422 protein-coding genes, 5 tRNA genes, 3 rRNA genes and 10 pseudogenes (1 of these 440 only partly in view) are annotated in these 461,373 nt (G+C 37.3%); 191 read left to right on the top strand and 249 right to left on the bottom strand.

What is annotated here, in order from left to right:
- Positions 1 to 469 precede the first annotated feature (469 nt).
- The 4 genes from JM83_RS10955 to JM83_RS10940 all read right to left on the bottom strand — a co-directional run bounded on the left by JM83_RS10955 (position 470) and on the right by JM83_RS10940 (position 5,194).
- Positions 470 to 1,651: a trans-sulfuration enzyme family protein gene (locus JM83_RS10955; RefSeq protein WP_144962045.1), complete on the bottom strand. Its 1,182-nt coding sequence runs from the start codon at positions 1,649 to 1,651 to the stop codon at positions 470 to 472.
- Positions 1,652 to 1,661: 10 nt separating this feature from the next.
- A complete protein-coding gene (locus JM83_RS10950) occupies positions 1,662 to 2,741 on the bottom strand; it encodes an aspartate kinase (RefSeq protein ID WP_144962043.1) in 1,080 nt (359 codons plus the stop codon).
- Positions 2,704 to 3,711, bottom strand: a complete 1,008-nt coding sequence (locus JM83_RS10945; protein ID WP_144962041.1) for an alpha/beta fold hydrolase — start codon at positions 3,709 to 3,711, stop codon at positions 2,704 to 2,706. Before JM83_RS10945 ends, JM83_RS10950 begins: the two co-directional genes overlap by 38 nt.
- A gap of 190 nt (positions 3,712 to 3,901) precedes the next feature.
- The gene (locus tag JM83_RS10940) at positions 3,902 to 5,194 is read right to left on the bottom strand and encodes an O-acetylhomoserine aminocarboxypropyltransferase/cysteine synthase family protein (RefSeq protein ID WP_144962039.1); all 1,293 of its coding nucleotides are present in this window, start codon (positions 5,192 to 5,194) and stop codon (positions 3,902 to 3,904) included.
- 965 nt (positions 5,195 to 6,159) lie between these two features.
- On the opposite strand from JM83_RS10940, the gene metK reads away from it, so the two are divergent.
- Positions 6,160 to 7,416 carry a methionine adenosyltransferase gene (gene metK, locus JM83_RS10935; RefSeq protein ID WP_144962037.1) on the top strand — a complete coding sequence of 419 codons (1,257 nt, stop codon included), beginning with the start codon at positions 6,160 to 6,162 and terminating at the stop codon, positions 7,414 to 7,416.
- Positions 7,417 to 7,588: 172 nt separating this feature from the next.
- Here the strand turns inward: metK and JM83_RS10930 are convergent, their stop codons facing one another.
- From JM83_RS10930 to JM83_RS10915, 5 genes are all read right to left on the bottom strand, one after another.
- Positions 7,589 to 10,291, bottom strand: coding sequence for a TonB-dependent receptor (locus JM83_RS10930; protein WP_144962035.1), 2,703 nt, complete (start codon positions 10,289 to 10,291; stop codon positions 7,589 to 7,591).
- Positions 10,292 to 10,665: 374 nt separating this feature from the next.
- Entirely contained in the window at positions 10,666 to 11,493 is an 828-nt protein-coding gene (locus JM83_RS10925) for a GLPGLI family protein (RefSeq protein ID WP_144962033.1), read from the bottom strand.
- A gap of 89 nt (positions 11,494 to 11,582) precedes the next feature.
- A complete protein-coding gene (locus JM83_RS19165) occupies positions 11,583 to 11,723 on the bottom strand; it encodes a hypothetical protein (RefSeq protein WP_186434988.1) in 141 nt (46 codons plus the stop codon).
- A gap of 89 nt (positions 11,724 to 11,812) precedes the next feature.
- Positions 11,813 to 12,511, bottom strand: a complete 699-nt coding sequence (locus JM83_RS10920) for a TlpA family protein disulfide reductase (RefSeq protein ID WP_144962031.1) — start codon at positions 12,509 to 12,511, stop codon at positions 11,813 to 11,815.
- A gap of 32 nt (positions 12,512 to 12,543) precedes the next feature.
- Positions 12,544 to 12,792, bottom strand: coding sequence for a hypothetical protein (locus JM83_RS10915; protein WP_144962029.1), 249 nt, complete (start codon positions 12,790 to 12,792; stop codon positions 12,544 to 12,546).
- Positions 12,793 to 12,909: 117 nt separating this feature from the next.
- Between JM83_RS10915 and JM83_RS10910 the strand changes: the two genes are divergently transcribed.
- The 5 genes from JM83_RS10910 to JM83_RS10890 all read left to right on the top strand — a co-directional run bounded on the left by JM83_RS10910 (position 12,910) and on the right by JM83_RS10890 (position 18,039).
- Positions 12,910 to 14,415, top strand: a complete 1,506-nt coding sequence (locus JM83_RS10910; protein WP_261376897.1) for a sensor histidine kinase — start codon at positions 12,910 to 12,912, stop codon at positions 14,413 to 14,415.
- Complete coding sequence (locus JM83_RS10905) at positions 14,408 to 15,091, top strand: response regulator transcription factor (RefSeq protein WP_144962025.1); 684 nt, start codon at positions 14,408 to 14,410, stop codon at positions 15,089 to 15,091. Before JM83_RS10910 ends, JM83_RS10905 begins: the two co-directional genes overlap by 8 nt.
- 102 nt (positions 15,092 to 15,193) lie before the next feature.
- Positions 15,194 to 16,558 carry an acyl-CoA dehydrogenase family protein gene (locus JM83_RS10900; protein WP_144962023.1) on the top strand — a complete coding sequence of 455 codons (1,365 nt, stop codon included), beginning with the start codon at positions 15,194 to 15,196 and terminating at the stop codon, positions 16,556 to 16,558.
- Between the two features lie 11 nt (positions 16,559 to 16,569).
- A complete protein-coding gene (locus JM83_RS10895) occupies positions 16,570 to 17,490 on the top strand; it encodes a 2-hydroxyacid dehydrogenase (RefSeq protein WP_144962021.1) in 921 nt (306 codons plus the stop codon).
- A gap of 99 nt (positions 17,491 to 17,589) precedes the next feature.
- The gene (locus tag JM83_RS10890) at positions 17,590 to 18,039 is read left to right on the top strand and encodes a universal stress protein (protein ID WP_144962019.1); all 450 of its coding nucleotides are present in this window, start codon (positions 17,590 to 17,592) and stop codon (positions 18,037 to 18,039) included.
- A 2-nt stretch (positions 18,040 to 18,041) separates the two neighbouring features.
- Here JM83_RS10890 and JM83_RS10885 read toward each other — a convergent pair whose 3' ends face one another.
- A complete protein-coding gene (locus JM83_RS10885) occupies positions 18,042 to 18,542 on the bottom strand; it encodes a DinB family protein (RefSeq protein ID WP_144962017.1) in 501 nt (166 codons plus the stop codon).
- 180 nt (positions 18,543 to 18,722) lie between these two features.
- Between JM83_RS10885 and JM83_RS10880 the strand changes: the two genes are divergently transcribed.
- Together JM83_RS10880 and JM83_RS10875 are read left to right on the top strand one after the other, a co-directional pair.
- On the top strand, positions 18,723 to 19,064 hold the full coding sequence (locus JM83_RS10880; protein ID WP_144962014.1) for a DUF202 domain-containing protein: 342 nt from the start codon (positions 18,723 to 18,725) through the stop codon (positions 19,062 to 19,064).
- A gap of 3 nt (positions 19,065 to 19,067) precedes the next feature.
- Positions 19,068 to 19,451 carry a DUF6122 family protein gene (locus JM83_RS10875; protein WP_144962012.1) on the top strand — a complete coding sequence of 128 codons (384 nt, stop codon included), beginning with the start codon at positions 19,068 to 19,070 and terminating at the stop codon, positions 19,449 to 19,451.
- A gap of 38 nt (positions 19,452 to 19,489) precedes the next feature.
- On the opposite strand, the gene JM83_RS10870 is transcribed toward JM83_RS10875, so the two are convergent.
- Together JM83_RS10870 and JM83_RS10865 are read right to left on the bottom strand one after the other, a co-directional pair.
- The gene (locus JM83_RS10870) at positions 19,490 to 19,855 is read right to left on the bottom strand and encodes a DUF779 domain-containing protein (RefSeq protein WP_144962010.1); all 366 of its coding nucleotides are present in this window, start codon (positions 19,853 to 19,855) and stop codon (positions 19,490 to 19,492) included.
- 14 nt (positions 19,856 to 19,869) lie between these two features.
- Complete coding sequence (locus tag JM83_RS10865; protein WP_144962008.1) at positions 19,870 to 21,369, bottom strand: aldehyde dehydrogenase family protein; 1,500 nt, start codon at positions 21,367 to 21,369, stop codon at positions 19,870 to 19,872.
- Between the two features lie 124 nt (positions 21,370 to 21,493).
- On the opposite strand from JM83_RS10865, the gene JM83_RS10860 reads away from it, so the two are divergent.
- On the top strand, positions 21,494 to 22,399 hold the full coding sequence (locus JM83_RS10860) for an AraC family transcriptional regulator (RefSeq protein WP_315897848.1): 906 nt from the start codon (positions 21,494 to 21,496) through the stop codon (positions 22,397 to 22,399).
- 19 nt (positions 22,400 to 22,418) lie between these two features.
- Here JM83_RS10860 and JM83_RS10855 read toward each other — a convergent pair whose 3' ends face one another.
- Positions 22,419 to 23,339 carry a DUF302 domain-containing protein gene (locus tag JM83_RS10855; RefSeq protein ID WP_144962004.1) on the bottom strand — a complete coding sequence of 307 codons (921 nt, stop codon included), beginning with the start codon at positions 23,337 to 23,339 and terminating at the stop codon, positions 22,419 to 22,421.
- A gap of 222 nt (positions 23,340 to 23,561) precedes the next feature.
- Here JM83_RS10855 and JM83_RS10850 point away from each other — a divergent pair, with 222 nt between their 5' ends.
- Together JM83_RS10850 and JM83_RS10845 are read left to right on the top strand one after the other, a co-directional pair.
- On the top strand, positions 23,562 to 24,176 hold the full coding sequence (locus JM83_RS10850; protein ID WP_144962002.1) for a deoxynucleoside kinase: 615 nt from the start codon (positions 23,562 to 23,564) through the stop codon (positions 24,174 to 24,176).
- Between the two features lie 11 nt (positions 24,177 to 24,187).
- Entirely contained in the window at positions 24,188 to 24,823 is a 636-nt protein-coding gene (locus tag JM83_RS10845) for a sterol desaturase family protein (protein ID WP_186434987.1), read from the top strand.
- A gap of 66 nt (positions 24,824 to 24,889) precedes the next feature.
- On the opposite strand, the gene JM83_RS10840 is transcribed toward JM83_RS10845, so the two are convergent.
- Complete coding sequence (locus tag JM83_RS10840; protein ID WP_144962000.1) at positions 24,890 to 25,924, bottom strand: App1 family protein; 1,035 nt, start codon at positions 25,922 to 25,924, stop codon at positions 24,890 to 24,892.
- A gap of 306 nt (positions 25,925 to 26,230) precedes the next feature.
- On the opposite strand from JM83_RS10840, the gene JM83_RS10835 reads away from it, so the two are divergent.
- Positions 26,231 to 26,716: a ferritin-like domain-containing protein gene (locus tag JM83_RS10835; RefSeq protein WP_144963757.1), complete on the top strand. Its 486-nt coding sequence runs from the start codon at positions 26,231 to 26,233 to the stop codon at positions 26,714 to 26,716.
- 134 nt (positions 26,717 to 26,850) lie between these two features.
- The gene (locus JM83_RS10830) at positions 26,851 to 27,618 is read left to right on the top strand and encodes an XRE family transcriptional regulator (RefSeq protein WP_144963755.1); all 768 of its coding nucleotides are present in this window, start codon (positions 26,851 to 26,853) and stop codon (positions 27,616 to 27,618) included.
- Positions 27,619 to 27,899: 281 nt separating this feature from the next.
- On the opposite strand, the gene JM83_RS10825 is transcribed toward JM83_RS10830, so the two are convergent.
- The 3 genes from JM83_RS10825 to JM83_RS10815 form a co-directional block, all read right to left on the bottom strand.
- Positions 27,900 to 28,172, bottom strand: a complete 273-nt coding sequence (locus JM83_RS10825; RefSeq protein ID WP_144961998.1) for a hypothetical protein — start codon at positions 28,170 to 28,172, stop codon at positions 27,900 to 27,902.
- Between the two features lie 108 nt (positions 28,173 to 28,280).
- Complete coding sequence (locus JM83_RS10820) at positions 28,281 to 28,517, bottom strand: hypothetical protein (RefSeq protein WP_144961996.1); 237 nt, start codon at positions 28,515 to 28,517, stop codon at positions 28,281 to 28,283.
- Between the two features lie 113 nt (positions 28,518 to 28,630).
- A complete protein-coding gene (locus tag JM83_RS10815) occupies positions 28,631 to 29,806 on the bottom strand; it encodes a 3-deoxy-D-manno-octulosonic acid transferase (protein ID WP_144961994.1) in 1,176 nt (391 codons plus the stop codon).
- A 172-nt stretch (positions 29,807 to 29,978) separates the two neighbouring features.
- Here JM83_RS10815 and JM83_RS10810 point away from each other — a divergent pair, with 172 nt between their 5' ends.
- Together JM83_RS10810 and JM83_RS10805 are read left to right on the top strand one after the other, a co-directional pair.
- The gene (locus tag JM83_RS10810) at positions 29,979 to 31,112 is read left to right on the top strand and encodes a DegT/DnrJ/EryC1/StrS family aminotransferase (RefSeq protein WP_144961992.1); all 1,134 of its coding nucleotides are present in this window, start codon (positions 29,979 to 29,981) and stop codon (positions 31,110 to 31,112) included.
- A 9-nt stretch (positions 31,113 to 31,121) separates the two neighbouring features.
- Entirely contained in the window at positions 31,122 to 32,402 is a 1,281-nt protein-coding gene (locus tag JM83_RS10805; protein ID WP_144961990.1) for a metal-dependent hydrolase family protein, read from the top strand.
- 440 nt (positions 32,403 to 32,842) lie between these two features.
- Here JM83_RS10805 and fabD read toward each other — a convergent pair whose 3' ends face one another.
- The 4 genes from fabD to JM83_RS10785 all read right to left on the bottom strand — a co-directional run bounded on the left by fabD (position 32,843) and on the right by JM83_RS10785 (position 35,639).
- Positions 32,843 to 33,724, bottom strand: coding sequence for an ACP S-malonyltransferase (gene fabD, locus JM83_RS10800; RefSeq protein ID WP_144961988.1), 882 nt, complete (start codon positions 33,722 to 33,724; stop codon positions 32,843 to 32,845).
- Between the two features lie 259 nt (positions 33,725 to 33,983).
- On the bottom strand, positions 33,984 to 34,484 hold the full coding sequence (locus JM83_RS10795; protein ID WP_144961986.1) for a pyridoxamine 5'-phosphate oxidase family protein: 501 nt from the start codon (positions 34,482 to 34,484) through the stop codon (positions 33,984 to 33,986).
- Between the two features lie 182 nt (positions 34,485 to 34,666).
- Positions 34,667 to 35,149: a dihydrofolate reductase gene (locus JM83_RS10790; protein ID WP_144961984.1), complete on the bottom strand. Its 483-nt coding sequence runs from the start codon at positions 35,147 to 35,149 to the stop codon at positions 34,667 to 34,669.
- A 4-nt stretch (positions 35,150 to 35,153) separates the two neighbouring features.
- The gene (locus tag JM83_RS10785; RefSeq protein WP_315897847.1) at positions 35,154 to 35,639 is read right to left on the bottom strand and encodes a 2TM domain-containing protein; all 486 of its coding nucleotides are present in this window, start codon (positions 35,637 to 35,639) and stop codon (positions 35,154 to 35,156) included.
- A 35-nt stretch (positions 35,640 to 35,674) separates the two neighbouring features.
- Between JM83_RS10785 and JM83_RS10780 the strand changes: the two genes are divergently transcribed.
- Positions 35,675 to 36,763 carry an aminotransferase class V-fold PLP-dependent enzyme gene (locus JM83_RS10780; protein ID WP_144961983.1) on the top strand — a complete coding sequence of 363 codons (1,089 nt, stop codon included), beginning with the start codon at positions 35,675 to 35,677 and terminating at the stop codon, positions 36,761 to 36,763.
- Here JM83_RS10780 and JM83_RS10775 read toward each other — a convergent pair whose 3' ends face one another.
- The 12 genes from JM83_RS10775 to JM83_RS10720 form a co-directional block, all read right to left on the bottom strand.
- Complete coding sequence (locus JM83_RS10775; protein ID WP_144961981.1) at positions 36,764 to 37,045, bottom strand: DUF427 domain-containing protein; 282 nt, start codon at positions 37,043 to 37,045, stop codon at positions 36,764 to 36,766.
- A 275-nt stretch (positions 37,046 to 37,320) separates the two neighbouring features.
- Complete coding sequence (gene egtD / locus JM83_RS10770) at positions 37,321 to 38,289, bottom strand: L-histidine N(alpha)-methyltransferase (RefSeq protein WP_144961979.1); 969 nt, start codon at positions 38,287 to 38,289, stop codon at positions 37,321 to 37,323.
- 15 nt (positions 38,290 to 38,304) lie between these two features.
- On the bottom strand, positions 38,305 to 39,471 hold the full coding sequence (gene egtB / locus JM83_RS10765) for an ergothioneine biosynthesis protein EgtB (protein ID WP_144961977.1): 1,167 nt from the start codon (positions 39,469 to 39,471) through the stop codon (positions 38,305 to 38,307).
- A gap of 165 nt (positions 39,472 to 39,636) precedes the next feature.
- On the bottom strand, positions 39,637 to 40,053 hold the full coding sequence (locus tag JM83_RS10760; protein WP_144961975.1) for an energy transducer TonB: 417 nt from the start codon (positions 40,051 to 40,053) through the stop codon (positions 39,637 to 39,639).
- 55 nt (positions 40,054 to 40,108) lie between these two features.
- Complete coding sequence (locus JM83_RS10755) at positions 40,109 to 40,933, bottom strand: thymidylate synthase (protein WP_144961973.1); 825 nt, start codon at positions 40,931 to 40,933, stop codon at positions 40,109 to 40,111.
- Positions 40,934 to 41,219: 286 nt separating this feature from the next.
- A complete protein-coding gene (locus tag JM83_RS10750) occupies positions 41,220 to 41,528 on the bottom strand; it encodes a YhjD/YihY/BrkB family envelope integrity protein (protein WP_261376442.1) in 309 nt (102 codons plus the stop codon).
- Positions 41,529 to 41,560: 32 nt separating this feature from the next.
- On the bottom strand, positions 41,561 to 41,944 hold the full coding sequence (locus tag JM83_RS10745) for a hypothetical protein (protein ID WP_144961971.1): 384 nt from the start codon (positions 41,942 to 41,944) through the stop codon (positions 41,561 to 41,563).
- 20 nt (positions 41,945 to 41,964) lie between these two features.
- The gene (locus tag JM83_RS10740; RefSeq protein ID WP_144961969.1) at positions 41,965 to 42,225 is read right to left on the bottom strand and encodes a hypothetical protein; all 261 of its coding nucleotides are present in this window, start codon (positions 42,223 to 42,225) and stop codon (positions 41,965 to 41,967) included.
- 134 nt (positions 42,226 to 42,359) lie between these two features.
- The gene (locus tag JM83_RS10735) at positions 42,360 to 44,762 is read right to left on the bottom strand and encodes a glycoside hydrolase family 31 protein (RefSeq protein ID WP_144961966.1); all 2,403 of its coding nucleotides are present in this window, start codon (positions 44,760 to 44,762) and stop codon (positions 42,360 to 42,362) included.
- Between the two features lie 137 nt (positions 44,763 to 44,899).
- A complete protein-coding gene (gene glgB, locus JM83_RS10730; protein WP_144961965.1) occupies positions 44,900 to 46,807 on the bottom strand; it encodes a 1,4-alpha-glucan branching protein GlgB in 1,908 nt (635 codons plus the stop codon).
- 173 nt (positions 46,808 to 46,980) lie between these two features.
- On the bottom strand, positions 46,981 to 48,246 hold the full coding sequence (locus JM83_RS10725) for a glucose-1-phosphate adenylyltransferase (RefSeq protein ID WP_144961963.1): 1,266 nt from the start codon (positions 48,244 to 48,246) through the stop codon (positions 46,981 to 46,983).
- On the bottom strand, positions 48,243 to 49,655 hold the full coding sequence (locus JM83_RS10720; protein WP_144961960.1) for a glycogen synthase: 1,413 nt from the start codon (positions 49,653 to 49,655) through the stop codon (positions 48,243 to 48,245). The genes JM83_RS10725 and JM83_RS10720 overlap by 4 nt, the downstream gene beginning before the upstream one ends.
- A 1,085-nt stretch (positions 49,656 to 50,740) precedes the next feature.
- Here JM83_RS10720 and JM83_RS10715 point away from each other — a divergent pair.
- Complete coding sequence (locus JM83_RS10715) at positions 50,741 to 53,290, top strand: adenosylcobalamin-dependent ribonucleoside-diphosphate reductase (protein WP_144961959.1); 2,550 nt, start codon at positions 50,741 to 50,743, stop codon at positions 53,288 to 53,290.
- Between the two features lie 125 nt (positions 53,291 to 53,415).
- Here JM83_RS10715 and JM83_RS10710 read toward each other — a convergent pair whose 3' ends face one another.
- The 3 genes from JM83_RS10710 to JM83_RS10700 form a co-directional block, all read right to left on the bottom strand.
- Positions 53,416 to 54,810, bottom strand: coding sequence for an IS4 family transposase (locus JM83_RS10710; RefSeq protein WP_144959452.1), 1,395 nt, complete (start codon positions 54,808 to 54,810; stop codon positions 53,416 to 53,418).
- 355 nt (positions 54,811 to 55,165) lie between these two features.
- The gene (locus tag JM83_RS10705; RefSeq protein WP_144961957.1) at positions 55,166 to 56,005 is read right to left on the bottom strand and encodes a universal stress protein; all 840 of its coding nucleotides are present in this window, start codon (positions 56,003 to 56,005) and stop codon (positions 55,166 to 55,168) included.
- Between the two features lie 452 nt (positions 56,006 to 56,457).
- On the bottom strand, positions 56,458 to 57,732 hold the full coding sequence (locus JM83_RS10700; protein WP_144961955.1) for an alginate export family protein: 1,275 nt from the start codon (positions 57,730 to 57,732) through the stop codon (positions 56,458 to 56,460).
- A gap of 352 nt (positions 57,733 to 58,084) precedes the next feature.
- Here JM83_RS10700 and JM83_RS10695 point away from each other — a divergent pair, with 352 nt between their 5' ends.
- The 5 genes from JM83_RS10695 (at position 58,085) to JM83_RS10675 (ending at position 62,816) form a co-directional block, all read left to right on the top strand.
- On the top strand, positions 58,085 to 58,762 hold the full coding sequence (locus JM83_RS10695; RefSeq protein WP_261376896.1) for a DUF5996 family protein: 678 nt from the start codon (positions 58,085 to 58,087) through the stop codon (positions 58,760 to 58,762).
- A 56-nt stretch (positions 58,763 to 58,818) separates the two neighbouring features.
- Positions 58,819 to 59,103: a GNAT family N-acetyltransferase gene (locus JM83_RS10690; RefSeq protein ID WP_144961951.1), complete on the top strand. Its 285-nt coding sequence runs from the start codon at positions 58,819 to 58,821 to the stop codon at positions 59,101 to 59,103.
- A 688-nt stretch (positions 59,104 to 59,791) separates the two neighbouring features.
- Positions 59,792 to 60,205, top strand: coding sequence for a hypothetical protein (locus JM83_RS10685; protein WP_144961949.1), 414 nt, complete (start codon positions 59,792 to 59,794; stop codon positions 60,203 to 60,205).
- The gene (locus JM83_RS10680; protein ID WP_144961947.1) at positions 60,202 to 60,393 is read left to right on the top strand and encodes a helix-turn-helix transcriptional regulator; all 192 of its coding nucleotides are present in this window, start codon (positions 60,202 to 60,204) and stop codon (positions 60,391 to 60,393) included. The genes JM83_RS10685 and JM83_RS10680 overlap by 4 nt, the downstream gene beginning before the upstream one ends.
- A gap of 1,154 nt (positions 60,394 to 61,547) precedes the next feature.
- Positions 61,548 to 62,816 (top strand): ROK family protein, encoded by a 1,269-nt coding sequence (locus JM83_RS10675; RefSeq protein ID WP_144961945.1) that lies wholly within the window; start codon positions 61,548 to 61,550, stop codon positions 62,814 to 62,816.
- A gap of 163 nt (positions 62,817 to 62,979) precedes the next feature.
- On the opposite strand, the gene JM83_RS10670 is transcribed toward JM83_RS10675, so the two are convergent.
- From JM83_RS10670 to JM83_RS10605, 14 genes are all read right to left on the bottom strand, one after another.
- The gene (locus tag JM83_RS10670; protein WP_261376441.1) at positions 62,980 to 64,470 is read right to left on the bottom strand and encodes an SLC13 family permease; all 1,491 of its coding nucleotides are present in this window, start codon (positions 64,468 to 64,470) and stop codon (positions 62,980 to 62,982) included.
- Between the two features lie 43 nt (positions 64,471 to 64,513).
- Positions 64,514 to 67,168 carry a hypothetical protein gene (locus JM83_RS10665; RefSeq protein ID WP_144961943.1) on the bottom strand — a complete coding sequence of 885 codons (2,655 nt, stop codon included), beginning with the start codon at positions 67,166 to 67,168 and terminating at the stop codon, positions 64,514 to 64,516.
- 13 nt (positions 67,169 to 67,181) lie between these two features.
- Positions 67,182 to 68,015 carry an ROK family protein gene (locus tag JM83_RS10660; RefSeq protein ID WP_144961942.1) on the bottom strand — a complete coding sequence of 278 codons (834 nt, stop codon included), beginning with the start codon at positions 68,013 to 68,015 and terminating at the stop codon, positions 67,182 to 67,184.
- The gene (locus JM83_RS10655; RefSeq protein ID WP_144961939.1) at positions 68,015 to 69,283 is read right to left on the bottom strand and encodes an MFS transporter; all 1,269 of its coding nucleotides are present in this window, start codon (positions 69,281 to 69,283) and stop codon (positions 68,015 to 68,017) included. The genes JM83_RS10660 and JM83_RS10655 overlap by 1 nt, the downstream gene beginning before the upstream one ends.
- A 22-nt stretch (positions 69,284 to 69,305) precedes the next feature.
- A complete protein-coding gene (locus tag JM83_RS10650) occupies positions 69,306 to 70,193 on the bottom strand; it encodes a PIG-L deacetylase family protein (protein ID WP_144961937.1) in 888 nt (295 codons plus the stop codon).
- Positions 70,194 to 70,199: 6 nt separating this feature from the next.
- Entirely contained in the window at positions 70,200 to 71,090 is an 891-nt protein-coding gene (locus JM83_RS10645; protein WP_144961935.1) for a PIG-L deacetylase family protein, read from the bottom strand.
- 56 nt (positions 71,091 to 71,146) lie between these two features.
- Entirely contained in the window at positions 71,147 to 72,541 is a 1,395-nt protein-coding gene (locus JM83_RS10640) for a RagB/SusD family nutrient uptake outer membrane protein (RefSeq protein ID WP_144961933.1), read from the bottom strand.
- 13 nt (positions 72,542 to 72,554) lie between these two features.
- Positions 72,555 to 75,842, bottom strand: coding sequence for a SusC/RagA family TonB-linked outer membrane protein (locus tag JM83_RS10635; RefSeq protein WP_261376440.1), 3,288 nt, complete (start codon positions 75,840 to 75,842; stop codon positions 72,555 to 72,557).
- Positions 75,843 to 75,864: 22 nt separating this feature from the next.
- Positions 75,865 to 77,784 carry a glucosamine-6-phosphate deaminase gene (gene nagB / locus JM83_RS10630; RefSeq protein ID WP_144961931.1) on the bottom strand — a complete coding sequence of 640 codons (1,920 nt, stop codon included), beginning with the start codon at positions 77,782 to 77,784 and terminating at the stop codon, positions 75,865 to 75,867.
- A 650-nt stretch (positions 77,785 to 78,434) separates the two neighbouring features.
- Positions 78,435 to 78,977 (bottom strand): hypothetical protein, encoded by a 543-nt coding sequence (locus JM83_RS10625; protein ID WP_144961929.1) that lies wholly within the window; start codon positions 78,975 to 78,977, stop codon positions 78,435 to 78,437.
- A 163-nt stretch (positions 78,978 to 79,140) separates the two neighbouring features.
- Positions 79,141 to 80,385: a hypothetical protein gene (locus JM83_RS10620; RefSeq protein ID WP_144961927.1), complete on the bottom strand. Its 1,245-nt coding sequence runs from the start codon at positions 80,383 to 80,385 to the stop codon at positions 79,141 to 79,143.
- Positions 80,386 to 80,393: 8 nt separating this feature from the next.
- The gene (locus JM83_RS10615; RefSeq protein ID WP_144961925.1) at positions 80,394 to 80,876 is read right to left on the bottom strand and encodes a DUF4440 domain-containing protein; all 483 of its coding nucleotides are present in this window, start codon (positions 80,874 to 80,876) and stop codon (positions 80,394 to 80,396) included.
- A 10-nt stretch (positions 80,877 to 80,886) separates the two neighbouring features.
- Positions 80,887 to 81,306 (bottom strand): potassium channel family protein, encoded by a 420-nt coding sequence (locus JM83_RS10610; RefSeq protein WP_261376895.1) that lies wholly within the window; start codon positions 81,304 to 81,306, stop codon positions 80,887 to 80,889.
- A gap of 395 nt (positions 81,307 to 81,701) precedes the next feature.
- Positions 81,702 to 82,301 carry a DUF4136 domain-containing protein gene (locus JM83_RS10605; RefSeq protein ID WP_261376439.1) on the bottom strand — a complete coding sequence of 200 codons (600 nt, stop codon included), beginning with the start codon at positions 82,299 to 82,301 and terminating at the stop codon, positions 81,702 to 81,704.
- 225 nt (positions 82,302 to 82,526) lie between these two features.
- Between JM83_RS10605 and JM83_RS10600 the strand changes: the two genes are divergently transcribed.
- Positions 82,527 to 83,294: an IS5 family transposase gene (locus tag JM83_RS10600; protein ID WP_144959460.1), complete on the top strand. Its 768-nt coding sequence runs from the start codon at positions 82,527 to 82,529 to the stop codon at positions 83,292 to 83,294.
- A 16-nt stretch (positions 83,295 to 83,310) separates the two neighbouring features.
- Here JM83_RS10600 and JM83_RS10595 read toward each other — a convergent pair whose 3' ends face one another.
- From JM83_RS10595 to JM83_RS10575, 6 genes are all read right to left on the bottom strand, one after another.
- Complete coding sequence (locus JM83_RS10595) at positions 83,311 to 84,756, bottom strand: ferric reductase-like transmembrane domain-containing protein (RefSeq protein WP_144961923.1); 1,446 nt, start codon at positions 84,754 to 84,756, stop codon at positions 83,311 to 83,313.
- Between the two features lie 44 nt (positions 84,757 to 84,800).
- Positions 84,801 to 85,349 (bottom strand): YceI family protein, encoded by a 549-nt coding sequence (locus JM83_RS10590; RefSeq protein ID WP_144961921.1) that lies wholly within the window; start codon positions 85,347 to 85,349, stop codon positions 84,801 to 84,803.
- A gap of 188 nt (positions 85,350 to 85,537) precedes the next feature.
- The gene (locus tag JM83_RS19160) at positions 85,538 to 85,675 is read right to left on the bottom strand and encodes a hypothetical protein (protein WP_186434986.1); all 138 of its coding nucleotides are present in this window, start codon (positions 85,673 to 85,675) and stop codon (positions 85,538 to 85,540) included.
- 168 nt (positions 85,676 to 85,843) lie between these two features.
- Positions 85,844 to 86,407 carry a DUF3347 domain-containing protein gene (locus JM83_RS10585; RefSeq protein WP_144961920.1) on the bottom strand — a complete coding sequence of 188 codons (564 nt, stop codon included), beginning with the start codon at positions 86,405 to 86,407 and terminating at the stop codon, positions 85,844 to 85,846.
- Positions 86,408 to 86,430: 23 nt separating this feature from the next.
- Complete coding sequence (locus tag JM83_RS10580; protein WP_144961918.1) at positions 86,431 to 86,883, bottom strand: heme-binding domain-containing protein; 453 nt, start codon at positions 86,881 to 86,883, stop codon at positions 86,431 to 86,433.
- Between the two features lie 80 nt (positions 86,884 to 86,963).
- Complete coding sequence (locus tag JM83_RS10575) at positions 86,964 to 87,380, bottom strand: HYC_CC_PP family protein (protein WP_144961915.1); 417 nt, start codon at positions 87,378 to 87,380, stop codon at positions 86,964 to 86,966.
- 226 nt (positions 87,381 to 87,606) lie between these two features.
- Here JM83_RS10575 and JM83_RS10570 point away from each other — a divergent pair, with 226 nt between their 5' ends.
- Complete coding sequence (locus tag JM83_RS10570) at positions 87,607 to 89,835, top strand: TonB-dependent receptor family protein (protein ID WP_144961913.1); 2,229 nt, start codon at positions 87,607 to 87,609, stop codon at positions 89,833 to 89,835.
- Positions 89,836 to 89,994: 159 nt separating this feature from the next.
- On the opposite strand, the gene JM83_RS10565 is transcribed toward JM83_RS10570, so the two are convergent.
- From JM83_RS10565 to JM83_RS10540, 7 genes are all read right to left on the bottom strand, one after another.
- A complete protein-coding gene (locus JM83_RS10565) occupies positions 89,995 to 90,849 on the bottom strand; it encodes a site-specific integrase (RefSeq protein WP_222430229.1) in 855 nt (284 codons plus the stop codon).
- Positions 90,850 to 91,018: 169 nt separating this feature from the next.
- Positions 91,019 to 91,252 (bottom strand): hypothetical protein, encoded by a 234-nt coding sequence (locus JM83_RS19290; RefSeq protein ID WP_222430228.1) that lies wholly within the window; start codon positions 91,250 to 91,252, stop codon positions 91,019 to 91,021.
- A 178-nt stretch (positions 91,253 to 91,430) separates the two neighbouring features.
- Positions 91,431 to 92,402: a type I phosphomannose isomerase catalytic subunit gene (locus JM83_RS10560; protein ID WP_144961911.1), complete on the bottom strand. Its 972-nt coding sequence runs from the start codon at positions 92,400 to 92,402 to the stop codon at positions 91,431 to 91,433.
- A gap of 28 nt (positions 92,403 to 92,430) precedes the next feature.
- On the bottom strand, positions 92,431 to 93,555 hold the full coding sequence (locus JM83_RS10555) for a glycerate kinase (RefSeq protein ID WP_144961909.1): 1,125 nt from the start codon (positions 93,553 to 93,555) through the stop codon (positions 92,431 to 92,433).
- 19 nt (positions 93,556 to 93,574) lie between these two features.
- Positions 93,575 to 95,221 carry a sodium:solute symporter family transporter gene (locus JM83_RS10550; protein WP_144961907.1) on the bottom strand — a complete coding sequence of 549 codons (1,647 nt, stop codon included), beginning with the start codon at positions 95,219 to 95,221 and terminating at the stop codon, positions 93,575 to 93,577.
- Positions 95,222 to 95,236: 15 nt separating this feature from the next.
- Positions 95,237 to 96,544, bottom strand: a complete 1,308-nt coding sequence (locus JM83_RS10545; protein ID WP_144961905.1) for an MGH1-like glycoside hydrolase domain-containing protein — start codon at positions 96,542 to 96,544, stop codon at positions 95,237 to 95,239.
- An 80-nt stretch (positions 96,545 to 96,624) separates the two neighbouring features.
- Positions 96,625 to 99,219, bottom strand: coding sequence for a TonB-dependent receptor (locus JM83_RS10540; protein ID WP_144961903.1), 2,595 nt, complete (start codon positions 99,217 to 99,219; stop codon positions 96,625 to 96,627).
- A gap of 130 nt (positions 99,220 to 99,349) precedes the next feature.
- Between JM83_RS10540 and JM83_RS10535 the strand changes: the two genes are divergently transcribed.
- Positions 99,350 to 100,372 (top strand): LacI family DNA-binding transcriptional regulator, encoded by a 1,023-nt coding sequence (locus JM83_RS10535; protein ID WP_144961901.1) that lies wholly within the window; start codon positions 99,350 to 99,352, stop codon positions 100,370 to 100,372.
- Positions 100,373 to 100,436: 64 nt separating this feature from the next.
- Here JM83_RS10535 and JM83_RS10530 read toward each other — a convergent pair whose 3' ends face one another.
- The 3 genes from JM83_RS10530 to JM83_RS19155 are packed head-to-tail and all read right to left on the bottom strand — an operon-like array spanning position 100,437 to position 102,276.
- Complete coding sequence (locus JM83_RS10530) at positions 100,437 to 101,288, bottom strand: SDR family oxidoreductase (RefSeq protein WP_144961899.1); 852 nt, start codon at positions 101,286 to 101,288, stop codon at positions 100,437 to 100,439.
- 16 nt (positions 101,289 to 101,304) lie between these two features.
- Positions 101,305 to 102,111 (bottom strand): SDR family NAD(P)-dependent oxidoreductase, encoded by an 807-nt coding sequence (locus tag JM83_RS10525; RefSeq protein ID WP_144961897.1) that lies wholly within the window; start codon positions 102,109 to 102,111, stop codon positions 101,305 to 101,307.
- 9 nt (positions 102,112 to 102,120) lie between these two features.
- Positions 102,121 to 102,276, bottom strand: coding sequence for a hypothetical protein (locus JM83_RS19155; RefSeq protein WP_186434985.1), 156 nt, complete (start codon positions 102,274 to 102,276; stop codon positions 102,121 to 102,123).
- 256 nt (positions 102,277 to 102,532) lie between these two features.
- Here JM83_RS19155 and JM83_RS10520 point away from each other — a divergent pair, with 256 nt between their 5' ends.
- From JM83_RS10520 to JM83_RS10500, 5 genes are all read left to right on the top strand, one after another.
- Entirely contained in the window at positions 102,533 to 103,036 is a 504-nt protein-coding gene (locus JM83_RS10520; protein ID WP_144961896.1) for a GbsR/MarR family transcriptional regulator, read from the top strand.
- Positions 103,037 to 103,047: 11 nt separating this feature from the next.
- A complete protein-coding gene (locus JM83_RS10515) occupies positions 103,048 to 104,178 on the top strand; it encodes an efflux RND transporter periplasmic adaptor subunit (RefSeq protein WP_144961894.1) in 1,131 nt (376 codons plus the stop codon).
- A 22-nt stretch (positions 104,179 to 104,200) separates the two neighbouring features.
- Positions 104,201 to 107,338, top strand: a complete 3,138-nt coding sequence (locus tag JM83_RS10510; protein WP_144961892.1) for an efflux RND transporter permease subunit — start codon at positions 104,201 to 104,203, stop codon at positions 107,336 to 107,338.
- A gap of 5 nt (positions 107,339 to 107,343) precedes the next feature.
- Entirely contained in the window at positions 107,344 to 108,765 is a 1,422-nt protein-coding gene (locus JM83_RS10505; RefSeq protein ID WP_144961890.1) for an efflux transporter outer membrane subunit, read from the top strand.
- A gap of 641 nt (positions 108,766 to 109,406) precedes the next feature.
- A complete protein-coding gene (locus tag JM83_RS10500; protein WP_261376894.1) occupies positions 109,407 to 109,754 on the top strand; it encodes an Arm DNA-binding domain-containing protein in 348 nt (115 codons plus the stop codon).
- On the opposite strand, the gene JM83_RS10495 is transcribed toward JM83_RS10500, so the two are convergent.
- Complete coding sequence (locus JM83_RS10495) at positions 109,638 to 110,129, bottom strand: IS1595 family transposase (protein WP_261376438.1); 492 nt, start codon at positions 110,127 to 110,129, stop codon at positions 109,638 to 109,640. The two genes, JM83_RS10500 and JM83_RS10495, sit on opposite strands and share 117 nt — an antisense overlap.
- Entirely contained in the window at positions 110,126 to 110,527 is a 402-nt protein-coding gene (locus JM83_RS19465; protein WP_261376437.1) for a hypothetical protein, read from the bottom strand. Before JM83_RS19465 ends, JM83_RS10495 begins: the two co-directional genes overlap by 4 nt.
- A gap of 61 nt (positions 110,528 to 110,588) precedes the next feature.
- Between JM83_RS19465 and JM83_RS10490 the strand changes: the two genes are divergently transcribed.
- Positions 110,589 to 112,016: a bifunctional metallophosphatase/5'-nucleotidase gene (locus JM83_RS10490; RefSeq protein WP_144961889.1), complete on the top strand. Its 1,428-nt coding sequence runs from the start codon at positions 110,589 to 110,591 to the stop codon at positions 112,014 to 112,016.
- Positions 112,017 to 112,160: 144 nt separating this feature from the next.
- On the opposite strand, the gene JM83_RS10485 is transcribed toward JM83_RS10490, so the two are convergent.
- Positions 112,161 to 112,688, bottom strand: a complete 528-nt coding sequence (locus tag JM83_RS10485) for a DsrE family protein (protein WP_186434984.1) — start codon at positions 112,686 to 112,688, stop codon at positions 112,161 to 112,163.
- 50 nt (positions 112,689 to 112,738) lie between these two features.
- A complete protein-coding gene (locus JM83_RS10480; RefSeq protein WP_144961886.1) occupies positions 112,739 to 114,349 on the bottom strand; it encodes a bifunctional metallophosphatase/5'-nucleotidase in 1,611 nt (536 codons plus the stop codon).
- A 146-nt stretch (positions 114,350 to 114,495) separates the two neighbouring features.
- Here JM83_RS10480 and JM83_RS10475 point away from each other — a divergent pair, with 146 nt between their 5' ends.
- The 4 genes from JM83_RS10475 to JM83_RS10460 are packed head-to-tail and all read left to right on the top strand — an operon-like array spanning position 114,496 to position 118,027.
- Entirely contained in the window at positions 114,496 to 115,716 is a 1,221-nt protein-coding gene (locus JM83_RS10475) for a sulfite oxidase (RefSeq protein WP_144961884.1), read from the top strand.
- Positions 115,717 to 116,190: a monoheme cytochrome C gene (locus tag JM83_RS10470; protein WP_144961882.1), complete on the top strand. Its 474-nt coding sequence runs from the start codon at positions 115,717 to 115,719 to the stop codon at positions 116,188 to 116,190.
- Entirely contained in the window at positions 116,174 to 117,145 is a 972-nt protein-coding gene (locus JM83_RS10465) for a sulfurtransferase (protein ID WP_144961880.1), read from the top strand. The genes JM83_RS10470 and JM83_RS10465 overlap by 17 nt, the downstream gene beginning before the upstream one ends.
- Before the next feature lie 6 nt (positions 117,146 to 117,151).
- On the top strand, positions 117,152 to 118,027 hold the full coding sequence (locus JM83_RS10460; RefSeq protein WP_144961878.1) for a sterol desaturase family protein: 876 nt from the start codon (positions 117,152 to 117,154) through the stop codon (positions 118,025 to 118,027).
- 340 nt (positions 118,028 to 118,367) lie between these two features.
- Here JM83_RS10460 and JM83_RS10450 read toward each other — a convergent pair whose 3' ends face one another.
- The 7 genes from JM83_RS10450 to moaA are packed head-to-tail and all read right to left on the bottom strand — an operon-like array spanning position 118,368 to position 123,317.
- Positions 118,368 to 119,444: a HesA/MoeB/ThiF family protein gene (locus JM83_RS10450; protein ID WP_144961876.1), complete on the bottom strand. Its 1,077-nt coding sequence runs from the start codon at positions 119,442 to 119,444 to the stop codon at positions 118,368 to 118,370.
- Positions 119,444 to 119,923 carry a cyclic pyranopterin monophosphate synthase MoaC gene (moaC, locus tag JM83_RS10445; protein ID WP_144961874.1) on the bottom strand — a complete coding sequence of 160 codons (480 nt, stop codon included), beginning with the start codon at positions 119,921 to 119,923 and terminating at the stop codon, positions 119,444 to 119,446. Before moaC ends, JM83_RS10450 begins: the two co-directional genes overlap by 1 nt.
- A gap of 43 nt (positions 119,924 to 119,966) precedes the next feature.
- Complete coding sequence (locus tag JM83_RS10440) at positions 119,967 to 120,383, bottom strand: molybdenum cofactor biosynthesis protein MoaE (RefSeq protein WP_144961872.1); 417 nt, start codon at positions 120,381 to 120,383, stop codon at positions 119,967 to 119,969.
- 2 nt (positions 120,384 to 120,385) lie between these two features.
- Positions 120,386 to 120,628 carry a MoaD/ThiS family protein gene (locus JM83_RS10435; protein ID WP_144961870.1) on the bottom strand — a complete coding sequence of 81 codons (243 nt, stop codon included), beginning with the start codon at positions 120,626 to 120,628 and terminating at the stop codon, positions 120,386 to 120,388.
- Positions 120,629 to 120,639: 11 nt separating this feature from the next.
- Positions 120,640 to 121,104 (bottom strand): hypothetical protein, encoded by a 465-nt coding sequence (locus tag JM83_RS10430; RefSeq protein ID WP_144961868.1) that lies wholly within the window; start codon positions 121,102 to 121,104, stop codon positions 120,640 to 120,642.
- A gap of 4 nt (positions 121,105 to 121,108) precedes the next feature.
- Positions 121,109 to 122,323, bottom strand: coding sequence for a molybdopterin molybdotransferase MoeA (locus JM83_RS10425; protein ID WP_144961866.1), 1,215 nt, complete (start codon positions 122,321 to 122,323; stop codon positions 121,109 to 121,111).
- A 4-nt stretch (positions 122,324 to 122,327) separates the two neighbouring features.
- Entirely contained in the window at positions 122,328 to 123,317 is a 990-nt protein-coding gene (moaA, locus tag JM83_RS10420; RefSeq protein ID WP_144961865.1) for a GTP 3',8-cyclase MoaA, read from the bottom strand.
- A 108-nt stretch (positions 123,318 to 123,425) separates the two neighbouring features.
- Here moaA and JM83_RS10415 point away from each other — a divergent pair, with 108 nt between their 5' ends.
- Positions 123,426 to 124,538 carry an XdhC family protein gene (locus JM83_RS10415; RefSeq protein WP_144961862.1) on the top strand — a complete coding sequence of 371 codons (1,113 nt, stop codon included), beginning with the start codon at positions 123,426 to 123,428 and terminating at the stop codon, positions 124,536 to 124,538.
- 36 nt (positions 124,539 to 124,574) lie between these two features.
- Here JM83_RS10415 and JM83_RS10410 read toward each other — a convergent pair whose 3' ends face one another.
- On the bottom strand, positions 124,575 to 125,759 hold the full coding sequence (locus tag JM83_RS10410; protein WP_186434983.1) for a cysteine desulfurase family protein: 1,185 nt from the start codon (positions 125,757 to 125,759) through the stop codon (positions 124,575 to 124,577).
- A gap of 150 nt (positions 125,760 to 125,909) precedes the next feature.
- Between JM83_RS10410 and JM83_RS10405 the strand changes: the two genes are divergently transcribed.
- From JM83_RS10405 to JM83_RS10360, 10 genes are all read left to right on the top strand, one after another.
- The gene (locus JM83_RS10405; protein WP_144961858.1) at positions 125,910 to 127,055 is read left to right on the top strand and encodes an NTP transferase domain-containing protein; all 1,146 of its coding nucleotides are present in this window, start codon (positions 125,910 to 125,912) and stop codon (positions 127,053 to 127,055) included.
- A gap of 5 nt (positions 127,056 to 127,060) precedes the next feature.
- On the top strand, positions 127,061 to 127,663 hold the full coding sequence (locus JM83_RS10400; protein WP_144961856.1) for an NTP transferase domain-containing protein: 603 nt from the start codon (positions 127,061 to 127,063) through the stop codon (positions 127,661 to 127,663).
- Between the two features lie 151 nt (positions 127,664 to 127,814).
- Positions 127,815 to 128,684, top strand: a complete 870-nt coding sequence (locus JM83_RS10395) for an FAD binding domain-containing protein (RefSeq protein ID WP_144961854.1) — start codon at positions 127,815 to 127,817, stop codon at positions 128,682 to 128,684.
- A 13-nt stretch (positions 128,685 to 128,697) separates the two neighbouring features.
- Complete coding sequence (locus JM83_RS10390; protein WP_144961852.1) at positions 128,698 to 129,183, top strand: (2Fe-2S)-binding protein; 486 nt, start codon at positions 128,698 to 128,700, stop codon at positions 129,181 to 129,183.
- Positions 129,184 to 129,202: 19 nt separating this feature from the next.
- Positions 129,203 to 131,566, top strand: coding sequence for an aerobic carbon-monoxide dehydrogenase large subunit (locus JM83_RS10385; RefSeq protein WP_144961850.1), 2,364 nt, complete (start codon positions 129,203 to 129,205; stop codon positions 131,564 to 131,566).
- A 115-nt stretch (positions 131,567 to 131,681) separates the two neighbouring features.
- Positions 131,682 to 132,155, top strand: a complete 474-nt coding sequence (locus JM83_RS10380) for an SRPBCC family protein (RefSeq protein ID WP_144961848.1) — start codon at positions 131,682 to 131,684, stop codon at positions 132,153 to 132,155.
- A 68-nt stretch (positions 132,156 to 132,223) separates the two neighbouring features.
- Complete coding sequence (locus tag JM83_RS10375) at positions 132,224 to 133,096, top strand: AAA family ATPase (RefSeq protein ID WP_144961845.1); 873 nt, start codon at positions 132,224 to 132,226, stop codon at positions 133,094 to 133,096.
- A gap of 4 nt (positions 133,097 to 133,100) precedes the next feature.
- Positions 133,101 to 134,234, top strand: coding sequence for a vWA domain-containing protein (locus JM83_RS10370; protein WP_144961843.1), 1,134 nt, complete (start codon positions 133,101 to 133,103; stop codon positions 134,232 to 134,234).
- Positions 134,227 to 135,240, top strand: a complete 1,014-nt coding sequence (locus JM83_RS10365) for an XdhC family protein (protein ID WP_144961841.1) — start codon at positions 134,227 to 134,229, stop codon at positions 135,238 to 135,240. The genes JM83_RS10370 and JM83_RS10365 overlap by 8 nt, the downstream gene beginning before the upstream one ends.
- 361 nt (positions 135,241 to 135,601) lie before the next feature.
- The gene (locus tag JM83_RS10360; RefSeq protein ID WP_144961839.1) at positions 135,602 to 136,381 is read left to right on the top strand and encodes a sulfite exporter TauE/SafE family protein; all 780 of its coding nucleotides are present in this window, start codon (positions 135,602 to 135,604) and stop codon (positions 136,379 to 136,381) included.
- Positions 136,382 to 136,959: 578 nt separating this feature from the next.
- Here JM83_RS10360 and JM83_RS10355 read toward each other — a convergent pair.
- Positions 136,960 to 137,829 (bottom strand): hypothetical protein, encoded by an 870-nt coding sequence (locus JM83_RS10355; RefSeq protein WP_144961837.1) that lies wholly within the window; start codon positions 137,827 to 137,829, stop codon positions 136,960 to 136,962.
- 356 nt (positions 137,830 to 138,185) lie between these two features.
- Between JM83_RS10355 and JM83_RS10350 the strand changes: the two genes are divergently transcribed.
- The gene (locus JM83_RS10350) at positions 138,186 to 139,217 is read left to right on the top strand and encodes a c-type cytochrome (protein WP_144961835.1); all 1,032 of its coding nucleotides are present in this window, start codon (positions 138,186 to 138,188) and stop codon (positions 139,215 to 139,217) included.
- Positions 139,217 to 140,563 (top strand): OprD family outer membrane porin, encoded by a 1,347-nt coding sequence (locus JM83_RS10345; protein ID WP_144961833.1) that lies wholly within the window; start codon positions 139,217 to 139,219, stop codon positions 140,561 to 140,563. Before JM83_RS10350 ends, JM83_RS10345 begins: the two co-directional genes overlap by 1 nt.
- A 70-nt stretch (positions 140,564 to 140,633) precedes the next feature.
- Here the strand turns inward: JM83_RS10345 and JM83_RS10340 are convergent, their stop codons facing one another.
- The 5 genes from JM83_RS10340 to JM83_RS10320 form a co-directional block, all read right to left on the bottom strand.
- Complete coding sequence (locus JM83_RS10340) at positions 140,634 to 140,828, bottom strand: SHOCT domain-containing protein (RefSeq protein WP_261376433.1); 195 nt, start codon at positions 140,826 to 140,828, stop codon at positions 140,634 to 140,636.
- Between the two features lie 5 nt (positions 140,829 to 140,833).
- The gene (locus JM83_RS10335) at positions 140,834 to 141,400 is read right to left on the bottom strand and encodes a DUF4175 domain-containing protein (RefSeq protein WP_144961831.1); all 567 of its coding nucleotides are present in this window, start codon (positions 141,398 to 141,400) and stop codon (positions 140,834 to 140,836) included.
- Positions 141,401 to 141,496: 96 nt separating this feature from the next.
- Entirely contained in the window at positions 141,497 to 143,143 is a 1,647-nt protein-coding gene (locus JM83_RS10330) for a multicopper oxidase family protein (RefSeq protein ID WP_144961829.1), read from the bottom strand.
- A 13-nt stretch (positions 143,144 to 143,156) separates the two neighbouring features.
- Positions 143,157 to 143,627 carry a DUF302 domain-containing protein gene (locus JM83_RS10325; RefSeq protein WP_144961826.1) on the bottom strand — a complete coding sequence of 157 codons (471 nt, stop codon included), beginning with the start codon at positions 143,625 to 143,627 and terminating at the stop codon, positions 143,157 to 143,159.
- A 17-nt stretch (positions 143,628 to 143,644) separates the two neighbouring features.
- The gene (locus JM83_RS10320) at positions 143,645 to 144,031 is read right to left on the bottom strand and encodes a DUF302 domain-containing protein (RefSeq protein WP_144961824.1); all 387 of its coding nucleotides are present in this window, start codon (positions 144,029 to 144,031) and stop codon (positions 143,645 to 143,647) included.
- A gap of 137 nt (positions 144,032 to 144,168) precedes the next feature.
- On the opposite strand from JM83_RS10320, the gene JM83_RS10315 reads away from it, so the two are divergent.
- From JM83_RS10315 to JM83_RS10260, 12 genes are all read left to right on the top strand, one after another.
- A complete protein-coding gene (locus JM83_RS10315; RefSeq protein WP_144961822.1) occupies positions 144,169 to 144,540 on the top strand; it encodes a hypothetical protein in 372 nt (123 codons plus the stop codon).
- A 69-nt stretch (positions 144,541 to 144,609) separates the two neighbouring features.
- Positions 144,610 to 145,011: a DoxX family protein gene (locus JM83_RS10310; protein WP_144961820.1), complete on the top strand. Its 402-nt coding sequence runs from the start codon at positions 144,610 to 144,612 to the stop codon at positions 145,009 to 145,011.
- Positions 145,012 to 145,102: 91 nt separating this feature from the next.
- On the top strand, positions 145,103 to 145,525 hold the full coding sequence (locus JM83_RS10305) for a DsrE family protein (protein WP_144961818.1): 423 nt from the start codon (positions 145,103 to 145,105) through the stop codon (positions 145,523 to 145,525).
- A 137-nt stretch (positions 145,526 to 145,662) separates the two neighbouring features.
- On the top strand, positions 145,663 to 146,049 hold the full coding sequence (locus tag JM83_RS10300) for a hypothetical protein (protein WP_231556166.1): 387 nt from the start codon (positions 145,663 to 145,665) through the stop codon (positions 146,047 to 146,049).
- Between the two features lie 199 nt (positions 146,050 to 146,248).
- The gene (locus tag JM83_RS10295) at positions 146,249 to 150,649 is read left to right on the top strand and encodes a CusA/CzcA family heavy metal efflux RND transporter (protein WP_144961816.1); all 4,401 of its coding nucleotides are present in this window, start codon (positions 146,249 to 146,251) and stop codon (positions 150,647 to 150,649) included.
- Between the two features lie 33 nt (positions 150,650 to 150,682).
- The gene (locus JM83_RS10290) at positions 150,683 to 151,882 is read left to right on the top strand and encodes an efflux RND transporter periplasmic adaptor subunit (protein ID WP_144961814.1); all 1,200 of its coding nucleotides are present in this window, start codon (positions 150,683 to 150,685) and stop codon (positions 151,880 to 151,882) included.
- A 27-nt stretch (positions 151,883 to 151,909) separates the two neighbouring features.
- Positions 151,910 to 153,187, top strand: coding sequence for an MFS transporter (locus tag JM83_RS10285; RefSeq protein WP_315897861.1), 1,278 nt, complete (start codon positions 151,910 to 151,912; stop codon positions 153,185 to 153,187).
- A gap of 59 nt (positions 153,188 to 153,246) precedes the next feature.
- The gene (locus JM83_RS10280; protein WP_144961810.1) at positions 153,247 to 153,498 is read left to right on the top strand and encodes a (2Fe-2S) ferredoxin domain-containing protein; all 252 of its coding nucleotides are present in this window, start codon (positions 153,247 to 153,249) and stop codon (positions 153,496 to 153,498) included.
- 255 nt (positions 153,499 to 153,753) lie between these two features.
- The gene (locus tag JM83_RS10275) at positions 153,754 to 153,969 is read left to right on the top strand and encodes a hypothetical protein (RefSeq protein WP_144961808.1); all 216 of its coding nucleotides are present in this window, start codon (positions 153,754 to 153,756) and stop codon (positions 153,967 to 153,969) included.
- 53 nt (positions 153,970 to 154,022) lie between these two features.
- Positions 154,023 to 154,712, top strand: coding sequence for a HupE/UreJ family protein (locus JM83_RS10270; RefSeq protein ID WP_144961806.1), 690 nt, complete (start codon positions 154,023 to 154,025; stop codon positions 154,710 to 154,712).
- 11 nt (positions 154,713 to 154,723) lie between these two features.
- Positions 154,724 to 155,356 (top strand): hypothetical protein, encoded by a 633-nt coding sequence (locus JM83_RS10265; protein ID WP_144961804.1) that lies wholly within the window; start codon positions 154,724 to 154,726, stop codon positions 155,354 to 155,356.
- A gap of 384 nt (positions 155,357 to 155,740) precedes the next feature.
- On the top strand, positions 155,741 to 156,316 hold the full coding sequence (locus JM83_RS10260) for a PepSY domain-containing protein (RefSeq protein ID WP_144961802.1): 576 nt from the start codon (positions 155,741 to 155,743) through the stop codon (positions 156,314 to 156,316).
- A 10-nt stretch (positions 156,317 to 156,326) separates the two neighbouring features.
- Here the strand turns inward: JM83_RS10260 and JM83_RS10255 are convergent.
- Positions 156,327 to 157,225, bottom strand: a pseudogene (locus JM83_RS10255) (IS1595 family transposase).
- A 41-nt stretch (positions 157,226 to 157,266) separates the two neighbouring features.
- Positions 157,267 to 157,662, bottom strand: a complete 396-nt coding sequence (locus JM83_RS10250) for a hypothetical protein (protein WP_144961800.1) — start codon at positions 157,660 to 157,662, stop codon at positions 157,267 to 157,269.
- A gap of 163 nt (positions 157,663 to 157,825) precedes the next feature.
- Here JM83_RS10250 and JM83_RS10245 point away from each other — a divergent pair, with 163 nt between their 5' ends.
- Complete coding sequence (locus JM83_RS10245) at positions 157,826 to 158,575, top strand: FGGY family carbohydrate kinase (RefSeq protein WP_186434982.1); 750 nt, start codon at positions 157,826 to 157,828, stop codon at positions 158,573 to 158,575.
- Positions 158,576 to 158,755: 180 nt separating this feature from the next.
- Here JM83_RS10245 and JM83_RS10240 read toward each other — a convergent pair whose 3' ends face one another.
- The 3 genes and pseudogenes from JM83_RS10240 to JM83_RS10230 form a co-directional block, all read right to left on the bottom strand.
- Complete coding sequence (locus JM83_RS10240; RefSeq protein WP_144961796.1) at positions 158,756 to 159,001, bottom strand: hypothetical protein; 246 nt, start codon at positions 158,999 to 159,001, stop codon at positions 158,756 to 158,758.
- 251 nt (positions 159,002 to 159,252) lie between these two features.
- Positions 159,253 to 159,474: a hypothetical protein gene (locus JM83_RS10235; protein ID WP_144961794.1), complete on the bottom strand. Its 222-nt coding sequence runs from the start codon at positions 159,472 to 159,474 to the stop codon at positions 159,253 to 159,255.
- 45 nt (positions 159,475 to 159,519) lie between these two features.
- Positions 159,520 to 159,894 (bottom strand): annotated as a pseudogene (locus JM83_RS10230) (TIGR03915 family putative DNA repair protein); the annotation flags it as partial.
- Between the two features lie 61 nt (positions 159,895 to 159,955).
- Here JM83_RS10230 and JM83_RS19150 point away from each other — a divergent pair.
- Together JM83_RS19150 and JM83_RS10225 are read left to right on the top strand one after the other, a co-directional pair.
- Positions 159,956 to 160,357: an IS1 family transposase gene (locus JM83_RS19150; protein WP_186434981.1), complete on the top strand. Its 402-nt coding sequence runs from the start codon at positions 159,956 to 159,958 to the stop codon at positions 160,355 to 160,357.
- Positions 160,354 to 160,845 (top strand): IS1595 family transposase, encoded by a 492-nt coding sequence (locus JM83_RS10225; protein ID WP_261376432.1) that lies wholly within the window; start codon positions 160,354 to 160,356, stop codon positions 160,843 to 160,845. The genes JM83_RS19150 and JM83_RS10225 overlap by 4 nt, the downstream gene beginning before the upstream one ends.
- A 72-nt stretch (positions 160,846 to 160,917) precedes the next feature.
- Here JM83_RS10225 and JM83_RS10220 read toward each other — a convergent pair whose 3' ends face one another.
- Positions 160,918 to 162,978, bottom strand: coding sequence for a protein-disulfide reductase DsbD family protein (locus tag JM83_RS10220; protein WP_144961789.1), 2,061 nt, complete (start codon positions 162,976 to 162,978; stop codon positions 160,918 to 160,920).
- A 50-nt stretch (positions 162,979 to 163,028) separates the two neighbouring features.
- Complete coding sequence (locus tag JM83_RS10215; RefSeq protein ID WP_144961787.1) at positions 163,029 to 163,622, bottom strand: TlpA family protein disulfide reductase; 594 nt, start codon at positions 163,620 to 163,622, stop codon at positions 163,029 to 163,031.
- 846 nt (positions 163,623 to 164,468) lie between these two features.
- On the opposite strand from JM83_RS10215, the gene JM83_RS10210 reads away from it, so the two are divergent.
- The 14 genes and pseudogenes from JM83_RS10210 to JM83_RS19780 all read left to right on the top strand — a co-directional run bounded on the left by JM83_RS10210 (position 164,469) and on the right by JM83_RS19780 (position 176,090).
- On the top strand, positions 164,469 to 164,786 hold the full coding sequence (locus JM83_RS10210) for an ArsR/SmtB family transcription factor (RefSeq protein WP_261376431.1): 318 nt from the start codon (positions 164,469 to 164,471) through the stop codon (positions 164,784 to 164,786).
- A 2-nt stretch (positions 164,787 to 164,788) separates the two neighbouring features.
- Positions 164,789 to 165,940 (top strand): NAD(P)/FAD-dependent oxidoreductase, encoded by a 1,152-nt coding sequence (locus JM83_RS10205; protein ID WP_144961783.1) that lies wholly within the window; start codon positions 164,789 to 164,791, stop codon positions 165,938 to 165,940.
- A 17-nt stretch (positions 165,941 to 165,957) separates the two neighbouring features.
- On the top strand, positions 165,958 to 167,271 hold the full coding sequence (locus tag JM83_RS10200) for a TolC family protein (RefSeq protein WP_144961781.1): 1,314 nt from the start codon (positions 165,958 to 165,960) through the stop codon (positions 167,269 to 167,271).
- 41 nt (positions 167,272 to 167,312) lie between these two features.
- A complete protein-coding gene (locus JM83_RS10195; RefSeq protein ID WP_144961779.1) occupies positions 167,313 to 168,386 on the top strand; it encodes an efflux RND transporter periplasmic adaptor subunit in 1,074 nt (357 codons plus the stop codon).
- 208 nt (positions 168,387 to 168,594) lie between these two features.
- On the top strand, positions 168,595 to 171,795 hold the full coding sequence (locus JM83_RS10190; protein WP_144961777.1) for an efflux RND transporter permease subunit: 3,201 nt from the start codon (positions 168,595 to 168,597) through the stop codon (positions 171,793 to 171,795).
- Between the two features lie 57 nt (positions 171,796 to 171,852).
- Positions 171,853 to 172,158 (top strand): hypothetical protein, encoded by a 306-nt coding sequence (locus JM83_RS10185; RefSeq protein ID WP_144961775.1) that lies wholly within the window; start codon positions 171,853 to 171,855, stop codon positions 172,156 to 172,158.
- 193 nt (positions 172,159 to 172,351) lie between these two features.
- Positions 172,352 to 172,543, top strand: coding sequence for a DUF2892 domain-containing protein (locus JM83_RS10180; protein ID WP_144961773.1), 192 nt, complete (start codon positions 172,352 to 172,354; stop codon positions 172,541 to 172,543).
- A gap of 86 nt (positions 172,544 to 172,629) precedes the next feature.
- Positions 172,630 to 173,731: pseudogene (locus tag JM83_RS10175) on the top strand (IS630 family transposase).
- 33 nt (positions 173,732 to 173,764) lie between these two features.
- On the top strand, positions 173,765 to 174,142 hold the full coding sequence (locus JM83_RS10170; RefSeq protein ID WP_315897860.1) for a DUF302 domain-containing protein: 378 nt from the start codon (positions 173,765 to 173,767) through the stop codon (positions 174,140 to 174,142).
- Positions 174,143 to 174,247: 105 nt separating this feature from the next.
- On the top strand, positions 174,248 to 174,853 hold the full coding sequence (locus tag JM83_RS10165) for a rhodanese-like domain-containing protein (RefSeq protein WP_222430227.1): 606 nt from the start codon (positions 174,248 to 174,250) through the stop codon (positions 174,851 to 174,853).
- Positions 174,854 to 175,035: 182 nt separating this feature from the next.
- Positions 175,036 to 175,353: a hypothetical protein gene (locus JM83_RS10160; RefSeq protein ID WP_261376430.1), complete on the top strand. Its 318-nt coding sequence runs from the start codon at positions 175,036 to 175,038 to the stop codon at positions 175,351 to 175,353.
- 294 nt (positions 175,354 to 175,647) lie between these two features.
- On the top strand, positions 175,648 to 175,815 hold the full coding sequence (locus tag JM83_RS10150; RefSeq protein WP_144961765.1) for a copper resistance protein CopZ: 168 nt from the start codon (positions 175,648 to 175,650) through the stop codon (positions 175,813 to 175,815).
- A 10-nt stretch (positions 175,816 to 175,825) separates the two neighbouring features.
- On the top strand, positions 175,826 to 176,026 hold the full coding sequence (locus JM83_RS19460; RefSeq protein ID WP_261376429.1) for a hypothetical protein: 201 nt from the start codon (positions 175,826 to 175,828) through the stop codon (positions 176,024 to 176,026).
- A complete protein-coding gene (locus tag JM83_RS19780; RefSeq protein WP_409994704.1) occupies positions 176,013 to 176,090 on the top strand; it encodes an SHOCT domain-containing protein in 78 nt (25 codons plus the stop codon). The genes JM83_RS19460 and JM83_RS19780 overlap by 14 nt, the downstream gene beginning before the upstream one ends.
- A 145-nt stretch (positions 176,091 to 176,235) precedes the next feature.
- Here the strand turns inward: JM83_RS19780 and JM83_RS10140 are convergent, their stop codons facing one another.
- The 9 genes from JM83_RS10140 to JM83_RS10100 form a co-directional block, all read right to left on the bottom strand.
- Positions 176,236 to 177,786 (bottom strand): IS1634 family transposase, encoded by a 1,551-nt coding sequence (locus JM83_RS10140; protein ID WP_222430213.1) that lies wholly within the window; start codon positions 177,784 to 177,786, stop codon positions 176,236 to 176,238.
- Positions 177,787 to 179,363: 1,577 nt separating this feature from the next.
- The gene (locus JM83_RS10130; protein ID WP_144963738.1) at positions 179,364 to 179,777 is read right to left on the bottom strand and encodes a DUF6691 family protein; all 414 of its coding nucleotides are present in this window, start codon (positions 179,775 to 179,777) and stop codon (positions 179,364 to 179,366) included.
- Between the two features lie 3 nt (positions 179,778 to 179,780).
- Positions 179,781 to 180,338 carry a YeeE/YedE family protein gene (locus JM83_RS10125; protein ID WP_144961763.1) on the bottom strand — a complete coding sequence of 186 codons (558 nt, stop codon included), beginning with the start codon at positions 180,336 to 180,338 and terminating at the stop codon, positions 179,781 to 179,783.
- A gap of 297 nt (positions 180,339 to 180,635) precedes the next feature.
- Complete coding sequence (locus JM83_RS19285) at positions 180,636 to 180,908, bottom strand: hypothetical protein (RefSeq protein ID WP_222430226.1); 273 nt, start codon at positions 180,906 to 180,908, stop codon at positions 180,636 to 180,638.
- Between the two features lie 357 nt (positions 180,909 to 181,265).
- Positions 181,266 to 181,646 (bottom strand): MFS transporter, encoded by a 381-nt coding sequence (locus JM83_RS19280; protein ID WP_222430225.1) that lies wholly within the window; start codon positions 181,644 to 181,646, stop codon positions 181,266 to 181,268.
- Between the two features lie 40 nt (positions 181,647 to 181,686).
- On the bottom strand, positions 181,687 to 183,027 hold the full coding sequence (locus tag JM83_RS10115) for a rhodanese-like domain-containing protein (RefSeq protein WP_144961761.1): 1,341 nt from the start codon (positions 183,025 to 183,027) through the stop codon (positions 181,687 to 181,689).
- A 97-nt stretch (positions 183,028 to 183,124) separates the two neighbouring features.
- Positions 183,125 to 183,730: a class I SAM-dependent methyltransferase gene (locus tag JM83_RS10110; RefSeq protein WP_144961759.1), complete on the bottom strand. Its 606-nt coding sequence runs from the start codon at positions 183,728 to 183,730 to the stop codon at positions 183,125 to 183,127.
- Between the two features lie 15 nt (positions 183,731 to 183,745).
- Positions 183,746 to 184,063, bottom strand: a complete 318-nt coding sequence (locus tag JM83_RS10105) for a rhodanese-like domain-containing protein (RefSeq protein ID WP_144961757.1) — start codon at positions 184,061 to 184,063, stop codon at positions 183,746 to 183,748.
- 24 nt (positions 184,064 to 184,087) lie between these two features.
- Positions 184,088 to 184,903: a sulfite exporter TauE/SafE family protein gene (locus JM83_RS10100; protein WP_144961755.1), complete on the bottom strand. Its 816-nt coding sequence runs from the start codon at positions 184,901 to 184,903 to the stop codon at positions 184,088 to 184,090.
- A 708-nt stretch (positions 184,904 to 185,611) separates the two neighbouring features.
- Here JM83_RS10100 and JM83_RS10095 point away from each other — a divergent pair.
- Positions 185,612 to 186,817, top strand: coding sequence for a site-specific integrase (locus JM83_RS10095; RefSeq protein ID WP_144961753.1), 1,206 nt, complete (start codon positions 185,612 to 185,614; stop codon positions 186,815 to 186,817).
- A gap of 270 nt (positions 186,818 to 187,087) precedes the next feature.
- Here JM83_RS10095 and JM83_RS19720 read toward each other — a convergent pair.
- From JM83_RS19720 to JM83_RS10080, 4 genes and pseudogenes are all read right to left on the bottom strand, one after another.
- Positions 187,088 to 187,207: pseudogene (locus tag JM83_RS19720) on the bottom strand (BfmA/BtgA family mobilization protein); the annotation flags it as partial.
- Between the two features lie 430 nt (positions 187,208 to 187,637).
- The gene (locus tag JM83_RS10090; RefSeq protein ID WP_034260969.1) at positions 187,638 to 187,835 is read right to left on the bottom strand and encodes a hypothetical protein; all 198 of its coding nucleotides are present in this window, start codon (positions 187,833 to 187,835) and stop codon (positions 187,638 to 187,640) included.
- A gap of 11 nt (positions 187,836 to 187,846) precedes the next feature.
- Entirely contained in the window at positions 187,847 to 188,227 is a 381-nt protein-coding gene (locus JM83_RS10085; protein ID WP_034260967.1) for a DUF6876 family protein, read from the bottom strand.
- Between the two features lie 78 nt (positions 188,228 to 188,305).
- A complete protein-coding gene (locus JM83_RS10080; RefSeq protein ID WP_026813265.1) occupies positions 188,306 to 188,650 on the bottom strand; it encodes a single-stranded DNA-binding protein in 345 nt (114 codons plus the stop codon).
- A gap of 997 nt (positions 188,651 to 189,647) precedes the next feature.
- On the opposite strand from JM83_RS10080, the gene JM83_RS10075 reads away from it, so the two are divergent.
- The 13 genes from JM83_RS10075 to JM83_RS10015 all read left to right on the top strand — a co-directional run bounded on the left by JM83_RS10075 (position 189,648) and on the right by JM83_RS10015 (position 201,793).
- Positions 189,648 to 190,667 (top strand): hypothetical protein, encoded by a 1,020-nt coding sequence (locus JM83_RS10075; protein WP_201770363.1) that lies wholly within the window; start codon positions 189,648 to 189,650, stop codon positions 190,665 to 190,667.
- Positions 190,668 to 190,687: 20 nt separating this feature from the next.
- A complete protein-coding gene (locus tag JM83_RS10070; protein WP_034260964.1) occupies positions 190,688 to 192,280 on the top strand; it encodes a nickel-dependent hydrogenase large subunit in 1,593 nt (530 codons plus the stop codon).
- 81 nt (positions 192,281 to 192,361) lie between these two features.
- Entirely contained in the window at positions 192,362 to 192,838 is a 477-nt protein-coding gene (locus JM83_RS10065) for a hydrogenase maturation protease (RefSeq protein WP_144961751.1), read from the top strand.
- Positions 192,838 to 193,158: a hypothetical protein gene (locus JM83_RS10060; RefSeq protein ID WP_144961749.1), complete on the top strand. Its 321-nt coding sequence runs from the start codon at positions 192,838 to 192,840 to the stop codon at positions 193,156 to 193,158. Before JM83_RS10065 ends, JM83_RS10060 begins: the two co-directional genes overlap by 1 nt.
- Complete coding sequence (locus tag JM83_RS10055) at positions 193,158 to 193,424, top strand: hypothetical protein (RefSeq protein ID WP_144961747.1); 267 nt, start codon at positions 193,158 to 193,160, stop codon at positions 193,422 to 193,424. Before JM83_RS10060 ends, JM83_RS10055 begins: the two co-directional genes overlap by 1 nt.
- Entirely contained in the window at positions 193,399 to 194,886 is a 1,488-nt protein-coding gene (locus JM83_RS10050; RefSeq protein WP_144961745.1) for a hypothetical protein, read from the top strand. The genes JM83_RS10055 and JM83_RS10050 overlap by 26 nt, the downstream gene beginning before the upstream one ends.
- 2 nt (positions 194,887 to 194,888) lie before the next feature.
- The gene (locus JM83_RS10045; RefSeq protein ID WP_144961743.1) at positions 194,889 to 195,236 is read left to right on the top strand and encodes a hydrogenase maturation nickel metallochaperone HypA; all 348 of its coding nucleotides are present in this window, start codon (positions 194,889 to 194,891) and stop codon (positions 195,234 to 195,236) included.
- A gap of 28 nt (positions 195,237 to 195,264) precedes the next feature.
- Positions 195,265 to 195,966, top strand: coding sequence for a hydrogenase nickel incorporation protein HypB (gene hypB, locus JM83_RS10040; RefSeq protein WP_144961741.1), 702 nt, complete (start codon positions 195,265 to 195,267; stop codon positions 195,964 to 195,966).
- Between the two features lie 3 nt (positions 195,967 to 195,969).
- A complete protein-coding gene (gene hypF / locus JM83_RS10035) occupies positions 195,970 to 198,231 on the top strand; it encodes a carbamoyltransferase HypF (RefSeq protein WP_144961739.1) in 2,262 nt (753 codons plus the stop codon).
- Between the two features lie 11 nt (positions 198,232 to 198,242).
- On the top strand, positions 198,243 to 198,518 hold the full coding sequence (locus JM83_RS10030; RefSeq protein WP_144961738.1) for a HypC/HybG/HupF family hydrogenase formation chaperone: 276 nt from the start codon (positions 198,243 to 198,245) through the stop codon (positions 198,516 to 198,518).
- A 2-nt stretch (positions 198,519 to 198,520) separates the two neighbouring features.
- Positions 198,521 to 199,615, top strand: a complete 1,095-nt coding sequence (gene hypD, locus JM83_RS10025) for a hydrogenase formation protein HypD (protein WP_144961736.1) — start codon at positions 198,521 to 198,523, stop codon at positions 199,613 to 199,615.
- 21 nt (positions 199,616 to 199,636) lie between these two features.
- The gene (hypE, locus tag JM83_RS10020; RefSeq protein WP_261376428.1) at positions 199,637 to 200,695 is read left to right on the top strand and encodes a hydrogenase expression/formation protein HypE; all 1,059 of its coding nucleotides are present in this window, start codon (positions 199,637 to 199,639) and stop codon (positions 200,693 to 200,695) included.
- A gap of 3 nt (positions 200,696 to 200,698) precedes the next feature.
- Entirely contained in the window at positions 200,699 to 201,793 is a 1,095-nt protein-coding gene (locus tag JM83_RS10015; protein WP_144961734.1) for a hypothetical protein, read from the top strand.
- Here JM83_RS10015 and JM83_RS10010 read toward each other — a convergent pair.
- The 3 genes from JM83_RS10010 to JM83_RS10000 all read right to left on the bottom strand — a co-directional run bounded on the left by JM83_RS10010 (position 201,782) and on the right by JM83_RS10000 (position 203,460).
- Positions 201,782 to 202,489: a sulfite exporter TauE/SafE family protein gene (locus JM83_RS10010; protein ID WP_034260944.1), complete on the bottom strand. Its 708-nt coding sequence runs from the start codon at positions 202,487 to 202,489 to the stop codon at positions 201,782 to 201,784. The genes JM83_RS10015 and JM83_RS10010 overlap by 12 nt on opposite strands.
- A 419-nt stretch (positions 202,490 to 202,908) precedes the next feature.
- A tRNA-Met gene (locus tag JM83_RS10005) sits at positions 202,909 to 202,981 on the bottom strand.
- Positions 202,982 to 203,106: 125 nt separating this feature from the next.
- Entirely contained in the window at positions 203,107 to 203,460 is a 354-nt protein-coding gene (locus JM83_RS10000) for an STAS/SEC14 domain-containing protein (RefSeq protein ID WP_144961732.1), read from the bottom strand.
- Between the two features lie 129 nt (positions 203,461 to 203,589).
- Here JM83_RS10000 and JM83_RS09995 point away from each other — a divergent pair, with 129 nt between their 5' ends.
- Positions 203,590 to 204,984, top strand: a complete 1,395-nt coding sequence (locus JM83_RS09995; RefSeq protein ID WP_144959452.1) for an IS4 family transposase — start codon at positions 203,590 to 203,592, stop codon at positions 204,982 to 204,984.
- A gap of 259 nt (positions 204,985 to 205,243) precedes the next feature.
- On the opposite strand, the gene JM83_RS09990 is transcribed toward JM83_RS09995, so the two are convergent.
- From JM83_RS09990 to JM83_RS09965, 6 genes are all read right to left on the bottom strand, one after another.
- The gene (locus JM83_RS09990) at positions 205,244 to 205,597 is read right to left on the bottom strand and encodes an STAS/SEC14 domain-containing protein (RefSeq protein WP_144961730.1); all 354 of its coding nucleotides are present in this window, start codon (positions 205,595 to 205,597) and stop codon (positions 205,244 to 205,246) included.
- Positions 205,598 to 205,677: 80 nt separating this feature from the next.
- Positions 205,678 to 205,860, bottom strand: a complete 183-nt coding sequence (locus tag JM83_RS09985) for a CPXCG motif-containing cysteine-rich protein (protein WP_144961728.1) — start codon at positions 205,858 to 205,860, stop codon at positions 205,678 to 205,680.
- 25 nt (positions 205,861 to 205,885) lie between these two features.
- Complete coding sequence (locus JM83_RS09980) at positions 205,886 to 207,214, bottom strand: TolC family protein (RefSeq protein ID WP_144963734.1); 1,329 nt, start codon at positions 207,212 to 207,214, stop codon at positions 205,886 to 205,888.
- A complete protein-coding gene (locus tag JM83_RS09975; RefSeq protein WP_144961727.1) occupies positions 207,198 to 210,404 on the bottom strand; it encodes an efflux RND transporter permease subunit in 3,207 nt (1,068 codons plus the stop codon). The genes JM83_RS09980 and JM83_RS09975 overlap by 17 nt, the downstream gene beginning before the upstream one ends.
- 2 nt (positions 210,405 to 210,406) lie before the next feature.
- The gene (locus tag JM83_RS09970; RefSeq protein WP_144961726.1) at positions 210,407 to 211,537 is read right to left on the bottom strand and encodes an efflux RND transporter periplasmic adaptor subunit; all 1,131 of its coding nucleotides are present in this window, start codon (positions 211,535 to 211,537) and stop codon (positions 210,407 to 210,409) included.
- A gap of 559 nt (positions 211,538 to 212,096) precedes the next feature.
- Entirely contained in the window at positions 212,097 to 214,010 is a 1,914-nt protein-coding gene (locus JM83_RS09965) for an ABC-F family ATP-binding cassette domain-containing protein (protein ID WP_144961725.1), read from the bottom strand.
- A gap of 58 nt (positions 214,011 to 214,068) precedes the next feature.
- Here JM83_RS09965 and JM83_RS09960 point away from each other — a divergent pair, with 58 nt between their 5' ends.
- Positions 214,069 to 214,446 (top strand): DUF983 domain-containing protein, encoded by a 378-nt coding sequence (locus JM83_RS09960; RefSeq protein ID WP_144961724.1) that lies wholly within the window; start codon positions 214,069 to 214,071, stop codon positions 214,444 to 214,446.
- Here the strand turns inward: JM83_RS09960 and JM83_RS09955 are convergent.
- From JM83_RS09955 to JM83_RS09920, 8 genes are all read right to left on the bottom strand, one after another.
- On the bottom strand, positions 214,428 to 215,489 hold the full coding sequence (locus JM83_RS09955; protein WP_144961723.1) for an NAD(P)/FAD-dependent oxidoreductase: 1,062 nt from the start codon (positions 215,487 to 215,489) through the stop codon (positions 214,428 to 214,430). The two genes, JM83_RS09960 and JM83_RS09955, sit on opposite strands and share 19 nt — an antisense overlap.
- A gap of 157 nt (positions 215,490 to 215,646) precedes the next feature.
- Positions 215,647 to 216,540, bottom strand: a complete 894-nt coding sequence (gldN, locus tag JM83_RS09950) for a gliding motility protein GldN (RefSeq protein ID WP_144961722.1) — start codon at positions 216,538 to 216,540, stop codon at positions 215,647 to 215,649.
- A gap of 13 nt (positions 216,541 to 216,553) precedes the next feature.
- A complete protein-coding gene (gldM, locus tag JM83_RS09945; RefSeq protein ID WP_144961721.1) occupies positions 216,554 to 218,095 on the bottom strand; it encodes a gliding motility protein GldM in 1,542 nt (513 codons plus the stop codon).
- A gap of 48 nt (positions 218,096 to 218,143) precedes the next feature.
- Positions 218,144 to 218,797 (bottom strand): gliding motility protein GldL, encoded by a 654-nt coding sequence (gene gldL, locus JM83_RS09940; protein ID WP_144961720.1) that lies wholly within the window; start codon positions 218,795 to 218,797, stop codon positions 218,144 to 218,146.
- A gap of 57 nt (positions 218,798 to 218,854) precedes the next feature.
- Positions 218,855 to 220,219, bottom strand: coding sequence for a gliding motility lipoprotein GldK (gene gldK / locus JM83_RS09935; protein ID WP_144961719.1), 1,365 nt, complete (start codon positions 220,217 to 220,219; stop codon positions 218,855 to 218,857).
- A 112-nt stretch (positions 220,220 to 220,331) separates the two neighbouring features.
- Positions 220,332 to 221,495 carry a formimidoylglutamase gene (locus tag JM83_RS09930; RefSeq protein WP_144961718.1) on the bottom strand — a complete coding sequence of 388 codons (1,164 nt, stop codon included), beginning with the start codon at positions 221,493 to 221,495 and terminating at the stop codon, positions 220,332 to 220,334.
- Between the two features lie 3 nt (positions 221,496 to 221,498).
- Complete coding sequence (gene topA / locus JM83_RS09925; protein WP_144961717.1) at positions 221,499 to 224,036, bottom strand: type I DNA topoisomerase; 2,538 nt, start codon at positions 224,034 to 224,036, stop codon at positions 221,499 to 221,501.
- 435 nt (positions 224,037 to 224,471) lie between these two features.
- Entirely contained in the window at positions 224,472 to 225,698 is a 1,227-nt protein-coding gene (locus JM83_RS09920) for an LVIVD repeat-containing protein (RefSeq protein WP_144961716.1), read from the bottom strand.
- Positions 225,699 to 225,829: 131 nt separating this feature from the next.
- Between JM83_RS09920 and miaB the strand changes: the two genes are divergently transcribed.
- The 7 genes from miaB (at position 225,830) to groL (ending at position 232,702) form a co-directional block, all read left to right on the top strand.
- A complete protein-coding gene (gene miaB, locus JM83_RS09915) occupies positions 225,830 to 227,275 on the top strand; it encodes a tRNA (N6-isopentenyl adenosine(37)-C2)-methylthiotransferase MiaB (protein ID WP_144961713.1) in 1,446 nt (481 codons plus the stop codon).
- A 73-nt stretch (positions 227,276 to 227,348) separates the two neighbouring features.
- Complete coding sequence (locus JM83_RS09910; RefSeq protein WP_144961711.1) at positions 227,349 to 228,602, top strand: sigma 54-interacting transcriptional regulator; 1,254 nt, start codon at positions 227,349 to 227,351, stop codon at positions 228,600 to 228,602.
- 186 nt (positions 228,603 to 228,788) lie between these two features.
- Entirely contained in the window at positions 228,789 to 229,298 is a 510-nt protein-coding gene (locus JM83_RS09905; RefSeq protein ID WP_144961709.1) for an LptE family protein, read from the top strand.
- Positions 229,298 to 230,173: a hypothetical protein gene (locus JM83_RS09900; RefSeq protein ID WP_144961707.1), complete on the top strand. Its 876-nt coding sequence runs from the start codon at positions 229,298 to 229,300 to the stop codon at positions 230,171 to 230,173. The genes JM83_RS09905 and JM83_RS09900 overlap by 1 nt, the downstream gene beginning before the upstream one ends.
- The gene (gene secG, locus JM83_RS09895; RefSeq protein WP_144961705.1) at positions 230,170 to 230,517 is read left to right on the top strand and encodes a preprotein translocase subunit SecG; all 348 of its coding nucleotides are present in this window, start codon (positions 230,170 to 230,172) and stop codon (positions 230,515 to 230,517) included. The genes JM83_RS09900 and secG overlap by 4 nt, the downstream gene beginning before the upstream one ends.
- Before the next feature lie 143 nt (positions 230,518 to 230,660).
- Entirely contained in the window at positions 230,661 to 230,936 is a 276-nt protein-coding gene (gene groES / locus JM83_RS09890) for a co-chaperone GroES (RefSeq protein WP_010228022.1), read from the top strand.
- A 128-nt stretch (positions 230,937 to 231,064) separates the two neighbouring features.
- The gene (gene groL, locus JM83_RS09885; protein WP_144961703.1) at positions 231,065 to 232,702 is read left to right on the top strand and encodes a chaperonin GroEL; all 1,638 of its coding nucleotides are present in this window, start codon (positions 231,065 to 231,067) and stop codon (positions 232,700 to 232,702) included.
- Between the two features lie 181 nt (positions 232,703 to 232,883).
- Here the strand turns inward: groL and JM83_RS19455 are convergent, their stop codons facing one another.
- The 9 genes from JM83_RS19455 to JM83_RS09845 form a co-directional block, all read right to left on the bottom strand.
- Entirely contained in the window at positions 232,884 to 233,018 is a 135-nt protein-coding gene (locus JM83_RS19455; protein WP_261376426.1) for a hypothetical protein, read from the bottom strand.
- Positions 233,019 to 233,098: 80 nt separating this feature from the next.
- On the bottom strand, positions 233,099 to 234,331 hold the full coding sequence (gene clpX / locus JM83_RS09880; RefSeq protein WP_144961701.1) for an ATP-dependent Clp protease ATP-binding subunit ClpX: 1,233 nt from the start codon (positions 234,329 to 234,331) through the stop codon (positions 233,099 to 233,101).
- Between the two features lie 61 nt (positions 234,332 to 234,392).
- Positions 234,393 to 235,070 carry an ATP-dependent Clp endopeptidase proteolytic subunit ClpP gene (clpP, locus tag JM83_RS09875; protein WP_144961699.1) on the bottom strand — a complete coding sequence of 226 codons (678 nt, stop codon included), beginning with the start codon at positions 235,068 to 235,070 and terminating at the stop codon, positions 234,393 to 234,395.
- 86 nt (positions 235,071 to 235,156) lie between these two features.
- Positions 235,157 to 236,479, bottom strand: coding sequence for a trigger factor (gene tig / locus JM83_RS09870; RefSeq protein ID WP_144961697.1), 1,323 nt, complete (start codon positions 236,477 to 236,479; stop codon positions 235,157 to 235,159).
- 86 nt (positions 236,480 to 236,565) lie between these two features.
- Positions 236,566 to 236,907 carry a phage holin family protein gene (locus tag JM83_RS09865; RefSeq protein WP_144961695.1) on the bottom strand — a complete coding sequence of 114 codons (342 nt, stop codon included), beginning with the start codon at positions 236,905 to 236,907 and terminating at the stop codon, positions 236,566 to 236,568.
- Between the two features lie 133 nt (positions 236,908 to 237,040).
- Positions 237,041 to 238,612: a G-D-S-L family lipolytic protein gene (locus tag JM83_RS09860; protein ID WP_144961693.1), complete on the bottom strand. Its 1,572-nt coding sequence runs from the start codon at positions 238,610 to 238,612 to the stop codon at positions 237,041 to 237,043.
- A gap of 21 nt (positions 238,613 to 238,633) precedes the next feature.
- On the bottom strand, positions 238,634 to 239,884 hold the full coding sequence (locus JM83_RS09855; protein WP_144961692.1) for an OmpP1/FadL family transporter: 1,251 nt from the start codon (positions 239,882 to 239,884) through the stop codon (positions 238,634 to 238,636).
- Positions 239,885 to 240,000: 116 nt separating this feature from the next.
- Positions 240,001 to 240,765: an alpha/beta fold hydrolase gene (locus JM83_RS09850; protein ID WP_144961690.1), complete on the bottom strand. Its 765-nt coding sequence runs from the start codon at positions 240,763 to 240,765 to the stop codon at positions 240,001 to 240,003.
- Positions 240,762 to 241,478, bottom strand: a complete 717-nt coding sequence (locus JM83_RS09845; protein WP_144961688.1) for a pyridoxine 5'-phosphate synthase — start codon at positions 241,476 to 241,478, stop codon at positions 240,762 to 240,764. The genes JM83_RS09850 and JM83_RS09845 overlap by 4 nt, the downstream gene beginning before the upstream one ends.
- A gap of 91 nt (positions 241,479 to 241,569) precedes the next feature.
- Between JM83_RS09845 and JM83_RS09840 the strand changes: the two genes are divergently transcribed.
- The 8 genes from JM83_RS09840 (at position 241,570) to murI (ending at position 249,570) form a co-directional block, all read left to right on the top strand.
- Positions 241,570 to 242,226: a CBS domain-containing protein gene (locus JM83_RS09840; RefSeq protein ID WP_144961686.1), complete on the top strand. Its 657-nt coding sequence runs from the start codon at positions 241,570 to 241,572 to the stop codon at positions 242,224 to 242,226.
- 2 nt (positions 242,227 to 242,228) lie between these two features.
- Positions 242,229 to 243,113 carry an NAD kinase gene (locus JM83_RS09835; RefSeq protein WP_144961684.1) on the top strand — a complete coding sequence of 295 codons (885 nt, stop codon included), beginning with the start codon at positions 242,229 to 242,231 and terminating at the stop codon, positions 243,111 to 243,113.
- A 100-nt stretch (positions 243,114 to 243,213) separates the two neighbouring features.
- Positions 243,214 to 243,921 (top strand): DUF6089 family protein, encoded by a 708-nt coding sequence (locus tag JM83_RS09830; protein WP_144961682.1) that lies wholly within the window; start codon positions 243,214 to 243,216, stop codon positions 243,919 to 243,921.
- Position 243,922: 1 nt separating this feature from the next.
- The gene (locus tag JM83_RS09825) at positions 243,923 to 244,660 is read left to right on the top strand and encodes an isoprenyl transferase (RefSeq protein ID WP_144961680.1); all 738 of its coding nucleotides are present in this window, start codon (positions 243,923 to 243,925) and stop codon (positions 244,658 to 244,660) included.
- Positions 244,593 to 247,304, top strand: a complete 2,712-nt coding sequence (gene bamA, locus JM83_RS09820) for an outer membrane protein assembly factor BamA (protein ID WP_144961678.1) — start codon at positions 244,593 to 244,595, stop codon at positions 247,302 to 247,304. Before JM83_RS09825 ends, bamA begins: the two co-directional genes overlap by 68 nt.
- Before the next feature lie 31 nt (positions 247,305 to 247,335).
- Positions 247,336 to 248,160, top strand: coding sequence for an OmpH family outer membrane protein (locus JM83_RS09815; RefSeq protein WP_144961676.1), 825 nt, complete (start codon positions 247,336 to 247,338; stop codon positions 248,158 to 248,160).
- Between the two features lie 44 nt (positions 248,161 to 248,204).
- A complete protein-coding gene (locus JM83_RS09810) occupies positions 248,205 to 248,714 on the top strand; it encodes an OmpH family outer membrane protein (protein WP_010228043.1) in 510 nt (169 codons plus the stop codon).
- A gap of 64 nt (positions 248,715 to 248,778) precedes the next feature.
- Entirely contained in the window at positions 248,779 to 249,570 is a 792-nt protein-coding gene (gene murI, locus JM83_RS09805; protein WP_144961674.1) for a glutamate racemase, read from the top strand.
- Here murI and JM83_RS09800 read toward each other — a convergent pair.
- Positions 249,567 to 250,565 carry a type IX secretion system membrane protein PorP/SprF gene (locus JM83_RS09800; RefSeq protein ID WP_144961672.1) on the bottom strand — a complete coding sequence of 333 codons (999 nt, stop codon included), beginning with the start codon at positions 250,563 to 250,565 and terminating at the stop codon, positions 249,567 to 249,569. The two genes, murI and JM83_RS09800, sit on opposite strands and share 4 nt — an antisense overlap.
- Positions 250,566 to 250,717: 152 nt before the next feature.
- On the opposite strand from JM83_RS09800, the gene JM83_RS09795 reads away from it, so the two are divergent.
- From JM83_RS09795 to JM83_RS09780, 4 genes are all read left to right on the top strand, one after another.
- Complete coding sequence (locus JM83_RS09795) at positions 250,718 to 251,641, top strand: NifU family protein (protein ID WP_144961670.1); 924 nt, start codon at positions 250,718 to 250,720, stop codon at positions 251,639 to 251,641.
- A 114-nt stretch (positions 251,642 to 251,755) separates the two neighbouring features.
- A complete protein-coding gene (locus JM83_RS09790; protein WP_144961668.1) occupies positions 251,756 to 251,956 on the top strand; it encodes a dodecin family protein in 201 nt (66 codons plus the stop codon).
- A 411-nt stretch (positions 251,957 to 252,367) separates the two neighbouring features.
- The gene (locus tag JM83_RS09785) at positions 252,368 to 254,398 is read left to right on the top strand and encodes a thioredoxin domain-containing protein (RefSeq protein WP_144961666.1); all 2,031 of its coding nucleotides are present in this window, start codon (positions 252,368 to 252,370) and stop codon (positions 254,396 to 254,398) included.
- Positions 254,399 to 254,473: 75 nt separating this feature from the next.
- Positions 254,474 to 255,340 (top strand): mechanosensitive ion channel family protein, encoded by an 867-nt coding sequence (locus JM83_RS09780; protein WP_144961664.1) that lies wholly within the window; start codon positions 254,474 to 254,476, stop codon positions 255,338 to 255,340.
- Between the two features lie 2 nt (positions 255,341 to 255,342).
- Here the strand turns inward: JM83_RS09780 and tsaB are convergent, their stop codons facing one another.
- From tsaB to JM83_RS09655, 25 genes are all read right to left on the bottom strand, one after another.
- Positions 255,343 to 255,999 (bottom strand): tRNA (adenosine(37)-N6)-threonylcarbamoyltransferase complex dimerization subunit type 1 TsaB, encoded by a 657-nt coding sequence (gene tsaB, locus JM83_RS09775; RefSeq protein ID WP_144961662.1) that lies wholly within the window; start codon positions 255,997 to 255,999, stop codon positions 255,343 to 255,345.
- A gap of 12 nt (positions 256,000 to 256,011) precedes the next feature.
- A complete protein-coding gene (locus tag JM83_RS09770) occupies positions 256,012 to 257,295 on the bottom strand; it encodes an efflux RND transporter periplasmic adaptor subunit (protein WP_144961660.1) in 1,284 nt (427 codons plus the stop codon).
- A gap of 3 nt (positions 257,296 to 257,298) precedes the next feature.
- Complete coding sequence (locus JM83_RS09765) at positions 257,299 to 258,630, bottom strand: TolC family protein (protein ID WP_144961658.1); 1,332 nt, start codon at positions 258,628 to 258,630, stop codon at positions 257,299 to 257,301.
- A gap of 59 nt (positions 258,631 to 258,689) precedes the next feature.
- Complete coding sequence (locus JM83_RS09760) at positions 258,690 to 259,808, bottom strand: efflux RND transporter periplasmic adaptor subunit (protein WP_144961656.1); 1,119 nt, start codon at positions 259,806 to 259,808, stop codon at positions 258,690 to 258,692.
- Positions 259,809 to 259,835: 27 nt separating this feature from the next.
- Complete coding sequence (locus JM83_RS09755; RefSeq protein ID WP_144961654.1) at positions 259,836 to 261,098, bottom strand: ABC transporter permease; 1,263 nt, start codon at positions 261,096 to 261,098, stop codon at positions 259,836 to 259,838.
- A 1-nt stretch (position 261,099) separates the two neighbouring features.
- Positions 261,100 to 262,347, bottom strand: coding sequence for an ABC transporter permease (locus JM83_RS09750; RefSeq protein WP_144961652.1), 1,248 nt, complete (start codon positions 262,345 to 262,347; stop codon positions 261,100 to 261,102).
- The gene (locus JM83_RS09745; RefSeq protein WP_144961650.1) at positions 262,340 to 263,041 is read right to left on the bottom strand and encodes an ABC transporter ATP-binding protein; all 702 of its coding nucleotides are present in this window, start codon (positions 263,039 to 263,041) and stop codon (positions 262,340 to 262,342) included. Before JM83_RS09745 ends, JM83_RS09750 begins: the two co-directional genes overlap by 8 nt.
- 133 nt (positions 263,042 to 263,174) lie before the next feature.
- A complete protein-coding gene (locus JM83_RS09740; protein ID WP_144961648.1) occupies positions 263,175 to 263,402 on the bottom strand; it encodes a hypothetical protein in 228 nt (75 codons plus the stop codon).
- Positions 263,403 to 263,454: 52 nt separating this feature from the next.
- Complete coding sequence (locus JM83_RS09735; RefSeq protein ID WP_144961646.1) at positions 263,455 to 263,988, bottom strand: DUF420 domain-containing protein; 534 nt, start codon at positions 263,986 to 263,988, stop codon at positions 263,455 to 263,457.
- Between the two features lies 1 nt (position 263,989).
- The gene (locus JM83_RS09730) at positions 263,990 to 264,715 is read right to left on the bottom strand and encodes an SCO family protein (RefSeq protein ID WP_144961644.1); all 726 of its coding nucleotides are present in this window, start codon (positions 264,713 to 264,715) and stop codon (positions 263,990 to 263,992) included.
- A 69-nt stretch (positions 264,716 to 264,784) separates the two neighbouring features.
- Positions 264,785 to 265,453 carry a hypothetical protein gene (locus JM83_RS09725; RefSeq protein WP_144961642.1) on the bottom strand — a complete coding sequence of 223 codons (669 nt, stop codon included), beginning with the start codon at positions 265,451 to 265,453 and terminating at the stop codon, positions 264,785 to 264,787.
- Between the two features lie 96 nt (positions 265,454 to 265,549).
- Positions 265,550 to 265,912, bottom strand: coding sequence for a cytochrome C oxidase subunit IV family protein (locus JM83_RS09720; protein ID WP_144961640.1), 363 nt, complete (start codon positions 265,910 to 265,912; stop codon positions 265,550 to 265,552).
- A 17-nt stretch (positions 265,913 to 265,929) separates the two neighbouring features.
- Entirely contained in the window at positions 265,930 to 266,910 is a 981-nt protein-coding gene (locus JM83_RS09715; RefSeq protein ID WP_144961638.1) for a cytochrome c oxidase subunit 3, read from the bottom strand.
- A 44-nt stretch (positions 266,911 to 266,954) separates the two neighbouring features.
- Positions 266,955 to 267,536 carry a heme-copper oxidase subunit III gene (locus JM83_RS09710; RefSeq protein ID WP_144961636.1) on the bottom strand — a complete coding sequence of 194 codons (582 nt, stop codon included), beginning with the start codon at positions 267,534 to 267,536 and terminating at the stop codon, positions 266,955 to 266,957.
- A complete protein-coding gene (gene cyoE / locus JM83_RS09705) occupies positions 267,527 to 268,429 on the bottom strand; it encodes a heme o synthase (RefSeq protein WP_144961634.1) in 903 nt (300 codons plus the stop codon). Before cyoE ends, JM83_RS09710 begins: the two co-directional genes overlap by 10 nt.
- A gap of 224 nt (positions 268,430 to 268,653) precedes the next feature.
- A complete protein-coding gene (locus tag JM83_RS09700) occupies positions 268,654 to 270,756 on the bottom strand; it encodes a gliding motility protein RemB (protein ID WP_144961632.1) in 2,103 nt (700 codons plus the stop codon).
- A 137-nt stretch (positions 270,757 to 270,893) separates the two neighbouring features.
- Entirely contained in the window at positions 270,894 to 271,616 is a 723-nt protein-coding gene (locus JM83_RS09695; RefSeq protein ID WP_144961630.1) for an energy transducer TonB, read from the bottom strand.
- Between the two features lie 44 nt (positions 271,617 to 271,660).
- A complete protein-coding gene (locus tag JM83_RS09690) occupies positions 271,661 to 272,065 on the bottom strand; it encodes a VanZ family protein (RefSeq protein WP_261376424.1) in 405 nt (134 codons plus the stop codon).
- On the bottom strand, positions 272,055 to 272,435 hold the full coding sequence (gene gcvH / locus JM83_RS09685; protein ID WP_144961628.1) for a glycine cleavage system protein GcvH: 381 nt from the start codon (positions 272,433 to 272,435) through the stop codon (positions 272,055 to 272,057). The genes JM83_RS09690 and gcvH overlap by 11 nt, the downstream gene beginning before the upstream one ends.
- A 63-nt stretch (positions 272,436 to 272,498) precedes the next feature.
- Positions 272,499 to 279,620, bottom strand: a complete 7,122-nt coding sequence (gene sprA, locus JM83_RS09680; RefSeq protein WP_144961626.1) for a cell surface protein SprA — start codon at positions 279,618 to 279,620, stop codon at positions 272,499 to 272,501.
- 32 nt (positions 279,621 to 279,652) lie between these two features.
- Positions 279,653 to 280,240 (bottom strand): Holliday junction branch migration protein RuvA, encoded by a 588-nt coding sequence (gene ruvA / locus JM83_RS09675; protein ID WP_144961624.1) that lies wholly within the window; start codon positions 280,238 to 280,240, stop codon positions 279,653 to 279,655.
- An 83-nt stretch (positions 280,241 to 280,323) separates the two neighbouring features.
- A complete protein-coding gene (locus JM83_RS09670) occupies positions 280,324 to 282,609 on the bottom strand; it encodes an NADP-dependent malic enzyme (RefSeq protein ID WP_144961622.1) in 2,286 nt (761 codons plus the stop codon).
- Positions 282,610 to 282,768: 159 nt separating this feature from the next.
- Positions 282,769 to 283,251 (bottom strand): carbohydrate kinase family protein, encoded by a 483-nt coding sequence (locus JM83_RS09665; RefSeq protein WP_261376423.1) that lies wholly within the window; start codon positions 283,249 to 283,251, stop codon positions 282,769 to 282,771.
- A gap of 70 nt (positions 283,252 to 283,321) precedes the next feature.
- On the bottom strand, positions 283,322 to 283,801 hold the full coding sequence (locus tag JM83_RS09660) for a YceI family protein (protein WP_186434978.1): 480 nt from the start codon (positions 283,799 to 283,801) through the stop codon (positions 283,322 to 283,324).
- 41 nt (positions 283,802 to 283,842) lie between these two features.
- Positions 283,843 to 284,466, bottom strand: coding sequence for an intradiol ring-cleavage dioxygenase (locus tag JM83_RS09655; protein ID WP_144961616.1), 624 nt, complete (start codon positions 284,464 to 284,466; stop codon positions 283,843 to 283,845).
- 132 nt (positions 284,467 to 284,598) lie between these two features.
- Here JM83_RS09655 and JM83_RS09650 point away from each other — a divergent pair.
- The 4 genes and pseudogenes from JM83_RS09650 to rlmB all read left to right on the top strand — a co-directional run.
- Positions 284,599 to 284,880: pseudogene (locus JM83_RS09650) on the top strand (SusD/RagB family nutrient-binding outer membrane lipoprotein); the annotation flags it as partial.
- Positions 284,881 to 285,251: 371 nt separating this feature from the next.
- On the top strand, positions 285,252 to 288,521 hold the full coding sequence (locus tag JM83_RS09645; RefSeq protein ID WP_144961612.1) for a SusC/RagA family TonB-linked outer membrane protein: 3,270 nt from the start codon (positions 285,252 to 285,254) through the stop codon (positions 288,519 to 288,521).
- A gap of 7 nt (positions 288,522 to 288,528) precedes the next feature.
- Positions 288,529 to 289,986 carry a SusD/RagB family nutrient-binding outer membrane lipoprotein gene (locus JM83_RS09640; protein WP_144961610.1) on the top strand — a complete coding sequence of 486 codons (1,458 nt, stop codon included), beginning with the start codon at positions 288,529 to 288,531 and terminating at the stop codon, positions 289,984 to 289,986.
- Between the two features lie 86 nt (positions 289,987 to 290,072).
- A complete protein-coding gene (gene rlmB, locus JM83_RS09635) occupies positions 290,073 to 290,810 on the top strand; it encodes a 23S rRNA (guanosine(2251)-2'-O)-methyltransferase RlmB (RefSeq protein WP_144961608.1) in 738 nt (245 codons plus the stop codon).
- A 168-nt stretch (positions 290,811 to 290,978) separates the two neighbouring features.
- On the opposite strand, the gene JM83_RS09630 is transcribed toward rlmB, so the two are convergent.
- Both JM83_RS09630 and JM83_RS09625 read right to left on the bottom strand, forming a co-directional pair.
- On the bottom strand, positions 290,979 to 291,533 hold the full coding sequence (locus JM83_RS09630; protein WP_144961606.1) for an REP-associated tyrosine transposase: 555 nt from the start codon (positions 291,531 to 291,533) through the stop codon (positions 290,979 to 290,981).
- Positions 291,534 to 291,706: 173 nt separating this feature from the next.
- Positions 291,707 to 292,438, bottom strand: coding sequence for a rhomboid family intramembrane serine protease (locus JM83_RS09625; RefSeq protein ID WP_144963730.1), 732 nt, complete (start codon positions 292,436 to 292,438; stop codon positions 291,707 to 291,709).
- Positions 292,439 to 293,007: 569 nt separating this feature from the next.
- Here JM83_RS09625 and JM83_RS09620 point away from each other — a divergent pair.
- Complete coding sequence (locus JM83_RS09620) at positions 293,008 to 294,282, top strand: replication-associated recombination protein A (RefSeq protein WP_144961604.1); 1,275 nt, start codon at positions 293,008 to 293,010, stop codon at positions 294,280 to 294,282.
- 268 nt (positions 294,283 to 294,550) lie between these two features.
- Here JM83_RS09620 and JM83_RS09615 read toward each other — a convergent pair whose 3' ends face one another.
- The 8 genes from JM83_RS09615 to JM83_RS09580 form a co-directional block, all read right to left on the bottom strand.
- The gene (locus JM83_RS09615) at positions 294,551 to 295,396 is read right to left on the bottom strand and encodes a hypothetical protein (protein ID WP_144961602.1); all 846 of its coding nucleotides are present in this window, start codon (positions 295,394 to 295,396) and stop codon (positions 294,551 to 294,553) included.
- 169 nt (positions 295,397 to 295,565) lie between these two features.
- On the bottom strand, positions 295,566 to 296,972 hold the full coding sequence (locus JM83_RS09610; protein WP_261376420.1) for a DUF5723 family protein: 1,407 nt from the start codon (positions 296,970 to 296,972) through the stop codon (positions 295,566 to 295,568).
- Between the two features lie 3 nt (positions 296,973 to 296,975).
- On the bottom strand, positions 296,976 to 297,527 hold the full coding sequence (locus JM83_RS09605; protein WP_144961600.1) for a hypothetical protein: 552 nt from the start codon (positions 297,525 to 297,527) through the stop codon (positions 296,976 to 296,978).
- Positions 297,528 to 297,573: 46 nt separating this feature from the next.
- On the bottom strand, positions 297,574 to 298,263 hold the full coding sequence (locus JM83_RS09600; protein WP_144961598.1) for a YjjG family noncanonical pyrimidine nucleotidase: 690 nt from the start codon (positions 298,261 to 298,263) through the stop codon (positions 297,574 to 297,576).
- Positions 298,250 to 299,539, bottom strand: a complete 1,290-nt coding sequence (locus tag JM83_RS09595) for a DUF7033 domain-containing protein (protein ID WP_144961596.1) — start codon at positions 299,537 to 299,539, stop codon at positions 298,250 to 298,252. Before JM83_RS09595 ends, JM83_RS09600 begins: the two co-directional genes overlap by 14 nt.
- A 172-nt stretch (positions 299,540 to 299,711) precedes the next feature.
- Positions 299,712 to 300,410, bottom strand: a complete 699-nt coding sequence (gene radC / locus JM83_RS09590; RefSeq protein ID WP_144961594.1) for a RadC family protein — start codon at positions 300,408 to 300,410, stop codon at positions 299,712 to 299,714.
- A gap of 169 nt (positions 300,411 to 300,579) precedes the next feature.
- A complete protein-coding gene (murC, locus tag JM83_RS09585; RefSeq protein WP_144961592.1) occupies positions 300,580 to 301,935 on the bottom strand; it encodes a UDP-N-acetylmuramate--L-alanine ligase in 1,356 nt (451 codons plus the stop codon).
- 60 nt (positions 301,936 to 301,995) lie between these two features.
- The gene (locus JM83_RS09580) at positions 301,996 to 302,877 is read right to left on the bottom strand and encodes a hypothetical protein (protein ID WP_144961590.1); all 882 of its coding nucleotides are present in this window, start codon (positions 302,875 to 302,877) and stop codon (positions 301,996 to 301,998) included.
- A 210-nt stretch (positions 302,878 to 303,087) separates the two neighbouring features.
- Here JM83_RS09580 and JM83_RS09575 point away from each other — a divergent pair, with 210 nt between their 5' ends.
- From JM83_RS09575 to JM83_RS09565, 3 genes are read left to right on the top strand one after another with little or no spacing between them, the layout of a single operon-like run.
- Entirely contained in the window at positions 303,088 to 307,293 is a 4,206-nt protein-coding gene (locus JM83_RS09575; protein ID WP_144961588.1) for a gliding motility-associated C-terminal domain-containing protein, read from the top strand.
- Positions 307,294 to 307,317: 24 nt separating this feature from the next.
- Complete coding sequence (locus JM83_RS09570; protein ID WP_144961586.1) at positions 307,318 to 308,259, top strand: type IX secretion system membrane protein PorP/SprF; 942 nt, start codon at positions 307,318 to 307,320, stop codon at positions 308,257 to 308,259.
- Between the two features lie 13 nt (positions 308,260 to 308,272).
- Positions 308,273 to 309,892 (top strand): OmpA family protein, encoded by a 1,620-nt coding sequence (locus tag JM83_RS09565; protein ID WP_261376419.1) that lies wholly within the window; start codon positions 308,273 to 308,275, stop codon positions 309,890 to 309,892.
- 280 nt (positions 309,893 to 310,172) lie between these two features.
- On the opposite strand, the gene JM83_RS09560 is transcribed toward JM83_RS09565, so the two are convergent.
- The 3 genes from JM83_RS09560 to JM83_RS09550 all read right to left on the bottom strand — a co-directional run bounded on the left by JM83_RS09560 (position 310,173) and on the right by JM83_RS09550 (position 313,288).
- On the bottom strand, positions 310,173 to 310,697 hold the full coding sequence (locus JM83_RS09560; RefSeq protein ID WP_144961582.1) for a DUF4136 domain-containing protein: 525 nt from the start codon (positions 310,695 to 310,697) through the stop codon (positions 310,173 to 310,175).
- A gap of 248 nt (positions 310,698 to 310,945) precedes the next feature.
- The gene (gene obgE / locus JM83_RS09555) at positions 310,946 to 311,953 is read right to left on the bottom strand and encodes a GTPase ObgE (protein WP_144961579.1); all 1,008 of its coding nucleotides are present in this window, start codon (positions 311,951 to 311,953) and stop codon (positions 310,946 to 310,948) included.
- 228 nt (positions 311,954 to 312,181) lie between these two features.
- The gene (locus tag JM83_RS09550) at positions 312,182 to 313,288 is read right to left on the bottom strand and encodes an adenylate kinase (RefSeq protein WP_144961577.1); all 1,107 of its coding nucleotides are present in this window, start codon (positions 313,286 to 313,288) and stop codon (positions 312,182 to 312,184) included.
- Positions 313,289 to 313,420: 132 nt separating this feature from the next.
- On the opposite strand from JM83_RS09550, the gene JM83_RS09545 reads away from it, so the two are divergent.
- The 5 genes from JM83_RS09545 (at position 313,421) to JM83_RS09525 (ending at position 318,268) form a co-directional block, all read left to right on the top strand.
- Positions 313,421 to 314,581, top strand: a complete 1,161-nt coding sequence (locus JM83_RS09545; RefSeq protein ID WP_144961575.1) for a 5-(carboxyamino)imidazole ribonucleotide synthase — start codon at positions 313,421 to 313,423, stop codon at positions 314,579 to 314,581.
- A gap of 38 nt (positions 314,582 to 314,619) precedes the next feature.
- Complete coding sequence (purE, locus tag JM83_RS09540) at positions 314,620 to 315,102, top strand: 5-(carboxyamino)imidazole ribonucleotide mutase (protein WP_144961573.1); 483 nt, start codon at positions 314,620 to 314,622, stop codon at positions 315,100 to 315,102.
- A gap of 230 nt (positions 315,103 to 315,332) precedes the next feature.
- Positions 315,333 to 317,366, top strand: coding sequence for a M3 family metallopeptidase (locus tag JM83_RS09535; RefSeq protein WP_144961571.1), 2,034 nt, complete (start codon positions 315,333 to 315,335; stop codon positions 317,364 to 317,366).
- 91 nt (positions 317,367 to 317,457) lie between these two features.
- Positions 317,458 to 318,009, top strand: coding sequence for a sigma-70 family RNA polymerase sigma factor (locus JM83_RS09530; RefSeq protein ID WP_144961569.1), 552 nt, complete (start codon positions 317,458 to 317,460; stop codon positions 318,007 to 318,009).
- Position 318,010: 1 nt separating this feature from the next.
- Positions 318,011 to 318,268 carry a hypothetical protein gene (locus JM83_RS09525; RefSeq protein ID WP_144961567.1) on the top strand — a complete coding sequence of 86 codons (258 nt, stop codon included), beginning with the start codon at positions 318,011 to 318,013 and terminating at the stop codon, positions 318,266 to 318,268.
- On the opposite strand, the gene JM83_RS09520 is transcribed toward JM83_RS09525, so the two are convergent.
- Positions 318,255 to 319,073, bottom strand: a complete 819-nt coding sequence (locus JM83_RS09520; RefSeq protein WP_261376418.1) for a hypothetical protein — start codon at positions 319,071 to 319,073, stop codon at positions 318,255 to 318,257. The two genes, JM83_RS09525 and JM83_RS09520, sit on opposite strands and share 14 nt — an antisense overlap.
- A gap of 127 nt (positions 319,074 to 319,200) precedes the next feature.
- Here JM83_RS09520 and gcvP point away from each other — a divergent pair, with 127 nt between their 5' ends.
- From gcvP to JM83_RS09500, 4 genes are all read left to right on the top strand, one after another.
- On the top strand, positions 319,201 to 322,050 hold the full coding sequence (gene gcvP / locus JM83_RS09515; RefSeq protein ID WP_144961563.1) for an aminomethyl-transferring glycine dehydrogenase: 2,850 nt from the start codon (positions 319,201 to 319,203) through the stop codon (positions 322,048 to 322,050).
- 195 nt (positions 322,051 to 322,245) lie between these two features.
- Positions 322,246 to 323,304: a 3-oxoacyl-ACP synthase III family protein gene (locus JM83_RS09510; protein ID WP_144961561.1), complete on the top strand. Its 1,059-nt coding sequence runs from the start codon at positions 322,246 to 322,248 to the stop codon at positions 323,302 to 323,304.
- Position 323,305: 1 nt separating this feature from the next.
- Entirely contained in the window at positions 323,306 to 323,824 is a 519-nt protein-coding gene (locus JM83_RS09505; protein WP_144961559.1) for a class I SAM-dependent methyltransferase, read from the top strand.
- A 60-nt stretch (positions 323,825 to 323,884) separates the two neighbouring features.
- On the top strand, positions 323,885 to 324,733 hold the full coding sequence (locus JM83_RS09500) for a glycosyltransferase (protein ID WP_144961557.1): 849 nt from the start codon (positions 323,885 to 323,887) through the stop codon (positions 324,731 to 324,733).
- Between the two features lie 2 nt (positions 324,734 to 324,735).
- On the opposite strand, the gene pafA is transcribed toward JM83_RS09500, so the two are convergent.
- Positions 324,736 to 326,388 carry an alkaline phosphatase PafA gene (gene pafA / locus JM83_RS09495; protein WP_144961555.1) on the bottom strand — a complete coding sequence of 551 codons (1,653 nt, stop codon included), beginning with the start codon at positions 326,386 to 326,388 and terminating at the stop codon, positions 324,736 to 324,738.
- Between the two features lie 121 nt (positions 326,389 to 326,509).
- Between pafA and JM83_RS09490 the strand changes: the two genes are divergently transcribed.
- Both JM83_RS09490 and JM83_RS09485 read left to right on the top strand, forming a co-directional pair.
- Complete coding sequence (locus JM83_RS09490) at positions 326,510 to 327,247, top strand: MlaE family ABC transporter permease (protein ID WP_144961553.1); 738 nt, start codon at positions 326,510 to 326,512, stop codon at positions 327,245 to 327,247.
- Positions 327,247 to 328,011: an ABC transporter ATP-binding protein gene (locus tag JM83_RS09485; protein ID WP_144961551.1), complete on the top strand. Its 765-nt coding sequence runs from the start codon at positions 327,247 to 327,249 to the stop codon at positions 328,009 to 328,011. Before JM83_RS09490 ends, JM83_RS09485 begins: the two co-directional genes overlap by 1 nt.
- Before the next feature lie 92 nt (positions 328,012 to 328,103).
- Here the strand turns inward: JM83_RS09485 and JM83_RS09480 are convergent, their stop codons facing one another.
- From JM83_RS09480 to porV, 8 genes are all read right to left on the bottom strand, one after another.
- Complete coding sequence (locus JM83_RS09480; protein WP_144961549.1) at positions 328,104 to 329,192, bottom strand: mannose-1-phosphate guanylyltransferase; 1,089 nt, start codon at positions 329,190 to 329,192, stop codon at positions 328,104 to 328,106.
- 19 nt (positions 329,193 to 329,211) lie between these two features.
- A complete protein-coding gene (locus JM83_RS09475; protein WP_144961547.1) occupies positions 329,212 to 329,811 on the bottom strand; it encodes a SprT-like domain-containing protein in 600 nt (199 codons plus the stop codon).
- 10 nt (positions 329,812 to 329,821) lie between these two features.
- Positions 329,822 to 330,502 carry an SDR family NAD(P)-dependent oxidoreductase gene (locus JM83_RS09470; protein WP_144961545.1) on the bottom strand — a complete coding sequence of 227 codons (681 nt, stop codon included), beginning with the start codon at positions 330,500 to 330,502 and terminating at the stop codon, positions 329,822 to 329,824.
- A 2-nt stretch (positions 330,503 to 330,504) separates the two neighbouring features.
- Positions 330,505 to 331,503, bottom strand: coding sequence for a M20/M25/M40 family metallo-hydrolase (locus tag JM83_RS09465; RefSeq protein WP_186434977.1), 999 nt, complete (start codon positions 331,501 to 331,503; stop codon positions 330,505 to 330,507).
- A gap of 71 nt (positions 331,504 to 331,574) precedes the next feature.
- Positions 331,575 to 333,263, bottom strand: coding sequence for a pyruvate dehydrogenase complex dihydrolipoamide acetyltransferase (locus JM83_RS09460; RefSeq protein ID WP_144961541.1), 1,689 nt, complete (start codon positions 333,261 to 333,263; stop codon positions 331,575 to 331,577).
- Between the two features lie 3 nt (positions 333,264 to 333,266).
- The gene (gene pdhA, locus JM83_RS09455) at positions 333,267 to 334,268 is read right to left on the bottom strand and encodes a pyruvate dehydrogenase (acetyl-transferring) E1 component subunit alpha (RefSeq protein WP_144961539.1); all 1,002 of its coding nucleotides are present in this window, start codon (positions 334,266 to 334,268) and stop codon (positions 333,267 to 333,269) included.
- Between the two features lie 106 nt (positions 334,269 to 334,374).
- Complete coding sequence (gene cdd / locus JM83_RS09450) at positions 334,375 to 334,857, bottom strand: cytidine deaminase (protein ID WP_144961536.1); 483 nt, start codon at positions 334,855 to 334,857, stop codon at positions 334,375 to 334,377.
- Between the two features lie 85 nt (positions 334,858 to 334,942).
- Positions 334,943 to 336,103: a type IX secretion system outer membrane channel protein PorV gene (gene porV / locus JM83_RS09445; protein ID WP_144961534.1), complete on the bottom strand. Its 1,161-nt coding sequence runs from the start codon at positions 336,101 to 336,103 to the stop codon at positions 334,943 to 334,945.
- A 352-nt stretch (positions 336,104 to 336,455) separates the two neighbouring features.
- Here porV and gldJ point away from each other — a divergent pair, with 352 nt between their 5' ends.
- Together gldJ and murF are read left to right on the top strand one after the other, a co-directional pair.
- Positions 336,456 to 338,123: a gliding motility lipoprotein GldJ gene (gene gldJ, locus JM83_RS09440; RefSeq protein ID WP_144961532.1), complete on the top strand. Its 1,668-nt coding sequence runs from the start codon at positions 336,456 to 336,458 to the stop codon at positions 338,121 to 338,123.
- 133 nt (positions 338,124 to 338,256) lie between these two features.
- On the top strand, positions 338,257 to 339,558 hold the full coding sequence (murF, locus tag JM83_RS09435; protein WP_144961530.1) for a UDP-N-acetylmuramoyl-tripeptide--D-alanyl-D-alanine ligase: 1,302 nt from the start codon (positions 338,257 to 338,259) through the stop codon (positions 339,556 to 339,558).
- A gap of 272 nt (positions 339,559 to 339,830) precedes the next feature.
- On the opposite strand, the gene JM83_RS09430 is transcribed toward murF, so the two are convergent.
- Positions 339,831 to 340,973: an acyl-CoA dehydrogenase gene (locus JM83_RS09430; RefSeq protein WP_144961528.1), complete on the bottom strand. Its 1,143-nt coding sequence runs from the start codon at positions 340,971 to 340,973 to the stop codon at positions 339,831 to 339,833.
- Positions 340,974 to 341,066: 93 nt separating this feature from the next.
- Here JM83_RS09430 and JM83_RS09425 point away from each other — a divergent pair, with 93 nt between their 5' ends.
- From JM83_RS09425 to JM83_RS09380, 10 genes and pseudogenes are all read left to right on the top strand, one after another.
- Positions 341,067 to 342,131, top strand: a complete 1,065-nt coding sequence (locus JM83_RS09425) for an anhydro-N-acetylmuramic acid kinase (protein WP_144961526.1) — start codon at positions 341,067 to 341,069, stop codon at positions 342,129 to 342,131.
- A gap of 65 nt (positions 342,132 to 342,196) precedes the next feature.
- Positions 342,197 to 343,423, top strand: coding sequence for a Glu/Leu/Phe/Val dehydrogenase dimerization domain-containing protein (locus JM83_RS09420; RefSeq protein ID WP_144961524.1), 1,227 nt, complete (start codon positions 342,197 to 342,199; stop codon positions 343,421 to 343,423).
- Positions 343,424 to 343,480: 57 nt separating this feature from the next.
- Complete coding sequence (locus JM83_RS09415; protein ID WP_144961522.1) at positions 343,481 to 344,182, top strand: MotA/TolQ/ExbB proton channel family protein; 702 nt, start codon at positions 343,481 to 343,483, stop codon at positions 344,180 to 344,182.
- A 1-nt stretch (position 344,183) separates the two neighbouring features.
- Positions 344,184 to 344,588 (top strand): ExbD/TolR family protein, encoded by a 405-nt coding sequence (locus JM83_RS09410; protein ID WP_144961520.1) that lies wholly within the window; start codon positions 344,184 to 344,186, stop codon positions 344,586 to 344,588.
- A 12-nt stretch (positions 344,589 to 344,600) separates the two neighbouring features.
- The gene (locus JM83_RS09405) at positions 344,601 to 345,419 is read left to right on the top strand and encodes an energy transducer TonB (RefSeq protein WP_144961518.1); all 819 of its coding nucleotides are present in this window, start codon (positions 344,601 to 344,603) and stop codon (positions 345,417 to 345,419) included.
- A 29-nt stretch (positions 345,420 to 345,448) separates the two neighbouring features.
- The gene (locus JM83_RS09400) at positions 345,449 to 346,657 is read left to right on the top strand and encodes a bifunctional folylpolyglutamate synthase/dihydrofolate synthase (RefSeq protein ID WP_144963726.1); all 1,209 of its coding nucleotides are present in this window, start codon (positions 345,449 to 345,451) and stop codon (positions 346,655 to 346,657) included.
- A 154-nt stretch (positions 346,658 to 346,811) separates the two neighbouring features.
- Positions 346,812 to 346,886, top strand: a tRNA-Val gene (locus tag JM83_RS09395).
- A gap of 71 nt (positions 346,887 to 346,957) precedes the next feature.
- Positions 346,958 to 347,032: transfer RNA gene (locus tag JM83_RS09390), tRNA-Val, on the top strand.
- 205 nt (positions 347,033 to 347,237) lie between these two features.
- On the top strand, positions 347,238 to 347,507 hold the full coding sequence (locus JM83_RS19275) for an Arm DNA-binding domain-containing protein (protein WP_144961516.1): 270 nt from the start codon (positions 347,238 to 347,240) through the stop codon (positions 347,505 to 347,507).
- A pseudogene (locus tag JM83_RS09380) lies at positions 347,401 to 348,033 on the top strand (DUF5712 family protein); the annotation flags it as partial. The gene JM83_RS19275 and the pseudogene JM83_RS09380, both read left to right, overlap by 107 nt.
- A 58-nt stretch (positions 348,034 to 348,091) precedes the next feature.
- Here JM83_RS09380 and JM83_RS09375 read toward each other — a convergent pair.
- Positions 348,092 to 348,436 (bottom strand): hypothetical protein, encoded by a 345-nt coding sequence (locus JM83_RS09375; RefSeq protein ID WP_144961513.1) that lies wholly within the window; start codon positions 348,434 to 348,436, stop codon positions 348,092 to 348,094.
- 37 nt (positions 348,437 to 348,473) lie between these two features.
- Positions 348,474 to 348,761 (bottom strand): hypothetical protein, encoded by a 288-nt coding sequence (locus JM83_RS09370; RefSeq protein ID WP_144961511.1) that lies wholly within the window; start codon positions 348,759 to 348,761, stop codon positions 348,474 to 348,476.
- A 245-nt stretch (positions 348,762 to 349,006) separates the two neighbouring features.
- Between JM83_RS09370 and JM83_RS09365 the strand changes: the two genes are divergently transcribed.
- The 8 genes and pseudogenes from JM83_RS09365 to JM83_RS09330 all read left to right on the top strand — a co-directional run bounded on the left by JM83_RS09365 (position 349,007) and on the right by JM83_RS09330 (position 353,211).
- Positions 349,007 to 349,513 (top strand): N-acetylmuramoyl-L-alanine amidase, encoded by a 507-nt coding sequence (locus JM83_RS09365; RefSeq protein WP_315897846.1) that lies wholly within the window; start codon positions 349,007 to 349,009, stop codon positions 349,511 to 349,513.
- Between the two features lie 226 nt (positions 349,514 to 349,739).
- Entirely contained in the window at positions 349,740 to 350,072 is a 333-nt protein-coding gene (locus JM83_RS09360) for an ArsR/SmtB family transcription factor (RefSeq protein WP_144961507.1), read from the top strand.
- Positions 350,073 to 350,088: 16 nt separating this feature from the next.
- Positions 350,089 to 350,976, top strand: coding sequence for an arsenite methyltransferase (locus JM83_RS09355; protein WP_144961504.1), 888 nt, complete (start codon positions 350,089 to 350,091; stop codon positions 350,974 to 350,976).
- 25 nt (positions 350,977 to 351,001) lie between these two features.
- Entirely contained in the window at positions 351,002 to 351,619 is a 618-nt protein-coding gene (locus JM83_RS09350; protein ID WP_144961502.1) for a low molecular weight phosphatase family protein, read from the top strand.
- Between the two features lie 2 nt (positions 351,620 to 351,621).
- A pseudogene (locus JM83_RS09345) lies at positions 351,622 to 351,966 on the top strand (arsenic resistance protein); the annotation flags it as partial.
- Positions 351,967 to 351,983: 17 nt separating this feature from the next.
- Positions 351,984 to 352,232 (top strand): annotated as a pseudogene (locus JM83_RS09340) (DoxX family protein); the annotation flags it as partial.
- Positions 352,229 to 352,594: an iron chaperone gene (locus tag JM83_RS09335; RefSeq protein WP_144961498.1), complete on the top strand. Its 366-nt coding sequence runs from the start codon at positions 352,229 to 352,231 to the stop codon at positions 352,592 to 352,594. The pseudogene JM83_RS09340 and the gene JM83_RS09335, both read left to right, overlap by 4 nt.
- A gap of 242 nt (positions 352,595 to 352,836) precedes the next feature.
- The gene (locus tag JM83_RS09330) at positions 352,837 to 353,211 is read left to right on the top strand and encodes a YdeI/OmpD-associated family protein (RefSeq protein WP_315897845.1); all 375 of its coding nucleotides are present in this window, start codon (positions 352,837 to 352,839) and stop codon (positions 353,209 to 353,211) included.
- 4 nt (positions 353,212 to 353,215) lie between these two features.
- Here JM83_RS09330 and JM83_RS09325 read toward each other — a convergent pair whose 3' ends face one another.
- Positions 353,216 to 354,196: a GlxA family transcriptional regulator gene (locus JM83_RS09325; RefSeq protein WP_144961496.1), complete on the bottom strand. Its 981-nt coding sequence runs from the start codon at positions 354,194 to 354,196 to the stop codon at positions 353,216 to 353,218.
- Positions 354,197 to 354,345: 149 nt separating this feature from the next.
- Between JM83_RS09325 and JM83_RS09320 the strand changes: the two genes are divergently transcribed.
- The 8 genes from JM83_RS09320 to JM83_RS09285 all read left to right on the top strand — a co-directional run bounded on the left by JM83_RS09320 (position 354,346) and on the right by JM83_RS09285 (position 358,070).
- On the top strand, positions 354,346 to 354,759 hold the full coding sequence (locus tag JM83_RS09320) for a VOC family protein (protein WP_144961494.1): 414 nt from the start codon (positions 354,346 to 354,348) through the stop codon (positions 354,757 to 354,759).
- Between the two features lie 40 nt (positions 354,760 to 354,799).
- Complete coding sequence (locus JM83_RS09315) at positions 354,800 to 355,357, top strand: dihydrofolate reductase family protein (RefSeq protein WP_144961492.1); 558 nt, start codon at positions 354,800 to 354,802, stop codon at positions 355,355 to 355,357.
- On the top strand, positions 355,354 to 355,791 hold the full coding sequence (locus JM83_RS09310; RefSeq protein ID WP_144961490.1) for an SRPBCC domain-containing protein: 438 nt from the start codon (positions 355,354 to 355,356) through the stop codon (positions 355,789 to 355,791). The genes JM83_RS09315 and JM83_RS09310 overlap by 4 nt, the downstream gene beginning before the upstream one ends.
- A gap of 35 nt (positions 355,792 to 355,826) precedes the next feature.
- The gene (locus JM83_RS09305) at positions 355,827 to 356,210 is read left to right on the top strand and encodes a VOC family protein (RefSeq protein ID WP_144961488.1); all 384 of its coding nucleotides are present in this window, start codon (positions 355,827 to 355,829) and stop codon (positions 356,208 to 356,210) included.
- A 91-nt stretch (positions 356,211 to 356,301) separates the two neighbouring features.
- The gene (locus JM83_RS09300) at positions 356,302 to 356,520 is read left to right on the top strand and encodes a hypothetical protein (RefSeq protein ID WP_144961486.1); all 219 of its coding nucleotides are present in this window, start codon (positions 356,302 to 356,304) and stop codon (positions 356,518 to 356,520) included.
- A gap of 45 nt (positions 356,521 to 356,565) precedes the next feature.
- The gene (locus tag JM83_RS09295) at positions 356,566 to 356,994 is read left to right on the top strand and encodes a VOC family protein (RefSeq protein ID WP_144961484.1); all 429 of its coding nucleotides are present in this window, start codon (positions 356,566 to 356,568) and stop codon (positions 356,992 to 356,994) included.
- Positions 356,991 to 357,422, top strand: coding sequence for an SRPBCC family protein (locus JM83_RS09290; protein ID WP_144961482.1), 432 nt, complete (start codon positions 356,991 to 356,993; stop codon positions 357,420 to 357,422). The genes JM83_RS09295 and JM83_RS09290 overlap by 4 nt, the downstream gene beginning before the upstream one ends.
- Positions 357,423 to 357,575: 153 nt before the next feature.
- The gene (locus JM83_RS09285; RefSeq protein WP_144961480.1) at positions 357,576 to 358,070 is read left to right on the top strand and encodes a DinB family protein; all 495 of its coding nucleotides are present in this window, start codon (positions 357,576 to 357,578) and stop codon (positions 358,068 to 358,070) included.
- Between the two features lie 712 nt (positions 358,071 to 358,782).
- On the opposite strand, the gene JM83_RS09275 is transcribed toward JM83_RS09285, so the two are convergent.
- Positions 358,783 to 359,244, bottom strand: coding sequence for a response regulator (locus JM83_RS09275; RefSeq protein ID WP_144961477.1), 462 nt, complete (start codon positions 359,242 to 359,244; stop codon positions 358,783 to 358,785).
- A gap of 545 nt (positions 359,245 to 359,789) precedes the next feature.
- A complete protein-coding gene (locus JM83_RS09270) occupies positions 359,790 to 360,056 on the bottom strand; it encodes a hypothetical protein (protein WP_144961475.1) in 267 nt (88 codons plus the stop codon).
- 192 nt (positions 360,057 to 360,248) lie between these two features.
- On the opposite strand from JM83_RS09270, the gene JM83_RS09265 reads away from it, so the two are divergent.
- Entirely contained in the window at positions 360,249 to 360,818 is a 570-nt protein-coding gene (locus tag JM83_RS09265; RefSeq protein WP_144961473.1) for an RNA polymerase sigma factor, read from the top strand.
- Between the two features lie 314 nt (positions 360,819 to 361,132).
- Here JM83_RS09265 and JM83_RS09260 read toward each other — a convergent pair.
- Positions 361,133 to 361,676, bottom strand: a pseudogene (locus JM83_RS09260) (ATPase).
- A gap of 425 nt (positions 361,677 to 362,101) precedes the next feature.
- Between JM83_RS09260 and JM83_RS09255 the strand changes: the two are divergent.
- The 8 genes from JM83_RS09255 to JM83_RS09220 all read left to right on the top strand — a co-directional run bounded on the left by JM83_RS09255 (position 362,102) and on the right by JM83_RS09220 (position 368,829).
- Positions 362,102 to 362,833: a LytR/AlgR family response regulator transcription factor gene (locus JM83_RS09255; RefSeq protein WP_144961471.1), complete on the top strand. Its 732-nt coding sequence runs from the start codon at positions 362,102 to 362,104 to the stop codon at positions 362,831 to 362,833.
- Positions 362,834 to 362,858: 25 nt separating this feature from the next.
- A complete protein-coding gene (locus tag JM83_RS09250) occupies positions 362,859 to 363,329 on the top strand; it encodes a hypothetical protein (RefSeq protein WP_144961469.1) in 471 nt (156 codons plus the stop codon).
- 3 nt (positions 363,330 to 363,332) lie between these two features.
- A complete protein-coding gene (locus tag JM83_RS09245) occupies positions 363,333 to 363,752 on the top strand; it encodes a pyridoxamine 5'-phosphate oxidase family protein (RefSeq protein WP_144961467.1) in 420 nt (139 codons plus the stop codon).
- Entirely contained in the window at positions 363,736 to 365,031 is a 1,296-nt protein-coding gene (locus tag JM83_RS09240; protein ID WP_144961465.1) for a GAF domain-containing sensor histidine kinase, read from the top strand. The genes JM83_RS09245 and JM83_RS09240 overlap by 17 nt, the downstream gene beginning before the upstream one ends.
- A 126-nt stretch (positions 365,032 to 365,157) precedes the next feature.
- The gene (locus JM83_RS09235) at positions 365,158 to 366,057 is read left to right on the top strand and encodes an NmrA/HSCARG family protein (protein ID WP_144961463.1); all 900 of its coding nucleotides are present in this window, start codon (positions 365,158 to 365,160) and stop codon (positions 366,055 to 366,057) included.
- 66 nt (positions 366,058 to 366,123) lie between these two features.
- A complete protein-coding gene (locus JM83_RS09230) occupies positions 366,124 to 367,161 on the top strand; it encodes a methyltransferase (protein WP_144961461.1) in 1,038 nt (345 codons plus the stop codon).
- Between the two features lie 18 nt (positions 367,162 to 367,179).
- Positions 367,180 to 367,869, top strand: a complete 690-nt coding sequence (locus tag JM83_RS09225) for a hypothetical protein (protein ID WP_144961459.1) — start codon at positions 367,180 to 367,182, stop codon at positions 367,867 to 367,869.
- A gap of 264 nt (positions 367,870 to 368,133) precedes the next feature.
- On the top strand, positions 368,134 to 368,829 hold the full coding sequence (locus JM83_RS09220; protein ID WP_186434976.1) for a DUF6563 family protein: 696 nt from the start codon (positions 368,134 to 368,136) through the stop codon (positions 368,827 to 368,829).
- On the opposite strand, the gene JM83_RS09215 is transcribed toward JM83_RS09220, so the two are convergent.
- Both JM83_RS09215 and JM83_RS09210 read right to left on the bottom strand, forming a co-directional pair.
- The gene (locus JM83_RS09215) at positions 368,713 to 369,525 is read right to left on the bottom strand and encodes an IS1595 family transposase (RefSeq protein ID WP_144961455.1); all 813 of its coding nucleotides are present in this window, start codon (positions 369,523 to 369,525) and stop codon (positions 368,713 to 368,715) included. The two genes, JM83_RS09220 and JM83_RS09215, sit on opposite strands and share 117 nt — an antisense overlap.
- A 254-nt stretch (positions 369,526 to 369,779) precedes the next feature.
- A complete protein-coding gene (locus JM83_RS09210; protein ID WP_144961453.1) occupies positions 369,780 to 370,397 on the bottom strand; it encodes a TetR/AcrR family transcriptional regulator in 618 nt (205 codons plus the stop codon).
- Between the two features lie 181 nt (positions 370,398 to 370,578).
- Here JM83_RS09210 and JM83_RS09205 point away from each other — a divergent pair, with 181 nt between their 5' ends.
- From JM83_RS09205 to JM83_RS09175, 7 genes are all read left to right on the top strand, one after another.
- Complete coding sequence (locus JM83_RS09205; protein WP_144961451.1) at positions 370,579 to 371,247, top strand: hypothetical protein; 669 nt, start codon at positions 370,579 to 370,581, stop codon at positions 371,245 to 371,247.
- A 309-nt stretch (positions 371,248 to 371,556) separates the two neighbouring features.
- The gene (locus JM83_RS09200) at positions 371,557 to 372,174 is read left to right on the top strand and encodes a hypothetical protein (RefSeq protein ID WP_144961449.1); all 618 of its coding nucleotides are present in this window, start codon (positions 371,557 to 371,559) and stop codon (positions 372,172 to 372,174) included.
- Positions 372,175 to 373,015: 841 nt separating this feature from the next.
- A complete protein-coding gene (locus JM83_RS09195) occupies positions 373,016 to 373,198 on the top strand; it encodes a hypothetical protein (protein WP_144961447.1) in 183 nt (60 codons plus the stop codon).
- A 482-nt stretch (positions 373,199 to 373,680) separates the two neighbouring features.
- Positions 373,681 to 373,953, top strand: a complete 273-nt coding sequence (locus JM83_RS09190) for a thioredoxin family protein (protein WP_144961445.1) — start codon at positions 373,681 to 373,683, stop codon at positions 373,951 to 373,953.
- 78 nt (positions 373,954 to 374,031) lie between these two features.
- Positions 374,032 to 374,613, top strand: a complete 582-nt coding sequence (locus tag JM83_RS09185; RefSeq protein WP_144961443.1) for a metal-sensing transcriptional repressor — start codon at positions 374,032 to 374,034, stop codon at positions 374,611 to 374,613.
- A complete protein-coding gene (locus JM83_RS09180; protein WP_222430224.1) occupies positions 374,610 to 374,942 on the top strand; it encodes a heavy-metal-associated domain-containing protein in 333 nt (110 codons plus the stop codon). The genes JM83_RS09185 and JM83_RS09180 overlap by 4 nt, the downstream gene beginning before the upstream one ends.
- Entirely contained in the window at positions 374,939 to 375,625 is a 687-nt protein-coding gene (locus tag JM83_RS09175; protein ID WP_144961441.1) for a cytochrome c biogenesis CcdA family protein, read from the top strand. The genes JM83_RS09180 and JM83_RS09175 overlap by 4 nt, the downstream gene beginning before the upstream one ends.
- A 228-nt stretch (positions 375,626 to 375,853) precedes the next feature.
- Here JM83_RS09175 and JM83_RS09170 read toward each other — a convergent pair whose 3' ends face one another.
- From JM83_RS09170 to JM83_RS09110, 13 genes are all read right to left on the bottom strand, one after another.
- The gene (locus JM83_RS09170; RefSeq protein ID WP_144961439.1) at positions 375,854 to 376,069 is read right to left on the bottom strand and encodes a hypothetical protein; all 216 of its coding nucleotides are present in this window, start codon (positions 376,067 to 376,069) and stop codon (positions 375,854 to 375,856) included.
- A gap of 140 nt (positions 376,070 to 376,209) precedes the next feature.
- On the bottom strand, positions 376,210 to 377,055 hold the full coding sequence (locus tag JM83_RS09165; RefSeq protein ID WP_144961437.1) for a universal stress protein: 846 nt from the start codon (positions 377,053 to 377,055) through the stop codon (positions 376,210 to 376,212).
- Between the two features lie 12 nt (positions 377,056 to 377,067).
- A complete protein-coding gene (locus tag JM83_RS09160) occupies positions 377,068 to 377,457 on the bottom strand; it encodes a hypothetical protein (RefSeq protein ID WP_144961435.1) in 390 nt (129 codons plus the stop codon).
- Between the two features lie 43 nt (positions 377,458 to 377,500).
- Complete coding sequence (locus tag JM83_RS09155; RefSeq protein WP_144961433.1) at positions 377,501 to 378,268, bottom strand: IS5 family transposase; 768 nt, start codon at positions 378,266 to 378,268, stop codon at positions 377,501 to 377,503.
- Between the two features lie 75 nt (positions 378,269 to 378,343).
- Positions 378,344 to 378,778, bottom strand: a complete 435-nt coding sequence (locus tag JM83_RS09150; RefSeq protein WP_144961431.1) for a hypothetical protein — start codon at positions 378,776 to 378,778, stop codon at positions 378,344 to 378,346.
- A gap of 115 nt (positions 378,779 to 378,893) precedes the next feature.
- Positions 378,894 to 379,169, bottom strand: coding sequence for a GreA/GreB family elongation factor (locus JM83_RS09145; RefSeq protein ID WP_315897844.1), 276 nt, complete (start codon positions 379,167 to 379,169; stop codon positions 378,894 to 378,896).
- A 64-nt stretch (positions 379,170 to 379,233) separates the two neighbouring features.
- Entirely contained in the window at positions 379,234 to 380,538 is a 1,305-nt protein-coding gene (locus tag JM83_RS09140) for a Glu/Leu/Phe/Val family dehydrogenase (RefSeq protein ID WP_144961429.1), read from the bottom strand.
- 206 nt (positions 380,539 to 380,744) lie between these two features.
- On the bottom strand, positions 380,745 to 380,930 hold the full coding sequence (locus JM83_RS09135) for a hypothetical protein (RefSeq protein WP_144961427.1): 186 nt from the start codon (positions 380,928 to 380,930) through the stop codon (positions 380,745 to 380,747).
- Positions 380,931 to 381,331: 401 nt separating this feature from the next.
- Positions 381,332 to 382,660: a sigma-54-dependent transcriptional regulator gene (locus JM83_RS09130; RefSeq protein ID WP_144961425.1), complete on the bottom strand. Its 1,329-nt coding sequence runs from the start codon at positions 382,658 to 382,660 to the stop codon at positions 381,332 to 381,334.
- A gap of 16 nt (positions 382,661 to 382,676) precedes the next feature.
- Positions 382,677 to 383,756 (bottom strand): sensor histidine kinase, encoded by a 1,080-nt coding sequence (locus JM83_RS09125; RefSeq protein ID WP_144961423.1) that lies wholly within the window; start codon positions 383,754 to 383,756, stop codon positions 382,677 to 382,679.
- A gap of 125 nt (positions 383,757 to 383,881) precedes the next feature.
- Positions 383,882 to 384,364, bottom strand: a complete 483-nt coding sequence (locus JM83_RS09120; protein ID WP_261376416.1) for a hypothetical protein — start codon at positions 384,362 to 384,364, stop codon at positions 383,882 to 383,884.
- A gap of 89 nt (positions 384,365 to 384,453) precedes the next feature.
- Positions 384,454 to 385,374 (bottom strand): YeiH family protein, encoded by a 921-nt coding sequence (locus JM83_RS09115; RefSeq protein WP_144961421.1) that lies wholly within the window; start codon positions 385,372 to 385,374, stop codon positions 384,454 to 384,456.
- Between the two features lie 70 nt (positions 385,375 to 385,444).
- Positions 385,445 to 386,329: a LysR substrate-binding domain-containing protein gene (locus tag JM83_RS09110; protein WP_144961419.1), complete on the bottom strand. Its 885-nt coding sequence runs from the start codon at positions 386,327 to 386,329 to the stop codon at positions 385,445 to 385,447.
- 292 nt (positions 386,330 to 386,621) lie between these two features.
- On the opposite strand from JM83_RS09110, the gene JM83_RS09105 reads away from it, so the two are divergent.
- Both JM83_RS09105 and fbp read left to right on the top strand, forming a co-directional pair.
- Entirely contained in the window at positions 386,622 to 387,275 is a 654-nt protein-coding gene (locus JM83_RS09105; protein WP_144961417.1) for a hypothetical protein, read from the top strand.
- Between the two features lie 81 nt (positions 387,276 to 387,356).
- A pseudogene (fbp, locus tag JM83_RS09095) lies at positions 387,357 to 388,327 on the top strand (class 1 fructose-bisphosphatase).
- Positions 388,328 to 388,890: 563 nt separating this feature from the next.
- Here fbp and JM83_RS09090 read toward each other — a convergent pair.
- Positions 388,891 to 389,496, bottom strand: a complete 606-nt coding sequence (locus tag JM83_RS09090) for a hypothetical protein (RefSeq protein WP_144961415.1) — start codon at positions 389,494 to 389,496, stop codon at positions 388,891 to 388,893.
- Positions 389,497 to 389,699: 203 nt separating this feature from the next.
- Between JM83_RS09090 and JM83_RS09085 the strand changes: the two genes are divergently transcribed.
- The gene (locus JM83_RS09085) at positions 389,700 to 390,572 is read left to right on the top strand and encodes an AraC family transcriptional regulator (RefSeq protein ID WP_144961413.1); all 873 of its coding nucleotides are present in this window, start codon (positions 389,700 to 389,702) and stop codon (positions 390,570 to 390,572) included.
- Between the two features lie 144 nt (positions 390,573 to 390,716).
- Here JM83_RS09085 and rrf read toward each other — a convergent pair.
- From rrf to JM83_RS09045, 8 genes are all read right to left on the bottom strand, one after another.
- Positions 390,717 to 390,826 (bottom strand): 5S ribosomal RNA (gene rrf, locus JM83_RS09080).
- 213 nt (positions 390,827 to 391,039) lie between these two features.
- Positions 391,040 to 393,882: ribosomal RNA gene (locus tag JM83_RS09075) — 23S ribosomal RNA — on the bottom strand.
- A 231-nt stretch (positions 393,883 to 394,113) separates the two neighbouring features.
- A tRNA-Ala gene (locus JM83_RS09070) sits at positions 394,114 to 394,187 on the bottom strand.
- A gap of 130 nt (positions 394,188 to 394,317) precedes the next feature.
- Positions 394,318 to 394,391 (bottom strand) — tRNA-Ile (locus JM83_RS09065).
- Between the two features lie 178 nt (positions 394,392 to 394,569).
- Positions 394,570 to 396,095, bottom strand: a 16S ribosomal RNA gene (locus JM83_RS09060).
- The 16S, 23S and 5S rRNA genes sit together here with 2 tRNA genes alongside, the layout of an rRNA operon.
- 885 nt (positions 396,096 to 396,980) lie before the next feature.
- Complete coding sequence (locus JM83_RS09055) at positions 396,981 to 398,882, bottom strand: putative porin (protein ID WP_144961411.1); 1,902 nt, start codon at positions 398,880 to 398,882, stop codon at positions 396,981 to 396,983.
- 145 nt (positions 398,883 to 399,027) lie between these two features.
- Positions 399,028 to 400,464 (bottom strand): SusD/RagB family nutrient-binding outer membrane lipoprotein, encoded by a 1,437-nt coding sequence (locus JM83_RS09050; RefSeq protein WP_144961409.1) that lies wholly within the window; start codon positions 400,462 to 400,464, stop codon positions 399,028 to 399,030.
- A 9-nt stretch (positions 400,465 to 400,473) separates the two neighbouring features.
- Positions 400,474 to 403,623, bottom strand: a complete 3,150-nt coding sequence (locus JM83_RS09045) for a SusC/RagA family TonB-linked outer membrane protein (RefSeq protein WP_144961407.1) — start codon at positions 403,621 to 403,623, stop codon at positions 400,474 to 400,476.
- 169 nt (positions 403,624 to 403,792) lie between these two features.
- On the opposite strand from JM83_RS09045, the gene JM83_RS09040 reads away from it, so the two are divergent.
- Both JM83_RS09040 and JM83_RS09035 read left to right on the top strand, forming a co-directional pair.
- A complete protein-coding gene (locus JM83_RS09040) occupies positions 403,793 to 404,392 on the top strand; it encodes a ribonuclease HII (RefSeq protein ID WP_144961405.1) in 600 nt (199 codons plus the stop codon).
- 29 nt (positions 404,393 to 404,421) lie between these two features.
- Positions 404,422 to 406,830, top strand: a complete 2,409-nt coding sequence (locus JM83_RS09035) for a hypothetical protein (RefSeq protein WP_144961404.1) — start codon at positions 404,422 to 404,424, stop codon at positions 406,828 to 406,830.
- On the opposite strand, the gene lipB is transcribed toward JM83_RS09035, so the two are convergent.
- A complete protein-coding gene (lipB, locus tag JM83_RS09030; RefSeq protein WP_144961403.1) occupies positions 406,827 to 407,534 on the bottom strand; it encodes a lipoyl(octanoyl) transferase LipB in 708 nt (235 codons plus the stop codon). The genes JM83_RS09035 and lipB overlap by 4 nt on opposite strands.
- On the bottom strand, positions 407,534 to 407,689 hold the full coding sequence (locus JM83_RS09025) for a YqaE/Pmp3 family membrane protein (protein WP_121343894.1): 156 nt from the start codon (positions 407,687 to 407,689) through the stop codon (positions 407,534 to 407,536). Before JM83_RS09025 ends, lipB begins: the two co-directional genes overlap by 1 nt.
- A 167-nt stretch (positions 407,690 to 407,856) precedes the next feature.
- On the opposite strand from JM83_RS09025, the gene lysS reads away from it, so the two are divergent.
- Positions 407,857 to 409,560, top strand: a complete 1,704-nt coding sequence (lysS, locus tag JM83_RS09020) for a lysine--tRNA ligase (protein WP_144961401.1) — start codon at positions 407,857 to 407,859, stop codon at positions 409,558 to 409,560.
- A gap of 348 nt (positions 409,561 to 409,908) precedes the next feature.
- Here the strand turns inward: lysS and JM83_RS09015 are convergent, their stop codons facing one another.
- A complete protein-coding gene (locus JM83_RS09015; protein ID WP_144961399.1) occupies positions 409,909 to 410,121 on the bottom strand; it encodes a DUF2267 domain-containing protein in 213 nt (70 codons plus the stop codon).
- A gap of 395 nt (positions 410,122 to 410,516) precedes the next feature.
- On the opposite strand from JM83_RS09015, the gene JM83_RS09010 reads away from it, so the two are divergent.
- The gene (locus JM83_RS09010) at positions 410,517 to 413,018 is read left to right on the top strand and encodes a zinc-dependent metalloprotease (protein ID WP_144961396.1); all 2,502 of its coding nucleotides are present in this window, start codon (positions 410,517 to 410,519) and stop codon (positions 413,016 to 413,018) included.
- A 139-nt stretch (positions 413,019 to 413,157) separates the two neighbouring features.
- A complete protein-coding gene (locus JM83_RS09005) occupies positions 413,158 to 413,994 on the top strand; it encodes a hypothetical protein (RefSeq protein ID WP_144961394.1) in 837 nt (278 codons plus the stop codon).
- A 190-nt stretch (positions 413,995 to 414,184) separates the two neighbouring features.
- Here JM83_RS09005 and JM83_RS09000 read toward each other — a convergent pair whose 3' ends face one another.
- The 10 genes from JM83_RS09000 to JM83_RS08955 form a co-directional block, all read right to left on the bottom strand.
- Positions 414,185 to 416,902: a heavy metal translocating P-type ATPase gene (locus tag JM83_RS09000; protein WP_144961392.1), complete on the bottom strand. Its 2,718-nt coding sequence runs from the start codon at positions 416,900 to 416,902 to the stop codon at positions 414,185 to 414,187.
- A 66-nt stretch (positions 416,903 to 416,968) separates the two neighbouring features.
- Entirely contained in the window at positions 416,969 to 417,295 is a 327-nt protein-coding gene (locus tag JM83_RS08995) for a four-helix bundle copper-binding protein (RefSeq protein WP_144961390.1), read from the bottom strand.
- 180 nt (positions 417,296 to 417,475) lie between these two features.
- Positions 417,476 to 418,474 (bottom strand): ion channel, encoded by a 999-nt coding sequence (locus tag JM83_RS08990; RefSeq protein ID WP_144961388.1) that lies wholly within the window; start codon positions 418,472 to 418,474, stop codon positions 417,476 to 417,478.
- A 216-nt stretch (positions 418,475 to 418,690) separates the two neighbouring features.
- Positions 418,691 to 418,912: a heavy-metal-associated domain-containing protein gene (locus JM83_RS08985; protein ID WP_144961386.1), complete on the bottom strand. Its 222-nt coding sequence runs from the start codon at positions 418,910 to 418,912 to the stop codon at positions 418,691 to 418,693.
- 66 nt (positions 418,913 to 418,978) lie between these two features.
- Complete coding sequence (locus tag JM83_RS08980) at positions 418,979 to 419,305, bottom strand: four-helix bundle copper-binding protein (protein WP_144961384.1); 327 nt, start codon at positions 419,303 to 419,305, stop codon at positions 418,979 to 418,981.
- Positions 419,306 to 419,426: 121 nt separating this feature from the next.
- Positions 419,427 to 420,437 carry an SDR family oxidoreductase gene (locus tag JM83_RS08975; RefSeq protein WP_144961382.1) on the bottom strand — a complete coding sequence of 337 codons (1,011 nt, stop codon included), beginning with the start codon at positions 420,435 to 420,437 and terminating at the stop codon, positions 419,427 to 419,429.
- 22 nt (positions 420,438 to 420,459) lie between these two features.
- A complete protein-coding gene (locus tag JM83_RS08970) occupies positions 420,460 to 421,071 on the bottom strand; it encodes a hypothetical protein (RefSeq protein WP_144961380.1) in 612 nt (203 codons plus the stop codon).
- A gap of 49 nt (positions 421,072 to 421,120) precedes the next feature.
- The gene (locus JM83_RS08965; RefSeq protein ID WP_144961378.1) at positions 421,121 to 422,392 is read right to left on the bottom strand and encodes an amylo-alpha-1,6-glucosidase; all 1,272 of its coding nucleotides are present in this window, start codon (positions 422,390 to 422,392) and stop codon (positions 421,121 to 421,123) included.
- Between the two features lie 52 nt (positions 422,393 to 422,444).
- Positions 422,445 to 424,013, bottom strand: coding sequence for a vitamin K epoxide reductase family protein (locus tag JM83_RS08960; RefSeq protein ID WP_144961376.1), 1,569 nt, complete (start codon positions 424,011 to 424,013; stop codon positions 422,445 to 422,447).
- A 202-nt stretch (positions 424,014 to 424,215) separates the two neighbouring features.
- Positions 424,216 to 425,028 carry a potassium channel family protein gene (locus JM83_RS08955; protein WP_144961374.1) on the bottom strand — a complete coding sequence of 271 codons (813 nt, stop codon included), beginning with the start codon at positions 425,026 to 425,028 and terminating at the stop codon, positions 424,216 to 424,218.
- A 108-nt stretch (positions 425,029 to 425,136) separates the two neighbouring features.
- Between JM83_RS08955 and JM83_RS08950 the strand changes: the two genes are divergently transcribed.
- On the top strand, positions 425,137 to 426,531 hold the full coding sequence (locus JM83_RS08950) for an IS4 family transposase (protein WP_144959452.1): 1,395 nt from the start codon (positions 425,137 to 425,139) through the stop codon (positions 426,529 to 426,531).
- Positions 426,532 to 426,723: 192 nt separating this feature from the next.
- On the opposite strand, the gene JM83_RS08940 is transcribed toward JM83_RS08950, so the two are convergent.
- The 23 genes from JM83_RS08940 to xrtF all read right to left on the bottom strand — a co-directional run bounded on the left by JM83_RS08940 (position 426,724) and on the right by xrtF (position 447,510).
- The gene (locus tag JM83_RS08940; protein ID WP_261376411.1) at positions 426,724 to 427,263 is read right to left on the bottom strand and encodes a helix-turn-helix domain-containing protein; all 540 of its coding nucleotides are present in this window, start codon (positions 427,261 to 427,263) and stop codon (positions 426,724 to 426,726) included.
- A gap of 130 nt (positions 427,264 to 427,393) precedes the next feature.
- Complete coding sequence (locus tag JM83_RS08935) at positions 427,394 to 427,978, bottom strand: DUF3347 domain-containing protein (RefSeq protein ID WP_144961370.1); 585 nt, start codon at positions 427,976 to 427,978, stop codon at positions 427,394 to 427,396.
- Positions 427,962 to 428,696, bottom strand: a complete 735-nt coding sequence (locus JM83_RS08930) for a PepSY domain-containing protein (RefSeq protein WP_144961368.1) — start codon at positions 428,694 to 428,696, stop codon at positions 427,962 to 427,964. Before JM83_RS08930 ends, JM83_RS08935 begins: the two co-directional genes overlap by 17 nt.
- 9 nt (positions 428,697 to 428,705) lie before the next feature.
- A complete protein-coding gene (locus JM83_RS08925; protein WP_261376410.1) occupies positions 428,706 to 429,269 on the bottom strand; it encodes a nuclear transport factor 2 family protein in 564 nt (187 codons plus the stop codon).
- Positions 429,270 to 429,301: 32 nt separating this feature from the next.
- Positions 429,302 to 429,943, bottom strand: a complete 642-nt coding sequence (locus tag JM83_RS08920; RefSeq protein WP_144961366.1) for a DUF2231 domain-containing protein — start codon at positions 429,941 to 429,943, stop codon at positions 429,302 to 429,304.
- A gap of 262 nt (positions 429,944 to 430,205) precedes the next feature.
- On the bottom strand, positions 430,206 to 430,658 hold the full coding sequence (locus JM83_RS08915; RefSeq protein ID WP_144963717.1) for a heme-binding domain-containing protein: 453 nt from the start codon (positions 430,656 to 430,658) through the stop codon (positions 430,206 to 430,208).
- Positions 430,659 to 430,661: 3 nt separating this feature from the next.
- Positions 430,662 to 431,288, bottom strand: coding sequence for a DUF3347 domain-containing protein (locus tag JM83_RS08910; protein ID WP_144961363.1), 627 nt, complete (start codon positions 431,286 to 431,288; stop codon positions 430,662 to 430,664).
- Between the two features lie 28 nt (positions 431,289 to 431,316).
- Entirely contained in the window at positions 431,317 to 431,703 is a 387-nt protein-coding gene (locus JM83_RS08905) for a DUF302 domain-containing protein (RefSeq protein ID WP_144961361.1), read from the bottom strand.
- A gap of 11 nt (positions 431,704 to 431,714) precedes the next feature.
- On the bottom strand, positions 431,715 to 432,281 hold the full coding sequence (locus JM83_RS08900; protein WP_144961359.1) for a hypothetical protein: 567 nt from the start codon (positions 432,279 to 432,281) through the stop codon (positions 431,715 to 431,717).
- Between the two features lie 35 nt (positions 432,282 to 432,316).
- Positions 432,317 to 434,761 carry a multicopper oxidase domain-containing protein gene (locus tag JM83_RS08895; RefSeq protein WP_144961356.1) on the bottom strand — a complete coding sequence of 815 codons (2,445 nt, stop codon included), beginning with the start codon at positions 434,759 to 434,761 and terminating at the stop codon, positions 432,317 to 432,319.
- A 71-nt stretch (positions 434,762 to 434,832) separates the two neighbouring features.
- A complete protein-coding gene (locus tag JM83_RS08890; protein ID WP_144961353.1) occupies positions 434,833 to 435,327 on the bottom strand; it encodes a DUF305 domain-containing protein in 495 nt (164 codons plus the stop codon).
- 34 nt (positions 435,328 to 435,361) lie between these two features.
- Positions 435,362 to 435,910: a DUF3347 domain-containing protein gene (locus JM83_RS08885; RefSeq protein WP_144961350.1), complete on the bottom strand. Its 549-nt coding sequence runs from the start codon at positions 435,908 to 435,910 to the stop codon at positions 435,362 to 435,364.
- Between the two features lie 74 nt (positions 435,911 to 435,984).
- Complete coding sequence (locus tag JM83_RS08880; protein WP_144961347.1) at positions 435,985 to 436,554, bottom strand: helix-turn-helix domain-containing protein; 570 nt, start codon at positions 436,552 to 436,554, stop codon at positions 435,985 to 435,987.
- A gap of 366 nt (positions 436,555 to 436,920) precedes the next feature.
- Complete coding sequence (locus JM83_RS08875; RefSeq protein WP_144961344.1) at positions 436,921 to 437,253, bottom strand: P-II family nitrogen regulator; 333 nt, start codon at positions 437,251 to 437,253, stop codon at positions 436,921 to 436,923.
- Between the two features lie 179 nt (positions 437,254 to 437,432).
- Entirely contained in the window at positions 437,433 to 437,879 is a 447-nt protein-coding gene (locus JM83_RS08870) for a hypothetical protein (protein ID WP_144961341.1), read from the bottom strand.
- Between the two features lie 75 nt (positions 437,880 to 437,954).
- On the bottom strand, positions 437,955 to 438,467 hold the full coding sequence (locus tag JM83_RS08865) for a DUF3347 domain-containing protein (RefSeq protein WP_186434975.1): 513 nt from the start codon (positions 438,465 to 438,467) through the stop codon (positions 437,955 to 437,957).
- A 90-nt stretch (positions 438,468 to 438,557) separates the two neighbouring features.
- Positions 438,558 to 438,821 (bottom strand): hypothetical protein, encoded by a 264-nt coding sequence (locus JM83_RS08860; RefSeq protein ID WP_144961339.1) that lies wholly within the window; start codon positions 438,819 to 438,821, stop codon positions 438,558 to 438,560.
- A 62-nt stretch (positions 438,822 to 438,883) separates the two neighbouring features.
- Positions 438,884 to 440,731: an efflux RND transporter periplasmic adaptor subunit gene (locus JM83_RS08855; RefSeq protein ID WP_144961336.1), complete on the bottom strand. Its 1,848-nt coding sequence runs from the start codon at positions 440,729 to 440,731 to the stop codon at positions 438,884 to 438,886.
- A 13-nt stretch (positions 440,732 to 440,744) separates the two neighbouring features.
- Complete coding sequence (locus JM83_RS08850; protein WP_144961333.1) at positions 440,745 to 442,010, bottom strand: TolC family protein; 1,266 nt, start codon at positions 442,008 to 442,010, stop codon at positions 440,745 to 440,747.
- The gene (locus JM83_RS08845; RefSeq protein WP_144961330.1) at positions 442,003 to 445,842 is read right to left on the bottom strand and encodes an efflux RND transporter permease subunit; all 3,840 of its coding nucleotides are present in this window, start codon (positions 445,840 to 445,842) and stop codon (positions 442,003 to 442,005) included. Before JM83_RS08845 ends, JM83_RS08850 begins: the two co-directional genes overlap by 8 nt.
- A gap of 142 nt (positions 445,843 to 445,984) precedes the next feature.
- Positions 445,985 to 446,401, bottom strand: coding sequence for an HYC_CC_PP family protein (locus JM83_RS08840; RefSeq protein ID WP_144961328.1), 417 nt, complete (start codon positions 446,399 to 446,401; stop codon positions 445,985 to 445,987).
- Positions 446,402 to 446,522: 121 nt separating this feature from the next.
- Entirely contained in the window at positions 446,523 to 446,969 is a 447-nt protein-coding gene (locus JM83_RS08835) for an exosortase F system-associated membrane protein (protein WP_144961325.1), read from the bottom strand.
- Positions 446,953 to 447,510 (bottom strand): exosortase family protein XrtF, encoded by a 558-nt coding sequence (gene xrtF, locus JM83_RS08830; RefSeq protein ID WP_144961322.1) that lies wholly within the window; start codon positions 447,508 to 447,510, stop codon positions 446,953 to 446,955. The genes JM83_RS08835 and xrtF overlap by 17 nt, the downstream gene beginning before the upstream one ends.
- An 87-nt stretch (positions 447,511 to 447,597) precedes the next feature.
- On the opposite strand from xrtF, the gene JM83_RS08825 reads away from it, so the two are divergent.
- Positions 447,598 to 448,065 carry a GAF domain-containing protein gene (locus tag JM83_RS08825; RefSeq protein WP_144961319.1) on the top strand — a complete coding sequence of 156 codons (468 nt, stop codon included), beginning with the start codon at positions 447,598 to 447,600 and terminating at the stop codon, positions 448,063 to 448,065.
- Positions 448,066 to 448,478: 413 nt separating this feature from the next.
- Here JM83_RS08825 and JM83_RS08820 read toward each other — a convergent pair whose 3' ends face one another.
- Positions 448,479 to 449,732: an ABC transporter permease gene (locus JM83_RS08820; protein ID WP_144961316.1), complete on the bottom strand. Its 1,254-nt coding sequence runs from the start codon at positions 449,730 to 449,732 to the stop codon at positions 448,479 to 448,481.
- 143 nt (positions 449,733 to 449,875) lie between these two features.
- Here JM83_RS08820 and purH point away from each other — a divergent pair, with 143 nt between their 5' ends.
- From purH to rodA, 6 genes are read left to right on the top strand one after another with little or no spacing between them, the layout of a single operon-like run.
- Positions 449,876 to 451,402, top strand: coding sequence for a bifunctional phosphoribosylaminoimidazolecarboxamide formyltransferase/IMP cyclohydrolase (purH, locus tag JM83_RS08815; RefSeq protein ID WP_144961314.1), 1,527 nt, complete (start codon positions 449,876 to 449,878; stop codon positions 451,400 to 451,402).
- 34 nt (positions 451,403 to 451,436) lie between these two features.
- Positions 451,437 to 452,465: a rod shape-determining protein gene (locus JM83_RS08810; RefSeq protein ID WP_144961311.1), complete on the top strand. Its 1,029-nt coding sequence runs from the start codon at positions 451,437 to 451,439 to the stop codon at positions 452,463 to 452,465.
- A 10-nt stretch (positions 452,466 to 452,475) separates the two neighbouring features.
- Positions 452,476 to 453,297: a rod shape-determining protein MreC gene (gene mreC / locus JM83_RS08805; protein ID WP_144961308.1), complete on the top strand. Its 822-nt coding sequence runs from the start codon at positions 452,476 to 452,478 to the stop codon at positions 453,295 to 453,297.
- Positions 453,290 to 453,796, top strand: a complete 507-nt coding sequence (locus JM83_RS08800) for a rod shape-determining protein MreD (protein ID WP_144961305.1) — start codon at positions 453,290 to 453,292, stop codon at positions 453,794 to 453,796. The genes mreC and JM83_RS08800 overlap by 8 nt, the downstream gene beginning before the upstream one ends.
- Entirely contained in the window at positions 453,793 to 455,661 is a 1,869-nt protein-coding gene (gene mrdA / locus JM83_RS08795; protein WP_144961302.1) for a penicillin-binding protein 2, read from the top strand. The genes JM83_RS08800 and mrdA overlap by 4 nt, the downstream gene beginning before the upstream one ends.
- On the top strand, positions 455,661 to 456,908 hold the full coding sequence (gene rodA, locus JM83_RS08790; RefSeq protein WP_144961299.1) for a rod shape-determining protein RodA: 1,248 nt from the start codon (positions 455,661 to 455,663) through the stop codon (positions 456,906 to 456,908). The genes mrdA and rodA overlap by 1 nt, the downstream gene beginning before the upstream one ends.
- 122 nt (positions 456,909 to 457,030) lie before the next feature.
- On the opposite strand, the gene JM83_RS08785 is transcribed toward rodA, so the two are convergent.
- Positions 457,031 to 458,776: an IS1634 family transposase gene (locus tag JM83_RS08785; protein ID WP_222430222.1), complete on the bottom strand. Its 1,746-nt coding sequence runs from the start codon at positions 458,774 to 458,776 to the stop codon at positions 457,031 to 457,033.
- Between the two features lie 807 nt (positions 458,777 to 459,583).
- Positions 459,584 to 461,373: the 3' portion of a carboxy terminal-processing peptidase gene (locus tag JM83_RS08780; protein ID WP_144961296.1), read on the bottom strand. Its footprint extends 454 nt past the window's final position; the window shows 1,790 of its 2,244 coding nt (coding positions 455-2,244); its start codon lies beyond the right edge, outside the window; its stop codon occupies positions 459,584 to 459,586.

Below are 461,373 nucleotides of genomic sequence, written 5' to 3'. Positions count from 1 at the left end.
TTTTCAAAAACTCAGCCAATTGGGCTTATAATATCAAAAGGTTTTCTCAATTTTTAGTCTCCTCCTTCTATTCAACTTAAAAAGTCCCCTTGAGCTGTATATTATAATGCAATGCATTCAACTATTGATTTTTACTGCCATTAAATTCATTTGCCTTCTTATGAACTGAACTTAACAGCATTTTACTTTTATTATTGTTAGCATTTCGAAATCTAAATCTTTAATTAGATCTCAGGTTGCTTCCTTTAAATTTTAAATACAAAAAAGCCGCTGTGTTGGCAGCGGCTTTTTGTAATTCTTATATTTTAAGTTTTACGCGAATGCAGCTGCTGTAGGGGCTTCCCACATTAACTTATACATATTACGAATCACTTTATCCATTGTCTTGTTTAAAAAACAAAGTTAAGGATACAACAAGTTATAAACCAAGACAAAGTTGAAAATATTTCATCTATATTTTTGATGGTTTTTAAAAATTTTCTCCTGCTGCCAAAGCTTGTTCAAGATCTTTTATAATATCATCCACATGCTCCAAACCTACCGAAATTCTTATGAGTCCATCGGTAATCCCAGATTCCAGTCGATCTGTTTTAGATAGTTTGCTATGCGTGGTAGATGCGGGGTGGGTTAATATAGTTCTGGTATCTCCCAGATTTGCAGATATTGAGCAAAGTTTAACGGAATCTATAAATTTTCTTCCAGCTTCAAGTCCTTTTTTAATTTCAAAGGCTATGACATTTCCACCCAGTTTCATTTGCTTTTTGGCAAGCTTGTATTGGGGATGGGACTTTAAAAATGGATATTTCACGCTTGTAATTGCAGACTGTTTTTCAAGGAACTTGGCGACTTTAAGCGCGTTTTTACAATGCTGTTCCAGACGCACCGGCAAGGTTTCCAAACTTTTCGATAATATCCATGCATTAAAGGGAGACATCGAGGGGCCGGTATTTCTTGAAAACAAGTATATTTCTTTAATAAGGTCTGCGCTTCCCACTGTAACCCCACCCAAGACCCTGCCCTGACCATCTATTAATTTTGTTGCCGAGTGAATAACCAGATCTGCCCCATACACTATCGGATTTTGAAGGTAGGGTGTTGCGAAGCAATTATCTATAATTAAGATGAGGTCATGTTTCCTGGCAATTTCCCCCAATTTTTCCAGATCCAAAATATCCACTCCGGGATTTGTAGGGGATTCTGCAAACAAAATTTTAGTTTCTGGTTTTATAAGATTTTCAATAGAATCCAGTTCATCAATCTTAAAATAACTATGAGAAATGTTCCATTTGGGAAAATAGTGATTAAACAATCCGTGGGTAGACCCAAATAAAGATTTACAGGCTACAATATGGTCCCCGCTATTTAATAAGGCCGCCAAACTGGAAAACACTGCTGCCATGCCCGAAGCAAAAGCAAATCCGGCTTCAGCTTTTTCCATTAATACCATTTTATCTATAAACTCTGAGGTGTTTGGATTTGAATATCTACTATAAATATTTCGCTCTTTCTCTTCTGCAAAAGATGCGCGCATATCTTCTGAATCTTCAAAAACATAGCTTGAAGTTAAGTACAAAGGAACCGAATGTTCTAAATATTGGGTTCTTTCTACCTGTGTCCTAACAACCGTAGTTTCTATATTTGTATCTTTCATTTTTAGTGTTTTATATGCATTCAAGTTTTTCTGAAATCTTTATTATATCCGACAGTACCCCTCTTGAAGTCACCGTAGCACCCGCGCCCGCGCCTTGTATAACAATTGGTCTATTCCCATAGGATTTTGTGTAAATTTCAAAGGAAGCATCAGCTTCCTGTAAGCTTCCAAAGGGAGAACTTCTTTTTTCTGTTACCAACTTAACTGCTAATTCCCCACTGGCTACATCCAATTCCCCAATATGCCTTAACACCTCATCCGACTCCAATTTCGATTTCCGCTCTTCAAAATTTAAGTTTAAGTCATGTTGATTTTCGATAAAATGGGAAATAGGACTTTTTCCATTTAAATGATTGGGAACCAGGTTTTCTATCTTAACTTCAGAAAGTTCTTTAATGATATTAATCTCTCGGGCAAGGATCAACAATTTTCTGCCCACATCTTTTCCTGAAAGATCTATTCTGGGATCTGGCTCAGTAAGGCCTTTCTTTCTTGCCTCGTCCAAAACTTCAGAAAATGTTCTATTATTACTAGAAAAAGTATTGAAAATATAACTTAAAGACCCCGAGAAGATCCCTCTTATTCTGGTTACTTCCTCCCCAGCCAAATGGAGATCCTGTAAGGTTTTAATTACCGGTAACCCAGCTCCAACATTGGTTTCATATAAGAATTGTTTGTCATATTTTTTCAACTCTCCCCTCAATTCCTTATAAAAAATATCAGAGAGCGTGTTAGCGGTTTTATTGGCGGCCACTATATGAAATCCGTTTCTTATTAATTCCTTATAATTCTTTACAAACTTCTCGCTTGCAGTTGCATCTACGGCAATTAGATTGGTGAGTTTCTCTTTTTTGACATGATTTATAATATGTGACAATTTATAAGGGTATCCATGGGCTTTAAAATCTGCCAGCCATGAATTTTTTAATGTGTCATGGTTATAAAAAGCGATTTTAGAATTTACCAAAACCACAAGGTTGATCTCTAATTGAGAGGAATTTAAAATTTTGGATCGGGCTTTCAATATCTGATTTATTAAGGAACTCCCTACATTACCTACTCCGAATAGAACTATGTTTATTTTTTTCATTTTGTTTGTTACCTGCGTTGAAGATTGGGTTTATAAAGGATGCTACTTGAGAATTCTCAATTAGAAAAGCATCATGCCCATGGATGGATCTAATTTCATGGATGCTTATGTTTTCTTTGATAAGGGACAGATTTACATAAGTATCCCAATTCTCACTGGGTGTAAACAAGCCATCAGAATTTATGGTGATAATATGTATGTCTCCTGTGATTTTTGATGCGGAATTTAAGTGATCTCCACGCCCCAGGCTTATATCTGATGTAGAAAGCAAATGATTCATTAGTTTGTAGGATGCCAATTGAAACCTGTTTTCCAATTTTTTACCATGATGTTCCAACCAGCCTTCAATATTTCCGCTTTTATGGTTTTGACTTGAAGCAAATTTAAAGACGAAAGATTCCGGACTTCTATAAATTGTCATTGCATGCATTCTGGCATCTGCAACAGGACTTACAGAATTATTTAAAATCTGTTCCTGCACCTTACATTGTGCCTTCACCCACGGAGTTGCTTTATAATCTGTTGCAATGGGAATTAAATGTTCAAAAAGATCTGGATCTAAAACTGCCTGCTCCCATAAGAGTGCTCCCCCAACAGACCCTCCAATTCCTGCAAATATTTTAGAGACCCCTAATTGTTTTAATGCTTCAGAATAAAGTTTAGCAATATCCCTTAGGTTGAAATCTTTATAATTTAATAATAAATGAGACTCCTCTCCATCAAAACCATTCCCCGGAATATTAAATGCCAGAACGGTATAGTCTTTAAGATCGATACTTTTATCAATTCCAATTATTTCTTTCCACCAGCCATTTTTCCCTGTTACTGCTGAATTTCCCGTAAGCGCATGATTCACCAGAACTATCGGCGCAGTTCCTAATTCCCTACCAAAAATTTGATAGGTTAATTGGAGCTCCTGAATGGTTCCCGCACTGTTCTTGAAATTTGAGATTTTTATCTTTTGAAGCATTTTCTATCTATTTTTACATTTTTATTATATCAAGAACCTCTAAATAAGCCATGAGGTAAGAATTGGAAAACATTTTTTATATGAGAGGCAAGCCCACGGGTAATTAAACCCTCAATGAGGGATTATAAAGAGCAATCGGAAATCACGCATGAGGATTTGCTCATTCCAATTGCCTTCCTAAATCGACCAATTATTTTAAAACCTTTTTACCAATCTTGGAAAATGCTTGTTTTAGATCGGTCTTCAGGTCCTCCAGATCCTCCAATCCTACAGAAAGCCTGATGAGATCTTTGGTAACTCCGGTAGATTCCTGTTGTTCATCATCCAGTTGTTGATGGGTTGTACTGGCAGGGTGAATTATCAAAGATTTGGTATCCCCAATATTTGCAAGCAAGGAGAAAATAGTAGTCTCATCGGCAATTACTTTCGCAGCATCAAAACCGCCATCCACTCCAAAGGTCACAACCCCGCTTTGCCCTTTAGGTAAATATTGCTGTGCAAGTTCATAATATTCACTACTCTCCAATCCCGGATAATTCACCCATTTCACCTGCTCCTGTTCTTGTAACCATTTGGCCAATGCCAAAGCGTTTTCACTGTGTCTTTTGATCCTAATTTCCAAAGTCTCCAATCCCTGAATGATCTGGAATGCATTGAACGGACTTAATGCCGCGCCATGATCCCGCAATCCTTCTATTCTTACTCTGGCAATGAAGGCTGCTTCCTTTAAAGCATCATGATACACAAGGCCATGATACCCCGCAGAAGGCTCTGTAAATTCAGGAAATTTGCCATTGGCCCAATCAAATTTTCCGGCATCAATGATAACCCCGCCAAGAGAAGTTCCATTCCCGTTGATATATTTGGTAAGGGAATGAATAACAATATCTGCCCCGTGCTGGATCGGGTTTAAAAGTGAAGGGGTTGCTACCGTGTTATCCACGATCAAAGGAACTTTATGTGATTTTGCATGTTTGGAAATAGCCTTGATATCCAATACATCCAATTTTGGGTTCCCAAGAGATTCTATAAAAAAGACCCTGGTGTTTTCTTGGGCTGCTTTTTGAAAGTTTTCCGGATTGGACGGATCTACAAAAGTGGTGGTGATCCCAAATCTTGGCAAGGTTACATTTAAAAGATTATAGGTGCCTCCATAAAGACTACTGGAAGCCACGATATGATCTCCAGATCTTAACAAGGTTAATAAAGTGGTGTTAATGGCTGCAGTTCCTGAAGCAGTTACCACAGCTCCAATCCCACCTTCCAAAGCGGCTAAACGCTGCTCGAGAATATCGTTGGTGGGATTGTTGAGCCTGGTGTAAATAAATCCCGGTTCTGCCAAGGCAAAGAGATTTGCTGCATGGTCTGAATTTTTAAAAACATAAGAAGTAGTTTGATACAAGGGAACAGCTCTGGTTCCTCCGTTGATGGTTACATCGTGACCTGCGTGCAGTGCGTTTGTTGAAAATTGTTGCGTGCTCATGATTTTTATTTTAAAGGTTTATTTTGAAATTGAATGATCTTGATTTTGCTGAAATAAAAAATCCCTCTGGCTAGTTTGCCAGAGGGATTTAGGAATTGAACTATATAAAACTAATTTACATCCTGAATTTTTTGGCGATAGCGGCTTGTTGCGTACATCATACACATTTGCATCATCATTCCCATTATAGTTGCTATTGCTAAATTTTTAATCATGCTTGATTTTTTGAATATTAAATTTTTGATTTGGTTAAAATGTATATCCGTTATTCGTCGTAATTGTTCTTTCGTCACCCTGAATTTATTTCAGGGTCTCAATATCAAATTGATTTACATTATAATGAGATTCTGAAACTCCCGAACGGTCGGGACAGAATGACGTTCTTTTTCAGTATAGGACACTTAGCGGACAAACAATGGTTAAATTATATAAACAAAAAAAGCCGCTGCGGTTGGCAGCGGCTTTTGCAATTCTTATAATTTAAGTTTTATGCAATAGTGAACGCTGCGGGTTGCCCCAACATCATCATACACATATTGCACATTACTTGATTCATCTTATTAAAATCTATGTCACAAATTTAACGACAGAATCCTTTATAAAACAAATTTATTTTCAATTATTTTTAAAAAACTCAACTAACCTACTGAATATCAATAATACGGAAGGAATCATTTTCTTTTGCGCTAAGGATTGAGCGATTGTTTGAGCTCTCCCGAACTTTTTTATCGGGAAGCGAGTCGTGAAAGCCTGACGCGAGCCTTTTGGCAAAGCGGAGCGCCAAACAAATATTAAAAAAGAAGTTAAAGAATGACGACATTCAATCTAATTTTATACATTTGCCCCATACGATTACAGGGATTGATTTGACTGATTGCTACCCTTACAAAAATGCTAAAGCAGTGTAAACTTCGCTAGCAATTCCCGTCAAAGAGTTTCCTTATCTACTAATTAAAAAGACAAGAATGGCGTATTTATTCACTTCAGAGAGTGTTTCTGAGGGACATCCAGATAAAATAGCTGACCAAATCAGTGATACCTTACTAGATAATTTTTTAGCTTTTGATGAAAATTCCAAGGTTGCTTGTGAAACCCTTGTGACTACAGGACAAGTTGTACTTGCTGGAGAAGTGAAAAGCAACACGTATATAGACGTTCAAAATATTGCCCGTGAGGTAATTAACGATATTGGATATACCAAAGGAGCCTACAAATTTAGCGGCGACTCTTGTGGGGTTATTTCTTTGATCCATGAACAATCCCAGGAAATCAACCAAGGGGTGGATCGTGGTGAAAAGGAGGAACAAGGTGCAGGAGATCAAGGGATGATGTTTGGTTACGCAACCAACGAGACCGAAAATTACATGCCTTTGGCCCTGGATATCTCTCACAAGATCTTGATAGAACTTGCAAAATTACGCCGGGAAGAAAAAGAGATCACTTATTTAAGACCCGATTCCAAAAGTCAGGTGACTATTGAATATAGCGATGAGAATGTGCCACAACGCATAGAAGCTATCGTGATCTCTACGCAACATGACGATTTTAACGGTGATGATAAAACCATGCTGGATAAGATCAAAAAGGACATGAAGGAAATATTGATTCCGCGTGTAATAAAACTATTCCCTCAGCATGTACAGGAATTGTTCAATGAGGAGATCACCTATCATATTAACCCCACCGGGAAATTTGTAATTGGTGGGCCTCATGGAGATTCCGGGCTTACAGGAAGAAAGATCATCGTGGATACTTATGGTGGAAAAGGAGCCCACGGTGGGGGTGCATTTTCTGGAAAAGACCCTAGTAAAGTAGATAGGTCTGCAGCCTATGCTGCAAGACATATTGCCAAGAATCTGGTTGCAGCAGGAGTAGCAGACGAGGTTTTGGTTCAGGTTTCTTATGCCATAGGGGTTGTAAAACCAACTTCCATCTCGGTAGATACGTATGGTTCCTCTAAAGTGAAACTTTCCAATGGGGAGATCGCCAAAAAAGTAGCTGAAATCTTTGATATGCGCCCTGCAAGTATAGAAAACAGATTGAAGTTAAGAAACCCTATCTATAGGGAAACTGCGGCTTATGGCCATATGGGGAAAGAACCTCGCACCATAACCAAGATTTTCGAAAGTCCGTATTCAGGTAAGATCTCCAAAAAAGTGGAACTGTTTACTTGGGAAAAATTGGATTATGTAGGTAGGGTAAAGGAAGTTTTTGGGCTCTAGGAAATTGAAAAAAGTGAAGATTTGATGATGTGATGATGTGATGATGTATGAATTTCAGATAAAAAACGAACGCAGAATAAGCAATAGAGGAGAAAGTTCAGAAAATTTTCAACTCTTCAAATAGGTACATTTTCAAATTATTACATTGGTATATTTACACATTTATCCTTTTTTATAAATTATATTTCACCCCCACCATTATTATACGTGGTTGTACAAAAAATTGTGAGGTAACATTAAAATTTTCATTAAAACTATCTCGGTTAATTGTTCGAACATTCAGCAAGTTTGAGGCGTTAAAGCTCAACTCATAGGGGCTTTCCGATTTTTGATAATATAATTTGGCATTGAGAAAAGAATATTCGTTCGCTATGCTACCAGCCAAATCACTGTAATTAAAATAGCTGTAATCTGCCATGAAGCTAAAAGCGTTCAAGAAATTGTACTCTATATTAGCGAACGGGCGGTGGGTAATATATGTACTTTTCACCCCTCCATTATTATAGGAATTACTGGACAAATTATACCCAATCTCGAAATTTGGAAAAGTTTTAAAATTGGTCTCCCCGCTCGCTTTGTAATTTTGGGAGAAATTTCGGGATTCCTTATTTAGATCGTTTACAACTATGTTCAATGTGCTTAGAGCAAGAGTACTTTCTGCATTAACATTGAATTTTCTGAATTTTTTCTGAAAACTTCCAGATACCGATAAATTGTCATCTACAAAATCACTGTTTATTACCGAGCTTATCTGATTGATTTTTTCAATAAATGTGCTGTTCCTAATGGCATTTATCCTTTTGCTATAGCTTATATTCCCATAAATACTGGTAAAATTAAAACTGCTGAAATTGGAATAGTTGAGGTTAAGGTTATGAAAAATGCCATTTTCAATATCCCTGTTCCCTTTAAACAACCTGTTATAGTTACTAAAGATAAAACCTTCAGCAACATTGTTGATATCGGTAAAATCGGCTATCATATTGTAGGCAAAAGTTAAACGTTCACTCTGCCTAAATTGAAGGTTTGTATGAAAGTTCGGCAAAAGTAAGGTCATATTATTTTCCCTTTCCCCTTTTTGATCGTTTAGGTAACTATTGAAATTATGTAAGGTCAATCCCGGGGTGAACGTAAAAATCCCTGTTTTCAATTTATATTTTGCCCCAAAAAAAACATCCGAAAATCTATATTTCACATCGTTTGCTAAAACCTGATCCTCAAAATAATTTATGCTACCGTTATCCAGAATTTCAAAAATGAAAGAATTAAATTCCTGATTGCTTTGAAGGCTTCCAAGGTTTAGATTGATATTGCTCAACTTATTTATGATATGATAATACTCGATTTTAGCATCAAATTTACTGGTTAAAATATTCCTGTTTTGATTGATGTTGAAGGCATCCTGATTTTCATCCAACGGCAGAATAGACATAAAAGGCTGTAAACCCAAAATAGCCTTATAAAATGGATCTTCATTGTGGTACAAGTGCTGAAAATAACCGGCAAAAATATTATTGGCATCTAAGGTATAATAGGCATTGATATTTTGATTTATAGATAAGGGTTTGTTCTGTTTTTGCTCCTGAATAGGGTTTTCCACACTTCCGTTTTCATCGAAAAATTCAGAAATTATCCCTCCTTTTTCTGTCTGATCTATATTTTTTAGAAAAATATCGTAATCCAGCTGAAAGCGGTCATTGGGTTTATAAACGCTGCTGAATTTTAACAACCCCAAACGGTTTTGTTGATCACTATTGTTTGAAGTGAGTTCGGTTGCTCCTGTTAGTATATAGTTTTTAATGGATTGATTTATAAACCGGGTTTGATTGTCACTATAAATAATGAATGCGCTAAAACTCAGTTTTTTTGAAAATTGGTGGGTGGCATTGGCCGCACCAAAATGGCTTTGCAATTCGTTGGCACGATCGTTTTGCGCAAAAAGAAATCCAAGTCCGCTGTCATTGATATTAAAGGAAGTTCCCCCGCCACTGTTAAAGTTTTTAAATCCTCCCGAAAATCTAAAATAATCCCTGAAAGTAAAAGGAACATCGCCGGTGTTGTTGCTTTTTCCAATTAAGTTCACGCTGGTCTCAGGGCTGTAATAAAATAACTTTGAACTGCCTAAATACCTTGTTTCCCCGCCATAACCCAATCCGCCTTCTACATCCCCAAACCAAAAGTTCTTTTTTCCTTCTTTTAATTTAATGTTGATGGCGACATTGTCTTCATCATTTCCCAATCCCCGCATTTGGCTAACCTCATTGTAATTTTTTAAGACCTCTATTTTGCTCAAGGCATCTGCTGGGATATTTTTTGTTGCCAGTTTAGAATCGCCATCAAAAAAATCTTTGCCATCAATCATTACTTTTGAAACCGTTTTACCTTCCACTTTAATTCCGCCATCATCGTCTACCTGTATTCCTGGCAGTTTTTTTAAAACATCCGCAAGCTTTCTCTCGTTGCCATTAGTAAAAGAATCGGTATTATAAACAATGGTGTCCCCTCTTACCACAACCGGCATTTCATAAACAAGCTCCACACCATCCAATAGTTGCTCATCTTCCCTTAAAACAAGTTTCAATGGTTCCACAGCTGCATTGTTTAGGAGGTCGACCTCCACAGCGGTGGCTTTCATTCCCAGATAAGAAGCTGTTAATAAATATGAGTTCCCTTCTGGCAATAAAAGTGAAAATCTGCCTTCAAAATTGGAAATGGCATAACTATCCATACTGCCATCCAGCTTTTTAGTGGCAATAATATTCACCATTTCCAACCCATTTCCCAGACTGTCTTGTACGGTACCTTCTATTTTTACATTTTGGGCGTTCAAAAAGGAACATAGAAATACTGCCGAAATTAAAAGAATGGATTTCATATTTAAGTACTATTAGTAAGAATGGAAAATTAATTATGGATGTTATTCCTAATTTGAATCAGAATCTCAAAAGCTATTTAAACCGGTTCCAATAAGGGTGAGCTTGAGAAAAACACCCTTTATTATTTTATTTTTAACATAATAGAGACCCTGAGCCAAGTTTATGATGATGATACCGAAATTAGAATTACCGTCATGCTGAACTTGTTTCAGCATCTACATGTAACCTAATAAATTTGTCAAATTCTTATGTTAAGTGAATTTTTTTATCATCTGTATAAGGGTTAAGAAAGAATTATTAGAATAAAAAAAACTGACATCATTTAAATAAATTTTCTGTTCAACATTTTAGAGCTCGGTTTTAAAACCTTCAGCTATTTCCCACTTGTTTTAATGGAAATTATTTTATTCCCGCCTTTCGTGCGTCCGCCAGTATTACGTTCTATCCATTCCTCTTTTTTTTCTTGTTGAATGGCATTAAATTCTTCTTGAGATACCACTTTCCCTTTTGAAGGTACTTCTATCCTAAATTTTTCTGAAGGATTTAAAATGATTTCAGTACATAAGAACACCTGTTTATCTTCCTGAACCTCTAGAATCAAGCCTGGTAAGCCCCAATACCCTGCAGGGCCAATGCTTACGGGAATCTCTGGGGTGTACCAAGCTGTGGTGGTTCTCTGCTTTGTAGTTTCTATAATTTCATCGTCTAATGAATTAAACTCTTTAACTTTTACATCCCTTGTAAATGTTGCTTTATACGCAACATAATTTCCAATTTGTTTGGTCTCGCTTTCCAATTTCCAATCCATTGACTTCAATGAATCTTTGATTAAAAAAAACTTTCCCATAAATTCCTTTTGGTTTACGAATGTTTTATCGGATATATTCCTGTACACAATATCATTTCCACCCAATATTTTAATTTGAATCCCTTTATTAGCTTGCGTTGAAGGTGCTTCCAGTTTTTCATTTTCGGTATAAATAGATTCTTTTCCATCAAATTTTAAGGTATAGTCTTTTTGAAATTGACGGTTTAATTGTTCCTGAATGCTTTTATTCATTTCATTATCCACCTTACTGCTATCCATTTTAATTTGCACTTGACGCTTGGTTTTGTATACCGCAATGCCTTGAAAGTTTTGTGAGAAAAATAGCTGGGTACTAAAAATGCTAATAAGTACATAAATAATTAAAGTTTTCATGATCGTATTTTTTGGATTTATAATTTCAAAATTGAGAAAAGTGAAGCTTAAATTGGGTTAACCAAGGTTAACGAGTCTTATTTATCAGCTTATAGAAATCTCATTTGGATTAAAAAATAATGGGGAATATCAAATTCCTCAGCCAACTTTTCCAGTGGCACACCAGCTTGGGCAACTGCACAATAAGAACTGCTTCCACCGTTGTTGTATAAGGTTAGTGCATGTTTCATCAAAAAATTCAGCAAATACAAATCGAATAGAAAATCCGCGAGAATTTTCGTAAGTAAGCTTGCACTAGCAATTAATTTTATACGGTGTGCTACAGTAATTTATCAATTATCATTTTAAAATCTTTTCCATCTTTTTCGGTTAAATTCCCCCTCACAAATCTTACAACTCCATTTTTATCTAAAAACATATTCATTGGGTAGGCTTCATTCCCAATTTTATCTATTTCATTTTTAGAATCAGTAATATGAATAAAATCAAATTTCATTTTCTTTAAGAAAACAGAAACCTTTTCTTTGGTATCAAAAGTTATAGCTAAAAAATTTACAGAATTACCATAATGCTCCTTAATTGCATTTAACTCAGGCATTTCTTTAATACACGGTGGGCAGTTTATAAACCAAAAATTAATCAATGTTGGCTTTCCTTTGAGGTCATCAATGTTCAGTAATTCGCCTTTTATAGTAGTGAGTGAATTGAAAGGAAGTTTTTTTTCTATGAATTTTTCAGCGTTACCAAAAGGGTTAATAGGCTTTCCATCTGAATCTGTTGGCACAACACCTATTAGGTACGATTTAATAATTGAATCTCCTTTTTCAATCATTGAGGTAATAATAACTTTATCTAACTTTCCGTGCTCAGAAAGTTTTACTTTCATTGAATCAAAAGCTTTTGATGTTATAATTTTTCCATTAGGGGTTTTATAATATATGATTTTCTCAGTTTTTTTATTTCCACAACTGAAAATTAAAAATATTGTTATTATTGAAATAATAGTATTTAGTCTCATTTTTATTTTGTTTTATTGTTGCCTTCTTTATATTAGATTGGGGGAATTATACCATAAATGGGAAAACTGTTTTCCGATGGAACAAGCATTTTGTTTTCTTCGCCCAGAAAGTCTTTTAATGCGCCATTAAAACTCAAGGCTTCAAAAATGATGTTCTCAAACATCAAGATTGTTTGTAATTCCCTATTCTCTACGCCGTTTTCCAACTTTAGTTCAATCCCATTCTGCGCCCTGATTTCTGAAAAGAAAAGAATGATAAATAATAGGACTGTGTATTTCATTTTTTTGAGTTTTTAAGATTTTCAAATTTGCTTCTTATAAACAAATAATAAGGTTAACCAAGGTTAACGAGTGTTAAGCGTTTTGGATAACGGCTTTAAAATATCATACTTTTGAATATGCAAAATGGCAATTTTAAAATAATCCTCTATTTTATAGCAGCAGTGATCCTGATCACCCTTGGCATACAATTGTATTGGAACTATAAAAATTTTCAGGCCGGAAAACAGCAATTGATCAATGAGGTACAAACCAGCCTGGACAATGCCATAGATGCTTATTATGTAGACCTTGCTGATAAAAACACCATTGGAGTGACTTTAAAAAATGGCGGGGGGGATATTACGAAAAATGCAGAATTGGAGGGTCTTTTTAAATTTTTGGATAATTCAAAAACAGATCTAATAAGTAGTATTGATAGTTTAGATCCAAAAAAAATAGCAGGTCTTAAAATATTGAAAAGATCAACATTCAGGGATAGTTCTAAGTTAGTTTTAAAAAGACATTCACAAGACAGCAACAAAGAAAATAAAGTTGAAAATTTTTTCGGGAATGTGAAAAACCCAAAATTTCCAGGTGACAGTGTGTTTAAATTGGCATCAAAGATCATAATTTCCATGACAACCGATACTTTACAAACATCCAGTTTAAACACTTTTATTGATGAACAGTTAAATCAAAAAAAAATTGATATTGACTATGGTTATATTTTTGAAAACGGTAATGGAAAAATTCAGAAACATAATCCTCAAATTACAAATAAAGTAAGTCTGAACACCACTTCCAAATCGGCTTACTTGCCTAAGAACAGTTCATTTAAAATATTTTTCACAACAAACACGGCACTTATTTTAAAGCGCAATATGTTGGGTTTGCTGCTTTCAGCTATTTTAATTATTGGGGTGATGGGTTGTTTGTTGTTTTTGCTGAATATTATAAACCGCCAAAAACAATTGGCAGAAATGAAAAACGATTTGATCAGCAATATTACCCACGAATTTAAAACGCCCATTTCGGTAATCCATGTTGCCCTGGAAGGCATGGAAAGTTTCAATAAAGAAAACGATCCCGAAAAAAACAGAAATTATTTGAACACCTCAAAAGAGCAATTAACCCGGCTTAATATCATGGTAGAAAAATTGCTTGAGACAGCTATGTTAGAAGGAAATAAGATTAAATTGGAGAAATCTAATTTTTATATAGATGAGATTATAAATAGATTGATTACAAAATATAAGAATTTGGAAACAGCAAAGACAATTACTTTCACTGGCACTGGTACACCTTTAGAAATTTTTGCAGATGCTTTTCATTTAGAAAATGCTTTAAATAATATTCTTGATAATGCTGTAAAATATGGGGGTGACCAAATTTCAGTTTCAATTGTGGATAAAAAAAATCTGCTACAAATAGAAATTAAAGACGATGGAAATTCCCTCACTCAAGATCAGTCAAATCATATCTTCGAGAAATTTTACAGGGTGCCAAAAGGCAATACCCATGATGTAAAGGGGTATGGCATTGGGTTGTACTACACCAAAAATATTATTGAAAAACATGAGGGAACAATCGAGGTGCTTATAAATCAAGGAACTATTTTTAAAATCTGTTTGCCCCATGGATAAAAAAACGCATATTATTTTCGCAGAAGACGAAATAGCATTGGCATCTATTGTTAAAGAAAGTCTGGAAACAAGAGGTTTTGTTGTGCATCTTGCCCACGATGGTAGAAAAGCGCTTGAGCTCTTCCAAGAGCTTAATCCAGAGTTATTAGTTTTAGATGTTATGATGCCAAAAAAAGATGGCTTTACCCTTGCAAAGGAAATAAGACAGTTAGATGATAAAATTCCAATATTATTTTTAACTGCAAAATCTCAACCGGCCGATGTTGTTGAGGGTTTTACTGTAGGAGGCAACGATTATTTAAAAAAGCCGTTTAGCATGGAGGAGCTTATCGTTAGGATTCACAACCAACTTAAACGAAAAGACAATCAACCGGATTCAGAAATTATTACGATAGGAAATTATTTATTCGATTTTCCCAAGCAGAGTCTTCAGTATAAAGGTGAAAATAAACAATCACTTACCCATCGGGAAGCACATTTGCTTTTTCACTTATGTAAAAACCAAAACCGGGTTCTGGACCGCTCCCTTATCCTCAACAAACTATGGGGCAGTGATGATTTTTTTAACGCAAGGAGTATGGACGTTTTTATTAGCAAATTGAGAAAAAAATTGAACAAGGATCCCAATATCCAAATTCTGAATGTACGCGGGTATGGATACAAACTTATTGCTTGAAATTAACCCAAGAAAATCCTGTTCTCAATAATATCTTCTTAAACCTTTAACAAGGAAGCGCGCATTAAATACCTAATTTTAAGATTCAACAAAACCTTACCTATGTCGCTTTTCGGAAAAGTAAAAAATACGATCAATCTTTTAAAGTCGGTAGATATGAATCAGCTGGCGAAAATAAGTGAAACCATAGATATTCCTGAAGCTATGGATGCTTTGGGCAATCTTGATGAACGCCAGTTAAAAGGCCTCATGAAAATGCTAAAGACCAAAAAGAAAAAGGGGCAACACAACCTCCCTCCCATCGATGGGGATTTTTACAATTTAGATCTCAAACTTTCCCCAGAGCAGAGAGAGCTTCAGCTAAATGTGCGTAACTTTATGGAAGATGAGGTGAAACCATTGGTAAACGATCATTGGAACAGGGCAAAATTTCCGTTTGAAGTTATTGAGAAATTCAAAAAACTCAATCTTGCAGGGATTCCCTACGAAGGCTACGGTTGTCCCAATTTGCCATTTTTGATGGAAGGTATCATCGCACAAGAAATTGCCAGGGTAGATGTATCCATTTCCACATTTTTCGGGGTGCATAGCGGACTGGCAATGGGTTCCATTTATCTATGCGGAAGTGAGGAACAAAAGCAGGAATGGTTGCCACCCATGCAGAAATTGGAGAAGATTGGTGCCTTTGGACTTACAGAACCCGAGGGAGGATCTGGAGTTTCACAGGGCATGGAAACAACCTGTAAATTTGATGGGGAGAATTGGATCTTGAACGGACAGAAAAAGTGGATAGGAAATGCCACTTTTGCCGATGTAATTATTATTTGGGCACGAGATGAAGATTCCAATAAGGTGAAAGGTTTCATAGTTAGGAAAGAGAATCCAGGCTTTGTCGCCGAAAAAATGAAAGATAAAATGGCCCTTAGAATCGTGCAAAATGCACTAATTACTTTAACAGAATGTAAAATTCCGGAAAGCGATAGACTTCAGAAAGCCAATTCATTTAGAGATACTGCAAAAATTTTAAAAATGACACGGGCGGGAGTTGCATGGCAAGCCGTTGGTTGTGCACGTGGAGCTTATGAAAGTGCCTTGAAATACACCAAAAAGAGGGAACAATTTGGACGACCTATCGCGTCATATCAATTAATTCAGAATCATTTGGTAGAAATGCTTTCCAACTTAACGGCCATGCAAACCATGGTTTTTAGACTTTCAGAATTGCAAGATCAAGAACTTCTCACAGATGAACATGCATCTTTAGCTAAAGTATATTGCAGCATGAGAATGCGCGATGTGGTAAGTAGAGCTCGGGAAGTATTAGGCGGAAATGGAATTCTGTTGGAATATGATGTGGCTCGATTTGTAGCAGATGCCGAGGCAATTTATAGCTATGAAGGAACCAAAGAAATAAATACACTCATTGTAGGACGTGCCATTACCGGTTACAGTGCCTTCGTGAATTAAAAAAAACAAAAATGTCGGTCTTATTAATATGTACGGGAAGAGATCCGCAGGTTTGGGTAAATGCCATAAGGGAACAGCAGCCAAATGTTAAGTTGTATGTATATCCAGAAGCGCATGATCCTAAAGAGATCACTTATGCTGTAACTTGGAGACACCCAAAAAGAGTATTCAACAAATACCCTAATTTAAAGGTTATCGCCTCTATTGGTGCAGGAGTGGACCATATTATCTGTGATCCTGAAATCCCTAAAAGTGCGCTGGTTACTCGTGTTATAGATGAGCAGCTCACCAAGGATATGAGCACTTTTGTATTGGCCCTGGTATTAGATAAGATAAGAAACATCTCACTGCATCACAGCGAAAAAAAATGGGGCCCAAAACCCTATCAGACTGTAGAAGAAGAAAATATTGGCATCATGGGCCTCGGGGTGCTTGGAAAATCTGCGGCATTAAACTTGTCTAAAAATGGTTTTAAAGTATCTGGTTGGTCGAAGACAAAAAAACACATTGATGGCGTATCCACTTATCACGGGGAAAGAGATTTAAACGATTTTCTAAAAAATACGAGCATACTTATCTGTTTGTTGCCCTTGACTTTAGAAACAGAATGCATTCTCAATAAGGAATTGTTTGAAAAACTTCCTAAGGGAGCTTATCTTATAAACGTGGCAAGAGGAGAGCATCTGGTGGAACATGACCTTTTGGAAATGCTGGATAAAAACCACCTCTCTGGCGCCAGTTTGGATGTTTTTAGGATTGAACCGTTACCTCAGGAACATCCATTTTGGAAGCATCCAAATATACAAATCACCCCGCATATTGCCAGCATAACTGATCCTAAAAATGCTGTAAACCAGTTACTTGATAACTATAATAGAATGTTGGCCAACAAGCCCCTAAACAATATAGTAGAACTCAAAAAGGGATATTAGGGCACCAACCCGATGCAAATTGAGAAAGCATAGGGTTTTAAAACTAATTTAAAATCGAAATGAAATGAAACGCCCAAGGAGGGCCTAAACCAAGAAATTATGAGTGGATTCAAGAATATTATAGTCGCAGTAGATTTTAACGATGCAGTGGGAAAAATACTTAGTTATGCCGAAGATTTAGCCCTTAAATTTGAATCGAAAGTATGGGTAGTTCATGTGACCGACCCAGATCCGGATTTTGTAGGCTATGAACCGGGACCCCAATATATTAGGGATTTTAAAGCCGATGAATTAAGGGAAGAACACAGGCAGCTACAACATTTTAGCAAGATGTTCTTGGATAAGAAAATCGATTCTACAGCCCTGCTAATTCAGGGATCCACTGTTGAAACTGTTCTAAAAGAAGCCGAAAAATTAAATGCCGACCTATTGATTGTTGGCAATCATAAACACAGTTTTTTGCATAATCTAATTTCTGAAAGCGTTTCCCTGGAATTGCTGAAAAATGGCAATATCCCATTGCTTACAATTCCTATAGATGAGAATTGATTTTAGGACTTTAAAACACTTGCCGTAACCAGAAGTTGGCCAATATGTCGTTGGGTATGCTCTGCTGCGTGAAAAAGCAATCCTATAACGGTACTTGGCATTTGTTTTCTCCCTACTCCCCTAAATTCAGTTAAACTAGAGGGAGGAATTTCTTCCAACAATTTTATTGTTTCCAATACTTTATCTTCAAATTTCTTTATGAGCATTTCTGAAGAAATACTACTGTCAGGTACACCTTCCTTTTTAAAATATAAGAATTGCTCCTCACTTAAATTCTCCTTTTTAGTATAGGAAAGCAACCTATCCAACACTCCAAATAAATGCTGTAAATGAAAGCCTATCGAGGCTCTTTCCGCTGGTTTCTCCCATAACCTATGTTCTGGAAATCCATCCATATAGTTTCTCACTTCTTCCTTGGATTGCATTAAAGAATGTGCCACTGGCTGAAGAAGGTCCGGAATATGCTCTATTTTACCGCGTAACCAATATTCGGGCTGTTGCATTTTAATAGCTTGAGGATTATTAGTTCTGTAAAAATAAAAGAAATAGTATCTTTAGCTATCCTTTAAATTGATAAATATGTTTGAAAAATATTTGTTGCCCTATGCTTTATTAATTATTTCTTCAACGGTATTTTCAAAAAATACCAATCCCATCAAAACCGAAAGATTTTAATTTTATAAATGAGACGAGTTAAATTATACAATCCATTTAAAGTCCGGATGATAGATGAAAATCTAATTCGGGAACATTTGGCACTGGAACGAACCAAATTGGCTAATGAGCGCACCTTGCTTTCCTACATTCGATCTTCCTTGTACCTTTTTATTGGGGGCTTGGCAATTTTACAAATCAAGGAATATGCGCATGTGCAATGGCTAGGATATTTATCCCTGGTGATATGTGTGATTTTTATTAGTATTGGCGTCTATAGATACATTCACTTAAATAGAAAGCTCCATAAATTACTTAGGACAGAAAAGAATGATGCTTCAAGGGACGAAGAATTTGAGCCCGATCTTTAACAAATGCTTCAGTCCATAACCCACTATTCGCTGCATTTTATTGCCATTGGTGCAATTGCCTATTGGTACGATAAGGAAAACTGGAAACGAAATTGGCTCATTCTAATAGCTACCATGTTGGTGGACCTAGATCATGTTTTTGCAACCCCTCTTTTTGATCCCAATAGATGCGGAATTGGTTTTCACCCATTACATTCTGAAATTGCCATATTTGGATATATTTTAGGAGTGTTTTTAATCAAGAACAGAATCATAAAATTGATCTTTATCGGCTTACTTTTCCATATGATTACAGACAGCATAGATTGTATCTGGATGTTTTCAGAATGCCGGGAATGTTATTTAAAATCTGAAATCCATCGTTGGGGTTCATTTTTCAGAAATTAAAGAGACCCTATAACGTTCGCTTTAGGGCCTCTATCTGCTCATTCATTTTTATTGAGGTAGGCTATTTCTTCTTCCTTAAGCAACCGAGATCTAACAATAAATCGCTTGCCTAAAGGGATTTCCAGTGAAAAACTGGCTCCCCTCCCATTGGTTAATGCAACGGTGAGATGCGTATGCTTCCAATATTCGAATTGATCATGGCTCATATAAAACGAAACCCCGGCAACTTCTCCCAACAAAATATCATTATCGTCTATGTAGAAATCTTCTTTTGGCAATAGCATTGGTGAGGATCCATCACAACATCCACCGCTCTGATGAAAGATTACTTCTCCGTGCTGCTGCTTTAGCTTCTCCACCACCAATGCTGCCTCCTCTGTAATTTCAACCCGATTATATTCCATAGTAAGCTCGTTTTCTAAAAGAAGCCTAGTTTCTTCTTGTCATAGGAGATCAACATGTTTTTGGTTTGTCTATAGTGGTTCAGCATCATTAAGTGGTTCTCACGACCAAAGCCAGATTTTTTATAACCTCCAAACGGTGCATGTGCCGGATAATCGTGGTAGCAATTCACCCATACCCTACCGGCCTTAATGGCACGAGGCACTTGATAAAGTTGATGTGCATCTCTTGTCCATACTCCTGCTCCCAATCCATATAAAGTATCATTGGCTATTTCAATAGCTTCTGCTTCATCTTTAAAGGTACAAACTGCCACTACCGGTCCAAAGATCTCTTCCTGAAAAACCCGCATTTTATTATGTCCTTTTAAAATAGTGGGTTGCACATAGAAGCCTTTGGAAAGATCTCCTTCTAGTTTTTTAGCTGCTCCCCCTGTTAAAACTTCTGCACCTTCTTCTTTTCCTATTTCGATATAGGACAGGATCTTTTCATGCTGATCGTTAGAAGCCTGTGCCCCCATCATGGTGTTCATATCGAATGGATCTCCCATTTTTATAGCCTCGGTCCTGGCAATTACCTTTTCTATAAAGGCATCATAAATATCCTCCTGAATTAATAACCTTGAAGGGGCGGTACATACTTCCCCTTGATTAAAGGCAAACAATACAGCACCTTCTATACATTTATCAAGAAAATCATCATCATGGTCCATGATGCTGCTAAAAAAGACATTTGGAGATTTTCCTCCCAGTTCCATTGTAACAGGATTTAAATTCTTAGATGCATATTGCATAATCAACTGTCCTGTAGTGGTCTCCCCTGTAAAAGCCACTTTATCTACTTTCCCACTGGAAGCTAATGGTTTCCCGGCTTCGGGTCCAAAACCATGGATAACATTGAAGACTCCTGGAGGTAAAAGGTCTCCTATCTTTTCAGCAAGAAAGGTTGCAGAGGCAGGAGTTTGTTCCGCTGGTTTTAAAACTACACAGTTTCCTGAAGCTAATGCCGGAGCCACTTTCCAGGCAAGCATTAGAAGTGGAAAGTTCCACGGAATTATCTGCGCAACCACTCCCAGAGGTTCCCTAATAATTAAAGAAACTGTATTCTCATTAAGTTCTGTGGCAGATCCTTCCTCAGCCCTAATCACAGAAGCAAAATATCTAAAGTGGTCTATTGCCAAAGGAACATCGGCATTTACCGTCTCTCTAATTGCTTTCCCGTTATCTGCGGTTTCCATCTGCGCAAATTCATTCAGGTTTGCTTCAATAACATCTGCTATCTTCATTAAAATAGCCGATCTCTCTCCTACAGAGGTTTTTCCCCAAGCCCCTTTAGCATTATTAGCAGCTTCAATTGCCTTTTTCACATCGCTCGCTTTGGAACGAGGGTATTTCGCCAATAATTTATTATCTATAGGAGAATGATTTTCGAAATACTCTCCATCATCTGGAGCCTCAAATTTTCCGTTTATAAAATTGCCGTATTTTTCTTTGAACTTTGGTTTTGAATAATTCATGATCTTTTATTAAATTTTATGATTATAAATCTCTATATTTAAACCTATAATTAATTGAACATTTCTACTTTATACTATTACATTTCTATCAATTCCATAATTTTAGAATACCTTGAACACAAATTTGTTAAAATACAAGAGTTCCAGAAAACTAAATACGTTTATAGAAAATAGAACTATTTATAGTGCCGCACATGCAGAGCTCAATGTTTTTGAAACCCAGCAAGCGGCTGAAAAGGTAGATCTTCAATTCGGATTTCCTATTATTGCCAGTATGCTTACCGGTAAAAAAGTAATGCACCTTAAAAACAAAGATGCTTTCGAATTTTATCCGGGAGAATCTGTTGTTTTACCTGCCAATGAAAAAATGATAATCGATTTTCCATTGGCAACTATCGAAAAACCGACCCAATGTCTTGCTTTAGGAATAGATCCCGATAAGATAAAAGAAACGGTGGCACTATTCAATGAGAATAGCAGAATAGAATTCGAAAACGATGCCCATAATTTTGACGCTAATTCTATCCATTTACATAACAATGAACAAGTACAATTTGTCTTGGATAGGATCTTTCAAACCTTTTTAAGCGGAAATAAAGCAAAAGATGTGTTGGTAGATCTAATGGTAAAAGAGTTAATTATTCGATTGCTTCAAACTAAGGCTAAATTGATGTTGGTGGATAATTCTACGCTTTTCGATAACAATAGAATGGCATTTATCGTGAAATACATGAGAAATCATCTTACAGAAAATATTTCTGTAGATAAACTTGCCGATAAAGCCTGCATGAGTACTTCCAATTTTTATAAAACCTTTAGAAATACTTTGGGGGAATCCCCTATAGATTATTTGAATGCTGAACGCATTAAATTTGCAAAACGATTAATCCGGGATACTAATTGGAAATTTGCAGATATCGCCTTTAAATCCGGCTTCAATAACATTAGTTACTTCAACAGACAATTTAAAAGACTGGAGAAGATCACTCCCAACCAATATCGCAGCTTATTTAATTCTCCTCAAATTTAACAAGCAAGTGTCAGGCTTTTTAATTGCCAGCAGCCGTCTTTGCCAAGTTGTCCAATGCGGTGGAAATCTGATCCAAAACATCCGCATTCCCTTCAATTTTATGTCTTGTTGCTAGGTATAGAGGATCATTATAAGATATATTCACTGTTCCATTTGCTGCTTCCCAAACCAACATTTTTTGTGGCAAGTCCAATCCTGTGGTTTGTTTGTTTTGCATTAGAGGGGAACCCAGATTGGGATTTCCAAAAATGATGATTTTCGTGGGCCTTAATTCCAAATCTACCGATGCAGCATTTGCTTGATGATCCAATTCTGCAACAATGCTTAAGTTTTCATTAGTTGAAATTGAACTTTTTAGGCTACTATAAGTGGTTTCGAAATCCTGGGCACTTTCCAATGTAATCACTCCTTCCCCAATTTCCACGGCAAGTTCTATCGCCCTATTTATCTCGGAAGAGGTTGCCGCTTGGGTTAAATTTTCCAAAGCTGTGGAGATTTGCGGCAAGGTGGCAACTCCTTGAAGGTTATATCTGGATTCCAGATACGGAACACTGTTATAAAGCGCATAGACAGTATTTGAAGAATTCTGGAAAAACACTACTTTTTGAGGTAGGTCCAAACCTGCCAACTGATTTTTTTGCATCAAAGGAGTTCCTAAAACTGGATTTCCAAAGAATACAATTTTCGTAGGATTAAGAACTCGCCCCACAGTTCTTGCATTGGCTGCGTGATCTACCTCTGCAACTATAGAAATGGCTTCATTGGCAGTAAGGGAGTCTTTAAATATGGCGTAGGTATTGTCAAAATTATTTTTGCTTTCTGCATATTTTGTCCCGCTAATATTCAATTCCTCAGAAGAAAGGACCACATCTCCAGGATCATCATTATTGCAAGAGTTTAGAATGAGCAGAAAGCTAAAGAAGGATATAATTTTAATCATGATGAATATAGATTTTCATTCAATATATATAATTGGCTTGCTTAAAGCTTCAACTTTATAATTCTTTAACCAATAATGTTAAATATGTTGGAAGAACGAAACAAAAATATTGCTTGGTTGGAATTAGCCCAATCAGCTATTTTTAGTCTAAAACTTGTATCTTTATCGTCTTTGAATTAATTTCATGAGCCTCAACAAATAATCAGCCATAAAGAATTACATATGCACGTAGCCATTGCGGGAAATATTGGGTCTGGTAAAACCACCCTCACAAAATTATTAGCAAAACATTTTAAATGGGAAGCACAATACGAAGATGTTCTTGAAAACCCCTATTTGGAGGATTTCTACAATAAAATGGAGCGCTGGTCCTTTAATCTTCAAATATATTTCCTTAATAGTAGGTTTAGGCAAATCTTACAAATTAGGGAAAGTGGTAATAAGATAATCCAAGATAGGACCATCTATGAAGATGCTCATATTTTCGCTCCCAACCTTCATGCAATGGGTTTGATGACCAATAGGGATTTCGAAAATTATAGATCTTTGTTCGATCTCATGGAAAGTGTGGTAAAAGGCCCGGATCTTCTTATATATCTAAGAAGCAGTATTCCAAATTTAGTGGCCCAGATACATAAACGTGGTAGAGAATATGAAAATTCTATCTCTATTGATTATCTTAGCAGACTGAATGAACGTTACGAAGCTTGGGTCCATACATATGATAAAGGAAACTTGCTCGTTATAGATGTAGATAATATAAATTTTGTAGACAATCCGGAGGATTTGGGAGATATCATTAGCAAGATAGATGCTCAATTGCACGGGTTATTTTAATTTTGACAACAATGGAGGCTACCAAGCACAAAAGACCAAAACACAAGGGCTCTGCCAAACTTTTTAAAAATCCAATTTTGGAAAAGCTTACGCACACCCATATTGCTGCACCTTTAATAATTTTTACAGTGATCTCTGCCATTTTAATTTATTTTGGGATCGTTGAAAAAGGATTTGAAGTGCCCAGTATGATCTTGCTTTTCTTAGGAGGATTTTTCTTCTTTACTTTTATAGAATATTTAATGCACAGGTATCTTTATCACCTACCTGTTACCAACCCAAAAAGGGAGAAATTTGTGTATACCATGCATGGGGTGCACCATGATTTTCCAAAAGATAAGAACAGATTGGCGATGCCACCTATTTTAAGTTTAATTCTTGCCACTATCTTTTTTGTGATCTATCGCAGTGTGATGGGAGATTACGCATTTGGGTTCCTTGCAGGGTTTCTTATGGGATATACTGCTTATTTGGGAGTTCATTATTCGGTCCATGCCTTTAAGGTTCCTAATAACTTTCTAAAAATCCTCTGGCATCATCATAGTATCCATCACTATCGTGAGCCGGATAGAGCTTTTGGAGTTTCTTCCCCACTCTGGGATGTGATCTTTAGGACCATGCCTAGAAAAGCTCCTGTACAGGAATAAGCAAGTGCTTCGCACCAATAAAATTTTCAGTTTTATAAAAGATCCCGCTTTTGGCGGGATCTTTTTTTATTTTATAAAGCCACTTTGCCTCGCATGCTTTTCGGCAGCAACAGAATTATCGATTAATAGCACGGGGGTAGTTTCAAATTCGGTTATAATACTTCTCACCCGCTTCATCTGCTTTTTATGGTTTACGCTTCTTAGATAAATCGCTAGGATCCTATCTGGGTATTGGGCAGCAATTTCTGTATAGATAGAAGCATCGTGCTCTCCACTATCTCCAATTAAAATGAACCGTAGCTGTGGATAGGTCTTTAAAATATTTATGATCTCTTTTTGTTTGTGCGGTTTTTCTGGTTTTATAGACCTATCAAAAGGGGTTCGAAAATTTCTGAGTAGAATTGGCCCTTTAGGGAATTTATTGAAATCCAGAAAAAGCTTCAGGTACTGGTACATGTTCCACGGGCTATTGCTTAAATAGAACAATGGGTTCTTGTTCTCTCCATTTTTTCCTAAATGCAGTTTCTGATAAAAATCGGCAGCGCCTTTAAATGGAATTCTTTTATACGCATTGGTAAGCAATGAATTCTTTAGCAGTTTCCACTTTAAAAAAGAAGTAACTCCGGTATGTAAAATAGTATCATCAATATCGCTTATAACTCCATATTCCGCCTTATCTTCGGGAATAAGAACCTCTGCTTGAAATTTTTTTCTTTCTTCGGAAGGAGGAGAATCTTCACTTTCTTGGAACAATAAATTCATTGTTACCCAACCTTCTTCGTTGGCCACGGTAGAAAGATCTTTTTGGGTGGTTTCTTCAAATAAGAAATAACCTTCACAATCAGAAACGGTTTTAAGCTGAAGCAGCCCCGGAATTTTCAATTCGATTTTAGCTTCTGGAATTTCAAAACTATCAAATTGCTTATAGGTGTTTTTTAGGGTATTAAAAAAGGACTGGTTCTCTACAATCTTCAATGGATTATCATCCAATGCCCTTCCTAAAAGATATAAGTGATTTTTCGTGCCATAACTTCTATAAGGTGTAATTAAAACATTTTCAATTTTATTCCAACCTAACAACTTCTTTACTCTTCTAAGCATTCCTTCAGTTTAGTTCTACATCCAATAGAGCGGTAATTTAAGATTAATCGAATATTTGCAGGGAAAATACCACCAATTTTAGATAAACTTTAAGAAGGGTAGCTATTCCAATTATTGCTGATACAATAGAATTTTTGGAAGTATTTTATTAAAATATCCGAAATATTATAGATAATTATATTTTATCTGCTGCCAACTCCGATTAACAAATATTTCACTAAAGGCGGGTTTTAATTACGATGTGCTTAACTAAATATAAATTCCTTACTCAGTAAATTAGCTCTTTAACCATTAAAATATATTATGATGAAAAATTTAGAAGAGTTGTTCGAACATCAATTAAAAGATCTTTACAGTGCAGAAAACCAGCTGATAGAGGCATTGCCAAAAATGGTAAAAGCATCACATGATTCAAAATTAAAAAAAGCCTTCGAAGATCATTTAGAAGAAACAAAAACGCATAAGCAACGCGTTGAAGAGATTTGCAAGGAGCTGTCCATTAAACCTACTGGTGAAAAATGTAAAGCCATGGAAGGTTTGATAAAAGAAGCACAATCCATGATAGATGAAAAATCAGATCCTGAAGTGAAAGATGCAGGATTAATTGCCGAAGCTCAACGAGTGGAACATTATGAAATCTCCGGATATGGGACTGCGGTACGTTTTGCAAAAGAGCTTGGACATGACAGCATTGCTAAAAAGTTGCAAAAAACACTAGATGAGGAGTATAACGCCGATCAAAAATTGGATGACCTTGCAGAACGAAGATTGAATAAAAAAGCTAAAGCATAGTTCAAAAAAATTGTGAAAATTTAAAAAGCTCTCTATGATATTAATTCGCAGGGAGTTTTTTTATGACAAACAAATACATAGGAAATATTCCAGTATAAAAAATGGATTTATTCCGAAAAATGCTATATTTGGATATGGGTACAAATGTAACACTTGAAATAAAGCGATTTAAGGAAATTCGCGACGATCATAATTTTACGCAAAGTGAATTTGCAGAGCTGTTGGGCATTAGAAATTCTACCGCCGATATTGAACGCGGTCGTACCAAGCTTTCGGGTAAAGTGGTGGCCGAATTATTAAGTCAGTTTGGTGTTAATCCCCTTTGGTTATTTGGGGAGAGTGCCCAAAAATTGCTACAAATCCATAAAGGAGATGTTAGTCCCAAGGTTATCACCGTAAATAGTGGAGAAGAAGAAAATATAATTCTGGTAAATCAAAAAGCTGCAGCCGGATACCCCCATAATGTACAAGATGTGGAATGGTACCAGCGATTGCCGGCTTTTGACATTCCTTTACCCGAATACAGAAATGCTTCCTATCGCGGATTTCAAGTAGAAGGAGATAGTATGATGCCTAATTTACGCCCCGGGGAATGGGTCTTGGGAAAAGGAATTCCCAGTATTACCGAAATCAGTGCAAATAAGATTTATGTGGTTGTTCTATATGATTCGGTCCTTGTAAAAAAGATCCAGAAACTAGACGATCCTTTTAAGGTGGTGCTCGTTTCTATTAATGAGGAATATGCACCAGTGGAAGTTAAAATAAGTGATATCCAGGAACTTTGGCAGGTTAACAGCAAGCTTACTTTTAGTATAGATGCCACTTCAGAAAGTGGGTTATTAAGACAGCTACAAGAATCTATGGAAGAACTAAAGAGTGAATTTAAAACTTTTAAACACTAAAAATCCATCTGGGTTAGAGATGGATTTTTAAATATTCTAGATGATTTTTAATCTAATGCTAATCTACAGCATCTTCAACATCATCAGCTACCTTTTCTACTGTAGATTTCTCTCTACAAGAAGTAAATAAAATACTTGTACTAAAGGTTAGCGCCAATAAAAAAACAATTTTTTTCATAATTTAAGGTTTAGTGGTTGTTTTAGAATACCTAATTATTTCTAATCTTGATATTCTGTAGCTAGTTTTGAAAGTTGATCTATTGTCGCTTTAGCACAATAAATTACATGTCATCTGTACCTTCAACTTCTGCTTCTACTTCGTTAGCTGCATTTTTTACGGCATCACCAGTTTTATTGGCGGCCTTTTCAATAGCATCTCCAGTATCCTCTGCAGCTTCTTCTAGGTCATCACCTACATCATCCATATCGTCGTTCATACCGTCCATATCATCACTCATCTCCATATCATCATTTGCTTTTTTTGTGTCTCTACATGAAGTAAAAAATGCGGTAAGTGTAAATGCTGTTGCTAATACTAAAATCGATTTTCTCATAAGTTTAAATTTTATAATTATTGGTTTGTCTGGTAATTGGTTCTCAATTCTTTATAAATATATATAAAATTGAATAAAATCCTAAATTTCATCCATATAAAGTGATACCTAGTTATCGTCCCCTATTTTTTCAATTTCTTTATCTATCTCTTTGTTTACCTCTTTATCAACTTTCTCTGCGGTACGTTCTAAAATTCCTTTGCGTTCCTCTACAGGTTCGGCTTTTTCAGTTTCTACTCGAACTTCCTTTACTACCACGGTTTCTTTTTCAGCCGTATCCCTACAAGAAATCAAGGTTGTAGCACCTATTGAAATTAAAGCTGTCAAATAAATAACTCGTTTCATATAATTTGTATTATAATTTAATCTTCGAAATTACTACATTATTAAATGGAGCACCTATTTTTTTAGAATATTTTAGCAAAAAAGGTGATATAATTCGCAAATCGAAGTTAATTCTAAGGAGTTTTAACAAAATTTTTCTTCAAATAGTTTAGGATCAGTTCCGTTGCACCACCATTTTCCTGAATATAATTTCTTGAAATTCTCCCCGCCTCCAGTCTAAATCCTGGCTCATTCATAAACGTATTTAGAATAGAAATGAGCTCCTCTTCAGAATTCACAGTATACAAACCTTTGAGAGCCTTCAACTTAATAGCTTCTGGGAATTTTTCAATATTGGGGCCTGTTATAATCGGAATCCCGAAGGTGGCCGGTTCCAAAATATTATGAAGTCCTGTGTGTCCAACTGCCCCTCCAACGTAAGCAATATCGGCATAACTATATATTTTCGTCAACATGCCTATAGTATCTACAATCATCACCTTAAAATCTGATAATTGTTTTCCTGCTTTTTCTGAAAATAGCACAGATGGAACTGAAATGCTTTTCTGAAAATTCCTGATTCTCTCCAGGTGAATGGTATGTGGCGCTATAATGATCTTGAGGTCCAAGTCTTTTTGAACTATGAATTCCTTTAAAAACGATTCATCTTCTGGCCAAGTACTTCCGGCAACAATGCACAATTTATTATCTACGAATTCTTCGATAAAATCCAATGTATTATCCTGCTGAAGCTGATTAGCAACTCGATCGAATCTAGTATCCCCGCCAATGGTTACATTTTGGAATCCTATAGAATTTAGCAATAATTTAGAATTTTCATTCTGAACAAAGAAATGCTCAAAGGCTTCCAAAGGTTTTTTAAACCAATCGTTATTCATCCTAAAAAAAAGTTGGTCTTCCCTGAATCCGCCAGAGATTAAAATTGTTTGAACATCCCTGTTATGGAGTTCATTCAGAATATTTGGCCAGAATTCATATTTTACAAAAATTGCTAGCCCAGGGTGAACCAAATCCAAAAATGAGTTTGCATTCTTAGCGGTATCCAAAGGCAAATAAACCACAACATCTGCTAAAGGCGATTTTTTCTTGATTTCGTAGCCCGAAGGAGAATAGAAACTCACTATAATTTTATGTTGCGGATATAACTGCCTGACTTTTTCCATAACCGGCACTCCTTGCTCATATTCTCCCAATGATGCCATGTGAAACCAAACAACCCTATCGTGCTTTTGAATTCCCGCTTTTAATATCGAAAAGGTGCTTTTTCTTCCCTCAACAAATAATTTCATTTTAGGGCTGAAAAATGTTGAAATAGGCAGCAGTTTTTCAACTATCCATATAAATATGTTGTATAGTGTTTGCAAGCTTTTTTATTTGATTGCTAAAATACCTCTTTCCTAAAAATAGCATTGGTGGTAGGAGCGATATTTTGTATTTTCGTTGGATTACAATAAAAAATACATGAAAAAGATACAAATGGTTGACCTTCAAGGTCAATACGCTTCCATAAAAGATCAAATTAACAACTCTCTTCAAGAAATAATGAACACTTCGGCATTTATAAATGGGCCCGAAGTTCAAAATTTTCAAAAAGAATTGGAAGAATACCTCGGTGTGAAACATGTTATACCATGTGCAAATGGAACAGACGCCCTTCAAATAGCAATGATGGGATTGGGATTAAAGCCAGGGGACGAAGTAATTACTGCAGATTTCACCTTTGCTGCCACTGTAGAAGTAATTGCCTTATTGCAACTAACACCTGTTTTGGTAGATGTAGATCCAGATACCTTCAACATAGATCCGGAGGCGATTAAAAAAGCAATTACCCCAAAAACCAAAGCCATTGTTCCGGTGCATCTTTTTGGCCAAACCGCCAATATGGATGCCATTATGGAAATTGCAAAAGCACATAATTTATATGTGATCGAGGATAATGCACAAGCTATCGGCGCCGATTTCCATGCCAAAGAAGGAAAAACATACAAAGCAGGAACTATTGGACATGCCGGTTCTACTTCGTTTTTTCCTTCAAAAAACCTTGGTTGCTATGGGGATGGCGGGGCTATTTTTACCAACGATGATGCTCTTGCTCATACGCTAAGAGGAGTGGTAAATCATGGAATGTATGAACGCTATCATCATGATGTGGTGGGTGTGAATTCCAGGTTGGACAGCTTTCAGGCAGCAGTGCTTCGCGCAAAGTTGCCAAAATTAGACATGTATAATGAAGCTAGAAAAGCAGCTGCTTTTAAATATGATGAAGCTCTAAAAGGGCAAGAATACATTAAAATTCCTGTAAGATCTGGAAATAGGGATGCCCATGTGTTTCACCAATACACTTTAAAGATCACTAACGGGAAAAGAGATGCTTTGGTAAAGCACCTAAACGAAAACAATATTCCATGTGGGGTGTATTATCCTATTCCGCTGCATAATCAAAAAGCCTATAAAGACTCCAGATATAACGAAACGGATTTTCCCGTTACCAATCAATTGGTAAAAGAAGTGATCTCCTTGCCTATGCATACCGAGTTGGATACCGACCAGATAGATCATATCACTAAAACTATTATTGAATTTGTAAATAATTAATATCACTCTATGAAAAAACTCTTATCGATTATCTGCGGAATCGTACTCACTTCAACTGTAAATGCCCAAGATCTCTATATCCAAAGTGGAAAAATAGTAGACACTAAAAACGGAAAAATTCTAACGGAAAAGACTATTATTGTTTCGGGAGAACGAATTAAAAGTGTCGAAGATGGATATATTCAGCCTAAAAATGAAGGTGATAGTTTAATAGACCTTCGTGGAATGATTGTTTTGCCTGGCTTAACAGATATGCATGTACATATGGAGGGAGAATCCAATCCGGGTGCCTATTTAGAGCCATTTACCTTAAATGAGGCAGATCTTGCCTTTAATTCCTTGAGTTTTGCAAAAGTAACGCTCATGGCTGGATTTACTACTGTGAGAGACCTTGGCGGGAGCGGTGTGAATATAGCATTGCGAAATGCCACAAATCAAGGTAAAGTCGTTGGTCCTAGAATATTTACCGCAGGAAAATCTTTAGCAACCACAGGAGGCCATGCAGATCCTACAAATGGGTATAATCATATTTTAGTGGGAGATCCAGGTCCTAAAGAGGGAGTTGTAAATGGGCCAGAAGACGCAAAAAAAGCAGTAAGACAACGTTATAAAAATGGAGCCGATCTTATTAAGATCACTGCTACCGGGGGAGTTTTAAGTGTAGCTAAATCGAGTTCCAATCCTCAATTTTCTATTGAAGAAATAAAAGCTATTACAGAAACTGCAAAAGACTATGGATTTCATGTAGCAGCGCATGCCCATGGAGACGAAGGAATGCAACGCGCGGTGAAAGGTGGGGTAAAAACCATAGAGCATGGAACTTTAATGAGCGAGCAAACAATGGACCTTATGAAAGAATATGATGCCTATTTGGTACCTACCATAACAGCCGGAAAAGAAGTGAGCGCAAAAGCAAAGATCAAAGGCTACTATCCTGAAATCATTGTGCCCAAAGCCTTGGAAATAGGGCCAAAAATTCAGGCCACCTTTAGCAAAGCATATAAAAAAGGTGTAGGTATCGCCTTTGGAACAGATGCAGGAGTTTATCCCCACGGGCAAAACGGTAAGGAATTTGGATTTATGGTTGAAGCAGGAATGCCAGCTATGGCAGCCATTCAAAGTGCAACTATCACTCCGGCTAAAATTTTAAATATGGAAATCGAATCCGGACAACTAGCAACAGGTTTTTATGCAGATATTATTGCTGTAAAAGAAGATCCAACCAAAAACATAAAAACTCTAGAAGATGTGAGATTTGTAATGAAAGAAGGGAAAATTTATAAAAATTAACAAAGGAGATTCCTCCTTCGTCGGAATGACAAAGGATGGAAAATGTCATTCTGAATGCAGCGTAGCGAAGTGAAGAATTTCAATGGAGCATTATTTCTATAAAAGAGATCCAACCTTTTGTCGGGATGACATATAAAAAAAAGTATTCGTGTATTCGTGGCATGTTCCTGAATGAAAGGAAGTACTTCCCGACTTTATTTTATTCTGAGTGCAGCCGAAGGGCTCGAAGGGACAAAGCCGGGAAATGTCATTCTGAACGCAGCGAAGCGAAGTGAAGAATATCAGGAAGTCAGTCTAAAGGAGATTCCTCCATCGTCGGAATGAAAAAGGATGGAAAGTGTCATTCTGAACGCAGCGTAGCGTAGTGAAGAATCTCAATGAAGCATTATTTCTATAAAAGAGATCCAACCTTTTGTCGGGATGACATATAAAAAAAAGTATTATACTTCCGCAGAACTCGTGTTGACACTTCTATCTATTTTCTTCACCAATCCTTGTAAGACTTTACCGGGACCAACTTCAATAAATTCTGTTGCGCCATCGGCAATCATATTTTTAACCGAATGCGTCCATTTTACTGGTGCTGTTAATTGAAATACCAAATTCTTTTTGATCTCCTCTGGATCTGTTACCGCAAACGTACTTACGTTCTGATAAATTGGACAGATTGGAGTACTAAAAGTGGTTGCCTCAATCGCCTCTGCCAATTGTTTTCTAGCAGGCTCCATCAATGGAGAGTGAAAAGCTCCGCCTACAGGAAGCATTAGTGCGCGCTTTGCCCCTCTTTCTTTTAAAACTTCACATGCTTTTTCTACAGCTGCCAGATCGCCAGAAATCACCAATTGTCCTGGACAATTGTAATTTGCGGCGACTACTGTTCCTTCAATCTCTGCACATATTGCTTCTACCAACTCATCATCCATTCCCAATACGGCTGCCATAGTAGAAGGCTCCAATTCACAAGCTTCTTGCATAGCTAAGGCACGTTTGTACACTAATTTTAATGCATCTTCAAATTCCAATGTGTTATTTGCCACTAAAGCAGATATTTCACCAAGGGAATGTCCTGCCACCATATCTGGCTTAAACGCCTCTCCCATTATCTTGCTCATAATCACCGAATGTAAAAATATGGCGGGTTGTGTCACTTTGGTTTGCTTAAGATCTTCGGCAGATCCTTGAAACATTACATCTGTAATCGAAAAATCCAATATTTTGTTGGCTCTTTCAAAGAGTGCTTGAGCTTCTGGATATTTCTCATAAAGATCCAGACCCATTCCGGAAAACTGTGCTCCCTGACCGGGAAATATATATGCTTTCATATTTTCAATTTAGTAGGGCTAAAATAGAAATAAAAAAAAAGACCTCATAACTTAAAGTTAGAGGTCTTTTATTAAAATGATTTTGTATATCCGTTTTTTGTCCTAATAGTTCTTTCGTCACCCTGAATTTATTTCAGGGTCTCCATATTGCATTGATGTACATTGAAATGAGATTCTGATACTCCCGAACGGTCGGGACAGAATGACGTCATTTTTCAGTTTAGGATACTTTACGGACAAACGAAAATAATTTCTTGAATTAAAGGCTCAATTTTCCTTTTTCACCAACATCTGCTTTATCTCCGGTAAGGGTTGCCATTCCCATTTTTAATAGGGCAATGTATTTGTTTTGTTTTGTGTCCCAATAATATGCTTCAGAAGGCACAAACTTTATTGCGGTAATATTTGGATCATTTTTATCATCGAACCACGCATCATCGCTCTTACTGTATAGTTCATGGATAATATTTTTATCTGAGTGAATGGTAGCTGAACCATAAATGCTGATAAACTCCATATCTGAGTTATCGCTGTACAAAAGTTGTGTTTTTGAATCTTTGGAAATATTAGCGTTATGCGCGCTATTTTTTCCGCTCAAAAACCAAATGTTACCAGCTTCATCCACTTTCTTGGTAGACATGGGAATGGCACTAATTGGTTTAGTATCCAGATCTGTTAGCATCATGCAAAAATCGATATCATCTACCAATTTTCTCATTTTTTTTAAGGCTTCCGTGTTGTCTAAGTTTTCTGTGCTCATATTTTTTATTTGCAAGATACCAATCAAACAAAAGTTATAGAACTAAGGAAAAGCCAATTCTTAGACCAGTTTTGTTAAGAATTGTAAAAACAATTTAGAGAATCACAATTATTTCAGAATAAAATAAAAGCACTTATTTAATGGCGTGAAGCTTAGAATATAAGGAGGAATTCTATAAACATCTAGCGACGAACATATGTCAAGTAAGTAAACGCATATTTATGTTTTTCGTCTTTTTTGTGAAATTCTTCCTTTTCCAAAACCCATATCTTTTCATCGATCTCCGGGAAAAAAGTATCTGCCTTAAAAGTGCCGTGCACTCTGGTAAGTTCAATTTTATCTACCACATCCATCGCCATTTTATATATTTCACCTCCTCCAATAATAAAGGGCTGGGGATCTCCCTTGCTAAAATCTATGGCACGCTCCAAAGAATGCACGGTTACAATTCCCTCTTTTTTTAAGTTATCCTTTCTGGTAATTACCACATGGGTTCTATCTGGCAATGGTTGTGGAAACGTATCGAAAGTTTTTCGACCCATTATTATATGATGCCCTGTTGTGAGTTTTTTAAATCGCTTAAAGTCATCTGGCAAATGCCACACCAAGCCACGATCCTTTCCTAATTCATTATTTTCTCCTGCAGCTGCAATAATTGTTAGCATCGTTCTAATAGTTTTTATCTGGTGTATTTGGATCTATAACTCTAGGCTCTGTTTTATCAATAACAATATTATTTCCCGAATCCTTTGATAGCGGGTAATCATGATCTACTTGCTGTTGGAGTTCTGCAATACGCTCCTTTTGTCTTGCAACTAATTTTTCCAATTGCTTTTGCTCCCATTCTTTCCCCATAAAACTGTTGGTTACCCACACATTAATAACATGTATAAGGAAGAAAAAAGACCAGGCCAAAATTGCCCAAACAAACCAATTGTAGCCCAATGGCATGAAATCTTCTTGGTATCCAATCACCACATTTAGAACGATCAGCAATACAGCACCCACTAAAAAAATCACAAAATGCTGAAACAATCTTTTCTTCTGAAGGGCCCTTGCGCGGGCATTTTCATATAACTGGCGTTGGTCTGAGTCTAGTTTAGAAGTATTTTTCTTTTTAGAAAACATAATAAAAAGTACTTTAGTGTCTACCAAATTTACAGATTTTTTGGTCTATTGTTAAAATGCTTATGAAGAATTTAAGAAAAGTCTTTCCTGTCCTACGCCAATATACTTATTTGAACAATGCTTCCTGCGGGTTATTATCTGAAAAGGTGTTTGAATATCGCCAAGATCACGATTTGGACCTGCTTATTTCAGGTAGTATGTTTAGGGATCAGCATGGAAAGGTTTTGGAAGAAGTTCGTGAAACAGTGGGAGATTTTTTCAACTGCTCACCTAATAGAGTTGGCCTGATCCACAATTTTTCCAGCGGATTCAACACGCTTTTGGAAGGCATAGATAAAGCAAGTAAAATATTATTACTGAAAGAGGATTATCCTTCTATTTTTTGGGCGGTGAACTCCCGGGAGTTTGAAGTTTGCTATGCTCAGATCGATGAGGATTTAGAACAAAACATTAAAAAAGCACTTTCAGAAAATAGACCAGACTTATTTTGCTTCAGCATTGTTCAATATGAAAACGGAATAAAATTAACCCCTGCTTTTCTGAAGGAAATGAAGGAGAAATTCCCTGAAACACTTTTCGTTGCAGATGGCACTCAGTTTATAGGCACCGAAAAATTCGATTTTGATGCATCAAAATTAGATGTCGTCATTGCCAGTTGTTACAAATGGATGAATGCAGGTTATGGCAATGCCGTAATGTTGTTTCAAGAAGACGTTCCCAAAAAAATAGACCCGAAAAGTTGCGGTTTTAACTCCTTACAGGGCAAATACAAAGCTCATGAAGGGAATTTTCTTGGAAAGTTTGAACCTGGCCATCAGGATACTTTGAATTTTGGAAGCCTAATGGCCGCTATAAAATATATAAATTCGGTTGGAATAGATCTTATTGAAGAACGAATCAAACTATTATCCAAGAAAGCTAAAGAAGAATTTGAAAAACTTGGACTGCTAGAGAAAATGGTAGTAAAAAGAGTTCAGCATTCTTCCATTTTTAATATTGGCGGGGATGCAGAACTCTTTCAGTTCTTGAACGGTAAAAATATTATATGCTCCTTAAAAGATTCTGGCGTTCGTGTAAGTTTCCACTATTTTAATACCGAAGAAGAAATCGATCTTTTGGTAAAAGTCCTAAAAGAATATTTTAAAAAGTAGTTATTCGGTCACCTTGATCTCTTTCCAAAAAGCTACATAATTTTCAATTGGTTTTGCAGCATGACTGGCTTGCGGATAGTACCATGCAGCGTCTTTATTGGTTTTTCCATCGACTTCCACATTGTAATATGAGGCCTCCCCTTTCCAAGGACATCTGGAAGTGGTGTCGCTCGGTTTAAAATATTCAGACTTTATGGATTCTTGTGGAAAATAATGGTTGCTTTCCACCACTTTTGTATCCTTACTTTCTGCGATTATTGTGTTGTTCCAAATAGCTTTCATATCCAATAATTTTATTTTTTATTAATATATCCGTCCTATGTCCTGAAATGCTTCGGATTATCTCGTCACCCTGTCCCGAAGGCTTTCGGGATTATTTCAGGGTCTCCCCAGAACTCACAGTTCAGCTGACGACAATTCCGCATCGTCACCCTGAACGTGTTTCAGGGTCTCTATTTACCGTATTGATTCTTAGTGTTATAAGATTCTGAAACAAGCTCAGAATGAACTGTTATTTATTATTTTATGATACTTTATGGATATACAATTTCAGAAATCTACTTTTTTCTGAAGATGTAATTCTTGTAATAATCCTTTTCATCTGTAAAAGAATCAGTAACCTTAAGATCTGCTTGGTTTGCAAGCCACTCCACGATCATATCGTCGTATTTCTGGGAGATTTCGGTATGTATGCTCTCCCAAGCTTCAAATTCCACCTTAAGCTCTAAATCTTTGATAGTTACCGTTTGTTTTTGGCTACTTATCAAAAAGCTTTTTGCTGTTCCGGTTTCAGGGTTATAGGTTTCCCAGTGACCAAAGGAGTCCAAATTAAAATTACCTCCCAATTCTGTATTGATCCTTTCCAATAAATTTTTATTGAAAGCCGCTGTCACCCCAGTTGAATCGTTGTATGCATCTAAAATGATTTGCGGATCCTTCTTCTGGTCGAAGCCCATAAAAAGCATATCATCCGGGCTCATTGCTTCGTGAATTTGTATCAGAAAATCTATAGCATCTTTATGTAGCAGGTTTCCAATATTGGATCCAAGCACCAAGATCACTTTTTTTCTGGAGTTATAATCAGATAAGCGCGCCAAGGTATCAAAATAAGTGCCTTGTTGCAGCTTCACAGAAACTGTAGGCAACTCTTTTTTGAGAGATTCCTGCAATTCATCCAATGCATTCTGACTGATATCCACAGGCAAATAATCAAAATCTATGCGGTTTTCGCTTAAATACCTCAACAATAACTTTGTCTTTTTTCCATCTCCCGCGCCCAACTCAATGAGATCGAAACCATTGGTGCCCCAAAAAACATCTGCAATCTCTTGGATATTGTCCTTTAAAATATTGTACTCGCAGTTGGTGAGATAATATTCAGGCAAATCCATAATATCCTTAAACAGTTTATCCCCTTTTTTATCATAAAAATATTTAGATGACAAATGCTTGGGACAACTGGTTAGGCCATTGTAAACATCTTCCTCGAAGGCAGAAGCAAAGCGCGTTTTTATATTATTTTTCATGTACTAAAAGTCGGATTATTTGGCCAATCTTACACCGGTAAATTGCCATCTTAAATGCGGATGAAAAAAGTTTCGGTAGGTAGCACGAGTATGGTTTGCAGCAGTAGCAACAGATCCTCCACGAAGCACTTTTTGATTCACCATAAATTTCCCGTTGTATTCCCCTAAAGCCCCATTGGCTTTTTTATAATTGGGGTATGGGTTATAAGAACTTTCTGTCCATTCCCAGCGGCTTCCCCATTTAAACTTTTCTTGTGCAACTTCCCATTCAAATTCTGTGGGCAACCGCATTTGTTTCCATTGGGCAAAAGCGAAAGCTTCATAATAGGAAACATGGGTGAGCGGAGCTTCAAGATCTAAATCTTGTAGTCCACTTAAGGTGTACTGCTTCCATTTATTATCGATATTATGCCAATAAGAAGGAGCTGTAATATTTTCTGTATTTATCCAATCCCAAGCTTCTGCGTGCCATAAGAGCACATCTTTATAGCCGCCGGCCTTGATGAATTCCAAATATTGCCCATTCGTAACCAACCTATTGGAGGTCTGATATTGATTTAAATATACCTTATGCCTCCCTATCTCATTATCATAAAAGAAGGAACCTCCTTTATGCCCTATTTCATAAATTCCTTCTGGAACAGTTAACCATTCCTGCGGAAAGCTTTGCACTGGGTTTTCATTGAAATTACTTTGATATATTGGGAGAAGCGGATTGTTCCCAAGAATGTATTTAATATCTGTAAGCAACAATTCCTGATGCTGCTTTTCGTGATGGCAACCTATTTCCAAAACATTCGATATTTCCTCTGAAAACCTATCGGTATTATTGAAAAATTCTGAAATTGCTTTGGTTACATACGCTCTATACTCGTAGATCCAAGCTACTGTTGGTCGGGATAAATTCCCCCTATCGGTTCTTACCACCTTCTCCCCTACACTTTCGTAATAACTATTGAAAACAAACGCCGAGTTTTCATCAAACAACTTGTAGTCCTTCTGATATTTCTTCAGAACAAATTCTTCAAAAAACCAGGTGGTATGTCCTAAATGCCATTTTGGAGGAGAAACATCTACAATAGGTTGCACTACATAATCTTCGATTTCCAAGGGCGCACAAATAATTTCGGTTTGTGCTCTGGTTTCAATAAAAAGTTGAAATAAATTTTCCTTTGAGATCATAGATGGGTTGATAAAATAAGGCTATCATCCAAAGTTACTGTTTTTCGGGAACGGGTGAAATTCAAACGAGTTAATGCAAAGTTAAAGTCGACTTCATTGATTAAAAAAGGAAACAAAAATTTAAGAAATAAGGTGCTTTCTTATAAATAAAAAGCCAAAAAGTTTTTAGAAGTTAAATGGCATCTTATATTTTACTTCAATCCTTTTACCACCTCTGTGCCCGGGTTTCATCACAGGAAATAATTTTGTGATACGCACTGCCTCTTGATTTACCAATTTTTGAGGACCTTCAGCAGATACCTTGCAAACCTTTCCATTTTCATCTATATAAAAAGTGATCACAGACCTCCCTCTTACGATCTTTCCGTTGGCATCTTTCGGGTATTTAAAGTTGGTTTTAATATGCTTGGCGAGTTGCTTGTTAAAACAATCATCCCCGGAAAGCTCACTTTTCCCACAACCAGGCCATACGGGCCCAATCTCTTTCATAGTGATGGTATTACCCTTAACGGTAACTCCTTCTTGGGCTTGAGAACTAGCGGTAAGGATAAAAAAAGAGGCAATAAAAAGTAAGTTTTTCATAAGTAGGTGTTTTTAAATCGAGGTTTCCCTCAAGCAACTAATTCCTCCATGAGGGCTAAACCGCAACCTTTCCTTTTATATGTGGATGCGGATCGTAATTTTCAAGGCTGAAATCTTCAAACTTGAAATCAAAAATATCTGTTACTTCCGGGTTGATCCTAATTTGGGGTAAGGCTCTTAGATCCCTGCTTAACTGAAGTTCCAGTTGCTCGATATGATTGTTATAAATATGAGCATCCCCAAAGGTATGAATAAAATCGCCAGCTTCATACCCACATACTTGCGCTACCATCATGGTAAACAAGGCATAGGAGGCAATATTAAACGGCACACCCAGAAATATATCGGCACTGCGTTGGTATAGCTGGCAAGACAGTTTTCCTTCGGCTACATAAAACTGAAAAAAGGCATGACAAGGTGGTAAGGCTGCTTTGCCATTGGCCACATTTTCAGAAAAGGATTTAGTTGTATCTGGCAATACCGAAGGGTTCCAAGCAGAAACCAGCATCCTTCTACTATTGGGATTATTCTTTAAAGTATCTATTAATTCCTTGATCTGGTCTATATCCTCACTATTCCAATTCCTCCATTGATGGCCATACACTGGCCCAAGATCTCCATTTTCATCGGCCCAATCATTCCAAATACGCACCCCATTTTCTTGAAGGTATTCAATATTGGTATCGCCATTTAAAAACCACAGGAGCTCATAAATAATAGATTTAAGATGTAGTTTTTTGGTGGTGACCATTGGAAAACCTTCACTTAAATCGAAGCGCATCTGGTAACCGAAAACACTTTTTGTACCTGTTCCGGTTCTATCTCCTTTTTGGGTTCCGTTTTCCAAAACGTGTTTTACAAGATCGTGATATTGTTTCATGCTAAGCTCTTTCTAAAATGCAATACTATATATTTTCTAAAAATAAGAAATCAGCTAAAAACAATTGCTGAAATACGCAAGAGTTTTTAATTTTCTATCTGGCACTATTATTCATCATCCAAATACTTTACCGCTCAACGATCTGCGTGATGAGCATTTCGCTCTCCCATAGGTCTTTCTTCTCCAATAGTAGTATCATATCGGGTTTGATGCTCCATTTCAGAATTTAATTCGTCACCCATAAGGACAATAAATGCAGTTAGAAAGAGCCATAGCATTAAAACAGCTACCGCAGCAAAACCCAACGAAACCAAGTTAAAACATGTTCTATTTGCGGTGCAAGGCCAATGTTTTTAATAAGTAAAGGAAAAAGTATCACGATCAATAAACTGATAAGTCCAATTACAACTCCACCCAAAGTAAAGAGAAGGGTTAATAAATTCTTTTTGATAATACCTCGAGTATCGATTTCATCATACGCGATATTTACGCCCTCAAAAAGAGTACTTGTACCTTTATTGGCACTCCAAATACTCACCAGCACACTTATCGCCAGTCCCCAACCGATTTCTTCCTGACTTCCGCATTTTAACACCCAAAATCAAAAAGTGAGTTTAAGTATTTCTGTTACCCTGTTAATAGCAGTGTTTTTTTCTTGATATTTTCGCTCTGGGGTGATTTTACTTCCACTTCCATGACATTCTCAGCAATTTCAATTGCTTCGTTCGCACTTATTTTGCCTTTTTTGGCCTTGAGCTGCCGCTCCAGTTCTTTGAATACTTTATAGGCAACAAATGATATACATATATGTGCCTCTATGCGTCTTTGCAATCTATGGTAAATGCACCGGATCTTTAAATCTGTGTTGGCAATCCTAAAGGCATATTCCATTTGCCAAAGGTGTTGGTGATTTTCAATGATTTGATCTTTGGATAGGCCGGTATTGGCCAAGTACCCTTTAAGCCCGTCCCACTTGGCATCCTGTTTGAGCTTCTCATGATCAATAGCCACACTTATCCCTCCTTCTAGTTTCAGGAATTTGTGATAGCCTCTATTATTGATATGGGATTTGGTTGGCTTCCCTCTACGGATATTTTTTCCAGTCTTCTAAGGCCTTTTTCGCGATTGTAGCGGTCTTTTTTGGCCCGTTCAGAGTAGGCAACAATGAGCTTTAGATCCCCTTTCTTGATGACAGTGCTCTTTCCATGGTTTAAATCAAGGGCCCCTATTTTGTCCTTGACAGCCTGAATATAGGTTTTAGAATTCTTTGAGTTTAATTTACGGACAAACATAAATCAAAGGTAATAATCAAATTAACCCCCTCAACCAGTATCAGTAGGCAACAAAACAATTGATTCCAATGCTTTATGTTTTTTAAGAAAATTGAGTGCGGAAGTCAGGAAAATGTTCAAGAGTTAAATCAGCACTATTCCATTATATGCAGCTCAGTGAACTCTTTGTCCACAATTAAGGTGTTGTCCCCATTTACCTTTACCGCCTCAAATGCTATTTCCTCGTTATCTATCTGAATTTTGGAGATCTGGAACGGCATTCCAATCAATTTTAATTTAAAGGTTTTATATCCTGTGATAAATGTTCCGGATTTATGCTGCTGAATGATCAATTCATTTGTTTTCCCGGTAAGTTTGAAGGTTCTTAAACTATATCTCCCTTTTGTATAATCGTACCCATCATGGGCATCGTCAAATAAGGTTGAGTTTTCTTTCCCTTTTTTGTAATAGACCTCCAAAGTGATTTCCTCAATCAATTTTTCGCCAACATACTGTTGAATTGGATATTTAGGAATGATTGCACCTTCTTTTACAAAGAGCGGCATACTATCCAGATCTGCGTCTACCCAAATCTCCTTGCCACCAGCGCTAACTTCATTTTTCCAGTAATTATACCAATTTCCTTTTGGGAGGTATAATCGTCGCCCTTGAGAATTGGCTTCAATAATTGGGCAAACAAGGAGCTGTTCTCCAAATATAAATTCATCTGTCCTGTAGTGGGTTTGAATATCTTCTTGGTCATATAAAACCAAGGATTTTAAAATAGGGGTACCTTCGTTTAAATAATGCCAAAACGACGTATATAAATAGGGTAGCAATTGATATCTAAGCTCAATAAATTTCTTCACTATTCCAGTGATCTCTTCTCCAAACATCCAAGGTTCTTGCTCACCATGATCTCCGGAAGAATGTGTTCTGCAAAAAGGATGAAAAACCCCCAATTGGATCCAACGTGCATAAAGTTCTCCATTGGGCTGTTCTGCAAATCCGCCAATATCGCTTCCTATAAATGAAAATCCTGAAAGTGCCATTCGCTGTGCCTGTACATTGGCGATCCATAAATGCTCCCAGGTCGCTATGTTATCTCCTGTCCAAGAAGAAGTGTAACGTTGCGTACCGGAATATGCCGCACGGGTAATAACAAAGGGCCTCTTAGGATATCCAAACTTTTTTAAGCCTTGATAGGTAGCCCTTGCCATTTGCATTCCGTAAACATTATGTGCCTTTCTATGGCTACAAGGGTTTCCATCGTAATCATGTCTTACGTCATTGGGAAAGGTCTTATTGGGGACCTCCATTACCGCAGGTTCATTCATATCGTTCCACACACCTTTTACCCCAATATCTTCGATAAGTTCTTTAAATAAACCAGCCCACCAATCTCTCACTTTTGGATTGGTAAAATCTGGAAAATAGCATTCTCCTGGCCAGACCTTTCCTTTCATATAGGGACCATCGGCACGCCTACAGAAATAATCGTTTTCCAGGCCTTCTTTAAAGACCTCGTAATCTTTATCTATTTTTATTCCCGGATCTATGATCACGATGGTTTTAAATCCATCTTCCAGCAGCTCCTGCACCATTCCTTTTGGATCTGGAAAGTATTCCTTGTTCCAGGTAAAGCATCTAAAACCTTCCATATAATCTATATCCAAGTAGATCGCATCACAAGGTATTTGAAGCTCCCTGAATTTAGCGGTCACCTCTTTCACCTTCGACTCTGGATAATAACTCCATTTACATTGATGGTACCCTAGCGTCCAAAGCGCGGGGAGCTGATGTGGCTTTCCTGTTAGATCGGTATAATTGGCGACCACATCTGTCATTTTTGGGCCGTAAATAAAATAGTAGTTCATTTCTCCGCCCTGTGCCCAAAAGCTGGTAACATTTTTACGTTCATGGGCGAAATCAAAATAGGATCTAAAGGTATTATCGAAAAAGATCCCGTACGATTTTCCATGGTGTAAACCGGTATAAAAAGGAATTGCTTTATAAATAGGATCTGTTTCCTTGCCATAAGCGTAGGAATCCGTAACCCAATTCTCGAAACGTTTTCCTTTAAGGTTTAGATGGGAGGGTTTGTCCCCAAGCCCATAATAGCTTTCCCCGTCTTGGGAGGTCTTGCTCATTTTTACGATATTACCTCCAAATTCATAACTTTCTTCCCAGTGAAAACCTAGTTCATCATGACTTATCAGGCTCTTATCCTTCGCATCGTAAATATTCACTTTTAGATCCAGTTTATTTACATGGCAAATAAGTTTTTGGGTTGTAATTATATACTCTCCATCGGTTTCTTCAATCTCCAAAAAATTATAACCGGTACTCGCATATTTCGTAATGGCATACGAAAAATCTTTATCGAAATTGGAGGTTGTTGAATATCGAAATCTTATAACACTATCCCTAACAATTGTTATTTGAAGTGTGACATCATTTTCTGTTCTAAAATCCAGAACATCGATGTTCTTATTATAGGAAACTATTTGGTTTGGAAACTGATTTCCTTTTAATTCCAATTCGGTATTAGTGATCATAGTTAGGGTGCTAAAAAATAAGCTGTAAACGTACTAAAAAAAGCAATGTTCGGCAGCTGCTATTCCATAAAAATATAGCCATTTAATTGAATTAAATGCAATGAAAGCAACGAAATTCAAATATTTTATCATTACGTTTAAATGTATTGAAAAACTACCACTCCTAAAGGCGGAAGCGTTATGGTTGCGGAAAAGTTCCTTTGATTCCAGGCTTCATCAGATATCTTTATGGTCCCTGCATTACAAATTCCGCTACCTCCATAAGCCAATAAATCACTATTGAAGATCTCCTTGATTTGCACTTTTTGACCAAGTCCTATTTTATATTCCTTTTTTACAGTGGGCGTGAAATTACAAACCACTAGTACATCGTTTTGGACATCGTGCCCTTTTCTTAAAAAGGAAAGTACCGAGTTTTCATTGTCATCATAGGCGATCCACTCAAATCCTTCAGGGCTAAACGCTTTTTCATACAAAGCCGGGGTTTCTTTATAAAACAGATTGAGGTCTTTTATAAAATTCAGCATTCCTTTATGCGGTAAAAAATCCAATAAGTTCCAATCTAAACCTTTCTCGAAATTCCATTCCTCATACTGGGCAAATTCGGCTCCCATAAACAAGAGGTTCGCACCCGGATGCATGACCATAAAAGCGTACAAGCTTCTTAAATTCGCAAAACGTTGCCACTCATCCCCGGGCTGTTTGCTTAAGAGCGATTTTTTACCGTGTACCACCTCATCATGGGAAAGTGGCAACATAAAATTTTCTGTAAATGCATAGGCTAAGCTAAATGTGATCTCATTTTGATGAAATTTTCTATGTATAGGATCTTTGCTAAAATAAGCCAGTGTATCGTGCATCCATCCCATCATCCACTTCATTCCAAAGCCCAAACCACCCTGATCTACAGGTTTGGTAACACCGGGAAAGGCCGTGGATTCTTCCGCGATGGTTTGCACTCCCTCAAAATTATTGTAAACCGCAGTATTGAATTCCTTTAAGAAAGAAATGGCATCCAAATTTTGGTTCCCTCCAAATATATTGGGGTCCCACTCCCCTTCTTCCCTAGAATAATCCAAGTAGATCATTGAAGCTACCGCATCTACACGCAGTCCATCTATATGATAATTTTCGAGCCAAAAAAGGGCATTGCTAATTAAAAAAGAGCGCACTTCATTGCGTTCATAATTAAAAATCAAACTTTTCCAATCCGGGTGATATCCTTTTTTGGTGTCTGGATGTTCATAAAGATGAGTGCCATCGAACAATCCCAATCCATGTTCATCTGAAGGGAAATGGGCGGGCACCCAGTCCAAGATGACTCCGATATCATTTTGATGAAATGCATCTATTAAAAACATGAAATCCTGAGGAGACCCAAAGCGGGAAGTTGGCGCAAAATATCCTATAAGTTGATATCCCCAAGAGGGATCATATGGATATTCCATAATTGGCATAAGTTCCACATGCGTGAAATTCATTTCCTTCACATAATTTACCAAATCTATGGCCAGTTCCCTATAGGTTAAAAATTCACCTTCAGCGTTTTTTTTCCAGGATCCTAATTGTACTTCGTATACAGAATAAGGCTTGTCCAGATTGTTTTTATCTTTCCTATAACCCATCCAATTTTTATCCTTCCAATTATAATCTTTAATGTTCCATATAATAGAAGCGGTGTTTGGAGATTTTTCAAAATAAAGCGCATAAGGATCTATTTTCTCTGTAACCTCGTCATTATGCGTAGAACTGATCTTGAATTTATAGCGCATTCCCTTTTTGGCGACTGGAATAAATCCTTCCCAAATTCCAGAAGAATCCCAGCGCACATTAAGCAGATGCTCCTTGCCATCCCAAAAATTAAAATCACCAATCACTGCAACACCTTTTGCAGAAGGAGCCCAAACCGAAAAATATACGCCATCTTCCCCGTCCAATTGCATGGGGTGTGCACCAAACTTTTCGTAAAGTTTAAAATGTTTACCAGCTTTAAATAAAGAAATATCAAATTCTGTAAACAAACTGTAAGCTATTACCTGAGACATATTTTAGACTGCTAATTAAAAGATTGATTGTTCATAAAGTGTCATAAACTGATAAAGGGCGTCATTCTGTCCCGACGCTTCGGGAGTATCAGAATCTCATAACTCTATAAATTTAGTTTAGACCCTGAAATAAATTCAAGGTGACGAAATCACTTTCCATGAAAAAATGAATTTTAAATCTCATAGTCATCTGGAATGACGGCTCCTTTTTTTATAACCACAATTCCTTCTTTTATATAGTAGGTCTCTGTTTCCTTTTCTTCCAATTGCACATTACCATTTATCTTTACATTATTACCAATACAACAGTTCTTATCTAAAATAGCATTGTTGATACTACAGTTTTCTCCAATTCCCATTGGGATCTTAGTGTCCCTCTCACTCAGTTCCTTTAAAGTTTGGTAACTATCACATCCCATCATATAGGTATTGCTTACTTGAGTTCCACTACCAATTCTGGAACGAATTCCAATTACGGATCGCTCTATTTTGGCAGCATTTATCAAACAACCATCGGCAATTACGGCTTTGTTAAGAACAGTGCCAGAGATCTTGGTGGTAGGTAGTAACCTAGCGTGGGTATATATTCGCTTGGAATTATTATATAGATCAAATTCCGGGATATCATCGGTTAAGCCCAGATTAGCTTCAAAAAAGGACTCGATATTTCCTATATCTGTCCAATAACCTTCAAATTGATAGCTAAGCGTTTTATGTTTCTGGATATTCTGCGGAATAATTTCTTTTCCAAAGTCAACGGTATTGGGATCATTCATGAGATCCACCAAAAGGTCTTTATTAAAGATATAGATCCCCATGGAAGCCAAATGATTTCTTCCTTCTGCTTTCATCTCGTCACTTACAGGCGAAGTCCAATCCTTTAGAAGATCTGTCTTGGGTTTTTCTATAAATGAGGTTATCAAGTTGCTTTCATCAGTTTTAAGAATTCCAAAGGAAGTGGCATCCTTTTCGGAAACCGGCAAAGTGGCTATAGATATTTTTGCGTTGCTTTTTACATGTGCTTCCAGCATATCATTAAAATCCATTTGATACAATTGATCTCCAGAAAGTATTAGCGCATATTCAAAATCATGATTTAAAAAATGGTGCATGCTCTGTCTCACCGCATCTGCAGTTCCTTGAAACCACGTATTGTTTTGAAGCGTTTGTTCTGCTGCCAACACATCTACAAAAGCAGCACTAAAAAAACTAAAATGATAGGTGTTCTTGATATGCGTGTTCAATGATGCCGAGTTAAACTGTGTAAGCACGAACATCCGCTTTATATCGGAGTTGATACAATTGGAAATAGGAATATCCACCAGCCTGTATTTTCCAGCTATGGGTACTGCCGGCTTTGACCTTGTTGCAGTTAACGGATACAATCTGGAACCTTGCCCACCTCCCATAATAATTGCTAATACTTTGTCATTGATCATGTTTGCTTAATTAAAGATTTATATAAAGTAACATATTGCTGTGCAGACTCATCCCAGGAATGATCTATTTGCATGATCGTTTTTCTGGTTTCTTTAAATTTTGAAGAATCGCTATAATATTTGGTTGCTCTTTTTATGGAATCAAAAATCCCCTTGACCGTGTTTTCAGTATGCAAAAATCCAAATCCACCATCGGAGATATCAACCACAGTATCTTTTAAACCTCCTATTTTATTTACAATAGGGATGGTGCCATATCTAAGTGAGTACATCTGGTTAAGTCCGCAAGGCTCCACGCGAGAAGGCATTAACAAAAAATCGGCGCCTGCATACATTTTATGCGAGAGCGCCTCATCATAGCCGATAAAAGCATTATAGTTTTTAGGATACTTATTGGTGAGTTGCATCAATTGCTTTTCTACTTCTTTGTTTCCGGAACCCAATAATAAGATAGAAATATCTAGTCTTTTCAATGCCAAGTCAAATAGTTCAGGGAAAAGATCGGCACCTTTTTCCTCCACAAGCCTACCAATAAAAACAAATAAGGGTTTTTTAAAATCTAGATTGAATTTTTTACACAACCACTCCTTTGAAGCCTGTTTCCCGGCATCGCAATCGTCAGTTCCATATTTCGCCACAATTAGATCATCGTCTCCAGGGTTCCAAACTTTTGTATCTATTCCGTTCAAGATCCCAATACATTTCTGACTTTCTGAATTAATTAAACTTTCCAACCCATTTGCCTTCAACTTCAATTCTTCCATATAACTTGGGGAAACAGTAGTAACCCGCCAAGCACACTTAATTGCTGTGGCCAACGGATTTATACAATTGTCCCAATCCAATAATCCGATGTGGGACAAAGGAAACGCAGGGATCAACTCTATTTTATCGTGTGAAAACCAGCCCTGATATTGGGCATTATGAATGGTAAATACGGAAGGGATATTCTTTAACTTTTTATACTTAATTGCATGAGACATCATAAAAGGAATTAACCCTGTATGATGATCATGACAATGTACTATTTCCGGCAATTGCTTGTTCTGAAGGATCCAATCCAAGGCAGCAATCTGAAAAGCCAAAAACCTTTCGGTGTCCTTTTCAGAATACACATAATCTTTAAATAATAAATTGGGGATATCTACTAAAAAGAGTTCAAATCCCAAGTCACTGTTTTCCGGAATTAAAATTTTAAAACTCAAGAAGTCGGTTCCCAATTCTAAATTCCCCTCATGAACGGTTTTAAACTTATGTTCTTTACTGAACTTGTTGTTATAGAACGGCATCACCACACGGCTCGTGGTCCCCGTATTATTTTGATATTTGGGCAAAGCCCCTACAACATCTGCCAGTCCTCCAACTTTAGCAATGGGATAACATTCGGCACTAATATGTATAATCTTCATTAAAATCTATCTAAGGTATTAAATTACAAAAAAAAATACCTGATTTCAGGAAATCTTCAGCAGTTAATTTTGAAAAGTGAATTAATTGTAATAACAGCCTCCTCAATTGAACGATTAAAAACTATTTTAAAATTCATTCAAACAGGTTCTTGTTTCTTGAAATGCCCGCATCACATTTTAAACATTCTACGAACTTGCAATGCGTGGGTTCAGGTTGCAACATTTCCTGTTCAATCAAAATACTTGCAATCCTTTAGTTACAAATTTTGAAACTGATATATCTTTTGAGCATTTTTTTTAATAAATTCCAGCTATTTTTTACATTCCAGATTATAATGCAAATTTGAAGAAAGTGGGTCTTGCTTTTTCAACCTTGCTTGGATATAGTATGGATCCCGGTTATTTGAAGGCTAAAAATTAAAGAAGCGTGATGGGAATAAGCTTGTTAAACAACTTTCCAATAGCAATGGTGTTCATATTTTAATAGTAAGAATAATCTTCCTCGGATTCCATTATTTCCAAATGACAACTATTCAGTTGGGAAAATTCATCGTAATATTCGAATAACAATAGGCTTTCGAACCTTTGCTCCATAAGCCACATATTGTATTTCCCTAATTAAAAAGATTTTAGTTTTAATGCACTCAAGTCCATTCCAAAAACCGGAAATCCCATTTTTTAAACGCGAAAAATGGTAATTTAAGAGGTGTTTCAAAATTATTGGTCAATATAAAAAAACATAATATTGCCAGTTTTGGATGGATCATCTTTCCCATTAACAAAAATGAATGCCCAAAAATAAAAATCCCTTTTAAAGGTTCTTCCAACTAATTTTTATAATTGCAAGAACAACAATATCCCATAAGGGATTCCCTAAAAACGCTATCTGCTTCTGATTCAGGGTACAAAAAAAATTAAATTATTTGTCAACATTAGAATGTTCATAAATTTATAAATATCTTATTTACAGTACTTTAACTTTTATTTGCTGTAAACTTTTTGAAAAATAAAAATCCATTACCGTTAATTTTTTTATACTTTTAACCCACTCAAACTCGTCTAAAAAACCTAATATATTTCCGCCTATGAAAACCACAACCCCAAAAATCCCGGCCAAAACCTATACACAAGAGGAGGCTTTTAAAGCTTCTGTAGCATATTTTAAAGGAGATGAACTCGCAGCGAGGGTTTGGATCAACAAGTATGCTTTAAAGGATTCCTACGGCAATATTTATGAAAGCACTCCGCACGAAATGCATATTAGGCTAGCAAAGGAAATTGCACGGATCGAAGCAAATTATGCCAATCCCATGACCGAGGAAGAAATTTTGGGTTTGATAGAAAATTTCAAATATATCGTGCCACAGGGAAGTCCAATGGCAGGAATAGGAAACAAGTACCAGATAGGGTCTTTATCAAACTGCTTTGTGATAGGCAATGAAGGCGACAGCGATTCCTATGGTAGTATTATGAAAATTGACCAGGAACAGGTGCAGTTGATGAAAAGGCGCGGGGGCGTGGGCCACGATCTTTCACATATTCGCCCAAAAGGATCCCCTGTAAAGAATTCTGCCCTCACCTCTACCGGGCTCGTTCCTTTTATGGAGCGATATTCCAACTCCACCAGGGAAGTCGCACAGGACGGGAGAAGAGGCGCCCTAATGCTTTCTGTCTCCATCAATCATCCCGATGCCGAGAGTTTCATAGATGCAAAGATGGAGCAGGGAAAGGTTACAGGAGCAAATGTTTCAGTGAGGATCGATGACGACTTCATGAAAGCAGTAAAAAACAAAAGCAGCTATGTACAAAAGTACCCCATTCATAGTGAGGCCCCAAAATATACCAAGGAAATAGAGGCAGGGAAAATCTGGGATAAAATCGTTCATAACGCTTGGCGATCTGCAGAGCCCGGAATCCTGTTTTGGGATACCATTACCCGTGAATCTGTGCCCGATTGCTATGCAGACCTTGGGTATAAAACCGTTTCAACCAATCCTTGTGGGGAAATTCCCTTATGTCCTTATGATTCTTGTAGGCTTCTCGCAATCAATTTATTTTCGTATGTCGAAAATCCTTTTACAGAGCAAGCTTCCTTTAATTTTGATTTGTTCAAGAAACACGTAGCAGCTGCCCAAAGGATCATGGACGACATTATTGACCTGGAGCTTGAAAAAATTGACAATATCTTGGCAAAAATTGATGCCGATCCGGAAAATGAAGAGATTAAAAGGGTAGAAAGAAATTTATGGTTGGAGATCAGGAAAAAAGCACGGGAAGGAAGGCGCACAGGGGTTGGCATAACTGCTGAAGGCGATATGCTTGCAGGACTGGGAATAAAGTACGGTAGTGAGAAAGGAATAGAATTTTCAGTAAAAATCCATAAAACCCTTGCGATCGAAGCATATAGAAGTTCGGTTACCATGGCCAAAGAACGCGGAGCTTTTAGTTTTTACGATTCAGAAAGGGAAAAGAACAATCCTTTTATCCAGAGGATCAAAAATGAAGATGAAAAACTTTATTTTGAAATGATGGAATATGGTCGTAGAAATGTTGCATTATTGACCATTGCCCCTACGGGTACCACAAGTTTAATGACCCAAACCACCTCTGGAATTGAACCGGTATTCCTACCGGTCTATAAAAGAAGAAGAAAAGTAAATCCAAATGATAAAGAGGTCCGTGTAGATTATGTTGATGAAACTGGGGATTCTTGGGAAGAATATGTAGTTTTCCATCATAGATTTAAAGAATGGATGGAAGTAAACGGATATGAAATCGATAAAAATTACACCCAAAAAGATCTGGACAAGCTGGTAAAAAAATCACCTTATTACAAGGCCACATCCAATGATATTGACTGGATGAGCAAGGTAAAAATGCAGGGAGCAGTACAAAAATGGGTAGATCACTCCATAAGCGTGACAATTAATTTACCAAATGATGCCACCGAAGAATTGGTGGGCAATCTATATATGAAAGCTTGGGAAGAAGGCTGCAAAGGCGTTACCGTATATCGTGATGGATCCAGATCGGGGGTTTTGATCTCTAATGAAGAGAAGAAAGACGAGAAAAATGAATTTACGAATTTTCCAACAAAGCGTCCGCAGACGCTGGAGGCAGACGTTGTTAGGTTCCAAAACAATAAAGAAAAATGGATCGCTTTTATAGGGTTGATGGATGATCGCCCTTATGAGATCTTTACTGGTTTTGCCGATGATGAGGATGGAATTTTGATTCCGAGATGGGTAAATCAGGGAGTGATCATTAAGAACAAAGATGGAGGGGGAAATTCCCGTTATGATTTTCAATATCAAAATCAGCGGGGCTATAAAACAACCATTGAAGGCCTGTCCCATAAATTTGATCCCGAATTTTGGAACTATGCCAAACTGATCTCCAGTACCCTTCGTCATGGAATGCCCATTGAAAAAGCAGTAGATCTTATCAACAGTCTGCAACTGGATAACGAATCCATCAATACTTGGAAAAACGGAGTGGCAAGAGCATTAAAAAGATATGTAGCAGATGGTACCGAAGCAAAAGGCCAGAAGTGCGCCAATTGTAATTCCACCAATCTTATTTATCAGGAAGGTTGCTTAACATGCAAAGACTGTGGCTCTTCCAAGTGCGGATAATTCAACTGAAATGAACAATTTAAAAAAGGGGGAAAATTTATTGTTTCCCCCTTTTGCTTTTATTGTTTTTTTTATCCGTAAAGTATCATAAAATGAAAAACAACGTCATTCTGTCCCGACCGTTCCTATCGTGTGGACACATCTTTATGAATGGTCCACCCTTCCATGGCAGCCTTAAAATATTTCAATCCTATCCATAGGGTCGTTATGCCCGGATGCCTTTTGCTTTCATAGCCTTTCCATCCGCCAAGTCTTGCTATCGCCCAAACATATCTCTTTAGCCCTTTTTCCTTATACGGGTTTTTTTGTTTCTCTGTCCTACCTTCCAGTCTTATTATCTGGTGCTCTAAAAACGTTTGTTCTTCTTCCGTGAAACAGCTATCGGCGCTCATCTCTCCTTCTGGTACCGCATACGCCAGCCGCATCAAGAACAGTTTGATGATGACCTCCATTATCAACAAGCTCAGTTTTCTTACCGATGACCCATACTCCAGCTCTGACGCCTCGATATTGTAGCCCTCTTTTTTTAATATCTTGAACACCTCTTCTATGGTCCACCTCCACTTATACCATTCCACGCACATTTCTGCCATTTCCAGAGTCTCTATGGGCAGGCTTGTCAACAACCTCCAGCACACCCTGTCCGGCCCGGTACGGTTCGCCTCTTTGGCCTCTACCAGGTATAGTTTTATGCTGGGTGCCACTGCTTTGCTTGCCGCCCTGGTCCTTTTAAGTTCCACCTCTTTATATCTGATTTCAATTTTTGCAATCCTTTTTTTTCTTCTGGTCTTTGCACAGGCATCCACCTGTACCTCATAGGATCCTTGATAGGGTTGGTCCGCCAGGCAGCTAAACAATTTTGACCCATCCGCCAAGGTCCTATCCGTACGGGCCCTTATCAATAGATCTGTTTGTGCATCTGGTATGGTTGCAAACTGTTCGTAGATATCGCCTTCCCTATCTTGTACGATCACCATTCCCGCTACCACGCCCCTTAGCGAGGCCTGTGTGTTTTTGGAAACTTCTATCCACTTATAGGACTCTTTTTCTTCTATGGGCAGCTTGCCGTACTGTCTTTCATGCTTTGATGCGAACTCCAAGGGCCTGTTCCAGATCTTTATATCAGAATAGCCGTAGGGGGTGCCGCTCACGGCATCCAAGACCAAACTTGGGTGGATGAAGAACCCCAGTCCCTGGGAATTCTTCGCATTGGTCGTGCCCACAAAGCCATCTTTATTGATCCTATTACCATGGCTGCTTAGGTTGACCTCCGTGGTATCTTGGATACAGACAACAAATTTGCCCGCACAAGCCATCTGGCAATTATGTACCAAGTTCTCTACTATATCTCCTTCACTGACCCTATCGTTCTGCAAAAAACGGTAAACGGCCTTTGCGTCTGATTCGTTCCTGCTGAGCTGACGGATCGAATGGACGCTCTTGCTGAACAGGTCCGATAAAATCTTGTTGCCCCGATAAACCAACCGTTTATCCCCTAAGCCTGTGAACCCCCTTCTCATTTTTTGAGTAAAATTAATGCTAATCCCTTAAAATATTAAATAATTGTGTCCACACGATAGGACCGTTCGGGAGTTTCAGAATCTTATAAAACTAAGGATCAATAAGGTGAATCGCCCCCCCAGGCAGAGCCATCGGGGAATTTTTAGATTTAATCTAATTGAGAATTGCTTGGCTATAGAAATTGGCTCTGTCATATTTTGAAATTAACTGAACATATTCTTAAAATCAAGAACCTCGGGGCAAGCCCACGAGGTATGTCCCGAAATATCGGGAGAAACTATTTTTAAAAATTAGAGGCAAGCCTCGGGGAATTAAACCCTCGATGAGGGATTAAATACCTGGGAGTAATTGAAATTATATCCTTAAAGTAAGCACAGGGATTATTGAGTGGTTTGCCACATCCTCGCTTATGCTGCCGTGAATTAAATGTGATATCCCTTTTCTACCGTGGGTGGGAATTGCGATAATATCGGCAGCAACCAACTGCGAAAAATTATAGATTCCTTCTTCAATTGAAAAATCAGCATAACGATTAACTATTTTAATAGCTCCTACAGGATCTGGATGTTGCGCTCTAGTGAAAAAAGCAAACAAAACTTCATCCATTTCTTTGGTACTCCTAAAGTCTTTTCCTGGAAGATTAATATAAAGAAGATTGATTTTGGCTTTCAACATTTTAGCAATTTCCGAGACTCGCTTATACGCATCGAGACTTTCTTCTTTAAAATCACTTGCGAACAATATGGTCTCTGATGAAAAATTAAGTTTGTTTTTCTTGACTACCAAGACTGGCACATTCGACCTACGAACTACTTTCTCGGTATTGCTTCCAGTGGTGACTTCTGACAGTCCATTACTGCCACTTGAGCCCATAACAATTAGAGCTGCTGAAATATCATCGGCAAGTAAGCTTATACTACTAAAGTCAACATGGTGCTGCATTATAGGTTCAACTAGAACATCTTTTAGAAAATCTTTTTCCAAAAATTCATCAAAGCGTTTTGTCGCGAGTTTAGAATAATAAAGTTTCTTAGTGGCATTATGTACAGGAGCTGTCCCCAAAGAGCTATCATTTAAACCTGTCATATGCGCTAGGACAAGTTTGGCCGATATACGTTTTGCGATGGTGGCGCCTACAGAAAGTGCCTTCTCTGATTCTTTTGAAAAATCTATTGGAATAAGGATTGTTTTCATTGCAAGGTGATTTTATCACCGTCAAAACTAACGTACAATTCTATTTTAAAACATGATATAAATCACCACGTATTTTGGGTTCAACCAGAAAGTTGATTCCTTGGAAGAAGTATAAATGGACTTAGAACACCACAAATAAGCTCTTGTGTAGAGAAGCCTTGATAATGAGAACATATTTATCCACTTCACTTGGGGAATGGCTGGGGCAGAGAGGGTTTTTAATTTCAAAATTCCCTATTTGTTCGTTTTTTTGTTATGTTCTAAAAGCAAGAATTTTTGTAATCTTAACCTGAAAATGACATGAAACCGGGTGAATTTCAAACAGTTTTCACCTCAAAAGTTGCCTATTTAACTTAAAAATTTGAATTAAGAGGTTATGTGGAAATCTTTGCTGATAAACCAATCCCTTCTTCATCAAGTTTCAACTAAAATAATTTTTAAAAACAAACTAACTAAAAATTAGCAGGTTGGCTGTTATTGTTCCATGAAAACAAAGTTGGTTTAAAAGTGAGGCTCACCCAAGCCCAGTTTTGAATTTCACCGGCATCCCCGCCTTTTAACACTTCTAGAGAATCATCAGCAAACATATGTGAATAGCCCATACCTAAAGAAAGGTCTTTATATAAACTATATCCGAGCATTAAATCCACTTCTGTACCTAAATAGCTGTCCTGCTTTTTGCCACTTGCATCATAAACATCGGCCGCAGCATTAAATACATGTGGAATGGCAGTAAGTTTCAGCTTATTTTTGGTGTATGTTAGTTTGGCATACATATCTGCCAGTCCCACAGAATTTATGTGGTTCCCTACATAAAAATAGTCCATAAACCCATTAAAACCATGGTTTGTTCCAAAAAGAGGATTAAAGGAATTGCTGTCGCCGCCGATCTGGTTCATGTCGGTTCCCGAAAGATATTCGGCACCAATGCCCGCACCCCACTCTTTGGACAGGGAATAATTAAGGTTGGCTCCCGCATACCAGGCTTCCACATCACGGTCTTGCTGAGTTCCCAGCTGCCCGTACGCAGAAAGATCCCCGCTCCAGCCATTATTGTTGAATTTAAAATAGGGCCCAAAAGTCACTTTATATTGTACTTTGTCTACCTCGCCAATCTGATATTCATATCCTGTATTTAGAACCAAAAGGCTCAAAGCCGATTTTTGCCAGTTTAAATGATACCGGGCATACTGCATATTTTTATAGTTGTTAAGGGTGTAAGGCACATCAACAAGCGTTTCTCCTTCATTGTTAATGGCCGCCCCAATGTGCAGTTGCTGATTTGCCGCGGGGGTAAACATAAAAACGAGTGCATCGTGGCTGCGGGCCTGCTGCGTCCAGTTCACCTCGCCAAACATACGCTCATTGTCATACGAAATTACTTGTCGTCCCACTTTGAAACCGATAGTTTCGGTTGGCCGATAAATTCCATAGGCTTCAAAAATTGCGATCCCATTTTCATCGGAAGTATTTAATGTAGGCACATCGCCCCAGGCCCTAATATTTTGTACTGAAACCTTTGCTTCCAATTTTTCATGTTTATAATCAAAATTGAGTCGGGAACGTTGGGTAACTACAGAAGCAGGATCTTGAGGTTCAGAAAGCAGGGATTTATAACCGTTCCTAAATTCATATCGGGGCCTCAATTCCAGCCCCAAATCGAACTGCTGAGCCATGACAGGAAAACCTAGCATTAATGCAATAAAAAGGGAAAATAATTTTTTCATTTTGGCAACTATTTAATTAGAGATTGAATTTTTCATAAATAAAGTTTGATCGGAATATCATTTTTGACACTTCACTCGATCTCTCTTGGCAGCGATAGCTGCAAATTACCTATATGTTAAATTAACAGAATATGACTTACATCAGTTTCCAAAAAAAGATTGTAATTTGAGATGGATATATTTCAAGAACAGCTCTTCGTTTTACTTGCCCTTAAAATCCTTGCTTTTCCCAATATTTTTTCAAAAAACCTGACTTTTATCATATATTCACCCAATAAATTTTAAGTATTTTTAGTTTGTTAAATCTAACCATTATGGCGGATAATACACGTAACCATTTCAAGTACAAGACATTCACGACAAGCTTACTGTTGCAAATTCTTATCAAAAGCCTATGGGGATAATCCAAAAACTCAATATTTCGGTTTCCATTGTGGATGTCCCTTTTGATTTGAGTATTGACAAGCCCTTTGATGAAATCACAGAATACCATCACTATGATACCGATTACACCAAGGAGTTAGGGAGGGCACTGCTATGGATAAACAATATTTTTAAAGAATTCAGCGGTCGTTTTTACGGAAAAACCTGTCCGGTTCATCTTTATTGGCATTCTATGGATTTAGCAGTAGCACGATTCTCTGGTAATGAAGCACCACCTACGGCGGCGGATGCACGAATCTCGGATAAAGATGTTTACACTTACGAATACATCAGTTTTGGCTTTTGGCCAGGCGATAAAAATATTCCAGAACCGGTTTCCCATTCCTATACTTTTCCTTCGCCCGATGGTTTGGAAGAAGATGCCATAAAACATTCTTCTGCAGAATGGATTCATAACAACGGTAGTCCTATGGCTATTCTAAAATACAAAAACTTGTTGCATACAGGGAATCCGAAAAAAGATTTGCTTGGGTTTTTAGAAGCGACCTACCAGACGGGAGCCAAAAAAGCCAATTGGAATATTGAAGCAAAAAATTTGGAATTGTACAGGCGTGATGGATTGAGAAGAATAGAAAGGATTTGGTAGAAAATATTGGTTCTCCAACTTCCAAAAAAATCAATAAATTATAAAAACAAAAAATTATGGCAAAAATAGAACGAGAAGATAATGGTAAAAAGGGCCGGTTTATCATTTATGAAAATGATGAATTCGCTGGGGAAATGACTTATACCTGGGCAGATAAGGAAAAATTTATAATTGACCATACCAGTGTGGAGGAAAAATTTGGCGGCCGAGGATTTGCAAAACAACTGGTAATGGAAGGCGTTGCGTATGCGCGGAAAAACAACTTAAAAATCATTCCACTTTGCCCTTATACAAAAAGCAGGTTCGATAAGGATAAAAACTTAGGAGACGTCTTGGCATAAACACGACTTTAAGAACACAATTTAAAAATGAAAACTTAAAATATGTTAAACCCAAATTAATCCTATAAAAACGCACCGCCAATATCGGTAATCTTATGGTAGGACGTTTGTTGCCGCTTAGGCAAAAACGGATCCATGTTCAGGCTCCATTGTTCCTAAAAATTTCTGTTTAAAGAAGGATTTTAGATTATTGAAGTACCTACTGAATTTAGAAATTGTGCGAACGAATTAATCTCAAATTGGAATTTCACCTACTAACATTTTACCTTCATAAACCAAATAACCACACAAAGCCCCTTGCGCCGTAATTCTAAAGAATACTTTTCTTGTTTTCTTGCCTAAATCCCTATTGACTATAGCGCCAGTCCACCAAAAACAGCTCCGATACCAGTATCAAGCAGTAAAGCCTCCGCATTATTGTTTTCTCCTATGGGTTTCCTTGGAATTAAGAATATTAGAACGATTATACCAAAATATATGAATCTTACGAAAAGTAACTTTAACAATTGGCACAGAATGATTTGAAAAATCAAGCTTCCAATATTACAATTTAACGAGCCTTTAGACTTTAACCCATTTAAAAAATAAAAAGTAAAGTTTTATTTACATTTTGTAATCAAAACTTGCCATAATTGAATTATTATTTATATGTTTGTAAAACAAACTTTACATCTAAAAATTATAAATTATGAAGGGAAAAGAAGAAACACGAGTTGTGCTCACAAAGAAAAACACTATTAATTTGGCTGTATGGACCGGAGCGTGGGTATTAACCTTGGCGATAAGCACTTTTGGATCATTGCTCATATGGAAAGGAAATGATGTAGCTATCATCATTGCTATCTTGGTTAATTTTATCGTTGGAATTGGAATGATATTAGCGAATGTTAGGCATATCAAGGGATTGGATGAACTACAACGCAAAATTCAATTGGAAGCAATTGGAATTGCACTTGGCCTTGCGGTAGTAGCCGGTATTTCCTATTCCTCCTTGGACCAAACAAATATAATTAGCTATAACGCAGAGATTTCACATTTAGTAATACTAATTGGTGTGACCTATATGGCTGGAATCCTTATTGGAAATTCTAGATACCGATGAAAAATAAACTAAAAGTACTTAGAGCAGAGCATGAATTAACCCAGAAGCAACTTGCTTCTAAAGTGGAAGTATCTAGGCAAACGATTAATGCAATTGAAAAAGGTAAGTTTGATCCCAGTCTACCTTTGGCATTCAAAATTTCAAAATTATTCAATATGAATATTGAAGAAATTTTTCAGAATGATTAGACTTATTTAGGTTATAAGTCTTAAACTTATAAAAACCAAAAAACCCTCTCAGTTTCCTGAAAGGGTTTTCCTAGTAGCGGGAACGGGACTCGGATCAGTGACCTTCGGATCATGAATATTTTCCCGTTATAGAACAAAATAACCCAAACATACTGATTATCGATTATTTATATATAAAGTAATAAGGTTTAATATTAAATAATACCGTTTAAAATCAACAAATGTTGTGCCTCCATCAATCCTGTCCTAAACGTTTTTAGGATTGAATAGATCTACTGTTTTCACGGGCCAGAAGCCCACTTTTCTTCAATTTTAAAAACAGGATCCCCTGTACAATTTTGTTGTTGGGCGGGAAATGTTCTTGAAAAGCAGGGTCGAGCCATTTTTATAATTCTACCTTTACAATCAAGAACCTCGGGGGCAAGCCCACGAGGTATGTCCCGAAATATCGGGAGAAACTATTTTTAAAAGATTCGAGCCAAGCCTCGGGGAATTAAACCCTCGATGAGGGATTAAAAGATTGCTTATCGAAATTTACTTTTTGATACTTTTTTTTCGGCAGGTACCATTCTTTTGTGTTTCCATAGATTGCTAAAAGTGTTTAATTTTTAGTCAGCCTATTATAACGAGAGCCACATATCTCGAGCAAAACATCCTGCACCGTATTTAAATACCCCCTACTAGAACATCGTAGCGATACTGGGCACTCCAACCTATAGGGGCAGCTAATCTTGAAACGCTATGGGCATTTGTTCTCTAATCTGGCATAAACCCAAAGATAGGTTTTTTAGAAGCTAAAGCGAAATGCACTAAAGCGCATAGTTTTAACTACTTTTTTGAGACCAATAAAAACTTGAATGATTCAATATCAAGGGTTTTTGAATAGCTATTATAAGTAGAGAATTTAAAAATAATTTTGTTATATCTAAGTGAAGTTTAGTATTCTAAGTGTTATTTGGAGCATATTATGCTTGCTCCCCATAAATTTCCAAAATTGAACAAGGAGCAGAAGAAAAAAAAGTTATTTTTGATTTATATAAGCTAAGCGCCTCTGATCAGAAAAAATTTTTATTTTAAAATTTGATAAAAATTAATTTGTTAATATAAAAATTATGGGCGATTTCTAGCTCAGTTACGTCCAATACAAACTATTCATGACTTATTTAAAGGATTTGATATTTAAAAATCATACCGACAGCACCATCAGTAATATCGAAAGAAAAAAAACTTTACAAAAGTTAAAGATTATAAAACATCTGTATTTTGAAGGAGATACTACTAACAGCGAAATTTGCAATACTTTTAAAATTAGCCTTCCTACTTCTATGTCACTTTTAAACCAATTAACCAAAGAGGAAATTGTTAAAAAAAATGGACAAGGAAATTCTATAGGTGGAAGAAAGCCAGATTTATTTGGCTTGGAAGAAAATACATTTTTGGTGCTAAGCATCCATATTGAAAGGTTTAAAATTAGAATGGCTATTCTCAATAACGCTCACAAAATTTTATTCGAAAAAACGATACCTATTACCATTTCGGCAAATACTAAAATTGTTGATATTTTATTCGATAATGCCAAGGACTTGATTGTAAAATCAAAAATTTGTACAAATTTATTAATGGGAATTGGCATTAGTATGCCAGGATTAGTTTCCACCGAAGAAGGGAAGAATCTTACTTATTTTCTAGAAGATCAAGAAAAGGATTCCTTAAAAGAGGCTCTAGAAAAAAAGTTCTTAAAACCAGTGGTCATTATCAATGATGCTAATAGTGCTTGTCTTGCAGAATTTAGATTTGGGCTTGCTAAGAACAAAAAAGATGTTTTGGTCATCTCCATGGATTGGGGAATAGGATTGGGAATAATAATGGGAGGAAAATTACAAACTGGCACATCGGGTTTTGCTGGGGAATTTGGCCATATCCCTATTGTGGAAAACGGAACTCTATGCTATTGTGGAAAAGCTGGGTGTTTAGAAACTATAGCCTCTGGAATAGCTTTAGTCAATAAAGCCAAAGAGCGTATAATTGATGGTCAACCAACAATTCTAAGCAGGTTGGTAAATGAGGATTTAAAAAATTTAGAACCAGAATTGATCATTGAAGCAGCAAATCAGGGAGATCAATTTGCAATTAACTTACTATCAGAAATTGGTAGAAATTTAGGAAAGGGGCTTGCGATACTGATTCAAATATTTAACCCGGAATTGATCATCCTTGGAGGTCAAATAGCAGAAGCGGCACAATTTATTACCACCCCCGTTCAGCAGTCCATAAACACCTATGCCAAGATTCAATTAAAGGATAGAACAGAAGTAACCCTTTCAGAACTAGGAAAGAAATCAAGTCTCCTAGGAGTTTCCCTTGCTGTAATGAATCAAATATTCACAGATAAAATTTCAGCTATAAAAGCAGATCTTAATTGATTTTAAAGCTCTTTTACTCCCGCTATGCTTTAAATTTCTCCTAGAAAATGTGAGATTTTTTAATTTATAACTTTAAGGGGTAGATTAATCAAGAACCTCGGGGCAAGCCCACGAGGTATGCGTAGGAAACTATTTTTAAAAATTCGAGGCAAGCCTCGGGGAATTAAACCTTCGATGAGGGATTAAAAAAATTATAATCAAAAGGATCAAAATTCCAGAGAAAAGGCAGTAAGAAATATACCACGAGCGATAAAAGAATTATTGAAATAAAATTCATGAATAATCCTGATTTAATCATATCTGGAATTGAAAGATAGCCAGAACTAAATACTACTGCATTAGGCGGGGTAGCTACTGGCAACATAAAAGCACAGGAGGCAGCTGTAGTAGTCGCTACAAGAAGCAAATAAGGATTAATTTCCAATGCGATTGCAACAGGAGCAACTATTGGCAATAGCATGGCGGTAGAAGCCGTATTTGATGTAACTTCTGTCAAAAAATTTACTAAAGCAACTATCACTACAATCAATAAAAAGAGAGATAAATTTTGTAGTAAGGAAATTTGTCCCCCAAACCACTCCGCTAAACCAGTCTCTTGGAACCCAGCAGCCAATGCCATTCCCCCACCAAATAAAATAATAATTCCCCAAGGCATTTTAACAGCATCTTTCCAAGTTATAATTCTTTCGCCTGTGCTATTTGCCGGTATTGTAAATAAAAGAATGGCAAAACCCATTGCAATAATGGTATCATCAAGTTTTGGAAAAATTCCCATAAAAAGAAATGAACGGGTGATCCAGAAAAAGGCGGTTAAAATGAAAACTGCTAACACAGATTTTTCCTCTCTTGTAAGTGGTCCCAATTCCGCTAAAAGTTTGTTCACCTCTTTTTTACCTCCAGGAAATTCTGTTTGTTTAAAATTAAAAGCAAATCTTGTTAGATAGATCCATGCAATTATCAATAAAATAATTGAAATTGGAAATCCATATTTGAACCATTGCCAAAATGAAATATCAATTCCATAACTTTCACTAAGAAATCCTGCAAAAATTAGATTAGGGGGAGTTCCTATGAGCGTCGCAATCCCACCTATGGAAGCAGCATAAGCCATCCCTAACATTAAGGCTTTCCCAAACCGCTCATTTTCTTTTTTTATAGTAGATGGATTATCTTCTAATAAGGCAATAATAGAGAGACCCATTGGCAACAACATAACCACGGTGGCTGTATTAGAAATCCACATGGAAAGGAACGCCGTCGCGACCATAAAACCTAAAATAATATTAAAAATGTTGGTTCCAATAGAATTGATAATATTCAGAGCAATTCTTTTATGCAAGTTCCATTTTTGAATTGCGATTGCCAAAATAAAGCCTCCCATAAAAAGAAAAATGTATTTATTGCCATAGGAAGCTGTAGTGGTTTCAAGGTCAACAGTCCCTGTTAGAGGAAAAAGCACAATAGGCAAAAGCGCTGTAACACTAATAGAAACAGCCTCTGTAACCCACCAAACTGCCATCCATAATGTTATGCACAACATATCATAGGCAGGCTCTGAAATGCCGTTAGGAGTGTTTAGCTGCAGTAAAAAGAAAAGTAAAGGACCTGTTAATATTAAAATATTATTTCGGCTAAAAATCATTTTATCCATCATTCTATTGTTCTAATACATTTCAAAAAACTGCACGAGCCCTTGCTTATTCCCCGGAAAATTTATTTGTTTTGGGCCTATTGGTGATTCCCTTTTCTTTCTCGACCTCTTTATCCAACCAGTAGAGTAAATATGGAATATTGTGGGCATGAGTCCACCCAAAAACCCTTAAACCCTGATTGGTTTCCCAATTGGTAAACCTTTCGCTTATATCTTTCGGGAGGTGAGAAATTTTAAGTAGCGCTTGGCTATATTCTTTTTGGTTAGCAAATTCATTATTTGGTTTTGGAAGTTTATCAACCTTGAGATATTGAGCCCTTTTTTTGGCTTCATTTAAGTAAATTTTATTGCCACTGAATTCATAGCCTAAAAGTAATGGATAAATTGTGGCCAAATAAGATTCCATCTGATGGTTATAAGGAGGAACATTTAAGACCCATCTTGCATGGTCTAAAAGTGCTTTTTTAACGCTCTCATCGCCGGTTAATTGATAATACTTATAAAGGCCTTGAACTACATAAGTTTGGCTATAACCATATCTATCTATTAAAATATTACCACCCTGCTCCTTTTGAAGCTCCAGCATTATTTCTACTCTCTCGTCTAGCTCCTTCTTATATTTTGGGCTTTTTGTTGCATCATATAGTTCGACTAAATTTAAAACTGAAAGGTAGAGACGCCTCCCCCTTAGATCATGCTCCCCCCAAATTCTTTTTAAGTAGGTGTCCCCTGTCATTTTTGCCACCTCCAAAGCTCTATGATCGCCAGTTAGGTAATAGGAGGCTATCCATCCTTGTATCCAAACATGTGCGCTCAATAGAGCATACCAATGTTCTTCTGCATGTCTTCTTCCAATTCCCAAATAAGGAGTGGATTCGGGTTCGTCTTTGTAATCCCAATAGTCTACAGCATCATTGATTTGACCTAAATAGGTTCTTTTCCTCGGCCAGTGAACATTATCCACATCCATGGTATGTTTACTAATTCCTTCTGCTAAATAGTAATATTTTGCATCTCCCGTTCTCATAAAATTAGTCCATAATTGAAAATCCACCATAGGTTCATTGTTGTTCCACTGGTACCATTCCTCTCCAATGTAATAATTTTTTCCGTCTCCATAATCGAACATTCCATACCAAGGTTCCCATTTTTGATTAAAGGCCCACCAATCATATTTATATTGTAATGCATTTTCAAATTCTTCATGTTTTGAGGAAAAAGGAGCCATGTTTCCGTAAACCTTAGTTTGGGTATACCATTGAGGAGAAGCATGGGCAACCGGAGCTTGCAAAGAATAGTCAATCACATTTTTTATTTTTCCTAATTCGGGTTTTCCATGAAAATAATAGATAAATTCTGTTGTTTTAGTAATTCCCTGTGCAAAATTACCCAGCATTCCTCCATCTTTTTCTGTATGTTTTCTTTCAAAACTCATTGGTTCAATTCCAGATGGCCAGATATAGCCACTCATAGTGTTATTATTGTGATCTACTTGGAGTTCTTTGGGATATTCCTTAAAAAAGTTTTTTATTCCAACACTAATCCCCTTTGAGGAATCAGAAATATCTATCCAACCCTTGGATCTTTGGGTTTCTTCAAGAGTGTTTTCTCCATTATAAATTCGAGACTTAAACCCTTGTATTCTTTCAGTGGAAGAAGATGTTTTATTTGGAATGTTTTGATTGGGCCCGGTCTGTAAAATCCCGGTCTTTTCATTGTTTAACTGATCCAATTTAATATCTTTTAACGTGGGATCCTGAAACCAGTCTCCTTCATAAATAGAACTTGAAAAGCTTACATTGTTATTTAGGTGATAATTAAAAGTTAAACCACAACCAGCAATCTGATCATTAGGTTGGGTCCAACCAGGATCATCCATGGTTTCCTCAGACAGTAATATTTCATTTTGCGTCGCTATATTGGCGTGTTGCCCCTTCTGTTTTATATGTTTATCTGGCTCCCCAGTATATGTGAGCGTATGAAGCACTTTAATATAAGATTTTCCGGCGTACGCATGTATTCTTATAATAAAAGGAGAAGGATTGTTATTATTTTCATACACGTAAGTACCTTCCACCCTAAATATTGTATGTAGTGGCCCAGAGCCTTTTTCCCTAAAAACCTCATGAATCACAGCTTTTGACATGTCCAAACCCTTTTCATCCAAAATATCCAAAAAAGTTCCTCTTTTTTCTATTGGAGCTGAAGCTATCTTTTCATCCTCTTCAAATTGGTTATTTTGGTTCAAATCCAAATGCACCTGATCAAGGAAGCCATTGCCCTGTTTATCGATGCTAAACTGCAAGGGGCCTGTGTTAACTGTAATTCCTCCTTGAGGTCTCATATTATTGGTTGAAATAATACGTTCCGAAAATAATTTTGGGGAAACATCTCCACCAAATTCAAGCGTATAATTTGGAGATGTTTCTGAAAAAAAGAAGATCCATGCCCATTTCACACTGGAATTTGCAGGTAGCCATGTGGTTACTTCTGTTGTTTGGATTGGAATCTCTTTTCCCAGGGAATTTATTAGCCTGATATTATCAACAGAATTTAAAGCACCTTTTGGAAAAGGTATGCCCATTGTAATTGGAGCACCTTCGATATTATTTTCAATATTAATTGATATTTTTTTAGTCGTTTGGGCATTCCCCACAAACATTAATGCCTGAACGATGATCAATACAATTATTTTTTTCATAGCTTCTAATTTATTATTGAAGACACAATGCAGCAGCACCCAGAATGGGAGATCCATTTTTTGTGGAAACTTCAATTTTTAAGTTTTCTATTTGTTTTGAGTAAGCAAAAGCCTTCAAATTTGTTTGTAAGGATTCTTGAAAATATTTATAAGCTTTACTTATTGATCCCCCGATTATTATCGCTTCTGGGGCATAGAGATAGAGGATAGTTTTTATTGCTTCTCCCAAATGAAAACCATACTCTTGAAAAGCAATAATTGATTCTGGATTACCTTGTTCCGCACGTTCAAAAACTTCTATGGGGTGCAAACCATACTTTTCAGTAAAAAAAAAGCTGCTAGCGTAGTGCTCCATTATACTTTCTTTATAAGCAATCATTCCTATTTCACCCGCTCCACATAAAACACCATTATATAATGATTCATTAATAATAATTCCCATACCTATTCCTGTTCCCAGAGAAAGACCTACAAAATTTTTATAATGAAGCCCTCGGCCATAAATTTTTTCCCCTAGGGCAAAACAATTAGCATCATTATTTAAATGAACCAGTAGTCCATATCGTTCGATAAGCAATTGCTTTAATGGCACTATTTCCCAACTTGGTATATTTTGCACATTATATGCTATTCCTTTTAACGGGTCTACAACTGCTGGAACACCTATACCAATACTTTTTGTGTTTTGGGTGATAACCTCATCTATGCAATTAAATAGATCGTGCAGGACCTGATCATAAGTTCCCCCTCTTTTTACAGGTTTAATCGATTTTTTTTCAATTTCCCCATTTACAACCCTTCCAGCCTTTAAATTAGAACCTCCTATATCAACACCCAGTACCTCCATTATATAGCCTTTTCTTGTCTTTTAAGTTTTATCGTTTTATTGTGTATAATAGGTTTTGACCAAAATCCTATGGATAGCACAAAAGCCAGTGGTACCACTAAAGAAAATAGACCCGCTTTCAATGTCGTTACCTCCCCAATCCACCCAACTATGAAAGGAAAAATGGCTCCCCCGGCAATTCCGGTAACTAAAATCCCAGATAATGCTCCGTGATTATTCTTCACCGAATTTAAGGCAAGTGAAAATATAATGGACCACATAACAGATATGAAAAAACCAATAAGAGGAAAGGCAATTAATGCTATTTTACTTGAGCCAATCAAAGCTAAAACGAGACATACAATAGCTATAATGGTAGCCATTATTAATACTTTCCGGCTATCTATGAACTTTAAAAGAAGGAGGCCCAATAAACAACCTGCAGTCAACATCGCCCAAAAATAGGCAACGGTATTAGCTCCAATCGTTCGCGGATCCAAGTTATGGTACTGCAGTAAAAATTGCGATATCCAATTACCGATACCCTGCTCGATACCCACGTAACAGAATATTCCTAAAAAATAAAGTAAAATCCACCGATTTTTCAAAAGTTTTAAGTAAGTGCCGAAAGATCCAGCCCGTTCATCTTCATTTTTTTGGAATTTAGGGTAAGAAGTAGCTAATACTACTACCAGCAGAATAAAGGAAATGAACGCAAAAACGATATAAAGAGCAACCCATGGTAAATCAACTGGCACTAAACTAACCAGGATTGTGGCTAGATTATCGATATTTGTTGAAGAAGAATCCACTAAATATTTATACAAAAAGGGGCTGGCAAAGGAGGCAAGTCCAAAAAACAATTGTGCTAAAACCGAATTGAAAGCAAAATTTTCTTCACCACCAGCAATTCTCAACATTGGATTGATAATAACTTGGAGAACAGCCATGCAAGATCCCAAGACAAAAAGTGTCAAAGAAAAAACAATATAACCCGGAAAAGCAACAAAGCTTAAAGAGGTGATTGTCATCAATAAAAAGGAAGCCGACAATAATTTTTTATTGCTAAATTTTTCAGCAAGAAAACCTGCAGGAATAGACATAACTCCATAAGCAATAAAGAAAGAAAAAGGTAGTAGCCCTGTTAGGGTAAGGCTCAATTCAAAACTTTCCTTTACATCTGCTATAATTGAATTTAGTATATTGGTGATAAAAGATATTACAGAAAAAATTACAATTACCAGTATTACTAAATAATAGTACCTTTTAGAGGAGTTAGTTTTTCTCATTTTGATTTATTAATTGGAATTGCTAATTTCCCAACATAGGGAAAAGCTCCTTTATTTCTTGCGCTGTTGGTTGTTTTCCATATTCACAGATTTCTAAAAACTCGGCTTGTTGTACACTAGATACATCTTCGTTTGGATACCATTTTTTTAAGGCAGCAATCTCTTCTTGATCGAATTTATATTTTTCAAATCTAAGTTTTAGCCAAGTTAACCTCTCTTTTTCTTCTTTTGGCACTTCCGAATCTTTCATCCCATTTGTCCATGGCCCCCATTCAAAAATTTGAGATTCATGAGCTGCCAATGCAGCTATTTTTTTGTCAAATACTTTATCAATGATAATACCTATATCGTTAGAAAAAGGATTTGGCTTATTAAAACCGTCCTTCATATAAAGAAAAACTGGGTTTCTTTCTAACGGCGGAGTATCTGGAGCAACGTTAGGAACAATTACTAAATAAGCTGCGTCTTGAACAACTATACCTGCGTTCCTATGGTCGGGGTGATAGTCGTTGGATCTAAGGCCAAGTACTATATCCGCATTCCATTCTCTTATTTTTCTTATTACCTGATGCCTAACGTTTAGGGTTGGCAGAAGCTCTCCATCATGATTATCTAGTACTTCATATTCAATTCCTAGAATTTCAGCTGCTCTCTTTGCTTCGCTCCTTCTTCTTTTTGCCAAAACTCCACCCCCCATATTCTGGTGTCCGGCATCCCCATTAGTTAAAGCCAAAAATTTTACATTATGTCCCATTTCAGCAAATAAGGCTGCTGTACCACCAAATTTAAAATCACAATCATCGGGATGGGCTCCAATAGCGATAATGTTTAAGGGCTTTTTATCAGTATTTTGTCCAATCATAGGTAATGCTATTAATAGAAAAACTAACAATATTATTTGCTTTTTCATGGGGTTTTATTTTAACATTGGGAAAAGTTGTAAAATTTCTTCTTTTGATGGTTGTTTCCCATATTCACAGATTTCAAAAGATTCTGCATAATTAATATTCTCCCCCTTCTTGTCTCCATACCATTTCTTAAGTGCCTCTCGCTCATCAGATGTTATACTTCCCGACCAATTGGCTGACATGAATTTTTGTCTTTCGTCGTTTCCAGCAGGAACTTTTTCCAATCCATTGCTCGTCCATGGGAGCCATTCAAACATTTGTGATTCGTGGGCACTTAATGCCTCTATTTTCTTATCAAAGGTGCTGGTAATATCGACTACAATATCAGGCTGGAAGGGATACGGTTTTTGAAAACGGTCTTCTAGGTAGAGAAAAACCGGATTTTTTTCTAAAGGTGGAGTGTCCGGAGTAACATTAGGAACAATTACTAGATATGCTGCATCCTGTACTAGAATGCCTGTATATCTGTGATCTGGATGATAATCAGCCGGTCTTGGGGACAAAACAACATCTGCATTCCAATTACGAATTTCGCGGATTATTTGATGCCTAACATCTAAGGTAGGTAGAAGTTCACCATCGTGATTATCTAAAACAGTATATTCCTTAACCCCCAATATTTTTGCCGCTTCCTCTGCTTCTGCTCTCCTTATCTTAGCTAAATGACCTCCTCCTTTATTGTAGTGGCCCGCATCTCCATTTGTAACCGAAACAAACTTTACATTATGCCCCATTTCCGCAAAAAGTGCCGCAGTTCCCCCGAACTTGTTGTCTGCATCATCTGGGTGCGCGCCAATAACAATAATATTTAATTTTGATTTTTCTCCTTGTGCAGTTATATCCATCGAAATGGACAATGAAAGGATACATACCAGGAAAAATAAAAAATTGTTTTTCATATTTAATTTTTAAAAAATAACACATCCTTGTCCAAATTGACAAGGATGTGATGGGTTTAATTACTATTTTGAACAAAATTGGGGTTGATATCCATTTCTCTCTGTGGAATAAAAAACAACTCTCTAACATCTTCGGGATCTACTAATGGTTCGGCAATTTCAAAGACTTCTCTTTCTACATCAAATCTTCTAAGGTCCGCCCATCTATGGTTTTCAAAAGCCAATTCTAATTGTCTTTCCTCTAGAAGTTTTTCCTCAAATGTACCTGGTGTACTGGAATCAATTTCCGATAGTCCAGCTCTTTCTCTTACCTCGTTAATCAATTGATAACTTTCTTCAGATTCCCCTATGGCCTCTGCAAGCATAAGTAGAACATCGGCGTATCTAAAAACAATAAAATTAATATCAGAATCATTTTCTGAAGAGGGATCACTCTCATACTTGCGAACATAATTTGCCGAAATAACCTCCCCTTGTGCATTTATATAGGAAGTTCCTATGGAGACTTCAAATCTTTCATCTTCAGTATCAAATGAGTCAATCAATGCTTGAGTCGGTCGGTTTCTTCCAAATCCAGAACCAGTTTGAAGGAATGCGCTAGGGGAAAATTCATTTGTAAATGCACTACCTTGGCCAATTCCTCCCCCCATAAATTGGACTTCAAAAATTGATTCTATATTGTTTTCATTATTGATTCCCCAGATATCCTTATAATTTTCAACCAATCCATACCCATAATTATTAATAATTCGTCTTAAAACCTCTTCCGCAGCTGCATTTTGTCCTAGGGTCAATAAAACTTTTGATAACAGAGTGGCGGCTGCACCTTTTGTGGCACGACCCACATCACTTACCGGGTATGAAACCGGAAGGTTCTCTTCTGCTACTCTAAGATCAGAAATTAGCTGGTCATACACAGTAATAGCGTCTACTTGCTCTAATTCTTCTCCTGCAATAAAAGGTTTCAATTGTAATGGAATATTCCCATATGCTACTGCCAAATGATAATACATGAGCGATCTTAAGAACAGAGCTTCACCAATTATCCTTTGTTTTAAAGATTCATCCATTTCTACAGATTGAATCCTCTCTAAAATAATATTACAGTTTGCAATAACTTTATAGGAGCTAATCCATGCAGCTGTAATTTGTTGATTTAAAGGATCTTCAGTAAATCTGTTTATTTCCGCATACTGTGCCGCCAAACCTGTAGCATCAGGTCCTTGATCCGTATTATCAGATCTCATTTCGAACATTGTCCAATATGCCCTTCCATAAACGCCGTCATCTTGAAGACCCGCATAACTTGCATTTATAGCACCAATAAAATCATTTGCAGTGTTATAAAACTGAGCTTCATTTCGGTTTGATATTGGTGCTAAGTCTGTAAAATCATCCGAGCAGGAAATAGCAGTAAAACCTACCAATAAATATGTTATTAATTTTTTCATCTTAATTTTTTATTTAGAAGTTTATATTCAAACCTAAGGTTAATGATGTTGTCAATGGATAGGTACCATAATCTTCACCTGGAGTTAAACTACTTGTTGTATTATTACTAACTTCCGGATTATAGCCCAGGTAATCTGTAAAAGTAACAAGGTTGGTGCCTGTTAAATAAACCCGGAGTTTATCGATAGTTCCCCCAAGGAAAGTATCTTTTGTATTTAAAGAGTAACCTAAAGTAACATTTCTTAATCGTATAAATGATCCATCTTCAACTTGAAAAGAAGATGGTCTGTTATTATTTCCATGACTTCCAGATTCTCTGTCTGCACGAGGAATACTTCCATTTCCAGGTTCTGAAGGAGATCTCCATCGCTCATTGAAAATTGCATAGGAATTAAAATTAGCTTCTCCATTTTTTAAATGCCGGGAGGTCAAATTTAATATTTCATTTCCTTCCACTCCTTGAACTAGAAAACTAAAATCCATGCCTTTATACGTAAAAGTGTTTGTTATTCCCCAAGTAAAATCAGGAAAATAACTACCAGTAACTGTTCTGTCATCTGGTGTAATTTTTCCATCACCGTTAACATCAAGAAATTTAAAATCCCCCGGGGCAGGATCCGGTGCCTCTGTATCTTCAGGAGAATTGGCAATATCTTCTTCGCTTTGATAAATACCGTCCACCACATAACCAAAATAGCTTCCGATAGGATCGCCTACACGGGTGATATGTCTAATTCCTGCACTACCAGCTGAATAAATAGGCTCATTATTATCATTTAAGGATAATACTTCATTTTTGTTTGTAGAGAAGTTGAAATTTGTTTCCCATGTAAATTCACCTACAAGGTTCCTTGTACGTAAAGCAACTTCAAAACCTTTATTCTCAACTTCTCCAATATTTTGAAGAGTTGTTTCAAATCCAGAAACAGAAGGAATACTTACGAATAATAGTAAGTCTGTATTTTTTGTCTCATAATAATCGGCCAATAGAAACAATCTATTATTAAAGAGCCCTAATTCAATCCCGAAATTCGTTTGGGTGGCCTTCTCCCATGTTAAATCTGGATTGGGAATAGTAGATTGTAGTAGCCCGTTAACTTCATTTCCATTAAAATTGTAGTTTAATGGGGATAATAAACCTATAGCCCCATAATTAGGAATTTCAAAGTTACCTGTCTGACCCCAGCTAAACCTTAATTTTAATTCGGACAAAGCATCGACTGAACTTAAAAATTCTTCCTCGTTCACTCTCCAACCAGCTGAAAACGAAGGAAAGTATCCAGTTTGATTGTTACTTCCAAACCTAGAAGATTTATCTGACCGAATAGTTCCTGTGAAGAGATATTTATCTTTATAGCTATAATTTACTCTAAGAAGGGCAGAAAGCAAGGACCATTGTTCTTTAACAGAACTTCCCGCGAATACTTGACCTCCACTTAATGTAGTTACCAAATCATCTGGAAAATTATCTGCTTGAACCTGTTTAACCGTTACATTATCTTTTTGCATTGAATAACCTGCCACTGCGTTAATGAAATGATCATCATATTCTTTTATCCAATTAACCGTATTTTCCCAAAGCCAATTTATTTCTGTGGAAGAAGAAGCCTGTGCATACGATTCTCCCTCTGTTGCATCTCTGAACAACAGAGTATTTCCGCGATAAAAATCCCTATTGTAAATATTGATATAAGCACCACCGAAAGTTTTAAAAGTAAGGTCTGGAATGATTTCGTATGAAAGCCCTAGCGAAGTTCTTGTTTGAAATTGAAACAGGTTATCATCCACTGCAGGAATAATTGCCAGAGGATTACTCGCAGTAGTTGTACCGGCTCCAAGATGGGATTGGTTATTGGTTTGATTTATGGTTCCATCTTCATTATAAGGTCGAACAGTTGGGGAATGAACTAAAGCTGAATAGACAATTCCGGGAGGTCTGGCAAAATAGGGGGCAGAAGCCGGTTCCCTTTGATTTTCTGTAATCGATGGAGCTATTCTTAAATCCAGATTTAATTTATCCGTTAGTTGAGAATCCACGTTTAGCATTAAACTGTACCTCTCAAATTGAGAATCAGGGATAATTCCTTCCTGAGTGAAATAACCTCCAGACACATAATAACTGGTATTATTTTCTATTGGAGAAGCATAAGATAAATTATAGCTTTGTATTGAACCAGTTCTGAATATAAGATCCTGCCAGTCTGTATCCGTTCCATCCCAATTCAAAAAAGATTCGGGAAGTTCATAGTTTCCATTACCTCGCTCTCCAGGGCCTATCGGATCATCTACAGAAGCTCCTGGAACATCTTGCACATAAGGATTGTTCCTTGCATCACGAGTATATGCTATCAATTCTTCAGCGTTCATCAACTCGATTTTATTCGCAACTTCTTGTGAACTATAATAAGTATTAAAAGAAAAAACCCCCTCCTTAGATGGTGTTCCGTTTTTTGTAGTTATCAAAACAACACCATTCCCTCCTCTTGATCCATAAATAGCTGTTGACGAAGCATCTTTCAAAATTTCCATGGATATAATATCGTTGGGATTAATTGTAGCTAACGGATTAACTGGAGGAGCTTGAAAAGAGCCACCTCTTCTTGCTAAGTCCCCTTGAATATTTACGGAGGTAAGATTTTTAGAAATTGGTATTCCATCTACTACAAAAAGAGGATCGCTACCAGCGGAAATAGACCCCGAACCCCTCACCTTTATATTAGGACTTGAACCAGGTTCTCCGGAAACTTGCTGTACTTGTACTCCAGCAACCTGTCCTATGATAGCATTTTCCACACTTACCACGGGAATATCCACTATTTGTTCTGGGCTTATGGAAGCTACAGAGCCAGTAACCCTCCTTTTTGAAAGGGTTCCATAACCCACCACCACTACTTCATCCAATGCAGCTGCATCTGCCTGTAAAGCTATAATGATATTAGTTTCACTATCCACAGTTACTTCTTTAGTCTCAAACCCAACAAAGGAAACAACTAAAATATTCTCATTGCCTGGTATTGTCAATTCAAAATCTCCATCAAAATTAGTTATCGCCCCTATATTTGTTCCTTTAACCTGAACGGTGGCTCCACCTAATGGCATACCGTCAATATCAGTCACAGTTCCTGAAATTTGTTTTTGTTCAGAAATCGGAAAATCTGTCATAATACTTTTCTCGACACCCTTCAAATCATTGGCCGCTAACGAAAAAGGAATGACTGATAATAAAATTGACAAACTACAAATGGCAGTTTTGGATTTGTGAACCACCTTATTCTTGATCATTAAATAAAAATTTTTCATAAATGAATTATTTAGTTAAAAGTTAAAATTTCCACCTTACAAAGGCTTCCATAGCTTCATAATTGGCCAATCCCAATTTGTGATAATTTTGAGCAGTTTTGTTGTTCCTTTCCTGAGCCCTTACCCAAAATTCTCTCTCATCATCTCCCGGAAAAACAGGACGGTCCTTTTGGGATTGATGTTGAAAAATTGCATTTTTTTTACGTTCAACTTCCTGAGGAGAGAGGGGAACAGCCATTTCTATTTCATATGTTTGAAATTCTTGCCACGCACCCCTGTACATCCATAACCAAGCTAATTTTGCCCAGTCCTCAGTTTCTCGAAGTTTCTCCATTGCTTTAATAATAATCTGAAAACAAACTAAATGCGTTCCATGGGGATCAGCAAAATCTCCGGCTGCAAATATCTGATGTGGTTTCAATTTTTGGAGCAACTGAATTGTTTCATCAATATCATTGTTGGAAACAGGGTTTTTCATTTTCTTGCCTAGATCATAAAAGGGAAGATCCATAAAATGAATTTGATCATCTGGTAATCCTGCATATCGAGCAGCGGCAATTGCTTCTGATTTTCTTATAAAAGCTTTTACTTTTTGCACCTCCAATGGATCTGTTTCATTGGGCTGTTTGTTATTAAGGAAAGCACTCATTTCACAATAAATTTTTTCGAATTTTACAGGATTTAATCCCATACTTTCATAAAAATCGATCGCGAATTCTACATACCTTAAAACATCTGTGTCCCATACACTGGTGTTACCAGATGTTTGATAAGCTACATGTACATTATGTCCTTGCTCTACCAGACGAATAAAGGTTCCTCCCATGGAAACCACATCGTCATCGGGGTGGGGAGAAAAAATCAAAGAAGTTTTAATCGATGGTTCGGCACGTTCGGGTCGTTGGGAATCTGCTGCATTTGGCTTTCCTCCCGGCCATCCAGTAATGGTGTGTTGAAGGTCGTTAAAAATCTTAATATTTATATTGTAGGTAGGACCATATTCTGTGGCCAACTGAGCCATTCCGTGATTATTGTAATCTTCATCTGTTAATTTTAAAATAGGTTTATTAACGATATGAGATAACCAAATGATGGCTTTTTTAATAAGGAATTCGTTCCAGTTACAGTCTTTTACCAGCCAAGGGGTGTCAAAGCGTGTTAGCTCAGAAGCCGCATCTCTATCAATAACAAATTCAATGTTTTCCGCAAGCTGTAAATATGAAGCAGGGACTTCCCCTGAAATTTCTCCTTCAACAGCTTTCTTTACAATAGCTGCCTTTTTAGTGTTCCAGGCCATTAAAATGATTTCTCTTGCCTTAAAGATTGTGCCAATACCCATCGTTATTGCTTTTGTGGGAACATTTACTTTTCCTCCAAAGTCTCGAGATGCATCTTGCCGAGTTAAATCATCTAATGTTACCAATCTTGTACCTGAATTTGGAGCTGAACCAGGTTCATTAAAACCAATGTGCCCTGTTCTTCCAATTCCTAAAATTTGAAGGTCAAAACCTCCAAGGCTTTCAATTTTATTTTCATACGCTGCACAAAATTCTATAACCTTCTCCTTATCTAAAGTCCCATCTGGGATATTAATATTTTCTTTGGCTATATCAATATGGTCAAAAAGAACTTCATTCATAAAATATACATAACTCTGTCTGGATGAAGGATTCATAGGGTAATATTCATCCAAATTAAAAGTTATGACATTCCTGAAACTTAGGCCCTCTTCTTTATGAAGTCTTATAAGTTCCTCGTAAACCCCTATTGGCGTTAAACCTGTTGCAAGTCCGAGAACAGTGTTAAAACCTTTTGCCTCTTGTTTTAAAATAACCTCAGAAATTCTCTTGGCAACCATTTTGGATGCAATGTGCTTATTCGCATAAACAGAAACGGGTATTTTTTCAAATCGGGTTTCTTCCAAAAGGTTTAATCGTGCCATTTTTCGCATATTGAATTTATCTCAAATAAGATATAACGTAGTTAAAAAAATAAAACTAATAAAAAAAATTAAATAAAAATATAAACTTTCATTATTATTTTATAAAAGTTTTAATATTAAATTAAAAAAATCGATGCAAGCCTCGGGGGAATTAAACCCTCGATGAGGGATTAAAATGCTACCTGAACCCCGCTAGAATGAGTTGTCGGGCTGGCATTCAGGCAGTTTGCATCACTGTTTTTTAAGTGGTTTGCATTATATCCATAGCGGTTTTTGTTTTTTTGGTGCCGCTTCCTTTGTGATGTTTTTGCAAGATTTCATAAGGTTCATTTTAGATTTACTTCCCAAAAAGCTTTCGCCGCTACCTTTTCAGTAACCGAAACGAAAATTCAGATGAGTAAGGGCCTATAAAAGGGAGCGCGACCTTAAAGGAGAGTCATTAAGAAAAGAGGCTTTAAAGAACGAGTAACATTGATTTTTTATATAATGGCAGTATCTAATTAAAATGGCACTTTTTGACCGAAACAGGTGGCACCACCCCTCCGAAATAGCCAATTCCAAAAAGATCTTGACAACTATACGTATTTCTAATTTTAGATGTCAAAAAAATGCTTTGGCTTTTTTAATTTTTGAATATAGAAAGCTGCTGTTTATTCCAATTTTAGCACCAATTGAGCAAACTGCACATCTATGGTCTTATCTAAACCAGGAATCAGGGAATCTAGGTTCGTTTTTGAAACCAAAACCTGTCCTGTCGCATTTATCAGGCAAGACATACTTAGTCCTTGTTCTATATGGGCAATGGTTGCTTTAAATTGTGATTTATAGGTTTTCCCTTGATATGTAACATCTACCACCCAATTAAAATTGATAGGTTCGTGCCGGTTTGATAAAAAATCCACGGATGGAATGGTACCCGTAAACCGAAGGATTAGGGGATCTTCCTGCTCTTCGAGAATCGTATTTATTTCAGGAGCATTGGTTGACAAGGTTTTAAGGTCAAGGATCCCCTTTACCACTTTAGAATCATAATCAAGATATAAAGCCAGTTTATGGCTTTCTGCCTTGATAGGTTTACTGTCAACCATTGTCATCATCTCAATATGGCCCTGTTCAGTTTTATAAATCTTTTGGGCCGTAACCTCGCAAAATGCTATTAAAAGAACTGTGAATGTCAATAGTTTGGTTTTCATAATGTTTGTTGTTGCTAATTGTTTCCTATATAAAAAATATAACCCTAATTCGACCTTCCCCATAATCAAGAACCTCGGGGCAAGCCCACGAGGTATGCCTTGGAAAATAATTTTAAAAATTCGAGGCAAGCCTCGGGAATTAAACCCTCAATGAGGGATTAAATCAAACAGATTTAGCTATTTTTTCCATAATTGAAAGGTCTGTTCCAAATTTGCAAATCGCATCGCAATGGTTCCTTAATTCAGAAAACAAAATGTATTTTATGTGTATTTTGGAATTCTTGATTACTGGCCTATTTAATTGATGTACAACCTCTTTTTCACGATTGTTTGGAATGATGATATAAAAAACCTCATCGCCATCTGAAATGCTGAAATATAAATCTGATAGTCTTAAGATTCCTGAATAAATACTGGTGCTTTTTTCAACCTCAAAAGCGCCAACAATATTATTGGTCCCTTTTTCAAACCAAAGCACATCGATGAGTTTGATGGTGGTTTGGGTTTCCTTATCGCAAGGAAGTTCCGGGAACGCATTCATTGAAATGAACGAAAAACTTTGACCGCCAAAAGATTTACTTTTATCGTTGCTGGCGGGTGTTACATCAAGGCCAAGGGAAATCCCGATTTTCAACAAATGGTATTGCATTTCGTCGTGAAGCTTCTCTTCCTGCTTTTCTTCCCGAATTTCCTTCTGCCGTTTTACGATGTTTTTTTCAAATTTGATTCTTTCGGCCTCACTTAAATATTCGTCGCTGCCAATGAGCATTTTTTGGGTGCCAATCTCGAAACACAATCCGGCTATTGCGCCCAAATCGTTTGACAGTTCCGATTTGTTTTTAATATTGGTTTCAATCAAGGTTTCCCTGATCTTGAGGTACTCTGTCCAACTTCCCAATTTCTTTTTGTCCTTGAACAAAAAATTAAACCCTTTTAGGATGGCCGTGTTAAAAGGTGGGAACCATCTTGGGTGCAAGAAGTACAAAATACTTGCTACCGCTGGGCCCAGGCCCTTTATTTTAAGCGCATCCAATTTTACAATTTCCTTTATTACCTGTTCTTCCGTTTTGGCATTGATACAGTTTTCCAAAAATTGACCGAAAGCTATTTTATTGTCCTGATTTTCATAAATATCGGGAATGCGCAATTTCGGCTTCCAATAAAAAGGATGGGCCACCCCCACAAATACCTGTTTTTGTTCAGCTATGCTACCTAATACAAATTCCAAACTGCTTTCCTTAAAATCGTTTGGAAAAGTTTTGTTTTTAATATCCTCGATTACCTGTAAAACACCTCTGCGAATGGTCCTAAATGCCTTTAATCTTTGGTCATTGTCGACGAACCAAGTATTGTAAACACTTTCTGAGTCGGTTTTATACTGATGGATTATTTGGGGAAAATTGCTCATTGTTGCTATTATTTCACATTTCTTGAAGACGTATGTGTTTTGATGATCTTCCATTCCCCATCCATTTTCTTTAAGATAGAAGTTGCCACGCCTTTTTTGCGAATCGTTCTACTTTCGCCTTTTTCATTAGGGTTAAGCATAATGGTATAGATATAGGTTTCGGTGGTAAAAGCATAGGGCAAATCCACCTTGGCATCAATTTCATAATCAGAAAAATTAAAACTTTTAAATTCCCCTAATTCTGGTACAAGATGATGTTCAATGTAATGTGCATATGAACCTTCCACGCCCCCAGACTCAACTACTTCAGAATCTTCGGCAAAAAGATTGAACGTACCTTCTGTTGTCAAATTTTGAATAGCATCTTTGTATGCCTTCATGACCGCAATAACTGCTTCCGTATCGGTCGGTGCTTTAGTTTCCTGCGCATGGGTAAAGCCGAAAGTTGCAGTGAAAACTGTTAGGAGTGCAATTGTTTTAAAAATTTTCATGATTTTAGTTTTAAAAAAGTTGTTTATTATCAACGTGAATTCTATTAATGTTGGCAATGCCAAATATAAGGACCAAAAAGCTCAAGAAAATTTCCATCATCACCAAAATTTTGCCCAAAATGGAGATCGGCACAATATCGCCATACCCAACCGAGGAAAAGGTTATCAAGCTGAAATATATAAATTCAAAAAACCGCACGAAAAATGCATCATTGAGCAATGTAACGGTTTTGAAATTTTCAGGATCCAAAATATATAAGCTCTGATAATCTGCCGAGAATGAAAGCACAATCAACACCGTAAATATAGTGAGAACGTGGGCAAGTCGATGACTTTCATCTATTATTTTAGTTATAATTGAATGAACGTAAGCCGGACAATAAATATGGTCTTGATTAATGCCGAACCTAAAATTAAAATAGGCAGCCATACTCCCTTGTAACCTGTGCGGGTTCATAGCGTATAACTTAATGATATAACAATTACAACACTTACGGTAAACAATACTTTTTTGAAGAGTTGTCCTTAGGACCCAGTGCTATTTGATATGTCTTTTCTTTGTTCCATCACTATTGATAATTTTTCACTAACAAAATACCAGTAGTGCATATGCACCATCAATTAACAGGGTTGATGCCTAAAAATAATACCTGAAAATGAGAGAGAAATGGATCTCTATTAATCAATCAACAAAAATATCCATCCCTCAAAATCAAGTTTTTTCAACTAAACTTCTCTTTTCAAATTTCTTGTGACCAACAAGGCAAAGGATCCAACACTAACCGTAACCCTTTGCGAATAAGGACTTTTCATCTCATTTTACCGTTAATTTTTTACGGTATTTCCATATTGATATTTTGCAAATATTTTTACCACGGCCTCTTTGATTTCTTTTTGTTTATCATTTGTATCTGCGTGGAGCACATCTGGCGCAAATCCCTGCCAGACCAGTTGACGGCGGGACATATCTATGAGCTCTACAACCACACCACCTTCCTTGTGCTCCTCGGAAGATTGATAATTGCCGTAATAGCCATAGCCGTAATAGCCAAAATGGCCATAGCCGTGACCGTAGAATGGAAAATACGGATAGCTGCCGGAATTGTAGTTTATATTTCTGGTTTTGACCACAATACGTGAATCTACCAATAAATCAGGATTGGCTTTGTCCATTACATATCCTTTCTTTTCCATTTCGTCCTGAATGGCCAACTTTAGTCTTTTTTTGATCAATGTATTGACAAAGAGCGGTTCTTCTTTCCCGTTTTCCATTTGAAAATCATCTGACCAATAGAAGGTCCTGTAGGCCCCAAACTGTGCCTCACGGTCATAATCGGTAACAATGGCCGAAGAACTGACCGAACAACTGACTGCGGTAGCTGCTATTAAAAGGCAGGCTACCATTGTTTTTAATGTTCTCATCATTTATTTATTTAGTTAAACATTTATACTTATATTTATTTTTTACATTTGGTATTCCATCACTACTTAGTTTGGTTCCCTATTTAAAGTGAGGCTGCTTGAGGCACTGTGTTCGTTTTCCAGTGTATCGTCCCCAAATAAGAGCATGTTTAAAAACAAATTTGGGTGAAAGTTTGTAAAAAAAGTTGGGCAGTATAAACTTTGTAGTTCACAAATAAAACAGAGTTTATGAAATCGAGATACACCCGATCGACTGCCCAACAGTGGGAAATTATGAAAAAATTCCTTCCCGTTAAAATCAAGGGCCACTATAAGTTGCGCGACATTGCCGACGCCATCCTTTGGATATTGCGCACCGGCTGCCAATGGCGGAACCTACCGGAATGCTTTCCCAAATGGGAGAGCGTCTACTACCATTTCAGGAAGTGGGGCCGGGACGGCACCCTTTCAAGGCTGAACGCAGGGCTGAACATGATGGAGAGGAAGCGGCAGGGAAAGGGGGCAACGCCCAGTATGCTGTCGATCGACAGCCAGTCCGTCAAGGCGGGGCCGATGACCTCCGAGTCGAAGGGCATCGACGGGAACAAGAAGATAAACGGACGGAAACGGCACGCGATCACCGATACCCTCGGCCTGGTATGGGGCGTTGTGGTAGGCGCGGCGAACCAGGCCGACGGGGCGGTGGCCGAGAGGGTGGTGGAGCCCCTGTTGGGCTATCTGGACCGGATGGAAAAGATACTGGCCGACCATGCCTACAAGAAGGTGTTCATGGAGTGGGTCGAGAGGACGGTAATAGGGCTGGAAGTGGAGATCTCGTCATGCCCGCCATCCTCGAAAGGCTTTGTCCCGGTAAAGTGGAGATGGGTCACCGAAAGGACCTTCGGGATCTTCAATTTCTTCAGGCGACTGGACAAGGATTATGAAAAAACACCGGAAAGTCAGGAATATTGGGTATTGTGGCAGAATTGTCAGATTATCCTCAATAGAATCGAATGATTCTTGTGAATCGTTTTTAAACATGCTCTAATTCCCAGCCGGACCGAAGGCCTGCAAACACAATAACCAACACTATTAAAGCCATAACAATAAGCCTAGAAACCAATTGGGCTTGTTTTTTATGATGGGTAATGGGTGAGCCAGATTCCGCAAGCCCAAACATTTCACTGTGTATTTTAGTTAGTGGAATTTGCAATTTTCTTAGATCCTTGATTACAGCGTTGATCATAAGCGGGGGGCCGCATACATAATAATCATTTTGCGAGAAAGTGCCTGTACAGTATTTTTCCAATAATTCGGTGTCAAACCGTCCTTTTTCCCCTTCCCAATTATCTTGCTTGCTGAGTATATGTACTACTTTCAATTTAAGGGATGTGTTTTCAGAGATATGGTTCAATTCTTCCCTAAAAGCAATATCCGATTCGGTAGCATTAAAATAGAATAACATTACTTCCCGCTGTTCATCTTTGTCTGCCATATATTGCAACATACTGGCAAATGGTGTTATACCAATACCTCCCGCAATAAATACTATGGACCCCGAATGTGATTTTTCTAAATGGGACATCTTGCCAAATGGACCTATAATTTTAACTTTATCTCCTTCCTGAAGGTGATGTATCTGGCTTGTAAAGTCACCTGAAGCTTTTACCGTAGATGCCAAATGTAACTTTTGGCTGGGGCTTGATGATATGGTAAATGGATGTTCTTCACGCTTTAAATGCTTGCAATCTGTAAATTTGATAAAGTGGAACTGTCCTGGATTATGAGAATAGGGTGCATTGCCATTTATAGGAACAAACTGAACACTGTACGTGTTGTTGGCCTTTTTTACGACATTTAGTACTTTATATTTGGGTGCGAAGGTGAACAAAAAAAACCGTTGCCAAATAAAAAATGCTATGGCAATGGGAGGGAGAATGAACCATAATACCTGTAATGGCAGCAACTCCAAATCGTCCCCGGCATAAAAACTGTGCACGAACATCAGTAGGAGAATGCTGATGGCAAACACATCGTGCATAGCACGCCAACGTTCATAGTTTATTTTTATTTTCTTGTGGCCGATACTTACCACAACCTGAACCAACAGTATTAAAAACGCAATTTTGCCCAAATTGATGTACCAAGGTTCGTCATATCCCAATAGCATATCTACGGATTTTTCTGATAATGCAAGCATCAGAAAATGAACCACAATAAACAGAAATGCCCAAACCCCCATCCTTCTGTGAAAATCAATCAAATTGTTATAGGCGAACAGGCGGTCAAGCCATTTTATTCTCGCGGAAATGATAAATTGAAAAAACACCATCATTATACCGCACAATCCCATCAGCATCCCTAATTGTGCAATAAACCCTTCTTCAGTAGATGGCGTTGACCAATAAACCATTATCAATGGAATGGCCATAGCAATGAAATATATGCTTATTACCGCGATATGTTTTACGTTGGTCAACTTAATTTTATTTTTTATGTATTACAAGGCGAATTTTTGATGCACTATTTTTTTTTGAGCAATGCATCTATATTCAAATCATGCTTATCATCTACTTTTATAAATGCGATGCTTGGGCGTTCCAAATTATAATTTGATATTAGCAAGAACCAGGAAGCGTTTAATTCGATACCTTCTTCGATAGGGTTCAATTCTATAGGTATACTAACATTCCTAGTAGTTCCTGCCAGGGTAAAATTGCCATTAACTTTTAACTCCTGTCTTGCCCTTTTATTTAAATCAAAATCGCCAATGAGTTTTCCTTTAAAAACTACCTCGGGAAAATTTTCAACCTGTAAGAGTTTATACATGTGTCTGTCGCGCTTATTATTGCCTGTTTTGATAGATTTTACGAGCACTTTAAAAGCAACTTCATTAGTTTCGAAATTGATGGTTCCCTGCAAATCATTCGATTCTCCGGAATATGAATTAATCGGCATTTTAGCATTAAAAATAGCTATTCCACGTTGTGTTGCATACACCTGGGCTTTTCCATTAATACTACAAAAAAAAAGCATTGCCATTAAACCATAAAAAAAGAGGGATTTACACATAGCCTTATAGCATTTATTCTCATTATACTATTATAATTCCCTTCGAAAGATTTACTCTCAGTTTGGCTTGTCATTAATTTTAGCACTCATATCATTAATTTAAAAAATATGTTTTTTAGGTAAATTTTCTTATTACTTCGCAAACTAATTTTTTTAACCAGTCCATATAAATTAAAACCCTATCGAATTTACTTGGCTTTTAACTGAAGTAATAAAGCACCAATTACTATGATAGCAATAACTGCATAAAGGATATAGCTGAGCCATTTTTTGAAGCTACTTTCCTTTTTTTTAGTTTCACTACCTGTCTTGCAACACTCTTTCATACTTTTATGTTTTTGTGCCCAACAAGGAAAGGGTTTAAATGTCAACTGTCTGCACTTCCACCCTTCCCAAACTAGGATTTTTTCAATACCAGATAGGAAATCTTTAACTGCTTCCCATTAAAAAATGAAAAGCTATCATTTCCTTCTTAAGCATCAAATAATGAGTCACTAATTAGTGATTTCCTTTTGCACTTTACCACAAGTCTGCATCTTTTTGCCTTGGTACGGGTTTCTTACTTCCTTACTGTTACTTAACCAAGCACTTCCTTTATCGTACATGGGGCAGAACTGTTCGTACAGCGTGTTTTTAGTTCCAGTAATGGCAACCATATCGATAATATCTATACTTAAGGACTTAAAATGCTCACGTTGATGGTCTATGGGACTATCAGAAATATGTTCGGCTTGTTCTGTGGCATCTTCTATGATATCGGCCAGCTCTTTTTGGTCTTCTTTGTTATAGCTGGTCATATCAAAAACCTTTAATGAGGCCATTAATTTAGTTCCGGCCTGAGCCGCTTTTTTGGAATCATCTCCTACCAATGCATCTTTCAGCATAAAATAATCGGCAAAAACTGCTTCTGCCTTTGGGTTCATTTTATCCATTTTCATAGTGCTATGGTCCATTTTCATATCTCCGTTCTCGTGGGACATTTTTTCTTTTTCTTGTGCATTGGAAAAAGAAACCGTTAACAATAGCATTGCTGCTATACTCATTTTTAGATTTTTCATTTTTTTAAATATTAAATTATTGTTTATAAACTGTCTTTCAATTGTTGCATAAAATGTACCATCTCCTTTCTTTCCTTTTCTGAAAAGGTAGCATCCCTATGAATATAGGTATAGGATTCTAGGGGCATTTCACCATCCTTTATCTGGTTGATGATGGATTTTAGCTTGCTGTTTTTCCTTCTATCGGAATACTCATCCCATTCGTTGAAATTCAATTCGCCTTTTCCTTCTGTAATGTGTTTTTCCATAAACCACGCTCCAGGTTGAATTTTGCTGTACCACGGGTAATATGTGTTGTTGCTATGGCAATCATAACAGGATACCTGCAACTTTTTCTGAATGGTTTCTGGAGCAGTGTTTATCAATAGAAAATCCGTTTTTGGTACGATATCGCTTTTGTTCAGTTCAATAGGAAAAAATTGAAGGGCTATGAAAGCTACCAATAAAATAAGGACTATGGTTTTTATAATTTTCATATTATTGTAGAAAAACAGCGAATAAGCAGTTTAGTCCATAACAAACTAATGATAGGACTAGAGTTTTAATTGCTTAAAATTCAAATAAGGAAAGTCTGGCCTAAAACTTGAAAATCCTTGACCAAGTGTGGAGGAGTGTAATATTTAAAGTAATTTAAATCTGCTTGAAGTTCAAAAAACAAATTTAAGTTGTTGTGGATAAAGGCAGCAACGAGCAGTTGCTTATCTTTTTCTAACTTATCAAACGATGCTTTTACATTTTCCTGTCCTTCAACAGTCATTTGCTCATTACTACAGCAATCTTTTTTGGATATATCACATTCTAATAAAAACGGCTTTTGGCGAACTTGCATGCTACAAGTTTCAACATACCCAAATAAGGAAGAACCCACTAAAACATTACTACAGTAATGACGATCAACAGTAAAAGACACCGTCGACAACAGCACTATGAGTGCTAATGAAAATGACAATATTTTATAAAAAGCTTTTTTCATTAATATAGCAAAGCTATATAATTTTCATTAAAGTTATCTTATTTAATAAATAATTTTGACCAAATGATGATTTTATCTTATAAATCGTTGGAGCATCAATCCCTTGGATAGTCAGAAAATAATGGAAATATAATTATTAAGAATTGTTCTAAATAATATTGGTTTTTTAAAAACAACCTGTTATATTTGCCGTCTATTTATATTCATTCTAAATTAAATTTTGCAAATGAAAACCCTTTTTATTATTATTTTCCTTTTACAATTTCCTTTGATAAGAGCACAAAACAATCCCCCAAAAGAAGACACAACAAAACTAAAAACAGAACAACTAAAAGAAGTGATTCTTCTGGGTCATACCATGCTTGGTAGCAAATTCGAGATTAAGAACAAAACCGGATCTGCAAGCTATACTTCAACAGAAGACCTTAAAAAATTCTCTTTTACCGATATTAACAGGACGCTGCAAAGTATTCCTGGGGTCAACCTCTATGAAGAAGATGGTTTTGGCCTCCGTCCAAATATAAGCTTGCGCGGCACATCACCAGAGCGAAGTGCTAAAATAAACTTAATGGAAGATGGCGTGCTAATTGCACCCGCTCCCTACAGTGCGCCAGCAGCATATTATTTTCCAACAATAGGAAGAATGGAAGCCTTGGAGGTGCTTAAAGGAAGTAGCCAGATACAATATGGGCCCTACACAACTGGGGGCGCCATAAATATGATATCATCACAAATCCCAGATGAATTTTCTGGTAGGATGTCAATTACGGCAGGAACTTATAATTCCAAAAATACTCAAATGATTATAGGGGATAGTTACAAAAATTTTGGATTTGTAACCGATTATTTCAATTATAATTCTGATGGTTTTAAAAATCTTGACGGAGGTGGAAATACGGGGTTTGACAAGTCCGATTATTCAGCAAAATTTAGGCTCAATACCAACATAGACGCCAAAACCTATCAATCCCTAACATTTAAAATTCAATATTCCGAAGAAAAGGCAAACGAAACCTATTTAGGATTGACCGATGAAGATTTTGAAAAAAATCCTTATCGTAGGTACAGGGCATCATCGGAAGATGTAATGAACGCCGAGCACCAGCAATATCAACTAACCCATTTAATTAAATTATCCCCTTCTTTAGTCGTGAACACCACAGGATATTTAAATAAATTTAAGCGCAATTGGTACAAACTAGATGATGTAAACCTTGGAGAACGTGTGAGTATTAATAAAATACTCACATCTCCTGAAGATTTTCCCATGGAATATCAAAGCCTCCTGGGCAATGATAACACGCCACTAGATGCATTAGGGATAAAAGCAAATAATAGGATCTATACTTCCAATGGTATACAGTCTGTTGCCAAATTAAATTGGGGCACAAACTGGTTGCAAACCTTGGAAGCGGGAATACGCTATCACGAAGATGATGAAGACAGATTTCAATGGGTGGACAGATACGCCTTCCAGAATAAAGAGTTAATACGTACAAGTGTGGGAGAAAAAGGAACGGATGCCAACCGTATAAGCAATGCAAAAGCATTGGCTACACATCTACTCTATACGCTTCAAATTGATAATTTAACCTTGACCCCTGGACTGCGCTACGAAAACATTAGACTGGGGAGGGTGGATTATGGTAAAAATGATCCATCAAGAATTGGTGAAGATTTGGCTACCCTGGAGAACAATGTAGATGTTTGGATTCCTGGTATAGGCGCAAACTACAGGTTCAACAATGATTTTTCGATTTTTGGTGGTGTTCACAAAGGATTTTCCCCACCCAGCAATACTCCAGGACAAAATGCCGAAAAAAGTATAAATTATGAGTTGGGAACCAGATTTAACCATAAAGGGATCCAAGGCGAGTTGGTTGGCTATTATAATGATTACCAAAACCTTTTGGGAAGTGATCTGGCCGCAACAGGAGGCACGGGAAGCCTAGACCAATTTAATGCTGGGGAGGTTCGAGTGAGCGGCATCGAATTTTTATTGAAATATAACTTTTTGCAAAATGCAACGGAACAATTTAAACTGCCTATAACATTGTCCTATACATTAACAGATACCGAATTTTTGACAAATTTTGATAGTAATGAAGATATTTATGGTGTTGTGTCAATAGGTGATGAAATACCATATATTGCAAAAAACCAATTAAGTGTCGTTGTTGGACTTCAACATAAAAAGTTTGATATAAATCTAAATTCAAGATATGTGGGTGCATTTAGAACTAAAGCAGGCTCTGGGCCCATCCCTAAAGACTTTAAAGTCGGCTCCAATTTTATAATGGATTTATCTGCTCAGTATTTTTTGAATAAACGAATCACATTATCTTCAAATGTTATAAACCTATTGGATAATACGTACGTAGTATCCCGGGTACCTGCAGGTTTACGACCTGGTCATCCTTTTGGAATTAATTTTTCTTTTGCTTACCAGCTTTAGGTGATATAGAACAAACTACTATATGTGATATATGTCATTTTTTTGTGAATTTAAAATTACATGTGAGTAAAATATTTTTTAGCACCTACCTATATGTACTTAATTATTAAATGATTAATAAAAGCAATACAGTATTGTATATTTTTTGATTGCTAGACACTATTTCCTGAAGTCTTTTTCCATTAAAAACAAAACACCTCCTTTCTGCTCATAAAAATTTATCGGTACCAGGGGGACATCAAGTGCACACTGCACAAGACTGTTTATATTTGTGCGTAAATAGTTCATGGTGGCCTGCGTGTCGGAGTGTCCGAGTGTTTCGGATATGACCGGGAGCGAAGTTCCGTTGCGTAATAGCTGACTGGCCAGGGTGTGCCGCATGGCATGTGGGCCGAACTTACGGCCTTTGATATCAACCCCAGATGCTATTATTGTTCTACTTACCGCTCTACTGATGAGCTTACTGTTCACGGGACGGTAGGGGGCACTGGCAGTCAGGAACACTTGCTGAAAATCGGATATTGGCCTTCCAAATTTCAGGTAGTTGATAATGGCTTCGCCCACATCGGTCAAAAGCGGGAGGCCTATTATTTTCTTTGTCTTGCACTGCACCAGGGATATGAGATTGTGTCCCCAATCCAAATTACCAAAGGTCAGCCCCGCTATGTCCGAAGAGCGCAGGTCAAGCCGTGTGGCCAGAAGGAGCATTGCATAGTCACGTTTGCCCACCGCACTGGATTGCTCTACCTTATTTTCGATATGCCTTATCTCATCGGCATTGTAGACTGAGGGCAGTTTTTCACGCAATGGATAGTTGTTTCTTCCGATGACGTATTCCACATTTCTGTCAATGTATTTTTGTTGATACAAGAACCGGCAGAATAGTCGGATAGTATTTAGGTACCTGTCCTTGCAATTCTGGACTGATGATATGAAGGTAAGAACATCATCTTCACCAATGGCCGAAACTTGGTCTATCGACCTTAATATAAGATGGGCAATAAAGTAACTCAAAATACGACGGTGTTTACTAAGGATAGGTTTGCAGCGACGGAGCTTTTCTTGGGATACTATAAACTCCAGGGCAACTTCCCCTAGTTTACCGGGCAACTCATGATATACATATTTTACACTTCTTTTCCTGACTTTTCCATAAAAAATAAAGTCATCCAGTACGTGTACACTACGGCAGATTGCCCGCATATGTGAGTCGCTCATTGACGGGAGGGATAGTGCTTAAAAAACTCTCACCGATCCCAGTATGGTAGTTTGCCAAAAATTTTTTATCCATATACTGCTCAATTCCATTACTCCACAACCGATGGTAATCTTTAACCCGGGGCTCACTGTAGCCTTCCTCCCTGAGGTAGGCTACACAATCCCAGATCAGGGATTTGATTTCTTTTTCTGTGTCCATTTGTTATTTTTTTTAGTGGAATGCAACATTGCACTCACTTAAGAATAACAAATATTATCACGATAATATTATCACAAGTAATGCTGGTTTACAGGTGTTTATGAAATTTTTGGGCAATAACTTTGGATAACGATTTACTTGGGATAAAAACCGCTGCGTAACATCAGTAATTTATATTTTACATAAAAACCTCCAAAACTGTAGCCATTTCAGTTTTTATATGGATATGGTTTAAACACGAAGGTAGCAATAGTGTTTCCCCATACTTAAGTTTATATTCTGCATTATCAACTTCTAAAACCATAAAACCGCTAACACACATGTAAATAACAAAAGAATCAAGTTTACTATAATCCTTTTTCACGTTTTTAGTGAGTTTAAGAATGTTCGTTTTAAAATAAGGCGAATGGACTAACGTATTTGAAGTGTTTGCAATAGTATTGTAATCTGTTTTATACTCTTGATAATACTTAAAATCAATGGCATCTATGGCCAATTCATTATGAAGTTCCCGTTTTTCTCCTGTTTTAGCATCCACTCTATCATAGTCATAAATACGGTAAGTAATGTTGGATGTTTGTTGGATTTCAGCCAAAAGAACACCTGCGCCAATAGCATGAACTCTGCCAGTGGGAATGTAATAGGTGTCGCCTTTTTTAACTGTTTTGGTGTTTAAAACCTCTATAAGATTACCTTTTTTTAATTTTTCGAGATAGGTTTCTTTACTGACTTTTTTATTAAACCCAACTATCAATTTCGCATCGTCATCAGCTTCCATAATGTACCACATTTCATTTTTACCAAAGGAATTATGTCGTTCTTTAGCAAGGGCGTCACTTGGATGCACCTGAATTGATAATGGCGTTTTGGCATCAATAAATTTGATTAACAAAGGAAATTCATCCCCGAATTTTTCATAAACATGTATCCCTAATACGTCAGATTTAAACGTTGTGATGACATCCTTAATGGTTTGTCCCTTTAAAGGTCCAGCTTTAACAACTGTATTAAAGTCATCCACATCCGAAATCTCCCAAGATTCACCAATAGAGTCTTCGTGATACTCTTTATTTAATATATTTTTCAGTTTATTGCCACCCCAAATACGATAGCAAAAAATAGGTATGAACTTTAATGGATATAGTTTCATTTATAGGTTATTAATGATGAAAAAATAGTTAAACAATTTCCCTTGCAAATTTGGATGCCATGTGTTTGATATATCGATAACCATTTTCCATGGCATCTTCCAAAGAATTTGTCGATTCCATAACTGCATCGGTATATGAAATCCCAAATTTTTCAGACTCTTCTTTTGAAAGTGAAATAGTTCCACATAATGCAGCCACAGGGATATTTTGTCTTTTTGAGGAAGATAAAACGCCGCTAATGGTTTTTCCCGAAAGTGTTTGCGAATCCAATTTCCCTTCGCCTGTGATCATCCAATTAGCTCCTTTTATTTTAGAATCAAAATCCACCAAATCCTTCACTAAATCAATTCCAGATTTCAGTTCAGCATTTAAAAACACCAAAGTACCAGCTCCCATGCCGCCGGCCGCACCTGCACCATTTGTCTTTTGGACATCCATCAAAAATTGTCTTTTAAAAAGTTTGGACATGTTTTTAAGTCCTTTATCCAAAGCTTTAATTTCATCTGCTGTTGCTCCTTTTTGTGGGCCATAAACAAAGGCAGCACCATTTTCTCCATATAGTGGATTGGTTACATCACAGGCAACTTTAAAATCAATAGATTTTAAAATATCCATGACCTTATGCTTATTAATCATTTTTATTTGCGACAGATTCTCCCCAATAGGTTTAAGTTCCTTACCATTCTTGTCTTCAAATTTATACCCCAAAGCAACAGCCATGCCCATCCCACAATCGTTTGTAGCACTCCCTCCAATGCCTAAAATAATGGTTTTAGCACCTTTGTTGATGGCGTCCAAAATAAGTTCACCAGTGCCTAAAGTGGTGGTATTGAAACAATTTTGTTCTTCTTTTTTTAACAGATACATCCCTGAAGCTTCCGCCATTTCAATAAAAGCGGTTTTTATGGATTCCATATAAAGGTAGGTTGCTTCAATTTGTCTAAAGAGGGGGTCGTTCACTTTTACCTTAACTCTTTTTCCTTTTAAATGATACTCCAAAACATCAATAGTTCCATCGCCACCATCAGCCAAAGGCATCTTGATGATTTCAGTATTTGGCAATACTTCCCTGATACCTTCTTCAACTGCTGCACAAAACTGTAGTCCAGTTAAAGACCCTTTGAATTTATCAGGTGCAAGAATAATTTTCATTTTTGATGAATTAAATGATTTAACCATAAATAGTTGGTATGAAATAACTAAAAATTAAAATAGCTATAAAGAATGCCGCCAAAACATACACCTCTTTTATCATGAAATCTTCTTTCTTAATGGCAACATTAAAGTTAGAAATCTTTTTAACCTCAACATTTTGGTTGAATGCACTTACCACATAAGCCACAACCAAAGAAATCACTACACCTGTAACATTAAGCCATATCCAAAAAATGTGAATTCCCAAATCGACATTGAATATCTGTTGCATGGTTTTGGACAGAATAAGATTAATTACAACTGCTGAAATTATGCCCGCGTTCATACCAATATGGTTGACTTTTTTTGAGAAAAAGGCAAGGACAAATGTCACTAAAACAGGACCATAAAACACCGAGCTCACTGCGTTGATGATTTCGATGACCGCACTTTTACTTCCACCAAACAAAAAAGCACTCGCTATACAAACTACGCCCCAAAACACTACGGAACCTTTTGAAATAAACATGTATTTCTTGTTGCTCAACTTTACTTTTCCTCTATTGAAAATGTCTTCAACGGTTACAGCAGACAGTGAATTTACTGTTGAACTTAAAGAAGACATGGCTGCAGAAAGAATACCAACCATTAAAATACCAATTAGCCCGTGAGGTAAATATTTTATGATGAAAACTGGAAGCATCAAATCTACTTTCATGCCTGTTTTAGCAAACTCCTCAGGAAAATATTTTTGCGTGGTCAGAGCAATTTCATTTAAAAAGTCTGGTGCAATGGAAACCAGACCACCAATAACCAACCCCATGGTAGAGTAAATCAATACCACAGGGAAACGAAGCAATCCGTTTGCCAATAATAATTGACGTATGGTTTTTTCGTTTTTAGCAGATAACATGCGTTGTGCTTGGGTTTGATCGCAGCCATAATAAGATGCATACAAAAATAACCCCCCCAACAGCATGGGTAATATACCATATTCGTTGCCTTCACCAATCCCTAAATTATAGTCTATAACCTGTAAACGTTCCGGGTCAAAGCCTTGTGGCAACCCACCGTGTTCTTGCAACAAATTCCATCCGTAATACAAACTAATAATCAGACCTGCGAAAAGAACAATCATTTGAATGGCATCGCCGTAAACAACAGCTTTCATGCCACCTTGCCAAGAATATACAATGGTAATAACAGAAATAATTAAAATGGTATACACAAAGTCGATATCTAAAACGGCTTGTAAAATGATGGCTACTGCATATACCATAACGCCTGTTGCCAGCGCACGACTTATTTGGAACACCACACTTAAAACCAAACGCGTTGAAGCGTGAAAGCGTTTTTCCACAAACTCATAGATACTCACAACGCCCGACTTGAACAAGGGCGGAATAATGACAATCATGATAAAAATCATGGCTAATGGAACAGCAAACTCAAAAGTGAGCCATTTCATACCACCTCCAATTTTAAGCCCAACAAAAGCTGGTGCAGAAATGAAACTGATGGCCGATAATTGGGTAGCCATAGTGGAAAGGCTTAACGGAAACCAGCTCATGCTTTTTCCACCTAAAAAGTAATCTTTGGAATCTTTATTATCTTTAAAGAAAAAGCCCATTCCCAAAAAGAACCCAATGTAAAGGATCACTATACTATAGTCCAGCCAATTCATGATTTTTAAATTTTATTAGTTGTCTTGCAACATGTCAATCAATAATGCCGCACTCCATGAAAAATCGTTGCCACCATAACCTGTATTGCCGTTTTTGTACTCCACTTTTCGAGAATCAAAATACTCGTAAAAACCTGCTTTTTCGATTATTTCAATGGTGTCCTTTTTAACACGTTGTGCAATATCAGCGTATCCATAATTTTTTAAACCATAATAAAGCACCCAATTAAGGTTCACCCAAACAGGACCACGCCAATATTTTTTTGGATTGAAACGTTCGTTTGTCGGGTCAAAAGAGGCACATAGATATTGATTGTCGTTTCCAAATTTTTCCATCATGACCTTTACCAAGGCTGCCGCTTGTTCTTTACTGGGAATGTTGGCAAACAAGGGTGAAAATGAGGATGATGAAATATATCGCAAGGCTTTGTCGTTTCTTAAATCGTAGTGGATATAAACGCCTAATTCCTTATCAAATAATTTTTCGTTAAAGCTTTTAATAGCCTTTTCCTGCCACTTTTTAAGTTGCGCGATTTTATCTTCATTATTTCCAATAAGTTGATATAAATCAATCAAACTTTGATTGGATTTTATCAACATGGTATTAAAAAGTGGATCTTGAACTAAAAATGGTGACAATTCCGCTATTTTTTCATCCCGATACTGATGTTCTTTTGCAATGTCGATAATGTGCAGATAGTGGTCATACTCTCTTTTTGATGGTCGTTGTGCAGCATCCACATGCGTTGTATCTCGTCTTATAAAATTGTATTCTGGTGGGTCCATGGTCGCCCAAATATCATCCCAAATGGGTGAATTATCGGTCCCTGATTCCCAGTTATGGTAAATATAAACGAGTCCTTCATTTTTAGGGTCTCTATTGTTGTAAAAGTAGTGATGATTAAAATACACCTTATCAATAACACTTTCTATAAACTTTAGAGTTGCTTTTTTATCGGTGCTTATACGATACATATCCTGAAAAACGAAACCTGTAACAGGAGGTTGTGTCATGCCTGTCGATTTGTACTTTTTTGAAGACTGTGGGCTCAAATCCGACCGATGAAAATCAGGTCCTGGGAAATAAGAATCGGTTTCAGTATGAAATATAATGTGTGGAATAAATCCATTGTCCCATTGAGAGTCCAATAATGTTTCTATTTCCTTTTCGGCCTTGGGCATATCAAAATGTGCAAAACCGATGGCTATAAACCCTGAATCCCAAAACCATTGAAATGGATATAAATTGGCACATGGAACACTGAAGGCGTCTTTCCAGTTTTTGTTGAGAACGCTTATTGCTTTATTTTGTAATTCTTTCATCAATTAAAGTTTTAAAGAAACTCACCACTTACGATTAGTTGTTTGTGATGAGTTTAGTTGCTAATCAAATATAAAAACACTTAAAAATTAAAGGTTGCATTTAAGAACACTCTTGTAGGTAGCACCGGTCTCCCGACAAAATACTCTTCTTCTGTTTGGCTATTGTTAAGTCTCGGAGACCCTTCGGTAACACCATTATCATTAAATAAATTAAATACTTGAGCACCCAAACGAATAGTTTCATCGGCTTCGCCAACATTGAAGGTATACCCTAGATTTAAATTTGCTAATCCGATAGCATCTAGCTCAATAGAATTAGCATCATTAGAAAATTTCTCACCTGTATAGTTATATACAAAACTTCCATCCAACTTTGTGTTGTCATAATCCAATCCTAAAGCGGCTACAACATTAGGCTGTCTTCTTAACTCGTTGCCTTCATATTCTGGATTAGCTTCGGATTTAGAAATCTCATGATCTTGGAACGTAAAAGTCCCATTGAAATTAAATTCGTTCGTGAATTTGTATTTCCACGTGGTTTCTATACCAAAAGTTTTTGTATCCTGTGTATCAACTTCTTCCGTAGTTCCACCTGAACCATCGTTAACAAAACTTATGGATTTACGATCTTTTAGACTAACGGAATAAAGAGCAGCAGTACCAGAGAATTTTCCAGCTCCGTACTTAACACCTAACTCACCTTGAAGTATTTTTTCTGTATCATACGAATTTGGATTTCCTAAATCGTCGAATTTTGTACCTCTTAATTCAGGGAAAAAGTAACCTCTAGAAAAGTTTGCATAGGCACTTAAGTTATCATTCACTTTATAGAGCCCAGCAATAGCCAAGGCAAAATCATCTGCCGATACATGACCTCTTGTCCAAGAACCATTGCCCCAATTTACATTATCTAAATTAGCAATTCCTGTATTGTCAACATTGTAAGATGCAGTACCTTCATTTTCTATATCCCCCGAAGCTCTTTCGTAACGAATACCAAAATCTAAATTCCAGCGCTCTAGCTTAATCTCATCAGCAACAAAAAAGGCTATTTTATTACTGTTTATATTTCTATTGGTGTAAGATGTACCTCTATTGGTTACACCATTTACTGTGTACCCCGATAGATTTACCAATTCTGGGCTATCATTGAATTCTCCTAAATAATTGGTTATCACATTAAAATCACCAGCTTTTGATCTAGAAATGAATGACCCAAAAGTAATATTGTGCTGACCAGTTGTTTTGGTCAATTTAAAATCTGCCATTAATTCTGTCAATGGTCTATCTCTATCTAAAATTCTGTTTTCAAATAACAAAGCATTTGCAGGAAGGGGTTGGCCATTTAGTAGTGTAAAATCACCGGAGGTCAACTCTCTAGCAGCTAAATATTCTGCTTGTGTTTCTACAACCTTGGCTCCACTGACACCACTACCATCTAAAAACAAGTTAAATTGGTGCTCGTATCTTGAGTATCTTAATTTTGCATCCAGTTTTAAATCATCTGAAAAACGATGATTAAAATTGGTTAAAAAATAGCCACCTTTCGTTAATACACCATCTTCTATTGGAGATTGATAAGTTCCATCTGGTGTTGCATATGAAATATCCGAAGCCGCTGCAGTTTGCAAAGTAAAAATCTCATTTCCATCATTTCCGGTTGGACGATTACGCGAACCACCTTCTAATGGGAAAGGCAGGAAAAACTGTACTTTGTCATCTATCCATTGTCCTGAAACAGTTATAGATCCTTTTTCGGTTAAATGCTTAATGTTCCCTCTTAATTGAAATCCTTCAGTGTCCAAGCCAGTTTTTAAAGGCCCTTGATCATATCTGTAAAATCCAGATAGTGCATAAAAAGTTTGGGAATCTTTACCTCCCAATGGACCACTGGTTAAGAAGTCGGCTTTATATCTAGAATCTGAGGCCACTTCGGTCCTAAGAATATGTCTAGGATTTGGATTTCCCGTGATGCTCGTATAGTTTATAATACCAGCAACAGAACCCACTCCATATAAAATGGAAGATCCTCCGCGAACAAACTCCAAACTTTTTATCCCAATGTCATTCCTAAAATAAACGTCATGTGCAGAAGAGTTCAAACCAAAAGTTGCCAATACAGGCATCCCATCAATTTGCAATGGATTAAATTGATATTGACCACCTGAAGGCAAACCTCTTACAAAAATGTTGGACGCTACCTCACCACCTCCTCCTTCAGCAGTAATACCCGGAACACTACGAAGCACATCGGCTTGACTGCTAATGTTGGTTTTGGATAATTCTTTGGATCCAAAAGAAGTGATGGACATCGGTGTTTCCTTTTGAGAACGTGTGGTTGATGTGGCAGTTAAAACCACTTCATCCAAAGCATTGCCCCCTTCCTTTAAAACAATCTTTAAGACAAGTTTTGTACCATCCAAATTAATTTTTTGATTAAGTGTTTCATATCCTAAATAAGATACCTGGAGGGTTTGTTCTCCTTCAAGCTCTGTTGTAAAACTGAAGATTCCATCAAAATCTGAATTGGTTCCCGAGGTGCTCCCTTTAATAAAGATATTGGCGCCCACCACAGGTACGCCTGCATTGTCTTTAACGGTACCAGTAATTTCGGTCTGCGCAAACGTTGTAGAAATGCTACAAATACCAATAAGCATTAAAAAAATTGTTTTCATATTATTAAGGATTAGTTAATTTATTTGCCGAAATAAATAATAAGTTCGCAATTAATTTGCCTAAAATTTAGGATATTTGTACGCAAACGTTTGCGGTAACGTTTGCATTTTAATTTAATATTTCGTTATTATGAAAAAGGATGTCACCACCCTAAAAAAAATAGCTGAATCTCTAAACATTTCAATTTCAACAGTTTCTAGAGCATTAAATGACCATCAAGGGATAAGTGACCAGACCAAGGAAAAAGTAAAAACCTTGGCAAAAGAAATGAATTATGTGCCGAACCTTTTTGCCAAAGGATTTCGACAACATCGCTCTAATATCATAGGAGTTGTGGTATCAAATGTCACACATCATTATACCACAACCATCATTACAGGGATTCTTGAAGAAGCTGCGGCGCGAGGTTATAGGGTTATCATTTCAGAATCCAATAATGATATTGAAAGACAGGCTGAGATGCTTAATACCATGATTCAATTTGGAGTGGATGGCATTTTGCTTTCCCTTTCCAAACTAACTCGAGATATTGACAATGTTTTAAGGACATTAAACAGAATTCCTCTTATTTTATTTGATAAGGTTTCTAGCAAAATTCCCTGTACTCAAGTCGTTATTAATGATGAAGAGGCTGCATTTGATGCGGTTGAGCATTTAATCAACATAGGTAAGAAGCGAATTGCTATTATTAAGGAATTTGAGTTTTCATATAATTCAGAAAAGCGATATGCTGGATATTTAAAAGCCCTAAAGGAACACAACATTCCAATCGATGAAAAAATTATTCTGAACTGTGAGGATATTGATTTAGACGAGGGTAAAAGAATGACCAATATTCTTTTAAGTTTGAAAGAACGCCCAGATGCCATTTTTGCCATTACGGATACAGCAGCTATTGGTTGCATTAAGGTTTTAAAAAAATTTAACGTTAATATTCCTGAAGAAATCGCCGTCGTTGGATTTAGCAATAATGCAAATTCTGTAATTATCGAGCCACAACTAACCACTATCGAGCAACCTGGAAACCGAATTGGGAAAACTGCAGTTCAATATTTAATTGAAGAAATCGATACACCAAATAATGTCTTAATGACCAAGACCATTGAAATTAAAACAAATCTGATTATCCGAGCCTCTACATTAAAAGCATAATATCGAATCTGAATGCTTTTTGAAGGTATTCGCAAGAAGAAGAGATTGTTAAAAATCGGGTTATTTAGTCGGTTTTTTTATATTCCAATATGATTTCCAATGTCGATTTATGCGGTCTTCCAGTTGCTTTTTCATAATCAGAAGAAATATCATTTACACCGTTTTTTATGCCTTCGTAAATGCCTGCAATCACAGTTCCTAAAAAATCCCCCAATTCTTTTTTTCTTTCGGTGGCATAGTCTTCCACTGAAACTGAATTATAAACAAGATTTGTGCTGTAAACTTGGTTTATATAATCCGCAAGTTGGGTTTGTATAATGGGCTTGCCTACAAGATTGTAGATGTGTCCATTGTGCTTTTCCTCAACACACATTTTAGCATACGCAATTCCTAATTCTTCCCTGCTGGTATAAGTACATCTTCCGTCACCAGCACAATTTCTAATCTCATCTTCTTTTACATACGTATTTATATACTCTAAATCTGGCTCAATGTAAATACCGTTTCCGCCTATTGCCCAATTGAGCCCTGAATTTTGAATGTCTTTTTCCGTTTGGCGGTTGGACTGCACAACTGGGCTAAAAGCGTTGTTTTCTTCTGCTCCAACAATACTGGTGTAAACTATCTTTTTCACTCCGTTTGCCTTTGCTGCTTCAATCACGTTTCTATGTTGTTGAATTCTTTTTTGGGGCTCGTCCATTCCTGAAAGCAACAGAACCGTGTCAATTCCAATTAATGCTTCGTCAAATTCTTGGCTATTGTTATAATCACCTTTTCTAATCTCAATGCCGAGGTGTTTTGCTTTTTCTGGCGTTCTTGCAATTCCGATGACGTTTTCTTTACCAATTTCTTTTATCAATTGATTTGCTATGGCTGAACCGAGTTGTCCGCTTGCGCATGTTACTGCTATTTTCATAATTCCATTATTGATGTCAATATACTTTAATCAAAATTTCTCTTGTAATCTCTACGAGTCGACTTATTTTACTTTGGTCATAGGCATCTTGATGTGCTCTGGCAAAATTTCCCTTATCATTGTCAAAGTACTTTCCAGAATCCCCTTTATAAGTTTCAGACAGCGCTAAATCATATAAAATACCCACACCTTTTTCTGCCGGCGACCAATGGTTCCCGAAAGCTTCTTTGACCATTTTTGTATTTAATAAGGAACCAGGATTTACTGCATTTACCGTAATGTTCGGCTCTTGTTTTGCCAAATCAAAACTCCACATCGTCAAGGCCAGCTTGCTTTGAGCATATGTTGCGCTTTCCGAGGCTTGCTCTTTTCCTGTGAGAACTGCTTCCGATATCGGTGCTTGAGCAGCCGAACTCAAATTGATGATTCGTGGTGTTTCCGATTTTTTAAGAAGAGGCAGCATGGCATTCGTCAACACATAGGGTGCCAGATAATTGACAACCGTTCGGGTATTCAAGCCATTTTTATTGTTAGCGTTTTTGCTATTATAAATGCCTGCATTATTGATAAGCACATCAATTTTAGGAACTTCGTCCTTAATCTGCTCTGCCATTTTTGAAACGGCATCCAAATCTGAAAAATCGGCAATAAAACCTTGTATGTTTGCATTGTTGGATTGTTCTTTTATTTCGGAAATTACGGCTTCCAACTTACTTCTACTTCTTCCGTGGATATAAACAGTGTGACCTTCTTTAGCCAATTTTAAGGCAGTCAACTTCCCGATGCCGTCGGTACTTCCTGTAATAAATAGGGTTTTATTCATGATATTTTTTTAAATAGTAAATCCTTCTAAAACAATTTTGCCGGTAGCAACAAAAATATCCCCCATTTTAAAATCCTTGACAACTGGGTGTTCCAAAATTAATGACATATCATCATTGGACAGCTCTCCATAAAATTTTAGATATTCAACTAAAGTAATCGGCATTGGCATAATTGTAAATTACGGGATATTATTTCAGTCTGCTGGAATCGAATTGATATATCCTAAGTTTAGATTTTAAAATTTCCTTAGTAGGACACTTCTTTTTAAGACCATAACCTTAATTATTTCCCGAAGTATACTTTAACAAGAACTTAACTTCGTATAGTTCGGTTTGTTCCGAACCTAAATTTATATTTGCAGGGGATTTTTACTGCTCAAAGATTTTTAATTTCTAAAAACAGTATTAAAATATTCAAAAATGAAAGATGACGTCTGCAAAGAAAAAATGGCTTTAGTTGAAAGACTAGGTGTGCATTTAGAAACTAGGGACCAACTAGCCCCAGTAGCTGCGCGAATACTATCGTATATTATTCTTACAGGAAAAAAAGGAGCCACTTTTGAAGACATGGTATCTATTCTTTGTGCAAGCAAAAGCACCATTTCCACGCACCTTAATCATTTACAAGACTTAAATAAAATCATCTATTTCACTAAAACTGGAGACCGCAAAAAATATTTTATAATTAATAAATATATCATCATTCAACATATAGAAAAAATGATGACTTCATGGAACGAAGAGAAAGAACTTCATTTAGAAATCAAAAATTATAAAAAATCTATAAATGATTTAGAAACCACCTCGAAGGAAGATGAGTTTGATTTGGAATTCCATAATGATTATATCAAATATATTAAAGAAGCCTCGGCATCAATAGAAATATTAAAAACAAAGTTAACAGACAATCAATTTCAGATTTAATTTTAAGCAAAATGAAATATAATAAACTATATACAGCACTATCATTGGGTTTGTTCTTAGCTATTCTTGGTTGTGGAACCAATGAAGAAAACAAACCCGTTGCCGAAGCACCGCCTGCACCTTTTCCAGTAGCTCAAATACAAAAGAAAACGGTAACAGGTTTTCAGGAATACCCAACCACAATCGAGGGTGTAATAAACAGCGATGTTCGAGCTAAAACTTCAGGATATATTCAGAAAGTATTAGTAGACGAGGGTCAAAAAGTACGTAAAGGACAAGTGTTATTTAAATTAGAAACACAGTCTTTAAATCAAGATGCAGGAGCTGCACAAGCGCGTGTGGATGTTGCGCAAGTAGAGGTAAATAAATTAATACCATTAGTAGAAAAAAATATTATTAGCCCTGTCCAGTTAGAAACCGCAAAAGCTAATTTAGCGCAGGCCAAAGCTAATTATAGTAGTGTCTCTGCAAATATTGGCTACGGAACTATAAAAAGTCCTGTAGATGGATATGTTGGAGCAATTAATTATAGGGAAGGCGCATTAGTTAGCCCAAATGACCAAAAATCATTAACCACCGTTAGTGATATTAGTAAGGTATATGCCTTTTTTAGTTTAAATGAAACTCAATATTTAGACTTTTTACAAAATGCAGAAGGAGAAAACCTAAAGCAAAAGCTGGCTAATTATTCTGAAATCAGTTTAATTTTAGCTAACGGCACTGCATATTCGGAAAAAGGCAAAATTGAAACCAGTACCGGACAAGTTAGCAAAAGCACAGGGACTGTTAGTTTAAGAGCGGTTTTTGATAATCCAAACCAACTATTAACCAATGGGAATAGTGGTAAAATTCAAATTCCAACAGTATATAAAAATGTAACTGTAATTCCACAAGAAGCAACCTATGAACAACAAGGAAATATCATGATGTTTATTTTAGGGGAAGACAATAAAGTTGCAACTTCCATTATAAAAGTTAAAGCCACCGTAGACAATTTATATGTTGTAGAATCTGGAGTAGATGCTAAAGACAAAATTGTGGTTTCGGGGGTAGGAAAACTAAGGAATGGCATGTTAATCTCACCACAAGAGACCTCTTTTGAAGACGCTATTAAACCTGTAGCAACTTTGTTCAAAAACTAGATAACCCACAAACATAGTCGTTATGTTAAAAACATTTATTGAAAGACCAGTTCTTTCAACGGTAATCTCTATTATCATAGTTGTACTTGGTGTTATAAGTATATCAAGCCTTCCCATAGAAGAATATCCAGATATTGCACCGCCAACAATTAAGGTAACAGCATCGTATCCTGGAGCGAATGCAGAAACTGTGCTGGAAAGTGTTATAATTCCTATTGAAGAGCAAATTAACGGGGCAGAAGGAATGACCTACATTACTTCTACGGCCTCGAACAATGGAACCGCAGAAATTACAGTGTATTTTAATCAGGAAATGGATGCAGATATTGCTGCAGTAAACGTTCAAAATCGTGTAGCTAGGGCAAATCCATTATTGCCACAGGAGGTGATCCAAACTGGGGTAACTACACAAAAGCAAGAAACGAGTGCTTTAATGTTCATATCGATGTATACTGATAATGAAGATTATGATGCTACATTTATTCAGAATTACTTAAAAATAAATGTTATTCCGGCGATGCAACGTATTAGTGGAGTTGGAGATGTTAGTGTATTTTCACAACAAGATTATGCAATGCGTATTTGGCTGAAACCGGAAAAATTAGCAGCTTATAATTTAATCCCTTCAGATATTTCAGCAGCATTAAAAGAACAAAATTTAGAAGCAGCAGCAGGATCCTTAGGACAAAATAATGGAGAAGCATTTTCTTATACATTGACTTATAGTGGACGCTTTAAAGAAGAAAAACAATATGGAGATATTGTTATTAAAGCATTAGGAAATGGTGAATTTCTTCGCCTAAATGATGTGGCAACCATAGAATTAGATGCCCAATCCTATTCCTCTAATGCAATGAGTATGGGTAAACCTGCAGTATTTATGGGGATTTTTCAAACCAAAGGTTCCAATGCTCAGGAAATAATCGAAAACATTAAAACTACCCTAGAATCGGTGGAAAGAGATTTGCCAGAGGGGCTTAGTATTTTTGTGCCGTATGATACCAGTTTGTTCTTAAACGCCTCTATAGAAAAAGTAATTACCACTTTATTAGAAGCCTTTTTATTAGTGTTTTTGGTAGTGTTTATTTTCCTGCAAGATTTCCGTTCTACATTAATTCCAGCTATTGCGGTTCCGGTTTCCATTATTGGCACCTTCTTTTTCTTAAATGTTTTTGGGTATTCTATTAACCTGTTAACACTATTTGCGCTAGTGCTCGCAATTGGTATTGTCGTAGATGATGCCATTGTGGTGGTAGAGGCAGTTCATGCTAAACTGGATGAAGGCGAAAAAAATGCTAAAACAGCAACGCTTACAGCCATGAATGAAATTTCTGGAGCCATTATATCTATTACCTTGGTAATGGCAGCAGTGTTTATTCCAGTAACATTCGTGACGGGACCTACGGGCGTTTTTTACGAACAGTTTGGTGTGACCTTAATAATTGCCATTCTCATTTCGGCAGTAAACGCGTTAACCTTAAGTCCTGCATTATGTGCCTTATTATTAAAACCTCATAAGGAAGATGAAGAGGTAAAAGGTAAAAGCCCACTAAAGCGTTTTTACACTCTTTTTAATCGCGGCTTTAATGCTACAGTAGACAAATATGGAAAATCACTTCAGTTTTTATACAAAAGAAAATGGGTGCCTGTTTTGTTGTTAATTTTAGCTGTAGTTGGAATTTTCTGGGCATCAAACACTACACCTACAGGATTTGTTCCTAATGAAGATCGAGGGATTATTTTTGCAAATATAGAACTGCCAGCAGGTGCTTCCTTAGATAGGACAGATGCTGTTTCTAGAGAATTATACGGTAAAATAAATGGCATTAACGGTATTGAAGCTGTAAATTTCATTAAAGGTAGAAGTTTAATTAGTGGTGCAGGTAGTAATTATAGTTTTGGAATTATAAAACTTGAAAATTGGGACGAACGTGAAGATCCATCCTTGTCTGCACAAGCTATTACCGGAAAATTATTTGGTGCTGTGTCAACCATGGCTAATGCAAATATCATATTCTTTTCCCCTCCTAGTATTCGTGGTTTTGGTAACTCCTCTGGTTTCGAAATAAATTTATTAGACAAATTTGGAGGCGAATTCACCGACTTGGATAAAGCGAATAAGGAATTTACAATGGCATTAATGCAACATCCCGAAATTAAATACGCCCAGTCTTCTTTCAACACCAACTATCCCCAATATGAAATGGAAGTCAATGTGCCTTTAGCGAAAGAAAAAGGAGTTCCTATTAACAGCATATTTTCTACCCTACAGGGATATATTGGGGGTATTTATGCTTCAGATTTTTCTCGATTTGGAAAACAGTTTAGAGTGTATATTCAAGCATTACCTAATGACAGAGCAGATGTGGAAGATTTAAATAGCATGTATGTAAGAACAGATTCTGGGGAAATGACGCCCATTACCCAGTTCGTGAAATTAGAACGAGTATACGGTCCACAATCGGTAACACGTTTCAACCTATTTAACTCCACCATGATCTCCGGCGCGACCAATGATGGGTTTAGTACAGGTGATGCAATTAGGGTTATTGAAGAGGAAGTAGCAAAATTACCAAGTAATTATACAGTAGCTTATTCTGGTTTAACACGGGAAGAAGTAAATGCAGGAAACCAAACCACCTTCATTTTTATATTGAGTATTTTATTTGTGTATTTCCTGCTTAGTGCGCAATATGAAAGTTATTTATTGCCGTTTGCAGTAATCTTTTCGCTTCCGTTTGGAGTTTTTGGAGCCTACATAAGCACTAAATTTTTAGGCTTGGAAAACAACATATATTTCCAAATTGCCTTAATCATGCTTATTGGGTTGCTCGCTAAAAATGCCATCCTTATAGTGGAGTTTGCATTACAAAGGCGGAAAAATGGAGAAAGCATTGTTGATGCAGCAATTCACGGAGCAAAATCACGATTACGTCCTATTTTAATGACCTCATTTGCCTTTATTTTAGGTTTAATGCCCTTGGTGTTAGCAAAGGGTGTGGGCTCGGAAGGAAACAACTCTATTGGTACAGGTGCCGTAGGCGGAATGCTCATTGGGACCCTATTAGGAGTCTTTGTAATTCCTGTTCTGTTTATATTATTTCAGTGGTTACAGGAAAAAGTTTCAAGTAAACCAACAGTACAAACAATTGAAGATTAAGAACAATGAAATTATATGTAAAACGTAGAAATTTAAGTAAAGGTGGCCTTGTGCTAGTGGTGGTATTGACATTACAGAGTTGTTTTGTAGCACAAGATTATATTAGACCAGAATTAGAAATTCAAACAGAAGCACTTTACAGAACCGATAATTTGCCCACAGACAGTGTTTCTATTGCAGAAATATCTTGGAAAACATTATTTAAAGATCAATACCTTCAACACTATATTGAAGAAGGTCTGCAAAATAATATGGATGTTCGTATTGCAATTCAGCAAATGATAGCTGCAGAAGCTTATGCAAAACAAGGAAAAGCAGGGTATTTGCCCAGTATAAATGCCAATACTTCAATTACCCATCAAATATGGTCAAAAAACAGTCAATTTGGCGCATTTCTTAGATCTACCTCTATAGACGAATATGAGCTTTCCGGGAGTTTGTCTTGGGAAGCAGATATCTGGGGAAAAATACGTAGTAATAAAAGAGCTACTCAAGCTGCTTACTTACAAAGTGCCGCAGCACATCAAGCAGTAAAAACGCAATTAATTTCAAGCATTGCAAATACATATTACAATTTATTGGCTTTAGATGCACAATTAGAAGTGACTAAGGAAACCATTGTAACTAGGGAAAGTAGTGTAGAGACTATAAAAGCATTAAAAGATGCTGGCCAGGTTACCCAAGTTGCGGTAGAGCAAAATATTGCACAATTCAATAATGCAAAAGCTTTACAAGTAGATATTGAAACTGCCATTTTTGAAACAGAAAACACGCTAAGTATTCTATTAGGAAAAGTGCCACAATATTTTGAAAGAAGTAGTTTAGATATTCAAAAGGTTGAACAAGACATCATACTTGGTGTACCTGCAATTTTACTTGGCAATAGGCCAGATGTAATGGCATCAGAGTATAATTTGATTCAATCTTTTGAGCTAACCAATGTGGCTAAAAGCAATTTGTATCCATCGTTAAAATTAACAGCTGCTGGTGGATTCCAAAGTTTAGAACTTGATAAATTATTAAATGCAAACTCGTTATTTGCTACCATTGCAGGAGGTTTAACACAACCATTATTAAATAAACGTGCACTTAGAACACAAAAGGAGGTTGCTATAGCAAAACAAGAAGAGGCTTTACTTCAATTTAAAAAGATATTACTAATTGCTGGAAGCGAGGTGTCTAATGCATTATTTTCATATGAATCTGAAACTAAAAAATTTGAGTTTAGAAAAAATGAAGTTGAAGCTTTACGTATTGCCGAAGCGAACTCTGAAGAGTTGCTTAAAAACGGTTACGCAAACTATTTAGATTTGTTGACTGCGAGAGAAAGTGCTTTAAATGCCGAACTTAATATTGTAGATAGCAAACTACAACAATTAGTGTCTATCGTAGATTTATATGAGGCCCTTGGTGGCGGATGGAAATAATAAAGTAGAATCATTAAAGCACTCTATTTAAAAGAGGCCATAAGCTTGAAGTGAACCTAACACTTTGTAGTAACTAGCTCAGGAGTTTAGAGCTATTAAACAAGCCGCCCCTCCCCTTTTCCAAAACTAGGAGGGATTGGTTTCTTCAAGTCTTTAAGCATAGGTAGAAGAGTTCAAGAGGATCCCTATTTACATCGGTAGAAATCTATCTTGCAAGTTATCTTAAATCATGAAAAATGGTCAAATTATCTCCTAATAGAAACAGGAAAAGCTACTTATTTAGAGGACGCCCTATCCTTCAAGATGCTAAAACTGCCCTAAGCATCTGGGAAGCCATGACCCCTTAAACGAAAAACCCTCTCAGTTTCCTGAAAGGGTTTTCCTAGTAGCGGGAACTGGACTCGAACCAGTGACCTTCGGGTTATGAGCTTAAATATGTGAGTATATGGATTAACCCAATTCCCTTTAAAATCAACTGTTCACAAGGTTTTTAATTTCATTTAATATTAAATAAATCCATCCAAAATCAAATTATTCTGTACCCCTTTTTTTTAATATTGTATTATCTTTATAGTCTACATATAAAGATAATACTATGGCAAGTATCAAAATTGTTCGAAGGAAAAATAAAGTACGAAAAGATGGCACTGACCCTCTCTTTGAGAATTAGCGAAAACTACAAAACTTGCTATAGATTTATCGGACAATATGTATTGGAAAAGGATTGGGATAAAGATGCAGGCAAAGTTAAACGTACTCATCCTAATTCTAAAAAACTGAATAATTATCTGATGAAAAAGCTAACTGAGGCCAATGATATATATTTCGATTCTAAGATAGAACTCACAACTAAGCAAGTCAAACAAAAATGGTTATCTTTTAGAAAGTTGTGGAACTATCAATTTCTCATACTTCCTTTCGATAGAGCTATAGATTTTTATTGCACCGATGTTCTTGGCGACGCACCTTGCAAGTTCCAAGCCCTGTAGGGCGGATTTCTTTATCTTTTCCAGAAAGACAAACCAGTTCAAGTAGCCCCGAAGGTACTTGGTCGAAACCCCATAAAACTTCTTGACCCATCTCTCATAGCGGTTGTCTCGGGAATTGACGTGCTGTACGTGATAGCACCTGTCCTTTACATGTTGGCGCGACGCCACAAAGGTATGGTGCTCGAGTTCGTTGTCCCTTGCCCATTTGATTATCGAGGGATGGGAATCGGAACACAGTACGTTGCCCGGTGCGATGAGCCCACCTATCGTGTTCTGGACGCTTTCCGCATCTATCCTGCCGATCTTTGCCACAAGCATGGTCCTCCCGCCGTTCCTGCCCGAGGCGACCACCACCGAGACCTTGTCGTTGCTCACGCCCCTTTTGGCTTCCCTGTCGCTGGGCCTCTTGTAGGATCCCTTCCAAGGTTCCGCCGCCCCTTGTCGTTGATGTCTAACTGCTTGTCGTCGCTCTCCACCACCAACAACAGGTATTCTTGGAACTTTTCCAGCTTCTTTATGCCGTCAACGGCAGTACCGGTAAAGTCGTTGAAGGTCTTGTGGCAAGACCTGCACTTGTAGCGCCTGCGCCCCTTGTAGTGCCCGTGACCGTATATGTCCGAGTCTTCGCAGTGAGGGCAATACACCGGGCGGTCGTTGCCGATGTCCCTGCCCACAAGCCCTAGGTCGGGGACGTTGAGCCCCCGATGGAGAAGCTGCGCCAGCTCGATCTTCTCGGCTCGATCCAGATCGTTTAAAATATTGCGTAAATCCATTTGTCGTAAATTTGATCGATGTATAAATAATAAATTTCCACATTATTCTAAAACATAACCTATGAAATTAAATATTTGTTTTATAAACGATGTGCACGGTTACATTGCTCCACATCCCGAACTATTTTATAATGAAACTGGGGAAGTGGTGGAGAGTGCTGGTGGTTATGCACATATCGCCGGCTTCATGGAGGAACTTCGTAAAGAAAATCCTAATACTTTATTTTTTGATGGGGGAGATACCCTACATGGAACCAAACCAATGGTGGATTCTAGCGGCAAGGCCGTGGTGCCCATTTTAAATGCTTTAAAACTTGATGCGCTTGTAGGTCATTGGGATTTTGCATATGGTCCCGATCGATTAAAAGAAATCGACAGTTTGTTGGATTTTCCAGTGTTGGGCTGTAATGTGTTTTCAGAAGATGGGTCAAACTTTTTGCTACCCACTGCAATTTTCGAAAAAGCAGGACTTAAAATTGGGGTGATTGGTATTAGTGCAATGATTGTGGACAAAGTGATGCCCGAGAAAATGAGTAAGGGCTTAAAGTTCACTTCTGGTTTGGATGAAATTCCAGGACATATAAAAGAGCTAAAAGCCAATGGGTCGGATATGATAATCTTACTTTCCCATAATGGATTTCCCCAGGATGTTGAACTCCTGAAAAAAGTGGAAGGTATTGATATTTGCCTGAGCGCTCATACCCATAACAGAATTTATAAAGCCATTGAGGTAAATGGTACACGTATAATACAATGCGGTTGCCACGGTTCGTTTTTGGGCAGATTTATCATTGATGTGGAAGATAAAAAGATTGAAGCTTATAATTACGAACTTGTTAAAGTTGATGCTTCCTTACCAAAAAGTACTGAAGTAGATTCTATGGTTCAAGATATTTTAAACCCATATCAGGAAATGAGCACTGTTGCCATAGGTAGTACGACCGAAATTTTACATCGTTACAATACTATAAATTCAACATTGGACGAATTACTGCTTAGGGCAATTATCCACAGTACAAATACGGATATTGCCTTTTCGAATGGATGGCGTTACGGCGCTCCAATTCCAAAAGGAAATATTACCGAGAATAATTTATATAACATTGCCCCAATGAATCCACCCGTTTCAACCGTAGAGCTTACGGGGACGGAAATTAAGGAATTGTTAGAGGAAAATTTGGAGCGTACCTTTTGCTGTAATCCATTAGGACAAATGGGAGGCTATGTAAAACGATGTTTAGGATTGCAAGTGAATATGCGAATTGAAAATCCTAAAGGTCATCGCATTCAGGAAATATACTATAAAGGGTCACACATTGATTTTAATAAAATTTACAAAGTGGGTTTTGTTACAACGCAAGGTGTAGCCAGTAAATATGGTAAAAACAGAAAGAACCACGATAAAAATGCTGTGGAGGCGATGAAGGACTATTTAAATAAATACCCAGATTTTACACCAAACAAAACAGGAAGCTACAGGTTGGTTTAATTAGCGGGGATAGAGTGATTTATTTAACGATTTACAGATTAACAAAGTAGAGTAACTACGTTAAAATTTTAATATTATATAACTATAAAGAGGAGCTATTTGCTCCTCTTTATAGTTATTATGCTTATCTCACTAAATCGAATATTAAGGGATCAAAGCATACCCTCTAAGCTGATAGTTTGACAAAACCGATAAAGCTGAAAGCGCCAACTCAATAGATTCATTCATATCTTCCTGCGCTATGTTTCTGGCAGCTGTAGCTTGTCCACAAACAAAAATTTTCACCCCATTTTCTTTTAATAACTTCAATAACTCTATGTTTGGGTTTGACTTTTTATATTTCTCTTGATACTTTTCATTAGAAAGGACCAAATCGGTCGCTTCTCCATGGACCACTGCCACGATATCAATTTTTTCAGATGAAATTTTTCCTGATTCTAACATATTAAGGGCACGAGCAATTTTCAACAAACCTACATTTACTCCCTCTTTTTCTTTTCCATCTTTAATATCAAAAACCAATTTATAATTTAGGGTAGTGTCTGGTTGCTCCGCTGCATCTTCAAAATATTTAATTTTCCCATAACCTTCTATTTTTGAAGTTTGCCACTCTTGTGCTTGCATTTGGAAACTAAACATTGATATTAAAACTAAACTTATTATGCTTTTCATGTCTATGTATTTAAAATTAAAATTCATTAGTTAGATATTCAAGGAAGAAATTATTTATTAAGGATCACCTCTCCCATTCTTTCAGGAAAGCTGAGTTCTTTTAATTCTCTAAGATTTTCCAATACAAATTCTGTTAGTACAATATTCGTTTTATTAATATTTAAACCTTTTCCAAATTCCTCATAGTTATGAATCCCACCAAGCATCCCGGTATGAGTAGCAATTTTATAGGTTTTTGCAAGATCTAAATTTTCACCTTTTATTTTAATGTCAGATATTCTTTGCCCTACTGGATTATTAAAGTTTAAGTTATACTGGATGCCAGAAGATTGGATTAGCCCACCTACGGTATTCATTTTATCTGTAGGTTTAATATTAATCGCAGTTTGTTCCAGGGTTCTTCTAATTTGATCTCCTGTCATTTCTAAGGTTACAATTTTTGCTGGATGTGGCAGTAATTTGAATACATCTTCAGAAGTGATATCTCCTTCTAATGAAATCCCATATCCAACTCCCGGTAAAAATGCAGCATCTACGTTAAGTTTGTCCATCATCATGCTGGTTACCACTTTATCAAAAGGACTTTCAGATTTATATTGCCTTCCAATTATGGAATTTGTTTTTGTGATTTTTTCCTCTAATTTAGATAAATATGGTTTTCTTAGTTGATTTATCATTTCCTGCATTTGCACATCGGGAGACATTTCATCGTGCCATAAGTAATGATAATTTGCATTAATATCTATAATTTTATTATTACTTATTTGTATTTCTGTTTCTCCTAGTATTGCTACATCCGATAACGCTTGCACTATATAAGTGTTGTTTATTTTTAAGGGTGGGGAAATAACATCATGACTATGCGCACCTACAATAAGATCTACGCCTTCTATTTCTTCAGCAATTATTTTATCTACCGCCATTCCTTCATGGGACAGTAACACAATGATATCAGCTTTTTCAGTGAGCATAGGAAGGTATTCTTTGACAGCTTCAGCACCAATTCCAAATTCCAGACCTTCAATGTTTTTAGAATTTCCAGTTAAAGGTGTATTTCTATAGCTTAAGGCAAGAATAGCTATATTGACACCTTGCTTATTTATAACCACATAAGGCTCTCCAAAAATTGGTTTCCCTGTTTCTTTAACGATTATATTTGCTGCTCGCATAGGGAAGTTAGCAAGTTGCTGCAGTTCATTTGTTCTTTCAAGACCGTAGTCAAAATCGTGATTTCCCAAAACCATGAGATCATAATTCACTTCATTCATCATTTTAATCATCGCCTCCCCTTTTGTAAGGTTGCCTAATTGGTCGTCACTAAAAGTATCTCCACCATCCAATAATATTACGCTGTCATCACCTTTGTTTTTTCTTATAGACTTTATAGCACTTGCAAGATATTCGAATCCACCAATTTTTGCTTTACGCTCAAATTTCATGTAATTGTCTATGGAATCTCCAGTTTGCGCTGTAGCGTTGCCTAAATTGGTTTCAAAAGGCATATAAGAACCATGCATATCATTAGTATGAAGTATAGATATTGAAGCAACTTTTTGGGGATTTAGTTTATCCAAAGTAGCTGACTTTTTGGTTGAATTACAGCTTAAACTTAAAACTGAAGCTATTCCTAGAACTGGAATAAAGAATTTGGTATATCTCATTAAGTTAGATTTTTATTAAGTTAGATTTTTAAATTTTAAAATTAACCTTCTCAGAGAAGTTTAAATGTAACATTTGTTACAGTAGATAAATATGGCACATTGTATATTGTGATTTTTATATTAGGAATATTATAATTTTTATTGTCTTGAAAAGAAGAGATTTCGTAAAAAAAACAACCTTAAGTACTTTGGCCACTCTCATTGGTGCTGAAATCGTTTATGGATCCAATTTATTAGAAGATTATAATCTATTAGCGCTACAAGATCCAGATCCCTTCAAATTGTTTAATAAGAACAAGGAAATGCTCGTGCTTAACGATAAGCCATGGAATATTGAAGCACAAGCCCATTTACTGGACGATAAGATTACACCGAATTCTGCAATGTTCATTAGAAATAATGGGCTAATTCCAGAAGCAATTGATGCAAAAAAATGGACTCTTACTATAGATGGAGAATCTGTAGTGAACCAAAAAACATATACGCTGGAAGAATTGAAATCAAAATTCGAGCATCACACCTACCAATTAACATTGGAATGTGGCGGAAATGGACGAAGCGAATTTAATCCCCCAGCAAAAGGAAACCAGTGGACAGTTGGTGCAGTGCATTGTGCAACATGGACCGGTATACGCCTACGTGACGTTTTAGAAGATGCAGGAATAAAAAATAATGCTGTTTATACAGGATATCATGCAGTAGATGAACACTTAAGCAGAGACCCAAAAAAAGAACCAATTTCTAGAGGAGCTCCAATGGTGAAATCCCTGCAAGACGAAACATTATTAGCGTTCAAAATGAATGGAAAGGAAATCCCTCTTGCGCACGGATACCCATTACGATTAGTAGCAGGTGGTTGGCCAGCATCTGTTTCGGGGAAATGGATTAATCGAATAAGCATTAGAAACAAAATACACGATGGCACTAAAATGATGGGGACAGCCTACCGTGTGCCATGCGAACCTGTGGCACCGGGAGAAAAGGTTAAAGATGAAGACATGTGCATTATAGAATCTATGCCTGTAAAATCATTGATCACATATCCTAAATCTGGTGCGGTTTTAAAAGATGGCACATCCTTAAAAATTAGAGGCCACGCTTGGGCAGGAGAATTAGAGGTTTCAAAAATGGAATATTCCATAGATTTTGGGGCAATCTGGAGAGAGTGCCAAATAGAGGATCCAGTAAACCGTTTGGCTTGGCAACATTTCTCGGCATCCATAGATTTTCCTAAAAAAGGCTACTATGAGGTTTGGGCAAAAGCAACCGACACTCAAGGTGTAGCCCAACCAATGTTGTTACCCGGCTGGAATCCAAAAGGTTATTTAAACAATGCCTGTCATAGAATTGCTATCAAAGTAACATAAATGACTAAAGAAGAGGAATTTAAAAAATACGCGAAGAAGGTGTATCATTTAATGATTTTAGCCTTCAGCATATTTTTAATAGCAGGTGGGGCAACAATATATTATATTAACGACCCGAATTTTTCGGCCTTTAAAAGTAATACAGAAGCTTTAGTTGTTACTCCGGAAGAGATAGACGAGAACCTAATAGAAAATGGAATCCATGTTCGTACAGGACTGGTTGATGGGGTAGGTTTAATGGCGGTTGTTAATAATTGTACCAATTGCCATTCGGCCAAATTGGTCACACAAAATAAAATGAGCGCAGAGCGGTGGAATGAAACTATTAAATGGATGCAGGAAACTCAAAACCTATGGGATTTAGGTGCTAATCAAGAAATAATAGTGAATTATCTTGTTACTAATTATCCAGTTACGGAAAAAGGAAGACGTGAAAATTTAACAAATATAGAATGGTATGGTCTGGAGAATTAGTTTATTGTGTTGTTTGCTCGCATTTTCATCTTGTAAGGAAGAGAAAAAAAATAAAGTAGAGGTTACTAAAAATGAAGAAGCTAATCTAAATATTAGTGACGAAGATGATAGTAAAATTAACTATTTGATCGAAGTTGATGAGTTGCTGAAAATCGCTAATGAACCGAACATCAAAATTTTGGATTTTAGAAAATCAGAATTCTATGCAAACGAACATATCGAAGGTGCTATGAATATTTGGCGCACAGATATTGAAGATGCCTCCTATCCTTATAAAGGCATGATGGCCGGAAAAAAACAAATGGAGACTCTATTTAGTGGTTTAGGTATTAACACAAAGGATACCATAATCATTTATGATGATAATGGCTTGGTTGATTCTACAAGATTATGGTGGATCTTACAAAATTATGATTTTACAAAGGTGAGATTATTACATGGAGGAATAACAGCATGGAAAGAAAAAAATGGTGCTATTTCTACGGAAACACCTATAGTAAAGAGGTCAAACTTTAAGTTAACCGATGCGCCTTCGATGAAATATTTAATTTCTAAAGAAAAAATGATACAAGCAGTAGCTAATAATACATTTATAATAGATGCTCGAACAGACGATGAATTTTCCGGAAAAAGGCAAAAAGAAGGTGCGGCAAAAGGAGGGAGAATACCAAATAGTAAATCTATAGATTGGGCTAAATCTGTTAATTATAATGGTGATAAAAAAATGAAATCTACAGAAGATTTAATTGAAATATATAATAAGCTTGGCGCTTCCAAGGATGATGAAATCATCGCTTATTGTCATAGTGGTGTACGCTCAGCGCATACAACATTTGTACTTACGCAAATATTAGGTTATAAAAATGTGAAAAATTACGATGGTTCTTGGACAGAATGGAGTCAGTTTGACGACTTATCATTTGACCAAGATAGTATAACAACAATAATAGAATAATAAAATATGAATGAATATTTAGATGCATTTTTTAATGCTTTTACCGGAACGGTAGATTGGACATGGAAATCGATATTATTTGAAGTGCCTTGGTATACGAATTATTTTTGGGGCTTAATTGCTATTTCCCTTATTGTTTGGAGCCTGGAAATGATCTTTCCCTGGCGTAAGGAGCAATCCATTTTCAGAAAGGATTTTTGGTTAGATGGCTTCTATATGTTTTTTAACTTTTTTATCTTCTCTATCGCCATAAGTGGATTTTATAAAATACTACAGCTTGGTTTTGAGGATCTAGGTGTTTCAGAAAAATCATTAGCCTTGTTTGATCCTTCGGCATGGCCGATGTTGTTGCAGTTATTCGTGTTTTTTATTATTCTGGATTTTGTGCAATGGTTCACACATACGTTACTGCATAAATATCCTTTCTTTTGGAAATATCATAAGGTTCATCACAGTGTTAAAGAAATGGGCTTTGCAGCACATTTACGTTACCATTGGATGGAAAATATCTTGTACAAACCGCTTAAAACATTTGGAATAATGATTTTATTTGGTTTCGAGCCGGAGCAAGCATATATCGTTCATTTTATTGCTATAACTATTGGACATATCAACCACTCTAATATCAAAATAACTTGGGGACCGCTAAAATATATTATCAATAATCCAGTAATGCATTTGTACCATCATGCATATGATTTACCAGATGGTAAATATGGAGTGAATTTTGGAATTAGTTTAAGTCTTTGGGATTATATTTTTAAAACGAATTATGTGCCGGAAGATAGTGGAACCATTGAATTAGGATTTCCGGGTGATGAAGAATTCCCAACAGATTTTATACGTCAAAATACCTATGGATTTAAAAAAGGGCAAAATTAACTAGCCTCCTATAGCGATCATACTTCTATTTTTCCCGTATTGGGATGGGTCCTTAAATTTATCTAAAGTATCCATTCCTCCACGTGTTTTAAGCTTTCCATGGATTGCTTTACCGGTAATTATAAAAAGCAAAAAATCTCTAATAGAAAAATGTCCGTTATTCTAGAACAAATAAGCATTTACAGAACCAACTAAAAGATTGCCAACAAGCGCATTAGAACGAATAAAGAAAAAATGCAAAAAGTGGCAATAAAGCTAAATAGCTGGAACTTCCACCAAAACCAACAGAAGAATAAAATGTAGCTATAATAAAAAATCCGAAAAAAGAAGGAACGATCTTTTAATGTTCAGAAGCATAGTCTCTTAATTGATTTAACCCTCCTTCAATATTGATTAAAGTGGCTTTTGGTTGATATTTTCTCAAGATTTGAATGGCTTTCACACTTCGTACTCCAGATTGGCAAATAAAATAAACAGGTTTGTTATAGTTAATAGAATTATAGTTTAAGTCTAAAGAATCTAACGGAAGATTAATGGCTTGTTCTAGATGAAAATCTTGATATTCTCCCTCTGTTCTCACATCTACTAATTGAAGCTGATCATTACTATCTAAAAGCCCCCTGAAGGTATTTGCAGTTACAGATGAAGTATCAATATTACATTCTAATTCATAACTTTCTTGTAATGCTGTTATAATTTTATTTTTTGGGATACTACAAATATTGAATTTATGATATTCTTGTTCAAGTCCATTAAAAATGAGCAATTTCCTTGAAAGAACTTTACCCATCCCTGTAATTATTTTTACAGCTTCAAGAGCTTGCAAATTTCCAATAATACCCGGAATTACTCCTAGAACACCCTGTTCGTTGCAATTTGGGATCTCTTCAGCTTTTGGCATTGTTGGAAAAAGACACCTATACGTTGGCCCTTCCTTATAATTAAACACACTAAGATATCCTTCAAAACCGTGTAAGGCTCCATATATAAAAGGCTTCCCTAACATCACGCAAACATCATTGACTAAATAACGTGTTGAAAAATTATCTGATGCATCTACAACCAAATCATAATCCTCTATAATAGATATTGCATTGTTCTTCGTTAAAAAACTTTCATAACCTATTAAGTCTGTATTAGAATTTTGAGCTTTTAGTTTTTCTATTGCAGATACAATTTTAGATTTATCAATATCTTTTTCTGAATATAAAACTTGCCTGTGCAAGTTACTCAAGCTCACAACATCATTATCAATCACACCAATCTTGCCAACTCCCATAGCATTTAAATATTGCAATACAGGAACTCCAAGACCGCCAGCACCTACTACTAAAACACTTGCGTTGGTTAATTCTTTTTGAGATTCTAATCCAAAGCCCTTTAAAATTGTTTGTCGTATGTATCGTTCATTTTCCATTAAATTTGGCGAGTAAAATTTGATTTCCCACCTTCTTTCTTTTCAAGTTGAATATCAGAAATCTTAAGATCTTGCGACAGTGCTTTACACATGTCGTAAATAGTCAATGCACATATACTCACACCTGTAAGGGCTTCCATTTCTACACCTGTGCGTTCGTTGCATTTTACTTCACACACAATATTTAAAGCATTTACTACCGGAGTCACCTCTATATTTATTTTAGACAAGGGCAATTGATGGCATAAAGGAATTAGGTTTGCCGTTTGTTTTACGGCTTGGATGCCGGCAATAATGGCAGTTTGAGTGATACTCCCTTTTTTATTTAAAAAATCTTGAGATTTCAAGGTTTCAAAAACTTTTGGAGGAAATGAGATCTTTCCAGATGCTATTGCAATTCGAGTAGTTGCTTCTTTAGCTGAAACATCTACCATTGCAGCATTTCCGGATTCATCTATATGTGATAATTTGTGACTCATAATTTCATTGTATTGTAGATTACGCGTACGTAAATAAGCATCTTTATGGATGGGCAGATACCCATACAGTTTTATTGGTAAAGAATTCCTTTTTCCAAATAGGAACACGCTCTTTAAGTGTGTCTATAAGGTAACGGCAGGCTTCAAAACAAGCATCTCGGTGTGCAGACGAAGCGCCAACCATAACTACAGGGTCTTCTACTTCTTTTTTTCCGTGAGCGTGGTGTAGTATTACTTTATTTAATTTCCATTTACGAATAGCTTCCTCTGCTATAACCTGCATTTCTTTAATGGCCATCTTTTCATAGGTCTCAAAATCAAGAGCTTCAACTTTTTTATTTTGAGTAGTATTACGAACACTTCCTATAAAAACACAAATACCTCCGCTTTCTGGATGAGATAGTTGTTGGTATACCTTTGTGGTATCTATATCGTTTACTATTTGAATATCTATTTTCATAATCATCCTCCGCTTACAGGCGGTATAATTGCGATTTCATCTTCCTCTTGTAGCAATGTTGTATCATCTGCATAATTACTATTTACAGCAATCGCTAAAGAAGAAAGTGTATTAAATTCAGGGTATTTATTAGAAATGAATTGTTTTAATTCTTTAACTGTTGTGGGGGTTTTTTTTCCATCATTTATTAGTAGAGAGGATGCTCCAACAATATCTTTTGAAATGCCAAACAATAGTATCTTCATTGCTTTTTATATTAGTGCTTAAGTGCTTTTGCAAGTTTACTTGTTTTTAAAAAGTTGTAAAAATATCGGAAATTACCATTATACCAAACTGCAAAAAGAAAACCAATATAGATAATCCAATCTGGTACTAAACGAATATTTCCGTAGGTAGATAATAATAATAAAATAAGAGCAAAAATAGAAATACTTAAAGCAATTTTAGATTTTTTAGTATTGAAATTAAAGAATATTAATGCAATAATTACAACTCCTAAAACTGGTTTTCCATGTAAAAAGAAAGGGATTAATGCTTCATTTTCTACATCAAAAAACATCAGGATGGCACCAGAATAAGCTGCAACGCAAAAAGGGCATTTAGGCAACACAATTATTAAGGCAGTCGATAAAAATGACATTAGCCCACTTTTAAAAGTATGGGCTTTTTTTAGAACGGCTGTTTCTTGACTGTTGCAACAGGATGTGTTTTCTGATTCCATAATGTCATAATTTATTTCTATAGGATATAAAGGGATATGCCTCCCCTTTTTTAAAAACTTTCTTTTCCTGCGGAAGGATTAAAAATCCATCAGTATTAACAAGATTGATGAAATCTCCTGAGCCATTCCCAAAAATAGGCTGTGCATTTAATGTTCCATTTGGATCACTGCTTATTTTTACTTCTGTGAAAAACACTAGGTCAGGATTGAATATTATGTCTTCGCTAAGAGCAGCATAGGTTGGCTCGTCTTCAATTCGTAAAGACTTTTGAAGCCAAAACCGAATATATGCATATAGACACACAAATGAAGAAACAGGGTTGCCGGGCAATGCAAAAACGTGTGTGTCTTTACCTTTAGTCCCAAACCAAAATGGTTTACCGGGTCGCTGTTGTATTTTATGAAAATGTTTGACAACACCAAGTTTGGTAAGCACATCTGGTAAGTAGTCAAATTTACCTTTAGAAACTCCACCTGTAATAACTAGCATATCAAAGTCTATAAGAAAGCCAGCAATGATGGTTTCTATTTCTTCCTTATTATCGGGCAGGTGTTTTAATTCAGCAGGAATACCCCATTCTCTAAAGGTGTTTTTAATACCATATACATTGGATCTTCGTATTTGATGTTCAAGTGGTTTTTCATGTACATCTACCAATTCGTCTCCAGTAGAAATAATAACCACTTTAGGCATTTTACGAACCAGAACCTTATCCATACCTGTTGCTGCAGCAACATTAATTTCGGCACTGGAAATTTGTTGTCCTGCCTTTTTAATAACAGTATTTTCTGTTATATCTATCCCTTTAAAATGTACATTTTGTCTTTTAGTAATCGTATCAATAGTTATTCGGGCAAGGCCATCTTTAATATCAAGATCTTCATAACGAATAACGGTATCTGTTTTTTTGGGAAGTATGGCTCCTGTCATTACTTCGATACAATTATTAACATCAGCTAATGTTTTTTGTGCTGTCCCAGCTGGTGCCACTTCCTGAATAGGAAATATATGTGTGTCATTTTCAAAAGTCCTGTGTCGAATGGCTATGCCATCCATTGTCACTCTGTGATATGGTGGAAAGTCCCTATCTGCAATTAGATCCTCAGCAAGAAATCCTCCTCCACAATCGTTTATTGGGACAGAAATAGTTGGAAAAGATGTCTTATTATCTTCCAAAATCTGTAGTGCTTCCTTATATGTTATAAACGTTCTATTCATTTTTTTAACCACCTATAGTACTCATACTTTCTCCACGTACAGGAGATTTTTTTATTCCTTCTTCAGCTACAAAGCCATTTTCGGGCTTTAGTTTAATAAGTTCAATAAATTTATTGGCTATTTGTTCATCAGTCACACCAGAGCGTATAAAATCTCTTATGCTAAAAGTTCCGCCATCATACAAACACGTTTTTATATCACCTTTAGGTGTAATACGTAGTCGGTTACAGGTGTTACAGAAAGTGCGTGAAAAGGCTGCAATTATTCCAACATCACCTTTAAAACCATCAATAGTATAATTAGTTGCTGTGTCTCCATGCTTTCCTGTTTTAGCTGAAAGGCTTGCATATTTATTTTTTATCGTATCAAAAATATCCGTCGCATTAAATTTGGTGTCATTTTCTTTATAACCACCATTAAATGGCATCTCCTCAATAAATCGAATACTTACAGGATGCTCTTCCGCCAAGGCCACCAATGGAAGGATATCTTCTGTGTTAATTCCGTTCATTACAACAGCATTAATTTTCAAGGTAAAACCTTCATCTAATAGCGTGTGAAAGGCGTCTATCACTTTACTGAAATCATCTCGTCTGGTAATCTCCTTAAAGCGTTCTGCATCCAAAGTGTCGAGACTTAAATTTATAGTGTCAATGCCTAATTCTTTAAGTTTCGGAATGTGTTGGGTCATCAGAGTTCCATTGGTAGTAATACGAATTTCCTTATAATGAGATAATTGGTGAGTCTTCTCTAAAAGTGTTATAAAATCCTTTCGTAAAAAAGGTTCTCCTCCAGTAAACCTAACTTTTTTAAAACCAAGATTTCCTAAAACATCGAGAAGCCTGATAATTTCTTCATAACTCAATAAATCTGCTTTAGGCTCGTAAGGTATCCCTTCTTTAGGCATACAATAAAAACATCTTAAATTACAACGGTCTGTAACTCCAATACGTATATAATCTATTGTTCTATCAAAACTGTCTTTAAGCTGCATTATATTGGTGTTTTGGAATATTCATATATTTTTAAGTAAAGAAGTAAACTACGATAAAATTTATAGTTTTATTGTAGTTTTAATGAAAAAAAACAGAGAGATATCATAATGAAAGAAATAAAATCCATTATAAAATTATATAACTTTTACAGTACTTCTTCTGAGAAATCCGCTATTGCTCAGGTTGTTAGAGTTGAGGAATCCTCATATCGGAGAGAAGGCGCACGAATGCTTGTTTTTGAATCGGGCATTTTTGAAGGTGGTATTAGTGGTGGATGTCTGGAAGGCGATGCTTTAAAACGATCCCAAATAGCTATCCTTAAAGAGGAACCTTCAATTGTAACATACGACACCACGAAAGATGATGAAAGCCAAATAGGTGTAGGACTTGGATGTAACGGAATAATTGATGTCTTAATTTCTCCTATCACTTCAAAGAATAATACCATTAGCTTGTTAGAAAAATGTATTTCCTCAAGAAAATCCCATATTCTGGTTACTGTAACAGCAACTAATAAATCTGATGAAAATATTCCACTAGGGCATACTTATTATTATGATACAGAGACACAAACTCTGGAAGGATGTAAGCATTCCGAATTAAAAAACATGCTTACAAAAGATATCCTTAAGGTTCTGGACACCAAAAAATCCCGAATTTATAATTACACTATAGGCAAGCTTGAAATAAGTGCTTTTATTGAGCTTATTCCTCCACAATTTCATCTTGTTATCTACGGCGATAACTATGATGTATACCCAATGATTGACCTTGCACAGGTACTCGATTGGGAAGTGAGTTTAGTAGGTAATTTACAAAAATTAAAAAAAGATAGACTCGACTCTGTAAAGCATATTTACAGTAAAGATGAAAATAAGCGACCACAAATTGATGATCGAACAGCTGTGATTTTAATGGCTCACGATTATAAAACTGATACCATAAATCTTAAAAAGACATTGCAAAGTCCAGCACCTTACATTGCTAGTTTGGGACCTAAAAAGCGGTTTGAAAAAATGAAATCTGATTTTTTAAATTCCGGCACTCCAATTACAGAGGAGCAACTTCAGCGTATTTATGCACCTTGTGGTTTAGAAATAGGAGCTAATACACCTGAAGAAATTGCTACAAGTATTTTTGCGGAAATTTTAGGAGTGTTTTCTAATAAAAACGGAGGAATGTTGAGAGATAAGGAAAAACCTATTCACGACAGATTTTAAATTAGTAAGGATCTTAGATATTTTAAATAATTAAGATTAAGAATCTCTTCGTTCCCAAAGAATATTAGACTTGCGTTGTTTTGCGACTTCATTAGTCACAATATTAATTGTGTTTTTAATATCTTCTGATGAAGTAAAACGCCCCAAGCTAAATCGTAAGCTTGAAAAAGCTAAGGTAGCAGGAATGTCCATCGCTATTAACACGTGCGAAGGGTTTACCTCTGCAGAGTTACAAGCAGATCCATTTGAAACAGCTAAGAATCTACTCAAGCCGCGAAGTAAATTTACACCATCTATATACTTAAAAGATATATTAAGTGTGTTGGGTAATCTATTAACATTCTTGCCATTAACAATAGATTCCTCAATTGCAGATAACCCATCTTGAAGCTGATTTCTCAAATCTTTTAAACGCTTTGTTTCTTTAGTTAAAGATTTTTCTGCCAGCACTATAGCTTTAGAAAGACCAACAATAGCAGGCGTATTATAAGTACCTCCTCTCAATGAGCGTTGTTGCCCGCCTCCGTGAATAAAAGCATCGATGTTATTGGCGTTTTTTTCTTTAATAAAACTAAGACCAATACCTTTAGGACCGTATAGTTTATGTCCGGAAAAACACGCAAAATCTACCTGTTCAAAAAAATCATTCATTTCAATTTTCCCTAAGGCTTGAGTAGCATCTGAAAAGAGAAAACTCCCCTTAGCTTTACATAATCGCGAAATGACATCTAGTGGCTGTATAACACCTGTTTCATTGTTAGCGTAGAGTATAGAAACGACTAAGGTGTTTTTAGAAATTGAATCTTTTAGTTGTTGAATATCAACCAAACCATCCGAAGTAACATCGAGATAGGTTACTAAAGCACCTTCAGATTCAAGAAATTTACAAACATCGAGCACTGCTTTATGTTCAGCTTTTGTGGTGACAATATGATTGCGTTTAGATTTGTTTTTTCTATAAAGACCTTTTAAAATCCCATTGATACTTTCTGTAGCACCAGAAGTGTACACAAACTCTTTTGATGAAACTCCTAATGTTTTAGATATAGCTTCAGTAGCTTCATCTATAGCATCTTTAGCTAACCACCCAAAAGGATGATGACTACTTGAAGCGTTGCCAAAATGCGTGTTAAAATATGGAAACATGACATCAACAACAGCTTGATCGCAAGGTGTTGTAGCATTGTAGTCTAAATATATTTGTGAGTATTGTGATTTCACATTAGTGAAAATATTAAAAATAACTTATTAATTAAAGGTTTATATTGATGTTTTTATAAATAATTTATCATACTTGGTTTTTAAATAAAAAAAAATTAACTTTTAGGTTCATCTTCTTTTGACATTAAGAATATTATATACAAAATAACAATGAAACACGAGCAGCATAGCAAGTTAACAAAACCAGATAAAGGTTTTTATGGGAGAAACGAAATTAGCATCCTTGGAAGTAATTGCAATCGTATCCAAACCTTGGCTTCTAGTATTGGCAAGCAACTTCAGGATGAATTTTCTGTAGCTTATGTAGATGCCGACCACGCATCACATACCGATAATGAAAAAGAATCTCCTTCTGTTGCTTTTACTAAAAATTTTATAAATAAGATCACCCATCATCAGTTCAATGTATTTAATACAGTTTCAAAGTTCGAGCAGGATACTTTTTTTAATTCCTCACAGCTTATTTTGGTTAATGGAAACCACGAGAAGGCGAATCATCAAATAGTGATGATAGATAAAAAAAAAGAAGCCTCTCTTATTAAAAGAAAAGAAGCATTAACGAATGTAATTGCTCTTGTAAGAACTGATCACGAAGACAAAGAAATTCCTGAATATATTAAAGAGTTGATCCCAAAATATGCAGAACTGCCTGTTTTCTTACTGACAGATGAAAAAATAATAAGTGGCTTTGTGAAAAAACTTGTAGAAAACCGGATCCCAAAGATTCAAGGATTAATTTTAGGTGGAGGAAAAAGCACACGTATGGGAGTCGATAAAGTTTTTATGAAATATCACGGTGTATCACAACATACCTACCTACAAGAGATATTGTCTCCATTTTGTGAGGATGTGTTTGTATCGTGTAGACCAGATCAGGCATCTTTATTTCCAGATGCGATAACCGATTCTTTTTTAGGTTTAGGAGCTTACGGAGGACTCTTGTCTGCTTTTCAGAAAAACCCTGATTCGGCCTGGTTTTCAATAGCTTGTGATATTCCACTACTAAATAAAGAGACTTTAGAGGCATTAGTAAGTAAGCGTAATCCTTCTAAAGTGGCAACTTGTTTTTATAATTCAGAAACCGATTTTCCCGAGCCTCTCATTACTATCTGGGAACCTCGAGCCTATGCTGTCCTATTACACTATTTATCATTAGGCTACTCTTGTCCTCGAAAAGTGCTTATTAATAGTGATGTTGAAATCGTTAAACTCGAGAATGAAGATGTCTTACTTAATGCTAATACATCTAAAGAACGTGATAAGGTATTAGAATTGCTTTCTAAAACAATTTCATAAATACTATGAAAAATATTACAGCAATTGTGCTTGCGGCAGGTTTGTCTTCTAGGATGAAAAAATTTAAATTAGACTTGCCTTTTAAATCACATACCATTATTGAAGAAGTCTTATGGCAACTATCGGGAACTTCTATTGAAGAAACTATTGTGATAACGGGTCATTATAAAGAGCGAATTGAAAATTTACTAGCTAATAATACTACTGTCAAAATTATTCACAATAAAGACTATGCATTGGGAATGACTACATCGATACAGCGCGGTGTTCAAGAAGCCTCAAAAAACACTAAAGGTTATTTAATTTGCTTAGGAGATCTTCCATTTATTTCTACAGAAGAATACAATCAAATTCTTTTAAAAATTGAATCTGTATATAACGGAGATCCTATCATTGTAAGACCGTTTTTTAATGAAACTCCGGCAAACCCGGTATTTTTTAGTTCGCATTTTAAAGAGGATCTTCTAAATTTAGAATATATGGAAGGAGCTAAATCTTTGATTAGTAAAAACATAGAAAAGTTACATAAAATAACACTGAAAACAGATAACGCAATTAAGGACATCGATACTCCAAAAGATTACAATAACTACAGGAAGCACCAGTGATAGACATCATCTAAACTATCAAATAATAAATTTTAAGGAAAATTGTTTTAGAATTACTAACTTTTTAGTGGTAAAAAATACAGATATGCTTTTTTTTCACTAGATTGTTAGGTATATATATAATTTATAACCTTTTAATTCATTTATTTATATGATACCTTCTAATTTCTCGTATCACAAAGCAACATCTATTAAAGATGCCATTGCTTTGTCTCAAACCCATGGGGAAGAAGCAAAGTATATGTCTGGCGGGCATAGTTTGCTTCCCATGATGAAACTTCGATTCGCTTCTCCAGAACACATTATCGACATCAGTAAAATTGATGGCCTATCTTATATTAAAGAAGAAGGTGATTTCCTGAAATTAGGAGCTCTAACAACACAATCGGAAATGGAATACTCTCCGTTAATCAAACAAAAATATGCGATCTTTTCAGATGCCATTAAGCTAACAGCCGATCCTTCTGTTCGAAATGTCGGTACTATTGGTGGTAATATTGCCCACGGTGATGCTGCAAATGATCAACCTGCGTTAATGTTAGCTATGCGGGCTACAATTATTGCAGAAGGTTTAAATGGCCAAAGATCAATTCCTATTGATGAATTCTTCCACGGGTTTTATATGACCGCTTTAGAGCCTTCAGATATTTTAATCGAAATTCAAGTACCAAAAGCCAAAAACCGAAGTGGTGGCGCCTACCATAAAGTAGAACGAAAAGTAGGTGATTATGCAACAGCAGGAGTTGCTGTGCATGTTGAACTAGATGATAGTGGTATTTGCCAGGAAATAGGTATCGGACTCACCAATGTAAGTGCTGTACCAATGCGCTTAGATAGAGGTGAAGACATATTGAGAGGAAAAAAAATAACTGAAGATTTGATTGTTCAAGTAGGCGCAATAGCAAGCGAAGATTCTGAGCCAACCTCCGATTTAAGAGGCTCTGAAGCCTATAAGAGATCTATAGTAAATACGATCACGCAACGCATGCTTCGCTTAGCACTAGAAAGAGCAAATCACTAAAAAAGTTAAAAACATGAAACATACAATAACTATGACTATAAATGGAGAAAGCGTAACAGCAGAAGTTGATTCGCGCTTACTCCTTGTCCATTTTATAAGAGAAAATTTAGATTTAACAGGAACGCATATCGGTTGTGATACTTCCAACTGCGGTGCTTGTACAATTATGTTGAATGGCCATTCAATTAAATCTTGTACTTATTTGGCGGTCCGAGCAGATGGTGCAGAAATAACTACTATAGAAGGTATCTCACCAGATGGTACAAATCACCCCATGCAACAGGCCTTTCATGATCAACATGGTTTACATTGCGGATTTTGTACTCCAGGAATGGTTATCCGTTCTATAGATTTATTAAAGAACAACCCTAATCCTACTGAAGAAGAAATTCGCTGGGGTATATCAGGAAACCTGTGCAGATGTACAGGATACAATAATATTGTAAAAGCGGTACAACAAGCGGCTAAAGAAATGCAGAAAGAATCTCAATCAGTCTAACCTCTTAAAATAAAAAAATATGTTTAAATGTAAAACATCACCAGAGGTAGGCGGAATGGGTCACTCTGTAAAACGAAAAGAAGATGCACGATTTTTACACGGCAAAGGCACTTATGTTGACGATGTAAAATTACCAGGGCAACTAACAATGGTTATGGTACGTAGCCCATACGCTTATGCTAAGATTAAAAATATTAATAAGGAAAAAGCTCTGGCTATTCCCGGAGTATTGGCTGTAATAACCGGCTATGATTTGGCAGAATACAATTTACATTGGATGCCTACTTTATTATCAGATACCCAAATGGTATTGCCAACAGATACTATAATGCACCAATCACAAGAAGTATGTGCCGTGATTGCAACCGATAGATATATTGCGGTTGATGGAGCAGAAGCTGTTGAAGTTGATTACGAGCCAATGAAAGCACTAGTAGATCCATATAAAGCCTTAGATGAAGGTGCTCCTTTGCTGCGCCCTGACAAAGAAGGTCAAAAAGATAATCAAATCTATCATTGGGAAAAAGGAGATAGAGAGAAAACCGATGAAGTTATTGCAAAAGCAGATGTTGTTGTTAAAGAACGCATCTATTTACCAAGAATACATGTGGCTTCTATTGAAACCTGTGGTTGTGTGGCTTCTTATGATAAAGATACAGAGAAATTAAAAGTCTATTTAACTACTCAAGCACCACATGCAATTAGAACTATTATTGCTTTAGTTGCAGGACACATAGGCTTATCTGAAGAGAAAATCCGAATTATCGCTCCAGATATTGGCGGAGGATTTGGAGGAAAAGTTCCAATGTACCCATCGTATGTAGTGGCAATTGCAGCTAGTTTTTTAATTGGAAAACCTGTAAAATGGATTGAAGACAGATCTGAAAATTTAGTAAATGGTTTTGCACGTGATTATCATATGGATTGCGAATTAGCGGCTACCAAAGATGGAAAAATTCAAGTTTTTAAAGTTTCTACTTTAGCAGATCATGGATATACCGATTCTTCAGCAAACCCTTCAAAATATCCAACAGGCATGTTTTCAATCTGTACAGGCTCGTATGATTACGAGCATGCATTTGCAGAATTAGATGCAGTCTATACAAATAAAGCACCAGGAGGTGTAGCATACAGATGCTCATTTCGTGTAACCGAAGCGGTACATGCCATAGAACGTATGGTAGATAAACTGGCTGCTGAAATTGGTAAAGATCCTGCTCAATTGCGTTTTGAAAACTTTATCAAGAAAGAACAATTTCCTTATGCCTCTCCTTTAGGCTGGAGTTACGATAGTGGCGATTACAAAGCCACGCTTGAAAAGGCGATGGATATGATTGGGTATGATAAGTATAAAAAAGAGCAAGCCGAAAAACGTGCCCAGGGAAAATTGATGGGCATCGGAATTTGCACCTTTACAGAAGTAGTAGGCGCAGGACCATCCAAAGACTTTGATATTTTAGGTATTGCGATGTTCGATAGTGCCGAAATACGAGTACATCCTACCGGAAAAGCATTAGCACGTTTCGGAACCAAGTCGCAAGGCCAGGGACACGAAACGACCTATGCGCAGATACTCGCAGAAGAATTAGGGATCCCCTATACCGATATTGAAGTTGAGGAGGGTGATACCGATACGGCTCCTTACGGATTAGGTACTTATGCAAGTAGAAGTACTCCAACCGCAGGTGCCGCAGCAGCTATGGCAGCACGTAAATTAAAGGCCAAGGGTAAGAAAATCGCAGCCTATCTATTAGAAGTAAGCGAGGAGGATATTGAATGGGAAGTAGGGAAGTATTTTGTTAAAGGTGCTCCTGAAAAATCTAAAACAATTCAAGATGTAGCTTTTGCTGCTTATACGAACTTTCCACCGGGAATGGAACCGGGTTTTGAAGCAACACATTACTATGATCCACCAAATTTAACTTTTCCGAACGGCGCATATATCTGTGTTGTTGAAGTAGAAGAGGAAACTGGTGCTATAGATGTAAAACGTTTTGTGGCCATTGATGATTGTGGAAATATAATTAACCCGATGATTGTAGAAGGTCAGGTCCATGGTGGATTAACTCAAGGAATTGCACCGGCAATGTATGAAGGTATCGTATATGACGATGAAGGAAATGTACTTAATGGTACATTTATGGATTATTTAGTGCCAACAGCGGTAGAATCTCCACATTGGGAAACTGGCCATACTATTACGCCATCACCTCATCACCCATTAGGTGCAAAAGGTGTCGCAGAATCACCAACGGTGGGTGCACCACCAGCAATTGCAAATGCTATTATTGATGCATTGGCACCTCTGGGTATTAAGCATTTGGACATACCAATTACCCCAGCAAAAGTTTGGGAGGCAATTCAAGCTCACAAAAAAAAATAGCTATTAGATTATAAGATTAAAGGCTAAGTAAAAATGTACGTTAAAGGAGTAAAATCGTTTAACGTATATATTAAATGAATCTCCCTTTAAAAGGAAAAAATAAAATTGATTTTTAATGAAAACAAATTTAACAAAATCTTTCGAAGTGCCTCAAAGCACTGAGCTGGTCTGGAGTCACTTAATTGACCCAGAAAAAATAATGGACTGTGTACCTGGTGTTTCCATAGATGAAAAAGTAGATGATAATCATTATAAAGGAAAAGTAGGTATGAAATTTGGTCCTATGGGTGTCGAGTATGATGCAGATATTTTTTATAACGAGATAGATGTCGAAAACAAAAAAATTATCCTGTCAGGTAATGGTGTTGATTCTAAAGGTAAAGGAAATGCTGAAATGAAAATGAGTATAACTATTACTGAGTTGGATGCTGGTGGTGTAAAATTGGATGCTATTATGGATATTACCATCAATGGTAAAATAGCTCAATTTGGGTCTAGACTTGTAGATACGGTTTCCGAGCAATTATTCAAACAATTTGTTTCTAATTTCTCGAAGAAATTAGCAGCCGCAGAAACTGCTGCATCATAAATTAACATCACAAACTGTAATCAAGATACTATGCTGTTTTCTGGCATAGCTATAAAAATTTAAAGCCATTGAATAAGGAAATCAAAGCACTTATAAAAGATTTTTATGAGCATGACTACATCCTAAACGAAGAATTGGCAACTTCCGTTTTTTTACTAAAGAATTTGGAAAAGCCTTTGCTTTTAGAAGGCAACCCCGGAGTAGGTAAAACCATGTTGGCCAAAACTTTAGCTAAACATTTAGGCACTAAGCTTATTCGTTTACAATGCTATGAAGGTTTAGATGTTAGCACTACTATTTACGAGTGGAACTATCAAAAACAATTGCTTCATATAAAACTCTTTGAATCAGAAAAGGATAAGATAGCTTTGGAAAACCAAATTTTCGGAATGGATTATGTGCTTCAAAGACCACTTTTGCAATCGATAAGAGCGGAGAAGCCTGTAGTATTATTGATAGATGAAATAGATCGTGCTGATGAAGAATTTGAAGCTTATTTGTTAGAGCTTTTATCTGACTTTCAAATTAGTATTCCTGAGTTAGGTACAATTAGGGCTACTTCAAAACCTTTAGTCATTTTAACTTCGAATCGAACAAGAGAGCTAAGCGATGCTTTAAGAAGACGCTGTCTGTATCATTGGGTGGATTTCCCCTCAAAAGCTAAAGAGATCGATATTATCACTAAAAAACTCCCTAATATTGATGAGGTACTAGCTACGCAGGTAGTGACATTTATTCACAACCTTCGTAAATCAAGTTTAAATAAACCTCCTGGGATTGCAGAATCCTTAGATTGGGCCAAAACACTGCTTCTTTTGAATGTAGATAACATTACTGATGAAATTGTACACAATACTATTGGTAGTGTACTTAAACACAAAGATGACGTGGAATTTGTGCGAAATAAGAGTGTGCAGGAATTTTTGTACCCAATAGATTAATTTAATGCTAGCAGTAGACAAAACTTTTAAAGAACGCCTTATCGATTTTACTATGTATTGTCGAGAGCGTCAGTTTGTTCTGGGCCCACAAGAAACAAGAGATGCATTTGCCATAGCTGAACGTGGTTATGTACTGGATCGTAAACTATTTCAATACAGCTTAAAAGCTATTTATTGCAAACGCAAAGAGCATTTTGATCGATTTGATGAAATGTTTGATCGTTTTTGGAGTCGCTATTACGAAGAGAAATTAGAAGAACGTAAAAAGAAAATTCAACCAATCAAAAAAGAGCCGGAAACTTCAACGGTAATTTTTTTAGGAGCCAAATTCAATGTTCCAAAAAAGGAAAAGGAAATAGAAGCGAAACAGACCAAAGGCGCAAACGAAAGTATTCGCCTTCGGATGACTGATTTTTCTAAAGTAGATATTGAGGATAAAAAACATCTTGAAGAATTAGCTGAAGAACTCTTTCACCAAATGAGTATGCGTTTTAAACGACGGCTCGAAAATTCAAACAAAGGTAGCGTTGATATCCGTAGAACTATAAGGAACGGTCTAGGTAAAGGAGGCTTACTTTTAGATCTTGCCTACAAGAAAAAACGGAAAGAAAAACGGAAAATCGTGTTTATACTTGATGTCAGTGGCTCTATGGATACTTATAGTTATTACCTGTTACGTTATATTATGGTTTTAAAAAAGTACTTTAAAAGTTTAGAATTTTTTACCTTTAGTACAGACTTAACACATATTACACCGCTTTTACGTGAAAATAGTGAGCAAGAAACAATAAAACATATTGGTAAGAATGTGAATTCCTGGTCTAGTGGAACAAAAATCGGAGAATCACTAACCAAATTTATCTCCGTTTACGGAAACAAATTTTTAAGCCAAAAGCATATTGTAGTCATCCTGAGCGACGGACTCGAAACAGGAAGTGTTACAGTGCTTAAAGAAGCGGTGAGAACTATAAGAAGGAAATGTAAAACATTGGTATGGCTAAATCCTCTGAAAGGCATGAAAGATTACCAACCTATTCAAAAAGGAATGGTAAGTGTAATGCCGCATTTAGATGCGTTTGAGTCAGCACACAATTTAGATAGCCTTCTAAAACTAGAAAAACTATTAATGGATGTTTAACGAATTAGCGATAATAATAGAAGAGCACTTAGCAAAAGGATCAAATTTTGCCATAGCTCAAGTAATAGACCGTATTGCTCCAAGTTCCGGAAAAGTGGGAGATAAAGCCATTATTCTTGAAAACGGAGAACTTATAGGTTGGATAGGTGGTGGATGTGTGAGAGGTATCATTATTAAAGAAGCTATAGATGTTATAAAAAGCAAGCGCTATAAAAGAGTACGCATTTCACCAGAAGGAGGAACCAGAGAAACCGAACATTTTAAAGAATACGTTATGTCCTGTCAAAGTCGTGGTACTGTAGAAGTACTTATAGAACCAGTAGTTGCACAACCAGAATTAATTATTATTGGAAAATCTAATATCGCTCGTAAATTGGCTGTTGTTGCTAGCGCTGCCGATTTTAGAGTGAAAGTTATGGCGGCAGATTGTGATACATTTATGTTTCCTACAGCAAATGAAATAATAAACGAAGTTAATTTTGAAAGCATAAAACAGCTCTCTAATGTTTATGTTATTGTAGCTACACAAGGAGAAGATGATGAGCTTTCCGCAAAAAAAGCTTTAGAAACAAATAGCAGATATGTAGGCTTTGTAGCGAGTGCAAAAAAAGCGGATGATATTAAAATGTACTTAAGCAAAAATGGTATTAGTGAGGAAAGGGTTGCACAATTACATAGCCCGGTAGGACTAGATATAAATGCCAAACTTGCCAGTGAAGTCGCTATCAGCATTTTGGCACAGATAATAGATGATTTTAGGAGCGGAAATGCTTCCGAAGGATTTGATAAGACAGTTATTACTAAAGAAGAAACAGCGCCTTCGTCAAATTCTGAAGCTGATAAATTTTCAGAAGACTATTATATCAATCCCGTGTGTGGTGTACCTATCTCGAAGAAAAATCCAAAATATATTGTAGATTATAAGGGTGAAAAAGTGTATTTCTGTTGTGATGGATGTAAAGTTAGTTTCGATAAGAACCCTGAGAAGTATATGCTTAAAGAATAATCTTTTGTACATAGTTTTTCAACATCTTTCTTTAAACCTTCTAATTGTCTTTTTTCCTATTTATTTCTTTTTTATATAACAAGAGATAAATTAAAACTGAATAGTATAATTTACTTTAGTTCATACATTACTCACAAAATTAATTTGATATATAAATATAACTTTTTAATGGGCAATAATATCTTGAGCTAACACATATCCTCGTGCTTTTTCTTAAGAAACTTTCTCAGTTTTAGAAGTGCACTGGACGTTTTCAACAACTAAGAATATGGCTTTTTCTACCGGGATCAATATTTTCGTTATATTCACTCAAATACAACAAAATCATCCAAGAATACCCTAATTATTACCTACAAACCCTATGGCTTTAAGTGTGACAAGCATACTTCTTTTATGTATCCTTTTTTTTGTAATAGCATCGGTGTATTCTTCGGTAGGTTTTGGAGGCGGCTCCAGTTATCTGGCGATTCTAGCATTGGTTGCAGTTTCCTTTTACACCATGAGATCCCTGGCATTAGTTTGCAATATTATAGTGGTAGGCGGCAGTACTTATTGGTTTATTAAAAAAGGGCATTTCAAAATCTCGTCATTTTTACCGTTTATAATTACAAGTGTGCCAATGGCATTTATCGGGGCTTCCTTTAAATTGAGTGAGCGGGCATTTTTTGTTTTGCTAGGACTTGTTTTAATAACTGCCGCTGTCTTTCTCGTATGGCAGACAAAACGTCTTTCAAAATTTAATATTGAAACCACGACCGCCTATCCTCCTAGCTTTAATTACATACTCGGGGCAATTATTGGCCTCATTTCGGGACTTGTGGGGATAGGTGGTGGTATTTTTTTAGCTCCTATCCTACATCATTTAAAATGGGGAACATCTGTTAAAATTGCTGCTCTGGCTAGTTTTTTTATTCTGGCAAACTCAATGTCGGGTTTAAGTGGACTTGTGCTTGCTGGGACATTTGATACTCCTATTTGGGCAGCGCTACTCTTAGGCCTATCTGTATTTATAGGTGGACAATTAGGGGTTCGAATGAGTTTGAAAAACCTTTCGCCTCAGCGTTTAAAACAATTAACTGCCCTATTAGTATTTATTGTAGGATTTAGGGTTCTTCTGGTGAATGGCTTAGCTTTATTGTAGCATTGTAAAACTTCTATAGCACCCTACTTAGTAACCAAAGTGTTTTCATATTCTAACTTTTCAATAGTCTTAAAACAACTTCTCCTGAAGAACCCAAATAGTAGGTGATATGTAGGTGAGTAGCTTGCTGCATAAGGGTGTTATTAGTCTATCTTCTTTTTTCAGGGCTTCAGGTTTTAATGGTATTGAGATCAATTTAAACTCTCAAATAAAATTCAATGGAAATGAAGGAAAAGATATCCTTGGATTCTCCCCAAACAAAAAACTTTCCCGTAGTCTTGTGAAATGATGGCATCCTTCTAATAGTCGGGTGAGCCTATTACAATGGAGGATCAATAATAGCCAAACACGAATTTAATGATCGAGTATTTCATTTATGTATAACTTTCATAACGAGAATCTATATAACAAAACAATGTTGGTTTGATTATTTGGGTCATCAAGTAAGTATTTGTGATTTATTATTAGGTTGGTGTAAAAATATTATTAAAGGCGTAGAAATTTCACCTAAATTTCAACCACTATCATTTGCCTATTTCCGATTATCCCCAAAACCTACGTTAATTTTTAATATTTTTTCATTTGGACAGCTTGTTATTTTTATAGTCTAGAGATTCTTTTGAAAAATAGTTATAACCTAATGTGAGCAATAATACAAAAACAGCTCCCGAAACACCCACAGCAATGCTTTCTAATACATCCAAGCTAAAGGAGCTGCGTATAAAAATAGTAGCCAGAACGAATGCCGAGTATCTAAAAATAACATTATAAGCGGTAGAATATCTTAGTGCAATGAGTACTATTAAAATATCACAAAAAATAAGTATGGTATAAAATGATTCAAATGATTGACTATAAGTACCTGTTTTTATAAAATGAACTGTATCTGATATGCCAATAATAAAGAAACTTAACAGAAGAATTAGCGCCAATAATTTTTTTACAGCAATAAATGAAAGTTGCTCAGCCTTGTTAACGGTTATTTTTGTGTGTTTTTGGAACGAATATGTAATATTTGTAAGGGCATAAATAACTAAACCTCCTGCTCCATAGGCAAACATATGTATTACAGGTTCTGAGTTAATTGACCAGTCTGAAAGATTGTCTATGTGGCTAAATTCTTTAAATCCAGACCTTAAAAAAATTAGAGAAAGGACCTCATATTGTTTGCTGTTTGATCTGGCTACAGAACGAGGTAATGAGAATATTAAACTGAACAACTCAAATATCAACAATAATGTAAATGATATTTCAATAGCAAAAAAGGGATGAGTGAAAAAATCATTAGCAGGCAATAACCAACCGACTTGTATACTTGCATAATAAAAAATTCCCAGAATAAAGCTTAGTACAAGAATGTTACTAACCCAGCGTTCAGCCCAGCTAGAAATCCAAACAGATGTTACCTTATCGTATAATTTTACTATTTGCTTAAGTAGTTGCCCCACAGTAGTAGTTTTGATTTCTAATATTTTTTTTATTTATATAATTTCCGCCTCTTTCAATCTAATGAAAGTCTTTTAAACTGAAAAAGGTAAAAGGCTTCTAAAGATTGGATGCAGCCAGAAGTTAGAAGTTTTTTCTATGTCACTTTTATGAATTTATATAGTGATTACTAAACATACTTAGAATAAACTTTACCATTCTACATACTAATATTTTTACACAGGTTTATCTGTAACATTTGTTACATAATTTAAAGATTTGAATTTTTAGATTTGTTGGTTTATCTCTAAATATTAATAAATCATCATTTTCATTTGTTCTAAATATTAAAAGAAATTTTGAAATAATATTTTTTTAAATGGATAATTATCAATCACTAGCAAAATCTATCGTCTATATATTTAGCTCTCTTTTAGCATTAACTATTATCACTTTCTCTGGTCTTTATTTATATAATTCAGATCCATACCTATTTATTGAAAAAAAAATAAGTGCTGAAGATTGGGAGCCTAAAGATATTGAAGCAGAGCTTGATTTTGGGTTTATGGATCCTCAGGTGAAGTATGGATACCAACTTATTGCAGAGTCTCCTAAGTATATGGGACCTCAAGCTAAAGATCCCGCTATGCATTATGCCGGTAATAATTTGGCGTGTATGAATTGTCATTTAAAAGCGGGAACTCAAGCCGGTTCTGCATCTTGGGTAGGAGTGACAGAAAGATTTCCTCAATTTAGCGGCCGCTCCAATAGTATAGGTACTATAGAAGGAAGAATAAACGGTTGTATGGAGCGAAGTATGAATGGGAAAAAGCTTCCTATAGATTCCAAAGAAATGAAAGCTATAGTAGCTTATATGGAATGGTTAGGAGAGGGACTGCCCCCGGAACGGGAAAAAGAATTTAAAGGTTATGCCAAAATAGAACTTCCAGATATAGCGGTAGATCTAGATAAAGGAAAATCATTATTTTCTAAAGAATGTGCAGTTTGTCATGGAGAAAATGGGCAGGGAGTGAAATTAGCTGATTCTACCAAAGGGTACCAATACCCTCCACTTTGGGGTCAAGACAGTTATAATACTGGTGCAGGAATGCACCGGGTAATCACCTCTGCTGAATTTATAAAAGGAAATATGCCATTTGGCGAGGCCACTTGGGATAACCCCAAATTAACCGATGAAGAAGCCTATCATTTGGCAGGGTATATAAACAGTTTTGATAGACCGGTAAAAAACAATACCCAAAGTGATTATCCCGATAAAAAATTAAAACCGGTTTCAACTCCATATGGCCCTTGGGAGGATTCATTTTCTGCTAGCCAACACAAGTATGGCCCTTTTCCTCCGATTATTAAATATTATGAAGAGCAATACCAAATCACTAAAACTAAATAATGAATTTTAACAGCTTACGTTATTTATTTTTACTATTTCCATTTCTCAGTCTCGCTCAAGAATCAGATAAACCAACTGCCAAGGGAAAATTATCCGGACAATGGAGAAGCTATTATATGAATACTTTTAATAAAGGGGATCTTAAGGACTTTACCGCTTTGGCCACTGGAGGCCATATTAAATATGAACTCACACTCAAAGAAAAAATAAGCTTTGGAGGAGCGGTATATAATTCCAATAATTTAAATATCCAAGATCTTAGCATTCCTGATATGGCAACTGGAAAATTGAGTCGGTATGAGGAAGGTTTGTTTGATCGAATAAATTTAGATAACAAATATATTTTTATTTTGGGTGAGCTATATGCTAATTACAAAACTGCCCAGCACGAATTTACTTTAGGTAGAATGAAAATTAAATCTCCTTTAGTAAATCCACAAGACGGTCGTATGATCCCAACCTTGGCTCAAGGTCTTTGGTATGCTTATAGCAGCCCCAAAAAAAACAAAATACAAGCAGGGATATTTAATCAAATTGCACCAAGATCCACAGGAGAGTTTTATTCTATCGGGGAGAGTATAGGAACTTATGGAGAAGGAAGAAATATTGATGGATCTCCAAGTTTGTATGGAGGAAATACAGATTCAGATTATTTAGCTATCATCAATGCCAATTTTAATCTTACTCAAAACACCTCTGTAGAGTTATGGAATTATTATACGGATAATGTATCTAATACCCTGTATTTAAAACCTAAATATCAAGTTTCAAAAAGTTTCAATATTGAAGCGGAATGGTTGCATCAAAACAAAATAAATAATGGCGGAAATGCAATTGATTCCTTAAGTTATTTTCAGAGTAATTCTTCAGATAATATCGGGATTAAAGCAGCTTATGATTGGAGCAACTCTTCTCTTTCATTATCATATAACCGAATCACCAAAAAAGGTCAGTTTGTTTTTCCAAGGGAATGGGGTAGGGAATTTCTTTTCAGTTTTCAAAAAAGAGAGCGAAGTGAAGGGACTGGGGATAATCACGCACTGGTACTTTACTATACTAATACATTAGCATTTGGAAAAGAAAAATTTAATTTAAAAACAATTTTTAGTGCTGGGCATCAATGGAAACCCTCTGTTTCAGACCCTACTCTTAATAAGTATGCCGTTCCAGATTACACACACATAAATCTAGATTTGTTTTTCGATATCAAAAAATGGAAGAATTTAAAACCTGAACTTTTATTCGTAGGTAAATTTGCTAGTGGGGATTTTCCAGATAATCCTAATTTCTATTTGAATAAAACAGATTTATTTCATGTGGATTTAATTTTGAACTATAATTTCTAAAAAGGCTTAGGTCATTCCTAAGCCTTCTGTTATCTGAAATTATTGTAAACTCTAAAAAACCTCTTTATTATTAATCACTAAGAGTTTTTTTTTGATTTTCAAATTCCTCTTTGGTTATTTCACCTTTTGCATACCTTTCTTTTAATATATTCATAGGGCTTTCATGTCTTTTTTCAACCGGCCTGTTTTTGTTTTTTCCGGTATAAAAGAATACCACTAAAGAAACAAGGCCTAAACCTATTATCCACCACCATATCATCATCATAATTATTAATGTTTATGATTTTCTGAATTAGATTTTTTTTCTTTCATCTTGGACATCATTTTTTCCTTCATTTCAGGATTGTTCATCATTTTTTCCATCATCTCTGGATTTTCTTTCATTTTTTGCATCATCCTTTCTTTCATTTCTTTTTGCATCTCCTGGTTTTCATGCATTTTGTCCATGAGCATTTTTCTGCTTTCAGGAGTTTTCAACATTTTTTCAATCATCATGGATTGCATTTTTTCTTTCATCTCAGGGTTTTCCTCCATCATTTTTTGCATATGAGATTTCATTTTCTCCTTCATCTCGGGATTATTTTCCATCATCCCTTTCATTTTTCCCGATTCCATCATTTGCATATGGCCATGCATCATTATCTTTTTTGCTTCCTTATCTTGCTGTGCTAGGTCTATAAATTCTCTGAATTGATCTGGATTTGAAATTATTTCCTGATATACAGCCGCTCGATTGTTTGGAAGTTCCATAGTCTCGGAGGCGTTAAAAGTTGATTTACAACTAACAACTGTACCAATTATACCAATAACCATTAGTGTTTTTAAAATTGTTCTCATTTTATTATGTATTTAGTTTAAAAATTAGTCTAACGACCTTTTCGGTTTTTGAACCTTCTGAAAAAGTCTCCCTTATAAATAATATTTTCTCTATTGTTATTCTATTTTAAAATTTCTCATCATTCCCATATCTTCGTGTTCAAGATTATGGCAGTGGTAAACGAAAAGACCTTTGAAATTTGAAAAGCGCATTATTATTTTGATTTTCATTCCCGGCATTAAAAGCACTGTATCCTGCCAGCCTTCATCAATAAAGCCATCCTTGATAGAATTCCAAACCATGACATCCATTTCTGAGGTATCATATTCCAAAATATTAAATTGTACCTGATGTATATGAATTGGGTGTGGCATCTGCATCATATTCCCCATACCGCCACCTTCATTTCCTCGTCCCATCATCCCGCCGTCACCCATCATACCGCCACCACCCATCATTTTACCTCCTTTATTGGAAAGCTGCCATATTTCGGTGGTATCTAATTTTACTGTTTCTTCTTTAGCTACTTCAGTAGGCTCCCAAGTTCTACCATTGATTGTCCATTGCATTCCTTGCATAAAAAAATTAAATTCCCTGGGGTTATTTCGGTTAACTGCGGTGGTTGGATTCAATTTATTATAAGGCACAAGGTTTTCAGGAAGTAGAAAATCGTTCGACCCACTTTCGTTCAGTTTAATTTTAAAAAGACTGTATTCAGACCCCAAAGGCAAACCAGTATTGCTTCCACCCATCATTCCGCCATTCATCATTCCTCCCATCATCCCGCTTTCAAATTCCAGGCTCTTTAATTCAATTTCATCACCTTGCTTTTTATTTTTTAAATCCAGCCATATATCTATTCTTTTTGCGGGAGCCAGCATTACATAAGGCATTACTTTGGGTTGTTCCAAAATACTGCCATCAATTCCAATTACTTTAAGCGGTTCCCCATTATCCCAGGCAAGTTTATAAATTCGCGAATTCGAGCCATTAAGGAACCTAAGCCTATAATTGCATCCTGCTTTTAGAGATAATTCTTGCTCTGGTCTGCCGTTTATAAAGATTTTATCACCTAAAAACCCCATCATCCTGTCCATTCTTCCACCATCAAGATAAACCAGTTGATTATTATCATCTAAAGTGCGATCCTGAATTACCACCGGAAAATCAAATTCTCCAGTGGGGAGGTTTAAATTTTCCTCTTCCTTATCTGAAACTAGTAGCAAACCTGCAAGACCATTATAAACCTGCTCACCAGTGTTACCATGCGGATGGGGATGAAACCAATAAGTTCCGGCACGGTTCATTACTTCGTATTCGTACACATAAGTTTGGCCATTAGATATAATGTCTGTTGGGTGGCCGTCGTACTGCTCCGGTACATGCATTCCATGCCAATGCACAATACTTTCTTGTGGCAGTTCATTTTGAAAGCGTATTCGTATTTTTTGGCCTTTGTTCACTTTAATTATGGGACCCAGATAACTATCAGGAATTTGCTGAAGACTGCTGGAGTCTCCTAGTATCAATTCACTTTTAAAAGTCCAGCACATTGTTTTTCTTCCTTCAAGTATAGAAATTTCCTGTTCTACCGCAGTCAGTTTAATATCTAGGTCGGGTTTAAAATCGGAATTCAGTCGTAATGGATCACTATTTTTATTTTCATTGGCACAGGACTGAAATAATGGCCAAGCGATAAGTATAGATGCGCCAGCACATCCAAGTTTTATGAAATTTCTTCTATCATGCTTTTGGATACTCATATCTTATTGGTGTTTACAATTTCATTCTCTGCTGATCAATTTCTGATAAAATTTGTTTAAGTGTTTCTGTAGTGTTTTTAGCTAGTTCGCCTAATTCATCTGTATTTGATGAAGCCCAAGTAACAGTAGTATCCTCAATAGAAACTTCAATGTTCCCCTGATCTACTTCTTTTACTGTTATGTTGCAGGGTAAAAAAACTCCGCTTTGAAGATCGGCAGCTAGTGCTTTGGCTGCGGTTCCAGAATTACATACGGATAGAATGACATGTGGTGGCATATCCTCTATATCCTCTTTTAAATATTCATCCAGAGCTAATTCCAAAAGGACATTAAAATCCCTTTTGGTCAATGCTTCTTTTATATTTTTTAGAATTTCAGAAAAAGTCTGGGAACCGTACCGCTGACTAATACAATAGGTAGTTCTACGACTTTCTGTATAATTCTGATTACTGATTTCTTTTTTGGCAGGATTTTCTCTTTTCATTTTCTACAATTGAGAGTTTAAACTTGGTTTACCACTTTTTCTAATTTATATCCAATCTCCTTGGCGATGTTGTCTAAATCTTTATTTTTTACCGCTTGCATGGAGGCCATTGGATTTACTGCTGCGACTTCGATTTTTCCATTTTCCAATTCTTGGACAATCACATTGCAAGGCAACATTGTGCCTATCTTATCTTCCGCTTTTAAAGCTTTATACGCATAAGGAGCGTTGCAAGCGCCCAAAATTCGATATTTTTTAAAATTGATATCTAATTTCTTCTTCAAGGTTGCTGAAATATCTATTTCCGTTAATATCCCAAAGTCTTCCTTCTCCAATTCATGTGTAACTTTTTTAATTACTTCTTCAAATTCTCCAGTTACCGTTTTAGCAAAATAATATTCCATGATCTTCTTTCTTTTTGATTATTGCCTTTAAATATAAGGCTATTTGAATAGACATTCGGTAACCATTGTTACACAAGCTCCATGAATAATCTTTATGTAACAATGGTTACATGGAGTAGAGGTAAAATCATATATATTTGAAAACTTTTATGTTCGAAAAACAATATATAGCGATAGTTCTGTTGATGGTTTTTTCAGGAAAACTGGTCACGGTAGATTCTGATATAATCGGTTTAATGCTTAAAACTGATCAGGTAGTCCTGCTTAATCCTTTCTGTGAAAAGAAAGATAATAATTTGAAGGAAACGGTCCACAATATTGAAAACTCCTCTCCAATTCAAATCTTGAAACTGGCCAGGATCTGTTCAAATAATTATCATTTTATTGTGGGAAAAGAAATTCCTGAAACCCAGGACCTGGATTTTAGGAAATATGTATATATAAGGCCATTGGTTATAAGTATACATCCCGGAAAATTATATCCGCCTCCAAAATATTCAATAGTATAATTCTTGATAAAAGGTTTGGAAATATCTGATTTTTCCGGACAAATTTATTCACATTAACTATTGAATCTTATGAAAACAACCATTTCAGTTTCCTATAGATCGGTTCAGCTGTTTCGTATTTTATTGAGCGGCATATTTTTGGTGGCGAGTTTTAATCATATTCTAAACCTCGAAAAGACTATATACCGAATTGACCAAGCCAGGTTCAAAGGAATTGCCTATTTTTTTGGCAATCCCGAGTATTTGATAATCATCTCTGGAGTTTTAATGATGATTGCAGGATTTTTGCTTTTAGTTGGTTATAAAACCAAATGGGCGGCAATGGCGCTAGCGGCGGTTTTAGTTCCAATAACCTTGACCGTGCAGGCTGGACAAATACATACTTTAGGCCCTCTTTTTAAGAATATGGCAATTTTAGGGGGATTGCTATTTTTTATCTTAAACGACATTCAAACATTTCAAAAACAATAACTTTGAAATGAGCATAACGAAAATAAAATACAAATACCGATAAACATATGCGAATTGCATATGACCATTTAAAAACAATAATTATATACATATGAAAAAGCTAATTTTAGGTTTAACTATCCTAGCACTAACATTTACCAATTCTCTAAATGCACAAACTACTAAACAAGCACAGCATTCACATAATTATGTAGTGCTTACAAAAAAGATCCCTCAACTTCAGCCTATTATTTTAACAGCAGAGGCTCTAGCGGAAGAAGATGGAGAAAGTTTTGGCGATTTTCAAGCGATCATTTGCGGAAAAACTGTTGAAAGCCTTATAGATAAGGAAATGATGAAGAGCTTTATAGCAAAAGCAAAAAAAGCCCACGTAAAAATTGTAGTTTGTGGTTTATCTTTGAAAAAATTCAAAGTTAGTAAAGAAGATTTACCGCATGAGTTAGAAGTTGTGGACAATGGCTTGTTACATAATTTTCAACTTCAGAAAAGAGGATATTTAAGTATTGAGCTTTAATAACAGATAACTAATTTGTAATCCCCCTGTGTATTAATAAATCAGAGGGGATTGCGAATAGTTAAAATTTTCGTACTTTAAATTTACCTAAAGTGTAAAAAAATTTCATAAATTCGCTGCTTTATCAAACAATTGCATTGAAGCTATTTAGAAATATACTGTTCTTTGCAGCAGCCTTCATTATGATAGGCCACGACATCGTGCCTCATATTGATGCTGAAGACGTTTCCACTGCTTCTGAAATAGGTTCTCAACAAATAGCTCAAGAACATCTAGAGCTTGGCCATATTTTTGAGCACTTTCAGCATTCTTTGAATGAAAGAAGTTTAAAGTATGTAACGGGCACCATTAAAAAGCTAGATGTAAAAATTAAAATTTTTCAAAACTCGCCTTTAAATGTTCACATTGACAATCAAGAAATTTGGTTCGCGAATTTTGAAAAGCAACGTTTTCGGGATTATCCTATAATTCCATATTTTTCGGCATTACCTTCCCATACCCTTCGGGGGCCACCTTCTTGTTAATTTCTGAAAGTGTTATATACACTCAAGCATTTTTGAGCTTGATGCTGCTTATATCACGATTTAGTTATGCAATATTCTTTTGTCATAGCTACCATTAATTATCTTTAGTTTAAAAACCATAGTCTTTTAAAAAACGTCTATGAAGTCAGCTCTTGGTGTTTCATATTTTCGTTTTCCATCTTAAAATTCTTCTACTATAATGTTAGATAAAATCATTCAATTTTCGATCAACAACAAACTTGTTGTCGGAATATTAACCTTGTTCCTTATAGGCTGGGGAGTTTATTCCCTAACAAAACTGCCCATAGATGCCGTACCCGATATTACGGACAATCAGGTAATGGTCATAACCGTTTCCCCTACCCTTGCAGCTCAGGAGGTAGAACAACTTGTAACATTTCCCGTTGAACAAACAATGGTAAGCATACCTGGGATAAAGGATATGCGTTCTTTTTCCCGCTTTGGGCTTTCCATTGTAACCATTGTATTTGAGGAAGATACCGACCTCTATTGGGCACGACAGCAAGTTCAAGAACGCTTGTCTTTGGCAGCTAAAAATATACCTGAGGGTGTGGGAGAGCCTGAAATGGCACCCGTAACCACTGGGCTGGGTGAAATATATCAATATGTGATTCATCCCAAAGAAGGATATGAGGACCAATACGATGCAACGGAGCTGCGCTCTATACAGGATTGGATTATCAAACGGCAGTTATTGGGAACGCCTGGTGTTGCTGAAGTCAGTGGTTTTGGAGGTTTTGTTAAGCAATATGAAATTGCGATAGACCCCGATAAACTTCAAAGTGTGAACGTTACTATCGAGGAGATTTTTACCGCCCTGGAAAAAAACAATCAAAATACTGGTGGGGCTTATATTGATAAGGGACCCAATGCCTATTTCATACGTAGTGAAGGCCTCGTGAATAATTTACAAGAGCTAGAGAAGATTGTTGTTAAAGTAAGTAATGGAACGCCAGTACTAATAAGGGATGTTGCCAAAGTACAGTTTGGTCACGGTGTACGCTACGGGGCTGCTACTCGAAATGGAGAAGGCGAAGTGGTCACGGGGATTGTAATGATGCTAAAAGGAGCAAACTCTTCAGCGGTTATTAATGCTGTAAAAGATAAAATTGAACAGATTAAGGAAACCTTGCCCGAAGGGGTGACCATTGAGCCGTACCTGGATAGGAAAAAATTGGTGGATCGTGCGATAGGAACGGTGACTACCAATCTTACGGAAGGGGCGTTGATTGTGATATTTGTACTGATTCTCTTTCTGGGAAATTTTAGGGGTGGATTGATAGTGGCTTCTGTTATACCGCTCTCAATGCTTTTTGCAATATCAATGATGAACCTCTTTGGGGTCTCGGGAAACTTGATGAGTTTGGGCGCAATAGATTTCGGTCTTATCGTAGATGGGGCGGTAATCATTGTTGAATCTGTGATGTTCGGGATTCATACCAGTAAAAAGAAGTATGCCGGAGTTGAAAAATTATCTTCTGAACAGATGGATACCGAAGTAAAACGATCTGCTGGTAAAATGATGAATTCCGCAGCATTTGGACAAATAATTATACTCATTGTGTATTTACCCATTATGGCTTTAAGCGGGGTAGCAGGAAAAATGTTCCACCCAATGGCCCAAACGGTTTCTTTCGCCATTTTGGGAGCATTGATTTTATCGCTTACGTATGTTCCGATGATGTCTGCCCTTGCTTTAGGCCGTAAGACGGAGCATAAAAGGAATTTTTCCGATAAGATGATGGATTTCTTTCAGCGTCTTTATAGACCTATTATAGAAGCCGCCCTTCATGCAAAGCTTTTGGTAATTGGATTGGCAATAGGATTATTCGTTATTACGCTGGTAGTGTTCGCCAATATGGGTGGTGAGTTTATTCCGCAGTTGGACGAAGGGGATTTCGCAGTGGAAACCCGAGTGCCCGTTGGGAGCTCTATTGACCAAATGATCGATGTTTCCCAAAAGGCCCAGACCATATTATTAAATGAATATCCAGATGAAGTAACGCAAGTAGTCAACAAGATTGGTTCAGGGGAAATACCAACAGACCCTATGCCTATTGAAGCAGGAGATATGATGGTAATCCTGAGTCCCAAAGAGGACTGGACAAGTGCAGAAGGAAGAGAAGGTTTGATAGAGAAAATGCAGGAATCCTTATCGGTTATTCCAAACGCTACTTTTAGTTTCCAGCAGCCTATACAAATGCGATTCAATGAATTATTGACCGGCGCCAAACAAGATGTAGTACTCAAAATTTACGGAGAAGACCTTAACATCCTTTCAGATCTGGCCAGCAATGTTGGTAGCAAAATAAAATCCGTAGAAGGTGTGGAAGATTTATATGTGGAGGAAATTACAGGTTTACCGCAGATAAATATTCAAATGGACCGTGATAAGATATCCCAGTATGGGATGAATATCGAGGATGTAAATAATGCTATCGAAACTGCGTTTGCAGGTACTTCTGCTGGACTTGTATATGAAGGAGAACGCCGTTTTGATCTAGTGGTTCGATTGGATAAGGACTACCGAACTGATATCACCGATGTACAGAATTTATATGTCAGCACTCCAGAGGGAAGGCAAATTCCGCTTAGTGAGGTAGCCAACGTTTCCTTTGAACCTGGACCTGTACAGATTCAACGTGATAATGCCAAAAGGCGTATTACCATAGGATTTAATGTGCGTGAAAGGGATGTTCAGAGCATAGTCGATGATATTAAACAGATTATGGGTGCTAATGTTGATATGCCGGCTGGCTATTATGTAACCTATGGCGGACAATTTCAGAACTTAAAAGAGGCAAATCAAAGATTGATGATCGCTTTACCAGTAGCCTTATTGCTTATTCTAATACTGCTCTATTTTGCCTTCGGTTCAATAAAACAAAGTTTGCTCATTTTTACCGCGATACCATTATCTGCCATTGGAGGTGTTTTTGCACTTCTGATACGAGACCTTCCCTTCAGTATATCGGCTGGGATTGGATTTATTGCATTATTTGGTGTGGCCGTTTTAAACGGTATCGTGCTGGTAGCTGAATTCAACAGGCTTGATAAAGAAGGCGTGACCGATATTTATGAACGTGTTCTTAAGGGTACGCGCGTGAGGTTGAGACCGGTATTGATGACCGCCACGGTAGCGGCCTTAGGTTTCTTGCCGATGGCATTGTCATCATCATCTGGTGCAGAGGTGCAGCGGCCACTGGCCACTGTGGTAATAGGTGGGCTGATTACAGCTACAGCGCTAACACTGATTGTTCTACCCGTCCTGTACATTTATTTTACGGAAGGCAAGGTCAAATTCAATTTTAGAAAAAAGAAAATAGCCACCACTTTAATTGTAATCGGTGGTATGTTTTTTCCAGCGACGCAACTTCAAGCACAGGAAACAAATCAAGCGCAGGAGCGTAAACTTACTTTAGAGCAAGCCATTGAAATTGCCCTTCAAAATAATAACCGCATTAAGATCGCGCAATATGAAATAGATGTTGAAAAAACGGGAAAATATGGCGCGATTACCATACCCCGAACAGAATTTTCCTATTCAAGAGGCGAATTTAATACACCTACGTTGAAAGACAACCTATATGGCGTTACTCAGCGAATTAATTTTCCCACGGTTTACACCAGTCAATTCAAGTTGGCGAAAGCCAGGGTCAATAGCAGTGAGCAACTCAAGATTATAGAGAAAAATGAACTGATTGCGGATGTTAAATCTGCCTATTTGAGGTATATGTTTCTAATGGAGAATGAACGTTTGTTGCAGCGTCAAGATAGTCTATACAGTAATCTTGACCGATCCAGTTCAATGCGTTATAAAACAGGAGAATCCACAAAGCTGGAAAGTGTGACCTCGGCCACACAATCGATGCAAATAAAAAATAAGCTTCAACAAAATGAGGCGGATATGAGAATTGCCAAAAAACGCTTACAGGTAGTATTGAACACCAATGATAATATAAGTGTTACAGACACTGAACTTGTTCCTAACGAGATCGATTTGGATATTGAAAGTCAGTCGGTGGAACAAAGCCCCCCGTTCGTTTATTTAAAACAACAATTGGCCGTAAGAAAACGGGAGACCAACGTGGAGAGGAACAAAGTTTTACCCGATCTTATGTTCGGTTATAACAGTCAATCCTTTATAGGCGATCAATTTGTAAATGGCCAGGACATTCAATATGATAATGGTGATCGGTTTTCCTATTTTCAGGTAGGCATGGCTATCCCTATTTTTCCGGGAGGGCATCGTTCCAAGATAAAGGCGGCAAAAATCGAAGAGGATATCGCCCAATCCCAACTTGAGCTGAACCAAACCCAATTACAAGGAGAACTACAAAGTTTGTTACAAGAATACTATAAACTTCAAGGCACGCTCAATTACTATCAAAATGAAGCCCTGCCACAAGCAGAGCTTATCATCAACAATTCGGAAAAGAGCTTTAAAAGTGGGAACGTTTCCTATGCACAGTACTTGCAGAACCTCACTTTGGCGAATACCATCCAGACAGAATATCTAAACACCCTCTATCAATATAATCAGTCCATCATTGTAATAGAAGCCTTATTGGGCTTGTAAAAATCTTAATGATATTATATAAAATATAAAAAGATGAAAATTAAATTCAATACAAAATTCCCGTTGCTCATTTTATCAACCTTATTGATCGTAGCGTGCGGCAACAAGGATTCAGAAAAAACGGAAACTTCCGCAGAAGCTTCTATGCCAAAAGAACAACCTGCTGCAAACGGGGCCAAACAGGTCACTTTTACAAAGGATCAATACAATCTTGCCGGAATAGAAACCGGACAGATAGAAATGAGAAATCTTAGCAATATTATTAAACTCAACGGTGTTATTGATGTGGAGCCCAAAAGTATGGCCTCTGTATCTGCACCTTTAGGAGGTTATTTAAAAACTGCCGGGAGACTGCCTGGGGAAGCGATTAAAAAAGGGCAGGTCTTGGCTACGATCGAAAATCCTGAATTTATCCAAATACAACAGGATTATTTGGAAAGTTTAAGCAGGCTACAATTTCTTGAAGAAGAATATAACCGCCAAAAACAATTGCGGGAAGAGGATATCAATTCGGCAAAAACCTTTCAACAGGTTTCCTCAGATTATAAAATAACGCAAGGTCGCGTTAAGGCATACGAACAACAGCTTGCGCTGGCGGGAATCAGTAGAAGTAATGTCCAAAATGGCAACATAACCCGAACTGCCAACCTTTATGCCCCTATTACAGGTTTTGTAAAAGCGAGCAAAGTAAACATCGGTGATTATGTATCCCCACAAGATGTGCTTTTTGAAGTAGTTAATTTGGACGATATTCATCTGGCATTGAACGCCTTTGAAAAAGACCTGGGAAAAATTAAAGTAGGCCAAACCGTAAAATTCTCCCTTGCCAATGATAATAAATTCAACCGTACCGCCGAGGTTTTCTTAATAGGAAAAGCTACCGGAAGCGATCGTATCACACCAGTTTACAGCCATTTAAACAAAGAGGACAAAAAAGGATTATTACCGGGAATGTACGTGAAAGCTTGGATCGAAAGCGGTACAAATAAGCAGATGGCGATCCCTTCTGAAGCTATTGTTCAATATGAAGGGAAAGATTTTGTAATCTTTCAAACCGAAAATTCTGATAGCGGCTATACATTTAGATTGGAACAGGTTAAAAAAGGAATTGAGCAGGAAGGGTACACGGCCATAACTTTTGCTGAAAGTGCTGATGTCAACAGTTTTAAGCCTGTGACCAAAAATGCTTATTCCATCTTGTCTGCATTGAGAAATTCTGAAGAAGAAGAGTAGTCCCAATTTGAAAAATAATTTTAAGATATCAGGATAAAAATCGGCAAGGCTATATCCAAATTAATAGAACCCTTTCAAGCACTGCAAAATAAGCTGTTTGCGAAGGTATATCTCGCACAGACCATCAGCCTGTTGGGGGATGCCTTCACTTGGGTCGGTTTGGCATTATTGGCCTATCAATTTGGGGAAGGAAGGGCTGCGATAATTTTGGCCACTGCCCTCACATTGCGGGTAACCGCCTTTATCATCTTTTCACCTTTTGCAGGTGTACTAGCAGACCGGATAGACCGAAAAAAGATTCTGTACACGACCCACTTTATTAGGATGGGACTTGTCGCCTTGCTACCGTTCATTACCGCCGAATGGCAGATTTATGTCTTGGTATTCCTTATGAATGTTTTCAATGCTTTTTTTAGTCCTACTTATAGGTCTATAATTCCACAGATAGTTGACAAGAAATTATATCGGCAAGCTATTGGTCTATCGGCTGCCACGTATCAGTTATTGGGAGTTTTAGGGCCAGGATTGGCAGGTATCCTTGCAGTTTGGTTGGGTGCTCGCGAAATATTTTTGGTTGATGCAGCTACATTTATTGTCGCGGGCATTTTGCTTTTAACCCTTCCAAAAGATTTCTTGAATGTACCTAAGGAAGATATTTCGAAAAAACAACTTACAACTTGGCAAGATGTAACCAAAGGCATTCGACTTTTGTTTCAAAACAAATACATACGTTTTGCGCTTTTCATAGAACTGGTAACAGCGATGGCCGGAGCTTTTATATTGGTGAATACAATCATTCTTGTAAAAAGCGGATTGGATCTTACCGATAAGGATTATGGTTTAATTATGGCTGCCTTCGGTATTGGTGCAACAGTCGCTGCTTTCGTTTCTGGTGCTATAGATAAATCCAAATCGAGGCAGGTTTCCTTAGTATTGGGAGCATTAGTATTGGGTCTAGCAATTAGTGCCGCAAATTACCTGAATTTTTCCCTGCTCTTTGCATTTTGGATCGTTGCAGGTTTAGGGCAAAGTCTTGCAGAAATACCTTCAGAAACACTTATAGGAGAGAATATATCAGATAGTGAACAAGGAAAAGTATATGGCTCCCATTTTGCGTTTTCACATCTTTGGTGGGCATTCGCATATCCGATAGCCGGGTTTTTGGGAACCAATTTCCCCGAAAAGGAATTTCTCTATGGAGGAATTATCACTTTGTCGCTGTTGCTGATTGTATTTCTGTTTCTTAGACCAAAAGAAACTATTAGAAATTCAGATCAAATAAAATCGAAGGCAATTATACATTAATATTTGCTATGAAAAATGTAGCAGTAAAAATTTGAGTGTTCACTATAAACAATAGCATTATGGAAGATTCTAAAAACAATAAACCCGTCATCTATCAGTGTAACGGTGCAAACTGCCGAAAGAAAAAAGGAAAGCGTTTAGAATACTATATAAAGAAATATAACTTGAAAGGTAAAATTGAAGTTGATAAAATGGATTGCAATGATAGATGCCAACAGGCTCCTGTGCTTCATCTTCATCCAAGCGATATATGGTTTTCAGAGAAAGATTTAGGAACAATTTTTAAGAGGTATATTTTAAATAAAAAATAAATTTAGTTTCAAATGTAATTAAATCATGAAACAAGAATATGTATATCCGGTTTTTGTCCTAATAGTTCTTTCGTCACCCTGAATTTATTTCAGGATCTCAATATTGCAATGATTTACATTGAAATAAGATTCTGAAACAAGTTCAGAATGACGTCCCTTTTCAGTTTAGGATACTTTATGGACAATCAAAACAAGAATCCCAAAAAGCAGTAAAAATAAAATTTTAAAATCAGTAAATATCTAAATCAATAAATTATGAAAAGAGTATTTTTTATTACAGCAGTTGCATTGACGACCCTATTCGCATCTTGCAAGGAAACAAAAAAGGAGGAAGCTACTCCGAATGTCCAGGAAAATGTTAATAAAGACAACAATATGGAAATGATGAGTACGCAGGATAGCATCCAAATGGCCCGCAAAATGAAAATGGATAGTATAGAGCAGGTTAAATCCCACGGGCACGCACATTAATAATTGAAATCCCATTGTGCCTCAAGGTGCAATGGGATTAAATCTAATTTATTATGAAAATAAAAAAGATAATATCCTTTCTGGTATTAACTGTTGTTTGCGCATTTTGCACTACCGCATTTGCGCACGGTGTCGATGAAAACACACAAACCTTTTTGTTAGGAAACAATGGTGTTGCCTTCGGGCCCTTTTTGTATATAGGAGCTAAACATATGATTACAGGTTATGACCACCTATTATTTTTGGTAGGGGTTATTTTCTTTCTATATAAACCAAAAGAAGTGCTATTATATGTTAGTTTTTTTACAATTGGTCACAGTACCACTTTACTTTTAGGTGTTTTAGCAGATATTAACATTAATGCATACTTAATTGATGCAATTATAGCACTATCTATCGTATACAAAGGATTCGATAATCTGGGCGGATTTAAGCAGTTCTTTGGTAAACAGCCCAATACGAAGGCAGCAGTTTTAATCTTCGGATTATTTCACGGTTTTGGCCTTGCAAGTAAATTGCAAGAATTCAAATTCGACCGCGAAGGACTATTTACAAATTTAATAGGTTTCAATATAGGTGTAGAAATAGGACAATTTATTGCCTTAGCGATAGTATTGCTACTTATCACGGTATGGAGAAGACAACCTAGTTTTATGAAATTTTCAACAATTACAAATACAGCACTTATGGCCGCTGGGTTTTTACTGCTCGGCTTTCAATTAACAGGCTACTTTACATCTTAAAAAAAATAACCATGTCAGAAATGAAGCATCCAGTATTGGAAAAAAGTAAAATTATAAAAGCGACACTAATTTCACTTCTTGTTGGTGCGCTGTTATTAGTAATAGCAGTATTGCCAGCAGAATTTGGAATGGATCCCACAGGTACTGGAGAACTGTTGGGATTTAGCAAGCTTTACGTTCCCGAAAAAGCCGAAACAAATAATTTAGGAGTTATTGCCGCAAATCCTTCTACCCAAATAATCAAGCTAGAAAAAGCAGGTTCAGGGCCTACTGTGGAAAGACCTAAAGAGGCCGATAATCCTCCTCCAAATACTCAATTAAGTTTGCAGGAAGATGAAACCAAAGTCATTGTACCAGCAGGAAAAGGAATTGAATTTAAAATAAATATGCTTAAGCATGGGAAAATGAAATACGAATGGACTACCACGAATGGGGAGATACTCTATTTCGATTTTCACGGTGAAGTAAAACAAGAAAAAGAGGTGAAGGAAGTTTACTTTGAAAGTTACACCATTGCCAACTCCAACAATATGGTCGGTACTTTTTTTGCTCCTTATGAAGGAAAACACGGATGGTTTTTTAGAAATACCAGTGATGAGGATGTAGAGGTGAACTTAAGGTTAAAAGGGCAGTACGCATTATAATTTTAAGTCCTGCAAATGGAAGGTTAATTTCTATCCAATTGAAATAGCCTTCCATTTAGTAGGCACAAATTATGTTTATATAGATTCATAAAAGATTCCACATTGAAATTGAGATATATTATTAGTAATGATTTTAAAATAATTTATCTAAATCACTGTTTTCGTTTGTATTGTTTCCGTATTGAAGCAAATAGGTTTTAAATGTAGATAAGCATAGAGAGCTTGATTTTGAAATTCAAAGCCCAATGGTTGTGGTTATTTTAGGTGGTTTGTTTTCCGCTAAAGTTTTAAATTTGGTTGTAATTACTTGTGTATTCAATTGGTAGTTCCCGAAAAATACAATATAAATAAAGTCAGCCGTGCGACAAATATAAATAAATTGAAATGGCAGTAAAAAATACGCGAAAAAAACAAGCCAAACTGCTACGCAATACGCGAAAAATACATCGCATTATGGGTATTTTCCTATTCGTATTTTTTATTTTTATATCGGTATCTGGGGTGTTATTGGGATGGAAGAAGCACAGCGGCGGGATGTTGTTGCCGGCAACTACTAATGGAACTTCTTCGAAATTGGTAGAATGGCTGCCTCTGGCAGATTTAGAGCAGAAAGCCTTTAAAGTGCTTCATGACTCTGTAGGGAGAACACTTTCCCTAGAACTGGACCGCATAGATATACGCAAAGAAAAAGGCATTGTGAAATTCATTTTTGCAGAGCATCTCAACAGTATTCAACTGGATGGTGCCACCGGAGATTTGTTGCAGATAGGAATTCGACGAGCCGACTTTGTAGAGCAGGTTCACGATGGCTCTATTCTGGACGATTATTTTAAGACACCTAATGGAATCATAAAAGTGAGTTATACCAGCATTATGGGCGTGGCACTCCTTCTGTTCTCAGTAACTGGTTTTTGGCTCTGGTATGAGCCAAAACGCATGAAAAACAACGCGAGGAAATAAATTTATTGAGTTATACGTTTAGCGACTGTTTTATACTTCCTTGAAATGTTGGATTAGCGGCCACCATTCTTTCTATTGTTTGGTGAAAGATACTTTGTTTGCTCTGTGAGCGGTTTATCCTAAAACAGAACTCATCAAAGTAGGATGGGATATGCCATTTATTTACTAACATGGTTCGGAATAGCCCTCAACCAAGATTTCAATTGCATTATAACGATATGTAGTTCCTTGAAGTTCTTGCCTTGGTCACTGAACTTCTGCTCAATATTGTACAACGCCTTCAAAGGTTCATGACCTTTCCATTTGTCAGTAACGATTTTTGCTGATGTGCTCTTCAAATATCGGGGTCAATGACTTTGCCGAATAATCATCGATGGATTTTACATAGACTCTTTTAATCTGGTGCTTTTCGCTCAGCTCAACGGCGATAACAGCTTTTTTCTTCTTGGAATCATAGCTTCTTCCCTGTTTTCCCTCTTCTTTTCCACCAACGGTAAATTCATCGACATGGATCAACTCTGACAAGGGATATCTTTGACTGCTCTTCATCGCCTTTCTGACTTTCTGCATAAAATACCAGGCTGTTCCCTGACGGATATCAAAACGTTTGCCCATCTGGATACTTGAAACGCTCTTACTGCTGGTGCTCATTTCAAAGACAACGCAGAAAGCCTTTTGCAGTCCGAACTTGACCTTGTGGAACAAGGTGTTTGCAGTGGAACTCTCTACGTGCTGGCAACCGTAGCACTGATATTTATGGCCAGCCTTTTCACAACCTTTTTGATGGCCGCATTTCATACAGGTAAAGCCATCCTGCCACTTTATCTTCGCTAGATATGCCTTGCAAGCATCATCATTTGGCAGTTCTTTTATAAAGTTTAGTATACTCTGCCCTTTAAAATCTTCCATAATAGCCGTTTTGTTGATACCAAATTACAGAACTTAAATGACTAACTCAAAAAATTTATTTTACCAACATTTTCTACTTTTGCTACTTCAATATTTTTATAATTATTCCTGGTTCTTAATTTAGTTACTTTTTTATAGGCTCTCCGACTTCCAGCAAAAAGAGCATAGAATGCCTTAGTAACTGCCTTGTCGTGTTCGCTCCATATTAAGGCAATATGATCAGCATATTTTTTCCTCTCTTGATAGTCGTATGTCTCTTCCATCCCTTTTTTGGAATTACGGTTAATACTATATGCTGATTCTAGATTGATTAAAAGATCTACTGGGTGAGATTCCTCTTTCATCATACTAGCGCCCATAACAGCACGCAACATTAATTTGGCACCAAAACTATGATCAAGAACAATAGTTTTGTGGTTCGAGGTTTTATTCTCCATTTTTTCAGTAAGTGACCATTTAAGAATATGTTCGCCAACATCATTCCTATTTCATCTGCATCATTTGTTTTATTAAAGAAGCTGGCAACATTAGAAAATCCTTCGTTCCAATGCGAAGGCCATGTAAGTCCGACAAAAAGTGGTCTAAAATTACGTTCGGATTTTGATCGGTCTAGTAATTTTAGATATAGAATCTATTGAAGCCTGGATAAAAAACGAGATTAAAACCATTCAAGAGATTAATGAATTTACCATAAATGCTATTAACTTCTCTACTCATGGTGCTACTTTGGTCTATTTGGATAAAGAAGGAAATATGATTACACCGCTTTACAACTACTTAAAACCATTGAAGATTGATTTTAACCCGCTTTATGAAGCAAATGGTGGTGTAGAAGAATTCTCGAGAAAAGCAGCATCACCTGCTTATGGTATGTTAAATTCAGGCTTACAAATGTATTGGCTAAAACATAGCAAACCTCACTTTTGGTCCAAAGTAGGTTCCATCTTACATTACCCTCAATATTTAAGTTATCTTTTTTCAAAAAAAGTAACAGCCGATTACACTTCGCTTGGGGGGCACACCGCAATCTGGGATGTTGATACGATGCAATACCATAGCTGGTTAAGTAAAGAAAACATTAAATTACCAGAACCACAACCTGGTAAAAATGCAACTTTATCAATAGTTAACGGGCAAGAAATGGCAGTGGGCAAAGGCTTGCACGATAGTTCGTCTTCCATTATTCCTGTATTGGAGGATAATGAAAGTTCCAATAAGGAATTCATTTTATTATCTACAGGTACCTGGATTATTTGCATGAACCCATTTAGCAAAGAAACATTAACAACAGAACAATTAAAAAATCCTCGAGGCAGAGCCGTCGAGGTATTCAACGGAAGAAAGTTATAACATTTTATGAAAACCATCCGTTTTCAAACTTTCCTCTAAAACCTCCGAGGCAGAGCCATCGGGGAATTCTAATGATTAAATTTAGGTTCTGCGTAGAAAAAAGCGAGGAGTCCAATTTGAAATTGACTAGAAAAATAAAAAACCGCCAATTGGCGGTTTTTTATTTTTAAGAGTATGATGTTAGTTCATATCATCTGCGGCTTCTTCGCCGTTTACATCATCTGTATTATGAACCTCTTCATCTATTTCTTTTGCTACCTTTTCGGCTCCTTCTTCAATTTTATTTGCGGCCTTTTTTGTGTTTTCTTCTATATCTTCCCCAATAGATTCCAAAGCCTCCTCAGTCTTTTCTTGAGTTGTTTCCCTACAAGAATATACCGATGTTGCCATCGCAGCAACCATCAATATTAAAAATAATTTTTTCATAAGATTTAAATTTAAAATGTATATCCGTTTTCTGTCCTAAAAGCTCTTTCGTCACCCAGAATTTATTTCAGGGTCTCAATATTGCATTGATTTACATTGAAATGAGATTCTGAAACTCCCGATCGGTCGGGACAGAATGACGTCATTTTTCAGTTTAGGATACTTTACGGACAAGCAAAAATTTAATAATTAAACTGAAAAAACCATCTTATTTTATTAAGATGGCTTTTAAAATTTATAAATGTAACAGACTATAAATCGTCATCCCCATTTACGCCATCAGTTCCATCAATTTCTTCTTTAACTTCATTTCCAACGTTATCAGCAGCAGCTTCCACGTCATGTTCCATGTCGTCCATGTCATCAGCAGCATCTTCTATAGCGTCTTCTGTTTTTTCTTCTGTTGTTTCTCTACAAGAATAGATTGATAAAGAGAATACAGCAGCCAATAATAATAAAGATAATTTTTTCATTGTAAAATATGTTTAATTAGTTGAACCGCAAATTTAAACTATTTTTTAATTTTGCCAAGAACTCTTTTCAGTTAAATATTTCCAATATCTTTTGGGTACATGTTGAAGGTGTGATTTCAAGTTTTCTCTGGATTTTATATTGGTGCTTCTAAAATATCCTTGCCATAATTTTTGAAAATCTATTTCTGAAATACAGTAAATACTGGTGTTTGCGGAATAGAGATGCTTATTTGATTTAAAATCGAAATTTATATAACTGGTTTCCTGCAAGTTATAAAATAATCCAAAATTTCGTTTTAAATCATAAATAATCCATTTTTGATCGGCATATCGGCTTCTAAAATGTTTCAAAATAATTGGTAAAACGTTAAAATCTGGTTCTATAGAAGCAAAAAAGATCTCATCCTTGGTTAATTGAAATGGTTATGTTTTAGAATAATGTGGAAATTTATTATTTATACATCGATCAAATTTACGACAAATGGATTTACGCAATATTTTAAACGATCTGGATCGAGCCGAGAAGATCGAGCTGGCGCAGCTTCTCCATCGGGGGCTCAACGTCCCCGACCTAGGGCTTGTGGGCTGGGACATCGGCAACGACCGCCCGGTGTATTGCCCTCACTGCGAAGACTTGGACATATACGGTCACGGGCACTACAAGGGGCGCAGGCGCTACACGTGCAGGTCTTGCCACAAGACCTTCAACGACTTTACCGGTACTGCCGTTGACGGCATAAAGAAGCTGGAAAAGTTCCAAGAATACCTGTTGTTGGTGGTGGAGTGCGACGACAAGCAGTTAGACATCAACGACAAGGGGCGGCGGAACCTTGGAAGGGATCCTACAAGAGGCCCAGCGACAGGGAAACCAAAAGGGGCGTGAGCAACGACAAGGTCTCGGTGGTGGTCGCCTCGGGCAGGAACGACGGGAGGACCATGCTTGTGGCAAAGATCGGCAGGATAGATGCGAAAAGCGTCCAGAACACGATAGGTGGGCTCATCGCACCGGGCAACGTACTGTATTCCGATTCCCATCCTTCGATAATCAAATGGGCAAGGGACAACGAACTCGAGCACCATACCTTTGTGGCGTCGCGCCAACATGTAAAGGACAGGTGCTATCACGTACAGCACGTCAATTCCCGAGACAACCGCTATGAGAGATGGGTCAAGAAGTTTTATGGGGTTTCGACCAAGTACCTTTGGGGCTACTTGAACTGGTTTGTCTTTCTGGAAAAGATAAAGAAATCCGCCCTACAGGGCTTGGAACTTGCAAGGTGCGTCGCCAAGAACATCGGTGCAATAAAAATCTATAGCTCTATCGAAAGGAAGTATGAGAAATTGATAGTTCCACAACTTTCTAAAAGATAACCTAAATTTTTTAGGAACATTCTATTTAATCAACATTTTTAAATAATTAGGCAACTAAATATACGGTGATTTTCATTCATTTTCTTGCTGAACTATTCCGGTAGATGCACTATTTTTTTCTTGTCTTGCTTCGAATTCTTGCGTGCCATTATCCAAAAATTCAACGAAATTTTTAACATTTAGATCATAGCCTTTTGGTGTACTCAATAACGAGCCATTAGTATCTACTAAGGTATAGTAAGGCTGGGCATTGGCATTTAACTTTTGGATCATAAAATCCAAATTCTGTTTCCCAATGGTCTTCTTTGTTTTTCCATCATAATCGGAGATGTACCATTCAGATTCTGGTAATTCTGTTTTTTCATCTACATAGAGTGCCACAACCACATAATCATTTTTGAGGCGTTTTAAAACTTCAGGATCACTCCAAACTGTAGCTTCCATCTCTCTACAATTCACACACCCGTGTCCCGTAAAGTCAATAAATAAGGGTTTGTTTTGCTTTTGGGCACATTCCAGTGCCTGGTCATAATCAAAATATCCCTGGATGTTATGCGGCAGCTCTAAAAAATCACCATATTTAGGAGCCTCACACTCTGTGAGATTGTTTTCGCTTAAGCTTAGCATTTCAGGTCTTGATGAAAGCATATTAAAACTCTGGCTTCCCAAAGGTGGCAAATAGCCAGCTAATGGCTTTAGAGGAGCTCCAAACAATCCGGGAATCAAATAGACCACAAAACTAAAAACCAATATGGCAGATATGACCCTAGCTACTGAAGCACTCTCCGTTTTCTTTTCATGAGGAAATTGAATTTTACCCAATAAGTAAAATCCTAGAAATGAAAAAATCACGATCCAAAGTGCTAGGTATATATCACGATCTAGAAAATCCCAATGATACACCTGATCTACTATACTTAAAAATTTTAGAGCCAATGCCAGTTCTACAAAACCTAGCACCACTTTAACGGTATTAAGCCAGCTTCCACTTTTCGGCAAAGATTTCAACCACTGCGGAAAGATGGCTAATAATGTGAAGGGAAGTGCAAAAGCTAACGAGAAGCCCAGCATCCCAACTAATGGTTTTAAGGTTTCTCCACTTGCAGCCTGTAAAAGGATGGTTCCTGCAATTGGACCAGTGCAACTAAAACCAACCAATACCAAAGTAAATGCCATAAAGAATATTCCCAAGATCCCACCTTTGTTGGATTGCGCATCTATTTTATTTACAAAAGAGTTTGGTAATCGAATTTCAAATAATCCAAAAAATGATAATGCAAATAACAAGAAAACTGCAAAGAAAAATAGATTAGGAAGCCAATGGGTACTAAGAAAATTAGCAAATTCTGCTCCAAAAAACAAAGAGAAGACAGTTCCTATTAGGGTATAAATTAAAATAATCGAAACCCCATACAATAAGGCCTGGCTGATGCCATTTGCGCGACTTCCGCTAGATTTGGTAAAATAGGTTACCGTCATGGGGATCATAGGAAAAACACAGGGAGTAAGTAAAGCTGCCAGCCCAGCACCAAAGGAAAGTAGGAAAAAAGTAAAAATAAAAGCTCCGCCCTCCTCCTTCTCTTCAACTTTAAAATCATTTTTAAAGGATTTTAAATCTTTCGTAAGGCTATCTACATCTCCTTTCTGAACTGCTTCTAATTCTTCCTCTTTACTCCATGTCAAATCTGTCTCAAAAGGAATACATTGTCCCGTCACATCAGAACAGATTTGATAAATAGCTACCGCTTCAATAAATGGATCGTTCTTTAATACCATTACTTGTTGCTGAAATTCCGCTTTATCAATGAAATAGGTGTAGTTACCTTCCCATAATGGATCATATTTTTCTTTTGAGCCTATTGGAATAAGATCCCCAATAACTTCAAAATCAGAATTTTCAATAAAATTAATTTCAGTGATCATTGGTCCCAGATCGGGATCAAAATCACTGGAATATAAATACCAATCCTCAGGTATTTCTGCCTTAAAGCTTAAAACCAAAGTATCTCCTACCTTTGGGTTCTTCATATCTATTGATACCTCCCAATTAGGCGGTGGTATTACCTGACCAAATGTTGAAAACGAGGAGACAAAAACTATAAATAAGAGTAAATAAAGATTTCTAGATCTCATAACACTATTTTTAACTAATTATTAAAAAATGATACGTAACAAGTTGCTGCTTATTTGAGACTAGTTAAAAATGCTTTAAATTCTTTGCTATCATAATCTCCCATACCTTCATGGGTTAGGGCCAAGTTTCCCTTGGAATCAATTATATAAGTAGTTGGGATGGCTTGTGACGCATACATAGGTGGTAAGCTACCTGCCAATTTATAAACTTCAAAATCATAGCCTTTTCTTTTATTAAAATCAATTGCTTTTTGAAAATCGTTATCTACAGAAAGCATAATGAAAGCAATATCATCGCCTTTCATATCATTGTACATATTATTTATTCCAGGCATTTCTGCCACACAAGGAGGGCACCAAGTGGCCCAAATATTAAAGAAGATCACTTTGCCACGAAGTTCCTCCATTTCCACACGCTCCCCTTTGGAATTGATAAGACTTAAATTGAAATCTGCCTTAGGGTTCTTTGATAGTTCTGCCGCTGTAGACTTCGACTCCACATCTGGATCCATCAAACCGGTTTTCAATATGCCTCGTTGTACAAACCCGAAAACTTCAGTATGTAATCCTGTTAAAAACAATGTGAGGATAATAGTTCCTGTAATGCCGAATTCTATAAGATTATTTTTTGTTTTTTTATTCATTTTTAATTATTTAATAAAATACCGGACATGCGATCAATGTTTTATAAAATGCAAGTTGAAAGGTATTTCGCCTGATTAGTAAGTAAAATTAGATTGGAAGCAGGACAAGCCAGCTTCTCAGTAAGAATTGAAAGTTCAATAAAAACTGAACTTTAAGTTAAATCAGGATAATTTAGGAGGAGGAACAAATTTGTGATTAAACGTTTTGGTTTCAGCTAGAATAGGCTTGAAATTACGTTTAAAGTTTGAAGGGATTCTTAGATCAAAAGTGGGTAGTGATTCTATTTGAAACACCGAATTACAAAAGGAATGAAAGGTAATTTGAATTCCATCCTGAATTTGAGTGAATTCAAAATCAAGAGAATTTTTATTGTTTTTCAAATCACATGACTTCTTTACATAGCTTATCTTATCGGAATTTACCAACTTATTCAGAATATTGGTATCCAAGGTAACAAACTTGCCCAGTAGAATAAAGACAAGAAAAATTGCTATATAAGCCTTGTGTGCCATAGATTTCAAAGATAATTATTATAGATGAAGGCATCTGTAACAAATGTTACCAAGAAAAAGCATAGCCCAACTTGTAATTCTTCTGTTTTGTTTTGTTTTTTATATAAAGTAGAGACGATTTTTAATACTTTTTTCAATTCATCTTCCTTCGAGTAGGCCTATAAAGTTGAATAGGCTTTTAAACTCTTCCATAAAATAGTTAGCGAATATGACATTCATCATATTTTACTTTAATTACAAAGCCTTCATTTGTATAAATAAATTGCGAGCCTTATATCTCAACTATTTACAAAATTTGTTTAGTGTTTTATAAACTAATAAACAATTACTATAATGAACAAAAGAATTTTTGAATTACAAGCAGATGTATGTAAAGCCTTGGCGCATCCTATAAGAATGGAGATCATCCACTTACTAAGGGAAGAAGAATTATGTTTTGCGAAGATTTTAGAAGCCACTGGCAGCCTAAAATCGAACCTTTCCCAACATCTTAAAATAATGGTAGAAAAAGGGGTTTTAAAGGTTAGAAGGGATGGGCAATGTAGGTATTATTCCCTCATATCAAAAAAAGTTGGGCAAGCTTGCCAATTGATGCATGAAGTCCTATTTCAAAACATACAAGAACAACAGGAATTACTAAAAAACTCATAAAAATGAAAACAATTTTAATATTAGGTGCAGGTATTGGTGGGATAGAAATTGCCAGAGAACTCAGTATAAATAGTGGTAATGAAGATAATATTCACTTATTAAAAATTATTGTCTTCGAAAAAGAAGAACAGAGTGTTTTTTCTCCCTCTCTACCCTGGTTAATGGTGGGTAAAAGAAAACCCGATCAAATTTATAAATCTACCAAAAATATAGAGGCCTCCGGACTCGAGGTTGTAAAGGGGGAGATTGAGAAAGTAGATCCAGAAAACATTTCAGTTACCGTTAAAGACAAAGTATACAAAGGGGATTATATGGTAGTTTCCCTGGGTGTGGAACAGCAAGCCAAATATAAACTTGATGAATATGGTTATAATTTTTTTCAGCTGAAAGGCGCAGAGGGGTTTTATGCAGAACTAGAAAGATTCACGGGAGGAAAAATCGCTGTTTTAATTTCCTCACTACCATATAAAAGCCCGGCCGCTCCGTATGAAGCAGCGATGTTAATTCAAGATTATATCTCTAATAAAGGATTAAGCGATAAAACCGAGATTTCAATCTATACACCCGAAAAAGAACCTATGGAATTTGCAGGAGAGGAAGCTTCAAGTGAGTTAAAATCTTTACTGATGAAGAAGGGGATTAAATACTTTAGTTCACATCAAATTACTGCTGCTACAAAAAATTCCCTGGAATTTGACGACTTTGAGAACTACAGTTTTGATTTATTGGCTTTTACGCCTGAACACCTGAGTCCTAGTGTTATCAGAAAAAGCAATTTGGCAGGAAAATCTGGTTGGATTGAGGTCGACGAACTCACCATGGAGACAGCGTATCCCAATGTATATGGGATAGGGGACATCATAGATTTAACCCTTGAATCTGGAACTCCCTTACCAAAATTAGGGGTTTTCGCACGTAGTCAGGCTAAAATTGTAGCCCACAATATTGGCCGAAAAATGAGAAATAAGGTGTCCGACCAAACCTTTAATGCCGAAGGTGAATATTTTATAGAATCTGGGGAGGGAAAAGCAATACCTGCGAAAGGACATTTTTATACCACTTCCAATGAAAAGGTAGATTTAAAAACACCAGATCATTGGGGGCATATAAAAAAATGGTGGTCTGAAAAATATTGGATTTTTAAAAATTTCTAGAGAAAACACTTTAAATTATGATAGCTAGTAAACTTCCATTATATATCACTATTTTTTTATTTGGACTGGTGCTTCAGGCCCAGGAAGTAAGAACCATAGCAAAAGAAGAAGTTATTTCCAGAGTAAAGGAAAACAACCAGAAACTTAAAATATCTGAACAGGAATTCTTTGAAGCTAGAGCAGATTACCGCCAAACCAATGCGGTATTTCTTCCCAATATAAAATTGTCCCATACTGGGTTTACCACCAACAATCCGCTGATGGCTTTTGGTTCCAAATTAAATCAGGAGATTATTTCCCAGAGTGATTTTAATCCTGACTTACTGAATAATCCCGACAGAATTGAAAATTTTGCCACCAAGATAGCGGTAGAACAACCCCTAATTAATATGGACGGCATTTACCAACGAAAAGCAGCTAGAAGTAAAATGGAAGCCAGTGAATTTCGAACCCAGCGCACTGAAGAATATATGATGCTGGAAGTTGAAAAATCCTATATGCAGTTACAATTGGCCCACAAGGCCGTAGCTGTTCTGGAAAAGGCAAAGGAGGCTACACTTGCCAATAAGAAACTCGCCAATGACAGATTGAAGCAAGGATATTTACAGAGGTCTGATGTGTTAATAGTAGAAGTGCGTGTAACCGAGGTTGACAATCAATTGCAATATGCCAAGAGTAATGTTAAGAATGCTTCAGATTACCTGTCTTTTCTAATGAATGAACCCCAGGGGGTCATACTGATGCCTTTAGATTCCCTTCAGCTGGAATCACTGCCTGAAGCATCCTCTAGAAAAGTACTAGCGGAACGTGCTGATATTAAAGCCATGGAAATGGCTACCGAAGTACGTAAAAAGATGCACCAGGCCGATCAAATGGCTTTTTTGCCCCGCCTGAATGCTTTTGGAAGCTACGAGCTGTATGACGATGAATTATTCACTGGTGATGCCAATGGCTATCTGGTTGGGATGGCACTAAGCTGGGACATCCTACAGGGAACAAAACGTTTTGGTAAAGCCGATAAAAGTAAAGCCGAATATGAAAAGGCAAAGCTTGAATATGAGCAATATGTATCTAAAAGTCAGTTGGAACTGAACAAGGCGAAACGGGCTTTAACAGATGCCGAAAACAAACTCAGGCTTACCAGTCTCGCCATCGAGCAGTCTAAAGAATCACTGCGCATTCTAACAAACCGCTTTAAACAAGGACTGGAGAAAACCACCGACCTGTTGATGGCCGAAACCCAATATTCAGAAAAAGAACTGGAGTATTTCCAGACAGTTTATGAATACAATTATGCGCTGGCGTACTTGGACTTTTTAAGTGCTGGGTAAGTCCGGAAAAAATATTGAAATAAAGAATTAATATAGACACTATGCAAATTAAATTATACACCCTTGCTCTTTTAACCGCTGGACTTTTAATAAGCTGTGGCGGGGACGAAGACAAAACCGCAACCGATAAAAAAGCCGCCATTAAAGTCAGTCTTAGTTCGCCCGCTGAGGGCACCAATCCGTTTGTAACCGTGAGCGGAAAAATTGAAGCTGTAAACAATGCCAATCTGAGCACCCGAATGATGGGTTTTATAAACAAAATTCATGTAAACATTGGTGATAAGGTTAAAAAAGGCCAGCTATTGATATCTATAAATAATTCCGATTTGCAGGCACAGCTGGCGCAGGTAAATGCTAAAATCACCGAAGCTACCGCAGCATATAACAATGCCGAAAAAGATTACGAGCGTTTTAAATCTTTATTTGAAGAAAATAGCGCCTCCAGAAATGAACTGGATGATGTTACGGCCAATTATGAAATGGCCAAAGCGAGGCTAGAAGCCGCCAGGCAAATGAAAAATGAAACAGAATCCCAGTTTGCCTATGTGAACATTAGGGCTCCCTTTAGCGGGGTGATTACCAATAAATTTGCAGAAGAAGGTACTCTGGCCAACCCGGGAATGCCCCTGCTGGCAATGGAAGCTCCCGGAGCTTTTGAAGTAAGGGCAACAGTTCCAGAATCGGAAATTTCGTCAATTCAACCGGGAACCTCGGTGAAGGTGCTTGTGAAATCCATAGATAAAACTATTGAAGGAAAAGTAAGTGAGGTAGGAACTTCAGCAAAAAATACCAGTGGACAGTATCCCGTAAAAATAAGTTTGCAGGAAACCAATGCTGATATACTTTCAGGAATGTATGTGAGCATACAGTTTCCAATTGAAAAAACAAACACCTCCCAGACAATATTAATACCTGAATCGGCCATTATTACCCGTGGGGATTTAAAAGGTATTTACACGGTGAGCACTCAAAATACAGCTGTGCTTCGATGGATACGTACCGGCAGAAGTTACGGTGATAATATTGAAGTATTATCGGGCCTTAAAGCCGAGGAGCAATATATCACAGGTGCCGAAGGAAAGCTTTATAACGGAGCCAGGCTTAGTGTAGAGTAAAGGGACCTGGCCTTAGACAGGAAGCCGGCTGCAATGAAGCTCAAAAAGTCCAGCTCCTAAAGGGGAAACGCGAAAAACATGATTTAAAGCATTAAAAATATATAGATAATGAGCCAAGACAATATTGGATTCCTCTCGATAGCTATTGAGACCAAATATTAATTGGCGAATTACAACTGACCATTTAAAAAGAAATAAATACCAACAGATGAAAGAAGGATTAGCAGGTAAAATTGCCAAAGGTTTTATAAGTTCAAAACTTACGGTACTCCTCATGATTGTGTTCATGGTAGTGGGGGTTTATAGTTCGTTTTTAATTCCGCGCGAGGAAGAGCCGCAAATAGACGTTCCCATGGCCGACATATTTGTCGGGTACCCGGGAGCCAGCCCTACTGAGGTGGAATCACGGGTTACCAAGCCTCTGGAAAAAATAATTTCAAATATTAAGGGGGTAGAATATGTGTATTCTACTTCCATGAAGGAACAGGGGATGGTTATTGTCCAGTTTTATGTGGGCGAAGATATGGAGCGTTCGTATGTGAAGCTTTATAATGAGCTGATGAAAAATATGGATCAAATGCCACCTAATGTTACGCAGCCCCTTGTAAAAACCAGGGCCATTGATGATGTCCCCGTTTTGGGGCTCACCCTTTGGAGTGAGAACTATAACGACTACCAGCTTAGGCAAATAGCGAATGAACTCACTCATGAAATTGAAAAAGTACCGGATGTTTCCGTTACCCAAAAAATAGGTGGTAGAGACCGCCAGGTAAGGGTGGTACTTGATAAAGATAAAATGGCTTCCAGCGGAGTCGATTTTCTAAGCATTACCGAAAAAATCAAAGCGAACAATCAACAACTTTCCTCGGGAAGTTTTGATTCCCAAGATTCAGAATTCCTTGTAACTACAGGTAGTTTCCTGAAGTCGGCAAAAGATGTCGAGAACCTTATTGTAGGGGTACAGGGCAAACAGCCGGTTTACTTAAAACAGGTTGCCAGGGTTGTGGATGGACCTGAAATATCCAAGGAATATGTGAATTTTGGATATGGCCAGGCCGGGGAACAGGCTGCAGATTACTCCTCAGAATACCCCGCAGTGACCATTTCGGTAGCTAAAAGAAAAGGGGCCGATGCCATGAAAATTGCCGATGTGATCCTTGAAAAAGTAGAACATTTAAAAACTTCTTTAATTCCCGATGATGTTCATGTTGAGGTTACCCGAAATTATGGCGAAACCGCTTCCCAAAAGGTATCGGAACTGCTGATGCACCTTTTGGGGGCGATTATAGCAGTAACCCTAGTGGTAATGCTTGCCATGGGATGGCGGGGCGGCCTGGTAGTGTTCCTCTCGGTTCCTATTACCTTTGCCCTTACCCTGCTTAGTTACTATATGTTGGATTATACCCTTAATAGGATTACCCTTTTTGCCCTGGTATTTGTCACCGGGATTGTGGTAGATGATTCTATTATTATAGCCGAAAATATGCATAGGCATTTCAAGATGAAACGCCTCCCATTTAAACAAGCTGCTATTTATGCCATTAATGAAGTTGGAAACCCGACTATTCTGGCCACCTTAACTGTAATCGCTTCAGTACTGCCTATGGCATTTGTAAGCGGACTCATGGGGCCTTATATGAGCCCTATGCCGATTGGTGCTTCCATCGCGATGATCTTGTCCTTGTTTGTCGCTCTCACCATTACTCCGTATCTAGGATATATCTTTCTACGCGAAAAGGTGAAAAAAGGCCAAAAACAAGAGGAAGTAAAAAAGGTGCCTCTGGAAAACAATTTGATATACAGGCTTTACGCTAAGTTTGAAACGCCACTGATTGAAAACCCTAAAAAACGATGGGTCTTTTTAGGGATTACCTTTTTACTTTTACTAGGCTCTATTGCTCTTTTTTTTACAGAAACCGTCGCTGTAAAAATGCTGCCTTTTGATAACAAAAATGAATTTCAAATTATTATAGATATGCCCGAAGGCACTACCCTGGAACGAACAGCGGTAGTAACCAAAGAGATTAGCCAGTATCTCTCGCAACGTCCTGAAATTGTAAATTACCAAAGTTATGTGGGTACTTCGGCGCCGATCACCTTTAATGGACTAGTTAGGCATTACGATTTACGCGGTGCCAGTAATACGGCAGATATCCAGGTAAACTTGACCAAAAAAGGAGACCGCAGTGCTCAAAGCCATGATATTGCCAAATTGCTAAGACCGGACATTCAAAAAATAGCAGGAAAGTATGGCGCCAATGTAAAAGTTGTAGAAGTACCGCCAGGACCACCAGTGCTCTCTACCATCGTAGCCGAAATTTACGGACCAGATTATGAAAAACAAATCGAAGTCGCCAATGAAGTAAAGACGATCCTAAACAATACCCAAGATGTGGTGGATGTGGACTGGCTGGTAGAAGCCGATCAAACCGAGTATGATTTTGAAATAGACAAAGAAAAGTCAATGTTGTATGGAATTGCGCCCCAGCAAATTGTATATACTTTAAAAAGTGCCTTGGGAGAAGGGGCAATCACCTTTCTTTATGATGAAGATGCTACCCAACCAGTAGGAATTATATTGGCCCTAGATGAAAAAGAAAAATCTTCCATAAGTGATATTTCCCAGATACAAATAACTTCGCAAAATGGCCAAATGGTTTCGGTTGGCGATTTGGTTGAAGTGAAAGAAAAAACGCTAGATAAAAGCATCTACCGTAAAAACCAGAAACGCGTGGTTTATGTGATGGCCGATATGGCCGGAGAACTGGAAAGTCCGGTTTATGCCATCCTCGGAATGGAAGACAAATTAAAAGAAATTGAACTTCCGAAAGGTTACAGCATGAACGAACTTTATCTGGAACAACCACAGTATGAAGACGATTATACTGTAAAATGGGATGGGGAATGGCAAATCACCCTTGAAGTATTCAGGGATCTGGGAATAGCCTTCCTGGGGGTAATCATTATCATCTATATTCTTATTGTAGGCTGGTTCCAGAACTTCAAAGCCCCAATAGTTATGATGGTGGCCATTCCACTATCATTAGTGGGGATTGTATTGGGCCATTGGATCATGGGGGCATTCTTTACTGCCACTTCCTTTATTGGAATGATCGCGCTGGCAGGAATCATGGTAAGGAACTCGGTACTATTAATAGATTTCGTGAATTTAAGGCTTGAAGATGGTATCCCGCTAAAGCAGGCGGTAATAGAAGCCGGAGCTGTGAGGACCACACCTATTTTGCTTACCGCGGGAACTGTGGTAATAGGGGCTTTTGTGATCCTTTTTGATCCTATTTTCCAAGGGCTTGCAATCTCCCTTATGGGAGGAACCATTGTTTCTACCATACTTACGTTGCTGGTAGTGCCACTTGTATATTATATGATCGAAAGGAAAAACTATAAATAAGATTCTGGCATATAAAAATCAGAACTCCCTTAAGGTTCAATGAAAAACAAAAATAGTATGAAATTATTGATTATAACTGCCCTTGCTGAATTTCAAAAGGATGTATTAAGAATATTGAAAGATGCCGAAATTGAAGCTTTCAGCAGTTCAGAAATAGACGGCCATAAAAATGCGGGATCCTTTATTGCAGCTCAAAGTTGGTTTCCAGGAGAACGGGTTGGCAATGAATCCATGCTCTTCTTTTCTTTTACAAAAGAGGAACTTATAGCCCCGGTTTTTGAACTTATTAAAGAATATAATAAGAACCTCCCAACAAATAATCCGGTTAGGGTTGCTGTTGTGGGGATCGAGCAATTTATTTAATCCATAAAAATAAAAAAAGAGGATAAATAGATTAGTACGAGGAATAGCAGGAAGCTTTATGCCTTGTTAACAAAAAAAAATGTGGATGTGTTAATTGAATCAATCAAAGATTTTAATGCCGAACTAAAAACGCTGTCACATATTCATGTAGCTACATTAAACATAAAAAAAATCAAATTAAACATAAATAATCATGAAAAACAAAAATAGAGTCTTTAGAGCTATTGTAGGATCATTTATACTTATAAGCTTATCGCTAGCCATTTACGTAAATATAAACTGGTTGTGGTTTACGGCATTTGTAGGAGCAAATTTGCTACAGTCTTCAATTACAAAATGGTGTTTAATGGATATTATTTTAGCAAAACTTGGTTTGAAGGATTAGTTGCTTCTTATTTTACTAGTGTATAAACAATATAGTTTTGCAACATAAATAAATTATGCTTGTCTTTCTTGTAAATTCCATACAAGATGAAAAAGGCGATAGTTAATTTGAGCCGTGAGGAGATCGAGCAACTCCGTAATTTTAAAAGTTCGGCAAAAAGGAGCCGAAGGGAGTACGACCGGGCCAACATCCTTTTATTGCTCCATAAAGAAAAAACGGATGCAGAGATCGAGGATTTCCTGGAAGTAGGGCGAACCACGATCTGGCGGACCAAAAAAAAGTATTTAAAAGAAGGCCTTCAGTCGGCTTTGGGGGAAAAACCGCGCAGCGGCCAGCCCAAGAAGTACGGCCCGGCCCAAGAGGCCGAGGTAGTGGCCCTGGCCTGTAGCGATGCCCCAAAGGGAAGGGCAAGGTGGACGCTGGAGCTTATGGAAGATAACTTGAAGAAAAGGAAGGCTTGGAAACAATAACCCGTGAAACAATACGGTTGATGTTAAAAAAAACGAATGTAAGCCTTGGTTGAGAAAAATGTGGTGCATTACCGCCATCACCCCACAGTACAGGGAAAGGATGTACAAGCTTTTAGACTTGTATGCCACAGCTTATGACGAAGGTTTCCCAGTAGTTTGCATGGATGAAAAAAGCAAGCAACTTATAATAGACATCCGGAATACCATACCCTTAAAACCAAGAAGCTTGGAAAAACATGATTATGAATATACACGCAATGGGACCAGGAATGTTTTTGTGGCAGTAGAAGCATTGGCAGGAAAACGAAATATAAAAGTAACCCAAACCAGGAAAAAAGCAGATTTCGCCCATTTTATCAAAGAAGTGGTAGATCAAGATTATCCGAAGGCGAAAAAGGTGCGGTTGGTATTGGACGACTTGAACACCCATTTTTCATCCTCTTTTTATGAAACATTCTCAAAGGGGGGGGCGGAGCGGATCCTGGGCAAAATAGATTTTTATTACACTCCAAAACATGGGAGCTGGTTGAACATGGCCGAAATCGAGATCAACATGATGGACCGCGAATGCCTGGCAAGACGTATCGGGGAAGCAGAAAAGTTGATAAATGAAATAAGTTCCTGGACGGAAAACCGAAATGCGGCAAAGAAAAAAATACATTGGAAGTTCACAAAACAAGATGCCGATGAAAAACTAGCCAAACATTATGTTGCATAATTAATTTGACATTACACTAGGAGGTTTGGCAGTATAACTTTTGAAGAGACAGTACAACACGTAAAAAATAACATCGCAAAACTAGGTCTTGACCTTGTTGGCGAATTTGACGTTAAACAGTATCTAGACTCTAGCTTTGAAAAGATGCCACGGCACCTCATTCTAATGGTATGTGAAACAGAAACCACATCAAAATTAATTGCTAGCGACATTCAAATGAGCATTCTCTTTCCGCGCCATATAACTATTAAAGAAGTGGAAGATAATTCTGTTATAGAAGTGTCTATAGAAAATCCCTATACTACTTGGTCGTTCTCCATGAAAAAGGACGTAATGGATGTGGCAAAAAACACGAAGAGCACCTTGATAAAGGTTCTTGACAATATCGAACAACTTCACATGAAATTATAATTAAATCTAAGAAATGAAATAATCAAAATTACGGGAATTATAATAGCAGCAACCAAAACTTGTACTCATAGACCATCGCTTGAGAAATTATTTCAAGAAGCTTGGTTGCCCTACAGGATAAATTATTTCGAGGATCATCCAGAAATATTTGAAAAATATAAATTGAAGCACTCACCATTATTAATTGTAGATGAAAAAGTTGAATCTGTTGGTATGCCCGAAATAGATAAAATAAAGGAACTAAAGGCAAGAATTAAGGATATATCCCAGATCAGAACCCCTAAAAGAGAGGAGAACCATATGATTCCCAAAAATATAGGAACAGAACCTGGCTTAGTGGAAGTTGATGTAACATGGGGCAGTATTCAATCGATAAAGGCTGCACAATCCGTGCATACAATTGGTGAGTTAGAAGTTTATCAGCACCACATGAAGGGTTATTCCATTATCGATGCTCGAAAACCCGGCACCTCAGGTTCAGTAACTATTCCAGGCTCTAAAAATATTCCTTATGACGAGTTGGTGGAAAGAATGGATGAATTGGACGAAAACAACCCCAGTATATTTTTTTGCAATGGCCCCCAATGCCCGCAATCATCAACAGCTATAAAGAACCTCGTGGATGCAGGTTATCCAGCTGATAGAATTTTATACTACAGGGGAGGAATGCACGACTGGATCACGTTAGGTCTTCCAGTACAACAATTATAAAAGTAGTAATGCTTATTTCCAGTTGGGTAATGGATTTTAAGAACCATTTGGAAAAGGTTGAAATACCGTAAGAATTAAAAATAATTAAATTAAATAGTATAAAAACACTAGTAATAATTTTATCGGCAATTGGGCTTTTAAGCCTAAACAGTTGCAAACAAGAAACAGATGCCCAAGCATTGATGGAAAATCAGGATTATATGACCGAGTTAATGAGCCAAATTCAAAACAGCGAACCTGCAATGCAAATGATGCAGGGCAATAAAAAAATGATGGGTTATAGGATGCAAGGAGAAGGGATGCAAATGACCATGATGGACAACAAACAAATGAGGCGCTCAATGATGTCTCAAATGATGAATGAGGAAAAAATGATGGAACCTATGATGATAATGATACAGGAAAAAGGGATAATGAGTGAAGATTGTATGCAATCCAGTATGAAGATGATGAGCGATAAGGGAATGAACAAGATGGACAATCTAGATAGCCGAACCTAAGCGAAACAGATCGAGCATCGTTAATTTATGACAACATAAAAACTAAAACAATGAAAAATCACTGGTCATGGATGGTTGTAGGTTGCGGGCTATCACTTTTGTTCATCTTTTTAGCACCCTCAATTTGGATTGGATGTGGGACTGAGCTTTTTATATTTATCATATTAATGTTTGCCATCCACTTAATGATACCTATGAAACACGGCAAATACACTCCCGGTCTGTCAGAAAAAAACTTCAACAGAAAAGACACAAAATCAGAGCATATAGTTCATCACCATTAAAAACAAAGCAATGAAACAAAAATTTCAAATAAAACACATCAGTTGTGGTGGATGTATTGCAAGGGTGAAGAAGATACCGGAAGAACATCTCAAGATTGAAAAAGCAGAGATTTTAACGGCTCCAAAAGGAACAGCGCTTATCACGATGAATGAAGCACTTTCAGTGACCAAATTATAAAAGCAACTCAATGGTCTCAAGAAATATACAATCGCACAAATATATTATAATAACTAAATATCAATATTATGCATTTATAAGATGGAAACTTTTTGGGGATGCACTTTATATGGTGGATTATTTGAATTTCTTATTGATCTGGACTTTCTTGATTCCTTTCAAGATCCCCTTTCAAAAAACAAAAAAAACAGAATTCATTGGAGATCATTAAAAACCGGTTTGCCAAGGGCGAGATCTCCAAAGAAGATTATGAGGAAGCCATAAAAAAAATTTAAAGTTAGATAATTAATATAAAGATCACATTTACCAACCGTATAAATATTAAAAATTTGGATTTGCCCTTGTTCTTATAAGAACCTTAATTTATTTGGAATTTATGGTTGTGATAACTACAGCTCCTGTCTTCAGCGTTGCAACACCCTAGAAATTTTTCTCGATGATTTGATATAATTCTGCCTGCTGATCATCCATTTTCAGGAGCTTTGATTTAGTGTGTTTAGAATCAGGAAGGGTATAAGTTATTTGATATATATTATGTGTGAGTTCTGCTGCTTTTCTTAGTGATATAGTAGAGTTTTCTGTGTGCAGCAACCTTTCCAATTCCTTATAGATACTGTAAGCCGTAAATGAGATGCAGATATGGGCTTCGATCCGGTGACGTAATCTGTGGTAAATGGGCCGTATTCGTAAATCGGTCTTTGACATTCTGAAGGCCTTTTCAATATGCCATAAATTTTTGTAATTTTCGACTACGAGTTTATCTGATAGTTCTGTATTGGTTACATAGCCTTTCAATCCATCCCAGGCGTTGTCTTTCCAGAATTTTTCATAATCAATTTCAATGGTCACATCCCCCTGCATTTTTAAATATTTATTGTAACCCTTATTGTTGATGTTGGATTTGGTGAGCTTTCCAGACTTTATCCGCTTTTCCAGGCGCTGCAATCCTCTTTTTCGGTTGTGCTCATCTTTTGCCGCTCGATTGTTGGCATAGGTAACAATCAGACGGGTTTTTTCAGCCTTTGGTATTTTGATCATCTGGCCATCGATAAGCTTTTTTGCCAGTATCTGTTTCTTTATTTTTTCTGGTTCGTTTTTTAACCTTGCCCCAATGATATATTGGTAACCTTTTTCTTCAAGGGCCAAGATGTTGGAATTTGACAATAAGCCAGCATCGGCAACAATCACAGGTTTTTCCAAATTAAATTTTGCTGTTGTTTTTTCTATGAATGGAATCAAAGTATGCCCTTCATAAATATTGCCTTCGAAAATATCATAGCTAATAGCATAGCCTCCAAGCCCCACCAACAAACCAAGAAAGATCTGGGGGTTCTGATGCTTCCCATCCTTACTGAAGCCTGCTTTTCTAAGATCATCCTCATCGCTGGCCTCAAAATAAAGTGTGGTCATATCATAGAAGACAATACTGATCTTACCTCCAAGAACTTTTAAAGTATGTGCAAAAGAAATCTGCTCAACCTGTGTTTTTAAACGGTCATTGAGCTTGTCCAGGAAACGATATACAGCATCTATATCCAGCCTTACACCTTGAAACCGGTACAGGTATTCAATAGTCTTTAATTTGCTCAAAGGAAAGGCCAATCTGGCAATCACCAAATGGCGAAACAGATCTTCATTGATCTCATTAAAACCGATGCCGTCATATATTTTTCCAAAAATAATTTCCGGGCCCGCGGTTTTAATACTGGCATTGCCCAAAGCTTCAAATAACTGCTCAACAACAATGTCATTTTCTGAAACAAACAATTTTCCCTGAGCCTCCAGTCTTTCTATTTCCTGCTTTCCCAGAAAAACAAGTTTTTGGATCTCCTGCTCATTGCTACTGCTGCCAATAGACTTAACAACCTTGTATTTCCCTCTTTCTTTGGAAATAATTTGTACCGATATACTACCAGAACGATTCTTTAATTTTCTTAAAAACATCCTCAAAAATAGGCTTGCAACACCCATTTTCAAAATTCATTCCAGTAAAATCAATGCATCCCAAGCTGATTTTTAAAAAGTGCGGAAGACAGGAAAAAATTTAAAGTTAGATAATTAATATAAAGATCACATTTACCAACCGTATAAATATTAAAAATTTGGATTTGCCCTTGTTCTTATAAGAACCTTAATTTATTTGGAATTTATGGTTGTGATAACTACAGCTGGACTAGAAGCTTTATTTGGCATATTTCAAACCTTCCTTCTGGGATGGCTCATTGGGCTTTTTATAATGTTCAAACTAAAAAACAAATGCAGTACGTCTGGTTTATATGGTCACTTATCATTCTAGTGCTTAGGACAATAATTTATACCTTTAAAAAAGGGATGGGAAAGGAAATGCTCAAAATGAGTCTTATCACTATGCTTTTTGGTTTAATAGAACCATTGTTCGTACCAGAATATTGGATGCCGCCTTCCTTATTTAATTTAGCCGAAAAACAGACTTTGACATTGAGAGCTTAATCTTCTCATTCTCCATAGGTGGGGATTGGTACGGTGCTCTATAATCTTGTTTTTAAGCAAAGTACTAACGAAATTATATCTACGGAGCGCAATCACTATAGACACAAGCTACATACTTATATACCCTTCATACCAGTACTCGTGTTCAATCTACTAGCGCTGTTAACGGCACTCAATCATATTTATTGCAGCATTTTTGCGCTGTTTATTGGTGCCCTTACGACTATCTACTGCAGCCTAGACTTAAAGAAAAATATGGGTTGAAGGTAGTATTTCGGTCTTTAAGTCCCGTGAACGCAGATAACATTAACTATAATTCGTTCTAACTAAGATAATCCAGAATAATCAGTTTACCTATTAAGAACAAAAGCTCTAAAGCATTAATATTTTATCCTATAAACAAAACTCCGTCTTTACATTATGATAAGACAAACAATAAACTTATTACTACTATATTTTTTCTATTAAGGACAATTTTATCTTTCAGTTCTAGGTTTTTAAAATCTGGAGATAACAACTTGGGTATATGAGGGTCCTATACAATTTCCTAATGAGTCACTTGCAATACTTTATATTGGTTCACTTTAGCTTTTTCTTTTATATATAAAAGAAAATACATATCCATTTTAAGAAAGACAACGCTGTCCATAGTATCAAGAATTTCTTTTAGTTGGGTATTAGCTCTGAAAAATAAATACTCTCTATAATTTATATTTGACAACCCATTCATCCATCTTTTATATGGGAAAAATGATTAGATCCATATGCTTTTCGGCGATAGTTTTATTTCGATTTTCATCCTGTTAAGACAACAAGTTATGCTGACCGCGCAGGTCAAACACCACAATCTAAGAACTAAAGAAGTAATTTATTTCCATTGTTATCAATACGCAGTATTTTAATTGCGCCTTGCAGCAATGACGGAATGGTGTTAACATATTCAACGGTAAAGAGGGCCATTTCACCCTTCGTAGTGTTTTTTTTAACTTGCCAAAACCTCTGGTACTTCGTTCAGGAGCTAACTCGTCTAAAAAATAAGAGTATAGAAAACTTTCAGGGCCACTATCACTACAATGACATTAATGCGGCAATTTATGCCTCAATAGACCATATACAAAGGTGCCAAATAAAGCGGCAGCGATAACCACGAATATCGAAATGTAACCGGAACCGGCAAGTACATACATTGGTCCTGGACAAGCACCGGCAAGAGCCCATCCCAAACCAAAGATAATACCTCCAATCAAATAACGCGGGATACTCATTTCCTTCGGTTTTAATTGCATTTCCCGCCCTCCCATGGCTTTTATATTTTTTCTTTTAATTATTTGTACGCCCAAAACACCGATTAGCAGAGCCGAACCGATTATACCGTACATATGAAAAGAACCAAATTCGAACATCTCGTAAATTCTAAACCAGGAAGCTGCTTCCGATTTGTACATGATAATTCCAAAAAAGAAACCGATAAAGACGTAAGTAATATATTTCATCATTTAAAATATTAATGGGTAAAGCAAATGGATCATTATGAGTCCACCAATAAAAAAGCCTATCACAGCAATTAGTGAAGGGAGTTGCAGGTTGCTCAATCCAGAAATCGCATGTCCTGAAGTACACCCACCAGCATATCGAGCACCAAAGCCCACCATGAAACCTCCTACGATTAGCACGAAAAGAACCAATGGGTTACCAAGATTTTCCAAGGCAAATATTTCCGTAGGCATATAAGCTTCCCCAGCACTATTTATTCCATATTCAGTGCTTAATTTATTGGCTACTTGCTCATTTATTTCCACAGTGTTATTAGATAGATAAGTTGATGCAAAAAAACCGCCCAAAACAGTACCTAGTACGACCATAAGGTTCCAACGCTCTTTTTTCCAATCAAATTTGAAGAAATCAGCTGCTTTGCCAGCACCTCCAATACTGCACATGGTGCGCAGGTTTGATGACATTCCAAATTGCTTTCCTGTATAAAGCAGTACAAACATAGTTACTGCAATGAGAGGGCCAGATATATACCAAGGCCAAGGTTCATAAATCCATTCCATTTTATATAATTTTATGCGAATATATTGAATAGTCAGTGTTATCTCGGTAACCTTTGTTACAAACCAAATAGGAGCTCATCTAAGTTTAAATATATCAGTATCTTAAAATGAAAAAATAGCAATTTTTTCAGGTTAGACCTTGGCGAAAATCTTTTCAACAGGCATTCGCAGTTTAATGATTACAGCTGAAGTCAACGTTATAAACCCGGTAATAATAATTACAGCCGAAACACCAAGCGAATCTGCTATTATTCCAGACATTCTCGCACCAATAGCATAACCCGAATCACGCCAAAATCAAAAAGCTCCAATACTTTCTGCGCGTTGGACTGGATTTGTTGACGCGGCGATAACAGATAAGAATGTAGGATAAACTAAGGCTGTGCCCATTCCTAATGTAAACGCAATGGTAACTAAGAAAATAAAATTATCTGAAAAGGGAAATAATAAAATAGCAATTCCCTGCAATAACATTCCCCAAAAAAGTAAAGCCTTTTTTTGAATAAACATCAGCCATTCTGCCGGTGAACAATTGACCTGTTCCCCATACTGTTGGGTAAACTGCCGCAATCATACCAATTTCCCGAGCATCATAATTTATATTTAATAGCATAACAGGCAACAATCCCCATATCATCATCCCATCGTTTAAATTATCAACCAATCCAGCCTGGGTAACCGAACTTAAAGTTTTATTTTTAAACGTAGTGTCCAGAAATATATGTTGTAATGAAGAAGTATCATTGACTTATTCCTCTATTGTTACAAAACTTCGGGTATCTTTTATGAAAAGATAACTTATTATTATTCCCTCCACAGAAATGCCAATACCAATGTAAAATGGATAGGGTGCAATACCATAGATATTAGCTATGTATCCAGACAGAAATGCCGCTACGCCTACTGCGAGGTAACCTGAAAATTCATTTATAGACCCATAGCCAGACCACGATTCTTTACTCCTACCAAATCAATTTTCATTACCACCGTACTGCTCCTTAAACCCTGGTTAATGCCCAGTATAACATTGGCAAAGATCACCCAGTTCCAACTGGTCGCGTTCATTAAAATAAAAGGAATGGGAATGGCGAAAAGCCATCCAACAATCAACAATCTTTTTCTCCCAAACCTATTGGCAAACCTGCCTGCCAATAAATTAGTAACAGCCTTGGTAATACCAAAGGCCGTTATGAATGAAAGAATTGCAATGTTGGATTCTATGCTAAAACTCTCCTTAGCATATTGGGGGAAAATACTCCTCTCCAACCCCACCATTCCGCCAACAAAAGCATTTATTAAAACCAGCAAGGAAAACTGTTTCCAGTTTTCCTTACTGGTTTTACGTCCATTAGGACTTATACTTTTTTATATCCTCACTTAAATCATAAACGGATACTTTATCTATTTCGCTTTCTAAAATACTACTTCCCGCAGCACTACGATAACCACCTGCACAGTGCACTACCATGGGCTTATCTTTTGGAAGCTCATCTATCCTTTTTCGTAACTCATTTAGTGGAATATTATGGGCATTTTCAAAGATTTTACCCTCTAAAACTTCACTGGCATTACGAATGTCTATTATCGTATATTTCTCTTTGTTCTTATCAAAACTTAGTAAATCAAACGCTTCTGAAGAATTGGTAATCTTTTCAGATAAGGTGAAAATTCCTTTCAATTGTTTTTCATAACCAATTTTAGCGACCCTTTCAAGAATTTCATCAAAATTATCGATTCCCTCAAGCACTAAGTTAAATTGTTCATCTGGTTCAATAATAGCCCCAAGCCAAGTTTCAAATTTATCATTCTCTCCTCGTGCCATGATATTAATACTATTGGGCAGATGGTCTTTTTTAAAAAGCTGCTCATCCCTTGTATCTACTACAAGCAATTCATTATCAATATTATTCACATTTAATTTAAGTGGTATACTATACTTGGAAGATTGAATATTATCTGCACCTTCACGGTTTAAATCCACATCAAAACCAAAATAAGATGGGATAAATGGTTGGTCCTTTAAGATTTCTGAAACAAATTCATCTTCAGTTTGATCTTTAAATGCCCAGTTGCCTATACGTTCATTACCCAAGGTACTGCTATCGGCATCACTCATATTTTTTCCGCATAAAGAACCTGCACCGTGGGCTGGATAAACTTTAGCGTCGTTAGGAAGATCTTTAAATTTATTTTGAATAGAATGGTACATCATTTTGGCAAGCTCTTTCCTTTTCGCCTTCATATTCCCTGCCTTTTCCCTTAAATCTGGACGGCCTACATCTCCAATAAATAATGTATCCCCAGTAAATAAGACATGTTCATCATTTTCAAAAGCATGAAAAGTTAAGCTATCTGGGGAATGGCCTGGGGTAAATATAGGTTTGATGGTTACATTTCCTACTTTGACACTATCTCCTTCATCAAAACTTCGATGCGGATAATTCACCCCTACTTTTTCACTAATATAAATGGTTGCACCAGTTTCCTTGCTTATTTGCAGGTGACCACTCACAAAATCTGCATGCGGGTGAGTTTCAAAAACTGCTGTTATTTTAGCATTTTCCTCTTCGGCATATTTATAATATGGAACAGGGTTCCTACTGGGATCTACAAGTGCCATCTCTCCGTTACTTACCAAAGCGTAAGAAAAATGAGATAATGGAGCATCTTTAAACTGTTTTATCTTCATAATTATTAATTTTATATTTTATTATTTTCTTTTGTAAAATTGATCAATGTTATTGATTCCTACAGTAACAATTGTTACTTACTTAGTACATACGGCACTAGTTCTTCCTTCCCAGCATTTGCAGGACACTACTTTCCCCCTGATGGTATTTCCCCTCCTGCTGTTCTATTTTTAGCTCTTCCAAATATTCTATATTGAGTCCTTTAAATTCACTCCTGATTTCTTCGTTGGAAAAAAGCATCTTAACATCTTTAGGCCCACCTGAACTATAATCCAGTTGATTTTTAGAGAAAGCTTCAAAAATCAAAATTCCACCGGGCTTTAAAAATTGTAATAAGCGCTTATGAATAGCAGGCCTTTCTTCAGCATTAAAATGAGCATAAATCAGTGCGATTGCTTCAAATTTCTTGTTGCTCTCAAATTCTTTTGCGGAAGTAACTTCAAAGTTTATTTCCACCTCATTTTTCTTCGCCAGTTTATCTGCTTTTTCCTTCCCGGCCTTACTAAGATCGAAGGCAGTTACCTGCCAGCCTTTTTTAGCGGCAAAAACCGAGTTTCGACCTTCCCCATCAGCAGGAAGAAGTATAGATGCAGGCTCTAACTTTTCCAGTTCATTCTGAAAGAAAACATTTGGATGTTCCCCATACACATAATCCTGTTCACTATATCTTTCTTCCCAAAAATCTTTTGATTTACCTTTCATCTTGTATAAATAAATTTAGTAGGCCGGTTCAGATAGTTTTTCATCCCATTGCAAAATACCTCCTTCAAGGTTATAGGTATTAAAGCCTTTGGAATCCATTAACTGGCAAGCCTGTCCGCTCCGATTTCCACTACGGCAGTATATATAATAGTTTTTATCTGTATCTAATTTTGCGATTTCTTGTTGAAAAACATTTGGTTCCAATAGATTGATCAATTTGGCATTAGGTATAACACCATCTTTCCATTCTTTGGGAGTTCGCACATCAATTATAACAGCATCTTTATCATTTTTGATATTATTCGCAAAATCATTTGTAGTTAAGTTTTCCATTTTCTTTAAAATTTAAATTGTTTCTTAATTTTTGACAAAAAATTCCATGTAAAAAATAAATCCGGCCATAAGAAATATAAAGTAACCGAAACCTTTTTTTAGACGTTCGCCATTAATGTAGTTACTTAAAAAGGATCCTAGGAAAATACCTATAAAAGAAAGGCTTATAATTACTCCAAGGAAGGTCCAGTCAACCTCCATAGTCAATGCGTCTCCAAGGAAGAATCCTAACAAGGATTTAAAGGCTATAATAATTAGCGAAGTTCCCACCGCAGTTTTCATTTCAATATTAGCCAAAATTACCAATGCCGGGATGATTAGAAATCCGCCTCCCGCTCCAATCATTCCAGTAATTGCACCAACGATGAGACCTTCAGCCAAAATGAGCGGATAATTATACTTAACCTGTTTCTCTAAATTGTTTTGACCATCAGTACTTTTTTTACGTAACATGGAAAAAGCAGCTGGTATCATTAGCACAGCAAATAACCCAAACATGGCCATCCTTCTGGTAAATTCAAAGTCCTGAATATAAAATAAGGTTTCCGGTAATGCCGGAACTACATAATGCCTCACCACAGTTACACCTATTATAGCTGGTATCCCGAAAATTATCGCAGTTTTCCAGTCCACATAACCTTTATAATGTTGTTGAATACCACCTACTAGGGCACTAGCTCCAACTATAAACAATGAGTAAGCCGTAGCTACCCTCTCACCCATGGAGAATAAATATGCCAGTACTGGCACGGCAAGAATAGATCCTCCCCCTCCTATTAAGCCTAGTGATATCCCAATTATAATCGCACTTATATAACCAAATATCTCAAGTAATTCCATCTACTAGTTTTTAAATTCAAGACAAAATTAGATTTATGTAATGGGATCTACAGTAACAATTGTAACAGAGGAAATTTCGGATGGAGTTAATTCAATTTTAAAATATACTTGAATTTACCTCAGTAGATCGATTGAGTGTGTGTGTGTGGCTAAGAATACAAATAAGTAAACTTTTAAAGGACCTATCTCAAAAGTTGTGGAGTAATTAAAATGGCACATTGGTATAGCAAAGTCGAAAACTCTGAATTTAAGTCATTCAATACCATTGAGAGGTATGTAAAAATGCATTAAGAGTTCATACTAAACTATTTTATAACAGAAATACCAACGCTTCAGAAGAATCCTTTTAATGGCAAAATTAAATAATTCATAAAATTTAAGGTCAAATAAAATGATTTAACATCAATTAGAATGATGTCTTTAAAATCACATTATTCTGTACCTATTCTGTACCTATTAAAAACAAGAAAGGCTCCACATTTCTGTGAAGCCTTGTCTTTGCTAGTAGCGGGAACTGGACTCGAACCAGTGACCTTCGGGTTATGAGTTTTTGATACTATGCTATCAATTTAACCTAAAAACACTCTAAATCAGCTATTTATATACTATTTAATATAATTTGTCAACATATAATATCAAACAAAACCAACAAATGTTGTACCTATGTTGTACCTAAAATGATTATCTTTATAATCTAATAGTTTTAATATGGCAACGGTAAGAGTAGTTTTGAGAAAAAAGAAGAATAAAGCTGGACGGTTCCCTATTGCTATACGGATAACTAAAGACCGTAAAAGTTCTTTCCTAAATACGGGGCAATATATTGATGAAAAATTTTGGGACGAAAAAAATCGTAACGTTCGGAAGTCCCATCCAAACTCAAAGGTGCTCAATAATTTTATTGTCAGTAAAGTTGCAGAAGCTAATGATAAGGTTTTAAAATCTGAGATGAAACCAGAGTACGAATCAGTTGCAGAAATTAGAAACAAGATAGTAGAAAACAAGGGCTTTGATTTCTTTGTTGTTGCAAATATGCACCTTAATAATCTTAAAAATAGAAATAAACATCATCAATATGATACTGAGTTTGGCCGTTTAAAAAAGTTTAAGGAATTTTTAAATAAGGACGTGCTTCCTTTTAACAAGTTAAATGTTGTCTTACTAAAGAAATTTGAAACCTATTTAATATATAGCAAAAAGCTTTCCCCTAGAACGGTTGTAAACTACCTTATTTTAATCAGAACAATTTATAATCTTGCTATTGCAGAATCTATTACGGACAGAGGGCTATATCCTTTTGGTAAAGGCAAAATGACAATTAGAATTCCTGAATCTCAAAAAATAGGCTTTACTTCAGATGAAATACAAAAGTTAGAAAATGCTCAAGATATTACAGAAGCTCAGCAAAAAGCAATTCATATTTGGCTAATCAGTTTTTATTTTGCTGGTATTCGGGTTGGTGATGTCCTTCAATTAAAGTGGACGGATTTTAATGATGGCAGACTGCTTTATAGAATGAATAAAAATAGTAAACTGGTTTCACTTAAAGTTCCTGAGAAGGCAACTGAAATATTCAATAACTATAAGGATGAATCAGAAAGCAATGGACTAGTGTTTCCTCAATTGAGGGATACAGACCTTAATAATACTGAGGAAATTTCAAAAAGAACACAATCAATCACTCGAAATGTAAACAGAAGATTAAAGATTGCTGCTAAGCAATTGGGAATTAAAAAGAATATCAGTATGCACATCGCAAGACATAGTTTCGGGAATATATCTGGGGATAAAATCCCTATTCAGATGCTGCAAAAATTATATCGTCATTCTTCTGTAACAACTACCATTCGCTATCAAGCAAATTTCATTCACAAAGATGCTGATGATGCTTTGGACAGTGTAATTAATTTTTAAAAAGTAAATTATAATAAAGAGAAATATCGCTCTAGTATTCTAAACCAGTTTTTATCACCTAAAGAAATTAGAATTAGAAAAAAATTTAAAAAGGCATAATTTCTGCAGTTTTCCAGTAAAAAACTGTCTATAGAACGTCAACAACATAATTCTTTGTAATTACCTTATCTAATATCGACCGTACTATTAACAGTTGCTAACTCTGTAATTAGGTATGGCATGAAGTTACATTTACTCGCTCAAAATCTAGAAAAGCAATTATTAGAAATTGAAGAAAAAATCGAGCATCGGTGCCATCGCTTCTGTATGCGATTTAAAGTGTGTTCTTGAAAATTCTTGAAAACGTTTTGCTGTTTCCTTTTTGAATCTAATTCCTATAAAAGTGTCCATATTTCGCCGATTTGTCGCAAAATCTTCCCTAAAAATGGGCGTTTCAAGCCCGTTTGTCGCAAATCGTTGATTGTCAGGAAATTAAAATATATTCAAATCGCTGGTAATCAGCTATTTGAAAACGAAAAGGAATCCGAAACATCGCGTAGCGTGTTACCCTCTTGCTATTCCTTTTCGTCACGCGCAAGCGTGACAAAAATCCATCCAATCTGGTTAAAAAACCGATTGCCATTTTAGGAAAATAATTTTCCGATATGTTATATTTCGATGTGTACGGTTATCGGCGAAAGTCGAAAAGTGGATAACCTTACTTTAATTTGTGTGCTGTATTTCCAGCGATATAAAGATACGTTTTTTTATTGACTTGATATAAATTGCATACAAAAACACCCCTAAACTTTAGAGGTGCTTAAAAACTAACTTTAGGAAATTAGATATTAAAAACGAAGTTGTAAGTGTATAGATTTTTAATCATTTCTTCGTCTATCAATTTATCATAATCTGCTCCAGTTTCGTCAACATATTTCTGAATAGATTCTCCAAAAAGATATATGACGTGTTCTCTAGAAACCTGAAAAAGTTCCTCTTGTTTTTCCATACTCAAATCTTGAAATTTAATATACATCATAGCTTCAAAATTTAGTATTCGCTTGGCAACATCAGCGTGCCATTTACAAAAAACAACCGCAGTTCATCAAGTGGAAAATCGGTAACCCGATAGCCGTGTTTTTCTAGAATATTATCATTGCCATCGCTGTAAATTATTTCAGCTTCATAACCAGAATAATCTTGTTTTTCTTCGGGCAATCTTTTGAAGTCAATGGTAATAAATTCACTTCGGCTCATCAGACTTTTTGCAATTACGGAAGTGTCCGTGATTAACCAAAAACAATCTGCTATATTGGCAAGATATTTTAGTCCGTCTGTAAAACGTGTTCTTAATAATGGGATTTGATAGAACATTTCCGTTCCGTGAAAATGTTGCAATCCTTCCTTAATTTCGTTAACTTGTGCTTTCATTGTACATTTTATTTAAAGTGTGAATAATGAAAAAGAGGGCGCATCTTTCGACTGTTACGCCCTCTTTCATTTTAAGATTTACTTGTCGTCTTTGCTTCCAAGTAATAGAATTTCATCGGCTACAACTTCCGTAACATAGCGTTGTTCGTTATCATCATTTGTATAACTTCGGGTTTTAAGCTTTCCCGATATTCCAACTTCTTTGCCTTTAACAACATACTTCTCTACAATTTCGGCAGTTTTGCCCCAAGCTACTACGGTATGCCAATTCGTGTCCGTTTGCTTGTTGCCTTCTTTGTCCTTGTAATACTCATTTGTTGCTAATGAAAAACGGGCTACTTTCTTTCCGCTTTCAAGGTTCGTAATGGTTGGCTCTTGTCCAACGTTTCCAATTAACTGTACGTGATTTTTAATAGTACTCATAATAAAAAGATTTGTGCCTGCTTTGTTACAGACTGGTTTATATTTCCCCTATTTGATTTAAACTGAATTAAATTTTAAGGGGTGTTTGTTCTTTTCTTCTGTGCACCGCACAATGGATAGAGTGGGTTTTGTCCAGACTTTTTGGGATAAAATCAGGTGTGTTTGCGACGTAGTAAATTCCTTGGAATTTCAAGGAAGTAGAAACCTTATTTTTCACTAAAACTTGTATAGTCTTGACAAGTTCCATAAGGGCATTAGCAATTCTTTTAAACGCAGTTGAGTTTGAGCGTACCGGCAGTTAAGCGATATAAGCAGCTGTGTTTAATTTAGAATTGGTTATGTCGTGCCTGTTTTTCGACGACCCGAAAAACATTGAAGGCTCTATCCATTATAAACCCCTTAAAATGTGTAAGGCAGCGGTTCGGTTTTTAAGGATTTTCGAGTAAGGGCTCAAGAAGACCGCGCCGAAAATACTGTTAAGAAAATCGAAGTGATGACTTTCCAATGAAAAGCGGACTTGATTCACGATTTTGGCTCAGGAATGAAGTGTCCCGTTCCAGCGTAGCGGGAAGGGTTAACGGAATGGAAAGCTGAAATTGGGGATTGTGTCCAAGACTTATGTAGTGAAGCTCTTTTTCCGGAATGTAGCTTTTCGCGAAATGCTGGGGAATGTGCTGATTAAAGAGTTAAGAACCACTATACTTTGTCTCATAAAAGGTCAATTAACAATACTACTAAAAAAGACGGAAAATGAGACTTTAGTTTCTTTACCTCCTATTTTCGTTTACTATAGTCGCATAAAACGACCATTTTATAGAACTATTCAGAGTTTACCGATTTATGTGTAAAATACCTGATATTTAATTTTTAGGGCTTTTGGAGCTATTCTAACTTCTCTAATAAATTGCCAAAAATTTAGTTTTTTGAAATTATTACCGTTATATATTTTTTTTTATAAAATATTGGCAATTAATTTATCAAATTGATTATTCGAATTTTGAAAATAGAAATATTTTTGTTATTTTCGAATCTTAATCTAATCAAAACCCAACATTTTATGGCAAACGTTTTATGGTTACAAGGAGGTGCATGTAGTGGAAACACAATGTCCTTTTTGAACGCTGAAGAACCAACTGTGGTAGAACTTATTACAGATTTCGGGCTTAATATTCTTTGGCATCCAACTACAGGATTACAAATTGGAGATCAAGTACAAGATCTTTTAAAAGATATCTTAGCAGGAAAAGTTCAAATGGATATTCTGGTATATGAAGGTTCCTTAATAAAAGGTCCTAATAATACTGGGACAATGAATTATTTTGCCGATAGACCAATGATGGATTGGATTAAAGAATTATCAAAGGTTGCAGGCTATGTAGTTGCAATTGGAGATTGTGCAACTTGGGGAGGAATTCCCGCTGTAGCGCCAAACCCTAGTGAATCAACTGGTTTACAATTTCATAAGAAAAATAAAGGAGGCTTCTTAGGTCACGACTACGTTTCAAAAGGAGGCTTACCTGTTATAAATATCCCTGGATGCCCAGCGCATCCTGATTGGATAACTCAAATACTCGTAGCAATATCTGTTGGAAGAATAGGTGATGTTTTAATAGATGAATTTCACAGACCAAAAACATTTTTTACAGATTTCGTTCAAGACGGATGTACTAACGTGACTAATTTCGCTCAGAAGGTCGATGGAAACTTTGGAAAACGTGGTGGATGTCTATTCTACGAAGTAGGATGTCGTGGACCAATGACTAGAGCAAGTTGTAATAATATACTTTGGAATCGTCAGTCGAGTAAAACACGTTCTAATCATCCTTGCTTAGGATGCACAGAACCAGGATTTCCACATAATGATTTAATGAAAGGAAGTGTGTTCAAAACGATGAAGCATTTAGGAGTTTTTCCTAAAGAAGTTCCAACAGGAAGAACAAAATTGGCGTATTATATGGAAGCAGGTTTCCAGAAGGTTATGCCTACAAATAAACGTGTAACTGAAACTTCTAAATAAGTAATTAAACTAACTACAAAATGTCAGTAAAAGAATTAAATATATCACCCGTAGGACGTGTTGAAGGAGATTTAGATGTTAAAGTTTATATCGATAACGGAAAAGTAACTCGTGCTCATACCCAGGCAGCAATGTTTAGAGGTTTTGAGAAAATAATGGAAGGTAAAGATCCACAATCTGGTCTTATAGTAACACCGCGTATTTGCGGAATATGTGGAGGGTCACATTTGTATTGTGCATCATCTGCTTTAGATACCGCTTGGGGAACAAAATTATCTCCAAATGCCCTATTATTGAGAGCTATTGGACAAGCCTCTGAAACATTACAGAGTATTCCACGTTGGTTTTATGCCATTTTCGCAACAGATTTGGCGAATAAGAAATATGCTAATCAGCCTTTGTATAAAGAAGTGGTTAAAAGATGGTCGGCTTATGTCGGCGAAACATTTCAAATAGGGTTAACGGCAAGTGGATTGCCTGTTCAAATCTATGCTTTATTTGGTGGGCAGTGGCCACACTCGAGCTATATGGTTCCAGGTGGAGTTATGTGTGCGCCGACCTTAAAAGATATTACACGAGCACATGCTATTTTGGCACAATTTAAAAATGATTGGCTAGAGCCAGTATGGTTAGGTTGTTCGATCGAGCGCTATATGGAAATCAAATCATGGGACGATATGTTAGCATGGGTTGATGAAAATGAGTCTCATAAAAATAGTGATTTAGGATTGCTTATTAGAGCAGGAATCGAATTTGGCTTAGATAAATTTGGTCAAGGAGTAGGTAAATTTTTGGCAACAGGAACATACTTACATAAAGACCGATATAATAATCCAACTATTGAAGGTAGAAATGATGCCTTGATTAGTTCTAGTGGATTTTTCGATGGAGAAAATTATCATGAGTTTGATCATCTTAAAGTAAAAGAAGATGTTTCACATTCTTGGTATGATAATCAAGAAGATGGATTACACCCTTGGGAAGAACCATTACCCACTCCTGCTAAATCACAACCATTACACCATACAGATTTTGATGGACAATATAGTTGGTCAAAGTCACCAAGGTATGATGGACATGCTGCAGAAACAGGCCCTTTGGCCCGTGTTATAATGAATGCAAACCCTAATAATAAGGAACATCAAATTAGAGATCCTTTATTTGGAGATATCATGAAAAAACTAGGACCTAGTGTATTTACACGTGTTTTAGCGAGAGTTCATGAAGCTCCAAGAATATATAAGTTTATAGAGCAATGGCTTTCAGAAATTGACCTCGATGGAGAATTCTATATCAAGCCAGTTGAAAAGGACGGAAAAGGATTCGGAGCAACAGAAGCAGCTCGTGGTGCATTAGCTCACTGGATAGAAATTAAAGATGGTGTTATTAAAAACTATCAAGTAATGGCTCCAACTACATGGAACGTTGGGCCTAATGATGGTCAAGGAAACCCAGGACCAATTGAAAGTGCACTTACAGGTATCGATATCGAAGATCCTAGTGATCCTGTAGAAGTTGGTATTGTTGCAAGATCATTTGATTCCTGTTTGGTTTGTACTGTGCATGCGCACGATCAAAAATCTGGAGTTGAACTATCTCGATTCAAATTATAAATAGATATAAATCAATTATTTATATAAGCTTTCCCGAGGGTGTCTTCGGGAAAGTTTTTTAGTTTAATATAAAGAATAAGAATGAAGACAGCAATAATGGGTTTCGGAAACCCAGTTAGAAGTGATGATGGTATAGGAATGTACGTGATTGAAGAGTTGCAAAAAATTATCGGAGATAATGATACGATAAATATCTTTGATATGGGTACGGCCGCCTTTGAAGTACTTTTTGGTCTTAAAGGGCATACTAAAATTTTGATGGTAGATGCAGTAGTAAATTCCAATGAACCTATTGGTACTTTATTTAAAGTGCCTGCAGAAGAAGTGTTAAGAGCGCCACAAGATGACCCTATGGTATTTTTACATGGTATGAAATGGGATCAAGCACTATCGTATTCTAAAAAAATACTTGGTGATGAATATCCAAAAGATATACAAGTCTATTTAATTGCCGTAGAAAACACTAAATTAGACACAGTACTTAGTGAGGAGGTAAAGCAAGCTGGAGATAAAGTAGTACAGCATATTTTGGAAGATTTAAAATTTGTAAAGGCATAATGGAAGAAGATAATGTTATACTCAAATCTTCGCACGTTTATTTAACCGCGGCGCTCGTAGAACGGGTATTTGAAAGCATACATTATGCATATGTTACTTATGTAGTAAAACAAAAACAACTTTTAATTACTCCTGTTAGTAGTCAATGGTTTGTAAAGGTTCATGAGCCTACACAGTTTTTATTAAAATCTAGAAACTTAAAAGGCGATAGAACATTAGCGATACGGGAGATATTGATAGATAATGATTTAGACACAACAGATAGAATACTCCAGTATGAAATTGTAGAAAGAACGAATCTCATTAAAATAACAATTTGATGCCTAAAAGAAAAGACCCTAAAGACGCTTGGTTATTAGATGCAGAAGTGCGAACTAAGATTGAAGAAATTAAAGGGCGTTGGGAAGTTTCATTGGTATTTGTAAACATTAAAGATCCAAATCAAGTCTTGATACGAAAAATAGGAGATTATAGATCAAAAAGATTGGCTGAAATTTATGCACTTAATATGCAAAAGACAGCTGCAAAAGATATAAGAGGAACACAAAAAGTAGATAAAAGTGCTTACAATTTTAACAAAAACTAATAACGAAACGATTATAAAAAGTATTATTCACTCTATCGATAGATTGAATGAACTTGTAGAAATTGTTACGAATGAAAATTTAGCACAAAGTTCAAATAAAATACTGGTCATTTCTGATAATTTGATTAGCGCTTCTTTAGATTGGAATGACACTGAACCTCCGTATCTATTTCCTGAACTATCGTTTTCTAAAGAGAATCTTTTGGGAATCATCTTTTATAAATTAGGAAATCACCAAAAAGCGTTTGAATTTATTTCAGAAGAAAATCCGGTTTATAATCATTTATTAATTGCGACACATCTACAGTTTGGGTACGATATTACTGAAGATATGTGTGCTTTTGTGGAATTGGGTTCTTTACACAACCGGTGTATCATTGAGCAATATGGCACAATTAAATTACGACGTGACGTTATTGCACTTAAGACTTTATATGCGGAAGCCATTGCAAATGCTCCTAATGATGAACTACGATTATTCACTATTAAACATTTTGTAAATTTTTTATTAGATACGAATGCGTATGCTGAAGCTGAAAAAGTCTTAAGATTAGCTATACCAAGAGCCATATCTTCAGAATCGAAAAATGCTATTAACACTCAGCTGGCGTCCGTGCTGATGGCGCAATTAAAAGTACCATATAACCTAGATAGTTTAGCAGAAATTCAAGAATTACAGCAATCTAGTATTACTTTTTATGAAGAAAGAGAATTAAAAGTGAATGCAGGGTTAATCCTAGTTGATGCTTCGGAAATCGCCAATTTTCAGGAAGATTTTATAGATTCTAAGAACTACATAAATAAAGCTATTTTATATTTTAAAGAAGCAGATATTCCTGAATTTCTGGGTGAAGCTGGATTACGTAAAGCAACGCTTCTATATATATGGTCTAAAAACGGAAGCCCGCAGTATTACAAGCCAGCGATTAACGCCTTTCAAGACACTTTAAAAGTTTTCAAACGTGATACGCATCCTCAGAAATTTGCAGAAATCCATCATAGCTTAGCTCTTATTTATTCTGAAATCCCCGTATCATCGGAAGAAAAACCTATTTGGACAGCCTTTTGTGCATCTTCTTTTAAGGAAGTTTTAGGTTTTTTTACAAAAGAGCAATATCCATATGAATATGCGATGGCAAGTCATAATTATGCAACGGCACTCATGAATTTCCCTGAAGCAAAATTACATAACAATTTAGATAAAGCATTTGGTTTGTTTGAAGATGCACTTACGGTGCGTACTATAAATGAATATCCTTTTGAAAGAGCATTAACACTTTTAAATCAATTGGAATTATACTGGTTAATGCATAATGAGAATGAGAAAGCCGAAAAGAAAAAGTATAATCAAATGGTAGAAAAAGCAACTTCTATTACTGAAATTATAGACGATGAAGATTTAAAAGAACGCGCAAATCAACATTTAAATCAACTTAAGAATTTAAAGACAATTTTAAACTAACAATGCACGAAACTTCGATAATAAATGGTATTATGAGAACTCTAGAACAAGAGTTTGATGCAGAGAAACTCAATACGATGACGGGTATCTATGTGAAAGTAGGAATACTCTCTAATATAGAACCACGTCTTTTATATAATGCATATGAAGCTTCTCACATGATGAATCCAAAATATCAGAATGTAAAATTTCATATAGAGATGGTAGAATTGAAAATTCAATGTGAAAGTTGTGATCATATTACAGATGTAAAAAAGTATCGCTTTCTATGTGATAGTTGCCAAAAGCCTAGTAAAAATATTATTCAAGGTGAAGAAATGTTAATTCATAAAGTAGAATTTGCTGATTAAAAATCAACAGAATTTAAAATTAGAAAATATGAGTATAGATAAATCCACAAAAGCCGCTCGCGGTACGGTACAGTGTGAAAACACCAATATTAATTTATTGAAAGCCAATGATTTTGTTGCAGATATTATCAAAAAAGAAATGGCAAAAACCAAGACGCTTTTGATAAATATTACTTCTTCCGCAGGAAGTGGTAAAACAACATTAATGCAAGAAACTGCTCGACGATTGAAAGATAAGTTGAAAATGGCGGTAATGGTAGGAGACCTAGAGACAGAGCGTGATGCAGAACGCATACGTGAAACAGGCATTCAAGCATTACAAATTGTTACTGGAGGAATTTGTCATTTGGAAGCACAGATGATTCATCAGGTATTGCCTGAGTATCAGCTAGAAGATATAGATTTATTATTCATAGAAAATGTAGGGAACCTTGTTTGTCCTGCATCTTTTGATTTAGGTGAGGATTTTCGAGTAACCCTTATGGCAACAACCGAAGGTGATGATAAACCAAAAAAATATCCAAGAATGTTTTTAACCAGTGATATGATGCTCGTTTCAAAATCAGACTTGTTGCCTTATGTTCCTTTTTCGGTAGAAGCCGTAACAAAAGATGCACACGAGGTAAATCACGAACTTGAAGTGATACAAATTTCGTCTACTAATGGTGAAGGAATGGATGCTTGGTGCGATTGGTTAGTAGAAAAAGTGAATGCTAAAAAAGAAGCATAATCATTGAGTGCAAAGACATTTAAAATACAAATAAAAGGACGTGTTCAAGGAGTAGGTTTTCGTCCTTTTGTATTTAAACTTGCACAACAATTGAATATTAATGGATGCGTGTCTAATGATGCAGAAGGTGTTATTGTTAAAATGACTACTTCAACAGAAAAGGCGATTATATTTTTGGAAACAGTATTAAAAAACCCTCCACCAGTTTCAATTATTAGTAATCATAAATTTGAAGAAGTATCAACTCAAACTTTTAAAGATTTTAGTATTGTCGCTTCAGCAACAAATCAAAAAATAAACATACCACTTACACCGGATTTTGCTATTTGTAATGAATGTAAAAAGGAAATAAAAGATGTTGAAAATAGACGTTACGGTTATCCTTTTACCACCTGTGTAAACTGCGGCCCTAGATATGCGATAACAACCCGATTTCCTTTTGAAAGAGTGCACACATCACTGAGTAATTTTGAAATGTGCACTACTTGCGAAACAGAATATAAAGATCCAAGCAATCGGAGGTTTCATTCGCAAACTAATGGCTGTAATGATTGTGGTATTCGATTAGAGTTAGTTGAAGCTGATGATAGTAAGGTTACTATTGATAAACAAAAGATTCTACAAAAAACTGCTGAGCTTATTGCTGAAGGAAGAATTATTGCGATAAAAAATACAAATGGATATGTGTTGTGTTGTGACGCCACTAATCCCGAAGTTATAGAACAACTAAGACAAAAAAAGAAACGACCAAATAAAGCATTTGCAGTTTTATACGATACTATTGAAAGTGTTCAAAAGGATTTTCAATTAACAGGACAGGAAGAAGAGTTGCTAACAAGTACGGTTGCTCCAATCGTCATTCTAGAAAACACAAAGGAAACACGTATTGCAACAAAAATAATTGCACCAAGTTTAAATCAAACAGGTGTTTTATTGCCTTCATCTTCTCTTTTGGAATTATTGATGGATGTTGTAAAGAGTCCAATAGTATGCACCAGTGGGAATATACATGGCTCTCCAATAATTTCAGAAAATGAAGTTGCTCAAAGTGAATTAAGAGAAATAGCTGACTATTTTGTACATCATAACTTACCCATTCAATTTCCACAAGATGATTCGGTCGTAAAAATTGTTGAAGGAAAAGAAATTATTTTAAGACGTTCGCGTGGTTATGCTCCAAATTATTTAACTGATTATATCCAAAATACTTCAGGTATTCTGGCAATGGGAGCACATTTAAAAAGCACTTTTTCTTTAGTTCCTAATGCTCATATATATGTGAGTCAATATTTCGGGAATTTAAATAGTTATGATGTTTCTGAACGGTATGAGAAAACTATAAATCAGCAGCTGAATGTATTTAATTGTATGCCAAAAACGGTGTTAATTGATGCACATCCAACGTATCAAAGTAGTATCATTGGTAACAAATTAGCAAGAAAATGGAATGCTGAATTGGTAGAGATTCAGCATCATAAGGCACACTTTGCTAGTGTGCTAGGCGAGTATGAGTTATTTGATTCTGAAGAAAGAGTACTCGGTGTGGTTTGGGATGGTACGGGTTATGGAGATGACAATGCTATTTGGGGTGGAGAGTTTTTTACCTATGAAAATCATAAAATAGAGCGTGTTAGCCATTTTGAATACTACGATTGGTTGGCTAATGATAAAATGGCACAAGAACCTCGGATTGCTTTATTGAGCCTCCTTGAAGAAAAAAATAGGTGTTATATTAAGGATAAGTTTTCTGAAATAGAATTCGATCTATATACTAAATTGCTTCGAACCAATAGTTTGAAAACATCTTCAGTTGGTAGATTGTTTGATGCGGTAACTTCAGCATTAGATATTAAAGATATCAATACGTTTGAAGCAGAAGCTCCAATGTTACTCGAAAATAGTGCTATGACTTATTCAAAGAGTTATTATATAGATTTTTTGTACAATGTTGATTATGATATTGTTCCTTCTAAACTAATAATAGAAGCGCTTGTTAAGGCTTATGGCAAAGGGTTTTGCAAAGAAAGGTTAGCATATAGTTTTATATATACTTTGGCTAAAAGTGTTATAAAACTCTCCCAAAAATATAATGCAACTGTTGTTGCTTGTAGTGGTGGTGTTTTTCAGAATTCATTACTGATTTCAATATTGGAAAAAATGACATCTATTGAAAATATTGATTTAAAAATAAATCGTAAATTGTCTGCGAATGATGAGAATATATCATTTGGACAATTGATGTATTATCAACATATTAAAAATTAAAAGAGCGAATTATGTGTTTAGCAATCCCAGGAAAAATAAAAAGTATTGAATTGCAATATGGTGGAGCGGTAAGAATGGCTACAGTGTCTTTTGGTGGCATTACAAAAGAAGCCAGTTTAGAGATGTTACCAGATGCAGGTATAGATGATTATGTCTTGGTTCATGTAGGTGTTGCCATCAGTAAAGTTGATGAAGAAGAAGCTCAGAAAACGTTTAAATATCTTGAAGAATTAGGAGAGATTGGGGAGTTAACAGATGTAGACGAATATTTACCTAAAAAGAACTAGTCATGAAGTATATGTCTGAATATCGCGATCCAGAAGTTGCGAAAGCGTATCTTGAAGAAATAAAAAAAACAGTAACACAACCTTGGTCCATAATGGAGGTTTGTGGCGGACAAACGCATAGTCTTGTTAAAAATGGTATCATCGATATGCTACCAAAAGAAGTGACAATGATTCACGGTCCTGGATGTCCAGTATGTGTAACACCTTTAAATATTATAGATAAAGCCATTCATTTAGCACTAGAAGAAAATGTGATTCTATGTTCCTTTGGGGATATGTTACGTGTACCTGGTTCTAAAAAGAATTTACTCGAGGCAAAAGCCGAGGGCGCGGATATTCGTATTCTATATTCTCCGCTTGAAGCAGTGAGAATAGCAGAGGATAATCCTGATAAAGAAATCGTTTTTTTTGCGGTAGGTTTTGAAACAACTGCTCCAGCAAATGCACTTTCAGTTATTCATGCGCATCGTAAAGAACTTAAGAACTATTCTATTCTAGCGTCTCATGTTTTAGTGCCTCCGGCAATTAAAGCCGTTATTGATGATGAAGAAAGTAAGATAGATGGTTTTTTAGCAGCAGGACATGTATGTACTATTATGGGGAATGCCGAATACCACCCTCTTTCCGCTACTTATAAAGTCCCAATTGTAGTGACTGGTTTTGAACCGTTAGATGTTTTACAAGGTATTTTAATGGTGTTGAAGCAACTTGAAGGGAGTAAGGCACAAGTAGAAAATCAATATTCAAGAATTGTTAAAGAGGAAGGGAATCCTGAAGCACAAAAAATGATTCATAAAGTGTTTGAAATTAAAAACCAAATATGGCGTGGTATAGGTGAAATCCCTGAGAGTGGATATCAAGTCAGACCAGAATATGCAGATTTTGATGCTAATAGGAAATTCAAAATTGAAATTCCTGAAGCACCAGAAAACCCAGATTGTATTTCAGGTCAAATAATGAAAGGATTAAAGAAACCTTTTGAATGTTCTCAGTTTGGTAAAAAATGTAAGCCTACAAATCCTTTGGGTGCACCAATGGTGAGTAGTGAAGGAGCTTGTGCTGCATACTATCACTTTTCTGGGCTTGTAGAGGCCTAGTGTTAAAATCGAAATTATTTAATGTCAGATAAAAAAATACGAATGCAACTGCAATGTCCTATGCCTAAATTGGACTTTGATGTTATAAACTTGGGTCACGGTAGTGGAGGGGTACTTACGAACAAATTATTAGATAGTGGTGTTTTTGATTTACTAAGTAATCCTATTCTTGATGAACGGCACGATGGTGCTATCTTCGAATTAGAGGGAAAAATGGCATTTTCAACCGATAGTTTTTTAGTGTCGCCTATTTTCTTTCCTGGTGGAAATATTGGAGAATTAGCTGTAAATGGAACTGTTAATGACCTCGCGATGTGCGGGGCTATCCCTAAGTATTTATCTCTTAGTTTTATCATAGAAGAAGGATTAAAAGTTACGGAGTTTTGGAAAATATTGGTCGCTATAAAAGGTGCTTGTGAAGAAGCAGGAGTTCAAGTAGTAACGGGTGATACTAAAGTGGTTGAAAAGGGAAAAGGAGATAAAATATTCATTAATACTTCGGGTATTGGAAGCATTCATTCGAAGGCTAAAATCTCATCAAAAAACATAAAAGTAGGAGATAAAATTATTGTGAGTGGTAATATTGCATCTCATGGTATGGCGATTATGTCGGTTAGAGAAGGGCTTGAATTTGACTCTGAAATTTTAAGTGATACGATACATCTTAACCATACTATTAAATCATTACTCGATACTTTTGGCGAACACATTCATTTACTTACTGATCCAACCCGAGGTGGAATAGCAACTGTACTGAAAGAAACTGCCCAATCTATTAATTTAGGATTCGATATTACTCAAAGAGATTTGCCAATTGATAATCAAGTATCTAGTGCATGCGAATTGTTAGGTTTAGACCCTATTTATGTAGCAAATGAAGGACTTTTCATTGCTTTTGTAGATGAGTCGATTGCTGTTGATTTTTTAGAAATGCTTCAAAAAGATGAAAATGGGAAGCACGCTAAAATAATTGGTTCCGCTACTGAAGAACATCCGAGACAGGTTATCATGGAAAGTGCGATTGGAGGTAAACGTGTGGTAAGCATGTTACCAGGAGAACAATTACCTAGAATCTGCTAACTCATGGATTATAAAACATTAGGAGATCAAGTGACAAATGGAAGGTTGTTTAGAGGTTCTGAACAAAGGTCTTTCTTAGCACCTAGAGGTGTTTTTGTTGCAAAAAACAAACTCTTTGTATCAGATACGGGACAAAATAGAGTATTCATTTGGAATACAATTCCTACAACAGAATTTAAAGAACCCGATGTTATTTTAGGTCAAATAGAGGTAGTGGATAGTGGACGAAATTCTGGAGGTGAAGTGACAGCAACTTCATTACAATATCCTTCTGGTCTTTGGAGTGATGGAGAACAATTAATAGTTGCAGATGCCTGGAATCATAGAGTGCTTATATGGCATGCTATTCCTACTTCAAATGCGCAACCAGCAGATGTAGTTCTTGGGCAGCCAGATTTCGACTCTAATTTGCCTAATGTAAAGGGTATAGGAAACGATCCCACTGCGCATACGCTCAATTGGCCGTATGGATTGTTTTCAGATGGTAAAAGCCTTTGGATTGCCGATACTGGCAATCGACGCATCCTATTTTATAATGATATTCCCTCTGAAAATTATACAGCTGCTGACAAAGTAATCGGAAAGCCAACCTTTACAACTCGAGATTATAATAATGATGAACCGATATGGCCATATTCAGTTAAAATAAATGACAAAGGTCAAATGGCCGTTGCTGATACCCAATTCTATCGTGTGTTAGTATGGAATAATAAAGATGATGCATTTTCAAAACCTGCTGATGTTATTATTGGTCAAGATAATTTTGATGCTTGTGGTCAAAATCAATTTAGTTTAGCACCAGAAGCGAATACTTTAAATTGGACCTACGATGCTTGCTTTTATAGAGATGGTATTTTAGTAAACGATACAGGAAATAGTAGAATTTTAAAATTTGATGAAATTCCTAATACCAATAATCCTTTTGCGAAAGCAGTAATAGGCAGAGAAGATTTTAAAACGAGCAGCGATTTTAATGGGAATATGCACGGTACTAAAAGTGCTATTTATTGGCCATTTTCAATTACCACTGCCGGTGATACATTGTTCATAGCGGACACCGGAAATCACAGACTTGTAATCTGTGAACTAAAAGGTTAGATACAACCAATAGAAGCCAATAACTATTGCAAATAGCCCTCCAGCAAAACGAATTCCTTTAAAAAAATTATCATTGTGTTGATGCTTTGAATGCGATGTTAACTTCCCTAAAATCAATGCATATACAGACATTGCTAAAACAGTACCTATTGCAAAGCCGATAATGTATTGTAATCCTTCTAAATTATTTTCAAAACCTAATACGGGTAACAACAACAGGAAATGCGCAACGCCCGCTAATCCATGTAAAAAGCCAATTCCAAAAGAGGAAAGAACATTTTGTTTTACAATTTTATCGTGCACATGTTTATGACCCTCATTATGACTATGCTCATGCGCATGTATATGAACATAGTTTTCGCCTTCATTATGAACATGAGGATGTTGATGTTTTTTTTGCTCATTAAAAATACGATAGAATGCCCAAAACCCAACTCCAATCAAGACAATAGCTACTAACTGCTCACTATATTTTGAAATACTCTCGACTGGAATATATTCCTTGAATAATAAGAACAAAACACCAATTAAAAGCATTCCTACTAAGTGTCCTAAACCCCAAAACAAACCTATTTTCCATGCTTTTCGTTTAGTTTCAATGACTAAAGGGGTAACTGCTGCCAGGTGATCGGGTCCAGAAATAACATGAAGCATTGACGCAAGTGTTCCGGCAAGTAGAGGAATGGTTAATGTCATTTAAAAAGTCTTATAAAGATGACAATTTACTAAAAAAATATTATTCTTGATATTATGAGGAATAAATTTAATTTGACTATTTCTTGTTACTTTTATAAATGGATATGTAATATTTCTAATTTGTTTTAAAGAAATTAAAAAAAGTAGGTGACAGGCTGTATATGTCATAAAACGGCACATAGTCCTATTGTTCAAGCTCTATACCAAAACCTTCTAAAGTCTCATAAAAGGAACGTTTTATGAGACATCAGAAGCTGTTATATAGCTGTTACAGCTTTGTTTAATAGAATTTACTTCTAAAACATATCAAACAATAGAATTTTAAATGGCTTAACGAAAAATAGTAAAATGTTGTACCTATGTTGTACCCAGCACATAAAAAAAGGCCTCACATTTCTGTGAAGCCTTGAATTTACTAGTAGCGGGAACTGGACTCGAACCAGTGACCTTCGGGTTATGAGCCCGACGAGCTACCTACTGCTCTATCCCGCGATATATCGTAATTTCAAAATGTCAAGTTTTTTCGACTTCCCAGCATTTTCACCATCCTCACTGCTGCGCTATCGGATGGCAAATATACAACGGTTTTCAACTTTCGCAAAGGTTTTTTAAAAAAATTATTCGGCAATCCAATTCATCGCTTTTAACCTGTATATATGCTCAAAGCCTTTTACTTCCGCATTCATTATCAAGTCTTTGATTTCCATTGCATTCTGAAACCAATGTATGTCTGTTACCACAGCGATCTTTTTAAACCGACTTGCATGTTGCGTCTTAAATTTAAGATCTTTTATAAGTGCCGAAAAGGAAATATTGTTTCCTGGCTTAATTTCGATAAATAAATTGATGGTTTCATTCTCCTGCAATCGATCATTGATTGCTGCATGGATTTCTTCAATTAATTTTGAATTCACATCGGAATCTATCAAAAACCCAACAACATTTTTAGAAAATTCAAAGGTGGGAATCATTTAAAAAAATTTGTTTGTCCGTAAAATATCCTAAACTTAAACAGGACGTCATTCTGTTCCGATAGCAACCTATCGTGTGGACACAATTATTTAATATTTTAAGGGATTAGCATTAATTTTACTCAAAAAATGAGAAGGGGGTTCACAGGCTTAGGGGATAAACGGTTGGTTTATCGGGGCAACAAGATTTTATCGGACCTGTTCAGCAAGAGCGTCCATTCGATCCGTCAGCTCAGCAGGAACGAATCAGACGCAAAGGCCGTTTACCGTTTTTTGCAGAACGATAGGGTCAGTGAAGGAGATATAGTAGAGAACTTGGTACATAATTGCCAGATGGCTTGTGCGGGCAAATTTGTTGTCTGTATCCAAGATACCACGGAGGTCAACCTAAGCAGCCATGGTAATAGGATCAATAAAGATGGCTTTGTGGGCACGACCAATGCGAAGAATTCCCAGGGACTGGGGTTCTTCATCCACCCAAGTTTGGTCTTGGATGCCGTGAGCGGCACCCCCTACGGCTATTCTGATATAAAGATCTGGAACAGGCCCTTGGAGTTCGCATCAAAGCATGAAAGACAGTACGGCAAGCTGCCCATAGAAGAAAAAGAGTCCTATAAGTGGATAGAAGTTTCCAAAAACACACAGGCCTCGCTAAGGGGCGTGGTAGCGGGAATGGTGATCGTACAAGATAGGGAAGGCGATATCTACGAACAGTTTGCAACCATACCAGATGCACAAACAGATCTATTGATAAGGGCCCGTACGGATAGGACCTTGGCGGATGGGTCAAAATTGTTTAGCTGCCTGGCGGACCAACCCTATCAAGGATCCTATGAGGTACAGGTGGATGCCTGTGCAAAGACCAGAAGAAAAAAAAGGATTGCAAAAATTGAAATCAGATATAAAGAGGTGGAACTTAAAAGGACCAGGGCGGCAAGCAAAGCAGTGGCACCCAGCATAAAACTATACCTGGTAGAGGCCAAAGAGGCGAACCGTACCGGGCCGGACAGGGTGTGCTGGAGGTTGTTGACAAGCCTGCCCATAGAGACTCTGGAAATGGCAGAAATGTGCGTGGAATGGTATAAGTGGAGGTGGACCATAGAAGAGGTGTTCAAGATATTAAAAAAAGAGGGCTACAATATCGAGGCGTCAGAGCTGGAGTATGGGTCATCGGTAAGAAAACTGAGCTTGTTGATAATGGAGGTCATCATCAAACTGTTCTTGATGCGGCTGGCGTATGCGGTACCAGAAGGAGAGATGAGCGCCGATAGCTGTTTCACGGAAGAAGAACAAACGTTTTTAGAGCACCAGATAATAAGACTGGAAGGTAGGACAGAGAAACAAAAAAACCCGTATAAGGAAAAAGGGCTAAAGAGATATGTTTGGGCGATAGCAAGACTTGGCGGATGGAAAGGCTATGAAAGCAAAAGGCATCCGGGCATAACGACCCTATGGATAGGATTGAAATATTTTAAGGCTGCCATGGAAGGGTGGACCATTCATAAAGATGTGTCCACACGATAGGATAGCAACGGAATTGTTTCAGAATCTCATTTCAATGTTAATCAATCCAATATTGAGACCCTGAAATAAATTACCATCGACTTATTTTCATTTATTTGCGTATTATAGACCCTGAACTCATTTCAGGATCTCATTAGAGAATTGAAAAACCACGTCAATTTCCTACGCTAGATATTTTTTTTATCCCAGGTCTCAGGGTGACGAAATACTATTAGGACAAAAAACGAATATACATAAAAAATTAATATACAATAAAATCCTATTGAGAAACCCACTGGATGGCATCCATGCGATCCTTGATTTCATAAGGATGAATGTTGGTATGGACAATAAGATCATTGATGTTCATAACCGCCCTTAGCCAAGAAAGGTCTGTAACAATTGCCAATTTATCTATGTTTTTGGAATTTTCAAACTTGAACTTTAGTTCGTCCATTAAACACTTGAAGGCAATATGTTTTCCATGTGCGATTTCGCAGAAAATATTGATTTCCCCAAATTCTGCAATTTTCTCCAGAATAGTTTCGTGTACAGCTTCCAAATTCCCTTCCTCAATATCTTTATCTATTATAAGCCCAACTACGTGATTGGCAAATTCGAAAGTAGAAATCATAATTAGGGTGTTTAATAAATTTACAATAACTATAAATTTAACAATTAAATTATGATATGATTAATTTTTTAGCTAAAAAATCATTGCTCGATATTTTTAGCATCGAAGGCTTGCAGCATATGATCTTCAAAAATGGCATTTATCCCTATTGGGTTGCAACAAATTTCACAGTCTTCAATATAAGTTTGATGAGCCACAGAGCTATCCAAAAGCATCGTGATGCTTTCCCAACAGTAAGGGCAGGTAAATTCATGCTCCAACATTCAAAATATTTTAAATAAAGAATAACTAAAACTCTAAATTAAGAAGTTGCCCGGTTAATTGCAATACCTGTAATTCGGCAAACTTAGCATCGTATTTTGCCAAATTCTTGTTGGTTTGCGCATTCAATAAATTAATTTGTGCCTGTCGGAATTCTATGGAAGATATCTGGCCCAGCTTAAATTGCTCTTGAGACCTATTAAAATTATCTTCATTGGTTAGGACATTCTTCTCCTGGACTTTATAGATATATTTCTTGTTTTGATAGTTTCCCCAAGAATTTGCTATATCCCGCTGTACTTCCAAGATCAACTGCTCTTTTAGATATTGTTGATTCTCTAGTCTAATTTGAGCATTTTTAATATTGGTAATTGTACTTCCCCCATCAAATAAGTTCCAGTTTAAGTTTAGTCCCGCAGAATATCCAGTAGAAGTATTTGTTTGCACAAAAGATGTAGATGGAAGATTGCTATTGTTCCAGCCATACGAGCCCGTAAGTCCTAAGGTGGGGAGATATCCAGATTTAGAAACCTTGATATCATAGTCTGAAATCAACAAATTGCTTTCTGCCTGTAAAAGGCTAACGTTATTTAAATTTGAAGTTTTTATAAATTCTTCCAATTCAATTTCAGACAAAAAATTAATTGTCGTGTCTATCGCAACAGATTGAAGCTCCTTTTCTGGTTCATTCAATATCACAAGCAGATCCCTTTTTGTGTTTTCCAGCTGCTGTTGTGTATTTAACAATGCGATGCTATCATTATTCACATCTACTTCAGCATTCAAAATTCCCAGTCTTGAGGTTTGCCCATAATCAAATTGATATTGGGCCCTTGTAATTCGCTGTTTGGATATTTCCAAAGTTTCATTTAACACGCTCACATTCTCTGTTAATCGAGCCACTTCAAAATAAACACTTAATAATTGCAGAATCGTATTCTCTATGGTTTCCCTCGCCTCTAGTTCGGTTAACTTATATTGCTCTTTTAACTGCTTGTAGTTGTATAACCTACCTAGGCCGTCAAATAGCGTATAATTTAAGTTAAGGGAGGCGTTGTATCGCTTGGTCTCGGCTCCTGTTAAATTTTGAGATTCCCCACCCCGAAGTTGTGCTTGAATATTCTCAATATTATAATTTGTTCCTGCGTTTGCCGATAAACTTGGTAGATAACCGGAATTCAAAAGGCTTTGATTATTATCGGCTATATCAATTAAATTTCGAGATCGCTTAATACCATAGTTGTTTTCCAAGGTTTTTATGATCGCTTCATCCTTGGTTAACACTTTATTTTGTGCAAAACCAATTCCGCAGAAAAAAATTATAAAAATGAATAGCGTTTTAGTGATGTGCTTCATGAACTTCCTTTTCTTTTTGTTCTTTAATAGCCCTTTCAACTTCTTCATTCTCAACTTTTTTCCCGGTGGCCAACCATATACTCCCTACTTTAATATTATTACTGATAGAAAGAAATAAGGGCAGTAATACTAATGTAAGTACAGTTGCAATCCCAATTCCGTAAGCTATGGAAATTGCCATAGGTTTTAAAAATTGTGCTTGTCTGCTCTTTTCGAAAATCAAGGGAGCTAATCCCGCAATTGTGGTAATGGAGGTTAAAAATATTGCTCTAAACCTGGAACGGCCCGCTTCATAGAGCGCCTTTTCAAACTTCATCCCTTCCACCAAAAAGCTATTGAACTTGCCTATAAAAACCAATCCATCATTTACCATGATCCCAATTAGGGCAATAATCCCTAAAGCTGAAAGCACATTTATTGGAAACCCATGGATCCAGTGTCCCCATGCTACCCCAATTACGCTAAAAGGGATCATGAGCATCAATAACAAGGGTTGACTGTAACTTCTAAAAGTAAAAGCGATGGTTGCATAAATTAAAAACAATACAATTGGCAATACCTTGTTGGCAGAACTACTAAGCTTGCCAGCTTCGCGATTTTGGCCTTCATAGGAAACAGATAATGAAGGATATTGTGCGAGAATATCCGGCATTATATTATCCTGAATATCCTGTAGAATATCTGTTGCAGATCCGTTTGGATCTTCCATATCTGCTGTTACCCTTATTTCCCTTTTCCCATCTAAATGGCTTATAGATTCGGTGCCACGAACGATCTCGTAAGTTGCGATTTCCCTAAAAGGGACACGATTTCCAGAAGGAGTGAGCAACCTATAATCATCTAATTGGGTAATAGACGACCTAGCTTCCAGGTCATACCGAACCCACACCCTAATTTCATCCTGTCCTCGTTGAAACCTTTGTGCTTGCGCCCCAAAAAACGCATTTCTAATTTGCCTCATCACGCTGTTAAGATCCAGCCCCAAAGCATATGCATTGTTCTTTAATTTTATATCGATTTCCTTGATCCCTTTCGGGTCGCTATCTGTAACATCCTTAAGCAAAGAGTTATCTTCTAAAGTGGCTTTAAGCTCTTCCTTGGCAGCCTCCAATTCAGAAATATTATTTCCAAGTAACGACACTGAAACGGGACTTCCCCCAAAATTTCCTCCAGAACCAAATGTGAGGCTTTCCACTCCAAACACTGGCCCTACTTCCTCCCTAATGGAGTTTGTGATTTCCGGGGAACCAAAATCGCGTTCTTCTCCCGGCAAAAGGTTAACCTGTAGGGAAGCCTTATTGTTGCCTGGCCCCACTTGTTTTATTATGTTTTCCACCACTTGTTTATTTCCGGATTGCCTAGAAGTATAGTCCTCATTTACCCTCCATGCAGCCGCTTCTACCATACTTATAATAGAATCTGTTTTAGCAGGGTTCGTGCCCTCGGCCATTAAAAGATCTATGGAAACCCTATCACTGGCAATACTCGGGAACAAAGTAACCCGTATCCAACCCCCTCCAATGGCGCCTATGGTAAGGATAAGAAACACCAATAAAATAGAGAAACTCAATATCTGCTGCTTTAATACAAATTTAAGTATCGGGCTATAGGTCTTATCTCGTAAGTAGGACATTATTTTATCTCCTGTCCTATTGAAGCCTCTTAATTTGTTGAAGACTTTGGCCATTCCCTTTTTATTCTCCCTTCCATTCCCTGTATCTCTTTTTAGGGCCTTGGAATGTGCAATATGGGCAGGAAGAATAATTAAAGCTTCTACCAAGGAAACGGTCAAGGTTAGGATAACAACTGTGGAAACCTCGCCAAAGTATTCTCCAATCCTACTGTCCAGGAATAAGAAGGTCCCAAATGCCAAGACGGTAGTTATAATTGCCGAAATAATTGGCGGCACCACTTCCATGGTTCCATCTATCGCAGCTTTTACCGGGGTTTTCCCCATTTCGTAATGCTGATAAATGTTTTCTGAAATCACAATCCCATCATCCACCAAAATCCCAATAACGATGATCATCCCAAAAAGGGACAGCACATTTATGGTAACCCCAAATTGTTGGGCGAAAATGAACATGCCCAAAAAGGCAACCGGCAATCCAAAAGCTACCCAAAAAGCCAATCTGGTATTCAGAAAAAAGGATAAAAAGAAGAGTACCAGCAAGATTCCAATAAAGCCATTTTCCAATAACAGCAAGGTTCGCTGATTCAAGGTAATTGACGAATCGCTTACTACATCGAGCCTAACATTGGTGTTTTTCTCATTAAAATCCTCAATATATTCATGAACTTTTTCTGCCGTAGAAACAAGGTCTTCGCTGTTTGTATTGCTTATTTGAATATTTACGGAATTGTTGCCGTTAAAATACGTAGCATTGGGAGTTTCAGAAAAACGATCCCTAATCTCTGCGATATCCCCCAAACGAACTGTTTGCCCGGATGTGCTGGCACGTACCACTAGGTCGTTTAAAGCATCGCCATAATAAGAGCGGTTATTTGCTCTTATCAAATAATCCTCGGCGTTGGTTTTTATGGTTCCCCCAGTAGAAAGAATATTGGCATTTGCCACAGTGGCAGCTACTTCCTCGAACGTAAGGTTATACGCCAAAAGGTCTTCTTGGCTAACAGCTATTTCAATTTCCTCATCAGGATATCCTGAAATACTAATTTGGGAAATTCCGTCTATCGCTCGGAGGTCATTTTCTATTTGCTGACTTATTTGCTTTAAAGTAGCCAGCGGAATATTCTCCCCACTAACGGCAAAACTAATTGTGGGCCTTATTTGCTCTTGCTTTGCAACCACCAAAGGTTCCATTCCCGAAGGAAAATTTGGTACCCTATCTACTGCATTTTTAACTTCCGCAAGCAGGGCATCGATATTTTCCCCTTTTTCGATTTCCACGGTTATAGATCCACCACTTTCCCGGGCTGTGGAGGTTACCCGGTCTATCCCTACCAAACCTTTTAAATTATCTTCGATCTTAAGGATAATCCCCTCTTCTATCTCTTCTGGGGAAGAACCTGGATAGGCAACATTTATGGTAATGATTTTTGAATCCACCAAAGGAAAAAAGGAAGATTTCATATTTAAAACGCCTATGACCCCAAAAATCACAAAAGCAAAGATCACGACATTTACGGCAACTTCAAACTTTATAAAATAACTGATGATTTTTCTCACAACTAATTGGTTTTAGCTACACTGGAATTATCACTTATTTCCACCGGCATCCCCACAAATGCACCTGGAACCGGTGCAGAGATTAATTGGGTGCCATCTTTTAATCCTGTTATCACAACAGATTCCGATGAAAAATGTACTGCATCAATTTTAGCTAATTGCAAGGTGTTGTTTTCAACTATATATACTTTGTTTTTGTCTACCAGTAGATTTCTTGGGATAGATAAGGCCTTTTCCACATCTCTGGCTTCCAAATTTGCTTCAAGGTACATTCCCTCTTTTACCTTTGCATCTTTTATTTTTATAAAGACCTGTACGGTTTGGGAATTGGAATCTATTTTGCTGTTTACCCTGCTCACCACACCCTTAAATTGCTGTGTTCCTTCAAGATTGTTGAGGGCAACTTGCTCTCCCACTTCCAATAGGTCGCTAAAGGATTTTCTTACAGCAACTTCCAATTCATATTCCGAAGGATCTATAAATTCCCCTAATTTTTGTCCAGGCCTTACCAAAGAGCCTTCTGTAACAAGTGCTTCTGTTAGCACCCCATTATATGGAGCCACTATAATGAATTTGTTCAATCTGGTTTCTTGATTTTTGATATTGTAATACCCAGAAACGATCCCTCGCCCCGAAATAAAATAATTTTCCTGCTCTGAAGAAGATGCTGGAAGAGGGGGCAAGCTTTTATTAACATCGAAATTATTTAAATAAGCCTCCCATTTTGGGTAGACATCGGGATAATCCAATCTAAGATCTGGCATTACGGCCGCTATCTTATTATATAATTCACTTTTGGCCGCACGTACATTAGCAGCGTATTCTGCTGCATCAATTCTTATTAATACTTGACCCTTGGAATATTCTTGCCCCGGCCTAAATGGCTTGGCGCTGTTTCTAAAAATTCCTTCTACTTCAGAAAAAAGAGTGTTTTTTTGTAAAGCAGTGACAGTACCGTTTGCCGGGATCACAATGGGAACCGTAGTATTATTGACCGTTTGTACGTAAACCGTTTTAACAACCTTTTTAGCTGGAGGTCTTTCTTTTGTATTGCTTTCTATAATTGCCTTTGCAACAAAAATGGCCGCTATAACCAGAATCACTCCTAGTATGGAAAGGATAATTTTACGCATTACTTAATTTTAATTACATGTTAGACTTGCAAAAGTATAAAGCGTTTAATCAATAATACATTTAATTATCTTAAAAGTGCATATCCTATTAAGTACCACAAATGTTTTTGTAGTTACATAGAGCGTAGTTGAGATGTTTTTTAAATTCATTCCATTTCCTTTGACTATATATTTTTTCAAGGGTTTTAGGATTCCAAGCTATAAATCATTAGTGTTTGATTAAAGAGTAAAGATCACTTCGATGCTAGAGAAAAGAACAAAGACTTGACCATAGCCAACTGATAAACCACATGAAATTTAAGTAACTGTTGAGTTCTTGCCACAATAGTATCCAAAGCATGCTCTAAAACATGTTGGCTACTTCTAATCATTTCCTCTCGCAGATTTCTGAAATTTTTGTGGGGCAGCAAAGATAATAAATAGGATTCTTGGTCAGAAATACACGAATTATTGGTTTTAAAACATCTGGGGAAATTATTCGTGAATTCGTGGCAGTATGCGGAGAATCATTTAAATTCCTAAACCACTGCCATAAATACGGGCAATCAACCTTAAAAACTTAAGAAATTAGCTCTAGCTCCTCTTGAAGCTGTTCCCATGATTTCATCAAAGTCTCTATTTCCTTTTTCTTCTTCTTGTAAGTTTCTAAAAAATGGGGTTTTGCAATAGCTTTATTATAATCTGTGGCCATTTCAAGGTCTTTGGATTTCACTTCTTTCTCCAGCTTATTGATTTTTGCTTCGGTATTGCTTAATTTATTCTGAAGGGATTTAAACTTTTTTTGATCGTTATAGGATTGTTTGGAATTCGAATTATTGGAAACTTCTTTTTGAACTTTATCCTTTTTTTCGATCGCACGCATATTTTCAGCATTGCGCTGGTCCAGATAAAAATCTATATCGCCCAAATATTCCCTGATCTTTTTATCCTTGAACTCGTACACAGAATGGGTTAAGCTCTGAAGAAAATCCCTATCGTGAGAAACAATTATAAGTGTTCCTTCAAAGCTATTTAACGCTTCTTTTAGTACGTTTTTGGATTTGATATCCAAGTGATTGGTGGGCTCATCCATAATAAGCACATTGAAAGGCTGCAGCAATAGCTTACATAACGCCAATCTATTTCTTTCACCTCCAGAAAGCACCTTCACTTTCTTGCTAACCTCGTCCCCTCTAAACAAGAATGAACCCAACATATCCCTAACCTTACTTCTAGTAGACTCTGTAGCGGCATCTATCATGGTATCCAGCACCGTCTTTTCGCCATCCAATTCGTCGGCCTGATTCTGGGCAAAATATCCCAACTGCACGTTATGCCCAAGTTTCAACTTTCCAGTATGTCCAATTTCGCCAACTATTACTTTAGCCAATGTGGTCTTACCTTGTCCGTTCTGCCCTACAAAGGCGATTTTACTACCTCGTTCTATTAGCAGGTCTATTTCTTCTAATATCTGGGCCTTATCATAGGCTTTCCCGATCCCCTCCGTTTCAATAACAATTTTACCAGGTTGTATGGAAACTGGAAAACGCAAGTTCATAACCGCATTGTCATCTTCATCTACTTCAATTCTATCTACCTTATCCAGTTTTTTTATTAAAGACTGCGCCATGGATGCCTTGGATGCTTTGGCACGAAATTTCTCGATAAGTTTCTCTGTTTGCTCAATCTGCTTTGCCTGATTTTTTTGAGAAGCTAGTTGTTGCTCCCTTAATTCCTGACGTAAAACCAAGTATTTTGAATATGGCTTTTTATAATCGTAAATCTTTCCTAAGGAGATCTCGATAGTCCTATTGGTTACATTGTCCAAGAACATCTTATCGTGAGATACAATGATCACACAGCCCGGATAATTGGTTAAAAATGATTCTAGCCAAATTATAGATTCTATATCCAAGTGATTGGTAGGCTCATCCAACAATAGAATATCGTTGCTCTGGAGCAAAAGTTTTGCAAGTTCTATTCTCATTCTCCATCCCCCAGAAAAAGTATCGGTGAGTTTATCGAATTTATCACGCTCGAAACCAAGCCCAATAAGCACTTTTTCGGTTTCACCTTGATAATTGTATCCGCCAATAATTTCGTATTGATGGGTGATTTCGGTTAAATCATGAATGAGATCCATATATTTATCGCTTTCATAATCTGTCCTTGTAGCCAATTGATCATTTAAATAATCTATTTTCTTCTCTATAGCTTTGATCTCCACAAACGCCTGTTGCGCCTCTTCAATAACCGTTCTTCCCTGAATAAAATCTATATCCTGCTTTAAAAACCCAATTTTAAGCTCTTTGTCCTTGGCAATTTGTCCGGTGTCCGGTTCTTGTTCGCCAGATAGAATTTTGAGCATCGTCGATTTTCCGGCCCCGTTCTTACCTATAAGCCCCACGCGGTCTCCCGCCCCCAACCTGAAGGTAATTTCATCGAACAAGTACTCCCCGCCAAATGATATCGATAAATTATGAATGTTAAGCATTTTATTGTTCTAATATTTTTGCAAAGATGACTATTTTTGCATTGCTAAAAAAATGGAAATGAAATTCTTGCAAGGCACCAAATTATACAGTATTTTCAAAGGTACTTGCCCTGTTTGTCAAAAAGAAAGCATGTACAAAGAATCCAATCCATATAAAATTACGCGCATTTTTGATATGTATGAGAGATGTTCTTATTGCCAAACTAAATATAAAATGGAACCTTCTTTTTTCTTTGGAGCTATGTATGTGAGCTATGCTTTGGGAGTTGCAGTATCTGTTGGCGCTTTTATAATCGCTTATGTTTTTATTGGGGGCGGACTAATGACCACCTTTTTTGCAATTACCTTGACTTTGATTGTTTTAATGCCAATAATACTTCGACTTTCCAGAAACATCTGGATAAACATGTTTTTAAGTTATAAAGAAGCCGCTTGATATCGTTTAGCATATCTATTTATGTCTATTTCTTCGGAAAGAGCCACGGAATCTTCTATACAGTCAATCAATTCAGCAGCAACCGTAGGTGCTATTAATATTCCTCGACTTCCGAAGCCATTACAACAATACAAATTGGCATATTTAGGATGCTTTCCTATCAATGGCTTTCTATCCTTGGAAGCTGGACGAATTCCAGCGACTTGACCCACCACCTCGAAATCACATTTCAAAAACCCATTTAATTTTTCCACCAAATAGTCTTTTCCCTCTTGGGTTGGTTCCTTTGTGCTATCCCAATTATTGTAAGTAGCACCAACCTTGTAAAGATCTTCACCTAAAGGGATAATGAATATTGAAGATTTAACCGCGACCTCTAATTTCAAGTCTTTGGCTTTAATAATTAAATATTCCCCTTTATTTCCATTTAATGGTAAGTAATTAAAATAGGGGTTCTTTTTTAAACCGAAGCCATCGCAAAAAATCACTTTTTCAGCTTTCCATGTTTTATACTCACAGAAATTTTCATTCGCCTTGAATTGGTTGTAATCCAAGGTCTGCTCCTGAAATGAGTTTATTTCAGTTAAATAAGCCCGATATTTTTCAATCAAGAGTTCTGTATGTACCACACCTGTTTCTTTAACATGGCCAAAAGAATACGATGATGGGATATATGGATTTATTGATGACACTAATTTTTCATCTAAAAACCTGCTTAGGAAAGGTTTATCCATCGCAGAAAACCAATTGTTCTGTTCTTCTATAGAATGAAATTTCCTGTAGATTGGCAAAGGATGCACTAAGCTTACACCTAGTTTCTTCTCTAAATTTGAATAAAAATTTAGAGCGGTATCCAATTGTTCATTGGCATTCCAAGCCAAGGTAAACCGCTTTAAGATTATCGGATTATAGATACCCCCCGCAACTGTTGAAGAAGCTTGGGAGTCGTCATCGAATACCAGGATCTTTTTACCCCTGGAAAGTAAATTCTCTGCCACTGCAATCCCGCTTAAACCGGAACCTATAATAATATAATCCAACATAGTTTATAAATCAAGAACCTCAGGGGAAGCCCACGAGGTATGCATTGGAAACTATTTTTAGAAATTCGAGGCAAGCCTCGGGGAATTAAACCCTCGATGAGGGATTAAAAAACGCTCCGGAATTTCCGGAGCGAGTATTCTATTTATTCATGAAACTTTAATAGTTCCACATATCTTGTTCGAAATTTCGAATACGCTCTTTGATCCTTTCAGATTCCAAGAGTTGCATAAATGCGTTTTCGGCAATATATTCATCGACCTCACGATCCCCCTGAACATTGTCTTCTTTATAGATCACCCCATGGAATCTTCTGGCATTCAGCAAATGATCGAAAGTTATGGATTGTGCTGTGTTGCTTCCATTAAAAGCGTTGTTTTCAAATAACACTTCCCTTGCATCTGGGAACCAAACCCAAAACAGCTCCACTAAATCTGGAATTTCATCATCTATAAAATTCACATCGGGAGCCACTGGAGCAATTCCTAGGATCCTGTACTTCAATTCTGCCATACGCTTGTCGAAATACCACATTCCGCGAATATGATACTCCGCAATGTCTGCTGAAGTAATATCCCTTCTATCAATAAACTGCTGATCTATTTCTTCTCCTGCATTGTACTGTTCAACCCCAAGGTCCGTAGTATCAATTTTAGAGATGGCAGCACTAATATCGTTTAAAGTCCTTTTCTCATTAAAGTAGGAATCGGCATAGATATTCTTGATTTTCCCAGATTTGATCCCTGTGAGAAGAACATCATAAAGAGATCTTCTATTAGATCCAATGTTATTGGTATCTATAGGATAGTACATAGGAAAATTCACTCGTTCGTCCAAATCGATGATTTCCCAGGTATTTTTGGACCATAAAACATCCCTATCGTCTACAAAGCCATAAGGCAATGGCTTACTTTCTTTTTTCACCAACTTCTCCGCCTCAGATAACTTTCCAATTTGGTCTGGAGAGGTAGCATTAAGCATATTTGCCTGTCCCATTACCGATCCGGTAACAAGCAATCCAAAAACACCAATCAAAATCTGATTCCACTTCATTGTAATGAATTTATTAGTTTGTTAACTCCACAAATACGGGAGATACTTTTTTAAGTTTATAGCCACTGTTGGTAGCTAATTGAGCTTCAATATCGAATATTTGAACTGTTTCCCCTCTTCCTGCACGTCTTAAAGCTGCTTTGGAAGAAGAATCCAATCTACCTCCATTCACTTTAATGGTAGGCTGTCCAGACACTTTAAAACTGAATCCTGTAACACGTAAACCTAATTCGAAATCGAAATCCGGCAAAATAGCACCAACTTCAGAGATTTCTAAACTGTTACGTTGCATTTTTACAGCACCATCTTCCCCACGAATGGTTCCAACAGGTCTTGGAATATCTTTAACCCTAAAACTCTTTCTATCTGAAACTGTTTCGCCGCCTGGTAATTTCCCACTTACACTAATGGTTACTTCTCTAGCTTGTAGGTTTGTTACATCCATCACATACTTTCCAGCACCACCAGCCGATCTAAGACCAGGAGCATTAGCACTTACATTTCCTACACCAGGAATGGAGATGGTCATTGGGTTTTGAACTCCACGATATACTACATTCATTTTATCTGCAGATATTACCGCAGAATTTGGTTTGGGAATTACCGCGTAAGAACTGGTAATTGGAATTTTAACTACAGAGTCTCCTTCTTTAAATTGAATTTCCCCCTTGATCTCTTGCTCTCCTACATTACCAGCAGGAAAGTCCAATACTACCTGACCTGCCTGAGAACTTTCAACTTGCTTCCCGTTAACAATAACATTGTCAAATTTAAGTGTGTTGTCCACTCTTCCTAAAACCACTTTTCCTTTAAAATTCTCTCCACTAAAAAAAGCGGTTTTAGATGGTACTACAATGGCTTCGTAATTGGTAAGTGAAACTTCACTTTGTAATTGTCCGGATAACATTGCCGAAAGAATTTCACTTTCTGTGGATTTTATATCTGCTTGAGTTTGTGTAAGCTGGGTTACGGAAGCTACCAAAGGAAAACCTTCGTAACGGTATTTTAACCATTCCACATTTGTGCCATCTACTTTAACAGATGTTGTAGAGAACTCATCTTTTACATTCTGAATAATTTTATCAAAACCCTTTTCATCACCAATTGTGCTAATTACCCCATTCTTGTAAGTGCTCATTTGATCCAGGAACTCTTGCCCCTTTGGGCTAATTCTTCCACTTTGAAAGAACAACTCATCCAATTTATTGGACTTGTCCATTTCCTCATATTCCTTTTTATCCTTCACATCGGCCAATATATCCGATTTTAAGGTTTCCAGATAGGAGTTGAAATTTTCAGACAGCACATGTATTTTATCTGCCTTCTCTTTTAAAGGAGCATACTTTGCAGGCTGCTCGGTTACTTTCTCATCTAATCCTGCTAAAAAAGCATTATTTCGTTGAGCAGTAGTTGCATTGGATTCGGTTAATTTTTCATTCATTAATCCAAAAGCGGTTAGTACCTCTTTGGACATATTTAAAGCCAACATTGCAATGAAAACCAGGTACATTAGGTTAATCATCTTTTGTCTTGGTGATTGTTTTCCAGACGCCATGTATAATTAGTTTAGTTTTTTAATAAATCCTATAGTCGTTACAACTAATTAAACCCCTCTTCCATTCACATTCATAGCGGTTAACATACCACCGTAAACTCCATTTAAGTTAGATAAATTAGCGGCTAAAGAACTCATTTGATCTTTCAATTTTCCAGCATTTTCAGCTACTTCTTCATTGATCTCTGCTTGTCTTGCTGAAGATTCAACCTGAACTTTATATAAATTGTTCAATGTTTCCATTTGGGCAGCAGCCATACTTAATTCCTCAGAATATTTTCTCTGAGAAACCATGGAGTCTACTGTAGGTGCAATTCCTTTTGCGGCCCCTTCGAAATTACGGATGCTTGTTCCAAGACTCTCCATTAAATTGGCATCTATCTTAGCTTCCTTCAACATCACATCCAATTTCTTGGATAGAGATGCTTCCGTTTCTTTTTCTTCCTCAATTAAGGCATTATGTCTTGCAGAGGCAGGACCTCCATTTAATTCTGGATACACCAAGGACCAATCAAGATCGTCATCTACAGGTTCAAAAGCCGAATAAGCAAAAACCAAGGCTTCTGTTACTAATCCAGCAATTAAAAATTCATTACCAAAAGGCCAGTGCATGATTTTAAATAAAGCTCCTAAAATTACAACCGATGCACCTAACCCGTACACCATGTTTGTTATTTTCTTAACATTTCTTGAATTTGCCATAATATTAATTGATTGTTTCTTGTGGGTTATTATTACTTGGGGTTCTTGTTAACTAATTTAATTTTTTGGGGATTGGTTTAAAGTAACATCTGTTCCTAGGTAATCTTGAACTGTTCTAAAACCAATATAACTTCTTGCTGTATCTGAGTATTCATAATCCCTCGTGCTTACTTGTAGGAAATAAGCAACATCTTTCCATGAGCCACCTCTCACTACCTTACGTAAATCATTTTCATCGTTTACAGTAGGGTTCATAGAAGACATATATTCGTATGCAGCAGGATCGTAAGAAGAATTCACCCATTCTGCTACGTTCCCTGCCATGTTGTATAAATTATAATCGTTTGGTTCGTAAGATTTAGCTTCTACAGTATACAACGCTTGATCTGCTGCATAATCTCCCCTTAGCGGTTTAAAGTTTGCCATAAAACAACCTCGGTCATTCTTGGCGTACGGGCCACCCCAAGGATAGGTTGCAGACTGCAAACCACCTCTTGCAGCATATTCCCATTCTGCTTCTGTAGGCAACCTATAGAAGGGCACATCATGATCTCCTTTAGATTTCCTGAAAGCATTATGGTACAATGTTCTCCATTGGGTAAAGGCTTTGGCCTGTTTCCAGCTAACCCCTACAACAGGATAATCGTCGAAAGCAGTATGCCAATAATAATCGTTGTGCATCGGTTCATTATAAGAGTAATTAAAATCCTTGATCCAAACGGCTGTGTCCGGATACACAAGAACTTCTTCTGTAACTATAAAATCACTTCTCTTTTGTGTCTTTGCTCTTGCCGCTTTTTGGATATCCATCCAACGGTACTTGAATTTCAACTTTTTAACATCTATGGTTCTTTGACCGTTATAAGATTCTTCCAAAGGAATATACATGGAATCCATCACGCGGGCATAGGCTTCATCTGGAAAATCCCTGGTATCCCAAATGATATCGATATCTTTATTTAATTTTCTTCCTTGATAATCTTCAGAGAATTGCGTGTAGTTATCGTACATGTATTTCTCATAGACAGTCATATCTTCTTCATTGGAATCAAGAAATGCAAATTCACCAATTCCCTCATCACCCGCTGTTGCCCCTTCAAAATCTGCTTCGATAGCAAGGCGCATTCTAACTATAGAATCACGCACCCAGTTGGTAAACATTCTGTATTCAGAATTTGTGATCTCTGTTTCATCCATATAAAAGGAACGTACCGTAACCGTTTTGGTGGGCGCATTTTTCGCATCGGCAATATCATCATCTGCCTTCCCCATAATGAATGCACCTCCAGGAATCAAAGTCATCCCATAGGGTTTCTCCGGATTCCATTTCTTTCCCTGCGCACCTACAAGTTGCCCACGATCACCACTGTTACAGCTCGCAAGCATTGTAATTACAGCAATAAGCGAAAATAATTTCTTCATAATATCTCTCTGGTTATGACATATTTGATTTAGGGAGTAAACCTATCCAAATAAATTTTAAAAAACAATACTTTTAGCAAAAATACAGTATTATATGAATATGCTTACAGTTTTAAACTTCGTTCTTCCTTTTGGTTTTATACCATCTCTCCGGAATAACTTGGTTACAAGCCTCTAAATAATCCTCGTGGCTGCAAGGTAATAACGTATGCCTTTTCAATTTAGTATTGGAATTCGAAATAAAAGGTATTTCTATCCACCACCTTCCGGTTCTGGGGCTTTTAAAAAACACTAAGACCTCTTCTTCTATGGGCACTTGATATTTGGTGAATTCTTTTTTTGCCGATAACGTATTTTCGTTGGACCTATAATTTACCCCTTCTATAAAATACCAGATCATCTGGGCAATCAACATATTGCCGGTTTCAGAATAATTGGAAGCATACTCATAAATCCCAAATGAAGAAACCTTATCACTTATCCCCGCATAGCGTGACAAGGCACAAATTTCCTTCCCATCAAAACCATTTGGAGCCTTGTTTTGGGAACTATTGATAGCGGAAGCATTTACAGCGTTAAGATCTATACCCACCAAATTTGCATCCCTCATTACGGGTTCGACAATCTTTATGTTATTTGAAACCTCGCCCAATCTAAACGCATCAAAAAACAATCGCTCCATTAATCCTATTTCCTGCTGGGAATTGTAATAGGTTTGGTAGCCCACATTGGAATAGTTGAATAAATTATATGGCTTGTTTACCACTATCTTTCCAATATACGATTTATTGCTTATCGGTTTTTCTGCATCCCCGAGGTCAAATCTCGAATCTATATTCACAAGGTTCACCATTTGTTCCACAAAATCGTATGCCCTGTATTGTGCGTAAATTAGATCCTGGCTTCCGCCCAAGATCACCGGAATAATTTTATTCCTGAGCAATTCCTTTAGTAAAGATTGTAATGCAAAATAGGTGTCTTCCACCGTCTCTCCTTTTTCCATGGAACCCAGATCTGCAATATTCAAATGCCAGTTCCCTGGGAAAAGACTGTAAAAAGACCTTCTTATTTTATTAAAATTGAGAAATTCATCTTCATGACCATCTGCCAACCTATTTTCATTTACAGATACTAGGGCTATTTGTACATTTTCGAGATCGGGGATTCCTGATGCTTGCGTATGGACCAACAACTGGCTTCCAAGATTATGCGATTCCGGCGAAACAATTTCTTCAAATAATTGCTGATCTATAGGCCTTAAAAATTCAAAATCCATCGATTACTTCTTTTTTGGAGCTGGTTTCTTTTTAGCGACAGTTTTTTTTGCTGGAGCCTTTTTCTTGGCAGCAGCTTTCTTTTTCGCAGGCTTTTTCTTCGTATTCTTTCCTATTATTTCCTGCACCTCAACCAATGTTAATTTAGTTGCGTCTACCGTTTTTGGCAATTCGATCTTGGTTTTTCCCTTGATTATATTGGAACGTCCCCACCGTGCCTTTTCTACGCGAATCCCTTCGTCTTCCCAATTATGAAGCACCTTGTCTATTTCCTTCTGAATTTTGTCCTCAATAAGTTCCTCGATATTGGCATTGGTTAAATTATCGAAATCGTATTTTTTATTCACGTTGATGAACATATTGTTCCACTTTAAAAATGGCCCAAATCTTCCAACCCCTTTTTGTACCGGAAGTTCATTGTATACATATATAGGAGCATCTGCTTTTTCCTTTGCTGCTATAAGTTCCAGCGCACGTTCCATATCTACCCTCATTGGATCTTCCCCTTTATCTAGGGAAACGAATTTTTTGCCATATTTCACATAAGGCCCAAATCTTCCATTGTTCACCTCAACCGGTTCTCCTTCCCATTCTCCTATTTCCTTCGGAAGCTTAAATAGATCCATCGCTTCTTCATAGGTAATGGAATCCAAAGTTTGATCTGGGGTTAGTCCTGCAAACCTTGGTTTTTCATCATCTTCTACAGATCCAATTTGCACCATCGGTCCAAATTTCCCTAAACGTACACTCACAGGCTTTCCTGATTCAGGGTCTTCCCCTAAGATTCGTTCTCCTACTTCCCTATCTGCATTTTCTGCGACATCCAATACCTGCGGATGAAATTCAGAATAAAAGTCTTTCAACATTTTAGTCCATTCCTCATTTCCTTCAGCAATATCATCAAAACTCTGTTCTACTTTTGCCGTAAAGTTGTAATCCAAGATATTGGCGAAATGCATCACCAAAAAGTCATTTACCACCTGCCCTACGGCAGTAGGAACTAACTTACCTTTATCGCTTCCAATGTTTTCGGTTAGTTCTTTCTCGGTAAACTTATTATTTTTAAGGATTAATTGTGCATATTTTCGTTCAACCCCATCTACAGAGCCTTTTTCCACATAATTACGGTTCTGAATGGTAGAAATCGTTGGGGCGTACGTAGATGGTCTACCAATCCCCAATTCCTCCAATTTCTTAACCAAAGAAGCTTCGGTATATCTATAAGGAGGCCTTGTAAATCGTTCTGTAGCGGTAATATAATTGTTGTTCAATTTTTCGTTCACTCGCAAAGCCGGAAGCATTCCTTCTTGCTCTTCCTCTTCATCATCACTTCCCTCTAAATACACTTTTAAGAAACCTTCAAATTTCAACACTTCCCCATTGGCAGTGAAATGCTTATCGTGCTTATCTGCTTCAATCTTTACGTTGGTGCGCTCCAATTGCGCATCACTCATTTGGGAAGCAATCGCTCTTTTCCAAATTAGTTCATACAAACGCTCTTGATCGCGGTCTGCATTTACCGTATGATTCTCAAAAAGGGTTGGCCTAATAGCTTCGTGAGCTTCTTGTGCTCCTTTAGATTTCCCCTTAAATTGTCTGGTCTTCGAAAATTTCTCTCCATAAGCCTTAAGAATTTCATCTTTAGCTCCTTTTCTTGCATCATCAGATAAATTCACGCTATCTGTCCTCATATAAGTAATATGCCCTGCTTCGTATAAACGTTGCGCCATGGTCATGGTCTTGCTTACCGAAAAATACAACTTTCTTGATGCTTCCTGCTGAAGTGTAGATGTTGTAAATGGTGGTGCAGGAGATTTTTTGGCCGGCTTGGTTGAAAGATCTGCTACTTTGAAATTGGCTTGCTGATTCTCTAACAAGAACTTTTCTGCCTCTTCTTTTGTATCGAAATTACGGGGCAATTTAGCTTTAAGGGTCTTTCCTTCTTCATTTGTAAATTCAGCATCTACCCTATAGGAAGCTTCTGCGGTAAAATCTTGTATCTCACGCTCTCTTTCCACTATAAGACGCACAGATACAGATTGCACCCTTCCTGCCGAAAGGCCTCCTTTCACTTTTCTCCACAAAACTGGAGAAAGTTCGTAGCCCACCAATCTATCCAATACCCTTCTTGCTTGCTGAGCATTTACTAGGTCGTAATTAATATCACGGGGATTTTCGATTGCTTTTAAGATCGCCGTTTTGGTGATCTCATGAAACACTATTCTTTTAGTCCTATCTTTATCTAGTTTAAGTTCCTCTGCCAAATGCCATGCGATCGCTTCTCCCTCCCGGTCCTCATCACTTGCCAACCAAACCATTTCAGCATTTTTTGCCTGCTTCTTTAGTTTACTTACTACATCCTTCTTATCCTTGGATACTATATATTTAGGTTTAAAATCCCCTTCCGTATCCACTCCCAATTCTTTGGTAGGTAAATCTGCAATATGTCCAAAACTGGACATTACAGTATAATCCTTTCCTAAAAATTTTTCGATGGTTTTGGCTTTGGCCGGAGACTCTACAATCACTAAATTCTTTGCCATGTTTGTCTTTTTTGTAGCTGCAAAAGTAGGGCAATTTTTAAATATGGCTTACACCTTATAATAAAATCGAATAAAATTGTGGCTGTTTGATTTTCACAATTGATTCAATTGAAGGTTTATAATGGCTTTTTGAGGGTGTCACAAAATTGTGGACTTTTCAAAGTGCGCAACCTACATTAAATCAAGAACCACAGGGCAAGCCCACGAGGTATGAACTGGAAAATACTTTTAAAAATTCGAGACAAGCCTCGGGGAACTAAACCCTCAATGAGGGATTAAAATAAACCGGATAAAAAAATAGAGCATCAGTACAATACATTGTATTTCCCTTTACTTCCTCGACCGAGCCTAGCAATCGAGAGCAAAAATCAGTTTCGAATTCCTAGGAAGGTTAAACGGGAATCCAGAGGCAAGCTGCAGAAGCGAATATATAAATTATTCCAGGCTGAAAGTATTTATTAAAGTTATTGCTCCTCCTTTATAACTATATTGGCTAAGGACGTTGTTTCCAATCATGATCAAAACATTTTCCATCGGAATAACATCATAAGCGGTAAATTCCTCAAAATGATCTATCATATCCAATTCGGGAGACTTCGAGGTGTCGTAGATCTTTAGCCCAAATTCCCCATCACAAACAAATAGGCGATTATCCTTAACCCCAAGCCCATATGGACTTTCCATTTCATAAATCTGAAGGCTTTGAGGGTTCTTTTTATCTGAAACATCAATTATTTCCAGCTGGCTGAATTCCTGTCCACAAATATTTCCGCCACGAATAGTTACATACGCTAAATCATCTTGGACCACAACTGGGTCGCAACCATAAATATGTTGTATTTCGGAGGCATACACAGGTGTGCCCGGATTTTCGATATTATAAATATACAATCCTGTGGCGCTGCCCAAGTATAAATATCCTTCTTTGTTAAAGATGGTCTCAATTTGCCAGCCAACCTGTTCTTGGCTTGTAATGGTTGGAGATGTAGGATTACTAATATCAAAAACAGATAAATTATATTCTCCTACCACATATAAAAAATTATCTGATATGTTAAATCTCGCCATAGAACCCCCAGTACCAGAACCATCAAATTCAGAAAAATTTGGTTGGGGTTGCCCATTATAAACATCTGTTGGCACCTCCCTTTCTCTGGTTTCAATGGTGTATCCAATAACAATATCTTCATTGCTATTATAATTTGAGAAATCATACTCCTGCACATTTTCTGTAGGTCGTAAAAGTTCATCCTCAAAAACTTCTTCAACTCGGTCCTTCAGTTTAATATTATTAAGATCGCTAATATCAAATATAACCAGATCCATTTTGGAATTGGCATATAAAAGGTCACCCTTAATAGCAATATCTGTGTTTCCTGGAATGTTCAAAAATTTTAATTTAACAGGAGAAAAATTAGAATTATCAAGAATATGCACCCCTTTTCCATTATCGTTTACAAAAATGTAATCTTCATAAACATAAATTTTACCAGATTGCTCAATTTTTTTTGGATCATCTATGGAAATTGAAGCTCTAAAATCGGCCTTTGATTGTATAATGGGAATAGCAACATTATATTCTTCCATCAGGATTTCATCTTCTTCACAAGAGACAAAAATCATTGTAAACAGAGCTAATACGGGAAGTGTGAAATTTTTCATACTAATCAAACTTTATGGTTTCAATGTTTAGGCATATTAAAATAAAGATAAAAAAAATATCTGTCACTTTGTCATAATCGCTGTAAAAGCTATCTTTGCAAGCTAAATTACCCAATGGACACGATTGACATATGGAGAAGATCATAGATGAAAAATTACAGGGAAACACCCTTATTATAGAGCCGAAAGCCGAAAACAAGCGGAAGTTATTCATTGAGAGCTATGGCTGTGCAATGAATTTTAGCGATAGCGAAATTGTTGCTTCCATCCTGCAAAAAGAGGGTTTTAATACTACACAAAATCTTGAAGATGCAGATTTGGTTTTGGTAAATACCTGCTCTATTAGGGATAAAGCCGAACAAACCGTTCGAAAGCGCTTACAAAAATACAATGCCGTAAAAAGAATAAACCCTAAAATGAAAGTTGGGGTTCTAGGTTGTATGGCCGAGCGTTTAAAAAGCAAGTTTTTAGAAGAGGAAAAGATCGTGGATCTTGTAGTGGGACCAGATGCTTATAAAGATCTTCCAAATCTAATAAGTGAAGTAGAAGAGGGAAGAAATGCAGTGAATGTTATTCTTTCCAAAGATGAAACCTATGGAGATATTTCTCCTGTACGTTTACAAAGCAATGGAGTTTCTGCCTTGGTTTCTATAACCAGGGGTTGCGATAATATGTGTACTTTTTGTGTAGTGCCTTTTACGAGAGGACGCGAGAGAAGTCGGGACCCGCAAAGTATTTTGGAAGAAGTGAATGATCTGGCCAGTAAAGGTTTTAAGGAAATCACTCTTTTAGGACAAAATGTGGATAGTTACTTATGGTATGGCGGCGGACTAAAAAAAGATTTTAAGAATGCTTCTGAAATTGAAAAAGCAACTGCAACCAATTTTGCAAGCCTCTTAAAAATTGTTGCTGAAGCACATCCCAAATTACGCATTCGTTTTTCCACTTCCAATCCTCAGGACATGACGATGGATGTGATAGATATGATGGTGAAATATCCAAATATCTGCAAACATGTTCACTTACCGGTACAAAGCGGAAGCAATGCGGTATTGGAAAGAATGAACAGGTTGCATACAAGGGAAGAATATTTTACGCTTATAGATAACATCAGAAATAGAATCCCAGATTGTGCCATTTCTCAGGATATGATTGCAGGGTTTTGCGGGGAGACCGAAAAAGATCATCAAGATACTTTAACTTTAATGGAGCATGTAAAATACGATTTTGGTTATATGTATTCTTATTCTGAAAGGCCTGGAACCTTAGGGGCCAAGAAATTTGAAGATGATGTTCCAGAATATGTAAAACAGAGAAGACTTGCTGAAATTGTAAAACTTCAGCGAGAACATTCCCTTCTTAGAACACAAGGGTATGTTGGCAAAACAGTAGAAGTACTTATAGAAAGGGAGTCAAAAAAATCGGACCAGCAATGGAGTGGTAGAACCACCTATAATGCCGTAGCTGTATTTGACAAGGAAGATTATAAGATCGGGGATTTTGTAAATGTTGAGATCACCGACTGCACAAGTGGGACTTTAATTGGAAAACCTGTTGGATACAGTATTCATAATTAAGAGTTCGGAAAAATAAATTAGAAAACATAAAATTGTATCCTGGCGGAAGCCAAAAGCAATAGTCAAGAAATATATGGAATCAGTTCAAGCAATAAAACAGCGATTTGAGATCATAGGGAACGATCATGTACTCAATCGCGCAGTAGAAAAAGCAATCCAAGTAGCTCCCACGGATATTTCTGTGTTGGTTACAGGAGAAAGCGGAGTTGGAAAAGAAAGCATTCCTAAAATAATCCATTCCTTATCTCACAGAAAACACGGGAAATATATCGCGGTAAACTGTGGAGCAATTCCAGAGGGCACCATAGATAGCGAATTATTCGGGCACGAAAAAGGGGCTTTTACCGGTGCTACCCAAACCCGTAACGGTTATTTTGAAGTTGCCGATGGAGGAACTATTTTTTTAGATGAAGTAGGAGAACTTCCGTTAACCACTCAGGTACGATTACTTCGAGTGTTGGAAAATGGCGAGTTTATAAAAGTGGGATCTTCAAAAGTTCAAAAAACAAATGTTAGAATTGTAGCAGCTACAAACCTAAATATGTTCGATGCTATCAAAAAAGAAAAATTCAGGGAAGATCTATATTATAGATTAAGTACGGTAGAAATTAACCTTCCGCCTTTAAGGGACAGAAAAGATGACATCCATTTGTTGTTCAGGAAATTCGCTGCAGATTTCGCTATTAAATATAAGATGCCTACCATTCGGTTAGAAGATGATGCAGTAGAACTTATCCAGAAATATCAATGGGGTGGAAATATTCGTCAGTTGCGAAATGTGGCTGAACAAATTTCGGTCCTGGAACAGGAAAGAAATATCACTGCCTCTAAACTAAAAAGTTATTTGCCCAATATAGGCAGTAATTTACCGGCGGTTATTTCAGAAAAAAAGAAAGAAAGCGATTTTAGCAACGAACGGGAGATCTTGTACAAGGTGCTTTTTGACATGAAAAGCGATTTGAACGATCTAAAGAAACTCACCATGAAATTGATGGAAAGCGGGAATCTCAAGGATGCAAAAGATGAACATGAGGGGTTGATCCAAAAGATATACGGTGAGAATGACGATGAACAAGATATGGAAGATCTGGACGAGGAAGAACGAAGCATTTTACAGATCCCACAAAATTCTCCACAAGAAAAAGAAGATAAGTATTACTTTGCCGAAGAAATAGAAGAGGAAGAAACCCTTTCTTTACAAGACAAAGAATTGGAACTTATTAAAAAGTCTTTGGAAAGGCACAGCGGAAAAAGAAAAAGTGCTGCTGAAGAATTAGGTATTAGCGAACGGACACTTTATAGAAAAATTAAACAATATGATCTGTGAAGTAGTTGTGAGGAGTTAGTAGTTAGTAGTTAGTAGTTAGTAGTTAGTAGTTAATAAAATTATTTTGAATTTTGAATCTGGAATTTTGAACCGTAAATTATAAATCTTGAATCCTGAACTTTGAACTTTGAACTTTTGAACTTTGAACTTTGAACCTTGAACCTTGAACCTTGAACCCTTAATTTTATGTTTTATAAGAAACTGCTTTTTTTAATCTCCTGTGTCCTTTTGATAAGTTTGGCATCCTGTGGCTTATATTCGTTTACAGGGGCAGATACCGGAGCCGCTAAAACATTTCAGGTGAATTATTTTCAAAATACCGCAGATAGAGTGATACCGGGGATAGATAGAACATTTACCTTACAGCTTCAAGATCTTATTCAAGGGCAAACCAACCTAAGCCTAACAAATGAGGGCGGGGATCTTATTTATGAGGGAGAAATAATAGATTTTTATGAGGCACCTATTACGGCAACCGCACAAAATACCGCTGCTCAAAACAGGCTAACAATTACGGTAAACCTAAGATATTACAACACTTTGGAACCTGAAAAAGATATAGAAAGACGATTTTCTTTTTATTATGATTATCCAGCAAACGCATTGCTTACTGGTCCCACTTTGGACACTGCGTTAGATGAGGTTTATACAAGAATAACTCAGGATATTTTTAATGCAACGCTTACAAATTGGTAATGGATCCTAAAGAATTAACTTCCTTGTTTGAAAATTCTGCTTCTGTAAAAAATTCAGAAATAGCCGAATTGGAAATTATTCTAGAGAGATTTCCGTTTTTTCAGGCAGCAAGAGCGACGTATCTAAAAGGATTACATTCCATGGATAGTCCACGTTATAACTCTGAGTTAAAAAGAACAGCAGCACATACTTTAGATAGAAGTGTTTTATTCGACTTTATTACTTCTGCAAATTTTATTCAGGACAAGGTTGCATTGCAAATTAAGAATCAAGAAGAAAACTTAAGAAGTATTACGGTTTTTGAACCTGAAGAAGTTTTTGGAACTAAAAGTCTTGCGATAAACGAAGCTATAAAAATGAAGCAAATAGAATCGGACCAAGTGATGGATCCTTTTTTATTTGAAAAACCACAAGATCAGCCCTCTCTTGGGGCTCAAACAGAAAATGTTGCTGAAGAGGCTCCAATCAGTATTGGAAAACCTTTGGAATTCAATTCTCAAGAATCACATTCTTTTTCGGAGTGGCTGAGTTTAACCAGAGCAACTCCTATAGAAAGAGATACTCCCAAACAAAAAACAAAGTCTTCATTAAAATCCAGGAAATCTCAGCTTATCGATAATTTCATCTCGAAAAGTCCCAAGATAAAACCTAACAAACCTGCTACCAATTCCAATATAGCACTGGATAGGACCGTACCTCCCGAAGCTTTAATGACGGAAACTTTAGCAAGGGTTTATTTGGAACAAAAAAACTATAAAAAAGCAATTCAAGCTTTCAAGATTTTAAGTTTGAAAAATCCCGAAAAAAGTGGTTTCTTTGCAGACCAAATTCGGGCAATTAAGAAATTACAAGAAAATAATACAGGAAAAGAATGAGCACATTCACAATTTTTTTAGCATTGATAATCGTTGTAGCATTTTTGCTGGTAGTAGTAATTATGGTACAAAATCCTAAAGGCGGCGGACTTTCATCTTCATTTGGAGGTGGCGGAGGCCAACAAATTGGAGGAGTAAAGAAAACTGGGGACTTTTTGGATAAAAGTACGTGGACCCTTGCAACTTTAATGTTAGCCTTAATACTATTGTCTAACATTACTGTAATGGGCGGAGATGGAATCTCTGAATCCAGGGTAATCGATAATGATGGTACTATAGAAAATACAGTTCCAGAAGCTACACAAACTCCAGTTCAAACAGAACAAGAACCAGAGCAGGAATAAGCCTTCCCAATCATACAATATACAATGCCAGCTTGTCATAAGCTGGCATTTTTTGTTTCATAATGTCAGTATAACAGGCGTGGCATAATTTTGGTCATTTAGGCTCTGTACAAATAAATTAATTAACTAAAACACATTACATAATGGCTTTAAAAATTAAACCTCTTTCAGACAGAGTACTTATTGAGCCTGCTGCTGCCGAGACTCAAACAGCATCTGGTATTTATATTCCTGAAACCGCAAAAGAAAAACCGCAAAAAGGCAAAGTAGTTGCAGTTGGAAAAGGGACCAAAAAACATGACATGACCGTTAAGGTTGGTGATGAAGTACTTTATGGTAAATACTCTGGCACCGAATTAAAATTGGAAGGGAAAGATTATCTTATCATGAGAGAAGATGATATTCTTGCAATTGTGTAAACCCTTACACCTTTAAAATGCAACCTGCATTTTGAATTAAGAACCTAAAATTTATTAACTAAAATAGAATTTCGCTTTTATGCCCAACAAAGATAGGCAAGAAGTAAAATTTTCAAAAACTAAAAAGAATGGCAAAAGATATTAAATTTAACCTTGAAGCCCGCGACGGAATAAAGCGCGGAGTAGATGCTTTGGCAAATGCCGTAAAAGTTACTTTGGGACCAAAAGGTCGTAATGTGATTATTGGTAAATCATTTGGAGTACCTATGGTTACCAAAGATGGTGTAAGTGTTGCTAAAGAAATAGAATTAGAGGATGCTTTAGAGAATATGGGAGCTCAAATGGTCAAAGAAGTTGCTTCTAAAACCAATGATCTTGCCGGTGACGGTACAACTACTGCCACAGTTCTTGCACAAGCTATCGTAGCTGAAGGCCTTAAGAACGTTGCTGCAGGTGCAAACCCAATGGATCTTAAAAGAGGAATAGACAAAGCTGTCGAGGCCATTACTGAAGATCTTACGAAACAAGCAAAAGAAGTTGGAAACTCTTCAGAAAAAATAAAACAAGTAGCATCCATCTCTGCGAATAACGACGACCATATTGGTGAATTGATCGCTCAAGCTTTCCAAAAAGTTGGAAAAGATGGTGTGATCACTGTAGAAGAAGCTAAAGGAACAGATACTCATGTAGATGTTGTGGAAGGAATGCAATTCGATAGAGGATACCTTTCTCCATATTTTGTTACCAATAGTGAGAAAATGACTTCAGATCTTGAAGATCCATATATCTTATTATATGACAAAAAAATCTCGTCCATGAAAGACCTACTTCCTATCTTGGAACCGGTTGCTCAATCTGGAAAACCATTATTGATCATCGCTGAAGATGTAGATGGAGAAGCACTTGCTACTTTAGTAGTGAATAAACTTCGTGGATCTTTAAAGATCGCAGCAGTGAAGGCTCCAGGATTTGGGGATAGAAGAAAAGCAATGTTGGAAGACATCGCAATTTTAACTGGTGGTACTGTGATTTCTGAAGAAAGAGGTTTCTCTTTAGAAAATGCTACTATTGATATGTTAGGAACTGCTGAAAAAGTTGCTATAGATAAAGACAATACAACCTTAGTAAATGGAGCTGGAGATAATAAAGTTATTAAAGAGCGTGTTCAACAAATTAAAGCTCAAATAGAATCCACTACTTCAGATTACGACAAGGAAAAGCTTCAAGAACGCTTAGCTAAATTAGCTGGTGGAGTTGCTGTACTTTATGTAGGTGCCGCATCTGAAGTGGAAATGAAAGAGAAAAAAGACCGTGTAGACGATGCCTTAAATGCAACCCGTGCGGCTATTGAAGAAGGAATTGTTGCCGGTGGTGGTGTTGCTTTGGTAAGGGCCAAAAAAACTCTTGAGAGCTTAAAAGGTGAAAATGCAGACCAGATGACCGGGATTCAAATCGTGAACAAAGCGATAGAATCTCCTTTGCGTACCATTGTTGAAAATGCTGGTGGCGAAGGTGCCGTAGTGATCAACAAAGTATTGGAAGGCAAAAAAGATTTTGGTTACGATGCCAAAACCGATACGTATGTAGATATGCTAAAAGCAGGTATAATAGACCCTAAGAAAGTAACAAGGATCGCATTGGAAAATGCTGCTTCTGTTGCCGGAATGATCTTAACTACCGAATGTGCTTTGGTAGATATTAAGGAAGAAAACGCCGGTGGCGGAATGCCAGGTGGAATGGGTGGAGGTATGCCCGGAATGATGTAGGTGGCATTGCCATATTTATTATAAAACCCCCGCTTCAAATTTTGAAGCGGGGGTTTTATTTTACAAATATCCAGTTTTTGTCATATGTGGTTTTCGTCACCTTGAATTTATTTCAGGGTCTTTATTGTTATCTTCCTAAGCAATAAGAGATTCTGAAACAAGTTCAGAATGACGTTATTTATCATTTTAAAAAAGCTGAAAATAAGCCCTCTTTAAAATGCTCCCAATCTGATAAAATTTCACTTACAACCACAAAAACCACAATGAACACTAAGATCATTTTCCAATTCCATTGTTTTTTGTCTGATTCTTTCATGACTTCGATTTAAAATTAAAGATAATAAAAAAGCCATCTACAAAAATATGCAGATGGCTTTTAATAATTATAATTACCTCTTAAGAAACTGCTTTGAGTTTGCTTATAGTAGATTTATTCAATTTATCTTCGGCATATTCCCGGGTTACAATTAGTTCAGTTTCTTCGCCTTCCGGCATTTCGAACATTGCATCGGTTAAAATTGCTTCGCATAAAGATCTTAATCCGCGTGCTCCCAATTTATATTCCACAGCTTTCCCTACTATATAATTAAGGGCACCTTCTGTAATTTCAAAAGAAATATCGTCCATTTCAAACAATCTTTGATATTGCTTGATAATGGCATTTTTAGGCTCTGTGAGAATTGCCCTTAATGTTTCCTCATCTAAAGGATCCATATACGTTAACGCTGGCAAACGACCGATAATTTCAGGAATCAGTCCGTAATCTTTAAGGTCCTTCGGGATAATATATTTCAAGAGGTTGGTGCGTTCTATTTTATCTTCACTTTGAGAAGCGCTAAAACCAACAGCCTGCATGTTTAAACGCTTACTGATGTTTCTCTCGATCCCATCAAAAGCTCCACCTGCAATAAAAAGGATATTTTCAGTATCTACCTCGATAAATTTCTGGTCTGGATGTTTTCTTCCTCCTTTTGGTGGAACATTTACGGTGGTACCTTCCAATAACTTCAATAAAGCCTGTTGCACTCCTTCCCCAGAAACATCCCTGGTGATTGAAGGATTATCGCTTTTACGTGCGATCTTATCTATTTCATCTATAAAAACAATCCCGCGTTGTGCTTTTTCCACGTTGTAATCTGCTGCCTGCAAAAGCTTGGTTAGGATTCCTTCAACATCTTCTCCTACATAACCAGCTTCTGTTAAAACAGTGGCATCTACAATAGCCAACGGAACATTCAACATTTTAGAGATGGTTTTGGCCATTAAGGTTTTTCCTGTTCCGGTCTCCCCCACCATAATGATATTACTCTTTTGGATCTCAATATCATCATCTTTTTTAGGTTGCAATAATCTTTTGTAATGGTTATAAACCGCCACAGACATTACTTTTTTAGTTGCTTCTTGCCCAATGATGTATTCATCCAAAAATGCCTTTATCACCTTCGGCTTGCTAAGCATCAAATCTGATGACAACTCCTTTGCACCACCTTGTTTTGATTCTTCTAAAACAATCCCATGCGCCTGTTCGATACATTTATCGCAAATATGCGCATCCAAACCTGCAATCAGGAGATCGGTTTCTGGTTTTTTCCTTCCACAAAAGGAACATTCTAAATCGTCTTTCGCCATTTCTTTCAATTTCAATATTTTAAATACCGGTTTTAGAATATATAAAATATCCTAGATCATTCTATTTATCGCGGGTTAGCACTTCGTCTATCATTCCGTACTCTTTCGCACGATCTGCTTTCATCCAAAAATCCCTATCGCTATCTTCTTCGATTTTTTCATAAGATTGCCCACTATGCTTGGCAATAATATCATATAATTCCTTTTTTAAACTAAGGATCTCACGTGCTGTGATTTCTATATCGCTCGCTTGCCCCTGTGCACCGCCTAAAGGCTGGTGAATCATAACCCTGGAATGAGGCAATCCACTGCGTTTTCCTTTTTCTCCTGCACATAACAGCACTGCTCCCATAGAAGCCGCCATTCCAGTACATATAGTTGCCACATCTGGTTTAATAAATTGCATCGTATCATAAATCCCTAACCCGGCATACACACTTCCTCCCGGGGAGTTAATATATATCTGGATATCCTTGGAAGAATCTGTACTTTCCAAAAACAACAATTGTGCTTGGATAATATTAGCGATCTGATCGTTGATGCCAGTCCCTAAAAAGATGATCCTATCCATCATTAACCTAGAAAAAACGTCCATTGCCACAGCATTCATTTGGCGTTCTTCAATAATATTTGGGGTCATCCCCATTGGGTTCATACTCGTGATAATCTTATCGTAATAGTTCCCGTTGATGCCATGATCTTTAATGGCGTATTTTTCGAATTCTTTTCCGTAATCCATAGCTCTTTTTATTCTCTATTTAAGTAAATAAGGCGTTATACCCATTGGTTTAACGCCTTAAAGATATGTATAAATTTCAAGAAAGTCTACTTGTAGATTTCTTTAACAAAGTCGTCGTAAGTAACCTCTTTTTCTACTAAATTGATGTTTTCTTTATAGAATGCCAACAGTTTTTCATTCATTAATTGCTCGGATAAACGTTTGATCTCATCCTGATTTGAAAGCACGCGCGCAGCGATATCATTCAATTCCTTTTCTGAAGGATCCATTTGTCCAAATTGAGCCATTTGCTCTTTGATCCTTGCAGTAGTGAATTCTTTAAGATCTTCGAATTTAACGTCCAATTGGTTCTCACGGATCAATTTTCCTTCAATCAATTGAAATCTTAAACCTTGCTCGCTCTTTGTAAACTCTTCTTTAGCCTCTTCTTCTGTTAATGGCTTTTCTCCTACTGTGCGAATCCATTTCTGAAGAAATTCTTTTGGAAGATCAAATTTGTTGTTCTCTATTAAAGCTTCAGTAACATCATTTAATAATTGCTGATCTCCTTGTTGTTGAAATTGTTTTGCAGCATCTTCTTTGATCTTTTCTTTAAGATCCTCCACATTCTTCACTGCTGAATCTGGAAAAAGCTTGTCGAACAATTCTTGATTAAGTTCTGCAGGTTCCTGATGATTAATTTCAGTAACGGTAAGAGTCACTTCAATATCCAAATCATGAATCCTATCATGTTCCACATTCAGCACTTTCTCTAATTGATGATCATCCTCAAAAAGGCCTTTGGTTTTCAACGTAATTACATCCCCTTTTTTTGCTCCCACCAATTTGTTGATGTTCTTTTTTCCTTTTAATTGGTCCAAAGAAAGAGTTCCTGGATTATCTATGTTCTCTTCTTCATTTATAAAAGTTCCCGCTACAACATCCCCTTCTTCAGCGACCTCTTTGGAAACCAATTTCCCATATTGTTTTTGGATATGGGTGATCTGGTTTTTGATCATCTCTTCTCCTGCCACAATTTTGTAATGAGTAATAGGTTTTTTAGTCTTTAAATTCACATCGAATTGCGGAGTTAACCCCAATTCGAATTCAAAACTGTAATTATCCTGATTCCAGTTAAAATTCTCTTTTTCCTTCGGTAACGGATTGCCAAGAACATCCAACTTTTCTTCAGTTAAGTATTTATTTAAAGCGTCTTGCAATAATTTATTCACCTCATCTACCAATACAGCCTGACCATATTGCTTTTTCACCATCCCCATTGGAACATGACCTTTTCTAAATCCAGGGATATTCGCGTTCTTTTTGTAATCTTTTAAGATCTTATCTACTTTTTCAATGTAGTCGTCTTTCGCGATATCTACTTTTACTATCGCATTCAATTCATCAATATTCTCTCTGGTAATATTCATTGTAACGTGTTATAAAAATTGGTGTGCAAAAATACACATTTTTCGATTGTTCACAAAGTTTCAAACTGCTGTATTTCAGCAGTCTTCTAATCTGATCCCAATATAGAATACAGTATCGTTTGCAAAAGCGAGAGCAGCAGGCTAAATATAAGTGCAATTAAGAACCCATCTACTCCAAATCCGCTTACAAATGCATCTGCCAACAAGATTATTACGGCATTGATGACCAACAAAAACAAGCCTAAAGTAATAACGGTAACAGGCAAAGTTAAAATAACCAGGATTGGCTTCACTATTAAATTAAGGAGTGCCAAAACCACTGCAACAATAATGGCAGTGACATATCCGGCAACTGTGACTCCCGGTAAAAATTTTGCGAGCAAGACCACCGCCACCGCGGTTAAAAGAATGCGTATTAGGAACTTCATGGATTTAAATTTTTTTTGATTGATTATCTCACAAAAATGCAAAAAAAACGCCGGAATAAATCCGGCGTCTTGGTTTTTATGATATAATTAATATCACTTCTTACTCATAAGAGCCGAATGGTATTAAAATATCCTATTGAACATCATTGCTTAAAGTAACAGTCCCGTAGGCCCCAATATTTACTTTGGGAACGGTAGAATTATAAGTGGCATTAATAGCATCCAAAATTGTGTTTGCCACCAACGCATAACCTCTTGGCGTAGGGTGCACACCATCTAAAGAGAATGCCCCACCTTGAACAAATTGAGAAGTTAAAACTCCCCCGTCAAAAGGAATCCCACCATTCGCTACTTCCGATAAGGTAGCTTTTGCATCTACAAAAGCCAAACCATTAGCTTGGGCCAAAGCTTTAATCGTTGCATTATAACTAGCTTGTGCAGTAGAAATCGCAGTTAATTCATCTTTATCCAGTGCATCTTTATCGTCCACTCCACTCACAGCATCTAAAACCAACTGAGCTTGTTCTGGTGTTGGTTGCCCTCCTGTTTGAAGGATCCCCAATACTTGCAAAACTTCTGGAGATAGAACTACAGAACCATATCCCTGTGCCAAAGCTCCTTGATCTATAGTAAGCACCAATAATTCATCGGCTGTCATTTGTCTAAATCCTAAGGGATTGGTTTGTGAAACCGGCACATCTATTAAAAACCTGTTTGGGCCTTCATTAAATGTAAGTGCATATTGAGCTGCTAAACCTTGTGCCACTGCCGGATCTAAACCTTGCTGAATCGCTCCTTGAGCAAAAATCCCCGCCACTGCCTGAAAGAATCCTGTTAAGTTTGCTGCAGTTGCAGCATCTAAAACCAATGCATTATTTGGAATGGTTGTGAAAAACGGAATAGAAGTTACATCTGGCAAATTCACCAAAACACCATCTGCTCCTGTTCCCACCATGGTATTTACAATCGTAGAATATACTTGGGCAAAAACCTGTGGGTCTGTAATGTCATTTGGTCCATACATGCTAGGATCTAAATTCCCTGTTTGATCTAATCCAACCCCGCCAGATGTGGCAAAACTAAGTACATCATTATTTCCTATAAAAACTGAAAAGAATGTTGGATTTTGAGCAGCAGCATCTGCCAAAATAGTTGTGCTGGGGCTTGTGGCAAATCTCACAAAATAAGGGTTTGCAGTACCTACGGCTGGGTCAACTCCCACAATATCTCCATAGCCAGAAGCTACCAAATGAAAAATCTTTGCTCCCGGAACCCCCATATTGTTAAACGGGCCAGCCAATACGTTTACAATATCTGTAGAAGGCTGCATTCCTGTATAAATTTTTGGAGCTGGGGTTCCATCTGTACCAAAAGCCAAAACTCTTCTATTGTCCGTAATTTGATTTCCAGCTAGTAGTAATCCACCAGCATTGTCATTCATCAAAGGCTGTGTAAACAACTGTGTTTCCTGAACTTTGGCAAATTGTTGCGCCATGATGTTAGGATACGAATTTTCCTGTCCTGTTATATATAGTGCAGCATCTGCATATCCTGCGGTAAGCGAATTTCCTAAGGCAACGTAATTGGAAAAGTCGGTTTCTCCATTGGAATAAAATCCAACTTCATCTACAGGATTATCTAATTCCGGCTCGCAAGAAATAACTCCCAACGCCAGAAATGGTAAATATTTTATATAATTTTTCATTTTAATATCTGGTTTAATCGATTATAATTTATAAGTTATCCCTATTCCTGGTACAAATGCACTAGACTTGTAGGTTCCAGAAAACGGAACAGCTTGTCCATTTTCAAAGTAAAAATCATAAGACGCATCTACCTCTTTAAATCGAGAATATAAGAATGAGGCATCAATTGCGAAATGCTCATTTACATTTACTGAAAGACCACCTGTAAAGTTGTTGGAATCATTACGAGGAGTTTCTGGAGCAAAATATCCTTCTTGCACAGGAGATTCATCAAAATAATATCCAGCTCTTAAAGTAAACATGTTATTCGCTTCATATTGAAGACCAAATCTATAGATGGAAGAATCCTCATACATTCTAGCATTTTGAGAATCTGGAATATTTGGGTTTGCAAAATTGATATCTAAAGATTCATAAACACTCCAAAACGTCATGTTATAATCGAATGCAAAAAGCCATTTATCAAAAAATTCATAAGATAGACCCACGGTAAGTTCAGCAGGTAAAGGAAGTTCAGCATCAAATTGCGTGTCTTCAAATGGAGTTAAAGGCGAATTTGGGATATTCTCAAAATCTGCATCCCCATCTTTAGCTTCCAAAATAATTTCGGACCTATAGTTAAAACCAATTCTTAAATCATCGGTTGGAGAGAACATGGCACTAGCGGACCATCCCCAGTTGGAAACACCAGAAGCATCTATAGTAACATTGGATCTATTTCCATCAATATCGGTTAGTGTTCTAGTTAGATTTCTATTGAAATTCACACTTCCTGTTACATATATTGGCCCGCCGCCGACACTAAAATATTCATTAAATTTAAACGACAACAAAGGCTGGATGTAAATAGCGGCAAGATCTATGTTATTAACCAAATGTGAACCTGCCCAATCATCTTCCCATGTCACAGTACTCCCGTAAGGCGTATATACACTAAGCCCGGCAGTTAACCAATCGGTTACTTTATAAGAAGCGTATAAATACAATGGTGTCCCAACAGGGCTATCTGTTCTGGCAAAATCACCTGTTTGCTCATTTTGATATACCACATCTGAAAACACACCGAAACCACCTACAGAAATATTGATTTTATTCTCTAAATAGACTAAACCAGCTGGGTTAAAAAACCCAAGTTCTGCACTGTTCACAACTGCTACGCCGGTATGTCCCATCGCCAAGGCACGTTGCCCTTGCAAACTAACACGATACCCTCCGGCATAGGTCACAGCGGCAGTCAATAAGAAAACCGCTAAAAATAATAGTTTTTTCATAATTCAATTGGGGTTAATTTATTTTTTTTATGGATACTCCAAAAGTAGCATTATTTATAAATAGCGCAAAAAATTTAGGTGATTTATTATGCGTACATAATAAATTTAACATAAAACTACAGAAACTGCAATACAGCATCATAAAATTCATCCATTTTTTCAGCATGTACCCAATGCCCTGCACCTTTTATTGTCCGTATTTTTGCATTTGGAAAGTGTTGAAAGATTAATGGTTGATCTTCTTCGGTAATATAGCCCGAGTTTCCCCCTCTTATAAATAATGTGGGCTTATCAAACCTTATGTTTTCTGAAAGGGCCATTCCAATATCGTTGGTTGCATTTGCCAAAACAGGTAGGTTCAATCTTAACGCAAGCTTTTCCTTGGTTTTCCAATAAAGGTTTTTCAACAAAAAAAGGCGGGTCCCTTTATCTGGAACAAATTTGGCCAAAAAGTCCTCTGCCTTTCCCCTAGAGGTAATGACTTCATTATCTAACGCTTTTAGTCCGGCTAAAATCTCTTGATGATGAGGCGGATAATATCTTGGAGAAATATCGACAATTATAAGTTTTTGTAGCAGCCCTGGAAAATCACCAGCAAATTGCATCGCCACTTTTCCGCCCATGGAATGCCCCAATAAGATGATATTCCTTAAATCATTTTCTTCGCAATAATCTTTAATATCTTGGGACATTACTTCATAATTCATTTCTGAAGTATGAGGGCTTCTCCCATGATTTCTCTGATCTATTAAATGAACCTGAAACCCATTTTCTGCAAACCTGCTTCCAAGGGTTTTCCAGTTATCGCTCATTCCTAAAAATCCGTGGAGAAACAAGAATGGGGTTCCTTCTCCCATAGCGGTAGCATTTAATTTTATCATCCTTTTAATAAATTTAGATACCTTTTAATTGTAGCTTCTAAACCAAAATACAAAGATTCGGTAATTAGCGCATGGCCAATGGACACCTCCAGTAAACCAGGAACTTTCTGCTTGAAATATTGAATGTTTTGTAAGGAAAGATCATGACCTGCATTTAAACCAAGATCCATTTCAATAGCCATATTCGCGCAATCTGTATAAATTTTTACAGCATCTTTATTTCCTTTTCCAAACGCTTCGGCATAGGCTTCGGTATACAATTCTATTCTATCTGTGCCCGTATTGGCAGCATGCTCCACCATCTTCACGTTAGGATCAACAAAAATGGAAGTTCTAATATTGTTCCTTTTGAATTCTGAAATCACTTCTTTCAAAAAGTCTTTATGCTTAACCGTATCCCAACCCGCATTAGAGGTGATAGCATCTACGGCATCTGGCACCAAGGTTACCTGGGCAGGCTTCGCTCTTAAAACCAGGTCTATAAATTTAGGGATTGGGTTACCTTCTATATTGAATTCCGTTTTCACCACAGGCTTAAGATCAAAAACGTCTTGATATCTGATGTGGCGCTCGTCTGGCCTAGGATGAACCGTGATTCCTTGAGCTCCAAAGGACTCTATGTCTTTTGTGAATTGAACCAAATCTGGAACATTCCCACCCCTTGCATTTCTTAGTGTGGCAATTTTATTGATATTTACACTTAATTGGGTCATTGTATTTAGCTTTGAATTAACAAAAATACAAAGATGGAGATGCCTTATTGAATATAATTTTAATTAATTTGCATTAAAATGAAGAGGAGTTATGAGTATTGAAAGTTATATAGTTAATGACATGGAAATCTGCCAGGTAACTGAAAAAATAGGGGGTTTAAAGAAAAAATTCAATGAACTTACCTATTCTCATTTGCCTGTTGGAAAGGACAAGGTTTATCTAGGATGCATCTCTGAAAATGATGTGCGTTGTTTTGATGCGGAAAAAACCCTGGCCGATTATCAATATGCGCTAGAAGGATTCTACGCAAGAGAATCGGATAATTGGCTGGATACTTTAGAAACATTTGCTCAAAACCAGACCAATATTCTACCTGTTTTAGGTTCAGAAAACCAATATCTGGGCTATTTGGAACTTACTGATATTTTGCATCAATTCAACGAAACTCCATTTCTTAACGAACCTGGGGGAATACTTGTTTTGGAGAAAGGAAGTTTAGATTATTCTTTTAGTGAAATAGCACAGATCATCGAGTCCCAGAACGCACGTGTGTTAGGAATGTTTGTATCCTCCCAGGAGAATGACCTTACCCGAATCACCATTAAAGTAAACTCCCCTGGCTTAAATGAAATCTTACAAACACTTAGAAGGTACGGGTATTCAATTATTTCTGACCATCAAGAAGACCTTTATAACAAGAATTTAAAAGAGCGCTCCAGATATTTGGACAAGTACCTTAATATATAAAAATGAAAGTAGGCATTTATGGTCAGTTTTATCACAAAGATTCTGGCATTTATATAAAAGAACTTTTTGACATTCTTGACGATGAAAATATTGAAGTTTATATTGAAAAAAACTTTCTCTATCTTATTCACGAGCATAAAATCCTAAGTAAAGAATACAATCATTTCAGCACCTTTAACGAATTGGATAATTCCTACGATCTTTTCTTTAGCATAGGTGGGGATGGCACTATTCTTAAATCCATCAATTATATTCGGGACCTCAATATCCCCATTTTAGGAATTAATACGGGAAGGCTTGGCTTTCTTGCTACCATTCAAAAGGAAGAAATAAAAAGAAGCATTTCCTCCATACTTCATAAAAAATATGAGATCTCAGAAAGAACGGTCCTTTCTATAGAGACAAATCCTATAAGTGAAGAAATTGGCGATACCAATTTTGCATTGAATGAAATTGCCGTGAGCAGGAAAAATACCACCTCCATGATCACGGTGGAAACATGGTTAAATGATAAATATTTAACTTCGTACTGGGCAGATGGATTAATAGTTTCTACTCCTACAGGGTCTACGGGATACTCCCTAAGTTGTGGGGGACCGGTGATTGTACCAGATACCAAAGCTTTGGTAATAACCCCAATTGCACCGCATAATTTGAACGCAAGGCCTTTAGTAATAACCGATGATACCAAAATAACCCTTAAAATATCGGGAAGGGAAGACTTTTTTCTAGTTTCTATGGATTCCCGAATTGCAACCCTAAGCAATAATACAGAGATTACTATTAAAATTGCTCCCTTTACAATTAGCATGGTAGAAATAGAGAAAGACAGTTTTCTTGAAACCCTTAGAAAAAAACTTTTATGGGGCGAAGACAAACGCAACTAAGCAATAAAACCTTGCAATATTTGTTTATAAGCATATACAAAAACGGCTAAATTATTGCAGGGCAAACAATATTGTTATATTTGCAAACTTTTGAAAACCTATGAGGCATCTAGTATTACTAATTATTTTGTTTGCTTTCTCCAAATCTTCTGTTTCCCAAACCTTCGAAATAGGCCCATTTATTGGAGGTGCCAATTATATAGGAGATGTAGGAAAATCGTCTTTTGTGAACCCTAATACTGTTGTTGGTGGAGCGATTGCAAAATGGAACAGGAGTGATCGACATAGCCTTAGGTTCACTTTGCTATATGCCCAAATTCAAGCAGATGATGCCAAATCCAACGAGGTAAGAAGACAGGAAAGGGGCTATAGTTTCACCAATCATATTGCAGAGGCTTCCTTTGGATTGGAGTTTAATTTTTACTCTTTCGATCTTCATGATGGCGGCCAACAAAGCACCCCCTACCTTTATACAGGAATCACGTACTTTAACACAAAACATCATTATTTAAGTGAAGACCTTCCGTTCCCAGGCGTCTTGGAGCCACAAGGGGACAACTGGAGCTTTGCCATCCCGGTGATTTTTGGCTACAAACAAACACTAACCCCAAAAATTATCGGGGCCATAGAAATAGGGGCGAGATACACCTTTACCGATAATATTGATGGCAGTAATCCACAGGAATTACTGGGAAGAAGAAACCCTCCTAGAGAATTTGGTAACACAAATACCAATGACTGGTATGTATTTTCGGGTGTAACGTTTACCTTTACATTTGGAAAAAAACCTTGTTACTGTAATATATAGCATGTTCAAAGAAAAAATCAACCTAGAAAGCTTACCCAAACACATCTCCATTATTATGGATGGAAACGGTAGATGGGCCAAACAAAAAGGATTTTTACGTGCCTTGGGACATGAAGAAGGCACTAAAGCCGTTCGTGATGTCGTGGAAGGTTCTGCCGAGTTAGGTGTCCAAAACCTCACTTTATATGCTTTTTCTACTGAAAATTGGAACCGGCCAAAATTGGAAGTAGATACCTTAATGCGATTATTGGTCACTTCCCTTAAAAAAGAAATAAAAACACTAACCAAGAACAATATTAAGTTAAATGCGATAGGCAATCTAGACACCCTACCTAAAAAAGCGCAAAAAGAACTTGCCGAAGTTATAGGGAAGACGAAAGACAACAAAAGAATGACTTTAACTTTAGCTTTAAGCTATGGTTCTAGGGAAGAATTGATTCATGCAGTCAAAGATATTAGCCAAAAAGTAAAAAATGACGAATTATCTTTAGATGCTATTGATGAATCAATTATAAATCAGCATCTTTACACCCAAAATTTACCAGACGTGGATTTGCTTATCCGGACGAGTGGCGAACAACGAATAAGCAACTTTTTGTTATGGCAAATAGCATACGCAGAATTATATTTTAGCACGATTCTATGGCCAGATTTTCGTAGGGAAGATTTATATGAGGCCATTTATAATTATCAAACGAGAGAACGAAGATTTGGAAAAACCAGTGAGCAGATTAGTTAATAAAAAGATGTCAAAAAAGTTTTTAAGCCTTTTGGCATTTTGTTTTTTGTATACCCTAACATTTAAGGCACAAGATCTACCACTTGGTGGAGGAAGTAAATATACAATAGGAAAGATAGAGGTTACAGGTACAGTAAGTTATAACGAACAAACTGTAATAGCCTATACCGGTTTAAAATCTGGTGACGAAATATTTATTCCGGGAGATAAATTAAGTAAGGTTATAAAGAAACTTTGGGACCTTGGCCTTTTTAGCGACATTAATTTTTACGTAACCAATATAGATGGAAATGTAGCAGATCTTGAACTTGAAATTCAAGAAGTTCCAGAATTGGCAGAGGTGAGAATTCAAGGAGTTAAAAAGAAAACTGCTCAAGAAGAACTTATAAAGGAAAATTCCTTGACACCGGGCTCAAAGGTTACAGAAAACCTTACAACCACTACCAAGAACTACATAGAGAACAAATATAAAAAAGAGGGATACTTTAATACAAAGGTTGCTATAAATACTACCCCAGTGGTCGATACTACGGGTGCCAGCAAGGTGAACATGGTGGTAAATGTAGATCGTGGGGAAAAGGTAAAAGTGAACGATATAGAGTTTATTGGAAATGAAGAGTTGAGCGATGCTAAACTTAAAGGCGCCATGGGCAATACTAAAGAAAAGAATTTCTTTAGGGTTTGGAAACGATCTAAGTTCAATTTCGATGATTTTGAAGCAGATAAAGTTGAAATAGTAAACAAGTACAAGGAAAAAGGATATAGGGATGCACGTATAGTTTCGGATACTTTAATTATAAAAAATCCTAAAACAGTTGCATTGCAACTTCAGGTAGAAGAAGGAAACAAGCATTTTATCGGAAACATAGATTTCGTTGGAAATGTGGTTTATTCAGATGATCTTCTTACCAGAGCTTTAGGGATAAGCAAAGGCGATGTGTACAATGGTGTTCTATTGGAGAAACGCATCTCAGATCAGTCCAAACCAGATTCTCAGGATATAGCTAACCTTTATAAGAACAACGGGTACTTGTTTGCACAAATAAATACGGTGGAAACTAAGGTTTATAATGACACTATAGATTTTGAGATCAGGATCGTGGAAGGGAAGGAAGCTTACTTCAACAAGATAAGTGTTGTTGGAAATACCAAAACCAAAGATCACGTAATATATCGTGAGCTGCGAACCAAACCTGGACAAAAATACAGTCAGGAAAACGTAGTAAGAACTATTAGGGAGATAGGCCAACTTGGATTTTTTGATGCAGAAAATGTTCAACCAAATTTCCAAAATGTAGATCCCAATAGCGGAACGTTGGATATGGAATATGCCGTAACTGAAGCTGGTGCAAGCCAAATAGAGCTGCAGGGTGGATATGGTGGTGGTGGTTTTATAGGAACTTTGGGGCTATCTTTTAACAACTTCTCTCTTGCAGGTATTTTTGATAAAGAAGCTTATAAGCCAATCCCAATGGGAGATGGGCAAAAACTGTCTTTAAGAGCTCAAGCAAGTATCTACTACCAAACCTATAGTCTCTCTTTTGTAGAACCATGGCTAGGTGGTAAAAAACCCAAGAGTTTATCTACTTCGTTTTCTTATACCAGACAATTCCTTTATGATCCACAAACTAGAAGAGCAGATAAATCTAGAAGTTTCGATATTTTAGGAGTAAATGTTGGTTTAGCCAAGAGGTTACAATGGCCCGACGATTACTTCACTTTATCTCAAGCAGTAGGATTTCAGAGATACGATCTAAACAATTATAATACAGGCTTGTTTACCTTCGGGGATGGTTTCTCTAATAACCTTACCTACACTTTAGGGCTTAGCCGAAACAGTAAAGGATTAAATCCAATATTTCCAACAGTAGGTTCCGAATTCAATTTTATAGCAAAATTTACACCTCCATACTCTTTATGGAACGGGATAGATTATAATGATCTTGAAAACCAAAGAGAGTTCCAACTAGAAGATGCAGATGGAAATCTTTTGAATTCCGAAGGATTAAGATTAAGACCAGGAGAAACTGCAGTAGGAGATCCTGCTAAAATAGATCAGGAAAAATTCAAATGGCTGGAATTTTACAAAGTAAAATTTGATGCTGCTTGGTATACAACTATATTTAACCTAGGACCAAAAGGCCCTCTTGTTTTAAAAACCGCTGCAGAATATGGTTTCCTAGGAGCTTACAACAACGATCGCGGGATTCCGCCTTTTGAGCGTTTTTACTTGGGAGGTGATGGATTGGGATTATATAGTTTAGATGGAAGGGAAAGCATCGCTTTAAGAGGATATCCAAACCAATCTTTAGTGCCTTTGGACAGAACAAGTTTTAGTCAAGCTACCAATCAAGATGGGGCGGTGATCTACAATAAATATTCTTTGGAATTAAGATACCCTATAACATTAAAACCTGCTGCTTCTATTTATGCATTAATGTTTTTAGAAGGTGGAGCATCCTATGACAATTTTAGGGACTTCAATCCGTTCCAATTAAACAGGTCAGCAGGTGCCGGATTGAGAATATTTATGCCCCAATTTGGATTGCTTGGAATTGACTTTGGATACGGTTTTGATCCTATCCCTGGAGGAACATCACCAAATGGTTGGGAAACTCACTTTATAATCGGGCAGCAATTCTAGGTTTGGCACGATTATTTCTAATAGCAACACTATGAAACGTCAAGTTTTTGTTCTACTAGTTTTTTTAGCAGGTTTGCAGCCATTGGTGCAGGCGCAGAAACCTAATAGGATCGCTTATATAGATATGGAATTCATCTTGGCAAATGTTCCTGAATATAAAGAAGCATCGACTCAATTGGAAGAACGAGTGCAGCAGTGGAAAATGGAGTTGGAGAGGGATCTTAAAAAAGTAGAAACAATGAAAATTGCCCTGGAACAAGAGGGGCCTTTATTAACAAAGGAACTTATTGAAGAAAGGGAAGCAACAATCGCTTTTGAAGAATCCAAAATTGCCGAATATCAACAAAAACGTTTTGGTTCCAATGGGGATTTTTTAATTCAGAAGAAGCAATTGATAAAACCAATTCAGGATCAGGTTTTTAATGCGGTCCAGGAAATTGGAACGCAAAGGAATTATGACTATATTTTTGATAGGACATCTAATGTGGGAATGGTTTTTTCAGCAGAGAAACATAACATAAGCGATCAGGTTTTAAGAATTATTACAAGAGCCTCCAAAAGAGAACAGTTAAGTTCCAGGGGTGAGATCGCAAAAATGGAGATCGAAGAGAATCAAACTGTCGAAGAAGATAAAGAGATCGCTGAAAAGCAACAAGCGGTCCAAGAAGTGAAGGATGAAAGAGAAGCTCTTTTGGAAGCAAGAAAGCAAGAAAAAGATTCTATTAGGGCTGTAAAGCAAAGGGAATTCGACGAAAGAAGAGCGAGAATATTAGCAGAACGTCAACGCAAAAAAGACTCGATAGATGCTGTTAGAAAGCAAAAGATCGAAGAAAAAGAAAATAAAGATAACGATTAACAAATAACGCAAACCATTAACACTTAACAATTAATACTTTAAAAATGAAACAATTTAGAACCCTTTTTATAGCAGTAGCTTTAATGATTGGAGCAACAGCTTTTACAAACGCACAATCCAAAGTTGCTCACATTGCCTCACAAGAATTGGTTGAAACCATGCCGTCTTATAAAGAAGCTATGGGACAATTGGAAAAATTGCAAAAAACCTACGATGCAGAGATCAGGGATATGATGACCGAAGCTCAAAAAACAATGCAACGTTACGAATCTGAAGCTGCTACCAAAACAGATGAAGAAAATGCAAAAAGAGCTCAAGAACTACAAGGAACTCAAAGAAGGATTCAAGAGCACGGACAAAAAGCACAACAAGATCTTCAGAAAAAAGAACTTGATCTTTTAAAGCCGGTTTACGAAAAGGCTCGTGTTGCAATCCAAAAAGTTGCAAGAGCAAAAGGATACGATTACGTTTTGGACTCTTCTAACGGAGCTGGAGTGATCATGGCAGATGGTTATAATTTAATGCCAGATGTAAAGAAAGAATTGGGAATGTAATATTTTCCAAATAATATTTCATAAAACTGCGCTTCCTTGAAGCGCAGTTTTTACTTTTGTACCAATGAGCAATTCTAAACCCATTGGTTTTTTTGATTCTGGCGTAGGCGGCACTTCCATTTGGAAGGAAGTAATGCAGCTATTGCCAAGAGAAAACAGCATCTATCTATCTGATAGTAAAAATGCTCCGTATGGTGAAAAACCAATCGAGGAAATTATAGCGTTAAGTAAGAAGAACACTGAAAAGCTAATAGCAATGGGTTGTAAAATTATTGTGGTGGCATGCAATACGGCCACTACCAATGCTATACGAATATTAAGAGACACCTACCCACTTCCTATTATTGGAATAGAACCGGCAATTAAGCCGGCAGCACTTAACTCCCGAACCAAATCTATTGGCATTCTAGCCACAAAAGGCACCCTTTCCAGCAAGCTGTTCTCCAAGACGTCCGAGCTTTATTCCGAAGACATCAATATTATAGAAGTGGTAGGAAATGGATTGGTACGTCTAATTGAACAAGGAAAGCAAAATTCCGCAGAAATAAAGGAATTATTATTCGAGCTGCTAAAACCCATGTTGGATGCTAAAATAGATTACCTGGTTTTAGGTTGTAGCCATTATCCTTATTTGGTCCCCGTGCTAAAAGAGATCTTGCCAGCAGAGGTGACCATTATAGATTCTGGGGAAGCTGTAGCGAGGCAAACCAAAAAAGTCCTTTTAGAACACGAGCTAATGAATAATGAGGACCACAAGCCTAAGCATTTGCTTTTCAGCAATGCAGACTCCAAAGTATTGGCAAAATTAGTAGCAGCTGAGGAAAACAACCTAGAAGTTTCTTACCTGGATTTTTAATTGATCGCCGGGCATTTACAATCGTATCTTCCTCTATCTTCTCCAAAATTATATCCTAAGGTGATTTGATGGAACCCATTGTTACTTAAAACGATGGAGTTTATTTGATGCGAATACGTATAGGCGAAAAGAAACCTTTTATATTCCAATCCAATAAACGGAGTTACATATTGCAATTGCTGATTTTTGATCTTTGTACCGTCTGTGGTATATTCGGCGCCTTCAAAACTCCTTCTATAGGATATGCCGCCCCAAAGCTCTCCAAATTCCAAAGTTCTATAAGCCTTTAGGTTTGCATCCAAAGATTTTTCTGAAGTTTGCTCCCGTAACTGAAACAAGATAGAGGGCTCAAAACTCCAATCGCTATTTGCTCTTGCAAAAACATAACCCGTGGAAAACAAATATTTACGCTGATTATTGGGCACCGCAGCTGAATAGAACAATTCCCTCCTTACGGGAAGTATGTTTTTTACCGTAGCATGTGCAAAAAAATCCAAATAATAATAGGACATTCCAACATCCATATTTCCATAGATATCCGATGGGTTCGCACCCCCAATCAAGGGATCAAAAGCTGTAAACCCAGATTGATCCAAACTATGCTGTATAACGCCTAGGCTTATCCCAAATGAAAACTGGTTGAGGTCCAGCTCACTTCTAGAAAGCAATAAATGATAGGCAAACGTAGCATAAATACCTTGTTTAGAATAGTTCCCATTTTTATCGTTAAAAACAATCCCTCCAACTCCTATTTTTTCCCCCAGTCGCCCATTAACGCTTAGTGTTTGTAAACTCGGTGCATCTTTAACGTCAAACCACTGTTGTCTTGCGGTAAGCCTAATTTTATTGAAGTTCGCGGCACCTGCCATCGAGGGATGCAATAAATATAGATTGTCCGTTAAATAATCAGAATAGGTAGGGATCACCTCTTGCGCTTCAGCAATAGAAGAGATTATTAAACAGAATAATAAACTAATGGAAAAATACAGTTTCATTAAATGACAAATAATTTGCAAAGCACCCAAGCACTTTTAAAATTCAGAATAAATCCAATATAAGGTAAGATTATCTACTCAACCAGAATAACAATTGTAAATATATAGATTACCGCACATTGTTTTAGTAATTTTGCAACAAAATATTGAAGATGAACACATATACCATAAATATAGAACCTACGTCCAATCCGGCGATTGTAAAATTTGAAACAAATCAGTTTTTGACCAGGCATGAAAGTTTCGAGTTTGGAAATATAGAAGAAGCCAAAAAATCCCCATTGGCACAGCAATTATTCCATTTGCCATTTGTGAAAACCGTTTTTATATCTCAAAACTTTATAGCTATAGAAAAGTATAATATAATAGAATGGGCAGATGTACAAGAAGAGGTTTCAGGACAATTGTTGGAATATTTAAACAATGATGGAATTATCATAAAAGCCGATGATGACACTGCCACACCTTCTAAAAAAGTGCCAGTTACCGTCTATGCCGAAACGACTCCCAACCCTTCTGTGTTGAAATTTGTTGCCAATAAAAAATTGGTGATCTCTGCAGCAGAATTCAAAAATATAGATGCTACCGCAGATGCTCCCTTAGCGCAGGCCTTGTTCAACTTTCCTTTTGTAAAGGAGATTTTTATCGATGAGAACTATATTTCCATTAATAAATACGATATCGCAAACTGGGATGAGATTGCAATGGAACTGCGTGAATTTATCACTAAATATATCCAGGACGGGAAAGACATCGTTTTAAAGGAAACCCTTGAAAAGGAACCTGGAGATAAAGATGTTGCTTCAACTGAAGCTAAAAAGCTGGAAAATTTAGACCCTGTTTCCACCCAGGTTATCGAGATCTTGGAAGAATATATAAAACCCGCAGTGGCCAGTGATGGTGGAAATATTATTTTCGACTCTTATAATGAAGAAACCAAAACAGTAAAAGTGATTTTACAAGGTGCTTGTAGTGGTTGTCCTTCATCTACCGCCACCTTAAAAAACGGGATCGAAACCATGATGCGGGATATGCTACAAGGAAAAGTAGAAACCGTAGAAGCCATAAACGGATAGTCCTTATAAACCAAATACTTAGGATTGGCCATTTAACAAAGCTTTATAAACAAGGCCTTTATAATTTAGTACCTTAGATAGGTAATTAATAATAACCCATTTAAAAAAAATATTATGCCAGTAATTAAAGTGATCGAAGTAATGGCAACCTCTAGTAAAGGTTGGGAAGATGCCGCTAAAAATGCAGTAATGCATGCGGCAAAAACAGTAAAAAACATCAAATCTGTTTACATAAAAGACCAAAGTGCACGAGTGCAAGGTGAGAATTTAACCGAGTATCGAGTAAACGTGAAAATTTCCTTTGAAGTGAGTTAAATTTTTCTTCAGAAGGAATGCTAGAGCTAATAACATGTAATTTTAATGGTCTTCCTAGACTTGAAATACTTGTTATTGGCTTTTTTGTTTTAAATGATTCTTTTGTTTCCTTATATTATTATTGTATATCCGTAAAGTGTCATAAACTGAAAAAGTACGTCATTCTGTTCCGATAGCTATCGGAATTGTTTCAGAATATCAGGACACCAAGAATCAGTACAATAAATTGAGACCCTGAAATAAATTCAGGGTGACGATGCGGAATTATCGTCATGCTGAACTTGTTTCAGCATCTCATAAGCTTATATGAAAAGGACGTCAATTCCCTACGCTAGATAAATTTTTTTATCACAGGTCTCAGGGTGACGAAAGAACTGTACAACCAAAATCATACAACCAGTATTATTATTTATGAAACCTGAAAAACACACAAATTCCCTGATCCACGAAAGCAGCCCGTACCTTTTACAGCATGCTCACAACCCTGTAGACTGGCATTCTTGGGGGGCTGATATCCTGGACAAAGCCATGGCAGATAATAAACTGATTATTATTAGTGTGGGCTATGCGGCTTGCCATTGGTGCCATGTAATGGAACATGAAAGCTTTGAGGATGAAGACGTGGCAGAGATCATGAACACTCATTATTATAATATAAAAGTAGACCGGGAAGAGCGCCCGGATATAGATATGGTATATATGAGCGCTATCCAGTTAATGACCGGGAGCGGCGGATGGCCCATGAATATCGTGGCCTTGCCAGATGGTAGACCGGTTTGGGGCGGCACCTATTTTAAAAAAGAAGCTTGGAAGAACTCGCTATTACAAATTGCGAAGCTCCATAAAGAAAATCCTGAAAAATTACATGAACATGCCGATAAACTAAGTGAGGGACTTAAAAATATACAGTTGATTCCAAGCTCGCAATCTGAAAATGATATTGACCTCGATCTTATTATTGAAAAATTAGAAAAGAATTTCGATTGGAACTACGGAGGAACCAAACAAGCTCCCAAATTTGTGATCCCCTCTAATTTTGAATTTTTACTGAAGTATTCCCAACTTTACAATAAGGAAAAAATTGAAGATTTTGTAAAGCTGAGTCTGACCAAGATTTCCTTTGGCGGCATCTACGATCATATTGAAGGCGGTTTTTCAAGATATGCTGTAGACGAAAAATGGCATATTCCACACTTCGAGAAAATGTTGTACGACAACGCCCAAATGGTGGGTTTATACAGCAAGGCGTATGCAGCAACTAATAATGAATGGTTTCGAGAAGTGGTAGAACAAACCTTGGAATTTGTAAAAAACAATCTTACCACCAAGGAAGGTTCTTTTTACTCTTCGCTAGATGCAGACAGCATCAACAAAAATGGCAAACTTAAAGAAGGGGCCTTTTATACATGGCAAATTGATGAATTGAAAGAATTTCTAAAGGAAGAGTTCCCCCTTTTCAAGGAATACTACAACGTGAATTCTTATGGGAAATGGGAAAACAATGAATATGTCTTAATTCGAACCGAAGAAGATTCAACATTTTTAAATAAACATCAACTGGGTTCAGAAGATTTCAGGAAAATGAAAGCACGTTGGTCCACAACGCTTTCTTCTGAAAGAAACAAAAGAAAAAAACCAAGATTGGACGATAAGCAATTGACCTCTTGGAACGCCTTGATGCTCTCTGGTTATGTCGATGCTTATAAGGTTTTCAGAAAAGAAGAATATTTAATCGCGGCCCTCAAAAATGCATCTTTTATCCAGCAGTACCTATACAAGACTGAAGGAAATCTTCATCGCTCATTTAAAAATGGAATAAGTTCCATTAATGGCTATTTGGAAGACTATGCTTTTACAATTGAAGCCTTCATCAAATTATATGAAGTCACCTTTGATTTTCGATGGCTTGTTTTCTCAAAAAAACTAATGGATTATGGTATCCAAAATTTTCATGATTCTAAGTCGGGACTGTTTTATTTTACTTCAAAGAAGGACCAGCCACTTATTACCAGAAGCTATGAGCTTTCAGACAATGTAATTCCTGCCTCTAATTCTGTAATGGCCCAAAACCTGTTCAAACTCTCTAAATATTTTGCGGAGGAAAATTTCTATAGAATTTCAGAAAAAATGATAAATGCGGTAGCTCCTCAGCTTAAAGATTATCCACAAGGATATTCCAACTGGTTAAACCTTAAATTGAATTTTACCCATGGTTTTTATGAAGTTGTGATCATGGGGACCAATGCAAAAAAATTGTTAGAGGAACTCAACACGTATTATCTTCCCAATGTGCTACTCGCAGGTTCAAAAATGGAGAGCTCTAATTCCCCCCTTTTTAAGCATCGGTTCAAAGAAGGGCAAGACCTTATTTACGTGTGTACCAACGGAGCCTGCCAGCTTCCTGTGAAAACAATAAATTCAGCTTTAGGGTTAATAAAATAGATTTAACAATACTTAAACAGCAAAAATTATCTATCCCGCAATAAATACCTTTTTTTTGCAAAAAATTAAAATTACATGAAATACTTGGACAACTGGGAATCTATAGCAAAAGAATATGCCGATAAATTTATCGATTTTTTACCGAGTCTGGTTTTTGCTATATTCTTACTGGTATTTGGGCTTTGGATAATCAATCTTATAGTTGGGTATATTAGAAAATATTTTGATAAGGCAGATTTTGACGAAACGCTTGAAAACTTTATAGTTAGTCTCACCAATTGGACACTTAAAATTTTACTTTTTGTTGTAGTGATCACAAAACTGGGGGTAGAAACCACTTCTTTGGTTGCAATTATAGGTGCCGCTGGACTTGCTGTTGGATTAGCTCTTCAAGGTTCTCTTTCTAATTTTGCAGGAGGTGTCCTCATAATCGCTTTAAAACCCTTTAAAGTTGGAGATTTTATCGAGGCACAAGGTGTTTCTGGAACAGTGAAGGAAACCACTTTATTCTATACTAAATTAACCACTTTTGGGAATCAGTTGGCTGTAATCCCAAATGGGCAGCTTACCAATGATAATATTATAAATTATACCGTTGAAGGAAAGAGAAAAGATGCAATTACTATTGGTATCTCTTACGATAGCGATATTAAGTTGGCTAAAGACATTCTTGTAAATCTTATGGCAGAGCAAGAGAAAATATTTAAAGAGCCGGCGCCTCAAGTTGTAGTTACCGAGCTTGCGGATAGTGCTGTAAACCTATCCCTACGTTTTTGGGCATTCAATGAAGATTTTTGGGATTGTCACTGGTATACGATTGAAGAAGCAAAAACGAGATTGGAAGCAGCTGGAGTAGGAATTCCGTTCCCACAAAGAGATGTGCATTTCTATAATCATTCAGATAAAAAAGAAAAAGGAGAAGAAGAAGAAGGAGCAAGCTAAAACTATCCCAGCATAAAATCTTTTAAGTAAAAAGGCTCAAAATAAGCGACATCCTCAAAGTCGCTTTTTTTGTGCTTTATAGTTGCGAGTTTCACCATTTGAGCAGCAGATGGCAACTTGTTTTTTATAAACCGAGCATTGGGATGCTCACAAATGTTCTGGAATTTTTCTACACCGCTTCCTATAAAATAAACCAGTTGTGCATCTAGGTATTCCTTATAAGATTCTGCATCTAAAATTTTTGCCGAAGTCTCTTCAATTTGATTTCGATCCTTGTCGAATACAGCAGTATAAACTTCCATGCGCCTGGCGTCCATCATGGGAATGGCTACAACGTCATCTTCCACTTGCATGGCTAAAGACGTAAGTGTGGGCACAGAGATTAATGGGAGATCCAAGGAGAAACACAAGCCTTTGGCAGCAGATACCCCAATTCGAAGACCGGTGTATGACCCCGGGCCCTTGCTTACAGCAATAGCATCAATATCTGAGAGTTCCAGGCCATTTTCGGCAACTATTTCTTTTATAAAATTATGGAGCCTTTCCGCATGGGAATAGTTGGAATCGTAATCTTCTTTTAAGGCAAGTAATTTCCCGTTCACACCAATTGCTACAGAGCAATTGGTGGAGGCGGTTTCAATACAAAGTATAGTATGCAATTGTTTTGTTATTTATTCTGTGGGCTTCTTCTCCTCTTTAAGCAAAGTCACTTCATCACCAGATTTTAAAGACTTTGTAACGGTGTTGTAAGGCCCTGTTATCACTACTTCTCCTGGTTCAAGACCTGAAATAATTTCGATATTTCTATCGTCTTGAATTCCAGTCTTCACAACGCGCAATTTAGCCTTATCTCCTTCTTTAACAAAGACAGTTTCAAATTTTTCGTCTTTATTTTCTTTTGAGTCGTCTTTTTTTACTGAAGATTTTTTGGTGGTGGTAGTATCGTTTTTAATTACAATTGCGCTAATAGGCACCCCAATAACATTGCTTTTTCTACGTGTAATAATGTCTACTGTGGCAGTCATCCCCGGTCTAAAAGGAGAATAATTTTCCTTTTTTCCTTCCAAGAGATCTTGGTAAGAAGATTCAAGAATACGAACTTTAACCTTAAAGTTTGTTACCTGATCTGCTGTTAAACCTTGAATTGCAGAGTTGGAAATTTCTGTAACCACGCCTTTGAATTCCCTTTTCAGGTAAGCATCTACCTCTACTTGAGTGCTATCCCCTACAGAAACCTTTACAATATCGTTCTCGTTTACATCTACCTCAACTTCCATTTTGGAAAGATTGGCCACACGCATAATTTCGGTTCCTGCCATTTGTTGCGTTCCCACAACACGTTCCCCTAACTCTACGTCTAGCTTAGAGATGGTTCCGCGCATTGGTGCATAAATGGTGGTTCTTGCCAAGTTATCTGTAGCTTCGGTAACCGTTGCCGCGGCACTTTGCATGCTATAATAACTCGCGTTTTTGGAAGCTTCGGACCGCTCGTAAGCCGCAACAATCTGATCCCATTCTGCTTTAGAGATAATCCCTTTATCGAACAAGGTCTTATTTCTCTCGTAATTGGATTTTGCTTCTTTTAAGCTTGCCTCAGATTGCGCATAATTTGCTCTTACATTCTGAAGACCGGCTCTGGAACGCTGTAAATTAGACTGATAAATATCTGGATTAACCCGAACTAAAAGATCTCCCTTTTCCACCATTTGACCTTCAACAATTGGAAGATCTATAATCTCCCCGGACACTTCAGAAGAAAGCTTCACTTCGATCTCTGGCTGAATTTTCCCTGTAGCGGCAACAGTTTCTATAATTTCCAAAGGCTCGATCTTTGTGATCTCTACTTCTTTTAAATTTCCTGAAGCACCAAACCATCCGGCTTTTTTACCCACTACAAGGAGGACTATTAATAAAACTGCAATTACACCAATAATAAGAAGTGTTTTTTTCTTCATGATTTAAAATTTAAGATCGGTTACCGGCATTCCAAAATATAACTCGATCACCTTTAATTTGAATATATAATCGTATTTAGTTCGCAATAATTCTGTTTGTGCATTTTCCAACCTTACTTTGGACTGGCTAAAATCGAAGGCATTGGTAAGCCCCACATCAAAACGCTCTGTCGCATACAAATAAGCCTGATCTTGCGCATCTAATGCTGCTTGTGCCGCTTCGTAAGCTTTCAATGCTCCTTGGGCATCCACATACGCCTGATACACGTTTGCTTCCAAATCCAATGCTGCCTGCTCCAAGCGGTACGCTGCCCGTTCCACGTTTATCATGTTTCGCTTTACTTGATTTCTTGTAGCAAAACCATTTAGGATTGGAATATTAAGCTGAAGTCCATAGGAAGTTCCATCATTTTCATACAATTGCTGCGTAAAATCCCTATTGAAACTATCATTATCGGCATAGCGGGTGTTGTAATTATAGAATGCTGAAAGTGTTGGCAAATAGGCACCTTTAGCAATTTGCACATCTTTTTCCGCGATCGATTTTTGCTCTTCGGCAATTTTAATTTCATATCGCTCTTCCTTCGCCTTTTCAATAAGCTCGTAAGGAGAATTTGCCAAGATCTCATTTCCTACTATTTCATAATCCCTTTCAACAATATCAAAATTCTGATAATCCTTGATCAATAATAATTGCGCAAGGCTAATCAATGATATTTGGATATTGTTTTCGGCAACTATAATTCGTTGTTGCTCGTTTGCAGCCGTTGCCTGAATTTCCAAGAGATCCCCTTTTGGCAAAACGCCAGCATCCACCAAATCCTGGGTCCTGCTCAATTGATCTTTGGTAATGGTATTTTGGGATCTTAAAACTTCTAAATTTTGTTTGTTGAACAAAACCTCCAAATACGAATTGGCCACAAAAAGGGCGATATCATCCTTCATTTTTTCCAAAGAATATTGGTTCGCTAGTTTTGAGATTTTTGCACGCTCCATTTGTCTTAGATTTCTAAGCCCATCAAATAATGTCAAGGATGTGGACGCTCCACCAGAAGCTGAAGTAAATCTTGTGTTCTCGAACCTGTTATTGGTTGGGTTTATACTTAAACCCCCATTACTTGCCAAATTAACATTGGCATTTAAGGAAGGAATAAAATTCCCAATCGCGTCTGAACGTTCTATTTCTGCAACCTCTACATCTAAAGCAGATTGTTTAATAGAGATGTTGTTTTCTAAAGCATAGGCTACGCATTCTTGCAAGCTCCACTTTTTAGTTTGTGCAGTAATACCTGCAGCAATTAAAAACAAGCAAGCGAGTAAAATTGATTTTTTCATAATTAAGGTTGTGAAATATTTGTCTTAGGAAATAGGAAGTTGTTACACAAAAGTTGAGACTAGTTGTTTTTCATGGCTTGAGCTGGTTTCACCTGATTCCAGATCTTGATCTTATCGCTCTCTGAAATTCCGCTTAAAACCTGAACATAGATCCCATCGCTCACCCCCAATTCGATATCCCTCCTTTCGAATTCCTGATCGCCGGTCATCACTTCTACAAATGGTTTTTGTGTTTTGGGATCAAACTGGATCAAGGCTTCCTTAACAGCCAAAGCATCGTCTACTTTAGCTAGAATAATGGAAGCATTTGCGCTAAGGCCCGCTCTTATAAATGTGGTATCCGCTTTGTTCAATGTTCCTTTAATATTGAATTGAATAGCACCATTCTCACTAATCCCTTTTGGTGCTATATAATCCAGGACAGCATCGAATTTTTTGTTCTCTATGGCTCCCACCGTAATTTCCAACGGAAGGTTTTCTTTGATCTTCCCAACTTCGCTTTCATCTACTTTTCCTTCAAAGATCATGTTGTTCACATCTGCCAAGGTGGCCAAGGTAGTCCCGTCATTGAAGTTATTGCTTTCAATAACCTGGTTTCCTTCTTTTACAGGGACATCCAGTACCATTCCATCTATTGTAGACCGAATAAGGGTATTTGCCGAGCTCCCAAGCCCTCTAGTTGTCCCTGTTTTTACAATCTCGTAGTTCTGCTGTGCCGATTTGTAATTCTGAAGCGATCTTTGGTAGGCAACTTGTGCATTGTCCCAATCGTTTGCAGAGATCACCCCTTTATCGAAAAGGGATTTTTGACGGTCGTATAGTTTCTTTTCGGTATCCAAATTGATCTTTGCCGTTGCAACAGCATCCTTTCCACTTTGCAAAGAAGACACATTGGGGATCACCCTGATTTTTGCGATAAGATCGCCAGCCTTTATAGCATCGCCGGCCTCAATATAGATCTCATCTATAATTCCGGAGATGTTTGGTTTTATTAAAACCTCTTCTCTAGGAACAATGCTTCCCGTAGCTACAGTTTTCTTTACAATATCTTGTTTGCTGGGGGTCTCGGTCTCGTAAACCACCGGATCTTCCTGATTTTTTTGAAATAAATAATACAAAGCACCTACGAAGGTGATCGCGATTACTATGAGAATTATTACTGTAACTACTTTTTTCATTTTAATTGGTATTTAATCAAGTTGTTGTTATTCTGTTCTTAAGGCATCTACAGGCTGGATTTTTATAGCGTTTTGTGCCGGTATCAATCCAGCCAATAATCCAGAAATTATTAATATACTAAGGGCTATAAACACCACCCCAAGATTTACACTTGGGTTGGCAAACATCATTTCTGAAGTATCTACGCCATCCAACTGCATATTCACCAGGGCAATCACAGCTGTTGCCAAGGCAATTCCAGACATCCCGGAGATAATGGTTAAAAAGATGGATTCCATTAATATTTGGCCTCTAATATCCCAAGGGGTTGCTCCCAGTGCGCGACGAACCCCAATTTCATTGGTGCGCTCTTTTACCACAATAAGCATGATATTGGAAATCCCAATAATTCCTGAAAGCAACACCAAAATCCCTACAAAATAGGCCACCGCCTTCAAAGCAACGAACAAACCATTTACCTTGCTGAATTCCTGGTAAAGATCAAAATTCCCAATTGCCCTGTCATCTTCAGGATGCAAGGAATGTCTGGATTTAATAACATCAAACACCTCAGATTTCAAATTGGTTATCGAAGAACCGTCTTCAGCAGTAATAGCCATCCAACCTACAGTTTCTCCCATATTAAAGGCTTGGGAAAAAGCTGTAAAAGGAACAAAGATTTGTTTTTGGGCTTCTTCCGGATTCCCATTGTTCCCTTTCTTTTTATAGGTGCCAATCACCATAAAATTCACCCCGTTGATCTTGATATAAGAACCTATAACTTCTTCTACGGGATCATACATATCTTTAATTACACCCGCTCCCAATATCGCCACTTTCCTATTCTGCTCGATATCCGAGTAGTTCACGAACCTTCCGGAAGTAATATCCATGGGTTCTTGCTTTATCACCTCTGGGTAATCCCCATACACATTGAAAGCTCCGGTTTTAAGGCCACGCACCACATTGTTTGCACCTCCAAATCCACCTAATTGATTCCTGGGAGAAACATATTTTAGATTGGGAACATTTTGTTTGATAGCTTCTACATCACTTATCTTAAAATTATAACGACGTCCCTTTGGCAAGCCCTTGTATGGTTTAGAGGGAGTTTGTGCCCACATGAACATGGAATTTGTAGCAATGCCCCCAAATCCCTGCTTCACTCCATTCTCCAATCCTTTGCCTGCTGCCAGAAGGATCACCAAAATAAATATCCCCCAAAGCACCCCAAAGGCAGTAAGGACGGTTCTAAACCAGTTCGAGGTCAAAGCCTCTAATATTTCACTCCATTTATCTCTACTAAACATCCTATTCGTCTCTTAAAGCGATTATGGGTTTTATTCTGGCAGCTCTCCAAGCCGGGAAAAACCCAGCCACGGCACCCGCAAACACCAATATAAAAACGGTGGAAAGTGCAACATTAAAATTCACCGATGGATTTGCGATGTAATTGGTCTCTATTAATGGCCCCACAAATTCCAGCAAAGCCAAACTAAAAATAAGGCCGATAAATCCTGCAATGGTCGTCACAAAAATAGATTCGTGAAGGATCATCCCAATAATGCTCAATGGCTGTGCTCCCAGTGCTTTTCTTATTCCAATTTCCCTGGTGCGCTCTTTTACGATAATGAGCATTATATTGCTCACGCCAACTATTCCAGCTATGATGGTACATATACCTACTCCCCAAAAAAAGAATTTTATCATATCCATAAGGTCATAGAACCTTTTGGCATTCCCCAAGGTGTTGTTTATGGTTATTGCCCTGGTATCGTCTGGAGCAACGCTGTGTTTTTCCTTTAAATAGGTATCCAATTCCGCAGAAAATTTTTCCGATTCCGCCAAAGCTTGTTCAAAATTATCCCTTTTATGCAACGTAAAAGCAAGGCTTCTTATATCGTTACCGCCATTAAAAACCCTTTGTGCTGTGGAGATGGGCAAAAACACACGGGACTCTTCCCGCTCTCCTCCCGGATCCGAGAAGACCCCAATTACTTTAAAATTGATTTCGGAAATCTGCACATAGTTCCCAATTGCCTCTTCCCCATTTTTAAATAGATCGTTCTTGACCTTATTTCCAAGAACCACCACTTTTTCCACATTGTGGTTATCCTTATAATTCACAAAACGACCTTCAATCATATCGGCATTTTCCAAGAACTGATAATCTGGCCAAACTCCTTCTACCCTATAATTCCCAGATTCTTTTTTATAGTTCACAATTCCATTCCAAATTCTAAAAACAGAAGATTTATATTCTAGCTGATCTTCGTAATTATTCACGGTCTGGGTATAATCATCATTCTTTAAAGTGATTGCCCTTCCAGGATTCAATCCTTTATATTCTTTTGAAGTAACGCTGGTCCAAACAAACAGCATATTGGATGCATCTTGTTCGAATTCCTTGGAGATGCCATTTCGCATGCCTTCCCCAATTCCTAGGAGGATTACCAATATAAAGATCCCCGAGGCTACCGAAAGTCCGGTTAAAAACGTGCGCAATTTGTTTTTGCTTATCGTTTCAAAGATCTCTTGCCATCTCTCCAGATCAAACATTGCTTAGTGCTCTTACTTGTTCTACTTTAGAATCGTCTATGATCACCCCATCTTTTAGGTTTACTATCCTTTTGGTCATAAGGGAAATATCATGCTCATGCGTTACCACCAAAATAGTCCTGCCTTCGTCGTTGATCCCTTGTATCAATTCCATTACTTCATAAGAAGTTTTGGTGTCCAATGCCCCCGTAGGTTCATCTGCCAATAACACTTTAGGATTGGAGGCTAGAGCCCTGGCAATTGCCACACGCTGTTTTTGACCTCCAGAAAGTTCGTTTGGAAGGTGAGAAGCCCAATCTGCCAATCCTACCTTTTCCAGATAATTCATGGCAATAGCTATGCGCTCTCTGTGCTTTATTCCTTGATAATACAATGGCAATGCCACATTGTCCAAGGCGTTCTTGTAAGATATAAGGTTGAAAGATTGAAATATAAATCCAAGAAATTTATTGCGGTATTGAGCCGCGATCTTTTCATTTAGGTTTTTAATAGGAAGGCCATCCAAGATATACGAACCAGAATCGGCCTCATCCAGTATTCCAAGTATGTTTAGAAGTGTGGATTTCCCAGAACCCGAAGAACCCATGATTGAAACCAATTCTCCTTCTGCAACGTTAAAATTTATCCCTTTTAGAACATGGAGCGAATTATTCCCCATTTTATACGATTTGTGCAAGTCTTTAATTTCAATCATATCTACAGAATTAGAACAAACCTACATAGAACTTTAATGTTCATTTAGGTATATGCATAAGACTAGTATATGGAAGAATTGTTACAGTCTAATTTGTTATGAAACTGTTAAATTTTAACTGAATATTAAGAAACTATGCTGCGGTTTTTTTATTCCGAAGTGATCTGAAGATGAAAAAGCCAATTCCCCCAATAAGAATGTAAGGGAAGATCATTAAATAAACAATCCCATCGTTAATTCCTTTAGCGGCAGCCTCAGAGCCCTCGCTTTCCAATACTGCTCTACACATGGCGCACTGTGCTTCAGCCAATACTGGCATTAAAACGATTAAAAATAATACGATGACTGTTTTAAATTTCATTTTGATTAGTTCAGAATTAATTCAGCAAAATTCTATTATAAATTTAAAAAATTTAATAATATGGCCACATAAAAACATATACCAAAACTCCGGTTACCGCTACATACAACCAAATTGGAAAGGTCCAACGCGCAATTTTAGCGTGCTTATCATATTGTCCACTAAGTCCGCGGTACATAGTAAACAACACTAGAGGGACTATTATTGCCGAAAGTATAATATGTGTAATAAGAACAAAGAAATAGATATAACGCAATATTCCTTCTCCCCCATAAGGCACAGGCTCATTACTGATCTTGGAGATCACATAGCTTACAAGAAATACCGATGATAGCACAAATGCCATGATCATCACATTTCTATGCCATTTGTACTCCTTTATGTTCATTAAAAAGTAACCCACGGTAAGCAACAGTGCCGTACTTCCATTCAATACCGCATGGAAGAATGGAAAGCTTCCAGATTGTGTTCCAAAAATATTATAGCGTTCTGGTAAATACATTAAAACTATAACTACGATAGGGACAAGGATGGAAAGCGCAATGATTACAGGAACAGCAACTCTATCTGTCTTTATATTTGCCATTTCAGAGTAATTTCTTAATGTCTTCTATTAAAATATCTATTTGCGGGACTTCTTCCCCTTCCAAAACAGAGGCTCCACGTTCTATAGATCCTTTGTAATAAATGATAGGGTTTCCAAATTGATCTGCTCGTGAGCGCACATAGCCTTCTCTATCTATCAATGCAAACATCCCTGAATGCGCGAAACCTCCAGGAACTTCCTGATCTTCGTTAGCAAAGATCCCAAAACCTTTGTTTGCCAAGGTATAGATGTCTTCTCTATCCCCAGTTAAAAAATTCCAATTTGGGTTATCTATCCCATATTTTTCTGCATATTGTTTCAATACTTCCGAAGTATCATATTGCGGATCTATAGTAATAGATACGATCCCGAAATCTTTGTTCCCTCCTACTTCCTTTTCCACTTCAAGCAAATTTTTGTTCATAATAGGACAAATGGAAGGACAGGTGGTAAAGAAGAATTCTATCACATATACTTTCCCCAAATAATCTTTATTGGAGATGGTATCGCCATTTTGATTTACGAATTGAAAATCGGGCACTTTTTTATTCTCACCATATAATTCTATATAAGCAAGTTCATGGGACTTGGTAAGTCCTTTCCCAATACTCAATCGGTCATTTTCCACAACCTCCTCATTGGAGATCCTATCTATTATTTTCGGAATAAAGATGATCCCAAAAATCAAGATTATTAATGAGATCCCTATATAAGATTTATTGTTCATCACTTCTTATTTAATCCCTCATTGAGGGTTTAATTCCCCGAGGCTTACCTCGAATTTTAAAAAATATTTCTAGTTCATACCACGTGGGTCTGCACCGACGTTCTTGATTTTTGAATTGTATTTTTTCAATGCCAATCTATATTCTGCCAAGATCACTTTAATATCGTCGTTCATTTTGTTTCCAAGTTCGGATACAGATCTAGAATCGTACCCATAAAGCAATCCTTCTTCTTCGTCGTCCCGTCCCCTCAAATTAGCATCCTTATCTATTATGAACACGTAGGGCGTTTGCAGGTTGTAATCCAGCTCCAAATTTGTTTTAAAGCTTTTGAAAACAGCTGCGATCTCTTCCGGCTCTCCATAGACAAACCTCCAAAAGTTGGAATTGGCGATATTGTTAAACTCTAAAACGAACTGCTGTGCTTGTTTTTTAGCTTCTTTTGGAAGGAGGATCACAAATTGAAAATCATCGAATCCGTAGAACTTTTCCAAGATCTTCTTATCTAAATTGAAGGTGTTTCCTTTTAATGCACCCAAATCTGTTCCGAAGAACGCTACTATACTAATCTTGTTTTGAAAGCTAACGATGGAATCACGATTGTTCTCCAGATTTCGAATGTCCATAACCTTCTCTGTAAGAACTGGAAGTTTAGCGAAATTATTTATTCCGGAAGAAAAGAACAAATAGGCAACTATGGGCAATAGGAACAAAACGCCGAGTACAAAAAATTTCTTCATAAATCCGTGTTGTTACGGGTTACAAAAATAAAAAGACGGTTTTAAATAACCGTCTTTTCTTATGCTTTTAACTTATATTAAACCCTCAATGAGGGATTAAAAATCCCAAGCCACATGGTTGCTTTTAAAAACATCGAAGATATAGTCTCCTTCGGTCAATAAAATAAACATTAGGTAACTTATTAAAAATACCGATGTCCAAATAACTGCTCTACGCAGGCCTTTAGTTTCTCCCTCTAAGTGCATAAATGCCCAAGCAATATAATATGCTTTATAAAGTGTAAGAATTATAAAGATCCAGTTAAGCAATCTCATTGCAAGGAAATGCGTGTCTATTAAAAATTCCGGTCTTACGATCCCCAAGATCACTTCTACAATTGTCACTACGGAAAGCAGTGCGAAAACAAACCAAATTCTTTTGGTATTGGACTCGTGTTGATGTGTAGTACTATGTGCCATTTTTATTTATTTCAGAGTTAAACCAGGTAAAAGAACGTGAAAACAAATACCCAAACTAAATCTACAAAGTGCCAGTATAAACCAACCTTTTCCACCATTTCATAACTTCCTCGACGCTCATAAGTTCCTAAGATCACATTGAAAAAGATGATGATGTTTATCATTACTCCAGAAAATACGTGGAATCCGTGGAATCCAGTTATAAAGAAGAAGAAATCTGCAAATAATGGTGGTCCATACTCATTTTGGGCAAGATTGGCTCCTTGAACCACTCCTATAGCGTCCGCATTTAATTTACGAAGGGATTCTTCTCTCGAAAGAATGGTTTTCTCGCCATTCTCGTCGAACATCAGGGTACGAATTAGGATATTATCGTTAGCGGCAAAGCCCGCTTTTACTTCGTCAATGGTAAAATCGGGAAGGGTTTCATTTTCAGTAAACCAAAGTCCATTGTTTCGTGTATTGGCAACCCTTGTTGCTGGTAAGTCTGCAACGAAATCTGCAAGTGCAACGCGTTCTCCTTCGCCATTTACAAATTGAAGAATATTTCCTCCATTGGTTGTTACTGCACCATATTCCCCTTGAATAAAATTCTTCCATTCCCAAGCTTGGGCACCAACGAAAATTGCTCCACCAATAATAGTAAGGAACATGTATAAGGTTACTTTTCCTTTTTTCATATGGTGACCGGCATCTACTGCCAAAACCATCGTTACAGAGGAGAAAATAAGAACAAATGTCATAAGTGCCACATAGTACATGGGAGCATCTACTCCATGCAAAAACGGGAAGTGATTAAACACTTCATCGGCAATAGGCCAAGAATCTATGAATTTAAATCTTGAAAAACCGTAAGCAGCTAAGAATCCGGAAAATGTAAGTGCATCAGAAACGATGAAGAACCACATCATCAATTTACCATAACTAGCCCTTAATGGCTCATTTCCACCGCCCCAGGTTTTACCTTCGGTGCCTGTTCTAATAACAGTAGCTTCCATATGAAGAATTTGATTTTATATGATGGCAAAAATACACAAATTTATTATCTAAAGAAATATAAAAACACAAACAGGTAAACCCAGAGCGCATCAAGAAAGTGCCAAAAAGTGGCACCTAGCTCAATTCCAAGCATTTGACCTTTTTTATAGCGTTGTTTAAAATGGTTATAAATTACTACCAAAAGCACTATCAAGCCTGCTGTAAGGTGGGCAAGGTGCAATAAAACCACTACATATATAAACGAAGTAGTAATCGTGCTCTCACTCCCGGTAAAATAGTATCCAGATGCTATAATTTCTGAAAAACTTCGGAATTGCAAATCAACAAAGACAATCCCTAATGCCAAGGTAGTTAATAACAACACGGTACCTAGTAATCGATTTCCCTTTCCAATTGCACTTTTGGCAAGTATAAAAGTAATGCTGCTAATTATAATAACCACAGTGCTCCAATATAAGGTTTCAGGTAATTCAAAATCCGAGATCCAGTCGGGCCTATTTTTACTGACCACATAGGCACTTGTAATTCCTGCAAACATCATTACCATACTGGCAATTCCAAACCATAACATCATTTTTTTGGCTCTGCCGGTTTTAAACTGTCGGGTCTCTTGTGTTATATCCATTCTCTTAAAAATTTATCCAATACATAAACAATTTGCAAAAGTGTAATATAGGACACACTTGCAAACATTAATTTTTTAGCTGAAACCGCATCACGATTCTTATATAATTTGAAGGCATAATATAGCATCCCCAAGCCAAGCACTAAAATAATGGCACCTGCATAAGGCGTTAAAAATAGCCTTCCTGTAACCCCGAAAACAGGGATCAAGGAAACCAGAATAGTCCAAACCGTATATAAAATCACTTGAATAGCTGTGCCCTTATCCCTTTTACCTGTTGGCAACATAAAGAACCCCCCTTTTTTATAATCGTCGAACAACCACCAACCAATGGCCCAAAAGTGAGGAAATTGCCAAAAGAACTGGATCATAAAAAGGGTTCCCGGCTCTATACTAAATTCGTCTGTTGCTGCCACCCAGCCCAGCATAAAAGGAATTGCCCCAGGAAATGCTCCAACAAACACAGATAATGGGGTCCTGGTTTTTAGCGGGGTATACACACTTACATATAAAAATATGCTGATTGCCCCAAACATAGCTGTTTTGGGGTTGATGATATAAAGAACAATCAAGCCAATGATAGTCAAAGTACTCGCAATAATAAAAGCAGCATTCACAGACATTCTTCCTGCTGGGATAGGCCTATCTTTCGTGCGATCCATCAAAACATCAAGGTCCCGCTCAATTATTTGATTGTAGGCATTGGATGCGCCCACCATACAGTACCCTCCAATTGCCAATAACAAAACGGCAACAAAATTCACCACTTCTGCTCCCAAAAAATATCCTGCCACAGAAGAAAAAACCACACTAATTGCCAATCGCATTTTTGTGATCTCCTTAAAATCTGAAAGTACAGATACAGAAGGGGTATGTACGCTTGTATTACTCAAAAAAAGCAATTTTATATTTGGCGCAAAGATACTTCTTAATTGTGTTTTAGCAAGAATGTGAAAAAGTTAATTTTCGGCAGGTTGTAAAGTAGAAAAATTATGCCCTATAGATAAATGAGCATATAAGCTAAGATTAAATAAAGAATGTCTGTATTTAAGACAAACTCTTGATGACTAATGATATGACCTAACAGGATCTATTCATTATCATTATTGTTCCACTGTTAATATTCGTAGTACCAGTTAAATATATCTGTTCGTATTCCCACATTGAACCAAACCGTATTTTCCTTAAAAATAAGATCGGTATCTACCCCAGGATTGAAATTTCTATAGATAAGGCTTCCAAAAACCTTAAGATTTGTCACCGGATTTATAATATATCCTGCTTCCACCTCAGAAAACAAGGTAGTGGTGGTATTTCCTTGCCCAATTTTTACTCCATCCTCAAAGGCACGATCGCGTTCACTGCGATAAATATTTCCGCCATAATACCTATCATCACTGCCATCATCAAAATCGAAACCGCGTTTGCCATAGATCACTTTGGCACTTCCAAAAATTCGATCTCTCCTATATCTGGCAATCCCAATGATCTCCCTAAAATTAGATCCCCATAAATGGGCTAAAGACTGATTGTTGTGCCCATAGTTTAATACAACAGAATTATGAGAATAGGTATAAGGCCTTACCTGGTTATATTCTGCCTGCAAATAGAGATCTGGCACATTAAAGGCATCAAAATATTTCACTCCTAATTGGTATCCTAGCTTATTTTTCCAGCTTTGCTTGCCCCCAAAAATCTTTTCAGTAGAAAATTCATCTATGATCCATTGTCCATAAAGGTTGATTTGATCGCTCCATTTATATTTCCCTGTAATCCCAATAATTGCATTTCCACCTCTGGCACCTGTGGAAAATTCAATAGATCTATAAAAAATCACCGGGTTCAAATAATTAACATCGAAACCACGCCCATTATCATTTTGCCAGATCACCGATTCAAACAAACCAAGATTAAATCTCTTGGTTAGATTCAAACTCAAGTAATGATTGGCCATATATTTTGTTCTATAGGAACCTTCCGCAGACACCTCTTCCCTTACATCACGCAAAGACATAAATGTATTGGTGTATTTTAGTTTCCAAAAATTGGTGTTTAATTTCAAATATGGATACGGACTAGCAATATCGCTCATTAACAATGACCGATAACCATCGCCAATAAAATTTTTGCCATGCCCAAATTGCACGTTGAAGAAATCTGAAACTTTATAAGACAAATATCCTTCGGCCACAGGAAAATCATAACCATCCTCTAAAAACTCTTTTGCAATTCCCCTCCCGGGAACAATCGCAGGATTTCCGCCAAACGGGCCAATACTTTCTGCATACCTATTAAAATAATCGGCAAAGCGGCCCTGACTTTCAAAAACCACCGTATAGAAATTAAAATTCTTTCCCAAGCCTCCTTGGAAAATGGCACCACGGGTATTATTATAAGTAAATGCAATATCACTCTGAAAATCTTTTCCTACTTGAAGATCCAGAACCGCATCTCCGGTAAACCAGTAATTCTCACCCTGAAAAGCAACTAAATGTTCGTCCCAAATTTTTCTTCCCGTCCAAGTTTTACGGGTATTGCCTTCCTTAAATTCGGCATCAAAATCGTAATACCTGGAAACTTCATTGTATATATAAGGTTTGGTAGCTGTGTGACTATTATTTCCAACTCTATTCATCTCCGCATCAAACCTATTGTAACGCTCATGAGAAAGCGGCACAAACAAATTGCTGGAGTTTATTTTGCTGATAAATGGCTTGGATACAATGCTATCATATTCAGTCAGCGTTTTTTTCTTCTTAATAGATCTGGATTCTTTTACAACAGCAGCTTCAGATGAAGGAGGGACCATTTTGGTATATCCTATTGGAATCTTTAAAGGGAACCTAAACTGTGCATAGGCAGGCTTGCCGTTGTATGTTGCCGGTGAAATACTGGGCAACTCATCAAAAACACGCCGTATTTCTTCTTTTAATTCAGGATAAATTGCATCTACATAAAGCACCTTGAACTTTCCTTCTTTGGTAACTTCAAAAAGGATGATCATTTCTCCTTTATAATTTTCTTCAGAAACCTTTGCAGGCAACTGAAAATTCTCGGTTACCTTTTTCATCAAGGTATTCTTAAAACAAGCTTCCTCTCCATTAAAATCTATTTCTGAACATTCAGAAAAAGCTGGATAGGTTTCAAATTCGGAAAATCCATCTTGTGGAAATGCGTTGTAGGAAATAAAACAGAGAAGTAGGAATCCAATGTATTTCATAAAAGGAGCACAGATATTAAAGCGTGAAACAGCCGAAAGATACCAAAATTTTTATTCTTGAATGAGGAAAAGCCCATGAACAAGAAATTCCCAAACCGCTAAGCAATTTGGGAATTTTATATAAATTATAAATTGTATTAATCCTGTACTTGGAACACAATTGGTAAAGAGTACATAACCCCTACCGCCTTACCTCTCTGTCTACCTGGCTGCATTTTTGGAAGTGAGTTTATAACTCTTGCTGCTTCTTGCTCCAATCTTGGGTGTGGTGCACGAGAACGAACATCTGTAATGTTACCGTTCTTGTCTATTTTAAATTGAACGATCACACGATTAACCCCACTCAACCCTAACTGGCTACCTAGATCTGTATTAAATTTTCTTTGCACAAATTCTTGTACTTTCTCACTCATACATTTCTTGCGTTGGGCGTTATTGCTTAGGTTTTCACACCCTGGGAAAATTGGCACATTTTCAATGACCGCGAATGGAACATCTGCGATTACTTCTTCAACCGGTGCTTCAATAACCTCTTTTACCTCAACGATCTCATCTTGGTTGGTTTCTGTAGATTCAATTACATCTTCCTCTACTTCTTCTTCATCTTCCACAACCTCTATAATTTCTGGTGCTGGTGGTGGAGGCGGTGGTGGTGGTGGTGTGTTCAGAATTTCCGTGATTGGAATTTCTTCATCATCTAGATCACCTAGGTTCAATTGACCTAGATCTATATTATCTTTGTCGTATGTTTTCCATTCTATAGCTTGCCATGCAATAAATAGGACTAAAATAAGTCCTAACTGAAGAAAGAGAACGCTACGCTTCGTTAAATCGGCTTTCGGATTTTTCTTGGGTTTCATAATTCGATACTAATTAATAAGGGTTGCTAAAGTAAAATTTTTTTTCATAAAAATGAATTAATCTTATGTTTTAAGCGTTTAAAGGATTTTAAAAATCCTAGACATATGCCCAACGCCAATAAAACTCCGATACTATTTGCCAGTATATCGGCCCAATCTGGGTCGCGATAATCTGTAAGGGCTCCTTGTAAAACCTCAATTAACATACCAAAAAGTATAATTAAGCCAGTTATATTAGCAAAGCCCTTTATCCTTATACTGCCATCCCGTTTTTTAAACAAATAGTAAAAAAACCATACAAAGCCCAAAACAAAATATGCACCTAAATGCATCATTTTATCTGTAGGGCTAAAACTTCCAATTGAAATTTTCCCCAATTGCACTAAGGACAAAGAGGCAATTAAAATGGTATAAAGTACCGCTACTGCAAGTAATATTCTAGCCGCCAATAAGATCTTTATATTCTCCTGGACTCATTAAACCTGTGATTTCATCCTCATCTGCAATCTGGATCTTTACCATCCATCCCTCTCCATAAGGATCTGTATTTACCTTTTCTGGAGTGTCTTCTAGGCTTTCATTAAATTCAATGATCTCTCCTGTAAGCGGCAATAACAAGTCAGAGACAGTCTTTACGGCTTCGACAGTCCCAAAAACTTCTTCTCGCTCCATTGTCTCTCCAACGGTTTCCACCTCTACATAAACTATATCACCAAGTTCTCCTTGAGCGAAATCTGTAACACCAATGGTGGCAATATTTCCATCGATTTTCACCCATTCGTGATCTTTGGTGTACTTTAATTCTTGTGGTATATTCATAAAAATATTTTTTCTAGGTGCACAAAGTTAATTTATTCTTCGGTTTGGTCAAATAGCTATCAATTAATTTCCAAAATTATATCTCAAGGTGATCCCGGAACGAATAGTTGTTTGTGGGAACGCAGTAGAAATAGCATATTTGGAGAAGGTATGATCGTAATACACCAAGGCTGTTAAATTTTTTGAAATTGCATAATCTGCCACAAAATTTATGGCCCACAGGTCTTGTCCGGCAATTACTTGGCTATTATCTAGATCTAGGTACCTAATAATATTTATGTTTTTTCGGTAAGCAACATCAGCTTTAAAATTAAGGTCGCTACTAAGCACTCGTTGTTTTCCGCCAAGATTTGTTACAATCTTAAAATCTTTTACCCTATATCCCAAACCTAAGATATATTCGTTCCCTTTTACTTCTGTAAGCAAATTGTTATCGAAACTCAAAGACATGGTCCTGTCCTTTTTAATTTCAGCCAATATCCTAATGGCATCCTTGGTCTCCATATCCATTCTCAACAACGGACTAAAAAGTTCTGTTAAATTGATATTTGCAAACAACAACTTATTTTTAAAGTTATTAGTCTGATTGAATTCAAAGGGATTGTTAGGGTTGTAATCTAAATTAGATTGAAATTGATTGATCGTATATCCCGCCCGATACCCATGACTTAGGGAGAACCTACTAAAATTCCTTTTAAACCAGTCCAGTCGCATTAAGCCAGTGTATTTAATATCCCAGTTAGGTATTGGCACATTTCTAAAAGCACCTAATTTTACTGAAGATGCACTTTGCCCCGTATAGGCGGCAAGAAATGCCGGTAACAAAACAGCCTGATTGGTTTTACCATAACCTATAGGAAAACCATCTGCATCTACTTCATTAGGATCCCTTCCATTCTCTGATGCCAAGCGTTGTGCAATTTCCAGCCTATTTTTTCTAAAATTCTGAAAGGTTTCAGAAGATTCCTGATCATTTTTTTCGAACGCACTCTTAATAAGAACTGTTGAAATGTTGAAATTTCCGAAGGTATAGGGACTTAAAGACTGATATTCCAAACTGGCAGGATTTACCCTATAATTTTCATTATATGTTTCTGAATAGATCCTGCTGGCATTCAGGTCTATGGTAAGGTCCAGGATCAAGCTCAAAGAAGCTTGCATGTCCAATTGCTTGTTTTGCACCGAAGTGTACTGCTGATTGAATTCCTGGTACAATGTTAACCATCCATTTCTTGCCGCAATACCCCTAACATCACCTTGACCACCCAAAGTAAAACCTGTGGTAGGCCTAAGCGTTCCCAAAAATCCTATACTGGGAGCGTACCCGGGCAGAAAGATCCCTTTATTTTCCCGATATGTTAGTTGCACCCTTTTAAGAGCAGTTACCAAACCCAAAACCGTGTTGTAAGCCTTATCAGATTTTGGTTGTTTTGCCTTTTGTTCTTCCTTGGTCTCATTGGGAGATGTTGGAACTCCGGCACTCCGGGCTTTAATAGAGTTGGCAGTAGATTTTTTAGGCAGTAGGTTTAAATATTTATATAAACCTTGCATATCCATATTGGCATTGATCTGGTGGATACTTGAATTTTGTACCGAATTTCCCAAGTCTGGGATACCTTCTAATTGATCGAAGATCTGAGACCCACGCTGCCATTGAAAGTCACCCGTATAGGAATAGGTCGTTTTAATGAATTCCAAGATCGGAATTTTAGCGAACGGCAATTCATAATTTACTTGTAACGATTGAAAATGCTGATTTGGAGTCCCAACATTAAAAAAGTCGTCCCATACCCCGATACTGTTATCCACAAAATTATCTTCGGTAAAATAATTTCTTACCAACCTGTTATTGGTGGCACTAAAACTAAACTGAAGCGACTTCGTTAAATTATAATTTACCCGATATTGCCAATCGAACATAAAGTTTCGTTGGTACAAGGTTGGGATCCCTATATCATTTTCATTTAAAGATAACTCCCTGAATTTTTGTTCGTTATACTGCCTAAAGATATTCGATCCCCACGAAATATTGGTAGGTAAGAGGTTCACGTTGAAATCTTTCACCAAGGAATAATAGTCGCTGCTATCCAAAGCCTTTATGTTTTTAAACGGTTCCAGGGTTAATGGCAAGAACCCATAATCATAGGTGGCTCCTACCCTTACATTTTGGCTCAATGCATCTTCAATTTCAAAATCACGTTGATCTACCTGATTGTACGAACCAGAAAATGCAAAGTTTTCGATATCATAAGGCATCGGCTTCTTTTCTCCTACCCGCTCTTTTCGCAAACCAATGACATTTATACTTTGTCTTTTTGTATAAGATTCAGATTGTTCCCTCACTAGGTCCCGCTCTGTAGGATCTACAATATCATCCAACCTCGTTTGAAGTTCCAGATCCAAGAATTCCTGATCGTATTGAGGAGTAATCAACTCTTCCCCCCTGCTGTAATTAAATGGAATTTGAACTCCCCATTTTTTCGGTAATAATTGCCCCACATTTATATTGGTCACCATATCATATTGCTGGAGATCTTCCCGGCTTCTTTGATTTGGCCCTTCTTCCAAAGCTCCAAACCCAATAGTGCTTTTTCTTCCTGTAGCAGATACTGTTGCAAAATCGGCAATATTGGTGTCCATATTTACAATAGCTGCCCAACCTCCCTGGTTATCCAAATCGGACAATCGCAATTCATTGAACCATACTTCCCCGCAAATACCCGATGCCGAATTCTCCGGGCTCCCGTTCTTGACCCCGAGCATCAATAACCTTACATTTCCAAAACTCGGATTTCCCTTGATCCCAATTCTAAGTTGCCCCACTTCATAGGGGTCATTAGAATTCACAAGGTTTAGATCTTCATTAAAATAATTCAATTCTGTTGAGATCAATGATGGATCCCCTAAAACCTTTGTTTTTACCTGTTGCAGCAAGTCCAATTGTAACAAAAGCCTGTTCGCTTCTGGCCAGATCTCTTCAGCAGAAGTTGCTCCTGGCAAAGTAGCCGTTAATGGCACTTCAATTTGATAATAGTTATCTGTAAAATCGGTCCCTATCCTTATAAAAGCGATCAATTGCCCATCTTTTAAAGCGATCTCATTCACAAAAGATTCAGCATGCAGGAACATTTCCAAATTTTTATACTGGCGCATATCCACTTGGAAATTCTTATAAACTGCTCTGGCATCTTGAGGTTCTAAATCGCAAGTCCTAATGGAAAGCGATTGCTCGTTCTGGCGGATATTGGTGTTGTTATTGAATAATTCCTCGCGGTTTACCCCTGGAGGCAATACATAAGGAATCGGTTCGCGATTTTCATTCTCTTCTATATTCACTGCCGAAACCTCGAACAAAGTTCCTTCTTCTACTGGCTGTCCAGGAGTATCTGGATCTAAACTTTGATTGTACCTTCTATAATCCCCACGAACCAGGTCCATGGTCCCAAATCTCAAAACAGTTTCCTGCTGAAAGTCTGTTAGAAATAGTCGCATAAACCTAATAGATCTAAAATCGGCAATCCCTCCTTTGGTTTCTGTTGGCTCAAAAATTGGCACCTTAAATTGAATCCATCTTACCGGCAGATCTTGCCCATTGGGAAGCGGGGCATCCAGTTCCCTAACATCGGTTATATATGGGCTATTGGTAGCATTCATTCCAGGAAAGATCTTCACATCGTACTGAAAATAGCTGTTAATGGTATTCATGGTATTATCCCTGTTGAGGTCTTCGGTGGTTGGCAAGGTGGTATTTCCCCTGTTAGTGTCTGTTAATTCTGTTGGGGAATTCCCTTGTGTACCATTATAATTCCTATAACGATCTACGATGCTTCCTGTCCTATTCAGAAAATACTCATAATTATCTGCAGCGGGATCTGGAAGGTTTCCAAATGCTGAAAACTTCACTGCCTCCTCGGCATCTCCCAACCCATCAAAACCTACATCTTGGTTAATTCGTTCCTGACCTTCGGTATCAAAAGCATATATCAGGGATTGATCTGCCGGTACTTTTGCAAATACAGTGCTTACCGTATTTTGAACACCAGCATCCTGTGGCAATCCATTTTCATATTGTTTTCTCCCATCTTTAAGGACATCTTCAGAAATATTGCCCAGGTTAAAACTGATAGTTCCCCCAGTGTTTCCAGCATTTTCAGAATAAATGAAGGGATCCATCATCCAGAATTCTATAAATTCCACATTGGTTTGTTCAAAATTTGTAGAAGTAATTGCCCTGGTAATTCCTGCGAAATTCTCTTTAGGATTGTTTAAGGTATTTCCCCCCGAAGCTGCTGGGTTAAAATTATAAGGGCCCCTACTGGCAGGCGAATAAGTAAGGTCCATCGTATAGACAACCTGTGGTTGCCCTTGAATTACATCGGTATTGGGAAATATCTCATTTAAAAAAACGCGTCTTGTAGCGAAATTCGAGAGATCGGCATCGGTAATTCCACTTGGCCTTCTGCTGCTATAAAAAATTGGGTCTATGGTATACCATGACAAATATGCCCTTTTATATCCTGAAGCCAGATCCCCATTGCTTAACTCCCCCCCAAAATCCAAAGGCACACTGGAAAGTTCCCAGCTTAGCGGATTATTGATGGAGATAGCAGTCTGGGAAGCTTCAAAATCGTCTATATAGGTCGTTGCTTTTTGGTCGAAATCATTTACCTTTGGTGCTCCCGGTTGTAGATAGGCAAACTCTCCCCTAATTGAGAAATTGGAAGGAACATCGGTATCGATATTCGGTAGTTTATTCACGAGTCTGGTCAAAAATGGCACTTCTGTGCTGTAGGTAGCGTTTAAGCCATATATGGTATTGCTTACAGGCTCGTAACTATAATTGGCCTTTTGCGTAAGCGGTCGTTCTTTTAAATTCAAAAAGGTTCCCCCTACCAATAATTTTTCATTGAACTGGTGTTCGATATTAATTCCTGTAAACCTCTTGGATTGCTGCCCGAACAAGGCATTGTTTTCTGTAGAAACTTGGATCGGGATATTGGAAGCCAACAAGGCATCATCTATTATTTGCACCCTCCCTAACGGATAATTAACTACATAATCCACACCTTCCTGCAACACTCTCCCTCCCGCGGTAACGGTAACAGAACCTTGGGGCAAATTAAAACCAACCGGAATCCCATCTACCTGTGAAGATTTGTACCTTCCTTTTAACTGAAATTTATTTTTGTCGGCATCTTCTTGCTCTGCCTGGATCTTTGTGGTTCGGTATAAAGATCTAAACACATATTCCCGCTGATTGTCATTGTAGGTTTGTGGCAAATTATAATCTTCTCCTCCACCATTAGGCGTGTTGTCCAATTTATCAAACAAATATTCCCCAAAAGGTTCTACCGTAGTGAAAATTACCAGTCCATTTCTTGTGTTTATTGTAATTCCCGGCACATAATCAAAAAAACCATCTCCTCCACTTATAGGATCGTTGTTCGTGTTTAGTTTATCGAGATTGAACACGCGCAACAAGGTGGTTTCAGCAACATCTTCGGGCAATGGCACACCAGATCCAGGAGCTGGAGACAAATAATTTTGCGGCTGTGGATCTGTGTATAAAATATTCAATCTAAAATCGTCTTCCTCTAATTGAAAGGCACCTAAAGCATAGATGTTCTTCATCATAAGATCCCAAATTGGTTCGCTTACATTGGTAACGGTGCTCTTCAATAATTTTACCACCAAATTCTGATTGATCCTAGCGCCATCAATACTTGCTTGAGTGTTTGCATCTACTCCATCATTGGCAAATTCCCCTACTTGGTACACTTGTCCGTTCACCGTATATTGAAATGCAACCCCCAAAACCTCATCATTGCTCAATCTTTGATTAAGGCTTATATACCCGAGCCGTTGATCGAAGGTAAATTCATTTGGTTTTAATTGTCTGGCATTTTCTAGTTTAGCATAATCCCGCCCTTCGGAAACCACCACTCCCCCAAAACCACTTTGAACGGTGGAAATGTCCCTAATTGCAGGAGTTAAAATTGATTCTTCAGGCCCGGTTATCCCAAACGGGTTAAAATCGTTGTTGGAATTATTTGGAAATGCTCCCGCTGGACTATTAAAAAATCCTGCTGGAGGATTGTTTAAGCCAATATTTCCAGGAATGTTGGTTTCCCCCAGGTCTTGGATGGCGACAATGTTTCGGGTATCGTTTAAATTCTGGATATTATTGGTGCGGTTGGTGACCCAAACCTGAATTCGCTGAATTTGAATATTGCTATTGATAAATGGATAATTCTGAAGGGATTGATTGTACGTATCCCTAAAGTAATGTGCCAAGAAAAAGTGCCGGTCCTGATCGTAATCTATTGCAAACTTCTCGAACTCCTCTACCGTAGCCCCACCTTCAACATTTACGGTCCTCCGCTCTGATTTTTGTTCAGAAAAAACGCCTGTAACCCTGGTTTTACCGAATTGCAATTCTGTTTTAAACCCAAATAAACTTTGTGCTCCCTGGATAAGGGCACTATTTAGCGGCATATTCACATTTCCAATTTCTATTTTTTGAATGATATCGTCTTCATTGGGCGTATATTCCAACTTCAACTGGTTCTGGAAATCGAAGGTAGATTCGGTATCATAATTTGCGAGCACCTTTAATTTTGTTCCCACATTTCCCAGTAAACTAAGCTGGATCCTTTGATCGAAATCGAATGTGAGATTACTTCTGTTTCTAGGGGAGAAGGAAGGATTGTCCTGTTTTGTATAAAGCAGCCCAAGATCCATGGCCACACTACCTTGGGGCACTACTTCTATTTCCTTTCCTCCAAAAACACTTTCAAAAAAACCGGAATTCACATAATAACTAGGCAAGAGGTCTTGCTGGGCTTCAGGATCTCCTTCCCTATTTTCAGAAATAGCATTGTTTTTTTCCTTGAAATAGTTACGAATCTCTTCCTGAATAACCAATTGCTGATATTCGTCTGGTGTAAGAATCAAGGGAATGGACAAATTATAAGTCCCCAATTTTTCAGTATAAATATACCTGTTGAGAATGGGGTCATATTCATATCCCGCCACAATGCTTCCAGGATTGGGCAAAGACAAAGTGCCGGTTGCATAACCGGTACGGGTAGAATCTTGAGGCACAGGAGCATCTTGTGCATATAAACTAGGAGAAGAAGCAAATAACCAAAAAATCCCAACCAGGGATGTTAATTGCAGTTTCAAGTAATTATTCCTCAAGATTATTTAATATGAAATTATAAATTCTTTAAAGCTAATTTTATTATTGTTTCTACAGTAGGATCTTCTGTAGCATCTTTCATAATGCGGTCTACCACCTTTTCGGCAGGTTTTCTGGCAAAACCTAAAGTCTCTAATGCTGATAACGCTTCTTCCTTGTTCGTATTGTTTTGGGACACAAAAATCTCCCCTTCTCCAAAGACCTTTAGAACTTTATCTTTTAAGTCTAAAATAACACGCTGTGCCGTTTTTGCCCCAATCCCTTTAATGCTCTGGATTGTTGCAACATCTGCAGTAGCAATAGCATCCATTATTTGTTTAGGATCCAATGACGACAGCATGGTGCGGGCCGTACTTGCCCCAATTCCAGAAACAGAAATCAATAACCTGAAAAGTTCCCTTTCAGATTTGTCCATAAAACCGAATAAGGTATGAGAGTCTTCTTTTACTTGTAAATGTGTGTATAGGCTTATTGCTTCTGAAGCGCTCTTGAGCAACGCAAACGTATGCAAAGAAATATGCAAAAAATATCCTACTCCATTGCAGTCTATTACAACATAAGTAGGGTTTTTTTCTACTAACTGCCCCTTAAGGTGATAGATCATGTTATTAAAAAAATGTTAATATTCAAATGTACTAAATAATATAGAGCTCCAAGGCTTTAAAAAAACCTGAAAACAAGGCTATTTTACCGTTTTTGAACCTTTCCTTTTTCTTGGGCATCCACAACAGCAACGGCTACCATGTTCACTATTTCCTCTACACTTGCCCCCAACTGTAAAATATGGACCGGCTTTCTCATTCCCATCATAATAGGGCCAATCGAGTCGGCATTGTTCATTTCTTTCAGAAGTTTATAAGTGCCATTAGCCGATTCCAAATTAGGATATATCAAAGTATTTACCTTTTTACCTACCAATTTAGAGAATGGGAATTTCTTTTGAAGCATTTCCTTGTTCAATGCGAAATCTGTTTGTATCTCTCCGTCTACAATAAGATCTGGATGCGATCTATGTAAAATGGAAACTGCCTCTTTTACTTTACGAGCCCTGTCGTTTTTAGAAGATCCAAAATTGGCATAAGAAATCATGGCCACCACCGGCTCCATTCCAAATAATTTCACGGTTTTAGCGGTCATTACCGCAATCTTTGCAAGATCTTTGGCCGAAGGATCTATATTTATAGAGGTATCACTTATAAAAAGTGGGCCTCTGGAGGTATTCATTAAATTGGTTGCGGCAACTCTATCTACTCCTTGCGCCATTCCAATTAATTCCAACATTGGTTTCACAACGCTAGGATAAGCTCTGGAATAGCCCGACAATAATGCATCGGCATCGCCTTCGTTCACCATCATGGCTGCAAAATAATTACGTTCCCGCATTAAATTTTGTGCATCATATCTGGTTACACCGTTCCTCTCGCGCGTTTTCCAATACACATCTGCATAACGTTCCCGACGTACCACCTCTTCATCAGATTTTGGATCGATAATAGTTACAAGGTCTTCATGAAAATCTATTTCAGTCATCAGTTCTAGAATGACATCTTTCCTACCCAAAAGAATCGGAATTCCAATCCCTTCTTCTTGAGTGATCTGTGCTGCTTTAAGTACATCCAACTGATCTGCTTCAGCAAAAACGACTTTCTTAGGATTTATTTTTGCGCGATTCATCAATAAACGGGAGATCTTGTTATCGTGCCCCATTCTATTCAGCAATTCCTCTTCATAACGTTCCCAGTCCAGGATCGGACTTTTGGCCACACCACTTTCCATTGCAGCTTTTGCAACTGCCGGAGGCACTTGGGCAATCAATCTTGGATCGAAAGGTTTAGGGATAATATATTCTGGGCCAAAATGCAATTTGGTTTCCGCATAGGCAATGTTCACTTGCTCTGGCACAGGTTCTTTGGCCAATGCCGCCAAAGCTTTGACCGCTGCCATTTTCATAGCTTCATTAATTTTGGTAGCTCTTACATCCAAGGCACCCCTAAAAATAAAAGGAAAACCGAGCACATTGTTCACCTGATTGGGATGATCGCTTCTTCCTGTTGCCATAATAAGATCCTTACGCGCAGAAACCGCAAGATCATATTCGATTTCCGGATCGGGATTGGCCATTGCGAAAACAATTGGACGTTTGGCCATGCTTTTGAGCATTGGAACATCCACTATGTTTGCTATAGAAAGCCCTACGAATACATCGGCATTTTTCATCGCTTCTTTAAGCGTATCTATTTTTCTTTTGGTAGCAAATTCAAGTTTCTCAATTGATAGATTAGTTCTATCTGCACGAATGACTCCTTTGCTATCCAGCATCACTATATTTTCAGCTTTTGCCCCAAAAGCCTTATAGAGCTTGGTACAGGATACTGCTGCCGCTCCTGCTCCACTAATTACAATTTTAACTTTATCTATCTTCTTTTTAGAAATTTCCAATGCATTTAAAAGAGCCGCAGCTGAAATGATGGCGGTACCATGCTGATCGTCATGCATTACAGGAATGTCCAGCTCCTCTTTTAAGCGACGTTCAATCTCAAATGCCTCTGGAGCTTTGATATCTTCCAAGTTGATCCCTCCAAAAGTGGGGGCAATATTTTTAACCGTTTGAATAAAGGATTCTACATCTTTGGTATCTACTTCGATATCGAACACATCTATATCAGCAAAGATCTTGAAAAGCAAACCTTTTCCTTCCATTACTGGTTTGGATGCTAAGGGACCTATATCTCCCAGACCAAGCACAGCAGTACCATTGGATATCACTGCAACTAAATTACCTTTAGCCGTATATTTATAAGCATTCTCACTATCCTTTTCTATTTCTAAACAGGGAATGGCCACACCCGGGGAATACGCCAAAGAAAGATCTCTTTGTGTTGCATATTTCTTTGTGGGAACAACTTCTATTTTTCCAGGTTTCGGTTTGGCGTGATACACCAGTGCTTCTCTCCTTTTGCTATCCTTACTCATAATCTTAATTTTTGGCAGAACCACAAAGGTAACAAGCTAATCTTGCTTATTCGAATTTATTTTGAATAATACTTTTGATTCAAAGTAGAGAAAAACCTTGGTAATTCTGTAGTGCCCGTTTCCAAAAGTCAATATAAAACGAAGATTTTGACTATGTAATTATTCAAGAAGTTCTGTAATAATATTGATATTATCTGGTAATCTGCCTACATTTTGCAATTTCAAGGCGGCCAGTTTTAGAGCTATTTGCAAGGCTTCTTCCATAGAATACTCCTTAATATATGCAAATAAAAACCCAGACCAAAAAGCATCTCCTGCACTTGTGGCATCCAAAATCTTGTTTATTTTTATAGCGGGAAGTTTAATTTGAGACTTGTTTAATTGGGAAAGAATTACACCCTTCTTGCCCAAGGTTAGGCAAACAGTTTCTGCACCATTGGCATGAAAGAATTCAAATACCTCATCGTGTGTGAGTTTATTCAAAAAAAACCTGACTACATCATCCTCACTAATTTTCACTAAAGGATTATAAGAACAATACTTTTTGATTACCTCTAAGGCCTTATCTCTATCGCTCCATATTTTTTCTGAATAATTGACATCTATACTGAGTTTACAACCTAATTTAGTGAAGTCATGCAACAGGAATTTACTACAAACAACTTTTTAACCTTTAGCCCCATTTGAAAACTTTGGTTTTTGGCTATATTTTTTATTTCGCTTTTAGCATAACGGTCAATTCAATTTCACGGTCAACAAAAGTTCTGTCTATCCAATTTCCTTTGTACGCAATATCCCACTGAAACCTATCAAAGGTAAATTTTGTTGAAAAAAGGTTGTCTTTATACAACGCTAAGAATTCTAAGTTTTTGGTTGTATTCTTTATAGTTAGATTACCTTTTATCTTTAAACTATCACCTGTAATAGGTTCGACATTTGTTATTTCAAAATGTGAGGTTGGATAGGCATCAGCATCAAAAAAATCATCACTTTTTAAATGATCAACAAGCCTTTTGCGAGGTATAGGCTCATGCATGGGGATGTCAATGACTTCAATGGATTGCATATCCACCATAAAACCGCCTCCGCTTATGTTTTTGTCTTTGGTTAAAAAGTAAGCCTTTTGAAGTTGTATTTTACCTTGGTGTTTTCCAGTATGCCCCATTTTGCTACCCTTCCAAAGAACCTCCATTGCAAGCACTAAGCATATATACAGTAAGGAGTAGGATTATTTTATTCATAGTTAGGTATATTTTTGCCAAGAATGATATCCCTCCGGCCAACCACTATTCCCTTTTCCTTTTTTAATGATAAAATGCCATTACTACCGCCTCTGGAAGATTCGGGATTTTTATGTTCCTCGGTGAGTTGTGGATCCCCTGCAAAAAGGAAACTGCCAAGCCAGTAATACTTACCATCGGGCTCACGTATAATGGGATGGATATGTGCCGGCAATCCACCGTAGGGTGCGGGCTTGAAAGTGTAGAAGGCATATTTACCATCGGCTCCGGTCTTTATCCAACCATGAATGTAGCCGTACTGTCGGGCCCAACCGTTTTCATTGCCATGTTTTGGATAGACCCCGTCCCTATTGGTGTGATGGACAAATAAAATGACACCTTTAGCAGGGGTTTTTCCATCATTTTTATAAATGGTACCTGTTACTTTTATCTTGTCTTCGGTTTCTTCAAACCCGGGTAGGGTATCAATTGATAAAAGTTTCCGGTCTCCATAGTCGAAGACTGCCTCACACCCCTCGCAGGGACCACCCACCAATCTTGCATTTTCCTGTGCAAGTCCGCAGCCTGAGAAACCGAGCAGAATTAAAAGTAAAAGGATTATTCTATAGATATTCATAAAATTGAGAATAGTTTTTTTTGACTAAAAATTTGACCCTTATTGTAAAAGTAATGAATCTTGTGTGCCGACCGGCGATGAACCTTATAAAGTGTTGGAAAAGGTGGTCAAGTCCTTCCTGAGAATGAAACTGCTATGTACCTTATACAACCTACAGTTGCTTATGATGTAATAGAATATCAATTAGGATTCCAATTTTGGATCGCTATGTTCGACAATCCTTTCCAAGGATGGCTTGTGTGGAGAAAATTTGATGCGCCAGAATTGAACATTGCTGCAGGTTCTCAATTGCCGGTACCATTAAGGTACACGTATCCTGTGAACGAGCAGAATTTGAATAATGCTCAATATGAGGCTGCATCTTCTGCTATTGGTATGGATGAGCAACAAGCTCCCACTTTTCTAGGATGTTGATTAATTAGAATCTTGAAAACCATTGTTTTTAAAACCCGCCTCAATCGAGGTGGGTTTTTTGTTAAATCTTTTTAACTGTATAAATAATTTATGTCCAAATTTAAAAAAATCATTTTGTCCCTAATACGGTTCTTTATTAAATAGAAAATAAGGGAGTATATCAACAAAATCAACGCCTGTCATCAAATAACAGAGTGTGTAAAACCTTTTGATTTCAATTGATCATTTCCCAACTTTTACAAATACAAGCTCCTGTTTTCTTGTTTATTTTTCCTTTTATTAGAAAACAAGACAAAATATCTTGCAATATTCCTTGCTTTATTAACATGGTTTTAGCATTTTTGGCATGGCTAATTCAAATAAACTAAAATATGAAATCAAATTTAACGCGATTTTTAACGCTTTTACTAGCGTTAATTGTGCAAATTAGTTTTGCACAAGAACAAACGGTTACAGGAACCGTTACAGACGATGAGGGGCTACCAGTACCTGGAGTCAACATTTTAATTAAGGGGACCAACACGGGGACCCAATCAGATTTTGATGGAAATTATTCCATCAATGCATCACAAGGACAAGTTTTAACTTTTTCATTTGTTGGATTTGAAAAACAAGAAGTGACAGTTGGCACATCAAGTACTATCAATGTAACTATGACTGCAGGAGAAATGCTGGAAACTGTGGTTATTAATGCCTTAGGTATTGAAATTGACAAAGCAACTCAGGCATCTTCGGTTTCAAAGGTTGAAGCTGAAGCAATTCAGTCTTCCGGTGAAACCAGTATTACTAAAGGTCTTGCCGGGAAAGCATCTGGAGTTCAGATTATAAGTTCTTCAGGGGATGCCGGATCTAGTGCATTTATCCAAATTCGGGGACAAAGTACTATTACTAGAAGTCTACAACCTCTAATAGTTGTTGATGGTATCCCCATTAGTAATGATGAAATTGGCAATGGGGTTGATGGTGTAACCCAACAATCACGTTTAAATGACCTTAACCCAAATGACATTGCAAATGTTCAAATTCTAAAAGGGGCGTCAGCAGCTGCATTATGGGGTGCAAGAGCTGGTAACGGTTTGATTGTGATTACAACTAAAAAAGGTAAAGGTTTAGCAAAAGGGGATCTTAAAATTTCTGTTTCTTCAACAATTAGTTTTGATGAGACTAATGATGTATTAGATACTCAGAATATTTTTGGGCAAGGTAGTAACGGGTCTTACGCAGGTGGGACTACATCAGGATCATGGGGAGACAAAATCAGCCTAAGAAACGGTGGTGCAGATGAAGTTGATACAGCATCACCAAATTATTTTGTTGCTAGAGATGGAACCGCTTATTATCCTATTATCGCAAAAAACAGTACAGAGAATTTTAACGATAGCAACTACGATGCCGTAATTAACGAGGGATTATTCCTTGAAAATAACGTAAGCTTAAGTGGCGCTACGGATTCTGGCAATTATTTCATGAGCGTAAGTGATTTAAAGCAAGATGGAATTATTGAAAACAATGATTATAACAGGGTATCACTTAGATTAAATGGAGAATTTAAGCTGAATGACAAGATTAAATTTACAGGAACATCTACTTATTCCCAAGTAAATTCCAATCGTATCCAACAAGGATCTAATACCTCAGGGTTACTTTTAGGACTTTACAGAACCCCTGCAGATTTTGATATTAGAGATTATATAGGGACAAAATATGCTGGGGGCGTAATAAGCACAACTAACAGTCAACGTGCATACAGAAGAGGATTGGGAACTACAGATAGACAATCCCCAATTTATAACAACCCATTATGGACAACTAATGTTCAGAAAAACCCTAATACGGTTGAACGCTATATCATGGGAGGACAATTTAACTGGAAGGCTGCAGACTGGGTGACTTTTATTGCTCGTGCTGGGTTGGACCATTATACTGATGAGAGAAAGAGTATTTTCCCTGTAAATTCATCTGAAGCCAATGGTAGCGGAAGTGTTTCTGAATCTTTGATTACACGTACTCAAACAAACATCGACTTTATTGCACAAGGTGGTTTTGATTTAACCGATAGGTTTGATTTTGGTTATTTATTAGGAATGAATTTTAACAGAAGACTTAGTGAATCTCGCGGAGGTGGTTATACTAATTTCATTCTAGATACGCCAAAAGTGTTTTATGACAATGCCGTAATAGCAAACAGATCTACCTTTTTGGGGGAAAGTGAAGTTAGAATTTCTGCTGGGTATGCTCAGGCCAACCTTAGCTTTGACAATATGTTATATTTGAACTTAACAGGAAGAGCTGAAACTGCATCCACTTATGGAGATGGAAAAACATTCTTCTATCCATCTGCAGAATTTGGATTTGAGTTCAACAAATTATTAGATGACAGGTCCACATTCTCCACAGGTAAATTAAGGTTGACTTATGGTCAGGTAGGTATTGAGCCTGCTCCTTATGCAACACAAACCTATTTCGTGAATGCAGGCGACGGAGAAGGATATGGTCCCGCTTATGATGCAGGAGCCTATGATGGTTCTTTCGTAAGAAGTAGTGTTCAAGGAAATGCCAACCTAGAGCCCGAAAAGAAAACGGAATATGAAGCCGGTTTAGATTTAGGTTTCTTTAACAATAGGGTAACAGTTGGTGCAACTTATTATGCCAACGAAACTGAAGGAGCATTGTTTACAGTAGCTCTTCCAGGTTCTACTGGTTTCTCTGGGCGATACAGCAATGCTGCATCTCTTGAAAACAAAGGTTTCGAAGTTGATTTCAGTATAGATGTTATTAGGTCTAAAGATTTTAATTGGAATATTTATGGGAACTACTCTACGAACGAGAATGAGGTAACTTCACTATTAGGAACTGAATCTTTATTCTTGGCAGGGTTCACAGGAGTATCTTCAAGAGCAGTAGTAGGAGAAGCTGTTGGTGTGCTATGGGGTGGACGTTTTGATAGAAATGATGATGGTTCATTAGCATTAGATGCAAATGGTTTCCCAACGGTTGCTTTAACTGAAGGTGTTATTGGTGACCCAAACCCTGATTGGAGAGGAGGTCTAGGAACATCTTTTACTTATAAAAATATTACTTTAAGCACACTATTTGATGCTTCAATTGGTGGAGATATATGGGATGGTACTAATGGGGCTTTAAACAACTTTGGTAGAACCCCGGAAACTGCAAACGAAGTTACTGTAACTGCAGCAGAAGCAGCAAGTATTATCAATGTTAATGGATCTACATTAGCTTCTAGACCACAGGCCGTAACAAATGCAGATGGAACTGTAACTATTCGTGGTAATATTGAGGATTTTGGAGCAGGACCTAGATTATTAGACCAATCATATTACTCCGGTATTGGAGGTGGATTTGGACCAGTGGGAGAACAATTTATTAAAGACGGATCTTGGGTAAAATGGAGACAGTTAACTCTTTCCTATAACTTCAAAAATCAGGCGTTAAAAGATGCTATAGGATTTACGAATGCTGAATTCTCTGTAACTGGAAGAAACTTATGGTACTGGTCTAAAGATGATTTTGGCCAAGATCCAGAATCCAACCTTACAGGTGCTTCGAATGGGAGGGGTTTACAATATTTTAACAACCCAAATACTAAGTCTATTCTAGGTTCTATTACAATTAATTTCTAAAAAAAAAATGATGAAAAATAAATTATTGATACCGGTGCTAGCCGCTGTAATATCATTGTCATCATGTACTAGGTACGTAGATGAAATAAATGATGATCCTAACCAACCAACAGATGCTGGTGTTCCTAACCTAGTTCAAGGGGTGCAATTATCCAATCAATTTTGGCAATCTGGAGAATCGAACAGATTAGCCATGTTATGGCTTAACCAAGCTACTGGAGCCGATCGCCAGTATATTGCTCTAAATGACTGGAACACGGCTCAATCCACCATTTTTGATGGAATTTGGAATGAGGCCATGGTTAATACTATTAGTCAAGCTCAAGTTTTACAGGAAAAAGCTGAAGCTTTAGGTAATACCTCTACTTTAGGTATGGCACAAGTGTTAGAAGCTAATGCTTTTGGAACGTTAACCTCTTTATTTGGGGATATTCCATTCTCCCAAGTAAATAAATTTGAAGAATTCCCAAACCCAGCCTATGAATCACAACAGGATGTATATGCCGGAGTTCAGAATTTGCTAAGTGATGCTATTTTGAACCTTACTGATGCCTCTGGTGAAATCAAGAATGATTTGGTATATGATGGAGATGAATCTGCTTGGATAGCTCTTGCCTACACTCTAAAGGCTAGATATTATTTACACGTTGAGAATTATCAAGAGGCTTTAGCAAATGCTCAGTTTGGGATTTCTTCTGCAGATGGAGATTATAAAGCAGTTTATGGAACTTCATATGGAGCAGATTTTAATCCGTTTTATAGTTTCCTAGTCTATGATAGGCCAGGGTACATGTCAGCTGCAGATGCTTATGCACCCCAATTATTGGATCCAACTACAGATCTATATCGGGGGAATGCAAAGACAGATGAAACTGCTAGATTTAATTTCAACTATTTAGATTATTTTGAATATTATAATAATGGATATGAATTGAATTTTCTTTCTCTTTATGACTGGGGTTACCCAGACGGTAAATTTGGAACAGAATCTGATATGCCTCTGGTAACATATGGTGAAAATTTATTAATCATAGCAGAGGCTGAAGCAAGATTGAATGGTTTAGAAGCAGGTATTACTGCATACAATGCATATAGAGCAGAACTAGATGCTGGTTATTCAATTGGAACAAACAATGATGGGTATGCAGGTGTGGATGAGCCTTTTAATTATGATGACTATGAGGCTGCAGATTTTGCTTCTGGTGGAATAGAAAATGCCGATGGGAAAGATCCTGTTGCTGCATTACTTAGAGAGATCTATGAAGAGCGTTATGTTTATTTTAATGGTCATTATGAATCTTTTACAGATTTCAACAGAACAAATAACATTGCAGAGATTCAATTAAAGCCAGGATTTACTGGTAATGCAGAACGTTTTGTTTATCCTCAAGTTGAAGTAAGTGGAAACTCAAGTGTTCCATCTCCTCTTCCGGGAGTTCAGGATCCTACTCCTGTTCATCAATAAGAATAAATATTATATTTTTTAAAACCCACCTCCAACGAGGTGGGTTTTTTTATTGCTAATTTTTTAATTATCCTATCTTTGCCCCTATGGAAGAAAATACTACAATTTTTGGGATTAGAACGGTGATGGAGGCTATTCAAAGTGAAAAGAACATCGATAAGATCTATATCCAAAAAGGGCTTAATAATCCGCTGTTCCAAGAACTATTATCATTGATAGGTAAAAGGGGTTTTAATATTTCCTATGTACCTGTTGAAAAGTTACAAAAGCTTACCCAAGGAAACCATCAAGGAGTTGTAGCCAAGATCTCCCCCATAGAATTTCCAGATATGGAGGAAATAGTGCAAAAAGTATTGGAAGATGCCTCAACCACTCCCCTTTTCTTGCTTTTGGATCAAATTACAGATGCCAGAAACTTTGGGGCGATCATTAGAACTGCGGAATGTTGTGGAGTTCACGCAATCATTATTCAAGACAAAGGTGGCGCACCTGTGAATGCCGATACCGTAAAAACTTCTGCAGGAGCTGTATTTAATATTCCTATATGCAAAGTAAGCCATATTAAAGATGCCATTTATTACCTCCAAGGATCTGGGATCAATGTAGTGGCCGCAACAGAAAAAAGCGATCAATCTATCTACGAGACAGAATTGAACAAACCCATGGCTTTGGTAATGGGCAGTGAAGGACGGGGAATTAACCCTTCAGTATTAAAAATCGTGAACGATAAGGCCAAATTGCCCATGTTTGGAAGTATTGGCTCCTTAAACGTTTCTGTAGCCTGTGGCGCTTTTCTATATGAAATCGTAAGGCAACGCTCTTAAATAACACCGCACGGAATGCAATTCCGCACTATACTCAAACAGATTGCGCGGATTTGTAATTAGATAGCTCGGATTTGTAATCCGCGCGTACACTGTGATAACGATCGCGCAGATTTTCAATCCATGCTTTAACAAAACCAATAGCGCGGATTTGCAATCCGTGATTAATCAAAACAAATCCAATAATACAACTTCCAAATCATTCTCTAAATCTGCATAATTCCTTGCAGAACTGAAATAATAATCTTCAGGCAAAGCTACAATTTTGGCTTTTACAGGATTATTATGGATATAATTGACTTTTTGCTTTATAAACCAATTGGATTTCACGATTTCGGCATGATAGCCATTTTGCCAGACTTTGTATTGTTGTTCCCTTTTTAGATGTTCACAGGATTTTTTAAAATAATTCAACATCCACTCTCGGCGACTTTCAGGTTCTTCATTAATTGTTTGAATAATTTTCTTGGATGTAAATTTTTTAAAATCCCTAATGATGCTAGACAAAATAAAACCGTTTGTACCTTGGCAGAGTAAATGAATGTGGTTAGACATTAAACAATAGGCATAGATTTCCAATCCTTTGTTTTGTTGACAATACTGCAAGGCATTAATAATAACTTGTTTTTGATTTAGCCTTGTAAAAACATCTATCCAACCTACCGTAGTGATGGTTATATAAAAAGCTTCTTCAGTTGTTGTAGCTTTGTATTTTGTTGACATTGCAATGCGCTTTTATCAAATTTATACAAAAACATCTACATCGTTAATGTAATTAGTAGTTCGCTGTATGGTGGTGGAAATTGGCCTACAGGACAAAATGAAAGAAAAAACAGCACGGAATACAATTCCGCGCTAGCAATTCCGCACTAGCATTATTTTCGCGCTGGCATTGCCTATTCTTTTTCTTTCTTGTTCTCTTTGAAAATATAATTATAGGTCGAATCTAGGTTTTCAGGTTCCTCTCCAGTTTCTATGAAATTGCCATGTTCATCAAAATGGCTCATGAAAACATCTTTTTCTGGATTATAATCTTCTTTCTCCCATTCATATTTTGGGTTTTTTATGATTTTTTGCCGAAAAATAGATGCTAGAAGCAGTCCCACCCCCAATCCAGATAAATGACCTTCCCAAGAAATTTTGGGGTCTACCGGAACAACGAACCACAACATCCCTCCATAAAGAAAAACCACAATGAGCGAAAGGGCTATTAATCTATAGTATTTTGAAAAAATGCCTTTAAAAAATAAAAAAGAGGCCAATAAATAGATAATTCCACTGGCTCCTATATGATTGGCCGGCCGGCCTATGACCCAAGTAAAAAATCCAGTTAAGAGCAAACCCACGAACAATACCTTCCAACTAATGTTTCTATAAAAATAGAACAGCGCCATAGTTAAAATGAACAACGGAATTGTGTTATGAAAAAGGTGTTTTATATCTGAGTGGATAAAGGGTGAAAAAAGGATCCCTCTTAGACCTTTTAAAGTTCTTGGTTGAATTCCAAAATGATTAAAATCGAACCCAAACCTGATTTCAAACCAAAAAACCAGCCATATAATTAGAATGAACAATAACGGATAGGCGATTACTCCTGTAGAAAAAACAAATGGCTGACGTTGCTGCAACATAAATCCAATTTATAACATTAATTTTTTTGTATATCCGTAAAGTATCATAAAATGATAAATAACGTCATTCTGTTCCGAGAGCTATCGGAATTGTTTCAGAATCTTATAACACTAAGAATCAACATAGTAAATTGAGACCCTGAAATAAATTACCATTGACGTATTTTTATTTATTTGTGAATCCAAGACCCTGAAACCAGTTCAGGGTGACGATGCGGAATTGTCGTCATGCTGAACTTGTTTCAGCATCCCATCAGCTTATATAAAAATACGTCCGTTTCCTACGCTAGATATTTTTTTTTATTACGGATCTCAGGTGACGAAACAACGATAGGACATAAAACGGACATACAAATCTGAAATATGATACTTTTCAATAGCAAAAGCCGTACATATTTTGGCGCATTGCCATTTTGTCAACAGAACAATCAAGAACCTCGGGGCAAGCCCACGAGGAATGTGTTGGAAAATATTTTTAAAAAATTCGAGGCAAGCCTCGAGGAATTAAACCCTCAATGAGGGATTAAATATCCTAAAAATGAAACCTGATTTCCTACCTTTGTGATATGAACGAACCTCTTGCAGAACGGTTAAGGCCCAAAAAATTAAGCGATTATTTAAGTCAGCAGCATTTAATAGGAAAAAATGGTGCACTTACACAACAGTTAAAACAAGGAATGATCCCTTCCCTTATTTTATGGGGACCACCGGGGGTTGGAAAAACCACCTTGGCCAACATCATAGCAACCGAAAGCAATAGACCGTTTTACACGTTAAGCGCCATTAATAGTGGGGTAAAAGATATTCGTGACGTAATAGATCGTGCCAAGAAAGGGGAAGGCCTTTTTACCACCAAAAACCCCATCTTATTTATAGATGAAATTCATCGCTTTAGCAAATCCCAGCAAGATTCTTTATTGGGAGCTGTGGAAAAAGGTTGGGTCACTTTAATTGGTGCTACCACCGAAAATCCAAGTTTCGAAGTGATTTCCGCACTGCTTTCCAGATGTCAGGTCTATGTTTTAAAACCTTTTGAAAAAGGAGACTTAATTGCATTATTGCATCGGGCGATTGCAGAAGATACTGAAATAAAAAAGAAAAGCATTAAACTTACCGAAACCGAAGCTTTATTGCGTTTAAGCGGGGGCGATGCACGAAAATTATTGAACATTTTTGAACTCTTGGTAAATTCTGTAGAAGGATCCATCGAGATTACCAACGAACTAGTTCTTGAGAAAGTTCAGCAAAACACGGTTCTTTATGACAAGACCGGAGAACAGCACTACGATATTGTTTCGGCATTTATAAAGTCCATTAGAGGGAGCGACCCAAATGCAGCTGTATATTGGCTTGCCAGAATGATAGAAGGCGGGGAAGATGTAAAATTCATCGCCCGGAGAATGCTTATTGCAGCTAGTGAAGATATTGGAAATGCCAACCCAACAGCCCTTATCATGGCAAATAATACTTTTCAAGCCGTGACAACAATTGGGTTTCCGGAATCCAGAATTATTTTAAGCCAGTGTGCCATATATCTTGCCACATCCCCAAAAAGCAACGCGTCCTATATGGCAATCAATGCTGCGCAAAGCATTGTAAAAGAGACAGGAAATTTATCGGTTCCTTTACCTATAAGAAATGCGCCCACCAAGTTGATGAAAGATTTGGGATATGGGGACAATTATAAATATGCCCATAATTATGAAAATAATTTTGCCGAAGCGGAATTTCTTCCGGAGGAGATTAAAAATACCATATTTTATACTCCTGGCAACAACCAGCGGGAACAAGTGCAAAGGGAATTTTTAAAGAAGCGATGGAAAAATAAATACGATTATTAGAGATCCCTCCTACCGTCGGGATGACAATAAAACAGTGCTGTCATTCTGAAAGCAGGGAAATGGATTGAAGAATCCCTATGGAACAGGATTATCTTTACTAGAAATCCCTCCTACGACCACCATCGAGACGTCGGGATGACAATAAAACAGGATTGTGATTCTGAAAGCAGTGAAACGGATTGAAGAATCTTTATGGAACAAAATTAACTTTACTAGAGATCCCTTCTCCCCCTAGCCATATGGGGACGGGCCAACAATCCAGTTCATTTTAATTCTTCAGCTTGTAAATTTTAGTAGAAGTAGTGTTCCCATTTTCTGTAAGAATTTCAACATTTAAATTTCCAGACTCATCAAAAAAGGCGATTCCTGTGTTCTGTAAAGTTGAATAAATAAAATGATTAGCACTTCCTGTTTTTACGAGCTTGCCAAAAGGTTCCTCCATTTCCTTTTGAACCAACTGAAAACCATATTCGGTCTGTAAAAGGTAAACTTCCAATTCCCCTGAAAAATAACTTCTTTTATTAGAAACGCGTTCCAAAACTTTGGTTTCTTTTTGTATTTTTTTAGGAATGGCAGATACTATTACCTCTTCCACTTTGCCCTCTTGTTTTATTTCTTTTGCCGGCCCAGGGATATTCCTAATTTGTGTTTCGGGAACCTCTTCCTTTACTTTAGCCGAATTTCCATCGTACTTATAATTGATAGCCTCTACATAATTAAATGCATTCCTAAGAGCTTCCTGATAGGCCTGTTTAAAGTCCTTTTCTTTACTCTTCCCCTCTTCTGAAGTGAAAACAACTTGGTTTCTACAATCCTTCAAAAGCACTTGTAACTTTGTTTGGAACAACCCGCTATCTTCAATAACATCTGCATAAAGTACATTGCATGAGTCCATCGATAGATCTGATGGTTTTGATTCGCTTGCCATAAACGCAGTAAACCCATACTTCTCGAACAAAAACTTCGCAAGCTCATTCATTTGGTATTGGTTAGGTTCCTTTAAAAAATCGAACCTATCGGGAACTACCACATATTTATACGAATTCAAATTCTGCCCCAGGCTAGTAAGACAAATACCAAGAAGCAGTGCGAAAATCAAATAGGTCTTTTTCATTGTTTGTTATTTTTCCGTAAAGTACCACAAATTGCTAAGAACGTCATTCTGTCCCGAAGTGTTGGGAGTTCTAAAACCTCATAACAATGTAAATAATTAGAATAAGTTGAGATCCTTAAATAAATTCAAGGTGACGAAATAACTATTATGACAAAAAACGGGTATACATTTATTTTTTAAATATAAACTGCATTCCAAATTGTATGGAAGCACTTTGTGATTTTGCAAGGTTTAAATATCCAATCAAATTATCTGCTGCAAGATAAAAATTAAATTTTTTAATTTTTGTTGAGACCAACAAACCTACATTATAATATGAAAAATCGTCTACGGTATAAGACACTTTTGCTCGAAAGTTATTTGAAAATTTCCTATCATAATAGGTGGTTAAAGCATAGTTCATGGTCCTGGGCCGCTTTACGCCAAAAAGATGTATCCCTATTAGATTGAAATTCCTACGCTTATAAGTCCTTAAATAATCGCAAGTTTCAAACATTTCCTCAAATCCAAATTCTATCGCAGCATTAAATTTAACAGGCCTCCAAGTTTTATATTCCTCATTTACGGTTTCATCCTTTAAATTCCTATCTACCTCATCTTCAAAAAGGTCCCAATAGGGTATGGTATTATTGCTAGGAGCTATATCTGGAAACAAAGGCTCTATCCCATCTGTTTCATAATCTCCATAGTACAAATAATTTTCTACATCGTACTGTTGATACATCATACCAATATCCAAAATAGAAGCGGTAAGCCTTAAATTGTCCTGAAGATTATAAGACGCCCCCAAATCTACCCCAGCGCCAATATTTCCACCAAAAAAAGATCGTTTTAACAAATCACGAGTAGATTCTTGTACTGTTCTGCCCGTATTGTTTAAAGAAGCATATCCAGAAGTATTTACCCTTATATCTATATTCTCTGCAAAATGCCTATAAAAATTTGGGGTATTGGGATCGTCCCGGGTTATGAATTTTCCCGAATTATTTGTGCTTGCGACATTGAATATTCCAGAATACAACTTAGCTCGTGCTCCAATGGTTAATTTATCATTTATTTTTTTATTGAGCCCGAGATGATAGACCGTCATGATCTCTCCTGTAAAGGCAACATCAGAAAAATCAAACGGGACGTTTAAATACGCATTGTTACCTTCATTCACCAATAACGCCGGGTCTTTTGGGAAATACGCGAACATATCCATTTCTTGGTACACTCCAGCAGAAAAGTACTGCCCATTGTTTAACCTCCAACCAAAAGAAAGGACTTCTAATTGTTGGTTCAGTGTGAAATAATCGTCCCTGGTCAACCTTCTAATTGCGGCACTTACCTTTCTATTTACGTCTGGCTTGGAATCATCAAAAATATCGTATAAATTAACTCCCGATGATCCGGCCGAGATATGGAATTTGGAAAATAAGGGAATTCCAATATGCCCATCGAAATTCACGTTTGCACCAGGATTGTTGAGCAAGGATTGTGGCAAGCCCCGCACGTTATACAACAACTGCTTATTCTGTGCTTGGCAAAGTGTAATTCCCAATAATATCGTAAAGCAGGAAAGGTATAATCTCATCCGCTAAAATTCAAATGAAAAAAGTCCCTTTGATTCAAATTTTAATTCCCCTTCGAAAGGATCCGTATCAGGTATTACTTCGATCTCCACCACCATTTTAATGGATTTTTTTATAACATCAATCCGTTCGTTCCCAATAAACTCTATCCAATCTGTAACCGCTGGAGCATCTTTGTTTCCTTCAGCAATATCAAAGCTCACAGCATGTTGTACCCTATCATTTTCAGAAAGAAAAGAGATTTTATTCCTAAAAGATTGCGGGAAGGAATTAGTGTACTTAAAACTGAATTCCACCGTTACCAGATCATCCTGGATGTAGCTATCATCCAAAAATTCCAATCGCACCGTATCGCGAATAATTGGTACAAAAGCTCCAGTGTCCTTATCCAAAAAATCTTCGTTGGTTACATCAAAAACCAATAAACTTACCTGAAGGTCTGGGGTTAAGGCAATCTCTTCTGTTTGGTCCAGATCTACCCCTTTTACACAAGAATGCAACACCACGCTAAAAAGCAGCAGTAAAATGGGGGTTTTAAGTAGTTTTACAAAAGACATCAGGGGACAATTCTTTTAGTGAAACGAAGATATAAATTCTTTATTGCTATAAATACATTTCCAGCTCTTTTAACTTTTGGATTTGAGGCACTTGCACAGTTTCAAGCTTTCCATAGTAATCGAAATAAACGGCATGCAAACCTGCATTTTTCGCGCCTTCAATATCGGCTTCATAACTATCGCCAATCATGACGGAATTTTCTGGAACGGCATTGGATTTTAGAAGGGCTTTTGCAAATATTTGTAAATGTGGCTTTTTCACCCCAGCTTCTTCAGAAGTTGTAATAGTATCAAAATAATCTGCAATCTGGGAGTTTTGCATTTTGTTATGCTGAATTTCTTCAAAACCATTTGTAATAATATGCAGCTTGTACTTAGGCTTCAAATACTCCAAAATCTCTTTGGTATCTTGAAGCAAATGGTTAAAACCGGGCAAAACACTAATGTACCTATTTGACAATTTATCTATTGATTCATCTGAAATTTGAATTTTCAAAGCATCGAAACTATCCCGAAGCCTTCCCACACGCAAAAGCTCTTTGGAAACCAAATTATTCCGATACCTGGCCCAATAGTCAATATTAATAGGAATGTAGGCCTCTAGAAAATCCTGAATTTCCAGGCCTATGTTTTCTTCCTTGAAAATCACATCGAAGGTCAATGCCGAATTTTTATCGAAATCCCACAACGTATGATCCAGATCAAAATAGACATGTTTTATGTTATTGAATTTCATGTATTTGCTTTAATAATGAATAGTGATATTTAAAATTTGAATATTCCGAAAAATCCCTGTTTTTAAAGATCGTAAGCATATTTCCTTTCACATTTTTTAGATCTTTCATTATTTTAAGAACAACTTCCTGTAGTTCATTGGCTTCATAAATCCGTGTCGCCTGGGAATGAAAAACATAGGGATGAACCTTTAATGGGGTTGTTATTTCCAAATTGATGTCGTAGAACAAAAAGGGCAAACTAGTTCCTGCCCTAAACCCAATTGTCTCTGGATACCCCATAGAATAGTCATTGGGGATTTCCAGTTCGTTCAAAAAACCATAATGCTCTGGCAACATTAAATTGTACTTTGTATTTATAACATTTTGCAAAGGTCCGTGGATAATGTTCTCAAACCGCTTTTTTTCAACCTTTAAAGCTTCAATATTAGAGATCGCAAAATACCCCAATCGCAATCCTACTATGGAATAATCTGCAACATATTTAATAATTTCGCGGTAATTCAGCCTATTGTAATTAATATTTCTGTCGTAAGCATTAAAATTGCTTAGCTGAAACATGAAATTTAAGTTGATCTTATGTTTTTTTACCAATGAGATTAGGTCGTCAAACACATTATAAGGGTCTTTTTTGAACCTGAGCTGCACTTTTATCCTATCGGAAACCCGAGAAAACTTCAACTTGCCCAAATCTATTAAGGTTCCTGTTACACTTCTTAAAAATCCTTTATTCTGAAAATTAAAAACGTGGCTTACAGAAATTACAGAAGTCGATTTATATTCACGCTTCTTAAAGGATATTTCAGGAAATCTGGATACCAATAATTTTTTGAATTTTTGAATCCAAATATCGATGACAGGGGAATTTAAAAACCCTTTTTTAAAAGCCAAACTTTCCAAAGCCGGGAACCTTCCAAAATCGTCTTTAACATGGGGCAAATATTCTTCGTACCGGGAAAGCAAATAAAAGGAGGCCGCGAAAATATCGAAAGGCAGATCACTGTTTTCTGAAACCGGGAAAAAACATTTAGTCTCTTCCCAATCTTGTACTTTTATTTCTACATCACTAAAACCTTGTTCTAATAAAAGATCTACATTCTGAAAAAACAGTTCGTTGCCAAGCCTCTTTTTGCCATAAGAAAACTTCATGCTTTCGTACGCAATAAACTCTTCTATTTTTGAAGTGATTTTAAGCTCCACACCCAGCACGCGGGTACAAAGGTGCTTAAAAGCGTAGGTTATCCTGGGAGTTATTTTTTGAGTATAAATTAAAAGCATTGTAAAGGGGAATTTTGTATATCCGTTTTTTATCCTATAGTTGTTTTGTCACCCTGAATTTATTTCAGGGTCTCTATTTACTGTATTGATTCTTAGTGTTATAAGATTCTGAAACAAGTTCAGAATGCCGTTATTTTTTATTTTATAATACTTTTCGGATATACAATTGGAATTACATCAATCCTTCGTCGGCAAAGCTAAAATAGGACTTTTCGGTAACAATAAGGTGATCCAGGATCTTAATATCCATACTTTCGGCAGCAGTTTTAAGCTTTAGGGTTAATTGCTTATCTACCTCGCTGGGTTTTAAATTTCCAGAAGGGTGATTGTGGGCAAGAATCAAGGAAACTGCGCCCAATTCCAAAGCTTTGCGGAGCGTAATACGCACGTCCACCAAGGTGCCTGTAATACCACCTTTGCTTATTTGGAATTTTTCAAGGATCTTATTGGCATTGTTCAAGTACAAGATCCAAAACTCCTCGTGCGGTAAATCCCCAAGAATAGGTTGCAGAACCTCGAAAACGGAATTACTGGACGTAATTTTTACGTTTTCTATCGCATCTTCAGAACGCCTTCGTCTTCCCAACTCCATTGCTGCCATAATTGAAATGGCTTTAGCCTCTCCTATTCCCTTAAATTCCATAAGTTGAGAAACAGATTGCTTTCCCAATAAATTTAGATTGTTCTGGCTTTTTGAAAGGATTTTCTTTGATAGCTCTACTGCACTTTCTTCCCTGCTCCCCGAGCCGATTAGAATTGCAATCAATTCTGCATCTGTTAAGGAGAGCTTTCCCTTTTGAAGCAATTTTTCGCGAGGCCTATCATCTATGGCCCAATTTTTAATCGTGAAGGGGATTTTAGTGCTACTCATGAAATTCGTTTATATAAATATAAACAAATCAGGCAATTGCGCTTAGTTAAATTTTTTAATAGAAAACCTGAATTATGTTATCAACTCCCGCAAAGAACAATCTTTGCGCCCTAATTTTAAAAATTAGAGATCGCTATTACAGTTATATGCTCCATAAGGTATTAAATTGTTAAGAAACCCAATTTTTGATTTCATTAAAATCCAGTCCACCATAATTCCCACTGCTCATAAGCAACAGCACTTTATTTGAGTAATCCATGTTTTTTAAATGAAGTTGAAATTTTTCGGGATTGGTAAAAACTGTTAAATCTGATTTTCCGAATGCTTCAAAGATCTGCGACTCTGTAATTGGGGGCAACTTTTTTATCTGAAGTGCTTCCGGAGAGAAGAAAACTATGGCTTCATCGGCACTATTCAAACTAGAATTATACTGTTTTAAAAATTCAGGAGTTAAACTGCTATAGGTATGCAACTCCAAACAAGCAACCAGGGTTTTATTAGGATATTGATTTTTAACCGCTGTAGTTGTAGCGATCACTTTGGATGGACTATGCGCAAAATCTTTATATACGAGCATATTGTTGGTGCCTACTATCTTTTCCAATCTTTTGGAAGCGCCTTTAAATGTGGAAATAGCTTCATAAAAATCATCTTCATCAACGCCCATATGCTGACAGATCCATTTTGCACCTGCCAAATTGTTAAGATTGTGCGCTCCAAACAATTCCAGTGGCAGCTCGCCTTCTGGAGTATTTAATATTGTTGTTCCGTCTTCTATCGAATACTCTGGGGTATTATATCCATGTTTGCGAATTTGGTTAGTTGTATTTTCAGCAATTCCAACAAGCTCAGGATCCTCCTCATTATAGACCAGAATTCCACCACTAACTATGGAGTCCACAAAAATTTCGAATTGCTCTACGTAATTCTCATAAGTGGGAAAAACATTCACGTGATCCCAAGCAATTCCGCTCAATAAGGCAATATTAGGCTTATAAAGATGGAATTTTGGCCTTCTATCTATAGGTGAAGAAAGGTATTCATCACCTTCTAAAAGAATAAAATCGTTTTCTTCGGTTAAATGAACCATGGTTTCAAACCCTTCCAACTGGGCTCCCACCATAAAGTCAATTTCTTTTCCATTATAATGCAAAACGTGCAAGATCATAGAAGTTATGGTAGTTTTCCCATGGGAACCCCCTATAACGACCCTCGTTTTATGTTTGGATTGTTCAAATAAAAATTCTGGATAAGAATATATTTTAATACCTAAATCGATAGCCCGAAGCAGTTCTGGATTATCCTTTTTTGCATGCATTCCAAGGATAATTGCATCTAGGTGTGTAGTGATCTTATTAGGAAACCATCCGTTTTCATCAGGCAATAATCCTGCATTTTTAAGTTTGGATTTTGAAGGCTCAAAAATGGCATCGTCGCTTCCTGTTATTTTATTTCCTTTGTGATTTAGGGCTAGCGCCAAATTGTGCATTGCGCTTCCGCCAATTGCAATAAAATGAAGGTTCATGAAATGAAATTTGAGACAAATATAGGTATTAAAGCATATTTTAAAGAAGATAAAACCTATTTATAGCTCTTGAATCCGCTCCCTTTCTTTCAAAGCTTCTTTAAAATCAGCCTTAAGCGTTAGGGCTTTGTCAATATATCCCAAAGCGTCCCGTTTATTTTTAAGATTAGCCATAATCTGGGCCTTTCTTAAGTACACCCATTCCATAGAATAAATATCCTTATAACTGTAATTTTTTGTGTACCTCTCTAACAAGTCTAGACCATAATTAGGCTCAACACCAAATTCTGCAGCGACTTTACCGAGCTCATAGTTAAGAGAATTAGTATCTGTGGCTTCACCCGAAGACTTATATTTTTTAAATGCCTTTTTATAATAAACCAAAGCATCCTCGATATCCTCATTCTCCTTTACGATAAAACCTTTTGCTAAATATGCATTAACAGGACATAGATCTTCCAGTTGATTAGCGTATATCAAGGCTTTTTCTTCGCTCCCACCCAAAAAACCGGGTAATTTAACATATAACTCTACAAGAGCCCGTCTAGATTCAATTTGAGAAAGATCTTGTTCTGCCGCCAGTACCAAATGTTTCTTAATATCTGGAATATAAACTACGGCCTGAAATCTTGAAACACTCAATGCCTTCATTCCCAAAGCTCCTCCATATTTTAGATTAAAGCCTGCATTCTTAGGGTGAGAAACAACCAGTTTCTTATAATATAATATAGCAGTATCCCAATTTTTTTCGAAACTTGCAATATCCGCTAATAATTCAAAAACCTTAAGATCTATATTATTTTTATTAACTTGTTCTGTAAGAAGGGAGTTAGCTTCGCCTATTTTCCCTACTTCTAAATAAGAAATTGCCCTATCTGAAACGGTTTGGGAATAGGATGCTGAAATAAATAATATGAGTGGTAAAATAAGAATTGTTTTCATAAAATCGAATGTAAGAAATTAATGTCATACATGATCCTTACCATACAGCGCTCGGAGCATCAGATTAACAAAATATTAACATCGTTATTTTTTGGTGTTAAATTAATACTTAAAAAAACCGGTATTGTAGAAAAATATTGCAATATTTGTGTTGCCTTTTATGGTCATTTATTAACTAAAATATTTAATGTTAAACTTAACACCTAGCCTATGCAAAATTTTACATTAGGGAAGAAGGGATATAGCATGCTCCTTTTCGCCCTTATTTTATTAATTGGAAGTTCGTCCACTTACGGGCAAGCTAACTGCCCGACTGTTAGCGACACGTCGCAGGAATTCTGCTATTTGGCCACTGTTGCCGACTTAGAAGCCACTGCGAATGGGGACGGAGTTAGATGGTACAGAACAGAAACCTCTAACACCCCAATTCCAGAAAATGAATTACTGGAAACACGACCATACTACGCCGGAAACAACTCTGGAACATGTCGTCCAGGAAGAGTGCGGGTAGACGTTACTGTAGATGATATTGGCGTACCTACTGCCGACTTTGGTAATACTTACGCTCCTTGTGAATATGCTCCGGGAGGCACTAGCACGGTTCAAGATTTAATTGACAGTGTAAATGGGAATGAGGTTGAGATATATGATGAGGAATATAGTGGAAGCCCTTTAGCTCCAACTACTCTTTTATTAGAAGGCAACAGCTATTTTGCCGGACAAAGAAATCCATCTACCAATTGCCCTTCAAGTCGTTTAGCTTTAAGATACGACCCGGTATTAGCCCTCGCGCCAACTGCAGATCCAACACAAACTTTTTGTCCTGGAGCTACCGTTGCAGATCTTGTAGCACAAGCTACTAGTGATAATCAAACTGCATTTAGATGGTATAGTACAAGTACTTCCAATCCTCAGCTAAGTAGCACTACACCGCTTATAAATGGAGAAACCTATTACGCTAGCCAAATTGTAAATAGGGTAAATAGAGAACTTCCTCCATGTGAAAGTAGAGATAGAGCACCAGTGACCGTAAACTTTCAAGACGTACCACCGGACCAAACCACCCAAATATTTTGTATAGATTCAGATGATGCTTCTACTAAACCAAGGGTTGAAGATTTACTTTCTCCTTATGGTACCCCGTTTTTTGCTGATGAAGACTTTACAATATTATTGAACCCACAAGCATTTTTAAGAGATAGTGAAGATGAAGGAGCTTTTTACTTTACTGCAAATGGAAATCCTGATAGTTGTAAAGTGACAAAGGTTACTGTTGATCTTGTAGAAATTCCAAATGCTGGAAGTGATGTTAATGAAACTATTTGTCAATCCGCATTAACCGATGCAGCCTCCCTAATTGAAAGATTTAATGAATTATTGGTTGGTAGGGATCCTGGAGGTGAATTTACAAATTCCACTCTTACCGATCTTATGAATCAATTCATTGATAATCCAATTGGCACCTTTACAACCACATATACCGTAGCTACTGGTAGTTGTACAGATTCCGCAGTAATCACAGTTAAAGTGGAAGCTCCTACCCCTGTAGAAGCTGGAACTATTGACGATTTTGATGTTTGTAGCAATGGTGATAGTATTACTCTGTCATCTTTATTAAGTGATGATGCTACTACAGGAGGAACTTTTAGAAATTCAAGTGATGAAGTGGTAACAAGTTTTAATCCACAAACCGCAACTCTTGAAGTTAATGATTTTACATATACAGTGAATGGAAGTGTAGAAAACTGTACGACAGGCACAGAAACAGAAGAGTTTACCATCACAGTAGAGGAAGCTCCTAATGCGGGACCAGATATTACAGACTCTATTTGTATAACTCAACTTGAAACATTAGCCGCCAGCTATAATCAATTAGATCCTGATGCTACTATATTGGCAATTTTAGATCTCTTTGGTTGGAATGGCGATATGGATGGTATTTTTGATCCTAGTAGCAATGAGTTAGCAGATGATTTTATAGCTTTCTTTAACAATCCCAATAGACCTAGCTCATTTGTACTAAATGCTACTTATACAGTAGAATCCGGAAATCCCGTTTGTTCAGATGACGTTGCACAATTTTCAATTACAATAAATAACACTCAGGTTGCGAATGCAGGTGGAGATCAAACTCCCCCGGCATATTGCATAACCAATGATCAAGAAGTGCAACTGAGTAGTTTATTAGGAGCAGGTGCAAATACATTTGGTACTTTCGAATTAGATGGCGAAGAAATCGTTTCCTTTGTTCCAGCTCAATTAGGAGTAGGTGAATTTGAAATTACCTATACTGTAAGTGGACTTGAAGATTGTGCTATTGGTACAGAAACAGCTACTATTACAGTTACGGTTAATGACCTTACTGAAGCGAATGCAGGTGGAGATCAAGCTCCCCCAGCATATTGCATAACCAATGACCAAGAAGTGCAACTGAGTGGTTTATTAGGAGCAGGTGCAAACACATTTGGTACTTTTGAATTAGATGGCGAAGAAATCGTTTCCTTTATTCCAGCTCAATTAGGAGTAGGTGAATTTGAAATTACCTATACTGTAAGTGGACCTGAAGATTGTGCTATTGGTACACAAACAGCTACTATTACAGTTACGGTTAATGACCTTACTGAAGCGAATGCAGGTGGAGATCAAGCTCCCCCAGCATATTGCATAACCAATGACCAAGAAGTGCAACTGAGTGGTTTATTAGGAGCAGGTGCAAACACATTTGGTACTTTTGAATTAGATGGCGAAGAAATCGTTTCCTTTATTCCAGCTCAATTAGGAGTAGGTGAATTTGAAATTACCTATACTGTAAGTGGACCTGAAGATTGTGCTATTGGTACACAAACAGCTACTATTACAGTTACGGTTAATGACCTTACTGAAGCGAATGCAGGTGGAGATCAAGCTCCCCCAGCATATTGCATAACCAATGACCAAGAAGTGCAACTGAGTGGTTTATTAGGAGCAGGTGCAAACACATTTGGTACTTTTGAATTAGATGGCGAAGAAATCGTTTCCTTTGTTCCAGCTCAATTAGGAGTAGGTGAATTTGAAATTACCTATACTGTAAGTGGACCTGAAGATTGTGCTATTGGTACACAAACAGCTACTATTACAGTTACGGTTAATGACCTTACTGAAGCGAATGCAGGTGGAGATCAAGCTCCCCCAGCATATTGCATAACCAATGACCAAGAAGTGCAACTGAGTGGTTTATTAGGAGCAGGTGCAAACACATTTGGTACTTTTGAATTAGATGGCGAAGAAATCGTTTCCTTTGTTCCAGCTCAATTAGGAGTAGGTGAATTTGAAATTACCTATACTGTAAGTGGACCTGAAGATTGTGCTATTGGTACACAAACAGCTACTATTACAGTTACGGTTAATGACCTTACTGAAGCGAATGCAGGTGGAGATCAAGCTCCCCCAGCATATTGCATAACCAATGACCAAGAAGTGCAACTGAGTGGTTTATTAGGAGCAGGTGCAAACACATTTGGTACTTTCGAATTAGATGGCGAAGAAATCGTTTCCTTTATTCCAGCTCAATTAGGAGTAGGTGAATTTGAAATCACCTATACTGTAGAGGGGGCCGAAGATTGTGCTATTGGTACAGAAACAGCTACTATTACAGTTACGGTTAATGATGTTCCTGATGCCCCAACAGCAGATGCAAATCAATCATTCTGTTTAATTGACAATCCAACGGTAGCAAATATCGTTGCAACTGGAGATAATGTTATTATCTATTCCGATGCAGATTTAACTACGGTTGTGGATAGTACAACAGGATTAATCAGCGGTACAACATACTATGCCGTATCAGCAAACGATGATGCAAATTGTTCATCTGATGCTACTGAAATAACTGTAATTATAACAGATCCTGCAGCACCAACGCTTTCTTTTGAAGGTGATGAATTCTGTAGAAGCGATAACCCAACTGTTCAAGACCTCATCACTAACTTTAGCGGTGCTGGAGTTTTAATATACACTTCCTCAACTGGTGGTTCCTCTCTTGCAGCTACTACTGCCCTAGAAAATGGAGTTACATATTATGGAGCTTCTGTAGATGGAACTACGGGTTGCGAAAGTTCAGAAAGACTTGCGGTTGTTGCAAAAGTAGAATTCTGTGGAATCCCAGAAGGCTTCTCTCCAAATGATGATGGAATCAATGATAGGTTTGTGATCCCAGATATCGCTGAAAACTTCCCTAATTATACTATCGAAATATTCAATAGATGGGGGAATTTAGTATTCAAAGGAAATGCAAGTACAGGAGATTGGGATGGTATTTCAAATCAGTCAGGGACATTAGGAAATGATGTTTTACCAGTAGGTGTATACTTCTATATCCTGAATTACAACGACGGACAAACACCTCCGGTACAAGGAAAATTATATTTAAGTATATAACTAAAGGATAAACATTAGAAAGAAATGAAAAATAATATAACAAAATTCTTAATTTTCACAGGCATTATCCTTATCTCTTTTCAAGGAATGTCTCAGCAAGACCCCTTATACACTCAGTACATGTACAACATGAGTGTATTGAACCCTGCGTACGCTACCGATGATCCGGGAATGTTAAAATTGGGTGGTATATATAGATCTCAATGGGTAGGAATTGATGGTGCTCCAAGCACCGCCAATTTCTTCGCCCACACTCCCGTGAGCGAGAGAGTAGAACTTGGTTTATCTATTGTACGCGATGAAATTGGAGATTGGGTAAAGGAAAATAACATTACTGCAGATTTTGCATATGTATTGCCTTTAAACGAAACCAATAAATTGTCTTTAGGGATTAAAGGTGGATTAACAACTTTTGATGCCAATATTTCAGGATTGATCCTAAATCAATTGGATGATCCGGCTTTCCGTGAGAACGTTAACGAGATCTTTCCAGTGGTGGGCGTTGGAGCTTACTTTTTTGGAGAGAAATACTATGTTGGCCTTTCTGCACCAAACCTTCTTACATCTAAATATTTAGAAAATGAGGAAGGTTTAATAGCTCTTGGAGAAGAGAACATCCACTATTTTGTAACAGGTGGATATGTGTTCGATATCAACGAAAACTTCAAACTAAAGCCTGCATTTATGGCTAGAGGTGTGCAAGGAGCTCCATTATCTGTAGATATCACTGCAAACGTTTTAATGTTTAATAGATTGGAAGCTGGTGTGGGATACAGATTTGGCGATGCAATCACCGGACTTGTAAACTTCGCGGTAACTCCACAAATTAGAGTTGGATATGCATACGACAGAACAACTTCCAATCTTGGAAATTATAACGATGGAACCCACGAATTCCTTTTATTGTTCGATCTAGACCTATTCGGATTGTCTAAAGGATATGACAAATCACCTAGATTCTTCTAAAACCAGAAACAACATGAAAAAATTATACAGTTTTATATTAATAGCGGTTATTAGTTTCTCCGGTTTTGCCCAAAATTCTGAGATCAAAAAAGCCGATAGATTTTTTGCACAGCGAGCATTTATGGATGCTACTGATGCATATGAGAATGTAAATAACAAAAACCAGGAAGTTCTTCAAAACCTTGCAGACTCTTACTTTTATACCAACCAAATGCAAAATGCATCAGAGGTATATAAGAACTTGTTCCTTAAGCATGGAGAAGAAGTCGCTGCTGAATACAAATTCAGATATGCGCATGCTTCTATGGCAGTAGGAAACTACAAAGAGGCAGATAAGTACTTTTCAGAATTCTCCGGAAAAACAGTTGATTTCGAAAAATTTAGAAAAGAACTAGACACTACCGTTTCTCACGTATTTACTTCTAACCAAGTGATGAACAATGCTGCTTCTGCAGATTTTGGAATTTCATTCTATGGAGACGATAAAGTGACTTTTGCATCTACCAGAAACACAGCCCGTCCTTTATATCCTTGGAACAAAAAACCAACATTGGATTTGTACACGGCTACAACAGATGATGAAGGTCAATTGAACGAAATTGTTCTTTTCCCCGGAGACATCAATACAGACTCTCATGAAAGTTCTGCTACTTTTAGCAAGGACGGAATGACCATGTATTTTGATAGAACCAATGATAAGCGAGTAAAAGTAGATGACGATAAGATTGCCCATGTTAGCCTTTACCGTGCTAAAATGGTTGATGGAAACTGGTCCAACATAGAAAAACTTCCATTCTCCAGCGATTCTTATTCTGTAGAACACCCAAGCTTAAGTGCAGATGGCAAAAAGCTATATTTCGCAAGTGACATGCCTGGAACCAATGGTTCTTTCGATATCTACATGGTAGATGTTAACGAGGACGGATCTTTTGGAACTCCCCAAAATTTGGGAGCTGGAGTAAACACCGCTCACAGAGAGCAATTTCCTTTTATTAGTGAAGAAGGAATTCTTTACTTCTCATCAGATGGACATCAAGGTTTTGGTAACTTAGATATCTACAAGTCTGAAGGTGATTTTTCTGAAACCAAGAATTTAGGCGCTACTATCAATAGTGGATTCGATGATTTTGCATATGTTGTAAAAGAAGGAGAAGATACAGGATGGTTTGCTTCCAACAGAAGGGGCACAGATAACCTTTACAATTTCTTAAGAGAAGACTATACACCACCAGTAGTAGAGATTGAAGAGAGAGAAACCAATACCGAAACTGGAAGACAACAGTTAAGGGATGTTGGAAACATTTACTTCGACTTTGATAAAGCAACCATCAAAAAAGAATCTGAAGTTACTTTAGATAAAGTGGTGGCAATCATGAAAAAATACCCAACATTAAATATTGAAGTAGGATCTCATGCAGATGCTAGAGGAACAGATAGCTATAACATGGCTCTTTCTGAAAGACGTGCTGCTGCTACTTTAGAATACTTGGTGAATCATGGTGTTGAAAGAGATCGTTTAACCTCCAAAGGTTACGGTGAGTCCATGCCATTAAATGACTGTACTAAACCTACAGGTTGTACTGAAGCACAATATGCTAAGAACAGGCGTAGTGAGTTTACTATCATGAATTAAAAAAGTTGCAACTAACTAACCAAGAAAAAGCCCCAGGAAATTGGGGCTTTTTTATTTTATGCGCTTAGCTAACTTAAGAAACCTGCGAGCATATATTACTAACAATGATTAGAAAACGCACATATATTTTAGAACATATCTAATTCCATTTTGATTAAGATTCATTTTAAAAACAACTCTTTACAATCATTTTGGAATACTAGTTTGTTAGGTTTAAGTCTTTATTCTTGCCTCTTTTAGTGAAGCGGTCTTAACTCTTTAACCGTACATGCTAATGGATTTACTTCTTATTTGGAGGATAGCCTTTTAATGCCTTTTGAAACATTGTTCTTAATTGATTTTCCCGCTCTGCTGGAGAACCATTCCTATCAAATGGAGATTCCACAATGGCCTGCCAAATTAAAGCATCGGTTTTTACATTTATAAGATCGAAGGTTACTCTTAAATAGGTGTTCGACCCACCTATCGGGATTCCACCGGAAACCCCAACTCCAACATTTCTGCCAGTACCTCCTACCCCAATTCCAATATTATTTCTACTGGGTTCTTCGTATGAAGTTGAATAAAAATTTAAATACACATCTGGAGATTCTGAAGTAGTAAATCCGATTTTATTCATTTCTGAATCCAATACAGATAACATCCGCTGTTCATCCAACTGACTCAAATTGGATTTTAGATCTGGATAGATTTGAAAGGTATTTATGGAATTAAATTCCATATTTTGATCATAGTCATAAGTAGCTCTAGGAGCATTACAAGCGGAGACTATCAGTAATAAAAAAAGGTGTTTTAAATTTTTCATGGGATGGTTTTTACTGAAAGTTAAGCAAAAATCATCCCACGAAAAGTTTTAATAATAAAATTTTATGTATGTCTGTTTTTACTCATAAAATCAAAATTAAGAATAAATCGTCATGCTGTCCCGAAAGCTTTCGGGATGGTTTCAGCATCTAACATGAATAGTACTTTACACTCAACTTAGACCCTGAAACAAGTTCAGGGTGACGTCCAAATTTTAAAGTATGACTGTTTACGGATATACATAAAATTTTAAGTAGTTTCAGTATTCAACATTTCCCAAAGTTTATCCTTGAGTTCCATTAAACCTTGTTGTGCTACCGATGAAATAAATAAATACGGTGCTTTAAGTCCTTTATCTAAAATAACTTTCAGTTCGGCTTTTAATTCTTCATCCAACATATCACATTTAGAAATGGCAATTAGACGATCCTTATCCAACATCTCCGGATTATATCTTCTAAGCTCATCCAAAAGGATCTCATATTGCTTAACAATATCCGGCGCATCTGCCGGAACTAAAAACAGCAAGGTAGAGTTACGTTCTATATGGCGTAAAAACCGATGTCCAATTCCTTTACCTTCCGCAGCGCCTTCAATGATCCCAGGGATATCTGCAACCACAAATGTTTTAAATTCCCGGTATTCCACAATTCCTAGATTGGGTTTCAGGGTAGTAAATTCATAATCTGCGATCTTTGGTTTCGCGGCAGTAATTACAGATAGTAAAGTAGATTTCCCTGCATTTGGAAAACCAACCAAACCTACATCTGCCAAAATTTTAAGCTCCAAAGTAACATCTACTTCCTGTCCATCTATTCCAGGCTGTGCATATCTTGGAGTTTGGTTCGTGGAAGATTTAAAGTGCCAGTTACCTAAACCCCCTTTTCCACCCTGCGCTACAATACGCTCTTCCCCATCATCCGTGATCTCGAATAAGACCTCTTCTGTCTCTGTATCTCGAACCACTGTTCCTAAGGGGACTTCAATATATTGATCGGCTCCATCTGCACCAGAACTTCGCTGCTTAGATCCGTGAGATCCGTGCTCTGCTCTTGCGTGCCTTTTAAATTTAAGATGAAAAAGTGTCCAAAGGTTTTTATTCCCTTTTAGGATAATATGGCCTCCACGACCACCATCGCCACCATCGGGTCCACCTTTTGTAATATATTTTTCCCGACGTAAATGCGCAGACCCTTGCCCTCCTTTTCCGGAAGCCACATGGATCTTTACATAATCTACAAAATTCCCTTCTGTCATTGTCTTCTATTGTTTTGCGATTTCACAATCGGTTTTCGTAATCCTAAAATGTTATTTAATGTACCTCCGCTTTTTGTCCTAATAAATATTTCGTCACCCTGAATTTATTTCAGGGTCTCCGTATTGCATTGATATATATTGTTTTGAGATTCTGAAACTCCCGAACAGTCGGGACAGAATGACGTTTTTTATCAGTTTAAGATACTTTACAGATAATCAAATTTAATTTTATAAAGAATCGATTACTTTACTAATTCTTTCTGTAATTTCAGAAATAGATCCTACTCCATCTACTCCAAAATATTTGTTTTCTTTTAGATAAAACTGCTTTAATATCGCAGTTTCTTCGTAGTAGATATGAATCCTATTTCTTATAATAGCTTCATCTGCATCATCCTTTCTCCCAGAAGTTTTACCTCTTTCCAAAAGACGCTGCACCAGCACCTCATCATCTACCTCTAAAGCAATCATCGCTGAGATTTGTGTGTTTTTCTCTTTCATCAAGCCTGCAAGGGCTTCTGCCTGCGCTACGGTTCTTGGAAAGCCATCGAAAATAAAGCCGTTAGAGTCCGGGTTTTTATCCACTTCTGCTTCTAACATTTTAATTGTAACATCATCCGGAACTAGTTGTCCCTTGTCCATAAAGGATTTCGCATGCAGTCCTAGCTCCGTTTCATTTTTTATATTATATCTAAACACATCCCCGGTAGAGATATGAATCAATTTATATTTTTCCTTCAAAAAGTTTGCTTGGGTTCCTTTTCCTGCCCCAGGAGGGCCAAATAACACCAAATTTGTCATGTTTTCTTTTTTAAGTTTATAAACTTGCGTTAGATTTCGGCCAAGGCCATCATAATCTAATCCATATCCCACAATAAAATCATTGGGGATTTCCATTCCTATATAATCTATACTGAATTTTTTTTGATATGCTTCCGGCTTAAAGAATAAGGTTGCAATGCGAACATCCGCAACGTTTTCTTTTTCCATCATTTTATAAATGGTAGCCAAAGTGATCCCTGTATCCACAATATCTTCAATTATGAGCACGTGCCTGTTTTCTAAAGAGAGATTTAAACCAACCAAGGTTTCTACATTTCCGGTAGTTTCTGTACCCTTATAAGACGCTAGCTTCACGAATGCAACTTCACAATCCCCTTCAAAACCCTTAATAATTTCTGAAGCAACCATAAAAGCACCATTTAACACCGCCAAAAACACCGGGGTTTTCCCCTTAAAGTCTTGGTTGATTTGCGCAGCCATAGCATCTATAGCTAGTACTATTTTTTCTTCGGAAATAAAGGGTTCGAACTTAAGATCGTGTAACTGAATCACTAGTATAAAATTAAAACAGCAAAGATAGGGATTCTTATCATCCTAACACCTTAATAAATAAATGCATTTGTGTTACAATCTTTCGAGTATTCCAGCTTAAAAAATTATTTTTGCGTAAACATCGTAATCGCTATGATCAATTATTTTTCTTCAGATTTTAAATTGGGTATTTTAGGCGGTGGACAACTGGGGAAAATGCTTCTGTATGAAACAAGAAAACTGGATATCAATACTATAGTTATGGATCCAAGTGAAGAAGCTCCCTGCAAAATTTCAGCTAATACTTTTATCCAGGGAGATCTAATGAATTATGAAACTGTTCTCGATTTTGGGAGAAAAGTAGATCTATTAACTTTCGAGATAGAATCTGTTAATGTTGAAGCTTTAAAGCAACTTGAAAAAGAAGGTATTAAAGTGTATCCTTCTTCTGATACGTTAGAAAAAATTAGCGATAAGGTAGTTCAAAAACAATTCTACTTAGATAATGGCCTTCCAACCGCAGTTTTTTCAGCTTTTAATTCGAGAGCGGAATTACTAAAAGCATTTTCCGAAAACCAAATCTCATTACCCTTTGTCTGGAAAAGTGCGACTGGTGGTTATGATGGAAGAGGTGTAATGATCGTGAAATCCAAAGAAGATCTCACTCAGGTTCCAGATAGAAAATGTTTAGCTGAAAAATTGGTTCCTTTCAAAAATGAATTAGCAGTTATTGTAGCACGAAATCCTTCAGGCGAAGCAATCTCCTATCCTGTAGTGGAAATGGAGTTTCACCCTGTTGCCAATCAGGTGGAATACGTAATATGTCCTGCAAGGATTGAAGCATCTATTTCCAAAAAAGCTCGAGAGTTGGCAGAAAAAATTTCCGCTGCTTTCAAACATGTTGGATTGTTAGCTGTTGAAATGTTTTTAACTCAAGAAGATGAATTGGTTGTAAATGAAGTAGCACCGAGACCTCACAATAGCGGGCATTACAGTATTGAAGCTAGTTATACCAATCAATTTGAGCAACATTTAAGGGCCATTTTAGACCTACCCTTAGGTAACACAGAAAGTAAAGTTGCAGGAATAATGGTAAATTTATCCGGGGAAAAAAATCATACAGGCGCTCCTATTTACAAGAATATGGAGCAAATCCTGAAAATGCCGGGAGTAACTCCGCATATTTACGGGAAAAAAGAAACCCGGCCATTTAGAAAAATGGGTCATGTTACCATTGTAAACAAAGATCTTAGAACCGCAAGGACTATTGCCGAAGAGGTTAAAAACACCTTAAAAGTAATTAGCGAGAACTAAAGCATCAATTTAGATCGTACATTTTTAAAATATAACAAATGAGTAAAGTAGCTGTAATCATGGGCAGTACCAGCGACCTGCCAGTAATGCAAGAAGCCATAGATATTTTAAAAGGCTTCGATATCGAGGTGGAAGTAGATATTGTTTCTGCACATCGTACCCCAGAAAAGTTGTTCGAATTCAGTAAAGCTGCACATACCCGGGGAATTAAAGTAATTATAGCTGGTGCCGGTGGTGCAGCGCATTTACCTGGGATGGTAGCTTCATTATCTCCGCTTCCGGTTATTGGTGTACCGGTAAAATCGAGCAACTCCATAGATGGCTGGGACTCTGTTTTATCCATATTACAAATGCCGGGAGGAGTTCCCGTGGCGACAGTGGCTCTAAATGGGGCGAAAAATGCCGGAATCCTAGCTGCTCAAATCCTGGGAAGCTCGGATAAATGTATGCTGGATAAAATATTGGTATATAAAGAAGGTTTAAAACAAAAAGTGATAGAAGGAACAAAAACTATTAAATAGCAAGAAAGCCACATAAAATGTGGCTTTCTCTGTAGTACTTCTTCGTTAAAATTATCATTTATTAACCATTCTAAATATATTATTCTAAACTACAAAAGACTACTTATTATATTTTATTCAACCTTTTATTGCAAGGCGCAAAGTTACATAAAATTTTAACATATTAATAATCAGGTTTTAATATATCGCTACAATGCGATTTTAGCCCGTTTACATAAACAAATTAGCTCATGAACAGTTATAATCCTCTTCTTCAAGAATTCGATTTTGCTCCATTCTCGAAAATAAAAACCGAACATTTTAAACCAGCTATCACTCATGCTATAGAAATTGCAAAAACCGAAATTGAACAAATAGCAAACTTGTCTTCGGCTCCTACTTTTAAGAACACCGTTGAAGCTTTGGAGTTTTCAGGAAAAAAATTGGATAGGATCACCAGCATCTTTTTCAATTTGAATTCGGCAGAAACCAATGAAGAGATCCAAAAAATCGCTCAGGAAATCTCTTCTTTACTTTCTGAATTCAAAAACGATATTATTTTAAACGAAAAGCTTTTTGAGCGGGTAAAAGCAGTTTTCAATAAAAAGGATAGCTTGGAATTGAATGGTGAGCAACTAATGTTGCTTGATAAAAAATACAAAGCTTTTTCGAGAAACGGGGCAAACCTAAATTCAGAAGACAAAATCAAATTGAGGGAAATTGACAAAAAACTATCTTCCCTTAGCCTTAAATTTGGTGAAAACGTATTGGCCGAATCCAATAAATTTGAACTGCATTTAACCAACGAAGCAGATCTTGAAGGTTTGCCAGAACATGTTAAAGAAGCTGCAAGAGAGGTGGCAAGTTCTAAAGAGAAAAAAGGCTGGATCTTCAGTTTAGAATATCCCAGCTACATTCCATTTATGAAATATGCCAAAAACAGGGAGTTAAGAAAAACAATGGCCCTTGCCTTTGGAGCGAAGGGGTTTCATAATGATGAACTCGATAATCAGGAGCATGTGCTTCAAATTATAAAACTAAGATTTGAGCGCGCTAAATTATTGGGGTATAAATCTCATGCCGACTTCGTATTAGAAGAACGAATGGCTAAAAACCCGGAGACTGTAACCACTTTTTTACAGGAATTACTAGAAAAAGCAAAGCCAGCAGCTTTAAAGGAATTTTCTGAACTGGAAAACTTCGCTAAAGATCTGGAAGGAATAGAAAAGCTTCAAAAATGGGATGCTTCCTATTTTCAGGAAAAATTGAAACAGAAATCATTCAATCTGGATGACGAAATATTGAAGCCCTATTTTCAGCTTAATAATGCAATAGAAGGAGTATTTACGGTGGCTAAAAAGCTTTACAACTTAACTTTTACTCAAGTAACCAATATAGATGTCTATCATAAAGATGTAAAGACATATCAGGTTACCGATAACGAAGGAAAAGAAGTGGCACTTTTCTATGCCGACTTCCATCCCAGGGCTGGAAAAAGGGACGGAGCATGGATGACCGTTTACAAAAATCAGGAAATAATAAACGATAAAAACAACAGACCACATATTTCTATAGTTTGCAATTTCACAAAACCAACCAAGAACACGCCATCCTTATTAACATTTAATGAAGTGACCACCCTATTCCACGAATTTGGACATGCACTACATGGGATGTTGGCCAATACTCAATACCCAAGCCTTTCCGGAACCAGTGTTTACTGGGATTTTGTGGAGCTGCCTAGTCAAATATTAGAAAATTGGTGCTACGAGCCAAAAGCGCTTCAGCTTTTTGCCAAACATCATGAAACTGGAGAAATTATTCCGCAGGAATTAATAGATAAGATCAAGAAAGCCTCTAATTTCCATGAGGGAATGGCAACTTTGCGCCAAATAAGCTTTGGAATGTTGGACATGGGCTATCATGCCGGAGATCCTTCATCTATTTCTAATGTTAAGGCACATGAAGATGAAGCTTTTGAAGGCACAAAACTTTATCCAGATGTGAAAGAAAACTGTATGAGCACTTCATTTTCGCACATTTTTCAAGGAGGATATTCATCTGGTTATTATTCCTACAAATGGGCAGAAGTGTTGGATGCCGACGCCTTTGAATATTTCAAAGAAAATGGGATCTTTAATCCAGAAGTGGCTAAAAAGTTTCAGGAGACAGTACTTTCCTTGGGAGGAACAGAAGATCCAATGACCTTATACAAACGTTTTAGGGGGAAAGAACCACAACCAGATGCTTTGTTAATAAGGGCAGGGTTATTGGAAAAGCAATAAAAACCTATATTATCTTAAATATATCTTATCTTTCAATCAATGGTTTGATATCAAACTTTTCTTAATTTTGAGTAAATAATGTTATTTGCCTATGTCGATTAATAAAATAGATCCTACTAAATGGGTAGATAAATATTCCGATTATCTCTTCAATTTTACTATTGTAAGGGTGAACGATCGGGAGTTGGCTCATGATCTTATTTCTGAAACATTCTTGGCAGGCTTAAAATCCATGAAAAATTTTAAAGGCGAGGCGACCGAACGTACTTGGTTGATCTCGATTTTAAAAAGAAAGATCATAGATTATTATAGAAAAAGCAATTCTAGAAAAGGAAGGGCAGAAATCAAGATTCAATATAACGACGATTCCAATGAAGGAGATTGGTTAGAAGAAAATGCCCCAGACAGATTTGACAAGACGGCTGAAGATGTAATGGAAAATGAAGAGTTGGGAATAGCTATCTTGGAATGTATGGAGCAATTAACCGAAAAGCAGGCCAAGATTTTTAAAATGAAAACTATAGATGGTTTTGATACTGAAGCTATTTGTAATGAGTTTAATATTACCCCGTCTAATCTTTGGGTAATAATTCACAGGGCACGAACAACTTTAGCACAATGTTTGGAAAAAAACTGGTTTTAATATGGATACAAAAAAGAGACTTTTAATAGATTGCTCAGAAGCTGCATATTGTTGTGATAAAAACCAATATAAGGAAGCTTCTGTCACCGAAAAGCTAAAGATGTTATTGCATCTTATTTATTGTAAGAAATGCAGAAAATATTCCTCCCATAATCGCCACCTTACAGAATTGATTGAACGATCCAATATTAAGACCTGTACTGAGGAAGAAAAAAAAGAATGGCGAGAAGAAATCGAAAAAGAAATTACCAGTATATAAATTGCAATCCCAAAAGCAATAAGCACCATAAAATGGGCACCCCCTCCACCCAAAGAGATGAATAAAGTTTTGTTTGCCTTATTCCAGCATTAATTATTAGAGCACTTAACAACACGGAAATCAGAATTAAAGAAATTGCGCTTACAAGACTAAATTTTATTTTTAAAAATTCCAGCAGAATTATGATGGATAAGGCTATAACACCAATGATTTTAGTCCTTCGCACCCCGAATATTTGCGCCACAGTTTTTAAATTGGCCATATCGAACTTTAGATCTCTAATTTCAAATGGGAGGGTTAACGCAAATACAAAAAGAAATCTTTGGGTAAATTCAATTAGCACATCCCATTGTATCAAGTCGGTTTTACCAATTAAAGGCAACAGTACCGTTACTCCGCTCCAAACAAATGCAATGACATAGATCTTTATCCCGGATAGCGCCCTTAAATTCTTTCCGCCACCAAAAAAAGGCAGCATATAAAGCATGGTAATAAAGCCCATTAGTACTGAAAAAATAATAACATTCAACGATACTTGAAACAATACATAGAGCAAAGAGATAAATATGAAGAATGAAAAAATTTGAATAATCCGAAGGTTCTTTGTGAGGCTTAAATGATGTAATCCAGCAATTCCGGCATACTTTACAATATTATAGCCCGTGATGGTCGCTAGAAATATAAACAAACATATATTGAAGTCTATTGAAAGCTTAAAATCAAGCATTGTTATAATTGCTAGGCTCACTACTGCTAAAGCTACATGAATACTACTACCAATATAAAAATTAAGTATAGGTTTCAAGTTCATTTATTAACTGCTTTACCCATCAAAAATAAGCTATAAAATCTTAACAAGTCCAAGGAGCTAAATTGCAAAAACTTACGTTTAAAATATGTAATTTTGCAGCACCAAACACAACTTAATTTTAATGAGAACAGATTCTTTTGCACTTAGACATATTGGTCCCAGGGAAAGTGAACTTTCAGAAATGCTTTCCACCGTTGGGGTCTCCTCTTTAGATCAGCTAATTTACGAGACAATCCCGGACGATATCCGTTTAAAATCTCAATTGAAACTTGATACAGCGCTAAGTGAAAATGAATATGCCGAGCATATTGGAGAGCTGGCTTCTAAAAACAAAATATATAAATCTTATATAGGCTTGGGATATCATCAAGCTATTATGCCAGCGGTGATCCAACGCAACATTTTGGAAAATCCGGGATGGTATACTGCCTACACCCCCTATCAAGCAGAAATTGCCCAGGGAAGACTAGAAGCATTATTGAACTTCCAAACCATGATTGCAGATCTAACTGGAATGGAATTGGCGAATGCCTCCCTTTTAGACGAATCTACGGCTGCGGCAGAAGCGATGGCATTATTATTTGCCGTAAGAGAAAGAGATCAGAAAAAAAATGAAGTTGTGAAATTTTTTGTTTCAGAAGAGGTGTTGCCACAAACTATTTCCCTTTTAAAAACCAGGGCCATTCCACTTGGAATTGAATTGGTTATAGGGGAGCATACAAAATTCGATTTTTCATCTGAATTCTTTGGGGCAATCCTTCAATATCCAGGAAAATCCGGTCAGGTTTTCGATTATTCAGGGTATGTTTCTAAATGTAAAGATGCAGGAATTAAAGTAGTGGTTGCTGCAGATATTTTGAGCTTGGTAAAATTAGAATCTCCAGGACATTTTGGAGTAGATGTAGTAGTTGGAACCACGCAACGTTTTGGAATTCCGTTAGGGTATGGCGGGCCACATGCGGCTTATTTTGCAACCAAAGAAGAATACAAAAGAAGTATCCCGGGAAGGATTATAGGGGTAACCAAAGATCTTAATGGCAATCGTGCCTTAAGAATGGCGCTACAAACCAGGGAACAACACATAAAAAGGGACAAAGCGACTTCCAATATTTGTACCGCTCAGGTATTGTTGGCCGTAATGGCTGGAATGTATGCTGTATATCACGGGCCAAAAGGACTGGAATATATAGCAAATATCGTTCATGCTTCAGCATATACTTTAGATCAAAAATTAGAAAATTTAGGTTTTAGTCAGCTTAACAAATTTTATTTTGATACGCTACAGGTAAAGGCAGATGCCAAAGCAATTAAAGTTTTGGCGGAAAAAAACAAGATCAATTTCTATTATCCGGATGCCAAAACAGTTGTGATCGCTTTAAATGAAACAACCACGATTAAAGATCTTAATAAAATTGTTTCCGTTTTTGCAGAAGTTGCACATACAGAATTTAATGTTATTGAAAAATTATCCGAAGGAAATTCTATTCCTTCATCAGTAGATAGAAAAACTGAATTTTTGACCAACGCTGTTTTCAACACTTATCATTCAGAAACAGAATTGATGCGCTACATCAAAAAACTGGAGCGTCAAGATCTTTCATTAAATCACTCCATGATCGCTTTGGGTTCTTGTACCATGAAGTTGAATGCAGCTTCGGAAATGCTTCCTTTAAGCAATCCACAATGGGGAAATATTCATCCTTTTGCACCTATGGACCAGGCTGAAGGATACCAAATAGTTTTAAAAAGATTGGAAGGCCAATTAACTGAAATAACAGGTTTTGCAGGTACTTCCTTACAACCAAATTCTGGAGCGCAGGGAGAATATGCAGGATTAATGGTGATTCGTGCCTATCACGAATCCCGGGGGGATTCACAGCGAAACATTTGCTTGATCCCTTCTTCTGCACACGGCACCAATCCTGCATCTGCAGTGATGGCCGGAATGAAAGTGGTAGTAACAAAATCTACGAAGGAAGGAAATATAGATGTAGATGATCTTAGAGAAAAAGCATTAAAATATAAAGATAATTTAGCAGCTTTAATGGTAACCTATCCATCTACTCACGGGGTATATGAGTCGGCTATTAAAGAGATCACCCAGCTGATCCATGATAACGGAGGCCAGGTTTATATGGATGGCGCCAATATGAATGCACAGGTTGGATTAACCAACCCAGGTGCTATTGGAGCCGATGTTTGTCACTTAAATCTCCATAAGACCTTTGCAATCCCTCACGGAGGGGGTGGACCAGGAGTTGGGCCAATATGTGTTGCAAAACAATTACTTCCTTTCTTACCAGGGAACCCTGTGATAAAAACGGGTGGAGAACATGCAATCACAGCTATTTCTTCAGCACCTTGGGGATCTGCTTTGGTATGCCTTATTTCTTATGGCTATATCACAATGCTTGGGGTGAACGGTCTTCAAAAAGCTACAGAATATGCTATTTTGAATGCCAACTATATTAAAGCACGTTTAAAAGATCATTACCAAACCCTATATTCTGGAGAAAGGGGCCGTGCAGCCCATGAGATGATCGTGGATTGCAGGCCTTTCAAAACCAATGGAATTGAAGTGGTGGATATTGCTAAAAGACTAATTGATTACGGTTTCCATGCACCAACTGTTTCCTTTCCTGTTGCAGGAACCTTAATGATTGAACCTACAGAAAGCGAAAGTAAAGCAGAATTGGATAGATTTTGTGATGCATTGATCTCTATTCGTAAGGAAATCAGCGAATCATCTACTAAAGATGAAGTAAATATTTTAAAGAGCGCACCACATACACTGGCAATGCTTACTGCAGATATATGGGATTTTCCATATTCTAGACAACAAGCAGCATTCCCGTTGGAGTATGTGGCAGATAATAAATTTTGGCCTGCTGTTCGCAGAGTAGATGATGCTTATGGAGATAGAAACCTTATTTGCACCTGTGCTCCAATTGAAGAATATATGGACGCATAAACATATGTGAATAACAGGTATAAAATTAAACCTATGGATATTTTATATTTCAAGGCGTTATAATTATCATTTTAATAATTATAACCGCGAAATTTACTAATACCACAAAATGTATCAATTTATCTAAATCCTTGAGGATTACTTAGATTGCTTTTAGTATTTTAGTTGTTGTAATTACAAAAAACCTCGGTTTCAATGAGCATAAAGATAACAGGTTTAGGAAGTTTTATTCCAAGCTTAAAGAGAAAGAATTCAGACTTTTTGAAACATGAATTTTTAAATTTAGATGGATCAGGTTTTCCTCATGCAAATGAGATTACTATTGAAAAATTCAAAGCGATTACCGGAATTGAAGAAAGAAGGTATCTTGAAAAAGATCTAAGCACTTCGGATATGGCAACTGTAGCTGCTCAAAAAGCTATCGAAAATGCTGGTATAGATCCAGAAACCCTAGACTATTTGATTGTTGCCCATAATTACGGGGATGTTAAATATGGCAGTATTCAAAGCGATACGGTACCTAGTATTGCCACCCGGGTAAAACACAATCTTAGAATTAAAAATCCTAAATGTGTGGGTTACGATGTGCTTTTTGGATGCCCAGGCTGGATAGAAGCTGTAATACAAGCTCAAGCCTTTATTAAAAGTGGCATGGCCAAGAAATGCTTGGTTATTGGAGCAGAAGCACTTTCTAGAGTGGTAGATAATTACGACCGGGATTCCATGATATTTTCAGATGGAGCTGGAGCGGCGATCTTCGAGGCTTCCGAAGAGCCTGGTGGGATTCTTTCCCATAGCTCTGCGACTTATGCCTATCAAGATGCGCATCATATCTACTTCGGAAAATCCAACAGAAATGAAGAAGATGATGACACGAGATATATTAAGATGAATGGTAGAAAGATTTACGAATTCGCTTTAACACATGTACCTGAAGCGATGAAATCTTGTTTGGAAGAAAGTGGAAAGTCTATTGAAGATGTAAAAAAAGTATTTATCCATCAGGCCAATGAAAAGATGGATGAAGCCATTATAGCCCGTTTTTACAAGCAATATAAAATGAAAGCTCCGGAGAATGTAATGCCAATGAGCATTCATGAACTCGGAAATAGCAGTGTAGCTACAGTTCCTACGCTGTTGGATTTGGTGATCAAAGGTAATATTCCCAACCAAAACCTCGACAAAGGCGATGTTATAATTCTTGCCAGTGTTGGTGCCGGCATGAATATAAACGCGATGGTTTACGAATACTAAGATGTACGAAAATACATTTCCGAACAAAAGATTTAAAAAAACATTGGAATTTCTCGAAAATGCTGTTCCGGCACCTGCAAAGGTTTTGGATCTGGGTGTGGAAAACCCATTTTCCACTATCATGCAATCCCATGAATATTCGGTTACCAATACTTCAGGAGACGATCTAGACCTATATCCACTAGTAGATTCAGAAAATGAATATGATGTAGTAACTGCTTTTGAAATTTTCGAGCATTTGGTATCCCCCTTCAATGTTTTAAAAAATATAAAATCCAAGAAATTGGTTGCTACTGTACCTTTGAAACTTTGGTTTGCCGATGCCTATAGAAGCAAGACCGATATGCGTGATAGACATTATCATGAGTTCGAAGACTGGCAATTCGATTGGCTGCTAGAAAAAGCAGGCTGGAATATTAAAAAAAGAGAGAAATGGACCAATCCGGTTCAAAAAATTGGATTTAGACCTTTATTAAGGAAGTTCACCCCAAGATATTACGCCGTATATGCGGAGCGATAAATTTTATTTTCTGAAATTTTATCCTCAACTTCAACTCCATTCTTTTTACAACGCTATATTTTGAAAATCTATATTGTAATACCTGCACATAACGAAGCTGAATTTATTGGCTTGACTTTGCAGTCTTTAGTAGATCAGACATACGCACCAGAAAAAATAGTGGTCGTAAATGATCAATCTAATGATGCCACGCCGAATATAGTTTCAGGATTTAGTGCTAAATATCCTTTTATCTCCTTGGTTTCCATCACCTCGACCGAAGCGCATCTTCCGGGAAGCAAAGTGATCAAAGCCTTCAAGGAAGGGCTTAAAACACTGGATGACGATTATGACATCCTATGTAAATTCGATGCCGATCTTATTTTCCCTGAAAATTATCTGCAAATTATCGTGAACAATTTTAAGGATTTTCCCGAAGTTGGGATGGTAGGCGGCTTTTGCACTATTCAAAATAATGGAGCATGGGTCCTGGAGAATCTTACCAATAAAGATCATATTAGAGGGGCTTTAAAAGCATACAGAAAAGCCTGTTTTAAGGACATTAACGGACTTAAGGCTGCTATGGGTTGGGACACTGCAGATGAGCTACAGGCTCAATTTTATGGCTGGGGAATTAAAACAGATGAAAGCCTTTTGGTAAAACATCTTAAGCCTACAGGAGCAACCTACAATAAAGCTTCCAAATATAAACAAGGCGAAGCATTTTATAAGTTGAGATATGGTTTTACTATCACTTTAATTGCTTCAGCCAAACTCGCTTACAGAAAAAAAGACTTCAGTCTTTTTCAAGATTATATCACGGGTTATTTCAGAGCAAAGAGAGAAAATCAGCCATTTCTATTATCTAAAAGAGAAGGAGAGTTTGCCAGAAGCCTCCGATGGCGAAAAATGTTCAAAAAAATATTCTAAATTTATTTCTCCAATACCTGTATTAAAGGCGTGCCAGTAGCTGCATTTGGAAATGCAATTCCCAAGAGCACGGAGATCGTTGGTGCAATATCCACTATCTCAGATCTTATTGCCGTACTTCCCTGCTTAATACCCTTTCCGAAGAAAATTAAAGGGGCATGTGTGTCATAGGAAAACCCGCTTCCATGGGTAGAACCTGTAGTTGTAGTATACGAGATCACGGCCGGATCCAGCACAAAGACCACATCCCCACTTCTTTTCTGGTTAAAACCATTTTGAATCAAACCAGAAATGCCTTCAGTATAATTACCGCTTTCTAGTTGATTTCTAGTAAATACCCTACTCACTTTTGGGTATTGTAAAATAAAATGGGCAATATTTTGTTCAAAGGACTTTCGATCTATTTCAGCATCTGCCAAATTCCTATAATTAAAAAATACCTGATAATTGGAAATAGATTCAATCAGATTTTCCTTCTTATATTTTTGAAAAATAAATTCCTTCAATTTTGTATCGAATTCAACATCATCAAAATATCCAGAAGGGATTTTAACAGAGGTTAAATAGGTTGGAACATCTCCCCCCCCATGATCTGCGGTTAGAAAAAAGGCGTAATTTCCATTTCCTACCTCTTCATCTAAATTTGCAAGTAGTCTAGCTATATCGAGATCCAATCGTAAATACGCATCTTCGATCTCTTTAGAATTCACCCCAAAATTATGTCCTATATAATCGGTGCTGGAAAAACTTACGGTTAGAAAATCCGTGAATTCATCTTTCCCTAACGCCTCACCTTTTATGGCAGCAATAGCAAAATCTGTGGTCAATGAATTTCCATAAGGAGTCACTTTTAAGAGATCATAATTTCCATTTTCTTTTTCCAACTTTTCTAGATCATAAGGAAAAGTGGCAGTTTTCTTACCGCTATAACCAGTTTCAAAAAGATTTTCATCTATGCCGCTTTCTAAATAGGAATCCAAATCCTTAAGGGCATCCCAAGGCTTCATATAAGAGAGCGCTGCGCCCGAAATATTGAAATCCTGAACCCATTTTGGCATTTCTTCCATATAAAAAGTACTGCTTATCCATTTGCCCTCTTCTTGGCCATGAAACCAATACGCTGCATTGGCTGTATGGCCAGCAGGCAATATTGCACCCCTATCTTTTAAGGCAATCCCAATTGTTTTTCCCCTCATTTGAGTAAACAATCTGTTTTCGTCTGCAATTGTGGTAGTGAGCATTCTGTGTGGAGACATTTTTCCTGCGGAAGCCAACGTGCCAAGAGGCTGTACATTTACATCTGTTACACAATAAATATATTGCTGCTCGAACTTGTTGTACCAGCTATTGCTGATAATTCCATGATTTTGCGGAGTAGTTCCCGTAAATACCGAGGCATGTCCTGGAGCGGTATAGGTTGGAATGTAATTAAAATGATTGTTCTTAAAGTTGAAACCTTCTGCAATTAATCTCTTAAACCCATCATTTTCATATTTATTCCAAAATCTGGTCAAATAATCATACCTCATTTGGTCCACAACAACCCCAACCACCAATTTCGGCTTATCTGGATTAATAGAATTATCTGGTTTGCCTTGAGCTAGGGAAGTAAAAGAAAGCGTTGTGATAAAAAGAATCGTGATGTAATATTTCATAAAATGGATAAACGATTAATAAGTATCTCAAAATTACTAAAGAATTGGAGTTTAAACTTTAATTCTTCGTTAAATAGTTTCCTGCTAAATTTTAGTATTTTAGCTTTACAAAAATTCCTTGATGAGCTACATCCATTCTATTGGTGAATATTTTTTAATGATTAAAGGCGTGTTTGGCAGAATGACCAAACGCTCTGTTTTAAGAGAATTAATATTCAAAGAGATAAATGAGCTTATTATTGGTTCCTTGGGGATAGTTTCTTTTATCTCCTTTTTTATTGGTGGGGTTGTGGCAATACAAACTGCCCTAAACCTAAACAACCCTTTGATTCCAAAGACTTTAATAGCATTTGCCGCAAGGCAATCCATAATTCTCGAATTTGCACCTACCTTTATCTCTATTATCATGGCAGGCAAAGTGGGTTCATTTATAACTTCGAGTATTGGATCCATGCGTGTAACCGAACAAATTGATGCTTTGGAAGTAATGGGGATAAATTCCTTGAACTATTTGATTTTCCCGAAAATAATAGCTATGCTTACATACCCTTTTGTGATCGCTATTGCTATGTTCTTAGGGATTATGGGGGCCTATGCCGCCGCAGTTCTAGGGGGTTTTGTTGGTGCAGATCTTTTTCTAACAGGATTACAAGATGATTTTGAGGGATTTCAGGTAGTCTATGCATTTATTAAAACTTTTATTTTTGCAATGATATTAGCAACAGTACCCGCATACCATGGCTATTATATGAAAGGCGGCGCATTGGAAGTGGGACATGCAAGCACCACCTCTTTTGTGTGGACCAGCGTTATTATAATTATTACAAATTATTTAGTAACCCAATTATTGCTTAGTTAATGATCGAAGTAAAGAATCTTCATAAAGGTTTTGATGGCGAAGAAATTCTGAAAGGGATCAATTTTGTTTTTGAAACAGGAAAAACCAATTTAATAATTGGCCAATCAGGATCTGGGAAAAGCGTACTTTTAAAAAGTATGCTGGGCCTATTTAAGCCCGAAGAAGGAACTATAGAATATGATGGAAAAGCATACTCCACTTTTACAGAGGAAGAACAAAGAGAGCTGCGGAAAGAGGTAGGAATGTTGTTTCAGGGAGGTGCCTTATTTGATTCTATGACGGTGGAAGAAAATGTAATGTTTCCGCTGCGAATGTTCACTAATCAGCGTAAACGAAAATTAAAATCCAGAGTAGCTGAAGTCTTGGAGCGTGTTAATTTGGAGGGTAGCGCGAATAAATATCCTGCAGAAATTAGCGGGGGAATGCAAAAACGAGTAGCAATTGCACGTGCCATTGTGAACAAACCAAAATACTTGTTTTGCGATGAACCCAACTCCGGGTTGGATCCAACCACTGCAACCGTAATAGATAATCTTATTCAGGAATTAACCCGAGAAAATGACATAACTACGGTAATTATCACACACGACATGAACTCGGTGCTGGAAATAGGGGAAAATATCGCATTTTTAAAAGATGGTGTTCTCGCTTGGAAAGGCGACAAATCCCAGATTTTTCAAACAGATGATAAGACAGTGACCGACTTCGTATACTCTTCCAATCTGTTTAAAAAGGTAAGGGATGCACAATTAAAAGGGCATTGATTAAATTTTACCTTACCTACAAGCTTATCCAATTTCAATCTAAAAAATTTTTATTCGGAGACTTGCCGTTAACCTACTTTTATTGACTATTGCTATCCTAAACGCTCATCAAATTTTTCCATTACCTTATTCCTAATCTCTTTAATATCTTGTTCTTTATCCTTAGGAACAATCAGTAAAACATCTTTATCATCAACTATAATATAATCCTTCAACCCATCTAGAACCACCACTTTGGAGTTATGTGTATAGATCATATTTCCGGTTGCATCTTGAGGTAATAATCGTGCATTTACCACCGCATTATCTTCAGCATCTTTAGCTAATTCCTCATGCAATGAACCCCAAGTCCCCAGATCGCTCCATTTAAACGAAGCCCGAATTACATAAACCGAATCTGACTTTTCCATGATTGCATAATCTATAGAAATATTTTGTGCTTCTGGATAAGTGTCCTTAACAAATATTTCTTCTTTAGAAGTGTTTAGAATTTTTTTTCCATCATTGAATAGATTGAACATTTCCGGTAAAAAGGTTTTGAAAGAATCTGTAATAAAGGACGCTTTCCAAATAAAAATTCCGGCATTCCAAACGTAGTTTCCTTCTTTCAAATACTTTTTAGCATTTCTTAATGTAGGTTTTTCAGTAAATACTTCCACCTTCTGAAGGTCTTTCCCTTCTTCTTTGCCATATTTTATATAACCGTAACCAGTATTGGGAAAAGTGGGCTTTATTCCCAGTGTTACTAGAATATCTTCCTTAATGGCAGCTTCAAAAGCTAAATTGATATCTACAGCAAAGGCATCTTCATCATTGATAAAATGATCACTAGGTGCTACGATCATTACAGCATTTGGATTTTTTTTCTTGATCTTCATTGCCGCCAACAAGATACAGGGTGCCGTATTTCGCATTGCCGGCTCCAAAATAATTTGTTCCTGGGTAATTTTGGGAAGTTGCTCCTTTATTATTTCGTTGTAAGCTTCATTACTAAGAACAAGGATATTCTCCCGAGGTACTACATTGGTAAGCCTGTTATAAGTGCTTTGCAATAAAGTTTCCCCAATGCCCAACATATCGTGAAACTGTTTTGGGTATTTGGCCGTACTTAAAGGCCAGAACCTGGAACCTACCCCACCAGCCATAATTACTGCATAATAATCTTGATTGTAACTTGTCATTCTTTCTTTTGTTTAAAACCTAAACTGCTATTAACTCTACTTCGGCATTAGGTTGAAATAAATAAATCTTGCCCGTATCCATCTCTACACACTCATACCGCTTCCTTCTCTTTGCGCCTTTCTTAAAAACCTTACCATTATAAATTCTGAAGACACCACCTAGGGGAAGTTCGAAAATATAATTTTTATCATTTTCGGGATCAAAACTTTTAAGGGCTACAGATAATTGCGCATCGGTATCGCTGCTCGCTTTAGGGTTTTTGAAATGTTTAGCAATTAAAGGTAATAATTGTATGGGAAATATCTCAGGTCTTATGAATGGCAACATCATTTGCTGAAAAGTGAATTTCCATTCCCTCCCGTGTGGTTTTATTGCACTTCCAAATCTTTCGAACGCTAACAGATGGGCAATTTCATGCACCAAGGTTATCAAAAACCTGAACCTATTTAGATTCGCATTGATTGTTATTTGATGACCTCCATTTGGCTTCCTTCTATAATCCCCATGCCTCGTAACCCTTTCATTAACAATTTTAAGATGAATGTTATGTTCTTCTATAAGGTTGAAAATAGGAGATACTGCGTGACTTGGCAAATATTTTTCAAGAACATCGCTCATTTCTTCCTTTTTAAGGGGTACTATTGGAAACCTGTAACAGTTTACCGTTATAATATTTTTGACCATTAAGGCTGAAATCCAAAATATACTCCGCCATCCCTTGAGCAGAAACCGGTGCTTTGTATCCTGGAAAAGCTTCCGCCAACATTTCGGTTTGCACGGCACCTAAAGCCAATACATTAAAGGAGGGTCCATTCTCTTTATATTCTTCTGCCAACATTTCTGTCAAGGTTATTAATGCTCCCTTGCTCGAACTATATGCCGAAAGACCCGGAAATTTCATACTGCCTTGCACAGCGCCCATACTGCTGATGTTAACTACATGAGAGGTGGAATCCATAAAAGGAAGTAGTTTTTGAATAAGTCCTGCCACGCCAAAAACATTCGTGTTATAAATGGCTTTAAACTCATCCAAAGAGGCTTCAGCAAAAGATTTATTTAAAATTGCTCCTGCGTTATTGATTAAAACATCTACTTTTTTCCAAGTCTTTTCAATATGAGCCGCTATTTTTTGAAGTTCTTCTTCCTTGGTAATGTCGCAGGCAATCACCTGTACATTCTTCAACTTTAAAGCCTGAAGCGATTCCGGTTTTCTTGAAAGCGCCATTACACGATGCCCAGCTTCAGAAAAAAGTTTGACCATTTCAAAACCAATTCCCCTGCTGGTACCTGTTATTACTACATGCTTCATTCTTAATTGAGTTTTATTTCTTTGGTTGGAGTATTTGCCATGGTATAAATTCCAGGAATTATAGCTTCTATAAGATCTATCATAAAAGGAATATCCAGCTTATCGGCTTCATCCTGAACTTGATGGTAATAATTATAATTTGTAAAATCAAAGGTGCTAATGGTTTGTGCTGGCACATTGAATTCTTTATAGAAAGAATAATTGTCGCTCCTTCTAAAAAGATCAAATTCCTTTGCCTTCGGAAGAAACCCCAATACCTTTTCATTGGAATATTCATTGAATTTATCTGCAAGATTGGATTCTTCATACCCGGTCAAATAAGCCTTATGATCCTTTCCTACCATAGGAACTCCAATCATTTCAATATTAAAGTTCACATAGAGATCCAAGTTTTCATCCTTCAACCTTTTGGCCAAATGCTTGGATCCAAAAAGCCCCTTTTCTTCAGCAGAAAGAAAAACAAAGAGAATACTTCTTTTGTTTTTTGGTGCAGCGCCAAAATATTTTGCCAATTCCAAAACAGCCACAGAACCTGCAGCATTATCGTTCGCACCATTTGCAATAGAATCGTTTGCAATTGGAGAAATTAAGCCTATATGGTCGTAATGGGCGCTTATTATTAAAAACTCATTTTTCAATACAGGATCTGTTCCTTCAGCCAAACCAACAATATTATAACCTGTTGCATCCTTTACTGTGAAGGAATCCCGATATGTGGCAAAATATGGCTTAATATTATTTCTCTCGAGAATACCCTCAATATACACTGCTGCTTTCTCAATTCCCTTTGAACCTGTATTTCGTCCCATTAAATCATTTGATGCTAGAAAATCCAATCCCTCTTTTACAGATGACTCGTTTAAAGTCGCCTTGGCGATTTCAATTTTCTTTGTCGGTGGGATTATTATTTGCTTCTCTTCTGTAGAATTTTGTGTAAGGTTACACGCGAAAAATACAAACAACAGCCCAAAGCCGGCTGTTCTTAAAAATGTTTTTATCATAACTATAAAGATAAAAAAATCCCGCAATAGCGCGGGATTTTCAAATAGTATATTCCCTAAAGGCTTTTGGATTATGCCAACATGGTTACCGGGTTCTCCAAATATATTTTTAAAGTTTGCAAGAAAGCTGCTCCGGTAGCCCCATCTACAGTTCTATGATCACATGCCAAAGTAACTTTCATGGTGTTTCCTACTACAATTTGTCCATTTTTCACCACCGGCTTTTCTACAATTGTCCCTACAGAGAGGATCGCGGAATTTGGCTGATTGATGATACTGGTAAATTCGGTAATCCCAAACATCCCAAGGTTGGAAACCGTAAAAGTACTTCCTTCCATTTCTGATGGTTGCAACTTTTTATTTCGGGCCTTTCCTGCAAGATCTTTAACTTGCGCTCCAATTTGGGTCATCGACAATTGATCGGCAAATTTCACAACGGGCACCACCAATCCATCTTCCACAGCCACCGCAACCCCCATATGGATATGCTTTGCTATTTTTGTGCTATCTCCGGTCCATTGAGAATTCACCCTTGGATGTTTTCTTAGTGCCATTGCCGAAGCCTTGATCACCATATCGTTAAAAGAAACCTTCACATCTGGAATCTCATTGATCTGTTTTCTGGAAATCATTGCAAATTCCATATTCACCTCGATCGTTAAATAATAATGTGGCGCGGTAAATTTAGATTCCCCCAAACGTTTTGCAATGGTTTTGCGCATTTGGGAATTCTTGATCTCCTCATAAGATTCTTCGCCCGCAGGAACGTATGTTTGCACAGGTTTTTCTGAAGAAGAAACAGGGCTTTCCGATCTAGCTGTTGTGGGTTGAGCTGAAGGTTTGAAAGTTTCCACGTCTTTCTTTACAATTCTACCATTTTCTCCAGAACCCTTAACATCGGCAAGATTTATCCCTTTATCTTCGGCTATTTTCTTTGCCAACGGCGAAGCGAATATTCTGCCTCCATCTTTAGCTTCGGTAGTATTCACGTTAGGTTTTTCTTCTGAAGCTTCATTAGATGAATCATCTTCTTTAGATGGAGCTTCCTCTTTTTTACCTGAAGATTTTGGCTCAGCTTTTCCAGATCCAATACCTGAAACATCTGTTCCTTTGGGACCAATAATAGCTAACAAGGTATCAACTTTTACGGTTTCCCCTTCTTGAACCCCAATTTTAAGCAAGGTTCCTTCATAAAAAGACTCAAATTCCATTGTAGCCTTATCGGTCTCGATTTCAGCTAAAATATCTCCTTCCTCTACGGTGTCCCCTTCCTTCTTAAGCCAAGTTGCTACGGTACCTTCTTCCATGGTATCACTAAGCCTAGGCATATTAATTATCTCTACTCCTTCAGGAATTTCAGAAGCCTCGGTTTTTTCTGAATCTTCCTCTTGTGATTCTTCCTCTTCTTTATCTTTAGAATCTTTTACAGGAGCGTCCTTGGAAGTATCCTCGGACTCCGTTTTGTTTTCCTCTTTTTTTGAAGATTTACTATCTCCTTTTATTAATTTAGAAATATCCTCCCCTTTTTCACCAATTATGGCAAGTAAATCATCTACCGGAGCGGTTTCCCCTTCTTCAATTCCTATATGAAGCAATGTTCCTTCATAAAAGGATTCAAATTCCATCGTAGCTTTATCGGTTTCGATTTCAGCTAAAATATCGCCTTCTTCTACTTTATCCCCAACTTTTTTCAACCATTTAGCAACCACCCCTTCTTCCATGGTGTCACTAAGACGTGGCATATTTATTACTTCGGCCATAATTTACTCTACTTTATGTGATAAAAACGGATAGTCTTCTTGTTCGTAAACAGCATCGTACATCAAGCTTGCATCTGGATACTCTGATTCTTCTGCGAATTTTTCACATTCCAGAACCATTTCCTTGACACGTTTATCTATCTCCTTGATCTCTTTATCTGTTGCGTACTTTTTGTCTTTAATAATATCCAACACCTGGGTTATAGGGTCTACTTTTTGATATTCGGCAACCTCATCTTTAGTTCTATATTTTTGAGCATCACTCATAGAATGCCCTCTATATCTATAGGTTTTTAACTCTAAGAAAGTAGGTCCTTTTCCAGTTCGTGCCCTTTTAATAGCTTCATCCAAGGCTTCTGCCACCTTTATAGGATTCATTGCATCTACAGGACCACATGGCATTTCGTACCCTAAGCCCATTTTCCAGATTTCTGTGCTTTTTGAAGTTCTGGCCACAGAAGTTCCCATAGCATAGCCATTATTTTCCACACAAAAAACTACAGGAAGATTCCAATTTACCGCCATTGTTAAGGTTTCATGAAGCGAACCCTGACGCATAGCACCATCTCCCATAAAGGTTAAGGTGACCGCATCCCTTTTAAAGTACTTATCGGCAAATGCGAGTCCAGCACCCAAAGGTATTTGTCCACCTACAATTCCGTGGCCCCCATAAAAACGATGTTCTTTGGAAAAGATATGCATAGAGCCCCCAAGGCCTTGAGAAGTCCCGGTTTTCTTACCATACAATTCTGCCATTACCCTTTTAGGATCCACACCCATACCAATTGGCTGCACATGATTTCTATAGGCAGTGATCATCTTATCTTTTGTAAGATCCATTGCATGCAATGCTCCGGCCAGAATTGCTTCTTGCCCATTATATAGGTGCAAAAAACCCCTTACTTTTTGTTGAATATATACCTGAGCTAATTTATCCTCAAACTTTCTCCAAAAAAGCATATCCTCGTACCACTTCAAATAAGTGGCTTTGGTAATTTTCTTCATTTACAAATATATTTAGACCGGACACTGGATTTTGCCAAGCGGATAACAAAAATACTATTTTCAATAAGAATGAAAAACAGTTTTATTATTTAAAATAACGAAAACGTTATAGATAAGACTTATCGAAGGCCAGAGGCAATAGATCCTTTAGGGAATTGGATTTTGCAACCTTGCCACTTTCTCCCATAAAATAAATTTCAATAGGTTCATTTTGCTTGATCTCGTACTCTGCTATGGCCTGCCTGCATGCACCACAAGGTGGTATTGGAGTAGTTACTGCATGATTCACAGATGTGGCCGAAATCGCAATTCTCTTAATAATGGCTTCAGGATAGGTTGCTCCTGCATAATATATTGCTGTTCTCTCTGCACACAAACCACTTGGATACGAAGCATTTTCCTGATTGCTTCCAGAAATGACTTCATTATTATCCAACAGTATGGCGGCACCCACATGAAATTTAGAATATGGAGCATATGCTTTTTCCCGAGCTTCAACTGCGGTGTTCATGAGTTTTATAACTTCTTCTGGAAGTTCAACTAAAGAATCGTAGATTTCTATTGTTGTAGAAATGGTTATTGATTTCATCTAAATTGCTTGGTTTTTTTTTCGCCTTAATATGGTCACTATATTATTATAGAAACACCACGAACTGCCGGAAATATACAAATTTTTAATTATCGTCGTATTCTTCACCAAAATTAAAGACCAATCCAAATCTAAGGGTTCCTTCTAAAGGACTTACTACATTAGAAGTAGAAAACAAATAAGAAACATCTATAACTACCGGAGCATATTTGAAACCAGCTCCTATGGCAACAAATTTTCTTGAACCTTTTGTATCGCTTTCATTAAAATACCCAGTTCTAAGGGAAAATTGATCCTGATAAACATATTCAGCGCCAAGCGCCCAAGTAATCTCTTTTAATTCTTCCCTAAAACCATCTGGCGCATCACCAAAAGATTTAAAAATCCCTTGAATAGCTCCAATACTATTATATTCTTCATCATCTTCACTATCACCAATTACCCCATTATTATTAAAATCCTGTGGCGTAGGAACTAATAATTTATTAAATTCAAGATAAGTCCCTAATCTATTTGATGGATCAAAAATAAAGTCGAAACCTCCCCCAACTTTTAAATTGGTTGGAATAAAATTTTCCTGACCTACCTCATCATACTTGATTTTTGGCCCAATGTTGGAAATATTCATGCCAGCTCTAAAGCGTCCATCAAAATTTGAAAAAACAATATCGCTACTTTGATAGAAGGCCGCTACATCTACCCCAAAAGTGGAAGCAGCGGTAGCATCTTCACTGCCTATGGACAACTTAAGATCAGACCTCAAATACCGCCCTGCAACTGCCATGGAAAAATTTTCAGCTAATCGCAACGAATAAGAAAGATCAAAGGTTAATTCATTTGGGCTCAATAGTAAAGGTTCATCTCCAAAGCCTTCCTGAGCTTCAATAGACCCTAAGCTAAAATATCTCAAACTTACCGCAACGGCACTTTTTTCGTCAAGCCTATTAAAATAAGTAAGGTTCCCCAAAAATATATCATTCACTATACTGCTTAGATAAGGCGTGTAGGACACACCTACACCTTGCTCACTATTTATAAATGCATATTTAGCTGGGTTCCATTGTTGAGAAAAGGCATCTGCAGAAGTTGCGACCCCTTGATCCCCCATTCCAGCTGCTCTAGCATCGGCTGCGATCAATAAGAAAGGAACGGCTGTGGTTATAACCCTATCCCGTTCCTCTTGGGAAAACATAAGCGAATTTGATAAGAGGGAAAATCCAAGAAAAAGTATCGTAATTTTTTTCATCACATTATTTAGTCTTTAACAAATATATATTTTTATTCTTGTTAAGAGATGTTCCTCCCAGCAATTTTACGTTGTATTTCATTAGAATTCGTAAAAACCCAACGATTCTATTAAAACTGCAATTTGTTGTTTTTATTGCATCCATCCACTCGTTTTCACAAGCTTAACCAAAAATATTTTAAACCTTGATATTAAGTATTACTTTTGTGGATATATTAAATTTACCAAAAAAGTGGTAAGCCTCAAGAATGTTAACTGTTTAACCCATTTTGATTAAGACAAAATAAACTTGTACTTTTCACGTTAATCACTATATTGCAAAGCCTAAATTACTACATAAACAGAACAAAATATGAGGACTAATGTTGCCTTTAAGACACTATTTGCTATCGCTATAGGCGCTAGTTTGTTTAGTTGTAACAATTCTAAAGATTACAAAAACAACTCAAGAGCTACTGGATGGGATATTAATTCTAAAGAAGGCGGTTTCCAATACAAAACAAATTATAAGGAACAGGAAACTGGACCTGGGCTTGTTTTTGTGGAAGGCGGGACCTTTACCATGGGAAGAGTGCAGGATGATGTAATGCATGACTGGAACAACACCCCTACCCAGCAGCACGTTCAGTCTTTTTATATGGACGAAACCGAAGTCACGAATATCATGTATATGGAATACTTGGATTGGTTAAAAAATATCTTCCCGCCAAGTGAACCAAATTATAAAAATATCTATACTGGTGCCGTGCCAGATACTTTGGTTTGGAGAAACCGATTAGGCTTCAACGAAACCATGGTGAATAATTATTTACGTCACCCTGCATATTCAAATTATCCTGTGGTGGGAGTTAACTGGATTCAGGCAACCGAATTCAGCAAATGGAGGACCAACAGGGTAAATGAACTTAAATTAGAGCAAGAAGGATATTCCAAAAAAGGAGCCCGCTATACAGATGTTGATGGAGGAACCACTTTTGATACTGAAACGTACTTGAATGCTCCAACCAGAACTTATGGTGGCAATGATAGTATTACAAGGGGAGGTAAAAATGCAGATAAACTAGGAACTGCAAAGGACACTAGCAATTCCAAAAATATCTATATCCAACGAAAAGACGGTGTACTATTACCTGAATACAGATTGCCTACAGAAGCAGAATGGGAATATGCAGCTTTAGGACTGGTAGGCATTAGAAACTATAACGTTTACCGCGGTAGAAAAAAATACCCATGGGATGGTCAATACACTCGTTCTGGAGATGTTAAAAGACAAGGTGATCAACTAGCCAATTTTAAACAAGGCGAAGGTGATTATGGCGGAATCGCAGGTTGGAGCGATGATGGCGCTGACATTACCGCCGAAGTGAAATCTTACGAAGCAAACGATTATGGCCTTTATGATATGGCCGGAAACGTGGCAGAATGGGTAGCCGATGTTTATAGGCCTATAGTAGATGATGAGTTTAACGACTTCAACTACTACAGAGGAAATGTGTACACCAAGAACGCTATCAACGATGATGGTACTGTAAAAGTTGTAGCACCAGATGGTGTTGTATATGACACTTTAAGTAGTGGAAGGATTATGGCCAGGGCTCTTCCAGGAGAATTGGCTCAAGTGCCAATTAATGAAAAGGACACTTATCTAAGAACAAATTTTAACGAAAGCGACAACAGAAACTTCCGTGATGGAGATAAGAGTTCTACAAGGTATTACGAACCATTCAATGAAATTTCGAACCCTTCCAAGAGAATGTATAATTCCCCTCAATTTAGTACAGATACAGATAGTATAGGAACTGTAAAACCCAACTATGATGAAACTAGCAGAACTACTTTAGTTAGTGATGAGGTTCGCGTATATAAGGGTGGTTCTTGGAGAGATAGAGCATATTGGTTGGATCCGTCTCAAAGAAGATATTTCCCTCAAGATATGGCTACAGACTATATTGGGTTTAGAAACGCTATGTCTAGGGTTGGTTCTAAATCTAAAGACAAAAACAAAACGGCAAGGAATTAATCTTGATGTTTTTGGATAAAGCGGTTTAAAAAGTTTATTTTTCGTTTATTATAATTAGGATCTTAGGTTTCTAATTTATTTGAAATTCGAAAAACTACTTTTTGAACCGTTTGCTATTTAACATATTTAAGTAATGAATATAGAAACATTACATCAGCTATTTCTTGAAAGCAAAGGCGTGGCTACAGATACTCGAGCAATCAAAACCAATCAATTATTTTTCGCTTTAACAGGGAACCACTTTAACGGCAATTTATTTGCCAAAAAAGCCTTGTCCAAAGGTGCAAGTCATGCCATTATAGATAAAGAAATAGACGAACAAAATGAGCGCTATATTTTAGTAGACAATGTATTGGATACGCTCCAAAAGCTAAGCACCTATCATCGTAAATTCTTAAATATTCCAATCCTTGCCATTACGGGGAGCAATGGAAAAACGACCAGTAAGGAATTAATACATGCCGTATTAAAGAAAAAGTTCAATACTATAGCCACTGTGGGAAATTTAAACAATCATATTGGGGTTCCTCTCACATTACTGTCCATGAATTCAAAAACTGAATTTGGCATAGTGGAAATGGGTGCAAACCATCATAAAGAGATTGAAAAATTATGCGAAATAGCCAGGCCCAATTATGGTTATATCACAAATTTCGGGAAAGCACATCTGGAAGGTTTTGGAAGTTTAGAGGGAGTCGTCGCGGCAAAAAGCGAATTATACAACTATTTGAAGGCATTTAACGGAAAACTGTTCCTGAACATTGATGACCCCATTCAGCTAAAACAAATAGATTACCATAACATATTTACTTTCGGAGAATCAAACAGTGCTGACGTTATTATTGATTATGACAACTCCAAAACCCTAGCCGAAGTGCAATACCAAGAAACTACTATTAAAAGTCAGCTCACAGGGAACTATAATGCCCTAAATATAGCCGCTTCCATATGTATTGGGCTTTACTTTAAAATTCCCATAGAAAGTATTCAAAAAGCCATTTTTAACTACTCCCCTAAAAACAATCGTTCTCAAATTGTAAAATGTGGGAGCAATGCAATACTAATGGATGCCTATAATGCAAATCCCACCAGTATGAAGGCCGCTTTAGAAAGTTTTAAAGCCAATCCCGCCGATAATAAGATAGTCATTTTAGGAGATATGTTTGAACTTGGAGCAACTTCCGAAGAAGAACATCAATATATTGTTGACTTTCTGAAAAACTTGAACCTAAAACAAATATTTCTTGTCGGTAAAAATTTTTTCAAGACGCAATCAAAAAATCAAAAAATAAAGAAATTCGAAAACTTTTCTGACCTTCAATTAAATCTTGAAACCGAAGAAGTTCAAAATTCCTATATTCTTATTAAAGGCTCCAGAGGAATGGCTTTAGAACGTGTTTTGGAGGTTTTAAAGTTAAAGAAAGCATCACAATAGTTGATTATACTCTTCTTATCGATTTAGGCACCACGGGACTAATCCACAAAGTATTTAAGGTGTAGAATTAAAAACTCTAAATAGAAGACACAAAAAGGCCCTCCAAAATGGAAGGCTTTTCTTTTGTGGGCAATGAGGAACTATCCATAATCTTATTTCTTTAGGCTTTATAAAGCCTAAGGCCTTATCCTAAATTTTTACGCACCGAATTACGCACCGCTATTAAATACAAAGTAAAATAATTTAAAAACTTGGTTAAGTGATAGTGAACGTTATGCGTTGATAATACTTCTGGAAATCACTATTTTTTGTATTTCTGAAGTTCCTTCGTAAATCTGTGTGATCTTTGCATCCCGCATCATACGTTCTACATGATATTCCTTTACATATCCATTTCCACCGTGAACTTGCACTGCTTCTACTGCTACATCCATAGCAACTTGAGACGCATATAATTTTGCCATAGCTCCAGAAAGATCGTAATTCTCTTTGTTATCCTTATCTACAGCTGCTTTCATTACCAACATTCTTGCAGCTTCAATAGAAACGTGCATATCTGCCAATTTAAAAGCTATTGCCTGGTGGTTACAAATTTCGGTTCCAAATGCTTTTCTTACTTTAGAATATTTTAAAGCAAGCTCATAAGCTCCTCCTGCAATTCCTAAGGCTTGTGCAGCGATTCCAATTCTTCCTCCAGCTAGTGTTTTCATAGCGAATTTAAACCCGAAGCCATCTTCTCCAATTCTATTTTCTTTCGGAACTTTTACGTCGTTAAAAATCAATGAATGGGTGTCACTTCCTCTAATTCCCAATTTTTGTTCTTTAGGGCCAATTTCGAAACCTTTCCAAGTTTTTTCAACTATAAAAGCATTGATCCCTTTATGTTTCTTTTCACGATCTGTTTGTGCAATTACTAAATAGAAATCTGCCGTCTTTCCGTTAGTGATCCAATTTTTAGTTCCATTTAAGATATAATGATCTCCGTGATCTATTGCCGTAGTTTGTTGTGAGGTGGCATCACTGCCCGCTTCTGGCTCAGATAAACAAAATGCGCCTATAGACTCTCCAGTGGTCAATTTGGCAAGGTATTTTTCCTTTTGTTCTGGAGACCCAAAAGTGTCCAATCCCCAACAAACCAAAGAATTGTTTACAGACATTACCACAGAAGCTGATGCATCTATCTTGGAAATTTCTTCCATTGCCAGCACATAAGATACGGTATCCATTCCGCCACCACCATATTCTGGGGAAGCCATCATTCCCAAGAAACCGAGTTCTCCCATTTTTTTGATTTGCTCGGTTGGGAATTCTTGTTTTTCATCTCTTTCAATTACTCCCGGTAAAAGTTCGCTGTTAGCAAAATCCCTCGCAGCATCACGAATCATTATGTGCTCTTCTGTAAGTTTAAAATCCATTAGGTAATTTATTTTAAAAATTCATTTTTTAAAGTGCCCAAAGATACCTTTTTGACCCCTAATATTCAATTAAGAATAATTATTTTTACAAGTATGAAAACAATTGACTATAAGGTATTGGGAGTGATGTCTGGAACTTCTTTGGATGGGGTGGATCTAGCATATATTCATTTTACCAAGGATTCTCAATGGCATTTTAAAATTCTGAAAGCCGAAACTACCCGATATAGCCCGGAATGGAAAAAAAAATTGAATGATGGGTTAAATTGCACTTATCGAGAATTAGAGGAGTTGGACGAAGAGTATACAAGCTATCTAGCCACGATTATTTCAAATTTTATGGATAAACATTCAACCAAAAAACTTGATGCGGTATGTAGTCATGGGCACACTATAAAACATGAGCCGGAAAATGGATTCACCTTGCAAATTGGAAATCTTCCCAAGTTGGCAGCGCTTCTGGGAGCAAGAGTGGTCTGTGATTTTCGAGTGCAGGATGTAGGTTTGGGTGGTCAAGGGGCGCCCTTAGTTCCAATAGGAGATCAACTGTTGTTTGCACCATATACTTATTGTGTAAACCTGGGCGGATTTGCCAATATCTCTACAAATAAAGATGGGGATAGAATTGCCTACGATATATGCGCTGTGAACACGGTGCTTAATTACTATTCAGAAAAACTAGGGAAAGAATATGATGATGGTGGGAAAATTGCAAGATCTGGAAAATTTGATCCTGATCTCTATGAACTACTTGAAGCGCTTCCTTTTTATAAGTTGAATTCTCCTAAATCATTGGGTATGGAATGGGTAAATAGCTCGATTTTACCCATTTTGAAGAGTTTTGAAGAAGATATCCCTTCAATAATGAATACTTATTGTCAACATATAGCTTCAGAAATAGCAAAAAACATGAAAGATGATCCCAACGTTGAAGCCCTGTTTACTGGTGGAGGTGTTTTTAATAACTTTTTAATGGAACTTCTTCAACAAAAAACAACTGCCAAGCTCTCTATTCCTGCTTCAGAAATTGTAAATTTTAAAGAAGCCGTGATCTTTGGGTTCTTGGGAGTACTAAAATTAAGAGAAGAGATAAATGTATTAAGCTCGGTAACTGGAGCAGAATATGATCATTGTGCAGGCTTGGTTTATGAGCCCTAATATTTTGTGATTTTCTCCTTAAGGGTGGTTTTGTTTTTTATATTTGCGTTCAAACCGAATTATACATGAAAGATTTACTCGATTTATACGAAAACAAGGAGCCCGAGATTGTTTTTAACTGGAAAGATGCTGAAACCGAAGCGGAAGGATGGACTGTGATAAACTCCCTTAGAGGTGGAGCTGCCGGTGGAGGAACTAGAATGAGAAAGGGACTGGATATGAATGAGGTGCTTTCTCTTGCTAAGACCATGGAGGTAAAATTTACCGTTTCTGGACCAGCAATTGGCGGAGCGAAATCTGGTATAAATTTCGATCCCAACGATCCTCGTAAAAAAGGGGTTTTGGAAAGATGGTATAAGGTGGTTTCTCCTTTATTGAAAAGTTATTATGGAACCGGTGGGGATTTGAATGTGGATGAAATTCATGAAGTAATTCCAATAACCGAAAATTGTGGCGTTTGGCATCCGCAGGAAGGTGTTTTTAATGGGCATTTTCAGCCTACAGAAGCAGACAAGATCAATAGAATTGGACAGTTACGTCAAGGGGTGATAAAGGTTCTAGAGAATTCAACCTATTCCCCAGATGTGTCAAGAAAATATACCGTAGCCGATATGATCACCGGTTACGGGGTTGCAGAAGCTGTGAAACATTACTATTCAATTTATGGAGGGGATGTAAAAGGAAAAAAAGCGATCGTTCAAGGATTTGGGAATGTAGGATCCGCAGCGGCTTATTACTTGTCTCAAATGGGTGTTAAGGTAATAGGAATTATAGATCGTGTTGGAGGATTGATAAATGAAGACGGGTTTTCATTTGAAGAAATAAAAGAATTGTTCCTTAACAAGGATGGGAATACTTTGAAACATCCAAACTTGATCCCTTTTGAAGAGATCAACGATAAGATCTGGGATTTGAATGCTGACATATTTGCTCCTTGTGCAGCATCTAGATTGGTAACTAAAGACCAAGTGGCAAGATTAATAGATGGTGGATTGGAAATGATTTCCAGTGGGGCAAATGTGCCATTTGCAGACAAGGAAATTTTCTTTGGGCCTATTATGGAATATGCCGATGAAAAAGTAAGTGTTGTGCCAGATTTTATTGCAAATTGCGGGATGGCAAGAGTATTTGCTTATTTTATGGAGAGACGAGTGCAAATGACAGATGAAGCTATATTTAATGATACTTCAATGACGATAAAAAATGCAATTCAGAACACGTTTGATAATAATAGTTCCAAAACTGGTATTAGTAGTACTGCTTTTGAAATTGCATTAAAACAATTAGTATAGATTTTGCTACAATTAAATTTACAATCTCACGTTACACTAACAAACCTAATTTTATCTATGTTAAACTTTTTCCAAGATCCCGACGCTGCTCAAGCAGCCTTAGAGGTTGAGCCTGTCGTAGAAGAGAAAACCCTTTCATTATTTGATTTAATGTTAAGCGGTGGTTTGGGTGGCCAGATCATTATCGGAATTTTGTTTGTGCTATTATTTGTAGCCGTGTACATTTATTTTGAGCGGTTGTTTGCAATTAAAGCTGCCACGCAGGTAGATCCCAATTTTATGCTTCAAATTAAGGATAGCGTACTAAATGGAAATATAGAATCGGCTAAAATTAGATGCGCTCAAAACAATTCTCCTGTTGCCAGACTTACCGAAAAAGGGATTTCAAGAATTGGTAGTCCATTAGAGGATATCAATACGGCTATTGAAAATGCTGGAAGATTGGAGGTCTACAAATTGGAAAAGAACGTGAGCATCCTTGCTACCATCGCCGGGGCAGCCCCAATGATCGGGTTCCTTGGAACTGTAATTGGTATGGTTTTAGCTTTTCACACCTTGGCAACAAGCAGTGGGCAAGCAGAAATGGGAACACTAGCTGAGGGTATTTATACGGCCATGACCACTACCGTAGCGGGTTTAATTGTAGGTATTATCGCATATATTGGTTATAACCATTTAGTGGTGAAGACCGATAAAGTGGTGCACCAAATGGAAGCTACAGCTGTAGATTTCCTTGACCTTTTAAACGAACCGGCTTAATATGAACTTAAGAAGTCGAAATAAAATAAGCGCAGATTTTAGTATGAGTTCCATGACAGATATTGTTTTTCTGTTATTGATATTTTTCATGTTGACTTCTCCGGCAATCACTCCAGAAGCTTTGGATCTTATTTTACCAAAAGCGAAGGGGAAGACCACTAATAAATCCAATCTTTCTGTAAGTATTACAAAAGATCTTCAGGTTTATATAGATAATGATAGAATTAGCAATAGTGCTTTGGAAAGCACGCTTAAAACTAGATTGGCAGGCGTAGATGATCCCACAATTATATTGAGGGCAGAAGAAGGAGTGCCCATAGAAAAAGCGGTTAATGTAATGGATATTGCCAATAGGAACAAATACAAAATTGTTCTTGCTGTAAAACCCGAAAAAGTTAATAAATAATAAAAGTGCCCAGTGAGCCTACTTAATACGAAACACGAAAAAAAATCTTTTACCATCACGGTAGTTTTACACGTGTTGCTCATTCTTATTTTATTGTTTTTTGGATTACAATATTTGGATCCACCGCCTGAAAATGGAATAGCTATCAATTTTGGTACTTCTGAAGTTGGCTCTGGAGAAAAACAGCCTACGGAAGCTATTAAATCTGCCCCACAAAAATCTGCTCCTCATGTTGTTGCCCAACCTAAAACACAGGTGGAAGAGGTAGTTACCCAAGAATCCGAAGAAGCCCCGGTTATTCAGAAAAAAGCGGAGAAGAAACCAGTCATCCAAGAAAAAAAAGTGGAGCCTAAAAAGTTGCCACCTGCTAAGAAACCAGATCCAACGCCAGATAAATCTACCACAGATGCGATGAGCAGCATCTTGAATGGACCAAAAAGTGATGGCACTGCAACTGGTGGTGAAGGTAACGATAGAGCTGCAGGCGATAAAGGAAGCAGGGATGGCGATCCAAATGCCAGTGCCTATTATGGGAACGGCTCAGGATTAGATGGTGATGGAAATTATAGGTTAGGAGGAAGAAAAGCTTTGAACAAAGAAAAAATCCCTCAAGATTGTAACGAGGCTGGAATTGTGGTGGTTAAGATTACCGTAAATCAAAAAGGACAAGTTATAAGTGCAAGTCCAGGACAAAAAGGAACCACAAATAGTGCCACCTGTTTAACGGAACCAGCAAGAAAAGCTGCACTAGCTACAAAATTTAATAGTGATTCCAAAGCACCCTCTGTGCAAACGGGATATATTACCTACAATTTTAAATTAACCGAATAGTGCCTACGTATTCCCAAACTGTTGAATGGATGTTTCAGCGGTTGCCAATGTACCAACATGTGGGTGCAGATGCCTTTAAAAAAAACCTTTTCAACATTATTAGTTTTTCAGAATTCTTAGGAAACCCTCATAAGGACTTTAAGGCTGTTCATGTGGCGGGTACAAATGGAAAGGGGTCTACAAGCCATATGTTGGCTTCCATTCTTCAGGAAGCCGGCTATAAAGTGGGATTGTATACTTCCCCACATCTAACAGATTTCAGGGAACGAATCAAAATCAATGGTAAAGAAATTTCAGAAAATGAGGTAGTAACTTTTATAGATTCAAATAAAAGCTACCTAGAGAATAATAAGCTTTCTTTTTTTGAGATGACCGTGGGAATGGCATTTAGTTATTTCAGCAAGAAAAAGGTGGATATAGCTGTTATAGAAGTGGGATTGGGAGGAAGGTTGGACTCGACAAATATTATAAACCCAATACTTTCTATTATCACCAATATCGGTTTGGACCATACCGATATGTTGGGGAATACCCTTGCCGAGATCGCGGCAGAAAAAGCTGGAATTATTAAACCGAATACTCCTGTGGTAATTGGTGAATTTCAGGAAGAAACCTTTCCGGTTTTTCAAAAGATAGCCAAAAATCGTTCAGCAGAAATTGTTGTTGCTTCAAAAGAAACTATTGAACTAGAAACAGATCTAAAAGGGGATTATCAAAAAAAAAACAGTAAAACAACCTATGTTGCAGTTCAGCTTCTTCAGTCCAAAGGTTTTAAAGTTTCTTCAGATAATATAAGAAGAGGTCTAAGTTCTGTTGTTGCAAATACAGGGTTGCAGGGTAGATGGCAGCAAATTCATGAACACCCAAAAGCAATCTGCGATACGGCGCATAATAAGGAAGGTTTAAAATATGTAATATCCCAGTTAGAAAGAGAATCTTATAAGCAATTACATATGGTATTAGGTTTTGTAAGCGATAAAAAGTTAGAGGATGTTTTAGCTTTATTTCCTGTAGATGCAAATTATTATTTTTGCAAGCCAAATATTCCTAGAGGTTTAGATGAGGAGATCCTTTTTAAGCAAACCTTGCAATTTGGTTTAAAGGGAAACACATATAAAAGTGTGAAGCAAGCTTATCAAGCTGCTTTATGCAATGCCAATAAAGAAGATCTCATCTTTATTGGAGGTAGTACATTTGTGGTTGCTGCTGTTTTAAAGGCTGACTTTTTAGATATCTAATTAGCTCTTAAGCTTTTCTGGTTTTGGCTGTTTTGCAATTCCCCAATTTTAAAAATAGACTTTATATTGAAATTAAAAATATTTTATTTTTTTAATTTTTAGTTTGTAAGATTGAAAATGTAGTCTATATTTGCATCCGCATTCAGGCGATTGCGGGCAATTAGCTCAGTTGGTTCAGAGCACCTCGTTTACACCGAGGGGGTCGGGGGTTCGAATCCCTCATTGCCCACTAAAAAAGCCCTCCTTCTACGGGGGCTTTTTTAATGAAATTTTATTGTAATTCCTATTGTGTTAAGAATAGGGCAATTAGCTCAGTTGGTTCAGAGCACCTCGTTTACACCGAGGGGGTCGGGGGTTCGAATCCCTCATTGCCCACAAAAGAAAAGCCTTCCATTTTGGAGGGCTTTTTTCATTTTTTTCAATATCATTAAATATCAAATAAAAGGAGCGGTATTCGGCGCGTGTTTTTTGATATTTATTTACGCACCGAATTAGCTGTAATACGTTGCTGTTCAATGGCTAATGAGATTTATTTTGATTTTATTTTTGTAACTTCAGCTATCAAAAAAACCACGCACCTATGCAATCCACATTCTCCACCCTATTTTATCCTCGAGGAAATGACATAGATAAAAATGGTAATGCCCCTATACACCTAAGAATTACAGTTAATGGAAAGCGAAGTGAATTTAGTATAAAAAGAAAAACACCTTTTAAAAAATGGAATTCGAACGCTGGGAAACTTCGAGGGAACGGACAAGCCGGTACGGGAAAACCAAGCTTTTGCCACCAAAATACTTGCGTTAAAAAACGACATCCGAAAAGTGCAACGTGGCAAACTCCTTGGTAATATCAAAATGATGGAACGGAAAATCACGAAATTGGAAAAGGCAGCCCCACATCAGCAGGATGATAAACGAATTGCCCAGGGCATGCCCAAAGAAGGCAACCAGGGCCATATCCATATTATCGTGAGCCGCAAGGATGCTTCAAATTCGGTTAGTCTTTCCCCAGGAAGTAAGCACAAAGCTTCAGAAGTTGAGATGCACGGTAAAAATGTAAAACGAGGTTTTGACCGAGACAAATTTTTTGAAAAAGCAGAAAAGACTTTTGACAATACTTTTGGCTATAAACGAAACTTTGCCGAAACCTATAAAGCAAGAAAGGATTTCATCAAGAACCCAAAAATCTATTTTGCATCGCTAATGAAATTGCCCACCAACGAAAAGGCAATCGCTTTTAAAATGATGGGTAAAAGTGGCATCCCTATGATGCCGAGTATTCCGGTTACGCAAGCACAATTGGCAATGAAAATATTTAAACAGCTTCGACGTGGTGCGGAAGTGGCCATTAAATCAAGTTCCATCGGTATTTAAATGAAAGTTATGGACATATATAATATATTAACGATACCGCTTTGGGCAGCTTGATTTTTTATGGGATGCACCGGATTTCAAAATATGCCTTCTTTTTAAATATGGTACTGCTTTGGTATTTATTGGTTATCAATATTATCCCCACCACTTGATAAGAGCACTCCTTTATCTGGGCTGTACTTTGCTTTTGATCAATACGGTTTTCTACGTTTTCCTGCACAAGACCAATGTAAAGGGCAGCGTTGAAAATTAGTATGCCGATAATCATCCCAAAGCTGAATGAGAAGATGATAATGAGCAATGAGGGCAAAATGGAAGCCATCATTAATGCGAACAACGAAATCGGCAATCCAAAAATGACCGCCTGTTTTCTGATATTTTTATAGACCTCGAATTTCTTCATAAATCAAGTTGTTAATTGCCAAATGTCGCTTAGCGACTTAGACTACGATTCCAATTAGGTAGGTGAAGATGCCGACTACTGCACCTGCAATCAGAACAAAGACGAGAACCCTGGTAATTCCTTTTTTGAGGTCTGCATTTTCTCCAAAGAAGTGCCCTGCATTAAACAGGAAACCGATGAGGAAAATCACCCCTAGAATAATGGGAAAAATGGTTCGAATCGTGTTGGAAACGTCATCGACCGAATCTTCAATGCCACCAATTTGAGCAAAAATCAAAGTTGAGAAGAAGGACATTAAAGTTGCCAAATAGATTGATTTTTTCATAACGTAAAAGTTTAGGTTTTGATGAATTTTCGTTATTGGAAATTTACATATATTTGATTGTAAACTATTGAAAATCAGTTATTTGTTAATAAAATATTATTTGATCTTATTTGAATTCAGATGCTGTTATTTGGTATCAAATTCAATGGAATTTTGAAAGTGAGCTGTTAATAACCCAAAAATTGAAAATGGAAAAAGTGCTCAAAAACGTCAGTTTTCTCATTTTGCTCTTAAAAATGTGTATCATGTTTGGTCAGGAAACTGTAACTCATAAAAGAATACTTATTGATGTTGGACACGGTGGAAAAGATTCCGGTGCAATCGGAATTAATGGCATTGAAGAAAAGGATATTGTCCTCGATATTGCTCTGGGAATTTTGAGCCTTAACGAAAAGTCGGGAACACCAAGGGATATCTATTTGACAAGATATAGTGATACGCTTATTTCATTATCGGATAGGACTAAACTAGCGAAGGCTCTAAAAGCAGGTTTGTTTATTTCGTTGCATTGTAACCATTCCGATAACCCGAATGCTAGAGGTGTTGAAATATATGTGGCAAACTCCACTTCACAATATTCAAAGGATGCCACTTGGTTGGCTTTTCAATTGCAAGCTGCGCTTAATAAGGAATTGGGATTTGAAAGTAGGGGAGTGAAGTTTTTCGATTTTCAGGTGCTTCGGGAAACTGTTGATTATTGTCCTTCCGTGCTTTTGGAATTGGGGTTTTTATCCAATCTTGATGAATCATAACATCTTACTAAAGAAGAAAATATATTTGCGATTGTGTTATCGATTTTAAGTGGTTTACAAATTAAAAAATAAGGTCATGAAGGAACTATTCATAGAAATTATTAAATGCATCAAGCAACTTATAATTGCTCTCTTTAAAGAGATTAAGGAAGTAGCAATAAAAATAGAATAATTTGGACAGTTTATATATTAATTGTAATATTGCAATGAATTAATATAAAGCGAAATGGGATTAACCAAAACAGAAATGTTCACAGACCAGCAAAACCAAATCTCGGTTTTTGCAAAGGTTTTCGGACATCCGGCAAGAGTGGCAATTTTACAACAACTCTTTAAAACAGACACTTGCTATTGCGGGGATTTGGTCAACGAAATTGGATTGACCCAACCTACGATTTCACAACATTTAAAAGAACTGAAACATTTAGGACTAATTAAAGGAAATGTTGAAGGCACTAGCGTTTGCTATTGCATCGACACCGAAAATTGGACTAAAATGAAAGCGGCAATGTTGCAATTTCTAAATCAAGATATTTCTAATAAAGAAGATTGTTGTTAACAATAAAATAGTCACAATGAAAAACGAACAAGAATTAAAAAATATCGTTAAGGAACGCTATACCAAGATCGCTGAACAAGGAAAAGCAGAAAATGCTTCGTCTTGTTGTGGCGCCACTACTCCATCAAACAAAGTATATAATATTATGATGGATGATTATTCCGAAACCAAAGGATATATTGAAGATGCAGATTTAGGCTTAGGTTGCGGATTACCAACTCAGTTTGCAAAAATCAACACAGGTGATACTGTAATCGATTTAGGTTCCGGAGCCGGAAATGATTGTTTTGTTGCAAGGCACGAAGCTGGGGTAGAAGGAAAAGTAATTGGAATCGATTTCACACCAATTATGATTGAAAAAGCCAGAGCAAACGCAGAAAAACTCGGATATAATAATGTTGAGTTTAGAGAAGGCGATATTGATGCAATGCCAATAAGTGATAGTGTTGCCGATGTAATTGTAAGTAATTGTGTTTTAAATTTAGTTCCTGATAAACAAAAAGTAATAGGAGAAATTTTTAGGGTTTTAAAACCCGGGGGACATTTTAGCATTTCTGATATCGTCTTGATAGGAAACCTGCCAGAAACTTTAAAAGAAGATGCAGAAATGTATGCTGGTTGTGTGGCCGGGGCAATTCAAAGAACAGATTATTTACAAACGATACAAGATAACGGTTTCCAAAATATAACTATTCAGAAAGAAAAACCCATTACAATTCCAGATGATATTCTAAGTAAATACCTCACTTCAGAACAAGTCAATGATTTTAATAAGGGAGAAACAGGAATTTTTAGTATTACCGTGTATGCAGAAAAACCAGGAGAAAAAAATAAAAACCCAAAAGTAAATCTTTCTGAAATTGAAATTTCCAATGGTTGTTTACCAAACACAAATTGTTGTTAATTAAAAAAAATATTTAGAAACTTAAATGCACATTTTTAAAACCATTGATACCGTTATTTCAACATTGAACGTTGATACCATTAAAAATAAACGAAAAGAAATTTTACAGCCCTTAATTGATTATATTAAAGCTAAAGTAGCTGAAAACAAAGAAATTAGAATCAACTTCATCTGTACTCACAATTCACGAAGAAGTCATTTATCTCAATTTTGGGCACAAACTTTGGCCTATCATTTCAACATCAAAAATGTATTCTGTTATTCAGGTGGCACAGAAAGTACCGCACTTTTTCCAACGGTTGCAGAAACTTTGCAAAGTTCAGGTTTTGAAATTAAAAAAATTTCAGAGGGCAACAACCCTATTCACAGTATTAAATATGCTGACAATGAGCATCCAATAATAGGGTTTTCAAAAAAACTGGATGACGATTTCAACCCAAAATCAGGATTTGTAGCCATTATGACGTGCGATTCAGCAAATGAAGCCTGTCCATTTGTTCCAGGTACAGAAAAACGTATTCCCATAACTTTTGAAGACCCAAAAGCGTTTGACAATACACCCCAACAGGCGGAAAAATATAAGGAAAGAAGTCTTCAAATCGCTACTGAGTTATTTTATGTTTTCTCTCAAATCAATTCATAAAAATGGCTACAAAAAAATTAGGCTTCCTCGATAGTTATTTAACCCTTTGGATTTTTATTGCGATGGCATGCGGTGTGGCTCTCGGCTACTTTGTGCCAAACTTTCCAAGTATCGTCAACTCATTCAGTAGCGGAACAACGAATATTCCCATTGCAATCGGTTTGATATTGATGTACCCACCTTTGGCAAAAGTCAACTATTCGCTATTGCCCAAAGTTTTCAGAAACACAAAAATCCTTTCCATTTCGCTTATACTCAATTGGATTATTGGTTCCGTTTTAATGTTTGTATTAGCTATTACATTTTTACGTGATTACCCAGAATATATGGTCGCACTGATTTTAATCCCTCATCGAGGGTTTAATTGACCGTACTCGGAATATGGAAAATTTTGGGGGTTATAGCAGTGCTAATTCCTAAATTCCCATTGCTAAAGGAATGGGCCTATGCAGGTTTTTTCTTTGTGATGTCTGGAGCTGTGATTTCCCACGTCTTATCCGGTAATTCGATAAATGAAATATTTCCACCATTGCTACTTCTAATCTTGACAATTTTATCGTGGTATTTCAGGCCAATGGATAGAAAGGCAGCCTTTAACAACCCACAATTATGAAGAAATCTAAAAACGTAAATGAATATATCGAAAATTCGTCCGAGGAATCCCGTTCTATTATGGAAGAACTTCGCCAAATAATTAAGTCCACCGTTCCAGAAGCCGAAGAAAGAATTGCTTGGAATGTCCCAAATTACAAGCTTAATGGAGTTTTAGCGGGTTTTGCAGCATATTCTAAACATGTGAGTGTTGGATTTAGTGAAGGTGGGCTAAGCGACGAAGAACGTAAACTATTTGGAGATAAAGGATATAAAACAGGAAAGGGTACGGTACAAATTAAATTTGACCAAGAAGTTCCTTCCACAATAATCAAACAAGTTCTCAAATCGCACGCAAAAATGAATGAATCAAGAAAGAAATAAACCCAAACAGCAAGTTAGTATCATAGCATAAAATCTTATGAAGAAAAGTATCGAATCCTTTTTTCGAAGAAAGCAAAAAGTGGAAGGAGGAATATGCTTATTTGAGGAGCCTGATCCATAGCACGGGACTGCGCGAAGAATTCAAATGGGGCAAGCCCTGCTATACCTTCCAAGGTAATAATATTGTTCTCATTCACTGATTTAAAGACTATTGCGCGTTGCTATTCCATAAAGGTGTTTTGTTGAAAGACACAAATGATATATTGGTTCAGCAAACAAAAAATATTCAAGCAACACGCCAAATCCGGTTTAAGAATTTTGAAGAAATCAGAGAATTAGAGTCTTCCGTCAAAACTTACATTTTTGAGACCATTGAGGTAGAAAAAGTAGGCTTGGAAGTGAAGATGAAAAAGACTTCGGAATTTGATATGCCCGAGGAATTTAAAAAAGCATTAGAAGATGATGCGAATTTAAAAAAAGCCATCCAATCATTGACGCCAGGCCGACAAAGAGGATATCTATTATATTTTTCAAATGCCCAGCAATCTAAAATCAGAACGGCAAGAATGGAAAAGTGTACAGGGCAAATTCTGAATGGTAAAGGTCTTAACGATTAAACAATTATATCTCAAGCTTGCCACTATATTTATTCAAATAATCCAAAGGTGTCATATCTGTAATCTTTCTAAAAACATCCCGGAACGCTTTGGGGTCAGAATACCCAACGTCATACATTACCTCATTTACGGTTTTACGGCCTTTTTCCAGTTCTTTTTTTGCCGCTTCCACTTTTACCCTTTGTAGGTATTCCAGGACAGAATTGGAGGTTGCTTTTTTAAAACGGCGTTCTAAGGTGCGTCGGCTCAAAGCGATATGCTCACACAAATCCTCAACCGATATTTTATCTTTATAGTTTTGCTCTATGTAATCCTGGGCCTTCAAAACTTCATCATCTTTATGCGATTTTTGTCCCGAAAAAATCATAAAAGGCGATTGACTGCTACGGTCAATATCAATCATAAATCCTTTTGCGGCCATAACTGCAGTTTCCCGACCAGCAAATTTTTCTATTAAGTAAATGACCAAATTGGTAAAAGCGTATGCGCCACCGCTCGTATAGATGCCATCGGCCTCGGTCACGATTTTTTCATCGGTCAAAATAACATTCGGGAACAGTTCCCTAAACATATTGGCCGATTGCCAATGCGTAGAACACGGTTTCCCGTCCAGTAGCCCTGTGGCGGCAAGAAAAAAGGAGGAAATACAGAGACTTACGATTTCCGCACCATCTTTATATTGCTTGATAAGCCAGGGTGTCAATGCACTATTTTGTTTTAAACTTTTCTCGAAATCTGAATGGATAGCGGGAAGGATAATTAAATCAGTTTTTGGAATTTCCTCTATCACGGTTTCAGGTTTAACAGGAAAAAGCCCGCCACCGCTATCCGGTTGCCCTTCAAGACCTACCAATTGAATATGGAACATTGGTTCTTTACCTGATTGTTGAAGAAATTCATTGACCCAGGATAGCATTTGATGCGTTCCTGCAATATTTACAACACTTACGTGCCCTTTAGGGACAAGGATGGATACGTGCTTCATTTTACCTGACTTTAATGTAACGAAAGATATAAAAATTCAATGTCGCAATCAACCCGTAAGATTGACGTAAACACACCTGTGAAGTTTGGTTTTACTCCGATATCTTTGAGTAAGTGATTTATTAACAAGCTTTTAAAAAATAATACAAAATGAAATCAATCTGGCTGAACCTCCCCGTTAAGGACATACAAAAATCAAAAAAATTCTTTAAAGCCATAGGCTTTCGCGAAAATCCTTTGTATTCAAAAGTTGAACATTTTGCAAGCTTCTTTATAGGAGAAAATGACTTTGTGTTGATGCTTTTCCCCGAAGACACCTTTAAGTCCTTTTCGCAAAATGAAATTTTGGATCCTTTAAAAGGAACGGAGGCACTTTTGAGTATCGACGCACAAAACAAGACCGAAGTGGATGAAATGGCTAAAAAAGTCAGCAAGGCAGGTGGGAAAATTTTTGCCGAGCCTAGCGAAAGGGATGGTTGGATGTATGGCTTTGGGTTTATGGATATGGATGGCCACCGCTGGAATATGCTCTATATGGATATGGACAAAATGCCGGAACAATAGATTAATTGAAAACTAAAAAATAGACTTAATCTTTAATTTAATGAGAAAGATAATTTTATCAATGATGGTATCCCTTGATGGATATATTGAAGGAACGAACAATGACATACATTGGCACGTTTGGGATGATAAAATGGAAGATTATATGATGGACTTTTTCCAAACAGTCGATACTTTTATTTATGGCCGAAAATCCTATGAACTCATGCTAGGCTATTGGTCGGGCCAAACCGGAGCGTTCGCCGATATGATGAACAAGACCCCTAAGATAGTTTTCACCAAAACATTGGAGAAGGTAGAATGGAATTCTAAGATAGTGTCTAAAAACGTCGTCGAGGAAATTAACATGGAGAAAAATAAGAAAGGGAGGGATCTGGTGCTGTTTGCAGGAGCGGGTATCGCATCGACTTTTATAATGCACGATTTGATTGATGAATATCGCCTTATTATTAATCCGGTCGTGTTGGGTAAAGGTACAAGCTTGTTTCCAGACAAGAAACGATTGAAATTGAAACTACTAGAGGCCAAAGCATTTGATTGTGGAAATACCTTGCTTATTTATAAGCCTGAGAAAAGAATCAAATCTAGTCAATTATGAAACAGAAAGAATTCAAAACAATCATTAATGCCCCCAAAGAAAAAGTTTGGAGGGTGCTTTGGAGCAAGGAGACATATCCCATATGGACTGCCCCTTTTTGTGAAGGCTCACGTGCCGAAACCGATTGGCAGGAAGGGGGCAAAGTACTTTTCTTGGGCTCCAACAATAATGGGATGCTAAGCAGGATCCTTTCTAAAATAGCCAATGAGTATATGTCTTTTGAGCATCAGGGGGTTGTAAAAAATGGCAAAGAAGATTTAACTGGTGCAGATGCGAAATCGGTACAGGGTGCGCAAGAAAATTACATCCTGCAGGAAAAAGGCGGGACAACAGAATTAAAGGTAGGCGTTGATATTACCGAAGAATATTCAGAATATTTTCAAAAAACATTTCATAAAGCCTTACAGATAGTTAAGGAGCTATCGGAACAATGAAACCCATTTAATTCTATGAAATCCAAATTTAAATTATGAAAACATCAAATTCAATAGTCTGGTTCGAAATCTATGTAGATGATATGGAGCGGGCATCAACGTTTTATGAAAGCGTTCTAGACGTGAAGTTGGAAGCACTGCCCAATCCCACAGGCGACGATATGGAAATGAGAAGTTTCCCGGGAGACATGGAAAAATATGGTGCAAATGGAAGCTTGGTCAAGATGGAAGGGGTAAAAGCAGGTGGTAACATCAACCTTGTTTATTTTAATAGCGAAGACTGCGCTACGGAAGAAAGGCGGGTAGAAAAAGCGGGTGGTAAAATCTTTAAACCAAAAATGTCCATTGGCGAGCTTGGGTTTGTCTCCCTATTATTTGATACAGAGGGTAATATGGCCGGACTTCATTCGATTCAGTAGGATATTTTAAAAACAATATTTAATGGTATTTTTATATACTTTAGTAAAATAACACATTTTTAAAGTCTGTATTTGTAGAAAAATCTTGCAAATGGTGGAAATATTTAGAACCAATGTTGATAATGAAAATAAGGCAAAGAAAATTGTGGATGCTGTTCATTCCAACTTTCAGTGCTATAAGGCCAATTTTGATTTGGAAGACTGCGATAGGATCTTGCGGGTGGAAAGTAACAATGGCAGACTGAGCGTATCTAAAATTTTACAATTCTTAAAGCGACTGGGGCTTGAGGCAGAAGTTTTACCGGATTAGGGATCAATTTTTAAATAGTATTAATAACCTTTAAAATCAATTATTATGAAAGTAAATCCATATTTAAACTTTGACGGCAATGCCGAAGAAGCATTCAATTTTTACAAATCGGTATTTGGTGGTGAATTTATCGCCAATATGAAAATGGGAGATGCTCCCGATACGGAAAAATTGCCTAAAGAAGAACAGAAACGAACAATGCATATCTCGTTGCCCATAGGCAAGGATACCATCTTGATGGCTTCGGATATTGTACCCTCGATGGGCCATACCCTGAACAAAGGAAACAATATGTATGTTTCACTTCACCCCGAAAGCAGGGAAGAAGCGGATCGATTATTCAATGGACTTTCCGCAGGGGGCGATATCGAAATGCCAATGGAGGACCAGTTTTGGGGAGATTATTTTGGAAGTTTTACCGATAAGTTCGGGATGAAGTGGATGATTAATTATAACGAACAGAACAAGCAATGAGCAAACCTAAAACCATTACCATAGAAACCCCTATTAACGCCAGCCTTGATAAGGTTTGGCGTTTTTGGACTGAACCAGAACATATCAAACAATGGAACAATGCTTCCCCAGACTGGCACACACCAAAAGCACAGAATGATCTGAAAAAAGGGGGTAAATTCAGCACAAGAATGGAAGCCAAGGATGGTAGTATGGGATTTGATTTTGGAGGAACTTATGATGAAATAGTTCCCAACAAGCAAATCAAGTACACATTGGATGATGGCAGAAAAGTGGATATTACATTTATGAAAGCTAATAAGGGAATAACAATTACGGAAACTTTTGAGCCTGAAAGTCAAAACCCTGTGGATATGCAAAAACAAGGTTGGCAAGCCATTCTGGATAATTTTAAGAAGTATGTAGAATCAAAGAATAAATCAACATAAAGATAGATTTCCAAATCTACCATGCTGTAGCACCTATTTAAAAAACATCAACATCTAAAAATCCACACTTAAATTCGATGAAAATTTGAGTTAGGACAAAGACAATTAAAATTGTTTCCATTAAATTAGTATTACAAACCTAAGAAAGACATCATGGATACATTAAAGCAATTAAGGGATGAACTTACCTTTGAGTACACGGTTACTAAAAAGTTCTTCGACAATTATCCCGAAAAAAACAACAACTATGCTCCACACGAAAAAAGCATGAAAATGATCGACTTAGTTACGCACATCGCATCAATCTTTGGGTGGCCGGTTGTTATGTTGGACACTTCTGAGCTTGATATTTCAGAAGCAGATCAAACAGAAAAGGTAGAAAACAAGATGCAGTTGAAAGCGCTATTGGAGAAAGAATACAAGGCTTCGATATCAGCCCTTGAAGTGGCTGCAGAGTCTGATCTCGAGCCTAGATGGGGACTCACTATGAAGGGTGAAAAATTGATGGAGTGGACAAAATATGGTGCCATTCGCCATGCACTCGATCAAATTACCCATCATCGTGCCCAACTGGGCGTTTACTATCGCTTGCTGGATATCCCAGTACCCGCAAGTTATGGCCCTTCTGCCGATGATCAGAATTTTTAAACCAAAATCTAACTGATATGCAAAAATAGAATTGGCAGGCCATTTTGGACAATTTTAAAAGATCCGTAGAATCACACTGAAAGTGTAAATTCGTATTGGATTAAATGTAAGTTTCCAGAATAAAGGGAAAGTTTGCTGCAATTCATTTCCTCTTATCCCCAGCCCTTTCATCAAAAGCAATCAAATTAAACAGTTCCCGTATTCAGCTTCGAACACAATTTCTATAACGTTCTTTTTGAATATTCTGGTAGTGCTAACTTCCTTTCCAGGATATACTGACACAAAAACATAATAAAAATCAAGCCCCTCTATTTCAAATAAAATTCCAAATATATAAGAGGGCTCTTTTTTTTAACAAGCTTATTCTGCAATAAAACAAAAATGTTTATCTTTAAGTATTATACCCCCTCGGGATATATAGAAATGGGGGGATGCAGTTAACAGCGTGTTCCCCCATTTTGCTAATTAACCAGGCCAGAAAATTATAAATCTCTTTTTTTAAACTTGCGAGTTTTTAACCTTACACATAATTTAAAATAAAGTAATTCTTAAGGCTGATCATGGATAAAAGAAATTCTGCACATTGATCGCTATAAGACCCGCTTACAAGGGAATTAACTTTTTGATGCGCCTAATTAAATATATTGCAGTTCACCGGTTTTGCAATTCCCAAAAGTATACTGTAATTACTTGTAGAAATACTCAAACCCTACTATCCATTCAATAAAAACCCTGTATTTACGCTTTCATCATTATTTTTGAAAGCGTGAATTTTATTCTTCAAATGGGAACAATGATTATCTGAAAAAGGTTTGTTATAATAACCTCTAACTTCAGGATATTCTCTAAGACTTTTTATTACCGTGGAATCTATGACGGAACTTAAAATAAAAACGAAAAAATCTAATGTTTTAATCTTTTTTTTCAAACGTTTTAATCTTCGCAATAATTCGATGCCATTTAAATATGGCATCTCCAGATCCAGTAGGATAATGTAGGTTGTTTTTGAGGTGCAACAATGAGAAAAATAAGTAAGGGCTTCCCTAGGGTCATTAAAAATAATTGGAGTTACGGGGGTCATTTCATTTTGGACCAATTTTTTGTGATGCAACATAGTAGTTAAATAATCATCATCAATAATTATAATTTTGAATTTTTGGGGCTGATTTTCCATCAATTGATAATTTTGGGGATTGGTAAAATTTTTGTTTGTTTTTTTAGATCATTTTTAATAAATATTTCTTTGGTAGTAAATGAAAAACTTGCAATAGATTGTAAAATATCCATCCCCTTCAACTAATGCTTCTATAGTCCTCGAATTACTGTATTTTGTTGTAAAAGAGGTAGCTCCTATCAGGATTTTTCGAAAAGTAGTACTACAAAACAGTTTGACCGTTCAAAGAAATCTATTCCCAGTTGCTCCAAATTTTCCTGTGGGGCTTGTTTAAAAAAAATCCAAGCTAATACCCAATAAAAACTACCTTATTCCATGAGAGTAAAACAATTGAGGCTATAAAATATTCAGCCTTAGACATAACCAAAATCTAAGCGTTAAATCAATCCCACATTGCCGTAGGGTCATTGTCCTCTTTCTAGATTTTGAAAATTGTTCTTTACTCTATTAAAGAACTTCCCTGTTTTCATTTTTAGGTGTTCTCCTAATAGACAATGTTTTACATAGTAATCAATACATTCTTTGCCGCTTATGATGGAAACCCTTCACATCGGTTGTAATTCAAGCTTTTCTAGTCGTATCTTTATTTCTTCCTTCAACTGGATTACCTTCCATAATTCTTGAAAAGCCCTATCCACATCTATCTCCCTCCATAAAAGGTCCACACAATAGTCATCAACGATATGTTTTTTGAACATCTCAGCATATGGCTCCTGGCTTATTAACCAACCTAAATCCATCTCCTCCTTGGCAGAGAGGGAATCAGTAAAATATTTTGAAACCAGTTTAATAAGAAAGGGCTTATATTCCATCGTTCTTTTTAGATAATACCTTAAAAATGTAAAAAACCCTTACTCTTAATTGTTTTTTTTTTGATCTTTGAGACTTTATCCAATTTTTTAGCACGTTATAAATAGAAATTTTTATTCGGAAATCGTAAAAAGACATTAAAATAAACTTGGAATTACCTACAGTTCTATTTTTATCACCCCAAATCCCCCCCCATGGAAGATTTACAGTTAGTACCCGCCATTAGAAAAGGAGACAATTCAGCTTTCAAAATGCTTTTCAATAATAATTATAAGAAGCTTATAGGCTATGTAAGGACTTTTACAAACAATCAGGAGGAAGCTGCAGATGTAGTACAGGAAGCTTTTCTTAGTTTATGGGAAAATCGCAGCCTCTTAGATACAGAGCGTTCCCCCAAGAACTACCTTTACAAAATTGCATATAATTGTTATATGGATCGATATAGCAAGCGGAAGAAGGAAGAATGTTTTTTTAAAGAATTGAAGAAAGAGGCATTGGAAGAACATATCTTTAACGATCCACAGTTACTGGAACGGCGATTAGAAAGATTGACGGTAATTATAAACAACCTTCCACCTCGCTGCAAAGAAATATTAAAGCTCAACAAAATTCAAGGCTATACCCAAAAAACAATCGCTGAAGATTTGGATATATCTGTAAAGACTGTAGAGGCCCATATACGCAAAGCTTACAAAAAAATAAGGGAAGGATTTAAGGATGATGATTTGTTCTTAATGGTTATCATCAAAATTTTAAAGCTGTAACCCTTAAGTTCACTACCAGAAATAAATATCCAAATTTCAATTTTATTATTTGCAATTTTTTCTGGTGACTAAAGAAGGTGATATCTATATACTCATTATAGGTAGCGCGATTAAGAAACCTTTTCAGGAACAACTTATCATTATATTTCTGTTAAAGTATTATTCCAGTTTACACTGCACCTCGGGAGGGCGGTATCCAAAATGTTTATTCTTTAAATGAGCTTGTGGGCTGGGTATTCATAAATGCGCACCATCGCATCGGCTCCTATAGTAATTTATCTAAAATTACCTGTATAACAGATTTTTATAAATTCTCATTTCCTTTTATCCCCAGCCCTTTCATCAAAAGCAATCAAATTAAACAGTTCCCGCATTCGGCTACGAACGCGGTTTCCATAGCGCTCTTCCAGTTCTTCGGCATTTAGATTTGTAGGTGTAGCTCGTAGCGGGATAGCAGAACCTCGCCCATAACATTGAGATCCGTACCGTAAAAGCTTCCGGCAGGTTCTACACCCAAGTCGTCAAAACAAAATAATTTGGTGTTCCCATATTCCTCGACTGTTTTAAAACCGATATGATTGAAACTAAACGTTACATTCCTGCAAGGAATCATCTCATACGGTCGTTGCATCGGAACGATGTGTCGAAGCAATTTCATCAAACTGGTTTTACCACGGGACCGGAAAGTAGCAGTCCCTTGTTGGTATCAATTCCAAATTTTTTGCAATTCTCCTTATCCTTGATGAAGTAGGAGCAGAGTTGTAGTAAGATCGCATTATCCTCCTTATGGATTTTAAATTTTTCTCCAAAAAGAAGCTTGCCTTTGGCATTCAGATAAACATCCTCATAATAATCCATCCAATCCAAAAAACAATTCTTATTTCAAACATTTTTTTTCAGAAAATGATTTAGATAATTTATTCGACAAAAGTAATTTTGAGAGATTATTTTATGCAGATATTCAAAGTAAAAATTCTCAGTATGACAAAAGAATAAATGGTATGACAAATTTTTCGATAATAACGGAACATTAAATGAAGGAGCACGTGCTAAAAGAATAAAAGAGCTACTAGCGGATGATAAGCAAGCAGGTCTTATAAGTATTTATAGAAAAAAATAAAAAGCTGCCAAGTCGCTTATCGCAAATAGCGGGCATTCCAGTGAAAAGTGTTATTTTAGAGACCAACTAAAAAACAACAAAGCCGACGAGTTTGCGTCCCTACTCCACGCTAATTGCGTTAAAGACCGTTGTGTTTAATTCACTTTGATAGAATCAACTGTAAATGTCCAAAATTAGAATATTAGCAACAGAAGACGATCCCATTCATGAAGCAAAACTTCGAATGGTGATGGATTCATTAAAATACGATTTAATTGATGTTATAGTTGATCCTCATCAGGTGATTCCTATAATTCGAGCAACAAATCCTGATATCTTATTGATGGATGTTGATTTGAATAGTGATATCTCGGGAATTGATTTGGTTAATAAAATCAATGAGTTATTTGATATTCCAACCGTTTTTTTAACCTCGTTTCATGATGCTAGTACTTTCAATAAAGCCAAGGAAACACAACCTGTGGCCTACATCACTAAACCATATAAAGCAGAGGAATTAGAGCGAAGTATAGCGCTTGCGATTTTTAATAAACAAAAGGAAAGAATAGGTATCGCTAGCTCTATTAATACGCGTATAACAAAGCATCTTTTTGTGAAAGACGGCGCTTCATTAACGAAAGTGCTACTCTCAGACATCAGATATATTGAAGCGTATGACAAGTATTGCTACATCCATCTACAGAACAAGAAGTACATGATTAAGGAACGGTTAAAGAACATATCCGAAAAGTTCCCAGATGATCTTTTCTTACAAGTGCATCGCTCTTATATCATCAATCTCGAAGCCATTGATGATATTAAACTGACTCAAAATATGTTATTGATTGGGGAGAAGAAAATTGGAATTGGAAAAACATATAGGCGCGCTTTTCTTTCCAGAATTAGCATACTTTGATAGATTTTCTCTAATTTAGTTTTTCATGGAAATTACTGAAAGAATAAAAACAATATCTGGCCTACAGGAATTCCTTTTTTGGGTGGCCTCAGTAAATAAAAATAAGATTTGTGAGTTGACTCGGGTCGCTGGCTATACCATTGAAGTGGACAATGAACACATTATCATTTTTCTTCCAAAGCAATTGTTTGAAATTATAGAACCAACGCTCGAGGCTGATTCGAAAATCAGCTTTTTAATGGCTTCAATACTCAACTTTGAATCTTATCAGATAAAAGGGAAGTATGTAAGTCATCAAATGTGTACCGAGGAAAATGTTAATTTGTATCAGCCAAAAGTCCTTAAAATCATTGAAATACTAAGTGGTATGGGGTTGGATGGAGACGGAATTTTTGGTTACTTATTAGATCAACCCAGCATTGCGGTGAGGATGCGGTTTACCGAAGTGTATGAACAGACACCCAAACCTGGAACAGGAGGCAAACTAACGGACTAAGAGATGATGAAAAACAAAATAACACAGGATATGTTTCCTGCCTTTCAAGGTGTTATACCACCTACACTTGCCACGGTGTCTCTTGATGGAACGCCAAATGTGACGTATATTTCGCATGTTCACTACATAGATGAGGACTACCTGGCTATATCACGGCAGTTTTTTAGCAAAACCTGGAAAAACATCAACGAGAATCCACATTTTACGGTAGCTGTAAACTGCCCTGAAACGTTTTCCCTCTGGAAAATTAACCTATGCTTTGAGAAAGAAGAAACGGAAGGCGACTTGTTTGAAGAAATGAACATGATCATTACGGCAATAGCATCCATGCAGGGTATGGAAGATACTTTCAAATTGCAATCTGCAGTTATTTGCAAAGTCGAATCAATTCAAACGCTCGTGCTCAATGGAAAAATCAATTGAGTCATTAGAGAAAGAACTCCTAGAAGAGAAGAGAAAAAACGTGCTTTTAAGAAATGTTGCCGTAGAGCTCGCAAAGCTTTCTCCCCTGAAGGAAAAGCTCGATAATATTTTAGAATTACTAGACGATAATTTCAATCTAAAGCACACCATGCTTTTGTTTCCGGCTAAGAAAGATACCATACTTCGGGTTTTTGCCAGCCGGGGATTTTGCGATTTAGGAATTGGCGTTGAGATACCCTTTAATTATGGTGTAGTAGGCACTGTGGCCAGCAAGAAGAAAAAATTAAGAATTTCCCGATTATCTCAGTATCGAAAATATGCAAATGCCTTCCACAAAAAAGATAAATCCGCTTCCCAAACTATCAAACTTCCCGGTCTCCCCAATGCTGAAAGTTTAGTGGCTTTGCCGCTTATTGCCAATAATGAATTGGTGGCCGTTTTGTCTTGTGAAAGTGAGGACATCCTGTTTTTCCATAAATCAGATGAAGTGTTTTTAATGACGCTATCTCAGCAAATAGCGGTCTCTATTCAAAACTCCATCGTCTTCGAGCAATTGGAAGAACGCGTAAAACTTCGTACCAAGGAGCTGGAAAACCTGAACAAAACAAAGGATCGCTTATTTTCTATAATTGGGCACGACCTAAGAAGTCCTGTTACCTCCCTGGAGGGGATCGCTGAACTATTTGAATACTACAATGCGAAAGGAAAAAATGAACAGCTCCTGGCGCTGGGGCCAAGGATCAGTTTTGCAGCAAAAAACGTTAATCAACTCCTCGACAACCTCTTGAATTGGTCTCTGGGCCAGCAAGAAGGCCTTCAATGCTCACCTCAAAAAATAGATTTACAGCCTTTGATAAAAGACGTTCATCATCTTTTCACCGATTTCATTGCTTCTAAGCATATTCGTTTTTTGCATTTTGATGATGATAAAGCATCCGTATTTGCTGATTACAATATGATTTTTAGTGTATTGAGAAATGTAATCAGCAATTCCATAAAGTTTACGCCCTCAGGCGGACAAATTGAGGTCTCTACCAATGATATTGAGGACAACGTTCAAATCACGATCAAAGACACTGGTATTGGAATGGATCATGAAAAGATTGAAACCCTGTTTTCACTTCAGGAAAACAAGAGCACACTTGGAACGGATCGTGAAAAGGGGTCAGGCTTAGGTCTGGTGCTCGTCAACGAATTTATGCTGCTCAATAAAGGAACCATCAATATAGAAAGTTCAAAAGCAGGAACCAGCATCCATTTGCTACTTCCGAGGAAATAGTCATTTTCTTCACTCCCTTTTTTAAGCCATTTACTCCCTTAACAGGGACGTTCATTCCTTTTTTTTCCCTCTCATACTTCATTTAAGCATTTTTGACCTAAGAAATCAAACTTAAATGAAGATAAAATGAAAACCATATTAGTTACTGGAGCAACAGGAGCCCAAGGAGGCAGTGTAGCTCGCCATTTATTACAACAGGAAAATTTTAAAGTAAGGTGTCTCACCAGAAACCCCGAATCTGATGCTGCTCTCGCACTCGAATCAAAGGGTGCCGAAATTATAAAAGCAGATTTATCTGACAAGGAAACGCTCATTGCAGCCATGCAAGGCTGCTATGGGGTATTTGGTGTCACCAATTTTTGGGAACATTTCGGTGGAGAATTACAACAGGGACTAAACCTGGTAGATGCTGTAGAAGCAGCAAATATTGACCACTTTGTTTTCAGTACGCTTCCAAGTGCTGAACAATTATCCAATGGAACTTTATCCGTACCTCATTTTGAAACCAAAGCGGCCATGGAGAATTACAGCAGATCGAAAGACACGCCAACAACGTATGTTCATGCAGCCTTTTATTTCGAGAATTTTCTATCCTTCTTTCCACCAATGAAACAGGAAGATGGCACTTATGGATTCGGGTTCCCGCAAGGGAATACGCCATTGGCTGCTTTGTCCATTGAAGATTTAGGTGGAATCGTAAACACGATTTTCAGCGACCCTTCTAAATACATCGGGAAACTTATAGGTGCTGTTGCTGAAGACTTGGAGCCTGTAAAGTATGCCGAGATCATGACGAAGGTTCTTGGGAAAACCATCCAATACAAGGATATACCAAGAGAGGTCTTTGCTTCATTTGGCTTCCCGGGAGCAGAAGATCTTGCAACTCAGTTTACCTGCAACCGATTACACATTCTAGAAAGAAAAGCAGACCGGAAATCAAGTCATGAAATGTATCCTGAAATAAAAGGATTTGAACAATGGCTCACAGAAAACAAGGAAAAGTTTGCGCCCTTCTTTCTGGAATAAGCATTCACTGTTTAACACTCATAAATTACAATAAACCACTTTAATTAATTACTAAAAAAATTAAAAATGGAAACAACAATTGAAAAACAAATCGACCCGTCCAAAATCATGCAAATTGGCTTGGGATTTTGGGCCTCAAAAACACTTCTTACGGCGATTAATATGGAGCTATTTACCTATTTATCTGCGGGAGAATTGTCTGGAAAGGACATACAAACCAAACTAGGATTACACCATAGAAATCTTTATGACTTTCTGGATGCATTAGTGGCGCTCGGATTTCTGGAAAGAAACGGCTTGAAGGAAACTGCTACGTACCGAAATGCTGAAGATTCAGCGCTTTTTCTCGACAAGAATAAACCTAGCTATGTTGGTGGAATGCTTGAAATGGCAAATAATCGTTTATATCCTTTTTGGAACAATCTGGAAGAAGGTCTAAAAACAGGAAAGCCCCAAAATGAGACACGTTCGGGAGGAAAACCCATTTTCGAAATTTTATATAGAGACCAAGCTTTGTTAAGTGAATTTTTAGGAGCTATGGGTGGCATTCAAATGGGCAATTTCATGGCATTGTCACATAGATTTGATTTCTCTGGGTATCAAACCTTATGCGATTTGGGAGGAGCCGGTGGATATCTCGCCGCTCAAGTGGCACAGCTCAATCCACATATGAAATGCATATCATACGACTTGCCACCTGTTTCGCCTTTGGCTTCTCAAAACATTGAGAACATGGGCCTTGCTGAAAAGGTGAAGGTGCTTTCGGGTGATTTTTTCAAAGATGAAATTCCAAATACAGATGTAATTACCATGGGCAATGTACTTCATGACTGGGGGGTGGTTGAAAAGAAACGATTAATGAAGAAAGCCTACCAAGCACTTCCTGAGGGGGGCAGTTTGGTGGTGATAGAAAATATCATTGATGATACGCGAAATAAAAATGCATTTGGCCTATTGATGTCTCTGAACATGATGATTGAAACACCAGAGGGATTTGACTTTTCTTTTGCCGATTTCAACCAATGGGCCAAGGAAGTTGGATTTAAAGAAACATCCATAATGCCTCTTACAGGGCCTTCGAGTGCAGTAATAGCTATTAAATAAACCATAAACTATATTAAAATGAAATACTTTAAAATCAAACTCGCATTAACGCTGATATTGGCGCTTTCAGTAACAATGTCCTATTCTCAAACCAGCCAAAACGAAGCAGAAAATTTCTCTTTCACATATCATATACTTGGAGGAATGACGTGTGTATTGGTTCAACACAATGTTGCAGACTTTGGCATTTGGAAAACGGCTTATAAAAAGGATGCCGAAAGGAGAAAAAAAGCTGGAATAGTAGAAAAGCTTATCCTAAGAGGGGCCTCTGATCCGAATTTTATAACCGTAGTTTTTGAACTCGAGAATGTGAAAACTGGGAAAGATTTTTTCACAGATCCTAAAACAGCTGAGTTAATGGGAGCGGCAGGAGTGACCAGTAAGCCGACTTTCACCTATTTCAAAGTTTCCAATTCAGGAATCCCAACAGGTGATGCTTTTTTGATCATTCAACACACCGTAAAGGATTACAAACAGTGGAAAAAAGCATTTGATAACCATCAGAATGTTCGGTCAGAGTATAAGATTTCACTTACTGCGCTTGGAAAAGATTTGGACAATCGCTTAAATGTTGTGGCAATTTTCAACGCCGAAGACACGAATGATATTACTTCTTTTTTAGAAAAGTCCAATTTGAAAGAAGCCATGAAAAATGCAGCAATAACAAGCGAACCTGTTTCACAAATTATGGTATTAAACAAAGAGTAATTGTTAAAGTGCTATCTTGTTCAAATGAAAGTCGTGCAACGCCATGTACGACTTTCATGTTTTCATAAGTATTCGAACTACTTAAGGTGAACAACTCTTAGACACTAAACACAAGAATGTATATAAAAAAATAGCGGAATAAGTGCTAAAATGAAAATATAAACATAAAATAAAGGTCAGTTATAAACCGAATAGTTAGTGCGTAAATCCGTCACGGAGTGAAAAGTAGTGTTGTTTACAACATTAATTTTAGCAGTCCTATTGATGAGTATTTCAGCCACATCCCAGGAAATTTATCCACAAGGTAGTTATATGAGTTTGGAGGAGTTAAAAGCAAAAACTCCAAGTAAAAACTTTGATTTAACAATAGAAAGAAGAACAAAATCAGACATTAAAATGAATGGTGGAAATAATTACAAATTGATTTCCGCTGACAAATCAATAAAAAGAAAAGTATTAAAAAAGGAAATTGTCGCACATTCAACAGGAGATTCAATCTTCATTAATGGTTGGCCTTATAAATTACAGACCTGGTATTCAAAAATAATTAGTGACGGAAAATATTTTGTTTTCACAGCGGGAATCCCAATGAATAAAACCATGCAAACTAAAGAAATGCAGTCGGGTATGGCATTTGGAGCAATTGGGGGAGGTAGTGCAGGTGCTTCTCTTGCAATGAAAAGATTCTTGTATCTTTTGGATAAAGAGACAAATAAAATAAGAATGATTGATAGGGAAGTTATGACGGAATTATTAACTGAATACCCTGAACTATTGGATGAATATAATTTAGAGCGTGAAAAGGATGAAATTCCGACTCAAATTGAATATTTGAAAATATGGTTATGTTTTATAAAGTTGTGGAACTATCAATTTCTCATACTTCCTTTCGATAGAGCTATAGAGTTTTATTGCACCGATGTTCTTGGCGACGCACCTTGCAAGTTCCAAGCCCTGTAGGGCAGATTTCTTTATCTTTTCCAGAAAGACAAACCAGTTCAAGTAGCCCCGAAGGTACTTGGTCGAAACCCCATAAAACTTCTTGACCCATCTCTTATAGCGGTTGTCTCGGGAATTGACGTGCTGTACGTGATAGCACCTGTCCTTTACATGTTGGCGCGACGCCACAAAGGTATGGTGCTCGAGTTCGTTGTCCCTTGCCCATTTGATTATCGAAGGATGGGAATCGGAACACAGTACGTTGCCCGGTGCGATGAGCGCACCTATCGTGCTCTGGACGCTTTCCGCATCTATCCTGCCGATCTTTGCCACAAGCATGGTCCTCCCGCCGTTCCTGCCCGAGGCGACCACCACCGAGACCTTGTCGTTGATGTCTAACTGCTTGTCGTCGCTCTCCACCACCAACAACAGGTATTCTTGGAACTTTTCCAGCTTCTTTATGCCGTCAACGGCAGTACCGGTAAAGTCGTTGAAGGTCTTGTGGCAAGACCTGCACTTGTAGCGCCTGCGCCCCTTGTAGTGCCCGTGACCGTATATGTCCGAGTCTTCGCAGTGAGGGCAATACACCGGGCGGTCGTTGCCGATGTCCCAGCCCACAAGCCCTAGGTCGGGGACGTTGAGCCCCCGATGGAGAAGCTGCGCCAGCTCGATCTTCTCGGCTCGATCCAGATCGTTTAAAATATTGCGTAAATCCATTTGTCGTAAATTTGATCGATGTATAAATAATAAATTCCCACATTATTCCAAAACATAACCGAAAATATTAAACACTAAATAAAAAACTTAAGTCGGCAAACAGCAAATAGCGGGTATTCTGGTGAAAAGTGCTATTTTAGGGATCAAGTAAAAACCACCTAAGCCAACAGTCCCAATAGCTATCGGGAGCGTCCTTCCTCCACGCCACTTGCGTTAAAGGCCGTCGGCAACAATTTGAAAAAAAATGTCTTTTTCTATGTATTTTCTAGTATTAAACTAATTGCATTTTTAATTCTTTTCATCCCTTCTGGTTGATTTATATCAATCTCGCAAAATAATGTGTCGGTCGATTTCGCATGAAGTACCATATAATAAATACCAGCAACCAATATTGCTGATACTGCTCTTATATCTTTACCCTCAAACTCTTTATCGGCTAACGCGAAAACTTTGGAACCAAGACGCTCTCTCTCCTCACAAACATCATACATGATTTTGGTCTTTTCGCTAATTTCCCACAAAATTATTTTTTGCATTTCAGAATTATTATAAAAATAATCCAGTTGATTTTGCAGAATATAATCAATCATTTTTCTAGTATCCCTACTTTCATTTCCATTCATCATTTCCCCTACTTTCCCAGAAGCCGCTGTCCAATAATCTTTGTTTCTAACATAAATTTCTATCAAATCATCAACAGAATCGAAATAAATGGTAATAAGACGGCGACTTAAACCTGCTGCTTTCGCAATATTCGTTGCAGTTAATCCTGTATAACCTTTGGTTTTAAGAACTTTCCCTACTGCATTTATAAGTTTTTGTTTTGACCGTTCCTTATCATTGATTTCTCCTTTGTACTTTTTTCTAACCATGGCATCTCATATTGGTAATAGATGAAAAATATCTATTTGTAAATATAAAGCTTGAGAGGATGAAAAATATACCATAAATCGAATAAAAAAAATCTTGATTAATATTTTCCCTATAACGGGAAAATTAATATATTTATGTCTATTCCAAAAAGCACTTCGGAATAATTTAAATAAACCCCTTATGCAAAAAATTGTATTATTACTCCTTACAGTATTGCTTTCCTTATCCTGTATGAATGATGATGATTTTCCACAAGTTGAAAATATAACAAAAGGGAAAAAATGGACGCTTAAAATTGGTAGCTCTCCTTCGGAAGTTTATGAACAACTTCAAGTATTAAATATTGAAAAACAATTTAATACTATAAATGTAACCTATAGAAAGCCTTATTCAAAGCCCGAAGAAATACAAAGTGATATTTCACTATATAATTCAATATCATTAGAAACAACATTTGGGGTTTTAGAAAGAATTTTAATAACCTTTGAGGAAGACAAAGTGATTTCCATAGAAAAAGGAGGAGGACTTTTAGATTATGTTCAAAAGTGGCCCGAAAACCAACCAAATAATATCTCAATTAATATTGATGATTCTGTTGACATTATAATAGAAAAATTAATTGCCATATACCAAATACCCACTTATCAAGACTACCAAATTACTCTTCCTCCTAAATTATTATCAAAACCATATGACCCAGATATGAAGAATTACGATGAATGGTTTTTTTCTTTTTTCGAAAATGTCTCTTTTAACAAAGATGGAAGAAACTCTGTTAAACTATATTTTAAGAATGATAAATTGATCAAAATAAACAATGTCTATGAAGAGTTTGAGTTTGTGAATTAAATAATAAAACAAAAACTGTAACAACTAAGCATTCGGCACGCCGATAGGCAAGAGTTGAATATAGTGTTGACGAATCCGGTAGATTTGGTTCTATGGGTAAAACGATAATTTCAGGGAGCTAGTTGGAGGGAGAAGTTCTATTATGCTGTCGGGACAAATTAAAATCCCACAATTTCTAGCCGTGTTTTCGTTCAACATCGGTTCATCGCAAATACTGGGCCTACTCCACGCCACTTGCGTTAAAAGAAGACCGTTACCCACTATGGGAAATCCAGCTTATATGTAAATTGAAAAAATAAAAACAAAAAAATGAAACTTTCAAAATTATTTATCGCATTATTCTTATCCATTGGTTTTATATCTTGCAGCGAGGACGACACTTTAATTAATAATGATCAAGAATTAAAATCCTACGAATTAGTTTCAGTACAATGGAAGTTAAATACAAACGATGGGCAAAGTATAGTAGAAAAAAAAATTCCCGAGTTTTATTTTCGAAATGATTCGGATACAATTATGGAGATAGTCATTGAGCCACTTAAGAATATACAAGGAAGTTCTATATTTAAATTTAATGATTCCCTAACATTCACAGGACTTAACTACTTGGAGGTGCAGGTGTCTATTCCAGAAGAGTTAAGTTTATTATCTGGAGAGTACAGTTACCTGGGTGGAGGTGTTAAAGTACCATTGGCACAAGAAGAATCATCTTTCCCTTTTTCCTGGTATTTCAAAGATACTTTTGCCCTCAATCAAAGAAGTACATTAACTTCTAACTATACTGTTTTTCTCAGAAAAAATAAAGCTAGTTTTTTAGCTACATTTAGGGAAACCACTACAGGAGAAACATTAGAATTAGATGGCACCTGGACAGGTTTGTTTTTCAATAATTTAGAAGGGGAATCTGTAGCAGATGGAATTGATTAGTCAGGTTAATAAAAGTTTTGATTAATTAAAGATAGACCAGCAGCATAAAAAATTAATGAAGGTAAATTAATATAAAGCCGAGTATTGTACAATAAGCCTTAGAAAACAACGAAATGCCTCCAACAACGCATATTCACAATTGCGGCCATTCAGGTAAAAGAAAAAATATAGAAATCAAGAAAATATAACCTAAGCTGACAAATCTGTATATTAACTACCTCAACTGACGAATATACGGAGATTGTTACCTGTAAGTTTTATATGTTTCAAGCTCTAAATTAAAAAAAAATGAAAAAAATTCCGATTTTAATTTTGATGATTTTGGTTATTAGACAGACTGCCATTGTGCAACATATTGACACAAATTGATAATTTGAACTAAATAAATTGATGAAGTATATAAAATATCTGATTTCCTTCCTTCTGATTTTCGGTCTGACGGTTAACGAGTGTTCTATATATTCACGAATAAATTCTGCAAACTTTCATCAGGTTTCATATGTTAATACTAGAAAAAAATTTAGTCATAAAACTTCGGAATTGTATGTCTATACTGGAAAAACCCTTTTGGAAAAATTATTTTCAATTGCATTATTTACATATCAAAATTTAAAAAAGGCTTTTAATACTCAAACTCAAATTATTTTAAAATTACGAATTGAGCTTTACCAAAAGATAAATACAGAGATAGTTCAACGTGCATTTTTAAACAAAATAATCACATCCAGTAATCAATATTCAAGTTTATACATAGCATCGAACGGATTTACTTTTCTATGCAAATATGCACCCTACTGCATACAATGATAAAATAAATATCTAATCATTTATCATTACCAAAATGTATAAACAAAAAAACAAAACCAATCTGGAGAAATCCCAGCATTTTATCTATTGGATAAAAAGAAAAATTCTATTAATCATTACCGCATTTATGATAGGAATATCCAATGCAATGTATGATGAAGATAAAATGGTTAATGGAAATCAAAATCATACTGAACAAGAACATAAAAAAGATTAACATAATTAAAAAATACGTTGCACAACAAGTCAGTAAACGGCAAATAGCGGGCATTTTAGTGAAAAGTGTTATTTTAGGCACCAAGTAACCAACAACAAAGCCGACAGTCCCAATAGCATCGGGAGCGTCCCCATTCCACGCTACTTGCGTTAAAAGAAGACCGTCAGACTTTCTAAAAACCTCTTGTCATACGTAAAGTATTCGGGCAGGTATTTTTGAAAAAATTGAAATACATCATTCTAAGGTGAGTATTTTTAGTTTTTAGACAGACTGTCGTTAGTTGGAAGCAGAGAAGCCCACCTCGCATTAGGTACATTTGATTTTTTCCGACACACAAGCCCAACGCTGAAAAACCAAAAGAGCCTAATTTTTTCAACCCTTGATCATAAACAGAAAATAATTAAAAATAAATTTGGAGACCTCCCCTATACCGACCCCATCTTTGTAGTGTAATTAATTTTAATAATTAAAATCTTAAAAAGATGAAACGACAAATTGAAGTATTTACAGCTGGATGCCCAATATGTGAACCAGTGGTAAAAATGGTAAAAGAAATGGCTTGCGACTCTTGCGAGGTAACAGTTTATAATACAATTGAGCAATGTGACTCTAAGATATGTATTGACAAAATGAAGGGATACAATATTACTTCTTTGCCTGCAGTAGCCGTAAATGGAAAATTGCTTACTTGTTGTAAAGACAGAGGAGTAAACAAAGATGAATTAATCGCTGCAGGAATTGGAAAAGCATTATAAAAGAAGTTGCTAAATTTATCATCAATATATTCCAAATGCTGTAAATGAGCGTTTGGAATATATTTAACTGAAATCATTATGCTACCAAAAGATTTGACTAAAGATCTAAAAGACCGTTTGAATTCCCTAAAAGGACAGGTTGAGGGCGTGATAAAAATGCTTGATGAAAGTAATGATCCTGCCCAAATATTAAATCAATTTAAAGCGGTCAATAAAGGCTTTGATAAAGCGCAATACCTACTGCTAGACGAAGTGTTCAGAAAAACTTTGGCGATCAAAATTGCGGAGGCGTTAGAGAGTTGCCCTGGCAATTGTGGACAGGAAGAAAAAATTGCTGTGATTAGAAAGCAATTCCCTGATTTGAACCTATATGAACTTACCGACAAAATGAAAGAAATTGAAACTATTTATGAATTTCTACAAACAAATACAGAAGAAATTATGCAAACTATAACGTTAACAATTGACAATATGGTTTGTCAAGGATGCGCCGAAAAAATAACAGACATTTTAAAAGAATTGGATGGAATTAAAAAAGTAAAAACCAAAGCGATGCATAAATCGGTACAAGTGGATTTTAATCCCGATAAAATAAGTGAATCAAAAATAGAAACTACCTTGACCAAATCGGGATATGAACCCAAAAAGTTGATTATATGAAAGCTGTTTTCTACTCTTCATTTTTAATGCTATTTGTGCTTTTATCAGGATGTGATGAAAATAGTGATAAAAGCAAGCTTACAGATGCAAATCTAGCTAATAACGTGTCCGTAGAGGTTTCTATTGAAGGGATGAGCTGTATGGCTTGCGTAGCTAAAGTAAAAAAAACACTTTCTGATTTAAACGGCATAACTGAAGTAAACGTTAGTCTTGAAAACAAAAGTGCCACTGTACAATACAATCCAGAAAATATTTCATTAAATAAAATAATGCAATCTATTGATGAAATTGGATATAAAGCCGGAAATGTGAAAAAATTACCTCAATGAACCTAGAGCGTTTTTTAAATGGATTTACCGCTACTTTTCAAGATGGTTCAATATTCAGTTTAGGTATTGCCTTTCTAGCAGGATTGATTTCAAGTGGTGTTTGCCCTTGCACACTACCAGTTGGTCTTGGATTTGCAGGTTATGTGGGAAGTACTTCTGTTCGAGAATCAAAAACAGGGTTTGCAGTAACTTTTTCGTTTTTTATAGGTATTGTTCTTTGTTTGACATTATTAGGGGCCATTGCTGGGTATTCCGGTATTTTCCTGACTGAAGTATTTGGAAAATATTGGGCTTTAGGGATGGGAATAATATCGTTGGTTGCCGCAGGAATTGCATTTTACGGACCCTATTTACGTGTAAGACAACTTGAATCTTTACGCACACCAGGAATTGGAGGTTCATTCATTTATGGATTTATTTTTAGTTTAGGTACATCAGCGGCTCCTTTATTGCTTTTATTATCCTTTGCGGTTGCAAAAGCAAGTTTACTTTATGGATTACTTCTAGCTTTCAGTTTTGGTATTGGTAGAGGACTTCCTTTTTTGGCAGTTGGCTTATTTTCTAGTTTTGTTTCGAAACTCGCAAAATTATCTTGGTTGAGAAAAAGTATTCAAATAATAAGTGGAATTGCCCTTCTTTATTTAAGCTTTTATTTTTTTAGGGTTTTTAGTTTCTATCTATAATTAATAGAAACAATATACAAAGGACAGCCAATGCTAAAGCCATACACAATTGCAATTCGCACCAGCCTACGCTACGCCAAAAATTGCCTGCTACTAACAAGAAACCAATGTTGTATACTCATTTAAGTGCACTTTATTATCCTTATTTATGGAATATCTTTTATTGGCATTTTCTCTCGCTATCTTATAAACATTAGCTACTTTTCCCGTTTACTTGATTTAAAAAAATTATTGTCTGCCTTTCAACCTAACCTCAATCTTCTTCTTCTTTGTTGTAAGTAGTTTCATTAAGTCCATTAAGATTGGATCTCCAGTTTCTTTGTAGATTTCGTTGATGGCCAATATCAACTTTTTTGCTTTACGGGAAGCGGCAACACGATCGCTTGTGGACATATTGCTCATCTTAGACTTTTCAAATTTTTTTGCTTCTTTTATAATATCCATAAGACTTGATTTGTTTTTCCAAAAGTTCCTCGCAATTATTGAAAGACGGGCGCGGGGACTAATCGACATAGCAATGTAATAATTGAAATCCCAATTAGAATTATTAACACATAAAATTTTAAGTTGCTCATCATTATGTTTTAAGAATGTAGAGCGATCAATGGAGTACTCAATGAGGGTCCCAGCTTTGTTATCCGTGAGTTATTTAGGCCTAACATTCTCCAAAAACCTGGTTTTTTGTCTATTAAACAAATGATGTGATTTGAATAATTACCGACTAAATCTTCTAACTCACCAAATGTGTCAACATGTTCCATTTTAATTGGTAATGTAGAGTACATTTCGATTTGTAAACGAACCCAATTTTGATTGGTTTTTTGTATGGATGTCATTTTATCTTTCTCAAAAAGTGTGACTATTTTAATTGTACCCTTTGCGGCTTTCACAAGCTTATACCATTTTTGTATTTCAGTTTTAGACAATTCCTCCTCAAAATTTGAAACCAGTACAAATTCTGGTTGTATAAGTATTCTTGCTGAAGGGGGGATGATCATCAAAGGGCATTCTCTTATGTTTCCTATGACGCGTTTTGTATTTTTACTGTACTCTTCATTTGTGTCATTAGTATTCTTCTTTCCCGGGATTACCACTAAATCAATTTCGATTTCTTCAATTACCTTTTTAATCCCTTGAATCAAATTTGTACAATCAGAAATAGCACTAAATTGATGGTTCTTTCCCCTATTTTTATATAAATACTTTTGAATTACGAATCCCAGATTTTTTTCAGACTCATTTTTAGGGTTCTCAAACCAATCTTCATCTGCTTGGAGCAACTCTATGGCATTTAAGCCATCAATGTCAATGGTAAAGGTGTTGAGAAAGTAAAAATGACACTCTTCTTCTTCTTTAAAAAATTTGATGGCATAATCGATAGCATCGTAACTATGGAAACTAAAGTTGATAGGGATTAAAATATTTTTCATCTTTAAGAGGTATTATTCAAATGGATATTTGACAAGCTTATCATATATGCCTTTTTTGATTTGATTGAATTCTTGGATGAATGCGGAATGGACATCGCGTTTCTTTTCATGTTCTTTCGCCCGTATCAGATTATATTCGCTTTTTCCATATTCATGTTCTGTATTCAATTCCTGTTCGTATTTGCACAACATCCCCATTAATAAAGTATTCTTTCTGCGCAGACCTTGTAGGTTCGCTTCGCTACTGTTGTTTTTTAAAAGTTGCTTCTCTATTAATTTTAAATAGCCTAACTCCTCATTAACGTTTGATAAGGTATCTATCCAATGACCCAGTTCCATGAGATCTTTTTTGATAAACAATTTTCTTTGAACATCAGCTTTATATGGTAATGCAGTTTCCACTATTTATTTGTTTTAGAGCATGTTTAAAAACGATTCACAAGAATCATTCGATTCTATTGAGGATAATCTGACAATTCTGCCACAATACCCAATATTCCTGACTTTCCGGTGTTTTTTCATAATCCTTGTCCAGTCGCCTGAAGAAATTGAAGATCCCGAAGGTCCTTTCGGTGACCCATCTCCACTTTACCGGGACAAAGCCTTTCGAGGATGGCGGGCATGACGAGATCTCCACTTCCAGCCCTATTACCGTCCTCTCGACCCACTCCATGAACACCTTCTTGTAGGCATGGTCGGCCAGTATCTTTTCCATCCGGTCCAGATAGCCCAACAGGGGCTCCACCACCCTCTCGGCCACCGCCCCGTCGGCCTGGTTCGCCGCGCCTACCACAACGCCCCATACCAGGCCGAGGGTATCGGTGATCGCGTGCCGTTTCCGTCCGTTTATCTTCTTGTTCCCGTCGATGCCCTTCGACTCGGAGGTCATCGGCCCCGCCTTGACGGACTGGCTGTCGATCGACAGCATACTGGGTGTTGCCCCCTTTCCCTGCCGCTTCCTCTCCATCATGTTCAGCCCTGCGTTCAGCCTTGAAAGGGTGCCGTCCCGGCCCCACTTCCTGAAATGGTAGTAGACGCTCTCCCATTTGGGAAAGCATTCCGGTAGGTTCCGCCATTGGCAGCCGGTGCGCAATATCCAAAGGATGGCGTCGGCAATGTCGCGCAACTTATAGTGGCCCTTGATTTTAACGGGAAGGAATTTTTTCATAATTTCACACTGTTGGGCAGTCGATCGGGTGTATCTCGATTTCATAAACTCTGTTTTATTTGTGAACTACAAAGTTTATACTGCCCAACTTTTTTTACAAACTTTCACCCAAATTTGTTTTTAAACATGCTCTAAGGATTGAATATTGAGCCAAGTAAATTTGCCTTGTACTTTGCTAAAAAAATCATCTTTTAACCTTCTATATTTATCCAAGTGATACAGATAACTTCTACGATAAGTCTCATGTTCGGTGATATAAATCATATCGCACTGAGTGTCTTCACACTCTCTGATATCATCCCTTGAAGCCATATACTTGTTAAGTGCCTTTAATAATAAATCGTTTTCAGCATCTTTCTTTTGAAATTTTTGAAGTATACTTTCATCGTCTAATTTGTTGCTAAGATCTTCCCCATAAAGCCCGATAAGATTATTCAATTCTTTTTTAATATATTTTAGATGATTGATCCAATTGTCCAATTCCATAGAATTAATTTTATGAGTGACATCAATATCAGAGTCATGATTGTATATTTCAGTTTGTAAGGTTTCCATATTTCAAGTATTAAATGTGTATTTCAATTTTTTTTTGAGCCTCGTCTTGAATTACTGCTATAATCTTTAGTACTTGTTTGCCCGAAGGAAAGTCCCATGCAATGGTGTCCCCTTCTTAATAACCAAACAGCGCTGCACCCATTGGGGTGAGAATGGAGACTTTATCTTGCTTGGCATCTTTATCTTTTGGGATCACAATCTGTATGGATTTTTCCCAACCATTTTCAGAACTCACCATTACTTTACTATTAAGTCGAATGACATCTTTAGGCATATCAATTTCATCCACAATGTGAGCATTCTTAAATTTTTCGATCAATCTTTGCAGTGATTTCTTCGTTTGAAAATCTTCGGCATAGCCCGAGATGTTGAGTATGCGCTTTAAGTACACATACTATTTTTTATCTATTATTAAACTACCGTATTTCATCTCATTTGTTTATAAGCGTTCTGATTTATGGGAAAATCCCACGTTGTATATATGCTTTCTCTATACGTTTAATGGCAATACAATAAGCTGCCGTACGTAAATCCATTCCTTCTCTTTCTGAATATTCATACACCTTGTTGAAGGACTCTATCATCTTTTTATCAAGTTTAGCCATCACTTCATCCAGTTGCCAAAGCTCTCCATTTCGGTTCTGCAACCATTCAAAATAACTTGCTACCACACCGCCAGAGTTACACAGGATATCAGGAATAATTGTGATGCCCCGCTCTAAAAGGATCTTTTCACCATCCACATTAGTTGGGCCATTAGCACCTTCAGCAATTAATTTTGCTTTAATTTTATATGCATTGTTTTCAGTGATTTGATTGCCCAAAGCCGCAGGAATACAGATGTCGCAGTCCGTCATAAAGAAATCGTCCTTATCCAAGACCGAAGCTTCCGGAAAGTCCACGAGGCTTCCTTTGTTGGCTTTGCTATAGTTAAAAAGATCTTCTACGATAATTCCATTCTGGTTGGTAACACTCCCAAAAGCATCTTGGACAGCTACTAATTTTGCTCCTTCTTTTTCCAAAAAATGGGAAGCCCAGTAGCCTACATTTCCAAAACCTTGGACAATAAACTTCTTGCCAACAAGCGTTTCGTTGTTGCGCCTTGCCCAAAATTTTATGTTCAAGAACACGCCATAACCAGTGGCACGATCCCGGCCTTCCAAGCCACCACTACCATCGGGTTTTCCTGTCACCACGTGCTGATTTGCTGTGCGTTCTGCTGGAGGCCGGGTGCTCATATAGGTATCTGCAATCCAAGCCATTGTCTGGCTGTTTGTGTTCACATCTGGAGCAGGAATATCATGTTCAGGTCCAATATTATCGGCCAGGGCAAATGTAAACCTACGGGTAATGCGCTCCAATTCTCCCTCCGAATATAGGGAAGGATCTAATTGGATACCTCCTTTTCCACCACCATATGGCAAACCAGCAAGGGAGGTTTTCCAGGTCATCCACATTGCCAGTGCCCTTGCAGCATCGATATCTACCGTTGGGTGATAACGTAGGCCACCTTTATATGGGCCTAGTGCATTATTGTGTTGCACTCTGTAGCCAGTAAAAATCTCTACCTCGCCATTGTCCATTTTCACAGGAAAATGCACAATAATTTCATTGTTTGTAATACTCAATATCTTACGAATATTGGGGTGAAGATTAATATGATCTGCGGCACTGTTAAATTGCTGCATCACATTATCCATCATACCTTTTACAGGGGCTTTCTTTACTGTGTTGCTTAAATTTGCTGTTATTGTTGTCATGATTATAGACCGTTTAGCGGTTTTTTTTAGGGTTGGTTTATTTAAATAGGCGGTTGCTTATACGTATTTGCTGATATTTACTTTTAAAGGAAAACTCATTCGCGACTGGTTTTACAGGAACTGGTTGCAATTTTTTATCTACTGATGTTCGATTTGTAAGCGCTGATATTAATGTGTTGAAATTCATAGCTACTCATTTTTAAAATTTATGCCATTGCCATTTCTGGCTGGTCTTCTATGGGTATAGATGGTCGCGAATTGTCCAAATGGTTTAACTCCAACCCCTCTTCGTCATATTCACTACATGACCAAACTTGGTTTTTTTGTTGTGTTAGCACACAGGTCTCTCTATGGACACATGTGGGACATATATTAAACAGATTTGATTTCATAGTACACTGTTATTGTTTTCTATAAAAAAGCAATGTGTGTGCCAGCACAAAAAGGTCTGGGTCAGGAAAGACTTATAAATAGGGGGATTCCTTGGTGTGGAAGGTTTTTGAAGATTTTTAAGAAAGAAGATAGGTAAATAGCAACCGGTACAAAATTACCCGGCTGGGATAAATCGTATCGAAAATTCCATGATTAAATGAAAAGTAATTGACAGGAAAATATTTGTTGTTTTGAATCTTTTTAGGATCTTTCCCTTGAATACACTAAAACCTATTTCAAAATGGAAAGAGGAATCACGGGAACTTTAGAGCTTGGAGATCAAAAACCCAATAGATAATCCAAAAATAGGGTGGTGGTAGCTTGATCTGGATACCTTTAAGGAATATGTTGAAGAAAAGGATTAATCTTCAAGTTTCATTCTAATGGTTTTACGATCGATTCCTAAAATTCCTGCAGCTTTTGTCTTATTGTTATTGGTAGCATTCAGTACTTTCTGGATGTATAATTTCTCCATTTCTTTTAGAGGAAGCAATTCGTTTTCGGGGAATTGAATGCTATATTTTAAAGAATCTGGGAGACATTCAACCTCTACTGTTTTGTCGCACATTATCACCGCACGTTGAATCACATTTTCCAGTTCACGAATGTTTCCAGGCCAGTCATAACGTTCCAAAATTGCCGAAGCTTCTGGGCTTATCTTTACAAAACGATCCTTGTATTCTGCACCATATTTAAAAAGGAATTTTTCAACCAATAACAAAATATCCTCCTTTCGCTCTCTCAATGGTGCTACATCTATCTCAACAACAGTAAGACGATAGTAAAGATCTTCCCTAAAAGCACCTTTCTTGATCATTTCCTTCAGGTCACTATTGGTTGCGGCAATGATGCGCACATCAATTTTTTCTGCTTTTTGAGCCCCTACCTTAACTACTTCTTTTTCTTGAAGAACTCGTAATAAACGGGATTGTACGGCCGTTGATGCGTTTCCTATTTCATCTAAAAAAATAGTTCCACCATTTGCCGCTTGGAAGAATCCGTCCCGATTTTTTTCAGCTCCTGTGAAAGCGCCTTTGGTATAACCGAACAATTCGGCCTCCAGTAAATTTTCAGGAATACCACCACAATTAACTGTAATAAAGGGCGCTCTTGAAAATTTACCTTGATAATGAATGGCGCGTGCCACCAATTCTTTTCCTGTACCGCTTTCTCCCTTAATAAATATGGTGGCTTTGTTGTCTTTTACACGTTCTATAATTTGAATGACATCATTGATCTTTTCTGAATTTCCTATAATTTCCCCATAAGCTTTCTCTTTTTGAGTTTCTGCTCTTGTAAAAGAAGAAATAGAATCGATTTTACTTTCCACAGATTTATTGATGGCTTGTTCCAACTCGGTCTTGGTAAAGGGTTTGGTTAAATAATCCACCACCCCGTATTTAATGGCAGAAAGTGAATCTTGCACCGATGGATATCCTGTAACCACAAGCTTGGGAAGCGTAGGATAATGTTCTGAAACAAATTTTATAAGTTCTGAACCATCAATTTCGGGCATTCTTAAATCGGTAATGAGTAAATCAATTTTGGTATCACGCAAAATTTGTACAGCTTCTTTTACCGAAACAGCTTTGTAGGTATGGTAATTCCATGATTGTAGGTGGCGTTGCAATAACTCCCTAATATGGATATCATCATCTACAATTAATATGTTTTCTTTTTTTAGTTGCATAACAGCACTAAATTAATCAAGTTTTAGGAAGCCTTACAGTAAAGGACACACCTTTTTTCGTGTTATTTTCAGCCCTGATAGATCCCCCATGGCTGGCCACTATACCGTGAACAACACTTAAGCCCAGGCCAGAACCATCGCCCGTAGGCTTTGTGGTATAGAAGGGTTGAAAGATTTTTTCCAGTGCTTCTTCAGGTATTCCAGAGCCTTCATCTGAAATTTTAAATATAATCTCATTTTTGGTTTGAAATGCTTCAATGGTAATCAATCCATTTTTTGGTGAAAAGTAAATTGCATTGATGATTAAATTGAAAATAATTTGCGTTAGCTGAATGGTATCTGCTCGTAGAAGGAGCTTCTCCTCTTCGATTTTAACAATGTATTTTACTTCTCCCTTTTTGAAGGAAGCGTCCAACAAGGCAATGGCATTTTTAATGCGTGGAACTATATTGACTTGCTGCATTTTTTGTGGCATTTCACAAGCAAAGAACATTAGTTTCTTTACAACTTCTCTCGAAAAAATGGCATTTTGAATGATCTTGTCCAAATCTTCAGAGAGACGTTCGTCTTTAGAAAGGTCATTTTTTAATAGTTCTGCAAATCCAAGTATGTTGGCCAATGGGGTATTGAGTTCGTGGGAAATGCCTGCGGTTATTTCCCCCAATATAGACAGGCGGTCTGCGCGCTCCATCTGTCTTTTTAATGAAGTCTCGTTTTGCTGAATCTCGATGCGCTCAAGAAGGTTGCCAATTTTTAGGGCAACACTGTCCAATAATTGTTTCTCTTCCTTTAGAAATGAGCTTTTGTCTTCATTTAAAGATGCAATGATAGCCCCGTTCGTTTTATTGAATACCCTAATTTCCGACGATAAATTGATGGCCTCATCAACGATGCCTGTTTCTATGGAACTAATGGATGTTTTAATTGCAATTTCTGTTTGTTTGGGATACTGAAACCCGTTTTTAATATTGACTGCAATAGCTTTCAGGGTTTCTTGCATCTGTTCAACATCAGCATTTACAATTATGGAGGATACTTCATAGAGACAGGTAAGCTCTTTGATGCGTTCTTTTAAAGCGTCTTCTGTGATGCTCATAAGTTTTTGATTTATTCCATTTTATTCTTTTGATCACCTATTTTTACAAATGCAGGGTGTCCTTTTTAGGTTTTCAATATAATATTCCAATTCTGATAATCCTTTTCTTACTGCTTATTTAAATGTTATGATTTAAATTGACTTATTTTATAATCATCTTTTAAGTGAAGAACAGCGGCATAATCTTGTATTTCCACATGTGTATATTTTTTTAGCATTCTGTCCATAATTTTTGAGAGGCCCCGATCTACCCATTTACTTTTTATTGCCCACCAAACAAAGCCCATACCAATAACCACAATCCCCAACCCATATAATTTGGATGATAATGTATCTGGTAGAACGAAAGTTAGTATCAATGAGGACATTACCGTAACTATTCCAGCATTTCCAACCAGCATAAGATTGAATATTATCTTTCTTCGAACCGAATGGTTCATTTTTTTTTCTGATTCCGATGTGGTAAAACCCGCACCGGTGTATACCGATTGGGCTTGAAATCTGGCACTTTGGGTAGATAGGCCAGTATATGTGAAGGCAATGGTGGCTATTCTTGTAATTAATGCCGAAAGTGCTACCAATAAAAATAAAGTTACTGCTGCAATCATTTATCTCAATTTTAAACTAAAGACGGAACTTCGGCAGCTTTCCTTCATTGTTAAAAATTAGAGAAGCTACATTTTTGGCAAATTCCAACTTAATTCAGAATAAAAAGCAAAGAGCCCACAGAGATTACTATCCAAAGTATGATTGCTAAAAGGAATGGTTTAATTCCGGTTTGTTTCATGTCTTGAATGGAGAGGGTGGTGCCTACCAAAAACAAGGTTACTATCAACAATCTCTTAGAAATTCCCGTAATTGTTTGGGTGAATATCGTTGGTAAATCCAAATAAGTGTTCAATAATATCGCAATTATAAAAAATAAAATAAACCATGGTATTTTTATTTTATCTTCTTTATTTTTGAACAATACCATAGATATTAGGGAAACAGGAATAATCCAGAGAGTTCGAGCCAACTTCACAATGGTGGCAATTCTAAGTGCTTCAGAACCATATTCCAGTGCTGCCCCTACAACAGAGCTGGTGTCATGAATGGCCACGGCAGCCCATAAACCAAACTGATGCTGGGTCATGTTAAAATAGTGGCCAATGGCTGGGAAGATAAACAGCCCAATAGAATTCAATAGAAATACTACACCTAAAGAAAGCGATATTATTTTTGGGTTTGCTTTAATAACCGGAGAAATCGCTGCAATTGCGCTTCCACCACAAATTGCTGTTCCAGAAGAGATAAGGTGACCAAGTTTTTTATCTATTTTTAAAATCTTGGCGAGAAAATAGCCTATAATCAATGTGGTGGAGATTGAAAGTATTGTTAAGGTAAGACCTTCTTTTCCTGTTTTTAAAGTTTCCATAAGAAACATTCCAAAACCTAGCCCAACTACTGAAATTTTTAAAAGGTACTGAATACTTTTAGCTGAATGTTTTTCAAAGGGTTTGTTGAAGATAAGGGTATAAAGAAAACCAAGGATCAATGCCATGGGACTGCTTATATAGCCACTCAAACATACTATAATTAAAAGGGCAAATAGGAAATACCGAAATAAGCTTTTCATCACAATCTTTAATTGCTACAAAGAACTAAAGAATTCATGTATATCGTGCGAAGCGATTGATGATAGCCTATTACTTTTTGTTATACTGTTCCAGAAAGAGGTCCTGTAGTTTTTGATTGACTTTAGATTGATAACCTTGCCGGGACATAAAATAGAACCATCGTTCTATAGTTAAACCATCAACTTCAATGATGCGCAGCTGGTTTTCCATTAACTGTGCACTTATGGCGTGAATTGACAAAAAGGCAAAATGATTGGTATGGGAAAGGTAGGATTTAATACTTTCCGTGCTTCCCAATACCGAAGTGATATGCAGCGATTCGATTCCATTTTTAGCAAGGGCGTTATTTATAACTTCTAGAGTGCCAGAACCTGGTTCCCTTTCCACAAAGGCTAAATCCTTTAATTGTTCTATTGAAATAGAGCCTTTGATATTCTTGTTATTGGCATTGGTAACCAAAACCAGTTCGTCTTTAACGAATTTTTCATATTGTAATCGGGTATCATGGTTTTCGCCTTCAACAATTCCTAAATCCATTTGGCCAGAGAGCACCAGCTCCTGGATCTTTCCGGTATTCCCGCAAATAAGATGTAAATTGAAATTAGGGTATTCCTTTTTTAAACCAGCAGTTATTTTGGGGATGATATACTGGCCTATGGTGGTACTTGCCCCCAGTCTTACAGAAGTTGGCAAAACTTCAGATGAAGCACTGAAGGTGTTTTCCATTTCAGCATATAACCTCAACAGCTGTTCTGCATACTCCAGGAACAACATCCCATTGGTAGTTAGTTCAATATGGTTGCCTTTTCTATCGAAAAATGCCTTTCCATAAGCTTGTTCCAGGTTTTTAATGGTTTTTGAAACCGCAGGTTGGGAAATAAATAAATTCGCTGCCGTTTTGGTAAAACTTTTTGTAAGCGCAACTTCTTTAAATACTTTTAATTTATGATCCATTTATCAAAAATAAGGCTTACAAAAGAGATTAGGGACTTAATCCAGATTAATACTTTATAAAAGGCAGATGGAAATTACACATTAAAAACCAAAAAAGGATTTTGAGTAGTATCGGGAAACTCAAAAATTGATTTAAATTCGTTGGTTTGCGGATTGTAGCGATACTCCAACCCCTATTCCTTGCCCTTTTTTATCATGGATTTAAGTGCATTTATTACAAAATTCAACTCTTTGTGAGCAACATTTTTTTGCATAGTGCTCATAAACCTCCTCAAACGCCTTAATATCGTCTTTGGCTATACGTAGCACTAATTCTTTATCCCTTAGGATTGATGGCATTTCCATAAAAATCATAACCTTCATGTTCGGCCAGAAATATTTAAGCTGGAAATCAGTCTATTATCATTACCGCAAGTGGTGCCCCTGTGGTTTCTGGCATGAGTGCTGGACAAAGTTTTTGGAACGCTACAAGTCCCATCTCCACCTTTCGAGTGTCGACCTTGACGGCAGCCATACCCCAGCGATCAGAGGTGGGGAACAGGTTGAATATCAGGGAAGGAAGAAACGCAAGACCACCAACGCCCTTTATTTGATCGATAGGCAAGGTCTTCCTTTAGCCATGTCCGGGCCCGTGGCCGGTAACCACAAGGATATCTTTGACATTGAGGTGCAGTTCGAGATTGTGACAGCGACCTTAGGGGAAGCGCAAATACCTGTAGAGGGGCTGTTCCCCAATGCAGATGCGGGATTTGACACAAAGGAGTTCCGCAGGACCTGCGACAAAAAGAAGATCAACGCAAATATATGTCAGAATAAGGCAACGGCGATACGGACAGGGATGATTACTTCGACCAGAAACTCTACGATGAGAGATCTTCGATTGAACGTACCAATGCATGGGTGGATAGCTTCCGTTCATTGCTCAACAGTTTCGATACAACAGTAATAAGCTGGAAAGGCTTCAATTATCTCGCGTTCCTGGGAATTGCACTAAAAAAATTCAAAAAGAAAAAGTTTAAATGAGTTCATTGAAAATCAAAAGGACTTTGTGTATGCCAAAGGGGAACTCAGTTCATTGCTCAGTTCTATAAAATTGGCAGGTAAGGTGGTAAATCAACAAATTAACAAGGCTGGACTTTCTAAAATTTTAGGCAAGGCCGGGATGGAAAATATTCAGGGTGAAAGTCAGGCTAAGCTAGAAGTCATGGCGAATGATATTTTTATTGGTACACTGCGTAATCGGGGGGAAATATGTGGAATAGCTTCCGAAGAACTTGAAGATTTTTTAGTTTTTGACGATGAAATTCATAAAAAAGCAAAATATGTGGTTTTAATGGATCGTTTGGATGGATCTAGTAACATAGATGTAACCATTACAGTAGGTACAATTTTTAGTATTTACCGCAGGATAACACCTGAAGGAAGCCCAGCAAAATTAAAAGATTTATTGCAATCTGGCACGAAGCAGGTAGCTGCGGGATATCTTATTTATGGAACCTCTACTATTCTGGTATATACTACTGGGAATGACGTAAATGGATTTATATTTGATTCGGGAATGGGCTCCTTTTTTGTTTCCCATCCAGATATTAAATTTCCAAATAGGGGAAATACTTCTCCGTAAATGAGGGAAATTATGTGCATTTTCCATAAGGGATCAAAAAATATATCAAGTGGGTTCAGGAATTAAATGAAGCAGAAAATCGTCCTTTTACCTCCAGATATACAGGTTCGCTAGTAGCCGATTTTCATAGGAACATGCTTTTGGGTGGGATATATCTGTATCCACAGGGCACAACGGCACCTAAAGGAAAACTACGTTTGCTGTAGGAATGTAATCCTATGGCTTTCTTAGCTGAACAGGCTGGTGGAAAGGCAACAGATGGTTTTCGTAGAATTTTGGAAGTTAAACCTATAGAACTTCATGAACGAATCCCATTTATTTGTGGCAATAATGAAATGGTTAAAAAGGCTGAAGAGTTTTTGAAAGAGAACTAAATGATAACATATCAATTTGTTCGATGACATATTGAAAATTACGTTTTTGGAGATAAATCTCTCTTTTTATTACCCTAAAATATAGATTTTAGCAGTTCTAACCCATAGAAACACCTTGACTTTAAAAAGCGTTAACCTATAAAACAATTTGAATCTAATCATATAACTATCTTTTAGTCGCTATAAAACTAATTTGAAATACCATTCTCTTCAATAAAGAAATTCAAATTTTGATTGTTCCTTTTTTATTTTTCTGCGTCCCCCGTTGGCTTAAGCCATCGTGCCGGGCTTTCCGCGCTACCCGGTAGCTTGCTCCAATCCCTGGCCGATTAAACCCTATAACCATTCAGTATTAGTGGTGTAAGCCCTTCCAAGTTAAACCACCATATCTATACTCTATTTCGTACCTCGCCCTGTAGCATTTATCAGTCAAGATCCCTTTTACCATTGCACGCTAAGAACGGTTACCGAGCCTGCTGAGGTAAAATTAGTAGCCTACGTTACTCTTTTGAAAGACACCACAGTTCACTCAACATTTAAACTGGATATGAAATTAATTCAAACTAAAAATCAATAAATTCTGTAAACTCTTTTCCAGAGGAATGATATACAATTTTATAATTTCCTTTGTAAGCATCGGATAATTTATAAATTCTTTCAATAACTTTTGTATTATCAATTGTCTCTGAATTTAGTAACTCATAGCTTTCAGAAATCCCTTTATAATAAACATCGATTTTTAATGGTTCGAGATCTAAAGCCAATTTGGAAACTAAAATTAAATTGCCTTTAAGTCTTGTGGTAGGCTTTATAAATATAGTTTCTTTAGTTTTATCAAACACAACATTTTTTGCTCTTACTATAAATGGAATTGTTTTGATTTTAACATCGCCATCAATCTCAAAGAAATAATTCCCATCTGGAAGAGCAGTTAAATCAAATTCTTTAGAATACGTTCCAGAATTCTGGACGATTTCTTTATATAATATGAGTCCTGAATTGTCTTTGATGGATATTAATTCGCCTTCTTTCACATGCTCTAGTATTAAGGCGGTTATTTTAATATCCTTCATTCCCATCAAAGTCGAAGTGTTGCTTGCGTAACTTAACGAGGCAGTCATCAAGGCTACCATTAAGATACTTTTGTTAAGATTTTTAATTGTTTTCATGATTTGCAAATTATTAAGGTTCAAATACAAATGTAGGACCAATACCCAGGTTGCAAAACATCATATTTGACCAATTTATGTGTTATTTTATCCGTTAAACTAACATTAAGTTATTATAAAGTTAATATAGCATATAATAGAGGTAATTAAATATATAATGTTACTATCATAAACTGTAAATTTGTAGTAATAAACACTTACTAATGAACACTAAGAAACCCACTTTAAAGAAACTAAGCCCTAGCTTTGGCAGTAATATATTAGTGAAACAACATATAGATAAAGTAGATAAGAATGATGCCTATTGGCATTTTCATCCGGAGTTGGAACTCATCTACATAAACAAAGGGCAAGGAAAAACACATATTGGCAACCACCTGTCCTATTTCAATAATAGTCAACTTATATTAATCGGCTCTAATTTACCTCACAATGGTTTTACAGATAAGCTGACCGCCAATGGTACAGAAACCACGGTACAGTTTAAATCCAACTTTTTAGGCGATGATTTTGTAAACATCCCAGAAATGGCAAATCTAGTTTCATTGTTTGAGCTGGCTAAAAAAGGCATCCGTTTTAAAATGGAAACCAAGGCAGTAATGGGGCCAAAAATTAATAATTTATTAAAATCTGCTGGCCTAGATAGAGTTATAAAATTTTTAGAAATATTAAATTATTTAGCTTTAACAGATGATTATAGCTTACTGAATGCCAACGGATTTGCATTTGAAGCAGATGCACAGGACAGCAATAAAATTGATATCATATTTAAATATGTAAATAAGAATTTTCATAACCACATCACTCTAAATGAAATTGCAGATCAAGTAAGTATGACAGCACCTGCATTTTGTAGATATTTTAAAAAAGTGACTGGAAAGACCTTTACCCAATTAGTGAATGAATATCGTGTGGTACATGCTACGAAGCTGCTAAATGAGACCCAAATGAGTATTGCTGATGTGTGTGTTGAATGTGGGTTTAATAATTTTTCTCATTTTAACAAGCAGTTTAACGAGATAACAGGAAAAAGTGCTTCTAAATACAGGAAAGAAATAAAACTGATCATTCAATAAAGAGGAAGCTTATGAATGCTGAAAAGTGACCTAAAATTTCCAAACTTTCAGACACAAAAAAACCCTCACATCTAGATGAAGGAGTTTTTAGTAATTGATGCAAACAAAAAACCCCTCCATCGGGTGATGAAGGGGCTTTCAAAAAAAAGGCGGCGACATACTCTCCCACAAAAATGCAGTACCATCTGCGCTAACGGGCTTAACTTCTCTGTTCGGAATGGGAAGAGGTGAGCCCCGTTGCCATAGCCACCTTAAATTATAAGTGATCAGTGAGGGGCAAGGGGTGATCAGAAAAAACCTGTTCACGCTTCACGCTTCACAATTCACTTCACGCCAAGGCGTGATAATAAGATCAACATATGGGAAACAAACAATAGAAGAATACCAGTTCGAACGATCAATGGCAAATTGGATAGGTTTTTCGCCCTCCCCTTTATGGTCCCCCTCGGGGGATGTAGGGGGAGGACCGCACTAAGCTTTACGGATTATTAGTACCACTCGGCTATGACATTGCTGCCTTTACACCTATGGCCTATCAACGTGGTGGTCTTCCACGGTCCTTTAAAGAAATCTCATCTTGTGGTGGGTTTCGCGCTTATATGCTTTCAGCGCTTATCCCTTCCGAACGTAGCTACCCAGCAATGCTCCTGGCGGAACAACTGGTGCACCAGAGGTTCGTCCAACTCGGTCCTCTCGTACTAGAGTCAGATCCACTCAAATTTCTAACGCCCACTGTAGATAGAGACCGAACTGTCTCACGACGTTCTGAACCCAGCTCGCGTGCCACTTTAATGGGCGAACAGCCCAACCCTTGGGACCTTCTCCAGCCCCAGGATGTGACGAGCCGACATCGAGGTGCCAAACCCCCCCGTCGATGTGAGCTCTTGGGGGAGATCAGCCTGTTATCCCCGGCGTACCTTTTATCCTTTGAGCGATGGCCCTTCCATGCGGAACCACCGGATCACTATGCCCTACTTTCGTACCTGATCGACCTGTATGTCTCTCAGTCAAGCTCCCTTATGCCATTGCACTCTGCGCACGGTTACCAAGCGTGCTGAGGGAACCTTTAGAAGCCTCCGTTACTCTTTTGGAGGCGACCACCCCAGTCAAACTACCCACCAAGCATTGTCCCCCGCAAAACGGGGTTAGGCTTCAAACAAGTAAAGGGTGGTATTTCAACAATGACTCCACCACACCTGGCGATGCAGCTTCAACGTCTCCCACCTATCCTACACATCACTTGTCCAAAGTCAATACTAAGCTATAGTAAAGGTGCACGGGGTCTTTTCGTCCCACAGCGGGTAATCGGCATCTTCACCGATACTACAATTTCACCGAGCTCATGGCTGAGACAGTGTCCAGATCGTTGCACCATTCGTGCAGGTCGGAACTTACCCGACAAGGAATTTCGCTACCTTAGGACCGTTATAGTTACGGCCGCCGTTTACTGGGGCTTCAATTCAATGCGTCGTGCAAGCACTAACATCTCCTCTTAACCTTCCAGCACCGGGCAGGTGTCAGGCCCTATACATCATCTTTCGATTTAGCAGAGCCCTGTGTTTTTGATAAACAGTCGCCTGGACCTCTTCACTGCGGCCCCCGCAAGGCGGGGGCGACCCTTCTCCCGAAGTTACGGGTCGATTTTGCCTAGTTCCTTAGCCATGAATCTCTCGAGCACCTTAGAATTCTCATCCCAACTACCTGTGTCGGTTTACGGTACGGGCTGCCACCACTTGCTTTTCTTGGAAGTCGATTTGCTGGATTGTCACGCCGGCCGAAGCTTTTGTGTACTATCGGAGTGTTGCCACTTCCTTCAACGTACTATTCCGTCAGTACGCACCAACTTTTCGCCTCCGTCACGTTCAACGTGGGGCAGGTACAGGAATGTTGACCTGTTGTCCATCCACTAACCCTTTCGGGGTCGCGTTAGGTCCCGACTAACCCTCAGCTGATTAGCATAGCTGAGGAAACCTTAGTCTTTCGGTGTGCGGGTTTCTCGCCCGCATTATCGTTACTTATGCCTACATTTTCTTTTGTAACCAATCCAGCATGCCTCACGGCACACCTTCAACTTTGTTACAATGCTCCCCTACCACTTATACCCCTAGGGTATAAATCCATAGCTTCGGTAGTATATTTATGCCCGATTATTATCCATGCCGGACCGCTCGACTAGTGAGCTGTTACGCACTCTTTAAATGAATGGCTGCTTCCAAGCCAACATCCTAGCTGTCTGGGCAGTCCAACCGCGTTATTTCAACTTAATATACATTTGGGGACCTTAGCTGATGGTCTGGGTTCTTTCCCTCTCGGACATGGACCTTAGCACCCATGCCCTCACTGCTGACCAACATTTTATAGCATTCGGAGTTTGTCAGGAATTGGTAGGCGGTGAAGCCCCCGCATCCAATCAGTAGCTCTACCTCTATAAAACTTTAAATCAACGCTGCACCTAAATGCATTTCGGGGAGTACGAGCTATTTCCGAGTTTGATTGGCCTTTCACCCCTACCCTCAGGTCATCCCAAGACTTTTCAACGTCAACGGGTTCGGTCCTCCACTATGTGTTACCACAGCTTCAACCTGCCCAAGGGTAGATCACACGGTTTCGCGTCTACCACTACCAACTATACTAGCCCTATTAAGACTCGCTTTCGCTACGGCTCCACCTCTTAAAGGCTTAACCTTGCTGGCAACGGTAACTCGTAGGCTCATTATGCAAAAGGCACGCCGTCACCCCTAAGGGCTCCGACCGCTTGTAAGCGTATGGTTTCAGGATCTATTTCACTCCGTTATTCACGGTTCTTTTCACCTTTCCCTCACGGTACTGGTTCACTATCGGTCTCTCAGGAGTATTTAGCCTTAGCGGATGGTCCCGCCAAATTCATACAGGGTTTCACGTGCCCCGCACTACTCAGGATACCACTATGGTTCATGTTCATTACCTATACCGGGCTATCACCTTCTTTGGCCACCCTTTCCAAGGTGTTCTAATTCTGTTCACAACCAACAACGTGGTCCTACAACCCCACGCGCGCCGTAACGCGCGTGGTTTGGGCTAATGCGCGTTCGCTCGCCGCTACTTGCGCAATCACTTTTGTTTTCTTCTCCTCCGGGTACTTAGATGTTTCAGTTCCCCGGGTTCGCCTTCCTTACGGAATACTATATCTTCAATATAGTGGGTTGCCCCATTCGGATACCTGCGGATCAATTTGTATGTGCCAATCCCCGCAGCTTTTCGCAGCTTATCGCGTCCTTCTTCGCCTCTGAGAGCCTAGGCATTCCCCATACGCCCTTATTTAGCTTATGTGCTTTTACCTAATTTGCTCAAATCTTGTTTTTGCCGATATGCAAAAACAACACTTTTATTATAATTGTTCTTTTGCACTTGCAATTCCTTGCAAGTACCTAATGTTCTCGTATTCTTTATTTCCCAATATGTCAATGAACGTGTGGCGAATCGCCACTGATAAATAATTATCAGTAGGCGTTTTGCCTGCAACACCCTTGTGATACATAATATATCCCAAGGCATTGCCTTGTGGAGAATAACGGAGTCGAACCGTTGACCTCTACGGTGCAAGCGTAGCGCTCTAGCCAGCTGAGCTAATCCCCCATTTTAAAGAAATTCAAAATCTTGAATTCAGAATTTAAAATGATTAGAATTCTCAACTTCTAAAATTTCCCAGTATTGTAATGAACATGTTCAATTTTGAATTCAAAACTCCGAATTCAGAATTAAAAAGTAGTCTCAGGCAGACTCGAACTGCCGACCTCTACATTATCAGTGTAGCGCTCTAACCAGCTGAGCTATGAGACTGCATCTTTAACAGTTTCAAGTTTAAAATGACAAGTTTCAAGTAATACCATTCACTCTTCACATTTCACTTTTTACTATTATAATATAATTAAATTGACAGGAATCAAGACCAAAAGGACCTCTTGAGAACCTTTTTGATGTAATTGCGTCTTGCCTTTTAAAACGGCAAAATCTCTAGAAAGGAGGTGTTCCAGCCGCACCTTCCGGTACGGCTACCTTGTTACGACTTAGCCCCAGTTACCAGTTTTACCCTAGGCGGCTCCTTGCGGTGACCGACTTCAGGTACCCCCAGCTTCCATGGCTTGACGGGCGGTGTGTACAAGGCCCGGGAACGTATTCACCGCATCATGGCTGATATGCGATTACTAGCGATTCCAGCTTCACGGAGTCGAGTTGCAGACTCCGATCCGAACTGTGATAGGGTTTGTAGATTCGCTCCTTCTCGCGAAGTGGCTGCTCTCTGTCCCTACCATTGTAGCACGTGTGTGGCCCAGGACGTAAGGGCCGTGATGATTTGACGTCATCCCCACCTTCCTCACGGTTTGCACCGGCAGTCTTGTTAGAGTTCCCGACTTGACTCGCTGGCAACTAACAACAGGGGTTGCGCTCGTTATAGGACTTAACCTGACACCTCACGGCACGAGCTGACGACAACCATGCAGCACCTTGTAAATTGCCCGAAGGAAAAGGTGTTTCCACCCCTGTCAATCTACATTTAAGCCCTGGTAAGGTTCCTCGCGTATCATCGAATTAAACCACATGCTCCACCGCTTGTGCGGGCCCCCGTCAATTCCTTTGAGTTTCATTCTTGCGAACGTACTCCCCAGGTGGGTTACTTATCACTTTCGCTTAGCCACTCAGGATTGCTCCCGAACAGCTAGTAACCATCGTTTACGGCGTAGACTACCAGGGTATCTAATCCTGTTCGCTACCCACGCTTTCGTCCATCAGCGTCAATGACTTATTAGTGATCTGCCTTCGCAATCGGTGTTCTATGTAATATCTATGCATTTCACCGCTACACTACATATTCCAACCACTTCATAAGTATTCAAGAACAACAGTATCAATGGCAATTCTATGGTTGAGCCACAGACTTTCACCGCTGACTGATCGTCCCGCCTACGGACCCTTTAAACCCAATGATTCCGGATAACGCTTGGATCCTCCGTATTACCGCGGCTGCTGGCACGGAGTTAGCCGATCCTTATTCGTAGAGTACCGTCAAGCTCCCACACGTGGGAGTGTTTCTTCCTCTATAAAAGCAGTTTACAACCCATAGGGCCGTCTTCCTGCACGCGGCATGGCTGGATCAGGCTCCCGCCCATTGTCCAATATTCCTCACTGCTGCCTCCCGTAGGAGTCTGGTCCGTGTCTCAGTACCAGTGTGGGGGATCTCCCTCTCAGGACCCCTATCTATCGAAGTCTAGGTAAGCCGTTACCTTACCTACTAACTAATAGAACGCATACTCATCTTGTAGCCATAAATGTTTAATTATAAAACAATGCTGTCCTATAATACCATGGGGCATTAATCCAAATTTCTCTGGGCTATTCCCCTCTACAAGGTAGATTGTATACGCGTTACGCACCCGTGCGCCGGTCGCCGGCTCCCGCCCGAAAGCGGGACCGCTGCCCCTCGACTTGCATGTGTTAAGCCTGCCGCTAGCGTTCATCCTGAGCCAGGATCAAACTCTTCATCGTTGATTTTTAAATGTTGCAACAATTACAAGGCCTGTTTCATTAGCTTCTCCGAAGAGAAACCAATCACTCAAAATATTCTTCTAGTCTTAATTCTTTTCTTTTGGTTTCTTCTGCCGTCCTTGCGGACAACATTGAAACGCGCTGTCAATTCAATATATCAATGAACATTTCTCCCATCTGCCCTTGCGGGCATCTTCCCAAAGGGAAGGATTACAGGAACTTCTTGTCGAAACAAAAGGAGTCGAACCTCTTTCTTTTAAACCCTGCCCCGGGATTTCTCTTCAATAACTTCTCGTGAACTTTTGATCCCGCTCAAAGCGGCTGCAAATATACAATGCTTTTTCTTTACCGACCAAAACTTTTTTCAAGTTTTTTTTGGTTAAACTTTTTGATAAAATTTATCCTCAAATCTTACATCATAGTATCACTGATCAAGGAACTTTTTGTAGCGCTAAACGCGGCTGCAAATATACCAACTTTAATTTCTATCCCGCAAACTTATTTTGAAGTTTTTTTAGTTGAATTTTAACCGCCAAAACCGCTCTAAACCCACGTCAACCAAAGAACTTTGCCTCCCAAACCAACTACTCGTTGATCGCTTAGCGGGTGCAAATATACACCCTCTTTTTTCTTAACCACAAGCTTTTGTTCAACTATTTTTTAAAATAAATTTCATCCCACGGTAAGCCTTTGAACGCTCGGGAGTTAACAAAGGATTATTTTTTATTAATCTATGTGTGCTTTTGTAATAAAAGGCATCAATGATGCCCGCGTTAGGGATTGGAGCGGTAGCTCCCAATGGAACATCGTGGAATTGGGACTACAAGCGTAAAGCCCGGCCCCCGAGCAAAGCGAGGGGGAACGCCCAAAAAAAACTTGAGAAAATTATAGGAAGAAATCCCAAACTAGGCCAAACCTCACCAAGAAATCACGATACGGATACGCTGGAGCTGCGAAATTATTATTCCCTTCTATTAATGAGTTGAGATGTTCCAGCTTAAAAAAGATCCTTGTTTGCTTCACTTTTGCATTAAAAAAGAAATCTACCACCGGGAAAGCTCCAAAATCTTGTTGGTTTTGAATATAGAATTCTGCAAGAACGGGATCGTAGCCATCCATTTGATAGCCGGTAAAATATTTTAAGGTGAATCCTGTCTGCAAATAAAGGGCACGCTTGAACCAATGGTCTTTATAATATAGTGTATTGCGCGTGGTGAAGGCTGGCACATTTAAAACCCCATCTCCGTTAAGCACTTGTTGATACATAAGGGTATTATCCAAAGCAAACTTGCCATACTGAAACTCTTTGCTTGCCTTCAGCTTAAAATAGCTGACTTCTCCACTCTCCTGATATGGTTTTGTAAAGCCGTCTTCGCTTGCAGAAAAATATGCGTAGTCGGTAATTCGGGTAAAGCTCGCATCTACATTTGCCAAATTAGTTGACTCTAATTTTAAAGATAAGCTTTGGGTATTGGTGTTTTTGAAATCGTTTTGCCAATTATAATTAAGATAATCGCTCTGGTAGAGTAAAAAATTAAAATTTGGAGCACTTTCATTACTCTGGAGCTCTGCCTTTACTCGATTGTTCTTATTTATGTGATAATCTGCTCCCGCCAAGAAATTATGGCCTGTAAAATCACCTGCTACATTTACCATAAAATCCCCATACATTCTTAATGACCCAAAGTTTTTAAAATACTCGGCTCCGGCAGCGTAATTCTCTCCTTTGAGCCTATTGGTAATGGTTTGGTCTTCTAAAATAAAAACAGAATTGTAACCATAATTATAGTACGTCATCCCCACCTTTACTTTTAGCTCCCCGAGCGTCGTATTAGCAAAGGTGATACCCACAACATTGTCTATATTCCTAAGCTTCACTCTATCGCTAAGATTAGCCGTTTTAAAGGACGGCCCTATAGAATCAGTAGGCGCATCTTGTTTAAAAATATACTTCTTATCACTAAAGTCTAGCTTATGATTTATGGTAATCCTATTATTATTTCCGTTTGCAAGATCGAATTCATGAGCCAGAAAGAATCGTTTTCCAAAAAGCACGTTTTCGGCATTTTCAAATTTAACCTCTAGTATAGATCTATCATCAAATTCGGGTTCTTTACCAATATATTGTGCTAAAGCTTGATCTGTTAACCCGCCATTTTCTTGATTCAGGAGATCTTGTGACACAAAATGAGATTTAAGCCTATACCTCTTATTAAGTGTTGCGTAGTTAAGCGTTGCCCTAAAATTTCCTGTACTCGTTAATACATTCTGATACTTCCCCAGCGATCGCAATCCTTTATAGGCTATTGAAAAATTCAACCTTTCGGAAGTATTAATGGTGAAAAAAGCATCCAAGGTTTGCCCTTGCTCCGGGACAGTTTTAAAATAGAGTTCGGTAAGAGGGGTAGGAACTTCATAATAATAAATCTCCTCTACTTCCATAAAATTATAATGTCTAGCCCTAGCTCCCAACTCCGGGATTAGACCTCTGTCACTAAAATTATAAGCAAGCTTGTTATAGGTTTGCCCAACATTATTAAAAGGCACTAATTCGAAATTATCTTTTCTAAGGTAATTGAACTTGTAATCCTTCTGTATGGAAAGCGTAGTATCTACATAAGTGGAATCTCCTGAAATTGAAAATATCTTGTAGGCTGAAATAGGGGGTTTTTGGAGGGAGTCTTTTGGAGTTACCTGTACTTTACTTTTACTTCTAAATGTAGGTTCCTGGGCAAAGAGGCTAATTGGGAATAAAAAGGTAAGTAATAAAAAGGATAAATGTTTCATACTACTATATAGAATGGTACAAATGTAAAATAATAAAGTAAACTTTTATCACAATTAAAGGAAGGTATCTAGAGGGTATCTATAACTAACAAAAAAAAGGGCTGTCAATAATGACAGCCCTTTTAAATATAAATAAAATTTACTTCTAGTTTTCAAACCACATTGGAGTTGTAATTGGTACAACATCCGGCGCATTAGGGTTGGAAGAAATCTCACTAAGAGGAATTTGAATTCTTCTAATTATATCTCCAACTACAGCATCTACAGGAAGCATAAAATCAGGAGTTTTTGTCCTTTTCCAATGCGTCCAAGCCTCTAGACCACGAGTAAATAAAGCAACATATTGCTCCTCACTTATCTGCTGAATAGCTTTATCATTTGTTAATCCATCTAGACTACCGCGAGAACTAGCTAAATAAGCATCTTTATCTGCTTGAGCAATTTCTCCTGGCTGACCATCGTAAGAATCTAAAGAAGCCATTAAACCTTGGGTATAAAATTCCTGAGCATCCCCGGAAATAAATCCTTTTATAGCTGCCTCGGCAAGTAAATAATAGCTTTCTGAAGCAGTAGCGTATCTATCCTCAAGATCTGGTCTTAAAATATTTAAACTCACAGGAGAAATTCCAGCAGAACTAAAAACACCTTGATCTTGTCCAACATATCCACCATCCTCAACTTCGTCAAAATAAGTAGCTCTACGAGGATCATCATTATTATTCATGATATCTACAAGGGTGCTTCCAGAAAATAAAAATGCATTCTCTCCACCTGAAAAATTATTTATAAGTCTCCAAAGAGGATTTTCATTACCTACTTCCTCACTATAAGGGAAATAAGCATTTTGAGAATTTTCCATAATGAACGATGAATTAGCTACCGCTTGAATTTGTGGAGCTACAGAAGGATCTTTGTTTGCAATTAACATTAAAGTTTTTAATTTTAGTGTGTTTGCAAAGCGTATCCAAGCTTGTCTATCACCATTATAAAGAAGATCTCCATTGGTAATAATATCAGTTTCTGTACTCAATAAATCTATACCTTCATCCAATCTATCCACTATGCCACGAAGAACTTGTTCCTGCATATCGAAATTAGGATTTGGAAACTCCACAACTTGAGTTGCCTCACTAAAAGGAATATCCCCATAAAAGAGGGTAAGGTTTAAAAATACAAAGGATTCAAAAACCTTGGCTTGCCCTATTATGTTATCTGCTTCAGGATTATTCCTAAGTGTTAACACCCTAATTTGCTGAAGATTTCTCAAAGCAGTAGAATATTGACCTACAAACAAGTTGTTGGTAGAGTTTGGACTGGTGATATAAATCTCCGGATTTCTAAATACCCCAGCAGATCCACCACTTGTCCATTGTTGGGACCAAAACTCTGTTTGAGGCCCCAATTCTATAGTCCTGTTTTGTGACACAGACACCATTATGGTTGGGAACAATAAACTAGGATCCACTTCTAAAGCAGCTAACGGATCTGAGTTTATATTCAGGTCATCTGTACAACCAACCGTTCCCATCATGAAAACGCTTAGTAGAAAAATTCCGAATTTGTTAAAATTATATTTTTTCATTTTAAGTGTTTAAAAATTTATATTAAGATTCATACCAAAACTTCTGGTTGAAGGCACACCCCCTCTTTCTATTCCTTGCAAGTTGCTAGCAGCACCTCCTAATGAAGATTCTGGATCTACATGTGGAACGTCCGAATTAAAGATTGCTAGATTTCTACCTTGAACTCCAATACGGGCACCTTTAATAAAGGTATTCTCAATTACTTCTCTAGGGAAAGTATAAGTTAAACTTAACTCTCTCCATTTTATGAAAGTAGCATCAAACACATTTCCTTCAACAATACTTGCATTAGCAAAAGATTGCCAATAACTTTGAGGAGAAACTGCAACCGTATTAGGAACTGCATCTCCAGCTTCATTTAAAATAAATGCTTCGCTGTCTACAATATCTGCTCTACCGTTTACTGCAGTTTCCGCTGCAAGACCGTCTCTTCTTAACTGTCCAACAGTATTAGAAAACATTTTACCACCTTCTCTATAATCAAAAGTAGTAGTTAATGCGAATGCCTTATACTTAAATGTTGAAGTAAGACCCATTATAAAATCTGGGAAAATATCCCCTAAATTATCAGATTGTCCCACTTGTCTCAAACCATTAGCTCCTACAAGAATTTGATCTTCAATTGGTTCTCCATCATCACCAGTAACTCTTCTAAATCTAGGTCCAAATAATTGCAAGCTCTCACCTTCTACTGCTCGCACCGCAATTCCATTAAAACCAGTTGCTAAATTTAATGCTGGTATGTCTCCTAAATCATCTACATTAAACCTGTTTGCTGTAAAATTATAATTTAAATCCCAAGAAAAATCCTCGCTTCTTATAACTTTTGCTCCCAATTCCACTTCAAAACCTTTATTGCTTACTTGACCAATGTTTGTAAGGAAACCACTAAACCCTGAGGATTGAGGCGTTGGTAATTGCAATATTTGATCTGAAGTAAAGTTTTCATAATAAGTAGCATCAATCGTCAACCTATTTTTGAAAAATCCAAATTCTATACCGAATTCATAATTTTCTTGATTCTCGGGTTTAAGATCTTGATTTGCAATAACTGCATCTGAACTAAAAGCGAGATTACCGTTGAAAGGATAGTTACCTCCTAAACCATATTGTCCAAAAAACCCGGTTAAAGGATTAAATGTAAAGTCCAATCGGTAAGGATCTGTATCTCCCCCAACATTTGCCCAACTTCCTCTTACTTTTAAATAACTTAAAAGATCACTTTGAATATTAAAAGCATCCGTTAAAATTACACTTGCGGAAACTGATGGGTAAAAGAAACTTCTGTTATTCGCAGGCAATGTAGAAGACCAATCGTTTCTTCCTGTAGCGTTAAGAAAAGCCCATCCTTTATAATCTAAGGTGATATCCCCAAAAACACCATGAATCCTTCTATCGCTAAAAGCTTTGAAAGGAGAATTGTTTTCTGCATTGCCCGGATCATACAATTCTGGTACTACCAAATTAGTCGCACTATTTCCAATTCTATCTACAACCCTTTGGTTCCATTGAGTCCCCCCAATTATAGTGATATTAAAATCTTCATTTAGCAACCAATCATACGTGGCGATTAAATCTAAAGTTAACTGTCTGCTTTGAATAAAATCATCGGTAAACCTTCCTTGCAGTCTTCCTAAAGTACCAATCCTGTTTTTTGTAAATCGACGATCGAGATAAGAATCATACCCAGCTCTACCAACAATGCTTAAATTCTCTACAGGTAAAAATTCCAATTGTACATTCCCAAAGAAACGTTCTACATTTGTTTCAGCAGCATTTTGACGCGCTATGAAAAGTGGGTTGTTGGTCTGCAATCCTGGCGCATTAAGTTGATTTCCAAATTCATCTATTTCTGGTTCAAACAACCTGAAATCTGTTGTTCTTGGCAATCCATTAATGATGTTTGTTAAAACGTTGGGATCGTTTGCTCCTGCAGCCGCAGTTCCAACAGTATTGGTTCTTACATAGTTTACATTGATTCGAGATTTAAGTTTCTCAGTCAAAGTAGAACCTGCATTCATACCAAGATTGGTTCTGTTTAAACTAGAGTTTGGAATAATCCCTTCCTGATCTGTATAGGAAAGACTCAATCTATAATCGTCTGTTCCATCTTCTGAAGCTCCAGAAACATTAAAGGAATTAATACTGGTAGCTCCAGTACCATAAAAATTTCTCACATTGCCTGGGAAAATTTCAAAAGGAACAACCTCTCCAGCTACGTTGGTATACGTTTGTCCTGCTAAGGTAGTAATACTTGGCCCCCAACCTGGAAAGCCAGGATTAGTTCTAATTGGAGTATCTGTATCTACTTCTCCTTGGTTTCCAAATACATATTCATTCTGAAAATCTGGCAATATTAAAGGCTCATCGAATCTAAATGACGTACTTGCCTGAAAAGCCGCTCTTCCTGCTTTCCCTCTTTTTGTTGTGATAATGATAACCCCACCAGCGGCACGAGAACCATATAATGCGGCTGCAGAGGCACCTTTTAATATAGTTACACTAGCAATGTCATCTGGGTTGATATCCTGAGCCCTGTTTCCAAAGTCAAATCCTCCGGTAATTCTAGAACCAGTTGCGATGTTGGCGTTAGAAATTGGCACTCCATCTACAACAAATAAAGGCTGTACATCTCCATCCAAAGAGGAGATACCTCTAATTGTAATTCTAGTAGAACCCCCTACGTTACCACTCTGGTTTTGAATGTTAACTCCAGAAGTTTTACCTTGAAGCGCGTTTAAAACGTTAGTTTCCCTAACTTCGTTCAATTCTTCAGATTTTACTGTAGAAACACCATAACCAAGTGATTTCTCAGATCTTTCAATACCCAAAGCAGTTACAACAACTTCATCTAATTGAGCTGCATCTGTTTCTAAAGTAACGTTAATTGTAGTTTGTGTTCCCACTACTACTTCTTGTTTTGTAAAACCAATAAAACTAAAAACCAACGTATTTTGAGCTTGTGCGGAAATACTATAATTTCCATCAAAATCTGTTTGGGTTCCAGAATTGGTTCCTTTTACAATAATGTTTACCCCCGGTAGCGGCAAACCTGTATCATCGGTTACCGTTCCAGTAACGGTTTTGTCCTGTGCAAAGGTTAATTGCACCATAAACACTAAGAATAGTGTTAGAATTCCATTTAATTTTTTTTCCATTATTTTGTTAATTTGAATTAGCCTGCGCCAAAAATCCTAATAAATATTGGGTAAAACAATATAAATTAAAAGTCTTGATGTGTTAAAATATTAACACTACGCTACTTCGTAGATGCAAAATTTGCAATAAGGTTGCGCGAGGTCTCAAAAAAAATGTGAGATTTGCAACATGCTATTGAACTCTTATAAGGAAAATGTATTAGAATGTGGCACCGATGAAGCAGGGAGGGGATGTCTTGCAGGCCCAGTGACTGCTGCAAGTGTCGTCCTTTCTTCGCAATTTAAAAATGACCTTTTAAATGATTCCAAAATTGTTAAATTCAGCAACAGAAAAATTTTAAAAAAAATTATAGAAGAAGAAGCAATTTCTTTTGGAGTTGCACATATCTTTAATAAAGAGATCGATAAAATGAATATTTTAAATGCTTCTATCCTTGGAATGCACAAGGCAATAGAACAGCTAAAGATCACTCCCGAACATATTTTAGTGGATGGAAATCGGTTCAAGCCCTATTTGGATATTCCACATTTGTGCATAATTAAAGGAGATGGAAAATATTTGAATATTGCGGCTGCATCTATTTTGGCGAAGACCTACCGGGATGAATTCATGAATTTGATTCACCAGGAATTCCCAATGTACAACTGGAAACAGAATAAAGGCTATCCAACCAAAGAACATCGAGCGGCAATTAAAAAATATGGGATCACTAAGTATCACCGATTAAGTTTCAAATTACTTCCCGATCAGTTAAAATTAGATCTATAACTTAGTACTTTTGTGAAAATTGATTTTGTATGATTAGACATATACTGGCACTTTTACCGGTCTTCACCTTGTTTTCATGTGATACATCCAAAAACGAAACTAGCAACTTGTACGATCTTGTTCCTGAAAAAAGCTCATATATTATTGATTCTGAAAATATCTCCAGCTTTTTAAATGAAATAGACAGAAATACCGTTTTAAATAATTCGGATATTTTTAAAAATTTCGATTTACAGGGAGTTAAGGAGTCCACTTCACTTTTCACCCCTACCAATTCCCTATTGTATTTTATCAAAAAAGACAGTTTATACTACAATTATGTTTATTTAAGCAAAGCTAAAAATGATAGTTTAATAAATAGTTCTTCTGCTGATTTCTCTGTTGAAACAATTACAGCCAAAGACTTCAGCTACAAAAAAACAGTTATTGGAAAGTCTACCTTTTACAGCACTAAAAGCAACGAAGTTTTAATTGCCAGCAACTCTTTGAAACTCCTCGAAGAAACAGCAAATAGGGAGCAGTCAGAAATAAATAAATCAGAAAACTTTAAAAAAGCGATTGCTGCCCGATCTATCGGAAAATCTTCACTTTTCATCCATCATAAAGCTTCTAATCATTTGATTGCAGATTGGAGCGTTGTAGACTTAGAGATTAACAACCATACATTTAGCTTTAATGGCATCGCTATCACAAAAAACCAGTCAAATCAATTATTGGGTATTTTTCAAGGTGTCCGGCATCAAAAGAATGAACTAGCTAAAATAACCCCGACTTCGGCTAACGGATTTTACTCTTTTACTTATAATGATTTCAGCACACTTTCAAAAAATTTACAGGATTACAGAAGCGATAGCTCAAAAGTGGTCAAAAACACAATTTTAAGCTATACAAAAGAAGCGGGTGTTATTTTAATGGGAGATGCGACTGCAATTGCCCTTACACTTGTTGACCCTAAATTGGCGATGGATGACTTCCCGGTAAAAGATGAACTAAAAACAGAATTTCGTGGCATACCCATCTACTCCACTTCAGAAATCGATTATGTAAGATCTTTTAAACCCTTGATCACGGCAGGTTCTCCCAAGTATTATATGCTTTTAGAAGATTTCCTTGTTTATTCTGAAAAACAAGAAACCCTAAAGCGTATTATCAGTAGTTTTCAAAATAACCTAACCCTAGACAAAAATGCCACTTTTGAAAAAATTCAGGAAAACCTGGCTGAGGCTTCCTCTTTACTAATAGTTACAAGACCTCAACTTTCCAAAGCGCAAATAGAAAAGTCCTTATTACTTAACAAAATTAGTCCATTTGGCAAACTTGGCAAGAATTATACCCTTGCTGCCACCCAATTTGTGAGCAACGATGGTTTTGCACATATTCACGGCATTGTCTTGGACGATAGTGATATTAAATCTGAAGACAATAAGGAATTAATAACAACTACCCTTCCTATCAAGGTTTCTGGGAAAACTTTTATTCTCAAAAACCACCATACAAAAGAGTTGGAAATAGCTGTTCAAGATGAAGGCAATGTGCTTTCGCTTCTAGATTTAGATGGCAAAGTCCTTTGGAAGAAGAAACTTCCAACCAAGATAATAGGCAAGATCACTCAAGTGGATCTATTCAAAAATGGAAATCTTCAACTGGCATTCACAACTTTAAACAAATTCCATGTTTTGGATAGAAATGGGAAAGAGGTGAAACCGTTCCCATTGGGATTTAAGGATCAAATCACTCAGCCAGTAGCTATTTTTGATTACGACAACAACAGGAATTTCCGCTTTGTGATCGTCCAAAAAAATGAGGTTTTAATGTACGATTTCAAAGGAAAAGCTGTAAAAGGATTCGATTTCAATAAAGCTTCTTCAGAAATCCTTACATCCCCAAAACACATTCGGATTAAAAACAAAGACTATATCGTATTTCCTGAGAGGAGTGGAAAACTCAACATTTTGAGCAGACAAGGAAAGGAAAGAATCCCGGTGAAGGAGAAGTTTCAATTTTCAGAAAATGACTGGTATGAAAACAAGAATGAGTTTGTCTCGGTTTCTGAAGATGAAAAATTGATCAGGGTCCATCAAAATGGAAAAATAAGCGCTAAACAATATACTACTGATGGAAACCTGCAAATTGCCGCTAATGAAAACACTTTGGTGTTGCTTTCAGAAAACATTTTAACGATAAACAGCAAAGAAATCCCACTGGATTTTGGGCTGTATTCAAGTCCTAAAATATTTAGTGTTTCAGGGAAAAACCACATCTCCCTTGCAGATACTCAAGCCAACAAAGTGTACCTCTTTAACGAAAAAGGGGAACTGGCTCCCAATTTTCCAGTCTATGGAAATTCATTGATTGGTATCACAAATTCTAAAACAAGAAGTAAATCCTTTATGCTTGTATTAGGGGAGAGCAATGAAATTATTAGTTACGAGTTTTAATTTTTAGAAGTTAGTTCTGCTTCAAAAATAGCAGAAAAATGCTTCAAAAGTTTTTGCTCCACTTCTGCTATACTTACTTCACGTATACCTAATTCCACATTAAGGGAAGTCACTGCTTTTCCTCTAATTCCGCAGGGAATAATATGATCGAAATACCCCAGATCTGCATTTACATTCAATGCAAAACCATGCATGGTCACCCAACGACTGGCGCGAACCCCCATCGCACATATCTTTCTGGCAAATGGTGTCCCAACATCCAACCACACTCCTGTTTCACCCGGGCTTCTATCTGGTTTTAATCCGTACTCCTTTAAAGTTAATATGATCACTTCCTCTAAAAACCTAAGGTATTTATGGATATCGGTAAAGAAATTATCGAGATCTAGAATAGGGTAGCCCACCAGTTGTCCCGGGCCATGATAAGTGATGTCCCCTCCTCTATTTATTTTATAATATTTTGCATTCTTTTCTGCGAGTTGGGCTTCAGAAAGTAAAAGGTTCTCTAAATCCCCACTTTTCCCCAATGTATATACATGAGGATGCTCAACAACAAGCAAATAATTGGGTGTCTCTAGATCAAGGGATTCCCGCCTATTCCTGATTTTTAGATCTACAATAGATTTGAACAATTGCTCCTGATATTCCCAAGTTTCTTTATAATCTTTTAAACCAAGATCCTGAACTTCAATTGCTTTGTTCATTATTTCCTGTTGTTTAGGATAATTAGGGCTGCAATCACTCCGGGGATCCAACCCAGCAAAGTAAGAATCAGCACAATTAATATTGAACCGCAACCTTTGTCGTATACTGCCAATGGTGGAAATAATACCGATAAAATAACCCTCCAAACACTCATTAATTCTACTTTTATTTCTTAAAGCCACAAAGATACCAATTAATATTTGCTGAAAAACCCCACAATTCAATCTTTCTAAATCCTGTTAAATTGAAATTGACTAGTTAAGTGAATGTAGTTATATTTGCAACTTCTTATCCCTGAAGATAAGACACAAATTAAACAACATGCAGCTATCTGAACAAGAAATTGTAAGAAGGGAAAAATTAGCTTCCCTTAGAAAATTAGGCATCAATCCTTATCCGGCAGATTTATTCCCGGTGGACCATACAACTGCCAAGATCAAATCCAAGTTTGAAGAAGGCAAGAAGGTAGTAGTTGCGGGAAGACTTATGTCTAGAAGAATTCAAGGAAAAGCATCTTTCGCAGAGATTCAGGATTCAGCTGGAAAGATCCAAGTATATTTCAATAGGGACGAAATTTGCCCAGGTGAAGATAAAAGCAAATACAACGACGTTTATAAAAAATTACTGGATATAGGTGATTTTATAGGGATCCATGGAGAGCTTTTCACTACACAAGTAGGGGAAAAAACCATCATGGTAAAGGAATTCTCTCTCCTTAGTAAGGCATTGCGCCCACTCCCACTTCCTAAAACAGATAAAGAAGGTCATATTTTTGATCAGTTTAACGATCCAGAACAACGTTATAGACAGCGTTATGCAGATCTTGTGGTGAACCCCAAAGTGAAAGAGGTTTTTGTGAAGAGAACCAAACTTTTTAATGCCATGCGTACTTTCTTTAATGATGCAGGTTATTTTGAAGTAGAAACCCCAATCCTACAGCCAATTCCGGGAGGAGCTGCAGCAAGGCCTTTTATGACGCACCACAATGCATTGGATATGCCCCTTTATATGAGAATTGCGAACGAATTATATCTTAAAAGACTGATCGTTGGTGGATTTGATGGAGTGTATGAGTTTTCCAAAAACTTCAGAAATGAAGGAATGGACAGAACACATAATCCAGAGTTTACGGCCATGGAGATCTATGTGGCATACAAAGATTATAATTGGATGATGGAATTCACTGAAAATTTGTTGGAACATTGTGCGATGGAAGTGAATGGAACTACCGATGCCACCTTTGGTAAGCACTCGGTAAGCTTTAAAACTCCCTATAAAAGGGTTACCATGACCGATGCTATTAAGGATTTTACTGGATTCGATATCACAGGGAAGTCTGAAAAAGAACTTTTCGAAGCTGCCAGGGGAATGGGTGTGGACGTAGATGAAACCATGGGAAAAGGGAAACTTATCGATGAGATCTTTGGTGAAAAATGTGAAGGCCAGTTTATTCAACCGACTTTTATCACAGATTACCCAAAGGAAATGAGTCCGCTTTGCAAGGAACATAGGGATAATCCAGAATTAACCGAACGTTTTGAATTGATGGTCTGCGGAAAAGAGATTGCAAATGCGTATTCAGAGTTAAACGATCCTATCGAGCAACGCGCCAGGTTCGAAGAGCAATTAAAACTTTCTGAAAAAGGGGATGATGAAGCGATGTTTATAGACAATGACTTTTTGAGAGCCTTGGAATATGGAATGCCGCCAACTTCTGGATTGGGAATTGGAATGGATAGGTTAATTATGTACCTCACCAACAACCAATCTATACAGGAAGTGCTTTTCTTTCCTCAAATGAAACCAGAAAAGAAAGCTGCAGTTCCAAAACCCGAAGATTTCCTTAAAATTGGAGTGCCCCAGGAGTGGGTGGATGTTGTGATGCATGAATTTTTAAGTGTTGCCAAGCTCAAAGAAAACAAGGCAACACAGGTGCATCAAAAATTGAATGGCTTAAGAAAAAAGAATAAATTACCTGTTGCTGCGCTTCAATTGGAAGAAGTAGAAAAGTGGTTCAATCAATAAGTCTTTTTATTTATTTGAGTTAAATAGGATCCTGAAACGATCCATGTCCTTCGGGACATGATGAGGATGCAAAATTACCGTCATGCTGAACTCGTTTCAGCATCCCAAAACGGATATATCTATAAGTTTTTAAGGTTTCTTCGGAAATAAATAAAAAATTTCTGGAAACCGAGTAACCCCGAGGCAAGCCCCATCTGAAAGGCGCGGGCGGGCGTAGGGGTATTTTGCCAGGTTCATTTTAGCCGAAAGGGCTAAAAACCGTTCCGAAAGCTTGGGATTATATTTTACCTCACCAGAGGTGAACTGGAAAGGAGGCAGGGCCATCGGGGAATTTTTAGATTAAAATACTTATTTCTTACCAAACATTCCACCAAGTTTTCCTGCGACATCGCCAAAGCCTTCGCCGGCACCGCCTTCATCTTTTAAATATGCATCAACCTGACCAGCCATGCCTGCGGGCATTTTATCTTTTAAAAAGTTTGCTACAGTAATGACTGCGGTCTGTGCTTGCGATTCTGAAATCCCCGTTTTTTCTACTACTAAGCTTACAATTTTATCCATAATTTTAAAGATTTTATTAATTCAACTTAAAAATAAGGCTTAACTGTCTAAAACCATAAAATTTTATTATAACTTAACATTTTATATGAATTTTATGCTGATCTATTTAAACACCTAAAAATAGATTTTGTCTCCCTGAGAGGAGTCGAAGGGTTAAACAAAGACGTCTCGACTGCGCTGGACGTGACCTTTTTAGTTCAATTACGCCTTTTAGGCATATTAGCGGATATACAAATAAATTTTAAGAAGATATTTTTACTCTTCTCCATCACATTAAACCTTTTCAAACAATTTAAGTCTAAAGGCTACCAAGAGGCAGTCTTTTTTCGTTTTATATTTCGGCGAATGGATACTGCTTCTTATATTCAAACAATTATTCAACAAAAACATTTTTCATGACCAAACAGTTATCCCACAAGCTATTATTAATAGCCTTGTCCCTCTCTGTTTCCGGATGTGCCGTTTTTCAACCTAAAGAAAAAAAGGCTTCCGAACAAACAGCAGCAAAATCGGAATCCAAAGACAAAGACGGAATTAAACCTTACGATAAGGTAATTACCAAAGATGCCAAATCTGACAAAGGATTATTTACAGTCCATAAAGTGGACGAAGCTTATTTCTATGAAATTCCCGACAGTCTATTAAACCGTGAAATGCTCACGGTAACAAGAATTGCAAAAACCGCCAACGGAATTGGGTTTGGTGGTGGAAAACAAGATACCCAAGTTCACAAATGGGAACGAAAGAACAATCAGATCCTTTTAAGAGTAGTTTCCCATGAGGTTTTTGCTGCAGATTCACTTCCTGTTCATGAAGCCGTGGCGAATTCCAACTTTGAGCCCATTCTTCAATCTTTCGCCATTAAGGCATTTAATAAAGATTCTTTGAGCAGAAATTATGTGATAGATGTAACAGACCTTTATACCAAAGATGTGATGGCGTTGGGACTACCAGATAGGGATAGAAAAGAATACAAGGTTTCCAGGTTGGACGATGCAAGATCTTACATAGATACCATTAAGAGTTTTCCTGAAAATATTGAGGTGCGACACGTAAAAACATATAATGCGGCGAACCCACCTTCTAATGAAAGTACCGGATCTATTTCCTTGGAATTCAGCAATTCCATGATCTTGCTTCCCAAAGAACCTATGAAGCGTCGCTATTTCGACCAAAGGGTTGGGTGGTTTGCAAGAGGTCAGGTAGATTATGGTTTGGATGTTCAAAAAAGTAAAACCATCAAATATCTGGATAGATGGAGACTGGAAGTAAAAGATGAGGATCTTGAAAAATTCAGGAAGGGCGAACTCGTAGAGCCTAAAAAACAAATTGTTTATTATATAGATAGGGCAACCCCAAAGCAATGGGTGCCCTATATTAAAGAAGGAATCGAAGATTGGCAAGTGGCTTTTGAAGCTGCGGGTTTCAAAAATGCCATTATAGCCAAGGATGCTCCTACAAAAGAAGAAGACCCAGATTGGAGTCCGGAGGATGCACGTTATTCTGTAGTTAGATATCTCGCTTCCCCAATTCCCAATGCGAATGGACCTCATGTGAGCGACCCAAGATCTGGAGAGATCTTGGAATCTGATATTAACTGGTACCATAATGTAATGACCTTACTTAGAAACTGGTTCTTTGTGCAAACCGCTGCCATAAATGAAGATGCGCGTGGGGTACAGTTCAAGGATGAAGTAATGGGAAGATTAATTCGTTTCGTTTCTTCACACGAAGTTGGCCATACTTTGGGGTTACCACATAACATGGGAAGCAGTGTAGCTTATCCTGTAGAAAAACTGAGAGATCCAGAATTCACTAAAAAATATGGGACAGCTCCTTCCATTATGGATTATGCACGTTTCAATTATGTGGCGCAACCAGGGGATGGAGATGTTGCGCTAATGCCGGAAATTGGCACTTACGATAAATATGCAATTGCATGGGGCTATAAGCCTATCCTAGATAAATCTGCTACTGAAGAAAAGCAAACATTGGATTCCTGGATCTTAAAGCATCAAGATGATCCTATGTATCGCTTCGGAAGTCAACAAAGCGGAGTAATAGATCCTAGTTCCCAAACCGAAGATCTTGGAGATGATGCCATTCTTGCCAGCCAGTACGGAATTGCAAATCTTAAGCGTATCGTACCAAATCTTATAGAATGGACCGCAGAAGATGGAAAAGACTATGAAGATCTTGATGATCTTTATGGACAGGTCCTTAGCCAGTACAATAGATATATGGGGCATGTAACTGCCAATATTGGTGGGGTGTATCAATATTATAAAACCTACGACCAAGAAGGGCCGGTTTATACCCATGTTGCTGCCGATCGTCAAAAGGAAGCTATGAGTTTTCTTCAAAAAGAATTGTTCACCACTCCAGAATGGTTGATAGACCAGAACATCTTCAATAAAATTGAGTTTGATGGTAATTTAGAACGTGTGAGAAGCTTCCAAGAAAGAAGTATGAACAATCTTCTCGACTTTGGACGAATGGCCAGGTTAATGGAGAATTCAGAAATAAATGGAAGTGAAGCATACTCTCTTTTAAATATGATGACCGACCTAAGGACAGGAGTTTGGAGTGAACTGAATAGAGGTCGGTCTATAGATCTTTACAGGAGAAACCTTCAAAGGGCTTATTTAGAACGTATGGAATACCTAATGACAGAGAAACAAAGTGAAATTCCTGCACGCTTTAGAAGTTGGGTAAAACGAAGCACCATAGATGTTGCCAACAGTGATATTAGGCCTATTGTAAGAGGGGAATTAGTGACACTTCAAGGTAATATTAGAAACGCAATGAATAGGTCCAATGATAAACTTACCAGATATCATTTGCAAGATGCGTTAAAAAGGATCGATCTTATTTTAAATCCTATTGCAAAAAGTTAGTTGCTTTAAAATTTTAAGAATTAAAACGATCATTGTTAAAGTGATCGTTTTTTATGTTAAAAATGATCTACAAAAACACTAGTTTGCTTATTTTTAAATACTTAATAAATTACTTAAGCACTAAACAAAAATTAATATTATGAAAAAAATAAGTCTATTGTTATTGATGGCTATGTTCTCCTTTGCAACTTATGCACAAGTAGAAAAAGAACATATGGATAAAGATCATATGGAGCAGAAAGAAATGAAGCAAGTGAAAATGATGTCCCATGAGGAAGATGCCAGTATGTATTCTGATAAGATGGCAACAAAATTGAGCCTAAATGCCGAACAAAAAGAAGATCTTAGAAAAGCCCAGCAAAAGAGATGGGAAAGCATGAATGAAATGAAAGCCAAACATAAAGATGAAATGGCGAAAATTCAAGATGATTTCAAGGAAGATTTAAGAGATATCCTGGATGATAGCCAATATACAAAATGGGAGGCTATGCATAATGCAGAAATGAAAATGCATGAAGGAGATAAAATGGCTCCCAAGATCCACAAAGAAATGAAGCAAGTGAAAATGATGTCCCATGAGGAAGATGCCAGTATGTATTCTGATAAGATGGCAACAAAATTGAGCCTAAATGCCGAACAAAAAGAAGATCTTAGAAAAGCCCAGCAAAAGAGATGGGAAAGCATGAAAGACATGAAAGCCGAGTACAAAGAAGAAATGGCAAGTGAAGATGCTGAAGACATGTCCAAAGAAAGAGCTGAAATGCACGAGCAAATGATGAAAATTCAAGATGATTTCAAAGAAGATGTAAGAGAAATTCTTGATGATAATCAGTACACCAAATGGGAAACCATGCATAATGAAGAAATGAAAATGAAAATGAACGGCGAAAAGGGAAAAATGAAAAATAAGGGGATGAAGATGAAAAATGAAAAAATGAAAGATGTGGATTATGATGATGACAATCCTAAGTTATAATCTCCTCCTATTTTCATGTAAATAAAAAAACCGGCAAAAAGCCGGTTTTTTTATTTATTTCAACATTGATTTTAAACCGTTTCAATATTATAAGGTCTAACAATTGTAATATATAGCCCTACCTATATAGTTTATTAATAGCCTAAAAGCCATATCATATTTTTGATATGGCTTTTTTAGTATAAGAAATCTAATTAATTTTTGCAGTCCTTAATCTCAGCGCATTCGCAATTACGGAAACCGAACTAAAGCTCATTGCCAATGCCGCGATCATTGGGGATAGCAACAATCCGAAAAAAGGAAAAAGAACTCCTGCTGCAAGGGGGACGCCCAAAGTGTTATATATTAAAGCAAAGAACAAATTCTGTTTAATATTTCGCATTACTTTTTCACTAAGTCGCTTGGCTTTTACCACCCCTTGAAGGTCTCCTTTCACCAACGTGATTTTTGCGCTCTCAATGGCAACATCTGTCCCGGTACCCATCGCAATCCCTACATTCGATTGTGCCAATGCAGGCGCATCGTTAATACCATCTCCTGCCATGGCAACTAACTTTCCTTCAGATTGGAGACGTTTTACTTCATTTAACTTGTCTTCAGGTAACATTCCTGCTTTAAAACCAGATAAATGAAGTTGATCTGCGACGGCTTTGGCGGTTTTTTCATTATCCCCCGTGAGCATCAGCACCTCGATCCCGTCATCCATTAATTCCTGAATTGCCTTGGCACTTGTTTTCTTAATAGGATCTGTAATAGTGATATATCCAATAATGGTATTATCTATAGAAACATAGGAAACCGTTTTGCCCTGCTCTTGCTCTTTATCAACTTGACTTTTGAATTCCGAAGTAATATCGGCTCTGGAATCTTTCATCAATTTATCATTTCCAATCGCTACCTTTTTCCCATCAATTTCTCCAGTAACCCCTTTTCCCGTAACCGAATTGAAATTAGATGCTTCCTTTAAAGTCACGTTTTTCTCTTTTGCGTACTTCACAGTAGCTTCTGCCAGTGGATGTTCGCTCATGGAATTAACAGAGCTTATGTATTGCAGTGCTTGCTCTTCGGAATATATAGAGGTCAATGCCACTACTTTTTCCACAGAGGGTTTTCCTTCTGTAATCGTTCCGGTTTTATCAATTATAAGCACATCTACCTTATCCATTTGCTCTAGCGCCTCGGCATTTTTAATAAGTACTCCATTTTGGGCACCTTTTCCAACCCCTACCATAACCGACATTGGGGTAGCGAGTCCTAAAGCACAAGGGCACGCAATTATCAATACTGCAATTGCATTTATCATTGCATAGGCGTAAGCAGGCTCAGGTCCATAGATTGCCCAAACTACAAATGTTATTATGGAAATAAACACTACAATAGGCACAAAATATCCAGAAATTGTATCTGCTAATTTTTGAATAGGAGCTTGGGACCTGCTGGCATCATTTACCATTTTTATGATCTGGGCCAATAAGGTCTCATTTCCCACTTTTTCGGCTTTCATGGTAAAACTCTGGTTCCCATTGATAGTACCAGAACTCACCTTGTCCCCTTCGGCTTTATCTACTGGAATAGGCTCTCCAGTAATCATGGATTCATCCAGACTACTTTGGCCTTTTTCTATGATTCCGTCCACGGGTATTTTATCCCCTGGTTTCACCCTAAGCAAGTCCCCTACCACAATTTTATCGGTAGGAATTTCCTCTTCCACCCCATCAACAATCCGGTAGGCCTTGTTTGGGGCCAGTTTTAGTAGTTCTTTAATGGCGCTATTTGTCCTGCTGTGTGCTCTGGCTTCCAATAACTGACCTAAAAGCACCAATGTTAGGATTACAGTTGCTGCTTCAAAATATACATGCACGGTTCCCATTTCAGTTTTAAACTGATCTGGAAATAGATCTGGCAGCAACAACCCAACTACGCTAAAAACCCAGGCCACACCCGCACCAATCCCAATCAATGTAAACATATTGAGGTTCCATGTTACTATAGATCTATAGGCGCGTTCAAAAAACATCCAAGTCGCATAAAAAACCACTGGAATGGAAAGTCCCAGTTGGATCCAGTTCCATACCTGCATGTCCAACCAATCATAAAGTGGGTTTCCAGGGATCATCTCAGACATTGCGATCAGAAATATTGGAAGTGTAAAGATTACCGCGATCTTAAATTTTTTCACCAGTCTTAAATAGGACTTCTTTTCTGCTGAAACATCGGCCTCCATGGGCACCAGGTCCATCCCACAAATTGGGCAATCCCCTGGTTCGTCCCTAATAATTTCCGGATGCATCGGGCAGGTATATTGGGTTGCAGTTGCTTTCAAACTCATTTCTTCCACAAGGTCCATCCCACACACAGGGCAATCACCAGGCTGGTTATAGGTTTTATCTCCCTCGCAATGCATTGGGCAATAAAAAGTTCCCGTTCCATTTTCTATGGCTTTTGAAGGTTCATTTTCCCCTGCTTTTGGGGCTTTCCCCTGAGGATAAATTTTATAGGTTTCCCCTTCTTTTTTTAATGCCTCCTGAAATTTTTTGATGTTAACATGAGGCTCCATTTCTATAACAGCTTCCTTTTTTTCAAGATCTACCGTGGCTTTAGAGACCCCCTCTACATCATTTAGAACCTTTTCCACATGAGACCTACACCCATTGCAAGTCATTCCCGTAACATCATAAATATTAGTGAGGGTTTTTCCCTGCTCATGGATCTCATAATTTCCCCCATCCTCTTTTAAAGCCTTTTGAAATTGGCTCAATTTAATATGGGATTCCATTTCAATTTCGGCTTCGGCTTTTTCCAGATCCACTTGGGCATTAGAAACACCATCCACCTCCTTTAAAGTGTTTTCAACATGGGTGCTACAGCCATTGCAGGTCATTCCGGATATTGTATAGGTATGTTTCATTTCTTTTGAATTCGAAAAAACCCAGACGAATCCAGGTTTTAATTTAATTAAACTATTAGATTTTAATTATGCTGCAGGAGCATAAGACTCACATGCTTTTTCACATTCGCGACATGCTTTTGCACAATCCTTACAATGTTGGCTATCATGTTTTTCGCATTCCTCTGCACATGCCCTGCAAACTTTTTTACAATAATCCACAAGACCCTGAACATCTTTATAACTTGTCGCCAAGATCTGGTTTAAGGCTGCACAAGCTTCAGCACAAACGCGGTCTATCCTAATGCAATCTACCATCATTTTTATATCATCTTCATCTAGGCAGGCGTCTGCACAATAATTACAATGGTTAATACAGTTACCTAATGCTTGGATCAATTTTTCATTTCTCATAATTTTTGGTTTTAATGATTTATATACTCAAACTTACAGAAATGATATATTAAAGGCTTTTAAAATTATTGCAAGGTTTTATGAATAAATGGGGTTTTAAGGGTATTACGTTAAATAAAACAGTAATAGCGTTAATTGTTCAATTATCTATAAAATCAACTACCTCATAAACCTTTAAAATCACATAAACACATCTTCCCATTTCCAACCATCTTTTTCAACTAAAGTTAAAAATACCTTGCGATTATGCTGGACATCTTTTGAAAAATCTATTGTTCCAATATTAGGTTTAAGCATTCCTTTTTCTTCCAATTTTGATATTCCAGGAGAATTTGGAGCCTCCGGTTTTACCTCAATATTAGAAACCTCTTTTATTACTTTAATATAATTGTTCAAAGCAGTTCTTATAGAGGATAATATTTGCCCTGAAATAGTGTATTCCGGTTTTAAAGTGTTTTCTAGAATATACACCGCTTCGTTTAGACGGGCGATCTGCAATATAATGGCGTGCTCCTTATTGCTATTATGAAAAAAATGAATTACCGGATACGCTCTATGGTTTTGGTTATGCTCCAACAATGCATCAGAAAAATTCAATAGCTGCAATTTAAAAAATTCATAATCTTTTCCATTCCAAGCATTTAGAACAATAGCTTCTGGACTATTTCCCAAACTACTAAGGTTTATTCCTAATTTTCTTTGTTTTATTACCCCTGATAAAACTGGAATAAAATAGGTAACCGACATGGTAAGTAGGATGAGCCCTGTGAATGAATACACATCTGTAACTATTCGCCATAAATCGTTGGATGCCATAAAATCCCCTACTCCCAGTGTGGAAATCACGAAACCTGCATAATATAGTTTTTCTAATGCCGATGCCGGGATTTTAGAAGAATTTACCAAAGAGTCCACATCTGATTGCAATAAAAGAAAAAAGCTAAGTACTAATAAGCACACCCAAATTAAAACTATCAAAATCAAAAGAAAAAAACCGGCTTGTGCCAAAAATTTAGAGTTGCCATTTTTTCCTGAAATCTTTAGCAATAGGCTCCAAAAACCATGGGAAAATTTACTTGTTAGCCAACCGCCCCCTTGCATGGAAAGCGTGGTTTTAAGAATGTCCGCTACAATTACCAAATAAAGTAATGCACCCAAAATAACTAAAAGATATTCCATTTTGTATGTTTATTTAATAAATAATATTGCAGAAGTATTTAACTTTACTGTTGCTAAATATGTTTGCCAAATGTTGAAAGGTTCATTAAAAGATCAAATATCTTGGTAGTTTTCTTAGAAATCACCTAGTTTCCTTATTCTTGATTAATTTCAGTATCTAAGACAAGAAACCTAAATAATTTCTGGTATTGTCATAAATATAAGTTTTATCTTAGATCAAGGCTCCACTTGTTCATGGATTCCATAATTTCCCCCATCTTCTTTTAAGGCTTTTTGAAATTCGCTCAACTTAATATGGGATTCCATTTCTATTTCTGCTTCGGCCTTTTCTAGGCTCACTTTTGCATTGGCAACATTCTCCATTTTATTTAAGGTGTTTTCTACATGGGTTCTACAGCCATTGCAGGTCATTCCGGATATTGTATAGATATGTTTCATTTATTTTGAATTCAAAAAAACCCAGACGAATACAGGTTTTAATTTAATTAAACTATTAGATTTTAACTATGCTGCACGAGCAAAAGACTCACATGCCTTTTCACATTCACGACATGCTCTTGCACAATCCTTACAATGTTGGCTATCATGTTTTTCGCATTCCTCTGCACATGCCCTGCAAACTTTTTTACAATAATCCACAAGACCCTGCACATCTTTATAACTGGTTGCCAAGATCTGGTTTAAAGCTGCACAAGCTTCAGCACAAACGCGGTCTATCCTAATGCAATCTACCATCATTTCTACATTATCTTCATCTAGGCAAGCGTCTGCACAATAATTACAATGGTTAATACAGTTACCTAATGCCTGGATCAATTTTTCATTTCTCATACTATAATAATTTTATTGGTTTCTGTAAAAATAGGAAGAGTATGCAAAAAAGGAATTTGAAATTATGGTTAAAGGTTTCAGGTTTAATGGCAAAAAGATGATCCCGTACAGGGCTTCATGATTAAATAATAAGTAATATAATCAGCAAAACAACTACCACCAATAAAACCCAGCTTAGCATGGGCTTATTTTTGCTCAACCATAATTCCCAACTGGAAGATTTTGCCATATGGGTAAAACTGCCATGGACCCCATGATCGCCTGGAATAGGTTCCCACAAGTTATGCTGCCTGCCTGGATCTTCAGGTTCATTGGTTTGCTGCCCTTCTATCGCAGTATTGGCCAGGACACGGTCTGCATACCAGGGGGCGATTTTATTCCCTACTATGGCCTTAACCGTAGACCAGCCAACCATGATTTCCCGCCTGTCATGTTCTGCCGCATACAGTATAGCATCAGCAGCAACTTCCGGCTGGTAGATCGTTCCCATAGGTTTTGGTTTTTTGGGCAGGCGGCTTTTTACAAAGCCAAACTGAGTAGTGTTCAGTGCAGGTAATTGTACTATGGAAACTTTAACCTTACTTTTATCATGGATCAGTTCCGTGCGTAATGAATCAAAAAAACCCTCTATGGCATGTTTGGCCCCGCAATATGCCGATTGAAGCGGGATCCCCCTGTACGCCAGTGCCGAGCCCACAAACACAATAGCGCCCCGGTCCCTGGGCAGCATCCTTTTAAGTGCCGAAAGGGTGCCGTTTACCTGGCCAAGATAGGTAACGTCGGTCACCCGTTTATATTCCTCGGCTTTCATTTTTTTTATAGGGCTAAAAACGCTGTTCATGGCATTGTTTACCCAAACGTCTATAGGCCCCAATTGGCCTTCAATATACGTGGCGGCTGCTTCTACCGCACCGGCATCGGCCACATCTACCAGTTGATAAACAGCTTCACGCCCCAGTTCTTGAACTTCTTTTGTGGCCGCTTCCAATCCGTCTTTGCCCCGGGCAAGCAGGCCAACATTATAGCCCTTTTTTGCGAAAGCCCTTGTCGCGGCACGCCCTACCCCGGCAGAAGCCCCGGTTATCACTACTACTCTACGGCGTGTGGTTTCAGGTTTTTTCGATTGGTCCATTAGTTTATTTTTTATAGGTTGCTTAATTAATTTCAATTTTATGGCATAAATAATCGGTAAGCTTATTCCATTGGAATTTCTGAAATCCGGCCCATCCTCCTTCCGCGATAAGCGAGTTGATCAATTTTCTTTTGCCCGCTTTTTTACCTTGATTATTAATACCTTCATTCCTCCCAATTTCATAGGCCTTTATCAATTTTCCTTTTCGTTCTATTCTAAAAGTGCTGGTAGCTTCATCAATAAAAAAATGTTCGATTTTTTTATTGCCTTTTTTACGCTTTTGTGGATTTACACTAGGACTAACGGTAAACTCGGAAAAGTTTTGCCCTTCTTTTATATGGGTTACCACCACCCAATTTTGCAGAATGTTGCCCGGCAGGTCGATCCTTATAAAATCTTTTAACTGCACCTTATCGTGTTCTTTTTTGTTTCCTGTTGGATCGTATAAAGCGAATTCTGAAGATAAACTGGAAATTTTAGACCATAATTCTACTTTAAATAATTTCTCCTGTGCCCTTTTAAATTCTTTTATGGCCACTTCCCTCGTTTTAAAGCTATTTTCACTGGTATAGGTTTTATTCTTGATTGTTTTGCCACCCGTAAACTTTCTTTTTATCCATTTTATGACATTCATTTAAATATTATTTAAGTTCCTGTATTTCCATATTTTGTTTAGTTATCAGTTATTTATCTTCTTCTTTGCCCAACATATCTAACAAAAGCCCCGCCCAGGTAAAATCTTTAGCCCCGTAACCTTCCCCGGTAAACGGATTATAATATTCCCTAAAACCGCTTTTTTCAATAAGGCCCTCTATACACCTGGCCAATTGGCTTGCTTCTCTCCGGTAGTTGTTATCTATAAAAAAATTATATAAAAACCAATTATTGACAATCCAGGTAGGCCCCCGCCATATATAGATAGATTCTGTAGGATTAAAAGCGGGCTCATTTTTTGCAACCGATGGGATAGGGTACGGGGTTTGAAATTCCTCACCTTTAAAAAGATGTATCTCCATCACCTTTTCAACTATATTTTGCGGCACCCCATCCAGACCGAGGGGATAAAATATGGTAGGGGTAATAACTTTTAATTGTTTATTGTCTTTTCCGTAGCAATCGTAAAAAGCGGCATCTTCTTCGTTGTACATTAACTTTAAAATACTTTCCTCCACTTTTTGGGCCAGGGTATTGAATCCTTTTGCTCCGGGATCCCCAAGCATTTTACACAGTCGGGACATTGATCTTAAATTTTGGGCGTATATACTGTTAAAACCTACATCTTTTACCTGAAAATAATTTTGCTTGCGGATCTTTTTCAGGTTATAATTATTCAAAAAATTTCGAACATCCACCCATATCACTTTCCAGAACAGTTTTTTGTTGGCCTTTCCATCATTAAATTTTAAAACTTCATCGTAGGAGGGTTTCCAATCCATCCCCGACTCAAAGGGTGAAATAATACTTAACAAGTTATCCCCATCAAAATCCCTGTTATCGGCCAGCCACTGGTAATATTTTTTTACGCAGGGCAATATTTCCCTTAGAAAATGGATATCCGCGGATACTTGTATAAGGCGCTCGATGGCCATAGCCACCAGTGGAGGCTGGATCAAAGCGCTCATATGGCTTTTATACAGGTTTTTATAAGTGGGCAGGGACTGAAAAAAATCTGGCCACCTGCCGGGCTTTAACCTGTTCCAATATATCATATGCCCAACAAAGCCATCTTCCCTTTGTAGGGCAAAAAGGCTTCTAATATGGCTTTTTGCCATTTCATTCTCTTCCAGGGCGCAAAAAATAAATACATGAAAACAAGTATCCCAAAAAAACTGGTAGGGGTACGTGCCCGGCGATGGCTTGGTAAAATGAAAGGCGGGTTTGGTTTTACCACCGCCTGTTTCCATATTTTCGATTAAAAGTTCCTTAATCTTTTCAAATAATTCCTTTTTAACCATTTAATCTCTTTAAAATTGTGCCGTTGATTGTCCAAAACCCAAAGCTTTTATATTATTTTACATATTTGCCCCATAACCCATACTGTTGGTATATGGCCCCTTTTGGGAATGACAATCCCACCACAGCAAGACCGGTAAGAGTGCTGCTTATAGTGAGCGCTAAATTTCCATCCTTGATAAACCAGGGCAGCATGGCGATTGCCAAGCCTATTAAAATATTAAGGTAGCGGCCAATTCTAAGCGGTTCTGCCATTACTACTACCGCGATCACCACTACCAATGCCCCGCCCAGGTGGTTTAAATCTGCTGCAGAGGCTTTAATGCCCACCCCAAATACGGCTGGGGAGAACATGAGCCATATGCCCAGAACAGTCACAAGTGCCAAATTCCAGGGGAAACCCATCCCCCAAACAGAGGCTTTGAACACCTTGCCCGGGTGTTGGGGCAGTTCCAATAATTCAGGGGAACGTTCGTCATTTTTGTTGGTAATTGGATCACCACCTTTCCAGAAGACTTTCCATAATGAATCACCCTTTTGTTTTCTTTGCACCATATGTTGCCCCATTGCAATTACTTCATCTACCTGTAACGGGATCATAGGGAGCATCACAATCGCAGTAAATAGGCAAAGTGCACACCAGGCCCCCACTGTTAAAGGTTGTGAAATGACCAAAAATATGCTTACAAAACCCAAGGGTATTACCAGTATCCCAAAAAAAGTGACCATCCAGGGCATGGTACGCCACCTGGATGTGCCCCCCATCCAGCCCATCAAAAATTCCAGTGTATAGGCAAAAGTTCCCAGGGCCGCATCAGAAATGGGAAGTGAATGCGACATTTTTGAATTGAGGACATTTAAGGTGCCATCCCCGAAGAAAGGGTCCCATGCATAGCCCACATATCCCATTTGAAAAGCACCAAGGTAGCGAGAAGCTATCCAACCTATAAAAGCTAAGGCTATCATGATCCCTCTTTGCGGCCAACTGGATGGGTTATAGGACCAACCCGGCGGGACATCCCCGCCCATTTTCATATAATTGATCATATTTGGCATTCCCGGAATAAGGATGGTCAATGCAATGATCAATGCCCCCACAATGGTCGAGTTATAATAGCCAACAGCATTTGGAGACCAGAAAATCAAGGGTGCCATACTTATCCATATCCCGATAAAACAACAAATCCATATGCTTACAGGCCTATTGGGGGTAAGGGACCGCCATCCTAAGATAATAAGCAGCAACCCGCTTAGTATATCACTCCATTTCATATAATTTATACGCTCGCTTAAGCTTAGCCACAACTCCCTGCCCCCACTGGGTTCTACTGTTCCCACATTATAGCTAAAAGTAAATGGGGAAGACACCATCCAAACGCCCAGTAAAATAATCGCCCAGTATACCCATAAGGTTTGTTCATGGTGCATATGTAGCATTTTCATCCTATCCATGCCCATTTCTTCTTTCCCTTTTTTCTCCTTTTTATCCTGATCGCTTTGATTCCCAGAAGTTTTTTTCGTTTCCATTTCCGCCATCGGCCTTGCAACGCCGCGGCTCCCCATTCCCCCATGTTGCATATGTTCATTTTGTTTATTCTTTTTTCCCTCGTTATTTTCCCCCATTGCTGAAAATTTTAAATTTATTTATTTCTTCAATTTATATTTCCGCAAGCTGAATACCGCATTTAACCTGAGGAATTTAAGCCTAATAAAATTTTGGTCCCACAGAATTTTCCTAAAAATAAAGATTGGAATTGAAAAAGCTTATTAAGATTATGGTAAAAATTAAATTTTTTAAGGAATAAATATAAAAAACGAATATTTTTTATGTGTGAATGTCTTCCCATTCCCAGCCATCCTGTTTTACCAGGCTTAAAAAAACCCGTCGTTTGTATTGAAAAGCATCTTCAATAGTAAAATGGTCAGTAGGCGGTTGCTCCATGCTTATATTATGGCTTACTAAATAATTGAATTCAGGCCATTCAGGCGCTTTATTTTCAATACTCATATTGCCCACCTCAGTTATCACTTCAATATAATTTTGAAAGGCGACTTCTAATGGGTATAGATCATAATGCGATGGTTGTAAATCTTTTCTAACCACATTTTTAAAAAGGTACAATGTTTCAAACAACCTTGCCATTTGCAAAATGATCGTATTGTTCTTTTTACAATTATGAAAATAGTGGATAACCGGATATGCCCTGTGATTTTGGGAATGTTTGATAAGGGAACCGGCAATATCCTGGACTTCATCCAATATTCGGCTAAAATCTTGGCCGTTCCAGCTTTTCATGATAATATCCTGCGGGCTGGTACCCAGCATTTTCAATCTCAATCCTAATTTTCTTTGTTCAATCACCGCGGTTAAAACAGGTATAAAATACGTCACGGACATTGTTAACAATATTAGCCCTGTAAAAGCATACATATCGGTAACCATTCTCCAGATGTTCCTAGAGGGAATATAATCCCCCATTCCTAAAGTAGAAATTATAAACCCGGCATAATAAATTTTCTCCCAGGCCGTGGCCGCCATTTTTGTACTGCTGTTAATTATTGAATCAACATCTGAAAAAAGCAACAGGGAAAAGCTGGCCCATAAAAGAAATACCCAAATTAGGACAATTAAGACCATAAGTATATAGCCCGCATGGCCCAGAATTTTTGACTTCCCGTTTTTACCCTATCGTGTGGACACAATTATTTAATATTTTAAGGGATTAGCATTAATTTTACTCAAAAAATGAGAAGGGGGTTCACAGGCTTAGGGGATAAACGGTTGGTTTATCGGGGCAACAAGATTTTATCGGACCTGTTCAGCAAGAGCGTCCATTCGATCCGTCAGCTCAGCAGGAACGAATCAGACGCAAAGGCCGTTTACCGTTTTTTGCAGAACGATAGGGTCAGTGAAGGAGATATAGTAGAGAACTTGGTACATAATTGCCAGATGGCTTGTGCGGGCAAATTTGTTGTCTGTATCCAAGATACCACGGAGGTCAACCTAAGCAGCCATGGTAATAGGATCAATAAAGATGGCTTTGTGGGCACGACCAATGCGAAGAATTCCCAGGGACTGGGGTTCTTCATCCACCCAAGTTTGGTCTTGGATGCCGTGAGCGGCACCCCCTACGGCTATTCTGATATAAAGATCTGGAACAGGCCCTTGGAGTTCGCATCAAAGCATGAAAGACAGTACGGCAAGCTGCCCATAGAAGAAAAAGAGTCCTATAAGTGGATAGAAGTTTCCAAAAACACACAGGCCTCGCTAAGGGGCGTGGTAGCGGGAATGGTGATCGTACAAGATAGGGAAGGCGATATCTACGAACAGTTTGCAACCATACCAGATGCACAAACAGATCTATTGATAAGGGCCCGTACGGATAGGACCTTGGCGGATGGGTCAAAATTGTTTAGCTGCCTGGCGGACCAACCCTATCAAGGATCCTATGAGGTACAGGTGGATGCCTGTGCAAAGACCAGAAGAAAAAAAAGGATTGCAAAAATTGAAATCAGATATAAAGAGGTGGAACTTAAAAGGACCAGGGCGGCAAGCAAAGCAGTGGCACCCAGCATAAAACTATACCTGGTAGAGGCCAAAGAGGCGAACCGTACCGGGCCGGACAGGGTGTGCTGGAGGTTGTTGACAAGCCTGCCCATAGAGACTCTGGAAATGGCAGAAATGTGCGTGGAATGGTATAAGTGGAGGTGGACCATAGAAGAGGTGTTCAAGATATTAAAAAAAGAGGGCTACAATATCGAGGCGTCAGAGCTGGAGTATGGGTCATCGGTAAGAAAACTGAGCTTGTTGATAATGGAGGTCATCATCAAACTGTTCTTGATGCGGCTGGCGTATGCGGTACCAGAAGGAGAGATGAGCGCCGATAGCTGTTTCACGGAAGAAGAACAAACGTTTTTAGAGCACCAGATAATAAGACTGGAAGGTAGGACAGAGAAACAAAAAAACCCGTATAAGGAAAAAGGGCTAAAGAGATATGTTTGGGCGATAGCAAGACTTGGCGGATGGAAAGGCTATGAAAGCAAAAGGCATCCGGGCATAACGACCCTATGGATAGGATTGAAATATTTTAAGGCTGCCATGGAAGGGTGGACCATTCATAAAGATGTGTCCACACGATAGGTTTTTACCGGAAACCTTTAGAAGAAAAACCCAGAAAAGATGCGAAAAAGGACTGGTGAGCCAGCCGCCCCCCTGCATCGATAACGTAGTTTGAACAATATCTATAACAACGCTTAAATAAAGCAATGCACCAACAATAAGTAATAGGTACTCCATTTTTTTTTTATGTTTATTTATAAATACCCATTGCAATTAGAATATATCTAAAAAACCCCTCTTGTTGGAGTTGTTTGCTTTATATTTGGAGGGAGTGACCCCCGTTATTTTTTTAAATTGAGTAGAAAGATAGGCAGCACTTCCAAAACCTAGATCGCTTGCAATCTCAGAGATACTTAGTTCATCATATTCCAATAATTCTTTAATGCGCTCTACTTTAAGTTCATTCTGGTATTTCTGAATGCTTTTGCCCTCGGTCTTAGAGAATATAGAACTCAAATGACTGTAATCAAAATTCAATTTTTCACTTAAGGTCACCGATAAATTCTGATTCCTTTCACGCTCTGCTTCAAAGATTTCTTGAAGAATGATCGCTTTTATTTGTTTAACGATGCGTTCATTTTTTTCTGAAATGATCTCAAAACCCACTTTTTCGAGTTCCTTCTGAAGCTGCTCTTTTTGATGGGGATCCATATAGCTTTGAAGTTCAATGGTTCCTAGAACAATAGCGTTAAATGCGATATTTTGACGTTGCAATATTTCACGTACCGCGAGAATGCACCGATCGCAAACCATATTTTTTATATGTACCACCTTATTTTCCAAATTATTAAAAAATATTTCAATAAACTCAAGCCTATCTCTACTCCCAAATTACATTTAAAATTAGGTGCAGGGATAAGTTTGAAATATTAATAATCGACCACTAATTAATCACTTCCTCTACCCTGCCGCATTTTAGCATTTTGTCACCAAAATATGGGTTTCTTATTTCCACAGAAGTAGCGTACCAATAATCTCCTTTTCCTTCAAATGCCATTGGGCAAAATTGCTTGTAGATCCCGCCTGAAGATATAGCTCCCTTTAAAACAGTTTCCATACCTTTTGTTACTTTAGAAAAAGCCTCTCTTTGCTTGTTGATATCTTTAGCTTCTGCCAACTGTTTGGTGGCACCCACCAAGGATTGCCCTGCTTTAGCCTCGGTTAAACTTTCCAATAACATACTGGCATGTTTTTGAGCTTCGGCATTATTTGAAGCAACCAGTGCTTGTTTTATTCCGATATAATGTTCGAAAATATCTTGGGTGCTGGTTTCCTTGAACTGTACATTTATAATTTCCTCCTGTTCAGATGCCTCTACGGTTCCTAAAGATCCTTCAGAATTCATTTCTTCATCCATGACAACGATTGTGGTTTCTTCTTTTTTATCCTTGTTATCTATACAAGAATAAAATCCAAAACCCGCTACCAATGCAGCAAGCATAAAATGATTTCTAAATTTTCTTCTCATTCTTTTTTTTCTTTTTCTTTTTATTGAAAACCTTTCTAATGGTTGGGGAAGAGGTATACCACAAGGTAAATCCGCTTAATACCGTTATGAGCCCCAGTAATGAAAACGCACGCAATATTAAGTTGTTAAAATCATCCCTACCTTCGTAATCCATCGTATGGGTCATCCACAGAAAATCGAACCATCTCCAATCCCTATGCCTAACGCTTCTAAAAGCGCCGTTATTAGAGGCAACGTAAGCACGAATATTCTCTGGAGAATCATAAGAAATCACATAAGCGGGCAAAGGGCTGCCCCTATACTCATGGTGATCCCCCACTTCTGTTATCCTTTCCACACTGCTCACCTTTAGGTCATCACGCATATTTTGCTTGGCAATGATTTTCGCTTCTTTCTGTGATATTTCAGAACGCTCTTCTCCTGTTTTGGCATTTACTAATTTGGAACCGTTTAACCAATAATGAGGAATTCCCGCGATATCCTTTAATTCTACCGAAGTGATGCCCGCTGCATTATAGACATCTGAAGGGCTTTTTAAATCCTGAAATTTTTCCAAGGTGACCGTTTCTCTGCGAAATTGATCCCCATGTATCTCATCTATATCTGTCCAACTAAAATATAGACCACTTATGGTCCACATTAAAAATTGAATTCCAATAAACAAACCTAAATATCTATGGGTTTTTCTAATTTTTAAAGCGGTTTGTCTTTTTACCATTCTACAGGGTTAATTAGGGTTGTAATCCCGAGAAGAAGAATGGGTTTTTAAAATTTTCCAAGACCCCTCTACTTTTTTAAGCACAGAAGTCGCCACTCCTTTTTTATTGATTACTTGTGCCTTTCTATTTTTCTCTTTATTGGGTTTTAGATCTAGGGTATAAATATACGTTTCTGTAGTAAAAGCATACGGGGGGTCTACTTGAACATCGATATTATAATCTGAAAAAACAAAACTATTAAAATGGCTAAGTTCTGGCCCTATGTGATGTTCATTATAATTTTTATATGTGCCTTCTGTTCCGCCAGATTCAAAAACCTGTGAATCTTCAGAAAATAGCTCCATCGTACCCTCAGTAGAAAGGTTTTGAAGGGCATCTTTGTACTTCTTCATATGCACTTCCACCTCATTCTTTTCCTCATTTAAATCTACTTCAACCACCTCTTTTTCTACTTGCATTGCTTCAGCATCAACCTCTTTGGTTTCTTCCTTACAACTATAAACCCCTAAAATCAAGGAAAGTGATAAGGGTAAGAACATGAATTGTTTAAAAATACGAGTTGTCGTCTTCATAATAATATTGGTTTTTGAGTTATTAACATTAATTAATGGGAATGAGCCCCGTCTTCTCCTAAATATTTCCCTTGTGGTCCCACATTTTGGATATGCACTAATTGAGACCCATAATGTCCTGCTTTGGACACTGAAAATACAGCAATTCCCATTACTACCAAAATTAAGATCTCAAATATTTTATTTTGTTTAATAACAAATAGGCTTAATGTTTTTAAAACTGCTGCTATCGCGCTTGTCCAAATGGTCCAGTTTGCAACAGTGTCGTGGTTATCCAAGATTTTTTGCGCAATATCGCTTAAGCCTTTTGTATCTGGATGTACAAAAGTACCCGCGACATAAGCTCCTATAAATCCAAAACCAATGCAAAATAAAACAACCCAATCTAAATTTCGCTTCCTTATAAATAGCTGAAACAATTGGAATACAGCAGCTAATAAAAGTAAGACAATTGGAAAATGGACTACTAAAGGATGTAAAGAAGGGAAATCACCGATAGCGACTTCTTCCCTATTTATTAAGTCTCCATCCATTTGAGATTCCTCTGGGGGGTCTTGAACTTCACTTAATTCAGTATGAGACATCTCGTTATCCCCATGTTCATGCCCATCTTGGGCATTTATGGGATTTACAAAACACAGGAACACCAATAATAAACCAATTTGTTTTAACATAATAAAAGTTATTAATTTAGGCTAAAGTTTAAACGAGCGCTGCTATAAACTCCTACCCAGTGGGGAGGGTTTGAAGGAGATGAGCGTATTAATTATTTAATCCCCCAAGGAAAGGGAACAAAAAATATCTTCTCACCAGCAGCGCTTGTCTTAACTAAAGCCTTATTTTATTGTAAAAGACCCTAAATGGGAAAGAGAAGTAAGCAACTAATTAAACAATGGGCTTTCTCTTCCCCTTAAGGAGACTTAAGGGTATTATATTCTAAATGCTGTCTAGTACTTTATTTACCCAGTTTAGCACTAATTCTTTTTCGGTGTTTGAAATTTTAGCTTCTTGATGAATTAAGGTATAAGAAGCCAAAGGCATTTCATTTTGTTCTACCTGTCTAATAAAGGATTTCAATTTGCTCTTTTTACGCCTATCTGAATAATCGCCAAATTCGCTGAAATTAAATTCTTCTTTACCATGCTCGATATGATCTTCTAAAAATAGGGCTACAGGTTGTATCTTATTGTACCACGGGTACGCTGTGTTATTGCTATGGCAATCATAACAGGAAGTCCTTAAAATATTGGCTACTTCCTTTGGAGGATCATAAGTGCTTATAAAATCTGTAATGGGTACAATATCGCTTTGGTTACGATTTGTTGGAATAAATTGAATTCCCACCAGTGCAACCAAAGCAATTATTGCTATTATTTTTAAAATTTTGATCACCTAGATCTCCTTTTGCATAGATCCACAAGTAAGCATCTTGCTTCCGTAGTAAGGGTTTTTGATTTCTTTAATTTCACTCAACCAAATAGCTCCTTTTTCGTCGTTATACATAGGGCAAAAATCTTGATATAAAGTTTTATCTGTTCCAGTAATAGCGATTAGATCTACCACATCCTTACTCAAAATCTCAAAATGCTCCCTTTGATGGTCCATTGCACTTTCTGCAATATGCTCTGCGTGTTCTATAGCATCCTCTATGATCTCATTTAGTTCTTCTTGTTCTTCTTTAGAATAGTTTTTAACATCTAAAGCTTTAAAAGCGCCCACCACTTTTTTTCCTGAAGATGCGGCTGCATTGGTATTATCTGCAACCAAGGCATTTTTTAATTCCAAATAATTTACAATGATGGCGTCTGCGGCAGCTTTATTTTGACCCATTGCCATATCATCCGATGAATTCATGGAGGAATCCTCCATCTCCATGCCATCATGTTCCATTTCCATATCGTCATGATCCATCTCCATATCATCACGGTCTTCTTCTTTTTTAGAATCACGACATGACGTTACTGTAAATGTTAGAATCGCTATAAGCAATACTCCTAAATTTGATTTTAAATTTTTCATTTCTGTTTATTTATTTTTGAATTTGTATTTAAATATTCTCGATTACCCTTTTTAATTTTTCCTTAATTTCCCCGGCAATCCCTTCAAGTTCAGTATTAGCAATGGCTTGCATTGAAGCCACGGGATTTACGGCTGCCACTTCTATTTTTCCTTTGTCCAATTCCTGCACAATAACATTACAGGGCAACATGGTGCCTACTTTGTCCTCAGCTTGTAGGGCTTTATGGGCAAAGGGAGCGTTGCAAGCTCCTAAAATCCTATAATTTCTAAAATCTACATCCAGCTTCTTTTTAAGGGTAGGTTTAATATCGATCTCGGTTAGGAGACCGAATCCTTCTTTCTCTAGTTCTTGTTTAACTATTTCAATTACATCTTCAAAACCACCTGTAACGGTTTTGTTAAAATAATAATTCATTTTTGATTTATTTAATGATCATGCTTTTTAGTATCCTTCTTGTCTTCCTTAACCTTATCCATATGCTCCTTCATTCTCTCCATCATCTTAGGGTTCTCCTTCATTTTCTCCATCATTTTTTTCATCATTTCAGGATTGTCTTCCATTTTTTTCATCATCGTATTCATCATTTCAGGATCATCTTGCATTTTATGCATCATTTCTTCCTTAGATGCCTTGTTTTCCATCATTTTCTTCATCATCATCTTTTTCATTTCCGGATTGTTTTCCATCATTTCTCCCATCTTTTGTTGCATTTTTTCCTTCATATCAGGATTCTCCTTCATCATTTGCATCATGTCCCCACTTTCCATAGCCTTCATATGTTGTTGCATTAATACCATTTGAGCTTGCTTATTACTGCTAGCAGCCTCCAGTAATTCGGAAAATTTTGCCTGATCTGCCACAATTTCCCGATACACTTCTACCCTGTTGCTATCGTTTTCTAATGTCTCAGCGGCATTAAAGCTTGATTTACAACTCACTGTTACCGTTAACAGTACTACTGCTATCACCAAAAATTTAACTAAGTTATTCATAATATTCTACTTTTATGTTAATATTTATTAATTCCTTAAAATCTTATGGAAAGTCCTCCACCGGCTCCAAAGCGGTTATCATAGCTCCCCATGAGCGAAAAGTTTTTGCTTAAAAAATATTCAACACCTGTGCTCCAAGTAACTTCTTTTTTGAAATTATCTCCTTGGGGCAGTTCATCTACCCACCCAAAATCTGCCTGGTACTCGTACATTCCGAACAATATTGTTCGCGGAAAAATACTGATCGCACGGCTCAGGCTAATCTGCGGGCGTAGCTTACTATCCATCCTCACATCCAATGTAAATAAGTAGGGCGTAAGATATCGTACCCCTGCTATTGCCGTTGTTGTTATCTCATCGAGGCTATCCTCCATTTCGTTCTCGACATTTACACCGCCAAAAACCGTCAAATAATCATAAAGGTACCTATCATAAGCAGCTTCCACTTCCATATTTTTGTTCCATCCATATTCCCCCCGGAAACTAAACTGATTTCGGATATTAGACGATATGAGGTTCAATGTGGTCATATGCGATGCCGCATCTATCATTCCATAGGAATAATACCGATCGGTCTCATCCAGAAGCTTGGAGACCGGATATTCTTCTAGCCTTGGATCCCTAGGGGTGTCATAGCTTACAATGCGTGCCATACCACTTACTAAATGGTAAAGGATATGGCAATGGAAAAACCAATCGCCGTATTCATTGCCATAGAATTCAATGGTCAACTTTTGCATTGGCGGTACATTGACCGTGTGTTTTAGAGGGGAATATTCCCCGTTTTCATTGATGACCCTAAAGAAGTGGCCGTGAAGGTGCATCGGGTGGTGCATCATAGTCAAATTGTTGAAGGTAATCCTGGTTACCTCGTCTCCCTTGATCTTTATTTTATCTGCTTCAGATAGAGGAACACCGTTCATACTCCAGATATAGCGTTGCATATTCCCGGTAAGGTTCAATAGGATTTCGGTTACGGGCACATCGGGATCATAGCTGGTCTTTTCTGCCGACTTCAGGTAGTCATAGTTGTATTGCGAAAACATATCCATTCCCTGCATGCCATCTGCTTCGTCCATTACTTCCCGTCCGGCAGTCGGGTTCGTCTTGTTCATATCCTCCATTTGAGAGGCCTCTTTCATTTTGGTATCCTTTTTCGTACCCATCACGGCCATTTTGGAACGGTCCATATGCATTGAATCCTTTTTCATATCCATTTGCATTCCGTCCATTTTATCCTTCTTCATTTCCATATCCTTACCTTTGGACTTGGCCCCATTCATCGTACCCATATCCATTTCCTTCATTCCTTCCATCTGCATATTATCGTCCATTTGCATGCCCCATTTTTTGGCCATTTTATATGGGTTTACCTTATTGGGTCTAAATTTTAATCCCGGGGCGCCCATTCTCATATCCATTTTGGACATTTGCTTCATCATCCCGATTTTATCCGGTCTGGAAACATCAGGGGCGGCAACGATAGGGCCTTGGCCTAAGTAAGCAGTTGCGGTTCCGGAGCCATCCTGGGCCATAATTTTAAATTCCAGTTTGCCGTTCTCCGGTATGGTCACGATAAAATCGTAGGTTTCCGCAACGGCAATAAAGGTTTTGTTTCTTTTAACAGGAACAACATCTTTACCATCTGCCGAGACAAGCAAAGGGTCTGGGCCGCCGAAGGCCATCCAGAACGAAGTTGATGCAGAGCCGTCAATAATGCGAAGGCGTACTTTTTCCCCAGGTTTGAATTCGGGATATTCCACATTTTCTTTTCCATTTATTAAGAAGGCCGGGTAATATATGTCCGCTATATCCGCACTTTCCATACGCTGTCTCCAAAAATCGACCTGCGCGCCCAGTGCCCCCCGGGCAATAACCTGGTTAAGCGGTGTGGCCGTCCCTTTTCTTATATTGTACCATTCGGTGCCCCGTTTTAAAAACCGCATTACATCCCGGGGCTTTTCATTGGTCCAGTCAGATAGTACCAAAACCTGCTCTTTATCATACTCCAAGGTTTTTTCTTTGGGCTGGATGACCAAAGGGCCAAAAACCCCACTTTGTTCTTGTAACATGGTATGGGAATGGTACCAATAGGTGCCGGATTGTTTTATTGCAAATTCATATTTTAGTGTTTTACCGGGTTCTATGGGCGGTGTAGAAAGGTAGGGTACCCCATCATAAAAATTGGGCAACAACAAGCCGTGCCAATGGATGGATGTCTCCACGCTCATTTCATTCTTCACATAAATTATGGCATATTCCCCATCATTAAAATCTAATGTGGGTCCGGGTATCTGACCGTTTACGGTCATACCCATAACCGGCTTGCCGGCCTTGTTGACCTGTTCTTCCCGCAAGGTCAACGTGTATTCCCGCACAGGTAAATTGTCAACGTTTCCTTCTACGGATTGTTCTGTTTGGGCAAAAGCCAATCCACCCACAGTAAGGAAGATGAATACTAAAAAGTTTTCGATGGTCATGTTTTAGTCTTTCTTTAGTTATAAGAAGACCTCACAGGTTTTGGAAACCTGTGAGGTCATTTTTCAGGTTTCTATTTGCCTTCGTTCTCCAACCTGTAAATAATCTTTTTCATTTGTGCTATTTCCCTTAACTGGGCTTCGATGATCTCTTCTGCCAATTTCTTCGTCTCTGGATCGTCTATAGCTGCACGTTTACTGGTTAAAATTGCAATAGAGTGATGGGGGATCATGGCTTTCATATACAATACATCTCCAATAATTGGGCGTTGTGCCCTTACCAAACCGAATGCGGCAACAAATAAAACAAGGCTTCCAACGTAAATTGCTATATTTTTTTTCTTGTTCTTATACATATTTAACATGAACGACAACATAATTACTGCCATTGCGGCAATGCCTAAGCAAGCCATATATAACCGGGTCATGCTAAAATAAGCATGATCCCATTCATAAGTGTTCAGGTACATGGTGATATACATGGCCACAAATGATAATCCGAGCATTAAAAGAAAAATACCGTATTTATTCCCATCCATTTTATGCTGTTTTTTTTCCTCTGAATTCATTGTTTTTTGAGTTTATGGTTAGTTAAAATAGTAGTTACTTTTTAATCGTTTTTTTTACAGAACCACAATCGGGCATTTTCTCACCGAAATATGGATTATTTATCTCTGCGATGTCTGCATACCAATAAGCCCCTTTATTATTAAAGGCCATTGGGCAGAATTTTTTATAAATAGTTCCGCCAGATAAAGCATTTTCAAACATAGGGCCTGCTTTTTCTGTAAACTTAGCAAATAATTCGCGTTGTGTTTCAATATCATCTGTAGCTGCTATTTGCTGAGATAAAGATTTCATAGTTGCCCTTTCTTGAGAAAAAGCTTCAGCCATTTCACGAGCAACATCTTTTACCGTTCCGGCGTCACCCTCTGTCAACGCCATTTTGATTTGAAGATAATTATGCCATACTTTTCCTGTCATCCCATCTACAAAATCTTGATCGGCGACATCAGGTGTCTCTTTTTCAGCTTTCTTTACTTCCTCTGGAGTATTAATTTCCACCGTTTGTTTTTTCACGTCTTCACCACATGATGTAAATGACACAGCCATTAACAAGACGACACAAAAATTTAGAGTTCTGTTTTTCATTTTTGATTAGTTTTAGTTAGAACGCTAAAATATTGTATAACTGCTATCTATGTTGTTACTATTTTGGCTAACATCTATATAATTTGGTCTAAAGAATTCCTAAAATTAGTGCTTAAACCTTTATATTCTGTTAAATTCATCCCGGTTTCACTCTTGAATTGTCTTGATAAATAATTGACATTATTATAGTCCAACAACTGACCGATCTCTGTAAAATTATATTCGTTGGCCTGAATTAATTCCTTTACCTTTTCAATTTTCAGTTTTATAAAATACTTTTCTATCGTTATATTTTCTGTTGAAGAGAAAACTTTACTGATTTTAGAATAGTCCATGTTGGTTTTTTGAACCAAGTAGTCTGAAAGTTTACCTGGCAACACCATTGGAACGACATTAAATAGGTTTATAAGTTCTATCTTGACCCTCTCAGAAATAATAGTTGCCGGGGCATCCAATAGCTCAAAACCGTTTTCATGCAATACCTTTAGGATCTTAATCTTATCCCTGTCTTCATAAGTGGTCTTAATAACTATCTTTCCAAGAACAACCTCCAGAACATCCACTTCCCCATCCAACAATTCATTTCGCAGCACTTTTATACAGCGACTACAAACCATGTTTTTTATGTAATATTCTTTTTTCATTTAACTCAGCGCCTGGTATTTAGGAAAACATCAATTTGGTTGCCTCTTTTATATAGTATTTCTTTTTTTTGTTATGCCACCAACTAGGAGGTGCTTATTTTGGACATATATTCCTAGCTACACAATAAATGCAATAAATAGCAAGGTCCAATTTTTTGCTTATTATGTTTTCTAGCCTTTTTTATTATCTTGGCATAGGTTAAAACCATTCCCGATAGTTATCGGGATACATTGTAGTTACTTTGGTTTTCATAAACTTTTAAGAGCATCTTGTCATTTCGACAGTTCCGATAGCTATCGGAAGAGGAACGAGCGACGAGAAATCTTATAATAATTTTGACTCACTCAAATAATAAAAAAGGAGGGTTATTGCCTCCCTAATTTACCATCCCTAATCCTTATCCGCTGTTCCACATTACTTACATATATCAAACCATCCCCTCTTTTTCCCGTATGGGCATGCGATTTTATAATGTTTATAATTTCATCTACCTCTTCTTTATTGCACACAATTTCTATTTTAACGACTTTATCGTGCAAAAAGGGAAATGCTAAACTGGGGAATTCTGTTTCAGGATCTGTATAATCCCCTACCCCTTCTCCTTGGAATACTGTGAAACAACAAAAATTTTCTTTTTTGAGGTTTTCAGCTACATCTATTAACCGTTTTTCCCGGATATATGCTTTAATTTCTTTCATGGGTCAAAAATTTTTAAGTGGTTTAAAATCAATCAATGAATCCAAAAAGTAAAAATGCCATGCTGACCTTCTTAGAGGATTTCAATTTATTGCTAATCAATATTTTGTAAGCTGAAGCAAGTTCAGCTTAAAGGAGATAAGACTTTTTAGACAGTTTCACTTAGCATCTGCCTTTAAAATTATTCCTTTTTATTATAGGTCTTATAATTAGACTCGGATTCAAAATAAGCTACTTCCCCTGCCTCGTTTTGGAGCACGATAAAGGCCTCGGATTTATCTACCTGTTTACCACTAAATGGATCTGTGGCCATTCTAGCTTTTTCATCACCGTTCAAAGCCCCCACACACATTTCACAGCAGCCATAATAGGTTTTTCCGTTTACAGGAACCGGTATTTGTGGCTTGCCCATATAAGCATTGTTCACCATACATACCAATTCATTGGGCAAGTGGTCCCCTACCTGATAATCGTAGGAGAGTTTTTCGGTAGACTCCTGGATTGGCTCCACCTCTTTACCTGATTCTACTTCCTTTTTTAGCTTTTGTTGTTCGCCGAAGGAGTTACATGCTCCAAAAAACCCGACTGTCAAAAAAGCCACTGCTAAAACTTTAATTATCCTTTTCATTTTTATCTTGTTTTGTGCCTGCCGTATGGGTTGAGCATGTCTAGTTATGCTCAACCCATATCATGCAGGGCTTAATTAATTAATTTTTTCTTTTATACTGCCACATTTTAACATGTTTTGGCCCAGATAAGGATTTTGGATTTCTTTTTCATTGGAAAGCCAGTAACCTCCAGTATTTTCATTGGCCATTGGACAAAATTCCAAATAAATTTCACCCATTGCAAGCGCTCCATCTTTTATCAATGTGGCCATCTCGCTACTCAATTTGGTAAAGGCCTTACGTTGATCTTCTAGGGAAACAGCAGTGGTTACTTTTTCAGCTTGCAGCTGTACTGTTTTGCTGTTTTTCACAAAACCCAGTGAGTTTTGCAATTCGGCGGAGGCTTTTGCGGCATCCTCCTTACTCGAAGCTACCAAGGCTTCTTTCAAATTAAGGTAATGGCCGTACACCGTGCCCATAACCTTATCTTTGAACATAGGTTCCTTTCCCATAGTTTCTTCCCCCTCTTCATGGCTGCCATGGTTGTGCTGTGCATAGCTTCCAAGGCTTACAAAAGCCAAGCAAAGCATTATCATTGTTTTTTTCATTTTTAATTAAATTTTAAAAGTTCAACATTTATATTAAGTTTATTCCCGTCGGGCAGAAAAACAAAGCTTAATTTTTCTACAACCTGGCATCTACACTACAGAGCTATCGGCTAGTTTTAGTTTACGGTTCTCATGGTTCAATGGAAATCCAGAATTTGTTAAAACATCTTTAAATGAATCCACATTAAAAGATAGTGTGCCATATTCTATGTATAGGTGATCATCCTCAAGGCAAAGGCTAGAAAGTCCATCCATGTTCAAAAAAGGTTTGAATTTTGAACGAAAGCCATTTTGTTCTTTTGCCGTGAGCGTCTTGTTCGTTTTCAATACTTCAAGCTTAAATAAATTTTTCATAATTATAAATTTTAAGGTTTCTTAAAACATTATTAAATTTTTGAATTAATTTTTACTGCTATTTATTCTATAGTCGATTTAACTTCCCCACAGGTAGGCATGGCCTCGCCCAAATAAGGGTTTTTGATATCTTTTGAAAGGCTTAACCACGTAGCCCCTTTATTATCATCGGCCATGGGACAAAATTGCTCATATACTTTTTGGTCTACCCCAAATAACTTTACTGCTTTTATCAAGTGGGCAGATAAATGTTTAAAGTGTTTTCTTTGCTCCCCTATTTCGGAAATTTCAGAAATGGATTTCGCCGATGCGGTAACTTCTTCCTGAATGAGCATCCAATGGTTATGGGCTTCATGGTCTTTCAACAATTTCATATCAACCTTGGACATGGTATTCAATAAACCTTTGGCAGATTTTTGGGCTTTCCCCTTATCATCACCGGCAAAGGCATCTTTTAAATCAAGATACTCCTCAAATACCAGTTTTAATTGATTTTTGAATTCCTTTGAAATGCTAATCCTTTTTCCCATTTCGGTATGGTCGGTGTTATCTTCCATTTTTGAATGGTCGGTAGCTTTATCACCTTTCCCAGCACTTGTTTTAGGGGAACCCCCTCCCATATCCATTCCGGCATGGCCGGTCATCGCAACGCCACCATCAGGGTTCATCATACTTTTTTGTCCCACTAACTGGGCAGAAGCATCTATCCTGAACACCCCATTGGTGACCACCACCTCTCCTTCTTCCAAGCCTTCTGCCACCATATAGAAATCCCCGGTGTCCGGGCCTAATGTAATTTCCCTGTACACAAAAGAAATGGTCTTTTCATGGGGCACCTGCACATATACCACAGATCTTTTACCAGTCCAGAGCACCGCAGATTTGGGAATTACAAGGGCATCTTTGACTTTATCCTTATCCAGTTGAGCTTGAATGATCCCGTTCACATACATCTCTGGCAAGAGTTTCCCGGCGGGGTTATTAACTTCTACCCTAACTTTGGCTACCCGGGTAGCTGAGGAGACAAAAGGATCTACATAGGTTACTTTTCCCTGAAATTTTTTACCGGGAATGGCCTGAATGGTAAAGTCTACAACATCCCCATTATTTATCCATGGGATATCGGCTTCATAGGCTTCAAACATTGCCCAGACGGTACTTAAATTTGCTATTTCAAACAAATTGCTCCCGGCTTTAACATAATCGCCCAGTTCCACGTTCTTGCTCATCACATATCCGGAATGGTCTGATAAAATATCGATTTGTTCCTGTACTTCCCCCGATTCTTCAATGGCATCGAGTTGGGCCTCAGACAGTTTCCACAATTTCAGTTTGTTTCGGGATGCAGTATAGAGTTGCGGGTACACCTCCCTGGACCTGATAGCCTCCAAAAGTTCTTTTTGGGCCGAAATCAGGTCTGGTGAATAAATCCGTGCTATTTTTTGCCCACTATATACTTTTTCCCCCGTGAAGTTAACATATAGACGTTCAATCCTTCCCGGGATATGGGAAACCTGGGAGAACAGTTTTCTCTCATCGGGTTTTATCCTGCCCAGCAAACGGATTTCCTTACTGGCATCGGCCTTCTGCACCACAGAGGTTTGGATATTTGCCAATTGAAGGGCCTGGGGCGACATCACAATTTCATTGGAAGCGATTTCCTCGTCCCCATTGTTAGATTCGTCCAGAGGAATAAGTTCCATGCCGCAAATTGGGCAATTTCCGGGTTCTTCCATCCGTATTTGGGGGTGCATGGCGCAGGTCCAAAGTCCTGTTTCCTCGTCCTGCACATATTCGTGCTCCCCGTCTTTATGTACAACTTCTTCTTTATCTCCCGAGAATAAAAGGCCCAGGAAAATCCCGATAACCAAAATACCGGCTGCAATGAGATAATTTTTATATTTTTTCATGATCTTGTTTTTTTTATTGTCCTATTAAATAATACATAAATGCTATGGCGGCATTCTTATCGGCCAGGGCTCGTTGATGTTCCAGTTCATACCTCAACAATTGGCGTTCTATCCTTAATACTTCCTCAAAGTCCCTTGCATTGGCAGAATAGGAGGAGATTAAAATATCCAGTACCCTTTTGGCAATATCGGCCTGTTCCTCGTTTAAATCTATACGCCTGTCGCTATCACTATATTCTTTATATATGTTCTCAAAAATAGTGCTCAAGGTATTTTTTATATCTTCTTTTCTGTTTACTTCCGCTTCCTGAAAATATTGGGCCTCTTTAACCATGGCCTTATATTTCTTACGGTATATGGGTATTGTAATACCTACTGAAGGGAACATAAAAGCGTCGTTACCATTATCGACAACTGTTGACATCGGATTTTTACCGATAATGGTATAGTCCAGCCCAACGTTAAATTTTGGCATTCCTTCTTTCCTTGCCACGACTTCTTGATTTATAAAGGCATCCAGTTTATGCTCGATACTTTTTATCTGGTGATTGGATTTATAAATTTCATCCAGCATCGCTACCTTATCAAAAGGGAGTTCCTCCTGCCAGAGCGTATCGGGAACTGCAATCTCTGCAACCCTTTCCCTGTTCAATAAATTATTGAAATTCACCCGAAAGGTGTTTCTGGTATCCACAAATAAAGCTAATTGATTTTCAAGGTCGTTCAACTCCAGTTCTACCCTCAATTCATCTACAGTAGATGCGGTTCCCGCCTCGATCTTAACCAAGGACAGCCTTTTGAACACTTCCAGTATTTCCATATTATCCATGGTTATTTCAATAGCCTTTTCAATAAAATAATAATTGAAATAAGCGGTTTTCACTTCATAGAAAATATTGGATTTAGTATTTTGAAATTGTTCAAAACGTGCCTTTGCCAAGTTTGTTGCTACATCTTCTTTAGCATCCAATAACCCAAACCATGGGAAACTTTGGGATAGCCCGAATTTATATTCTTGCGGCCCAAGCCTTGTTTCCACAGGTTGTATAAAATACCCGAAAGCGAATTGCGGATCAGGCAAAGCGCCCACCTGGGGCACTTTTTCCATCGCTGCCATGTACTCATTGAATTCCGCTTTTAAGCCGGGATTGTTTTGGGCGGCAACCTCTAAATAAGTATCCAGATTTTCCTGGCTAAAGAGGCTATAACCAAGCATCAAAAACATGCCTGTGAAAAATATTTTACGAATGTTCATTATCATCTCTTTATTTTTAAGCATTCCTCTTTTTTAATTGTCTCTTTAATTTCCCCTCTTTCCACATACTATAAAGAACGGGTACCACAAACATGGTCATTACCTGTAAAAGCATGCCCCCAAAAGAAGGGATTGCCATAGGCACCATTATATCGGCCCCTTTTCCCGTTGCGGTCAATATTGGCAATAGCGCTATTACAGCAACCGCAGCGGTCATCATGGCAGGTCTTACCCGCTTGGAACCGGCATGTAATACCGAAGTACGTATCTCTTTGATGGTTTTGGGTTTCTCCTCATCAAAAACCTGGGTCAAATAAGTTCCCATAATCACCCCATCATCGGTAGCGATACCAAAGAGGGCTATAAAACCTACCCATACAGCCACACTCAAATTTACGGTATGCAGTTGGAACAGGTCGCGCATATGGACCCCTGCAACATCAAAGTTCAGGAACCATCCTTGGCCGTATAACCAAATCATAATAAACCCACCGGCAAAGGCCACAAATATCCCACTAAAAACCATCAATGAAGGAACCATTGATTTAAACTGAAAATACAGGATCAACAGGATCACAAGCAGGGAGATAGGCACCACTATCATCAAGCGTTTTGAAGCGCGTATCTGGTTTTCATAGTTCCCGGTAAACCGGTAGGTAACCCCAGCGGGCAAATGGAACTCACCGTTATCCATTTTTTCCTTGATAAGTGCCTGGGCGTCTTCTACTACATTGGTTTCGGCATAACCATCCTTCATATCAAAAATCACATAGCCTGTTAAAAAGGTATCCTCACTTTTGATTACCTGGGGGCCACGAACGTACTCAAAGGATGCCAACTCCCCAAGCTCTACCTGTACCCCTGTGGGCGTTGGGATCAAAATCTTTTTCATATCCTCGGGGTTATCCCTGAATTCCCTGGCATAACGGACACGCACGGGAAACCGTTCCCTGCCTTCTACAGTTGTTGTTAATTTATTACCACCTATAGCTGTTGAAAGTTGCATTTGCATATCCTGGATAGTCAGGCCATAACGGGACATCGCCTGCCGGTTCAATTTGAGCTCTAAATAAGGTTTTCCAACTACCCTGTCGGCAAATACCGTTGGGGGGTTTATGCTGGGGACTTCTTTTAAAATATTTTCCAATTCAAACCCTACTTTTTCAATAATTTCCAGGTTGGGGCCAAAAACTTTTATCCCCATAGGGGCCCGCATTCCCGTAGACAACATAATCAAACGGGTTTGAATGGGTTGCAGTTTGGGGGCCGAAGTAAGCCCCGGGAATTTGGAGTGCTTCACAATTTCGTTCCAAATATCGTCGGGTTTCCTGATCTTTTCCCTCCATTGCCTGAAGTTTTTTCCGTCCTCATCAAGTGTGAGGTCTTCTTTGGTTATTTTACGGAATTCATCTTTGCCATATTTATAGGTGGAACCGTCTTTTAAAACAAACGCCCCATCGTCATTTATTTTAAACCTTTCCCTGTGCCCATCTTCATCTAAAATATATTCGGGAACATAATTTATGGTATTCTCATACATTGATATCGGTGCAGGATCCAGGGCCGAATTTACACGTCCCCATTTCCCAACAGAGGATTTTACTTCGGGAATAGTCATTAAATGTCTATCTACACTTGCAATAGTTTCGGTGTTTTCAGAAACACTGGAATGCGGCATAGTGGTGGGCATTAACAAAAAGGAGCCTTCGTTAAGCGCAGGCATAAACTCCTTGCCTATTCCCGGAAACGTTTCTTCCATGCTTTCCCAGGCCACATTGTTTTTAGCGACATCGGGAATAAAGCCAAAGACTTTGCCAAAGCCCATCCAAATGATCACCCCAAAAATAACGGCCAAGATGGGCAATGTTAAAAATTTCCATTTATTGACCAAGCACCAGGCCAGAATTGGTTCATAAAAATGCACTATCGTCATTAAAATCCCCAAAATCACACCTATTATTACAATAATAAATATAAAATTGGCAAATACAGAGTTGATAGCTCCCAAAGGCATCCATTCAATGGTCAAAAAATAGATTACCACCAATATGGTTATTGCTATATTGATGTAGTTGGCCAAGGTTTCTGAATATGGTAAATTTACCCTGCCCTTAAACCCGCTCCAACGGGGGCTCTGGGTAAGCAAGTTATTGATCCCAATAGCAATCAAGGCCAGTGCAAGTAAGCTTCCGTAAGCGAAAAGGAACACGATCCCAAACCCAATTAAAATGGCATTGAATATCCTACTGGTCCTTTTTTTATCGAACCTCACAGAGAACAGCACCTGTGCAATGGCCGGAATAAAAATAATACCTATAAGAAGGGAAGAGACCAAGGCGAATGTTTTGGTAAAAGCCAGGGGCCTGAAGAGTTTTCCTTCTTGCGCCTGCATCGCAAAAACAGGCAGGAAACTCACAATAGTGGTGGCCAGGGCCGTCATAATGGCCGAAGCGACTTCAACCGTGGCGATATAAATGACCTGTACCAGCCTTTTGCCCCTCGCCCCCTCATTTTCCGGCATTTCCAGGTGCCGTATAATATTTTCGGTAAAGACGATCCCCACATCAACCATTACTCCAATAGCAATGGCGATACCCGAAAGGGCCACAATGTTGGCTTCTACATTAAAATATTTCATCAATATAAAGGTCATCAACACACCTACGGGCAAGAGGGTAGAGATCAATATGGAAGCCCTGAGGTTTAACACCAGCACAATAACTACCAGTATACTAATTAAGACTTCATGGGAAAGGGCTGCCTCTAAAGTACCCAGTGTTTCCTGGATCAATCCTGAACGGTCATAAAATGGAACTATGGTCACCTTAGAAACAGTACCATCGGCCAGGGTCTTAGAAGGCAGGCCCGGGGCAACTTCTTCAATTTTATCTTTCAGGTTTTGGATCACCGCCTGGGGGTTGGCCCCATACCGGGCAACAACTACCCCTCCAACAGCTTCTACCCCGCCTTTATCGAGGCCTCCCCTTCGGGTCGCGGGACCAAATTGTACTTTGGCCACATCTTTTATACGTATGGGGACATTGTTGTTTACGGTAACAACACTTTCTTCAAGATCTTCTAAAGTCTTAATATATCCCAAGCCCCTTACTAGATATTCCGCCTTGTTAATTTCCAAAGTTTGGGCACCAATATCCTGGTTGCTGTTTTTTACCGCATTCATGATCATTTTCACATCTGCGTTATTGGCCTTCATGGCATCCGGATCAATCTCAATCTGGTACTCTTTAAGGAAACCTCCAATTGAGGCAACCTCGGCGACCCCACTTGAAGCGGTCAAATAATAACGCACATAAAAATCCTGGATGGTCCTGAGCTCATGCGGGTCCCAGCCGCCGGTGGGTTCCCCGGTTTTGGGGTCCCTGCCCTCCAGGGTATACCAATACACCTGCCCCAATGCCGTTGCATCGGGCCCCAGGGCCGGAGTTACCGCATCAGGCACGGTTCCGGGAGGTAAGGAATTTAACTTTTCCAGGATACGAGTCCGGCTCCAATAGAATTCGACATCTTCTTCAAAAATAATATAAATACTGGATAGCCCGAATATGGAATTGCTTCGTATGGTTTTTACCCCGGGAATCCCTAATAAAGCAGTGGTTAGCGGATAGGTGATTTGATCCTCAATATCCTGGGGTGATTGCCCCATCCATTCGGTAAAAACAATTTGCTGGTTTTCACCAATATCGGGGATCGCATCAACCGGGACCGGGTTGCGTTCAATAAGGGAGGTGTCCCAGTTAAATGGGGCGGTCACTATTCCACCCACTATAAAAGTAAAGAGTATAATAAAGGTTATCAACTTGTTTTCAAGAAAATAACGGATAATATTATTGAGCATAATATATTTGATTTTTAATAATTTGTACTATAGATTTTTCTAAGTTATTTATTTGAAAAATCCACAAAAGAATACTCCCACGGGGGATAAGAAATGACCCAGCAATCTTAAGACGTGGAGCTACTAATCAAAAATCATAAAATCAAATAAGGAAAGTCTGGTCTAAAAGCTGAATATCCAAGACCAATACAGGAGGGGAGTAATTACGAAAAGGGATTACATTTTCTTGCAAGCCTTCAAAAAGGTTGAGGTAAGTGTAAATGAATGACGCAGCAAAAATTTGCTTGCTGGCATTCGAATTTTGGAATGCGGTCTTTAAATCGTCCTGACCGTCCAACACTAATTGTGAGTCGATGCAGCAATTGGTGGAAAGTGTACTACAATCGTCTGTCGAGGATGGGTTTTGAATAGCCATCCCACAAGCATCTGTATGTTCAAAAACGGAAAAGGCAACTAAATCCCCCCCGCAAAAGTGTTTATCGATGGTAAATGAAAAAGTGGACACCAACACTAAAAGCGCTAGCACCAAAGAAGAAAATTTTTGAATACCCTTTTTCATTACAGGCAAATATAAACAATAATTGTTAAATACAATATAGAAACCTCTACATAAGAAATTTCTAATTAAATCCACACAAATATAGCGCATAATCTACCCAAAAAATTTCAATTTTGTTGAATTAACTTTTGAATTTATGGGCATTCTTGCGCCTATAATAATAGAAAGCCGGCATAAGAACAAGCACCAAAATGGGATGGATCAAAAACCTACGGACATAGAAAAGTGCTAAAAAGTGCTGGTTTTCTATTTCAAAAATCAAAAACACAAAGGCCAAAAACCATGTTACAAAGAAGATCGAAAACAGGTATACCGAAAATTCAAATATGTTTTTATCGAAAAAAGTAACATAAAGTATTCCCAACGATAGGGTGGAATTGAGTGCGTACCTTAAAAGGACATTAAAAAACAACCTGCCGGTTTCAAAATTTGGAACAGTGTGGCGAAGGTAGTCTGCTTCGTAAAATTTAATTAACGGGTCGTAAAATAGTTCATTTTCAAAATAGCGCACCAGCGCTAGCAGGATCACGAAAAACGAAATCAATAGAACCTTAAACCGCTTTTTCATCTACTATATTTTTAGAAAACAACCGAACCCAAAAAACCCACAAAATAAAAACCGTTCCATAAATTATAAGCGGAAAAACAATCGTGTGCAAGAACGATGTATATTGTGGATATTCGTAAATACCTATAGCCAAAATAACAATTCTTAAAATATTTGCGATATAAATAAGTACCGCTCCAGCAAAAATAAAGAGAAAAGTTACTTTAAACTTGGCAAAAAAAGAAAGTATGAAAGAAGTAAATAAAATGATGATACTTATAGAATTACAACCTTCTATAATTCTGGCAAGAAATACTTTGTTAACATATAATTTCAGGGACGGTTCATTTGGATGTATCATTATTTTTGAAGAATATCCAAAGAATTCTATCACTGCTTCGCTTTGCAAAGCCACTAAATGAGTGAAAAAATCGGGATAATAATTAGAGTTTTCAGAAACACTGAGATACCAACTATATAAAATCGAGAATATAAAATAACTCCCCATGAAAATAAGGATAAATTGTAATACCGATCTATATTTTCGAAATAATTGAAACAATTACAATCTTGATTTTAACAAATTTATAGAAAATACTACCGTGAGCATCCTAATACTTTTTAATACTTTTGAACAAAAATCAGCATCATGCCTTTTAAAAAATTAAAACCTCAGGTACTTTCCATTATAGAATCCAAAAATCTTTCTATAGATCATAGACTAACAGCAGTTTGTGAATTACTGGAGAAAAATATTCCCTACTACGATTGGGTAGGCTTCTATTTTAAAAATGGCAATAAGAACGAGCTCAAATTAAGAGCCTTTGCTGGAGAACCCACAGATCACATAATTATTCCATTCGGAAAAGGTATTTGTGGACAAGTAGCCGTTACAAACAAGAATTTTGTAGTGCCAGATGTAAAAGCACAGGACAACTATATTGCCTGCAGTATGTATGTGAAAGCTGAGATCGTTGTGCCTTTATTCGTAAATGGAGAAAATATTGGGCAAATAGATATAGATTCCCATACCGCAGATCCATTTTCCAGAGAAGACGAGTTGTTCTTGGAGTTTATCAACGAAGAAATCGCGAAAATTTTAGATTCAGAATTTTAAATTCAAGGTTCGGAATTCAAAATTCGGAATTTAAGGTTCAAGTTTTATTGTTTGTTTTTTGTTTTTTGTTTTTTGTTGTTTATAATTGTTGTCCGGTAAAAAAATTTAGTACTTCCGTTAGGATATAAATAATGGGAATTTCCACTGATTTTGAGATTAAGGAGCTTGCTATAGGAGTAAAGAAATATTTTTTCTTTTTGAAAAATTAATACAAATTATAACATTCATTTTCAATTAGTTAAGATCAAGTCTAACGTCTCAAATCTATCAGCAAAGCGGTTTTATATCTTTTGCCGGACGGCAATGATTGTTTATTGTGAAGTATTCAATTTTGAATCCTGAACTCGGAATTTTAAATCCTGAATCCGAAACCCGGAATTCTGAATTCTGAATTTTAAACCTTGAATTAAAAACTATATCCCAGTCCTAATCGCTTCCACAGGATCCAGCTTGGAAGCTGCGATTGCAGGTATTATCCCAGAAATCAATCCAATAATTGCAGATACCATGGTGCCTATGAACATATTCCATGGAGAGAGTACAAATTCGAAGTCCCCGGTGAATTGGGAAGCTATGAGCGAGACTATCCAAACCAGAAATAATCCAATTAACCCACCAATTATCGCTAAAATAACTGCTTCGAACAAAAACTGAAACAAGATAAACCTATTCTTGGCCCCCAAGGATTTTTGGATTCCTATTAAATTTGTTCTTTCCTTTACACTTACAAACATGATGTTTGCAATTCCGAAGCCTCCTACCAATAGCGAGAATCCACTTATAACAAGCCCCATTAAATTTAGTTGACCCGTAATATTATCTATAAGATCTGCAAAGCCTTGCAGCTGATTCACAAAGAAGTTACTTACCTCATCTGGCTTCAAAGCCCTATAATTACGAAGTTTTTGGGTTAACACCGCGATAAATTCAGCATTGTCCACCCCTTCCTCGGGTTTTATAATAATTTGAGGGAAAGCAGCTTTATTATTATCCCCATAAATGCGTCTAATTACATTTACAGGTAGGAAAGCCGCAGTATCCTTAGAACCCCCAAACAATCCTGCTCCTTCTTTCTTAAGTACACCTATTACAGTAAACCGTCGGCCATACATTCTAATTTGTTTCCCTAAAGGATCACTTTCTCCAAATAGATTCTGCGCAATCTCATGACCCAAAATAATTACATGCGTTCCACTTACAGATTCTGCCTCGTTAAAAAACCTTCCTTGGGCAAGTTGTAGCGCTTCAATTTGATAATAATTATGGGTAACCGCACCAATTTCTACTTGCGAGACGGTTTTTTCTTCAAATTTTATAATCTCCCTCCCAACATTCAATGCATAATCCATAGCTTCTACATCTGGAAGGCTTTTTTCCAAGTATTGGTATTCATCATAAGAAACATCTGGAAATTGTTCTCTTTTCCATCTTGGAATATCTGAGGGGCCAAATTTAAAGCGCATTACAATTATGGTGCTGTTATCCAGGGAACTTAAATTTCCTTTTATTTCTCTTTGCAAGGAATCTACCGCAGCCAATACTGCAATTATGGAGAAGATACCAATGGTTACTCCTAATAACGAAAGAAAGGTTCGTAATTTATTGTTTCTTAATGCACTTACTGCAAAATTGAAACTTTCTTTTAATAACCTTACATATATAAGCATAGAAAAAACAGGTGTTTTTGCATAGAATAAAGATAAGACGTCCACAGCATAATTTTGTTACATTTATTTTAAGAAATAAAAGCGAAGAACTTTAGAAATCTTAGCGATTTAATTACTTTTGCAAGCTTAACAAACACAACACAATGAGCAACTTAAAAACGGCGAAATCTGCTTTAATTTCGGTATTCAGTAAAGATGGTTTAGCACCCATAGTTCAAAAAATGGATGAACTGGGAATCACTATTTATTCTACTGGTGGCACCGAAAAATTCATTAAAGATCTTGGAATCGCTGTTATTCCTGTAGAAGATCTAACTTCTTATCCTTCAATTTTAGGGGGCCGGGTTAAAACTTTGCACCCTAAAGTCTTTGGCGGAATCCTTAACAGACAGGATAATGAAAGTGATGTTGCAGAGATGAAGGAGTATGACATTCCGCAGTTGGACATTGTGATTGTAGACCTTTATCCTTTTGAAAAAACCGTAGCTTCGGGAGCATCGGAAGCAGCTATTATTGAAAAGATCGATATTGGGGGGATTTCCCTGATACGTGCGGCGGCCAAAAACTTTAAAGATGTGCTTTGTGTTTCTTCTGTAGACGATTATTCAGAATTTTTAGAGCTTTTATCCAAAAATAACGGAACTACTTCCGTGGAAGACAGGAAGAAATTCGCTGGAAAGTCTTTTCAGGTTTCTTCTCATTATGATACTGCTATTTTCAACTTCTTTAATTCTGAAGACAGCACCTTCAAACAAAGTTTCAATAAAGGAAAAGAGTTGAGATATGGGGAGAACCCACATCAAAAAGGCACATTTTTCGGGGATTTTGAAGCGATTTTCGATCAGTTGCACGGAAAGGAACTTTCTTACAATAATTTGCTGGATGTAGATGCAGCCGTAAATTTAATGAACGAATTCAAGAACGAGGATCCAACTTTTGCTGTTTTAAAGCATAACAATGCCTGTGGATTGGCACAAAGAGATACTATTTTACAAGCTTACAAAGATGCTCTAGCAGGAGATCCTGTTTCAGCATTTGGTGGGGTTTTAATTAGCAATACCGAAATTGATAAGGCAACTGCTGAAGAAATTCATAAGTTGTTTTGTGAAGTGGTGATCGCTCCTTCTTTTTCTTCAGAAGCGCTTGAAGCTTTAAAAGGAAAGAAGAACAGGATTATACTTGTTCAGAAAGAACAGGAACTGCCTCAAAAACTAGTGAGAACTTGTTTAAATGGGGTTTTGGTTCAAGATAAAGATTTTAAAACAGACTCTGAAGCCGATTTAACGGATGCTACAAACAATAAACCCACTTCCAACGAGTTAAAGGATTTGATTTTTGCATCCAAAATTTGCAAACACACCAAATCCAACACCATCGTTTTAGCAAAAAACAAACAATTGTTAGCTAGTGGGACTGGGCAAACTTCCAGGGTAGATGCGCTTACACACAGTATAGCAAAAGCAAAGTCGTTTAATTTCGATCTTAATGGGGCGGTGATGGCAAGTGATGCATTTTTTCCATTTCCAGATTGTGTAGAGATTGCAGATAAAGCCGGAATTACAGCAGTGATTCAGCCTGGAGGATCAATCAAAGATCAATTGAGCATAGATTATTGCAACCAACATAACATGGCAATGGTAATGACTGGTACCCGCCATTTTAAACATTAATTTCATTACATTTACCTAACCTCAAAAAAAAAATATGGGATTTTTCGATTTTCTCATTGAAGAAATAGCAATAGATTTAGGAACCGCCAACACATTGGTAATCCACAACGATAAAGTAGTAGTAGATAGTCCATCTATTGTAGCCAGGGACAGGACCACCGGTAAAATTATCGCCGTTGGGAAAGAAGCTGCGATGATGCAAGGGAAAACCCATGAGAACATTAAAACCATTCGGCCTTTAAAGGATGGTGTAATTGCAGATTTTGATGCCAGTGAGAAAATGATAAGCATGTTTATCAAGGAAATTCCTGCATTAAAGAAAAAAATGTTTACTCCAGCTTTAAGAATGGTTATTTGTATCCCTTCTGGAATTACAGAAGTAGAAATGAGAGCGGTAAAAGAAAGTGCAGAGCGGGTTAATGGAAAAGAGGTGTATCTTATTCACGAACCAATGGCAGCAGCAATTGGTATTGGTATAGACATCATGCAGCCAAAAGGAAACATGATCGTCGATATAGGAGGTGGTACTACAGAAATTGCCGTGATTGCTCTTGGAGGAATTGTTTGCGATAAGTCTGTGAAAATTGCAGGGGATGTTTTTACCAATGATATTGTGTATTACATGCGTACCCAGCATAACTTATATGTTGGAGAGCGTACTGCTGAAAAAATAAAAATTCAAATAGGTGCTGCTACCGAAGATCTTGAAGTTCCGCCAGAGGAAATGAGCGTTCAGGGTAGGGATTTACTTACTGGGAAACCGAAACAGGTTCAAATATCTTACAGAGAAATCGCGAAGGCATTGGATAAATCTATTTTAAGGATAGAAGATGCCGTGATGGAAACGTTATCCCAAACCCCCCCAGAATTAGCTGCCGATATTTACAATACCGGGATCTATCTTGCAGGTGGAGGTTCTATGCTAAGAGGCCTAGACAAACGTTTATCCTTAAAAACAGATCTCCCGGTATACATTGCAGAAGACCCATTAAGAGCCGTTGTTCGAGGAACCGGAATATGCCTTAAAAACCTTGCCCGTTACAAAGGAATATTGATAAAGTAGGATTTAACCCATGCAGCAGATATTCAATTTTCTTATCCGCAATAAGAATAACATCTTATTTCTGTTGCTGTTTGGCGTATCTATATTTTTCACGATTCAGTCCCATTCATTCCATAAAAGCAAATTTATTAGTTCTGCTAATTTCATTACCGGTGGGATCTATAAAAAAGCGAATAGCATTCAATCTTATTTTTATCTTGAAGAATACAACAAACGCCTTCTGGAAGAGAATAATTTGTTACGAAACAAGCTTTCCAATGTCCCAGATACTTTGTTCAATGACACTTTCATAGATTCTACCGTCTACGAGGGGATTTATGAGTTTAGGACCGCTAGGGTTATTAATAATAACTATGCTAAAGTAGATAATTACATCACCTTGGATAAGGGCAGAAAAGACCATATTTTACCGGAATCTGGTGTGGTTACCAGCCAAGGGATAGTTGGGATAATAGATAATGCCACTAAAAATTACGCTAGGGTGATTTCTATATTGAACAGCGATTCCAAAATAAATGCACAACTTAAAAAGACCAACCATTTTGGTTCTTTGGTATGGAATGGCAAGGATCCCAATGTAGTCCAGTTAACAGATGTGCCTAGATTGGCTCCTGTTAAAAAAGGGGACACCATTATAACGGGCGGGAAATCTTTAATTTTTCCTCGCGGTATTCCAATTGGCAATATTATAGGCTTTGAGTTAGATGAAAATGGGAGTTATTACACAATAGACATTCAATTATTTAATGATATGACCAATATTGGTCATGTGTATGTTATTGTGAACAAGGATAGGAAAGAAATAAGGGAACTGGAGGAAATAGATGACTAATACACTTATCTCCAATAGCATCCGGTTTGTGGTCTTGGTTTTGTTACAAGTCCTGCTCCTTAATAATATCAACTTTTTGGGTTTTATAAACCCATATCTGTATATCCTATTTTTAATTCTATATCCTTTTAACACGCCACAAGGCTGGTTTATGCTTATTGCTTTTTTATTAGGGCTAAGTATAGATACTTTTGAGGACAGCGGGGGAATACATGCCGCCGCGAGTGTTTTTATAGCCTATATTAGACCTGTAATACTCCGATTTTCCTTCGGAATAAGTTACGATTACCAAACAGTAAAATTATCGAACACCCCATATGGAGCAAGGCTGAGTTATATTATCCTTGTGGTGGTACTTCACAACCTATTGCTTTTTATTTTGGAAATGTTCGGTTTTTCCCATGTATATTTAATTTTGAAAAAGACATTTTTTACGAGTATTTTCACTATACTTTTAGTCTTAATTAGTTTGACATTATTTAAACCGAAAAGACGATGAGAAGGCTGCTGTTGTACATTATAATTATTACCACCGGTTTTATATTTATAGGCCGCTTGTTCTATTTGCAGATAATGGACGAATCTTTCGCCCGTTTGAGCGAAGACAATGCAATAAAGGTGGTTTATAATTATCCGCAGCGCGGCTATATTTTCGATAGGAACGGAGAGTTGCTGGTTTCCAACCAGCCTTCCTATGATGTGATGGCAATTCCAAGAAACGTGAAGGCATTTGACACTGCGGAATTTTGCAGCATCTTAAAACTCACCCCGGAGGAACTGGCTAAAAAATTGGATAAGGCAAAAATTTATTCCCCCAGGCTTCCCTCTATTATTGTACCTCAGCTCACAAAATCTGAGTATGCCTACCTTCAGGAGAAAATGCGGAAGTATCCGGGTTTTTATATTCAGAAGAGATCTTTACGAGACTATCAAACCCAAAATGGTTCTAATGTTTTAGGGTATATTGCTGAAGTAAACAATAAAATAATTGAAGAAAATCCATATTATATTTCCGGGGATCTAATCGGAAAACAAGGGGTGGAAGGTCAATATGAAGAATTGTTGCGAGGTATAAAAGGCGTAAAATATATACAAAAGGATAGGTTCAATAGGGATATTGGCCCTTTTAAAGATGGGATTTTTGATACCCTACCAAAAAAAGGAAAAGATGTTTCCATCTCTATAGATGCGGTTTTGCAAGCTTATGGAGAAAAATTAATGGAGAACAAACGTGGAGGAATCGTAGCAATAGAACCTGCAACCGGTGAAATTCTTTCACTTATTACAGCCCCAAGTTACGATCCTGCGCTCCTTATGGGCAGGCAACGATCGGCAAACTTTACCAAACTATATTATGATACCATTGCAAGGCCCCTTTACGATAGGGGCTTATTGGCAGAATACCCCCCAGGCTCCCCTTTTAAAACCATCAACGCACTTATAGGTTTACAAGAAGAGGTTGTAGATATTCATGATAAATTCTCTTGCAATCGAGGCTACGTATATGGAAGAGGCCGAAAATTAGGTTGCCATGCACATGCGAGCCCTTTGGATATGATCCCAGGAATTGCACAATCCTGTAATGCCTATTTTGCAAATGTATATAGAAGGATCATAGAAAAATATCCTACTCCGCAAGAAGGTGTAGATGCTTGGGCGAAGCATTTAAACAGTTTTGGTCTTGGGCAGTTTTTGGGCTACGATTTACCTGCGGGAAGATCGGGGAAAATTCCAAATGCCAATTACTATAATAAAATATACGAATATCCTACCTACAAGTGGTTTTCAACTGCAACCATCTCCAATGCGATTGGTCAAGGAGAGGTTTTAATGACCCCTATCCAATTAGCAAACATGACCGCTACTATTGCTAATAAAGGCTGGTATTATACGCCCCATATCTTAAAAAGTATCGATGGGGAGCCAATATCTGACCCAACTTATACCGAGAAAAAATTCACCACCATTGATAGTGAGCATTTTATCCCGGTGATTGAAGGAATGCATCAAGTATACAAAGTTGGAACGGCATCTGCCTTACAAATTCCGGGAATAGAAATAGCCGGAAAAACTGGAACTGCAGAGAATTACACGAAAATAAACGGCAAGAGAACGCAGCTCACAGATCATTCTATATTTATTGCATTCGCACCAGTGGATAATCCTAAAATCGCCATTGCCGTATTTGTAGAAAATGGATATTGGGGTGGCCGGTATGCTGGTAGAATTGCCGGTTTAATGATAGAGAAATATCTTAAAAACACGATCTCTAGAAAAGATATGGAAACTTGGATACTCACCCACAGTTTAGAAGATGAATACTTAAAGCCACTTAGTGGAGAACCTTTCACAATTAACAAATAATGGCGAAAGGCACAATTAGTTTCGATTGGGTTACTATCTTAATATACCTTTTACTTATAAGCTTTGGGTGGATGAACATCTATTCTGCCTCTCTCGGAGATTCACCTTCCGGAATTTTTGATCTCGATAAGATCTACGGAAAACAGGCACTTTGGATCATCCTCGGGTTATTTATGATCATCATCATATTATCCATAGAGGCCAAATTTTACATAAAGTTTTCGAGCGTGTTCTATGTAATCTCAATCCTTTCTATATTGGGGCTCTTTGTGTTTGGAAAAACCATCAACGGAGCAACTTCGTGGTATGGATTTGGCGGAATAAGCATTCAACCTGCGGAATTTGCAAAAGTTGCGACTACACTCGCCCTCGCAAACTATCTCGGGGACATTCAAACGAATATCAAACTATTTTCACATCAGTTAAAAGCATTTTTTATCATCGCTTTGCCAGCACTTATTATATTGCCACAACCCGATGCGGGAAGTGCCATGGTGTATGCTGCATTCCTCTTCCCGCTATACAGGGAAGGACTATCTGGAATTTACCTGTTTTTAGGTTTTGCAGGGATAGCTATTTTTATATTAACATTAGTTATTGGCCCACTGTATGTAGCCATTACAGTTGGTATTATTGGCATACTTAGTTTGCTTCAGAAAAAGAAGGGCAGACCAAAACCACAGGTATTATTAGGGTTAATTATAGGTGCTATTGCGCTTTCTTATTCCGTAGATTATATTTTTGAGAATGTATTTGAGCAGCGCCATAGGGATCGTTTTAATATAGTTCTGGGGAAAGAAGTAGATGCAAAGGGCATTGGTTATAATACCAATCAGAGTGAAATTGCAATAGGTAGCGGGGGCTGGCTGGGAAAAGGCTGGACAGAAGGAACACAAACCAAAGGACAATTTGTTCCAGAGCAAGACACCGATTATATTTTTAGCACGGTTGGTGAAGAATGGGGATTCCTAGGTACTTCTTTGGTCGTGCTTTTGTTCATGGTGCTGCTCCTTCGATTATTGTTTCTTGCCGAGCGGCAAAAATCTACATTTAATAGGGTATATGGCTACAGTTTGGTGGGGATTATTTTTGTCCACTTTCTTGTTAATATAGGAATGGTAACCGGTATTTTTCCAACTGTTGGAATTCCACTTCCTTTCTTTAGTTATGGAGGCTCTGGTTTATGGGGCTTTACTATCCTGCTTTTTATCTTTATAAAGTTGGATTCTGAAAGATTGGCCTTTTAATCCCTCAACCTGAGTACGACCTAAGTAAATCGCGTCAGGTCGAGTGCCCTGACCCCTCGGGGCTGAAAGGATTTTCTGTCAATAACAGCGATTTCGTTCAAAAAACCCGTTCTCGAGAAATGTCATTCTGAACGCAGCGTAGCGAAGAACCTCGATGAAGCATTATTTCTATAATAGAGCTCCGTCCTGCCGCGGGGATGACATATCAAAAAAAGTATTCGTGGCATGTTCCTGAATGAAAGGAAGTACTTCTCGACTCCGCTCGAAGGGACAAAGCCGAGAAATGTCATTCTGAACGCAGCGTAGCGAAGTGAAGAATCTCCTGTTTTCATCTTTGCAACACCCCAGAAATTTTTCTCGATTATTTGATATAATTCCGCCTGTTCATCATTCATTTTCAAGAGGATAGACTTGGTATGTTTGGAGTCAGGAAGCACATAAGTGATTTGATACATATTATGTGTTAGTTCTGCTGCTTTCCTTAGTGATATACTAGATTTTTCTGCGTGCAGCAGCCTTTCCAATTCCTTATAAATGCTGTAAGCAGTAAATGAGATGCAGATATGGGCTTCAATCCGGTGGCGTAACCTGTGGTAAATTGGCCGTATTCGTAAATCGGTCTTTGACATCCTGAATGCCCTTTCAATATGCCATAGGTTTTTATAGTTTTCCACTACCAGTTTATCTGATAATCCTGTATTGGTTACATAGCCTTTCAATCCATCCCAGGCGTTGTCTTTCCAGAATTTTTCATAATCAATTTCAATGGTCACATCCCCCTGCATTTTTAAATATTTATTGTAACCCTTATTGTTGATGTTGGATTTGGTGAGCTTGCCGGATTTAATTCGTTTCTCCAAACGTTGTAACCCTCTTTTACGATTGTGCCCATCCTTTGCCGCTCTATTGTCCGCATAGGTAACAATTAAGCGGGTTTTTTCAGCCTTTGGTATTTTGATCATCTGGCCATCGATAAGCTTTTTTGCCAGTATCTGTTTCTTTATTTTTTCTGGTTCGTTTTTTAGTCTTGCCCCAATGATATATTGGTAACCTTTTTCTTCAAGGGCCAAGATGTTGGAATTTGATAGCAGGCCCGCATCGGCAACAATCACAGGTTTGTCCAATTTAAACTTTGCCGCTGTTTTTTCTATGAATGGAATCAAAGTATGCCCTTCATAAATATTGCCTTCGAAAATATCATAGCTAATAGCATAGCCTCCAAGCCCCACCAACAAACCAAGAAAGATCTGGGGGTTCTGGTGTTTTCCATCTTTGCTGAAACCCGTTTTTCTGAGGTCATCCCCATCGCTGGCCTCAAAATAAAGTGTGGTCATATCATAAAACACAATACTGATCTTACCACCAAGAACTTTTAGGCTATGTGCAAAGGAGATCTGTTCAACCTGTGCTTTTAGACGATCATTAAGCTTGTCCAGAAAACGATATACGGTATCTATATTCAGCCTTGTCCCCTGAAACCGGTACAGGTATTCAATAGTCTTTAATTTGCTCAAAGGAAAGGCCAATCTGGCAATCACCAAATGGCGGAACAGATCTTCATTGATTTCACTGAACCCAATGCCGTTGTATATTTTCCCAAAAATCAGTTCGGGGCCCACGGTCTTGATGCTCGCATTGGCCAATGCCCCAAATAATTGTTCTACAACAATATCATTTTCTGAAACAAACAATTTTCCCTGGGCACCCTGTCTTTCCATTTCCTGCTTTCCAAGAAACATCAATTTTTGAAGCTCCTGCTCATTGTTGCTACTGCCAATGGTTTTGATGACTTTGTATTTCCCATTGTCCTTGGAAATAATCTGTACTGAAATACTACCGGGACGATTCTTTAATTTTCGTAAAAACATCCTCAAAAATAGGCGTGCAACACCCATTTTCAAAATTTATTTCAACAAATTCAGTGTTTCCTAAAGGGTTTTTTAAAAAGTGCGGAAAACAGGAAAAAAGTATTCGTGGCATGTTCATGAATGAAAGGAAGTACTTCTCGACTCCGCTCGAAGGGACAAAGCCGAGAAATGTCATTCTGAACGCAGCGTAGCGAAGAACCTCGATGAAGCATTATTTCTATAATAGAGCTCCGTCCTGCCGCGGGGATGACATATCAAAAAAAGTATTCGTGGCAAAGAAAGTACTTTTCAACTCCGCTAACTCACGATCTTTGAGCTTCAATCAAGTTAGGTCGAACTGAGATCCTCATTAATGGTTTAAAAGGTCTGACCCAGCTGGCAGGTTCTCCTAGGTTCTTGATTTACCATTTTTAGGCACATCGTTCAACCAATACAAGTACTAAAGCAACAACCAATATAATACCTGGATAAATATATTTTCGCTTCATAGGAAAGTTGTGGAAATAAAAAAGAGCCTGTATGAAAAAATGAGTGTTTGTCCGTAAAGTATCCTAAACAAAAATGGACGTCATTCTGTTCCGAAGCATCGGAAGTTTCAGTCTCATTTCAATGTAAATCGATGGAATACTGAGACCCTGAAACAAGTTCAGGGTGACGAAGCTGGTTTTTAGAATTACTTTAACCCTGTTCAGAGAGCTATCAGAATCGCGTCATCATCTCATTATAAATACGACAATTTCTTCAATTTTATGAGCTAGTTATAAGTAAAACTTTTTTTTCGAGCTTCAGACTGCCTGTTAGAAAACTTTAGTTTTTAATTGTGGCTACTTTCGACCTCTTGATGTTATTGATCTTGATATCTTCCAATACATTAATAGCTTCTTCTATATATACATCGCCAGTTAAACTAGTATGCCATCTATCCCTCTTTTCTTTCAAGATAGTGTCTGTTACATATAGCTCCATTTCGTAGGGCAAAGATTCATAAGTCAGGTTAGAAGTATAACTTGAAATTGCATCGAACCTCTTAGCATCTTTTTCTGTAAGCAACCTATGGTTTTGATACGCAGTATAGTTCAAGGGATAAATTTCTTCATCCCGCTGATTTTTCACCCACTTCGCATTTTCAGCAATAAGGTTTAGTTGAGCATTATTGGACATTCTCGCATTACTGCTTTTAATGGCATCTTCAAAATCTATATAGCCATCCCAAATTTTATATTTAGCTGCTTTTATTTGATCCCAAGGCAATGGATTTTCGTAATCCTTCTCCCCTATGTCTATATAGCTATATCTATCTGGAACAACCACATCACTTTTAACGCCCTCTAACTGGGTAGAACCTCCATTTACCCTATAGAACTTTTGAGTGGTTAATTTTAAGGCTCCAAGATCTCCATATTCGTTACTTCTAACAGTCTGGTTAAGGTCTATTACATTTTGAACAGTTCCTTTTCCATAGGTTTGCTTGCTACCTATAATAATTGCCCTTTTATAATCTTGCATTGCAGCCGCAAGAATTTCTGAAGCCGAAGCCGATAATTCATTTACCAATATCACTAAAGGACCATCCCAAAGAATACTAGGATCCTGATCTTCTAAAATCTCCTGACCAGCTCCTTTGCTTTTCACCTGCACAATAGGACCTTTCTCTATAAATAAACCCGCAATATCCACTACGGTTTTAAGAGATCCACCTCCGTTGTTTCTAAGATCCAGCACAAGACCTTCCATTCCTTCTTTCTTCAACCTTATGATTTCCTTTTTAACATCGGAAGCAGCATTTCTATCTGCATAATTTTCCATGTCAAAATAGAATTTTGGTAGGTTTATAAGTCCAAACTCACGTCCGTTTTTCCTTACCAATGCAGATTTCGCATAGGTTTCTTCCAGTTCCACCACATCTCTTGTAATGGTAATATCTTCAATATTGCCCATCACCTTTTTCTTGACCGTCAAAGTAACCTTAGAATCTTTAGGCCCTTTTATTAGGTTCACGGCATCATCCAAACGCATTCCAACAATGCTTACCGGGGCTGCTTCATTTTCTTGCTTTACCTTTAAAATGATATCACCTTCGCTTAATTTATCGCTTAACCAAGCTGGTCCACCCGAAATCACTTCCATGATGGTAATATTGTCGCTTTTCTTTTGTAGCCTTGCTCCAATCCCTTCCAGTTTTCCAGACATTGCAATATCGAACCTATCTTTATCCTGTGGGGCAAAGTAAAATGTATGAGGATCGAACTCCTCTACTATTGCATTGATATACACTGCGAAATAATCTTTGCGCTCCAATTCTTCACTAAAATCGAAATACTCATCCATAGAAGTAAGAACAGCTTCCCTTGCTTCTTTCTCTAATTCAACATCACTCTTAATCACGAATTCCTTATCACTTTCAGAAATGTCCGACTTAGATGAAGCAAATGCTTCCTTAGCCTCATCTTCGGAATCCACATCAGCATCTATATAATTTTCTTTGGAACTTTTACTGTCTTTTTTACTAAGAATTAGTCGCTCCTGCTCCGCTTTCTTTTCGTAATAATTAGCAAGCGTGCTAAACTTCAGCTGCTTTCTCCAACGCTCTTTCAATT

Origin of the sequence: Gillisia sp. Hel_I_86 (assembly GCF_007827275.1) — a bacterium.
Taxonomy (GTDB): Bacteria; Bacteroidota; Bacteroidia; order Flavobacteriales; family Flavobacteriaceae; genus Gillisia.
This window is presented reverse-complemented; position numbering and strand designations above follow the sequence as displayed.

Excerpts from the sequence above, each read along its gene's own strand:
- JM83_RS10855 (WP_144962004.1), bottom strand. The coding sequence starts at position 23,339 with ATGATTAAAATTATATCCTTCTTTAGCTTTCTGCTCATTCTAAACTCT.
- JM83_RS09210 (WP_144961453.1), bottom strand. The coding sequence starts at position 370,397 with ATGGTTAGAAAAAAGTACAAAGGAGAAATCAATGATAAGGAACGGTCA.
- tig (WP_144961697.1), bottom strand. The coding sequence starts at position 236,479 with ATGAATATTACCAGAGAGAATATTGATGAATTGAATGCGATAGTAAAA.
- JM83_RS10350 (WP_144961835.1), top strand. The coding sequence starts at position 138,186 with ATGGATAATTATCAATCACTAGCAAAATCTATCGTCTATATATTTAGC.
- JM83_RS10675 (WP_144961945.1), top strand. The coding sequence starts at position 61,548 with ATGACTTATTTAAAGGATTTGATATTTAAAAATCATACCGACAGCACC.
- JM83_RS09810 (WP_010228043.1), top strand. The coding sequence starts at position 248,205 with ATGAAACAATTTAGAACCCTTTTTATAGCAGTAGCTTTAATGATTGGA.
- JM83_RS08800 (WP_144961305.1), top strand. The coding sequence starts at position 453,290 with ATGACTAATACACTTATCTCCAATAGCATCCGGTTTGTGGTCTTGGTT.
- JM83_RS10095 (WP_144961753.1), top strand. The coding sequence starts at position 185,612 with ATGGCAACGGTAAGAGTAGTTTTGAGAAAAAAGAAGAATAAAGCTGGA.
- JM83_RS10650 (WP_144961937.1), bottom strand. The coding sequence starts at position 70,193 with ATGAAAAAGCAAATAATATTGTTAGTTTTTCTATTAATAGCATTACCT.
- JM83_RS08965 (WP_144961378.1), bottom strand. The coding sequence starts at position 422,392 with ATGGTTAAAAAGGAATTATTTGAAAAGATTAAGGAACTTTTAATCGAA.
- JM83_RS10890 (WP_144962019.1), top strand. The coding sequence starts at position 17,590 with ATGAGTGGATTCAAGAATATTATAGTCGCAGTAGATTTTAACGATGCA.
- JM83_RS09410 (WP_144961520.1), top strand. The coding sequence starts at position 344,184 with ATGAACTTAAGAAGTCGAAATAAAATAAGCGCAGATTTTAGTATGAGT.
- clpP (WP_144961699.1), bottom strand. The coding sequence starts at position 235,070 with ATGGATTACGGAAAAGAATTCGAAAAATACGCCATTAAAGATCATGGC.
- JM83_RS10575 (WP_144961915.1), bottom strand. The coding sequence starts at position 87,380 with ATGAAAAAAGCTTTTTATAAAATATTGTCATTTTCATTAGCACTCATA.
- JM83_RS09250 (WP_144961469.1), top strand. The coding sequence starts at position 362,859 with ATGGAAATTACTGAAAGAATAAAAACAATATCTGGCCTACAGGAATTC.
- JM83_RS09905 (WP_144961709.1), top strand. The coding sequence starts at position 228,789 with ATGTTTTATAAGAAACTGCTTTTTTTAATCTCCTGTGTCCTTTTGATA.
- JM83_RS08835 (WP_144961325.1), bottom strand. The coding sequence starts at position 446,969 with ATGAAAAAGCGGTTTAAGGTTCTATTGATTTCGTTTTTCGTGATCCTG.
- JM83_RS10670 (WP_261376441.1), bottom strand. The coding sequence starts at position 64,470 with ATGATGGATAAAATGATTTTTAGCCGAAATAATATTTTAATATTAACA.
- JM83_RS09130 (WP_144961425.1), bottom strand. The coding sequence starts at position 382,660 with ATGCAACTAAAAAAAGAAAACATATTAATTGTAGATGATGATATCCAT.
- JM83_RS10740 (WP_144961969.1), bottom strand. The coding sequence starts at position 42,225 with ATGTTTGTCCGTAAATTAAACTCAAAGAATTCTAAAACCTATATTCAG.
- JM83_RS09720 (WP_144961640.1), bottom strand. The coding sequence starts at position 265,912 with ATGGCACATAGTACTACACATCAACACGAGTCCAATACCAAAAGAATT.
- JM83_RS09605 (WP_144961600.1), bottom strand. The coding sequence starts at position 297,527 with ATGTCTTTTGTAAAACTACTTAAAACCCCCATTTTACTGCTGCTTTTT.
- JM83_RS09570 (WP_144961586.1), top strand. The coding sequence starts at position 307,318 with ATGAAAAATAATATAACAAAATTCTTAATTTTCACAGGCATTATCCTT.
- JM83_RS09465 (WP_186434977.1), bottom strand. The coding sequence starts at position 331,503 with ATGATAAAAACATTTTTAAGAACAGCCGGCTTTGGGCTGTTGTTTGTA.
- JM83_RS10535 (WP_144961901.1), top strand. The coding sequence starts at position 99,350 with ATGAAAAAGGATGTCACCACCCTAAAAAAAATAGCTGAATCTCTAAAC.
- JM83_RS10310 (WP_144961820.1), top strand. The coding sequence starts at position 144,610 with ATGAAAACAACCATTTCAGTTTCCTATAGATCGGTTCAGCTGTTTCGT.
- JM83_RS09745 (WP_144961650.1), bottom strand. The coding sequence starts at position 263,041 with ATGATTGAAATTAAAGACTTGCACAAATCGTATAAAATGGGGAATAAT.
- groL (WP_144961703.1), top strand. The coding sequence starts at position 231,065 with ATGGCAAAAGATATTAAATTTAACCTTGAAGCCCGCGACGGAATAAAG.
- JM83_RS10900 (WP_144962023.1), top strand. The coding sequence starts at position 15,194 with ATGTCGCTTTTCGGAAAAGTAAAAAATACGATCAATCTTTTAAAGTCG.
- JM83_RS10270 (WP_144961806.1), top strand. The coding sequence starts at position 154,023 with ATGAAAATAAAAAAGATAATATCCTTTCTGGTATTAACTGTTGTTTGC.
- JM83_RS08810 (WP_144961311.1), top strand. The coding sequence starts at position 451,437 with ATGGGATTTTTCGATTTTCTCATTGAAGAAATAGCAATAGATTTAGGA.
- JM83_RS10185 (WP_144961775.1), top strand. The coding sequence starts at position 171,853 with ATGAAATTATTGATTATAACTGCCCTTGCTGAATTTCAAAAGGATGTA.
- hypB (WP_144961741.1), top strand. The coding sequence starts at position 195,265 with ATGAGTATAGATAAATCCACAAAAGCCGCTCGCGGTACGGTACAGTGT.
- JM83_RS09180 (WP_222430224.1), top strand. The coding sequence starts at position 374,610 with ATGAAAGCTGTTTTCTACTCTTCATTTTTAATGCTATTTGTGCTTTTA.
- JM83_RS08900 (WP_144961359.1), bottom strand. The coding sequence starts at position 432,281 with ATGAATAACTTAGTTAAATTTTTGGTGATAGCAGTAGTACTGTTAACG.
- JM83_RS19460 (WP_261376429.1), top strand. The coding sequence starts at position 175,826 with ATGGTCTCAAGAAATATACAATCGCACAAATATATTATAATAACTAAA.
- egtB (WP_144961977.1), bottom strand. The coding sequence starts at position 39,471 with ATGATCTCAAAGGAAAATTTATTTCAACTTTTTATTGAAACCAGAGCA.
- JM83_RS08890 (WP_144961353.1), bottom strand. The coding sequence starts at position 435,327 with ATGAATTCAGAGGAAAAAAAACAGCATAAAATGGATGGGAATAAATAC.
- JM83_RS10820 (WP_144961996.1), bottom strand. The coding sequence starts at position 28,517 with ATGAAACGAGTTATTTATTTGACAGCTTTAATTTCAATAGGTGCTACA.
- moaC (WP_144961874.1), bottom strand. The coding sequence starts at position 119,923 with ATGAGTCACAAATTATCACATATAGATGAATCCGGAAATGCTGCAATG.
- JM83_RS09325 (WP_144961496.1), bottom strand. The coding sequence starts at position 354,196 with ATGAAGCACGTATCCATCCTTGTCCCTAAAGGGCACGTAAGTGTTGTA.
- JM83_RS09845 (WP_144961688.1), bottom strand. The coding sequence starts at position 241,478 with ATGACCCAATTAAGTGTAAATATCAATAAAATTGCCACACTAAGAAAT.
- JM83_RS10125 (WP_144961763.1), bottom strand. The coding sequence starts at position 180,338 with ATGGAATGGATTTATGAACCTTGGCCTTGGTATATATCTGGCCCTCTC.
- JM83_RS10930 (WP_144962035.1), bottom strand. The coding sequence starts at position 10,291 with ATGAAATCCATTCTTTTAATTTCGGCAGTATTTCTATGTTCCTTTTTG.
- JM83_RS09230 (WP_144961461.1), top strand. The coding sequence starts at position 366,124 with ATGGAAACAACAATTGAAAAACAAATCGACCCGTCCAAAATCATGCAA.
- JM83_RS08875 (WP_144961344.1), bottom strand. The coding sequence starts at position 437,253 with ATGAAAGAAATTAAAGCATATATCCGGGAAAAACGGTTAATAGATGTA.
- JM83_RS10385 (WP_144961850.1), top strand. The coding sequence starts at position 129,203 with ATGTTTAAATGTAAAACATCACCAGAGGTAGGCGGAATGGGTCACTCT.
- JM83_RS09565 (WP_261376419.1), top strand. The coding sequence starts at position 308,273 with ATGAAAAAATTATACAGTTTTATATTAATAGCGGTTATTAGTTTCTCC.
- JM83_RS10735 (WP_144961966.1), bottom strand. The coding sequence starts at position 44,762 with ATGATCACTAATACCGAATTGGAATTAAAAGGAAATCAGTTTCCAAAC.
- JM83_RS10585 (WP_144961920.1), bottom strand. The coding sequence starts at position 86,407 with ATGAAAAATCTAAAAATGAGTATAGCAGCAATGCTATTGTTAACGGTT.
- JM83_RS10280 (WP_144961810.1), top strand. The coding sequence starts at position 153,247 with ATGGAAGATTCTAAAAACAATAAACCCGTCATCTATCAGTGTAACGGT.
- groES (WP_010228022.1), top strand. The coding sequence starts at position 230,661 with ATGGCTTTAAAAATTAAACCTCTTTCAGACAGAGTACTTATTGAGCCT.
- JM83_RS10955 (WP_144962045.1), bottom strand. The coding sequence starts at position 1,651 with ATGAAAGATACAAATATAGAAACTACGGTTGTTAGGACACAGGTAGAA.
- JM83_RS10100 (WP_144961755.1), bottom strand. The coding sequence starts at position 184,903 with ATGGAATTACTTGAGATATTTGGTTATATAAGTGCGATTATAATTGGG.
- JM83_RS09185 (WP_144961443.1), top strand. The coding sequence starts at position 374,032 with ATGCTACCAAAAGATTTGACTAAAGATCTAAAAGACCGTTTGAATTCC.
- JM83_RS09350 (WP_144961502.1), top strand. The coding sequence starts at position 351,002 with ATGCACATTTTTAAAACCATTGATACCGTTATTTCAACATTGAACGTT.
- JM83_RS10345 (WP_144961833.1), top strand. The coding sequence starts at position 139,217 with ATGAATTTTAACAGCTTACGTTATTTATTTTTACTATTTCCATTTCTC.
- JM83_RS10435 (WP_144961870.1), bottom strand. The coding sequence starts at position 120,628 with ATGAAGATACTATTGTTTGGCATTTCAAAAGATATTGTTGGAGCATCC.
- clpX (WP_144961701.1), bottom strand. The coding sequence starts at position 234,331 with ATGGCGAAAGACGATTTAGAATGTTCCTTTTGTGGAAGGAAAAAACCA.
- JM83_RS09795 (WP_144961670.1), top strand. The coding sequence starts at position 250,718 with ATGAACACATATACCATAAATATAGAACCTACGTCCAATCCGGCGATT.
- JM83_RS09135 (WP_144961427.1), bottom strand. The coding sequence starts at position 380,930 with ATGAAATCAAATCTGTTTAATATATGTCCCACATGTGTCCATAGAGAG.
- JM83_RS09460 (WP_144961541.1), bottom strand. The coding sequence starts at position 333,263 with ATGGCCGAAGTAATAAATATGCCACGTCTTAGTGACACCATGGAAGAA.
- JM83_RS09735 (WP_144961646.1), bottom strand. The coding sequence starts at position 263,988 with ATGGCAAATATAAAGACAGATAGAGTTGCTGTTCCTGTAATCATTGCG.
- JM83_RS09830 (WP_144961682.1), top strand. The coding sequence starts at position 243,214 with ATGAGGCATCTAGTATTACTAATTATTTTGTTTGCTTTCTCCAAATCT.
- murI (WP_144961674.1), top strand. The coding sequence starts at position 248,779 with ATGAGCAATTCTAAACCCATTGGTTTTTTTGATTCTGGCGTAGGCGGC.
- JM83_RS10105 (WP_144961757.1), bottom strand. The coding sequence starts at position 184,063 with ATGGAAAACTTAACTACAAATGATTTTGCGAATAATATCAAAAATGAT.
- JM83_RS10290 (WP_144961814.1), top strand. The coding sequence starts at position 150,683 with ATGAAAATTAAATTCAATACAAAATTCCCGTTGCTCATTTTATCAACC.
- JM83_RS10945 (WP_144962041.1), bottom strand. The coding sequence starts at position 3,711 with ATGCTTCAAAAGATAAAAATCTCAAATTTCAAGAACAGTGCGGGAACC.
- JM83_RS19465 (WP_261376437.1), bottom strand. The coding sequence starts at position 110,527 with ATGGATTTACGCAATATTTTAAACGATCTGGATCGAGCCGAGAAGATC.
- JM83_RS10320 (WP_144961824.1), bottom strand. The coding sequence starts at position 144,031 with ATGGAATATTATTTTGCTAAAACGGTAACTGGAGAATTTGAAGAAGTA.
- JM83_RS10560 (WP_144961911.1), bottom strand. The coding sequence starts at position 92,402 with ATGAAACTATATCCATTAAAGTTCATACCTATTTTTTGCTATCGTATT.
- JM83_RS09505 (WP_144961559.1), top strand. The coding sequence starts at position 323,306 with ATGTACGAAAATACATTTCCGAACAAAAGATTTAAAAAAACATTGGAA.
- JM83_RS09235 (WP_144961463.1), top strand. The coding sequence starts at position 365,158 with ATGAAAACCATATTAGTTACTGGAGCAACAGGAGCCCAAGGAGGCAGT.
- JM83_RS08940 (WP_261376411.1), bottom strand. The coding sequence starts at position 427,263 with ATGGTTTGCGATCGGTGCATTCTCGCGGTACGTGAAATATTGCAACGT.
- JM83_RS09850 (WP_144961690.1), bottom strand. The coding sequence starts at position 240,765 with ATGATAAAATTAAATGCTACCGCTATGGGAGAAGGAACCCCATTCTTG.
- JM83_RS10510 (WP_144961892.1), top strand. The coding sequence starts at position 104,201 with ATGTTAAAAACATTTATTGAAAGACCAGTTCTTTCAACGGTAATCTCT.
- JM83_RS08930 (WP_144961368.1), bottom strand. The coding sequence starts at position 428,696 with ATGGTAAAAAGACAAACCGCTTTAAAAATTAGAAAAACCCATAGATAT.
- JM83_RS09785 (WP_144961666.1), top strand. The coding sequence starts at position 252,368 with ATGAAACCTGAAAAACACACAAATTCCCTGATCCACGAAAGCAGCCCG.
- lysS (WP_144961401.1), top strand. The coding sequence starts at position 407,857 with ATGCAGCTATCTGAACAAGAAATTGTAAGAAGGGAAAAATTAGCTTCC.
- JM83_RS09695 (WP_144961630.1), bottom strand. The coding sequence starts at position 271,616 with ATGAAACCCAAGAAAAATCCGAAAGCCGATTTAACGAAGCGTAGCGTT.
- topA (WP_144961717.1), bottom strand. The coding sequence starts at position 224,036 with ATGGCAAAGAATTTAGTGATTGTAGAGTCTCCGGCCAAAGCCAAAACC.
- JM83_RS09630 (WP_144961606.1), bottom strand. The coding sequence starts at position 291,533 with ATGTCAACAAAATACAAAGCTACAACAACTGAAGAAGCTTTTTATATA.
- JM83_RS09580 (WP_144961590.1), bottom strand. The coding sequence starts at position 302,877 with ATGAAAACAATTCTTATTTTACCACTCATATTATTTATTTCAGCATCC.
- JM83_RS09480 (WP_144961549.1), bottom strand. The coding sequence starts at position 329,192 with ATGACAAGTTACAATCAAGATTATTATGCAGTAATTATGGCTGGTGGG.
- gldJ (WP_144961532.1), top strand. The coding sequence starts at position 336,456 with ATGAGGACTAATGTTGCCTTTAAGACACTATTTGCTATCGCTATAGGC.
- JM83_RS09045 (WP_144961407.1), bottom strand. The coding sequence starts at position 403,623 with ATGGAAAAAAAATTAAATGGAATTCTAACACTATTCTTAGTGTTTATG.
- moaA (WP_144961865.1), bottom strand. The coding sequence starts at position 123,317 with ATGCAGCTTAAAGACAGTTTTGATAGAACAATAGATTATATACGTATT.
- JM83_RS09475 (WP_144961547.1), bottom strand. The coding sequence starts at position 329,811 with ATGAGCGATGTTCTTGAAAAATATTTGCCAAGTCACGCAGTATCTCCT.
- JM83_RS10360 (WP_144961839.1), top strand. The coding sequence starts at position 135,602 with ATGGCTTTAAGTGTGACAAGCATACTTCTTTTATGTATCCTTTTTTTT.
- JM83_RS08920 (WP_144961366.1), bottom strand. The coding sequence starts at position 429,943 with ATGTTAAAACAAATTGGTTTATTATTGGTGTTCCTGTGTTTTGTAAAT.
- egtD (WP_144961979.1), bottom strand. The coding sequence starts at position 38,289 with ATGAAAAATAATATAAAAACGCGCTTTGCTTCTGCCTTCGAGGAAGAT.
- radC (WP_144961594.1), bottom strand. The coding sequence starts at position 300,410 with ATGAGTAGCACTAAAATCCCCTTCACGATTAAAAATTGGGCCATAGAT.
- JM83_RS08895 (WP_144961356.1), bottom strand. The coding sequence starts at position 434,761 with ATGACCATCGAAAACTTTTTAGTATTCATCTTCCTTACTGTGGGTGGA.
- JM83_RS10045 (WP_144961743.1), top strand. The coding sequence starts at position 194,889 with ATGCACGAAACTTCGATAATAAATGGTATTATGAGAACTCTAGAACAA.
- JM83_RS10775 (WP_144961981.1), bottom strand. The coding sequence starts at position 37,045 with ATGAAAGCTATTTGGAACAACACAATAATCGCAGAAAGTAAGGATACA.
- JM83_RS10870 (WP_144962010.1), bottom strand. The coding sequence starts at position 19,855 with ATGGAATATAATCGGGTTGAAATTACAGAGGAGGCAGCATTGGTGGTG.
- JM83_RS08935 (WP_144961370.1), bottom strand. The coding sequence starts at position 427,978 with ATGAGAAGAAAATTTAGAAATCATTTTATGCTTGCTGCATTGGTAGCG.
- JM83_RS09910 (WP_144961711.1), top strand. The coding sequence starts at position 227,349 with ATGGAATCAGTTCAAGCAATAAAACAGCGATTTGAGATCATAGGGAAC.
- JM83_RS10925 (WP_144962033.1), bottom strand. The coding sequence starts at position 11,493 with ATGAAAACTTTAATTATTTATGTACTTATTAGCATTTTTAGTACCCAG.
- JM83_RS09730 (WP_144961644.1), bottom strand. The coding sequence starts at position 264,715 with ATGAACAATAAATCTTATATAGGGATCTCATTAATAATCTTGATTTTT.
- JM83_RS09525 (WP_144961567.1), top strand. The coding sequence starts at position 318,011 with ATGGATACAAAAAAGAGACTTTTAATAGATTGCTCAGAAGCTGCATAT.
- JM83_RS09355 (WP_144961504.1), top strand. The coding sequence starts at position 350,089 with ATGAAAAACGAACAAGAATTAAAAAATATCGTTAAGGAACGCTATACC.
- gldK (WP_144961719.1), bottom strand. The coding sequence starts at position 220,219 with ATGAAGAAATTATTTTCGCTTATTGCTGTAATTACAATGCTTGCGAGC.
- JM83_RS09780 (WP_144961664.1), top strand. The coding sequence starts at position 254,474 with ATGAAATACTTGGACAACTGGGAATCTATAGCAAAAGAATATGCCGAT.
- JM83_RS10795 (WP_144961986.1), bottom strand. The coding sequence starts at position 34,484 with ATGAGCACAGAAAACTTAGACAACACGGAAGCCTTAAAAAAAATGAGA.
- JM83_RS09765 (WP_144961658.1), bottom strand. The coding sequence starts at position 258,630 with ATGAAAAAATCAATTTTACTCGCTTGCTTGTTTTTAATTGCTGCAGGT.
- JM83_RS10190 (WP_144961777.1), top strand. The coding sequence starts at position 168,595 with ATGAAAGAAGGATTAGCAGGTAAAATTGCCAAAGGTTTTATAAGTTCA.
- mreC (WP_144961308.1), top strand. The coding sequence starts at position 452,476 with ATGCAGCAGATATTCAATTTTCTTATCCGCAATAAGAATAACATCTTA.
- JM83_RS10265 (WP_144961804.1), top strand. The coding sequence starts at position 154,724 with ATGTCAGAAATGAAGCATCCAGTATTGGAAAAAAGTAAAATTATAAAA.
- rlmB (WP_144961608.1), top strand. The coding sequence starts at position 290,073 with ATGGAAGAAAATACTACAATTTTTGGGATTAGAACGGTGATGGAGGCT.
- JM83_RS10895 (WP_144962021.1), top strand. The coding sequence starts at position 16,570 with ATGTCGGTCTTATTAATATGTACGGGAAGAGATCCGCAGGTTTGGGTA.
- JM83_RS10835 (WP_144963757.1), top strand. The coding sequence starts at position 26,231 with ATGAAAAATTTAGAAGAGTTGTTCGAACATCAATTAAAAGATCTTTAC.
- JM83_RS10610 (WP_261376895.1), bottom strand. The coding sequence starts at position 81,306 with ATGGCTGCCTATTTTAATTTTAGGTTCGGCATTAATCAAGACCATATT.
- JM83_RS10825 (WP_144961998.1), bottom strand. The coding sequence starts at position 28,172 with ATGAGAAAATCGATTTTAGTATTAGCAACAGCATTTACACTTACCGCA.
- JM83_RS10505 (WP_144961890.1), top strand. The coding sequence starts at position 107,344 with ATGAAATTATATGTAAAACGTAGAAATTTAAGTAAAGGTGGCCTTGTG.
- JM83_RS08995 (WP_144961390.1), bottom strand. The coding sequence starts at position 417,295 with ATGAGAAATGAAAAATTGATCCAAGCATTAGGTAACTGTATTAACCAT.
- JM83_RS09485 (WP_144961551.1), top strand. The coding sequence starts at position 327,247 with ATGATCGAAGTAAAGAATCTTCATAAAGGTTTTGATGGCGAAGAAATT.
- JM83_RS09425 (WP_144961526.1), top strand. The coding sequence starts at position 341,067 with ATGAAAACAATTGACTATAAGGTATTGGGAGTGATGTCTGGAACTTCT.
- JM83_RS19160 (WP_186434986.1), bottom strand. The coding sequence starts at position 85,675 with ATGAAAGAGTGTTGCAAGACAGGTAGTGAAACTAAAAAAAAGGAAAGT.
- JM83_RS10370 (WP_144961843.1), top strand. The coding sequence starts at position 133,101 with ATGCTAGCAGTAGACAAAACTTTTAAAGAACGCCTTATCGATTTTACT.
- JM83_RS10910 (WP_261376897.1), top strand. The coding sequence starts at position 12,910 with ATGCAAAATGGCAATTTTAAAATAATCCTCTATTTTATAGCAGCAGTG.
- JM83_RS10080 (WP_026813265.1), bottom strand. The coding sequence starts at position 188,650 with ATGAGTACTATTAAAAATCACGTACAGTTAATTGGAAACGTTGGACAA.
- JM83_RS09660 (WP_186434978.1), bottom strand. The coding sequence starts at position 283,801 with ATGGAGGTTCTTTGGAAGGGTAGCAAAATGGGGCATACTGGAAAACAC.
- JM83_RS10215 (WP_144961787.1), bottom strand. The coding sequence starts at position 163,622 with ATGAATAAAAAAACAAAAAATAATCTTATAGAATTCGGCATTACAGGA.
- JM83_RS08820 (WP_144961316.1), bottom strand. The coding sequence starts at position 449,732 with ATGCTTATATATGTAAGGTTATTAAAAGAAAGTTTCAATTTTGCAGTA.
- JM83_RS10520 (WP_144961896.1), top strand. The coding sequence starts at position 102,533 with ATGAAAGATGACGTCTGCAAAGAAAAAATGGCTTTAGTTGAAAGACTA.
- JM83_RS10790 (WP_144961984.1), bottom strand. The coding sequence starts at position 35,149 with ATGCTAACAATTATTGCAGCTGCAGGAGAAAATAATGAATTAGGAAAG.
- JM83_RS10260 (WP_144961802.1), top strand. The coding sequence starts at position 155,741 with ATGGCAGTAAAAAATACGCGAAAAAAACAAGCCAAACTGCTACGCAAT.
- JM83_RS10180 (WP_144961773.1), top strand. The coding sequence starts at position 172,352 with ATGAAAAACAAAAATAGAGTCTTTAGAGCTATTGTAGGATCATTTATA.
- JM83_RS09205 (WP_144961451.1), top strand. The coding sequence starts at position 370,579 with ATGCAAAAAATTGTATTATTACTCCTTACAGTATTGCTTTCCTTATCC.
- cdd (WP_144961536.1), bottom strand. The coding sequence starts at position 334,857 with ATGAAATCAATAACCATTTCTACAACAATAGAAATCTACGATTCTTTA.
- JM83_RS09025 (WP_121343894.1), bottom strand. The coding sequence starts at position 407,689 with ATGAGTGTTTGGAGGGTTATTTTATCGGTATTATTTCCACCATTGGCA.
- JM83_RS10085 (WP_034260967.1), bottom strand. The coding sequence starts at position 188,227 with ATGAAAGCACAAGTTAACGAAATTAAGGAAGGATTGCAACATTTTCAC.
- JM83_RS10845 (WP_186434987.1), top strand. The coding sequence starts at position 24,188 with ATGGAGGCTACCAAGCACAAAAGACCAAAACACAAGGGCTCTGCCAAA.
- JM83_RS10330 (WP_144961829.1), bottom strand. The coding sequence starts at position 143,143 with ATGAGTATCCAAAAGCATGATAGAAGAAATTTCATAAAACTTGGATGT.
- miaB (WP_144961713.1), top strand. The coding sequence starts at position 225,830 with ATGGAGAAGATCATAGATGAAAAATTACAGGGAAACACCCTTATTATA.
- JM83_RS08925 (WP_261376410.1), bottom strand. The coding sequence starts at position 429,269 with ATGAAGACGACAACTCGTATTTTTAAACAATTCATGTTCTTACCCTTA.
- JM83_RS10415 (WP_144961862.1), top strand. The coding sequence starts at position 123,426 with ATGAAAGAAATAAAATCCATTATAAAATTATATAACTTTTACAGTACT.
- JM83_RS10295 (WP_144961816.1), top strand. The coding sequence starts at position 146,249 with ATGTTAGATAAAATCATTCAATTTTCGATCAACAACAAACTTGTTGTC.
- JM83_RS10755 (WP_144961973.1), bottom strand. The coding sequence starts at position 40,933 with ATGAAACAATATCACGATCTTGTAAAACACGTTTTGGAAAACGGAACC.
- gldL (WP_144961720.1), bottom strand. The coding sequence starts at position 218,797 with ATGGCAAATTCAAGAAATGTTAAGAAAATAACAAACATGGTGTACGGG.
- JM83_RS08990 (WP_144961388.1), bottom strand. The coding sequence starts at position 418,474 with ATGGAATATCTTTTAGTTATTTTGGGTGCATTACTTTATTTGGTAATT.
- JM83_RS10365 (WP_144961841.1), top strand. The coding sequence starts at position 134,227 with ATGTTTAACGAATTAGCGATAATAATAGAAGAGCACTTAGCAAAAGGA.
- JM83_RS10275 (WP_144961808.1), top strand. The coding sequence starts at position 153,754 with ATGAAAAGAGTATTTTTTATTACAGCAGTTGCATTGACGACCCTATTC.
- JM83_RS10210 (WP_261376431.1), top strand. The coding sequence starts at position 164,469 with ATGAACAAAAGAATTTTTGAATTACAAGCAGATGTATGTAAAGCCTTG.
- JM83_RS10780 (WP_144961983.1), top strand. The coding sequence starts at position 35,675 with ATGAAGAATTTAAGAAAAGTCTTTCCTGTCCTACGCCAATATACTTAT.
- JM83_RS09140 (WP_144961429.1), bottom strand. The coding sequence starts at position 380,538 with ATGACAACAATAACAGCAAATTTAAGCAACACAGTAAAGAAAGCCCCT.
- JM83_RS10940 (WP_144962039.1), bottom strand. The coding sequence starts at position 5,194 with ATGAGCACGCAACAATTTTCAACAAACGCACTGCACGCAGGTCACGAT.
- JM83_RS09365 (WP_315897846.1), top strand. The coding sequence starts at position 349,007 with ATGTTTGGTCAGGAAACTGTAACTCATAAAAGAATACTTATTGATGTT.
- JM83_RS10540 (WP_144961903.1), bottom strand. The coding sequence starts at position 99,219 with ATGAAAACAATTTTTTTAATGCTTATTGGTATTTGTAGCATTTCTACA.
- pdhA (WP_144961539.1), bottom strand. The coding sequence starts at position 334,268 with ATGAAGAAAATTACCAAAGCCACTTATTTGAAGTGGTACGAGGATATG.
- JM83_RS10480 (WP_144961886.1), bottom strand. The coding sequence starts at position 114,349 with ATGAGATATACCAAATTCTTTATTCCAGTTCTAGGAATAGCTTCAGTT.
- JM83_RS09755 (WP_144961654.1), bottom strand. The coding sequence starts at position 261,098 with ATGTTTAGTAGAGATAAATGGAGTGAAATATTAGAGGCTTTGACCTCG.
- JM83_RS10815 (WP_144961994.1), bottom strand. The coding sequence starts at position 29,806 with ATGAAATTATTTGTTGAGGGAAGAAAAAGCACCTTTTCGATATTAAAA.
- JM83_RS10405 (WP_144961858.1), top strand. The coding sequence starts at position 125,910 with ATGAAACACGAGCAGCATAGCAAGTTAACAAAACCAGATAAAGGTTTT.
- JM83_RS09595 (WP_144961596.1), bottom strand. The coding sequence starts at position 299,539 with ATGCTTTTAATTTATACTCAAAAAATAACTCCCAGGATAACCTACGCT.
- JM83_RS10700 (WP_144961955.1), bottom strand. The coding sequence starts at position 57,732 with ATGAAAAAATTATTTTCCCTTTTTATTGCATTAATGCTAGGTTTTCCT.
- JM83_RS09760 (WP_144961656.1), bottom strand. The coding sequence starts at position 259,808 with ATGAAAAAAGTAGTTACAGTAATAATTCTCATAGTAATCGCGATCACC.
- JM83_RS10760 (WP_144961975.1), bottom strand. The coding sequence starts at position 40,053 with ATGAAAAACTTACTTTTTATTGCCTCTTTTTTTATCCTTACCGCTAGT.
- JM83_RS10110 (WP_144961759.1), bottom strand. The coding sequence starts at position 183,730 with ATGAAAGGTAAATCAAAAGATTTTTGGGAAGAAAGATATAGTGAACAG.
- JM83_RS10685 (WP_144961949.1), top strand. The coding sequence starts at position 59,792 with ATGAAGGGAAAAGAAGAAACACGAGTTGTGCTCACAAAGAAAAACACT.
- JM83_RS08960 (WP_144961376.1), bottom strand. The coding sequence starts at position 424,013 with ATGGGGGAAAATAACGAGGGAAAAAAGAATAAACAAAATGAACATATG.
- JM83_RS09270 (WP_144961475.1), bottom strand. The coding sequence starts at position 360,056 with ATGGAATATAAGCCCTTTCTTATTAAACTGGTTTCAAAATATTTTACT.
- JM83_RS10580 (WP_144961918.1), bottom strand. The coding sequence starts at position 86,883 with ATGAAAATTATAAAAACCATAGTCCTTATTTTATTGGTAGCTTTCATA.
- JM83_RS09090 (WP_144961415.1), bottom strand. The coding sequence starts at position 389,496 with ATGAAAACAATTAAAAATCTTAACAAAAGTATCTTAATGGTAGCCTTG.
- JM83_RS09750 (WP_144961652.1), bottom strand. The coding sequence starts at position 262,347 with ATGTTTGATCTGGAGAGATGGCAAGAGATCTTTGAAACGATAAGCAAA.
- JM83_RS09865 (WP_144961695.1), bottom strand. The coding sequence starts at position 236,907 with ATGAAGTTCCTAATACGCATTCTTTTAACCGCGGTGGCGGTGGTCTTG.
- JM83_RS08970 (WP_144961380.1), bottom strand. The coding sequence starts at position 421,071 with ATGAATGTCATAAAATGGATAAAAAGAAAGTTTACGGGTGGCAAAACA.
- JM83_RS10140 (WP_222430213.1), bottom strand. The coding sequence starts at position 177,786 with ATGGGTGTTGCAAGCCTATTTTTGAGGATGTTTTTAAGAAAATTAAAG.
- JM83_RS09770 (WP_144961660.1), bottom strand. The coding sequence starts at position 257,295 with ATGAAGAAAAAAACACTTCTTATTATTGGTGTAATTGCAGTTTTATTA.
- JM83_RS09710 (WP_144961636.1), bottom strand. The coding sequence starts at position 267,536 with ATGGATATAACACAAGAGACCCGACAGTTTAAAACCGGCAGAGCCAAA.
- JM83_RS08950 (WP_144959452.1), top strand. The coding sequence starts at position 425,137 with ATGAGAAGGGGGTTCACAGGCTTAGGGGATAAACGGTTGGTTTATCGG.
- JM83_RS08870 (WP_144961341.1), bottom strand. The coding sequence starts at position 437,879 with ATGAAAAGGATAATTAAAGTTTTAGCAGTGGCTTTTTTGACAGTCGGG.
- JM83_RS09860 (WP_144961693.1), bottom strand. The coding sequence starts at position 238,612 with ATGAAAAATTATATAAAATATTTACCATTTCTGGCGTTGGGAGTTATT.
- JM83_RS08980 (WP_144961384.1), bottom strand. The coding sequence starts at position 419,305 with ATGAGAAATGAAAAATTGATCCAGGCATTAGGTAACTGTATTAACCAT.
- JM83_RS09015 (WP_144961399.1), bottom strand. The coding sequence starts at position 410,121 with ATGGATAAAATTGTAAGCTTAGTAGTAGAAAAAACGGGGATTTCAGAA.
- JM83_RS10060 (WP_144961749.1), top strand. The coding sequence starts at position 192,838 with ATGGAAGAAGATAATGTTATACTCAAATCTTCGCACGTTTATTTAACC.
- JM83_RS08840 (WP_144961328.1), bottom strand. The coding sequence starts at position 446,401 with ATGAAAAAGGGTATTCAAAAATTTTCTTCTTTGGTGCTAGCGCTTTTA.
- JM83_RS10705 (WP_144961957.1), bottom strand. The coding sequence starts at position 56,005 with ATGAAAACAATCCTTATTCCAATAGATTTTTCAAAAGAATCAGAGAAG.
- pafA (WP_144961555.1), bottom strand. The coding sequence starts at position 326,388 with ATGAAATATTACATCACGATTCTTTTTATCACAACGCTTTCTTTTACT.
- JM83_RS09085 (WP_144961413.1), top strand. The coding sequence starts at position 389,700 with ATGAACACTAAGAAACCCACTTTAAAGAAACTAAGCCCTAGCTTTGGC.
- JM83_RS10500 (WP_261376894.1), top strand. The coding sequence starts at position 109,407 with ATGGCACTGACCCTCTCTTTGAGAATTAGCGAAAACTACAAAACTTGC.
- JM83_RS09995 (WP_144959452.1), top strand. The coding sequence starts at position 203,590 with ATGAGAAGGGGGTTCACAGGCTTAGGGGATAAACGGTTGGTTTATCGG.
- JM83_RS10065 (WP_144961751.1), top strand. The coding sequence starts at position 192,362 with ATGAAGACAGCAATAATGGGTTTCGGAAACCCAGTTAGAAGTGATGAT.
- gcvP (WP_144961563.1), top strand. The coding sequence starts at position 319,201 with ATGAGAACAGATTCTTTTGCACTTAGACATATTGGTCCCAGGGAAAGT.
- JM83_RS10805 (WP_144961990.1), top strand. The coding sequence starts at position 31,122 with ATGAAAAAACTCTTATCGATTATCTGCGGAATCGTACTCACTTCAACT.
- JM83_RS09470 (WP_144961545.1), bottom strand. The coding sequence starts at position 330,502 with ATGAAGCATGTAGTAATAACAGGTACCAGCAGGGGAATTGGTTTTGAA.
- JM83_RS10635 (WP_261376440.1), bottom strand. The coding sequence starts at position 75,842 with ATGAAAAATTTTTATTTAATGATCAAGAATAAGGTGGTTCACAAATCC.
- JM83_RS10240 (WP_144961796.1), bottom strand. The coding sequence starts at position 159,001 with ATGAAAAAATTATTTTTAATATTGATGGTTGCTGCGATGGCAACATCG.
- JM83_RS10000 (WP_144961732.1), bottom strand. The coding sequence starts at position 203,460 with ATGATTCCCACCTTTGAATTTTCTAAAAATGTTGTTGGGTTTTTGATA.
- secG (WP_144961705.1), top strand. The coding sequence starts at position 230,170 with ATGAGCACATTCACAATTTTTTTAGCATTGATAATCGTTGTAGCATTT.
- JM83_RS09615 (WP_144961602.1), bottom strand. The coding sequence starts at position 295,396 with ATGAAAAAGACCTATTTGATTTTCGCACTGCTTCTTGGTATTTGTCTT.
- JM83_RS10200 (WP_144961781.1), top strand. The coding sequence starts at position 165,958 with ATGATAGCTAGTAAACTTCCATTATATATCACTATTTTTTTATTTGGA.
- JM83_RS10550 (WP_144961907.1), bottom strand. The coding sequence starts at position 95,221 with ATGAATTGGCTGGACTATAGTATAGTGATCCTTTACATTGGGTTCTTT.
- JM83_RS09170 (WP_144961439.1), bottom strand. The coding sequence starts at position 376,069 with ATGGATATTATAAAAGAAGCAAAAAAATTTGAAAAGTCTAAGATGAGC.
- JM83_RS08880 (WP_144961347.1), bottom strand. The coding sequence starts at position 436,554 with ATGAAAAAAGAATATTACATAAAAAACATGGTTTGTAGTCGCTGTATA.
- JM83_RS10070 (WP_034260964.1), top strand. The coding sequence starts at position 190,688 with ATGTCAGTAAAAGAATTAAATATATCACCCGTAGGACGTGTTGAAGGA.
- JM83_RS09700 (WP_144961632.1), bottom strand. The coding sequence starts at position 270,756 with ATGAAATACATTGGATTCCTACTTCTCTGTTTTATTTCCTACAACGCA.
- JM83_RS10440 (WP_144961872.1), bottom strand. The coding sequence starts at position 120,383 with ATGAAAATAGATATTCAAATAGTAAACGATATAGATACCACAAAGGTA.
- JM83_RS09190 (WP_144961445.1), top strand. The coding sequence starts at position 373,681 with ATGAAACGACAAATTGAAGTATTTACAGCTGGATGCCCAATATGTGAA.
- JM83_RS10150 (WP_144961765.1), top strand. The coding sequence starts at position 175,648 with ATGAAACAAAAATTTCAAATAAAACACATCAGTTGTGGTGGATGTATT.
- JM83_RS09655 (WP_144961616.1), bottom strand. The coding sequence starts at position 284,466 with ATGAATATCTATAGAATAATCCTTTTACTTTTAATTCTGCTCGGTTTC.
- JM83_RS09990 (WP_144961730.1), bottom strand. The coding sequence starts at position 205,597 with ATGATTTCTACTTTCGAATTTGCCAATCACGTAGTTGGGCTTATAATA.
- lipB (WP_144961403.1), bottom strand. The coding sequence starts at position 407,534 with ATGAACAAAGCAATTGAAGTTCAGGATCTTGGTTTAAAAGATTATAAA.
- JM83_RS10340 (WP_261376433.1), bottom strand. The coding sequence starts at position 140,828 with ATGATGATGATATGGTGGTGGATAATAGGTTTAGGCCTTGTTTCTTTA.
- murF (WP_144961530.1), top strand. The coding sequence starts at position 338,257 with ATGAATATAGAAACATTACATCAGCTATTTCTTGAAAGCAAAGGCGTG.
- fabD (WP_144961988.1), bottom strand. The coding sequence starts at position 33,724 with ATGAAAGCATATATATTTCCCGGTCAGGGAGCACAGTTTTCCGGAATG.
- JM83_RS09120 (WP_261376416.1), bottom strand. The coding sequence starts at position 384,364 with ATGATTGCAGCAGTAACTTTATTTTTATTGGTAGCACTTTCGGCATTA.
- JM83_RS10615 (WP_144961925.1), bottom strand. The coding sequence starts at position 80,876 with ATGAAAATTTTTAAAACAATTGCACTCCTAACAGTTTTCACTGCAACT.
- JM83_RS10160 (WP_261376430.1), top strand. The coding sequence starts at position 175,036 with ATGGAAAATCAGGATTATATGACCGAGTTAATGAGCCAAATTCAAAAC.
- JM83_RS09155 (WP_144961433.1), bottom strand. The coding sequence starts at position 378,268 with ATGAAATCGAGATACACCCGATCGACTGCCCAACAGTGTGAAATTATG.
- JM83_RS10715 (WP_144961959.1), top strand. The coding sequence starts at position 50,741 with ATGAAAACCACAACCCCAAAAATCCCGGCCAAAACCTATACACAAGAG.
- JM83_RS10665 (WP_144961943.1), bottom strand. The coding sequence starts at position 67,168 with ATGAAAAAAATAATTGTATTGATCATCGTTCAGGCATTAATGTTTGTG.
- JM83_RS09930 (WP_144961718.1), bottom strand. The coding sequence starts at position 221,495 with ATGGATTTTGAATTTTTAAGGCCTATAGATCAGCAATTATTTGAAGAA.
- JM83_RS10460 (WP_144961878.1), top strand. The coding sequence starts at position 117,152 with ATGAATGAATATTTAGATGCATTTTTTAATGCTTTTACCGGAACGGTA.
- JM83_RS09305 (WP_144961488.1), top strand. The coding sequence starts at position 355,827 with ATGAAAACATCAAATTCAATAGTCTGGTTCGAAATCTATGTAGATGAT.
- JM83_RS09165 (WP_144961437.1), bottom strand. The coding sequence starts at position 377,055 with ATGAAAAATATTTTAATCCCTATCAACTTTAGTTTCCATAGTTACGAT.
- JM83_RS10395 (WP_144961854.1), top strand. The coding sequence starts at position 127,815 with ATGATACCTTCTAATTTCTCGTATCACAAAGCAACATCTATTAAAGAT.
- JM83_RS10030 (WP_144961738.1), top strand. The coding sequence starts at position 198,243 with ATGTGTTTAGCAATCCCAGGAAAAATAAAAAGTATTGAATTGCAATAT.
- JM83_RS10545 (WP_144961905.1), bottom strand. The coding sequence starts at position 96,544 with ATGAAAGAATTACAAAATAAAGCAATAAGCGTTCTCAACAAAAACTGG.
- JM83_RS10525 (WP_144961897.1), bottom strand. The coding sequence starts at position 102,111 with ATGAATAAAACCCTATTTATTACAGGAAGTACCGACGGCATCGGGAAG.
- JM83_RS09370 (WP_144961511.1), bottom strand. The coding sequence starts at position 348,761 with ATGAAAAAATCAATCTATTTGGCAACTTTAATGTCCTTCTTCTCAACT.
- JM83_RS10850 (WP_144962002.1), top strand. The coding sequence starts at position 23,562 with ATGCACGTAGCCATTGCGGGAAATATTGGGTCTGGTAAAACCACCCTC.
- JM83_RS10880 (WP_144962014.1), top strand. The coding sequence starts at position 18,723 with ATGAGACGAGTTAAATTATACAATCCATTTAAAGTCCGGATGATAGAT.
- JM83_RS10690 (WP_144961951.1), top strand. The coding sequence starts at position 58,819 with ATGGCAAAAATAGAACGAGAAGATAATGGTAAAAAGGGCCGGTTTATC.
- JM83_RS08860 (WP_144961339.1), bottom strand. The coding sequence starts at position 438,821 with ATGAAAAATTTATTTAAGCTTGAAGTATTGAAAACGAACAAGACGCTC.
- JM83_RS09115 (WP_144961421.1), bottom strand. The coding sequence starts at position 385,374 with ATGAAAAGCTTATTTCGGTATTTCCTATTTGCCCTTTTAATTATAGTA.
- JM83_RS10720 (WP_144961960.1), bottom strand. The coding sequence starts at position 49,655 with ATGAAGATTATACATATTAGTGCCGAATGTTATCCCATTGCTAAAGTT.
- JM83_RS09315 (WP_144961492.1), top strand. The coding sequence starts at position 354,800 with ATGAGAAAGATAATTTTATCAATGATGGTATCCCTTGATGGATATATT.
- JM83_RS09840 (WP_144961686.1), top strand. The coding sequence starts at position 241,570 with ATGAGTATTGAAAGTTATATAGTTAATGACATGGAAATCTGCCAGGTA.
- JM83_RS10905 (WP_144962025.1), top strand. The coding sequence starts at position 14,408 with ATGGATAAAAAAACGCATATTATTTTCGCAGAAGACGAAATAGCATTG.
- JM83_RS10680 (WP_144961947.1), top strand. The coding sequence starts at position 60,202 with ATGAAAAATAAACTAAAAGTACTTAGAGCAGAGCATGAATTAACCCAG.
- JM83_RS10130 (WP_144963738.1), bottom strand. The coding sequence starts at position 179,777 with ATGAAATATATTACTTACGTCTTTATCGGTTTCTTTTTTGGAATTATC.
- JM83_RS09620 (WP_144961604.1), top strand. The coding sequence starts at position 293,008 with ATGAACGAACCTCTTGCAGAACGGTTAAGGCCCAAAAAATTAAGCGAT.
- JM83_RS09255 (WP_144961471.1), top strand. The coding sequence starts at position 362,102 with ATGTCCAAAATTAGAATATTAGCAACAGAAGACGATCCCATTCATGAA.
- JM83_RS08785 (WP_222430222.1), bottom strand. The coding sequence starts at position 458,776 with ATGTTTTTACGAAAATTAAAGAATCGTCCCGGTAGTATTTCAGTACAG.
- JM83_RS09855 (WP_144961692.1), bottom strand. The coding sequence starts at position 239,884 with ATGAAAAAACTATTATTTTTAGCGGTTTTCTTATTGACTGCCGCTGTG.
- JM83_RS19155 (WP_186434985.1), bottom strand. The coding sequence starts at position 102,276 with ATGCCGATTACTTTAGTTGAATATCTAAAATTTTATGGAGAGCTGTCC.
- purE (WP_144961573.1), top strand. The coding sequence starts at position 314,620 with ATGAGTAAAGTAGCTGTAATCATGGGCAGTACCAGCGACCTGCCAGTA.
- JM83_RS10915 (WP_144962029.1), bottom strand. The coding sequence starts at position 12,792 with ATGAAATACACAGTCCTATTATTTATCATTCTTTTCTTTTCAGAAATC.
- JM83_RS09240 (WP_144961465.1), top strand. The coding sequence starts at position 363,736 with ATGGAAAAATCAATTGAGTCATTAGAGAAAGAACTCCTAGAAGAGAAG.
- JM83_RS19455 (WP_261376426.1), bottom strand. The coding sequence starts at position 233,018 with ATGAAAGAATCAGACAAAAAACAATGGAATTGGAAAATGATCTTAGTG.
- JM83_RS09420 (WP_144961524.1), top strand. The coding sequence starts at position 342,197 with ATGAAAGATTTACTCGATTTATACGAAAACAAGGAGCCCGAGATTGTT.
- JM83_RS09490 (WP_144961553.1), top strand. The coding sequence starts at position 326,510 with ATGAGCTACATCCATTCTATTGGTGAATATTTTTTAATGATTAAAGGC.
- JM83_RS09055 (WP_144961411.1), bottom strand. The coding sequence starts at position 398,882 with ATGAAACATTTATCCTTTTTATTACTTACCTTTTTATTCCCAATTAGC.
- JM83_RS10710 (WP_144959452.1), bottom strand. The coding sequence starts at position 54,810 with ATGAGAAGGGGGTTCACAGGCTTAGGGGATAAACGGTTGGTTTATCGG.
- JM83_RS09285 (WP_144961480.1), top strand. The coding sequence starts at position 357,576 with ATGGATACATTAAAGCAATTAAGGGATGAACTTACCTTTGAGTACACG.
- JM83_RS10605 (WP_261376439.1), bottom strand. The coding sequence starts at position 82,301 with ATGATGAGAACATTAAAAACAATGGTAGCCTGCCTTTTAATAGCAGCT.
- metK (WP_144962037.1), top strand. The coding sequence starts at position 6,160 with ATGGCGTATTTATTCACTTCAGAGAGTGTTTCTGAGGGACATCCAGAT.
- JM83_RS10055 (WP_144961747.1), top strand. The coding sequence starts at position 193,158 with ATGCCTAAAAGAAAAGACCCTAAAGACGCTTGGTTATTAGATGCAGAA.
- JM83_RS09725 (WP_144961642.1), bottom strand. The coding sequence starts at position 265,453 with ATGAAGAAATTTTTTGTACTCGGCGTTTTGTTCCTATTGCCCATAGTT.
- JM83_RS08985 (WP_144961386.1), bottom strand. The coding sequence starts at position 418,912 with ATGAAACATATCTATACAATATCCGGAATGACCTGCAATGGCTGTAGA.
- JM83_RS19290 (WP_222430228.1), bottom strand. The coding sequence starts at position 91,252 with ATGGACACAGAAAAAGAAATCAAATCCCTGATCTGGGATTGTGTAGCC.
- glgB (WP_144961965.1), bottom strand. The coding sequence starts at position 46,807 with ATGTCTCAGGTAATAGCTTACAGTTTGTTTACAGAATTTGATATTTCT.
- JM83_RS10655 (WP_144961939.1), bottom strand. The coding sequence starts at position 69,283 with ATGAGAAAAACTAACTCCTCTAAAAGGTACTATTATTTAGTAATACTG.
- JM83_RS10195 (WP_144961779.1), top strand. The coding sequence starts at position 167,313 with ATGCAAATTAAATTATACACCCTTGCTCTTTTAACCGCTGGACTTTTA.
- hypE (WP_261376428.1), top strand. The coding sequence starts at position 199,637 with ATGTCAGATAAAAAAATACGAATGCAACTGCAATGTCCTATGCCTAAA.
- JM83_RS09815 (WP_144961676.1), top strand. The coding sequence starts at position 247,336 with ATGAAACGTCAAGTTTTTGTTCTACTAGTTTTTTTAGCAGGTTTGCAG.
- JM83_RS09640 (WP_144961610.1), top strand. The coding sequence starts at position 288,529 with ATGATGAAAAATAAATTATTGATACCGGTGCTAGCCGCTGTAATATCA.
- JM83_RS10485 (WP_186434984.1), bottom strand. The coding sequence starts at position 112,688 with ATGAAAAGCATAATAAGTTTAGTTTTAATATCAATGTTTAGTTTCCAA.
- JM83_RS10470 (WP_144961882.1), top strand. The coding sequence starts at position 115,717 with ATGACTAAAGAAGAGGAATTTAAAAAATACGCGAAGAAGGTGTATCAT.
- JM83_RS19150 (WP_186434981.1), top strand. The coding sequence starts at position 159,956 with ATGGATTTACGCAATATTTTAAACGATCTGGATCGAGCCGAGAAGATC.
- JM83_RS09955 (WP_144961723.1), bottom strand. The coding sequence starts at position 215,489 with ATGTTGGATTATATTATTATAGGTTCCGGTTTAAGCGGGATTGCAGTG.
- JM83_RS09545 (WP_144961575.1), top strand. The coding sequence starts at position 313,421 with ATGATCAATTATTTTTCTTCAGATTTTAAATTGGGTATTTTAGGCGGT.
- JM83_RS09295 (WP_144961484.1), top strand. The coding sequence starts at position 356,566 with ATGAAAGTAAATCCATATTTAAACTTTGACGGCAATGCCGAAGAAGCA.
- JM83_RS08910 (WP_144961363.1), bottom strand. The coding sequence starts at position 431,288 with ATGAAAAATTTAAAATCAAATTTAGGAGTATTGCTTATAGCGATTCTA.
- gldM (WP_144961721.1), bottom strand. The coding sequence starts at position 218,095 with ATGGCGTCTGGAAAACAATCACCAAGACAAAAGATGATTAACCTAATG.
- JM83_RS09645 (WP_144961612.1), top strand. The coding sequence starts at position 285,252 with ATGAAATCAAATTTAACGCGATTTTTAACGCTTTTACTAGCGTTAATT.
- JM83_RS09560 (WP_144961582.1), bottom strand. The coding sequence starts at position 310,697 with ATGAAAAATTTAAAACACCTTTTTTTATTACTGATAGTCTCCGCTTGT.
- JM83_RS09415 (WP_144961522.1), top strand. The coding sequence starts at position 343,481 with ATGTTAAACTTTTTCCAAGATCCCGACGCTGCTCAAGCAGCCTTAGAG.
- JM83_RS09920 (WP_144961716.1), bottom strand. The coding sequence starts at position 225,698 with ATGAAAAATTTCACACTTCCCGTATTAGCTCTGTTTACAATGATTTTT.
- JM83_RS09265 (WP_144961473.1), top strand. The coding sequence starts at position 360,249 with ATGGAAGATTTACAGTTAGTACCCGCCATTAGAAAAGGAGACAATTCA.
- JM83_RS09610 (WP_261376420.1), bottom strand. The coding sequence starts at position 296,972 with ATGAGATTATACCTTTCCTGCTTTACGATATTATTGGGAATTACACTT.
- JM83_RS19275 (WP_144961516.1), top strand. The coding sequence starts at position 347,238 with ATGCAATCCACATTCTCCACCCTATTTTATCCTCGAGGAAATGACATA.
- JM83_RS09290 (WP_144961482.1), top strand. The coding sequence starts at position 356,991 with ATGAGCAAACCTAAAACCATTACCATAGAAACCCCTATTAACGCCAGC.
- JM83_RS09900 (WP_144961707.1), top strand. The coding sequence starts at position 229,298 with ATGGATCCTAAAGAATTAACTTCCTTGTTTGAAAATTCTGCTTCTGTA.
- JM83_RS10620 (WP_144961927.1), bottom strand. The coding sequence starts at position 80,385 with ATGAGCAATTTTCCCCAAATAATCCATCAGTATAAAACCGACTCAGAA.
- murC (WP_144961592.1), bottom strand. The coding sequence starts at position 301,935 with ATGAACCTTCATTTTATTGCAATTGGCGGAAGCGCAATGCACAATTTG.
- JM83_RS09275 (WP_144961477.1), bottom strand. The coding sequence starts at position 359,244 with ATGGAAAATCAGCCCCAAAAATTCAAAATTATAATTATTGATGATGAT.
- JM83_RS09150 (WP_144961431.1), bottom strand. The coding sequence starts at position 378,778 with ATGGAAACCTTACAAACTGAAATATACAATCATGACTCTGATATTGAT.
- JM83_RS10640 (WP_144961933.1), bottom strand. The coding sequence starts at position 72,541 with ATGAAAAAATTAATAACATATTTATTGGTAGGTTTTACTGCTATTTCC.
- JM83_RS10430 (WP_144961868.1), bottom strand. The coding sequence starts at position 121,104 with ATGGAATCAGAAAACACATCCTGTTGCAACAGTCAAGAAACAGCCGTT.
- JM83_RS09530 (WP_144961569.1), top strand. The coding sequence starts at position 317,458 with ATGTCGATTAATAAAATAGATCCTACTAAATGGGTAGATAAATATTCC.
- JM83_RS09790 (WP_144961668.1), top strand. The coding sequence starts at position 251,756 with ATGCCAGTAATTAAAGTGATCGAAGTAATGGCAACCTCTAGTAAAGGT.
- JM83_RS10090 (WP_034260969.1), bottom strand. The coding sequence starts at position 187,835 with ATGATGTATATTAAATTTCAAGATTTGAGTATGGAAAAACAAGAGGAA.
- JM83_RS10490 (WP_144961889.1), top strand. The coding sequence starts at position 110,589 with ATGAAATTAAATATTTGTTTTATAAACGATGTGCACGGTTACATTGCT.
- hypD (WP_144961736.1), top strand. The coding sequence starts at position 198,521 with ATGAAGTATATGTCTGAATATCGCGATCCAGAAGTTGCGAAAGCGTAT.
- JM83_RS09220 (WP_186434976.1), top strand. The coding sequence starts at position 368,134 with ATGAGTATTTCAGCCACATCCCAGGAAATTTATCCACAAGGTAGTTAT.
- JM83_RS10515 (WP_144961894.1), top strand. The coding sequence starts at position 103,048 with ATGAAATATAATAAACTATATACAGCACTATCATTGGGTTTGTTCTTA.
- JM83_RS09985 (WP_144961728.1), bottom strand. The coding sequence starts at position 205,860 with ATGTTGGAGCATGAATTTACCTGCCCTTACTGTTGGGAAAGCATCACG.
- JM83_RS10390 (WP_144961852.1), top strand. The coding sequence starts at position 128,698 with ATGAAACATACAATAACTATGACTATAAATGGAGAAAGCGTAACAGCA.
- JM83_RS10660 (WP_144961942.1), bottom strand. The coding sequence starts at position 68,015 with ATGGAGGTACTGGGTGTTGATATAGGAGGTTCTAATTTAAAGGCTGGA.
- JM83_RS10465 (WP_144961880.1), top strand. The coding sequence starts at position 116,174 with ATGGTCTGGAGAATTAGTTTATTGTGTTGTTTGCTCGCATTTTCATCT.
- gldN (WP_144961722.1), bottom strand. The coding sequence starts at position 216,540 with ATGAAGTGGAATCAGATTTTGATTGGTGTTTTTGGATTGCTTGTTACC.
- JM83_RS10950 (WP_144962043.1), bottom strand. The coding sequence starts at position 2,741 with ATGAAAAAAATAAACATAGTTCTATTCGGAGTAGGTAATGTAGGGAGT.
- JM83_RS10920 (WP_144962031.1), bottom strand. The coding sequence starts at position 12,511 with ATGAGACTAAATACTATTATTTCAATAATAACAATATTTTTAATTTTC.
- JM83_RS09400 (WP_144963726.1), top strand. The coding sequence starts at position 345,449 with ATGTTTCAGCGGTTGCCAATGTACCAACATGTGGGTGCAGATGCCTTT.
- JM83_RS08865 (WP_186434975.1), bottom strand. The coding sequence starts at position 438,467 with ATGAAAAAAACAATGATAATGCTTTGCTTGGCTTTTGTAAGCCTTGGA.
- JM83_RS09245 (WP_144961467.1), top strand. The coding sequence starts at position 363,333 with ATGATGAAAAACAAAATAACACAGGATATGTTTCCTGCCTTTCAAGGT.
- JM83_RS10840 (WP_144962000.1), bottom strand. The coding sequence starts at position 25,924 with ATGCTTAGAAGAGTAAAGAAGTTGTTAGGTTGGAATAAAATTGAAAAT.
- JM83_RS09740 (WP_144961648.1), bottom strand. The coding sequence starts at position 263,402 with ATGAAATTTAAAACAGTCATCGTATTATTTTTAATCGTTTTAATGCCA.
- JM83_RS09215 (WP_144961455.1), bottom strand. The coding sequence starts at position 369,525 with ATGGATTTACGCAATATTTTAAACGATCTGGATCGAGCCGAGAAGATC.
- JM83_RS09175 (WP_144961441.1), top strand. The coding sequence starts at position 374,939 with ATGAACCTAGAGCGTTTTTTAAATGGATTTACCGCTACTTTTCAAGAT.
- JM83_RS09300 (WP_144961486.1), top strand. The coding sequence starts at position 356,302 with ATGGTGGAAATATTTAGAACCAATGTTGATAATGAAAATAAGGCAAAG.
- JM83_RS08885 (WP_144961350.1), bottom strand. The coding sequence starts at position 435,910 with ATGAAAAACAGAACTCTAAATTTTTGTGTCGTCTTGTTAATGGCTGTG.
- JM83_RS09535 (WP_144961571.1), top strand. The coding sequence starts at position 315,333 with ATGAACAGTTATAATCCTCTTCTTCAAGAATTCGATTTTGCTCCATTC.
- JM83_RS09005 (WP_144961394.1), top strand. The coding sequence starts at position 413,158 with ATGAAAAAAATAAGTCTATTGTTATTGATGGCTATGTTCTCCTTTGCA.
- JM83_RS09510 (WP_144961561.1), top strand. The coding sequence starts at position 322,246 with ATGAGCATAAAGATAACAGGTTTAGGAAGTTTTATTCCAAGCTTAAAG.
- JM83_RS10530 (WP_144961899.1), bottom strand. The coding sequence starts at position 101,288 with ATGAAAATAGCAGTAACATGCGCAAGCGGACAACTCGGTTCAGCCATA.
- JM83_RS09195 (WP_144961447.1), top strand. The coding sequence starts at position 373,016 with ATGTATAAACAAAAAAACAAAACCAATCTGGAGAAATCCCAGCATTTT.
- nagB (WP_144961931.1), bottom strand. The coding sequence starts at position 77,784 with ATGGCACGATTAAACCTTTTGGAAGAAACCCGATTTGAAAAAATACCC.
- JM83_RS09715 (WP_144961638.1), bottom strand. The coding sequence starts at position 266,910 with ATGGAAGCTACTGTTATTAGAACAGGCACCGAAGGTAAAACCTGGGGC.
- JM83_RS10885 (WP_144962017.1), bottom strand. The coding sequence starts at position 18,542 with ATGCAACAGCCCGAATATTGGTTACGCGGTAAAATAGAGCATATTCCG.
- JM83_RS09010 (WP_144961396.1), top strand. The coding sequence starts at position 410,517 with ATGACCAAACAGTTATCCCACAAGCTATTATTAATAGCCTTGTCCCTC.
- JM83_RS08855 (WP_144961336.1), bottom strand. The coding sequence starts at position 440,731 with ATGAAAAAATATAAAAATTATCTCATTGCAGCCGGTATTTTGGTTATC.
- JM83_RS09320 (WP_144961494.1), top strand. The coding sequence starts at position 354,346 with ATGAAATCAATCTGGCTGAACCTCCCCGTTAAGGACATACAAAAATCA.
- JM83_RS09670 (WP_144961622.1), bottom strand. The coding sequence starts at position 282,609 with ATGAGTAAGGATAGCAAAAGGAGAGAAGCACTGGTGTATCACGCCAAA.
- ruvA (WP_144961624.1), bottom strand. The coding sequence starts at position 280,240 with ATGATCTATCACCTTAAGGGGCAGTTAGTAGAAAAAAACCCTACTTAT.
- JM83_RS10865 (WP_144962008.1), bottom strand. The coding sequence starts at position 21,369 with ATGAATTATTCAAAACCAAAGTTCAAAGAAAAATACGGCAATTTTATA.
- JM83_RS08905 (WP_144961361.1), bottom strand. The coding sequence starts at position 431,703 with ATGAATTATTATTTTAACAAAACCGTTACAGGTGGTTTTGAAGATGTA.
- JM83_RS09110 (WP_144961419.1), bottom strand. The coding sequence starts at position 386,329 with ATGGATCATAAATTAAAAGTATTTAAAGAAGTTGCGCTTACAAAAAGT.
- JM83_RS09825 (WP_144961680.1), top strand. The coding sequence starts at position 243,923 with ATGTTCAAAGAAAAAATCAACCTAGAAAGCTTACCCAAACACATCTCC.
- JM83_RS10235 (WP_144961794.1), bottom strand. The coding sequence starts at position 159,474 with ATGAAAAAATTATCTTTATTATTATTGGCTGCTGTATTCTCTTTATCA.
- JM83_RS09225 (WP_144961459.1), top strand. The coding sequence starts at position 367,180 with ATGAAATACTTTAAAATCAAACTCGCATTAACGCTGATATTGGCGCTT.
- JM83_RS08845 (WP_144961330.1), bottom strand. The coding sequence starts at position 445,842 with ATGCTCAATAATATTATCCGTTATTTTCTTGAAAACAAGTTGATAACC.
- JM83_RS10600 (WP_144959460.1), top strand. The coding sequence starts at position 82,527 with ATGAAATCGAGATACACCCGATCGACTGCCCAACAGTGGGAAATTATG.
- JM83_RS10335 (WP_144961831.1), bottom strand. The coding sequence starts at position 141,400 with ATGAGAACAATTTTAAAAACACTAATGGTTATTGGTATAATTGGTACA.
- JM83_RS09035 (WP_144961404.1), top strand. The coding sequence starts at position 404,422 with ATGATTAGACATATACTGGCACTTTTACCGGTCTTCACCTTGTTTTCA.
- bamA (WP_144961678.1), top strand. The coding sequence starts at position 244,593 with ATGAGGCCATTTATAATTATCAAACGAGAGAACGAAGATTTGGAAAAA.
- purH (WP_144961314.1), top strand. The coding sequence starts at position 449,876 with ATGAGCAACTTAAAAACGGCGAAATCTGCTTTAATTTCGGTATTCAGT.
- JM83_RS09835 (WP_144961684.1), top strand. The coding sequence starts at position 242,229 with ATGAAAGTAGGCATTTATGGTCAGTTTTATCACAAAGATTCTGGCATT.
- JM83_RS10250 (WP_144961800.1), bottom strand. The coding sequence starts at position 157,662 with ATGGAGAATAAAACCTCGAACCACAAAACTATTGTTCTTGATCATAGT.
- JM83_RS09000 (WP_144961392.1), bottom strand. The coding sequence starts at position 416,902 with ATGAAACATACCTATACAATATCCGGAATGACCTGCAATGGCTGTAGC.
- JM83_RS09040 (WP_144961405.1), top strand. The coding sequence starts at position 403,793 with ATGCTATTGAACTCTTATAAGGAAAATGTATTAGAATGTGGCACCGAT.
- JM83_RS10305 (WP_144961818.1), top strand. The coding sequence starts at position 145,103 with ATGAAAAAGCTAATTTTAGGTTTAACTATCCTAGCACTAACATTTACC.
- JM83_RS09375 (WP_144961513.1), bottom strand. The coding sequence starts at position 348,436 with ATGAAGAAATTCGAGGTCTATAAAAATATCAGAAAACAGGCGGTCATT.
- JM83_RS08955 (WP_144961374.1), bottom strand. The coding sequence starts at position 425,028 with ATGGTCTTAATTGTCCTAATTTGGGTATTTCTTTTATGGGCCAGCTTT.
- JM83_RS10625 (WP_144961929.1), bottom strand. The coding sequence starts at position 78,977 with ATGAAAACCAAACTATTGACATTCACAGTTCTTTTAATAGCATTTTGC.
- JM83_RS10380 (WP_144961848.1), top strand. The coding sequence starts at position 131,682 with ATGAAAACAAATTTAACAAAATCTTTCGAAGTGCCTCAAAGCACTGAG.
- JM83_RS09960 (WP_144961724.1), top strand. The coding sequence starts at position 214,069 with ATGAAATTCTTGCAAGGCACCAAATTATACAGTATTTTCAAAGGTACT.
- JM83_RS10400 (WP_144961856.1), top strand. The coding sequence starts at position 127,061 with ATGAAAAATATTACAGCAATTGTGCTTGCGGCAGGTTTGTCTTCTAGG.
- JM83_RS08850 (WP_144961333.1), bottom strand. The coding sequence starts at position 442,010 with ATGCTTAAAAATAAAGAGATGATAATGAACATTCGTAAAATATTTTTC.
- JM83_RS10555 (WP_144961909.1), bottom strand. The coding sequence starts at position 93,555 with ATGAAAATTATTCTTGCACCTGATAAATTCAAAGGGTCTTTAACTGGA.
- JM83_RS10645 (WP_144961935.1), bottom strand. The coding sequence starts at position 71,090 with ATGAAAAACAATTTTTTATTTTTCCTGGTATGTATCCTTTCATTGTCC.
- JM83_RS08975 (WP_144961382.1), bottom strand. The coding sequence starts at position 420,437 with ATGGACCAATCGAAAAAACCTGAAACCACACGCCGTAGAGTAGTAGTG.
- JM83_RS09430 (WP_144961528.1), bottom strand. The coding sequence starts at position 340,973 with ATGGATTTTAAACTTACAGAAGAGCACATAATGATTCGTGATGCTGCG.
- JM83_RS10450 (WP_144961876.1), bottom strand. The coding sequence starts at position 119,444 with ATGGAAAATGAACGATACATACGACAAACAATTTTAAAGGGCTTTGGA.
- JM83_RS10810 (WP_144961992.1), top strand. The coding sequence starts at position 29,979 with ATGAAAAAGATACAAATGGTTGACCTTCAAGGTCAATACGCTTCCATA.
- JM83_RS09310 (WP_144961490.1), top strand. The coding sequence starts at position 355,354 with ATGAAACAGAAAGAATTCAAAACAATCATTAATGCCCCCAAAGAAAAA.
- JM83_RS09050 (WP_144961409.1), bottom strand. The coding sequence starts at position 400,464 with ATGAAAAAATATAATTTTAACAAATTCGGAATTTTTCTACTAAGCGTT.
- JM83_RS10220 (WP_144961789.1), bottom strand. The coding sequence starts at position 162,978 with ATGAGATCTAGAAATCTTTATTTACTCTTATTTATAGTTTTTGTCTCC.
- JM83_RS10010 (WP_034260944.1), bottom strand. The coding sequence starts at position 202,489 with ATGACATTAACCATTCCTCTACTTGCCGGAACACTTGCGTCAATGCTT.
- JM83_RS10875 (WP_144962012.1), top strand. The coding sequence starts at position 19,068 with ATGCTTCAGTCCATAACCCACTATTCGCTGCATTTTATTGCCATTGGT.
- JM83_RS09335 (WP_144961498.1), top strand. The coding sequence starts at position 352,229 with ATGAAGAAATCTAAAAACGTAAATGAATATATCGAAAATTCGTCCGAG.
- JM83_RS09200 (WP_144961449.1), top strand. The coding sequence starts at position 371,557 with ATGAAACTTTCAAAATTATTTATCGCATTATTCTTATCCATTGGTTTT.
- JM83_RS09360 (WP_144961507.1), top strand. The coding sequence starts at position 349,740 with ATGGGATTAACCAAAACAGAAATGTTCACAGACCAGCAAAACCAAATC.
- JM83_RS10205 (WP_144961783.1), top strand. The coding sequence starts at position 164,789 with ATGAAAACAATTTTAATATTAGGTGCAGGTATTGGTGGGATAGAAATT.
- gcvH (WP_144961628.1), bottom strand. The coding sequence starts at position 272,435 with ATGAATATACCACAAGAATTAAAGTACACCAAAGATCACGAATGGGTG.
- JM83_RS09600 (WP_144961598.1), bottom strand. The coding sequence starts at position 298,263 with ATGAAATTCAATAACATAAAACATGTCTATTTTGATCTGGATCATACG.
- JM83_RS09980 (WP_144963734.1), bottom strand. The coding sequence starts at position 207,214 with ATGAAGCACATCACTAAAACGCTATTCATTTTTATAATTTTTTTCTGC.
- JM83_RS09965 (WP_144961725.1), bottom strand. The coding sequence starts at position 214,010 with ATGCTTAACATTCATAATTTATCGATATCATTTGGCGGGGAGTACTTG.
- JM83_RS10830 (WP_144963755.1), top strand. The coding sequence starts at position 26,851 with ATGGGTACAAATGTAACACTTGAAATAAAGCGATTTAAGGAAATTCGC.
- JM83_RS10425 (WP_144961866.1), bottom strand. The coding sequence starts at position 122,323 with ATGAATAGAACGTTTATAACATATAAGGAAGCACTACAGATTTTGGAA.
- JM83_RS09970 (WP_144961726.1), bottom strand. The coding sequence starts at position 211,537 with ATGCGTAAAATTATCCTTTCCATACTAGGAGTGATTCTGGTTATAGCG.
- obgE (WP_144961579.1), bottom strand. The coding sequence starts at position 311,953 with ATGACAGAAGGGAATTTTGTAGATTATGTAAAGATCCATGTGGCTTCC.
- mrdA (WP_144961302.1), top strand. The coding sequence starts at position 453,793 with ATGAGAAGGCTGCTGTTGTACATTATAATTATTACCACCGGTTTTATA.
- JM83_RS10570 (WP_144961913.1), top strand. The coding sequence starts at position 87,607 with ATGAAAACCCTTTTTATTATTATTTTCCTTTTACAATTTCCTTTGATA.
- JM83_RS10725 (WP_144961963.1), bottom strand. The coding sequence starts at position 48,246 with ATGATCAATGACAAAGTATTAGCAATTATTATGGGAGGTGGGCAAGGT.
- JM83_RS08825 (WP_144961319.1), top strand. The coding sequence starts at position 447,598 with ATGCCTTTTAAAAAATTAAAACCTCAGGTACTTTCCATTATAGAATCC.
- JM83_RS10015 (WP_144961734.1), top strand. The coding sequence starts at position 200,699 with ATGGATTATAAAACATTAGGAGATCAAGTGACAAATGGAAGGTTGTTT.
- JM83_RS19165 (WP_186434988.1), bottom strand. The coding sequence starts at position 11,723 with ATGAAACATGCACTAACCTTATACAACAACGGTGGAAGCAGTTCTTAT.
- rodA (WP_144961299.1), top strand. The coding sequence starts at position 455,661 with ATGGCGAAAGGCACAATTAGTTTCGATTGGGTTACTATCTTAATATAC.
- JM83_RS09125 (WP_144961423.1), bottom strand. The coding sequence starts at position 383,756 with ATGAGCATCACAGAAGACGCTTTAAAAGAACGCATCAAAGAGCTTACC.
- JM83_RS09800 (WP_144961672.1), bottom strand. The coding sequence starts at position 250,565 with ATGAAACTGTATTTTTCCATTAGTTTATTATTCTGTTTAATAATCTCT.
- JM83_RS10115 (WP_144961761.1), bottom strand. The coding sequence starts at position 183,027 with ATGAAGATAAAACAGTTTAAAGATGCTCCATTATCTCATTTTTCTTAC.
- porV (WP_144961534.1), bottom strand. The coding sequence starts at position 336,103 with ATGAAAAAAATTACGATACTTTTTCTTGGATTTTCCCTCTTATCAAAT.
- JM83_RS09575 (WP_144961588.1), top strand. The coding sequence starts at position 303,088 with ATGCAAAATTTTACATTAGGGAAGAAGGGATATAGCATGCTCCTTTTC.
- JM83_RS10590 (WP_144961921.1), bottom strand. The coding sequence starts at position 85,349 with ATGTGTAAATCCCTCTTTTTTTATGGTTTAATGGCAATGCTTTTTTTT.
- JM83_RS10325 (WP_144961826.1), bottom strand. The coding sequence starts at position 143,627 with ATGAAAAGAGAAAATCCTGCCAAAAAAGAAATCAGTAATCAGAATTAT.